This window comes from Roseateles amylovorans (assembly GCF_025398155.2).
GTDB classification, from domain to species: Bacteria; Pseudomonadota; Gammaproteobacteria; order Burkholderiales; family Burkholderiaceae_C; genus Roseateles; species Roseateles amylovorans.
In genome coordinates this window covers 856412-1317784 of the sequence record NZ_CP104562.2, presented here as the reverse complement: position 1 = coordinate 1317784, position 461373 = coordinate 856412, and the positions used below count along the sequence as shown (strand labels likewise).

The window sequence follows — 461373 nt, the reverse complement described above, 5'->3', positions numbered from 1 at the left end:
CAATGCCCTGCGTCTGCATCTGATGGCCGAGGCCTTGAGCCGACTGGCCTCGCCCTTCGCCCGCATCCAGGTCCGCAATGCCGCCTATGAACGGATCCAGCTGCGCTGCAGCATCGGCCTGGCGCGCGGTGCCCATGAGGGCGCCACGCTGATGCGCCTGAGCCAGACCCTCAACGACTACCTCTCGCCCTGGCAGGACGGCGGCTACGGCCCGCGCTTCGACTGGATCATCCGCGCCGAAGACCTCGAAGCGGTGCTGCGGTCGGTGCCGGGCGTGGCCTTCGTCACCCGGCTCTCCCTGCTGAGCGTGGCCAGCGACGACAGCGGCGCCTATGTCCTGTCCGACACCGCCCGCGCCGCGGCGGATGCCGATGCCGCCCGCCAGGTGCGGGCCCGTACCCCCTGGAGCCTGGCCCTGCCGATGCCCACTCACATCCTCAGTGCCGCTGACGGCTTCCCCGACCCGGCGCCGCAAGTCACCGGCGTGTCCAAGCTGGCCATCGGCAGCACCTTCGTCATCAGCGGAGGCACCGCATGACCATCCGCAATCGTGAAACGCTGCGTCACTTCTTCGATGAGGGGCGGTTGCCCACGCGCGATCACTTCGGCGACCTGATCGACTCGATGCTCAACATGAGCGACGAGGGCTTTCGCAAATCCGCCGAGAACGGGCTGGAGGTCTCGACCCCGGTCGGTTATGACGCGTTGATCAGCTTCTACCGCGAGCAGAGCGCCCGCACCGCGCTGTGGTCGATGGGCTACGGCGGCGACCGGGATCAACTGCTCTTCCAGCATGCCAGCGTGGCCGCCTCGCGCGGCAAGCCGCCAGTGATGGCCCTGGATGCGCAAGGCAGCGAAGGCCGTGTGGGCATCGGTACGGCCGACCCGCAGGAGGCGCTGGATGTGGCCGGCGTGGTGGCCTCGACCGGCCGCCGCGGCACCTGCCGCCCGGCCGATGCGCCCGCCCTCCTGGCCGATGGCGATTGGCACGACCTGACCCCCGAGCTGACCGGCTGCCAGGCCTTCGAGGTGATGGCCGGCGTCGGCGATCGCGGCACCGGCCGCTACGCCCTGCTCCAGGCGGTGGCGATGAACACCTTCAACCCGACCGCCGGCTGGTTCGATTTCCTGATGCGCAAGAAGCGCATCCAGGCCCACAGCGTCTGGTACGGCAAGCGCTGCGACCAGCTGGAACTGCGCTGGAACGGCACCAGCGGCCGGGACGCCCGCTACACCCTGCAGATCCGCACCCGCTGCGACTACGGCTCGGGCGTGCGCATCCAGGTCTCGCTGTCCCGGCTCTGGTTCGACGAACGCATGCAAGGCAGCGCACCATGAGCATGCAGCCGCCCCGCGTACGCGCCCTCACCGCCGAGGAACGCGCGCTCAGCCTGGACAGCCTGCGGGCACAAGGCCTGCATTGGCTGCAGACCCTCAGTGGCCGGACCTGGACCGACCACAACCTGCACGACCCCGGCATCACGCTGCTGGAACAGTTCTGCTTCGGCCTGACCGATGTGGTCTACCGCAACGGCTTTCCGGTGGCTGACCACCTCACCGGCCCCGACGGGCAGATCGACTACGACGCCCTGTCGCTGCATCCGCCGGCCGCCGTGTTCCCCTGCCGGGCCACCACCGTGGCCGACTACCGCAGCGTGCTGCTGGATGCGGTGCCCGGCCTGGACGATGCCTCGCTCGAACCGCAGGACGGCGGCGTCTATCGGATGCACCTCAAGCTGACGCGCATCGTCGACGAAGACCGCCAGGCGCTGGAGGAGGCGCCCTCCGGCTCCGCCCCCGCTGCGGCACCGCCACCGGCCGCGGCGCCACCTCACATCCACACCGGCGCGGCGCTCGATCCCAAGGGCGAGGCCGCCCGCATGGCCGCCGCACGGGCGGCCTACTACGCCCAGCGCAACCTGGGTGAAGACCTGGATCCGCGGGTGGTCCGGGTGCACGATGTCCCCGCGGACCTGGAGGCGGAGATCGACATCGAAGGCGCGCGCGACGCGGTGCACATCCTCGCCGAGGTCTATGACCGCTGCGCCCGTTTCATGGCCGGCGCGCCGGTGTCCCGCAGCCTGGACGACCTGCTGCAGGAGGGCCTGTCGCTGGAGGCCATCTACGACGGGCCGGTGATGTCGAACGGCTTCATCGACGAATCGGCGTCGGAGCGGGACGACGGTCAGCGGCTGTTCCTGTCCGATCTAGCCGGCATCATGCAAGCGGTGCCCGGCGTGTTCGATGTGCGCGTCATCGCACTGCGTCCCGATCGCCAGGCGCTGGCCGAGGCCTCCAAAGGCGCGACCGATGCCCCGAGCCCCGAGACGGGCGTGACCGGCTCGGTGCAATGGCGCGGTGATGGCTGGGCGCTGTCGCTGCGGCTGCCGATGAATGGCACCCCGCCGACCATCGCGGTGCGCCGACGCGGTCACGAGGTGCATATCGCGCCGCACGAATTGCAGCGCCGACTCACCGACCTGCGCACCGCCGGCCGGGCCCGCCGCGCCCGCCAGCAGGCCGACCAGGATGCCCGCGCGCAATCGCTGCTGCCGCGCGGCGTGCACCGCGACCTGCAGCGCTATGTGTCGGTGCAGCGCCATCTGCCGGCGATCTACGGCGTCGGCAAGCACGGCATTCCCCGGTCGGCACCGCCTCAGGCCCATGCCCGGTCGCGCCAGCTCAAGGCCTACATGGTCCTGCATGAGCAGGTCATCGCCCAGAGCCTGGCGCAGCTGCAGCATCTGCGCCGCCTGTTCTCGATCGACGATGGCTCGCGCCAGACTCTGTGGGCCCAGCTCATCGGGCCCACCCAGGTCCCCGGCCTGGAAGACCTCTACCTGGCCTCGCCCGCGGACATCGACCGCACTGTCTACCGTCCGATGGACGGCGGAGCCCGCCACAAGCGCCGCGCGCTCGACCATCTGCTGGCCCTGCATGGCGAGACCTACACCCAGAACAGCATGCGGCAGTTCCTCGGCTACCTGGCGCCGGAGGAACTGGACACGCTGCTGCTGGAGAACAAGGCCGCCTGGTTGCGTCACATCGTGAGCATCACCCGCGACCGGGCGGCGGGCTTCGACCCGGGCCAGCCCTCCTGGGGGCATCCGTCCAACTGCTCGGGACTGCACCGCCGCGCCAGCCTGCTGCTGGGCTTCCGGCTCTGGCATGACCGTCCCCTCACCCGCGCGGTGCGGGACCACAAGCTGCGGCTGGTGCCGGACCGGCCGGGCCATCAGGGTCCGGCGGCCGTTCGACCCGAGCTCGCGCGGCTGGCCACGCCCATCGGTGCCACGCCGCGACCGGCCAACCGCGACCAGGTCCAGGACGATCTGCGTCGCATGCCGTGGCTGCGTGAGCAACCCCTGCCGGCGGGGCTGATGCGCTCGGCGGTGCGCGCCGAGCGCTACCGCGTGCTGCCCTCGGACCGGATCCAGACGCTGGGCGATGGCACCGTCCATCTGCACAAGCGACTCGGGGACCGCGACGGGCTGGACGATCCGAATGCCTTCTTCGACCTGGAGAGTGCCCAGGCTGCACCGCCGACCTACCGGCTGATCCTCGGCCCGGACGACCAGGGGCGGAGCTGGGCCATCGGCGACTTCGCCGACGACGCCGCCGCCCGCCGTGCCGCTGCCAGCCTGCGCCTGTTCCTGCTCCATCTGGAACAGGAAAGCGAAGGCCTGCATGTGGTGGAGCATGTGCTGCTGCGTCCGCTGGGCGGCGTCTCGACCGCGCATGACGACCTGGGCCTGCGCGACGGCTTCTACGCGCTGCGACTCACGGTGCTGATGCCGGCCTGGACGGCGCGCACCTCGCAGCCGGCGTTCCGGCGTTTCGCCGAAGAGACGCTGCGCATCAGCACGCCGGCCCATCTGTCGCTGCAGTGCTGCTGGGTGGACCCGGACACGATGCACCGCTTTGAAACCGTCTATGAAACCTGGCTGAACGCGCGCCTGGCGATGGCGGCCGCACCCGAGGATCCGGCCCAACTGGCGCGGGTGGACGAGGCGGCCACCCAGGTCATCGCGCAGTTGCTGGCATTGAACGAGGAGGACCGCGACGAGCCGGTCCTGCAGGGTCATGCCTGAGGGCCATGTCATCGAGCATCTGGAGGCGGCGGCGGACCTGCGCGTGCCGATGGCGCTGCATGCCGAGACCGCCACCCGCTGGCAGGACTTTGCCCAGGGGCCGGCGCTGACGATCGTGGACGAGCTGTTCAACGAGTTCAGCGGCCCGGATGAGATCTGGCGCCTGTCCTCGCTGGACCTGGACCTGGGCGACGTCAACGACCTCGGCCCGGACCTGGAGCGGATCTGGGCGCGCCGCCTGCGCGAGGTGCTGCGCAAGCGGCTGGTCGACCTGCGGGGACCGACCGGCGCCGCCGCCGCAGTGCCGGGTCTGCGCAGCCGCGCCGCGAGTCGGCTGGACTTGCTGCTGCACTTCCTGCGCCATGGCCGGCTGCCCTGGCACGGTCGTGGCGAGGATCCGATGACGCTGGCGGCCGAGGTTCTGCGGGATCACGGTGCCGCGCTGGCAGCCGCCCTGCGCCGGATGGACGACCGCCCGCGGATGCTGCGCCGGATGGTGGCCCAGTTCGACCGGGAATGGCTGGCCGCGCTGGTGCATCTGTTGATGCCGGGTGAGCCCGGCGCCGCACGGCGGCTGCTGGACAGCGTGTCGCCCAGCGGTCTCGGCGGCCATGCGCCCGCGGGCACCTGGACCTTGTGGATGGCGCTGCTGGATGAAGCCATGGCGCATGGCGGCGGCGCGAAGCCGGCCGCCACCGCCCTGTGGCGTGCCCAGCTGGTGGCGGCGCTGGAAGCGGGCGACGGCTTTTCATCAGCCAACGATCCGTTGCTGGCGGTGGCCTCGGTCTGGGACCCACTGCTTCGGGACGACCGCGCCTGGCTGAAGCAGACGCTGCAGCGCTATGGGCGAACCGATGCGCTGCGTCAACGGCTGGTCATGGCGCTGCCGGCAGCGGTGCTGCCGCAGTTGCTGACGCTGTGGCTGGGCGACGCGCTGCAGGTGGCGGTCCACCGATGGATCGACACGGTGACGGCGGGCACACCCGCGTCCGCCGCCGACACGGCCGAACGCCGGCAGTGGCTCTGGCAAGCCACGCTGGACCACGCCCTGCGCGGCGAGACCGCGCGCTTCGATGCCGAGCGTTATGCCGCCCAGGTGATCCACCATGTCGGGACGGTCTCGCCGCCCGGACGCGAGGCGCCCCGCCGTTGGTTCGACCGGGTGGCCAAGGCCGCGACCTCGGTGCTGTCGGCGGCGGCTGCGGCCTTGCGCTTGCGCTGGCGTCCCAACGCCGAGCCGACGCTGGACGACGGGCTGGAGGGCGATGGCCTGAACGAGGCGGAAGCGCCGGCCCCGCTGGAAGCCATGTCGGTAGAGAACGCGGGACTGGTGCTGCTGTCACCCTATCTGCCACGGCTGTTCTCGATGCTGGACCTGGGCACCGAACGCGCCTTCCACAGCGAGGCTTCGGCGATTCGCGGCGTGCTGGTGCTGCAGTTGCTGGCCACCGGCCAGACCGACGCACCAGAGCCGTCGCTGCTGCTGAACAAGCTGCTGTGCGGCCTGGACCTCGCCCTGCCGGTCCCGCGCGACTGGACGCCGACGGCCGCAGAGCGGCAGGCGGTGGACGGCCTGCTGGGCGCGGTGATCCAGCACTGGCGTGCGCTGGGCAGCACCTCGGTGGGCGGGCTGCAGGGCACCTTCCTGCGTCGGCTGGGCCGCCTGAGCCGCGAACGCGGCGACGAAGACGCCGGCGACAGCGAGGCCTGGCGCCTGGCCGTCGAGCCCGGCACCTTCGACATGCTGATCGATCGGCTCCCCTGGGGCTATTCGACAGTGAAGTTCCCCTGGATGGAAAGGGTCCTGCATGTGGACTGGCGATGAGCAACGGCGGCGGGTGGCGGTGAACGCCCGCGCGCTGGAACGAGAACTGAGCTGGCTGGACCGGGTGCTGCAGCTGCGCATCGGTGCGCACTTCGGGCAGGAGGCCGGCGACACCGTCAGCGCCACCGGCACCGGCACCGACGAGCTGCGCCTGGCGGCCGGCGGCGCGGTCTCCCGGCCGACGCTGGTGGCGTCGCCGGAGGGTCGGGCCAGTGAGGGCCGAGCCGATCAGCGCCCGGACCAGCGTCCGGATCAGCGACCCAGTGCGCCCCCGCCCCTGGACCTGGACAGCGACCACGGCCGGCTGGTCAAGTCACTGGGCCTGACGCCGGACGATCGATTGGTGCTGGCGCTGGCCCTCGCACCCCACCTGCGGCCTCAACTGCTGGACATGCTGTTCGTGCGCAACCGCAACCTCGACCGCGGCTTCAGTGAATTCGGCGGATGGAAGGGCCGTGCCCACGGCGGCTTCCTGCCCACGGCGGAAACCGCGGCCTTTCTCATCGCCGGCGAGGACCTGTCGCGACGGGTGCAACTGCGTCGCACGCTGGAAGACGATGCGCCGCTGCGCCGCAACGGCCTGATCCGGCTGGATCACGACGCCCCCGGCGAACCCTGGTTCTGCGCCGCGCTGCACATCACGGCGGAAACGCTGGACCTGCTGATCACCGGCGAATCGCGCAAGCCTGACTACAGCGCCGGCTTCCCCGCCAAGCTGATCACCACGCGGCTGTGCTGGGATGACCTGGTGCTGGACAGCGATGCGCTGGAAGAAGTGCAGAGCCTGACCACCTGGGCCCGGCATGGCGAGGCGCTGATGCGGGACTGGCATCTGGACAAGTCGCTCAAGCCCGGCTACCGGAGCCTGTTCTTCGGCCCGCCGGGCACCGGCAAGACACTCACCGCCACGCTGATCGGCCAGGCGGTGGGCGCGGATGTCTACCGGATCGATCTGTCGATGGTCGTGTCCAAATACATCGGTGAGACCGAGAAGAACCTGGCCCAGGTGTTCGACCAGGCCGAGCATCGCCGCTGGATCCTGTTCTTCGACGAGGCGGATGCGCTCTTCGGCAAACGCACCGCGACCTCCAGCTCCAACGACCGCTATGCCAACCAGGAAGTCTCCTACCTGCTGCAACGGGTGGAGGACTTCCCCGGCACGGTGATCCTGGCGACCAACCTGAAGGGCAACATCGACGAGGCCTTCGCGCGGCGCTTCCAATCGGTGGTGCATTTCCCGATGCCGGATGCGGATCAACGGCTGCGGCTGTGGGAAGGCATGGTGCGGCACACCGGTCGCCTGGCGCCAGACGTGGACCTGCACGCCCTGGCCGAGCGGTATGAGCTGGCCGGCGGCGCGATCGCGAATGTGGTGCGCTACGGCGCCCTGAATGCGGTGCAGGCGGGCCGCGAGCGCATCGAGAGTGCCGACCTGCGCAAGGGTGTGGCCAAGGAACTGCGCAAGGAAGGGCGGATGGTGTAGCCATGAGCGATCGACGCAGTCGTTCCACCCCCCACGCTTCCGCCTCCGCCAGCACCGGCGCCGCTCGGCGCCGCCGGCCGGATTGCCCGCGCTGCCGACGGGCGCGGATCTTCGTCGCCGGCATGCTGGCCGCCGTGGCTGGTCTGGCCATCCACGCCTGGGCCGGCGACCCGGCGCCGACACTCAAGCTCGCCCAGGCCGCGCCGACAACAGCCTCGCCCATGGTGCAGGTGCCGGTGCAGATTCCCGCCATGCAACTGCAGGTGCCGGTGTCCGCCAAGGTCGCGGGCGTGGCCTCCGCGGCGGCCTCGGCGGCCGCCGCGTTGAACACGCTGTCGGCCAAGAGCGCGGAAGCGGCCAGTGCCGCCGCCGCGGCGGCGTCTGCCGTCAGCTTCCCGCTCCGCTTGCCGGAGGCAGCCTCCGCAGCGGCGGCTGCGGCAACAGCGTCATCGCTGTCCGCCGCCTTGAACACGGCGATCGCGTCGGCGATGGCCCAGGCGGCGTCTGCGGCGTCAATCCCAGGCGCAGGCGCAGCCGCATCCGGTCCCGCATCCGCACCCGCGGTCAACAAGACGACCGCTGGCCCCTCGGACAGCGCCAGCCGACCCCAGGCCGGCACGACGCCCGGCGCAGCGCCAGGTACAGCGCCAGGTACAGCGCCAGGTACAGCGCCAGGTACGGCGCCCGGCACGATGTGGATGAAGCCGCGCCGAGCCGATGAGGCGCGGGATCTGCGGCTGGTCTACATCACCGTGCCGCTGCCCAGCGGTCGGCGCGGCGTGCCTTACCCGCCGCGCGAGCTGGTGCAGGGCGGCCGTCCGCCCTACCGCATCCTGCTGGAGGGCACCGCGCCCCCGGGGCTGAACTTCGATGCCCAGGGACGTCTGTCCGGCACGCCGACCCAGGTCGGCAATTTCAGCTTCACGCTGACGGCCGAGGACGCCTCGTCCACCGTGATGGAGGCTCAGCAGAGCTATGTGCTGCGAATCGTCGACCCGGCCCCGGCCACCCGCGCGGCACCGGCCCGCGCGAAGCCGCCCGCCACGCCGCCGCCGCCCACCGGCATGACCGGGCTGCGCCAGGAGGACCTCGATGCCGTGGTAGATCTCAATGCCAACGTGCCGGCCAGCTACCGACTGACAGCGGACGATGTCGCGGCCCTGCTGCCTGACGCACCGCCGGCCCCCGCGTCCGCGGCCACAGGCAGCACCGACAGCGCCGACGCAGGCAAGGCCGACACCGGCCGTGCCGCCAAGGACGGCACGGCCGAGCCCCCGCCTGTGGCGGTGGCCGGCGGCACGCCGTCCACCAAGGACAGCAAGGACAACAAGGACGCCACGCTGAACGCCCCCACCGCGGATCAGCTGCGGGCCATCATCACACCGCTGGTCGACATCGAATATCCGACCCTGGCCTTGTTCCGCCGCGCCCTGGAATCGCGCCGCTGCGACTACTTCCTGCGCCATGTGGCGGACATCGCCGCGCAACGCAAGGAGACGGTGAAAGCCAGTTGCCCGGAGCCGACGTCGATCAGCGCGGCAGCCGCATCGGAGGCGACGGCCTCCGCCTCGGAGTCCTCCACCAGCTCGACCACCTCGAAACAGCGGTACGGCGCCGCAGGATCCAGTGGCTCAGGCCAATCGGCCGTGCCCTTGAAGGCGGACGAGGTGGCCGATCTGCCGCAGTTCTACGCCTCGCTGCTCAGCCCGACCAACATCGAGGACATCGTCCAGGTCGCGCGCAAGATCCATCCGCTGGACAAGGCCGAACCGCTGCGCTGGACCAGCACCGGCTGTGCTTGCTCGCCCAACAAGAACCGCAACCAGGTGGTGGGTTTCGCGAATTACTGGATGAGCCCCAAGACGGCGTTCGAGGTCGACTTCAAGGAGTTCACCCGGCTGCAGTACATGGGCGCGGTGCTCCAGGACGACGGTCGTCTGGCGCTGCCGCCCGACCTCAAGGGCGACGCCTCCGGCTTCTCGGCCGAAGCCCAGCGGCACCGTGTGAAGATGGATCTGGTGGTCTATCGGCGCGAGTGGCGGACCTTGCTGGCGATGCCCCAGACCCAGCAGGACGCCCTGGTCCAGCGCGCCGTCGAGGAGGCCCTGGCCTTGGCCGACGAACGACGCAGCGACTGGCAGGCGAAGCTGCGGCCTTTGATGCTGCCCGGCTGGCGTGAGCCGGACCGGGTGTTCAACGGCATCACCGTGTTCTTCGAGGACTCGCCGACCGAGCCGGAGCAACGGGCGAAGTTCAAGCGGTTCCTGTGGCAGTTCATGGACAAGCTCACAGCGAAGATGAAAGCCAATCGGCAGCCCTACGATGTGAACCTGGTGGTGCCCGACCTGGAAGTGGGTCAGGCCGATGGGCCCTACAGCTTTGCCAAACTGACCGCCTTCATTCAGGACACCGAATACGACACCCCGGCGGCGAACGCCTCGTCAAGCGCCGCCACACGGCGGACCCGTGGACGGGATGACGAGGTGGCCAACCACCGGTCCAGCGGTCTGCATGCCTATCTGCTGGTCCTGATGGGCGATCCCAGCGACGACAGCGCCATCCGGCTGCGGGACATGGTGGACCGCGAGGGGTCGGTCGACGGCGAGGCGCGCATCGACTTCCTGGAAAGCGTCGTGCCCGTGGTGTTCCACCGTCTCGGCGAACCCACGCCGAAATCACAGACCGAGGTCGAATCCATCGGCAGCACCTTGTCCTATCTGGAGTGGACTTTCGCCGGCGCGGCGACCTGGCCGCTGCCACGCGCCGAGGTGGGCCAGGGGGCGGCGATCCTGGCCGAGCTCGATCAGCATTTCCTCAAGAAGACCGAAGCCTCGGGGCCGCTGTGCGCCTTCGTCTGCCCCAACCGCGTGCCGCTGCGCCTGCTGCTGGAGTTCCTGGTGCTGGCCGAAGCGAGCGCCCTGGCGCTCTATGCGTGGAGCTGCCGGGTCCGGCGCCAGGGCCGCCATGTGCTGGCGGGGCTGTGGATCGGCTTTGTGCTGACGCTGGCCGTGGCCATCGCGATCCTGAGTTGCGATCCCTCGCTGACCGCGTGGCGGGATGCGAACTACCTGCTCTACGGCGTGATCGCGATCCTGGTCATCGGCGGCGTGATCGTGACCTTCAAGCCGCGGGTGCAGGAACCTTGATGGCGGCAGCGCCAATGACAAGCGCCAATGACATGCGCCAATGACAAGCGCCAGAGGCCTTCGGCCGCTGGCGCCGTACAGGCCCTTCAGACGGTGCGGCGGGGTGCGGCGCGGTAAGGGTTCAATGACACGCCCCGCCACACCGCACGGTGGGGATCAGCCCTGGGCCGGCTGATAGCGCTCCAGCCAGTGCGCATACGGCGCGGGCAAGACCCAGGACGGACGTTCCCGCTTGAGCGCCAGCGCCGTCTGGTAGGGCCAGTGCGGATTGGCCAGCATGGCGCGGCCCACCATCACCAGGTCCATCTGCTCGGCGCGGATCACGCCATCGGCCAGCGTCGGGGTGTCGATGCCCCAGGACGAGGCGACCGCCAGGCCGGCCTCGCGGCGCACCCGTTCGGCGATCGGCGCGAGGAAGGCTGGTCCCCAAGGGACCTGGGCCTCCGGCGTGGAGAAGCCGACGCTGACATTCAGCAGGTCCAGGCCCGACTCGCGCATGGCCCGCACCAGGGCGATGGCCTCGGTGAGCGTCTCCTCATCCCGGCCGTCGAACTCGATCACGCCGAAGCGGGCGGTCAGCGGCAGATGCTGCGGCCAGACCTCGCGCACCGCACGCAGGGTGTCCAGCAGGAAGCGGCCACGGCGCACCGCGTCGCCGCCGTAGGCGTCGTCGCGCTGGTTGGCATGGATCGAGAAGAAACTCTGCGCGAGATAGCCGTGCGCAAAGTGCAGCTCCAGCCATTCGAAGCCGGCATCGCGGGCGCGCACTGCAGCCGCCACGAAATCTGCCTGCACGCGGGCGATGTCGTCCGTCGTCATGGCCTTGGGCGTCTTCGACAGCTGCTTGCCGAAGGGCACGGCGGACGGCGACAGCGTGGGCCAGCCGCGGGAATCGCCCTCGGCGATGTGGTCGTCGCCCTCCCAGGGGCGATTGGCGCTGGCCTTGCGACCCGCATGACCGATCTGGATGCCGGGCACCGCCCCGCCGGACTTGATGGCCGCCGCAATGCCAGCCAGCCCGCGGGCCTGGTCGTCATTCCACAGGCCCAGGCAGGCGGGGGTGATGCGGCCTTCGGGCGACACGCCGGTGGCTTCGACGATCACCAGCCCCGCGCCGCCGCGAGCCAGACCGGTGTAGTGGGCCAGGTGCCAGTCGTTGACCAGGCCGTCGACCGCGCTGTATTGGCACATCGGCGGCACCGCAATGCGGTTGCGCAGGGTCACGGACTTCAGGGTGAACGGAGAGAACAGATCGGACATCGTGGCAGGACCTTGATTGAGCACTGCTGCAGGCCAGCAGTGTCGGCAGTAGTGACGGAATCGACACGGCTGTTCCCACCCCGCGGCTCACCGCACAGCGGGCTCTGACAGCCGCGAGCCGCGGAGTCTAGGAGCGGCGGCCCGGCCCCCGTGACAGTAGGGACACTGCGTGGGCGGGGGCGCAGGACGCACACGTCAGGGCCATGCCCGCTGGATCCAGCCATTCAGCGTGGAGATACGTGCCGGATCCGCCCCGAGCGTGCCGGCCTTCCACACCGCGTACTGCAGCTTCTGCTCGCCGGTGATGCGGTAGTCCACCGAGTTCATCGCATAGACGCCGGGCGACAGCAACACCAACGGCTGGCGGCTGCGGTCCAGGCAGAAGGCAAAGCCCGCCGTCGGTTCCGGCTCACCCAGGTCGGTGTTGTTGGGATCGCACCGCCGCCAGGCCGCCGGATCCGTGGTGGCATAGACCTGGTTGAACTGTCGCAACGCGCCGTTGAGCACCAGCAGCGAGAAGTTGGACTGCAGCTGGTCCAGCCGCTTGTAGCGCGAGCCGGCGGTGCCCTGCGTCGACGTCGCATCCATGAAGTTGGTCGGCATGAGGTGCTTGAGCACCTGGGCCCGGCTGAAGCGGCCGCGGTTGTCGATCAAGGATCGCGTATCGGTGGCCACATACAACGGGATGGCATTGTTCACATACTGCGCCGACTTGATGCGCGCCTGCAGCAGCCGGATGTGGCTGAGGGTGGCGGCGGTGGCCGTGGCGGGGGTGCCGGTGCCCAACTGATCGGCGAGGACCTCGTCGAAGCCGGTGAGATAGGGCCAGTCCACCGAGAAGTTCACCCAGTCGCTTTGCGCACCCGGGTTGATGGTGACCTGCGCCTGGTACCAGGCATTGGTCCGGTAGTAGGAGCCCGGCTTGTTGCCGGCCTCCCAGGCCATGAACCATTCGCGGGTGAGCTTGCCGCTGCTGTCCTGGTCGCTCTGGTAGACCATGTGCGGCGCCAGATAGAACGCGCTCACCGTGTTGAACGGCCAGCCGCGGACTTCACCCCGGCCCTTCCAGGTCTTGGCGGTGGCGTCGTAATCGCCGATGAACCATTGCTGGTTGCCCTCCAGCCCGAAGCGCTGCGCCCATTCCCACTGCTGCACCACATTCCATTGCAGCAGGCTGCCCACCACCCGCTCGATGAAGGCATTGGTGGTGAAGGCCGCCGGCTCGGCCGCCGTGTTGCTCGCCGAGGCCAGCTTCTGCAGATTTGCCGCGCCGACCTGCGCGCCGTACTGGCCGGACGGGGCGATGTGATTGCCGCGCCCGCCGCCGAGGAACGCATACACCTCGAAGCCGTACGGCTGCAGCAGGCTCTGGATCTCATTGCGCTGAGCAGGCGTGAGATGACTCCAGTCGCCGTAGACGCCATTGGGATTGCGGTGCGACTCGAACCAGGCCGCGACCTTCTTGGTCGTGGCCAGCGGATTCAGCCGGCCGTTGCCGGCGAAGGTCGCTCCGCCTTCGAACGAGCCGGCGGCATTCGCGCCCACCGGCCAGATGTCCATCGGATGCATGGCCGGCAGGTAGGCATTCCAGTCCGGATACTGGATCGGCATCTGCACCTCACGCGCATTGAGGGTGGCGTTGGCATCCATCACGCGGTCGACATCGGCCTGGGTGAGCGCCAGCGCCGTGCCGTCCAGCGGCTTGCCGAACAGCGACTTGACCGCGTCGGTCGGCGAATCCAGCACCGCCTCGAGGCCCGCGCCGGCGGCCCATTCGGCGATGGGTTTGCTGTCCAGGCCCGGGCCCGGCTGGTAGGGCGGATTCCACGGCGCAGCCTGCGCCACATGCGGCACCGCCTGCTGGCTGTAGCGCAGGAAGGCGGCGATCTGCTTGCCCTGGGCGTCGGTCAGGCCGTGGAAGCGCGAACGCTGAACGATGGCGTTGTTGGAGTAATTGAAGTACTGCAGATCCCGGCCATCGGAGGCATGGCAGGAGGCGCAGGCCGCCTTGATCGCACGGCCGGTCAGCGCGGATTTCATCAGTCGGTTCTGCCCATACCAGAGCGACTCACCGGCGCTCACCTCGGCGGTGAGCGCCTTGCCAGCCAGCTTCTCGGTCTGGATGTCGGCCATCTGCACCGCGTTGGTGGCCAGGCTCTGGCCCTGCGCATCGCGCAGTTGCAATGCGATCACGCGGTAGCCGTTGGACTCGCCATCAGTGCCGTTGAATCGGAACTGCACCAGGTTCACGCCGGCCACCAGGCGCGCCCGCGTGGCGGCATCGAGCGCGAAGCCGATGCGCACGGTGTAGGCACCGCCGCGGTTCAGACCACCCTGCACCCGCTCGGCATCCGCCAGGGTCATGGTGCTGTCGGTGATGTCGACCCAAGGGATGTTGCCGGCATTGGCCGGCGCGGTGCCGCCCAGCACCCGCAGACTGCCCTTGATGCGGGTCGGGGGCAGCCGGGTGGCCTCGAATTCAGGCGGCCCGAAGAAGCCGCAGCGATGGCATTTGAACCAGAGCTGCGTCGCGGTGCCCAGGCGTGCCGCATCCAGGGTGAGGTTGGCGGTGGCGATGACCGGCGCATCCGGCATGCCGTCGCCCAGCAGTTCCAGCGGCAGCTGCAGCGCGGTGGTGGGGCCCGGGGTGGGCGTGGGGGTGGGCGTCGGATCGGTGGTCGGCGGCGTGGTGCCGCCGCCGGTGCCGGGATCGGTCGGCGTGGTGCTGCCGCCATCGCCGGTGCCCGGGGGGGGCGTCGGCGCGGCCGGCGGCACGAAGACCTGGTCGCTGTCGGCGCCGTTGATCACCAGTTGCCATTGCTGATTGGCCTTGTCGACGCCGCACTCCCATTGCTGGAGCACGGCGCCGCTGGCGCGGCTTTCATCCTTGATGTCGATGCACTTGCCGCTGTGCCCGGCCTGCAGCAGCACCGCACCGGCCGAGAGGATCGGCGTGAAGTGCTGATTGGCGCCGCCGTTGTCGACCCATTGCTGGATCGCCAGGCCGCTGTCGACGCCGCCGGTGGCCACATCGATCAGCTTGCCGCTGCGCAGGTTCTGGAGCCGATAGCGACCATCCGCCGCCACGCTCAGGTCGAAGCGCTGGCTGTCGCCGCTGGCGCAGGCGGTCTGCACCGCGCGGGCGCCGTCGGCGGTGCTGGCACCGTCGACGTCCAGGCACAGGCCGGACAGCGCCGAGCGGAAGCTGAACTGGCCGATCGGCAGCAGGCCACGCGCCACGCCGGCCGTGGTTGATTGCGGATAGAGCAGCAGCAGTTGCTCGGGCTGCGCATTGCAGCTCATCTGCTTGAGCGCCTGGCCCTGCACCGCCACGCATTTGCCGCTGCCGCTGTTCTTGAGGCTGTAGCGCACGCCCTGGGTGCGCTGCAGGGTGAAGCGCTGGGCGGTGGTGTCGTTGGCGGCCCAGAGCTGGATCGCCGCGCCTTCAGCGGTGGACATCGCCTCGAGGTCCAGCGACAGGCCGGTGGCCACGTTCACCAGCCGCCAGGTGCCGTCGGCATTCATGCTGAGGTCGTAGGACTGGGCGGTGGCGCCACTGCAGGCCGCGGTGACCACGGTACCGCGGGTGGCGCTGGTGCTGCCGGACAGGCACAGCCCGGACGAGGCCTGCGCCAGCACATAGCGGCCGGCCGGCACCGTCACCGCCACGGGTGTGGGGTCCGCAGCCACCGGCGTCGCCTTGGTGCCGTCGGCCGCGTGGTCTTCACCCCCGCAGGCGCTGAGCACGGCCGCGCCGAGCAGCGCCGCGCCATGGCGAGAGGCGAATGCGCGCCAGCCTCGGCGCACTTGGATTTGTTGAGCGTTCACAGGGGGTCCTCCGCTGATGGCCACGGCATTGAATGGCCTGCCGTGTGACCTCAGACCGGGCGCATTAGAGGAAAGCACCGTGTCGCCCGCAAGCGCGCCGCCGCCTTGGATACGAACTTGAAACACCCGTTACCCGCGCGTCGGTATGGACCCCACAGCGAAGCCTCAAGCTACTCCATCGAGGAATGGGCGAGGCGGGCCGCACCGTCTACCCTGCCGCGCCCCGGCCGCCGTCCAAGGTCCGGAGCACCCAACGCGCGCAGTCGCCAGTCGACCGCCATGACGTGTCGGCCGGCCTGTGCAGGCCATCACGTGTCGGCGATGGGGACGTCCGCGATGGGCGACCGTGACTCACCGCCCTGCACGGCGGACGATCGGCTGCGATGTACAGCGCACGCTGGCGCGGCCCGTGGTTCATCCAGTCCGACGGCCTGGGCGACTGACGCGCAGTGGTCCGGTTCGACGACGCGTGCCGCCCGCGCCACGTCCAGGAGCCACCGCGCCTCATTCCGTCCACAAAGCACGAATTGACCCGGGATTGACGCCCTTCTCCCATTCCTCTGGATCGGCCCCGACGCCTACATTGAGCCCAATCCGCTTTTGCGAATGAATGAGAAGGAGACTGCGTGAAACTCAACGATATGCGGCTGTCGGTCCGCCTGGCCGCCGGTTTTGGGGTGGTGCTGCTGCTGCTGGCCACGATCATGGTGATCGGCAGCCTCAGCCTGGGGCGCACCGCCCAGTCCACGCGCGACATGATGGCGATCCCGCTGCAAAAGGAACGGCTGGTCAGCGAGTGGTACATGCTGACGCTGGTCGGCGTGAAGCGCTACACCGCGATCGCCAAGAGCGCCGACACCACGCTGTCGGACTACTTCGTCGAGGATGTGAAGATCTCCACCGCCCGCGGCAATGAGATCGTCAAGACGCTGGACGGCCTGCCCAAGAGCGATGAAGAAAAGAAAGTGGTGGCCGAGCTGACCGAGGCCCGGAAGAACTACATCGCCACCCGCGACCGCATTGCCGCCGTCAAGAAAGCCAACAACACCGAGGAGGCCGAACGCATCCTCACGCAGGAATTCCGGCCGCAGTCCGAGGTCTACCTGGGCAAGATGTCCGGCTACCTCAAGTTCCAGCAACAGACCCTGGATGAGATGGCCGCCGGCGTGGACAGCGCGACCACCCGCGCGCAATGGAACATCGCCGTGATCGGCGGCTTGGCGCTGGTCATCGGCGCGGTGTTCGCCTGGATGCTGACCCGCTCGGTGACGGTGCCGCTGCGCCGCGCCAGCGAGGTGGTCGAGGCGGTGGCCGCCGGCGACCTGACCCGCTCGGTGCAGAGCGAGGGCGATGACGAAATCGCGCACATGATGCGTTCGCTCGACACCATGCGGCTGAGCCTGCAGCGCGCCATCTCGCAGGTGCGGGATTCGTCGGAGAACATCCAGAACGCCTGCCAGGAAGTCTCGGCCGGCAACCAGGACCTGAGCCACCGCACCGAGCAGACCGCCTCCAATGTCCAGCGCGCCGCCAGCGCGATGGAGCAGCTCAACGGCACGGTGGGCCAGACCGCGATGTCCTCGCGGGAGGCCAACCAGCTCGCCACCAATGCGGCCGATGTGGCGCAGCGCGGCGGCAAGGTGGTGGCCGATGTGGTGTCCACGATGCGCGGCATCCACGGCAGCTCGCGCAAGATCGCCGACATCATCGGCGTGATCGACGGCATCGCCTTCCAGACCAACATCCTGGCGCTGAACGCCGCGGTGGAAGCGGCGCGGGCCGGCGAACAGGGCCGCGGCTTCGCGGTGGTGGCCTCCGAGGTGCGCAGCCTGGCGGGACGCTCGGCCGCCGCGGCCAAGGAGATCAAGTCCTTGATCGAGGCCAGCGTCGAGCAGGTCGAGACCGGCACGGACCTGGTCAATCGCGCGGGCGAGACGATGACGGAAGTGGTGAACGCGATCCACCGCGTGACCGGCATCGTCGGCGAGATCAGCGTGGCCAGCGCCGAACAGGCGCAGGGCGTGTCCCAGGTGTCCGGCGCGGTCAGCGAAATGGATGCGGCCACGCAGCAGAACGCCGCCATGGTGGAGGAAATCGCCGCAGCGGCCTCCAGCCTGCGCGGCCAGGCCCAAAGCCTGGTGGAGGCGGTGCGGGTGTTCCGGCTCTGAGTCGACCCCCACCCTGACGCCGGTCTGCGGCGTTGCCGCCGTCCCCAAGCGCCTGGCACTCTCTCGGAGTCCAGGCGCTTTGTCTTGTCAGGCCACCGGGAGGTTGCTGGACGAGGTGGCCAGCCGCGCCGCATGCGGCCGACGGCGGTAGAGCTGCGCCGGCCGATGGCCCGCACCGGTGGTGAAGGCGCCGTCAATCTCCTCGATCACATTCAGTTCCTCGATGCGCCGGCGGAAGCTGCGCTTGTCCAGCGCCATCTCCAGCAGATGCTCGTAGGTGAGTTGCAACTGGCTCAGGGTGAAGGTCTCCGGCATCAGGTGCACCGGCAGCGAGGAGTACAGGGTCTTGGACCGCACCCGCTCGACCGCGGTGCGCAGGATCTCCGCATGGTCGAACGGCAGCGAGCGGGCCGCATCGATCGGCGCCCAGCGAAAGCGCAGGTTGTCCCGCTCGCAGATATGGCCGGGCACCATCGCGTAATAGGCGATCGACAGCGACCAGCCGCGCGAATCCCGATGCTTGCCGGAGAAGGTGCGCAACTGCTCCAGATAGGGACTCTCCAGGCCCGCCTTGTCGCGCAGGATGCGCACGGCGGCATCATCGGCATCCTGGTCCTCGTCGGTGTGGACCCAGCCGCCTGGCAGGGTCCAGGCGCCTGCGGCGGGCTCGCGTTCGCGCTGGGTGAGGCCCGCCTGCAGCCGACCGTCCAGAATGGTGAGCAACACGATGTCGACGGTGACGATCGGCCGCTCCGCATCGCCCGGCGGGGGAAGCGGCGCTGAAGGGAGGACAGGGGATCGGGTCATGGACGGTGCGGACGAGGCAGACGATGGAAACCCGTGGCACGGGCGGCACGGACGGCACGAGTGCCGCGGGTCGACGGGACAAGGGGCGCGGTCGGACCCGAGAGCTTCGTGCTGAAGGGCACGAATTCTGTCGACGACCCTCTTGGCTGTCCATCCCGATCACACGCCTCCTCATCCAGGATCACCCCCTGATCGCGATTTTCCATCTTCGTGCGTTTACGCACTAACTGATCTATACTGCCGCCACACCCCATCGGAGAACCCACATGACCGCGCAACTGCTCCTCGTTGATCCCCAGAACGATTTCTGCGACATCCCTGGCGCTGCCCTGCCGGTGGCCGGCGCGGATGCCGACCTGCGCCGCGTCGCGGCCCTGGTGGCCGCCGCCGGTCGGCGGCTGACCGACATCGTCGTCACCCTGGATTCCCATGCGGTCTACGGCATCGAGCGGCCCGCCTTCTGGATGCGTCCCGGCACGGGCGGCCCTGCCACTGCCGAACCGGTGACGCCCTTCACCGCCATCACCGCGCAGCAGGTGCGCGACGGTGTCTACGCGCCCCGCGACCCGGCCCTGAAGACCACGGTGCTGACCTATCTGGACGCCCTGGAAGCCAGCCCGAAGAAGTACACGCTGATGGTCTGGCCCACGCACTGCGTCATCGGCACCTGGGGACACAACCTGCATGGCACGCTTGCCGAGGCCCTGGGGCAGTGGGAAGCCGCCTCGCTGCGCACGGTGGACAAGGTGCTCAAGGGCTTGAATCCGCTCACCGAGCAATACAGCGCCGTCCGCGCCGAAGTGCCGGTGGCGGGTGACCCGCGCACTCAGACGAATCAAGCGCTGGTCGACCGCATCGTGGACTTCCCGGGCTTGACCCTCATCGCCGGCCAGGCCAGCAGCCATTGCGTCGCTGCCACCGCCGATGACCTGTTCGCGGCCATGGACGCCCAGCGCCGCGCCCGCGTGGTGCTGCTCACCGACGGCATGAGCCCGGTGGGCGGCTTCGAAGCCGGTGAACAGGCCTTCCTCGCACGCGCCGCCGACCTGGGTGTGCGGCAGATGACGGTGGCGGAGGCCACGGCGCTGATCTGCCGAGACTGAGCCGTCCCGACAGGACCGCCGCCCCCCTTGCAAGACCTGGCCCTCCCCGGTCGACGCGTCGAATGCTGATGCCTCCCGCAACGCCTGCGATGCCCGTGATCCCTGTGAGCCCCGTGAGTCTTCCGACCCTGCTGATCTGCTGATTGGAGTTCTGATGTCCGATACCGCTGTCCCGCTGCCCTCCGGCCTGAATGACGCCGGCGCCCCAACTCTGCCCCAGGCCGGCGCGGCCTCCGCAGCCAACACGGCGACCGGTCAGCGGCCCGCTGCCACGCACGTGCTGAACTCGCTGCTGGAGACCGATCTCTACAAATTCACCATGTGGCAGACGCTGCTGCATGCGTTTCCGGCCAATCAGGCGGAATACCGTTTTGTCTGCCGCAACACGCCGGCTTTCCCCCTGGCCGAACTCAAGTCGGCGGTGGAGGCTGAACTCGACCACCTCTGCACACTGCGCTTCACCGAGGACGAGCTCCACTACCTCGGCGGCCTGCGCTTCATGAAGTCCGACTTCATCGATTTCCTGCGCATCTTTCAGTTCCAGCGCCGCTTCATCGACGTCGGCATCGAGGGCGAACAGTTGACGGTGGTGGCCCGCGGACCGCAGGTGCATGTGATGGGCTTCGAGATCCCGGTGCTGGCGATCGTCAACGAGCTCTACTTCCGCCGATGGGCCGAGCGCCAGGCCGCCACCGAGGCGCCCCCCCACACGCTGGCGCTGGGCCGGCAACGGCTGCAGGACAAGATCCAGGCCCTGCGCGCCTATGCCGACGAGGTGGGGCGCACTGGCACCGCCTTCCCGTTCGAGATCTTCGACTTCGGACTGCGCCGCCGCTACAGCGGGTCCTGGCATGACGAGGTGGTGTCCACCCTCAAGCGCGAGCTGCCGCAGTGCTTCAAGGGCACCTCCAATGTCCGCCTGGCCCAGCGCCACGGCCTGGTGCCGATCGGCACCATGGCCCATGAATACCTCCAGACCTTCCAGGCGGTCGGGGTGCAACTGCGGTTGTCGCAGCAGGCCGCGCTGGAAGGCTGGGTGCAGGAATTCCGCGGGGACCTGGGCATTGCGTTGACCGATGTGGTCGGCATGGATGCCTTCCTCGCGGACTTCGACCTCTACTTCGCCAAGCTGTTCGATGGCCTGCGGCATGACAGCGGGGATCCGGTGGTCTGGGGCGAGAAGGCGCTGGCCCACTATGCCCGCCTGCGCATCGATGCACGCACCAAGCGGTTGGTCTTCAGCGACGGCCTGAACGTGGCCGAAGCGATCCGGCTGCATCGCCACTTCGCCGGCCGGGTGCCGGTGGGCTTCGGCATCGGCACCCACCTCACCAATGACGTCGGCCCCAAGCCGTTGAACATCGTCATGAAGCTGGTGAGCTGCAACGACCAGCCAGTGGCCAAGCTGTCCGATTCACCCGGCAAGACGCTGTGCGACGACGAGACCTTCCTGCGCTACCTCCGCCAGGTCTTCAAGATTCCGCAGCCGGACATGCCCACCCCCTCGCGTTGATCCGAAAGGCTGCCATTCAACGTTCAAGGGCTCCCGTCAACGGTCGCGTTCAAGACGCCACGCTCACCGGGCCTCGATGAACGCTCACTGCTCGCCACTCACCATGCTGAACATCGCTCTCGCTCAGATCAATCCCACCATCGGGGACTTCGCCGGCAACATCGCGCTGCATCTGGATGCGGCGCGCAAGGCCCGGCTGGACGGCGCCGATCTGGTGGTCTTTCCCGAACTCTCGCTGACCGGCTACTACCCCGCCGACCTGCTGGACGACGACGACTTCCAGCAACGCCTGGACGCCGCACTGCGCGACCTGATGGCCGCCTCGCGCGAGGTCGACAGCCTGTACTGGGTGATCGGCGCGCCCACCCGGCATGCGGGCGTCGGCAAGCGCTACCGGAACTCGCTGCTGGTGATCAAGAACGGCGAGGTGGTGCTGGACTATCACAAGCAGCTGCTGCCCACCTACAACGTGTTCGACGAACGCCGCCATTTCGAGCCCGGTCCGGATGTGGCGCGGGTGCTGCGCATCGCCGGGGTGAGCGTGGGCTTCATGGTGTGCGAGGACGGCTGGAACGACGACGGCCGCGACTATGCGGTCAATCCCTTCCAGCGTCTGGCCGACGCCGCGCCGGACCTGGTGGTGTCGATCAATGCCAGCCCCAGCCATGTGGGCAAGCGCGAGCAGCGGCACGCGGTGTTCACCGCCGCCTGCCGTCGGCATGGGCTGCCGCTGGTGTATGTCAACCAGGTCGGCGGGCATGACCAACTGGTCTATGACGGCGCCTCCTTTGCGGTGGAGCCGGTGCGGGGCGTGGTGTTCGAGTCCAGCCGCTTTCAGCAGGATGTAACCACGCTGGGCTTCGATCCGCACACCGCGCGCTTCAGCCCGCGCGGCGGCCGCGACCTGCCGCCGGTGGCGACGCAAGGCCTGTCCCCGCTGGCGTTCTATCGCCGGCAGATCGTGCTGGGCCTGCGCGACTATGCGCGGCGTTGCGGCTTTGCGCGGGTGGTGGTGGGCTGCTCGGGCGGGATCGATTCCGCCTTGACCCTGGCCCTGGCGGTGGAGGCGCTGGGGGCGCATCGTGTGGCGGCGATCACCATGCCTTCGCGTTATTCGTCCACCGGCAGCGTCAGCGATTCGGCGCAGCTGTGCGCCAACCTCGGCATCCCATTGGAGACCTGTCCGATCCAGGACATCGTCCAGCAAGTCGGGCAGACGATGAGCCACAGCACCTTGCAGTTGACTCCTGCCGGCCTGGCACTGGAGAACCTGCAGGCCCGTGTGCGCGGCACGCTGTTGATGACCTACTCCAACACCCACGGCCACCTGCTGCTGACCACCGGCAACAAGAGCGAGATCGCGGTCGGCTACTGCACGCTTTACGGCGACACCAACGGCGGGCTGGGCCTGATCGGCGACCTGTTCAAGACCGAGGTGTTCGCCCTCAGTCGGCATCTGAACGAATGCGCCGGCCGGGAACTGATCCCGTCGGCCATCATCGACAAGCCGCCCAGCGCCGAACTGGCGCCGGACCAGCGCGACACCGACAGCCTGCCGCCCTACGAGTTGCTGGACGAGGTGCTGAAGGTGCTGATCGAAGGCGATCGCCTGGCCGAATGGGAGCGGGCGCGGGCCCGATCGACCTATGAGGATCTGCGGCGCACCGACGAAGGCCGCGCACTGCTGCGCCGCATCAAGGGCATGATTGCGCGCAACGAATACAAGCGTCGCCAGGCGCCGCCGATCATCCAGCTGCGGGGGCGCGCCTTTGGCAGCGGACGGCAGGTGCCGATCGCGGCGATGCATGACCAGGATCCAGGATGGAAGCGGCTCACATGAAACGAAACACCGTCGCGGCCGTGGTCGGCCGCTGGCAGTTGGTCCACCTCGGCCAGGAGGCCTTGTTGCGCGAGGCCCTGTCGGTCGCCGAACGGGTGGTGGTGGTGCTGGGGTCGTCCTTCAAGGCACGCGATCCGCGCAACCCGTTCCTGCACACCGAACGCGAGCAGATGCTGTCGGCCGCGCTGTCGCCCGAGGAGCGGGCCCGCATCAGCTTCGTCCCGGTGCGGGACTATTACGACGACCGGCGCTGGAATGCTGCGGTGGATCGTGGCGTCGCGGCGGCCGCGGGCCCGGACGCGGAGGTGGTGCTGGTGGGCCACCTGAAGGACCACACCAGCTACTACCTCAACAACTTCCCGCGCTGGCGGCAGCACCGGGTCGAGCGCTTGGCCGACGTGGACGCCACGGCGATGCGCCGCGTCTATTTCGAGGCCGACGATCCGGATGCGGCGGTGCAGGTGATGGCGCCGTATGTCAGCGCCCCGGTGCGCGCCTGGCTGCAGGCCTGGAGCCGACTGCCCGAATACCGGCGACGCGTGGCGGAGCACGCTTCCGCCCAGGCCTATCTCAAGAAATACACCGCCGTGAGCTACATGACCGGCGACGCGCTGGTGACGGTGGGCGACCATGTGCTGCTGGTGCGCCGCAAGGGGCCTTTCGGCGAAGACCTGTGGGCCATCCCCGGCGGGCACCTGGAGCGCGGCGAGAAGCTGGTGGCCTGCGCCATCCGCGAGCTGCAGGAGGAGACCCGGTTCCCGCTGATGGCCGCATCGGTGCTGGCGGCACTGTCGGATGTGGCCACCTTCGAAGATCCGCTGCGCAGCGCGCGCGGGCGACTGATCACGCTGGCCCACCATTTCAAGTTCAGCGAGATGCCGACCTTGCCGGAAGTCCTCGGCAGCGACGATGTGAAGGAAGCCCGCTGGTTCCACCGCGATGAACTCAGCGCCATGGAAGGCGTGATGTTCGAGGACCACTTCGTGATCCTGGATCACTTCCTGGGCGTGATCGACGAGGCGCCCTGACCCACGCTGACGGGGTGCCCTGTCAGGCTTCGTAGAGCTCCAAGGGGAGACCGTCCGGATCGGCGAAGAAGGTGTAGCGGCGTCCGGTGTATTCATCGACCCGCACCGGCTCGACGGCCACGCCTTGGGCTTGCAGCGTGGATTTGAACGCGTCCACATCGTCGACCGCAAACGCCAGGTGGCGCAGGCCGCGGGCCTCCGGATAGGACGGCCGCGGCGGCGAGTCGGGGAACGAGAACAGCTCGATCTGACCGCCGTCGGGCAGGGCGAGGTCCAGCTTGTAGGAGCGTCGCGCCTCGCGGTAGTGCTCCGCGATCACGCGCAGGCCGAGGACCTCGGTGTAGAAGCGACGGGAGACGTCGTAGTCACCGCAGATGATCGCGGCATGATGAAGGCGACGGAGCATGGCGCAGGGCCCGACGGGGCTGGGACTTCGTGAACCGCTATTGGGCCAGAAGTCGGTCGGTCCTCGACAGCCCGTCGGGCAACCGGCCATGAACCTTCTGGAAGGGGCCGCCAGCCGTCCGCCGCTCGGCACCGGCCGAAAGCGCTTGCCTCAGCGGGCCGGCGCGTCGTCGGCGACGGCCACGGTCTCGTTGGCGGAGGCGGTGAAGAACCGGTAGCCGGCATCGCGGCCATCGGCGCCGGCGACTGCGCCCTCGGTCAAGGCGTAGGTATGGATGTGCACTGCATCCGAACCGGCTTCGAACTGGCAGTGCCCGGCATGGCGGCTGCCGCGCGACGTGCGGCGGTCGATGTCGTCCCGGTCATCGTCCACATCGACATTGACCCAAACATAGTCCAGTCCCCCCGCACCCCGCTCCGCGGAAGTGTGACGCACCCGCTCATTGCCCCACATCTGCGTCAGCAGCGCCACGCAGCGCTGATGCTGATGCGACTCCCAGCTCGACAGCTCGGGACCGTCATACGACGGGCTGCGCGAACAGGCCGTCAATCCGCCCACGGCGGCCGACGCCAACGTGAGCAACAAGGCCACGCGACAGCGCTGGAACGACGGGAAGAAGGCGGAAACGGACATGAAGTGGAACGGGGAAACTGAACATCCATCGGCAGCGGTCTGGAGACGGCGCGACGCCTGGGCGCTGCGGTGGCCGCTGTCATCAGCCTAAGTGGCTCATGCAACCGGCGTGTGAAGCACACGAAAATTCCCGCACCCCAGACCCGCGTAGCGTACGCGTCGACGCCATCGAAGGTGGTCGAGCGACATCCGCCCGTCATCCCGTAGGGGTTTACCCGTTATGCGCGCAACGGCACCGTGATGGTGCCGAACCGGGCATGCCATCCGCGACGCGCACGACTGCCGTAACCGGATATTGCGGGGATGTCGCCAACGGTCGGGACAGGCTCAGTCACTCTGCGCCGGCCTCGTCTTCACCACCTGGCGCATCAGCACGGCGGCGACCACGGTCGAGGCAATCACCACATAGCCGACGCGCGGGAAGTCCTGCAATTGGCCATCGACGCTGATGTGGACCAGATGTCCGGCCACCAACGAGGCGACGCCCCCGGCGAGCTGCTGCAACGCGCTGTTGATGGCGCTGAAGGCACCGCGCTGCTCGGGTGATGGAATGCCCGCCGCCATGGCCTGCCACGGAATGAGGCGGGAGAAGATGCCCACGAACATCACCACGTTGACCACGATCAGCAGCGCCAGCGGCGAGGGCCCCAGCCGGGTATAGATCAGCACCATGGCGGCGGTGATGGCGCAGCCGGTATAGAACACCGGCATCGGTCCCACGCGGTCGGACAGCCGACCGATCAGGGGTGACACCACCAAGGTCGCCAGGCCGGTGGCCAGGTAGACCGCCGGCAGGTCGCTGAGCGGAATGCCCACGTTGTGCACCACGAAGGCACTGGCAAAGGGCATCAGCATGAAGCCACCGGTGGTGAGCAAGGCCGTGGTGCCGAAGGCCAGCCAGTGGCGCGGCTTCATCAGGGTACGCCACAGGTGCACACGCGGGCTGTCGGCCCGGCCTGCGGTGAGATGGGCATTCACCGGCTTCATGAAGACCGCAATCAGCACGCCGCCCACCAGACCCATGGCCACCAGGGCGAGGAACGGGGCATGCCAGCCGCCATGCGCGGCCAGATAGAGCCCGAACGGCAGACCCAGCACCTGGCTGCCGGCAAAGGCGCCCTGCAGCAGCCCCATCACCCGGCCGCGCAGCGCGGGCTCGAACAGGTCGGCGGTGATGGCCATCACGATGGAACCGATCACGCCGCCGAACAGGCCGGTGACGATGCGCGCCAGCAGCAGCATCTCGAAGCTGTTGGCCAGGCCACACCACAGCGTGCCCAGCAGGAAGCCGCCATAGAAGAACAGCAGCAGCTTCTTGCGGTCGTAGCGGTCGGCAAAGCCGGCGGTCAGCAGACCGGCAATGCCGGCGCTGAAGGCATAGGCGGACACGACCAGGCCGAACTGCTGCGCGGTCATCGACAGCGTCGGCATGATGATCGCCCCCAGCGGGGACATGATCATGAAATCGAGGATGACGGCGAATTGCAGCAGCGTCAGCAGACCGACCGCGAAACGCTGGTACGGACTGAACGCCGGCGGCACGCCGGGGGTGCGGGACACAGTCATGGGGACGTGGGGGTGGGGAGACGATCAGGTGTGAGGAGGCTGCCAGCACCGGCAGTCACACCAGGCCCGCACGCGGTGGCCCGTTGTAGCAGGACTCGCCTTCCGGATGGTTTCAGCGATGTCAGCAGGGGCGCGCTGTGGCGCGCTTCGGACAAGCGGCATGGCCTTCGGCACGGGGAACGCCGCCGCTCCCGCGACAACCTCCCCCGATCCGGTGCCCGGCACCGGCCCCGCAGCGGCCCCGCACGCCACCGCCAGCCTGGGCGCGGACGCCGCAGGCATTGCAGGTCATGCAGGGACCGCCTTGCTTCAGCCGTCGGCCGGGTCGTCAGACCGGGGACCTCCGGCGTCGACGATCACCAGACCTTGATCGGATCGGCAGCCACCATCGCATCGCCGCTCTTGCAGTTGAAGGCCTGACTGAACGCCGTCATGTTGGACATCGGCGCCAGCACCCGGTACTTGCCCGGCGAATGCGGGTCGGTGCGCAGTTGGTTCAGCAGGGCCGCCTCGCGCGACTTGTTGCGCCACACCATGGCGTTGGACAGGAAGAAGCGCTGCTCCTGGCTGAAGCCGTCGATCTTGTCGGTCTTGCCGGTGCGCTTGAGCGCGTTCTGCAGGGCGTCGAAGGCGATCGGCATGCCGGCCATGTCGGAGATGTTCTCACCCAGCGTCAGGCGACCGTTGATGCGGGTGCCGGGCACCGGCTCGTAACTCTCGTAGAGGGCCACCACGCGATCGGCCCGCGACTTGTAGTTCTCGGCGTCGGAGGCGGTCCACCAGTCGTTGAGGCTGCCGATGCTGTCGAACTGGCGGCCGCGGTCGTCGAAGTGGTGCACGATCTCATGACCGATCACCATGCCGATGCCGCCGTAGTTCACCGCGTCGTCGGCCTTCGCATCGAAGAACGGCGGCTGCAGGATGCCGGCCGGGAAGGTGATCTCGTTCAGGCCACCGGCCTGGGCATTGACGATGTAGGGCGCCATGGTCCACCGGGTGCGGTCGGTGGGGCGGTCCAGGTCCTTGATCTGTTCCTCGTGATACCAGGAGGCGGCGCGCAACTGATTGCCGGCGAAGTCCTTGGGCTGCAACGCCAGGCCGACGTATTGCGGCCACTTCTCGGGCGCGCCGATCTTGGGCTGCATCGCGGCCAGCTTTTCCAGCGCCTTGACCTTGGTCTCCGGGCTCATCCAGGTGAGGTTCTCGATGCGGGTGTGCATCGCGGCCTTCACATCGCCGATCAGCAGGGTCGCGCGGCGCTGGGCTTCGGGCGAGAACGCCTTGGAGACGAACAGCTCGCCCAGGGCCAGCCCCAGCGGCGAGCCGCCGGTCCGGCCGCCAATCAGCAGGATGACTTCCTCATTGCGCGGCGAGCGGGCCTGCAGGCCGCTGATGGTGGCGCCGTAGTAGTCGAAGTGGGCATCGGCGAAGGCCTTGGGCAGGCGGTTGGCGCTGTTGTCCAGCACCCGCAGCCGCAGGTAGGTCTGCCAGGTGGCCAGCGGGATGTGCTCGCTCATCAGGGCCACGCGCTGCATGAACTCGGGCTGCGCGACGATCAGGCGCTCCACGCCGCCGGGGCGGGTGTCGCTGCGGGTCAGGGCCTTGAGGTAGGCGTCCCAGGCCAGCCCCGGCGCCTTGCCGGCGAGTTCGGGCGTGGTCATCGGGTTGTAGCTGGCCAGCGGATCACGCAGCGCGGCACGCGGCTTGGTGGCTTCGGCCAGTTGGGATTCGAAGCCGATCAGCGCGTCCAGCGTCTGCGGCGTGGCCGCGAAGCCGGCGGAGGACAGCAGCCGCTGCGCATACAGGCGGTAGGCCTCGCGCAGCTTCTTGGCGATGTCGGTGTCCTTGAAGTAGTCATCGCGGTCCGGCAGGCCGAGGCCGGATTGCGCCAGGGTCAGGACATTCACCCGGGTGTTCTTCGGATCGGCCCGGACGAACTCGCCCACCGGGGCCGCGATGCCCACCCGTGCCAGCTGCGCCATCACTGCGGGGAGGTCCTCGACCGACTTCATGGCCTGGATGCGATCCAGCAGCGGCTGGACTGGCTTGAGTCCTTGCGCCTCGATGGCGGCCTGGTCCATGCCGCTGGCGTAGTACGCCGCGACCTGCTTCAGGCCGGGCGTGGTCTGCAGCTTGGGCTTGGCGATCAGCTCGGCCAGCGCGTCGCTCAGCAGCCGATCGTTGGCCACCCGCAGCGCATCGAAGCTGCCGATGCGCGAGCGATCCGCCGGCAGTTCGGTGGCGGCCACCCAGGGGCCGTTCACATAGTCGTAGAAGTCGGCGCAGGGCGAGACATCGGCAGCGAAGCTCTTGACGTCAAGGGCGTGCACCGGCGCGGCGGACAGTGCGGCAGCCACGGCGGCGGCCATCAGGGCGGGACGGAACATGAAGAACGGCCAGCACGACGCCGGCGGTAGGGAGAGAAGGCCGGGAGGCTATCGCACCCGCCGGCCCGACACCATCGGTCCGTGCCCGGGCATGGCTTCCGGCACCCGCGCCGCAACGCCCTGCGCGCCGGCTGCGCGATGCCCGGACCAGGCGTTCATCCCGCAGCCCACACGGGCGATCCTTGGATGGGCCGCCGGATTGCCGAGCATCGTCAGAGCGAGCGTCAGCGTCAGCACCGGGGTCGCGTGGGCGCGGGCTTGCCCGCGAAGACCGCCGCAGCGATCACCCCGGGCCTGCCTGCGGACTTCACAGTGACCACACAGGCACCGCCCAGACTCGCCCCTGTTTCCTGCTTCCTGATCGACGCGCCTTGCCGCCGCCGCCCGCTGCCATGCGAATCATCCAGTCCCTCGGCTTTCTGCTCACCGCCGGCTTCGTCTTCGGCTTCCATATCCTGACTCAGGGCATGGCGGCTGATGCAGCCGAAGTCATCCCCAAGGCGCCCGATGTGGCCGGCTTTGTGCTGGGCGGCCCGCTGCTGTTCGTCGCCGCCCTGCTGCTGGTGCCGAGTTCGATCATGCTGATGGCCCCCACCTCCCGCTCCCGTCACGGCATCACCGGCGGCTGGTTCGCGTTGTGGTGCCTGAATGCGGTGTTGTCGATGGGCTTCATCGGCACGGGGGCGGCGCTCGCCTGGGCGCTGATTCAACGCTGAAGGACGGCAGCAGGCCGGCGAACCACGCGAGCGGTGGCGAGCGTTCAGCCGGCTGCAGCGCGGACCGCCGGCGCGACGGGTGGCCGGTAGGCCCCCTCCACCCCCCTCTAATTTCCGAAGACCGACTTCGGTTCGTGCATTTGTAACGATTTATGCCAAGTGGTGTTGATCCCAAGTTGACCAATTCGCTTGTGAACTTGTCCACATTCACCCCGCATAATTCGCGCCCCGGGCACGTAACGCTGTCGCGAATCGGACAGGTTCCAGCAAGATGGCGCCCATGCCCCGGCGCGACGGTCGTGCATGTCGCGTCCGTTGTCTGCCGACGCGCCGCACGCGCGTGCCTCAGCCCTCCGAGCCTTTCCGGTCTTCGGGCCCTCCAGGGCCTCGGGCCGCGCGGCTCCTGGCCACTCGAACCATGCGCCCGCCGGCCCGACCGGTGCGCCTGCCTCCGCCAAAACAATGAAACGCCGTCAACTGCTCCAACAAGCCGCCGCCTTCGCCGGTGCCGCCAGCCTGCCTGTCTTCGCCGACAACTCGCGCATTGTCCTGGGCCAGTCGGCGCCGTTCTCCGGCCCGGCCAAGGAGCTCGGCGAGCAGTTCCGTGACGGCGCGATGCTGATGTTCGACCAGGTCAACAGCCGCGGTGGCGTGGCCGGGCGCCGCATCGAACTCAAGAGCCTGGACGACGGCTACGAGCCGGAGCGCTGCGCCTCCAACACGCGTCGTCTGCTGGAAGACGGCGTGACCGCGCTGTTCGGCTATGTGGGCACGCCCACCACGCTGGCGGCGATGCCGCTGTTCACCGCCGCCAAGGTGCCGTGCTTCGCTCCGTTCACCGGTGCCGAGGGGCTGCGCACGCCGTTCAATCGTTACCTGTTCCACGTCCGTGCGTCCTACCAGGACGAAGCGGCGGAGATCCTCAAGCAGATCACCGCCGTCGGCATCAAGAAGATCGCTGTGTTCTACCAGAACGACGCCTACGGCATCGGCGGCCTGGAGGCGGTGAAGACGGCGATGAAAGGGCTGAATCTGGCACCGGTGTCGCTGGGCACGGTGGAGCGCAATTCGGTGGCTGTCGATGCGGCGCTCAAGAGCATCATGGCCGGATCGCCGGAATGCATCATCCAGATCAGTGCCTACCATTCATGCGCGGCGTTCATCCGTGCGGCGCGTCGCAGCGGCTTCATGGGCAACTTCTACAACCTGTCGTTTGTCGGCGCCCAGGCGCTGGCCACGGAACTCGGCAAGGACGCACGCGGCGTGGTGGTATCGCAGGTGGTGCCCTTCCCGTTCTCCGGCCTGACACCGATCGCCTCGGAATACATCCAGCGCAGCAAGGCCTCCGGCAACAAGGAGCTGAGCTACACCGGCATGGAAGGCTTCATTGCGGCCAAGACGCTGGTCGAAGGCCTCAAGCGCGCCGGCAATTCGCCCAGCCCCGACAGCCTGATTACCGGGCTGGAAGGTCTGAATGATCTGAACCTGGGCGGCTTCTTCATCAACTTCTCGAACCAGCGTCACACCGGTTCGCGGTTTGTCGACATGACCATCCTGACCGACGACGGGAAGGTGCGGCGCTGAGTGAGCCCGCGGGCCCCCTCAAGGCGCGAAGCCACCTCGCGCTGACCTCGGAGTTTGGCCCATGCTGTCCCACCTTCACCTTGGCGTTCAGGATTTCGAACGCGCCCTGGGGTTCTACCGTGCACTGATGCCGGTGCTCGGCATCCAGGAGAGGTTCGGCGATAGCGCCCGGCGCTGGGCCGGCTGGCAATCCAGCCCCGGCCCGCGACCGTTGTTGCTGATCGGTGAACCCTTCGATGGCCAGGCGCATCAGCCGGGCAACGGTCAAATGGCCGCCTTCCTCGCATCGACCCGCACCGCGGTGGACCAGGCGCATGCTGCCGCCCTGGCCCACGGTGGGACCTGCGAGGGGCCGCCCGGCCTCCGCCCGCACTATCACGCCGACTATTACGGCGCCTATTTCCGGGACACGGAAGGCAACAAGCTGTGCGTGGCCTGCCACGAGCCGCAGGGATAAGGCATCAAGGATCGCACCTGGCTGTCATCCCCGGAGCCGCCGCCCCCGCTACCATGGCCGCTCATCGTCACTGGATGCATTGCCATGGATTTCCCCTTTCCGATCATCACCGTCACGGGCCTGGAGGCACCGGCGCGACTCTGGGCGCTGAGGGACCGCGGCGAGGGCCTGCCGGTCATGCTCGGCGGACCGGAACAGCTGGAGCGGCTGCAGGAAGCCATGGCGTTCAATGAAGCCACGCCGGAGGAGATCCTGGCCGAGGCGGCCGCGCTCGATCCGATGGAGTGGCTGCAGGAACGCGAGCAGGCCGAAGACGATTTCTACGAAATCGAGGCCGCCGACTGGCCCGAGGACACCGCCCCCGCCACCGCGCTGACCACCCCGATCGACATGGTCAGCGGCGAGCCGCTGGACGAGGTCTACATCGCGGTGCTGCCGGCCCGAACCTCGCCCGAGGCGGCGGCGCTGCTCAAGATCGGCGGCTGGAATGATTGCCCGCAGGCGCATGAACATGCGGCCTTGTGGCGATCCTGGTCCGAGCGCTTCGGCGCCGAGGTGGCCTGCATCGCCGACGACGTGGTGGAGTTCACCGTCGCCCGCCCGCCGCAGACCCGCGAAGACGCCCTGGCGCTGGCGCGCGAGCAGTTCATCTACTGTTCCGACATCGTCTACCAGGGTTGCGAGACGCTCGAAGCGCTCGCGGCCTCGTTGCTGAAGTCGCCGGTCTGGTTCTTCTGGTGGGATTGACCTCGCCCCACGCGCCCCAAGTGGCTCAGTTCGGATAGGCCAGGCGCTTCTCCATCCACCGCTGCAACTGCTCGAAGCTCAGGCTCAGCACCCAGTAGATGCCCGCCGCCGCCATGTACAGCGGAAACGGCTGGAAGGTGGTGGAGATCAGCTCCTTGGTCGCCAGCATCAGCTCGGTCACCGCGATCACCGACACCAGCGAGGTGTCCTTGATCAGGCTGATCAGGCTGTTGGACAGGCTGGGCACCGCCGCGCGCAGCGCCTGTGGCGCGACGATGTAGCGCAGGGTCTGCGACCGCGTCAGGCCCAGGCTGGTGCCCGCCAGCCATTGCCCCTGGGCGATGGCGACGATGGCCCCGCGCAGCGTCTCGCTCATGTAGGCCGCCACATTCAGAGTGAGCGTCAGGATGCCGGCGGTGATCGGCGAGAGCTCGATGCCGATGCTGGGCAGCCCGTAGTACACGATGAACACCTGCACCAGCAGCGGCGTGCCGCGCATCGCGCTGACATAGACCGCGGTGAGACGGTCCAGGCCCCAGACCCGCAGCACCCGGATCAAGGTGACCAGGCCGGCCAGCGGCAGGCCCAGCAGCATCGACACGATGGCGAACATCAGCGTGTAGCCGGTCCCCTTGAGCAGAACCGGCCAGGCCAGCGCGAACAGCGATTGCAGTTCCATGGACGGCGTTGCGTCAGCGGGCCGCGGGCGGCTGGCTCACGTCGCGTTCGAACCACTTGGTCGAGATCTTGGCGTAGGTGCCGTCGGCCATCAGGTCGGCCAGCGCCTTGTCGATCGCCTGCTTGAATTGCGGGCTGCCCTTGCGGAACGGGATCGCATTGCTCTCCGGCTTGCCCAACGGCGCGCCGGCCTTGACCGGCAGACGGGTCTTGGCGCGCAGGTAGGGGATCAGCAGGCTGTCGTTGATGGCGACGTCGATGCGGCCGGTGGCCAGATCCTGCAAATATTCGGGTGCGCCGGGATAAGTGCGAACTTCCGCACCGGCGATGCCCTTGGCCAGCTCGGCAAAGTTGCTGCCTTGGCCGACACCGATCTTCAGGCCCTTCAGGTCGGCCGGCGTTTCCAGCTTGCGCGACTCATTGGCGCGCACGATCAACTGCGGATAGGACAGCACATACGGACCGCTGAAATCGAAGGTCTCGCGGCGCTTGTCGGTGGCCGCCACCTGGTTGACGATGACGTCGTACTTGCCCGCCTGCAGGCCGGCCAGGATCGCGCTCCACTCGGTGGTGGTGAACACCGGCTTCAGGCCCATCTTGGCTGCCAGCGCCTTCGCGATCTCCACATCGAAGCCGGTCAGCTCGCCTTTCTCGTCCTTGAAGTTGAACGGCGGGTAGGTGCCCTCGCACGCAATGCGCAGCGTGCCACGGGCCTTGACCTCGTCCAGCAGATCCGCCGCCTGCGCCGAGACCGCCGCCCCCGCCAGCCACAAGGCCCCCACACCCGCCGCGACAGCGCGGACCAGGGCGGCACGGCGCCGGAACCCACCACGGGGCAGGCGGGCGGACGAATCGTCGGGATGCGAAGGCGTGGGCATGGGCAGTCCTTGTTGGCAATGAGATGGGCGAATGTTGCCATCACTCCGACGGGTCCGCCGCGTCCCTCGGGTGAAGGCGACCCCGAGAAGGGCCGCCTCCCTCCCTGGGCGGACTGCACCGCTGCACTGCGCCACGTGCGTTGGACCGCATGGCAAGGGACCTGGGCGCGTGTCCCTTCGCTGGACCCGCAGGCCACGGCGCAGCACGCAAACGCGGCGAGGCCTTCGAAACGGGGCCGGGGAGATGAGGTCGGCTCCCGGTCGCTGAACTTTGATCGCCGCGCCCGGGTCCCCGATCCCGATGCCCGGTGCCCGGTGCGTGGTGGCCGGTGCGTGGCGCCCGGTGCCTCGGGTGCGTGACGTTGGCTGACGTTGTGTGACGCCCAACGCCCGACGCCTGTCGGCAATCCGCCTACACGCGCCTCCTGGGTTGCGCCGACGCTGCCTGACGGGATCCGCGCCTGTTGAAAACAGGCCCCGGCAACGAAGATTTCAACATCGCAAACAGGGGGCCACATGAACACGTTTTCGACCCGGACCGGCAAGACCATTCAGCGCATCGCCGTCGGCCTGGCCTTGATGGCCACCGCGGCGGCCACCTCGGTCACCGCCACCGCCTCGACCGTGGGCACCACCTTCCAGGTCACCGCGACGATCGTCAGCGCCTGCACGGTGTCGGGCTCGACATTGAACTTCGGCAGCGCGATCGACCCGCTGGCCACCGCCACCCCGCTGGACGGCACCTCCACCCTGACGGTCACCTGCTCAAACACCACGCCTTACGCCGTGGCCCTGAACGCCGGTGCGAATGCCGGCGGTGCCTCCAACTTCAGCGCCCGGACGATGACGAACGGCGCCAACACCCTGGCCTATCAGCTGTACCTGGATTCCGGCCGCTCGACCGTCTGGGGCGACGGCACCGCCAGCTCCTCGACCAAGGCTGGCACCGGCAGCGGCAGCGCACAGACCCTGTCGGTCTACGGCCGCATTCCGTCGCTGGCCAACGTGGTGCCCGGTGCCTACACCGACACGGTGACGGTGACCATCACCTATTGATCACCCCCGCTCCCAAAAGAAACGGCCCGCTGCGCCATGCAACGGGCCGTTTGACCTTTCTGGATCGGCGTCAGGATCGGGGCCCGTGGATGACGGGCCTCGGCCTGCGCCTTCGATCAGGGAAAGTTGGTCACCGTCGGCGTGTAGGACGCATTGCAACCCGTCTGCGCGCCGGTGTTGTTGATCACATGGACGATGCCGCCGTTGTTGCCCAGGCAGACCGAGATCATGTTGTGGAAGCGCACATTGCCGTTGACCGGCGACTCGATGGCGCGGTCCAGCCAGATGTTGCCGTTGGTGAAGACGCTGTAGACGCCCAGGCCCCAGGCCTCGTGGCTGGTCACCCAGTCCGCCACTTTGTACGCGGCATAACCGCGGCCGGTGGGGCTGTTCCAGGCAGACTGGCTGGGCGGGTCGTAGGGGATCTCGGACTGGTAGAAGTAGACCCGGCCGCCGTTGCCGTTCCACACCACCTGGTGCTTCTGGAAGTGCTCGACGAACAGGCCGTACATGGTCACGTCATTGCCGTTGACCCACAGGCCGTTCTCCGACGGGTTGCTCGCCCAGCCCACGCCGGCGCCATGGTCCGCGCGCCAGATCCAGGTGTGGTCGACCACGGTGTTGTTCGAGTTGACGCTCAAGGCGATCCTCACCCGTCCTGCGGCTGCACCGCCGACACGGAAGAACAGGTCATGCAGCGCAATCGGATTGGCGGCGTGATTGGCATTGGCGCCGTTCGGGCCGATCTCCATCAGCACGCCGGACTCCACCGCGCCCGCATCGAGGAACAGGCCGGCGATGGTCAGGCCATCCACATCGGCGGTCTGCACCAGAGGCTGGCCGTTGTCCGAGCGCAGCGTCGGGAAACCGATGCCCAGCACCACCGTGTTGGGATTGTTGATTCGCAGCGTCTGCGTCAGCACATAGGTGCCGGGCGTGAACAGCAGGTGCTTGCCGCTGGCCAACTGGGTGTTGAGCGTGGCGGCGGAATCGCTCGGCTTGGCGATGTGGAACTGGCTGATCGGCAAGGTGCGGCCAGCCGTGATGCCGCCATTGGCCCAGGAGATGCCGCTGGTGTTGGTGCGCAGCGCAGGCACCCGCACTGCATAGCTGCCGTCGGCATCGATGAACAGATAGGGCTTCTCGCGGATCACCGGGGTCTGGGCGATCTTGGTGTAGCGCTGGCCGGCGGTGGGAAACTCGCCCGCCGGCGCATTGGGCACGCCCACGAACACCATGTTCCAGTTGGATCCGACCCAGCTGCCCCATTGGCTGTTGCGTGAGATCCATTGCTGCTGGCTGCCGGAATTGACCTGGCCGTCGACCAGCACATCGGAGAACCAGCCGCCGCTGGACCAGCCGCTGTTCTGGTTGAGCTTGATGTTGCCGCGCACATGCATGCGGCGGAACGGGATGGCCTGCGAGACGGCCCACTGCATCGTGTTGTTGCCGATGCCCAGGCTCGGCGTGACCGAGAAGTTCTCGGCACCGCGCCAGAAGTTCTGGGTGGCGTTGTCGCCGTCCAGGTAGGCATTGGAGCGCAGGTCACCATTCACATGGACCTGGTCTGGATGGCTGCCCAGACCCAGCACCTGGGTGTAGAAGCCGACCGGAATCCGCAGGTTGTTGTAGGTGCCGGGCGTGAGCAGGATGGCATCGCGCCGCGGACCGAAGTGATTGGGCTGCTGGGCGTTGTAGATGTCGTTGATCAGGCCCTGCAGGTTGGGTGTGTTGGGGCTGACCACATGGACATTGGCGCCGAAGTCCGGCGGCGTGGCCGGCGGCGGGGTGACCGGCAGGTCGCTGATGACGAACTGCTCCCAGGCCGCGACCGAACTGCGGTTGGCCACCAGGACACCGCCCAGGTTCAGGTCGGCGGAGACATAGAGGCCGTTGGCCATGGACCGCAGGGCCACCGTGCCGTTGGACTGCGGCACCACGGCGAATTGCTCCCAGCCGCCGATGCTGCCGCGGTTGGCGATCAGCTTGTTGGTGTTGGGGGCCGCCAGACCGGTATCGGCCGCGACGTAGTTGCCGCTGATCGTCGCCCGGAACGAGACCGTGCCGTTGGCGTTGTTGATGATCTGGAACTGCTCCCAGGTGTCCGCCACGCCCGCGGTGGCGGTGAGGAAGGAGGTGCCCGTGGCCGTGGCGCTGACGAAGTTGTTGTTGGCTGCCGATCGGATCGTCGCAGCCTCGGCATCGTCAAGAGGCAAGGCCATGGCCGCGATCCACGCGGCGGCGATCAGCAGGACCTGGGTCGACCTGGACGGGGTGGACCGGCCGTTCCCTTCAATTCTTCGCGCATTCCATGACATGCCAGTCTCCTTGCTCAAGTGGCGCGTCAGTCTAAAAACGAAATACCAGTCCAATACTCGTTCTGGTGTCCTTGTGTGTCCCGTTCCCGCGCGGATTTATCCCGAGGCTCAAGGGTTTGCGCCGCCGTCGACATGAACAATTACTTGCAATGCCATTCACGTTGGCCGAAACGCACTGCCACGGGTTGAAGCCACTGGTATGGACCGTTCGTCGGGTCACCATCAAACCCTTACAACTCGGCGAGTTTCTCCGTTCATCGCCGTGTAGCGACCGCTCAAGTCCGCGTGTCACTGGTTTTCGGTGCAAGGTGATTGAAACTCGTCACCAACCCAGGAGGTTTTGAATAACTGCATACAGGTCGACACGAGTTTCCACTACCGGTTGACACAGTTCCCGGCGCGATCCGTTCATAAAGTCCGCCACTGGTCTCACGGTGGTTTTATCGAGAACAACAACCCCGCAGTCCCACCGATGCGGCGGACGACAGGAGCGCAACACACATGGGTACGGGACAAATCAAGGCAGTGGCACTGGCTGCGGCATTGCTGGCGGCGGGCTCGCAGGCGCAGGCGCAGGCGGGCACGATCGTGGCGCCGTATTTCTTCACCTGGGGCTTCGGCAACGGCAGCTACAGCCTGAAGACCTTGAGCGAGGCCAAGTCCAAGGCCGGCATCGACGCCGTGACCTTGGCCTTTGGTGTCTCCGGCGGCGGCTGCACCTTGGGCGGCGGCATGGAAAGCACGCTGAACAACGCCAGCTTCCAGGCCGACATCAAGGCCTATATCAAGTCGGGCGGACGGGTGATCCTGTCCTTCGGCGGCGCCAACGGCACCTATCTGGAGTCCACCTGCTCGGCCAACGAGCTGGTGGCGCAATTGCGTCGGCTGATCGATGCCCACGGCACCCGATCGATCGACTGGGACATCGAAGGCGGCCAGTTGGCCGACAGCCGCTTGAATGCGGTGCGCAATGCCGCGATCCAGCAGCTGCAAGCGATCTATCCCGACCTCTACACCTCCTTCACCCTGCCGGTGGTGCCCTACGTCAATGCCAACGACACCGGCGGCCTGGGGCGCGATGCCCTGGAACTGCTGCGCGGCGCAGCGCAGGCCGGTGTGAAGATCTCCATCGTCAATCTGATGACGATGGACTACGGCGGCTACTACAGCAGCGGCCGCAAGATGGGTGACCTGGCCATCTCCGCCGCCACCCAGACGGTCGCCCAACTCAAGACCATCTACCCGAACAAGACCGACGCCCAGCGCTGGGCCATGATCGGCATCACGCCGATGATCGGCCAGAACGATGTGGCCTCCGAGATCTTCACCCCGGCCGATGCGGCCACGGTGGCGACCTTTGCCAAGCAGAAGGGCATCGGCCTGCTGTCGTACTGGGCCGCTCAGCGCGACCGCATCGGCTCCGGCAACCTGGGCGAGTACAGCCGCACCAACACCCGCGACCACGAATACTGGCAGGCGTTTGCCACCGCCAAGGGCGCCGCGCCGGCGCCTTCGCCCGCACCGGCCCCCAGCCCTGCGCCCAGCCCCGCACCCAGCCCGTCACCGGCGCCCTCTCCCGCGCCAGCGCCCTCACCCGCGCCCGCTCCGGCTCCCGCACCCGCCACCTGCGTCGCCTGGGCCGAAGGCAAGAGCTTCACCGTCGGCCAGGTGGTGAGCTACCAAGGCAAGACCTACAAGGCCCTGGTCGCGCACACGGCCTGGGTGGGCACGAACTGGAACCCGGCCGCCACGCCGTCGCTGTGGACACCGACGTCCGGCAGCTGCGGCCCCACGCCGGCACCATCGCCAGCCCCGTCTCCGGCACCGGCGCCTTCCCCTTCGCCCGCGCCGTCGCCGTCCCCCGCGCCTTCACCGGCACCGTCGCCTGCGCCCGCCCCGTCGCCCGCACCGGCACCATCGCCCGGCACCGGCCTGACCCTGCCGGAGGCGTTGAAGGCCGTGCAGACGCGTCGGGTCTATGTCGGCTACTACCCGACCTGGAGCGACAACTGGTTCGACGCCACCGGCAAATCGGCCAATGAGGTCTACAAGGCGAGCAAGTTCGCCCGTGTGCCGGCCACCTACACCCATGTGATGGTGTCCTTCGCGGATCCGAGCTTCTCGTGGGCCGGCCTGTCGGCCAACACCTTCTCCGGCACCGGCATCAACTTCAATGCCACGCCCAAGGACATCAAGGCCTCGATCGACGTGCTGCATCAGCGCAACCAGAAGGTGATCCTGGCGGTGGGCGGTGCCACCTACAACAACTGGGGCCCGATCGCGGCCGAAGGCGCCGCAGGCAACGGCCCGATCATCAATGCGCTGGCCAAGATCCAGACCGAGCTCGGCTTCGACGGCCTGGACGTGGACTATGAAAGCGATGGCGATGTCGATCGCTATGCCAATGTGATCAAGGCGCTGCGCCGTGCGGTGGACCTCGCCGGCGGCGGTCGCATGCTGACCCTGGCGGGCTGGTCGACCGGCGCCGACTGCACCTCGGCCACCTCCACCGACGCCGCCTGCGCGGGCAAGCTGTCCTACTGGGGCGGCAATGCCGGACGCGAGCGCGCCGTGGCCTTGAAGTACCCAGCCGTGGCCAACATGCTCGACATGGTCAACGTGATGAGCTACGACGCCCGCTTCGAGCATTACGACGGCATCACCGCCTACAACCAGTACCGCTCGCTGTTCCCGTCCAAGACCATCGTGTCCATCGGACTGGAACCCGCGCCCGAGGGCTGGGCCGGCGGTCTGCTGGTGGTCAACGATGCCGATGCCCAATGCACCGGTTCTCGCAATCTGCAGGACCAGTACGGTGTCAACCTGAACCAGCCCTACTCGGTCCAGCGCTACACCAATGCGGTGCTCAACAGCAGCGCGCCCAACCGCAATGTGCGGGACGGCGCCATGCTCTGGGCCATCCTCAAGACCGGTGGCGGCACCTGCGGCTCGGCCGCGCTGGCCACACCGGGCACGGTGGGCCAGAAGGTCGGCACGATGCTGGGCCTGCCGGTCGACCCGCTGCTGCAGACCTCGGAGTGGAAGTGATTCACCCCGCCCGCGCTTGACCCCAGCGCACCTGTCCCCCGCGACTGACCTCCGGTGGCCGCCGCTCCCGCGGCGAGCCCCCGATCCGGCAGATCCAGCTGTTCAGACCGATCAGGTCGAACAGGCCGAACAGCCCGTTGCGGGGGACGTTCAAAGGAACTCCTCATGACCCATCGACTCCGCAAGGCCAGCGGCCGCTCCTCGGCCTCCGCCCTGATGACGGCCCCGTTGCTGCTGGCGATCGCCGGCGCCTGCCTCACCGCCTGTGGCGGCGGCAATGACGACGAAGCCGGCACCAGCGTGTTCGGCAAGACCGCCGAGGCCGGCTCCGACGCCCGCGCGACCGCGCAAGCCGCAGCAGGCGCCGCCGCCACGGTGGTGCTGCGAGCGGGCGTCTACACCATCGCCCATGCGGCCAGCGGTCGCTGCGTCGATGTGGCCGGCGCGGGCACGGCGGATGGGGTCCGTCTGCAGATCGCGGCCTGCAGTCGCAACCCAGCGCAGTCGTTCGACATCGCCGAGCTGGGCAATGGCTTGTACAAGCTCACCAACGCGGGCAGCGGCAAGGTCCTGGACATCGCCGGGGCCTCGCTGGCGGAAGGTGCCGCGCTGCAGCAATGGACGGACAACGGCACCGGTGCGCAGCAGTTCCGCGTTCAGCATCTGGGTGGCGACCGGTTCGCGATGGTCAATCAGAGCAGCGGCCTGTGCGTGGACGTGCAAGGCGGTCGACTGACCGACGGCACGCCGCTGCAGCAGTCGACCTGCAACGGCTCGGCGAATCAGCAACTGCGGCTGCTTCCTCGAACCGGCAGCCTGAGCGGCGCGGTGGCGGTCGGCCTCTACACCGTTCAGTCGGCCGAGTCCGGGCTGTGTCTGGACATCGGCGGCACAGCGACAGCGGACGGCGCACCGCTGCAGCAAAACCGCTGCGGCACCCAGGCCTCGCAACGCTTCGAGTTTCGCGGCGAGACCGGTGGCAGCTATCGGCTGGTGAACCTGGCCAGCGGCAAGTCGCTCGATGTGAGCGACGTGTCGATGGCCAATGGCGCACGGCTTCAGCAATGGGCAGGCGCCAACAGCGACAACCAGCGCTTCATTTTGAGCAGCACCGGCGACGGCGTCAGCCTCAAGGCGCGCCACAGCGGCCGGTGCCTGGACGTGACTGACCATGCGACGACCGCCGGCACGCCGATCCAGCAATGGGATTGCGCCGGCAGCGCCAACCAGCGCTGGCGTCTGACCGCCAGCGGCACACCGGCACCCTCGCCATCTCCGGCACCGTCGCCTGCTCCGGCACCAGGACCAGCACCAGCACCGGCACCGGCACCGGCACCGGCACCAGCACCGGCCCCGGCTCCTGCTCCTGCTCCGGCACCGGCGGACCTCACCGATGCCCGCATGAAGGACATCGCCATGCAGATCGTCTCCAGCGCCGAGAACTCGTCGCTGGACTGGCGCGCCCAGTACCGCTACATCCAGGACATCCGGGATGGTCGCGGCTACACCGCCGGCATCATCGGCTTCTGCTCTGGCACCGGTGACATGCTGGAGCTGGTCCAACACTACAACACGCTGCGGCCAGGCAATGTGCTGGCCAAGTACCTGAACGCGCTCAAGTCGGTGAACGGCAGCGACTCGCATGCGGGCCTGGACCCGAACTTCACCACCGATTGGCGCACCGCTTCGGCCGATGTCGTGTTCCAGCAGGCGCAAGACAGCGAGCGTGACCGGAGCTACTTCAATCCCTCGGTCCAGCAGGCGAAGTCCGACGGCCTGAAGGCGCTCGGCCAGTTCATCTACTACGACGCGATCGTGATGCACGGCCCGGGCAACAGCGGCGTGAGTTTCGGTGGTATCCGCAAGGCCGCGATGGCCAAGGCGCGCCCACCCGCCCAAGGTGGCGATGAGGCGACCTATCTGAATGCCTTCCTCGATGCCCGCGTGGCCGCAATGAAGACTGAAGAAGCGCACAGCGACGTCACCCGCGTGGAGACCGCGCAGCGCGTCTGGCTCAAGGCCGGCAACCTGACGCTGAAGACGCCGCTGTCCTGGAAGGTGTACGGGGACAGCTACACCATCAAATGAGGTGAGGTGAGGCCTGCCCGTGGGTCGGGGCGGGGGCAGGCCATGCTTGAGCCGTCACGCCCGCGTGCCGCAGCGCGGCCGTCGGCCACATGCGGGTGGTGTCGGCGATCTCATGCATCGACGGGCGTCGTCGTGCCTCGGTCCATCGAGATCGCCCGGCGGCGCGCTTCGACGGTCCATAGACCGTCCGTAGACGGTCCCGCATCGGTCCCTCGGCGGCCCAGGTCAACCGGGCGGTCGATTCCCGCGTTGGGTCAGGCAGACCATCGCGGAGGATCGTGTCATGACAACAAGAATCGGCCCCCTGGCACTGTCCCGGCGGGTGGCCCTCGGCGCCTTGCTGCTGATCGGTGCCAGTGCGCAGGCGCAGTCGCTGCGGTGCAGCGACAACGGCGTCCGGGAGGGCGATTCCAAGCTGTCGCTGCTGCGTGCCTGCGGCCAACCCACCTTGTCCGACGCTTACTGCGTGCCCATCTACACGCCCGGCGACCCCGGCCGCAATGGCCAGGTGCAACCGGTCTACAGCGGCTGCGTGATGACCGATGAATGGTTGTATGACCGGGGGCCGGGCAACCTGGCGGCGGTGGTGAAGATTCGCGAGGGCCGGATCATTTCGATCCGGTTCGGCGAGCAGGGCCGCTGAGGCGGCGGACCCGACGGGTCCGCGCGCCGTCGGTCGTCACCTCACTTCAAGGTCACCGAGGTCCCGAGCGCGAAGGCGCCCAGGGTGGCGTCCCAGCGCTGGCCCAGCGTCGTGTCGTCCGCATTGGCCAGTCGGATCGCATAGCGCGCATCGCTGGCGAGGCGACTGTCGCCATCCGGCAGCCCGAGCCACAACTGATAGCTGCCCGCAGCCAGGTCGGCCGGGACGGTGATGCTGAGTGTCGCCACCTGGTCCGCGCCGGGCAGCCAGGCGCGAGGATCCGCACCGGTGGCATCCACCCGCCGCACGGCGCCGGTGGTCGCGTCACGCAGCAGCACCTGAAGACCGCGCGGATTGAACACCCGGGCCCAGCCGGTGTTGCGCACGGTGACCGACAGCGCCAAGGTCTGCCCGCGGGTCACCGATTCCGGATGCGAGGCCTTCACCAGTTGCAGCCGATAGCCCATCTTGCGCTGGACCTCGGGCATGCAGCCCGCCTGCACCCATCGGTCATGGAACAGGGTCCGGAAGTACTCGTCGTTCAGATAGGTGAGGTTGTAGCGGGCGCCCTCGGCCAGGATGTCGGCACAGCTGGTGCGCGGCGTGGGTGACGATTCATCCGCCGGGTCGCAGGTCTCGCCGCCGAACGGGGCCAGATCACCCAGTCGATCGACGTAATCGCGCTGCGCGGTCCGTGTGGTGGCGTTGTCGTCAAAGGTGCCGACGTCGGTCGTGCTGGCCAGGAAGCAATCGTTGTGAACACCGACGCGGTAACCGCCGGCCAGCGCCGTCTGCAGGCTGGGCAGGGTCGGCGTCCAGTCCATCACATACGGCGGATAGCGCACCTGGATGAATCGGCTGGTCGGCACCGCATCCAGCAGTGCGTCGCGGATCTGGGTGCGGCTGGCGGTGGCGGTCAACTGGTTGGAGGAGGTATGCCACTCGCCCCAGGCCCCGATGAAACCGGCCTGCATGTAGGCAATGACGTCCGCATTGCGCTGCAGCACCGGCTTGAGTTGGCCGATGTGGCCCAGCACGCGCGGCAGCGGCGCATCCTGGGCGTTCTGGTAGTCGGTTTCCGAGGCCGGATAGTTGTAGACCGCCCGCACCACCAGCTTGACGCCGCCGGCCCGCGCTCGCGCGAAGGCCGTGTCCAGCTGGGTCAACAGGCTGGCCGGCAGATCGTGGTCGCGGTAGGCGGAGAGGTCCAGCGGCGTGTAGAGCAGACGGTAGCCCTTGGCATAGGCATCTTGCACATCCGCCGCAGCGAGCGCATCCAGCTTGGTCCAGGCCCAGCGGAAGAAGCCACGCTCCGGGTTGGGGAGCTCGACATCCGTCGCCGTGAAGCTCGTGGTGCGGACCGGGGTGGCCGGGTCGGTCGGTGTGGTCCCGCCGGTGCCAGTGCCAGTGCCTGTGCCTGTGCCTGTGCCTGTGCCGGAGCCGGATCCAGAACCAGAGCCTGTCCCCGTCCCAATGCCCGTGGTGGGTGTGCTGGCGGAAGGATCTGAGGCGCTCGGGCCACTGTCGCTGGACGCGCCCGAGCCGCCTCCGCCACACGCCACCAGCGCGGCGAACACGGACAGTGCCAAACCATGCCGCCAGGCGCGGATCGCGGCGGAACTCGGAAAAATCGAAGGAAGCGCCAGCGGCGACGAAGAACGGGAAGTCATGGAGACGCGGCGCGCCCTGGGCAGGGTCGATACAAAACGACCGCGCATGCTGCCACCGCGAGCGTGGTGCGTCAGTGAACGAGCGAGTCCAAAACGTGAGCAAATGTTGGGTATGGGGAGCCTGGGCGGCCTGGGTTGACCTTCGCCATCGCTGAGGCGACGCCTGCCCCCGATTTGCGGGGGGCGGTGTCGCGCGGGCCGCCATCTTTTGCCCCTATCGTTGCGCCGCACGCGAAATGAACGATGCAGTTTGGCGACGCTTCGTTCAAGATTCGAGATCATTTCCTCCGTACCCGCCATGTCGCTTCCGTTCACTGGCCACCCGGCCGTATTTCCACGCCTGTCGCGCTCGACAGGGGCCCTGGTCATCGGACTGATGTCGTTGCTGGTGGGATGCGGTGGCGGATCGGACGCGGTGGGCCTGGACGATCCCCCGCCGGTGGCCTCCGGCACTGCGGCCTTGGTGCGTGTCGCCGCTCAAGGGCCCGGCACGGCCTGTCCCTCCGGCGGCGTGCGGGTGGATGCGGGGTTGGACCTTGATCGCAGCGGCGCGTTGTCCGATGCCGAGGTCAGCAGCACACAGTACGTCTGCAACGGCGCGGCGGGCGCCAATGGTGCGAACGGATCATCGGGCGCTCCAGGCGCGGCCACGCTCGTTCGACTGCGCGCCGAACCCGCCGGCAGCCATTGCACTCAAGGGGGTTCGCAGGTGCTGGGCGGTCTGGACCTGGATCGGGACGGCGTCCTGGCCGATGCCGAAGTGACGACCACCGCCTATGTCTGCAACGGTGCCCCCGGAGCCACCGGCGCGACCGGTGCCACAGGCGCGGTCGGATCGGCGGGCCATGACAGCCTGATCGCCCTGGCCGTCGAGGCGGCCGGCGCCAACTGCACCTACGGTGGCCAACGCGTGTCCTCGGGCATCGACCTCAATGGCAACCAGGTGCTGGAGGCCGGCGAAGTGACCGCCACGGCCTATCTCTGCAGCGCCGCTCCCGCGGACACACGATGGGTGGAGGTCACCGGCGCCGCCGCCCAGGGCGAGGTCAACACCGGCTACCTGGCCAATGCCAGCACCAATGTCGTCATCACCTTGCCCACTGCGCCGGCCATCGGCGATTGGATCAAGGTGAGCGGCGTGGGAAGCGGCGGCTGGACCATCGCCCAGAACGCGGGCCAGCGCATCACGACCCGCGGCCTGCCCGGCGGCCTGGAGCTGCATTGGACGCCGCAGGCGCTGACCGACAACTGGGTCGCCGTGGCGTCGTCCGCTGATGGGCTGCGGCTGCTGGCCGCCTCCACCACCACGCTCTACACCTCCACCGATGGTGGCGTGAGCTGGATCGCGCGGGTCGCCGGCCCGCCGTGGAGTGCGGTGGCCTCGTCCAGCAACGGCCTCAAGCTGGTGGCCGTGGCCAATGGCGGCTCGATCTACACCTCCACCGATGGCGGGCTGAACTGGGTCACCGACGGCACGTCCCGGGGCTGGAGTGCCGTGGCCAGTTCGACGGACGGCACCCATCTGGTGGCCGCCGCCTACCTCGGCCAGATCTGGACCTCGACCGACAGCGGCGCCACCTGGACCCCGCGCGAGGCCAACCGCGCTTGGCGTGCAATGACCTCGTCCGCCGATGGCCAGGTGCTGGTGGCCGGCACCAATGGCGACCGCCTTTATGTGTCCACCGATGCCGGCGTCACCTGGACCGCCCGCGCCACCACCCAATACTGGTGGGCATTGGCCGCCACGGCAGACGGCAAACGGCTGTATGCGACCGTCGATACCGGCGCGATCTGGGTGTCCAACGATTTCGGAACCACCTGGGAATCCCAGGCTGCGAATCGAACCTGGCGGGGCATCACGTCGTCGTCCGACGGCCGCTTCGTCGTGGCCGCCACGAGTGGCGGGTCACTGTACGAATCGACCGACAACGGCGTGACCTGGCGTGGGACCGGAGACATTGGACAGTGGATCGCCGTGGCCAGCAGCGCCGATGGCATGAATCTGGTGGCCGGCAATGCCGGCGCCGCGATTCAGACGGGCTCCCGACGCTCGTCCACCACCCTGGGCACGGCCGGCTCGTTGTCCGGCGGTCAGCAGGACGCCTTGCAACTTCAGTATGTCGGCGGCGGGGTGTTCATGCCGATCAGCTATGTCTCGGCCAATCTGGGGTTTGTGGTGCGCTGAACCCGGTCCCTGAGGGGGATGGGGCCTGGCCCCCCGACCTGAGCGTCCCGATGCCCCTGCCGCCGAAATACATCGGGCGTGTGCGGGCGATCAGCGTAGGATCGGTGCGTAGACCCGTGAGGTTGTCATTCCGAAGCGCCTGTCTCCGTCTCCCCGACGATGTGGCAGCGAAGTCTCCGCTCTTGATTGATCGCTTGGCGCATCTGCTCGCGTGGCATGTCGCCGCGCGGAACGCAAGGAGCCCCTCCCATGCGAACCCGCAACAGCCTCGAGACGCTGCGCCTGTCCCTTCAAGCGTCGGTGGACGCGTTGTATCGCCGCCGCGCCTGCGACATCGACGAGACCTACATCGATGACTACGTCCAGCTCGACTGGCTGGAGTGGAACGGCGGCGGCCTGCGCCTGACCACCGTCGGCGAAAACATCTGCCTGCAGGAAATGACCAAGCTGCGTGAACGCGCAGACACCGCGAAAGCCTGAGCGACCGCGGCCAGCGACCGCCCTGCACGCCCATGGCCGCAGGCATTGCGGTCCCTGTCCGCATTGGCGATGCGGATCGCTTCCTGACTGTCCACAGGAAGTCAAGCGAGGAGCGCACATGTCGTCATTCGTCAGGATCTGCGCAACGCGGGGTTGACGCCCGGCGCCCAAGGGCGCCTGATGCGAGCCCTCTACAAGAAGCAAAGAAGGCCTCGGGATGCACCATCGCTTGCTGGTGGTCGACGACAACGTCGACCTCGCCGACGCCGTGGCCGCGCTGGCGGAGACCTGGGGCTGGGAAGCCCGAACCTGCCACAGCGCCAAAGATGGCGCGCTGGTGGAGGAAGTGTTCCTTCCGCATGTCGTGATCACCGATGTGTACAAGACCGCCACCCAGGGCGCCCATCTGGCCCAGGAGCTTCGACAGCGGCGCGGCGACACCCTGATGCTGGCCGCCATGAGCGGATGCGGCGGTCTGATGGACCTGGAACGGCGCTATCCGCAGCTCTTCGATGCGGCGTTCGAGAAACCCGTCTCGACGGATGCCCTGCGCAATCTGCTGCGCGTGGCGGCTGAAAAGCTGCCGGCAGCACGCTGAAACGGCAGCGCGGTCCCGCATCGGGCGCGGTCGGCCTGAGCCGAAAAACAACAGGTCGGACACCGTCACAGGCTGCATGGCCACGCTGAACTGTCGACTTTCTCCATCCACCGACCGGGGCGCGTTGCTGGGCTGGCGTCAAACCTCGGCCTGCATGAAGACGTCGATCTGGCGAGGATCCGCTCGTTTTGAGACTAGGATCCGGGCTTCACTGCCCCTCCACGAACGAGTCCATGAGCAATATTGATGTCTCCAAGCTTTCCTACGCCGAACTCGTCGCGCTCAGCAGGCAGTTGGAACAGCAGATCGAAGACAAGCGATCCGAAGAGCTGAAGGTCATCGCCGACGGCTACATCAAGAAGATCCAGGCCGCCGGCTTCTCGGTGGAAGAAGCCATCGAAGCCCTGCAGCCGTATGCGGCCCCCCGCCGCAACGCCGCCGACAAGCGCAACGGCACGGCCCCGGTGCTCTACCGGGACCCGGCCAATCCGGCCAATACCTGGAGCGGCCGCGGTCGCCCGGCCCGCTGGCTGTCCGACTACGAAGCCCAGGGCCGCGCCCGGGATGACTTCAAGGTCGATGCGACCTGAGGGTCAAAACAGGTCCCCACCCTTGAAACGTCACAAGCCGTCCCTATAATCCGTTGCTGCTAGCACTCGCAATCGTTGAGTGCTAACAGCCCCGGACTTCGGTCTCGGGGCCAATTTCTTGTGATGGGTCGGCGGTGCCGATGCATGCCTGGCATGCATGACTGCCCTGCGGGCCCAGGAATCAAGTCCGACAGAGTCAAGGAGATCAGATGAAACTGCGTCCTCTTCACGATCGCGTGATCGTCAAGCGCCTGGAAAACGAAACCAAGACGGCCTCCGGCATCGTCATCCCCGACAACGCCGCCGAAAAGCCCGACCAGGGTGAAGTGCTGGCCGTCGGCCCGGGCAAGCGCAATGACAAGGGTGAGTTCATTGCCCTGAACGTCGCCGTGGGCGATCGCGTCCTGTTCGGCAAGTACAGCGGCCAGTCGGTCAAGGTCGACGGCGAAGAACTGCTCGTCATGCGCGAAGAAGACCTCTTCGCCGTGATCGCCAAGTAAGGCGACAGCGCGGTTGGCCGCGTCGTCGGGCAGCGCGGGTGAACAGGGCGACCTTCGGGTCGATCGCGTCACCCAGCGCGTTGCGCCCGGTCGGCGAACCGCTCGCCACACCGGACCTCACGCCCAGTGCGCGTGAGGTCGGGTGGGGCTGAACTACCCAATACTGATTCGGAGAATTCAATATGGCAGCAAAAGACGTTGTCTTCGGCGGCGAAGCGCGTGCTCGCATGGTCGAAGGCGTGAACATCCTGGCCAACGCGGTCAAGGTCACGCTGGGCCCCAAGGGCCGTAATGTGGTGCTCGAGCGCTCGTTCGGCGCCCCCACCGTCACCAAGGACGGTGTCTCGGTCGCCAAGGAGATCGAGCTCAAGGACAAGCTGCAGAACATGGGCGCCCAGATGGTCAAGGAAGTCGCTTCCAAGACCTCGGACAACGCGGGTGACGGCACCACCACCGCCACCGTGCTGGCCCAGGCCATCGTGCGCGAAGGCATGAAGTACGTGGCCGCCGGCATGAACCCGATGGACCTGAAGCGCGGCATCGACAAGGCCGTCTCGGCCCTGGTCGTGCAGCTGAAGAACGCCTCGCGCGCCACCACCACGTCCAAGGAAATCGCCCAGGTCGGCACCATCTCCGCCAACAGCGACGCTGATGTCGGCGAGATCATCGCCAAGGCGATGGACAAGGTCGGCAAGGAAGGCGTGATCACCGTCGAAGACGGCAAGAGCCTGGACAACGAGCTCGACATCGTCGAAGGCATGCAGTTCGACCGCGGCTACCTGTCGCCGTACTTCATCAACAACCCGGAAAAGCAGTCGGCGATCCTGGACAACCCGTTTGTCCTGCTCTACGACAAGAAGGTCAGCAACATCCGTGACCTGCTGCCGACGCTGGAAGCCGTGGCCAAGGCCGGCCGTCCGCTGCTGATCATCGCCGAGGAAGTCGACGGCGAAGCGCTGGCGACCCTGGTGGTCAACACCATCCGCGGCATCCTGAAGGTGGTGGCTGTGAAGGCGCCTGGTTTCGGCGACCGTCGCAAGGCCATGCTGGAAGACATCGCCATCCTGACCGGCGGCAAGGTGATCGCCGAGGAAGTGGGCCTGTCGCTCGAGAAGGTCACGCTGGCTGACCTGGGTCAAGCCAAGCGCGTCGAAGTGGGCAAGGAAAACACCACCATCATCGACGGCAACGGCGCTGCCGGCGACATCGAAGCCCGCGTGAAGCAGATCCGCGTGCAGATCGAGGAAGCCACCAGCGACTACGACCGCGAGAAGCTGCAAGAGCGCGTGGCCAAGCTGGCCGGCGGTGTGGCCGTCATCAAGGTCGGTGCTGCCACCGAAGTCGAGATGAAGGAAAAGAAGGCCCGCGTGGAAGACGCGCTGCACGCGACCCGTGCTGCCGTTGAAGAAGGCATCGTCGCCGGTGGCGGCGTGGCCCTGCTGCGTGCCCGTCAAGCGGCTGGCGAGATCAAGGGCGACAACGCCGACCAGGACGCCGGCATCAAGCTGATCCTGAAGGCCATCGAAGCCCCGCTGCGCGAGATCGTCTACAACGCCGGCGAAGAAAGCTCGGTCGTCGTCAACACCGTGCTGGCCGGCAAGGGCAACCACGGCTACAACGCGGCCAACGGCACCTACGGCGACATGATCGAGATGGGCATCCTGGATCCGACCAAGGTGACCCGTACCGCGCTGCAGAACGCCGCGTCGGTGGCTTCGCTGATGCTGACGACCGAGTGCATGGTCGCCGAATCGCCGAAGGACGAGTCCGCCGGTCCGGCCATGCCGGGCGGCATGGGCGGCATGGGCATGGACATGTAATGTCGCGCCGGGGCTGAAGAGCGCGCTCCAGTGCTCCACAGCCCTCGACATGAGACATGAAGGGGCCGCGAAAGCGGCCCCTTTTTCGTTGTCCCGCGACCGACTTCGCGCCCTCGGCAGACCTCCACCCTGTTCGCGGTGGGCTCCACCCACCGGGGCGGGGGTGCCGCCGCATCCAGGGACGCACATAATGCAGGCGTAAATTGAATCTCAAGATGCATCAAGCGCCTACGCTTCAATCCCTGGTCGACGAGACCCTGGCCCATGTGCCCACCCTGGCCCATGCGGTGTTCAACGGCATCCAGGACGAGCTCAAGAGCCGTCTGGAACACCATGCCTTGCTGGCCGGCTGGTCGAAGCGGCGAGCCCAGTTCGGTCCCGACCTCGAAGGCTCCCTGAACCTGCTGCTGCGTGTCTCGCGCGACGGCGGCGATCCGCTGCATCGCGACCGCCGTGCCGGCAGCCCCGACATGCTGAGTCTGGTCGACGAGAGTCAGGCGCTCAAGGATGTGGCCATCGCCAGCGTGATCTCGGCCATTGAAGAGCAAAGCCGGGCGGAGTTGCATCAGCTCGGCAACTTCTTTGCCGCCCTTCGCGGCATCGCCCGTCCGCTGAAGAACGACAACCCGTTGCGCGCAGCGATCTTTGCCCATGCCCTGGCCCGTGCCTTGGAAGGCGCGGATCTGGACGCCGAGGGCCGCTACGCGGTGATGCGCATCGCCGCCCATCCGCTGGCGCGCAACCTGCAACCGATCTTCTCGCTGCTGTGCCGGGAACTGCGCGAGGCCCAGCTCAGCGGCATGCTGGAGAGCCACGGTTCGGCGCTGAAGGAGTCCGACCTGCGGATGCGGCAGTTCAAGGCCGCCAGCCATGCCCAGAACACCACGCTGGATGAGGTCGCGCTCAAGCTCGACGCCGTCACCCGCCCGGCCGGGCTGGGCGAGCCCCTGGGCAGCCCGCGGCTGGGACCGGGCGTCGGTGGCAGCGGCGACCTGCTTTCCCGCCTGTACGACCAGATCCTGGCCGACGATCGACTCCAACCACAGCTCAAGGTGCTGATGGGCCGGCTGCAGGTGGCGATCGTCCGGCTGTCCCGCAACGACGTCACCCTGCTGCGTCGCCAGGACCATCCGACCTGGCAACTGCTGAACCGCATCGCTGCCCATGGCGCCGGCTTCCGCACCGGCGACGACGCCGGCCTGCGCGATTTCCTCCACTTCCTGGACCGCGTCATCCAGCCGCTGCTCACCAGCGAACACCCGGCAGCCAGCCAGTTCCAGCAAGCACTGACCGAGGTCGACCTGCACATCCGTGCCCAGGCCGAGCAGCGCGGCCAGGGCAGCGCGGGCGCCCTGGAGCGGATGGATCGCGAACAGCAGCGTCAGGAATGGAAGCGGCTGCTGCGCGAGCAGTTGCAGCACCAATTGGACGATGCCCATGCCGGCAAGCTGATGCGGCGTTTCCTGCTGGGTCCGTGGGTGGAGGTCATCGCCCAGGCGATGGTCCAGTCCGGCCGCGATTCACCCGAGGCCATGGGCTACATCGACCTGGTCGACGGGCTGCTGCACAGCGTCCAGGTCCATATCGACGAACCGGCGCGACAAGGGCTGCGCATGCGGCTGCCCGCGCTGGTCACCATGCTGGAACGCGGCATGGACAGCATCGCCCTGCCGCCGATGCAGCGGCAGGCCTTCATGGACGAGCTGATGCGCCAGCACGGCCGTGTCCTGCGCGGCCTGCCGGCGCTGGAAGAAGGCGCGGCGATGCCTGGCGCCCTGCGTCGCGCGCCGCTCACGCCAGAGGAAGTGCTGGCGCAATTGCTGGCCGAGCGCGAATCCCAGTTGCCGTCGCGCTGGGCGCATGAACAGGTGGACCGCGGCCAGTTGCCGACCGTGCCGGTCGGGCTGTTCAGCGAAGACCGGTCGCCGGATGCACACGTGGCGATGCAGGACTGGATTGCCGGGGTGCAGATCGGCGGCTGGTTCCATCTGTTCGTGCAAAGCGAGTGGCTCACCGCCCAGGTGGCCTGGATCAGCGACAGCCGACAGTTGTTCCTGTTTGTTGGCCAGGTGCACGAGGAGCGTCATTCGCTCACCCGTGGCGCGCTGGAGCAACTGGTGTCCAACGGCCTGATGGCCGCGCTGGAGCCCGAACCGCTGCTGCAGCGCGCCATCGGCACACTCATGCAGGATCTCGAACAGGAACGCTGAATCCGCATGTCTGTGACGCTCCGTGCTGCCGCCCTCCTCGCGGGCGGCCTGATCTTGGCTGCCGGCCCCGCTGGGGCCGCCGGCCCGACGCCCCTGCGCCTGCCCTCGCCGGCGACCGCCACGGCGCCCGCTGACGCGTCGGTGAAGGCACTGGAAACCACCGTGCCGGTGGTCCCGGTGACGCCGAGGCCTCGCCTGGGCCTGGTGCTGTCCGGCGGCGGCGCCCGCGGCCTGGCGCATGTGGGTGTGCTGAAGGTGCTGGAGCGGGAACACATCCCGGTGGACGTGATCACCGGGACCTCCATGGGCGCGATCATCGGCGGGCTCTATGCCAGCGGCATGACGGCGGAGGATCTGGATCGCGAGTTGTCGCGCATCGCGTGGGACCGCCTCTTCGCCAGCCGTGTGGACCGGCAGGATCTGTCGCAACGGCGCAAGGAGGAGGACTTCGAGTTCTCCGCCACCATCGAGTTCGGGTTGCGGAACGGGGAAGTACGGGTGCCCACCGGCACGCTCTCCAGCCGAGGCCTGGAGGCCTTGCTGCGGCGGCTGACCCTGCCGGTGCGCAACATCAACGATTTCACCCGCCTGCCGACGCCGTTCCGGGCCGTGGCGACCGACATGGAGAGCGGTGCGGAGCGCGTGCTCACGGCCGGCGATCTGGCGCTGGCCCTGCGCTCCAGCATGAGCGTGCCGGGCGTGTTCGCGCCGGTGGAGTGGGAAGACCGGATCCTGGGCGACGGCGGACTGGTGAACAACCTGCCGGTGGATGTGGCACGAGAGATGGGCGCCGAGCGCCTGATCGCGGTGAATGTCGGCACGCCGGTGGGCGGTCGCGACACCTTGAACTCCCTGCTGGGGCTGACGGCTCAGATGATCAACATCCTGACCGAGCAGAACGTGCAGCGCTCGCTGGCCTCGATGGCGGCCGGCGAGGACCTGCTGATCACGCCACGGCTGGGCAAACTGACCTCGGGCGACTTCGACAAGGCCCGTGACTTCATCCGCCTCGGTGAACAAGCGGCCGAGGCGATGTTGCCGCAACTGCGCCCGTATGCGGTAGAGCCCTCGCAGTACGAGGTCTGGCGACTGGCGCGGGCCGGGCTCAAGCCGCCGGCGCCGCTGCTGGCGGCGGTCAAGCTGGAAGGATCCGAGCTCACCAATCCGGAGCGGCTGCGCCATCAGCTCGAGTCCAAGCCCGGCACGCCGTTCGACAACAGCATCGCCGAGCGCGACATGCGCTTCCTGTCGTCCAGCGGCGATTATGGGCGGGTCGACTATCACGTGGAGCCGCGGGCGGAGGGCGACACCCTGGTCTTCAACATGGAAGACAAGCCCTGGGGCCCGAACTACTTCCGCATCGGCATGGACCTGTCGACCGAGTCGAGCGGAGAAAGTTCATTCAACCTGCGCATCAGTCACAACCGGCATTGGCTGACCGACAAGGGCACCGAGTGGCGCAACCAGTTGACGGTCGGCGAGACCCCGCGGCTGTACACCGAGCTCTATCACCCGCTCGGCCTCAAGCTGGGCGTGGCGGACGACTGGTTCGCATCCCTCTGGTCCGAGGCCAATCAGCGCAAGCAGATCGTCTACGACGACAACGACCCGGACAACGCCAACCTCGGCCAGGCCCGCCTGGTGCGTCGCAATGCCGCGGTGGGCCTGGATCTGGGCCAGCCCTGGGGACGTTGGGGCGAGGTGCGGCTGGGTGTGGTCAGCCAGATCCGCTATGCCAAGCCCGACCTCATCACGCTGATCGACAGTTCGATGGGCAAGCTGCGGTGGACCAGCTATGAGCGTGGCCTGCGGCTGCGCACGGTGGTCGATCAGCTCGACTTCGCCAACTTCCCGCAGCACGGCTACCGGTTCACGGTGGATGCGCTGGCCGGCCATCAGGACAACAAGAACCTCAACAGCGGCCGATTTGTCCGCGTCAACACCGAAGGCACGTTGGTGCGCAGCTTCGGTGGCCACACGGTGAGCCTGTATGCCCGCGCACTGGCGGCGCAGCAGCCCGACGACACCGGCCTGGGCGGCGACACCCTGGGCGGCTTCCATCAGTTGTCGGGCTACCAGCCGAATCAGCTCAGCGGCAATGCCTTGATGTTCACCCGGGCGACCTACTACCGGCGCCTGAACGACTCGCCCTTCCTCTCACGCGGATTCTTCGTGGGCGGTACGTTGGAAGCGGGCAACACCTGGACCACCCGGCGCGACATGAATGTGAAGGATCTGCGCTACGCAGGCAGCATCTTCCTCGGTTCAGACACCGGGCTGGGACCGCTGTATGTGGGCGTGGGCTACGCGCCGAAGGCCGGCGCGGCGCTCTACGTCTTCATCGGACGCCCCTGATCCGGGCCAGGGACGACGAAGGCCTCAGCGGTCTCCGCGGCCTTCCGGCGTCGACGGGCTCGGGGCGTCCGCGTCATCTGCGTCATCTGCGTCATCCGCGCGCTCCGTCTCCTGCGGCGATTCAGTTGCATCGGTCGCTTCGGTCTCCTCGAACGAGCCATCGAAGTCTTCGCCGCTGAGCTGTCGGGCGGGGCGATGCGCCCAGTCGTAGATCTGCTCGGCCACGTCTTCCAGCCCCTGCTTGCTGAGGGCGGAGAACAAGGTCACCCCGATGTCGGAATCCTCGGTGGCCAGCACGCCCAGCTCCTGCTGGACCTTGGCGAGTGCCGCCGCGCCTTCCTTGCGATTGAGCTTGTCGGCCTTGGTCAGCAGCACCAGCAGGCTCACTTCGCCCGCGGTGACGCGGTCGGAGACGAACTCCAGGAGCTGCTTGTCCAGCTCGGTCAGGCCCAGGCGCGAATCCACCATCAGCACCACGCCCGAGAGGCTTTCGCGCTCGCTCAGGTAGTCCGCCATGACCCGCTGCCAGCGCAGCTTCGCATCACGGGCCACTGCAGCGTAGCCGTAGCCGGGCAAGTCGGCGAACAAGGCATCCGGCGCATCACGCGGGCCGAGCGAGAACAGGTTGATGTGCTGGGTGCGGCCCGGCGTCTTGGAAGCGAAGGCCAGCCGCTTTTGCTGCGCCAGGGTGTTGATGGCGGTGGACTTGCCGGCGTTCGAGCGGCCGACAAAGGCAATCTCGGGCAACTGGCGCGGGGCCAGGTCTTGCAGCGAAGCCCCGGCGTCGGCGCCGTCGGCGGGGTCGCGGTCCTCGGGGACGCGATCGTCGATGGCATCGATCTCGTCGATCTCATCGAGCTCGTCGAAATCCTCCGCCGCCAGGGCGGCCTCGGCCGCAGCCTTGGCCTCCGCAGGCAGCATGCCGTTGATCGGCAGGTGGCGAAGCTGGCTGGCGGTGGTGAGGAAACGGGCCGTGTGCGCCCAGGCCAATGCGCGCTTGCCCGGCGTCAGCGGTGCAGCGGCGGGCTTGGGGGCGGGGGCCACGCCTTGCGCCTTGGCTTTCGCCCGCGCCTTGGCGGCGGCGCGCAGGCCGGTTTTACCCGGACCTTGCTTGGTGGACGACGTGCCACCCCGACCCACGCCACGGCCTGCGGGTTTCCCTGGGGCCGCCGAAGCGGGTTTCTTGTTGGAATCGGTCATCGCGCTTCGGGCTCAAAAGAGGCGCCATTGTAAGATCCTGCGGTTGCGCTCACCCAACCTCTCAACATTCATGAAGACTGCTGCCTTGTTGTTGTCGAGTCTGGTTCTGATCTCCGGCGCTGCACTGGCCGCAGATGCGAAGCCCGCCGCCAAACCCGATCTGGCCAAAGGCCAGACCCTTTCCACCCAGGTCTGCGCGGCCTGCCACACGGCTGACGGCTCCCGTGGCCTGCCCGCCAATCCCATCCTGCAAGGTCAGCATCCCGACTACCTGGCCAAGCAGCTGCATGAGTTCAAGGAAGGCAAGCGCAAGAACGCCGTGATGAACGCCATGGCCGCCCCGCTGAGCGATGACGACATCCGCAACGTGGCCGCGTTCTACGCCAGCAAGCAGGCCAAGCCGGGCGCCGCCAAGGACAAGGACCTGGTCAAGCTGGGCGAGCGGATCTACCGCGGCGGCATCGCCGACCGTCAGATCCCTGCCTGCGCCGGCTGTCACAGCCCCAACGGCGCCGGCATCCCCAGCCAGTACCCGCGCCTGGGCGGCCAGCACAGCGACTACACCGAAGCGCAGCTCACGGCCTTCCGCTCGGGTGCTCGCGCCAACAGCAGCCCGATGATGGGCGTTGCCGCCAAAATGAACGACCGCGAAATCAAGGCGGTGTCCGACTACATCGCCGGCCTGCGCTGAGTCTCATGCCCGGACCCATCGCGTGGATCCGTATCAAGAAGTTGCAGCCAGGCCGGTGATCCCACCGGCCTGTTGCTTTTGCAGGAGACATTTGTCCCCTTTGACCGCGACAATGTGTCCATGACCGAGATGTCCCCCGCCCGCCCCACCGCCTCGCGCGCCGCCCTGGCCGACGCGATGGAGCTGGTGGCCTCGATGCGATTTGCGATCGCGTTGCTCACCGTCATCTGCATCGCGTCGGTGATCGGCACCGTGGTGCGCCAGCATGAGCCGATGCCGAACTATGTGAACCAGTTCGGCCCGTTCTGGGCGGAACTGTTCGGGCATATCGGGCTCTACACCGTCTACAGCGCCTGGTGGTTCCTGCTGATGCTGGCCTTCCTGGTCATCTCCACCAGCCTGTGCATTGCGCGCCATACGCCCAAGATCCTGCGCGAGCTCAAGACCTTCAAGGAAGGCGTTCGCGAGCAGTCGCTGCAGGCGTTCAAGCACAAGGCGCTCGGCCATCTGGAGCTGAACCCGGAAGCGGCCCTGCAGCAGATCAACGCCTGGCTGGCAGCGCATGGCTGGCGCGCGCGGGCGCAGGTGCGCACCGGCGGGGTGATGATCGGCGCACGCAAGGGCGCGTCGCACAAGCTGGGTTATCTGGCGGCGCATTCGGCGATCGTGCTGATCTGCCTGGGCGGGCTGTTCGACGGCGATCTGGTCGTGCGGATGATGATGTGGGCCCAGGGCAAGTCGGTCTACACCGGCGCCGACCTCAACGCCATGACCGCCGAGAACCGGCTCGGCCCGGGCAATCCCAGCTTCCGCGCCAATCTGTTCGTGCCGGAGGGCGGCCAGTCGGCCGCCGCCCTGCTGAACATGCCCACCGGCGTGGTGATGCAGGAACTGCCCTTCGAGGTGGAGCTGAAGAAGTTCATCGTCGAGTACTACGCGACCGGCATGCCCAAGCTGTTCGCCAGCGAAATCATCATCCACGACCGCGAGAACGGCACCACCCGAGCCGCCACGGTCAAGGTCAACGAGCCGGTCAGCTACCGCGGCCTGACCCTCTACCAGAGCAGCTTCGAAGATGGCGGCTCCGAGCTCAAGATGCGGGTGCGCACCTTGTCGGCCCCGGTTGATGCCGACCTCTCCGGCCGTGTCGGTGGCAATGCGGCCCTCAGCAGCGACGGCGGCACCCTGGGCCTGGAGTTCACTGGCCTGCGGGTGATCAACGTCGAGAACCTGTCGGGGCCCAACGGCGCCAACGGTGACAGCGCGACCGATGTCCGCAAGGTCGATCTGGTCGGTCGCCTGGAAAAGCATCTGGGCTCTGGCGCGAATGTCTCGGGCGACAAGCATCTGCGCAACGTGGGCCCATCGTTCAGCTACAAGCTGCGTGATGCCAGCGGCCAGGCGCGGGAATACAACAACTACATGCTGCCGCTGGAGCTCGAAGGCCATCGGGTGATGCTGCTCGGCGTGCGCGACACGCCGGCTGAGAGCTTCCGCTATCTGCGCGTGCCGGTGGATGAGCAGGATGGACTCGAAGCCTGGCTGGCCCTGCGCCGCGCCCTGGCTGACCCGGTTCAGCGCAATCGGGCCGCCCGGCTCTACGCCGAAGGCGCCACCCCGACCGACAAGCCACAGATGCTGCCCCAGCTGGAGGCCACCGCGGTGCGCACGCTGGCGCTGTTCGCCGGTGCGGAAGGCCTGAAGGCCGAGGCCCCCGCCCAGGGCGCGGTGCTCGGCGGCCTGCCGGCGCTGTCCGAGTTCATCGAACGCGACGTTCCGAAGGAGGAGCGGCCGCGGGTGTCGGAGGTGCTGCTGCGCATCCTCAACGGCAGCCTGTTCGAGCTGCACAAGCTGACGCAGGAGCAGCTCGGCCACCCGGTCCCGGAAGCAGGCCCCAAGACACAGGCCTTCATGACGCAAGCGGTGCTGTCCTTGTCCGACGCGATGTTCTATCCCGCGCCGGCCGTGATCCAGCTGTCCGACTTCAAGCAGATCCAGGCCAGCGTCTTCCAGGTGACCCGCGCACCGGGTCAGACGTTGGTGTATCTGGGCGCTGTCTTGCTGATCATCGGGGTATTTGCGATGCTCTACATTCGCGAACGCCGTCTGTGGCTGTGGCTGGATTCCGCACCAGGCCGCCCCGAACAAACCCGCGTGCGCATGGCGTTGTCCAGCAACCGCGACTCGCCCGACCTCAACACGGAATTCGACGCGCTCAAGCAGCACCTGCTGCATGAGGAGGCCTGAGATGAACACGAGCAACCCCGCCCTGGAATCCGCCACCCTGCCGCCCGCACCGGTGTCGGAGCTCCAACCTCAGCGCGCCATCGTCATCGGCAAGCGCGGATGGTTCCAAGGCCGCAGCCCGGCCGACTGGCTGTTCGCCGCCATGGTGCTGCTGGGCGCGGGCTTCGCCTTCAGCCGCTATCACGGCTCGATGGATGTGTATGAAAAGGGCATCCTGCTCTGCGCCACGCCGGCACTGATCGCGCTGGGCTGGTTCTGGCGTCCGTTGCGCCTGCTGTGCCTGATCGTCGGCGCGGCCAGCCTGTTGACCATCCAGCTCTACCTTCGGCAGACGGACAGCTTCGGCGCCGACCTCGCGGCGGCGGACAAGGTGTTCTTCCTCAAGTACATGCTGTCCAGCCAGAGCGCGATCCTGTGGATGAGCGTGCTGGTCTACATGAGCACCCTGTTCTACGGGCTGGGCCTGTTCAAGCGCGACGGTGGCCACAGTGCCGCCGAGGCCATCGGTTCGCGGCTGGCCTGGGGCGCGGTGGGCATGGCGCTGATCGGCACCATGGTGCGGTGGTTCGAAAGCCACCAGATCGCGCCCGACATCGGCCACATCCCGGTCAGCAACCTCTATGAGGTGTTCGTCCTGTTCACCTGGCTGACGACGCTCATGTATCTCTATTACGAGCAGCGCTTCCGCACCCGCGCCCTGGGCGCCTATGTGATGCTGGTCGTCAGCGCCGCGGTGAGTTTCCTGCTCTGGTACACCGTCGCCCGTGAGGCGCATGAGATCCAGCCGCTGGTCCCGGCGCTGCAGAGCTGGTGGATGAAGATCCATGTCCCGGCCAATTTCATCGGCTACGGCAGCTTCGCCATGGCCGCCATGGTGGCCCTGGCCACGCTGCTCAAGACCGCCACGACCCGTTCGCTGGTGATCGGCCTGATCGGCGTACCGGTGGGACTGGTGCTGGTGCTGGTGGCCTTCCGGTTGGGCGCGGGCCTGCCGCCGGAAACGGTGGCCGGACTGGACAGCTGGGCCGGCAAGATGGCCGGTCTGGCCGTGTTCCTGGCCTTGAGCGTGGCGCTGCGCGGCCCGCTGACCGCCCGGCTGCCGGCACTCGGCACGCTGGACGATCTGATGTACAAGGCGATCGCCCTGGGCTTCGCCTTCTTCACCATCGCCACCATCCTGGGCGCCTTCTGGGCGGCTGAGGCCTGGGGCGGTTACTGGAGCTGGGATCCGAAGGAAACCTGGGCTCTGATCGTCTGGCTCAACTATGCAGCCTGGCTGCACATGCGGCTGATGAAGGGTCTGCGCGGCGTGGTGTCCGCCTGGTGGGCCTTGATCGGTCTGCTGGTGACGACCTTCGCCTTCCTGGGCGTCAACATGTTCCTTTCCGGGCTGCATTCCTACGGCACGCTCTGATTTCCGGAGGCACCGGGCACGGCGCGTCTTGCCCAGCGGCCGACCGGTTCGTGGAGGCTGACCCTGGAAGCGCAGCCCAAGGGATTCCGCGCGGTACTTTCGTGAGGTCCTCTCGCAGGGGACGCTTTCGGAGATGGCACTTTCGGACGGCGCGCTTTCGGACGTCTTTGGTTCGACTTCCGCATGCCTTTCCCAGGCCTTAAGCGTTGTCTCATGAAATTCCTGCGCCGGCAGCGTAAGGTTCGGGGGTCGATCCGCGACGAAGCGTGATCGAACCCTTGCGCCCTTCGGCGCGCCCTCCCCCGAAAGGTCAGCCCATGCATTTCCTGCCACAGCGTGATGGACAACGCATTCCGTCCTCCGACATCACGCCCCGCGATGTCTACGACAGCCGCCGCGATTGGCTGAAAACCGCCGGCGCCCTCGGCCTGACCGGCCTGGGACTGTCGGGCACGGTCCAGGCCCAGACCGCCGGCCCCGGCAAGCTGGCCAAGCTGCCGGGCGCCAAAAGCGCGGTGCCTGGAGGTTTCGCCCTGGAGAAGCTCACCAGCTACCAGGACGCCACCACCTACAACAATTTCTACGAATTCGGCACCGACAAGAGCGATCCGGCCAAGAACGCCCACACCCTCAAGACCCGGCCCTGGACCGTTGCCATCGAAGGCGAATGCGCCAAGCCGGGCCGCTACGGCATCGAGGACCTGCTCAAGCTGGCGCCGATGGAAGAGCGCATCTACCGGCTCCGATGCGTCGAGGGCTGGTCGATGGTGGTGCCGTGGGTCGGTTACTCGCTGTCTGAGCTGCTGAAAAAGGCCGAACCGACCGGGAAGGCCAAGTACGTCGAATTCACCACCCTCGCGGACAAGGCGCAGATGTCCGGTGTCCGTTCCGGCGTGCTGGATTGGCCCTACATCGAAGGACTTCGGATGGATGAGGCCATGCATCCGCTCGCGCTGCTGGCCTTCGGGATGTATGGCGAGGTGCTGCCCAACCAGAACGGTGCGCCGCTGCGGCTGGTCGTGCCCTGGAAGTACGGGTTCAAGTCGGCCAAGTCCATCGTGCGCATCCGCTTCCTGGAACAGCAACCGGTCAGCAGTTGGACCAAGGCCGCCCAGCAGGAATACGGTTTCTACTCCAACGTGAATCCGAAGGTGGACCATCCGCGCTGGAGCCAAGCCAGCGAGCGTCGGATCGGCGAGGACGGCCTGTTCGCGAAGAAGCGCCCCACGTTGATGTTCAACGGCTATGAGCCCCAGGTGGGGCAGCTCTATGCGGGCATGGACCTGAAGAAGAACTACTGAGATCGCGACGATGACGAGTCACGCCCCCGCCGCGGCCGGACGCGCCGCCCCCGCGTCCAAAGCCCGGCGGCACCCGCTGCTCCATCCGGCGGCCAAGGCGGTGCTGTTCGCGCTCTGTCTGGGCCCGCTGGCCTGGCTCGTCTGGCGGGCCTTCGCCGGCACGCTTGGCGCCAATCCGGCGGAAGCGATGATCCGGGGGCTTGGCGACTGGGCCATGCGACTGCTGTGGATCACGCTCGCCATCACTCCGCTGCGGCAATGGACCGGACAACCCACCCTCGCCCGCTTTCGGCGCATGCTCGGGTTGTTCGCATTCTTCTACGCCAGCCTGCATCTGCTGGCTTACGGCTGGCTCGACATGGGGCTGGACCTCGCCGACATCGGGCGCGATATCGTCAAGCGGCCCTTCATCCTCATGGGATTCGCCGCCTGGGTGCTGCTGGTGCCGCTCGCGGCCACCTCGTTCAACCGCGCCATCAAGGCACTGGGCGCCAAGCGGTGGCAAGTCCTGCATCGGCTGGTGTATGTGATCTCGGTGGTCGGTCTGATGCATTTCATCTGGATGAGAGCCGGCAAGAACAACTTCGCGGAACCCGCGGTCTACGGCGGGATCCTGGCGGTGTTGCTGGGCTGGAGAGTCTGGAAAAAGGTCAAGGGGTGAGGGCGCGGCCGATCTCGGGATCGGCCTTCCGGACACGGCGCCACGGCATCGGACTCACGGCGCCCCCTGATGAGCCCGGCGCGAAGGCGGGCGCCACTTGGCCTTGAGGCGGGCGCCGCAAGGCGCCAAGGCGGGGGACCGCATGGCGTTACGGCAGGTGCCGCATGGCGTGCGGTCGGCCGCCGACCCCTCGTCGGCCCGTGAAAAACGTCCTGTCGGCGACGCGATTCAGGGCTCAATCGCGCGAGCGGCGACATCTCGCCCTTCAATCCCCGATAATTCGCGACTTCTTGCCTTCCTGCCACCCCCTGGATGCTTCGCGGCGCCAGTTGCCGTTGCCGGAAGTCATTCCGAGACGCCCCGTTTCAGCGGCCATCAGGGACGCAGTCGCCTGAGCCTGCCCCCACGCTGCGGCCGCAGTGAGGCGTGACCCACCGGATGCCGGGATGCCATGTCGCGCCCGCCTTGACGCCAGATTCCCGACGCCCGCCCGCGCAGCCCCTTCGATCCGAGCCCCTAACGCCATGTCCGACGCCTCGACCCGCCTGCCGCCGGATGCACTGCCGTTGTCGGTGGACGCCGCCATCATCGGTGGTGGCCCCGCCGGCTGCAGCGCAGCCAGCTGGCTCGCACAGCTTGGCCTGAGCGTCGCCCTCATCGAACGCGGCCCCCGACTGTGCGGCAGCCTGCAGTCGCTCACCTACCGACAGGACTGGTTGCTGGGGGCCCCCGGCCACAGCCTGGCGGCCCTGGGCGACCGCTATGCCGCCCATGCCACCGCCCAACCGGGCGTGCATGTGCTGACCGGCCAGACGGCGCACCATCTTGACTGGTCCGCCACGCCCGGTTGGCAGCTCTATCTCGATCCGCATGCCGGTGCCCATGACACGGCGCCCGCCCGGCAACCGCTGCATGCCCGCACGCTGCTGTTGGCCACCGGCCTGACGCCCCGCCATCCCGCCCCGCTGTATCCCGCGTCGTCACGGCATGACCGCATCCTGGACGCGCTCGAACTCACCGCCCGACGGGAGTCGCTGCCGGCCGGACGAGTGTTGTTGCTGGGGGGCGGGGACAACGCGGTCGAGAATGCGCTGTATCTGCAAGGACGAGGCCATGAGGTCACCCTCTGGTCTCGGTCCGAATGGCGCGCCCAGACCCACCTGGTGCAACAGCTCGATGCATGGCCCGGCCTGCGCCGCCGCCAAGCCCAGGCGCTGCCTTCGGCGGTGGTCGGTACACCGGACGGCGTCCAGGTGAGCTCCAAGGCCTACGGCACCGAACAGTTCGACCATGTGGCCGTGCTGCTCGGCTATGAACCGGAACCCTCGGCCTGGCTGCAGGTGTCGGATGCGTTGCAGCGCGCCGGCGTGACCGCCCCGTCGCATCCCTTCCGGGACGAGCCTCGCTTCGGCGTGCTCGGCCTGTTCGTGGCCGGCGATGCCAGCGGCCGGCAACACCCGTGCGTGCAGACCGCGCTGGGCGATGGCGTCGTCGCGGCCAAGCAGATCGAAGCCTTCCTGCGACCGCTGCGGGAGTCCCAACCGCCCCCCGCGCTGCGCCGCAACAACCGGCAGGTGATCCACATTGCCGGCCTGCGATTCGGTGCCAACCTGGGCGTGCTGGACTTTGAACGCGAGGGACCGCAACCCATCCAGGTCGATGCTGAAGTCAACCTCGGCGCGCAGACCATCGTCTCGCGAGATGCCGACATCGGCCACGTGCTGGACTACCGCCGCGTGCGGCTGATCATCATCGACGAATGCACCGCCGAACACACTGATCTGCTGGAAGCCCTGCTGGGCAAGCTCTGCACCCGGCTGATGAAGCTGCCCGGCGTGGTGGGCGTGCGCATCAAGGTCACCAAGCTGGAGATCTTCCCCGACTGCCAGGTCGCCATCAGCGCGGAATGCGGACAGTGGTGAACCGGCTCGTCACACGCCATCAGGACCACCGGCCACCGGGCGCCGCTCGCAGAGGCCCTCTTCACTGAGGGCTGAGCGGCCCGCACGGACCGACCCCATCGCGGCCCCGCGCGCCCCATCACCACCCGTTCAGCGCGCGGCCCCACCCGATCAAGACATTGAGGACATGACCATGATTGAAGCGATCCCCACCGCCATCGACACCTCCACGGCGCAGGCCGCCACCGCAGATGCGGCGGCCGCCGAGAAGAAGCACGCGCATGAGATGAACAAGCTCTCCAAGCGCCTGCACCGCCAGGTCGGCCAGGCGATCGGCGACTTCAACATGATCGAGGACGGCGACAAGGTCATGGTCTGCGTGTCCGGCGGCAAGGACAGCTATTCCCTGCTGGACATCCTGATCAACCTGCGCGAACGCGCGCCGATCAAGTTCGACATCGTGGCGGTCAACCTGGACCAGAAGCAGCCCGGCTTTCCGGAAGACATCCTGCCGGCCTATCTGAAGTCGCGCGGGGTGGATTTCCATATCGAGGAGCAGGACACCTATTCCATCGTCAAGCGCCTGGTGCCGGAGGGCAAGACCACCTGCTCGCTGTGCTCCCGCCTGCGTCGCGGCATCCTGTACCGCGTGGCCGGTGAATTGGGCGCGACCAAGATCGCGCTGGGCCATCACCGCGACGACATCGTCACCACGCTCATGCTCAACATGTTCTTCGGCAGCCGGATGAAGGGCATGCCGCCCAAGCTGGTGAGCGACGATGGCAAGAACGTGGTGATCCGCCCGCTGGCGTATGTGAAGGAGTCCGACCTGGAGCGCTGGGCCGAGCACCGCGAGTTCCCGATCATCCCGTGCAACCTCTGCGGCAGTCAGCCGAACCTGCAGCGCGCGACCGTCAAGGCCATGCTGCAGGATTGGGACAAGCGTTTCCCCGGCCGCGTGGACAACATGTTCACCGCCATGGGCAACATCGTCACCTCCCACATGCTGGACCGCCATCTCTTCCCGTTCGAGACCATCAAGGCCACCGGGGCACCGGTGACGGACGGCGACATCGCCTTCGATGAAGAAGAGAACTGCGGCACCACCGCCGCCAGCGGATCGGTGATCCGCCTGGTGCGGGATGACGATCAGGAGTGAGAGGTCAGCCGCAGCGCCAAAGGGGCTGGCATGGCACGGGCGCGCGCCGGCGGGTTGACAGTGCGCGGCAGGTGGTAAGCGGCAGGTGGCAGGCGGTAGAAGGTAGACGGCAGGCGGCGGGAAGTCGTCGATACGGGCTGCGGGGCGGCTGCCCCGGGGCGCATCCAGGTCGCGCTCGATCGATGCTGCGCCGCCTGTCGGTCGTTGGCGCGGACTGTCCTGGTGGTCCTGCAGTTCATCAGCGGGTCGGCGCGGCGCAAGGCCTGGCCCTTCTAGACTCCGCAGCGTTCCGAACTTTTCCATCGTGCGCTGCACAGGACCCCACCATGACCCAAGCCCGCTTCTCGCCCGTCGACACCGACCGCCGCGACGCCTCGCCCACACTCGCCCCGCTGGCTGCTTCCCGCCGCTTCGCGTCGGCGGGCCGTTCTGCCTCGCTGATGCTGATGCTTGCCGCGGCAGCCCTGGCGACCGGTTGCGTCTTCGCGCCGCCGTCGTCGGTGCAGGTCACCAGCGCCAGCGACGTGGCCAAGATGAGCGAGCAGGCGCTCGCGACTTGCGGCGCGGGCCAGGTCAAGGAAGTGAACGCCAAGAGCTTCACCTGCAAATAAGCTGAAACCTGCGCCTTACACGGGCCTCACAGACAAGGTCAACCTGACACGGTCACAATCGTTGTTCTGGAGTCCAGGACGCTCGGCTTGACCGGCGACCGGGACGTCCGGCATCGACAACAGGAGGTCCGTATGTTCACCCTCACCCGCCGGCTGGCCATGGCCAGCCTGAGCGCCGCCGCACTGCTCGCGCTGAGCGCCTGCGGCACGCTCAACAGTGTCTCGGCCGACGCGCAGTCCTTCGGCAGTTGGCCCGCCGGCCGCCAGCCCGGTACCTATGCCTTCGAACGGCTGCCCTCGCAGCAGCAGAACGCGGATGGCCAGGGCCGGATCGAGGACGCGGCGCGCGTCGCGCTGGAGAAGGCCGGCTTCACGGCCGCCGCCGATCCCAAGACCGCCGATGTGATGGTGTCCATCGGTGCCCGCGTGGCACGCAGTGCCTCCGCCCCGTGGGACGACCCGCTCTGGTGGCGCTGGAACGGCAGCTATTTCCATTGGCGCTACGGTCCGGCCTGGCGTCCTTATTACAGCCGCTGGGGCTATCCCTATCCGATGGATCCGATGATGGAACGGCGCTATGACCGCGAGGTTGCGCTGCTGCTGCGCGATCGCAAGTCCAACGAGCCGCTCTACGAGGCGCGGGCCAGCAACGACGGCCTGACCGAAGGCGACCTGGCGATGATGGCCGCCTTGTTCGAAGCCTCGATGGTCGACTTCCCGCAGACACGGCCGGAGCCGCATCGCGTCACGGTGCAGCTGGGGGGCACGCCGCTGACGTCGAGCTCGCCGGTGGCCCCCGCCGCACCGGTCGCCCCCGGCAAGTAGCCCCCCATCGCGGGGACGCCGCCTGACGCCCCCGACCGACTGCGTCCGACGACGCCCCGATAATCGCGGTTTCTCCACAGGGACCGCGATTTTTCTATGTCGCTGAACATTGTCGTGATGGCCGCGGGCAAGGGCACCCGCATGAAGTCCAGCCTGCCCAAAGTGCTGCACAAGCTGGCAGGTCGCTCGCTGCTGCAGCATGTGCTGACCCGGACGGCCGCGCTGGATGCCGACGCCCGGATCGTGATCACCGGCCACGGCGCCGAGCAAGTGGAGGCAGCGATCAGCGGACCCGGCCTGCGCTTCGTGCGACAGATGCCCCAACTGGGTACCGGCCATGCCATCCAGCAGACGGTCCCGGCCCTGGTGGCCGGCGGCAGCACCCTGATCCTCAGCGGCGACACCCCCCTGATCAGCACCCCCACCACCCGCGCCATGGTGGACGCCTGCGAGGGCCGACAGTTGGTGCTGCTCACGATCGAGTACGCCGACCCGACCGGCTATGGCCGCATCGTGCGGGACGGTGAGTCGGTGAAGGCCATCGTCGAGCACAAGGACGCCACACCCGAGCAGCGCACCATCCGCGAGTGCTACACCGGGGTGATGGCAGCCCCCACCGAGGCGCTGAAGCGCTGGGTCGGCCAGCTCGACAACCGCAACGCGCAGGGCGAGTACTACCTGACCGACATCGTCGCCATGGCGGTGGCGGAGGGCGTGCCGGTGGTGGCGGTGCGCACCACCGACGAGACCGAGGTGCTGGGCGTCAACAGTCCCACCCAGCTCGCCCATCTGGAGCGCCGCTTTCAGCGCCAGCAGGCCGACGCGCTGATGGAAGCTGGCGTGCGCCTGGCCGATCCCGCCCGCTTCGACCTGCGCGGCGAGCTGCAGTGCGGCCAGGATGTCGAGATCGACGTCAACTGCGTGTTCGAAGGCGCTGTCACCCTGGGTGATGGTGTGCGCATCGGCGCGAACTGCGTGATCCGCAATGCCACGATCGCGGCGGGCGCCCGCATCCATGAGTTCACCCACATCGACGGTGAGGCCGCCGGCGCCAGCGTCGGCGAAGGTGCGCTCATCGGTCCGTTCGCCCGGCTGCGGCCGGGGGCGCAACTGGGGGCGGAGGTCCACATCGGCAACTTCGTCGAGGTGAAGAACGCCACCCTGGCGCGGGGCGCCAAGGCCAATCATCTGGCCTACCTGGGGGACGCCACCATCGGCGAGCGGGTCAACTTCGGTGCCGGCTCGATCACCGCCAACTACGACGGGGCCAACAAGCACCGCACCACCATCGGTGCGGACGTGCATGTGGGCTCCAACTGCGTGCTGGTGGCCCCGGTCACGCTGGGAGATGGCGCCACCATCGGTGGGGGCTCCACCATCACCAAGGATGTGGCCGCCGGCCAACTGGCCGTGGCGCGGGGCCGACAAACCGTGATTTCCGGCTGGACCCGGCCCACCAAAAAGAAGTGACGGGGTGCTCCCGCGGGCCTAAAAGCCGTAAGCTTTAGACCTTGGGCGCCAGGATCTGTGACAACTTCACGGGTCTGCCCAGAGGATGGCCCGCTCCCCCCGACCTGTGGGAAGCGACCGGAACGGCGAATCCCTAGGATTGGCCCTGTTGTTGGCTCACCAGGTTGTGTTCCATGGCGACTACCGAAACCGCTGCTGACCGTGTCACCGCTGCCGAGGCCCAGCCTCTGCCGTCGGACGATGCATCGAACGTCCTGCCTCCGACCTCGGCGGCCCTGGAGGCGTTGATGTCGTCGGTCGATGCGGCGGAAAGCGCCGAGGCGACCGCCGCCCGCGCCGAGGCACTGGAACAACTGGCCCTGTCCCACGCCATGTGCGACCAGGCGGCCGATGCCTGCTTCTACCTGTGCCGCAGCCTGGGCCTGGCCCGGCAGCAGGAACCCGGCGGCGAGCCCGACCTGGAACTGCTGTTCCAGCTGCTGGGCGCGCTGGCGGACCTGCCGTCGGAAATCAACGCCATGCCGCTGCCCGAAGGTGAGGCCGACGGTCTGGGCATCGCCGAACTCTGCCACCAGCTCAGCGCGGCGCGCGAGCTGACCACCGAGGCATGGAACGAGGCGGCCGACCAGAACCACGCCTTGGCGCCGTGCCCCGCCGCTTCGGCGATGGCGCTGCACTGAACATCTGCATTGGGCCGGTCGCAGAGACCGGCCGCTGAGCGCCAAGGGCCTCCCGGCCCGTCATTTCCAAGCGGTGGCAGCCCGCCTCAATGAGGATTGCCGTCCGCGCCGCGATGTCCGCGCTCGTGACCGGCAATCAGCCGACTGACCCGCGACACCGATAAACCCAGCTCCCGCGCCAGCGCCGTCATCGACTGGCCGCCTTCGGTGTGGGCCCGATAGAGGGCCTCCTCCCTGCTGGTGCTGTTCTTGAGCCAATCGCGCCAGCCCCGTGGCCGTGTGGAACGCGCCGGCCGCTCACTCTGGCGCACGGTGCGCTGCACAAAGGCGGCGTCGCCGAGAAAGATCTGGTGGCGCAACTGGCCCCAGATGTTGAGATCCGGCTGCGCAGTGACCATGGCCTGATAGCGCTGGGCCGCCCGTCGACGGTCTGCCGCATTTTGCGGCACCCGCCCCAGCACATGGGTCCAGAGGCCTTCGACCTCCAGCCACTCCGGGGCCGGTGCCAGCCCGGCGTGGGCGCGGTAGCTGCTCCACGTCCACCCCTCCGGTGACGAGACCAATCCGCTGCGACGGCCGATCAGTTCGACATAACGGCAGGCATCCAGCAGCAGGTGATCGCGATCCACCAGCACCGCCTTGAAACGGCCCTGGAACACATGCCCGGTCTGGCCATGGCGGCGATTGTGGGCCTGGGTGTAGACGCCATTGAGATGGCGCATCAGCCGGGAGAGATTGGCCTGCCGCGTGAACAGCAACAGTTCATAGTGTTCGCGGCCCAGGCCGTAAGCCAGCACCTGCGCATCGAAGCGCTGTGCTGCCTGATCAATCAGATCCAGCAGCACGCGACGATCGTCGTCGTCAGCGAACACCGCCGACTCACCCCGTGTGGCCACGTGGTAGACAGCGCCGGGGAACTCGATGCGAAGCGGTCGGGCCATCCCTTCAAACTAGGCGAGGAACCCCCAAAAAACAAGTGGGCGACGCCACCTGAACCGGGTGGCCGACTCGTCTTCCCTTGCGCTTGCGGCCGCTTTTCACGGGCCCCAGCGGATCGGCGCAAGACGTGGCCCCTGGCGCAGTGAGTCGCCGCCGGGGTCAGGACTGAAGCGCTCCGACGGCCCAAGCCTGGATCGCTGGTCGGTTGGCTGGATCGCTAGATCGCTGGTTGGTTGGTTGGCGGGCTGGCCCCGGCAACCGCAGCCCGCCCTCCAGCAACCTTACTGCTGACCCAGCTTGGCCAGCACCTGCAGGACCGCATCCTGGCCCATGCTGCGGGCATCCGCCAGTTCACCGCCGAGGGTGGCGCCCAGCACCTGGCCGTCCCGGCTCAGCACGGCGACCGTCGGGATGCCCTTTTTCAGGGTCACGCCCATCTGGTTGGCCACGTCCACATTCCGGTCGAAACGACCGACGTTGACCTTCACCGTGACGAAGCGCTTGTGCACTTCGGCGGCCAGTGCGCCCTGGCCGAAGCCGCGATCCAGGGCCAGGCAATCCTTGCACCAGTTGGCGCCGTAGACCACCAGCACCTGCTTGTGCTCGGCGGCCGCGCGGGTGAGCGCCTGGTTGATGTCCGCCCGGGCGTCGGCCTGCTCGTTGTAGGGAGCGCTCGTCTCGGCGGCCAACGAGGGGAGCGACAGGACCGCTGCCAAGGCGGCGGTCACCAGGGTGATGGAGGTGCGTCGTTTCATGCGCGCGAGTGTGCCATCGGCGCCAATTCCACGGTGGGCGCGGGATGTGCCGTAGGGGTTCGCCCGTGCGCATGCGGTACAAACCGGGCTTCACATTCCGCAAAGAACCAAAGAGAACCGATCCATGGCCTCCAGCCTGCTTGCCCTGCTTGACGACATCACCACCGTCCTCGACGACGTGGCCCTGCTCTCCAAAGTGGCCGCCAAGAAAACCTCCGGCGTGCTCGGGGATGATCTGGCGCTGAATGCGCAACAGGTGACCGGCGTGCGAGCCGACCGTGAACTGCCGGTGGTGTGGGGCGTGTTCAAGGGCTCGCTGCTCAACAAGGCCATCCTGGTGCCGGCGGCGTTGGCCATCAGCGCCTGGGCGCCCTGGCTGGTGACCCCGCTCCTGATGGTGGGCGGCGCCTACCTGTGCTTCGAGGGCGTCGAGAAACTGGCCCATCGCTGGCTGCACTCGCCGGAGGATGATGCGCATGCCGAGGCCATCGAACAGGCATTGCTGGATCCGAACGCCGACCTCGCCGCGCTGGAGCGGGACAAGATCAAAGGCGCAATCCGGACCGATTTCATCCTGTCCGCCGAGATCATCGCCATCACGCTTGGAACGGTGGCCGATTCCAACTTCACCACCCGGCTGCTGGTGCTGACCGGCATCGCCCTGGCGATGACGATCGGCGTCTACGGTCTGGTCGCCGCGATCGTGAAGCTGGACGATGCCGGCCTGTGGCTGAGCCGCCGCGGTGCTGCCTGGCAGCAGTCACTGGGGCGCGGTCTGCTGGCGCTGGCGCCGTGGCTGATGAAGGTGCTGTCGGTGGCAGGAACGGCCGCGATGTTCCTGGTCGGCGGGGGCATCCTGACCCACGGCCTGGGCGTGCTGCATGAGGGCATCCAGCATCTGGTGGCAACGCTGGGCGCCAGCGGCTTTGGGCAGACCGTCGTGGAACTGCTCAGCGATGCGCTCGTCGGCATCGTCGCCGGCGCGATCGTGCTGGGCGCGGTGACGCTGATCCAACGGCTGCGCGGTCGCTGAAGGGACACCGGACGGCGGCGATCCGCCGTCCTTGACTCAATCGCGCTGATAGGGCGGCAACGAGGCACCGCAGTCGCGACAAAAGCGGGCCTCGGGCAAGTGCCCCTCGCTGAGGCAGACCTGGCAGGTGCGGGTCGTGGCCGGGCGCTGCCGGCGTTGAGCGGTCATCTCGGCGGTCACGATGCCGGTGGGCACCGCCAGGATGCCCCAGCCCACCAGCATCATCAGCGAAGCAATCGCGCGACCGAAATCCGTCTTCGGCGTGATGTCGCCGTAGCCGACCGTGGTCATGGTCGTGATCGCCCAATAGATGCTCGCCGGAATGCTGCTGAAGCCGTTGTGGGGGCCCTCCACCACATACATGACGGTGCCCAGCACCACCACGATCATGACCACCACCGAAATGAACACCGAGATCTTGCGGGCACTGGCCCGCAGGGCCTCGACCAGCATGGCCGTCTCCGCCACATAGGCGCTCAGCTTGAGCACCCGGAACACCCGCAGCAGCCGCAACACCCGCACGTCCACCAGCGCATACAGCTCCGGCATGAAGAGCGCCAGGTAGGTCGGCAGCACGGCCAGCAGGTCGACGATCCCGTAGAAGCTGCGCGCATAGCGCCACGGATGCCGCACGCAGGCCAGCCGCAGCAGGTATTCGATGGAGAACACCGCGGTCAGCAGGTACTCGCTCACCGTCAACCATGTGCCGTGCCGGGCCCGGAACGAGGCGACGCTCTCCAACATCACCACCGCGATGCTGAACAGCACCAGGCCGATCAAGGCCAGGTCGAAGCTGCGGCCCGCGCGGGTATCGGCTTCGAAGATGACGGTGTAGACCTTCAGTCGCCACCCTGACAGGGGACGGCCCAGGCGTTCGGCTTCGGGGCGGCGGTCACGGGGCTCGATCGGCTTGGGCATCGCTGGTATGGTGGGAAATCAAGGGCGCGGGCGCCGCTTCGCACTGCCGTGGGGCGTCCCGGACCGGTCGTCCGTGCGGGGGGCGGGAGCTCCCGGCGCATCGCCAGCCGACAGTGCGAAGCGGCCAGGGGCGAATGTACCGGCTGCGGCGCACTGTGGATGCACACCGACATCAGTACAGGAAAGCAGTCGTCATTGACGGCGTCGCGACCCCCATGGGAGCGTTCATCGCGGAGAATCACACCATGAAGACGCATCAGATCGAGATCCAGAAGTTCAAGGCCGCCTCCAATTCCAGCCACGGCACCGTGAGCTTCAAGGTCGACGCCATGGTCACCGCGCGCCAGCCGGTGGACGGCATCGAACCTTCCTCCCTCATCACCATGAGCGAGGCCAATGCCCGTGTGCTGATGGCCTTGCTGAAGGCCCAGCTCACCGAATTCGACGGCCGCAAAGCCCGCAGCCAGCGCTGACACTCCCGCCCTCCCCGACCCCTCAGGACCCCGACCACCATGGATTTTCCGCAGTACCAACCCGACAAGGCCGACTACCTGCCGCTGACCGACGACGAGCTGCAGGACCTCGACGACTGGCTGTCCGACGTGCCCACCGACTCCGCGATGAACATCGAGGCGCTGGACGGCTACCTCAGCGCCATGCTGCTCAGCCCCTCCCCCCTGACCGACAAGCCGGGCGTGGAGTGGATGTCGCCCATCTGGGGCGGCGGCGATCCGTTCCAGAGCGGCAAGCAACGCAAGCGCATCGGCCTGTGGCTGCTGCGGCATGTGCACAGCCTCGCGGTGCAGTGGGGCTCCAAGCAGCAGGAGTGGGAGCCGATCTTCAGCGTGGCCGAAGAAGGCGAGCAGCAATTGGTGGATGCCGAGGACTGGTGCACCGGTTTCATGATCGGCGTCGATCAGGACGGCGACGCCTGGAGCCCGCTGTTCGAGCACGTCAAGACCGCGGCCGCACTGGCCCCGATCGCGCTGCTGGGCGGCGACGAAAGCCAGCTCAGCGCAGAGGACCAGGAAAAACTCACCGATCTGCATTGGCGTGATGCGCTCAGCCGAGAGGTGCCGGAAGGCGTTCTCACCCTGTGGACCCTGCGCGAACAAGCGGACTGATCCAGCCGCACTGAGAAGAACAGCGACCAACCAGCACTGACGGGTGACGATGAAGGCGACGGTGAAGGCGACGGTGAAGCCCGCGATCGGGCAGATGGCGCAAGCGGCCTCGGCGCAACTTGCACAGGCCTGGCCTCGGTGGCAGGCGCGGGCACCTCAGCGCTGGGTCGCGGGGCTTCTGGTCACGGCGTCGCTGCTGGCGGGGTGCGGCAGCACCGTCGTCAACCCGGTCAGCGGGCGCGCGGAGCGCAGCGTGATGTCGCTGCAGCAGGAAGTCGAGGAAGGCCGCAAGGCCCACCAGCAGGTGCTCAAGAGCACCACCCCGGTCGATGATCCGGCGCTGCAGGCCTATGTCACCGCCCTGGGCAAGAAGCTGGCGGCCCAATCCCACCGGGCCGAACTGGACTGGCACTTCACTGTGCTGGACAGTCCCGAGGTGAATGCCTTCGCCCTGCCCGGCGGCTATGTGTACGTGACCCGCGGCATCCTCGCCTACATGGAAAACGAGGCCGACCTGGCCGGCGTGATGGGCCATGAGATCGGCCACGTGACCGCCCGTCACGGCGCGCAGCGTGCCACCCGTCAGCAGACCGCCGGCATTGGCGTGCTGGCCGCCACGGTGTTGGGGGTGTTGCTGGAATCGCAAGGCGTCGGGGGCGCGGCCGACATGGCCGGGCAGGTGTCGCAGAACGTCGCGGCAGGCTATGTCGCGTCATACAGCCGGGAGCAGGAGCTTCAAGCAGACGAGCTCGGCGCCGAGTACCTGGCCCGCAATCGCTACGACCCCAAACACATGGTCGATGTGATCCAGGTGTTGAAGGATCAGGAGCAGTTCGCCGCCGACCAGGCCCGCGCCCAGGGCCGACAGCCCGGCACCGGCAACAACTGGCTGGCCTCGCATCCCAGCAATGAACAACGCTTGCAGCGCATCCGCGACGAAGCGGCCGCGCTCACCGGCGATCGTCCGGTGGACGAGAACCGGGCCGCCTTCCTGCGAGCGATCGACGGCCTGGTCTTCGGGGACAGCCCGTCGCAGGGCCTGGTGCGCGGCCAACAGTTTCTTCACCCGTCTCTGGACATCGCCCTCACCGCACCTGCCGGCTGGACGCTGGCCAACGACAGCGAGTCGCTCACCGTGATGAGCCCGGCCCGTGATGCGGCGCTGATTCTTCAGTCGGTACCGACGCAGGCGGGAAGCTCCCATGAGGAGATCCTGCGACGCTGGGGCGCCGAACAGGGACGCACCGATGCCAAGCGCATCAACGGGCTGAGCGCCACCCGCTTCAGCGGTGTCCGCCGCAATGCAAAGGGCCAGCGGGGGCAGGCAGAGCTCACGCTGATCACCAGCGCCAAGGGTCAAGTGTATGCCTTGGCCTATGCGGCGAAGGATGCCGCCTCTCTCCAAGCCCAGCGGGCCGCCCTGACCCAGGCGGAAGAGAGTTTCCGCGCGCTGACGGCACAGGACAAGCAACTGGCCAAGCCATGGAAGATCAGCTTGCGCGCGTTCCCGCCCGGCGGCTTTGCCGAACTCGCGAAGAGCTCGGTGCTGTCAGAGGCCCAACTCAAGCTGCTCAACGGACACTACAGCAGCGGCACCGCACCTGCAGCCAAGTCTTTGGTCAAGGTGGTGACGGCAGCGCCTTGATTCAGGCCTGCCAGACGCCGTATCCGGCCTCTCGTAGGCCGATCGCCAGTTCGACTTCCATCTCCCGCGCCGCCTCATAAGGCATCGGATTGAAGACTTCATACAGCGAGGGCAGCAGGCGCAGCCCGTACTCGAAGACGAAGCGATTCGACTGGATGCCGGCCTTGTGCTTGTCGAAGCGCAAATCCGGGTCCAGGCCCGTCATGCCGACATAGACGAAGGGCTTGCCCAGTTGATGATCCGGGTTGGCCTTGCGAAACCGCGCTTCATTCCAGACCCGGTCCGACAGCTCAACCACATAGACATGGTGATGGTGTCGCACCCGGGCGGGTTTGGAGGTGGTTGATTTTCGGGGCGCGGTCACGGCCGACGGTCCTGCGTGGGGGCGGATTCGAGGCGAGGCGCCGCTGCGGCCATGGGACGCAGCGGTGCTTCCAGGGCCACACTCTAACGCCAGGGCGCTCGATGGGCTGCGGCCCGTGCCCGTCCGCCTGTCGATGCGGCTGGGCCTGGACCTTCGGGCAGCAGCCTTGCCCGGCTGTCAGCCGGCCCCCAAGCGGTTGGGAGCGGACACGTCTCAATGCGCCTTGAGACTGTGGGTCACACCGCTTCGTTGCGCATACCTCATCGCAGGCTCCCGAACCGTGGGCACGAGCGACTGATCCATGTGCACCATGGCCTCGCCCAGTCCCAGCGCACGCTCGATGATGCCCAGCATCGCCATCGCCCCACGGATCAGGTCTCGGACGTTGGCGGCCACCACCACTGCTTCGTCGTCATCCGGCAGCGGGTTCTCGTCGACGAAGTCCCGTTCCAGACGCGCCACCAGCTCGATGGCGGCTGCGGCCTGCTGAAGCCGCTCACGCAGCGAGGCCAGCGCGGCCCGCACGGTGATGTCTCTCCGTGGCGCCAGCCAATCCAGATTGCCGCATGGGAATCGGCTGCGACTGGGGTACATGCGGCAGAGGTAGAGGAAGTCGTCGAAGGTCTCGTCATCCAGGCGGAGCAGCGGCTTGATGTCCAAGAGCGGGACGATGGCGGCCAGCAGCTTGTTGCGCCGGAGGGCGCTTTGCATGGCCTCGGGGCGTCGATCGGGCGAGGTGTCGTTCTCGCGCAGCCCCGCCGTGGACCCCTTGGACTTGAGCGACGCGCCGAACCGAGCCGCCGCCACGGCTGCCGCCACCATCGGGTCGGTCGACGACGAGCTCGGACCCGTTTTCTGCGGCGAGGCCGGTCGAGCAGCGGCGAAGGGCGATTCGGCAAGTCCTGCAGCGGGCCGCGCAGACGTCGCCAACCGACCGGCGTTGTCGTCGGAATCGTCCTTGTCGTCGCCCTCAGTGTCGCCCTTGGCGTTGCACACGGTGTCGCCCTTGGCGTCGCACTCGACGCCGGGGACGGACTCGGCAGGCAGAGCGACCCGCTGCACAGACACCTGCGTCTGAATGCTCGCCCCGTTCGCTTCAATCGATTCAATCGATTCACCCTTCGCCACCCGTGTCTGTGGCGTCATGGGTGCAGGACTTGCGGACACCGAATCAGGATCGTGCGCTGGGGTGGGAGAAATCTTCTTGGCCATCGTCACTCGCAGTGGTGGGGTCGACTCGTCGGAGTCGACAGAATTGATCGCAGAGACTGGGCCGCTCGCCCTGCTGCCGCCCGGTTTCGTCAGGGCGCGTGAAGGCTGATCACGGACGTTAGGACGAGGTTCAATGCAACGATTGCACCTACTTTGAACCATCCGATTGCGTTGCGTTCCTCAACGTACCTGGCTGGCGTGGAAAGCTCACCGCCGCCCTGGCTCTTCAGCAGAACCGACCGTCTCCAGGTGAAAGACGCCCATCATCTCGGCGCCGCACCGCTGGCCACGACGACAAAGATCAAAGGCTGCGAGCGCCTCACGCTTGGTTTCAAGTTGACCGACTTGATCAAGTGGGGCCATTGAGAAGAAGACGGGGGAATCCTGGCATATCCTGGGGATCGTCGTGCGGGTCGACCGAGCCCGAGACATCTCTGGATCACAGTCGCGAGCCGATGCGAGCGCAATCCGACGACATCGACATCGACATCGACATCGACATCGACATCGACCAAGACGGAAGACGGAAGACGGAGAATCTCGCGCCATGATCAATCGCTCGCTCACCTTCATGCTGCTCATGGCCTCGGTATCCGCCGTCCACGCAGCGACCTGCCAATCCGGCACTTGGTCCGGGACACTGGGAAAGCTGCCGATCACGCTGCAGTTGGAGGCGACACAGCGCGATGATCCGCTGTCGGGCCGCTATTACTACCGCGATGCGATGGCGGAGCTGGAGCTCAAGCAAGACCCGGCGAATGATCGGCAGTGGGTGGAGATCGACGACAAGGGTCAGGCGACCGGCCAATTGCGCCTTGATTGCGACGGGACGATGCTCACCGGCGAATGGCGCACACCCAGCGGTGTGAAGACCTTGCCGATCCAGGCCATGCGCATTCCGGATGAGCAATACCATGCGGCGCGTCTTGCCTCGATCAAGCCAACCACACGCGGCACAACGCGCATCGGAAATGGCAGCTACGAGCGGCTGGTGCTCGACGCGGCAGGCGCCAGCATCCAGGCGGTCCGTCTGCAGGGCACGTCGACAGGAATCCTGGCGATCAACCAGTCGCTCTGGCAGCAGGCCACCGAGACGCTGGGCGAGCACCTCGATTGCCGCGCCGAAGCCCGCCGCGAGCGTGGCCGAGCGTCCGAGTTCGAATCCAATCTTCAGGAAGACGTCGTGGCCTGGAGCCGTGGTTATGTCGCTGTGTCCTTGAACAACGAGGGCTACTGCGGCGGCGCGCATCCCTGGCACGGCGAGAGTTTTCGCACCTACCGTCTGGACACCGGCGCGCAGGAGGATGTGACCCAGTGGCTGCGCGAAGACCTGCGCCAGGGCATTGAGAAAGACTCTGCCCTGGGCAGGCAACTGATGGCGCGCTATCGCAAGACACCCAACGGCGCCGAGCCCGAATGCATCGACGGCATCACGCTGTCGCTGTCAGGCGTGCATCCGGTCGCTCAGGGACTGGCGTTTCAGGCGGATGCGCCGTATGCGCTGACGCCTTGCATCGAGGTGGTGGTGCTGCCCATCGATGTGGTGTTGCCTTTCCTGACGGCAGAAGGTCGCAAGGCGTTGCAGACCTTCCGTTGAACGGCCAGGGCCATCAGGCGCGGGAAGCGGGCAGCCGGCAAGCGGTAAGCTGAACGATGGGTAGAGGATTCCGCAGGGCTGTCCAGTTTGACCGTCCAGGCTCAGGCAGGCGCATTGGCATGCCAGGCGTTGATCTGCTCATAAGGCGCCGTCGCGCCGCCGCACACCACGACAAGCGGTGCCTGGAAGGACGCCAGCACCGTCGAATCGGCCTCATACAGCGCAGCCAGCGCGGCGCCGCACGCGGGCTCGACCAACAATCGATGGTCCTGCAGAAACTGCAGGCAGGCGGCCAAGGCGGCACGATCCGACACCACATGGCTGCGGATGTCGTGCGAACGTGTCAGCTCGAACGCCTGCGCACAGACCTGCTTCGCGCCCAGCGAGGTCGCCACGCTGGAGATCGCGTCCAGCGTCACGCGACGTCCGGCGTGCATCGACTGCGCCAGCGAGTCGGCACCGTGCGTCTCCACCGCAATGACCGGGACATCCGCCAAGCCCTGACGACGCAACCCCTCCACCACGCCCGACAGCAGGCCACCGCCGCCCACCGCGACCACCACCGCATCGAAGCGCAGGCCCTCGCGCACCACCTCGTCGATGAGCGAGGCATGACCGGCCCACAGCAGGGGGTCGTCGAACGGATGGAGAAAGGCGGTGTGGGCATCCAGCAGCGACTGCGCCCGTTCATTGGCCTCCTGCCACGACGCGCCATGCACGATCAGGGTGGCGCCCTCCTGCTCGATCAGCCGGCGCGCATGGGCGGTGGCGGTCTCCGGCACCACGACCGTCACCGGGATGCCCAACCGGCGGCCCGCATAGGCCACCGCGATCCCGGCATTGCCGCCCGATGACGACACGAACCGGGTCTTGCCCGCCGCCGCATGCGCCTCGCACGCCGCGCCGATGCCGCGCAGCTTGAAGGACCCCACAGGCTGCAGCGCGTCCAGCTTGAGCCAGACCTCCTTGCCGGTGCGAAGAGTCAAGGGACGGGACGAGATGAGCGGCGTGTGAATATGCAGCGGCATGGGAAGCGGGAGGAGAGTCAGAAGTGGGAAACACCTCGCTCGCCGTTGTCGCGAGCGCACTGTCGGCTAGCGTAGCAGCCCCCGTCCCGGGGCGCTCATCGCCTTGCCTTATGTCAAGCCAGCCCTCGGTCCAGCCACGCAAATGAAGGTCATCGCGGTAACGTGTTTGCCTTTGATCAACAGGGGGCTGCGTTGCCGATCGAACTCTTCAACAAGGGCGAACACCGCTGCCTGATGTTCTGCGACATCGAACACGGCGACGGGGTCCAGTCCAATCAGTTTCTGATCGTCGACAACGGCACCGGCGCGGTCATCGATCCGGGCGGCAACCTCGCCTACAACGATCTGTATGTCGGGATGACGGGCTGCTTTCCGCCGCATCGGCTGTCGGCGATCGTGGCATCGCACGCGGACCCCGACATCATTGCGTCGCTGGATCGGTGGATGACCGCCACCTCTGCCCCGGTCTACATCTCCAAGGTGTGGGAACGTTTCGTCCCGCACTTCTGCAAGCCGGGAAAGACGGCCGGGCGCATCGTCGGCATTCCGGATGGCGGCATGCGCATCGCGGTGGGCCAGAGCAAGTTGGTCGCCTTGCCGGCGCATTTCCTGCACTCGGAAGGCAACTTCCAGTTCTGGGACGAGACCAGCGGCATTCTGTTCTCCGGCGACCTGGGCGTGTCGATCGGCGTGGATCCGGCCACGACCATCACCGACCTCCGTCCCCACATCCCCTCGATGCAAGCCTTCCATCGCCGCTACATGGTGAGCGGCAAGGTGCTCAAGTTGTGGGCATCGATGGTGCGTTCGCTGCCCATCCGCATGCTGGTGCCGCAGCACGGCGCGCCGATGGCGGGTGCCGCGATCGAGCAATTCATCGACTGGGTGTCGACGCTGGAATGCGGCATCGACGTCATGACCCAACGGGACTACAGCATCCCGGCCTAAGCCGCCGCAGCGCCGTCCGGGTGACGCGCCTGCCAGGCTCGCAGCGCCTGGCGATAACGGTCCATCTCCAAATCATGGAGATCGAAGATGCAGGGATCGCAGCCGTTCCCGCAGCAGGCATCCAGGTCAGGCTGCACGGGCGGCGTGGGCATGGGATCGGAAGCCATGTCGATCGCGCCAGACGTAGCGGCATCCGCCGCCGCGGTCGGATTGACGCCTGACAACGTCAACGTTCCGAGCGGGGGCAAGTCAGTGGCACTCATGCGTGGGATTCTCGCTCGGCTTGGACGAGGTCTTTCGCCGGCAGCCCAACTCGCCACCTCTTGCGCATGTACCGAGGTCGGCCGTCCAGACAGCGCTGAGCAACGTCCACAGCAAGCGCGGATCCAGACAATGCAAACGGGCCGCAAAAGCGGCCCATGGCGGATGCATCTTGGGGACTTCAGCCGAAACGGATGAGGTGCCCAAGGCCAATCGTCAGGCCTCGGCCGTCAGCTTCGCGGCAGGCGCGACAGCGGCCGTGGGAACCGCCGCATCCGCCCAGAACAAGTGCTCCAGGCCATAGACCCGGGCCAGTTCGCGCAGAGGCGACGGCGCCTGCAGCAGATCAAGTTGCCAGCCATCCTGACCGCACAGGCGCAGGGCGCTGAGCAGCAGGCTGAGGGCCGCGGAGTCGAAGTCGATGAGACCGCTCGCGTCCAACGTGACGGAGCGACCCGCCGCATTGCCGACCTGGGCCATCTCAGCGCGCAAGGCGCCTTCCAGCTGGCCCCAGACCTCCGGGACGTTGTCCATCCGAAGACGGGCGGGCAGCTTCAACATCGTTCAGCCCTTGGCCTTCGGTGCGGACGCCGCCGACGCGGGCTTGGCATTGCGATCGGCCAGTGCCTTGATCAGGCCATCGATGCCCTTGGCATTGATTTCCTGAGCGAAGCTGTTGCGGTATTGGTCCGCCAGCCAGATGCCCAGCACATTCACGTCATAGATCTTCCAGCCGGCGTCGGTCTTCTCCAGACGGTAGTCGAGCTGGATCGGGTCGCCCTTGCCGCGGATTTCGGTCCGCACGACCACTTCGGTGTCCTCCGGCGCTGCGCGCAGCGGCTTCAAGGCAATCGTCTGCTCCTTCACCTGGGTCAGCGCGCCGGCATAGGTGCGGACCAGCAGGGTCTTGAACTCATCCTGCAGGCGCTGCTTCTGCTCGGGCGTGGCCTGACGCCAGAAGCGACCCACGGCCGACGAGGTGATGCGCTGGAAGTCGACATGCGGCATGACCTTGGTGTTGACCAGGTCCATGATGCGGTTGACGTCGCCGCCCTGGATCGCCTTGTCGCTCTTGACGGCGTCCAGGGTCTCGATCGACAGCTGACGGATCAGTTGGTCGGGCGCGGAAGCGTCTGCGGCGAACGAGGCCAGCGGGCTCAGCGCGGCCATCGACAGGGCCAGGCGCAACAACAGTCGTTTGGTGGAATTCATGCTTGTCCTTTCTCTCTTCATGACATGGACGGACACGTCTTCAACGCGGCAAGTCCGATGCCGGTTCACCGGTCGCCACCCGCGGCGTTACCGGTTGTTTCACCCGTCGAATCAACGGCCAGGGGTTGCAGCCGGTTTCTCGTCGGGCGTGATGACTTCATAGTCGTCATCCTCTTCTTGTTCCTTGTGGGTCTTCACATTGCGGCGCTGCAGGTAGGCGTCGCGGATGAAGGTGTATTTGTCCAGCGCGATGCCATCGAGCATGTCGGTCACGCGGAGCAGGTTGGCCCGGGTGTTGATCAACTGCAGCGCGGTGATGCCGACCTTGTACTCGCCGTTATCAAACAGATAGGCCGGCGAGTAGTAGACATTGGCCGGCAGGGTCGCCGAATCACGCAGCGACGACGGGCCGAGCAGCGGCCACACGATGTAGGGCCCGGTCTTCACGCCCCAATAGCCAAGCGTACGGCCCAGGTCTTCGCTGTTCTTCTCCAGGCCTGCGGGCGTGGCGATGTCGATCAGGCCAGCCAGACCGAAGACGCTGTTGACCGCCACGCGCATGGTTTGCTGCGCACCGGTTTTCAGTCGGCCCTGAAGGAACAGGTTGACCGCCGACCACGCATCCGAGAAGTTGCCGAAGAAGTTGTCCACGGCCTGACGAGCCGGCGACGGCACGAGGTCGCTGTAGGCAGTGGCCACCGGACGCAGGATGTTCTCATCCAGCTTCTCGTTGAAGTTGAAGACCTTCCGGTTCCAGTTCTCCCACGGATCCAGGCGATTGCGTGCACGCGGACCGGGTGCTGGCGCATCCGAAGCGGCCTGCGCCGCTTGACCGGCCTGGCCTGCGGCAGCGGGCTCCGCTGCAGAGGCGGCGGCCGCGGACGCCGCCGGCGCGTTGTCAGAAGCCGCTGCCGCGGCAGCAGCCGCGGCATCGGCCACGGATTGATCCTCAGCGCGCGCCGGGCCCGAGGCGGCATCGGCGGCACTGGCGGCCTCGCTGGCCGCCTGCGCGGCAACCACCGGGGCGACGACGCCTTCAACAAGCGTCGCCGGGACGGTCTGAGCCTGCTCCGTCTGGACGACGTCGGACGGCGCGGGCGTTGCAAACGCTGGCACACCGGCCAGCAGCGCGGCGCTCAGCAGCAGCGGACGCAGCGCATCGCGCGAACCGCCCGTACGTGGCCCTGTTTGGGCATGTTCTGTCATGGCTTCTCTCCCGAGGATGCATCGGCCGCCTTGTTATAGAGGAATTGGCCGATCAGGTTTTCCAGCACGACCGCGGACTGGGTCTGCTTGATCATGTCTCCGGCGACCAGATTCTTCTCGTCCGCGCCGGGTTCCAGGCCGATGTACTGCTCACCCAGCAGGCCCGAGGTCAGGATCTTGGCGGAGCTGTCCTTGGGGAAGGCCACGCCGTGGTTGAGTTTCAGGACCACGCGGGCCTGGAAGCTCTTGTCGTCGAAGCTGATCGAGTCCACGCGGCCGATCACCACGCCGGCACTCTTGACCGCCGCACGCGGCTTGAGGCCGCCGATGTTGTCGAATTTGGCGGTGACGGTGTAGGTGTCTTCAAAGTTCAGGCTCAGCAGGTTGCCGGCCTTGAGTGCCAGGAAGAGCAGCGCCGCGCCGCCCAGCAGGACGAAAAACCCGACCCACGCGTCATAACGAGAGGATTGCATCAGCAACTCCGGATCAAATCGAAAGAAACAGTCTTGACTACAGCCAGGGCAGTGAGTGGCCCGGACTCAGATGGAGAACATCATCGCGGTCAGCATGAAGTCCAGCGCCAGCACCGCCAGCGAGGACACCACCACGGTACGCGTTGTGGCCTGGGACACACCTTCCGGAGTGGGCTTGCAGGCATAGCCCTGAAGGAGGGCCACGAAGCTCACCGTCACGCCGAAGGCCAGGCTCTTGATGACGCCGTTGCCGACATCGGCGAAGACATCCACGCCGCCTTGCATCTGCGACCAGAACGAGCCCGCATCGATGCCGATCAGCGGCACGGCCACCAGCCACCCACCCAAGATACCGACCGCCGAGAACACCGCCGCCAGCAAGGGCATGGCGATCACACCGGCCCAGAATCGCGGCGCCAGCACCCGCTGGATCGGGTCGACCGCCATCATCTCCATCGCGCTGAGCTGCTCGCCGGCTTTCATCAGACCGATTTCCGCCGTGAGCGACGTGCCTGCGCGTCCGGCAAACAGCAGCGCCGCGACCACCGGACCGAGTTCGCGCACCAGGCTCAAGGCGACCAGCAGGCCCACGGCCTCCGCAGAGCCGTAGCGCTGCAAGGTGTAGTAGCCCTGCAGCGCCAGCACGAAACCGACGAACAGGCCCGACACGCCGATGATGGACAACGACCGGTTGCCCAGATAGAAGATCTGCTCGCGCACCAGGCTGAAGCGACGCAGGCTCGCCCCCAGATGCATCACCAGGGCGCCCAGCAAACGCGCCGACCAGCCCCAATCAACAAGCCTGAGCCGCAGGCCGCGGCCAATGGCCGTGGTCACGTTCTTCATGCGGTCTCCTCGGCTTCGGGCAGGCCGAAGTCGGTGCGCACCGGCACCGCCGGCTGATGGAAACGAACCGGGCCATCGGCCTCGGCATTGACGAACTGGTGGACCAGGGGATCCCGGCTCTCGCGCAGCTCATCCGGGGTGCCCTGGGCGACGATGCCGCCATTGGCCACCATCACCACATGATCGGCAATGGTGAAGGTCTCGTGCAGGTCATGGGTGACGATGACGCTGGTCAGGCCGAGGGCGTCGTTCAGGTCGCGGATCAGGCGGGCAGTCACGCCCAGTGAAATCGGATCCAGACCGGCGAACGGTTCGTCATACAGCACCAGGTCGGGATCCAGCGCGATCGCCCGGGCCAGTGCCACGCGGCGCGCCATGCCGCCGGAGATCTCGTTGGGCATCAGGTCGCGGGAACCGCGCAGGCCGACCGCATTGAGCTTCATCAGCACCAGATCGCGGATCATGGCCTCGGACAGCTGCGTGTGCTCGCGCAGCGGGAACGCCACGTTCTCGAACACGCTCAGGTCGGTGAACAGCGCCCCGAACTGGAACAGCATGCCCATGCGACGGCGCTGGGCGTAGAGCTGGTCCTGGTTCATCGGTGCCAGGTCATGGCCATCGAACAGCACCTGGCCGGTCATGGGCCGCAATTGCCGGGTCAGCAGCCGCAGCAAGGTGGTCTTGCCACCGCCGGACGAACCGATCAGGGCGATCACCTTGCCGCGGGCCAGGCTCAGATTGACCTTGCTCAGGATGACCCGGTCGGCATAGCCACAGGTCACATCCTTCACCTCGATCAGAGGGCCGGCAGATGTTGTTGATTTGGGATCGGTGAATGCCATTTCTTGGTATGGATCCGGACGGGCGGCCGCCCGGGAGCCGGGATCATAGGGTAAAGCCCGGATTGATGCCGGAGCGGATCTGGGGCGCTGGCGAATTGCGACAGTCCGATGAACGCGCTTGACGCCGTCACCCGCTTGCTGAGCAAGGCTTGCACCACCCCGCGCCCCCACCTTTGGGAGACCGACGGCCACCCCATCCGCCGGCCCGCTCCCCTCTCGCACGCCCCCTGCGCCTAGAGGCAAACGTGACGAACTGCACATTTGGAGACCCCCGCAAGACGGGCGGAACCCGAGGCGCGATGAGCGGCCTCGCCTTCATCATGTCGTTGTCGATAATTTCTGCAAATAGGAGTGATTCATGCTTGGGAACACCCACACCAATGTCAATAAGCCCACAAATCGCGGGGAGCGGGGCTTCACACTGATCGAATTGATGGTCGTCGTGGCGATCGTCGGCGTGCTGACGGCCATTGCGTTGCCGTCCTACCGGGATTACGTGGTCCGCGGTCAACTCACCGAAGCGGTGAGCAACCTCACCACCCTGCGTGCCGACATGGAACGCTACTACCAGGACTTCCGCACCTACCAGGCCGTCGGCAGCACCTCGACCCCGCCGTGCACGGCAGCCGGCACCGTGTTGGGCAAGTTCACGGTGAGCTGCCCCGCCGCCACGCTGTCGGCCAATGGCTATGTGCTGCAGGCTGTGGGCGTGACCGGCAGCCCGGCCGCCGGCTTCACCTTCACCGTGAACGAGAAGGACGAAAAGAAAACCACCGCCGCGCCCACCGGCTGGAATACCTGCACCACGAAGTGGCTCACTCGCAAGGGCGACTCATGCTGACCCGCCAACGTGGTCTGACGCTGATCGAGCTGATGGTGGTGGTGGCCATCATCGGCCTGCTGACCGCACTCGCCATGCCCGGCATGCGCGCCTGGTCCGCCAACGCGCAGCTGCGCAGCACGGCCTCCGCGTTGCAGACCAATCTCAAGCAGGCCCAGGCCGAAGCGGTGCGCAGCTTCCGCCAGGTGGTCTTCTTCCGAACCAACGCCACCACCTGCACCGGTGCGGAACAGGCTGCGGCCGCCGGCACTCGCTGGGTCATCAAGATCCTGCCGCTGACCAGCAGCGGCACCGCGTCCGCCACCCAGTGCGGCAATCTGCTGGACAACGCACCGACCATTGCGGTGACCGGCCCGACCGCCGTCTGCTTCAACGCCAATGGTCGCCCGCTGGCCTTGACCAACACCCAGACCGGCGTCGGCGCCGCCTGCACCACCGGGTCCGGCGGCCGAATCATCTACGGCATGGACTCCACCTCCTCGTCGGAAGCCAATCTCAAGAAGCTGCAGGTCTGGCTCACGCTCGGCGGCACCGTCCGCATGTGCGAGAAGACGCGGCAGGTGTCATCCACCCTGCCCGACGGCTGCCCGGAAATCAACCAGACGCCCACCACATGAACCCGCACACCCGTATGCCCAGCCGGCGTCGTCGTGCCCGTGGCATGACGCTGATCGAAGTGCTCTGCGCCATCTTGGTGATGACCGTCGGCCTGCTGGGCCTGGTCTCGCTGATGGCGCGGGCCTCGCAAGCCACCGGCGCCACCGAGGACGCCCAGCGCGCCGCCGTGCTGGCCAATGAGATCGCCACCGAAATGTGGCTGGCCGGCACCATCACGCTGCCTGCAGCCACGGTGACCGCCTGGCAGACCCGCGTGGCCGCCGCGACCGACCAGGGCCTGCCTTCGGGCACCGGCACCATCACCTCGGTCAACCAGGTCGCCCGCATCACGATCACCTGGACGCCGCCCAGTGGGACGGCACGCCAATACTTCACCGACGTGCGGTTGAACAACTGACCATGACCCAGCACCGCCGCCCCTTTCCTCCCCGCACCCGCCAGCGCGCGATGCGGGCCTCGCACGGCTTCTCGCTGATCGAGCTGATGGTCTCCATCGTCATCGCCATGGCGATGATCATCGCGATGGGCGTGATCTCGTCCAAGTTCGAGACCGGCAAGCGACAAGGCACCGCCACCTCGGACATGTCGCTCAACACCGGCTACCTTGCGTATGACCTTGACCGTCAGCTGCGCAGCGCCGGTTCAGGCTTCAGCACCAGCCGGACCGACACCTACGGCTGCACGCTCTACAGCTCGCTGAGCGGCGCGCAGATCCTGCCCGCGTCCGCCGCGTTCCCGGCACCGTTCGGTTCGGTCACGACCACGGTGAAGATGCTGCCGCTGCTGGTCTATCCCGGCATCGGCAACGGTGGCTCGGACGTCATCCAGGTGATGACCGGTACCGGCGGCATCGGTGAAACCTCGACCCAGGTTCGACTGAACAGCGTCGCGACCAATTTGCTTCGACTGAGCTCCACCGTCGGCATCAAGGGTGACGACATGCTCTTGATCACCGAATCAGGCCGTCCCTGCATGCTGGAACAGGCCGCTGCGAGCTACACCGGCGGTGCGAGCCAGCAGGTCGACCTGGACGGCAGCTATTACGCCTCGTCCATCGGCACCGAGTCGATCAACGCCCGCTCCACCGGCGCGGTGGCGAACGCGATGGTGATGGGCAATGCCACCAACGGCAACCCGCCGCGCTTCCTGCTGCTGGGCATCAACGCCTCCCAGCAACTGGTCCGTTACGACCTGCTGCGCTTCTCCAACGGCGCCGGCGACACGCCGATCCCCGTCGCGGACGGCGTGGTGGACATGCGGGTGCGCTACGGTGTGGACACCACCGCCACCATGGACGGCACCGTCGACAGCTGGGTGACGCCCACGGGCGACTACGCCCCGGCCGCGCTGAACGACCCGGCCAATCAGGCCAACGTCTTTCGCATCATGGCGGTGAAGGTCAGCATGATCCTGCGCACCGATTACCAGGAGAAGGAAGACTTCGGGCCGACGACGCTGACGATGTTCAGTGGACTCGCGACGTCCCTGCAGGTCCCCTACACCGTGGCCGACCGCAAGCGTCGACATCGCGTGGTGGAGTTCACCGTGCCGTTGCGCAATGTGCTGGTCATGAGCGGCCGCGCCGTGCCGCCCTGAGCCGACGATGCCCCATCCATCGCCCACCCCCTTCTTCACCAAGATGACCATGCAAGCCATCTCCGCACGCCGCCAGCGCGGCGTCATCATGGTGATCGCCCTGATCACCCTGGCGATCCTGATGATCGGCGCCGTTGCGGCCATTCGCGCAATGAACGTCTCGCTCAGCAGCGTCGGCAACTTCGGTTTCAAGCGCGACATGGCCAACCAGGCCGAGCGTGCGCTGCGCCAGGCCATGACGGCGCTCAACGGCGCCGGCAGCCTCGACAGCAACGCCACCGCGCTCAACTACAGCGCCGCGATGCTCGCGACCTCCGCCGAAGGCATTCCGAACGCCCTGCTGACGACCACCAGTCCCGAGCTGGTCAGCGGCTACGGCGTCGCCGCCAACTCGATCGACCTGACGACGGCCATCAGCGGCGAGAGCACGAGCAATCTTCCCAACATGAAGATCTATTACGTGGTCGACCGGCTGTGCCTGAACACCGGACCACTGTCTGCTGATACCTGCCAGACCGTTTCGGCGGCGCCCCAAGGCGGCAAGAGCCCGGGCGACGTCACCAAGAGCCCCAAGCCGGTCTACCGCATCACGGTGCGCGTGGATGGACCACGCGGCTCCCAGTCTTTCTACCAGGCGACCTACAGCAACTGAGGCCTCCAGATGAACAAGCTCCTTTTCCGCACCGCGCGCCTGGGCCTCGGCCTGGCCGCTGCCTGGCTGGGCGCCGCCCTGCCGGCACACGCGCAGACGACATTGGCCAATCAGCCGGTGTTCTCCTCCGTGGCCGTGCCCGGCAATCTGGCACTGGCCCTGTCGGTGGAATATCCGACCGCCGTCAGCAATGCGCACACGGACGCCACTTATGCACCGGCCTCCACCTACCTCGGCTACTTCGACCCCGCCAAGTGCTACACCTACGTGTACTCCGCGACAGAGGCGGACCGCTATTTTCAGCCTGCCGGCACGGCCAATAACCATGTCTGCAGCAACAAGTGGAGCGGCAACTTCCTGAACTGGGCGTCGATGCAGACCATCGACCCGTTCCGCTGGGCGCTCACCGGTGGGTATCGGGTGACGGACACGGCCTCCACGACCATCATCGAGAAGGCCTACGCCACCGGTCAGGGCGGCGCCGGCAACTTCCCCGACCGCTCCATCACCACGGGCTCGGTGGTCTCCGGCGCCACGCCGATGAACTGGTCCGGCATCAAGATCCGCATCCAGGGTCTGGGCAACAAGATGCGTTTCACCCGCACGGGTGACAACAATTCCGGGGCGACCACGCCCACCGCTTTCGACTCGTCCAGCAGGAGCTGGAACGACGGCACGGTCTGGGAAGTCAGCATCCGGGTGAAGGTATGCGATTCCGGCAGCACTGCAGGCGGACTGGAGTCCAACTGCGTGGCCTACGGCTCGAACTACAAGCCGGAGGGTCTGATCCAGAAGTATTCGCAGCGGATCCGCTTCAGCGCCTTCGGCTACCTGAACGACGCCTCCTTGTCGCGTGATGGCGGTGTGCTGCGGGCACGTCAGAAATTCGTCGGCCCGACCAAGCCGGTACCCGGCAGTGATCCGATCGCCAATGCCTTGGGGGAATGGAGTGCCACCACCGGTGTGATGGTGACCAATCCTGATCCCGCGGATGCGACCACCACGGCCACCGAATACGGCGTCACGATCGACAACAGCGGCGTGATGAACTACCTGAACAAGTTCGGGCAGATCACACCCGGGTCGTACAAGACGTATGACCCGGTGGGGGAGCTGTACTACGCCGCCTTGCGGTACTACCGCAATCTCGGCAACGTGCCGCAGTGGACCAATCCTGGCACGAACAACAACAACACCAAGCGGACCTATGCCGACGGTTTCCCGGTCATCACGACCTGGGACGACCCGATCCTGTATTCCTGCCAGAAGAACTTCATCCTCGGCATTGGCGACGTCAACACCCACGCGGACCGCAACCTGCCTGGCGCCACCGGCAATTCCGAACCGGCCAAGCCCGCCTCGGTCACCGCAGACACCGGCTTTGATGCCATCACCTGGACCAACAAGGTTGGCCAACTGAACGGCAACAACGCCTCGCTGGGCACCGTACAGAACTACGGTGGCTGCTGCAACAACAACGGCGCGCTGATGGCGGGCATGGCCTACTGGGCCAATACCCAGGACATTCGTCCGACGATGGACGGCCTCCAGACAGTGAAGACCTACTGGATGGACGTGCTGGAATTGCAGACCTACAAGTCGAACAACCAGTTCTATCTGGCGACGAAGTACGGCGGTGCGAACATTCCGACCAGTTTCAATCCACTGGGCACCACCGATCTCACCCAGTCCTGGTGGCACACCGGTGCCGCGACCGACACCGTGGGCAGCCAGTTGCGCCCGGACACCTACTACACCGCCGCGCGGGCGGACACGATGGTCAGCGGCCTGACCAGTGCCTTCGCCAGCATCGTGGCCAGCATCTCCGCGTCCACATCGTCGTTGAACACGGCCTCGAACAACGTCTCCGCCGGCACTGCAGCATATGGTTCTGCCTATGACTCCAACACGTGGACGGGCGAGGTCTCGGCCAGCACCATCTCGCTGCTGTCCACGCCGATTGGCTATACCTCGGTCTGGAAGTTCAGTGACACACTGAAGACCCAGGTGGGCACCGATGGCACTGGTTGGGACACCCGCCGCAACATCGTGACGTACAAGCCCACCAGCGCCACCACCGGCACCGGCGTTGCCTTCCGTCTGGCCAACCTGACGAGCACCCAGGCCAGCGCCCTGGACACCACCTATGTGACCGGCAACGATGCCGCCGACTATGTGAAGTACCTCCGCGGCGACAAGAGCCAGGAGATCAGTGCCACGGTCACCACCGGTTATCGCGCCCGCACCTCGCTGCTGGCCGACATCATCAACAGCCAGGTGGTGGTGTTGGGACCGCCTCAAGGCAACCTGTCTGAAGCGGCCAATCCGGGTTATGCCGCTCACGTGCGGACCTATGCATCTCGACCGAACATCCTGATCGCTGGCGCCAACAGCGGGATGGTGCACATCATCAACGGTTCGGTCACGTCGACGACAGACGGTGGCAAGGAGCTGTTCGCCTTCATCCCGAATGCCGTCATTGCCGGCCCGAGCGGCACGCCCAGCGTGGACGGGATTGCGTCCTACGGCAACCCGGATTTTGAGCACCGCTATCTGGTGGATGCGCGCCCAACCGTGGCTGAAGTGGACTTCAAGCGGACCGCCGGATCCAACTTGTCCGCCAATGAATGGCACAGCATCGCCGTCGGCGGCTTGGGCAAGGGTGGACGCAGCATCTATGCGCTGGACCTCACCACCGCCAACGCGGTCAACTCTGAAACCGCTGCAGCCAGCCGAGTCCTCTGGGAGTACACCGAGAGCGACATGGGCTTCACCTTCGGCTCGCCCGTCATCACCAAAACGGCTCAATACGGCTGGGTGGTGGTGGTCGGCTCGGGCTTCAACAATGCCAGCGGCAAGGGTGCGTTCTACATCCTGAATGCCCGCACCGGCGCACTGCTGCAGAAGGTCTCGCTGCCCACCGCGGGTGACGACGGCACGGTGAGCAGCCCGACCGGCCTGACCTATCTGGAAACCTACTATCGCGACCGTCAGGACGCGACCGTTGAGTCGATCTATGCCGGTGACCTGAAGGGCAACCTGTGGCGCCTGGACCTGACCGCCGCGACCGGTGCGTACCCCGCGCCTGTCAAGCTCGCCACCCTCACGGACGCGGCTGGCGTTGCCTTGCCGATCACGTCAACGCCGACGCCTGTGGTGAACCCGAGCAGCAACCGTCGCTGGATCGCTGTGGGTACCGGCCAGTTGCTCAGCACGAACGACATCCCGGTCAATCGTCTGAACCGGTTCTACGCCATCCTGGACGGCTACCAAGGTCGGTACACCCAGAGCACCGACCTGCCCTCTGGCATCACGATGCCGTTCCTGGAGAACGCCAGCCGGCATGATTTCCAGGACATCAGCACGACCGCCACGCCGCTGAACTTCAACACGAAGGTCGGCTATTTCATGGATCTGGCCACCGTGGGCGCCGCTGCCGGCTTCCGCGTGATCAATGAGGCCGACGCCTTGGAAAACCTGGTGGTCTTCTCGGCGATCCGTCCGATCTCGACCAATGCGTGCAGCCCATCGGGCAACAGCATCACGGCGGTGATCGATCTGAACACCGGTGCGACCACCAAGACGACCATCGATTTCGCGGTCGATGAGACACGGTTCATCAACGACAACGGCACCATCAAGGTGGCTGTCGCCGGCACGCCGAGTCCCTCGACGCCGGGCGGTGGCAACAAGGATGGTGACCTGGTGCTCGACACGGCTGGGACCGGCGCCGGCAACAAGCGCCTGATCAACTGGCGCGAAGTCCCGCTGCGCAACTGAGGCAGCTCGACAGCAACCGCTGTCCGAACGGTCCCAACGCAAAACCCGCTGTCTCACGACAGCGGGTTTTTTTCATTCCTGAAGCACCGCCCCACCGGCCTTAGGGACCCTCTCATCGCAGGCGGCACACCGCTTCGAGACGTCGGCTTCTCTGCGCGGGAACCGACATCGAAGCGCCGGCCCGTGCAGCCGGTTCCTGACCGTCCATCGCTTCGATCACGCCCCTCCGCCGCGCGCCAAAAACAAAGGCCTGCCGTCTTGCAACGGCAGGCCTTCGGTCCATTGGCCAGGGCATCACGGCTCAGCGCCGCTGACCGTCCTCTCAGCGCGGCAGCTCGCTCACGCCCATCAGATACTCATCCACCGCTCGAGCCGCCTGGCGGCCCTCACGGATGGCCCACACCACCAGTGACTGTCCACGGCGCATATCCCCAGCCGCAAACACCTTGTCGACATTGGTCTTGTAGCCGCCGGTGAACTCGGTGGTGGCCTTCGCATTGCCGCGCGCATCCTTGCCCACGCCGAAGGCGTCGATGATCGAGCCCACCGGTGCGACAAAGCCCATGGCGAGCAACACCAGGTCCGCCTTCAGCACCTGCTCGCTGTTCGGCACCTCGACCATCTTGCCGTTGACCCATTCCACACGGACCGTCTTCACGCCAGTGACCTTGCCTTTGTCCTTGCCCTCGCCGCCGATGAATTCCTTGGTGGCGATGGCGAATTCGCGGTCGCAGCCCTCCTCGTGGCTGGACGAGGTCCGCAGCTTGATCGGCCAGTAGGGCCAGGTCATCGGTCGGTCCTCGACCTCGGGCGGCTGCGGCATCAGTTCGAACTGGGTGACGCTCTTGGCCCCGTGACGGTTACTGGTGCCCACGCAGTCGCTGCCGGTGTCGCCACCGCCGATCACGATCACATGCTTGCCGTCGGCCCGCAACTGGTTCTTCAGCTTGTCGCCGGCGTTGAGCTTGTTCTGCTGCGGCAGGAACTCCATCGCGAAATGAATGCCTTGCAGCTCGCGGCCCGGCACCGGGAGATCGCGCGATTGCTCCGCGCCACCAGCGAGCAACACGGCATCGAAGGACTGCTTCAGTTCGTCGGCAGTGACGACCTCCTTGGCCCAGTTCGTGACCTTGGAGTCGTCCGGCAGATGGGCCACCATCACCCCGGTGCGGAACACCACGCCTTCGGCTTCCATCTGCGCCACGCGACGATCGATGTGGCTCTTCTCCATCTTGAAGTCGGGAATGCCGTAGCGCAGCAGGCCGCCGACACGATCGTTCTTCTCGAACACCGTCACGCTGTGCCCCGCGCGCGCCAGTTGTTGCGCAGCGGCCAGGCCAGCCGGGCCGGAGCCGACGATGGCCACCGTCTTCCCGGTCTTGACCTTCGGCAGACGCGGCGTCACCCAGCCTTCGGCCCACGCACGGTCGATGATGGCGTGCTCGATCGACTTGATGCCAACCGCGTCGTCATTGACGTTCAAGGTGCAGGCCGCCTCGCAGGGTGCGGGACAGATGCGGCCGGTGAATTCGGGGAAGTTGTTGGTCGAGTGCAGCACCGCGATGGCGCTCTTCCAATCGGTTGCTCCGCCCCGGTACACCAGGTCATTGAAGTCCGGAATGATGTTGTTGACCGGGCAGCCGCTGTTGCAGAACGGCGTGCCGCAGTCCATGCAGCGGGCACCCTGCTGCTTCGCCTGCTCGGTGTTGAGACCGATGACGAATTCCTTGTAGTTCTTGAGCCGCGTCGCGACGGGCTCGTAGCCCTCTTCCAGACGCTCGTATTCCATGAAGCCGGTGACTTTTCCCATGTCGGCTTTCTCCTGATCGGTTCAGCTTGTCAGCGATGCGTGACTCAGACCTTCGCCTTGGCCGCAGGGGCCTTGGCGACGGCGATAGTGGCGGCGGTTTCGCGGGCGGCATGGAGCTCGCCCAGCGCGCGGCGGTATTCCGTCGGGAAGACCTTGACGAACTTGGCGCGCGACTCGGCCCAGTGGTCGAGGATGTCCCGCGCCCGCTGGCTCCCGGTCCACCGCAGGTGGTCCTCGATCAGCTTCTTCAGGATCGCCTCGTCGGTGCGCGCCTCGCCGTCGCCCAGTCGGTGCCAGATGGCTTTTTCGACGGTCTTCTCCTGCTCGTGCGCCGGCAGCAGCCGGTCCAGCGAGACCATGCTGGGGTTGCAGCGTTGCGCGAACTGGCCGTCCTCGTCATAGACGTAGGCGATGCCGCCGCTCATGCCCGCCGCAAAGTTGCGGCCGGTCTTGCCGAGCACCGCCACGGTACCGCCGGTCATGTATTCGCAGCCATGGTCGCCCGTGCCTTCGACGACCGCCGTTGCACCGGACAGTCGCACCGCGAAGCGCTCGCCGGCTACACCGCGGAAGAAGGCCTCACCCTTGGTGGCGCCATACAGCACCGTATTGCCGACGATGATGTTCTTGGTCGCGTCGCCGCGGAACTCGATCGACGGCCGCACCACCACACGACCACCCGACAGGCCCTTGCCGGTGTAGTCGTTGGCGTCACCGATCAGATAGAAGGTGATGCCGGGCGCCAGGAAGGCGCCGAAGCTCTGGCCGCCGGTGCCCTCCATCTGGATGAAGATGGTGTGGTCCGGCAGGCCCTCGGGACGACGCCGCACCAGTTCGCCGGACAGCATCGCACCCACCGTCCGACGGACATTGGTCACCTCTTGCATGAACTGCACCTTCTCTCCCTTGTCGAAGGCGGGCAGGCATTTCTCGATCAGCTTCACATCCAGCGCGCGATCCAGGCCGTGGTCCTGGCGATCGTTGTGCAGGCGGGCGATGTCCGTCGGCAGTTCCGGGCGATGGAACACGCGGCTGAAATCCAGGCCCTTGGCCTTCCAGTGGCTGATGCCCTTGCGGGTGTCCAGCAGGTCGGAGCGGCCGATCAGTTCATCGAACTTGCGGATGCCCAGTTGGGCCATGATCTGACGCGCTTCCTCGGCCACGAAGAAGAAGAAGTTGACGACATGCTCGGGCTTGCCGCTGAACTTGGCGCGCAGCACCGGGTCCTGGGTCGCCACGCCGACCGGGCAGGTGTTGAGGTGGCACTTGCGCATCATGATGCAGCCCTCGACCACCAGCGGTGCGGTCGCGAAGCCGAACTCATCCGCGCCGAGCAAGGCACCGATCACCACGTCGCGTCCCGTCTTCATCTGGCCGTCGGCCTGCACCCGCACCCGGCCGCGCAGACGGTTCAGCACCAGCGTCTGCTGGGCCTCCGCCAGACCGAGCTCCCACGGCGTGCCCGCATGCTTGATCGACGACCACGGCGATGCGCCGGTGCCGCCGTCATGCCCGGCGATCACGATGTGATCGGCCTTGGCCTTGGCCACGCCAGCGGCGATCGTGCCGACGCCGACTTCCGACACCAGCTTCACCGAGATGTCGGCGCGCTGGTTGACGTTCTTCAGGTCATGGATGAGCTGTGCCAGGTCTTCGATCGAATAGATGTCGTGGTGCGGCGGCGGCGAGATCAGCCCCACGCCCGGCACCGAGTGACGCAGGAAGCCGATGTAGTCCGTCACCTTGCCGCCGGGCAGCTGGCCGCCCTCGCCCGGCTTGGCGCCTTGGGCCATCTTGATCTGGATCTGGTCGGCGCTGACCAGGTACTCCGTCGTCACGCCGAAGCGTCCCGACGCCACCTGCTTGATGCGCGAGCGCATCGAATCGCCGTCCTTGAGCTCGTAGTCGACCGCGACCACCTTCGAGCCCACCACGTCCGACATCTTGGTGCCGGCGGTGATCTTGATGCCCTTGAGCTCATTGCGATAGCGGGCGGGATCTTCACCACCCTCGCCGGTATTGCTCTTGCCGCCGATGCGGTTCATGGCGACGGCCAGCGTCGCATGCGCTTCGGTCGAGATCGAGCCCAGTGACATGGCGCCGGTGGCGAATCGCTTGACGATCTCGGCGGCCGGTTCGACCTCCTCCACCGGGATCGCCTGCGTGGGATCGAACTTGAACTCGAACAGACCACGCAAGGTCATGTGGCGCTTGCTTTGGTCGTTGATGAGCTGCGCGTATTCCTTGTAGCTGTCGAACTTGCCGGCGCGGGTGCTGTGCTGCAGCTTGGCGATGGCGTCCGGCGTCCACATGTGCTCTTCGCCGCGGGTGCGCCAGGCATATTCGCCGCCGGCGTCGAGCATGTGCTCCAGCACCGGATCGTCACCGAAGGCCGCGCGATGCAGCCGCAGCGCTTCTTCCGCCACCTCGAACACGCCGATGCCGCCGACCTGGGTCGGCGTGCCCCGGAAGTACTTGGCCACGAAATCGGTCTTCAGGCCGATGGCCTCGAAGATCTGCGCGCCGCAGTAGGACATGTAGGTTGAGATGCCCATCTTGGACATGATCTTCGACAGTCCCTTGCCCACCGCCTTGATGTAGTTGTAGATAGCCTTGTCGGTGGACAGGGTGGCGGGCAGTTCCGCGCTCATGGCCTGGATGGTCTCCAGCGCCAGGTAGGGATGGACCGCCTCGGCGCCGAAACCGGCCAGCACGGCGAAGTGATGCACCTCGCGTGCGGTGCCGGTCTCGACCACCAGGCCCGCCGTGGTGCGCAGACCTTCGCGCACCAGATGATGGTGGACCGCCGACAGCGCGAGCAGCGCGGGGATCGCGACGCGCGTGGCGCTCAGGTGGCGGTCGGTGATGATCAGGATGTTGTGGCCGCTCTTGAGCGCGTCCACCGTTTCTGCGCACAAGGACGCGAGCTGAGCCTCGACGCCTTCACGGCCCCAGGCGAGCGGATAGCTGATGTCGAGCTCATACGGCTTGAACTTGCCGTTGGTGTGTTGCTCGATGGCGCGCAGACGGGCCATCGAATCGAAGTCCAGCACCGGCTGATTCACCTCAAGCCGCATCGGCGGGTTGATCGCGTTGATGTCTAGCAGGTTGGGCTTGGGCCCGATGAAGCTGTTCAGCGACATCACGATGGCCTCGCGGATCGGATCGATCGGCGGATTCGTGACCTGCGCGAACAACTGCTTGAAGTAGTTGTAGAGCGGCTTGTTCTTGTCGGACAGCACCGCCAGCGGGCTGTCATTGCCCATCGAGCCGATGCCTTCCTCGCCGTTCGCTGCCATCGGAGCCAGCAGGAACTTGATGTCTTCCTGGGTGAAACCGAAGGCCTGCTGGCGATCCAGCAGCGAGGCCGGGAACGCGGCAGACTTGACCTCCGGCGCGGGGATCTCGTCGAGCTTGACGCGGACGTTCTCGATCCACTGCCGATATGGACGCGCGTTGGCGTACTGGGTCTTGAGCTCTTCGTCGTCGACGATGCGGCCCTGCTCTAGATCGATCAGGAACATCTTGCCCGGCTGCAGGCGCCACTTCTTGACGATGCGGGCTTCCGGGATCGGCAGCACGCCGGACTCGGAGGCCAGCACGACCAGGTCGTCGTCGGTCACGCAGTAGCGCGCGGGGCGCAGGCCATTGCGGTCCAGCGCGGCGCAGACCTGACGGCCATCGGTGAAGACCATGGCGGCTGGGCCGTCCCAGGGTTCCATCATCGCGGCGTGGTATTCGTAGAAGGCGCGGCGGCGCTCATCCATCAGTTCGTGGTTTTCCCACGCTTCCGGAATCATCATCATCGCGGCGTGCGCCAGCGAATAGCCGGACATGGTCAGCAGTTCGATCGCGTTGTCGAAGGTGGCCGTGTCGGACTGATGCTCGAAGCTGATCGGATACAGCTTCTTGAGGTCATCCCCCAGCACCGGGGATTTCATGACGCCTTCGCGGGCGCGCATCCAGTTGAAGTTGCCCTTGACGGTGTTGATCTCGCCGTTGTGCGCCACCATGCGGTACGGGTGCGCCAGCGGCCATTCGGGGAAGGTGTTGGTGGAGAAGCGCTGATGCACCAGCGCAATCGCGGAGACCACGCGCGGATCCGCCAAGTCCTGGTAGTACTTGCCGACCTGGTCCGCCAGCAGCAGACCCTTGTAGATCACCGTGCGGCAGCTCATCGACGGCACGTAGTACTCACGGCTGTGGGTCAGCTGGAGCGCCTGGATCGCGCTGGAGGCGGTCTTGCGGATGACATAGAGCTTCCGCTCGAGCGCATCGGGGACGATGATGTCCGGACCGCGCCCGATGAAGATCTGGCGAATGATCGGCTCTTTCTCCCGCACCGTCGGCGACATCGGCATGTCGCGGTCCACCGGCACATCCCGCCAGCCGAGCAGCACCTGACCCTCGGCCTTGATCGCGCGGGCGAGTTCCTGCTCGCAGGCCAGACGGGAAGCGTGTTCCTTCGGCAGGAAGATCATGCCGACGCCATATTCGCCGGGCGGCGGCAAGACCACGCCTTGCTTGGCCATCTCCGCGCGATAGAACTCGTCGGGGATCTGGATCAGGATGCCGGCGCCGTCACCCATCAGCTTGTCTGCGCCGACGGCGCCGCGGTGATCCAGGTTCTCCAGGATCTTCAGGCCCTGCTGAACGATGTGATGCGCCTTCTGGCCCTTGATGTGCGCCACAAAGCCCAGACCGCAGGCGTCTTTCTCATTGGCTGGCCGATACAAGCCATGTTCGGCGAGCGCCTGAATCTCTGCGGACGAAGCCACGGCGTTCACGTCGGTGGCGGATTGCGCTTTTGTTGGGTGTGCTGCCGACATCGGTGGCCTCCTGGAGTCAATGACAAACCCGCGCAGGTTACTGCCCCCTCCTATCGAGCACAAGCACAACTAATTAGGGTCAGTGTCGCTTTAAGAACCCACTCATTGAGAGTTCGACATTAAATAGGGACAGGTTTAATTTTGGGTGGCCGGCCGCGCGGTCGAGGGGTCAGCGGCCGTTCCGACACATCGCCCAGCAGCTGCAGGAAGCGTGCCGAGCCGAGCGGCCATCCCTTGAGCGCAGCATCGACCAGACGTTTGCGCTCGCTCTCCTGTTCGCCCTCTTCCAACAGGCGTCGCCAGGCGAGCTCACGTTCAAACGGGGTGTTGCCCAATGCCCAGAATCCGGGCGGGTCCGTCAGCAACGGATCGCGGCGGCGCCCCAAATGGTGCGCGGCGGAGGACCACACATAATCGGCTGGATCCTGGACCAAACCCGCACGCTGCGGGTTCAGTTCGATGCTGCGCATCACCGGCAACAAGTACGCCTCGGCTTCGATGGGAGCGGCTCTGAAGCGCCCTTCCCAGAGGGTGCCCACCCGCGAATGCCGCTGGTTGTAGGCCGCGACGTAGCGTCGTCCCAGCGCCTGCATCGTGCGGCTGAGACCGTCGTCGGTCGAGGGCGTCACCAGCAGGTGGAGGTGATTGGGCATCACCACATAGGCATGGATCGCGACCTTGTGGGTCGCCGCGCAGTCCTGCAACGCGGCCAGCAAGGCACGACGGTCGTCGTCGTCCTGCGCGATCGGTTGAAGGTTGTGGCCGCGGTGAATCAGATGATGCAGGTGGCCGGCCAGGGCCAATCGGGGAAGTCGTGCCATCGGGGCCTCTCGATCTGTCCCCAATTATGGATTGCCGGCTCGACGGTCAGCGGGATCAGATAACGGAATGGCGGATTGGCGGATTGGCGGAGGCGCGCTGTGAGGCCGTGGATGCAGCGATCGGCGATCCAATCAGCCGAACAGCCGCTTCCCGGTCAATCGCTCATGCTCCCGCAGTGCAAACCGGTCGGTCATCCCGGCGATGTAGTCGGCGCAGGCACGGGCGTGGTCGTCGCTGTCGGCAAAATCGGCTGGCAGCTGAGCCACATCGTTCAAGTAGATCTGGAACAAATCCCGCAGCACGAGTTCAGCGCGGTCCCGCTTTTCCTGCACCGCAGGATGGCGATAGAGGTTGCTGAAGAGGAAGCGCTTGAGCTCGGTGCTCGCATGACGCATCTCGGGACTGAATCGCAGCAGAGGGCCGGCACGCCGCGCTTCATCGGCATCGGCAGGTGAGGCCGCCTCGATCGCGGTGCGGGTGGCGCCAATGATGTCGTAAACCTGCTGCGACAGCATCCGGCGGATGGTCTCGGCCAGCAATCGCTTGCCCAGCAGATTTGGATATTCGGCCAGCGTCTCACGCAGGAAGCGCTGCACCAGCGGCACCTGTTCCAACTGTTCCAGGGTCACCAGCCCGGAACGGACGCCGTCGTCGACGTCATGCGCGTTGTAGGCCACCTCGTCCGCCAGATTGCAGAGCTGCGCCTCCAGACTGGGCTGACCACCAGTGAGAAAGCGGCTGGCCACGCCGCCCGGTTCTCGATCCTCCAGACGCTGCGCATCACGCCGGCTGCAGTGCTTGAGAATCCCTTCCCGACTTTCGAAGCTGAGATTCAGCCCATCGAACGAGGGGTAACGCAGCTCCAGCCTGTCCACCACGCGCAGGGACTGCAGGTTGTGCTCGAACCCGCCGTGTGCCTTCATGCAGTCGTTCAGCACATCCTGGCCCGCATGGCCGAAGGGCGTGTGGCCGAGGTCATGCGCCAGGGCGACGGTCTCGATCAGATCCTCATCCAAGCCCAGGCTCCGTCCGATGGAGCGCCCGAGTTGGGCCACCTCCAGCGAATGGGTCAGCCGAGTGCGGAACAGGTCGCCCTCATGGTTGAGAAAGACCTGCGTCTTGTAGACCAGGCGTCGAAACGCGCTGCTGTGGACGATGCGGTCGCGATCGCGCTGGAACTCGCTGCGAGTGGGTGCCGGCGGTTCTGGGTGACGGCGACCGCGACTGCGCGCGGGATCAGAGGCATAAGGGGCGCGCAGCATGGTCGGTGAGTGATCTCGCTCAGTGATCGGTTTGCTGGACCGCCATGGGCGAGGGGTCCAGATGCGCGGCCAGCGTCTCGGCAATCAAGGTCTTCGAAGCGGTGCGCATGACCGCCTTGCCCAGGCCTTCGATGACGACGAAACGAATCTCGCCGTCCTCATTCTTCTTGTCCACTTGCATCAGCTCGAGATAGCGGTCCAGGCCCAGCGCCGGGGCGAGCACCGGCAGACGCGCGCGCTCGATCAGCCGCTGCATCCGGTCCACGAAACTCGCCGGCATCAACCCCAGCCGCGCCGACAGTTCCGACGCAAGCACCATGCCGCAGCCCACGGCTTCGCCATGCAGCCAGGCGCCGTAGCCCAGGCCCGTCTCGATCGCGTGGCCGAAGGTGTGGCCGAAGTTGAGGATGGCGCGCAGACCAGACTCCCGCTCATCCTGTCCGACCACCCAGGCCTTGATCTCGCAGCTTCGCTTGACGGCATAGGCCAACGTCGCCTTGTCGCGGTCGAGCAAGGCATCGAGGTTGTGTTCGATCCAGTCCAGGAAAGCCGCATCGGCGATGGGGCCGTATTTGATGATCTCCGCCAGGCCGGCGGAAAGCTCTCGCGGGGGCAGCGTGTCCAGCGTGTCCAGGTCAGCCACCACCCGGATGGGCTGGTAGAACGCCCCCACCATGTTCTTGCCGCGGGGGTGATTGATCGCCGTCTTGCCGCCCACCGAAGAGTCGACCTGTGCGAGCAGGGTCGTCGGGACCTGCACAAAGGGCACGCCTCGCATGTAGATGGCGGCAGCGAAGCCGGCCAGATCGCCGATCACGCCACCGCCCAGTGCGAACAGCACCGTCTTGCGATCAGACGCTGACGCGAGCAGGTGGTCGATCACCGCATCGAGAGAGGACGCGCTCTTGTGCTGTTCACCGTCCGGCAGCACGACGGCATCTATGCGTCCGAAGTGCGGCTGCAACTGCGTGCGAAGCCGTTCGAGATAGAGCGGGCCCACACGATCGTTGGTGACGATCAGCGCCGTGGCCGCGCGGGGCAGCCCTTGCCATGTACTGGCAAGGTCCAGCAGTCCGGGGCCGATGCGGATCTCATAACTGCGCTCGCCGAGTTCGATCGGCACGCACGCGGAAGACTCAGGGGACGAAACACTCATGAACCAAGTGTACGGGCGTCGCCTTGACCTCTGCCGGCGCTCCCCCGTCGTTCCCCCGTCGCTCCCCCGTCGTTCACCCCGAAGGGGTGGGCGAGACGGTGGCGCCGACGGTCGCCGCCACCCGGGCCGGATCGATCAGCCCGGCCAGTTCGATCTGCATCAGGATCATGTTGGCGAGCCCATGCACCGAGGGGCGAGCCGTCTCCAGCACGAAGTGCGCGCAGCGTCGGTAGAGCGGATCCCGCTGCGCATAGAGCTCACGCAGCTTGCCCAAGGGATTGGGCACCTGCAGAAGCGGGCGTTGGGTGTCGTGTCGAAGACGACGGAAGAGTTCGTCCGGCGACGAGCGCAGATACACCACTGTCGAAAGCTGATGGAGCCGGTCGCGGTTGATCTCACGCAACACGGCGCCACCACCGGTCGCCAGGACCATCTCACCCTGACGCTTCAACAGCTCGGCGATGACCTGTGATTCGACGTCCCGAAACGAAACTTCGCCCATGCGGGCGAAGTAGTCCTTGATCGACTCGCCGCCGAGATGTTTTTCGATCTCGGCGTCGGAGTCGACGAAGGGGATGTCCAGCTGCCTGCCCAGCAAACGGCCGACGGTGGATTTGCCACCGCCGGGCATGCCGACCAGGGTCAGGATCAAGGGCCTTCCTGCAGGCAGGTCAGTCTCTGGTCGAGCAGTAGCTTTCACCGGAGAGGCGAGTGGTTCCGTACGGGCTGACCTGGAAGGCAGGCGACACCGTGGCGCTGGTGAAATCAGTCGCCAATGCGGACAAGGTCGAGCTGTAGGTCGCAGGCGGGCTCAGCACGCCAAAGGCCGACACGGTCACCGTGTAATTCACCCAGGTGGCCACGCTCTTGGGGTACTCCAACTTGATCACCGCAGTGCCGCTGGAGTCAGTCTTGGTCGCACCTTCAAAGCTGATGGAGGCGTCAGACTTGCGCGGATCCAGTTGCCCGTTGAGGTTCTTGTCATCACCGGTATCGATGGAGCCGTTGCGGTTCAAATCCTCGTTCAGGCAGGGCTCGCTTCGACCACCCGTCGTCACGCCATCCAGCGAGTGGAAGGCCGACCACGATGTCCCAGAGACTGCGTAAGCGCCCTTCATGTAAGACGTGAGGTCCAGCGACGGCGTAATCTGCACGTCGGCCTTGGGATTGCCGGCCGCGTCCACCACAAGAACCACAAACCGCTTCACATAGGTCAGCTTGCTCGTGCCTTCGGCGAGGGTGTTGTCGGTGCCAATGCTGATCGACAACGGATCCGACACCACCGTCAGGGTGGTGGTGAGCGTGTTGGGGCAAGCGGTCGCCGCGAAATCGGCGTAGTCCCAGCACGCACGGATCGTCACGCCATTGGTCGGGCTGGGCCGCGAGGCCGGGTAGTAGCTGGTCGTTGCCGCACCAGCACTGTCCGTATAGACCAGTGCGCTGCCGGAGCTGATCGTGCCACCGATGCTGTTCACATCGCCATTCATGTCGAAGCGAACACGAATGTTCTTGATCGGCGAATTGTTCGCGCCCAGGAACAGCGCACGCAGTTCGGCGCGATTGGTGGTGATGCCGGTGCTGTTGACATTGAGCACCGTCGGATTCGCCGACACCGCGCTCGAGGCGACCACCGTGGTCACTGCCGGAATCGTCGACGTGGTCGACGGCACGGTCACCGTGGCCACCTTGGTCACGCCACCAGCCGTCGCGGAGATGTCGATCGGACCCGGCGTGGTCGGTGCGGTGTAGGTGAAGGTGAAGGCGCCGTTGGCATCGGTGGTGCCGTTGGCTGCGGTCAGCCCTGGCGCGGTGACTGCGATCGGCGCATTGGCGATCGCGTTGTCGTTGACGTCGCTCAGTCGGTACTGGACGGTATTGCCAGAGGAACCAGCCGTGGGCGTCGTCGGAACTGCAGAGGCATCCAGATCCGCACCGGTCACCTGGAAGGTGGCCGTACGGGTCAACGATCCACTGGTCGCGGTCACGGTGACCAGACGATTGGACTTGTCCGCGCCGATCTGAACGTTCGCCACGGCCTTGCCGGTCGTGTCAGTGGTCGCGTTGATGACCGTGATCGTCGCACCGTTGTTGACCGAGAAACTCACCGGCACATTGGCCACCACGGCGCGATTCGCATCAACCGCCGTCAAGGTGGTGACGACCGTGTCGCTGCCCGAGTTCGTGATGCTGGTCTTGTCCAGCGTCATGGACAGATCGGACACGGTCACCGTGGCGCCGCCCGATCCTGTGCCTCCGCCAATGACAGGGTCGCCGGCGTCTCCGCCGCCGCCGCCGCAAGCGGTCAGCACAGCCACCATCGTGGCAGTCAAGGCGATCTGTGCGACACGCCCGGTGAATTGGCCCGACATGGCCTGACGATCAATTTTCTTCATTGCTTTCGACTCCTGTGACAACGGCCCATCAACAGATGGGCCGTGTCTTCCTCACTGAAACTGTCTGCCGAGGGTCAGCGCGATGCGGACACCCGATCGTTCACCACCTTCGGTGTGATGAAGATCAGCAACTCGGTCTTCGACGAGCTGCGGCTCTTGTTCTTGAACAAGTTGCCCAACAGCGGAATGTCACCCAGGTACGGAACCTTGTTCTCGCTCTCCAGGTCTTCCTGCGTGTAGATACCGCCGATCACCACGGTGCCGCCATTCTCGACCAGCACCAGCGTCTGCACATGCTTGTTGTTGATGGCGTAGCCGCCAGGCGTCAGCGTACCGCGGCTGTCCTTATTGACATCCACCGTCAGGATCACGTTGCCTTCCGGCGTGATCTGCGGCGTGACTTCCAGCTTCAGCACAGCCTTCTTGAAGCTGATGGAGGTCGCGCCGCTGGACGTGGCTTGCTGGTAAGGGATTTCTTCACCCTGCTCGATCAGCGCCTTGGTCTGGTCTGCCGTCACGACACGCGGGCTGGACACGATCTTGCCGCGGCCATCGGCTTCCAGTGCCGAGATTTCCAGATTCAGGAACCGGTTGGCGGTGGCGCTGAACAAGGACAGCGCGAAGTTCGCAGCCGACGTCCCGGCGAAGGCATCCGACGACACGTTGGCAGGCAGATTGACGAATTGGCTGTCGCTGTAGCTGACCGTCCCCGTCTGACCGGTCTGTCCACCAACGGCGTTGTAGTTGCCGCCAATCGTCAGGTAGTTGCTGCCACCGACGTTGTAGCCGGGGATGCCACCTTGCTGACCGCGCAGGTCAGAGGCGCCGAGCTTCACGCCCAGAGCGCGGCCGAAGCGGTCGTCGGCTTCGACGATACGGGCTTCGATCAGCACCTGACGAACCGGAATGTCGATCTTGGCGATCAGCGCCTGGATCTCTTCCAGCTTGGCCGGCACGTCCGTGATGAACAGCTGGTTGGTGCGCGTTTCGAAGATCACGCTGCCGCGCGGCGACAGGATGCGAGAGGCCTGGCTGCTGCCACCAGCACCGCCGGCACTGTTCTGACCCGTCAGTCCCTTGGCCACTTCCTCGGCCTTGGTGTAGTTCATCTGGAAGGACTGCGTGCGCAGCGGCTCCAGCTGGGTGATCTGCTGCTTGGCTTCGAGATCGGCCTTTTCCTTGTTGGCCAGTTCGTCCTTCGGCGCAATCCACAGCACATTGCCGGACTTGCGCATGCCCAGGCCCTTGGCCTGCAGGATGATGTCCAGCGCCTGATCCCAAGGCACGTCCTTCAGACGCAGGGTCACGTTGCCGGTCACGGTGTCGCTGGTCACCACGTTGAAGTTGGTGAAGTCGGCGATGACCTGCAGCAGCGCGCGGACATCAATGTTCTGGAAGTTCAGGCTGAGCTTGTCGCCGGCATAGCCCGGACCTTGCGTCAGCTTGTTAGGGTCGACCTTCTGCGGGCGCACTTCCAGCACGAACTGGTTGTCGCTCTGATAGGCGCTGTGCTCCCAGTTGCCCTTGGGCGTCACGACCAGGCGCACCCGATCGGCTTGCTGGGTGGCCACCACGGTCTGCACCGGCGTGCCGAAATCGGTCACATCCAGGCGACGGCGCAGGCGCTCCGGCAGCGAACTGCGCGGGAACTCCACCACCAGGGTCTGGCCCTGCTGCTGGATGTCGACGCCGATCTGGCTGCTCGGCAGGTTCACGACCACGCGGCCGGCACCATCCGCGCCACGGCGGAAATCGATGTCCTGCAGCGCTTGCGTCGTGGCGTTCTGGCTCGGGGCGAAATGCAGCGGCTCGGTGGTCACCGCCGTGCTGGCGGCGGCGGCAGGCGCAGCAGCGCCACCGGCCGGATCCAGGAAGACCAGCAGCGAGCTGTCCTGAATCTGGGCGCGGTAGGTGCTGGCTTGACGCAGGTTCAGCACCACACGGGTACGGTCACCGGCTTGGGCCACATTCGCGGAACGCATGTTGCCGCTGTTGATGTCCACCGAGTTGCGGCCCAGGCCGTTGCTCACGCCGGCCATGTCCAGCGCGATACGCGGAGGCACTTGCACGGCGAAGCCGCGCGGCACTTCGGTCAGCGGCTGCGACATCTCGATGCGGACCACGTCGGCACCCGATTGCTGGGTCGACGTGATGGAGCGGATCATGTTCTGCGCCAATGCCTGGACAGGCAGCAGTGCCGCCATACCCATGGCACAGGCCAGCAGTCGCCAGGCGCCGATGCGGCTCTTCAAGACGCTTTTCCCTTCCCTCTTGGGGTCGCTCGATCGGGCGCTCATGTCAGCGTTCTCCACAAAAGTCTTCATCGTCCCTGCTCCTGTAGCTGGAGAGTACTGGTGCGTTCAATCCATTCGCCCGCAGCGTCCTGGACGACTTCTCGCAACGTGATCTCGGTTTCACTGATCTTGGTGATGCGGCCAAAGTTCTGGCCCAGGTAGTCACCCGCCTTGACGTAATACAGCAGGCTTTCCACACGCAGCAGCGCATACGGGCGTCCGCCACGGTTCACGCTGCCCACCATCGACATGTTGTCCAGCGGATAAGCCTCCAGCGGCTCGCGGCGACGCTTCATCTCGGCCGCCAGCAAGGAGCTGGGCTGAGAGGCCTCGGCCTTGAGCGCCACGCTCAGCTTCTGGGTGCTGAAGGGCTCCACCGCATTCATTGCCGCATAGGGTTCCGGCAGGAACTTCTTGGGCGGCTGCAGCGGCTTGACGGTCGGGCGCGTCTGTTGGCGCTGCTCTTCCATCCATTGCTGCAGTTCATCGGTGCTCGAAGTGCAGCCCGCCAGCAGCGTGCCGCACAGTCCGAGCGCCAGCATCCGGCTAGACAGGATGCGTGTCATCAGGGTGGCGCGCATCATTTCCTCTTCCCTGCTGCCGCTTCACGGGCGACCCGTTTCTGTTCTTCGACCTCGGCCGGATCCAGATAACGGTAGGTCCGGGCGATCGCTTCCATGGTCAGGTTGCCGTTCGGGTCCACCTTGACATTGGAGTTGTTGGTCGGCGCCTGGATGTTCAGGTCATGCAGGGTCACGATCCGGGAGAGGTTCGAGACATCCGCCGTGAACGATCCGATGTCGTGATAGCGACCCGACACCTTCAACGAGATCGGCTGCTCGGCGTAGTAGTCCTTCATCACGATCTGACCGGGACGGAACAGTTCGAATTGAAGACCACGACCCAGGCCCGCCTGGTTGATGTCGGACAGCAGCGCATCCATCTCGGCCTTGCCGGGAAGCTGCTTCTCAAGCTGCAGCACGTATTCCTCGACCTGGCTCTTCTGCTTGCGCAGTTCCGGCAGGTTGACCGCCTGGGCCAGCTTGCCCCGGTAGTCTTCCTTGAGCTGCGGCTCGCGGGCCTTTTCAGCCTCGAGTTGGTCGTTCACGTCCGACAGCAGCGCGAACCAGCTGGCCACGACCACCAGAATCACCACCATCAGGTAGGCGAAGATCTTCGGGGCGGGCGGCCACTGGCCGGGCTTCTTGGGATCGAGATTCTGGAACTGGCTCGAGAAATCCGCGAACCACGCGTTCAGATCCATATTTTTGAGGTCTGCCATGCGATCCTCAGGACTTGTTGGCCTTGACGGCCGGCGCACTCGCAGCGCCAGCAGGTGCTTCCACCGCCGGGCTCTTGATGGCCACCTTCATCGAGAAATCGAACAGCCGACGCGCATCGCGTTGATTCGTCTGCGCCAGCTTGATTTCCACCAGTTCCGGGTTTTCCAGCCAATCGGCACGGCCGATGTTGCGCAGGAATTCCGAAACACGTTCGTTGGTCGCCGCCACACCGTTGATGACCACGCTCTTGCCGGTCTGGCGAATGCCCTGGAGGTAGATGCCCTCCGGGGTGTACTTCGCCAGCTCGTTGAGCAGGTGCACCGGGGTGTTGCGGTCGCTTTGCAGGTCTTCCACCGCGCGCTGACGGGCGCGCAGCGCCTCGATCTCGTCGCGCAGGGTGGCGATGTCCTTGATCTGCTCGTCGAGCTTGGCAATCTCCGATTTCAGGAAATTGTTGCGCCCGACTTGCGCGGCGGTCATCTGTTCCAGCATCACATAGATGACGCCGACGACCAGCAGGCCGGCGATGAAGGACATGCCCAGACCGACGTAGAACGCGGTCTCACGACGCTTGCGTTTCTCCTCGCGGTGCGGGAGCAGGTTGATCAGAATCACTGAAAGAACCTCCGCATCGCCAGCCCGCAGGCGGTCAGGTAGGCCGGCGCTTCGCGCCGCAGTTTGGATTCACGCACGGCGGAACCCAGTTCCATGTTTTCGAACGGATTCACGACCATGCAGGCAAATCCCGTCAATTCGGTCACACGCTCCTTGAGCCCGGGCAGCGTCGCAGTGCCGCCGGCCAACATCACATAGTGAACCTTGTGATGCGGCGTGCTGGTGAAGAAATACTGCAAGGCGCGACCAATTTCCTGGGACAAACTGTCCACAAAAGGATTGAGCACTTGCGTGTCATAGTCCTCGGGAAGTTCGCCGTTGAGTTTCTTCTGCTCGGCTTCTTCGAACGAGAAACCGTATTGGCGCGAAATCAGCAGGGTCAGCTGCGAGCCGCCAAATGCCTGGTCCCGGTCATACAGCATTTCGTCGTCGCGAAGCACCTTCAGGCTGGTGGTGTCGGCGCCGATTTCAAACAGCGCGACCAACGCATCCTTGCCCTCGTTGGGCAGGCTCTGCACCAGACGACCCATCGCCATGCGCGAGGCATGCGACTCGATGTCCAGCACCATCGGACGCAGACCCGCCGCCTCCGCCAGGGCCTGACGGTCCTGCACGCGGTCCTTGCGGGACGCAGCGATCAGCACTTCCACATCACCGACCGAGGTCGGGCTCGGACCGATGACGCAGAAGTCCAGCGACACCTCGTCCAGCGAGAACGGAATGTATTGATTCGCCTCGGCTTCCACCTGCAACTCGAGTTCTTCCTCGCGCAGGCCGTCCGGCAGCATGATTTTCTTGGTGATCACCGCAGACTGCGGCATGGCCAATGAGGCATGCCGTGTCTTGCTGCCGCTGCGCGTCACGACGCGACGAACGGCCTCCGCAACCTCATCGAATTTCTCGATCTGGCCGTCGGTGATCCAACCTTTTTCAAATGGCTCCGTGGCGAAACGTTCAAGCACGTATTCACCTTTGGAGTTTTGGCTCAATTCCACGAGTTTGACACTGGACGACGAGATGTCCAGGCCAATCATGGGTGGATGCGCGCGCCCAAGCAGTACGTCCCAAAATCCCATGAAGCGTTCCCCCAACGCGCCGCTTTGCGCCGGTTTGTTAATAAGTTACTTGAATGCTAGCAGCAATGCCTTTGATGCCCCAAGGCAAAGCGGTCACAGCACGTAACACCGCGTTGCGTAACATACACGCCGCAGAAGCCCGTCAAAAGCTTGAAAAGCGGGCATGAAAGCCGTTGTGCCACCGCCGGGTCGGGCGATGCGTCGATGCCCGGAAGAGGGTTCCTATAATCGCTGCTCGCGGCCCGATTCGCACCCGTACAGGCCCTGACAGGCGGCGGGCGGGCACGCATAAATGCACACTTTGCTCATGCCCGCGAAGACCCCCCCAGCCTCCCACGACGACACCCCCTCTTCCTCCTCCCCCGACACCCCTCCAAAGAGGGCGGGCGCCAAGAAGGCGCCCCGGAAGCAGAAGCCGAAGAAGCATTGGCTGCTGCGAGCGCTGGGCTGGCTGCTGGGCCTGATCCTGGCCGGCGTCGGCGCGGTCGCGATGCTGGCCGGCATGGCACTGGCGATGGCCTATCCGCAGTTGCCCGACATCAGCGGCCTCACCGACTACCGGCCCAAGCTGCCCCTGCGCGTGCTCTCGAGTGAAGGGCAGCTGTTGGGCGAGTACGGCGAGGAGCGGCGCAGCTACTCCAGCATCCGCGCCATACCCAAGGTGATGCAGGACGCGGTGCTGGCCATCGAGGACGCCCGCTTCTATCAGCACGGAGGGGTCGACTACCTGGGTGTGATTCGCGCCGGCCTGGCCAATGTGGGGGAGTCCAAGAGCCAGGGCGCCTCCACCATCACGATGCAGGTGGCCCGCAACTTCTATCTCTCCACCGAGAAGACCTTCACCCGCAAGATCTACGAGATCTTGCTGGCGCTGAAGATCGAGAGCGCGCTGCCCAAGGAGAAGATCCTCGAGATCTACATGAACCAGATCTTCCTGGGTCACCGCGCCTACGGCTTCGCGGCAGCCAGCGAGGTCTACTTCGGAAAGCCGATGAAAGACCTGTCGGTGGCCGAGGCGGCGATGCTCGCCGGGTTGCCAAAAGCACCATCTGCTTACAACCCGATCAACAATCCGCGCCGCGCGATGTTGCGCCAGCAATACATCATCGACCGGATGCTGGAAATGGGCTTCATCAGCCCCGAGCAGCATGCCGAGGCCAAGGCGGAGAAGCTGCGCATCCGACCGCCGCAGGAAGCGGCCAACCATGCCGAGTACGTCGCCGAGCTGGCGCGGCAACTGATCTTCAGCCAGTACGGGGAAGAGGCCTATACCCGCGGGTTGAATGTCTACCTCACGCTGAATGCCGACGAGCAGGAACGGGCCTACCGCGCCCTGCGTCGCGGCATCATGGATTACGAGCGCCGGCAGGTGTACCGCGGTCCGGAAGCCTATGTGGACCTCCCGGCCGACCCGAAAGAGCTGGACACCCGGGTCGCCGAAGCCCTGTCTGACCACCCGGCCAACGACGAACTGCTGGCCGCCGTCGTGCTGGAGGCCGATCCGAAGCGGGTGCTGGCTGCGCTGCAGAGTGGCGAGACGGTCACCATCGTGGGCGAAGGCCTGAAACCGGCCACCTCCGGGCTGTCCGACAAGGGCAACCCCAAAACCCGCATCCGACGCGGTGCGGTGATCCGGGTGGTGAAGCTGGTCCGCAACAACAAGGACGAATGGACCATCACCCAGTTGCCGGAAGTGGAAGGGGCGATGGTCGCCCTGAATCCGAGGGACGGCAGCGTGCGGGCCCTGGTCGGCGGCTTCGATTACAACAAGAACAAGTTCAACCACGTCACCCAGGCCTGGCGCCAACCGGGCTCGAGTTTCAAGCCCTTCATCTATTCGGCAGCGCTGGAAAAGGGCTTCGGTCCGGCGACCGTGGTCAACGACAGCCCGCTGTTCTTTGATGCCTCCACCACCGGCAGCCAGCCCTGGGAGCCCAAGAACTATGACGGCAAGTTCGAAGGTGCGATGCCGCTGCACACGGCACTGGCCAAGTCCAAGAACATGGTGTCCATCCGGATCCTGCAGGCGATCGGGGTTCGGTACGCCCAGGACTGGATCACCCACTTCGGCTTCGAAGCCGACAAGCACCCCGCCTATCTGACCATGGCCCTGGGCGCTGGCGCGGTGACCCCGATGCAGATGGCGCAGGCCTATTCGGTGTTCGCCAATGGCGGCTACCGGATCACGCCCTCACTGGTGCAGCGCATCACTGATCACCAGGGACGGCAGCTGTACCAGGCGACACCCAAGCCGCTCGCCGACGACATGCGCGCCGTCGAACCGCGCAATGCCTTCATGATGAGCCGACTGCTGCAGGAAGTGGCGCGCAGCGGCACCGCCGCGCGCGCGCAATCCACCCTGAAGCGACCGGACCTCTACGGCAAGACCGGCACCACCAACGATTCCATGGACGCCTGGTTCGCCGGCTATCAGCCGACGCTGGCGGCCGTGGTGTGGATCGGCTATGACCAACCCCGCAAGCTGGGCGACCGGGAAACCGGCGGCGGACTGGCCCTGCCGGTGTGGATCGAGTTCATGCAGTACGCCCTGCGCAACACGCCGGTGGCCGAGATCCCGCCGACCGAAGGCCTGGTCAATCTCAACGGCGAGTGGTTCTACGACGAATTCAGCGGCAACGAGGGCGTGCGCGCCCTGACGAACGACGAAAACGTGCCGACCACGGGATCCGAGGAAGAGAAGAAGAGCATCCTCGACCTCTTCAAACGCTGATCGACCGCCAGGTCGGCCTCAGGTCGGCCTCAGGTCCGAAAGCGGAACGTGGACAGCAAAACGCCAGCCCTCAAGGCTGGCGTTTTCGTTGGCCATGGCGGGTGGCTGCGTGCCGGGACGAGGGCTCGGGTGGGACGTCGTCGCGCGGGGCGTGATCGCCGCGCTCAGGAGGCCTCGACCTTCAGCGACTTGCCGGCGTGGAAGCTCGCCTCCTCCGACAAGCGGATGAAGAACTCCACACCGTCCTTGGTGTCCAACCACTGGCCGTTGACGAACTTGAAATGAAAGCCGCCGCGCCGCGACGCCAACCACAACTCATGCAGCGGCGGCTGCGTGTTCACCACGATCTTGCTGCGATCGGGAAACTCCAGCTCCAGCAGACCGCCGGTGCGATGCTGGTCCACATCCATCACATCGTCGTCCAGCCAGGCATCCACCACGGTTTCGATGCGGGACAGCACGGCGGCGGTCCTGGCGTCGTATTCGGCATCGGTCAGTGGTGTGGCGGTGGCGGTCATGGGTCGGGACTCGCTAGACTGGAGTCCATGATGAAAACGAAGAAGCGAAGTGTAGGCGCAGCGCCCCGGACCCCCGATGCCGCCACCGGCAAGGCCCTGTCGTGCCTGATGTTGTGTGCCACCTTGGCGATCGCCGCGGGCGTTGTCGGCTGCGGCCAGAAACGGCCGCTGCAGCTGCCGGCCAAGCCCGGCCACGCCAAGCCGGCCAACACCAACCCGCCCACCGAACCCGACATCCTGCGCCACAGTGCCGATCCGGCCTCGGCACCGGCCAGCGCGGCCATCATGCCCCAGCGCTGACGACGGGGCCGCAGCGTCAGCCGGGCCTGGGAAGCGCCCAGCACCTCGGCTACGAACGGAGACGTCCGCGGAGTCGAGGATGGGCCCGCAGGCTCAGACTGCAGTCATCGCACCGCCGCGACGATCAGCAACGCATGGGACTGGCCAGCGCAGGATTACATCGGCCGCCATGACCGATGCCGATCTGTGTCAGATCCGCCCTTCCTCGACCGCGTGACACGCAACGCGTGTGCCCTCCACCGTCAGCAGCGCCGGTCGCTCCTGGCTGCAGCGCGCATTCGCATGCGGACAGCGCGGATGGAAACTGCAGCCGGTGGGTGGATTGAGCGGATTCGGCACCTCGCCCTGAACCGGCGTGCGGGAACGACCCGTCATGTGGATGTCGGGAATCGCATCCAGCAGCATCCGGGTGTAGGGATGACGAGGCGCGGCGAACAGACGCCGCTTGTCCGCCTGCTCGACCAGCCGCCCCAGGTACATCACACCGACCTGGTCGGCGACATGCCGCACCACCGCCAGGTTGTGCGAAATGAACAGATAGGTCAGGCCCTGCCGCCGTTGCAGGTCTTTCATGATGTTGAGCACCTGGGCCTGCACCGACACGTCAAGCGCTGACGTCGGTTCGTCGCAGACCAGGAACTCCGGCTCGGTCGCCAGGGCACGGGCGATGGAGATACGTTGGCGCTGGCCACCGGAAAACTGATGCGGAAACTTCTCCACATCCGCCGGCGACAGCCCCACCGAGACCAGCAGCTCGCCCACCCGCTGCTTCAATGCCGCCCCATCGCGCACCAGGCCATGCTCGCGCAGCGGTTCGCCGACGATGTCCTGCACCTTCCAGCGCGGATTCAGGCTCGCATACGGATCCTGAAAGATCATCTGCATCCGTCGACGCAATGGCAGCGCCCCCGGACCGGCCAGTGTCGTGGCGATGTCCACATCGTCAAACCTCACCTCACCGCCGCTGGGCCGGTACAGCCCGACCAGCAAACGGGCGACGGTGCTTTTGCCGCAACCGGATTCGCCGACCAGCGCCAGGGTCGTCCCGCGCTCGATCTGGAAACTCACCCCGTCGACCGCATGCACGAACTGGCGCGGCTTGCGCTCGATCACGCGATTGAGCCAGGGCGCGGACACGTCGAAGCTCTTGGATAGCTCGCGCACCTCGACCAGCACCGCTCCCTGGCGGCCGTCGGAAGCGGCCTGTTCACCGTCTGTCGTCATCACGGCACTCATGCGGCACCTCCATGCAGCCAGCAGGCTGCCGCAGTGGCGGGAGCCGCCATCAATTCAGGACGCTGCTGCTCGCAACGGTCGAAGGCCTTCGGGCAACGCGGATGGAAGGCGCAACCTGATGGGATCGCATTGAGTCGGGGCATCGCACCATCGATCTGCACCAGACGCTCGCGGTCTTCATCCATCGCCGGAATCGAGCCCATCAGTCCCGCGGTGTAGGGATGTCCGGGGCGATGAATCACCTCCTGCACCGGTCCGATCTCGGCAACGCGTCCGGCATACATCACCGCGACCCGGTCGCAGGTCTCGGCGATGACCCCCATGTCATGCGTCACCAGCATCACGGCCGCGCCCTGCTCTTTGCAGACGCGCTTCAGCAAGGCAATGATCTGCGCCTGGATCGACACATCCAGCGCGGTGGTGGGCTCATCGGCCACGATCAGCTTGGGATTGGCGGCCAGGGCCAGCGCGATCACCACCCGCTGGCGCATGCCGCCGGAAAACTGATGCGGATACTGGTCCACCCGCGCTTCGGGTGCGGGGATGCCGGTTGCGGCCAGCAGCTCGATGGCGCGTGCACGCGCCTGCCGAGCGGTCAATGGCAGGTGCGCGGTGATGGTCTCGATCAACTGACGCCCCACGCTGTAGAGCGGGTTGAGCGAGGTCAGCGGATCCTGGAAGATGGCGCCGATCTGCCGTCCGCGCACACGGCGCATCTCATCGGGCGAGAGCTGATCGATGCGGCGTCCCTCGAGCCGGATTTCGCCGCCGGCGATGCGGCCCGGCGGCTCCAGCAAGCCGATGATGGCCGCCCCGGTCAACGACTTGCCGGCACCGGACTCGCCCACCACGCCCAACACCTCCCCGGGCGCGATGTCGAAGGAAATGTCGTCCAGCGCGACCAGCGTGCCGCGACGTGTCGGGAATTCCACCCGCAGGTGGCGAACTTCAAGCAAGGCAGTCATCTCGCGACCCGTTCAACGCAGACGGGGATTGAGCGCGTCACGCAGCCAATCACCCAGCAGATTCACCGACAGCGCAATCATCACCAGCATCACACTGGGCCAGATCGTGATCCACCATTCCCCGGAGAACAGGAAGTCGTTGCCGATGCGGATCAGCGTCCCCAACGACGGACTGGTCGGCGGCACGCCCACGCCAAGGAAGGACAGCGTCGCCTCGGTCAGGATGGCGGAGGCCACCTGCAAGGTGCCCAGCACCAGCACCGGCCCGGTGACATTCGGCAGCACATGGCGCCACATGATGGCCGGCGTCTTGACGCCGATGACACGCGCGGCCTGCACATATTCCTTGTTGCGCTCGACCAGCGTGGAGCCACGCACGGTGCGGGCGTACTGGACCCAGCCGGTCAGCGAGATCGCCAGGATCAGCACCGCGAAGGCCAGCGTGCCATGCGCATCGGGCAGCAGCACACGGCCGATGCCGTCCACCAGCAGCGCCACCAGGATGGAGGGGAAGGACAGCATCACATCGCAGACCCGCATGATGAAGGCATCGGTCTTGCCGCCGACGAACCCCGCCAGCAGGCCCAGCGCAATGCCGATCACCATCGACACCAGCACCGAGGCGAAACCCACCAGCATCGAAATCCGCGCCCCATACATGATGGCGCTCAGCAGGTCGCGGCCCTGGTCATCGGTCCCCAGCAGGAACTTGGTGGATCCGCCCTCGCTCCATGCGGGCGGGAGGCGGGAGTCCATCAGGTCGACGGTCGACAGATCGAAGGGATCATGCGGCGCGATCCACGGCGCGAAGACGGCACACACCAGGCAGAACAGGGCCACGACGGCCGCCGCCATCGTCACCGGCGAGCGGGTGAAGGAATGCCAGACGTCGCCATCGAAAAAGCGCTGCAGCGCGTTCGGCGCCCGCGTGGGGGGGCCGGGGTTCGGTGAGGGCGGCACCGAGGGCGGCGCAGTGGAACTCATAGCTTGGACACTCCGTGCGAAATCATGCGTGCTGCCGGGAGACATGGTGAAGGGGGTAGAACCATCAGCGGGCCGAGGCGGCGATCGGCGATCGCCCGGGTGGCGGGCCTCACGCCGGCGTCACCGGCAGGCCCTGTTCGACCAGCGCGGCAAACAGGGCAGAGCCCAGCGGCAGCACCTCGTCGTTGAAGTCGTAGCGGGGCTGGTGCAGGCCGCAAGGTCCGCCCTGCCCCAGTCTCAGATAAGCGCCGGGCCGGGCCTGCAGCATGAAGGCGAAGTCCTCGCTGCCCATGCTGGGCGGCAGTTTGTCGTCCACGTTCTCGGCGCCCACCAGCCACTGCGACACCTGGATCGCGAAATCAGCCTCGGGGGCGCTGTTGATCGTGGCGGGATAAAGCCGTTGATAGTCGACCTTGGCGCTCGCACCAAAGCCCAGTGCGACCGATTCCACCAGGCGCGTCATGCGCTCTTCCAGCAACTGTTGAACTTCCGGCTTGAAGCTGCGCACCGTGCCGGTGAGCTGGGCCAGTTCGGGAATCACGCTGAAGGCACTCGGCTCGCCGGCCTGCATCGCGCACAGACTCACGACCGCCTGCTCGATCGGCGCAATGTTGCGCGACACCAGGCTCTGCACCGCGGTGATGATGTGCCCGGCGATCAACACGGGATCCACACTGAGATGCGGATGAGCGCCGTGACCGCCGCGGCCCTGGATGCTGATCTGCACGCGGTCGGCCGCGGCCATCATCGCGCCCCGATTGAGTCCGATCTTGCCCGGCGGCAGATGCGGCCAGTTGTGCATCGCATAAGTGGCCTCGACCGGGAATCGATCGAACAGGCCATCGGCGATCATTTCCCGTGCGCCGCCATAGCCCTCCTCGCCCGGCTGAAACACCAGCACGGCCGTGCCGGCGAACTGCCGCGTCTGGGCCAGGTAGCGGGCCGCGCCGACCAGCATGGCGCAATGTCCGTCATGTCCGCAGGCATGCATCAGTCCCGGTGACGCGGAACGCCAGGCGAAATCGTTCTGCTCCTTGAGCGGCAAGGCGTCCATGTCCGCGCGCAGCCCGATCAGACGCGGGCGGTCCGACGGCTGGCCGTGAATCACCGCCACCAGGCCGGTGCGACCGATGCCTTCATGGATTTCATCGACGCCGCAGGCCCGCAAGGCCTGCACGATACGCGCGCCGGTGCGGCGCTCTTCGAAGCCCAGCTCCGGCATCGCATGCAGCTCGCGGCGCAAGGCCACCAGTTCGCCGCGGGCCTCCAGCAGGCGCTGGTAGGTGCCGGCGGCCGCAGTGCTCAACGCATTCATGTCAGTGGGCGCCGCCGCTCAGCCGCAGCCGGGGGTCGACGACAAAGTACAGCAAATCCACCACCAGGTTGATGACGACGAAGATCAACGAGATCAGGCAAAGGTAGGCGGCCATCACCGGAATGTCCGGAAACTGGACCGCCTGAATGAACAGCAACCCCATGCCGGGCCATTGAAACACGGTCTCGGTGATGATGGAGAAGGCAATCAACGAGCCCAACTGAAGACCGGTGATCGTCATCACCGGCACCAGGGTGTTCTTGAGCGCATGGCCGAAGTAGATCACCCGGTTGCTCAAGCCTCGGGCGCGGGCGAACTTGATGTAGTCCGTGCGCAGCACTTCCAGCATCTCGGCCCGCACGATGCGCAGGATCAAGGTCAGTTGGAACACCGACAAGGTGATGGCCGGCAGCAGCACATGCCGCAATCCATCCACCGTCAGCAGCCCGGTGCTCCACTTGCCCAGCATCACCACGTCACCGCGGCCATTGCTGGGTAACCACTGCAGTTGCACAGCGAAGGTGAGGATCAGCAAGATGCCAATCAGGAACGTGGGAAGCGAGACCCCCACCAGCGACAAGGCCATGGCCAGTTGGGTGCCGAAACTGCCGCGTCGCAAGGCCGCATAGACCCCCAGCGGAATGCCCAGACCCACCGCGATCAATGCGGCCACGGCGGAGAGTTCCAGCGTGGCGGGAAAGCGCTCCATGATCAGGGTCGACACCTTGCGGCCCTGCTGCAGGCTGATGCCGAACTCGCCCTGCGCTGCATTGACCACGAAATGGCCGAACTGCACCGCGAAGGACTGATCCAGGCCCAGATCGCGGCGCAGTTGCTCGCGCTGCTCAGGGGTGGCGTCCTGGCCCAGCAGGTTGTGGACGGGATCGCCCACATACTGGAACAGCATGAAGGCGATGAAAGCCACCGTCAGCATGACGACCAGGGCTTGCGCCAGACGGCGGAGAATGAAAACCAGCATGTGGGATCGGCCCCGGCGATCCCACCTGGTCGTTTGACCCTGGCATGACCTGACCCCCGAAGGCGCGCGCTTCTTGAAGCGTCCCATCATCCGGGACGCAGCACGCCAAGGGCAACTGGGAAAGCCCTAAACGTGCGCATGGCGCGACATCCGCGAAAGCTGCAACGACCTGCGGTTTCGCAGAAGTTGGTGTTAGCTCCGTCACGGTGCGAGGTGACCGCACTCAGTGCATGGCTTGGCCTCGCGAAGGCAGAAACGAGGAACCGCCCGAAGGCGGTTCCTGCGTCAGGTCGCCCGCTGTCGCGGGTCGCCGCGATGCGTCAGGCGGTCGATAGACACCAATGAGGTGTCCTTAGGCATCGATCCGTTCAGAAACGGTGACGCATACCGACGATCGCCCCACCGCGTTTCTCTGCACCATTCTGGAAGCGGACCGCGCCGTCGTGCTTGGTGTAGTCCAGCTCGACATACGCATCGGTGCGCTTGGAGAAGGCGTAATCCGCCACGAACGCGAGGTAATGCCCCTTGCTCTTGCTGGTCGACACCACATAGTGGGTCTGCGTGGCATACCAATAGTGGGCGCCGAGGTTGAGCTGCGGGGTGGCCTGATAGGTGAACCCGGCGGACACCATGTCGCGCTTCTTTACATCATTGGCTGCGGCATTGAGCACGGGACCCAACAGACCGGACGTGTAGGCCGCCCCCAGCAGGCCGCCACGATCGAACTTGTTGGTCGCCCATGACACGTTCAGATACCACGGCCCGTCGTTGTAGCCGGCACCGGCGGTGTAGCCCTTGACCTTCTTGCCCAAGGTGTCTTCCACCTGCAAATACGCGCCCCCCGCAGAGAACGCACCTTCCGCATAACGCAGCAATCCACCGAACGACTTGTTCTGGGTGTTGCCCTCACCCGCCGACACCTGGATTTCGCCACGCACCGGGCCGAACTCGGCCAGGTACTTCACCATGTTGTCCTGCCGCGCGCCCATGGATAGGCCGATCTCCGGCTTGTAGGCCTCGATGTAGGGCGAATACTTGAAGGAGGCGTAGGTCGACGTGTAGATGTCGAACAGGATGTTGTATTGGCGGCCGAGCGTGATGCGGCCGAATTCGCTGGATTGAAGACCCACCCACGACTGACGCCAGAAGTCCGTCGCTGCCTGTGTGCCGTTGTCGGAGTTCAGCCGGTGCTCCAGGTTGGCAATGGCCTTGAGCCCGCCGCCCAGATCCTCGGTCACATTGATGCCGAGTCGGCTTTGCGACATCCCGCCAGGAATGAGCTGGTTCTTGGACGAGCCCGCGTTGGCGTTGCTGGTCCAGCGAACGCCGGCATCCAGGATCCCGTAGAGCTGGACACTGGACTGTGCCCAGGCGGAGCTGACGCCGGCAGCAACAAGGCCGAGCGCCATGGCAGCATTCTTCATAGGTCTGTCTCCATTTGTAGGTGTGGTCTATTCGCCGAGATTGATTCTCAGCGAACGTTCGCACTGAAGATCGAGCATGTTGCTGATCGCCCACACGAGCAAACCCTGTCAAGTTGGTGACTACTTCGCAGGGAGCCTCAAGATGCGGAATTGGGCGACTGCCGCCCGGCGAGGGTCATGGCGTTGATCGCCGCGCGAAAAGCAAGGCCTGACTCGCCCCCTTGAGCACAGCCAAAGTGGGCACCTCACAGTCCGGGCACGGAGGCACGAGCCGCCATCCGAGCGGCCATGAAAAAAGCCGCCCCGAGGGGCGGCTTTTGGTGTCCGAAGGATCCGTAGATCCGACGACGGGATTAGAAGCTGTGCTTCACGCCCACGTCCACACCGCCGGACTTGCCGCCAGGAGCGGCGGACACTGCGTTGGTGGCAACACGGAAGTTGGCACCGCGGTCGTTGTCGATGATCGAGCCAGTGGCGTACAGCGCCGTACGCTTAGACAGGCTGTGAAGGTAGCCCACCGTGAACATCTTCGCGTCGCCAGCAACACCGATAGTGGCCAGGTTTGGCGCGCTGATGCGGTCCGCAGCACCGTTGGTGCTCGACTTGGAGAACTGAGCCAGCACCGTACCAGACGTCGTCACCGGAACGGTGGCGCCAATGGTGTAGATGTTTTGCTTGAGATTGTTGAACTTCAGCTGCGACAGCAGGCCGCTGACCTTGACCATGCCGAAGTCATAGCTGCCACCCAGGGAGGCTTGCTTGAACTTGGCGGTGCCAGCGGCTTCCGTGGTTTGGTAGCCAGCAGCGACGTTGATCGCGCCATCCTTCCAACCCAGACGGCCACCGTAGGACTTGGCGCCGACAGCGCCTTCGCCTGCGGCCACGTCGAACGAGCCGTAAGCGCCACCCAGGTTACCCGGCAGGAAGTACTGCACCAGGTTGTCAGCGCGGTTGATGGTCTGCGTGCCGCTGCCCAGCAGGCTGTACACGCGGGTCACATCGCCCAGACCGGTGGTGCTGTAGACGTCGAAGTCATCGACGACCAGACGGGTCGAGGTCTTGCCACGGCCCAGACGGACTTCACCGAATTCGCCCATCAGGCTCACGGAAGCGCGACGGCCCCAGAACTTGGAGGAATCGGCAGTACCCGCGTCAGCGGAGAAAGCGCCTTCCAGCCAGAAACCGGCCTTCAGACCGCCACCCAGGTCCTCAACACCACGCACGCCGAAGCGGCTGGAGCTGCTGCCGTCATTCGACAGCTGGGACGTGTTCTGGCCATTGGCCTTGGTGTAGCGAGCAGCGACGTCGATGACACCGAACAGGGTCACGGACGATTGAGCGGCGGCGGCACCGGCGAAACCTGCCAGCACAGCCAGCGCGACGAGTGATTTCTTCATTAGAGACTCCTAGATCTTCAATGAGGCCTGCGGCCCCCACTGGGTGTTCGCAAACCAAGCTCCTGCAATGAAGCTGTGCCGTATTGCAACAGTTCCGATCGGCCCTGACCAGCGGCGACCCCGGAAAAGTCCTGATTTCGTTGGCTCCGTGCAACGCGTATGCAGAGAAAGAAATGTGTCATCAGGCATTCGCACAATAACGACGACCGGAGCTGCCGCCATGGATATCCCCACCGCCCTAAACTGCGGAATCAATTGGCATGCCCAGCGCACACGATGCAAGCAAAGTCCCGGCGCCTTACCCGAACGGACGCGTGGATTTCCACCCTGGACCATGGGTTGAAAACCCTGGCCGGTGTGGCCCCGATGTCCCGTCCAACCCCGGTCGCAACCCGTCCCGATTCGCCCTTGGACGAGACCCAGCGACGCGAATCCGCCGCGCTGATGCGGGTCAATCATGTCGGCGAGATCTGTGCGCAGGCGCTCTACCGGGCACAGGCACTGAGCACCCGCAATGAAGAATTGCGCACCCACCTCGAACACGCCGCACAGGAAGAACTCGACCACTTGGCCTGGACGGCCGAGCGGCTGCGCGACCTCAACGACCGTCCCAGCCTGCTCAATCCCCTATGGTATGCAGGTGCTTTCGCCATCGGCACGGCCGCCGGCCTGGTGAGCGACAAGGTCAGCCTGGGCTTTGTGGTGGAGACCGAGCGTCAGGTGGAGGCCCATCTGGACAGCCACCTCGAGCGACTGCCCCAGGGAGATGAAACCTCCCGCGCCATCGTCACCCAGATGAAGGACGAGGAAGCCCGTCACGCGGAAGAGGCCATCGCCCGCGGCGCCGTGGCGCTGCCGGCGCCGGTCAAGCGGCTGATGCGTGTCGCCGCACGGGTCATGACGCGAACGGCGCACTATCTATAAATAGGGTGGGGGCCGGACGGTCTCCGCGGCCACCGGCGCTTGGGGCGGCACAAGCGTCAAGAAAACGCATCAAACAGAGGCATCAAGCAGAGGCATCAAGCAGAGCGCCACGCCCACCCGCCACCAAGCCGGGAAATTGTCCTGAACGGCAGCTCACCGCCAATGCGCACTGACGCCGATTGCGCTGAAGCACCCGGGGCCTGGACCGAGCAGCCGATGCCCTCGATGCACCCGGTGCACCTGACTCAGGCCTCGATCACCTCCACCGATGTGGTGATCACTGCGGTCTTGGCCAACATGATGCTGGCCGAGCAGTACTTCTCATGCGACAGGGCGACCGCACGCTCCACCGCTTGAAGCGGCAGGTCCTTGCCTTCGACCACGAAGTGCATGTGGATCTTGGTAAACACCTTGGGCTCGACCTCGGCCCGATCGGCCTGGAGCCGGACCTTGCAGCCGCGAACATCGTGGCGCCCCCGCTTCAGGATCAGCACCACGTCGTAGGCGGTACAGCCGCCCGTACCCAGCAACACCATCTCCATCGGCCTTGGCGCCAGGTTGCGCCCGCCGCCATCCGGTGCGCCGTCCATGTTGACCAGGTGGCCGCTGCCGGTCTCGGCAACGAAGCTCATGCCGTCCTGGCCCATCCAGTCGATCGTGCATTCCATGCGTGTGTTCCTCAAAACGGACCGCGCCAGCGGCCATCCGGTGATATTGCTCGATTAGAGGCCTGTCCCCAGAGACAAAAGGCGGAAAAAATATTGCAGCGCAGCATGCTCCGCCCTAGAATTCTAGGCATGCGATAGCGCTACCAACGCGGTAGCCCCGCACCGATTGTCTCCTCCACCGCCTCCATGGTGGATTCAGCCCGAGGCCACAAGCCTCGGGCTTTTTTTCGTCCGTAGCGAGCTCGGCAGCTCCGTCTTGTCGAGCAACGTCCGCATGGCCACGGCCGTGCAGCGGCGATGCAGCCGTCCGACGCGGCCCACAAGCCCAACTTCCACCGCTATTGCGGGTGGGAAAAACGCGCCGTTGAAACTCACTTGACGCGCGCTCAAGAAGCGACCCTCTTCGAACCGCGAAACCAATCTGTCCGGCCTCGGGTTGGACGCAGATGAGTGCGGAGAAACCCTGGCTATCATCATTTGCCGCACCATTGCGGCACTTTGCGACCAGAAGGGGTATTCCATGGCCGGCACCCGCCGCGCATCGCGCACGTCAACTTCGCAGCGCCATCCTGCGCTTTTGCCCGCCGACCAGAGTTACCTCCAGCGAATTCTGAATGCCAAGGTCTATGAGGTCGCCCAGGAAACCTCGCTCGACCTGGCCCGCAATCTTTCCAAGCGCATCGGCAACAAAGTCTGGCTCAAACGCGAGGACCAACAGCCGGTATTCAGCTTCAAGTTGCGTGGGGCCTATAACAAAATGGCTCATCTCAGTGCGGAACAACTCGCGCGCGGGGTGATTTGCGCGTCAGCGGGCAATCATGCGCAAGGCGTGGCCTTGTCGGCCCGCAAACTGGGGTGTCGGGCCGTCATCGTCATGCCGGTGACCACGCCCAAGCTGAAGGTCGATGCGGTCCAGGCCCTGGGCGGGGAAGTGGTGCTGGCGGGCGAGTCCTTCAGCGATGCTTATGAGCACGCCCTTGAGCTCGAACGAGCGCAACAACTCAGCTTTGTCCACCCGTTCGACGACCCCGATGTGATCGCCGGACAGGGAACGATCGCGATGGAAGTGCTGCGCCAGCATCCCGGACCGATCGACGCCATCTTTGTCGCCATCGGCGGCGGTGGGCTGATTTCCGGCGTGGCGGCCTACATCAAAGCAGTGCGCCCCGAGATCAAGATCATCGGCGTGCAGACCCGCGATTCCGATGCCATGGTCCGATCGGTCCGCGCCGGCAAGCGCATCGCATTAACGGACGTCGGGCTGTTCTCCGACGGCACCGCCGTCAAGCTGGTGGGCGAAGAGACCTTCCGCGTTTGCCGCGAGTTGGTGGACGACTATGTGCTGGTCGACACCGACGCCGTCTGCGCAGCGATCAAGGATGTGTTTGTGGATACCCGCAGCATTCTCGAGCCGGCTGGCGGACTGGGCGTAGCCGCCATCAAGCAATATGCGGCGCAGCATGGCACCAAGGGCCAGACCTATGTGGCCATCACCTGCGGCGCCAACATGAACTTCGACCGGCTGCGATTCGTGGCCGAACGCGCCGAGGTCGGTGAAGCGCGCGAGGCCCTGTTCGCCGTCACCATCCCGGAAGAGCGGGGCAGCTTCAAGCGGTTTTGCGAGCTCATCGGGCCTCGCAGCGTCACCGAATTCAACTACCGGATCTCCGACCGCAAGGAAGCCCATGTCTTCGTCGGCGTGGCGACCAGCAAACGCGAGGAAGCCGACAAGCTGGCCCGCCAGTTCGATAAACACCGCTTCCCCACCGTCAACCTGACCGACGACGAACTGGCCAAGGCCCACGTCCGCCACATGGTGGGCGGACGGACCGAGTTGGCGGAGCATGAGCGCCTGTTCCGCTTTGTCTTCCCCGAGCGACCGGGGGCGCTGATGCGCTTTCTGTCCAGCATGCATCCGGACTGGAACATCAGCCTGTTCCACTACCGCAACCAGGGCGCGGACTATGGCCGCATCCTCGTGGGCATCCAAGTACCCAAGGGAGACGCCAAGGTCTTCAAGCAGTTCCTCGATCAACTGAACTATCCGTTCACCGAGGAAACGCAGAACCCCGTCTATCGGCTGTTCCTGCGCTGAGCCGCCGGCCCATCGCCGAGCGAGTGTTCTCGCGCCCGCGCTCCGGTCTGAATTCAGACTTGATCAGCGGGCCGACGTCACGCCCCCTCCCGCCGCCTGACGAACGACTCAGCGGGCCATGCGGATGCGGTCAGCGGTACCCCTCGTGTCACAAGGGCAGCGGCGCCACTCAACCGCTTCCGCGGTGAAGCAAGCCGGGGCGCCGGATCGCCCAGCGCACGGCCTGCCCCCAGGACAAGGGGCGCCGGGTGGGGATTTGCCGATGCCCTCAACGGACCGCGGGACGACAATAGCGACCCCGTGCGCGCTGGTTCCTCCGCCTGAGCGCCGCGGTTGCGATTGCCGTCCCCTCATGTCCATCCATCAGTCCCTGATCTCGCCGACCGTCAATCCGGAACTTGAACGCGCCCTGCGCGCGCGCCTGGATCGCCGTTGTGCCATCGCCGGCCGACTGGGAGAACTCGAACCGCTCGCGGTCCGCCTGGGCCTGATTCAGAACACCCTGACACCCAAGCTGCACGATCCGACGCTGGTCCTGTTTGCCGGTGATCACGGACTTGCCGTGGACGGCGTGGCCTTGCCCAATGGCCGCACGACGCGGGAGCAAGCCCTGCTCGCCCTGCAGAACCGGCTGCCGGCGACCGTGTTCGCCCGCAACCAGGGCATGCATGTCACCGTCGTGGACTGCGGCGTGGCCGAGCCGCTGAATCCTCAGCCTCGGTTGCTGGCCCGCAAGATTGCACACGGCACGCGCAACGCCCGGGTCGGTCCGGCCATGACGGTCGAACAGGCCCATGCGGGTGTGCGGGTCGGCATGGAGATTTCCGACAACCTCGCCGGCAACGTGATTGCGTGCGCGGGCCTGGGACAGGGCTCGATGGAAGCCGCCGCGCTGGTGCTCTCGCGCTTGATGGACATGCCGGTGCGGGACTTTCTGGTCTCAGGCCCGGACATGCCGCACGAGGACCTGGCCCATCTGCTGATCGTCCTGCAAAGCGCGCAGGCCCGCCATCGAGACATCGTGGAGCCGATGGCGGTGCTCGCCGCCTTCGGCGGTTTCGAGCTCGCGGTGATGACGGGGGCAATGCTGGTCGCCGCCAGCAAGCGGCAACTGATCCTGATCGACGGCATGCCCGCCTGCGCCGCCCTGAAGGTGGCCTCGATGATTGCGCCGCCGGTCACGGACTACGCCGTGTTCTGCCGCAGCACCACGCACCAAGGCCTGGACGAGGCCTTGGCCCTGTTCCACGCGGCAGCGCTGCTGGAGTTGGGCATGGATTGTGGCGACGGCACCGGCGCATCGCTCGCCTGGCCGCTGGTGCGTTGCGCCGCCGCCTTGTTGACCGATGTGCAGGATTTGCCCGAGGGGCCGATCCACAGCCGCCCCACGGAACTTCACACGGGGTCCGGCGCCGCGAGCGCGCCCAGCGGTCTGGCGAATCCGGGCAGCGTCCGTCCGCCGTTGAATTCAAAGCACTGAATCAAGGCACCGGCGGCGCTCGCCGCTGTCGGTGCCCTTGGCGTCCTTGGCGCCCTCGGCGCAGCAGCGCCGTCAGCGGATCTCGCCGTCCTGCTGCTGAGCTTGCGGCGGAGGCATGCCCGGCAAGGCCCCCCCGACAGCCAACGGCGACACCACGCCGCCCGGCCCGCCCGGACCTGCCGACATGTTCATCGGCGGCATGCCGCCACCGATGGGCAGTTGCTGCGGTGCACCCGACATCGGCGCGCCGCCCGGGGGCGCCATCAGATCGGCTGCACCGGGCGCCATGCTCACCCGGATCGACACCACGCCGTCGCGGCCCAGGCCGATTTCACGTCGGGTGACTTCCATCAACAACAAGTCGCCGTCGACGATCTGACCCACGCGCGCCGTCTTCGGAGGCCCCCCGCTGACCGCAATCAACGCCACGCCTTCGCCCGGATGACCCGCGGTCGACGGGGCCACCACGCCCAACAATTGGTAACGAGATGACGCGGATTCGACCGGTCCGGCGACCGGTTCCAGGGACGCAAACAGGCGTGTCCAGTCCGCAGTCGCGCCGCCGGACACCGCCGAATGCGTCATTGCGGGACCCTGCGGGCCTCTGGACATCAGCACCAGCGACCAATACGCGAGGCTGGCCGCCAGCAGCGCCCAGGTGACGAAGCTTAACCATCGTGCATGCATGCGCCGATTATGATTCACCGCGACGGGCCGCAGCGGGCGGCGCCGCAAGGATTGCAAAGCCATGCAACGGACTTCTTCCCTTCGCCGCTCTCGCGGCTTCACCCTGATCGAACTGATCGTGGCCATCACCATCGTTGCCGTCATGGGCGCCGTCGTGGTGCCGGCGGTGATGAACCATGTGGCCGACGCGCGGCGCACCGCCGCCAAGACCGACGTCAACACGCTGGTCCAGGCCCTCAAGCTTTACAAGATGGACAACGGACGTTACCCGTCCGGCGACCAGGGTCTGACGGCCTTGGTCTCCAAACCGACCAACGGCAACGTGCCGAACAACTGGAAGGTCTACATCGAGAAGCTGCCCAAGGATCCCTGGGGCAATGCCTATCAATATGACAGCCCCGGCCTGAAGGGCGAGATCGACGTCTACAGCTTCGGCGCCGACGGCAAGCCAGGCGGCGAAGGCAACGACGCCGACATCGGTTCCTGGGAATGACCGGTGCCCGCCGCCTCCGCCTCTCTCGAGGGGCGGCGCGCGGCTTCACGCTGATCGAGCTGATCGTCGCGATCACCATCATCGCCATCGCCAGTGCGGCGGTGGCGATCTCGATGGGGCGCAGCGGCGATTCCGACCTGGAGCGCGAGGCGCTCCATCTCGCCAGCGTGCTTGAAACCGCCCGCGCCGAAGCGCGGGCCGCGTCATTGGATGTGCGGTGGATGCCGGACGGCAAGGACGGCGGCAGCTATCGCTTCACCGGACTGCCGCCGGATCTCATCGACCGTCTGCAGCTCAATCGGTCCTGGCTCGGCGAGCCACCGGTGGTGGACATCCAGGGCGCGACGGCCAATGGCCGATCGGTTCGCCTCGGACCTGAACCCTTGATCGGCGCGCAACGCATCCTGCTGACCCGTGGCGACCACCGCATGACGGTCTCCACCGACGGCCTGGGCCCGTTCCGCGTCCAGCGCGGGAGCGCCACCCCATGAGTTCACGCCGCACCCCACCGGCCGCCCAACGTTTGACCGCCGGATTCACACTCATCGAAGTGCTGGTCGCGTTGACCATCGTCGGCCTGTGCCTGGCCGCCGGCATGCGTGCCGGCGGAGCGATGACCAGCAACGCCGACCGGCTCGAGATGAACGGTCTGGCGCAATGGTGTGCCGAGAACGAATTGACCGAGATGCGGCTGACCCAGAACTTTCCCAATGTCGGGCAGACCGACTTCAGTTGCAGCCAGATGGGCCGGGATTTCATCGGCCGCATGACGGTGGCCGCCACACCCAATCCGAACTTCCGTCGGGTGGAGGCCCAGGTGTTCGATGGCGACAACCGGCCGCTGCTGAGCATCACCACCATCGTGGGTCGCTACTGAGATGCCTGCGCTCCGCTCCCGGCGACGCAGTCGCGGCTTCACGCTGATCGAGGTGCTGGTCGCCCTTGTCATCATGGCGATGATGACGGTGATGGCCTGGCGTGCCGTGTCGGCCCTGACCAACACCCGCGACCACAACGAAGCCCACATGGATCGGGCCGAGACCCTGCAGACCTTGATGCGCCAGTGGGAGCTGGACCTGCGTGAAGTGCAGGACAGCAAGGTCATCACCGCGGTGTCGTTTGACGGCGCCACCCTGCGCCTGACCCGCCGCCGCGAGACCGGCCTGCAACTGGTGAGCTGGCAGATCAAGGACAACCGCCTCACCCGCTGGGAGTCGACGCCCACCACCGAGCGCGATGCCCTGCAAGATGCCTGGTTCCGCAGCCAGCAACTCAGCGCGGAAGAACTGCGCGGCCTGCCCGGCGTCGCCGGTGTCATCGGCTGGCAGATCTATTTCTTCCGCGGCAACGCCTGGACCAATGCGCAGTCGGAGGCGGACCAGAACAAGAACACCGACGGCAGCACCAGCCAGGCTACCCCCGCCGGCGTGCGGATGCGTCTGCAGTTCGGCCCGGACAGCGGCTATCGGGGGGAACTGAACCGTCAGGTCCTGGTGCCGGCCGGAGGCGGTAAATGAGCCAGCCCGAACGCATCATCGATGGCCACGCCGCTTGCCCGCTCCAGCAGCGGCGCCATCGGACGCCAGCGCGCCGGCCCCATCGCGGCGCGGCCTTGCTGACCGCGCTGCTGATCGTGGTGCTGATCACCACGCTGGCGGCCGCGATGATGTGGCGCCAGGCGCGCAGCATCCAGATCGAAGCCGCCGAGCGGGGTCGCGCCCAGTCGGACTGGGTGCTGCAGGGTGCGCTGGACTGGGCACGACTGATCCTGCGCGAGGACAGCCGGGCCAACGTCAAGACGCCCTCCGACCATCTCGGCGAGGTCTGGGCCGTGCCGCTGGCGGAAGCCCGTCTCTCCAGCTTCCTGTCGACCGACTCCAACCACTCAGCCGACTCGGGCCCGGACGCCTACCTCTCCGGCCGCATCGAGGATGCCCAGTCGCGCTACAACCTGCGCAACCTGGTCAAGACTGACCCCGCCGAAGCCGCCAAGGAACTGGCCATCGCCGCACGGCTGTTCCAGAGTGCCGGGTTGAACACCTCAATCGCCCCGCAGTTGCAGAAGAGCCTCAAACAGGCCATCAACGGTGCCGCCAGCGGAGCCCAAGGTGACGTGCCACTGACGCCGATGCGACTCGATCAACTGCGTTGGCTCGGTCTGTCGCCCGAGCAGATCGAGCGTCTGCGTCCCCTGGTGGTCATCCTGCCCGCGGCGACGCCGGTCAATCTCAACACCGCGCCGCGGGAAGTGATCACCGCGCTGGATGAGCGAATCGACTTGTCGACCGCCGACCGGCTGATCCGCGCCCGGGATTCCAAACCGTTCTCGAAGCTGGAAGACGTGGCGGCCTACCTTCCGCAGTCCTTCGTCCTATCCGCAGAACAGACAGCTATTACCACCACTTACTTCTTCGTTGAGGGGCGACTTCGCATGGATGATCGAGTGCTGACGCTGCGCTCGCTGGTCAATCGGGAGAGCCCGACATCGCTGGTCCTCAAGGTGCTGGACCGCGAGCGCATCCAGCAGCAGACCTCGGCCAACTACACGAATTACCGCTGAAGGCACGCGCCATGCGCTTGACCCGCCATTGCCAGGCGACCCCAAGGCAACGGAGAGGCGATTGCAAGGCGATTGAAAGGCTCATTGCCACGGGTAACGGTCGCAATCACCGCGATGGCCTTGAAGCACCTCCACCGGCGGGTAAAGCTGGCGTGAAGTGTGGATGAAGTCCGGCGTGGACGAACGGACGGACACCGTGAGCCACGCTTTGGAATGCTTGGACACAAACTAACAACTACGGGCTTGTGCGGAGGGACGGGCGACCGATCCGTCATGCAAGCCCTCCTAGAATCCGCCTTCTCATGAGTACCCTGCTCATTCTGCTGCCCGCGACCCCGCCTCCCCAGGCGGGCCCGCAAGACTATGAATATTGGTTCAGCGCCGACGCTCAGGCCCCCGCATCACGCGGACAGGGTGAGCGCGCGCCGCTGGCCGAGCTCCCGCGCGCCGATCAGGTGATCGCGGTGATCGGCGACGACCAGGTCAGTTGGTTGCCGGTTCGATTGCCCAGCCTCAAAGGTGCACGACTGCGCAATGCGCTGGTCGGCATGCTGGAGGAACAGGTGCTGGACGACCCGGAGCGGCTGCACTTTGCCATCATGGACAGCGACGACGCGCCGGCGTCCCGCAAGGCCAAGCTGGCGCTTCAGCCCCTGCCGCCTCCGCCCGACAAGAACGGCGGCGGCGACACCGTGCTGATGGATGGCTCCGATGCGCCCCAGTGGGTGGCCATCACCGCCCGGGAGCCGCTGCGACTGCACCTGGAGGCGATCGAAGCCGCCGGCCTGGCGTTGGAGGCGGTCTATCCCTTGTCCTGGCCGCAATTGCGCGCCGGCGGCCATGTGGTCCCCGGGGCGGACGGCCGGCCGCGCCTGCGTGCGTGGACCTCGCTGGGCGTGGCCACATTCCCGCTGGACAGCAGCGGCATCCGCACCTGGCTGGGCGAGCGCTGGCTGGCCGAGGCCGTGGTGTCCGCCAGCCCCGCCGTCGCAGGCGAGGCCGAAAAATGGCTGGGCCGCCCGGTCGATGTCCGCAATGACACCGAGCGCGCCTGGCTGTCGCGGCAGGCGCCGATCAACCTCCTGCAGCTCGAGTTCACGCCGCGTCAACGCGGCTGGCAGCGCATCTACCGCGGCTGGCAGGTGTTGCAGACACCCGCCTGGCGGCCGGTGCGCTGGGGCTTGGTCGGTCTGTTGCTGGTGCAGGTGGTCGGCTTGAACCTGATGGCCTGGCAGCAGAGCCGCGCCGTTGATGCACGCCGCAATGAGCAGGAACTGGTGCTGCGCCAGGCCTTCCCGCAGGTGCGGACGATCCGGGACGCACGCGCCCAGATGGTCAAGGAAACCGAGACCCTGCGCGGTGGTGCCGGTCAGATCGGCCCCGGCGACATGGAAGATCTCCTGGCCGCGGTCGCGCGCGCCTGGCCCGCCGGCCAGCCGCCACTGCCCGGTCTGCGCTATGAATCCAACCGCCTGCAACTCACCGGGCTGCCACCGCCGGTGCGTCAGCAGTTGCGAGAACGCCTTGTCCAGGAACCTGGACTGAGCGTCACCGACGAGGGCGACTCCCTCAACCTCAGCCTGCGGCCCCAAACACGATGAACAGCCTCACTCTCTGGCGGCGCCAATTCGACGAACGCTGGCAGGCGGCCAAACCGCGCGAGCGTCTGATGGTCCGACTGGCCGTGGTGGCCGTCGGTGCCTTGCTGCTGTGGTTGATCGCGCTGGCACCGGCGCTGTCCACACTGAAGAAGGCGCCGGCCGACATGGATCGCCTGGATCGGGAGCTGCAGCAGATGCGGCAACTGGCCGAGCAGACCCAGCAATACCGGCAGATCGTTCCCGTCAGCGCCGACCAATCCATTGCGGCCCTGCGCACCGCGACCGAGCGGCTCGGTCCCGCCGCGGAACTGACCGTCACCGGCGCGCAGGCCCAACTCCGCTTGCGCGGCGTCCCCGGCGCGGCACTGACCTCCTGGCTGATCGAAGCCCGCCAAACCGCCCGTGCACGTCCGCAACAGGCGGAACTGCAGACCGGCGCCCAAGGCTACTCCGGACGACTCACCGTGCTGCTGCCCGCAGCCCCCGGCGCATGATTCGCCGCGCCATCGATGCGCCGGTGCGCCACAGCCGGTGGGCGATCGCCGGTGCCCTGGTCGGCCTGCTGCTGGCCGTGGTGCTGTTTGCGCCGGCCGCCTGGCTGGCCTCCGGCATTGCCAAGGCCACCGGCGACCGCCTGCTGCTCATCGACGCGCGCGGCAGCCTCTGGACCGGCAGTGCGCGCCTGGTGCTCAGCCCCGGCGCCGGCAGTCGCGACGCCAGCGAGCTGCCCGAGCGTCTGGGCTGGCGCCTGCGCCCGGTCTGGATCGACGGCGCCGTCGGCCTGAAGCTGGTGTTGGACCAGTCCTGTTGCATCCGTCCGGACGCAGCGGTGACCGCGCGCCTGGGCATCAGCCGGGTCAATCTGCGGCTGCCCGACGCCTCGCCGGACCAGCCCTGGATCCGTTGGCCGGCGGCCTGGCTGGTCGGCCTGGGCACGCCCTGGAACACGATTGCGCCGGACGGCCAGATCGCCATCAGCGCCCAGCAGTTCGTGGTCGAGAAGTCGAAGGGCGCCTGGCAGGTCCAGGGCATGACCCAGCTGGAGCTGCGGGACTTTTCCTCGCGCTTGTCGAGCCTCTCGCCCCTGGGCAGCTATCAGCTGAACCTGATGGGCGCGAGCACACCGCAGTTGCTGTTGCAGACGCAGCGCGGTCCTCTCCAATTGAGCGGCCAGGGAAGCCTGGGCGCGCGGACACGCTTTGAAGGGGAGGCGACCGCCGCTCCCGGCAGCGAAGCCGCATTGGCCAATTTGTTGAACATCATCGGGCGCCGCGATGGCGTGCGCTCGATCATCTCGGTGGGATGAGCATGAACAAGCACTTGATGCGACCGACGGCCTTGAGCCTGGCGATCGCCTTGATCGCGACCAGTCTGCCGCTGCAGGCCCAGACGGCCCAGCAGCAGACGACTCGTCGACAGCCGGCCGTTCGGCCCAGCACACCGGTGACGCTGAACTTCGTCAACACCGACATCGAGGCGGTGTCTCGCGCCATGTCCGCCGCGCTGGGCAAGCCCATCCTGGTCGATCCGCGGGTCAAGGGCACGATGACCCTGACCGCCGAACAGCCGGTTCCGGTGCAGGAGGCCTATCTCAGCTACCTGGCCTCGCTGCGCGGCCTGGGCTTTGCCATGGTGGATGCAGGCGGCCTGCTCAAGCTGGTGCCCGAAGCTGAAGCCAAGTTGCAGACCGGCAGCGTGACCATCGGCACCGAGGCCCGCCAGCGCGGTGACCAGATCGTCACCCAGATCTTCAAGCTCAACCACGAGAACGCCAACAACCTCGTGGCCGTGCTGCGGCCGCTGATCACCCCCAACAACACGATCAATGCCAACCCGGGCAACAACAGCCTGGTGATCACCGATTACGCCGAGAACCTGCAGCGCATCAGCCGCATCGTCGCGGCGATGGACCAGCCGTCCAACACCGACATCGAGGTGATCCCGCTGCGCAATGCCGTGGCGGCGGACATCGTGCAGCTGGTGCAGCGCCTGTCGGACGGCGGCAGCGGCGGCGGCAACCCCGGCGTGGCCGGCGCCCAGGGCGGCGGCACCAGCGTGCTGGCGGATCCGCGCAGCAACTCGCTGATCGTGCGGGCCACCAACCCGGCCAAGCTGATGCAGTTGCGCGCCATGATCGCCAAGCTCGACCAGCCCGGCGTGGATGCGGCGACCGGCAACATCCGGGTGATCTATCTGAAGAACGCCGACGCGGTGCGCCTGGCCACGGTGCTGCGCGCCGCCTTCACCACCAACAACAGCGGTGGCGGCGGCGGTGGTTCCGCGGGCGCCTCGTCGTCGACCGGCAGCTTCGCCGGCGCGCAGACCGGCAGCTCGGGCGGTGGCGGCGGCAGCTTTGCCGGCAACAGCTCGTCCTTCGGCGGCGGCAGCAGCGGTTCGTCCGGCGGCTCGGGCAGCACCGGGGCGTCCACCCAGGTGGCCGCGCAGGCGCAGGTCAACACCGGCGGCTTCGTGCAGGCCGATCCGGCGACCAACTCGCTGATCATCACCGCGCCCGAGCCGATGTACCGCCAGATCCGCGCCGTGGTGGAGCAGCTCGACACCCGCCGCGCCCAGATCTATGTGGAAGCCCTGATCGTCAAGGTCGATGCCAGCAAGACCGGCCAGTTCGGCGTGCAGCTGCAACAGGTGTTCGGCGATGCGTCCAGCTCGGTCATCTCCGCGCTGGGAACCAACTTCGGCACCACCGGCAACATCCTGACGCTGAGCGCAGCCACCGTCTCCGGCACCACCAGCTCGCTGGCCGGCGCCGTGGGTTCGGTCTCGCCGGGCCTGAACCTGGGCTTCCTGAAGAAGGTCGGCAGCTACTACACGCTGGGTGCCATCGCCAACGTGCTGGAGCAGGCTTCCGGCACCAATGTGCTGTCCACCCCGTCGCTGGTGGTGCAGGACAACGAAGAGGCGGATCTGCTGATCGGCCGCAACGTGCCGGTGCTCAGCGGCAGTTATTCGTCCTCGACCTCCAGTTCCAGCTCGACCGTCAGCCCGTTCGCGACCTACGAGCGTCGCGACATCGGCCTGCGTCTGAAGGTCAAGGGCCAGGTGGGTGAGAACGGCACCGTCCGCATGAAGGTCTACCAGGAAAACTCCAGCGTGGTCGACACCGCCACTGCGGCGACCCAGGGCGTGACGCTGGACAAGAGCGCGGTCGAGACCTCGGTCACGCTGGAGGACGGCCAGGTGCTGGTGCTGGGCGGCCTGCTGAAGGACGACTACAGCGATGGCGAAAGCAAGGTGCCGGGCCTGGGCGACATTCCGCTGCTGGGTTATCTGTTCAAGACCCAGAACCGCACCCGCGCCAAGTCCAACCTGATGATCTTCCTGCGTCCGGTGGTGCTGCGCACGCCCGACAGTGCCAACGGCCTGACGATGGACCGCTACGAAGCGATCCGCGCCTATCAGAACGAGGTCCAGCCGGACAAGCGCATCGTGCTGCCCAACACCGGCGCACCGTTGCTGCCGGAGAAGCCGGCCTCGTCGCCGCTGCTGCCGACACCGCCCACCGTGCCCGCACCGGTGCCGGCCCCCGTGCCGTCTGCCCCCGTGACCACGCCCCTCCCGCCGCAGTCCGCGTCCGATTCCGCACGCTGACCGAAGGAACGCCATGGCCACCCGCCATCCCCTGCCCTACGCCTTCGCCAAAGCGCAGCAACTGCTGCTGGAGGACGACGGCCAGCAGCGCACGCTGTGGGCCACGCCCGCCGTCACCCTGCCCACGCTGTCCGAAATGCAGCGGGTGCACCTGCCCAATCACCTGGAGTGCATCAGCCCGTCGGAGATGGCGCAGCGCCTGCAGACCGCCTACGCCGGCGGCGGCGACAACGCCGCCATGGTCGTCGGCGAGGTGGAGAGCGCGGTCGACCTGTCGCGCCTGATGCAGGACCTGCCCGCGGTTGAGGATCTGCTCGAAGCCGCGGACGATGCCCCCATCATCCGGATGCTGAATGCACTGCTCACGCAGGCCGCCAACAACGGCGCCAGCGACATTCACATCGAGCCCTATGAGCGCGAAAGCAGTGTGCGCTTCCGTGTCGACGGCACGCTGCGTGACGTGGTGCGACCCAACCGGGCACTGCATGCCGCGCTGATCTCGCGACTGAAGATCATGGCCGAGCTCGATATCGCCGAGAAGCGCCTGCCGCAGGACGGCCGCATTTCGCTGCGCATCGGCGGCCGGGCCATCGACGTGCGGGTCTCGACGCTGCCGTCAGCCCACGGCGAGCGCGCGGTGCTGCGTCTGCTGGACAAGTCCGAATCGCGGTTCTCACTCGCCGCACTGGGCATGGACGGCGAACGGCTGGAGCGCTTCCAGCGCGTGGTGCAGCAGCCGCACGGCATCGTGCTGGTCACCGGTCCGACCGGTTCCGGCAAGACGACCACGCTCTATGCCGCGCTGCAGACTGTCGACACCTCCACGACCAATGTGCTGACGGTCGAAGACCCTATTGAATACGAGCTGGCCGGCATCGGTCAGACGCAGGTCAATGCGCGGATCGAGCTGACCTTCGCCAAGGCGCTGCGCGCCATCCTTCGCCAGGATCCGGACGTGATCATGATCGGCGAAATCCGCGATTACGAGACCGCGCAGATTGCCATCCAGGCCTCGCTGACCGGCCACTTGGTGCTGGCCACACTGCACACCAATGATGCGGTCAGCGCGGTCACCCGGCTCACCGACATGGGCGTCGAGCCCTTCCTGCTCAGCTCCTCGCTGCTGGGGGTGCTGGCCCAGCGCCTGGTGCGCAAGCTGTGCCCGGTCTGCAAGACGCCGGCCCAGTTGCCCGGCGGCGGCGTGCGCTACCAGCCGGTGGGCTGCCAGGCGTGCGGCAGCAGCGGCTACAAGGGCCGCACCGGGGTCTACGAACTGATGGTCTGCGATGAAAAGATCCGCCACCTGATCCACAGCCAGGCGGCCGAGGCCGACCTGCTGCAGGCGGCCCGCGACAACGGCTTGCGCTCGATGCGCGAGGACGGCGATCGATTGGTGGCGACCGGTGTCACCTCCGAAGAAGAAGTGCTGCGCGTCACGCGCGATTGAGAGGGTGATCCACGATGCCGGCCTTCAAGTACGACGCGCTGGACAATGCCGGCAAGAACCACCAGGGCCTGGTCGAGGCGGACAACCCGCGCGCGGCCCGCGCCCAGTTGCGTGCCCAGGGCCTGGTGCCGATGGATGTGCAACCGGTCGCGCCGGTGCGCAAGCAGACCCGCTGGTCCCGCCGCGCCTTCAAGGGCGCCGGGCTCACTGTGTGGACCCGGCAGCTCGCCGGCCTGGTGGCTGCGGGCCTGCCGTTGGAACGTTCGCTCTCAGCGCTGGCTGACGAGGCCGAGGATCCGCGCCAACGCGACCTGATGTCGCAGCTCAAGTCCGAAGTCAATGCCGGTTCGCCGTTCGCGCGCGCGCTGGCCACGGCGCCACGCGAATTCGATGAGGTCTATCGCGCGGTCGTCGCGGCTGGCGAGCAGAGCGGCGCGCTCGGCCCCGTGCTGGAAAAACTGGCCGATGATCTGGAAGAACAGCAGCGCCTGCGTTCGGAGCTGTTCGGCGCGCTGGCCTATCCGGTCATCGTCTGCTTCATCTCGATCCTGGCGGTCAGTTTCCTGCTGACCTATGTCGTGCCGCAGGTGGCCGCAGTCTTCACCCAGACCCGCCAGACCTTGCCGCTGCTCACACGGGTGATGATGGGCACCTCCGACCTGCTGCGCCAGTGGGGCTTGCTGCTGCTGGTGCTCGCGGTGGGCGGCTTCTTCGGTGCGCGCCAGATCCTCAAGCAGGAGGGGCCACGTCAGCGCTTCGATGCGGCCTGGCTGAACCTCCCGGTGCTGGGTCGGCTCTCGCGCGGCTACAACGCGGCGCGCTTTTCCGGCACGCTGGCCATGCTGGCCGGCGCCGGGGTGCCCATTCTGAAGGCCTTGCAGGCGGCAGCGGAAACGCTGTCCAACCATGCGATGCGGGCCGATGCGATGGAGGCGCTGTCCCAGGTGCGCGAAGGCGCCCCCTTGGGCGCGGCCCTGGCCGGCAAGAAGCGTTTCCCGGGTCTGTTGTCGATGTTTGCCCGCCTGGGCGAGCAAACGGGTCAACTGCCCGACATGCTGCAACGCGCCGCCACCCAGCTGGGCAATGAGGTCAAGCGCCGGGCGATGACGCTGGCCACGCTGCTGGAACCGCTGCTGATCGTGGCCATGGGCGGCGTGGTGATGTTGATCGTGCTGTCGGTGCTGCTGCCGATCATCGACATGAACCGTCTGGCGACCCAATAAGCCGCGCGGCCGACGCCCTCGTCGGCCGCTGCACGCGCTTCAGATCGCGCAAACGCGGGCTTTCGAGGCTGGGCAGGACTTGCGCGCTGCCTATCATCGCGGTCATGCCTGCCAATCTCGACGGCCAACTGGTCGTAGCCATTTCCTCCCGCGCGCTGTTTGACTTCGAAGAGGAAAACCAGCTCTTCGAAGCCAGCGACGACAACGCCTACATGCGGCTGCAGCAGCAGCGGCTGGACCAGCCCGCCAAGCCGGGCACCGCGTTCTCGCTGGTGCACAAGCTGCTGGCCTTCAATGCCGCCGGCCAGCCGCCGCGGGTGGAGGTGGTGGTGCTGTCGCGCAATGATCCGATCTCCGGCATGCGGGTGTTCCGCTCCGCCCAGCACTATGGGCTGCCCATCCAGCGCGGCGTCTTCACCCGCGGCCAGAGTCCCTGGCGCTACCTGCGCCCGCTCAAGGCCCACCTCTTCCTGTCGGCGAATGAAGAGGATGTGCGTTCCGCGCTGGCCGCGGGCGTCGCCGCCGCCCGGGTGTTTCCGCAGTCAGCCCGCGCCTCGGTGGCCTATCCGAGCGAGCTTCGCATCGCCTTCGACGGCGACGCGGTGCTGTTCTCCGACGAGGCGGAGCAGGTCTATCAGCGCGACGGGTTGGATGCCTTCCATGTCCATGAGCGTGAACGCAAGCTGACCCCGTTGCCGGCCGGTCCCTTCAAGCAGGTGCTGCACGAATTCCAACGGCTGCAGCGTGTGCCGGACAGCCCGATGCGCATTCGCACCGCATTGGTCACCGCGCGCAGTTCCCCGGCCCATGAACGCGCGATCCGGACGCTGATGGACTGGCAGGTCGAGATCGATGAGGCGATGTTCCTCGGCGGACTGGCCAAAGGCGAGTTCCTGCGGGAGTTCGAGCCCGACTTCTTCTTCGACGATCAGGCCGGTCACATCGAAAGCGCGCTGGGCCATGTGCCCTCCGGCCACGTCGCGGCCGGTGTGACGAACCGCTGAGCCGGTGGGCCGCGCCAGAATTCCGATTCGCTGGCCGTTGCCCCACCCGCCGCGATGTACACCCCGGCTGGGGCCGGAGCGCCGGCCGGGCGTCCGACTCAGCCTCTGACCGATGGCCACCATGGCCCCGATGACCCTTCGACGCTCGACACGCACGCTGACCCGGGCTGACGCTCACCCGCTGCCCAGCACCGAAACCTTTTCCCAACCCGTCGGCCCGCGCCGACCTCCGCGCCCACGAGGAACGACACCGATGCGCATCACCCTCCACCGTCTGGCCATCGCTTCGGCATGCGCCCTGGCCACGCTGGCCATGGCTGCCGAAGCCTCGTCCACCGCCACCCGCAGCGCCACCGAGCCGTCGGTCGGCTTCTATCGGCAGCCCGCGCTGAACGGCGATCAACTGGTGTTCGTTGCCGAAGGCGATCTCTGGCAGACCCGCCTGTCCGGCGGCGCTGCTCAGCGGCTGACCACCCATGCCGCCAGCGAAAGCCTGCCGGCCCTGTCGGCAGACGGCCGCTGGGTGGCCTTCGTCGGCCAGTACGACGGCGCTGGCGATGTGTATGTGATGCCGGCCGCCGGCGGCGTGCCTCGTCGCCTCACCTGGGACACCGGCGCGGTGCGCGTCTGGGGCATCACCGCGGCCAATGAGGTGATCTTCACCGGCGCGACCGACCGCGGCGAGCCGGGCACCCAGCTGCATCTGGTGAACCTCACCACCGGCGTGCGCCGGGCGCTGCCGGTCGGACAGGCCAGCGACGGCGCCCTCAGCGCCGACGGCAAGATCCTCTACTTCACCCGCAACGGCCTGCGGGGCGACAACGCCCGGCAGTACCGCGGCGGCGCGATGGCTCGCCTGTGGGTCATGGATCTCTCCACCCAGGCCGAGGCCAAACCGCTGTTTGCCGAAGGCAGCAATGACCGTCGACCCCTGCCCTACACCGACGCGTCCGGCACCGCCCGGGTCGCGTTCCTCTCCGACCGTGACGGCACCTACAACCTCTGGTCGGTCAAGGCCGACGGCAGCGACCTGCGCCAGCACACGCGTCACAAGGGCTGGGACATCCGCCACGCCAGCCTGAGCGGCGCACAGGCCGTGTATGCCCTCGGCGCGGACCTCTACCGCATCGACCTGAATGCGGCCGCCGCGGAGCGCAAGATCGACATCGCCCTGGGCGGCGACTTCGACCAGCAGCGCCGCCGCTGGGTCAGCAAGCCGCAGGACTACCTGACCCAGGTCTCGCTGTCGCCCGATGGCGAGCGGGTGGTGCTGACCAGCCGGGGACGTCTGGCCACGCAGGGCGTCGGTCCGCTGCGCCGCGCCGAATTGCCGACGCCCACCGGCCTGGACAACGCCGGCCGCTGCCGCGACGCCGAATTCAGCAGCGACAGCCGCCAGGTGTTTGCCCTGTGCGACTACAGCGGCGAGCTGGAGATCTGGCGCTTTGCCGCCAACGGCACCGGACAACCCCAGCAGGTGACGCAGGACGCCAAGGCGATGCGCCAGCAACTGCTGCCTTCGCCGGACGGCCGCTGGATCGCCCACACCGACAAGGAAGGCCATCTGCAACTGACCGACCTCAAGGCCGCGAACCGCGCCACCGCCACCCGCGAGGTGGACCGCGACCTCGCGGGCGAAGGCCCGCAGCAACTGCAATGGTCGCCGGACGGCAAGGCCCTGGCCTATGTGCGCAACACCAGCAACCCCTACCGCGAGCAACTGATGCTGCTGACCGTTGCCGATGGCAAGGTGCATCAGCTCGGCAGCGATCGCTACGCATCGTCCTCGCCCGCCTTCAGCCCGGACGGGCAGTGGCTGTACTTCCTCTCGCGCCGGACCTTCGTGGTCAGCGGCAACCCCGGCCCTTGGGGTGACCGCAACATGGGTCCGAACTTCGACCGTGGCTGGAAGGTCTATGCGCTCGCGCTTCAGCCCGGCCTGCGCTTCCCCTTCGCCGCGCCCGACGAACTGCAGTCGGTGAAATCCAAGGAGGAAGCCGAGGTCCGCACCCAGGAGAAGGACAAGCCGGACGATAAGGAATCCAAGCAGAAGCTGGCCGACGCCGGTGCCAAGCCCGCGGCAGGCGCGGACGCGAAGTCGGACGCCAAGGCCGATGCCAAGCCGGAGGCCAAGGCCAAGCCCGCGATCCAGATCCCCGGCCTGTCCCTGCGCCTGTACGAAGTGCCACTGGCGGCCGGCAACTACAGCCGACTGCAGGCCGAGGCCAAGCGTCTGTACCTGCTGGAAGGCAACGTGCTCAAGCAACTGCCGATCGCGCCCCAGGAGACCAAGGCCGAGACCGTGACCGAGCAGGTCCAGAGCTTCGACCTCAGCGCCGACGGCAAGAAGTTGATGATTCGCCGCAGCGCCGCGCCCGGCACCGCGCCGGAGATCCTCATCGTCGACGCCGGTCCCAAGCTGCCCGGCGAGCTGGACAAGTCCCGGGTGCGGTGGAGCGACTGGCAGATCCAGATCGATCCCAAGGCCGAATGGCGCCAGATGTTCAGTGACGCCTGGCGCATGCAACGCGATTACTTCTACGACAAGGACATGCACGGCGTCGACTGGCCTGCCATGCGCGCCAAGTACGCCCCGCTGGTCGATCGCGTCACCGAGCGCGGTGAACTCGCGGAGATCATGGCCCAGATGGTTGGCGAACTGAGCCTGCTGCACAGCCAGGTCGCCCCGGGCGAGGTGCGCCGCGGCCCGGAGGATCCGGGCTATGCCGGCCTGGGGGCATTGCTCACCCGTGACCCGAAGGGCTGGAAGGTCGCCAGCGTCTATGCGGGTGATCCGGAACTGCCCTCGGAAGCCGGCCCGCTGGCGGCGCCGGGGCTGAACATCGTCATCGGCACGGTCATCACTGCGATCAATGGGCGAGACGCCACCCAGGTCCCCGACCCCAGCGAGCTGCTGCGCGGTCAGGCCGGCAAGCAGGTGCTGCTGCAGCTGAAGGAACCGTCGGGCCGCGAACGTTCGGTGATCGTCACGCCGGTGGACCTGCGACGCGAGGGCCAGTTGCGAGTGAGCGATTGGCGCTATGGCCGAGCCAAGGTGGTGGAGCAGGCCGGCGGCGGGCAGATCGGCTATTTGCACCTGCGTGCCATGGGCCGGGACGACATCGCCGACTTCGCCCGCGAGTTCTACGCGCAGAGCGACCGGCAGGGGCTGATCATCGACGTCCGCCACAACAACGGCGGCAACATCGACAGCTGGATCCTCCAGACGCTGCTGCGCCGCGCCTGGGCGTTCTGGCAATCGCGCTCGCCGGCGGGCAGCAAGACCTATCCCAACATGCAGCAGGTCTTCCGCGGCCATGTCGTGGTGTTGGCCAACGAGGAAACCTATTCCGACGGCGAGACCTTCTCCGAAGGCTTCAAGCGGCTGGGGCTGGGTCCGGTGATCGGTGTGACCACCTCGGGCGCCGGGGTGTGGCTGTCCGACCAGAACCGACTGATCGACAACGGCCTGATGCGCGCCGCCGAGAGCGGGCAGCTGCTGATGGACGGCAGCTTCATCGTCGAGGGCAAGGGTGTGACGCCCGACATCGCGGTGGACAACCCGCCGCGAGCCACCGCCGAAGGGCGTGATGCGCAGCTGGATGCAGCCGTCGACTGGCTGAAGCTGGCCATCGCCAAGGCACCGGTGGTGACCCCGAAGCCGGGCCCCTACCTGCGGCCGATCAAGCAGTAAAAGAGGCAGTCAGGCAGGCGATGAGGCGGGACCCCCGGCCTCATCGCCAGGACTCACACACTGTCTGCACACACAAAGGGAGGCCGAAGCCTCCCTTTTTTCGTTCGCCTCTCCAGCGCCACCTTCAGCCCACTGCCAGCCCATCGCCAGGCGGAAGGGCCGCCCCACCGCTGCCGCACGCCGACTCAACTCAGCGCCGACTCAGCTCAACGTGACGCGAGCAAACTTGCGCTTGCCGACCTGCAGCACCATCGTGCCGGCCGAGACCTTCAGTCCCTTGTCGCTGATGGTCGTGCCATCGATCTTCACGCCGCCCTGCTCCACCATCCGACCGCCTTCGCTGGCCGACGGCACCAGCCCGGCCTGCTTGAGCAGCGCACCGATCGCGACCGGCGCACCGGACAAGGTCAGCTCGGGAATGTCGTCCGGGATGCCGCCCTTGGCGCGGTTGTTGAAATCGGCCTCGGCATCGTCCGCGGCCTGCGCGCTGTGGAAGCGGGTGGTGATTTCCTTGGCCAGCATCACCTTGGCTTCCTTCGGATTGCGCCCGGCCTCCACCTCGCGCTTGAGCGCGGCAATCTCCTCGATCGACTTGAAGCTCAGCAAGTCGAACCATTTCCACATCTGCACATCGCTGATCGACAGGATCTTCGCGAACATGCTGTTGGCCGGCTCGGTGATGCCCACATAGTTGTTCTTGGACTTGGACATCTTGTCGACGCCGTCCAGCCCTTCCAGCAGCGGCATGGTCAGGATGCACTGCGGCTCCTGGCCATATTCGGCCTGCAGATGGCGGCCCATCAGCAGGTTGAACTTCTGGTCGGTGCCGCCGAGCTCCAGGTCGGCCTTCAGCGCGACCGAGTCGTAGCCCTGCATCAGCGGATAGAGGAACTCATGCACCGAGATCGGCGTGCCGGCGGCGAAACGCTTGGTGAAGTCGTCGCGCTCCATCATCCGGGCGACGGTGTACTTGGCCGCCAACTGGATCATGCCGCGCGCGCCGAGCGGATCGCTCCATTCGCTGTTGTAACGAATTTCGGTCCGCGCCGGGTCCAGCACCAAGCTGGCCTGCTTGTAGTAGGTCTCGGCGTTGTGCTTGATCTGCTCGGGGGTGAGCGGCGGGCGGGTGGCGTTGCGGCCGGACGGGTCGCCGATCATCGAGGTGAAGTCGCCGATCAGGAAAATCACCTGGTGACCCAGGTCCTGCAGCTGGCGCATCTTGTTGAGCACCACCGTGTGTCCGAGGTGGATATCCGGTGCGGTCGGGTCCAGGCCGAGCTTGATGCGCAGCGGCACCCCAGTGGCCTCGGACCGGGCCAGCTTCTTCAGCCATTCCTCTTGCGGCAGCAGCTCCTCACAGCCGCGCAGCGACTGCGCCATGGCCTGGCGGACGCGGTCGGTGATGGGGAATTCCGGCTCGGCGGCGGGGATACGGGGTTCGGTCATGTTTTGCTACAGAGCCCGTACAGGGCTTACGTAAAGTCTTGATTTAGCGGGTTTTCTTGACGTTGACGACCCGGGCCCGCCGCTATACTGGCGCCTGTTTTTGCGGGCTGCGGGTAGGGCAAAAGTCGTTCCCGGACACGGCCTGCAAAAGCTGCCGATTCTAGTGGAGGCGTCCTCGCTTCCACAGGTTTGAAGGGGCGTCACGCGCCATCAACCCGCAGAGCAGGCCAGCCGTACTGACCGTGGTACCCCAAAGGGACAACCCAAGGGACAGCCCAAGGACGGACCGTTTTTCGAAAGCCTTTGTCGCCGTCGACCTCGCGTCGATGTCGCCCCAGGCCCTCCAACGTCAGCAGGATTTTTAGCGCGTGATGAACTGGACTGAGGAATGGAAGCGCTTGCAGCGCTCGCTGGCCCGTGTGGAAGGTTTCGCCGCCCGTCATCCCCGCGCCCTCACCGGCACGGTGGTGGGCGTGCTGGGCGGCTTCGCTGTCACCGCCTTCGGTATCGCCCCCATGGCGCCGGACGCGGCCGACCTTCCGCAACGCGAGATCACTGAGGCCATCGCCATCCAGTCGCTCGACGAGCAACTGTCCGAACTGGCCGCCTTCGATCCCGGCCTCTCCCGCAACGACATCACCCGCGCGGCCGACACGGCCGACTCGTTGCTCAAACGCATGGGTGCGTTCGACCCCGCTGCCGCCAAATTCCTGCGCACCGACGACACCGCCAAGCGCATCCTGCAAGGCCGCATCGGCAAGCGTGTGCAGGTCACGGCCACCGCCAGCGGCCAGGTCCAGAGCATCATTGCACGCTTCCCGGCCGAGAAGGCGGAGCAGCAAGCCACTCACTTCACCCGGCTCAACATCACCCGCCAGGGCGACGGCTTTGTCTCCACGCTGGAGACCGTCCCCATGGAAACCCAGGTGCGCCTGGGAAGCGGCACCATCCAGAGCTCGCTGTTCGCCGCCACCGACGAAGCCAATGTGCCGGACGCCATCGCGTCGCAACTGGCCGACATGTTCTCGGGCGACATCGACTTCCATCGCGAACTGCGCAAGGGCGACCGCTTCTCGGTCGTCTACGAAACCCTGACCGCCGATGGCGAACCCATCAACTGGGATGGCCGCGCCGGTCGGCTGCTCGCCGCGGAGTTCGTCAACGGCGGCAAGACCTATCAGTCGGTGTGGTTCAAGGACACCGGCGCCTCCAAGGGCGGCTACTACGCCTTCGACGGCCAGAACAAGCGCCGCTCCTTCCTGGCCAGCCCGATGGAGTTCTCGCGCGTGACCTCCGGCTTCGCGATGCGTTTTCATCCGATCATGAAGACCTGGCGGCAGCACCAGGGCATCGACTACGGCGCACCGACAGGCACCGCAGTCCGCAGCGTCGGCGATGGCGTGGTGGACTTCGCCGGCTGGCAGAACGGTTTCGGCAATGTCATTCACGTCAAGCACAGCGGCAACCGCACCACGGTGTATGCCCACCTGAGCCGGATCGACGTCAAGAAGGGCGAGCGCATCGACCAGGGCGAGAAGATCGGCGCCGTCGGCTCCACCGGCTGGGCGACCGGCCCGCATCTGCATTTCGAGTTCCGGGTGAACGGCCAACAACAGGACCCGCGCGTGATCGCCCGGGCGTCTGAGGCCGTCACGCTGCCGGCGTCCGCTCGCGCTGCCTTCCAGTCGCAGGTGGCGGCAGCCAAGACCCAGCTGGACGTGGCCGCCTCGTTGGGCAACGGCGTCAGCGGTGAATGAACGTCAACCTGCTTCAGGCAGGTTGATCCGTTCAGCGACGCGGCCAGCGACCGACCGCACCACCCTCTGTTTTCGCTGACGCGTCCCCAACCGTCTTCCGCCATGAGCGCAGACCTCTTCATCGGATTGATGTCCGGCACGTCGCTGGATGGGGTGGACGCCGTATTGGCGCGAGCGGAAGCCGATGGGCGCCTGCGCGTGCTGGCTCACGAGCACCAGGGATTCTCGAGTCATCTGCATGACGAGCTGCTCGCGCTGAACAAGGCGTCCGACAACGAACTCCAGCGGTCGGCGCTCGCCGCGAACGCGGTGGCCCGCGCCTATGCACAGGCCTGCCGGGCCTTGCTGATGTCGCAGCGGCTCGGCCCGAACGAGATTCGCGCCCTCGGCGCGCACGGCCAGACGGTGCGCCACCGTCCAGGCGAGTTCGACGGCACCGGCTTCACCGTCCAGTTGCTGAATGCCGCGCTGCTGGCAGAGCTCTCCGGCATCTCGGTGGTGCATGACTTCCGCAGTCGCGATGTGGCTGCCGGCGGCCAGGGCGCACCGTTGGTCCCTGCCTTCCACCGCGCCGTGCTCGGTGACAGCACCCGTGACCTGGCCGTGCTCAATGTGGGCGGCATCAGCAACATCAGCCTGCTTTGGGCCGACGGACGCAGCAGCGGCTTCGACTGCGGTCCCGGCAACTGTCTGATGGATGGCTGGATCCAGCGCCACCAGGGCCAGGCCTATGACCATGGCGGCCAATGGGCCGCTCAGGGTACCGTGCTGCAGAACCTGTTGTCCGCGCTGCTCCGAGAGCCCTTCTTCCATCTGGCACCGCCGCGCAGTACCGGTCGCGATCTCTTCGATCTGGAATGGCTGGGCACACACCTCGCCCTTCATGCACCGCACGCAGCGCCGGTCGATGTTCAAGCCACGCTGCTGGAACTCTCCGCACGAGCGATCGCGCACAGCCTCATGCAGTTTGCGAGTGGGGATTGGGTGCGATTGCTGGTGTGCGGCGGTGGCGCCTTCAATACCCAGTTGATGCAGCGCCTGCAGGCCTTGCTGCCACGGGTGCAGGTGGAGGCCACCGATGCGCAAGGCCTGCCCCCGATGCAGGTGGAAGGGGCCGCATTTGCCTGGCTTGCCATGCGTCATGTCCGACACCTGTCAGGCAACCTGCCAGCCGCCACCGGCGCGACCGGGCCGCGCATCCTTGGTAGCTACACGCCAGCCTGACGTCGTCTGAGGAGCCGCCTCAAGGCGTCTCTGATGGCGTGGGGCGGCAGCATCGGCTCGCGCCAGTATCGACCCCACCCCTACATCGCCGACGCGATCAGGACCCTTACCCCACACCGCCTGCTCGCGGCGCCACCGCGTCCGGCGCAAGACAACGCCCATCAGAGCGCACGGCCCAACCGAACAGCACCCACCAACGCAATGGCTTCGGCACGCCCATGAAAAAACCGCCCGAAGGCGGTTTTTCTGCACAGAAGCGCGAGACGCTCAGACCGAGAAGCTGGATCCGCAGCCACAGGTGGTCTGCGCATTCGGGTTCTTGATCACGAACTGGGCGCCCTGCAGGTCTTCCTTGTAGTCGATCTCTGCACCGGTCAGGTACTGCAGACTCATCGCGTCGATCAGCAGGGTGACGCCGTTCTTGCTCATCTGCGTGTCATCGTCATTGACCGCTTCATCGAAGGTGAAGCCGTACTGGAAGCCAGAGCAGCCGCCACCTTGCACGAAGACGCGCAGCTTCAACTCGGGATTGCCTTCCTCGATCACCAGATCGCGCACCTTTTCGGCGGCGCTGTCGGTGAACACCAGAGGCGCTGGCATACCGCCCACGTCGGTGGCTTGAGATTCGAGAACTGCAGTGCTCATGCTGGATTCCTGATGGAAAGGTCCGGAGAAGACCCGGTGTTTCCGGTGATGATGGTCTGCATTATGGCAAACGGCCGTTGAAGCACGCGCCATGATCGGGAAGCCCCTATCGACAATGCAGCCACGCGCTTGCGGAAAAAACAAAAGGCGCGGAAAAAACAAAAGGCGCGGAAAAAACAAAAGGCCGCTGAATACAGCGGCCTTTTGGGTTGGCTGAACAGCGCCGGACCGTGAGATCCGCGCCATCCACCCACGTCGATCAGCGCTTGCTGAACTGCTTCCGGCGACGAGCACCGTGCAGACCGACCTTCTTACGCTCGACTTCACGCGCATCACGCGTGACGAAGCCGGCGCGGCTCAGTTCAGGCTTCAGTGCGGTGTCATAGTCGATCAGCGCGCGGGTGATACCCAGGCGGACCGCACCGGCTTGGCCGGATTCACCGCCGCCGTGCACGTTCACCTTGATGTCGAAGGCCTCGCCATTGTTCGTCAGCAGCAGGGGCTGACGCGCAATCATGATCGAGGTCTGACGGCCGAAGTATTGCTCGATGGTACGGCCATTGACCGTGATTTGACCCGTGCCCTTCTTCATGAAGACGCGAGCCACCGACGACTTGCGACGGCCGGTACCGTAGTTCCAGTTTCCGATCATCACCGCTCCTTAGATTTCCAGCGCCTTGGGCTGCTGGGCGGTGTGCGGATGCGTGTCGCCCGCATACACCTTCAGCTTCTTGATCATCGCGTAGCCCAGCGGACCCTTGGGCAGCATGCCCTTGACGGCCTTTTCCAGGGCACGGCCCGGATGCTTGGCTTGCATGTCCTTGAACTTGGTGGCGTAGATGCCGCCCGGGAAGCCCGAGTGACGGTAGTACACCTTGTCCGTGGCCTTGTTGCCAGTGACACGCAGCTTTTCGGCGTTGATGATGACGATGAAATCACCGGTGTCGACGTGAGGCGTGTAGATGGCCTTGTGCTTGCCGCGCAAACGGAGTGCCACTTCGCTGGCAACACGTCCGAGCACCTTGTCGGTGGCGTCAATCACAAACCACTCGTGCGTCACTTCGGCCGGCTTGGCGCTGAAGGTCTTCATGAGATTCTTTCAATACAGGCTGATCGGGCTTCCAGCCCCGTCTCGCGTTCGTGAGCCACCGTGGTTGACGACGACCCATGCATCCGCAAGTCCGGGCTTGCCCCTCACCACGTTCGGTGCCGCTTAGTTGATGCGGCCTCTCGCGTCGGTGCATTCCCAGTAGCCATGGAACCAGGAAAGCCCGCGAGTCTAGCAGAAGCCGTGGAAAAGCCAAATGCCGGCCTGCGCTGGGCGCCACGGACGTCGCATTCCAGCCCGACATCCCGCAGTGACCCGCCCCAAACACCCCGGCCGCGCCCACCGGATTTGCCCAATCGTTGCAAATTCAGCTGTTTTCCCTCTAGGCGATTCGCCGCAGATCAGTACGATCAGGGTTACTACGTACACCTTGCGTGACGTCGTGCCATCGATGACCACTCCCGACGCCCCACCGCCCGACGACCCGAGTCACGCCAGTTGGAATCCTGCCCGGCTGCTCGCGCGCTGGACCGGCTGGGTGCCGATCCGACCGCTGGGCAAGCGCCACCGGCGCCGCATCGGCCAGCATCTGCTGGCCTTGGGCGAACGCGACCGCTACCTGCGCTTCGGTTATCCCGCCAGCGACGAACAGATCCTGAAGTACGTCAACGGGCTGGACTTCAGCCGCGACGAGGTGCTGGGCATCTTCAATCGCCGGTTGGAACTGATCGCCGTGGCCCACCTGGCGTATGCGCCGGCGCCGCAGATCAAGGGACGTCCCGCCATGGCGGAGTTCGGTGTCTCGGTCGTTTCCACGGCACGGGGTCGCGGCTTCGGCGCACGCCTGTTCGAACGCGCCGCACTGCATGCACGCAACCGCGGCATCGACACCCTCTTCATTCACGCCATCAGCGAGAACGGTCCGATGCTGGCGATTGCTCGCAAGGCAGGTGCCAAGGTGGAGCGCGATGGCAGTGAATCCGAAGCCTGGTTGCGCCTGCCGCCTGACTCGGTGTCCTCCCATGTCGATGAAGCCATCGGCCGGCACATGGCCGAGGTTGATTTCCAGTTCAAGCGTCACATGCGCACCCTGGGCAGCATCCTGGACGGCGTGGCCGAGGTCAAATCGAACTATGACGGCAAAGGCGGCGGCAAGGCCGCCAAGCAGTGACGGCGTGATTGGGTAAAGGAGTGATGGAGTGACGGCGTAAGCGATCGGCGAGAGAGGCCGGTCTCGACAGCGCCGCGCGAGCGCCGTCGCGCATCGGCGAACGCCGCCAGCACCAAGCATGAGCGACGTCTCCCATGCGTGAGAGAGACGAAATACGCCAGATCGTGCCGGTCCAACAAGGCGCCATGAGCGAAAGTCCGGCACCCGGTTTGCCCAGAAAGGCCTCCTGCCGAGCGATGTGCTGAGAGCTCATGCAACTCGATCCACCCGTTTCAGGGGGTGACGTGGATGCATTTTGTAACGCCTTTCAGCTACATTCGCGCGGATTCAGGCACGGCGCCGTCCGACCGTGCGATTCGTCACGGGTCGCCTAAGGGAAGTGGGGCAGCACCGTACGCCACCTCTTTTTGATGCCTGGGACCATGCAGCACTACCTGCCGTGGATCATTGCCGGACTTTCCGGACTGGTTGTCGTGGCCATGGCCATGGTGCTGGTTTCGCGACGTCAGCACCGCCGACGCAAGCCGTTGCCGACCCAATGGTCGTTGGCCGCCCGCCCGGTGTTCAGCACCGATGAGCGCCGCGTGTTTCGCCTGCTGCGCGAGGCGCTGCCGCATCACCTGGTGATGTGCAAGCTGCCGATCGTGCGCTTCTGCCAGCCGACCGAGGCCAAGGACGTGCGCTATTGGTATGACCTGCTGGGCGGCATCAGCGTCAACTTCGCCATCTGCAGCCCGAATGGACGGGTTCTGGCCGCAATCGACCTGGACACCGGCCGCCCCGGCTCCGCGCGCAGTCTGGAAATCAAGCAGTCGGTGCTGACTGCCTGCCGCATTCGCTACCTGCGCACCACGGCCGAGCAGTTGCCCAGCGCGTCTGAACTTCAGTTGCTGGTGCCGTACAGCAACCAAGGCGCGCGCAGCCCGCAGCCCGCCAAGCGCGCCCCTGCCGCACGAGCGCCGGTGGCGGCCCCGATGGCGTCCGCGCCCTCGGCCGCACGCCGGCCACCGGTGCGCAATACCTTGTGGAACGAATCTCCGGTCTTCAGCGATTCCTTCTTCGCCCCGGACAGCCGGTTCGACGCCTTCAATGGTCCGACCGACACCCCACCCAGCCCCGTCACCCCCGCCGAGCCGCGTGCGCGCGGCTACCGGCCACGGGCCAGCGGCTCGCTGGGCGACAGCCTGAGCGGCCGGGGCGCCGACTCGCAATTCCCGGACGAAGCAGCGGACGACATCGTCGGCGTCGTGGTCGACAGTCCCCGGTTCCGCCAGCATTGAGCCGGGCGCTGCCCCGGCGACGGCGCTAAGCTACGCGCTTTCCCCTTTCCTGACCGGGGGCGCGTGAGCGCCGTTCTTCATTGCAGATGCACACGTCACCGGCCGGTTTTGGCCATCTCACCCCCGAATTGATGCTGGATGCGCTCGACGCCGCCGGCCTGCATCCCGACGGGCGGCTGCTTCAGCTCAACTCCTACGAAAACCGGGTGCTGCAAGCCCATCTGGAGGAGGGCGGCGCGGTGGTGGCGAAGTTCTATCGGCCAGGACGCTGGACCGATGCGCAGATCCTGGAGGAGCATCGCTTCGCTCAGGAACTGGCGGATGCAGAGGTGCCGGTGGTGGCACCGCTGGCATTGACCCTCGACGGACAAGCCACCACGCTGGGCCACTTCCACGGCCATCGGTTCTCGGTGTCGCCGCGTCAAGGGGGCCGGGCGCCGGAGCTGGAGGATCCCGAGGTCCTGCGCTGGATCGGCCGACTGCTGGCGCGCCTGCATGAGGTGGGCCAGCGGCAACCGTTCGCACACCGAGTGAGCTGGAACAGCGCCGGCCCCGCTCGTGATGCGCGCGACTGGCTGCTGGCCCATGAGGTGCTCGCACCCGAGCTGTCGGCAAATTGGCATGCCATCGCCGCACAGTGCATCGAGGCGATCGATGCCGCCTTCAATGCCTTGCCTCAACGCGCGAGCGTTCGACTTCACGGCGACTGCCATCCCGGCAACATCCTGTGGACGCCCGACCACGGCCCGCACTTCGTCGATCTGGACGATGCCGCGCAGGGCCCGGCGGTGCAGGACTTGTGGATGCTGCTCTCCGGTGATCCGGAGGCGGCACGCCGCCAACTCGATGCGCTGCTCGACGGCTATGAAAGCGTGCGCGAGTTTGACTGGCGAGAGCTTCGGCTGGTGGAGGCCCTGCGCACCCAACGCATGATCCACCACAGCGCCTGGCTGGCGCGGCGCTGGGACGACCCGGCCTTCCCGCTGGCCTTCCCGTGGTTCGGGACGCCCAACTACTGGGGCGATCAGGTCGTCAAGCTGCGCGACCAGCTGGATGCGATGCAGACCGAAGCCGCCAAGGCGCACAGTCTGCCGAGCTGGGACTGAGCGGCTCCCGCCGCCTCAGTCCCGCCGCGCGCCGCCGACCCGGTCTCAGCCCAGCAGGAGCGCGTTCACCCGCTTCACATACGCGGCCGGATCTTCCAGTACACCGCCTTCTGCCAGCAAGGCCTGGTCGAACATCACCAGCGCCATGTCCTGGAAGCGGGCGGACGCGTCCGGCTGCTCGCTGATCTCGCCCAGCTTGCGCACCAGCGCATGGTCCGGATTGACTTCCAGCGTCGGTTGCGACGGCGGGGCGGTCTGACCGGCCTGCTTCAGCATGCGGGCCAGGTGACCGCTGATGTCGCCCTCTTCCACCACGATGCAGGCCGGCGAGTCCACCAGACGGGTGGTCACCCGCACGTCCTTGGCGCGGCCTTCGAGCGCAGTCTTCAGCCGGTCGAGCATGGGCTTGAAGGTCTCGGCGGCTTCTTCCGCCTTCTTCTTTTCTTCCTCGTCCTGCAGCGAACCGAGGTCGATCGAGCCCTTGGCCACCGACTGCAGCGACTTGCCCTCGAACTCGTACAGATGCGAGAGCATCCATTCGTCAACGCGGTCCACCAGCAGCAGCACCTCGATGCCCTTCTTGCGGAAGATCTCGAGTTGCGGGCTGTTCTTCGCCGCGGCCAGGTTGTCGGCGCTGATGTAGTAGATGGCCTCCTGGCCCTCCTTCATGCGCGACACATAGTCCTGGAAGCTGACGCCCTCGTCCGCATGGGTGGAAGCAAAACGCAGCAGCTTGACCAAGCGCTCCTGGTTGGCATGGTCCTCGCCGACGCCTTCCTTCAGCACCTGGCCGAAGTCCTTCCAGAACCGGGCGTACTTGTCCTTGTCGGACACGTCCTCGCTGTTGGCCAGCGACTCCAGCATCGACAGTACCCGCTTGGTCGACCCTTCGCGGATCGCCTTCACATCGCGGCTTTCCTGCAGCAGCTCGCGGCTCACGTTCAGCGGCAGGTCGGCCGAGTCGATCACGCCCTTGACGAAGCGCAGATAGACCGGCATCAGGGCTTCGGCGTCGTCCATGATGAAGACGCGCTTCACATAGAGCTTCACGCCGCCGCGCTTGTCGCGGTTCCACAAGTCGAACGGGGCCTTGGCCGGGATGTAGAGCAGCTGGGTGTACTCGCTGCGGCCTTCGACCCGGTTGTGGGTGAAGGCCAGCGGCGCCTCGGTGTCGTAGCTGATCTGCTTGTAGAAGCTGTCGTACTCGTCCTGGGTGACGTCGCTCTTGCTGCGGGTCCACAGGGCAGAGGCCTTGTTCACAGGCTCCCACTCGTCCTGGATGACCGGCTCGGTCTTCTCAGGATCCCACTCCTCCTTGCGCATCAGGATGGGCAGCGAGATGTGGTCGGAATACTTGCTGATCACCGACTTCAGGCGCCAGGTCTTGAGGAACTCGTCCTCGCCCTCGCGCAGATGCAGGATCACATCGGTGCCGCGGCCGGGCTTGACGATGGATTCGACCTCGAAGTCCCCGGTGCCTTCCGAGGTCCAGCGCACGCCCTGTTCGGCCGGCAGCCCGGCGCGGCGGGACTCGACGGTGATGCGGTCGGCCACGATGAAGCCGGAATAGAAGCCCACGCCGAACTGGCCGATCAGGTTGGCGTCCTTCTTCTGGTCGCCTTCCAGCTTGGCCATGAATTCACGGGTGCCGCTCTTGGCGATGGTGCCGAGGTGGGCGATGGCTTCTTCCGTCGACAGGCCGATGCCGTTGTCGCTGATGGTCACCGTCCGGGCCGTCGGGTCGAAGGCGACCCGGATCTCCAGATTGGGTTGGTCCTCGAACAGCGCGGTGTTGTCCAGCGCCTCGAAGCGCAGCTTGTCGCAGGCATCGGAGGCATTGCTGACCAACTCGCGCAGGAAGATTTCCTTGTTCGAGTAGAGCGAATGGGTCACCAGATGCAGGATCTGCTTGACCTCGGCCTGGAAGGAATGGGTTTGCTTGTCCATCACTCGTTCTGATTTGCGGATTGATGCGGAAAGGCGCCGACGCGCGAAGCCGTCATTGTCATCGCTGCCGGCGCGTGCCGGCAGCACCTCGGACAGCAAAAGCGCCAGAGGCTGAGCGGCGCAGGTGAGGCGGCCCGGCGCGATTTCAAGTCCCACCGGCGAGCGACACGCCCCCTGCCCGGCGGGTTGAGACACCGGGCGGCACCGCTGGCCGAGCCTTGGTGAGGCGCCGGGCGGCCCCCTACACTCCCCGCCCTATGCCGATGATCTACTGGTTCGATTTGATGGGCGTGGCGGTGTTCGCCGTCAGCGGCGCACTGGCCGCGATGCAGGCGGGGCTGGACCTGTTCGGCCTGCTGGTGCTGGCCGCGATGACCGCGGTCGGCGGGGGCACCCTGCGCGACCTGCTGCTCAATCGGCACCCGGTGTTCTGGATGAAGGACACCCGCTACCTGCTGGTCATCATCGCCAGCGCCCTCACCGCCCTGGTGTTCGGCCCGTTTCCCGAGCACGGCCTGATGATGCTGAAGGTCGTGGATGCCCTGGGCCTGGCGCTGTTTGCGCTCTGCGGCACCGAGATCGCGGAGGAACAAGGCGTCAAGCCGCTGCCGGCGCTGCTGATGGGCACCCTCACCGCCTGTGGCGGCGGCGTGCTGCGGGACGTGCTCAGCGGCCAGGCGCCCTTGCTGCTGCGCAAGGACATCTATGCCACGGCCGCCATCGGCGGCATCGCCTTGTATTTCCTGCTCAAGGCCGCCGGCCTGTCGGTGCGCTGGGCCTTCGTGATCGGGATGGTCGGCGTCGCGGCGCTGAGACTGGCCGCGTTGCAGTGGAACTGGCAGTTGCCGGCGCTGCAGATGCTGCAGCTGGGCTGAGCATCGGACCGGGACGAGCCCACCGGCCCTCCCTCAGCTGGTGACGCTCATCCGGGGCACATCCACCGTCACGACCGATTTGCCCAGAGCCGCCGCCGCCGCGCGCGCAAACGCGCGGGCGGTCGCCGGATCGGCGAAGCCGTCGACGCCCAGGGCTGCGGCCACGGCCAGCACCTTGTCGGTCAGCAGCACCTTGCCGGATCGTCGCAAGGGCTCGCAGCGGTGGAGGACGAACTGCTCGTCCAACCAGTCGCGCGCGGTGCCGAAGCGCCACGCGTCATCGGCCTCCACCGCCAGCTGGCACGTCTGGTCAGCCGCCAGCACCACCGTGATCTCACTGCGCATCCCCATCCCTCCCTTCACGCCAGCGCCTCCACCGGACGTTCGGCCTTCAGCGACTCAGGCGGTCGCTGTTCGGCCAATGGGTCGGATTGTTGCTCAGGTGCCTCGCGCCGCGCGCACCGCATCGCTCAAGACCTGGAGCACCTCCAGAGAATCATCCCAGGCCAGGCAGGCGTCGGTGATGCTCTTGCCGTACTCGAGCTGGGCCGGATCATCCTTGCCGGGGCTGAACTTCTGGGCACCCCCCTTGAGATGACTCTCCACCATCACGCCGAAGATCCGGGTGCTGCCGCCACGAATCTGTTCGGCGATGTCGCGGGCGACGTCGAGCTGGCGCTCATGCTGCTTGCTGCTGTTCGCATGCGAGCAGTCGACCATCAACCGGGTGTCGAGCTTGGACGCCGCCAGATCGGCGCAGGCGGCGGCCACGCTGTCGGCGTCGTAGTTCGGCGCCTTGCCGCCGCGCAGGATGACGTGGCAGTCCGGGTTGCCCTTGGTCTCGACAATCGCCACCTGCCCGTTCTTGTGCACCGACAGGAAATGGTGCGGACGCGCTGCGGCCTGGATGGCGTCGGTGGCGATCTTGATGTTGCCGTCGGTCCCGTTCTTGAAGCCGATCGGTGCCGACAGCCCGGAGGCCAGCTCGCGGTGCACCTGGCTCTCGGTGGTGCGGGCGCCGATCGCGCCCCAGCTGATCAGGTCGCCGATGTACTGCGGGGAGATCACATCGAGGAATTCGGAGCCGGCGGGCATGCCCAGCCGGTTGATCTCCAGCAGCAGCTGGCGGGCGATGCGCAGGCCCTCGTCGATGCGGTAGCTCTCATCCAGGTAGGGGTCGTTGATCAGCCCCTTCCAGCCGACGGTGGTGCGCGGCTTCTCGAAATAGACCCGCATCACGATCTCCAGCGTATCGCCGTACTGCGCCCGCAGCGGCACCAACCGGCGCGCATATTCCAGCGCGGCGACCGGATCGTGGATCGAGCACGGTCCGATGATCACCAGCAGCCGGTCGTCGCGGCGCTGCATGATGTCGCGGATGCGCTGGCGGGTGCCGACCACCAGTTGCTCCATGGCCGTGCCACGGATCGGGAAGAAGCGGATGAGGTGTTCGGGAGGCGGCAAGGGCGTGATGTCCAGGATGCGTTCGTCGTCGGTCTGGCTGGTCTTGTCCTGCGGCGAATACCAGCGCTCCGCCTGCGGCGAGGTGGGATAGGGGCTGGTCGACTTGGCATTCATGGGTGACGCTTTCATTGAGGTCGGTGGGGAAGCGCGGCCGTTTCGGGCCTTCCTCGCGCCGTTCCCGAGACCGGCGAAAAAAAACCGCCGGGCTGGAGGGCCCGGCGGTTTCTTGAGGATTCAGTGGCGCTTGCTTATGCGTTCGCCTCTCCTCCGCCGGGGCGGTGCGAGAACCAAAAATAAGCAAAATAAAACTGGCCGACAGAACGCATAGGGACCCATAGTGCACGCGCCCACCGCGCGCCGTCAAGCGCAGCCGTGTGACTGCCGCACGACGTTGAACGGTCCAAGCGCTGCATCGGCCGGTCCCTTTGTCGCGTTGCCCGCGGGGTCAGGCCGTGCCGCCGACGGTCAGACCGTCGATGCGCAGGGTCGGCTGGCCCACGCCCACGGGGACGCTTTGGCCTTCCTTGCCGCAGACGCCGACGCCGGTATCGAGCTGCATGTCGTTGCCGATCATGCTGACGCGGTTCATCGCATCCGGGCCATTGCCGATCAGCGTCGCGCCCTTGACCGGGTACTGGATCTGACCGTTCTCGACCCAGAAGGCTTCGCTGGCCGAGAAGACGAACTTGCCCGATGTGATATCCACCTGACCGCCGCCGAAGTTGGTGGCGTACAGGCCCTTCTTGATGCTGGCGATGATTTCCTTCGGATCCTTGTCGCCACCCAGCATGTAGGTATTGGTCATGCGCGGCATCGGCACATGCGCGTAACTTTCGCGGCGACCGTTGCCGGTGGGCGCGACCTTCATCAGGCGCGCATTCATCGCGTCCTGGATGTAGCCCTTCAGGATGCCGTCCTCGATCAGCACATTGCGCTGCGAGGCACAGCCTTCGTCGTCGACATTCAGCGAACCGCGACGATCCGGCAGGGTGCCGTCGTCCAGCACCGTCACGCCCTTGGACGCGACCCGCTCCCCGATGCGACCGGAGAAGGTGCTGGAGCCCTTGCGATTGAAGTCGCCTTCCAGGCCATGGCCGACGGCCTCGTGCAGCAGCACGCCCGGCCAGCCCGGGCCGAGCACCACGGTCATCTCGCCGGCCGGTGCCGGGCGGGATTCCAGGTTGGTCAGGGCGGAGCTCACCGCATGGTCCACATACGAGGCGATCATCTCGTCGGTGAAATAGGCCAGGCCGAACCGGCCGCCGCCGCCGCCGGAACCGACTTCGCGCCGGCCGTTGCTCTCGGCGATCACCGTCACCGACAGCCGCACCAGCGGCCGCACATCGGCGGCCAGCGTGCCATCGGCGCGGGCGATCAGCACCACCTCATGCTCGGCCGCGAGACCCGCCATCACCTGGACGACGCGCGGATCCTTGGCCCGCGCCATCTTCTCGGTGCGCTCCAACAGGGCCACCTTCTGGGTGCTGTCCAGGCTGGCGATGGGATCGGCATCGCCGTAGAGGGCCCGGCTGGCCGCCACCGTGGGCTCGCTGGGGACCTTCACCCGGCGGCTCTGGCCGGCGGAGGCGATCGCACGCACCGTGCGGGCGGCATCCAGCAGCGCGGCTTCGGAAATGTCATCGGAATAGGCGAACGCCGTCTTCTCGCCGGCGACCGCGCGCACGCCGACGCCCTGGTCGATCGAGAAGCTGCCGCTCTTGACGATGCCCTCTTCCAGGCTCCAGCCCTCGGAGCGGGTGGTCTGGAAGTAGAGGTCGGCATCATCGACCCGGTGTTCGGTGATCAGGCGCAAGGCCTGCGAGAGGGTTTGGTCAGTGAGCCCGAAAGGTTCGAGCAACTGGGCACGGGCAGTGACCAGGCGGGCGAGGGTGGGTTCGCGCGAAATCATGCGACTGATTGTAGGCAGCCGCCCCGCCCATGCCCAGCAGATGGATTCCCGGCCCTTACGGCGGGGATGGAACCGGAAGCCAGACGGAGGCAACGGCGGCGGGAAACGGCAGTCGCTCGCCGGTAGCTGGTCACTGGTCACTGGTCACTGGTCACTGGTCACTGGTCACTGGTCGCTGGTCGCTGGTCGCTGGTCTCCGGTCGCTGGTCGCTGGTCGCTGGTCGCGGTCTGCCGGCAGCCGGTCGACGCTCACAGCGAACGCGACCGGCGTCAGCGCCTAGGTCGCGTCATCTCCTGCGGCGTCGTCATCGCCGTCGGCGTCCTGTTTCCATGCCAGCGCCTGCTGATAAAGCGCATTGCGCGGCGAACCGCTGATCTCGGAGGCGAGTCCCACCGCCTGCTTCAGCGGCAATTCCCGCATCAGCAGCCGGAGCACCCTCAGCGCTTCGTCCGGCAGACCGGTGTTCTCAGCCGGCGGCGCCGCATGCAGCACCAGCACGAATTCACCCCGCTCGCGCTGTTTGTCAGCCGCCAGCCAGGCAGGAAAGTCCGAACAGAGGGCGGTGTGGACGGTCTCGAACTGCTTGGTCAGCTCCCGGCAGAGCGTGAGCGACTGCGAAGGCACCAGCTCTGCCAGCAGGCCGAGCAGGTCCTCGATGCGATGGGGCGCCTCGAACAGGATCTGGCTGTGCGCGGCACCGCCCAAGGCCTGCACCGCGCTGCGACGCTCGGCCGCCTTGGTCGGCAGGAAGCCGACGAATCGAAAACCCTGCGCCCGCGCATCCCCGGCCGCGCTCAGCGCGGTGATCGCGCTGCTGGCGCCGGGCAGCGGCAGCACCCGCACGCCGGCACGCTGCGCGGCCGCCACCAGCACGGCACCGGGGTCGGACACCGCCGGCGTGCCCGCATCGCTGATGTAGGCGATGCGTTCGCCCTGGCGCAGACGGGCGACCACGGCTTCGGCGGCGGTCTGCTCGTTGTGCTGATGCAGCGCCACCATCGGCTTGTGCAGACCGAGCCAGCGCAGCAGTTGCGCACTCACTCGGGTGTCCTCGCAGGCGACTGCATCCACCAGGCCCAGCAGATGAATCGCCCGGAGACTGATATCGGCCAAGTTTCCGATCGGTGTGGCCACCAGATAGAGGGTGCCCGCCGGATACTGCTGATGCCCGGCGGCGGCGGCTGCCGCCTCGCTCATCGAGCTGGACGGAGACGAGGGGATGTTCAAGACACTCTCCACAAAATCGCGCGGCGACGATGCCGAAACCCGCGCGTTGAACTACCTGAACCGCCAAGGCCTGCGTCTGGCGGAGCGCAATTATCGGGTCGCGCGCGGTCCCCACGCCCGGGGCGGTGAGGTCGATCTGATCATGCGAGCGCCCGACGGCACGCTGGTGTTCGTCGAAGTGCGCGCCCGCAGCGATGCCTCGCACGGCGGCGCGGCGGCCAGCATCACACCGGCCAAGCAGCGGCGCATCATCTTCGCGGCCGGTCACTACCTGCGCACCCTGCGGATCACCCCGCCCTGCCGCTTCGACATCGTCGCCATCGACGGCGAGGCCATCGAGTGGCTGCCAGGGGCCTTCGACAGCAGCAGTGCCTGGTCGTCGCCGCCCGACTGAAGCTGCCGGGCGGACGCGGACGCGGACGCCATCGCCATCGCCAGCGCCGACACAGCCGCCGAAGCCGAAGCGGACGCCGCCGCCCCGGCGCCCTCAGGGCGCCCCGCTACACCTCGCAACCGCTCGCAACGCCTTGCCGCAGGCGCGAGACGAGGCTGCGTCGGAAGGGGCCGGGTTAGCACTTATCATCCGCGCTCATGTTGGAACAACGCATACAACAACAGTTCTTCGAAAGCGCCGATCTGCTCTATCAGATCGCCGAAGGCCTGTCGCGGCCGCTCGCAGTGGCCGCTCAAATGATGGTGGACGCCCTGACCGGCGGCGGACGGGTCTGGTGCGCCGGGCTCGGCATCTCGGCGGCGGACGCCACCGCGCTGGCCTCGCTGCTGGCCGGCCGCTTCGAACAGGAGCGCCCGGGCCTGGCCGCCATCGCACTGGATGCGCAGGCCCAGGGCTACAGCGATCCCGCCTCGGCCCTGATGCGTCAGGTTCAGACCCTGGGGCATCCCGGCGACCTGCTGCTACTGTTCGAGAACCAGTCCAGCGGCGCTGTCGGTGCGCTGCTGCAGGTCGCGCATGGGCAGGAGATGAGCGTCATCGTGCTCAGCGGCACCCAGGACGACGACTGGCGCGGCGCCCTGCTCGACACCGATGTGCAACTGCGCGTGCCGCACAGCCGTTTCGCCCGGGTGGCGGAGGCGCACCGTTTGCTCTCTCACTGCCTGGCCGATGCGATCGACCTGCAACTGCTGGGTGCGACCGAGTAATCCGATCGCCCTGCCGTGGCGTTGTCTGACAGCGGGCCAGCCCGCGCCGCCCTGCCGGTCCGTTCCACAGGCCGCCTGATGGCGCCCCACCTCCTCCTCCACCTCCCGCGCACGATTCCCGAAGGACCCGACGATGATCAACAAGACCCGCACCCTGCTCCTGGTCGCTGCCCTGGGCGGCGCGTTGCTGCAAACCGCCTGTGTGCCGCTGATGCTGGGCGGCGCCGCTGTCGGCAGCGCCTTCGTGGTGACCGACCGTCGCACCTCCGGCACCCAACTGGAGGACCAGGGCATCGAGCTCAAGACCGCCAACCGCATCCGTGAACAGTTGGGCGATCGCGTGCACATCAATGTCAACAGCTACAACCGCATGGTGCTGCTGACCGGCGAGACCCGCAATGACGAAGACCGCGCGGCGGTCGAGAACATCGCCCGCGGTGTCGAGAACGTGAATTCGGTGCTCAACGAGGTCGGCGTCGGCATGCTGAGCTCGCTGTCCAGCCGGGCCAACGACGTCGCCATCGCCGCCAAGGTCAAGGCCAGCCTGGTCGATGCCAAAGACCTGATCACCAACGCGTTCTACGTGGTGGTCGAACGCGGCAACGTCTACATCATGGGCCGGGTCACCGAGCGTGAAGCCAGCCGTGCCTCCGACATCGCTCGCGGCGTGCGCGGCGTGCAGAAGGTGGTCCGCGCCATGGAAATCATCACCGAGGCCGAACTGGCCGCCATGGGCCAGCAGCCCGCCAAGCCCGCATCGTCCAACCCCTGACCGGGCGACGCCGGGCGTCATCCCCGAACCGCCCCCGATGGCCATCAACGGCCATCGGTCGTCATGGGCCGGCTGGTGGATGGCGCCGGGGCGACGTTGGGTGGCGCTAGGGGGCGATCGCGCCGCTCTAGAAGCGTCGACGGGTTCGGCCCGTGCCGCAAGCAGTGCCGATCGGGCCGCCGACGGCCAGCGCGAACGACAGACAGCAAAAAGCCGGTCCTCGGACCGGCTTTTTCGTGGGCGCCTGCGTGCGGCCTTGGATGCGCGTTCGCGAATCAACGCTTGAATCAGCGCTTGAAATACCGCTTCAGCGCAGGCGTTTGATCAGGCTGGACGTGTCCAGACGTCCGCCGCCCTGGGCCTGGACATCGGCATAGAACTGGTCGACCAGCGCGGTCAGCGGCAGGCGCGCGCCGTTGCTGCGGGCCTCCTCGAGCACCAGGCCGAGGTCCTTGCGCATCCAATCGACGGCGAAGCCGAAGTCGAACTTGTCCTCCACCATGGTTTTGCCGCGGTTGTCCATCTGCCAGCTCTGGGCCGCGCCCTTGCCGATGACGTCCAGCACCAGCGACATCGGCAGCCCGCTCTTCTGGCCGAAGGCGATCGCCTCCGACAGGCCCTGCACGATGCCGGCGATGCAGATCTGGTTGACCATCTTGGCCAATTGACCGGCGCCCGCATCACCGATGCGGGTCACCGCCTTGCCGAAGTGCAGCGCCAGCGGGCGGGCCCGCTCGAACGGTGCCTCATCGCCGCCGCACATCACCGTCAGCGCACCGTTGACGGCGCCAGCCTGACCGCCGGACACCGGCGCGTCGACAAAATGCAGACCGCGCTGCTGGGCCTGCGCATGAAGCTCACGGGCGATTTCTGCGGACGCGGTGGTGTGATCGACAAACACGGCGCCTGCGGCCATGCCGGCAAAGGCGCCGTCATCACCCAGCACCACCGAGCGCAGGTCCGCATCGTTGCCGACGCAGGCGAACACCAGTGCAGCGCCCTGCGCGGCTTCGCGCGGCGTGGCAGCGGACGCGCCACCGAACTCGGCCACCCAGGCCTGCGCCTTGGCCGCGGTGCGGTTGTAGACGGTGACCTGATGGCCGGCGCGGGCCAGATGGCCGGCCATGGGAAAGCCCATCACGCCGAGGCCGAGGAAGGCGACACGGATCGACGGCGTCGCGTCGTAGCTGCGGGAGCCGATGCTGCTCATGGGGAACCTGTTCGGAACGTGGAGGGGACGGCCACCGCCATCAGACGATCGAGAAATGCTCGGTGCCGGAGGACAGATCGCCGCTGCGGGCCCGCTCGCTGTTGAGCTTGATCTGCAGACGCAGGTCATTCACCGAGTCCGCATTGCGCAGCGCGTCTTCGTAGGTCACCTTGCCCATCTCATAGAGATCGAACAGCGCCTGGTCGAAGGTCTGCATGCCGAGCTCGCGCGAGCGCTTCATGATTTCCTTGATCTCGCCCACATCGCCCTTGAAGATCAGGTCGGAGATCAGCGGCGTGTTGAGCAGGATCTCGACGGCGGCGATACGGCCCTTGCCTTCCTGACGCGGCAACAGGCGTTGCGACACCAGGGCCTTCAGGTTCAGCGACAGATCCATCAGCAGCTGGGCGCGACGTTCTTCCGGGAAGAAGTTGATGATCCGGTCCAGCGCCTGGTTGGCGCTGTTGGCGTGCAGCGTGGCCATGCACAGGTGGCCGGTTTCGGCGAAGGCCACCGCATGCTCCATGGTTTCGCGATCGCGGATTTCGCCCATCAGGATCACGTCGGGGGCCTGACGCAGCGTGTTCTTCAGCGCCTGCTCCCAGCCTTCGGTGTCCAGGCCCACCTCGCGCTGGCTGATGATGCAGTTCTTGTGCGGATGCACGAACTCCACCGGATCTTCGATCGTGATGATGTGGCCGTAGGTGGTTTCATTGCGATGGTCCACCATTGCGGCGAGCGAGGTGCTCTTGCCGGAGCCGGTGGCGCCGACCAGGATCACCAGCCCGCGCTTGGTTTGCACCACGTCCTTGAGGATCGGGGGCAGATCCAGGGATTCCACCGTCGGCAGGATCTGGGGGATGGTCCGCAGCACCAGGGCCACATGGCTTTGCTGGATATAGGCGTTGACGCGGAAGCGCCCGATGCCTTGCGGCGAGATCGCGAAATTGCACTCCTTCGTGCGCTCGAAATCGGCCGCCTGCTTGTCGTTCATGATCGAGCGCGCCAACTGCAGCGTGTGCTGCCCGGTGAGCGGCTGCGGCGACACCTTCGTCACCTTGCCATCCACCTTGATGGCCGGCGGGAAATCGGCTGTGAGGAACAAGTCCGACCCCTTGCGCGACACCATCAGGCGCAGCAAATCGTTGATGAACTTTGTCGCCTGATCGCGTTCCATACGAAATCCTATTGAAGCCGGCCCCACGGACCAACCTACATAAACAGAGAAGAGCCGGCAAGCCGCCTCGACCAATCAATTCCATGCCCGCCGCCCGATGACGGCCCCCCGACCGACCATCCAGATTCCAGCTCGCCAGCCCGGCCATCGACCGCGTCGGCCAACTCGGGCGGAGCTCCGTCAAGCGCTACAGAGAACGTCCCCGCTGCCCGAATGACGTGTCCGCTGTAGCCGCGCAGCCGGCGGAGGTGAAGACCGCACCACGGGCCGAGCGCCGGGCCGCCCCAAGCCGGCCCGATCCCCTTGGGGGGTGGTTTGGTCGGCCTCTAGGGCCGGCCAAACCGGGGGCCCCATCTCACCCGGGAAAGTTTTCGGGAAACTTCGCCTTGCCGCGGGCTTCCGCGGGCGAAATGACATTGCGACGCACCAGTTCCGTCAGGTTCTGGTCCAGCGTCTGCATGCCCAGGTTGTTACCGGTCTGGATCGACGAATACATCTGCGCGACCTTGTTCTCCCGGATCAGGTTGCGGATGGCCGAGGTGCCCAGCATGATCTCGTGCGCCGCCACCCGGCCCGCGCCGTCCTTGGTTTTGCACAAGGTCTGCGAAATCACCGCGACCAGCGATTCGGACAGCATCGCCCGCACCATGTCCTTTTCCGCCGCCGGGAACACGTCGACGATCCGGTCCACCGTCTTCGCGGCCGAGGACGTGTGCAGCGTGCCGAAGACCAAGTGGCCGGTTTCGGCCGCGGTCAGCGCCAGGCGGATGGTTTCCAGGTCACGCAACTCGCCCACCAGGATGCAGTCCGGGTCTTCCCGCAGCGCCGAACGCAGCGCGTTGGAGAAGCTCAGCGTCTGCGGCCCCACCTCGCGCTGGTTGATGAGGCACTTCTTGGATTCATGCACGAATTCGATCGGATCCTCGATCGTGAGGATGTGGCCGTACTCGTTTTCGTTCAGGTGATTGACCATGGCGGCCAAGGTCGTGCTCTTGCCGGAGCCAGTCGGACCGGTCACCAGCACCATGCCGCGCGGCTTGAGCGCCAGCTCGGCAAACACCTTGGGCGCGCTGAGCTGTTCCAGCGTCAGGATCTTGGACGGAATCGTCCGGAAGACCGCCCCGGAGCCCCGGTTGTGATTGAAGGCGTTGACGCGGAAGCGCGCCAGGCCCTGGATCTCGAACGAGAAGTCGACTTCCAGCGTCTCTTCATAAGCCTTGCGCTGCGCATCGCTCATGATGTCGTAGACCATGTCGTGCACCTGGCGGTGCTCGAGCGGTTCGACATTGATCCGGCGCACATCTCCATGCACACGGATCATCGGCGGCAGTCCGGCCGAGAGGTGGAGGTCAGAAGCCTTGTTCTTGACCGAGAATGCCAGCAGTTGAGTGATGTCCATGGGATGAGGAAAAGCCTGGGCGATTATGGCGACGATCTCCGAGAACATACAACAGCTGCGCGCCCGCATGGAGCGGGCTTGTGAGCAGGCGTCGCGCCCTGTGCACAGCGTCACGCTGCTGGTCGTAACAAAGACTTTCCCTGCGGAAGATGTCCGCGCCGCCTTTGAGGCCGGCGAGCGGCGCTTCGGCGAAAACTATGTCCAGGAAGGCATCGACAAGATCGCCAGCCTGGCGGATCTGCGCGCGCAGGTGGAATGGCACCTGATCGGACCGCTGCAAAGCAACAAGACCCGGGTGGTGGCCGAAAGCTTCGACTGGGTGCACAGCGTGGACCGGCTCAAGATCGCCCAGCGCCTGTCCGAGCAGCGGCCGCCCGAGCTGCCCCCGCTGCAGCTGTGCCTGCAGGTCAACATCAGCGGCGAGGCCAGCAAGAGCGGCGTCGCACCGGCCGACGTGCCGGCCCTGGCGCAGGCCGTGGAAGCCCTGCCTCGGGTGCGGCTGCGCGGCCTGATGGCCATCCCTGAGCCGGCGGCGAGCCTGGCCGAGCAACGTGAGCCCCACCGCGCCCTGGCCGAACTGCTGGCGGCGCTCAACCGCGACGGCCTGGCACTGGACACCCTGAGCATGGGCATGACCGCCGACCTGGAGGCCGCCATCCTGGAAGGCGCCACCGTGGTGCGGGTGGGCACGGCCATCTTTGGCGCCCGGACCCCGCCGCCCGAGCGACCGGCCTAGCCGATGAGCACGCTGCCGCGCCCCGGCGAATGGTTGCCCGAACTCCCGGGCAGCCTGTCGCTGATGGCGTTGCTGCGTGAAGGCACCCATCAGGAGCGCCTGTTCATTCTGGGCGGCTGGCTGCTGACCCTGGTGGCTGCGGTGGCCCTGGGACTGCTGAGCGTGCGGCTGAACTGGTCCGGACTGGCCATCCCCCTGCCCTCGGTGGTCGGCATGAGCGATGACCCAGACCCGGCCGGGCATCTGTACCTGAGCATCTTCCCGCCGCTGAGCCTGTGCCTGTGGTGGACGCTGTGCTTCGGCTGGCGCTGGGGCGCACCGCCCGCGTATGTCGCCACCCTGGCGCTGGCGCTGGACGCCGACATGGCGCCGACCTGGGCCCTGATCTTCGCCGCCGCCAATCCGATCGGCCTGGGCGTGATGGCGCTGGGGTACCGGGCCGTCGGCGCCTCCCGCGCGCTGCGCACCCGACGCAGCTGGATGTTCTATGTGCCGCTGAGCTTTGTGGCGGCGGTGCTCAGCTCCACCGGGGCCCTGATCTGGACCCACACCCGCCAGCTCGGCGCGGGCGAGCAGTTGCCAATCTGGCAGGGCTGGTGGCTCGGTGCCTTTGCGCAAAGCCTGCTGATCGCCGGCCCGCTGCTGGCCTTCACCTGGCCGCCGCTGTGGCGTTGGCTGCAGCGCCGGCCGGAACTGCGCCATCCCACACCCGCCGGCCGCCGCGCGCTCGGGTTGGGGCTGTTGCTGGCCATCGTGCTGGCGGTGCAGGGCTTCGGTCTGGTGAGTCTGGGACTGGGCTCGCTGCAACTGCGGCTGGCTCTGGACAGCCGGGACTGGGGCCAGCTCGCCGAAGCGGCCCGCGTCATGCTGAGCACCGCCTGGGTGTTCTTCTGGGTCTTCACCTTGATCGTGCTGTTCGTCGGGCAGTTCGGCTATCAGGCGCTGTCGCGCTGGCTGCGATCGACCGAAGCCCTGGTCATGCAACTGGCCCGGGTGAACGCCGAGCTGGAACAACGCTCCCGCACCGACGGCCTCTCCGGCCTGGTCAACCGAATGGCCGCCGAAGACGGCCTGCGTGCGCTGCTTCGCGCGGTGCGGCGCTACCGCACACCGGCGGCCGTCCTGATGCTGGACATCGACCACTTCAAGCTGGTGAACGACCGCTACGGCCATGCCGCCGGCGATGCCGTCATCCGCGCGCTGGCGCGGACGCTGCAGGACGCCTCGCGTGAAGTGGATCTGCCGGGTCGATACGGCGGCGAGGAATTCGTCATTGGCCTGGCCCACACCGACCTGCCGGGAGCACTGCAGTTCGCCGAACGCCTGCGGGTCCGCATTGCCGATGCCCAGGTCCAAGGGCCGCCGCCCGAAGGGGCGGCGCGGGAGACCGGACCGCTGATCAGGTACACCGTCAGCATCGGCGTCGCGGTGATGCGGGCCGAGGACGAAGGCATCGAAAACGCCCTGCGCCGCGCCGATGCCGCGCTCTACCGGGCCAAGCAAGGGGGCCGCAATCGCGTGGAGACGGAAGCCACCGCCGATGCGCCCGGTGCCGAAACGGGCACCCGCAACGACTGACCCCGTCAGCCGTCAAACGCCCTCGGCATGGGCGTTCCGTGCGATCAGCGCGCATTTCTCAGGCTCCCTGTAACAACCCTATTAGGGCTTCCACCAAGCAGGAGGAAACGCCTTTTTCAAACAGTTGCAGGTGCCGCGTCAGAATTCACGGGCCCGGAAATCCAGCGTGGATAACCCGAATCAAGTGCACCGATGATCCGGCCGAAGCCGTTGCACGGTAGACGTCGAAGAGCGTCAAGAAACCGTCATCAACAACTCATTTCCACGCGAGGGAATCCATGTCGTTTCTGTCCCGCCTGCGCATCGGGCAGCGCCTGACGCTGAGCTATACGCTCCTCATCCTGCTGCTGATCATCATCGGCGCCTATGGCGCACACAACGCCGGCCGCCTCTCTCACGACCTGGACCAGACCGCCAACTCCAGCCTGCTGAAGATCGCTTCGGCCAATGCACTGGAAGGCAACGTCAACATCATTGCCCGCGCCTCGCGCGATCTGCTGCTGCTCGACGAAGCGCGTCAGATCAAGAAGCAGAAGGCCGCCATTGCCGAAGCCCTGGCCGACAGCGACAAGCAGCTCGCCGAGCTGGAAGCCAAGGTGGCCGACACCAAGGACAAGGACGTCGTGGCCGTGGTCCACGAGCAGCAGAACAAGTTCACCGCTGCGGTCTCCAAGTTCCTGAAGATCCAGCAGGACGGCAGCCCTGACGAAGCCCGCGAAAGCCTGATCACCGACGTGCGTCCGGCCCAGCAGGCCTATCAGGAAGGCCTGAAGGCGCTGGTCGAGCTGCAGTTCGGCAACGCCCGTGCCCTGGCCGAATCCGGCGCCAAGCTGGCCAACCAGTCGATCCTGGTCACCGGCGCCCTGGTGGTGGTGGCGGTGCTGATCGGCGGTGTCGGCGGCCTGACCATCGCCCGCTCGATCGTCGTGCCGGCCCGCAAGGCCAAGGATGCCGCCCAGGCGATCAGCTCGGGCGACCTGTCGCAGCACATCGATGTCGAAGGCACCGATGAACTGGCGCAGATGCTGCACGCCATGCGCGACATGCAGAACGCCTTGTCCGGCGTGGTGGCCAGCGTGAGCGCGGCCGCCGGCGAAGTGGCCCACAACTCCAATGAGATCGCCGGCAGCAATGTCGATCTGTCGGACCGCACCGCGCGCTCGGCCGAGAGCCTGCAAAACACCGCCGCGTCGGTGGAGCAGATTGCCTCCAACCTCAACGGCGCCAGCGAACTGACCCGCAAGGCCTCCGGCATCGCCGCCAAGGCGCGCCAGTCGGCCTCTGCCGGCGGCAATGTGGTGAGCCAGGTCGTCTCGACGATGGAAGAGATCAGCGCCAGCTCGCGCAAGATCGGCGACATCATCGGTGTGATCGACGGCATTGCCTTCCAGACCAACATCCTGGCGCTGAACGCCGCAGTGGAAGCGGCCCGCGCCGGCGAACACGGCAAGGGCTTTGCGGTGGTGGCTTCGGAAGTGCGCGCGCTGGCCTCGCGTTCGGCGCAGGCGGCCAAGGAAATCAAGGTGCTGATCCAGGAATCGTCCGTCAAGGTCGAGAACGGCACCGCCCTGGTCAACAACGCGGGCGCCACCATCCGCTCGGTGGTGGACGAGGTCAACAACATGGGCCAGTTGATCGAGGAAATCTCGCACTCGGCCCAGGAACAGGCGGCCGGCGTCGGCGTGGTGAACAACGCCATGAACGAACTCGACCGCACCACCCAGCAGAACACCACCCTGGTGGACGAGCTGACCCGCTCCACCGACTCGCTGCGCGAAAGCAGCTCCCGCCTGGTGCAGGCAGTGGGCTTCTTCAGCACGGCGCGCTCCGCGAGCTGATCGCCGATCACCCGACCCCGCGTTCCCACCCGGACAACCCTACTTTCCTCACCCAAGACGTACGAGGTCCCAAGATGAGCAAGCCCCTGATCAAGCAACTTTCCCGTGGCCTTCTGGGCCTGACCGCCGCCGTGCTGCTGAGCGCCGGCGCCTACGCCACCCCGAAGATCATCAAGAAGGTGCCGCCGGAGTTCCCGCCGGAAGCCGCCCGCCAGTCGATCTCCGCCGGCTCGGTCCGCGCCAAGATGAACATCGATCCGGACGGCAAGGTCTCGGGCGTCGAAATCCTGGAAGCCGAACCGCGCAAGGTCTTCGACAAGGCCGTCACCCGCGCCCTGATGGACTGGAAGTTCGAAGCCAGCGGCGAAAAGCAGACCCACGAGGTCAAGCTGGTGTTCAAGAACGAAGACTGAGTCTCACCGGCTCATCCAAAGGGGGACCGCTCACGAGCGGTCCCTTTTTTCTTGGGGCCGCCCGGGTCAGAAATCCCGCATCGCGCGGGGGCCGCCCGCACCGGTCGGTCATCGGCCCCTTACACTGCGCCCCATGCGCGCCCGCATCGCCCCCGCCCACCGTCGACTCCTCTGGAGCCGCTGGCTGGTGCTCGCGCTGCTGAGCCTGATGCTGCCGCTGCAAGGCGCGCTGGCGGCCACCATGGCCCTCGGTATGGCACTGATGCCCGCCACCCCGGGGCCTGCCCACACGATGGCGATGTCGATGGCGATGTCAACGGCGATGCCATCGGCTTGCGCCGACATGGGCGAAATGGACCACAGCGTCCAAGTCAGCGACCAAGGCAGCCACCACGGACACGCCTTGGCGTCGGCCGGCGATGCTGCCAGCGGCGACGATCACGCCGGCGCTGATCATCACTGCGGCATCTGCCTGCAGTGCTGCATCGGTGCGGCCCTGCCGATGGCGTCATTGCCTCTGGCCGAGCAGAACCTGCGCGATGCGGCCCCCACGCGTCGAACCGCGGGCGCTCCCGATCAGCCGCCGCAGGCGCTCGACCGGCCGCCGAAAACCTTCCTCGCCTGAACAACCGGCGCCCCCGGCGCCGGATCCGCTGCCGTCACGCCCTGGTTGAAATCGCCGGGCGCATCGGTACCGTCCCTGTTCATCTTGCGAGGAAGCCATGCCTTCTCGAACTTCTTTCACGCCCGTCTCGGCGTCGGCGCTTGCGATCGCCGTGCTGGTGAGCGCAAGCGCGGCCTCGATCGCTGCGCCGCCCGCTGCAGCCGCCGCCACCGTGGCGGCCACCCCGACCCCGCCTGCGGCGACCGCCGCGACTCGCCTGCCCGATGCAGATCCCAGCGACCCGGGCCAAGGCGCGACGCGATCCCGCCCCTCTGCGTCTGAGGGGCAGCGCTTGCCGCCGGCATCGGCATCCACGTCAACCGCCATGTCGGAGGCGATGACACCGTCCAGCCGGGCCGTGATGGATCCGGGTGTCGGCGACTGGCGCCAGGCCAATCGCCGTGTGCACGAGGCCGGCGGCTGGCGCGCCTTGCTGCGAGAAAGCCAAGCCGCCCAGGCCAAGGCCCCTCCAGCCGCGCCAACGCCGCCCCCCGCCGCAGCGGCATCCGCGCCAGCGGCGGGCCATCACCATCACCCGGATTGAGGGAGTTCACCACCATGTCGTCACAGACGATTCCCTCCACGGCGGCCCGTGCCGCGCCGTCCACCAGCCTGCAGCACCGAGCGACGAAGCGGCGTGCCCTCGGCAGTGTGCTCGCCTCGGCTGCCGCCGTGCTGTTGGGCGGCTGCGCCTCGCTGTCGCCGGAACAAGCCATCGCGCCAGTCCAGCAGCAGAGTCAGGCCTGGCTGAGCGCTGACCTGCCGCTGCAACAGACGGATGACCAACGCGCCGCCGCACGCCAGCGCACCGAGGCCCTGCTCGCGCAGCCGCTGGATGCACAGGCCGCCGTGCAACTGGCGTTGCTGAACCACCGCGGGCTGCAGGCCAGCCTCTACGGCCTCGGCATGGCCGAATCCGAACGGGTGCAGACGCTGTTGTGGCCCAACCCGGTCCTCAGCCTCGGACGTCTGGTGCGCGGCGACGAGCGTGAGATCGAGCGCGGCCTCAGCGTCAACCTGCTGGCCCTGCTGGGCCGCCCCGCACGGCAGGACGCGAGCGCCCGCACCCTGGCACGCGAGCAGGCGCGCGTCGCCCAGCAGTTGCTGGACATCGCGGGGCAGGCGCGGCGGCGCTGGATCGACGCGGTCGCGGCGCAGGCGCAACAGGCCCATGCCCGGACCGTGCTGGACTCCGCTTCAGCCGGCGCTGAGCTGACGCTGCGCATGCGGCAGGCCGGCAACGTCAGCGCGCTGCGACTCGCCCGCGAACGGGCGGTGCTGGCCGAAGCACAACTGGCGATGGAGCAGGCGCAACTGCAGGCCGTTCGCGAGCGGGAGGCCTTGATCCGTGCAATCGGACTGTGGGGCGACGATGTCGCGCGGCTGAGTCTGCCTGAGCGTCTGCCCGACGTGCCATCGACGTTCCGCCAGGCCGACGACCTGGAGCGAACGGCCGTGGCCCAGCGGCTCGACATCCAGGCCGCCAAGCGCCAGTCCGAGGCCCTCGCCGCGCAACTGGGGCTGACGCGCCAGACCGGCCGCCTCAATGCGCTGGAACTCGGGCTGCAACGCAACAGCAGCAACCAGGCGCCGACACAACGCGGACTGGACCTCAGCCTCGAGGTGCCGCTGTTCGATTGGGGACAGGCGCGCATCGTCGGGGCACAGCAGGCCTATCTGCAGTCGGTGGAACAGACGGCGCAGACCGCGATCGACGCCCGCTCCGAAGTGCGGGAGGCGAGCGAGCGCGCGCAGGCCGCGTGGCGCATCGCGCGTCGACATCACGACGAGTTGCTGCCGCTGGCTCGCCAGGTCTCGGACGAAACCCTGCTGCGCTACAACGGCATGCTGATCGGCGTCATGGACCTGCTGGCCGATGCGCGGGCGCAGGCGCGTGCCGTCTCCGCCGCCCTTGGCGCCCAGCGCGACTTCTGGCTGGCCGAAGCCACGCTGTCTCAAAGCCTGCTGGGACCGGTGCATGACACCGCGTCCAGCGCCAGCCCCAACACTTCCTCAACCCCTGGCGCGTCGACCGATGCCAGCGGTGCCGCGCATTGAGCGCGACCTCTCCAAGGACACCCATGATCTCCCGAAGAAACCTCTTCGCCCAGATGGCCGCCGGCGCTGCGGTCGGCGTGGCCGGCGCGGTGAATGCCGCGGCCGTTTCCCGTGTGGCATTGGCTGCGATTCCCGACGCCATGCAGCGCGACACCCCGGACACCGCACCGCCGTTGTCGCCGCCGGACGGCCGGCCCTACCAGCCGGTGGTCACCCTCAACGGCTGGACCTTGCCCTGGCGCCTGCGCGATGGCGTCAAGGAATTCCACCTCGTCGCAGAGCCGGTGGTGCGCGAACTGGCACCGGGCTGCACGGCCCACCTGTGGGGCTACAACGGCCAGTCGCCAGGCCCCACGATCGAAGTCGTGGAAGGCGACCGGGTGCGCCTCTACGTCACCAACCGGCTGCCGGAGCACACCAGCGTGCATTGGCACGGCCAGCGCCTGCCCAATGGCATGGACGGTGTGTCCGGTCTGACGCAGCCGGCCATCCGGCCGGGCGAAACCTTCGTCTATGAATTCGTCGCGCGTCGTCCCGGGACCTTCATGTACCACCCGCATGCGGATGAAATGACGCAGATGGCCATGGGCATGATGGGCTTCTGGGTCACCCATCCGAAAGCCCACCATCCGGCGATAGCGACGGTGCAGCGGGACTTCTGCTTCCTGCTGTCGAGCTACGACATCGATCCCGGCAGCTACACCCCGCGCATCTCGACGATGACCGACTTCAACCTCTGGACCTGGAACAGCCGTGTGTTCCCCGGCATCGACACGCTCAATGTGCGGCAGGGCGACCGGGTGCGGATCCGCGTGGGCAACCTCACGATGACCAACCATCCGATCCACCTGCACGGCCATGAGTTCCAGGTCACCGGCACGGACGGTGGACCGGTGCCGCCCGCCGCGCGCTGGCCGGAGGTGACCACCGACGTGGCGGTCGGCCAGATGCGCCAGATCGAGTTCGTGGCGGACGAGCCGGGCGACTGGGCCCTTCACTGCCACAAGAGCCACCACACGATGAATGCCATGGGCCACGCGGTCGATACGCTGATCGGCGTCGACCACCGCGGGCTGGCGTCCCGCATCAACAAGATCATCCCGGACTACATGGCCATGGGCGAGCGCGGCATGGCCGACATGGCCGAAATGGAGATGCCGATTCCCGAGAACACGGTGCCGATGATGTCCGGTCAAGGGCCGCACGGGTCGCTTGAAATGGGCGGCATGTTCAGCGTGGTGAAAGTCCGGGCGGACCAGAAGCCCGGTGACTACAGCGATCCGGGCTGGTATCGCGCTCCCGCGGGTTCGGTGGCGCGGCGTGTGGAAACGCCCGGTGAAGCACCGTCATCGCCGATGCCAACGGCTCATCAGCACCCGCCTCGTCCGACGGCTGGCGCATCAGAGGCCGCATCCACCAGGCCCGCTTCGGAGCCACTCCGCGTCCGCAAGCCCGATGGGCACGGGCATCACGGGCACTGAGTCCTGCGCCGCCTTCGTGTGCTGCTCCGCTCGAGTCATCCCCTTCGACTTCCAATCTCGATCCCCACCATTCACCATGAACTTCACGCTCACCTCCCCGTCACGCCTGCTGCTCGTCGGCCTGCTCTCGCTGCCGATGTTCCAGACGCCTGCAACCGCGCAGGAACACGCGCACGACCACGCGCCTTCAGCCACAGCGTCCGCCTCCTCTGCCGTCGGTGACGCAGCGTCCGCAGAGGACTGGATCGGCGCAGAGATTCGCCGCATCGACACCGCCCAACAGCGCATCACCCTCAAGCACGGCGAGATTCGCCATCTCGACATGCCCGGCATGACCATGCCCTTCCGGGTCAAACCCGGGCTGCTGTCTGCCGAGCAACTCGCCGCGCTCAAGCCCGGTGACTCGGTCGAGGTGCGGATTCAGTTGATCCAAGGGACGCCCATGATCACCGAGCTGCGCTCCCGTTCGTCGCGCTGACGGGGACCGCCCACCTGCCCCGTTCCGCGCGACGGCGGCGAGGGCATGGGGCCCTGTGCTCACCGCACAAACCCCAAGCCTTCCCGTCCTCCACCACGTTTTGCCTGCATTGGTTTTGCGACCGAGGCCATCGTGGGAATGTCCTGCGGCGGCCGGTTCGTTTCTTCCGTCGTTCTGTCTGTGGCGGGACCGCCCACCTGCCCCGCTCGGCGCGATGGCCGCGAGGGCATGGGGCCCGTGCTCAGCGCACAAACCCCAAGCCCTCCCGTCCTCCACCACGTTCTGCCTGCATTGGTTTTGCGACCGAGGCCATCGTGGGACCGTCCTGCTGCGGCTGGTCCGTCTTTTCCATCGTTCTGTCTGTAGCGGGACTGCCCACCTGCCCCGCTCGGCGCGATGGCCGCGAGGGCATGGGGCCCGTGCTCAGCGCACAAACCCCAAGCCCTCCCGTCCTCCACCACGTTTTGCCTGCATTGGTTTTGCGACCGAGGACATCGAAGATCTCCCGATCCACCGTGGTGGGGGTGTGTCGGGGGGATCGCGTTGGGGTTCGTGGGTTCGTGGGTTCGTGGATTCGTGGGCTCGCTTTTCGGCAAGGTCTTCTGCGGTCGGGAGATCGCGGACAATGGCAGGCTATGGCGATTCAATGGTTTCCCGGGCACATGCACAAGACCCGGGGCGCGATCCGCGAGCGCATGAAAAGCGGGATCGATGTGGTGATTGAGCTGCTGGACGCCCGCGTGCCCGCCAGCAGCGCCAATCCCCTGCTGGCCCAGCTCACCTTGGGACGTCCCGCACTGAAGCTGCTCAACAAGCAGGATCTGGCAGATCCGGCACGCACCGAGGCGTGGCTGGCGCATTACCGCGCCCAGCCCGATACCCGCGCCATCGCGATCCATCAAGGCATGCCCGGACTGGCCAAGGCGCTGGCCAGCGAGTGCCGGGCGACCGCCCCCAATCGCGGCACGCTCGACAAGCCGCTTCGGGTGCTGGTCTGCGGCATTCCGAACGTCGGCAAGTCGACGCTCATCAACACGCTGGTCGGCAAGCGCGCGGCCAACACCGGCGACGAGCCCGGCATCACCAAGATCGAGCAGAAGATCCTGCTCGACAAGGGCGTCTACCTGTTCGACACCCCCGGCATGCTCTGGCCCAAGATCCGCGTGCCCCAAGCCGGCATCAACCTGGCCGCCAGCGGCGCCATCGGTCGCAATGCATTCGAGGAAGAAGTGGTGGCGCTGGATGTGCTCGCCTACCTTCGCCATCACTACCCGCAGGCCCTGAAACAGCGCTATCAAATCGACGCCTCCGACGCCCGCAGCGAGGGCGAACTGCTCGATGCCATCGGCAAGCGGCGTGGCGCCATCCTGCCGGGCGGTCGCATCAACACCCAGAAAGCCGCCGAGATCCTGCTGTATGACCTGCGTCAGACGCAACTCGGCCGCATCACGCTGGAAACCCCGGACGAGTTCGCCGCCTGGACCGCCGAAGCCGATGCCGCCGAAGCGGCCAAGGAAGCCGCTCGCGAAGCTCAGCGCGTGCTGGCCAAGCGCGGCACTCGGGATGCCGTCGCCACGAGCGACGACATCAGCGACAGCGACGGCAGCGACGACAGCGATGACGACGACGAGGCAACGGACGCCGAGATCGAGCTGCACGATCAGGACGACATTGACGCCATCGACGCGCCGCGTGATGCCGAGTCTGACGAGGAAGAAGGCCGCGGGTCCAAGCAGGGGTGATCGGGCTTGATCGGTCCTCGGCAGGTCAGAGCCTGTCTCAGCCATCCAAGCCCGTCTGATCAGGTCTGTTCAGGTCTGATCCGGCTTGAGAGGGTCTGAGAGGGTCCGGGGGAGCCCATCCGGTCTGCTTAGATCACATCAAGTCGAACGGCAGGCTGCGGGGTGGGGTGACTTCGGCGGGCACCAGCACCACCATCCGCGCGAGGGTCGTGAGCTCGGGTTCGCCGTGCTGCAGGCCGTCCATGACCAGTCGCACACAGGTCTTGAGCAGAGCCGGATCGTCCGCCGCGCCGACCAGGACGCGGTGGAGGTGATTGGCGACATCCTCCGCGCGATTCGTCAGTCCAGCCAGACGCGTAGCGATCTGCAGCAGGGGCAGCATGTCCGCGAGGTTCTTGTGATGTCGGAAGTCGACCTGGGTGCGGGTGAGCGCCCTCGCCCAGGCCGAGTTCATGCGGTCCAGTTCACCCAGCACATCGGTGCGGGTCGCATGGCGGAACAGGCTGTAGTCGCCCCGGCCGCGATGGATCCCGGGCAGCCAGTCCAGGCCCAGCAACCCCTCCTGCACATCCGGATGCAGCCGCACTTCCATCAGTTGAGGGCATTGGGCCAAGAGCTCGCGCAGATCCACCCCCGGGCCATCCGGCCATGGGCTGTCTGCCCGGCTGAGATCGATCTCGCGCAAGGTCAGTTGCTGCATGGCAGCCAACGGCGGCAGCAGGCCGGGATGCCGAAGATCCAGCACCCGCACCGGCAGCACCGACAGTGACTCGGCCAGCGCGCCGGTCAGGACCAGTTCGTCATCCAGTTGCAGGCGCACCCGCGTGGTGTAGCGCATCACCGCGTTCAGCAGGTCGCAGGGGGGCAACTCCAGGCGGCCGGGCTCGCCCCCAGGGCCTCGATCCGACAGCGTGATCTCATCCGCCACGCCACCGTGCTGAGCCAGCAGCACCCGATGATGCACTTCGCGGATCTGCGCATCCCGGCCCGGCTTCGCCATCGCAGCCCATGCCCACAGTCGCCGGGTCAGCTCCAGCTCCTCCGCGCTCTTCAGCTTCAGAGAACCATCCGGAAGACGGACACACGCCGTCATCAGCACATCGTCCAGCAGCTGCTTCAGCACCTGAACGTCGCAGTCTTCCACCGTCGCGCACCCCTCACCGGCGGCGGCGGAAGAGCTCAACCGTGCGATCCAGAAGCGCCGCTGTGCCTGCCCGCTCTCGGGCATCCAGCAAGCGGCGGGCGACCGCAGGACCTCGATCAATGCCCGTCGATCACCCAGCCCCAGATACTGGACCAGCCCCGCACTCAAGGCTTCGGTCTTGCGGGCCAGCATGCCCGCGCAGTATTGCCATTGAGACACGGGTGGCATGTGCCCGACTTCGGGTTGCGCAGCGGCGTCCGGCGATGGCGGATGAAGATCGGCCGCCGACGGAGGCGGCGCTTGGTGATCAGGGGGCGAAGACATGAGGAGGCTCCAAGGGCGGCGGGTTCAAAAGTGCGCGTGCCGACCACCGAGCCGAACAGGTCGATGCGCAGGCGCCAACAGCCCGCGCAACGGCGCGGACTGTTTTCTAGTGACCACCCCGGGCGCTGGGGTTCGGACGCGGGTCTGAAGCGCCCGCCCTTGGGTGGAAACTTCCACCGCGCCCCTTCGATTCAGGCGCTGATGTCCAGCAGGCGCGCGGCGTCACTGCCTCGCTCGACGTGGTTCCACAACACGGGCCCGAGTTCCACCCAAACGGTCATGTCCGGGCCATCGGTGGCGGTGTAGCGACCGCGCGAGGCACTGGGCGTTTGCACTTGATCCACGGGCGGCGCCATCTGGCCGAGCGGGCGTCGGCCATACACCACGTCGGCTTGGGCTTCGCCGACGAACTGGTCCAGTGGCGAACCGTTGGTGAGAAATGGCGACAGCTGCAGCACCACCGAGGGCGGTGGTCCTGCCATGAACTGCTGCGAGACCGTGGCGCGGTGCTGGCGCAGCGGGTCTTCGGCAAAGGCTGAGGTCTGCAGCGGTGCGCCGAGAATGTCCGAAAGCTTCAATCCGTCCCAACGGGCGATGGCGTCGATGCGCCCCGTCCCGCTCCCGATCATTGCGTGGTGGTGTGTCGACGCGGGCGCGACGCGCGCCCGGGATCGACCGGCGGGAATTCTCACCAGCCCGCCGCCCCCGCTCGGCCGAATGCGGGCTCGCAAGAATCGCTCAGCGCACGAACTTCTGCGGCGTGTGTGCCGTCGTGGAGTCGTTCACGAATGCAGCAGGGCCGCGAAACGCTTCAGCCCGGACTCCGTCGCGAACGCACGACGCCACCCAGCGGCTGTCGCCCACCAGCACCGCCGTCGCAGGACATTCCCACGATGACCTCGGTCGCAAAACCAATGCAGGTGGAAATGGTGGAGGGCGGGAGGGCTTGGGGTTTGTGCGCTGAGGACATCGGAAAGCGACGGTCCCCCACAGCCGACAGACGGTCCTTGAAACGTCGCCTGACGGGCGCATGTGGAGCGCATGGATGTCGCGCTGTCGTCGGGCGACACACGGCGGGCCGCCAGATGCCGCCGCTCCTAAAGCCCCTGCGCGGCGTCATGTCGTGCGCAACTGCAGACACTCCACACCATGGCCCTGATCGTGCTGACGCTCATTGCGGCGTTTCTTTGCTTCTGGCTGATCAGCCAGCCCTGGCGGCAGGCGCGTCGCCGGGCGCGGCTGAGGGCGCGCGCCTTTCCGGCGTCATGGCGGGCCATCCTTCGGCGCCGGGTGCCGCAGATCGCTCAGTTGCCTTCCGATCTCCAACTGCGGCTGAAGCGCCAGATGCAGGTGTTTCTCGCGGAGAAGCAGTTCATCGGCTGTGCCGGTCAGGCGATCACCGATGAGGTCAGGGTCACCATCGCGGCGCTGGCCTGCCTGCCGCTGCTGGGCCGCTCGCGCGGTTACTACCCTCGCCTGCACAGCGTGCTGGTGTATCCGGGTCCGTTCATCGTCGACCGGGTGCGGCATCAGGGTCCGCTGCAGATGCAGCAGCGCCAGGTGCTCAGCGGTGAATCATGGGGCGAGGGCCAGGTGGTGCTGTCCTGGGAAGACGTGATGCGGGACGCCGCGCTGCCCGAACACGGTCATAACGTGGTGGTGCATGAGTTCGCCCACCAGCTCGACCAGGACAAAGGTTTCGCCAATGGCGCGCCGTGGGTGGGTGGCCGTTTCGACCAGGCGCGATGGGCACAAGTGATGCAGCAAAGCTTCGACCTGCTGCGCCGCCGGCTGGAGAACGGTGAGCCCGATCCGCTGGGCGACTATGCCTCGACCGAACCGGCGGAATTCTTTGCCGTGGCCAGCGAGCGCTTCTTCGGCCAGCCGTGGGCGTTGGCGCAAGCCCATCCGCAGGTGTATGCGGCGCTGCGAAGGTATTACGAGATCGATCCGATGATGTGGTCCTGAGGGCGGGCCTGCACGGCCGTTCATTCGCCCGCGATCAGAAGCCCATTTCGGCCAGCAACGCGTCCACATCGTCCTGCTGCAGCGCCTTGTCCGGCGTCTGCACACCGGCGAGCTGCTCGGTCTGAGTGACCGGAGCCGCCGCCTCGAACTCGGCCAGCAACTCCTGCAGCGGCGTTTCGGCCGGACGCAGGATGCCCAAGACCTTGTTGATCACCTGGCCGGACAGATCCTGGAAGTCCTGCGCCATCATGATCTCGGTCTGCAGGCCTTTGACCCGGTCGGCAAATCCTGCCGCGCTGGCCGCGTAGGCGGCACACAGCTTCATCATGGCGCGGGCACGTTCCACGCTCAGGTCGGTGCTCTGTGCCATGCGCTGCAGCGATTCCGACAGTTCGCTGCCTTGGCGACGCACGGTTTCGGCATCGTCCTGCGCAGACTCCACCAGACCCAGCACCTTGCTGGCTGCCTGGTCGGTCATTCGCTTGACGTAGTCCAGTCGCTCGCAGGCGTCCGGAATCTCCTGCGACAGCTTGTGCAAAGCCTCGTGGGCACCGGCGGCGGTGGTTGTGGCAGCTGTTTGGGACATGGCGGCGCTCGTAAAACGCTGAACTAGATCGTATAAATCTTAATTCTGCAACTGCTGTAACCATCGGAAAGCAGGGGGTATGCGCGTGCATTTTTGGGGAACCCGGCGGGATTTAAGTGAACGACGCAGCGGGTCGCCTGTAGCCTTCGAGGCGTCTGTTCTGGCGCTGCGACTTTTCTCATGAACATGGCCACCACCCGATCCTCGCCTGGTATGAACCACAGCGCGCCGCTGCGCGCGCGCGGACCGTCGTCCGCTGCGGCCGACGCGGGAAGCTTCGCCGCGTCGCAGCGCTTCACGCCCACCGCAGCGCCGCCCTCGGCCCTGCGCGATGTGATGGACATCGTCATCGGCGTGGTGGTGTTGCTGGGCATGCTCCTTGCGCTCGCTTGTCTGGCGCACTACACCCGCGACAGCATGGCCGTTGGCCGCGCGCTGACCGACGAAGCCAACACCAAGAGCAGCCTGGTCTGCAAGGACGGGCGCATCGCCCGCGGCGACGGCTCACTGCCGGATCTGGTGCTGGAGGATGGCGTGTTCGTCTGCACCGACTGGCGCACCCAGCAGGCGTTGGAGCTCGAGCAGTCGCAGAAGGGCTGGAAGCGTTACTGAGCGGCCGCCCGGCTCAGGTCCACAAGTCCAGCGGCGGTTCGTGCGTCATGCCGCGCAGCAGGTCGCTGCGCGAGAGAAAGCCCTGCAACTGCCCATCCGCATCCGCCACCGGCAGGCCGGGCAAGCCCAGATCCAGCATCAGTTGAGCCGCTTCACGCAAGGGCGTGTCCGACAGCGCGACGGGCACCGGCGTCCACATGGCGTCGTCCACCGGTGAGGCGAAACGGCGCGCCACTTCCAGCACTTCGGCGCCGTCCTCGAGATCGTCCGGCAGGCCGCGCAGCAGGTCGGCCCGAGTGATCAGTCCCCGCACTTCCCCCATCGGCCCGAGCACCGGCGCCTGTCCCACCGCGGCGCGAGACATCACCCGCCAGGCCTGCCGAAGCGTGGCGCCGCTGCGCACGCTGATCAGGCGTCGATTCATCAGCTGATGGACCTGGGTCAGCACCTGACGCACCGGCTCGCCGGCGTAGGCGGCCAAGGCTTCGGTGGCGACGTAGGCGCTCGGCCCGCCCGCCGATCCGCCGCTGCCCGCAGCGCCGGCGCCACCCTGTCCCAGTCCGGCGAGCACCACCGTCGACGGCGTCAGATCGCCCTGCGGCCCGATCGGCGCCACCGCCCGGGTGCGCGCCACCGCCTGCACCGGCGCGAGCTCGCGGACCTGCTCGAGGCCACCGGTGTAGATCTTTCCGGAGGTGCCGTAGACGGAAAACATGCCGTCAGGATGACACAGCCCGGCATCCACGCGCATTGCTGCAAACACGCAGCCTGCCCTCGTTCGCCGCGCTGCGCCGGCAGGATGGGGCACGTGGGCCACGCGGGGCGCGCGGCGGGTGTGCCGATCAGCGCGCGGTGCGGGCGTCCGGAATCGGGAACGCGGTTTCGTACTTGACCTCCCGCAGCACCACATTGCTTCTCACGCTGGCCACGCCGGGCACCTTGAAGATCTTGGTCTGCAGGAACTGGTCATAGGCCTTCATGTCGGGCGCGACGATCTTCATCACATAGTCGGCCTCGCCGGTGATCGCCTGGCACTCGATGATCTCGGGGCTGGCGGCCACCATGGCCTCGAAGGCCTCGACCGCGCCTTCGCTGTGGCGCACCAGGCTCACATTGGCCAGCACGCAGATGGACAGCCCGATCTGCTCCCGATCCACCAGCGCCACATGGCGCCGGATCACGCCACGCTCCTCCAGTTCCTTGATGCGCCGCCAGACCGGCGTGGCCGACAGGCCGATGCGCTCGGCCAGCTGCTGCGTGCTCTGCCGCGCATCCGCCTGCAACGCCTCCAGGATGAGGCGCGTGGGCCGATCGAAAGCATCCTTTTCCATTTCAGCCCCTTTCGAGTGGATTGCACTCCAAATCACGCCTCGACGAAGCGATCAAAGCAACAAACCGCGCATTCTCTCGTAAAGAATCGCGCATCCACACCAAGAGCCCACGCCGGGTCGGAGACCGCCATGTCCCTCGCCACGCCAGCGCCCGTGCTGCGCCCCTATCAGCTGTCGGACAACCTCGCGGCCAGCGCGGGTCAGGTGTTCCTCACCGGCACCCAGGCGCTGGTGCGCCTGCTGTTGATGCAGAAGGCCCAGGACGAGCGTCAGGGCTTGAAGACCGCGGGTTTCGTCAGCGGCTATCGCGGCAGCCCGCTGGGCATGGTCGACCAGCAGCTGTGGAAGGCCAAGAAGTTCCTGGATCCGGCGCAGATCAATTTCCTGCCCGCCATCAACGAGGACCTGGCCGCCACCGCCTGCCTGGGCGTGCAGCGCGTCGCCCTGGACCCCAAGCGCACCGTGGATGGCGTGTTTGCGATGTGGTACGGCAAAGGCCCCGGCGTGGACCGCTCCGGCGACGCGCTCAAGCACGGCAATGTCTATGGCACCGCCCGCCAAGGCGGCGTGCTGGTCGTGTGCGGCGACGACCACGGCTGCGTCTCCTCCTCCACCCCGCACCAGAGCGACCTGGCCTTGCAGGCGTGGTCGATGCCGCTGGTCCATCCCGGCAATGTGGCCGAATACCTGGAGTTCGGCCTGTACGGCTGGGCGCTGTCGCGCTTCTCGGGCGCCTGGGTCGGCTTCAAGGCGATCTCCGAAGTGGTCGAGTCCGGCATGACGGTCGACCTGGACGCGGTGCCGCTGGACTTCGAGCTGCCGGTCGACCACACGCCGCCCACCGATCTGCACATCCGTCAGGTCGACCTGCCCTCGCTGGACCTCGAATCGCGGCTGGCGCACAAGATCGACGCGGTGCTGGCCTTCGCCAAGCTCAACACCATCGACAAGCACATCGTCGTCAGCCCACGCGCGACGCTGGGCATCGTGACCGTCGGCAAGGCGCATTACGACTTCATGGAAGTGCTGCGCCGCCTGGACCTGGACCCGAACGCGCTGGCCGCCGCGGGTGTGCGGGTCTACAAGGTGGGCCTGGTCTATCCGTTGGAGCCCACCCGGATCCGTGCCTTCGCGCAGGGGCTGACCGACTTGCTGGTGATCGAGGAGAAAGCGCCGGTCGTCGAGCGCCAGATCAAGGAGCTGCTCTATCACCTGCCGGATGCGCAGCGGCCGCGGGTCGTCGGCAAGACCGATGAACACGGCGCGGCGGTGCTGAGCGCGCTGGGCGAGCTGAGGCCGTCGCGCATCATGTCGACGGTGGCCGACTGGCTGGCGCGGCTCAATCCCGCGCTGGACCGGCGTCACCTGGTGGTGGACTTCCTCACGCCCTGCCTGCTGTCCAACAGCGCCGACGGCGTGCGCCGCCAGCCCTACTTCTGCTCCGGCTGCCCGCACAACACCTCCACCAAGCTGCCGGAGGGCTCACGTGCGCTGGCCGGCATCGGCTGCCACTTCATGGCGAGCTGGATGGAACGCGGCACCTCCGGCCTGATCCAGATGGGCGCCGAGGGTGTGGACTGGGCCGCGCATTCCCGCTTCACCACCGAGAAGCATGTCTTCCAGAACCTGGGCGACGGCACCTACTATCACTCGGGCTATCTGGCGATCCGGCAGGCCATCGCGGCCCGCACCAACATCACCTACAAGATCCTCTACAACGATGCGGTGGCGATGACCGGCGGCCAGCCGGTCGACGGTCAGACCAGCGTGCCGCAGATTGCGCGCCAGGTCGAAGCCGAGGGCGTGAAGCGCCTGGTGGTGGTGTCCGACGACGTCGGCAAGTACCAGGGCCATGAAGGCCTGTTCCCCGCCGGCACCACCTTCCATGACCGCGCCGCGCTGGACCAGGTCCAGCGCGAGCTGCGCGAGATCGAAGGCGTCACCGTGCTGATCTACGACCAGACCTGCGCGGCCGAGAAGCGTCGCCGTCGCAAGAAGGGCGAGTTCCCCGATCCGGACCGGCGCATCTTCATCAACGAATCGGTCTGCGAGGGTTGCGGCGACTGCGGTCAAGCCAGCAACTGCCTCTCGGTCGTTCCGGTGGAGACCGACTGGGGGCGCAAGCGCGTCATCGAGCAGAGCAGCTGCAACAAGGACTTCAGCTGCGTGAACGGCTTCTGCCCGAGCTTTGTCTCGGTGCACGGCGCCAAGCTCAAGAAGCGGGCCGGCGCGGCCTTCGGTCCGGCCGACCTGGCGCGAGAGATCGCCGCCCTGCAGCCGCCCGCGCCGTGGCGCTGGACCGGGCCGTTCGACATGCTGGTCACCGGCGTCGGTGGCACCGGGGTGGTCACCGTGGGAGCGCTGGTCACCATGGCCGCGCACCTGGAAGGCATGCGCAGCTCGGTACTGGATTTCATGGGCTTTGCACAGAAGGGCGGCGCGGTGCTGTCCTTCGTGCGGGTCGCGCCGACGCAGGACCTGCTCAACCAGGTCCGCATCGACACCCAGCAGGCGGATGTGCTGCTGGCCTGCGACATGGTCGTCGGTGCCAGCGCCGATGCGCTGGCCACCATCAAGTCCGGCCGCACCGTGATCCTGGCCAACACCCATGAATTGCCGACCGCGGCCTTCGTGCGCAATCCCGATGCCAATCTGCAGGCCGATGCGCTGCTCGCCAAGATGCGGCATGCCGTGGGCGAAGGCGCGGACCTGCTCAACAGCATCGATGCGCAGGACATCGCCCAGCGGCTGATGGGCGACACCATGCCCAGCAACATCATCATGCTGGGCGCCTGCTGGCAGCGCGGCTTGGTGCCGGTGAGCTTCGAGGCGCTGATGCGGGCGATCGAGCTCAACGGGGTGGCGGTCGAGAACAACAAGACCGCGTTCGCGCTCGGTCGCCTGGCCATCGCCGCGCCCGAGGCACTGCGCCGACTGGCCGGCGAGCCCGCCACGCCGGTGCAGTGGTTCAACTTCGATCAGCTCGACGACAAGGACGGCCAGCCCGGGCTGATCTCACGTCGCAAAGCCTTCCTGACCGACTATCAGGACGCCGCCTACGCCGAGCGTTACGACGCGTTGGTGCGGCGCGTGCGCGAGGCGGAAACGGCACTGGGCGACGCGGGCAAGGGGCTTCGCCTCACCAAGGCGGTGGCCCGCTATTACGCCAAGCTGCTGGCCATCAAGGACGAGTACGAAGTCGCGCGTCTGTACACCGACGGCAAGTTCGAAGCTGCACTCAAGGCGCAGTTCGAGGACTGGGATCACCTGAGCTTCCACATGGCGCCGCCACTGGTGTCGCGGCCCGGCGCGGACGGTCGTGCACGCAAGATCGAGCTCGGCAGTTGGACCTTCAAGGCGCTGAAGCTGCTCACCCGGTTCAAGGGTCTGCGTGGCGGTCTGCTGGATGTGTTCGGCAAGACGGAAGAGCGCCGCATCGAGCGCCAGTTGGTGCGGGACTATGAAGCGCTGGTCGACGAGCTGCTGGCCCACCTGAGCGCCGACCGCCTGGAGCTGGCGGTCAAGCTCGCTCGACTGCCTGAGGGCATCCGTGGCTATGGCCATGTGAAGCTGGCCAACGTGGTGACGGTGCGGGCGCAGTGGAAGGATCTGGTGGATCGCTTCCACGGCCGCGCGGTGGAGGTCCCGATGGCGATCGTGCCTCAAGCCAAGGCCCCGGCACGGGTGAAAGGCGTGGCGGAACTCTGACCGGCTGCACCTCGTCGGACGAGTTGTGGGGGCGCGGTGGAGGGCCGCACTGCTGGAGGCGCACCTCTGCGCAAGGTAAGCCGAGCGAGGTGAGCCTAGCGTGCGCGCGAGTCGCGGCGACGGAGCGTGAAGCGCGCCGCACCGAGGCCGGCTACAACTGTGAAGTAGCGCAAAGGGCTCTGGACAGCCACCAGCCGCGCTTGGCATGCTTGGCACATGTCAAGACTGACACGACTTCTCAGCGCGGCCTCGGGTCGCTCGTCCGAGGCGGCCACGCCAGCGGATGCGCCGGCATCGCGCGATGCAGCGCAGCATCCGCGGCGACGCTCATCGGCGACGCTGGAGGCCACGTTCGCCTCGCCCGGGCTGTCCCGCCGCGCCGTGGTGGGCCGCGCCGCCGGTGCGGCCTTGATGTCCACGCTGGGTGGCTGCGGTGGACTCTCGACCGCGCCGTCAACCCCGCTGGACGCCGCACAGCGGCAGCGTGCCGCCGATCGACTGGGTTGGGGGGCCACCCAGGCCCAGCTTGCGGCCATCGAGCGCGCTGGCTGGGGCCGGTATGTGGAGCAGCAGTTGCGCGCCGATCCCAAGGCGCCGCTGGCGCCCGCCGCCCAGCGCCAGATCGATGCCCTCGATTGCAGCCGCCGCGACCTGATCACCCGCGTTCGTGAAGCCGAAGCCCTGCGCCGGACAGCGGACAAGGCCACCGACGAAGCCGAACGCGTGGCGGCGAGACAGGCCTATCAACAGGCGCAGAACCTGGCCGCGCGCGAGGCCGGCCATCGGCAGCTGCTGCGCCAGCTGTATTCGGAACAACAGCTGCTGGAGCACCTCAGCTGGTTCTGGTTCAACCATTTCAATGTCCATCAAGGCAAGCGCGATGTGCGCCTGCTGCTGGCCGATTACGAGGAACAGGCGCTGCGTCCGCAGGCCTTGGGCAGCTTCCGCCGGATGCTGGGCGCCGTCGCCCGACATCCCGCCATGCTGCGTTATCTGGACAACGACCAGAACGGGCTGCGCGCCATCAATGAAAACTACGCGCGCGAACTGCTGGAGCTGCACACCCTGGGCGTCGATGGCGGCTACAGCCAGCGCGATGTGCAGGAACTGGCGCGGGTGCTGACCGGCTTCGGCGTGCGCATCGACCCCGAACCGCCCAAGCTCGGGCCCAAGTTCATCGACCAGTACCACCGCGACGGCTTCTTCGAATTCAATCCCGCCCGCCACGACTTCGGTGACAAGCAGCTGCTGGGTCACACCATCCGCGGCCGAGGCCTGGCCGAGCTGGACGAGGTGCTGGACCTGCTGGTGGCCCAGCCGGCCACCGCCCGCTTCGTCAGCCGCAAGCTGGCCGTCTTCTTCCTGAGCGACCAACCACCGCCCGCGCTGGTCGACACCATGGCCCGCGCCTTCGAACGCAGCCGGGGAGACATTCCCGCGACCTTGCGCCCGCTGCTCTTCTCACCCGCCTTCACCGCGACCGGCGACATCAGCGCCGCTGACGGGGCGGCCGGGCCGGGCGTCGGCTCCCGCAGCCTCGCGCCGAAGTTCAAGGATCCCCAGCACTACCTGATGTCCAGCCTGCGAGCCGGCTTCGAGCATCAGGCGATGCTCAACAGCCAGCCGCTGCAGCAATGGTTGCGCCGGCTCGGCCAGGGGCTCTACGACAAGCAGACGCCCGACGGCTATCCGCTCACCGCCGAGGCCTGGGACAGCCCTGGCCAGATGACGTTGCGCTTCGAGATCGCCCGTCAGATCGGCGGCGGCGCGCCAGGTCTGTTCCGCGCCGAAGGCACGACCACGCCGGTGCCGATGCCCGACCTGCAAGCGCTGCGCGCCCGGGTCGAACCCACCCTGGCACCGGCCACGCGGCAAGCGCTGGCCCAGACCGGCACGCCGCAACAATGGTTGACGCTGTGGCTCTCCAGCCCCGATTTCATGTACCGCTGACCCCGCTGACCCGGCTAACCCGGCTGCCACGCTGACCCCGCCGATACGCTTGACCCGTCACCCCGCTGACCGCCTCTTGGAGACCCCGGATGACCCGTTCCCGTTCTGCCTCATTCCCGCCGCACGGTCCGTGGGCGACCGATGCGTCGGTGGCGCCGCGCTCGCCGGATCGTCGTCGGCTGCTGCTGCAGGCGGCGGCCGGGGCCGGCGCGTGGTCGGTGCCCGGCGTGCGCCTGTTTGCCGCAGGCGCGGACCGACCCCGCTTCCTGCTGGTGTTCCTGCGCGGCGGCTATGACGCCTCGCATCTGCTGGTGCCGATCGGCAGCAGCTTCTACTACGAGCAGCGCCCACGCATCGCCATCGCCCGTCCCGGTGCCGGCCCGGAGACGGCCCTGCCGGTGAACGCGGATTGGGGTCTGCATCCCGCCTTGCGCCAGAGCCTGCATCCGCTGATGCTGGCGGGCCAGGCGCGCTTCATTCCCTTCGCCGGCACCGACGACCTCACCCGCAGCCACTTCGAAACGCAGGACAGCATCGAACTCGGCCAACCGCTGGGCGGCTCGCGCGACTACAACTCCGGCTTCCTGAACCGGCTCGCGGCCGAGCTGGATGCCCAGCAGGCGCTCTCGTTCACCGATCAATTGCCGATCGCGTTTCGCGGCCCGGCCCGCATCGCCAACGCGGCCCTGCGTGAGACGGCGCGGCCCGCCGTCGATGCGAAGAACCGCGCGCTGATCACCGGCATGTACCAGGGCCGGGCGCTGGAGAAGACCGTCGAGGAAGGACTGGCCTTGCGCGAGGAGCTGGCGCGCGATCTCGCCCCCGCCAAGATGAAGGCAGAGATGGATGCCGCCGGCCGCAATGCGATCGCACCAAAAGGCTTTGAAGCCGAGGCGCGTCGCATCGCCGCCCTGATGCGGGGACGGTTCAGTCTGGGCTTCATCGACATCGGTGGCTGGGACACACACGTCAACCAAGGTGGGGCTACCGGCGCACTGGCCAATCGTTTCGAGGAAGTCGGCCGCGGACTGGCGGCGATCGCCGATGAACTGGGGCCGGACCTGTGGCGCCAGACCACGGTCATGGTGATCAGCGAATTCGGCCGCACCTTCCGCGAGAACGGCAATCGCGGCACCGACCACGGCCACGGCAGCGTGTACTGGCTGCTGGGCGGCGGCCTGGCCAGCCAGGGCGGCCCGGTGGCCGGCGAACAGATCGCGCTCAGCGCCTCGACCCTGTTCCAGAACCGCGACTACCCGGTGCTGAACGACTACCGATCGGTGCTGGGCGGCCTGTGGCAGCGGCAGTTCGGCCTGTCACGCGATGCGCTCGGACGCGTGTTCCCCGGCGCTGTGCCGCGCGACCTCGGCCTGGTCTGAGCCGGTCCGCTCTCGCTCCCGATCGCAATCGCAATCTCGATCGCGATCCGCGCCAATAGCCCTGCCCCCGGCAAGCGCTTGGATTCGCCCGACTTGCAGATGAGATAAGTTCTCATCTAGTATCGGCAGCAAACGACTAGGACTCCCGCGGATCCCCGCGACCAATGCAACTTCAACGGGGAGCCCCCCCGCGGTCGACACGTTCGGCGCGGGCGGACTCCCTGCTTTTTTGCAGGTCCCGGACCGGGCGCGCCGCCTGCCGAAGGGTCTCAGCCGTTTCGTCGCCAGCACGCCTCCCTGCCAGCCCGCGCCCGCCGGAACGCCCGGTACCGCCCTGCCAGGAGCCCCCATGTCCCTGCTGCCCCCGCCTTCCGACGACCTGCCCAAGCCCGTCGCGACGTCGGCTGGCCGACCGCCAGGCGACGCCCCTTGCACCCCTTGCTCCCCTTGCGACGTTGCCAAGCCCTCGGACGTCGCAGCGCCGGCGCCGTCCTGCCTGTGGGCACCCCGGGCGGCCAGTGCCGCCTGGCCGGTGCGCTCGTCGGCGCTGGGCCTGCTACCCGGCCTTTCGGGAGGGCCGGCCCTTGGCCTGCTGGCCGATGACAGGGCGAGGCACACCGCCGACCATCCCGGCGTGGAATGCCTGCGGTGGATGGCCTTCAAGATCGCCTGCGGGCTGACGCCGGAGGACCCTCAACTGCTGCGGCGCCATCAGCTCGCCACCGAACAGTTGGTGGAGGCCGGCGTCCTGGCCGCGATCCCCGCCCATGAGCAGGCTCTCCGGCTGCTCTACAGCACCGCCCACCACACGCTGCTACCCTGGCATTGGCGATGTGCCTGCATGGACCAGTTGAACCGCCCGTTGGCGGCACTGTCCCGGCTGGCCGGCGCCGATGCCGCACTGGCGGCGCGCCTGCAGCGCTTCCAGTGGTGCCTCAGCCAAAGTCCCTTGAAGGAGTCCCGATGAAGCCAGCCACCCGCATCGAACGTGACAGCATGGGCGAAGTCGCCGTGCCGGCCGACGCGCTCTATGGCGCGCAAACCCAGCGTGCGGTGCAGAACTTCGCCATCAGCCGCCAGCCGATGCCGGAGCGTTTCGTGCGTGCCCTGCTGCTGCAGAAGGCCGCCGCCGCGCGGGCCAACATCAGCCTCGATCAACTGCCGCAGGACATCGGGCAGGCCATCGACCGGGCCAGCGCCCAGTTGCTGCAGTCGCCGGACCTGATGACGCACTTCCCGGTGGAGGTGTTCCAGACCGGCTCCGGCACCAGCAGCAACATGAATGCCAATGAGGTGCTCGCCACCCTGGCCACCCGGCTGCTGTCTGCCACGCCCGTCAGCCCCAATGACCATGTCAATGCGGGCCAGAGCAGCAACGACAGCATTCCCACGGTGCTGCACATCAGCGCAGCGCAGGCCCTGTCCGGCGAGCTGTTGCCGGCCCTGGATGTGCTGGTGCAGACCTTGCAGGACAAGATCGCCAGCGACGGCCACCATGTGAAGACCGGCCGCACCCACCTGATGGATGCCATGCCGCTGCGCCTGGGCCAGGAACTGGGCGGATGGTGCGCCCAGATCGACGCACGTCGCGCCCAACTGCGCGCGCTGCTGCCCACCGTCTGCGAACTCGCCCAGGGCGGGACCGCCGTGGGCACCGGCATCAATGCCCATCCCCAATTCGCGCAGCGCTTCTGCGAAGAACTCTCCGCCCTCACCGGCCTGACCTTCCGACCTGCGCCGGACTTCTTCGCCGCGCTCTCCGCGCAGGACACGGCGGTGGCGCTGTCGGGCGCGCTCAAGGGCCTGGCGGTGGCGCTGATGAAGATTGCCAACGATCTGCGCTGGATGAACTCCGGCCCGCTCGCCGGCCTGGCGGAGATCGAGCTGCAGGCCTTGCAGCCGGGCTCCAGCATCATGCCGGGCAAGGTGAATCCGGTGATCCCCGAAGCGGTGACCATGGTCTGCGCGCAGGTGATCGGCCATGACGCCGCCATCACCGTGGCCGGGCAATCGGGCAACTTCCAGCTCAACGTGATGCTGCCGTTGATCGCGCACAACCTGCTGGACAGCCTCGCCCTGCTCGCCACCGCCAGCCGCGCGCTGGCGGAGCAGGCGATCCGCGCATTCAAGGTCAATGAGCCGGGCCTTCAGCAGGCCCTGGCGCGCAACCCGATTCTGGTCACCGCGCTGAACCGCGAGATCGGCTACTTGAATGCCGCCGCGATTGCCAAGCGTGCCTATGCGGAGGGGCGTCCGATCCTGGATGTCGCCGCCGAGATGACCGAGATCGACCGCAGCACGCTGCAGCAGATGCTGGATCCGGCCAAGCTCACCGATGGCGGACTCTGACACGATCGCCTCGACCGACTCGCGTCGCCGCCTGCGCTGGCGCGACGGCCTGGGCCTGGCCGTCCTGCTGCTGGGTGGCGCATTGCTGCTGCATCACGGCTGGACGCTGATGCAAGCCGGTGGCGCACCGTCCGTCATGGCGATGGCGCTTCAGGCGGGACTGATCGCCGCGGCGGCCACGGCGCTCGGCACGCTGCCGGCGCTGGGCACGCGCAGCCTCTCGGACCGAAGCCAGGACGCGCTGATGGGCTTCGGTGCCGGCGTGATGCTGGCGGCCTGCTCCTTCTCCCTGATCCTGCCGGGCCTGAGCGCGGCACGCGAGCACACCAGTGCCAGCGGTGCCGCCTCGCTGATGGCCGTGGCGGTGCTGCTGGGCGCCTGGGCCTTGATGGCGATGGACCGCTGGCTGCCGCATGAGCATTTCATCAAGGGCCGCGAAGGCATGGATGCCAAACGGCTGCGGCGCACCACGCTGTTCGTGATCGCAGTGACCTTGCACAACCTGCCCGAGGGCCTGGCCATGGGCGTGGCCTTCGCCGCCGGTGATCCGGTCGCGGCGGGCGGGCTGAGTCTGGCCATTGCCATCCAGGACGTGCCGGAAGGCTTCGTCATTGCGGTGGCGCTGATGAGCATCGGCTTCTCACGCACCCGATCGGTCGCGGTCGGTGCCGCCTCGGGCCTGGTGGAACCGGTGGGGGCGGTGCTGGGTGCCTGGGTGGTCTCGGTCTGGCCGATGCTGCTGCCCTGGGGCCTGGGCTTCGCAGCCGGCGCGATGCTGTTCGTCATCAGCCACGAGATCATTCCCGAATCTCACCGCAAGGGCCATGAACGCTGGGCGACGCAAGGCCTGATGTTGGGCTTCGCGCTGATGATGGTGTTGGACACGGCGCTCGGTTAGCGACGCCAGGCCCGTGCCGAGACCCATCGCGGCGCGTCGCGCGCATCGGTCCGAGCGCCTCTCGTCGGCCCGTCCGCGTCGCTCAGGTGCGGCCGCCAGCGGCGTCACTCGTCGACGTCATCCATCGACGTCATCCATCGGCGTCGCCTGTCCTGCGCGACCTTGATTGCGCGACCTTGATTGCGCGACGCGAACACGTGTCGGGCTTTCTTCACGGACGCTGTCAGCGGACCGCGCATCCCGCGATCGGTCATCGATGCACGCGTTCATCGCGCGCGTGCCTCAGTGCGGGCAAGCGCGAAACCCTTCACGCGCGCCTCGGTCTTGAGGCGGCGACCGGTGCGCACGGACCGCCGTCGCGCCTCACCATGAAGGCTCACGCAACGCAAGCGAGCCGTGATGGGAATGAACAAGTCGCTGAGGATCTGGGCCGTGCTGGCGGTGTGGACCTGGAGTGCTGCCGTGCAGGCCACCGGTCTGACCGCGCTGGAGCAACGCTGGATCGCGGGCATGTCGCCGGTGATCCAGCGGGCCCGGGCGACCGGACTTCCGCTGGACATCGTCGTCCAGCCACAGGATGCGCCCGATGCGGCACCGCTGGCGCTCGGCTATCTCCAGGGTCGCTGCAAGCTGGTGCTGAGCCTGCGCGGCAACCCGGAGGGGCAAGCCACACTGGACCGCATTCCCTCGGCCCTCACCGACAGCGCCCTCGAATTGATGGCCGCGCATGAGCTGGGTCACTGCCGACGTTATCTGGATGGCGTCTGGTACGGCCTGCCCGCCGGCTTCAGTGCGGACCGCCCGCCCGTGGGCCTGAGCCCGGAGCTGGAACGCGCGTATCTCTCGATGAAATCGACGCGCCGTGAAGAGGGCTACGGCGATCTGGTCGCGCTGGCGTGGACGCTTCAGCGGCATCCCGACCAGTACGCCGCGCTGCACGCCTGGCTGGTGGAGGAACGCTCCCGGGACCGACTGCCCGGCAGCCACCATGACACCTTGGCGTGGCTGGCGCTGGCGAGCGATCCGAAGTCGCTTGGCAGCGCGCCGTCGATGTTCGAGGCCGCCGCCCGGTTGTGGGCGCTCGGGTTGGGCGACGACGAGTGAAATGACCGGGGCGCGCCCTGGGGACAACGTTTCACAAAGGGGTTTGCCACCCATCGTCGGACCCGTGGGCGAGAGCGACGATCGCGCTGGTCCGGTCGGTCGGTCGTCGATCGGGCCGATCGGCTTGACGGATCGCATGCCGTCATATACCTTCTGAACACTCAGAAGGAATATCATGATCACCTCACTCCCCTTTGTTCCAGCTGCCGAAGCGGCCTACATCGGCGGCGTCAGTGCGGCACAGATGAATCGACTCGTGGACGAAGAGTTGGTTCCCTCGTCGCTGTTTCGAAAAGAGAACGGCGCGAGAACCGTGGCGCGGCTCATGGCCGCCTATGCCAACTTCTTCTTCGCCACCGATGCCGTGCTGCTCGCAGCGGCGCGAAAGCAGGTGCTGGCCGACGTCACCGCTCGCCTGGAGCAGTCACAGGTGCGCGACCAACTGTTTGCGCTGCAGTTCGTCTCCGACGCTGCGATTGACTGGACCGTCGCCACGCCCGGTCGCGGCGTGGTCATCGATATCTGGGGCTATGTCTGCGAGGCGGCCAGCCGCGCCAGGGAGGTCGACAACGCCGGCAAGCTTATCCTGGAGGATCCCGAGGTGATGGGGGGCGTCCCCTGCTTTGCGGGAACCCGCGTGCCGATCGAGCATGTGCTGGCGTCGATTCAGGCCGCGATCGACCCGCTGCGCCTGCAGCTCGCCTACCCGTTTCTCACGCCAGCCCATATCGAGGCCGCTCAGATCTTCTACGACGCGCACCCGCGTCGAGGCCGGCCACGCCGCCTGAACGATATCCATCCTGCGGAGCCACTGAAGCGGGGCCAACGAATGCTGAAGAAACGGCTCCCATGATCTTCAAGTTCCTGATTGACGAATGCCTCTCGCCGGAACTGGTCCGCATCGCAGTGGCCGCAGGCCATGTGGAGTCGACCTGCGTGCGCAACCGAGGCTGGGCCGGGACGAAGGACTACCGGCTGATGCAGCATGTGATCGCAGAAGACTTCACACTGGTCACCGGCAACTCGGTCGACTTTCGCGGTCATGGCCCCGGGCAGCTCGGCGGCGAGCATGCCAAAGTGGACCTTCACGCCGGGCTGGTCTGCCTGAACTCCGAGCGCCCGCTCGACCTCCAGCTTCAATTGGCGTTGTTCGAGGTCGCCCTCAGCGTCCTGGAGGATGAGAAGACCGACCTCATCAACACCGCGCTGGACATCTTTCACAAGGACGACGACACCGTGGAGTGGGCGCTCTATCGCATCCCCCAGGCCCAAGCCTGCACGCTTCACTGAGTGGCGCATTCCCGGGCGCCAGCCCGGCCTGCATCACCGCGACCCGCAGCGGCCCAGCCGCTCAGGCCAGCGCCCGCCCGATCAGGATCTTCTGGACTTCCGATGTCCCTTCGTAGATCTGCGTGACCCGCACATCGCGGTAGATCCGCTCGACCGGGAAGTCGCTCACATAGCCGTAGCCCCCGTGTACCTGGATGGCTGCGGAGCAGACCTTCTCCGCCATCTCGCTGGCAAACAGCTTGGCCATCGCCGCTTCCTTCAGGCAGGGCTGTCCGGCATCCTTCAAGCTCGCCGCATGCCAGATCAGCTGTCGCGCGGCTTCGATCTGCGTGGCCATGTCCGCGAGCTTGTGCTGCATCGCCTGGTGCTCGAAGATCGGCACACCGAAGGCCACGCGCTCCTTGCTGTACTTGAGCGCCGCCTCGAAGGCCGCGCGCGCCATGCCGACGGCTTGCGACGCAATGCCGATGCGACCGCCCTCCAGGCCGGACAACGCGATCTTCAGCCCCTGGCCCTCCTCGCCGAGCCGATTGGCGGCCGGCACGCGGCAGTTCTCGAACAGGATCTGCGCAGTGTCGCTGGCGTGCTGGCCCATCTTGTCCTCGATGCGTGCAACGACATAGCCCGGCGCGTTCGTCGGGACCAGGAAGGCGCTGATGCCCTTCTTGCCGGCGGCCTTGTCGGTCACCGCCATCACGATCGCCACATCGCCGTTCTTGCCGCTGGTGATGAATTGCTTGACGCCATTGAGCAGGTAGTCATCGCCATCGCGCACCGCGGTGGTCTTCAGTCCGCCCGCTTCGGAGCCGACATGCGGCTCGGTCAGGCAGAACGCGCCCAGCATGTCGCCGCGTGCCAGCGGCTTGAGGAAGCGCGTCTTCTGATCCTCGTTGCCGAAGGCCATCAGGATGCTGCACACCGGACAGTTGTTCACGCTGACCACGGTGGAGGTGGCACCATCGCCGGCGCCGATCTCCTCCAGGATGATGGCCAAGGCCAGGTAGTCCAGGCCCGCGCCGTCGTACTCGGTCGGCACGGCCACGCCGTAGCAGCCGAGCGCGGCCAGGCCCTTCAGTTCCTCGGCGGGAAAGTGATGGGACTTGTCCCAGGCGGCCGCCTTCGGTGCGATCTGGTCTTGCACATAGGCGCGGACGGCGTCCTGCACGGCGCGATGGTCTTCGGAAAGCAGCATGTCGGTGCGACCCGGATCGACGGATCGTTCAGAGGAGAGCGCCCCCGCAGGGGCGCGGAAGACACGGTGCCTGCGGGCCGCTTGTGGCCGCCGCGCCAGGCCCGTGCCGAGCCGTTACCAAGGCAGCGGACTGCCGTCGTAATTGAGAAAGGCGCCGTTGTCGCCGGCCTTCAGACCGTCCAGTACCCGGCGCAGGCAGGCCGCGCTGGTCTGGACGTCGATGTCGGCCTCCTGGCCGCCCATGTCGGTTTTCACCCAGCCGGGATGCAGGCTCACGCACAGCGCCCGGCCATCGAGCGACAGCGCAATGTCCTTCATCACCGAGTTCACTGCCGCCTTCGACGCGCGATAGACCCAGCCCGCCGAGTTCGCCCGCAAGGTCAACGAGCCCATGCGCGACGACACGATGCCGATGCGCGCATCCGGTGCCAGCGCATCCATCAGCTGCGGCAGCACCCGCATCGGTCCCAGCACATTGGTGTGCATCACCGCATCGAAATCGACCACGCTGGGCGGCTGCAAGCCGAGCGTGCGCGGACCGTAGACACCCGCCACATACATCACCCGGTCGAACTGGAAACCGTCGAGCTGCCAGGCCAGGCCGGCGATGCTGACCACGTCCGACACATCCAGCTTGATGGCGGTCGCGCCCAGCGCGCGCAGGCGCGTGAGGCTTTCCTCGTCGCGCGCGGTCGCCACCACCGTGTCGCCGGATTCCCGGTGCTGGCGGACCAGCTCCAGGCCAATGCCGCGCGAGGCGCCGATGATCAGGATCTGCGTCATGCCGCGCCTCCCGCATCCACAATCGCGTCGGCCACGTGAACCCGCTGAACGCCACGCAAGTGCAGCGCATTCAGCGCCCACATCACCGTCAGCGCTGCCCGCGTCGCCGCCATCGGCCGCACGCATTCAGGCGACTTCATCAGAAGAAGGTCGCGCATCAGATCAGTTCCACGCCGACAGCCGTCGCTTCGCCGCCGCCGATGCACAGTGCGGCCACGCCGCGCTTGAGGCCGCGGTGCTTCAGCGCGCCCAGCAGCGTGACGATGATGCGCGCGCCGGAGGCGCCGATCGGATGGCCCAAGGCCACCGCGCCGCCGTTGACGTTGACGATCTCGTGCGGGAGCTTGAACTCCGCCATCGCCGCCATGGTCACCGCGGCGAAGGCTTCGTTGACTTCCCACAGGTCGACGCTCTTGGCCTCCCAGCCGTTCTTGGCCAACAGCTTCTGGATCGCACCCACCGGGGCGGTGGTGAACCATTCCGGCGCATTCGCATGCACGGCGGTGCCGACCAGCCGCGCCACCGGCGTCACGCCCAGGCGACGGGCGGTGGACTCGCGCATCAGCACCATCGCCGCCGCGCCGTCGCTGATCGACGACGAGGTGGCTGCGGTGATGCTGCCGTCCTTCTTGAAGGCCGGCTTGAGGGTCGGGATCTTGTCGAGCTTGGCCTTGAACGGCTGCTCGTCGCGCGAGATCACCGTTTCGCCGCCCTTGCCGGCAAGGGTCACCGGCGCGATTTCCCAGGCGAAGCTGCCGTCTTCGTTCGCGCGCTTGCTGCGCTCGGTAGACGAGATCGCGAACTGGTCCTGAGCCTCGCGAGTGAAGGCGTACTTGTCGACGCATTGTTCGGCGAAAACGCCCATGGCCTTGCCGCGCTCGTAAGCGTCTTCCAGACCGTCCAGCGCCATGTGGTCGTACATCTGCGCCACGCCGTATTTGACGCCCTTGCGCGCAAACATCAAATGCGGCGCATTGGTCATGGACTCCATGCCGCCGGCGATCAGGATCTCGGCACTCTCGGCCTTGAGCGTGTCGTGCGCGAACATGACCGCGCGCATGCCGGCACCGCACATCTTCGACAGCGTCACCGCACCGACCGACTGCGGCAGACCCGCCTTGAGCACCGCCTGGCGCGCCGGCGCCTGGCCCTGGCCGGCCATCAGGCAGTTGCCGATGAAGGCTTCATTGATGGCGTCGGTCGACACGCCGGCACGCTCGACGGCGGCCTTGATCGCCACGGCGCCCAGCTCCCAGGCCGCGAGCCCGGAGAAGTCGCCCAGCAGGCCGCCGATCGGGGTGCGGGCGGCAGAAACGATGACGATGGGATCGGACATGAGAGTCTCCTTCAGTGGAATGGGGTGAAGCAGTAGAAGAATGAAGCGATGAAGCGATGAAGCGATGCGTGCGTCGCACTCAGTGAATCGGCAGTTCGCGATCCTCCGGATCGGGCGCCTTCAATGCGGGCGCGGTATCGTGGATGTGGAATCGCTTGTGCGGGTCATACGGGAAGACATCGTGCACATGGCCGGCCAGGATGCGCTGCTTGTGCGCCTGCCAGAAGGCCGGGTCGAGCAGATCGGCGTGATGCGCCATGAACACGTCGCGCACGCCGGGGTGGCCGAGCAGGAACGGGCCGAAGGTCTCGGGGAAGACGTCGTGCTTGTTGACCTGATACCAGATCTCGCCGGACATCTCTTCCTCCTCGTTGCGGGGCTGGGGCACGGCGCGGAACTGGCAGTCGGTCAGGTACTCGATTTCGTCGTAGTCGTAGAAGACAACCTTGCCATGCCGGGTCACGCCGAAGTTCTTCCACAGCATGTCGCCGGGGAAGATGTTGGCCGCGACCATGTCCTTGATGGCGTTGCCGTATTCGACCACCGCATGCGCCAGCTGAGCGGGCGACGCTTCCTGCAGGTAGATGTTGAGCGGCACCATGCGACGCTCGATGTAGAGATGCTTGATCACCAGATCGTCCCCGCTTTCTTCCAGCAGCGACGGGCAGAAATGCTTGAGCTCGGCGATCAGCTCTTCCTCGAAGCGATGGCGCGGAAATGCCACCTGGGTGTACTCCAGCGTGTCGGCCATCCGTCCGACGCGGTCGTGCTGCTTGACCAGCAGGTACTTGGCCTGGATCTGCTCGCGGGTGGTGTCCTTCTGCGGCGGATAGAAGTCCTTGATCACCTTGAACACGAACGGATAGGACGGCAGGTCGAAGACCAGCATCACCATGCCCTTGATGCCGGGGGCAATGCGGAACTTGTCGCTGCTGTGCCGCAGGTGGTTGAGGAAGTCGCGGTAGAAGAGGTTCTTGCCCTGCTTCTGCAACCCCAGCGTGGCGTAGATTTCCGAGCGCGGCTTGCGCGGCATCAGCGAACGCAGGAACTGCACATAGGCGCTGGGCACCTCCATGTCGACCAGGAAATAGGCCCGGGCGAAACTGAACAGCATCAGCAGTTCGTCCTCGCCGAACAAGGCCGCATCGATGTAGAGCAGGCCGGACGACGGCTTCGGTGATGCGGACCCAGTGGCAGCGGCGGTGGCAGCGGCAGTGGCTGCGGGGCCGGTGGCGGGTTTCGTAGCGACTGATGGGGGGCTGGTCGTGACGTCCGCTTTGGCGGCGGGACGCTCCTGATGCAGGATCGGCAGCGCGAACGGTGTCTCGGTGAAGCCGTTGACGATCTTGCCGACGATGTACGCGCCCTTGTTCCGGTAGAAAAGCGACGACAGCACCTGGACCTGGAAGTTGGTCCGCCAGCGAAAGGCCCCGAGCTCATTGCCGATGGCGCGCAACACGCAGTCGATGTCGCGGCCCAGGTCCTCGAACTCCAGCGACAGCTGGAAGTTCCAGACGATGCGCATGAAGGTGTCGCGCAGCGTGTCCTGCGACGGGTAGTAGCAGCGGTAGGTCGGCTGCGCGGCGGGCTCGTCGTTCTCGATGTATTCGGTGGAAATGGCCGGCCGGACGAAGATGAACTCGTTGTGGAAGTAGCGGTGATGCAGCAGCCGGGTGCAGACCGAGTTGAAGAAGGTTTCCGCCAGCTCCGGCTGACGGTGGTTGGTCAGCAGGCCGATGTAGTGCAGCTTGACCTGTTGCCAGACTTCGCTGGGCAGCTCGCTGGTGCGATAGCGTTGCTCCAGCAGCGTGACCGCCTCGTCCACCCGCAGGTCGTAGAACTCGATGCGCTCGCGTTGCGCGCGCTGCTGACCGTGCCAGTCCGCCTGCTCGAAGCGTTGCTTGGCGGTGGCCGATGCGGCACGGAACAGGCGGTAGTGCTTGTTGAATCCCTCCAGCAGCGCTTGCGCGATCTCGAAAGCACGGGGATCGGTGAGCTCGTGAGGGAACATGCGGGCCGCCTGTTCTGCCGTGGGATCGATGGGGCCGGTCTCGGAGGCTGAGGGGCGCGCCGCCGGTGGCGGATCAGCGACCCATCGCCGCCTCGTAGCGGCGATGCAGCGCTTCCAGCGCACGGCGGTAGGCGGGACCGACATCATCCGGGCCCGCCGCGCTCACGCTCAGGTCCTTCAGCAAGCCGTTGTGCAGGCCGTAAACCCAGCCGTGCACGGTCACCGACTGGCCGCGGGCCCAGGCGTCCTGCACCACCGTGGTCTGGCAGGCATTGCGGGCCTGCTCCAGCACGTTGAGCTCGCACAGCGCATTGACGCGTTGCTCCGGCTCGACCTGATCCAGCCAGTGCTGGTGATGGTTGCGCACGTCCTGCACATGCCGCAGCCAGTTGTCCACCAGGCCCACCCGCAAGTCCTGCAAGGCCGCGCGCACGCCGCCGCAGTTGCTGTGGCCGACGATGATGATGTGCTGCACCTTCAGCTGATCCACCGCGAACTGCATCACCGACAGGCAGTTCAGGTCGCTGTGCACCACCACGTTGGCCACGTTGCGATGCACGAACAATTCGCCGGGCAACAGGTCGACCAGCTCGTTGGCGGGCACGCGGCTGTCGGCACAACCGATCCACAGGTATTGCGGCGTTTGCTGCTTCAACAGGCGGGAAAAGAAGCCGGGAGATTGCTCCTCGGTTTCCGCGGCCCAGCGCTTGTTGTTGTTCAGCAGGTCTTGAAGTTCGTTGGTGCTCATCAGGACATTGTCGCGTCGTTATCCAAATCCGTGTCGTCCTGGGGTTCAGTTCCGCCGACGGGGACGTCCCGAAATCGTCCACTGCATCGATCGGCGCTCAACTGGCACCGAAGCGGCGCCAAAGTGGGCCGCAAGTGGCGACTGACGATCGCCAATGTGGCCGCAGGACCGTCGTTGACCTGCGGTTCGTGCAATCCCGCATGTCCCGACGTGCACGGCCACCGTGGCCGATCACAGGGTTTCTGCAAACAGCTCGCGGCCGATCAGCATGCGTCGGATCTCGGAGGTGCCGGCGCCGATTTCGTAGAGCTTCGCGTCGCGCCAGAGGCGGCCCAGCGGATAGTCGTTGATGTAGCCGTTGCCGCCGAAGATCTGAATGCCTTCGCCCGCCATCCAGGTGGCTTTCTCGGCGCACCACAGGATGACCGAGGCGCAGTCCTTGCGGACTTGCCGCACATGCGCGCCGTCCAGGGCGTCCAGGTTCTTGCCCACGGTGTAGCAGAAGGCTCGGGCGGCCTGCAGCACGGTGTACATGTCGGCCACCTTGCCCTGGATCAGCTGGAATTCGCCGATGCTCTGGCCGAACTGCTTGCGGTCGTGGATGTAGGGCACCACGTTGTCCATCACCGCCTGCATGATGCCGATGGGGCCGGCCGCCAGCACGGCGCGCTCATAGTCCAGGCCCGACATCAGCACCTTGGTGCCGCCGCCGACCTGGCCCAGCACGTTCTCGGCCGGCACCTCGACGTCCTGGAACACCAGTTCGCCGGTGTGGCTGCCGCGCATGCCCAGCTTGTCCAGCTTCTGGGCGATGGAGAAGCCCTTCATGCCCTTCTCGATCAGGAAGGCGGTCATGCCGCGGGCGCCGAGTTCGGGTTCGGTCTTGGCGTAGACGACCAGCGTGTCCGCATCGGGACCGTTGGTGATCCACATCTTGGTGCCGTTCAGCAGGTAGTAGCCGCCCTTGTCCTCAGCCCGCAGCTTCATGCTGACGACGTCCGACCCCGCGCCGGGCTCGCTCATCGCCAGGGCACCGACATGCTCGCCGCTGATCAGCTTGGGCAGGTATTTCTGCTTCTGCGCCGCATTGCCGTTGCGCTTGATCTGGTTGACGCACAGGTTGCTGTGGGCGCCGTAGCTCAGGCCGACCGACGCCGAGGCCCGGCTGATTTCTTCCATCGCCACCATGTGGGCCAGGTAGCCCATCGCCGCGCCGCCGTATTCCTCCGGCACGGTGATGCCGAGCACCCCCACCTCGCCCATCTTGCGCCACAGGTCCATCGGGAACTGATCGCTGCGGTCGATCTCGGCCGCGCGCGGTGCGATTTCGGCCTGGGCGAAGTCGCGGACCGCGTCGCGCAGGGCGTCGATGTCTTCGCCGAGATGGAAGTTCAGACCTGGCAGGCTCATGGGTTGTCTCCTCGACCGACTCCCCGCGACCAAAGCCGCGGTTGACGATTCATGTTGTGACGTTTACGTAAACGTCAATTGTAGGCCGACCCTGCGCCGAAGCGGCTATTGCAAAACTACTTAAGGGACGTCCCCGGCGCGGCTGCACCGGGCGCCCAGGCAGGCGGATCCCCGGGCCGGGGCGGGCCCCGACTGACACGGACCTGCCGCGCCGACGATCAGGGTCAGAGAAAGCGTTCCAGCAGTCGGCGCGACGCGCGATCCAGCGCAAACCGGTCCGGCACCATGAAGGGCAGGCCGTGGCTGCTGGCAATCAGCAGCCGGCCCTCGCCCAAGCGGCGGATGTCTTCTTCGCTCTTGAGGATGAACCGGGTCGGGCCGCGATCGGTTTCCACCGTCCATTCGCTGGGGGTGGAGAAAGTCGAGACCGAGATCAGCTGGCGCACCGTGGGCATCAGCTCCCGGCCCGCGAATTCCTCGCGCAGCAGCGTGCGTTGATCCTCGGGCAGTTGGTCGATGTGGTCGATCCAGGCCAGTTCGTGGCCGTCGGTGCCGACGAAGGCGATGCCTTCATCCGGCGCGCTCAGCGGATGCGCACGCACCGGCGTCACGTTCTCGTGGGTCTGGCCGTGACGGTCGACCAGCAACAGGCGGCCGTAGGCATTGCGGGCGAGGTGGCGCAGGTTCGGGCCTGCGGCGTTCGTGGGGCTTGAACTCATGGCGGTCTCCGTCGCGTCAGGCGTTGGCGGTGTGGGCATTGACATTCGGCGGCACCACGATCACGGGGCCCTCGCCTTCGTCGCCGTCCTGGTCGACCCGGCGGACCTGCGCCTCCCACAGGCGCCAGTAAGCGCCCTGCTTGGCGATCAGCTCATCATGCGGGCCGACCTCCACCACTTCACCGCGGTCCATCACCACCAGCCGGTCGGCCTTGCGCAGCGTGGACAGCCGGTGGGCGATGGCGATGGTGGTGCGGCCGCGCACCAGGTTGTCCAGCGCCTTCTGGATTTCCTTTTCGGTTTCGGTGTCCACCGCGGACGTGGCCTCGTCCATGATCAGGATGCGGGGATCGATCAGCAACGCGCGGGCGATCGAGATCCGCTGGCGCTCACCGCCGGACAGGCCCTGGCCGCGCTCGCCGACCAGCGAGTCATAGCCCTGTGGCAGCCGCAGGATGAATTCATGCGCATGCGCGGCGCGGGCGGCCGCGACGATCTCGTCGCGGGTCGCGTCCGGCTTGCCGTAGGCGATGTTCTCCGCAATCGTGCCGAAGAACAGGAAGGGCTCCTGCAGCACCAGGCCGATGTGGCGGCGGTAGTCGGACAGCCGGAAGCGGCGCAGATCCACCCCGTCCACCTTGATCGAGCCCTCGGTCACGTCATAGAAGCGGCAGATCAGGTTGACCAGCGTGCTCTTGCCCGACCCGCTGTGGCCGACCAGACCGATCATTTCGCCGGGCTTGATCTGCAGGTTCAGGTCGCGGATGACCGTGCGGTTGCCGTATCGGAAACCGATGTCCTGCAGCGTGATGCCGCCTTCGACCTTGTCGAGCGTGGTTGGATTCGTCGGTTCGGGCACATTGGACTGATGGTCCAGGATGTCGAAGATCCGCTTGGCGCCCGAGGCCGCCTTCTGGGTCACCGACACGATGCGGCTCATCGAATCCAGCCGGCCGTAGAACCGGCCGATGTAGGCCAGGAACGCCGTCAAGGTACCGACGGTGATCTGCGCGTGCGCAATCAGGTAGATACCGAAAGCCCAGACCACCAGCAGGCCGATCTCGGTCAGCAGAGCGACGCTGGGGGTGAACAGGCTCCAGGTCTTGTTCAGGCGGTCATTGACCACCAGGTTGTGCTGGTTGGCCTGCTTGAAGCGCTGGGCTTCGCGGCGTTCCTGGGCGAAGGCCTTCACCACCCGGATGCCGGGGATGGTGTCCGCCAGCACCGAGGTCACCTCGCCCCACACCCGGTCGATCTTCTCGAAACCCGTCCGCAGGCGGTCACGCACCATGTGGATCATCCACGCGATGAAGGGCAGCGGCACCAGGGTCGCCAGCGCCAGCCACGGGTTGGTGGAGAACAGGATCACCGTGATCATCATCAACATCAGGCAGTCGGTGATGAAGTCCAGCGCATGAAGCGACAAAAAGACGCTGATGCGGTCGGTTTCCGAGCCGATCCGGCTCATCAGGTCACCGGTGCGCTTGGAACCGAAGTACTCCAGCGACAGCCCCAACAGGTGATCGAAGGTGGCGGTGCGCAGGTCCGCAGCAATGCGCTCGGACACCAGCGCCAGGATGTAGGTCTTGGCCCAACTCAGCACCCAGGAGACGATGGCCGCCCCCAGCAGGCCGGCCAGGTAGAACGCCACCAGGCCGGTGTCGATCTGTTTGCCCTGCTGGAACGGGATCAGGACATCGTCCATCAGCGGCATCGTCAGGTAGGGCGAGACCAGCGTCGCCCCAGTGGCGCCCAGCATCAGCAGGAAACCCAGCAGCAGCTGGCCCTGATACGGCCGGGCGAAGCGCCACAGCCGCAGCAACACCCAGGTGGACGGCGGCGTGTGAAGCTCCCGGGCGCAGCTGGGGCATTCCTCGCTCTCCTCGGGCAGCACCGCCTGGCAGCTCGGGCAGAGCTGAGGCTCTTCCGTCTGCAGGGCGGCCGGCTCGTCGCGTTTGTTGAACGCATCCTGAAAGCGTTGCGCCTGCAGATTGGCCCGCATGGTGAAGCGCCACATCGCCACCCGGCCGCGGTCGTCGATCAGGTCCAGCAGGCCCAGGCCGGCATGGTCGGACAGCGCCATCCGCAGATCCGGCGACAGCGGCCATTCGCGGAACTGGGCGGCGCCCGGCTCCCAGGCCAGCAGCCGGTCGTTGGTCAGTTGCAACACCCCGCTGGCAAAACGCAGTTCCGAGTCGAGGTCAACCTCCAGGGTCGCCCGAACGTTCTCGCCATGGCGCAGGTGCGCTTTCAGGGCCTCTGAGGCCGGTTCGACCGAAACGACAGGATGTGGATGCGGCATTGTGATTGTTCTGACGTCGTGCTCGGCCCGACCCCCAACGGGTCAGGCATGTATCAAGGGATTTTCGCTTAAGGAAGCTCTGCATGACTGCCGCGAGCCGACGTGACCCCGATTTCGGAGGGCGCGCCCGGCCGACACCCCCGTCATCGCCGGTGCGATGGCGAGGATTTGCGCCAGCACCGACCGCCCGGCGCAGGGTCGCGTCGGTCGCGGCAGTGATGCAGGGCTTGCTTGGGCGCACAATTGCCACCTGGTTCCTCTTGTGCTGCCGGCCCTGCGTTCTTTTTTGCCCCGCCTCCCGGTAGCCGGTCCCTCCTCCACGTCCCCTCCCAAATGAGCCGACACGACGACATCAAGCTCCTGCGCATCAACTATCTGCGTGGCCCCAACATGTGGACCTACCGTCCGGTGCTGGAAACCTGGCTGGACCTGGGAGGCCTGGAAGAGCACCCGTCCCATCTGATTCCCGGCTTCACCGAGCGGCTGTGCGCCCGCTTGCCCGCGCTGGTGGAGCACCACTGCGGTGTCGGCGAGCGCGGCGGCTTCCTGCAGCGCCTGACCGAAGGCACCTGGATGGGCCATGTGCTGGAGCACATCGTCATCGAGCTGCTCAACCTGGCCGGCATGCCCACCGGCTTCGGCCAGACCCGGTCCACCTCGCAGCACGGCGTCTACCGGATGGTGTTCCGCGCCCGCGACGAGCAGGTCGCCCGCAGCGCTTTGGAGCAGGGCCATGCCTTGCTGATGACCACCATCAACGACGAGCCCTTCGATGTGGACGCCGCCGTGGCCACGATCCGCGACAAGCTGGACGACTGCTACCTCGGCCCCTCGACCGCCGCCATCGTCGCCGCAGCCACCGATCGCCGCATACCGCACATCCGTCTGAACGACGGCAACCTGGTCCAACTGGGCTACGGCGGCCGCCAGCGCCGCATCTGGACCGCCGAAACCGACATGACCAGCGCCATTGCCGAAGGCATTGCGCGGGACAAGGACCTGACCAAGGACCTGCTGAAGGCCGTCGGCGTGCCGGTGCCCGCCGGCCAGGCGGTCAAGACTGCGGCCGAGGCCTGGGACGTCGCCCAGGACCTGGGACTGCCGGTGGTGGTCAAACCGTCGGACGGCAACCACGGTCGCGGCGTCACCCTGGACCTGCGCCATGAGCCGGACATCGCCGCCGCCTTCGAGCTGGCCGACAAGGAAGGCTCCGAAGTGCTGGTGGAGCGCTACATCCCCGGCATGGAGCATCGGCTGCTGGTGGTCGGCGGCCAGGTGGTCGCGGCCGCCCGAGGCGAAGAAGCCTGGATCACCGGCGACGGCAGCCATACCGTCATCGAACTGATCGACCTGCAGATCAACACCGATCCGCGTCGCGGCCTGACCGAGGATTTCCCCCTCAACCGCATCAACATCACCGACGACGCCGTCGTGCTGCTGGACCTGCAGCGCCAGGGCCTGTCCGGCGACGCGGTGCCGGAAGCCGGCCGCCGGGTGCTGATCCAGCGTAACGGCAATGTGGCCATCGACTGCACCGCCCAGATCCACCCGGAAGTGGCCCATGCGGTGTCGCTGGCGGTGCGCACCGTCGGCCTGGACATCGCCGGCGTGGACCTGGTGACCAGCGACATCGCCAAGCCGCTGTCCGAGACCGGCGGCGCCATCGTTGAAGTCAATGCCGGTCCCGGCCTGCTGATGCACCTGAAGCCGGCCGAGGGCATGCCCCAGCCGGTCGGTCAGGCCATCATCAACCACCTGTTCTCGGAAGACGAGAACGGCCGCATTCCCATCGTCGGCGTGACCGGTTCGCGCGGCACCGCCCAGGTCTCGCGCCTGGTCGGCTGGCTGCTGCATCTGAATGGCCGTCATGTCGGGCTGGCCTGCGGCGACGGCCTGTTCCTTGGCACCCGCCGGGTCGAGCGCAAGGACAGCGCCACCTGGCCGGCCATCCACCGCCTGCTGATGAACCGCGCGGTGAACGCGATCGTGGCCGAGAACGGCGCCGGCACCATCCTGGGTGACGGCCTGGCCTATGACCGCTGCCAGGTCGGCGTCGTGACCGACATGGGCCGCGTGGCCGAACTCGAACGCCACGACATCCAGACCGAAGACCAGCTTTTCAAGGTGTTGCGCACCCAGGTCGATGTGGTGCTGTCCGACGGCGCCGCCGTGCTCAATGCCGACGAACCCCGACTGGTGGAGATGGCGCCGCTGTCCGATGGCGAGGTGCTCTTCTATGCGCTCGACGGCGCCAATGCCGCCCTCGCCGAGCACCGCGCCAAGGAAGGCCGCGGCGTGTTCCTGCAGCGCGGCATGGCGGTGCTGGCGCAGGGCAGCACCGAACTCCAAGGCGCGAATGTGGACAGCCTGTGCGCCCGCTTCAAGGCCGCCGGCCAGGACATCAGCGCGGACTCGGTGCTGGCCGCGGTGGCCACCGCCTGGGCGATCGGGATTTCACCCGAACTGATTGCGGCCGGACTGGACACCTTCGTGCCCGAACTGCCGCACTGAGCGCCCGCACACACTGCCCCGCCTCGCACCGATCACTTCAGAACAGACGAACGAAAGACGACAGATGGAAGTCTCTCGCACCCGCGCCCTCCGCGGCCCCAACATGTGGAGCCGCCACACCGCCATCGAAGCGGTGGTGCATTGCAATGAGTCGGAGCGCGCCATCGCCGACATGCCGGGCTTCGAAGCCCGGCTGCGCGAGCGCTTCCCCGGCATCGGCCCGCTGCGGCCGGCCAGCAGCCAGAAGACCCCGATCTCCCTGGCCCATGTGCTGGAGCAGGCCGCCCTGGCGCTGCAGGCCCAGGCCGGCTGCCCGGTGACCTACAGCCACACCCACATCACCGGCGAGGCCGGCACCTTCCAGGTCATCGTCGAATACAGCGAGGAAGATGTCGGCCGCATGGCCTTCGAGAAGGCGGTCGAGCTGGTCAACGCGGCCCAGAACGGTGGCAGCTTCGACGCCGACGCCACCGTGCGCGAACTGCGCGAGACCGACGAGGACATCCGCCTCGGCCCCTCGACCGGCTCCATCGTCGACGCCGCTGTCAAGCGCGGCATCCCGTTCCGCCGGCTCACCCAGGGCAGTCTGGTGCAGTTGGGCTGGGGCGTGAAGCAGCGCCGCATCTGGGCGGCGGAGGTCGACGCCACCAGCGCCGTGTCCGAGTCCATTGCCCAGGACAAGGACCTCTCCAAGCGCCTGCTGCAATCGGCCGGCGTGCCGGTGCCGATCGGCTCGCCGGTAGATTCGGTCGACGAAGCCTGGGCCGTGGCCCAGGACATCGGCCTGCCGGTGGTGGTCAAGCCGGTGGACGGCAACCAGGGCAAGGGCGTGACGGTCAACGTCGCGTCCCGCGAGCACCTGGAGATCGCCTACAAGGCGGCGGACGAGATCGGCCAGGTCATGGTCGAAAAGTTCCTGCCCGGCAGCGACTACCGCCTGCTGGTCGTCGGCGACAAACTGGTGGCCGCCGCGCGGCGTGATCCGCCCAACGTCATCGGCGACGGCCAGCACACCGTGCGCGAGCTGGTGGCCAAAGTCAATGAAGACCCACGCCGCGGCGACGGCCATGCCACCTCGCTCACCAAGATTCGGCTGGACGACATCGCCATCGCCCGCCTGGACTTGCAAGGCCTGACACCGGACTCGGTGCCCGACAAGGGCCGCCGCGTCATCCTGCGCAACAACGCCAACCTCTCCACCGGCGGCACCGCCACCGATGTGACCGATGACGTGCATCCCGAAGTTGCTGCCCGCGCCATTGCCGCGGCCACGGTGGTCGGCCTGCATGTCTGCGGCGTGGACGTGGTGGCCGAGAGCGTGCTGCGTCCGCTGGAAGAGCAGAGCGGCGGCATCGTCGAAGTCAATGCCGCGCCCGGCCTGCGCATGCACCTGAGCCCGTCCTACGGCAAGGGCCGCGATGTGGGCGAGGCGATCATCGCCAGCCTGTACGGTCATAGCGGCCATGGTGGCCACGGCGCGCACGCCGGTCACGGCGGCGGTCACGGGGGCCATGCGAGTCGCGCCTCCACCGGCGAGGACGGCCGCATTCCGATCGTGGCGGTCACCGGCACCAACGGCAAGACCACCACCTCACGGCTGGTGGCGCACATGTTTGCCACCCAGGGCTTCCGGGTTGGGATGACCAACACCGACGGCGTCTATGTCGAAGGCCGCCAGACCGACAGCGGCGACTGCTCCGGCCCGCGCAGCGCCCGCAATGTGCTGATGCATCCGGATGTCGAGGCCGCGGTCTTCGAGACCGCCCGCGGCGGGGTGCTGCGTGAGGGCCTGGGCTTCGATCGCTGCCAGGTCGCGGTGGTGACCAACCTCGGCGAGGGCGATCACCTGGGCATGAACTTCCTCAACACCGTCGAGGAACTGGCGCTGGTCAAACGGGTCATCGTGCAGAACGTGGCGCCCAACGGCTATGCGGTGCTCAATGCCATGGATCCGGTGGTGGCCAACATGGCCGCCGTCTGCCCGGGCCAGGTCATCTTCTTCGCCAGTGACCGCCACCATCCGCTGATGGCCACCCACCGCGCGCAGGGCAAGCGCAGCGTCTATGTGGATGGCGACAGCCTGGTCGCAGCCGCCGGCACCTGGCGCGAATCGATCCCGCTGCGCGACATCCCCTTCACCCGTGGCGGTGCGATTCCGTTCCAGGTTGAAAACGCCATGGCCTCGGTCGCAGCGGCCTGGGGAGCGGGTCTGGACTGGGACACCATCCGTCGCGGTCTGGCCAGCTTCATGAGCGATCCGGACAGCGTGCCGGGCCGCTTCAATGTGATGGACTATCGCGGTGCGACGGTGATCGCCGACTACGGCCACAACGGCGATGCGATGCGCGCGCTGGTGGCCGCGGTGCAGGCCCTGCCGGCCAACACCCGCTCGGTGGTGATCTCCGGGGCAGGTGATCGGCGCGATGAGGACATCCGCGTCCAGACCCAGATCCTGGGCGAAGCCTTCGACGAGGCCATCCTGTTCCAGGACGCCTGCCAACGCGGCCGAGAGGACGGCGAGGTGCTGGCCCTGCTGCAGGAAGGCCTGCGCGGCGCCAGCCGCACCAAGCACATCGAGGAGATCCGCGGCGAGTTCGTCGCGATTGACCGTGCGCTGGAGCGGCTGCGTCCGGGCGACCTGTGCCTGGTGCTGGTCGATCAGGTGGAAGAAGCGTTGGCGCACCTGGCCCAGCGCATCAAGGACGCTTGACGTCGGCCACCTTGTCGAAGGTCCAGCGCATCGCCCCCACCCCAGGCGCGCCTGACGCCGATCGGGTTCCCTCCGCGCCGGGCGGCGACCGCTCCTCGGCGGACGGCGGGTCGCCGCGCAGCGGTGGCTGGCGGGGCTGGCGCCACTGGCCGGCGCACTGGTGGAACGGCTTCAGCGTGGCGCTGGGCGTCATGCTGGTGCAGGTGCTGGTGTCGACGCTGGCGCCGGCGCCGCTCGCCCATATCGCCTCCCAACTGGCGATGGCCTGTGCCATCTGTGCCAGCCTGGCCGATCTGCCGGGCAGTGTCACCCGCAACTTCAAGCGGGTGATGCTGGGCGGCGCGCTGTCGCTGCTGGCGGTCGTCGCGGTGGCGCTGCTGCGGCCTTATCACGGGCTGATGGGCACGCTGATCGCGGTGCTGGCCTTCGGCTGCGCGTTGATGATGAGCTGGGGCCTGCGGGCGGCGGCGGTGTCCTTTGCTCCGGTGCTGGCGATGGTGTTCGCGCTGGCGTGGCCGCCGCAACCGCTGGCGGTGGTCGTCGCCAGCGGCTCAGCCGGCATCCTCATCTATCTGGCCTGGTCGGTCTTCAGCGGCCGGTTGCTGCAGCGGCGCTTCCGCCGCCTCGCGCTGGCCGAAGCCCTGCAGGGCCTGGCGCGGCTGCTTACCGCGCGTGCCGAGCTGCTGGGCAGCGGCGGCGGCGCGCAGGCGATGCGCGACTGGCTGGGCAATGAGGCCCAGCTCGCCGACCTGCTGCAGACCGCTCGCGACCAGCTCTTTCCCCATGCCACCGAGGACCCACGCAGCACCGCCGTGCTGCTGCACGTCATCGAACTGCGCGATCTGATCCTGGCCAGCCGGCTGGACCTGGAACTCATCGGCGAGGATCCGGTCGGCCAACGGCTGCGGGTGGTCCTGGTCGACCGACTGAAGGCATTGGCGACCGGACTGGACCGTTGCCGTCAGGCGTTGCTCGATGAGCGCGACCCGGTTCCCCCGAGCCTGCCCCCGATCGACTGGCAGGTGCTGCCACCGCAGGATCCGCGCGGGCGGCTGCAGCTGCTGCTGCAGGATCGACTGCGCCACCTGGACGACGAAGTGCTGGCCATTGCCCGCGCGCTGGACCCTTCGCATCCCCTGCCGGCGCTGCCGCTGGATGAACTGCAGCTGCGGCAATTCATCGCGCCCGAGGGCTGGCCCGGTGCACTGCTCCAGGCGCAACTGCATCTGGACTCACCGGTGCTGCGCCATGCGCTGCGCAGTGCGCTGGCGCTTTCCAGCGCTTATTTCATTGCCTTGATGCTGCCGTGGGCCTCGCATCCGCACTGGCTGGTGCTGTCGGTGGCGGTGGTGCTTCGCGGCAGCCTCGACCAGACGCTGGAGCGACGCAACCTGCGGGTGGTGGGCACGGCGGTGGGTTGCGGCCTGATGCTGGTGCTGTCGCAGGTGAACAACCTGCTGGTCTGGACCATCGTGCTGCAGGTGGCCGTGGGCATTGCGCACGCGTTCGCGACACGTCGCTACCTGATCACCGCGATTGCCGCCACCATGATGGCGCTGCTGCAGGCGCATCTGGCCGACACCAGCCACGGCCTGGCCATCACCGAGCGCCTGGCCGACACGGTGCTCGGCGCCGCACTGGCCTGGGGCTTCAGCTATGTGCTCCCGGCCTGGGAGCGGCGCAACCTGCCGCGATCGCTCAAGCGCGCCCGCGCGGCGCTGCAGCAGTATGTGAAGCAGGCCATGTCTGCCGAGATGACGCCCGCCGGCGCGCTGGCCCAACGCATGGCGCGGCGCCAGGCGTACGACGCCCTGGCTGCGCTCTCAGCCGCTCTGCAGCGCAGCGCGGCCGAGCCCCGGCGGGTGCGTCCGCCGCTGGAAGAGCTCAACACGGTGCTGGACCACGGCTATCGGCTGATGGCGCACCTGTCGATGATGCGGCAGAGCCTGATGCGCCGCGCGCAGGACCTGGATCCCGACACGGTGGCGACACTGCCCGCGCAGTCCGACCGGCTTCAGCGTGCGCTGGCCGGAGAAGAACCCGTGCCTCCGGCGTTGCAGGCGCTGCAGGACTGGAGCCTGCTGCCCGATGTCGGCCCGCTGGATGACCTGCGGCCGTGGATTCGACGTCGGATGCTGGTCAGTGTGGATGACGCCGCGCGGGCGGGTCAGGCGGCTGAGCGCGCGTTGGCGATGATTGAGCAGGGACGGCGCTGAGTGGCGCGTTCTCGCGGCCCGTTTTCGTTTGAGAGGCTGCTGGTGCGTCTCTGGCATCTCGGCGAGTCGGTCCATCGCCACGGCCCGCACCGCACACCAATATTGCCGGTGAGGACGATGCCCGAAACAAACCGCAAAAGGCGTTGGCACCGCTGACGCCTCCGGAAACCCCGATGGCCGACCTTCGCCGCCCCACTCACACTTGTCCACCGAGGTGGCCGTCTCCGTAGGCCATGACCCAATGACCGATGCTTCCTTTTCATGCTCGACCTGCGGCCAAGTCCACCGCGGCCTTCCTACCGACTTTGGATTTCGGCTCCCCGACGAAGTTCACGCCCTGGACTATCTCGAGCGCTACGCCAGATGCCGCAGCAACGCCGACCTCTGCACCGTTGACGAGTCGCGATACTTCATTCGAGGATTTCTCCCCTTGCCGCTCACCGAGCAGGACGACGACTTCTGCTGGGGCATCTGGGCCGAAGTGGACCGCGCGACGCATGACCACTATGTCGCGGGTTTCGATGGGGGGCCTCTGCTGGGCACCACCGCCAGGGGGACGCTCGCCAACACGATTCCCGGCTACGAGGAAACCAGCGGCTTGCCGGTGCGGATCGAGTTCCAGGATGCTGGCAGCCGTCCCAAGTTCCTGTTGACTGACGATGTGACGCACGCACTCGCGCACGAACAGCGAGGCGGCATCAGCGACAAGCGGCACCACGACATCCTTGAGGCGGTCGGCCATTTCAAGGTGGACCGTGAGGACTGACTCAAGGCGCAAGGTCTCGGCGTCGCCAAGCACGTCCATCGGCCCGACGTCTCCTCCGCATCCTGGCGACAGAGATCATGACATGCAGGCATTGCAACCGACCCAGTTGGGTGAGTTCGTCGAGCTTGCCTGCGGCTACTGCCAGTGGTGCGAAGGGCAGTCGCTCGGCATTGACCCTGAGGCCCAGGCAGCTCGCTGGCTGGCGCTGCTCTATGCCTCCGCGTTGAGCCTTCCACGAGTGGGCGGCGAGTACGGCAGCGATCTTCCAGAATTGCCGCCCGAGACCTTGGCCCGGGCAGAAAGCAACCTCGCGCGCTTCTTCGGCTGGTACTACCGAGCGTGGTCAGATCCGGATCCGGCCGCTCAAGAAGCGCCCGGCATGGGTGATCTGGGAGACGACCTGCTCGACGTCTACACGGACCTCAAGCGGGGCCTGGTCCTGTTCGAAGCGGGAATGGTCGACGATGCGCTCTGGCACTGGTCGTTTCTCCACCGGATCCATTGGGGACGACATGCCGTCCATGCGTTGGGCGCGCTGCATGGCATGCATGTGTCGAAGGGCGAGTCCGTTTAGGGTCCTTCCGGGCTGGGCTCGACGGTCTTGAGGCGTGGAGCGTCAGCAAGGCTCTGCGCACCCATTGCACGACCCACACTGTCGCTCCACCCGCGAGCTTCAGACGTGACCGAGGCCCGATCGCAAAAACGCCCGCCGGGAGACGAGGCTCACACGGCGGGCGTATGGAAATTGCTGACTTAGCTGGCGATCTTGCGGAAGTTGGGATCCCGAACGATGTCGTTCAGCAGCTTCTGGACAGCCGGACTGAACGCCTGAGCCACTTCCTGGCACGCCTTCTCGGCCACGAAACTGCCAGAGAAGGGGAACTTGGAGCTGGTCGTGTAGCTTTCCTTGCGGGAATTGGTCAGGGTCAAGGTGAAGGACCAGTTGCCATCGGTCATGCCGGAGCTGAAATCCACCTGTTCCAGCTTGCCGGTGATCACCAGCCCGGCAGCCGGGTCATAAGCGCCGGCGAGCTTCAGCTCATCGATGAAAGCCTTTTCGATGTAGGCCTCAAAGCTCGGTTCGATCTTGACGGAGCCCGCTGCCCGGCAGGTGATGGAGCTCTGTCCCGGCGTCTTCGCCTGGAACTTGCCCACCGACACCGGCTTCAGGTTGTAGGTCTTGACGGCTTCGACGTTTTGAACGGAAGCACCATAAGGCGAGGCGTTATAGGCGCAGCCGGTCAGGGCGATGGAAGCGGCCATGAGCGCGACGAGACGAAGATTCATAAATCCCTCAAAAAATGTTATTTCGGCCGGCATTCATCAGGTGGTGCCGGCTTCTGGCGCAAACCCGTGAGATTTGTGCGCGCCGAAGGATATCCGATGGCGGCATCGAGCCAAGGCCACACAGGACCGGTGATTCCCCGCATGTGAGGGGAGGGTCGGCGGCGCAGAACATCCACTGCTTGCCGGTGCGGAACGAGTTCCAGGATGCCGGCAGCCGTCCCAAGTTCCTGTTGACCGACGATGTGACGCACGCACTCGCACGCACGAACAGCGAGGCGGCATCAGCGACAAGCGGCACCACGACATCCTTGAGGCGGTCGGCCATTTCAAAGTGGACCGTGGGGACTGAGCCTTTTACAAGAAGAGGCCTGACGGCGCCGTCGAGGTGGAAGGTCAGCCGCAAAACCTTCAGGCGCCCTTCGCTGCCCGCTGCCCGTTTGACAGATCGAGCCGCCAACCCACGGTTGTCGGCGATCATGCAGCCTCGCACCACTCATGCGGACGATCATGAGCACCGACCTTGCTCTCCAGGATCCCGACCTGCTGCGCCGGCTGCTGCGCGCCAAGGATCACCTGGACGCTGCCTCGCATGAGGCGTGGCCCGTACATCGCTTGGCGCAAATCAGTGGCGTGTCAGAAGCGCACTTCGCTCGGTCGTTCAAGCAGGCGTTTGGCACTCCGCCTCACCGTTATCAATTGACGCGGCGCATCGAACGCGCCACCGCACTGCTGCGCGAGACCGAACGGTCAATCACCGAGATCGCCTTCGCTACCGGTTGGCAGAGTCTGGGCACCTTCAGCCGGACGTTCCGAGACATCACCGGCGACAGCCCGAGCGCCATGCGGGCAAGCGCGAGGAAATCACTCCTCTCTCAGGGTCGAGTTCCAGTCTGCTTCGTCCAGGCGGCGCAACGACCTGACCTCCACACAGCAGTTTCGGAGAAGCGTCGGCTCGGCATTGACGCTACAAACAGCCTTCTTCAGCGAAAGGAGTCTCCATGAATCAAGGCGTAGGCGTGGTCGGGCTGTACGTCCGCGACCAAGAGGAAGCGCTGGCGTTCTATGTCGGGAAGCTCGGTTTCCGCGTCCACACGGACGTCGGCACCGGCGATTACCGCTGGCTCACGGTGCAGTTTCCGGATCAGCCGTCGTTTCAATTGGGTCTCTTTGTGCCCGGGCCGCCTGCCCTGGATGCCCAGACGGCGCAGACGATGCGAGCACTGGTCGCCAAGGGCGCAATGCCTCCGTTGGTGTTCACCGTCAGCGACTGTCGCGCCTCATACGACAAGCTGCGGGCGGACGGCGTTGAATTCACCCAGGAGCCGATCGACCGCTACGGCACCGTCGATGCGGGCTTCCGCGATCCCTCGGGCAATGGCTGGAAAATGATTCAGGCAAGAGACTAACGGGCAGACCATGGCGCACACCTACACGGCCGAAATCATTTGGGAACGCGGCGGACGGAAATTCAGCGACAACCTGTACAGCCGCAAACACACGCTGAGGTTTGATGGCGGGATCTCGATCCCAGGCTCATCATCACCTCTGGTCGTTCCTCTCCCCTATTCAGAGCCAAATGCCGTCGATCCAGAAGAGGCCCTCGTTTCCGCCATTTCGAGCTGCCATATGCTTTGGTTGCTCTCCATAGCAGCCAGAAACGGCTTCATCGTTGACTCGTACCACGACCGCGCCGTGGGCATCATGACGCCCAACGAACGAAACAAATACTGGGTTTCATCGGTCACGCTTCACCCGAGAATTCTCTTCTCTGGCGATCAAATGCCAAGCAAGGCGAAAATCGAAGCAATGCACCAGGAAGCCCATGATGAATGTTTCATCGCCAATTCGGTGAAAACTGACATCCAGATTCGTCCGCAATGAGAAGCGGACCGGGCGCGCCCACGATGCAATGAAAGCGCCTCCAGCGTCGTTGGAGGCGCCTCATTCAGCTTCCGCAAGACCCTGTGCAGGCCCGACGTGGCCGCGGCTGAGGTCAACTCGACTCCGAACCTCACCCCAGCCCACCAGCTCCGCTCATCGAGCCCTGCCCACCATTTGGGGCATCCCCTCAGCCACTCACTGCGTTGGCATGCCCCCGCACACATGCCGATCCAGCAATGCCGTCAGGAAGTCGGTGCTCTGCTGGTGCATGCCGCGCTGGTTGTAGTGGGTCCTCGTGACCACGGCCACCGCGTCGAGCGTGGGCAAAACGAGCACATGGTTGCCGCCGTTGCCCGACATCATCCAGGCGCTCGTACGGCCGCAGCGCAGCTCGAGGTCTCGCCGCCAGAACAGCTCGCCGTACTCCCAACCGGAGGGCGTGGCCCGCTTGACCGCCAACAGTGCAGCCACTTGCTCGGGCGCCAGCACGGCCCCGTCCGGCCCCGCGCCGCGTCGAAGCAGCAGTTGTGCCAGCGCGGCCCAATCACGCGTGCGCAAGCGCAGACCGCCACCGGTCATCGTCTCGCCACTGGGCGAGCGCGACCATTGCCACGTCGCAATCCCCAACGGAGCGAACAGCCGACGTTGCGCATACGCCTCCAGCCCCTTCGGCACCCGTCGTTCCAACACCTGACCCAGCAGGAACACGCCGGCGGTGCAATACGCAAAGGGTCCCAGCCCTTGGGTGTCACGCGCCACGGTGCGCGTGGGCATGTCCACCGCCCAGCGCAGCCAGCGCGGCTCCGGGTACATGTTCTCTTCATTGCCCGGGCTCTCGGACTGGTCATCGTTGCAGTCCAGCGCGGACGACATCGTGAGCAGATCCTCCACCACGATGCCGCGCTTGACGGGCCCGTCGTTGGCGAACGGGGAAACATCCGTGAGCTCGGCGAACACGGGCGTGTCGCGGCGCAGGAACCCGTCCTGCACCGCTGCCGCCACCAACATGGCGGTGACGGATTTACCGGCAGAACGCGTGTCGTGCAGCGTCTGAGCGTCCGCGCCGCGAGCGTACAACGCCACCATCGCCTGACCCTTGCGTTGCAGCAGCACACTGGTCCCGCCTGGCAGTGCCTCCAGTGCGGCGCGGTCCTGGGCGAGAAGCTCCGGCGGTGGAGGTGGCGCTGGCGTTGGCGGTGCGGCAGGCTGCACGGCGCATGCCCCCAGGAGTGGCACGACCAGCCAGGGCGAGAGCCATCGGCGCCATGCGGCGCCGGTCACGAAGCGAGAGCAGTGGAGAAGGTTCATGCCGCGGATGGTCACCCTGCCGCACCGCAGCGTCTAGAACGTTTTGAACCCTTCACGCCAGGCGGCGGGGGTGCAGCGGTATTCCGCTCGGAACAGCCGGGTGAAATGGCTCTGATCCGCGAACCCCAGCGATGCTGCCACCTCGGCGATCGGGCGACCTTCTTTCAGGCGCTGCGCCGCGCGATTCAACTGCGCGCGCCGCTGCAACTGACCGGGGGAGATGCCGTAGTGGCGTCGGAAGGCCCTGGACATGGACACGGGATGCACGCCCGCCGTCCGCGCCAGCGCCGCGAGCTGCAACGGCTGCTCGCATTCCTCCAGCAACTGCTCCATGCACCGGCGCAGCCACAGCGGCTCGCCGCGTTCGGCGCCTGGCTGCCACAACGCTTCGCCCCGCTCGGGTCCCCCGCGGGTGAGCAGACAAAGATGCTGGCAGGTTTCCTCAGCGTCCAGCAAGCCGCCCAGGTCCGAGGTCAGCGGCTGCGCCGCCAGCGCCAGCGCGGCCTGACGCGTGGCGCCCAGGAGCCGCCGGGCGCCGCCATCGGCCAAGCCGAGCGCCTGCGCGAGGTCGGCCTTCACGCTGAGCGCCAGAAAACGTCCACCCGTGCCCGCGAAGGTATCCACATGCCGTGTTCCCGGCGGATTCCACAACACGCCGCCGGGCTCCAGCAGCGTGTCCACGCCGCGGGCGCTGCTGCGGTAGAGGCCTGACAGCACCACGATGAAATGGCCGTCCTCATGCTCATGCGGTTCCACCTGATGTGCGGGATTGAGCGCCACCATTCGGGCAATGCTGAAGCCGGCGACGTCGCACCGCGCATCGAAATGGCCGTAGAACTGCATGTGCTTCAAACGCATAGGCGGATCGACCGGGTGAGTAGGCCGCCATGATGCCGCAGACGGCCGGAGCGGGCCATCTCCGCCGGGAGCTTTGGGCCCCAGGGGGTCAGGGCATGTGCCGCCCATGAAAAAGCCGGGCATCGCCCGGCTTTTTCCAATCCCATCCGAGGCCCTGCCCCGGACCGCGCGCTCAGCTCAAGCGCACTTCGATCTTGCGCGGCTGCGCATGCGCTGCCTTCGGCAGTCGCACCTGCAACACGCCTTGGGTCAGCTCGGCGCTGATGCGGTCGGCGTCCAACTCCTTGCTGAGCTGGAAGGTGCGGCGGTAGTGCTGGCTGGTGACCTCCGCATGGCTGGTGCGCAGGCCCTCGGGCATGTCCAGCCGCATCTCGGCCTCGACCACCAGTTGGTCACCATCCACACGCAGCTGCAGCTGCTCACGGGCCACGCCGGGCAGGTCGGCATACAGCGTGATGCCTTGCGCATCCTCCACCACGTCCACCGGCGGCAGCATGGCGAAATCGTCACGGCTGCGGCTGGCGCTCGTGGCCGTCGAGGCGGGCGTGGCAGGACGGGCGGTCGCGGTGGTGGCAGGGGTCGAAACAGCAGTGGTGCTCATGGAAAAACTCCTGGATCTGGAGACCGATGAATCGCGGCGGCGCCGTTGGCAGCTCAGCGGATCCATCGGTCGATGAAACGATGGGAATGTGTCGCGGGACGACCGGCGATCAGTGAATGTCGATGCGGCGCGGCTGGGCCGGCGCACGACGCTTCACGCTGACACGCAGCACACCGTCCCGATAGCTCGCCTGCACCTGGTCCGGATCGATGTCGTCCGGCAGGCTCACCACGCGGCGGAAACGCCCCGAGAAGCGCTCGTTCTGGTGGACGAAGGGCTTGGCAGCCGGCGCGCCCTCGGTCGGCGCCTCCTTGGCGACCAGCGACGAGGCGCGCTCGCCGGCCAGGCTCAGGACACCGCGGTCCAGGTCCACCGTGATCGACGCCGGATCCAGGCCCGGCGCGAAGGCATACACCTCCACCGCCTCGGGCGACAAACCCACATTCAGCGCGGGATAACCACCCCGTGCAGCGCCACGCACCGCCGAGGTGCCGTTGCGGTCGAACAGGCCGCTCACCTCGCGCTGGAAGCGGTCGAGGTCGTTGAACAGGTCACGGGCAAACAGACGTTGATACATGCAAGCCTCCTTGAAGCATGAAGTGGATCGCCCGGCCACGTCAGTGACGCTTCGGGCGCTTCCGTCGACGCCATCGGTTCTCGCTGGCGCTGGGGGGACATTCCGGGACCGATCGCTCGGTCTTCCTGGCAGCCGTTTTCGTGGCTGCCATGTCACCCAAGCTTTGGTCGACGATCGAGTTCTTCAAGATCTTGAAATTCAGCCCCCCGTGTCCCCATATGCGCCGGTTCGCCTGCGTTCAGCTCCGGTGGACCGCCCCTGCCAGGGGGCGCAGCGGCGGCCGGCTCAGCGCAGCTTGAGCACGTCCTGCTCGGTCACCAGCGATGCGCGATGGCCCCAGGACTGCCGCACATAGCTCGCCACGGCCGCCATCTCGGCTTCGCTGAGCGTCTGGCGCAGCGGCGGCATGCCGAAGGGCCGGGGATGGGCGGGCGTGGTCGGGGCATAACCGCCATGGGCCAACATCTGCAGCAGGTTCTGCGGCGACGCCAGCGTGACTGCCCGATTGCCGGCCAGCGGCGGATAGGCGGGCGCGCCGTCGATGCGACGTCCCTGCCCCTGCTCGCCGTGGCAGTCGGCACAGTGGCGAGCGTAGACGCGTCGGCCCAGATCCGTCTGGGTCGGCGACGCGGCCTTGAACGCGGGCGCCGCCTCGGTCTCCCGCGGCAGCTGATGCAGATGGCGCGCCATCGCCGCGGCATCGGCATCGCTGAGGTATTGCAGGCTGTCGGCGACGACGTCCGCCATCGGCCCGAGCGCCGCACCCCGCTCGGACCAGCCCGACCGCAACCAGGCCGCGATCTCGTCCTCGCGCCAATCCTGCAGGCCCGCCGCCTGCGGATCCGCCAGCGACGGCGCCCACCAGCCCTCGTCCCCCACCCAGCCGCCACGCAGCCGTGGCGCATCCCGCAGCGCCCCCAGCCGGTTGCGCGGCGCATGGCATTCGGCGCAGTGGCCCAGCACCTCCACCAGATAACGGCCTCGAGCGGCCACGGTGGCATCGCTCATCGAGGCCGACCGCTGCGCCGATGGCAGGCCATCGTCCTGTCGGGTCGAGGTCGCCTGATCCACCGGCCGAAAGTACAGCAGCCGCCACACCGCCAGGCTGGTCTGCCAGCGGTAGGGCCAGCCGAGTTGATGCGAGGGCACCGCCTGTCGGACCGGCGCCTGCGCACGCAGCCAGGCGAAGATCGCATCGCTGTCCTCGCGCGTCAGCCCGGTGTAGCTGCCGTACGGAAACGCCGGATACAGCAGCCGGCCCTCGCGACTGCGCCCGTGGTGCATCGCGGCCCAGAAGTCATCCTCGCTCCAACGCCCGAGGCCCGTCTCGGGATCGGGCGTCAGGTTGCTGCTGTAGAGCGTGCCGAAGCGTGTGCCCAGCGGTACGCCACCGGCCAGCGGTGCGCCGCCACGGGCGGTGTGGCAGCCAGCACAGTTGCCGATGCGAGCCAAGTAGGCGCCACGCGACACGACGTCTGCGGCGGCCATTCCCGATGCGGACGCGGCGACCGGTGCAGGACCGGACGCGCCAGGGGCGGAGGACACAGAGGTCGTCGATGCAGCCGATGCCGTAGATGCCAAGCCATGCTCACGCCACCAGGCCGCCCCCACCACGAGCGTCCCCAGCAAGGCCAGTGCGCCGAGCCCGATGCCGATCACCCTGCGCAGCCTCATGGCGACAGCCCTCCGCAGGGCAGCGCCGTGGGCGTGCTGCTGGGTGGCGCGGGCTCGGCACCTGGGGGCTGGATCGACAGCCAACTCGCCACCGCCGCGATTTCATCGGGCTTCAACGCGCGAGCGATGTCCGCCATGCAGTCCGGCGCGTTGGCGCGGCGCTGGCCGCTGCGCCAGGCCCCCAACTGAGCCACCAGATAGTCCCGCGGCAGGCCGAGCAATCCGGGGATGGCGGGCTGACGCCCCGTCATCGCCGCGCTGTGGCAGTCCGCGCAGGCCGGCAGTCGGCGGGCCGGATCGCCCAGACGCACGAGCGACTCTGCGCGTCGACGGTCCTCCGGCGACAGGCCGATGGCCACCGGCGGCGGATACGGCAACGACTGCGCGGCGAAGTAGCCGGCGATTTCATGCAGATAGTCGTCGGTCATGTGGCGAAGCAGACCGCTCATCAACGCATGCGCGCGGCGACCATCGCGGAAATGACGGAGCTGATTGAACAGGTAGCCCGCCGGCTTGCCCGCGAGGCGGGGAAAGTAGCCGTCCGGCGTCGCCCGGCCCTGCTCGCCGTGGCAAAGCATGCAGGCCTGCACTCGCTCGCCGATGTCATTGCGCAGCGGCCGCAACGGGCGCACCGCCTCGCTGCCCGGCGGCGTCTGGCTCGCCGCCTCGGCCGGCCCACTCCAAGGCGCCGGCTCGGCGGCGCGCATCAGCGCCTCGCGCCCAGCCGCCTTCGCTGCACCCGTTGCCCCGGGGTCAGCCGCTGCACCCGTTGCACCAGCCGCAGCGGCCATCCACAAGCCCAATGCCGCCGCGCCGAATCGCCACATCGTCATGTCCATGCGGGCCATCATCGCGGATTACCCACCGTGCGTGGCGCCAGTGCGGCCAGCCTTTTCGTCGACGAGGTCCTCCCCCAAATGGCAGAGAAGCCGTCACGTACAGTCTTCGCATGGCTGAACGTCCTCTCCACCACGGCGCCGCCGCCCCCTCTGCGCCTGCATCGCAGCTCCCGCCGACGGGCCGTCAGGCGGTCCGGCGTCACGCCTTGATGCGGTCCTCGCTGCTGCGACGCCCAGACCCGGACGGCCATGCCAAGGTGAGCTTCGCCGAGCTGTTCTTCGACCTGGTGTTTGTCTTCGCCGTCACCCAGCTCTCCCACACCCTGATCGCCCATTTTTCGTGGGCCGGCGTGGCCCAGACACTGTTCCTGATGCTGGCGGTCTGGTGGGTCTGGATCTTCACCTCCTGGGTCACCAATTGGCTGGACCCGGAACGCGTGCCAGTGAGGATCTGCCTGTTCGTGTTCATGCTGGCCGGCCTGGTGATGTCCGCCGCCTTGCCTCGCGCCTTCGACGACCGCGCCCTGATGTTCGCCGGCGGCTACACCGCGATCCAGGTCGGTCGCACGCTGTTCTTCCTTTGGGCGGTGCGAGGGGGCGACCGCCGGCTGGCGCGCAACTTCCATCGCATCGGCGTCTGGCTCGGCTTCACCGCAGTGCTCTGGCTGTGGGGTGCCTGGGACGACTCGCTGCGCGTGCCGCTCTGGATCACCGCGCTGTCGCTCGAATACCTCGGCCCGTCGATGGGCTTCGCGGTGCCGGGATTGGGACGTTCATCGACCGCAGACTGGAACGTCTCCGGCGGTCACCTCGCGGAACGGTGCGCCCTGTTCGTCATCATCGCGCTGGGCGAGTCGTTGCTGGTCACCGGCGCCACCTTCGCCGACCATCCGATGACGCCCACCGGCATCGCCGCCTTTGTCGTCTCCTTTGTCGGCAGCCTCGCGATGTGGTGGCTGTATTTCGACACCACCAATGACCTGGCCGCCGGCCGCATCGCCCACAGCGACGATCCGGGCCGCCTCGCCCGGCTGGCCTACACCTACCTGCATCTGCCGATCGTGGCCGGCATCATCGTCAACGCGGCGGGCGACGAGTTCGTGCTCGCCCATCCCGGCGGCGCGACCTCGGTGGCCACTGCCGTCTGCCTGCTGGGCGGGGTCGGTCTGTTCGTGCTGGGCGTGGGGCTGTTCAAGTGGTCGGTGGTGGGCCGATGGCCGTGGTCGCATGCGGTGGCGCTGCTGCCGCTGGCCGCTGCGGGCTGGGTTGCCACCGATTGGTCACCGATCGCCACCAGCGCGCTCGCCTGCACAGTGGTGGCGGCCGTGGCCGCGTGGGAGCGCCACACCCGCGCCGCCTGCCTGCCCGCCGATGCGGCGACGCGATGAGCGGCCGGCGCCGCTTCTCGCACCGCCCGCCGCGCGGACGCCGTACCCTCGCTGCTCTACAGCCCATCCCGTTGCCGCCATGACCGAAAACGCCCGTCCCGTCGTTCAGTTCCTGGATCAGCCTCATCCGGGAGACGCCCTGTTCCCGCCGCAGACGCGTCGGCTGACGGTGGAGGTCGAATCCGCCACCGCCGCCGAGCCCGCCGTGCAGATCCATGCGCGGGTCCTGTCGCACCAGCCCGGCGCGCCCGCCCTGCTGTTGCTGCACGGCCATCCGCAGACCCATGTGATCTGGCACCGTGTGCTGCCCACCCTGGCCGACCACTTCACCGTGGTGATGCCGGACCTGCGAGGCTACGGGGAATCGTCCAAACCGGTCGGCGATGCGGACCATGTCCGCTACAGCAAGCGCCGCATGGCACTGGACATGCGCCTGCTGATGGGTGCGCTGGGACATGACGCCTTCCATGTGCTGGCCCACGACCGCGGCGCCCGCGTGGCGCATCGACTGGCGGCGGACCATCCGGAGGCCGTCCGCCGCATGGTGCTGCTGGACATCGCGCCCACGCTGGCGATGTATGAGCAAACCACCGAAGCCTTTGCCCGCGCGTACTGGCACTGGTTCTTCCTCATCCAGCCGGCCCCGTTGCCTGAACGCCTGATCGAGGCCGATCCCGCCGCCTATGCGCTGGACGTGATGGGCCGTCGCCATGCGGGCCTGGCCGCCTTCGACCCCCGCGCCTTCGCCGAGTACCAACGCGCCCTCGCGTTGCCGGGCACCGCGCATGGTCTGTGCGAGGACTACCGCGCGGCCGCCGGCATCGATCTGGTCCACGACCGCCAGGACCGCGACCAAGGCGCCCGGCTGGCGATGCCGCTGCGGGTGCTGTGGGGTGCGCAGGGCGTGGTCGCCAAGTGTTTCGATCCGCTGGCGGAATGGCAGCGTGTGGCCGGCGATGTCAGCGGCGGCACCTTGCCCTGCGGTCACTACATTCCCGAGGAAGCACCGCACGCCCTGCTCGATGCCGCGCTGCCGTTCCTGCTCGCCGATCGCGATCCGGCGGCGGGAGGCTGATTGGCGAGGCGCTTCACCGTCGCGGCCATCACCGACGAAAAAAAGGGCGTGCATCGCTGCACGCCCCAATGACGCCGCATCGGCGTCGTTCGTCTCTCAGGAGGACGGTGGGATCGGTGATCCTTCCTCGCCCGATCAGGCGGCTGGGGCGCTCGAGGCCCAGCCGCCACCCAGCGCCCGCACCAGGCCCACGGTCGCCTGATACTGCGCCGCCTGCACCTGCAAGGCCGCGCGCCGGTTGCGCAGTTCGCTGCGACGGGCATCCAGCAGATCCAGTTGGCTGACCAGGCCGTTGCGATAGCGCGAATCGGACAGCGCCGTGGCCCGCGTGGCCGACTGCACCGCCTGCGATTGCACCTGCGCCTGCTGGGACAGCAACTGCAGACCGCTGAGCGAATCCTCAACCTCCCGCAGCGCCTGCAGCAGTTGCTGGCGATAGCCCGCCATGGCCAGGTCCAGTCCCGCCTTGGCTGACTCCACACCCGCCTTGCGACGGCCGCCGTCGAAGATCGGCAGCGACAGCAGCGCATCGACCGACCAGGCGCGGGCCGACCACTTGAACACATCGCTCAATTCGGGCGAGGCATAGCCGCCATTGGCGGTCAGCGTCAGGCTCGGGAACCAGGCGGCCTGTGCCACGCCGACACGTGCCTGCGCGGCAAGCAGGCTGCGCTGCGACGCGGCCACATCCGGACGACGGGCCAGCATGGCGCTTGGCAGTCCGCCGGGGATGGCGGGCAGCGGCGCCAGCGCCGTGTCCTCGGACAGCGAGAAGCTCGACGCCGGCTCGCCCAACAGCACGGCCAGCGCGTTCTCCAGCTCCGCACGGCGACGGTCCAGCGCCACCGCCTCGGCTTCGGTCGCCGCGACTTCCGTCTGCACCCGTGCCAGATCCAGCTCAGCCACATCGCCAGCCTGATAGCGACGCTGCGTCAGCGCCAGCGTCTCGCGGTAGGCGGCGACGGTGTCGCGCACCAGGCGACGTTCCTGGTCGGTGAAGCGCAGTGACAGATAGGTCTGCGCCACATCGGTCTGCACGATCAGCCGGGTGCTTTCCAGCAAGGCCTCACGGGCCTGCGCATCCAGCAGCGCGGCACGGCTGGCTTGCGACAGCCGCCCCACCAGATCCAGCTCCCAGCTCGCGCCCACGCCGGCGTTGTACAGCGTGGACGCCGCCGGGCCCTGGCCCGCCACCGTGCCGCGGGCAGCACCGGCGGAGACACCCACCTGCGGCAGCCGGTCGGCATCGGCACTGCGCACCAGGGCGCGGGCCTGGGCCAGTCGGGCCACTGCCGATTGCAGGTCGGTGTTGCCGGCCAGCGCGCGGCGTTCGAGGTCGTTCAGTGCGGTGTCGCCAAACACCAGCCACCAGTCGCCTCGCGGCTCGGCATCGGCCGGCGGCACCACCGCCCATTGCCCCTCGGCCACGGCGGCCACCGTACCGGACTTGTAGGCCGACGGCGTCGCCGGCAGACGGCTGTCGTCGATCGGCGGCGGCGTGGCGCAACCCGCGAGCACCAGCGCCGCGAGCAGGCTCGTCATCATCAGTTTCATGGCTTGGATCCTTGTCGATTCCAGTCGTTGCGCCCGGTCAGGGGCGCGTTCAGCAGCGATTGGTGCCGGGCTCATTCATGGTCGCGACGGGGCGCTGCCGGATGGGGCCGCGCATCACCGCCGCCGCCGTGACCACCCTGGTCGCCATGCGCGCCATTGCCGCCGGCGCCACCACCGTGATTGCCGAAGTCATGTCCGGCGCCTTGCTCCGGTTGGGCGAATGCCTCGAGGTGCGGGGTCTCGCCATGCTGCTTCAGCGGCTTGTTGCCGGAGAGGCGACGCAGCAGCACATAGAACACCGGCGTCAGGAACAGGCCGAAAGCCGTCACGCCGATCATTCCAGCGAACACCGCCACGCCCATCGCATTGCGCATCTCCGCACCGGCGCCCTTGGCCAGCACCAGGGGGAGCACGCCCATCACGAAGGCCATCGAGGTCATCAGGATCGGGCGCAGACGCAGACGGCTCGCTTCGATCGCCGCCTGCAGCGGGGTGCGGCCGGCAAACTCCAGCTCGCGGGCGAACTCCACGATCAGGATCGCGTTCTTCGCACTCAAGCCCACCAGCACGATCAGCCCGATCTGGGTGAAGACGTTGTTGTCCCCGTGGCTGATCCACACGCCGGTCATCGCGGCGAGCAGGCCCATCGGCACGATCAGGATGATCGAGATCGGCAGTGCCAGGCTTTCATATTGCGCGGCCAGCACCAGGAACACCAGCAGGATGGCCAGCGGGAACACCCACAGCGCAGAGTTGCCGGCCAGGATTTCCTGATAGGTCAGCTCGGTCCATTCATAGCTGATGCCGGGCGGCAGGGTCTCCGCCGCGATGCGGGCGATCGCGTCCTGCGCCTGGCCGGTCGAGTAGCCGGGGGCGGCGCCGCCGTTGATGTCGGCAGACAGGAAGCCGTTGTAACGCATCGCACGCTCGGGGCCGAAGCTGGGCTCGACCTTCATCAGCGCGGACAGCGGCACCATCTCGCCGGTGGCCGAGCGCACCTTCAGCAGGCCGACGTCCTCGGCACGGGCACGGAAGGCCGCATCCGCCTGGACCCGCACGGTGTAGGTGCGGCCGAACTTGTTGAAGTCGTTCACATACAGGCTGCCAAGGTAGATCTGCATGGTGTCGAACACGTCCGTCACCGCCACGCCCAATTGGCGGGCCTTGGTGCGGTCCAGGTCGGCATACAGCTGCGGCACGTTCACCTGATAGCTGGAGAACAGACCCGCCAGCTCGGGCGCCTTCGAGGCCTTGGCCATGAAGGCCTTGACCGCTGCATCCAGCGCCTCATAGCCCAGGCCGCCGCGATCTTCCAGCTGGAACTTGAAGCCACCCGTCGTGCCCAGGCCATTGACCGGCGGCGGCGGGAACATCACCACGAAGGCGTCCTGGATGGCGCCGTACTGCTGGTTCAGGCTGGCGGCGATCTCGCCGGCGGACAGGCCCTTGCCAGTGCGTTCGTCGAAGGACTTCAGCGTGGCGAAGACGATGCCCGAATTGGCGCTGTTGGTGAAACCGTTGATCGACAGGCCCGGGAAGGCCACCGCATTGGCCACGCCCGGCGTCTTCAGCGTGATGTCGCTCATGCGGCGGATCACGTCCTCGGTGCGGTCCAGCGTGGCGCCGTCCGGCAGCTGGGCGAAGCCGATCAGGTACTGCTTGTCCTGCGCCGGCACGAAGCCGCTGGGCACCGCCTTGAACAGGCCCACCGTCACCGCGATCAGGCCCGCATACAGCACCAGCATCACGATCTTGCGGGAGATCGCCTTGGTCACGCCGCCGCTGTAGGCCTTGGCGCCTCGGTTGAACAGCCGGTTGAAGCCGCCGAAGAAGCGGCCCAGCAGCTTGTCCATCACCCGGGTCAGCCAGTCCTTGGGCGCATCATGGCCCTTGAGCAGCATCGCCGCGAGCGCGGGGGACAGCGTCAGCGAGTTGACGGCCGAGATCACGGTGGAGATCGCAATCGTCAGCGCAAACTGCTTGTAGAACTGGCCGGTCAGGCCGCTGATGAAAGCCAGCGGCACGAACACCGCCACCAGCACCAGGGCGATCGCAATGATCGGTCCGGAGACCTCCTTCATCGCGCGGTAGGTCGCGTCACGCGGGTTCAGGCCCGCCTCGATGTTGCGCTCGACGTTCTCAACCACCACGATCGCATCGTCCACCACGATGCCGATGGCCAGCACCAGGCCGAACAGCGACAGCGCGTTGATCGAGAAGCCGAACAGATGCATCACCGCGAAGGTACCGATGATCGACACCGGCACGGCCAGCAACGGGATGATCGAGGCACGCCAGGTCTGCAGGAACAGGATCACCACCAGCACCACCAGCGCCACGGCTTCGAGCAGGGTGTGCACCACCGATTCGATCGAGGCACGCACGAACTGCGTCGGGTCGTAGACGATCTCGTAGTTGACGCCTTCGGGCATCGACTTCTTCAACTCCGCCATCGTGGCGCGCACGTTGTCGGAGATCTCGATCGCATTGGAGCCGGGCGCCTGGAAGATCGGGATCGCCACCGCGGACTTGTTGTCCAGCAGCGAACGCAGCGCATATTCGGCGGCGCCGAGTTCGATCCGGCCCAGGTCGCGCAGGCGGGTGACCTGGCCGTTGGTGCCGGTCTTGACGATGATGTCGCCGAACTCTTCCTCGTTGTTGAGGCGGCCCTGGGCGTTGATCGGCAGCTGCAGATCAATGCCGGTCAGGCCCGGCGACGCGCCCACCACGCCGGCGGCGGCCTGCACGTTCTGCTCGCGGATGGCCTGCACCACATCGCTGGCCGAGAGGCCACGCTCGGCCACCTTCTGCGGGTCCAGCCAGACGCGCATTGAGTAGTCGCCCGAGCCGAACAGCTGCACCTGGCCGACGCCCTGGATCCGCGCCAGGCGGTCCTTGACATTGAGCACCGCGTAGTTGCGCAGGTAGGTCATGTCGTAGCGGTCATTGGGCGACAGCAAGTGAACGACCATGGTCAGGTCGGGGCTGCTCTTGACCGTGGTCAGGCCCAGGCGACGCACCTCTTCCGGCAGGCGTGGTTCGGCCTGCGAGACGCGGTTCTGCACCAGTTGCTGGGCCTTGTCCGGGTCGGTGCCCAGCTTGAAGGTGACGGTCAGCGTCATGAGGCCGTCGGTGGTCGCCTGGCTGCCCATGTAGAGCATGCCTTCGACGCCGTTGATGGCCTCTTCCAGCGGCGTGGCCACCGCTTCGGCGATCACCTTGGGGTTGGCGCCGGGATACTGGGCGCGGACCACCACCTGCGGCGGGACGACCTCCGGATATTCGGAGATCGGCAGCACCCGCAGCGCGAGCAGGCCGGAGACGAAGATCAGCACCGACAACACACCCGCGAAGATCGGGCGGTCGATGAAGAATTTGGAAAGATTCATGTCAGTCTTTCAATGCGACTGGGTTCGGGGCGGGAGAGTCACTGAAGGCGCGGTCGTCGCTGAATTCGCTCACTTGCGGAATTCGCGACGCTCGGCGCGGACGATCAGGACTTCTCCGCCTTCGCCGATTCCTGCTTGGCCTGGATCTCGGCCTTGGCATTCATCGGCACCATCTGCGGCTGCACCAGGGCGCCCGGGCGAACCCGCTGCAGCCCGTTGACGACGACCCGCTCATTGACCTGCAGGCCGGAGGTGACGATGCGCAGGCCGTCCACATTGGCGCCAAGCTGCACCTCGCGGTAGCTCAGGGTGTTGTCCTTGCCCACGACCATCACGAAACGCTTGCTCTGGTCGGTGCCGACCGCGCGCTCATTGACCAGCACCGCCGGGCGGCTCTTGGACTGGCCCAGGCGGATGCGGGCAAACTGGCCCGGCATCAGCGCGCCGTCCTTGTTGTCCAGGACCGCGCGCACCCGCACCGTGCCGCTGCGTGCATCCACCTGGTTGTCCACCAGTTGCAGACGGCCGGCGAACGGCGCGTCGACCGTGGCCGCCGTGCCGATCTGCACCGGAATGCGGTCGATCTGGTTGCGGGCACCGGCGCCGCCGGGCAGCTCGGCCAGGGCGCGCGCCACGGTCTTCTCATCCGCATCGAAGCTGGCGTAGATCGGGCTGACCGAGACCAGCGTGGTCAGCACCGGTGCGCCGGGTCCGGCCGCGACCAGGTTGCCCTGGGTCACTTCCAGCTTGCCGACGCGGCCGGCCACCGGCGCGCGGACCTGGGTGTAGCCCAGGCTCAGGCGAGCGGTCTGCAAGGCGGCCTGGGCCGCGCGCAGGTTGGCTTCCGCTTCACGGGCGGCATTGCTGCGTTCATCGAGTTCGCGCTGGGCGATGGCGCGCTCGCTCCACAGGCGGGTGGAGCGCTCCAGCTCGCTCTTGGTGTAGCTGACGCGGGCCTGGGCGGCGAGCACCTGGGCATCGGCGCGGTCGACCTCGGCCTGGTAGGGCGCGGGATCGATGGTGATCAGCAGCTCGCCGGCCTTGACCAGCGCGCCTTCGCGGAAGTGCACCGATTGCACCGCACCGGCCACGCGTGAGCGGACATCGACCCGCTCCACCGCTTCCAGGCGGCCGGAGAACTCGTCCCAGGCGGCCACATCCTGGCTGGTCACGGTGGCGACGGAAACAGGGATGGCCTGCGGCGCTGCGGCCGCCGGGTTGGCTTCGGCCTGCTGGCTGTGCAGACCCACGACCACCGCCGCCACCACGGCGGCCACGGCAGTCAGGGAGGTGGCGGTCAGGGCCAGCGGATGCCGGCGGGAGATCAGGTTCTTCATGTTGTGGACTCCGTAGACGATGGGGCGAAGAGAGGAAGCAGGTCGGCGAGCGGCGGTTCGAGGGTCAGGGGCTCAGGAATCAGAGGAATCAGAGGGATCAGAGGAATCAAAGAATTCAGCAGCATCAGGACCTCTCCGGGATCGCGGAGATCCTGGGGAGCGGGGAATTCGGAGCCGGATCAGGGATCCGGCGATCAGCAGTCGTCGGGTCAGGCGGGCTGGGGCCGCAAGGGACCGGTGGGTGGGAAGCGCGCCAGGAAATCGCTCAATCGCTGTCGCAGTGCGCGGGCCCACGGGGCTTGCAGTCCCGGCAGCGCGGGCAGGCGCATCAGGCTGTGGGGCCAACCGCTGGGACCCTCGATCAGTTCCTGTCGCACCTCGACGCCGGCGCGTTTCATCGCCCGGGCATACGCCAGGGATTCGTCGCGCATGGGATCGTCTTCGGCGCTGACGATCAGCGCCGGCGCCAGGCCGGCCAGACGGCTGGTGCAGGCGGGCGCCGCATACGGATGGTCGCCCTCCTCCAACTGGCCCAGGTAGGCGCGCCAGCCCAGGGTCCATCGGCATTGGCCGTCGCCGGCCTCGGCCTGACGCAGCGAGGCGGTGGCCAGGCAGGGATTGAGCATCGGACCGATCAGGATCTGGCCGGCCAGGCGGCGATGGCCTTGATCGCGCGCCATCAGGGCCAGGGCGGCGGCCAGATTGCCGCCGGCCTCCTCACCGGCGACCAGCACCGGGCTGGCCTTGCCCGACAGGCGACTGCGCGCCTTGTACAGCCCATGCAGCAGGGCATCCAACGTCTTGAGCGCGGCGGGGAACATGCGGTCCAGCCCGATGGGGTAATCCACATCCACCACCACCGCACCGGCTTCGGCCAACAGGCGCGAGACCAGTTCGCCGCTGTCCAGGTCGCCGCTGGTGAAGGCGCCACCATGCAGATGCATCACCAGGGGCGCATCCTTGCGGCGGGTCGCTCCCTTGTAGACGCGCACCGGCAGCACGCCGTCGCCGGCGGGCAGGAGGTCGTCTTGGCAGGAGGTAAGCGGCAAGGCATCCATGGGAAAACGCAAAGGCCTGCACAGACAAGGGGCAGGCGAACATGTTGCAATGCAGCGAAATTTACGGATTGCCCGCCGTTCGATAAACAGGCGCCGACGCGAATCAATATTTCGCCGGCGAAACAATGACTCGGGCAGGATGGCGACCTCGCGCACGCGCGGAGGGTCATGACAAGAGCGCTGCGATGGCCGCCATGGCCGCCAACGCTCAGGACGAGGATGAGAACGAGGGCCGCAGCCCGCAAGGACGACCGCAGACAGGTGCGGACGGTGCGAACGCGGTCCACAAAGGTCGGAAGAGGTCGATCACATGGACAAGCTCAATGCAATGCAGGCCTTCGCGCGCGTCGTGGAGGCGGGAACCTTCACCAAGGCGGCGGAGTCGATGGACCTGCCCAAGACCGCGGTGACACGGCTCATCCAGTCGCTGGAAGAGCATCTGAAGGTCAAGCTGTTGAACCGCACCACCCGGCGCGTGAGCGTGACGCCGGACGGCGCCGCCTACTATGAGCGGGTCACCCGGCTGCTGTCGGACATCGAAGAGCTGGAAGGCACCGTCTCCCATGCGCGGGCGGCACCGCGCGGACGCATCCGGGTGGATGTGGCCTCGTCGGTGGCGCGGATGCTGATCATTCCCGCACTTCCGGAGTTTTATGCAAAGCATCCGGACATTCAGATCGACCTGGGCGTCTCGGACCGGCCGGTCGACCTCATCGGCGACAACATCGACTGCGTGGTGCGCGGCGGCGAGATCACCGACCAATCGCTGGTGGCGCGCCGCATCGGCGACTGGGGCTACGGCTGCTGCGCCTCGCCGGACTACATCCGCCGCCACGGCCTGCCGCAGCATCCGCTGGAGCTGGAATCGGACCAGCATTTCGTCGTCAGCTATTTCTCGGCGCGCACCGGCAAGCGCTTTCCGTTCGACTACAGCAAGAACGGCCAGCGTTATGAGATCTACGGCCGCTATCAGGTGTCGGTCAACGACGGCAATGCCTACATGACCGCCGGGCTCACCGGCCTGGGCGTCATCCAGGCGCCCTACTTCATGATCAAGCCGCATGTGGACGCCGGCGAGCTGGTGCCCTTCCTCTGCGACTGGGAGTCGGACCCGCTGCCGCTGTATGTGGTGTATCCGCCCAACCGGCACCTGAGTACCAAGCTGCGGGTGTTCGTCGATTGGGTCGCCGAGCTGTTCGACCGCCACACCCAATGGCAGAAGCAGTTGATCGCCACCTGCGATGCGAAATCCGGCACCGAGGCCCGGACGTCGCCGGCAGCGGCCAACGGCGCGAAGCAGGCGGTGCTGAGCGCGGCCTGAGACTGCCCCTGCTGGCTGCGACCTCGGCCTGCAAACTGCCGACGAGGTGCCGACAAGGTGCCTGCCAGGTGCGTGGCACCAACGTGCCAGTCGGGGCGGCTCACACCCGTGCCGTGAAGCCCATGCGCCGGGGCGCTGTCAGCCCGCGCAGTCGCGGGTGCGGGTCGAGGTGCCGTCCAGCAGGGCGGCAAGTTCCTGCGCATAGGGCGCCTCGAAGGCGCTGTCGTGGGTGCCCCCGGCGATGCAGTAGCGCGTGGCCCCCTGGGCCGCGAGAAAACGCCGCTCGTCCTCGGACAAGCGTCCGACGGCACGGTCCGCCGTGGATTCCACCATGATGAGTCGATTCAAGCTCCGGCCCGCCAGTTCACGGGTCAGCGGCAACCGGCCGATGTCCGCCTCCAGCTTGAGCTGAGACAGGCTGAAGGTCTGGGTCTGCGGTGGGTCGCCGGGCGCGCGGTTGTCATCGCCTTCGCGGGTCTCCCGGGTCGGCTGGTTCGCCGCCAGCGCGGGCTCGCCGCCATCCGGAAAGCCCCATTGCTCGCCACGGCGCATGCCCTGCCACACCACGTCCGGCATATCGAGCCGGCCGTTCAGCACCAGGAAGCGGTCGACCAACGTCGCCAGAGCGGGATGTCGGGCCCATGCACGCAGGACCAGGAACGAGCCGAAGGAATGGGACACCACCTGCACACGCCGACCCTGGGCGGCGAAGTGTCGGATGACCCGGTTCAGGATCTCCACCGACACCTCGTTCTCGCGGATCGCGCGCGCATACGACAGGTCCGGATTGGCGACGATCGACGGATTGAGGGTGTTGGCCTGATGCACCCGCACCAGCGTGTGCTCGGTGAGGACCGGGTGCAGGTCATCAAGGCCCTCTTCGGGCACCAGAAAGTCCACCGGACCACCTTGCAGGAACAACACCACCGTGCTCGACGACGCATTGCCGCTGAGGGCATACAGCCGGGTCACATCCGGCGGCAGCTCGGTGACAGGCCCCTGATAGGGCGGCACGTCGGACGGATTCACGATCTCGATCAACTCCGGCGCCAGCCGGACACTCCCTCCTCCGCCACCACCACCGCAAGCCTGCAGCAGACCGGCACACCCCACAGCGGCTGCGATCACCGCGGTGCTCGACTTCCAGGACATAGACACTCCTTGCAGAAAGCGTGAGAGCGTAGGGAGCGAGGCCTGTCCGGTCACTGACCCGAATCGATCGACTTGATCACTCGAATGCCTGGCAGATCCGCCGACTGGCGCCCCAGCGCGCGTCGATGCGGTCGGCGCCGTGGGTGTCTGGTGAGTCCGCAGCCGGAACCCGCGACGCACACCCTCGCACCCACGGGGCTGACCGTTCGCAGGAGAGATCCGGATGTTTGCTCCCACCGCCCATGCCCATGCTTCGCCGCGGCTCGACATCACCAACGCGCAGGAGGACGCGCCGGACGAGTCGCTGTTCCTGCCCCCCAACCACCGGATCGCGTGGCTGGCTCGATCGGCCTGCTGGTGCACCGCAGAGAGCGAGCATCTGCTGGTGCCGGCCTTGATGCGCGCCCTGGCACGGCTGCCGTGGTATCCGCAGCGGCGCGGCCTGGTCTGGCTGGAAGACTCGGCGCTGACTGATGGCTTCACCGTGATGCATCACGGACCGGACCGCGACGCCTGGTACATCGCGTCGCAGGTGGCGGGCGGGCGCCTGCGGCAGTACTCGGGCGGCCTGTTGGTGGACTTTGCGCCGGCACGCCATCCGTCGCTCGATGTGGCGGATTCGGAGGCCATCCGGCAGTGCATGCGATGCGAGTCCTCGTGCAAGGCACCACCGCAGGGATTTTTCCATGTGCTGGGCTGGATGCTGGGGGACCATCTGCCGAACGGTCTTCAGATGACGCCGTTGCAGCGTGCGCTGGCGGTTCAACGCGACGTGCTGGACATTCTGGCGAGGTCGGCGGACCTGCTGGTCGAGCTGGAAGGCGTGAGACTGCTGCCCGGCGTGGGCGACGGGTGCAGGTTGGCCATCGACGAAGTGGCGGCCTCCGAGCGACATGGCCAAATGGGGTTGAACCGCTCGCGTTTTTCGGCCGAAGCGAAGGCGTTCCTGGAGCCGCGGCTGCCGGCTCTGGTGAACCTCTACGGCGCGCTGCCTGTGTTCTCGGAGGCCATTGACGCGAGAAATGGTCAGATCGCCCGACACTTCCCGAACGCGCTGAAACCATCTTGTGCGCGCGCGCAGGTGGGTGCGACCTGCCCTTCCACGCACGGCGTCGGCGGCACCGCGGGCATGCGCCCACCTGATCAGCCGGCGCGGCCCGGGGGCGATCTGTCGCCCGCCACGGTCCGCGCGCGGGACGCCTCCCGCCTGGCCTTGCTGCCCTCGCCTTTCGTGTCGGGTCGAGACTGCCTGCAAGCCCTCTCGCAGCCGTCTTACTGGTGCACCGCCGAGACCGAACACTTCCTGGTGCCGGTGCTGATGAAGGCCCTGCTGAAACTCCCGTTCTACCCGAGAGAGCGAGGCCTGGTCTGGCTCAGCGATCTCACGGCCGATCCTCAGTACACCGTGCTGCATCGCGGACGGGATCGGGATGCCTGGTACGTGGCCTCCCGCGATGCCAGTCGCGACCATCGGATTTACTCGGGCGGCCTCTTGACCGACTTTGGGCCGGCCATCACGCCGAAGGATCCGCCTGAGTATGGAGCGGCCGACGCGACGCGACTCGAGCGGTCCCACCGGTGGAACCTGCGGTGCCAAGCCTCCGGCCATGAGCCGGCCCATGGTTTTTTTGATGTCTTGGGCTGGATGCTGCGAATGCACCTGCCCCGGGGCAATGCCCTGACGCCCCAGCAAAGCTCCGCCGCCGTGCGGGGCCAACTGCTGACGGTGCTGGAGAGCAGCCCTGAACTGCGGACCGCGCTGAACGAGGTGAAGTTGCTGCCCGGCGTCGGCCGCTCGCGTCCCGATGCGCTGCATCGGGTGTTCGGCAACCGGGCCCACATGCAGCGCCAGGAAGGCCACCAGCTCCCTGTGGCGACGCGCTTCCATCCCCGCGTGAAAGCACAACTGATGGCCAAGATGCCTGCCCTGGTGGCGCACTACGGGTCCCTGAACGCCGTGGGCCGCGCCATCGAGGGCCTCCCGCGGCAGATGTATCCGCAATTCGAAAGCCTGCCCAACGTGGTCCAGAACTACAGTAGACCTTCCAAGCGGCTGCGAGAGGCGGTCGACCTGTCTCTCGACATGGCAGGGGCCGAGGGGCGTGCGCAGACGTCGGCGACTTCTTCGACTTCTTCGACTTCTTCGACTTCTTCGACCGGATCATCGGCGGGGCTGTCTGCAGAACCGACAGCAGGACCCTCCGCAGCCGCCCACCGCTGAGTGGACCGCCCCGCCGCGACATCGGCATCCATGCCCAGGGGTGAGCCGCCGCTCGCGCTGCGACGCAAGGTGCCGGACGCCAGCCCGGCCACACCGCCCAGCCGCTCGACATGACACCGCTGCGGCTGGCGCCGCGCTGACTGAGCAGGCGGCGACATGCAATGGGGCGGTCACGCCGCGAGTCCGCCGCACCTGCCCGGCAGCCCACGCATAATCCGCGCGACCTCCACATGGCCAAGCACTGTCGGAAGTGTTCACGCTTCCGGGCTGCGGGGTATCCCCGCGGCATGCCCATGACCTGACCAGACGGCGCAGGTTCCGCCGCGCGCTGCCGCGCGCCACAGAACATGCCAGACCCGCCGGTTGGCCATGGTGGGGGTCACCCTGACCTCCGTGGCACGACGCATCGATCCATGACCCGGCACGCCCCGCTGACCTACCCCCGCTGGATCGCCCTGGCATTGGCGCGCGCCTTGCAGGCCGACGACCACCTGACCCACGGCCGCAGCGTCGACGCGCTGCTGGCCCGCGCCATGCAGTGTCTGGACGACGGCGCCCGCCCCTGGTTGCTGCCCCTGTGTCGGGCACTCGCGGCCTGGCCCGAACCGATGTGGCGGGCCCAGACGGTGCGGACCCTGGCAGACCGGCTGCAGACCATGGCGCCCTTCGACGAGAGACAGGACGCCAGCACCTACGACCGTTGGCGGGTGCGGCGCCTGCTGCTGCGCCCGACCCGGCAACTGCCGCTGCCGTTCGCCCTGGAGGGCCTCACCCTCCCCGCCTTGCCGACCGAGTCCAGCGTGGCCGAGTGGCTCGACCTGACCCTCGATGAACTGGACTGGTTGGCCGGCGACGCGCACCGCTATCGAGAGGCCACCGCCACCCCGCAACGGCCGCAGGTGACGGCAGCGCGCCACTACCAAACCTTGCTGCTGACCAAACGACGCGGCGGTCTGCGCCTCATCGAAGCGCCGCTGCCGCGCCTGAAGGCGGTGCAGCGGCGTGTGCTGACCGGATTGCTGGCGCAGGTGCCGGTCCACGAAGCCGCCCATGGCTTTGTGCCTGGCCGCAATGTGGCCACCCACGCAGCCGGCCACGCCGGGGCAGCGTTCGTCGTCAGCTTCGACCTGCAGGACTTCTTTCCGTCAATCGGACGCGCCCGCATCGAGGCGCTGTTCCGCACCCTGGGCTACGCGGAAGCCGTCGCGGGCCGCCTGGCCGCGCTCTGCACCACCCGCACGCCGGCCACGGTGCGGGAACGGCTGGCAGCAGACGGACCGATGGGACCGATGGGGTTTCTCGGCGTGCGGCGACTCGCCTCGCCCCACCTGCCGCAGGGCGCGCCGACCTCGCCCGCACTGGCCAACCTCTGTGCCTTCGGACTGGACCTGCGGCTGGATGGGCTGGCGCATCGCTTCGGTGCGCGCTACTCGCGTTATGCGGACGACCTGGTGTTCTCCGGGCCGGAACGGCTGGGCCGAGACCTGCGGACGCTGCAGGCCTGGGTGCAAGGGATCATCGAGGACGAAGGCTTCCGCCTGCGGCATGACAAGACCCGGCGGATGCCGGCGGCCGGCCGACAACGGGTGACCGGGGTGGTGGTCAACACCCGACCCAACCTGCCGCGCGAGGATTACGACCGACTGCGCGCGGAGCTCCACCGGCTGGCCGCGCAGGGTCCGGTCGATCCGGGTCTGCGCGCACCCTTGCTGGGGCGGCTGGCCTGGGCGACGCAGTTCGTGGTGCCGTCACGGGCGACCAAGCTGCGACGGATGTTCGACGACATCCGCTTCAAGACGCCATCGGACTAGGCATCGCGATCGCCAGCCGCATCGGCGTGGTCGTGGGGATGTGCATCGGCATCGGCATCGGCGTGGGCGTCGGCTAGCCCCGGGCTTCAGGCGCCTGCGCGCACCGGCATGCTCAGTCGCACCCGCAGGCCCTGGCCGCCAGCGGCATCGAGCAGCTCCAGGCGGCCGCCGTGCCGCTGGGCGATGTCCAGCGCGATCGCCAGGCCCAGGCCGCTCCCGGTGCCGATGGATTCACTGCCGCGCTGGAAGCGCTGCAAGGCGCGCGCCCGGTCTTCGGGCGCGATGCCGGGTCCGTTGTCTTCGACCTCCAGCATCGCCCCGTCGCCCTGGCAGGCGGTCCGCACCGTGATGCGGGCGCCGCCACCGGCATAGTTCAAGCTGTTGTGCAGCAGGTTCTCCAGCAGCTCGCGCAGCAGGAAGCCCTGACCCAGCACCGGCGCATCCTCCAGCTCGAAGCCGAGGTCCACCCCGGACGCCAGGGCCCGCGGCACCCAGTCCTCGGCGACCTGGGCGGCGATGTCGCGCAGGTCCAGCGGTTGCGCGCGGCCGGAGGGCTCGGCCTCCGCTCGGGCGATCGAGAGCATCTGCGTCGCCAGCCGGGCGCTGCGGTCCACCGAGCGCTGCAACCGCTTGAGCAGCGGCTCCATCTGCGGGTGGTGCGGCTCCAGCAGGGCCAGGTCGATCTCGGTGCGCAGCGAGGTCAGCGGGGTGCGCAGCTGGTGCGCGGCATTGGCCAGGAAGTCCTGCTGGGCCGAGGCCGCGCGTCGCAGCCGTTCAAACAGGCGATTGAAGGCGGCAATCAACGGTCGCAGCTCGCCGGGCACCTCGGCCGCCAGGGGCTCGAGTCGGGCCAGGTCGCGCTGCTCGAGCTCCGCGCTCAGGCGCGCCAGCGGGCGCAGGCCGCGATGGGTGGCCCACCAGCCGGCCGCCGCCAGCAACACCGCCATGCCGCCGATGATCACCCCCACCACCACGATCAACTGGCGCTGCAGAGCGTCGCGCTTGTGCAGGGTCTCGGCCACGATCACCTGGCAGGACTGGGCGAAGCGACAGGCCGACCCCAGCGCCGCGACCCGCAACGCCTCGCCATTGAGCGTGGCCAGGGTGAAGTACCACTCGCCGCCGTTGCGGTGCGGCACCGTCAGCGCGCGCAGCTGTGCGTCACCATACAGGCGGTTGCCGTCCGGATCGAGCACCAGGTAGTAGACGAGGTCCTGCCGGTCGAAGCGCAGGGCGCGGTCGGTCGGCGCGGAGACTTCCACCGACAGCTGCCCGTCACGCTCCCGGATCAGGCTGGCCACCGCCAGCGCGGTGTCGCCCAGCGACTGGTCCAGCCAGGAGATCGCCGTCTCATGCATCACCCGGTAGAGCACCAGGCCGGCGACCGGCACCGCCACCAGGACCGGCAGCATCAACCACAGCAGCAGGCGCTGCTTGAGGCTCAGCGTCGCATGAAGGTTCGGCGCCATGGGTTCGGAGATTCGGGGGCCTCAGCGCTTGGCGGGCGCTTCTTCCAGCAAGTAGCCCAGCCCGCGCACGGTGCGCAGTTGCAGCCCGGCCGGCTCGATCTTGGCACGCAGCCGTGACACGCAGACCTCGATGGCGTTGTCGCTCACGCCCTGCTCCCAGCCATTGCTGGCCGAGGCGATCTGCTCCTTCGCCACCACCTTGCCGGCACGCGCCAGCAGGAAGCCCAGCACTTCCCACTCCCGGGCGGACAGAGCCAGCGGCTCCTCGCCCACATAGGCGCGGCGGGCCTCCAGGTCCATGCGCAGGGCCGCCAGCGCCAGCTCGTTGCCGGAGCGGGCCTGACTGCGACGCACCAGGGCCCGGGCCCGGGCGATGAGCTCGCTCAGGGCGAACGGTTTGACGAGGTAGTCGTCAGCGCCGCCTTCCAGGCCGCGCACCCGGTCTTCGACCGCATCCCGCGCGGTGAGCAGCAGCACCGGCACCGGGCTGCCCTGGCCACGCACCCGGCGCAGGGTTTCAAAGCCGTCGATGCCGGTCAGGCCGATGTCCAGAATCAGCAGGTCGTAGCGATCCTCCCGCAGCGACAGCGGCACCGGCTCGCCGCGCGCGCTGACATCCACCACCCAGGACTGCGAACGCAGCGCCCGGGCCGTGGACTCGGCCAGGAATTCATCGTCTTCGACCAACAGGATGCGCATGCCGCAGAGCATAAGGCGAGAGCCTTGCGGCGGTCATCCACCAAGCTTGCGGAAACCTGAAGGCAACAGCGCCGACAGGTTTGCGCAAGCTTGGCGACATGTACGCAACAGCGACCTTGATCAGACTGGCGGACATGGTTGATCCTGAGTCTCCTTCGATGTGCCCGCCGGCCCCTCCGCCGGTCGCAGCGATGCCGATGCCGATGCCGCTCGCGATGCCGATGCACACGGCGCGCGCCACGCCCCCCGACACGGCGCGGGACCCGCGTCCCGCGGTCCTGCTGCTGCACGGACTGTGTGCGAACCCGCTCGAACTGATGCCGCTGGCCCGCACGCTGCGGGAGGCGGGTTATCTGGTCGAGGCGCCCGCCCTGCCCGGTTACGGCGTGGCCGTGGAACGCGGCGGCCGACGAGCCCCTGTCGCCCGTTTCGAGGATTGGGTGGCCTTGGCCACCGCGCATTTCGATGTGCTCGCCGCCCGCCATGAGCTGGTGGCGATCGGCGGCCTGTCAATGGGCTCGGTGCTGGCCCTGGCCCTGGCGATGAAGCGCCCGGCGGCGGCGCTGATGCTGCTGTCCACCTCGCTGCATTTCGACGGCTGGAACGTCTCCCCCTGGCGCCGCCTGCTGCCGCTGGCCTATGTGCGGCCGCTGCGGCAATGGCTGAGCTTTCGCGAGCGCCCGCCCTACGGCATCAAGAACGAACGGCTGCGCGCCTGGGTGGCCCAGGCGATGGTGTCGGAGCATGTGTCGGCGGCCGGGGCCGACCAGCTCTCCGCCGCCTCGCTCTACCAGGCCTCCCGAATGATCCGCACGGTGCGCGCCGGGCTGCCCTCGATCACCGCACCGACCCTGGTGCTGCATGCCAGCGAGGACGATGTCAGCGGTCCGCGCTCGGTGCTGGAGCTGCAGCAGCGGCTGGGCAGCACGCCCGAAGTCCATTGGTTCCATCACAGCTATCACATGCTGACGCTGGACAACGAACGCAGCGCGGTCACCCAGACCGCGCGCGATTTCCTGCGCAGCCGCCTGCCGGTGGCTGCCGTGTCACCGGTGGCGGCGCTCTTTCCCACTTCCCTTCGCGAGGACCTTCCCCATGAGCAACATGCTTGAACCACTGCGCCAGTTGGCTTGCCGTGAACTCGGCCTGACCGAGAACGACCTGGACAGCACCGTCACCTTCGCCGAGCTGGGTCTGGACTCGCTGATGCTGGTGGACTTCATGTTCGCGGTGGAAGACCATTTCCACATCCAGATCGACCACGACGAGGCGATGAAGACCCCCACGCTGACCGGCCTGGCCGCGCTGGTGGAGCGTCTGGTCGCCGCAGCCCCGGCGGACACCTCGGGCACGCCCAAGGTCGTCGCCGCCTGATCGCCTCCCCCCACTCTTCTGACACGGAACGCCGCATGAGCGCAGAGCAGATATGGATCACTGGCATCGGCGCCTTCAGTGCCCTCGGCCCGGACGCCGATGCGCTCGCGCAGGCCTTGGAGACGGGACACTCCGGCGTGTCACTGCAACCGGGCGATCCGGCCCGGGGGCTTGCGCCCTTCGCAGCGGCGGTGATCGACACCCCGCTGGGTCAGGAGATGCCGCCGGCCCAGCGCAATCTCTACGACCGGCACAGCCTGATGGCGTTGCGCGCCTCGGCGCAGGCCTGGGCCCAGGCCGGGCTGCCGGCGCAGTCCGGCGACCCGACGCGTGCGGCCGTGGCCTGGGGCACCGGACTGGGCGGCTCGAACTCGCTGCAGCAGTCCTACACCGAGGCACTGACCAAGGAGACGCCGCGGGTGCATCCGTACACGGTGGTGCGGGTGATGAGCAACTCGGCCGCCTCCCATCTGGCGATGACGTACGCGCTGCGGGGGGCGATGCTGTCGATCTCGAATGCCTGCGCCTCGTCGGCCCAGGCGATCGGCGAAGCCCTGCTGATGATGCGCCAGGGCCGTGCGGACCTGATGCTGGTCGGCGGCTCCGAATCGATGCTCAACCACGGCTCGGTCATGGCCTGGCAGGCGATGGGCGTGATGGCGCCGCCGGATGCGGACCAACCCGCCCAGAGCTGCCGACCCTTCGACAACGGACGTCGCGGGCTGGTCCTCGGCGAGGGCGCGGCCGCGCTGGTGCTGGAGACGGCCTCGCACGCCCGCGCACGCGGCGCCTCGGCGCTTGCCGTGCTGGCCGGTTACGGGCATAGCGTCGATGCGGTGCACCTGTCTCGTCCCGATGCCGATGGCCAGGAACGTGCGCTGCGGGCCGCGCTGAGCGATGCGGGACTGTCGCCCGAAGACATCGCCTATGTGAATGCGCATGGCACGGCGACCGATGTCGGCGACGCGGTCGAGGCCGAGAGCCTGGCCCGCGTGTTCGGTGCCCGCGGCGTGCCGGTGAGCGCCACCAAGGCGCTGCACGGTCATCTGATCGGTGCCGGCGGTGCGCTGGAACTCGTCGCGTGTGTGCAGGCGCTGCGACGCGGCTTGCTGCCGCCCAGCGCCCATGTGCGCGAAAGCCAACTGGCGGCGGTGGTGGACCTGATCCGCGACGAGCCACGCCGGTTCGACACCACCCGGGCCATCGTCAGCAACTCGTTTGCATTCGGCGGCAGCAATGTGTCGCTGGTGGTGAAGGGACCATCGGCGCACTGAACGGCGCGGACGCCCCATGCCATCAACGAGCGTCCAACGAGCGCTCAACGGCGCTCGCGCAGTCTCGCCATCGCCTCAACGGTCCTCGAACGACGCTCGCATGGTCCTCACGCGGTCGTCAGGAGGTCCTCACGAGGCGTCGCCCGCGGGGGACTCACCGTCGGCTGACGGGGCCCGCCGCCAGGGCCCGCGCCACGCTCACCGCTTGAGTTCGAAACGCTCCAGCAAGGTCGCCAATTCCGCCGCCGATCGCAGACCCAGCTTGGTGAAGGCCCGCGCACGATGGACCTCCACCGTGCGGATCGCGATGCCCAGTTCGTCGGCCACCTGCTTGTTCAGCTTGCCGGAGGCCACCAGCTCCTTGCTCACCGCTTGAGTTCAAAACGCTCCAGCAAGGTCGCCAATTCCGCTGCCGATCGCAGACCCAGCTTGGTGAAGGCCCGCGCACGATGGACCTCCACCGTGCGGATCGCGATGCCCAGTTCGTCGGCCACCTGCTTGTTCAGCTTGCCGGAGGCCACCAGCAGCGCCACCTCGCGCTCACGGTCGGTGAGGCTGGCCAGCCGACCGGCGGCATCGGCCTGGGCGCGGGCTTCGCGCTGTCGATGCACATCCAGCGCCAGCGCGCGCTGCACCTTGTTCACCAGCGCCTGATCGTTGAACGGCTTCTCGACGAAGTCGATCGCGCCCTTCTGCATCGCATCCACCGCCATCGGGATGTCGCCATGACCGCTGAGGAAGATCACCGGCAGCGGAAAGCCGCGCGCAATCAGCTCGTCTTGCACCTGCAAGCCCGACAGCGGCTCCATCCGCACATCCAGCACGATGCAGCCATGCGGCTCATGCGCGGCCTCCAGCGCAGCCAGCAGCTCGGGGCCGCTGGCATGGGTCTCGACCCGCAGCCCGTGGGTGCGCATCAGGAAGGCCAGCGCATCACGCACGGCCGCTTCGTCGTCCACGAGATGCACCGTGGCCTGCGGATCGCTCATCAGGGAGACTCCTTGTGGGTGGGGCCGCGCCCGGTCGGCGTCGGCGTCGGCATCGGTGTCGGCGCAAGGGGCAGGGTGAAACTCAGGCGTGCGCCGCCGAGCTGTCCGCTGCCGGCTTCCATGCCGCCGTGATGCGCCTCGATGACGGAGCGGCAGATCGCCAGCCCCATGCCCATGCCGTCCGGCTTGGTCGAATAGAACGCGGTGGTCAGTTGATCGATGCCCCGGCCCTGCAGGCCGGGACCGTTGTCGTCCACATCCACCCGCACGAAACGCTCGCCGACGCGCGCCGCACCAATGCGCAACTGCGGTGACGCGGGCAGCGACGGGAAGGGGATCGAGGCTGCCGTCGATGTCGGGGTAGGTGCAGATGCGGATGCGGATGCCACGGTCGGCGGCAGCGACCGGCCCTGCCATTCATCCACGGCGTTGCGGATCAGGTTGATCATCACCTGCTCGATCAGCACCGCATCGGCCAGTACCTCCGGCAGGTCGCCGGGCAGGGCCAGCTCGACGCGCACCCCGCGCAGGTCGCGCTTGAGCAGCGACAGCGCCCGACCCACGATGTCCGGCACCGCGCAACGCTCGGGTTGCGGCGCGCGTCGGGTCAGGAAGGCGCGGATGCGTTGCACGATCCGGCCGGCCTCGGCCGCCTGCTCGCCCAGGCGGCGCAGCGCCTCCATGACGATGTCCTCGGTCTGTCCGGACCGCTCCAGCGAGCGGATCGCCCCCGCGTTGTAGCCGGCGATGGCCGCCAGCGGCTGGTTGAGCTGATGCGCCAGCGCCGAGGCCACCTCACCCAGGGTGCTCAATCGGGCCTGATGCGCCAGCGCCTCGGTCTGGCGGCGCTCGCGCTCCTCGGCCTGCTTGCGGGCGCTGATGTCGACGATGGAGCCCATCCAGCCGATCTGCCGCCCGCTGGCATCCACCAGCGGCGCTTCGAGGATCATCACGTCCAGCACATGGCCGTCACGATGCAGCCAGCGTGCTTCATAGCCGTCGCGCGGTGCGCCGCCGGCCATGTTGCGCTGGTGGCGTCGCAGGTTGTCGTCCATCTCGTCGGGCAGCCAGTACGGCATCGGCGGCAGCCGGCCGATCAGTTCGTCCGGACTGAAGCCCACCAGGTCGCAGAAGGCCCGGTTGAGGTGGGTGAGGCGGCCTTCGAGGTCGCGGCCGCGCAGGCCCACGCTGAGCGAATCCTCCACCGCCCGGCGCCAGGCGGCCTCGGTGCGGGCTTCGCCTTCGGCCCGACGCACCTCGCGCATCTGCCGCCGCAGCATGCCGCTGGCCAGCGCAGACAGCAGGATGAAGACCGCCATCAGCGTCGCCGCCAAGGTGTGCCACCACGGGATGTGGCGGTCGCGGGTATTGAGTTCGAGCCAGGTTTCACGCATGGCGGGGTCGACACTCAGCCGATAGCTCTGCGTGCCCTCGCGCGGCTGCGCATCGCCGGTCTGGGCCAGCCGCTGGCCCAGGGCATCGACCAATCGAACGTCGTACTTCTGCGCCAGCCACCAAGGCAGCGTCTGGCGCAGCAGCGCGGAGGGCGCGAACCTCACCACCATGCGTCCCCCCATGGGCCGCGCGGTGCTCCAGTGGGCGGTCACGCCGCCCTCGTCCAGGCTCACGCCGGTGCGCTCGCGCGGCGGGGCGACCGTCTGCGGCGCCTGCTGCGGCACATGGGCGAGGACGCGGTTGTTGGCATCCAGCACCGTCACACTGACCCACAGGCGACGCAGGCCCTCGGCCACCGCGGGATGACTCAGCAGGGTGTTGTCGTCCACCCGCGCGGGCAGTTGCTGGGCCAGGCGGTCCACGGCCGCATGCTCCGCATTCAGCCAGTCGGACAGCCGCGCTTCCAGCGTCAGCGAATCGGCGATGAGGGTCAGCCGCTCGTCTTCCAGGTCGCGGGCGTCGCTGTGGCGCAGCCACGCCGCCACCGAGGCGGCGAAGGCCAGCGCCAGCACCAGCGGCAAGGCCCAGGTGGCGCGGCGCAGGTGATCGACAGGGGGCAGGCCCGGCGGGCGGGAGGGCGACAACGACGGCATGGCGCCAGTCTAGTGTCCTGCCCCTCGCACAACGGGTGGGCGGGGTTTCGTTTTCCCCCAATGTGGAAGTCCACAACTGGGCGGCGCGCGGGTGGATTTTGACAATCCGCCCATCCCGAAAAGTATGAGGAGACTCCCTTGGCCGCCATCCTGCCCCGCCGTCTGTTGTTGTCCGCCGCGCTTGCGCTGACCGGTTTGTCTGTCGGCGGTACCGCCTTCGCGCAGTCGCCCATCGTGATCAAGCTCAGCCATGTGGTGGCGCCGGACACGCCCAAGGGCAAGGGCGCCCAGCGCTTCAAGGAGCTGGTCGAAGAACGCAGCAAGGGCCGGCTGAAGGTCGAGGTCTATCCCAACAGCCAGCTCTACAAGGACAAGGAAGAGCTGGAAGCGCTGCAGCTGGGCTCGGTGCAGATGCTGGCGCCGTCGCTGGCCAAGTTCGGTCCGCTGGGCGTGAAGGAGTTCGAGGTCTTCGACCTGCCCTTCCTGTTCAAGGACGATGCGGCCTTCCGCAACACCACCCAGACCCTGGGCATGGAGCTGTTCAAGAAACTCGAGCCCAAGGGCATCAAGGGCCTGGCCTTCTGGGACAACGGCTTCCACCTCATGAGCGCCAACAAGCCGCTGCACCATGTGGCGGACTTCAAGGGCCTGAAGATGCGCATCCAGAGCTCCAAGGTGCTGGACGCGCAGATGCGCGCCCTGGGCGCGATCCCGCAGGTGATGGCCTTCTCCGAGCTCTACCAGGCGCTGCAGTCGGGCGTGGTGGACGGTACCGAAGGCGTGCCCTCCAACTTCTACACCCAGAAGACCTACGAGGTGCAGAAGCACACCACGGTCAGCAACCACGGCCACCTGGCCTATGCGCTGATCATCAACAAGAAGTTCTATGACGGCCTGCCCGCCGACCTGAAGGCGGTGGTGGACAGCAGCGTCAAGGACGCCACCACCTATGCCAACGCCATCGCCGCGACCGAGAACCAGCAGGCCATGGAGAAGATCAAGGCCAGCGGCAAGTCCACCGTCTACACCCTGACCCCGGCGGAAGTGAACGAGTGGAAGCTGGCGCTGATGCCGGTCCACAAGGACATGGAAGGCCGCGTGGGCAAGGCCACGGTCGAAGCCGCCTACAAGTCGGCCGGCTTCATCCCGCCGACCAAGTAAGCACCCGGAACCCTCCCGCCATCGGCCGTACCGCCGATGGCGTCTCATGCCGCGCCGTCCTCACGGCGGCGCGGCATTTTTTTTCGCCTGAAGGAGACCGCCATGAGTTTGAGGTGGCTGGACAAACTGGAGGAGACGCTGATTGCGCTCCTCATGGGGACCGCGACCCTGGTGATCGCGATGGCGGTGCTGCACCGCTTCCTGGCCGGCGTGCCCTGGCTGCAGGACTGGATCATCCGCATCGACGTGAGCTGGGCGCAGGAGCTGTGCATCTACATGTTCGTGTGGATGGCCAAGTTCGGCGCGGCCTACGGCGTGCGCGCCGGCACCCATGTCGGCGTGGACGTGGTGGTGCGCAAGCTCCGTCCCGAGCATGCCAAGTACCTGGTGATCTTCAGCCTGCTGGCCGGTGCGGTGTTCACCGCCACCATCGGCACGCTGGGCGCGAGCTTCGTCTGGGACAACGGCGCGCACTATGCCTTCACCCATGCGCTGGGCATCGACAACCCCGACCTGTTCGAAGGACCGACCTCGCCCGACATGGAGATCCCGACCTGGATCGCCTATTCCTGCGTGCCGCTCGGCTCCTACCTGATGTGCTTCCGGTTCCTGCAGGTCTGCTGGACCTTCATCCGCACCGGTGAAGCACCGCATGCGGACCATGGCCATGTGGAAGGCATCGAGGACGACGTGGCGGCCGTGGCGTCGACCCGCACCGCCCATGAGGCTGCCATCACCGCCGGTGACGGTCGCAAGGGAGACCGCGCATGAACACCCTGATCATCTTCTCCCTGCTGGTGGTGCTGATGCTCACCGGCATGCCGATCTCGATCTCGCTGGGCCTGACGGTCCTGACCTATCTCTTCACGATGACGAACGTGCCGATCGAATCGGTCGCGCTCAAGCTGTTCACCGGCATCGAGAAGTTCGAGATCATGGCGGTGCCCTTCTTCATCCTGGCGGGCAATTTCCTGACCCATGGCGGGGTGGCGCGGCGGATCATCCACTTCGCCACCACCATGATCGGCCACTGGTACGGCGGCCTGGGCCTGGCCGGTGTGCTGGCCTGCGCGATGTTCGCGGCGATCTCCGGATCGTCGGTGGCCACGGTGGTGGCGGTCGGCTCGATCATCCTGCCGGCGATGACCAGGCAGGGCTATCCCAAGCAGTTCGGCGCGGGGGTGATCACCACCTCCGGCGCGTTGGGCATCCTGTTCCCGCCGTCGATCAACCTGGTGATGTTCTCGATCGCCACGGCCGGCATGTCGGCCACCGGACCGAACGGCGAGGTGGTGGGCACCGCCTCGGTGGGTCAGCTGTTCATGGCCGGCGTGGTGCCGGGCGTGTGCCTGTCGCTGCTGCTGGGCCTGACCACCTGGTACCGCGCCAGGAAGTACGACTATCCACGCATGGTCAAGGCCACCTGGGCCGAGCGCTTCAAGGCCTTCCGCGACAGCTTCTGGGGCCTGATGCTGATCGTGGTGGTGATCGGCGGCATCTACAGCGGCAAGTTCACGCCCACCGAGGCGGCCGCCGTGGCGGCGGTGTATGCCTTCATCATCTCGGTGTTCGTCTACAAGGACATGGGCCTGAAGGACGTGCCGCGCGTGCTGCTCAAGGCCGCGGCCATGAGTTCGATGCTGCTCTACATCATCACCAATGCGGTGCTGTTCAGCTTCCTGATGGCCTCCGAGCAGATCCCGCAGACCATGGCGGCCTGGATGTCGGCGCAGGGCTTCGGCCTGGTGGTGTTCCTGCTGCTGGTCAATCTGATCCTGCTGGGGGCGGGCAACTTCATGGACCCGGCCGCCATCGTGCTGATCATGGCGCCGATCCTGTTCCCGGTGGCCGCCAAGCTGGGCGTGGATCCGGTCCATCTGGGCATCCTGATGGCGGTGAACATGGAAGTGGGCCTGTGCCATCCGCCGGTGGGCCTGAACCTGTATGTGGCCTCGGGCATCACCAAGATGGGGATCACCGAGCTGACGGTCGCGGTCTGGCCGTGGCTGCTGACCATGCTGGGTTTCCTGCTGGTGGTGACCTACTGGCCGGGCCTGTCGCTGGCGCTGCCTCGCCTGCTGGGGCTGGTGAACTGACGACGCGGCGACCTCCGAGGGTCTCAGGCACGACCTGACCCTCACATGAGAGCTGGACTGAACTGCGCAGCGCAGCCGGGGGACGAAGGAGCCTCATCCCCGTCGAGGCTGCCGCGCATGTTCGCTTCCGTCCGTTCCCCGAGTTCGCCGTTTGATCTGACCATCAGCAGCACCGATGACGAGCTGCCCTCCGCCGACCCGGGCGAGCGTGCCGCTCCGGCCACCGAGGCCATGTTTCACGGCACCGCGACGCAACTGAATCACGACGACATCCTGCAAAGGTCGCGGACCTTCCGGAAACTGACGCAGGTAACGCCGGAAGTCGGGTTGGAACTCGTGTTCAACGACCAGTGGCGCCGCCCTCACCACGACCCGCAGGGCCGCCAAGCCGGCCACGTCGGTGCGCCCCGTGCGCAGGTGCGCTTCGTGCCGGCGGGGCAGAACCGCCGCGAGACCCTGTGGCGCCTCGACCGCGTGACACTCCTGGGGATGGATCAATGGCCGCCTGCGCCCAGCGCCACCACCATCGGTGCCGCAGGTGGACCGCTTTCCGACTTGCTGCTGGATCTGTTCGGCACGCCGCTGCCGCCCGACCATCGGCAGGCGCCACCGGACCCGATGGACAGCCCCGGGCCGACCTCGCCGCAGGACGCACCACGCCGCCCGGTGTCGCGATCGGACGAGCGGCCGCCGACTCCGCCACCGGCCGGCCCGACAGGTCAACCGACCGCCCTCTGGCGACCCTTCGAGTTCCCCTCGCCTGTCACCCGTTCTGACAGCCCGGTTCCTGCCAGCCCGGTGATGGCCGAAGCGGCGCAGGCAAGCGCGGCGATGGCCAGTGCGGGGTTTCATGGCCTGGACCCGCAGGCCGGGCCGCCGTCGCTGTTCCGTCCGATTCCCCGCTACGCCTTTGGCATGCCGCCGGGTTCGTACAGTCGCTACGCTCACCCGAGCTCTTTGCCATCGGCATACCCGCCGACACTGCCTGTTGGCGCACTCAGCGAGCCGTTCTGGACGCCCACGGCCCTGGAGTCCGACACGCAGCCGCCGATGCTCGCCACCCTGCCCCTGGCCAGCCTCGCCGGCCCTGCGGGCAACAGCGGCAGCACGGTGCATTGGCGGTCTCAACACCCGCCCGACGCGGCCCCGACCCGGACGACGTCGGCCGCAGCGGGTCCGACAACCGTCTGGCCCGTCGTGCTCGAAAAATTCCTGCTCGCCCAAGCTCAGGCGGCCCGGGAGTTCCTCAGTCTGGTGGACCGGCTGCCTCAAGCCGTCCGAACCTGCGGCTCAGTCGAAACGGGACTGCGCCTCCTGGGCGTCGATCACCTCTACGAGAGCTATTTCACTCAGGAAGGTCAGCTGAATGCGCGAGGTTTCCTGAGACTGGCCAGGAGCCAATACACCCGGGTCACGCCCACGGTGGTGAAGGCCATTGAGGACAGTGGCTGCTACCGATCGCCTCAATTCAGTGACTGGTGTGTGCACCATGGTTTTCGCATGCAGGACATCCATCAACACTTCTTCAACGGGCAGGTGCTCGCGCAGTCAGGGACCACCCCTTCGGCGGTGCGCCATGTTGGTGGCCCAGGAGAAGTACCAGGAGAAGGTTCGGGAGAGGGCCCGGGAAAAGACTCGGTAAAAGGCTCGGTAAAAGGCCCAGAAGAAGGCCCAGAAGAAAGCCCAGGAGAAGGCGGCCTGGGTGCACCCCGCAGCGCACCTGTGGGAGCGGCAGCCAGCACCTCAAAGCCGCTGTCATCGCTCGCCGCATCGAGGATGTCCCTTCAACGTCACGACAAATTCCTCTCCCTCTGTAAACAGCGCAGGCCGCTCTTGTCGGCTCGGCGCGCCTGGTTAAGGGATGTCGCGGACAAGATGCCAGAGACGACTCAGAAGTATGGGTCTGCCAGGCTGGCCTTGCGGATGCTGAAGGCGCCGGCCTCCTGGCGCGATTATTTCGAATTCGACGGAACGCTGAATGTGTGGGGCGAAAGCAAGTGCAGCGGCACCAGCCCGTCGAGGATGCTCACGAAGCAGGCTCTCCAGCAGATCGTCTCATCCGGTCGCCATCGTCAGCCCGATTTTGCAGACTGGTGCGTGCAACAGGATTTCGCGATGTCAGCCGTGCGCCATATGTTCACTCGGTCAGGAGAGCTCACCAACTACGCGCGAAAAAAGCTGGGTATGCCGCCCCGATTTAGGGGGTTGCACAGCGATGCCCTCCAGCCACAGGGCCCGGCCGAATCCAGTTCGCCAGGTCCGGGAGATGACCGACGGACAGACGCTTCGCCTTCTCCGCCCTCTCCGCCTTCCAAGCCTTCTCCGCCTTCCAAGCCCTCTCCGCCTTCTCCCTCGTAAGCCCTGTTCACGTGGCCTCCGTCGGCGCAGCGGAATACATGGCGCGGCAGTCATCGGCTGCAGCGACGTGCCATCAGCGGCTGCACCTCTGGACTGAACTCGGGATGCCACGACGCGGACGAAGCAACTACATCCTTTCCGAGGCCGCTGCGCATGTTCGCTTCCCTCCACGCTCTCCACACGCCGATCGACCCGACGGGCTCCCACGAACGTCCCGCCACGGCAGCCCTGCCCACACCCGTGGCCGTCTCCCATCAGGCAACCGCCAACCTGGCCTTGACCGAGTCCCTCGCTCGGACCGTGTGTCGTCGCTTTCTCGACAGCCCGCAGGTGCCTTCGACCCTGGGCCTGACGCTTCATTTCGTGGAGAACGCCGATGTGCGCCAGGAGGTCCTGCGGGCGCCGGTGGTGGGCCATGGCTCGGGTCATCTGCGATTCGCGCCGGCGCCCACGGATGGCGGTGAGTCGGGGTGGCGCGTGACCGAGGCGCGTCAGACCGGGGTGGGCTCCCCCGATCACACGGTCATCCATCAAGCCGATGACATGACCCTGGCCGACGCCTTGCTGGCGTTGCTCACCCGCGCCCAGCAGGACGATCTGATCGCTGCCCTGCCGGCACCATTGACGCCGAACGGGCGGCGCATGAGCGCGCGGGATCGACTGCTGGCCGCATGGATGGAGGGCCACCTGCCCGTGCCTGCCGCCCGTTCGCGGCCGTTGTGGCGCCCCTTCAGCCCCAGCCCGCCGTTGCAGGAGACGGCCTGGTCGGCCGGCTCGCACGAGCTTGATCCGCAGCGCGAACCCGCAAGCGGCGGCCCCTCGTCGGCTCAGGCCACCTCTGCGGTGCAGGGCCCGCTCATGCCGAGTCCGAGCACGCCGCCTCCTGACACACGGGTGCTCGCTTCTCGGTTTCGGGCGGCCGCCCAGGCGAAATTCCGGGGGGTGGTCGAGTGCATGCCCCGGATGGTGCTTTCCCAGTCGCGCAAGACCGCGCTCATCGCGATGAATTGCTCCCCGTCCTGGTGCAGGTACTTTCTTCCGAATGGTCAGCTCAGCGCGGCGGGACACAGCCGGCTTTCTCAGAAGCCGTTAACGCCGGTGACGGATGAAGTCGTCCAGTACGTGCTCACCACGAACCGACATCGGCGTCCGGATTTCGAGGCGTGGTGCCTGGACCATCACTACTCCTTGATCGCTATGCGTTCCAAGCTCAAACCCGCGAGGATCAGGGCCATGATCGAGCGCGCCATGCAGGTTCCCGAGAAGGCCCAGGCCCCTTGGGTCGCGGCTGCGCATCGGGAGTTGGCGACGTCTGGCGGATCGTTGTCTCCGCTCGGCGCGTTGCCGCAGGCCGGTGAAACTCCCCGCAGGTTTGCCAGGGCGGCGAGGATCTACGGCAGCGAGGACGAACACGCGTCGTTTGTCGAACTGGCCAAGATGCTGCCGCAAACGGTCCTGCAGTGCAGCAGTGTCGGCGCCGCACTTAGAAAGTTGCGCAAAGGTCGGACCATGCACCGCTATTTCGATCGCAGTGGGAACTTGAATGCCAAGGGTAAAGATCGGCTGAAGAGAAGCCCTTGGCATGGCATCAGTCGCCAGATCCTGACCGAGATCCTGCAATCGCGTCGCTATCTGGACCCTCACTTCGAAAGTTGGTGTCAGGAACAGCAACTTTCGCTGAACGCCATCTCCAAGTATTTCGCGAACGGCGTCGTCAAGTTCCGCACGATGAAGGAACTGGGGTTGACCGTGCCGCCGCCCTCTCACACGGCTGCGTCCTCGGACTGAACTGTGGACGGCACGAAGCGGACCAAGCGACCACATCCTTGTCGAGGCCGCTGCGCATGTTCGCTTCCGTCCGCCTGCCCCACACGTCGATCGATCCGCCGCACGGCCACGAGAGCCCCACCCCGGCGGTGCAGCCCGTGCCAGTGGACCGCGCCCACCCGCGCGCCGAGCATGCGCTGGCGGAGCAGGTCGTGCGAAAGGTGTGTCGGCACTTCCTGGCCTTGCCTCAGGTGCCGTCGACACTGGGGCTCGCCCTGGAGTTCGCGGACGCATCCGGCGTGCGCAAGGTGGTCCTGCGTGACCCGGCGCACCGCCATTGCTCGGGCCAACTGCGATTCGCCCCGATGCCCACGGGCGTCGGAGAGGTCGGCTGGCGCGTGAGTGAAGCGCGTCAGATCGGCGTGGGCTCATCCGGCCATACGATCGTTCATCAAGCCGACGACATGACCCTGGCCGACGCCTTGCTGGCGTTGCTCACCCGCGCCGAGCAAGGCGCTCTGCTCGCCACCGTGCCTGCACCGATGAATCCGCAGGGCTGGCCCATGAGCGCCCGCGATCGACTGCAGGCGGCCTGGATCGAGAGCAGCCAGCCGGCTCCATCCGCCCGTTCGCTGACGCTGTGGCGTCCCTTCTCGACCAGCCCGGCGCTGCAAGAGGCGCCCGGTCCCGCTGGCACGCAGGACATCGGTCTGCCAGGCGCCGATGAAGCGCAAGTCGACGCCCGGGTCGACGGGGTCGACGGGGCCGACGGGGCCGACGGCCGCGCCGGCCGCTCAAGCGATCCGGTCAGCCCTTCGGCGCAGGCCGCGCTCATGCCGAGACCGGCCACGCCGCCCCATGACGCGCGGGTCCTCGGCGCCCGGTTTCGCAGCGCCGATCAGGTGAAGTTCCGCGAGGCGGCGCAACGCATGCCCCAATTGATGCGCACCCAATCGTGCAAAGCCGCGCTCATTGCCTTGGGTTGCCCCACCTCGTGGGTGACGTACTTTCGCGACGAAGGCCAACTCAACTCGAAGGGGCTCAGCCGGCTCGATCCCCACGAGTTGTCGCCGGTGACGGCCCAGGTCGTCCAGCACGTGCTGCTCACTGGCCAACATCTGCGGCCGGACTTCGACGATTGGTGCCGGGCCCATCACTATTCCCTGCTCGCCATGAGGATCCGTCTGACGCCCGAGCGGGTCAAGTCCATGATCCGCCGCGCCCTGCAGGTTCCCGGACAGGCCCACGCGCCCTGGATGCCCGCCGCGCTTGCGCACTTGTCGCAGGCCGGCGCGGCGCTGCCGCCGCTCGACGCCCTGCCGAAACCCGATCAAGACCCCCCTCAACGCGTGAGGCCGACGCAAGTCGGCAGGAATGCCAGCGATACGGCGCCATTGCGCGAACTGGCTCGGATCCTGCCGCAGGCGGTCGTGCGATGTGGCAGCCTCACCGCCGCGCTCAGATCGTTGAACCAGTCTCGCGGCCTGTCCCGCTTTTTCAATCTCGATGGCACCTTGAACGTCAAGGGCGAAGACCGGGTCAATGAAGCCTTCAGGACGCGGATCACTCAGCGTATTGTTCGGGACATCCTGCAATCGCGGCGATATCTGGATCCCGGCTTCAGCGATTGGTGTCAGGCAAGACGCTTCTCCCTGGACGTCATGCAGAAATACTTCGCCAATGGCATCGTCAAACCCCGCGCGATGGAGATACTCAACATGACCGCGCCGCCACCGCCGCCCACGTCAGAACCTTGAGGGGCCAGGGGCCCGCCAGCGAGACCGGTCTGGCGGGACCGCCCGGAGACCCTCCCGGCCTGCTGGGGCGGTATTGATGAATACCTTGGGGCACGCAGCCCGCCCAGCGGGCAAGCCGCTCGGGCGTTCCATCGATCAGGCGCCCAACCCATCAGCCGCCCAACCGATCAGCCGTTCAACGGTTCAGCCGCTCAGCCGCTCAGCCGCTCACGAATAGAGTGTGGCCCGACCTTCACGCACGAAGCCCGCCAGCGTCAGGCCGCAGGCCTGTGCGGTGCGGATCGCCAGATGTGTCGGTGCGGAGACGGCAGCCAGCATCGGCATGCCCGCACCCGCGGCCTTCTGCACCATCTCGAAACTGGCCCGGCTGGTGACCGCCGCGAAGCCCGCAGCGGTGTCCGTTCCCGCCCGGGCCAGGGCGCCGATCAGCTTGTCGAGGGCGTTGTGGCGCCCCACGTCTTCACGGACCAGGCGCACCGCGCCATCCGGCCCGCACCAGGCCGCCGCATGGATGCCGCCGCTGCGTTGCTGCAGGGGTTGGGCCTCGGCCAATTCACGCATCGCGCGTGACAGCACCGGAATCAGCTGGGATCGATCCACCGGCAGCGCAGGCACCGGTTGAGCCGGTGGACGGAAGACCTGATCCAGGTTGTCGGTCCCGCACAGCCCGCAGCCGGTGCGCCCGGCCATGCTGCGCCGGCGCTCCTTGAGCAGCAGCTCGCAGCGCGCGGTCACCCGCAGTTGCAGGGCCACGCCGTTGGGGCGGGTCTGGATCTCGATATCCAACAGGTCCGCCGGGGTGGCGATCAGGCCCTCGCTGAGTGAGAAGCCGAGCGCGAAGTCCTCCAGGTCCAGCGGCGTGGCCAGCATCACCGCCTGCGACAGGCCGTTGTACTCCAGCGCCACCGGCACCTCTTCGGCCACCCATTCCTCGTCCTCGCGCGCCGGGCCGCCCAGACGGGTGGGGCGCACCGTGACCAGGGCCGACGGCAACGGGGCCTCAGTGTCGAAGGGGGAGGTCGGGCAGGTGGGGTTCATGGCGTCTGTGTCGGGGTCGGCGGCAGGTCGGGTTCCGGCTCCCCACGACCGGCAGGTGTGAGGTGGGCGAGCCAGCGGCCGCCGTCCTCGTCCACCGTCAGGCGGACCCAGCCAGGCCCGACCTGGTCACCCACCCGGGCCTCGCTCATCAAGGTGTAGAGGCGCAGCAGCACGCTGACCCGCAGGCCGGTGCGCTTGGCCAGACGGGGCAGGGACACGCCCTTGCCGCCGTCCAGTTCGGCCAGGGCCTGCAACGCCGCCCGGGCCTGCGCTTCGACCGGATCCTCGACGGCCTCGCCATCGCCGGCCGCATGGTCCGGCACCTCGGAGACATCGGCCTCCGAAGTGAGGGCTGGTCCCAGCGTCGGTTTCGGCGCCGGTTTCAGCACCGGTTTCGGCGCCGTTTCCCGCGCTGGATCGAGGAATCGGTCCACGGCAGCCGGCCTGTCGCGCTCAGGCGGTGGCGTCCGCGTCGGCGACGGCGCGGGCCTGCTCCTGCGGCAGCGGCTCATCCTGCGGACGCAGGGTCAGCACCACCGGAATCGACTTCGACGTGGGCGTGCCCGCACCGATGGACACGCTCGACAGCGGCACCAGCGCATTCGTCTCCGGGAAGTAGCTGGCCAGGCAGCCGCGCGGGATGTCGTACTCGATCAGCACGAACTTCTCCGCCCGGCGGGTGTCACCGTCGCTGTAGACGCTGGTGATGTCGACCCACTGGCCGGCCTTCATGCCGATCGCCTTCAGGTCCTCGCGATGGATGAAGACCACGCGGCGATGGCCCCAGACGCCGCGGTAGCGGTCGTCCATGCCGTAGATCGTCGTGTTGTACTGGTCGTGCGAGCGCACGGTGGCCAGGTTGAAGACGACGGTCTTGTGCTCGCGGGCCCGCTCCTGCGCCAGGTGGAAGGGCGTGTCGGTCGGCAGTCGGTGCGCAATGAAGTTGGCCTTGCCAGTGGGCGTGGCCCAGACCCGCTCGGACGCGGTGTTGCGCAGGCGGAAGCCGCCGGGCTGCTTGATCTTCTCGTTGAAGCCCTTGAAGTCGTCGAAGACTTCCTCGATCTTGTCGCGGATGCGGGCGTAGTCCTCCACCAGCCACAGCCACGGTGTCTTGCTGTGCTTGAGGGTGGCGGCGGCCAGGCGGGCGACGATCGCCGGCTCGGACATCAGATGCGCCGAGGCCGGGGCATTCATGCCGCTGGACAGGTGGACCATGCTCATCGAGTCCTCCACCGTCACGCCCTGCGGGCCGGCGGCCTGCATGTCGATCTCGGTGCGGCCCAGGCAGGGCAGGACCAGCGCTTCCTTGCCATGGATGACATGGCTGCGGTTGAACTTGGTGGTGACATGCACCGTCAGCTCGGCCGTCTGCAGCGCCTTCCAGGTGGCCACCGTGTCGGGCGTGGCCGAGGCGAAGTTGCCGCCCAGGGCGAAGAAGACCTTGCCCTTGCCGTCCAGCATCGCCTGGATGGCTTCGACCGTGCCGTAGCCGTTGGCCCGCGGCGGCTCGAAACCGAAGACCTTGCCGAGGCGGTCCAGGAACGCAGGCGCGGGCTTCTCGTAGATGCCCATCGTGCGGTCGCCCTGCACATTGGAATGGCCGCGCACCGGGCAGGCACCGGCACCGGGACGGCCCAGGTTGCCGCGCAGCATCAGCAGCGCCGCGATGTGCTGGATGGTCGCCACCGAGTGTTGATGCTGGGTGATGCCCATGCCCCAGCAGATGATGACGCTCTTGGCCTGCGCATACAGATCGCCGGCGGCGAACAGCTGCGCCTGCGACAGGCCGGATTCGGTCTCCAGCGCCGCCCACGACTCGGCGCGGATGCTGGCGGCGAATTCCTCATAGCCGGCGGTGTGCTCGGCGATGAAGTCCAGATCCAGCACGCGGGGCTGGCCGGCGGCCACGGCGGCGTCGTCGAGCTCGAAGACACGCTTGCACAGCGCCTTCATCACCGCCATGTCACCGCCGATGCGGACCTGGAAGTAATGCGTCGAGATGGGCGTGCTACCCAGGGTGGCCATTTCCAGCTTGTTCTGCGGATCGGCGAAGCGCTCCAGGCCGCGCTCGCGCAGCGGGTTGAAGCTGACGATCTTGGCGCCGCGCTTGGAGGCTTCGCGCAGCTCGCCCAGCATGCGGGGATGGTTGGTGCCCGGGTTCTGGCCGAACACGAAGATCGCATCCGCCTGCTCGAAGTCGTGCAGCGTGACCGTGCCCTTGCCGATGCCGATGGTCGGCTTCAGGCCTTGGCCGCTCGGCTCATGGCACATGTTGGAGCAGTCGGGGAAGTTATTGGTGCCGAACTCGCGCACGAACAGCTGGTACAGGAACGCGGCCTCGTTGCTGGCACGTCCGGAGGTGTAGAAGATCGCTTCGTCCGGCGTCGCCAGCGCATTGAGCTTGGCGGCGATCAGGTCGAAGGCGGCGTCCCAGGCGATCGGCTTGTAGCGATCGGTGGTGGCGTCGTAGACCAGCGGCTCGGTGATCCGGCCCAGGTTCTCGAGATAGAAATCGGACTGCTCGGCGAGCCAGCTCACCGTGTGCGCGCCCAGCACCTCGGGCGTGGCGCGGTGCGCGGTGGCCTCGGCGGCGACGGCCTTGGCGCCGTTCTCGCAGAACTCGAAGGTGGAGCGATGGTCGCGGTCGGGCCAGGCGCAGCCGGGGCAGTCGAAGCCGTCCGGCTGGTTGGCCGACAGCAGTGTCTTGGCGCCCTTCACGGCGATGCCCTGCTGCTGCAGATGCCGGGCCACGCTCTTGAGCGCGCCCCAGCCGCCGGCCGGTCCCTTGTAGAAATGAATCTTTTGTTCGGTCATGAGAGTTACCCCCAGTTCGAACGGGCCCTTTCAGGCCCGTTCAACGCCCCCCGAGGGGGTAGCGGGCCGGCACGCCGCCGGCCCGTCGCCGGGCGCCTCCGGCAGACATCGAGACGGCTCTCGGGGTCTGCCGGCACGCCGGGCGGTCGCAAGTATCAGCTGAAGAACTTCGCCGCGCTGAGCAGCGTGCGGTAAATCCCCCAAGCCAGAGGGATGCTCACCGCCGCCCAGGCCAGTGCGACCAGCGCCACCGGGGTGGCCTTGCCGGCACCCGGGCCGCTGCCCACTTCATTGGCGGCGGCCTTCTCGCTGGCCAGCTTCTTCTCGACGGCCAGTTCGGCGTCGGTCATGAAGTGCTTGTCGGCCACGGGGCGGATCATCAGGTTGGCGATCAGGCCGATCACCAGCAGGCCCACCAGGATGTACATGGTCTGGTTGTAGACCTGGTCCTTGGGGATGCCCAGGCCCAGCTGGTAGTCGCGCATGTAGTTCACGACGATCGGGCCGAGGATGCCGGCGGTGGCCCAGGCGGTCAGCAGACGGCCGTGGATCGCGCCCACCATCTGGGTGCCGAACAGGTCGCCCAGGTAGGCCGGCACGGTGGCGAAGCCGCCGCCGTACATCGACAAGATGATGCAGACCGCGCCCACGAAGGCCAGCTTGTGGCCGGCGGCCGCGCTGCTCGGCAGGCTGGCATACAGCAGGCCGCCCAGCACGAAGAACACGGTGTAGGTCAGCTTGCGGCCCAGCTTGTCCGACGCCGAGGCCCAGACGAAGCGGCCACCGATGTTGAACAGGCTCAGCAGCGCGGTGAAGCCACCGGCGATGGCGGCGATCGCGGCCAGTTGGCCCTTGTCCAGCTCACTGAACGGCAGTTCAAGACCGATCAGCTTGCCGCCGAAGATTTCCTGCAGCATCGGGCTGGCCATGCCGATCACGCCGATGCCGGCCGACACGTTCATGCACAACACGATCCACACCAGCCAGAACTGGGGAATGCCCCACACCTTCTTCACGTGCACATGGCGCTGCGTGATCATGGTGTTGGTGGCCTGGGCCACCGGCGGCGTCCAGCCTTCGGGCTTCCAGCCGGTCGGCGGCACGCGGTAACCCATCGCACCGGCAACCATGAACACGAAGTACACCAGCGCCATCACGACGAAGGTCTGCATCACGCCGGCGTCGGTCGGGGTGGCGAAGTGCTTCATCAGCTCCACCGCCAGCGGCGAGCCGATCATCGCGCCGCCGCCGAAGCCCATGATGGCCATGCCGGTGGCCATGCCGCGGCGGTCCGGGAACCACTTGATCAGCGTGGAGACCGGCGAGATATAGCCCAGGCCCAGGCCGATGCCGCCGATCACGCCCGAGCCCAGGATCATCATCCAGAACTGATGGGTGTGAATGCCCAGGGCCGACAGCAGCATGCCGCCGCACCAGCACACCGCGCTCACCAGGCCCGCCTTGCGCGGACCGGCGCGTTCCAGCCAACCGCCCCAGATGGCAGCCGAGCAGCCCAGGAACACGAAGAACAGGGTGTACATCCAGCCGAGGGTGGCGACATTCCAGTCACACGCGGTGGTGAACAGCTGGGCAAAGAAGCCGACGTCCTTGCCGCAGGCCGCGCCGGTACCGGCGGTCTGCATCATCTTGGACAGCGGCAGCCAGAACACCGAGAAGCCATAGGCCATGCCGATGCACAGATGGATGGCGAGCGCACTCGGCGGCACCAGCCAGCGGTTGAAGCCGGGAGCGGCAATCGTGCGCTCCTTGGCCAGCCAGCTCGATCCGCCGGGGGCGGCCGCCGACGGGTCGTTCAGCACTGAGGACATGGGTTCTCCTGAAAAGAAATTGAGCCGCCACGCGGCATTTATGGACGTCATCCGGCAGTCAGGACCCTCCTCCTGCCACCGGACGTTTGCGATCTTGCGGACAGATTTCCGCCACGGCATGCGTGTAACCACCAGCAGTTCAAGGCGGCTTCACGAGGGCGTGAGGACTCGCTCACCGGTTACAACCGGAAAAGATTGAGAACATCCCATCGCAACAGTCGCCATATTGACGCAAGTCATTGACAAACACTCACAACCCCACCCGCCGTTCGGACATCTATCGCACGAAACCGACGTTTGGTTGTGTCATGCAGGACCAGCGGTCTGACCGGGGCGCCACCCGGACCGGGAGACGCACCAAAGGGCGTTTCGCGCCCTGCACCGGTGCTGGGCACAGGCACGTCAAGCGGGCGTCACCGCCATGCCTGCGAGGCCCTACCGCAGCGAAATCGCGATGCCATCGCACATCCGAGCGAAAGCTCGTGCACGAACATCGCACCAGAGATGAACATCGACCTGCCCATCGGCTCGAGCCCGGCCCATCGATCGGGTCGATGAGGCGGTCCCGGCGGCCTGATAAAGGTCGCATTCGCGCCCCGTTGGCATGGCGTTGTGGCTTGAACACCGGCGCTTGGGCCGCTCAGCCGCCGTCCCTGGCGAATGCAGGCTTGACCGAGCACGAAGGCCGACACCTCGTTTCCAAGCGCGATCGAACACCCCCGAGCGCCGGAAACGATCGTGCGACGGGCGCCATCCGCGGTGCCGGCTGTCCCGGATGGGGCAGGACAAGCCACGCGCCGGCCCTGACGATTCGAATTCCTCCCATCCTGGCCGCGCCGATGCCGCCTCTCGGATCCGGCATCGCCACCCGCCCCCCCGTCTTCTGATCCACCGAAGTCCTGCCATGACGACCCACCCTCAGCGCACCGCGCCCCCGCCCCCGACTGAACCGAGCGCCACGCACGCGGCCTCTGGCGCCCACGGCGCCGCGCCGATGTCCTCTGGCTGGGCCGCCACGCTGCTGGCCGCCATCGCCGGCTATGTGGACACCCTGGGCTTCGTCGCGCTGTTCGGCCTGTTCACCGCCCATGTGACCGGCAACTTCGTGCTGATCGGTGCGGAGCTGGTCCGGCCGGGCCATGGCGTGCTGTTGAAGTTCCTGGCTTTCCCGGCCTTCGTGCTGGCGGTCGCGGCCTCTCGGGTGATCGCCCTGTGGCGGGAGTGCCAGGGCCGACCCGCCCTGCGCACCCTGCTGCTGGTCCAGGCGGTCTTGCTGCTGGGCTTCATGGCGGCGGGCATGGTGGGGCATCCCATCCGCGGCACCGATGCGCCGTGGCCGATCGCGGCCGGCCTGCTGGGCGCGGCGGCCATGGGCCTGCAGAACGGCACCGGTCGCCTGCTGCTGTCGAAGCTGACGCCGCACACCGTCATGACCGGCAATGTCACCCAGTTGGTGCTGGAGCTGACGGATTTCCTGCTGGGCCATCGCAACCCGGAAGTGCGCGGCCGCGTGGCCAAGCTGGCCTGGCCGATTGCCTCCTTCGGGGCCGGCGCGATCCTCGGCGCGCTCGGTTATGTGCAATTTGGCTTCATTGCCCTGCTTCCCGCCGCCCTGGCGGTACTTTTCCTGGCGCGACGCGGGATTGCGGCCTAGAGTCGAGCTGCAGAAGGCTCAAAGACTGCGCGCGGCAGTCACCGGAGAGGTCCTGGATGGCTCCTCATGCAATCGTCCGGTTGTCCTACACGCGCTAGCGGCATCGCCTCACGCCTGGGACACGCTGCCGGGTTCACAGTTGTCCCTAACCGATCTCGCCGATCGGCCTAGCCCTTCAAGCAATCAAGGAGAGACTGATGAACGCGACCAAATCCCTTGTGACCGGCGCCGTCGCCCTGACCGCTTTCGCCAGCGTGCTGGGCCTGGCTTATGCCCAGGTGGAAAACCCGACCGACACCACCCAGACCCCCGCCATGCAGCAGCAGCAACCGGCTCAGACGACCGACCAGGTCGCCCCGGCTGAGCAGAGCATGCCGGCGAACGACCCTGCGGCCAACAACGCAGCACCGCAGTCGCAGATGCAGTCGGAGGCTCAGTCCACCCAGTCGACCCAAGCCCAACAGCCGGCCGACCAGTGGCAGAACCAGAACCCGACCAGCCAGCAGGATCCGCTGCCGACCGAGCCGACCAGCGCCGGCACCCCGGCCCCGCGCGCCGACCGGAACTGATCGGCCTGAGCCGATCTGATTCGGATCGACTTGTCCCCCACCCACCCTGAGCACCGCCCATGTTGCGCGCTTCCAGCGGTTACGAAACCGGCGACCCGCCCGATGAGGCGGCGTCTCCGGTGACGCCGATGACGCCGGCCACGCCGGCCAGTCCCCTGCGCGAACGCGCCGGGTGGGCGCTCCAGGGATTGGGTCTAGGCGTGGTGGCCGCGCTGCTCGCCTGGCCGGTCGCCACTTATGTGATGAAGCAGGTGCGCCATACGCCGCCGGCTGTCGTCGCCTCCTCTTCACCGGTCCGCCCGGTCGTCCAAGCCCCCGCGCCAGTGCCGCGGTCCGGCACGGCCGATTTCGGAAAGACCAAAGCCTCTCTGCAAGCGCGCCAATTGGCCCAATGGGTCATGGCGGGCTTCGATCACGGCGGACGCCCATTCGCGATCCTGGACAAGCGTCAGGCGCAGGTGTTCGTCTTCTACCCCGATGGCAAGCTCGCCGGCTCGACGCCGGTGCTGCTGGGCTACGCCTCCGGGGATGACAGCGTTGCGGGCATCGGGCTGCGTCCGATCGCCGAGGTACGCCCCTCCGAACGCACCACGCCCGCAGGACGCTTTATCGCCCAGCCGGGCAAGAACGCCCTGCACGAAGACGTGCTCTGGGTGGATTACGACGCCGCGGTGTCCATGCACCGGGTGCGGGTCACCAACCCGGCCGAACGGCGTTTGGAGCGTCTGGCTACGCCCTCGCCCAAGGACAACCGGATCAGCTACGGCTGCATCAACATGCCGGTGAAGTTCTTCGAGAACCAGCTCTGGCCGATCCTCGGCAAGCGCGGCGGCATCGTGTATGTGCTGCCGGAGAAGAAAACCGTCGAGACGGTTTTCGCCGATCAGATGCGGCGTGCCAAGGCCGGTCAGGCGACCTGAGCCACACGGTTTCAAAAACTCACGCCTCGTTGACGACCGCTTTCTTGCAGTGGTGTCACGCCCCGCACGCGAGCTTCGGCTCGCGTTTTCGCTGATGCCTACGGCGATCGCGGCCGTCCAACGCAACAAGCGCCGATGCGCGGCGCCCCCCGTGGTCCTTGCTGCCGGCTGTCCCCTGGATCGTGAATTGCTGTCGCCACGACAAGCAATGAACACAGGAGACCTTGCATGCCCCCCGCCACGCCCCGCTTTCGACCGTCTGCCATCACCCACGGGCTGGCTCAGGCGCTGAGGTCCGCCGGCGCCGCGCCACGTCTGGCCGCCACCACCACCCAACTGGCGCTGAGAGCGGCCGGCGCTTTGGGCGCCGCGGGCGCGGTGAGCGCCGTGAGCGCGATCGCCCTGGGCCTCGCCTCCGACCCGGTCCAGGCCCAGGTCAGTACCGCCACCGTGCGCGGCCAGATCACCGTGCCGGCAGCGGCCACGACGTCGCCCACGGCACAACCGCCAGGCGCCGGGCTGTCCGTGCTCGCCGTCAACCGTGCCAATGGCACGACCTACCGGGCGCGCACGCAGCCGGATGGGCGCTACCTGCTGGTCGGTCTGGCGCCGGGCAGCTACGAGTTGCGGCTGGCCAACGCCGCCGGCGCGGTGATCAAGACTGATCAGATCACCCTGGCCGTCGGCGAGATCGCCTCCCACGACCTGGAGGCGGGCCCCTCGACCGCCACCGATGCCGCTGCGGCGGACGGCGCGACGGTGGTGCAACTGGGCACGGTCACCGTCGCCGGTTCGTCCATCCGACAGGGCGTGCGTGATCCGCAGGTGGGCACCACCGTGTCGCAGAAGATGATCGAGGCGCTGCCGCAGAGCACCCGCAACTTCCTCAGCGCGGCCGATCTGGCGCCGGGCGTGTCCTTCTCCAGCGATGCCAGCGGCGTGAGCCGCCTGCAGTCCGGCGCTCAGAACAGCGACCATGTGAATGTGTTCATCGACGGGGTCGGCCAGAAGAACAACATCCTGCGCGGCGGGCTCAGCGGCCAGGACAACTCGCGCGGCAATCCGTTTCCGCAGTCGGCCATTGCGCAGTACAAGGTGCTGACCCAGAACTACAAGGCCGAGTTCGATCAGGTCAGCAGTGCGGCCATCACCGCAGTCACCAAGTCCGGCACCAACGAGCTGCACGGCGAGGTGTATGGGGACCGCACCGGCACCAACTGGCGGGCGATGAATGCGCTGGAAAAGGAGCGCGAGGCCCAGGGCGTGTCGCGTCCGAGCTCGCAGAAATACGAGTACGGCGGCAGCATCGGCGGGCCGATCGTCAAGGACCGTCTGCACTTCTTCTTCGCCTATGACGGCAAACGCATCGAGGATTCCCGCCAGATCGCTGGCCAGAACTTCGAGAAGCTGCCGGACGCCGGCATCGTCCCGGCGCTGCGTGGGCGGCGCGGCAACCAGGTCGATCCCTTCGATGAGGATCTGCTGTTCGGCAAGCTCGATGCGCAGCTCGATGACGCCCATCGCCTGACCTTCACCGCCCGCCTGCGACGCGAGACCGACCGCATCGCCGAAGACCGCAACCTCTCGCTGCCCGGCAATGACAAGGAACGCCAGAACGACGAGACCCGGATCGACCTCAAGCACGAATGGACCCGCGACGACTGGCTCAGCGAAGCCCGGGTCGGCTATGAGGACTACGAATGGAATCCCGCGTCGGCCTCGGACACGGCCTTCGTCCGCTACAAGGTGTCCACCGCCGTGCCGCAGGCCTTGGCAAGCTCCCAGGACGTGATCCTGGACGGCGGCTCGCCCGATGCGCAAAAGCGCAAGCAGCGCGGCATGTTCCTGTCAGAGGAACTGAGCTACACCGGCTTTGATCGTCATGTCATCAAGGGCGGCGTGAAGATGAAGGACATGCGCTACGACCTGAGCGGCACGGCCAACGCGGTGGACATCGTCGATGTGCTGATCGACCGCAGCACCGGCCTGCCCTACTGGGATGGCGCCAACTGCCTGGGCACCAACATCTCCAACAACGGCAGCACCAGCGACCAGTGCAACATCCGTCGCGCCGTAGCGCCCTCGGTGGCCAACTTCAAGAACCGCCAGTGGGGCCTGTACCTGCAGGACGACTGGAGCCTCAGCGCGAAGCTCGAACTCAACCTGGGCCTGCGTTGGGACTATGAAGACAACATGCTCAACAACGGCTATGCCACGCCCACCGACCGCGTGGCTGCGCTGTTCGCCGCGGACGTGACCCGATTCGGCATCGCCCCCGCCGCGGGTCAGACCTATGCCCAGTCGCTGGCCAAGGGCGGCATCGACATCAGCCAGTACATCAGCAGCGGTCAATCACGGCAGGCGTTCAAGAACGCCTTTGCGCCACGGGTCGGCTTCTCCTACGACGTCCTCGGCAACCGCGCCACGGTGGTGTTCGGCGGCTACGGTCGCAGCTATGACCGGACGATGGCCAACCATGCGCTCGACGAGCTGCAGAAGAACCAGCCGGCGAACGGCGAGATCTGGCTGATTCGCAACGATCTGAAGATGCCCTATGCCGACCAGTTCAGCATCGGTCTGCGGCAGGCGCTCTCGCCCACCTGGAACGGCGAGATCGCCCTCAGCCGGGTGGAGGAGAAGAACCAGTTCGCCTGGTTCAGCGGCAACCGCGATCCCAACGGCGGCTTCGGCACCCAGAGCGCCGTCGATCCGCTGTGGGGCGGCCCGAATGGCTATGGTCAGTTGGTGCTGGGTGATGCCATCGGCCGCTCGCGCACCGATGCCGTCTTCCTGAAAGCCGAGCGGCCGTACAACGAAGCCACCGGCTGGACGGCCACGCTGGCCTACACCTACAGCGAGCCCAAGACCACCAACCGCGAGTGGACCAACGACATTTTCGACTGGACCTACGGCCGCCCCGGCCGCGGCTGGAATCCGAGCACGCTGGTGGACCGCCACCGCCTGGTGGGCGCCTTCATGACCGACAAGCTGCTGCCCTGGGGCATGAGCTTCTCGGCCAAGGCCACCTACGCCAGCGGCTTCATCCGCCGGCTCACCAACTGTGTCCAAGGCGCGGACGCCTGCGTGCTGCAGTCGAGCGACTCGCCCAGCTACCGGCAGGTGGACATCAGCCTGGGCAAGGAGTTCCGCTACGGCATCCACCGCGTGGGGCTGCGGCTGGATGTACTGAACCTGTTCGGCGCGGACAACTTCAACGGGTTCGACGACTGGGTGGGCACCGCCCCGGCAGCCGGGCAACCCGCCAACCGCCTGGGCGGCGACAACCTCAACCTCGACAAGCCCAACAGCGCCCGAGGGGACAACCGCGCATTGCGGGTGGTGATGAACTACAAGTTCTGAGGCATTGGCATTGGCATTTGCATCGGCAGTGGCGTGGGCATTCGCATCCGGGGCCCATGACGAGTGGCCGGCCGCACGGTGGTGGCGCTATGCTGGCCCACTCCTTTCAAGTGGGGACACAGGTGCCATGACGACTGCCTTGCTCATCATCGACGTCCAGCAGGCGCTGTGCGTAGGCGAATACGCGTGCCATGACATCGACGCCGTGATCGGGCGCATCAACGGCTTGATCGCGCGAGCTCGCGACACCGGCACGCCGGTGATCTTCGTCCAGCATGAGGAAGCCGACTCGGGCCTCCTGACCCACGGCAACGACGGCTGGCAGCTCGATGCGCGTCTGGCCGCACGCCCCGAGGACCCTCGCGTTCGCAAGACCGCACCCGACGGATTCCATCGCACCGAGCTGAGCGCCACGCTGCAGGCCTTGGGTGTCGATCACCTGGTGATCTGCGGCCTGCAAAGCGACTTCTGCGTCGATACAACGACCCGTCGTGCGCTGTCGCTCGGCTTCGGGGTGACGCTGGTCGAAGACGGCCATTCCACCATCGCCAACGGTGAGCTGACGGCGCCGCAGATCAGGGACCATCACACCTTGATCCTGCGCCATCTCCACAGCTTCGGCCCCGCGATGAGCGCGAAGCCGGCGGCGGAGATCCATTTCGATCCACGGTGATCGTTGGGGGATCGAAGGCATCCGCGAGGCGCAGGGTCATGTCGGCAATCTCGGCAATCTCGGCGATGGCGGCCATGTCGGCCATGGCGACCATGTCGTCCGACCCCGCGCACTCACTGCCCGTCATGCCAAACCACCATGCGCATCGCGGACGTCACTTCAATGCCGCAAGGCGCGACAAGGTCTCATCGCACTGATCCAGCGTCGCAATGCATTCAAGGCCGCGGGTCTCGACCTCGGCCATCAGCACCAGCCAGGCGTTGAGCCCGTCCAGCGTGACCTTGGTGCGGGCGGTTCGGCTCCAGCCCCGTTCGGCCAGCTGCCCCAGGTAAATCCAGGTCTGTCGCCGCGACAGGCCCGACAGCTGACCGATGCACGCTTGCGACACCGGCAGCGCCAGGCTGTTCGTCGCCCCGCCGGCCGGCGCGGTGCTGGTGAGCGCGGTGGCCAGAGTGGCCAGCACACTGACCAGCCGCTGCAGGCCATTGCCGGCCAGGCGCATGGTGATCTGATCCTGCAAGCGGGACGCGGTGGCCGCATAGAGCTCGCCGGTCTCGGCACTGCGTTGGAGTGCATCCCGGTCGCGCACCCGGGTCAGCGGGATGTGCAGCGTGGTCACATCGACCAGGGCGGTGACGTCATAACGCGCCGCGAGCTTGCCCAGCGGGGAATCCGCGCCGATCACATCGCCCAGCCACAAGGCGGCCACCGCCACGCGGGTGTCCGCCGCCACCGGGGCGGCCAGGAACGCCGCACCGCCGCTGATGGCAATCCATTCCGCCAGCGGGCTGCCGGCGGAGATGATCGTCTGCCCGCGGCGATAGGTCCGCACCTGGCCGTCCGACAGCCAGTGATCCGCGGCGCCATCGATGGGCGTTGCTCGCTTCCCTCTTGAACTCATGGGGTGTGGTGATGATGGTCGCCGCCAGTGCTCCGCCCTCCACGTCCAGGCGCGGATGCAGTGCGGCGAGGGTTGGTTATAGAAGCGGACAGGCGTCAGCGATCGCTGGATAAGGCCGGTGCCTGCCGCCCCAAATGAGGCTTGACGCGCCAGGCCGGTCCTGCGTGCCGATGCCGGCTCACCAGATCGACAGGCTGCGCGCGAGCACCCGCTGCAGCCAGGTGCGGGACGACGCCTCCGACACATCGCCCTGTGCCACGCTCTCCAGGCTGGCATTGACCACATCGCGGGACGACACCACGTTGCCGGGCCGGATGTCGCGCGGATTGACGATGCCGGAGAAGCGCAGCGTGCTGACGCCCTTGTTCAGACCCACATTGCGCTCGCCGGCCACCAGCAAATGGCCGTTCGGCATCACATTGATCACGCTGACCGCGACCTGGGTGACGAAGCTGTTCTCGGTCTCGGTGGTGCCGGAGCCCTTGAACGAGTCGCTGCCCGCTGCGGACGCATCCGCATTGAGCAGCCGGTCGACGATGCCCACACTGCTTCGCCCGCCCGGCCCCTTGACCGACAGCTTGTTGTCGCGGCTGGTGTCGGTGGTCTGCTTCTGGCGCGCCTTGATCGAGTCGTCGATGTCCACCTTCATCGTGTCGCCGATCGCGCTGGGGCGGCGCTCACCGGAGAACAGCGAGGTGGTGGCCATGCTGGCCTGATAGATGGCGCCGTTGTTGGGACGCTCCAGATACATCGGGGCCTGCGGCGGCGTCACCACCATCGGCCCCGGCACCGTGGGCGTGGGCGCACTGGCGCAAGCGGCCAGCATCAGCGAGGCCAGCGCCGCCAACGCGGTTGACGTGCAGCGGGCGACCACCGTCGTGCGGGCGCCCGGGGTCGGGTGTCGCGCCGTGGGGCGATCATGTGGATCACACGGATCGATGGTGAACATGCTCTCTCTCCCTGAAGTGATGTCGGCCGCAGGTCGCGTTCCGGTGGTTCCGGGTGCGTCGGAGGTCCTGATGAACGCCCGAGCGGCGCCTGCGGTCTGCGGTCGTTCGCTCAACTCTCGAAGCCGGTGATCAAGGCTTTCACCACCGGTGCGATCTTGTGGCGGGTTGGCGCCCATCGGGCCAGACCCAGGTTCTGGTCGATCTGATAACTGCTGGTGGCCATCAAGGTGCCGTCGGCCCGATGCAGGCTCAAGGCGGCGGCGCTCAGGTTGGGCCGATAGCCGCTCGCCATCGGCGGCACGCCCCATTCGATGGTGGCCACATACCGCAGCCAGACGCCGCATTGCTGCAGGCCGGTCCCCGGCTCATAGACCCGGCTCTCGACGCCCTGACCGCGCAGCTCCGCCTGCAGCGCCGGCACCAGATCCTCCAGCGGCGCGTTGCGGTTGTATTCAATGCAAAGGTCGCGCACCGGCGCATCGCCGTGATGCACCGTGTGACTGGCCTTGGCCGGCGCGGCGGTGGCGATCGCGGCGGAAGTGGCCGTGCCCGTGGCCTTGACCAGCTCCCATGCCGGCAAGGGGCTGAGCACCGAACAGCCGCCCAGCAGTGCGGCCATCAGCGGCAGGACCAGCCCCAGCGTCCACGGGTGGGGCGACGCGGTCAGGCCTTGCCCTCCGCGCCTGCGCCGCATCGGCGTGGGCTCCTGGGCGGACAGAGCCCGGACGCCGCCGCCCTGCTCCGACGCGGCGCTCCAGGCGGGCGGGGCAGGCCGCTCGCTCATGCCAATTCATCCAGGATGGCGCCGCCCGCCAGCGCGCCGAGGACGCCGTAACCGGCCACGGTGGCGACCACATTGACGGCGCCATCCACCAGTTGCCCGCCCAGGTCGGACAGGCCGGTGGCCACCGCCTGGGTGCCGTCGCCCACGCCTTGCGCCACCCGGCCGGCCGCCTTCGACAGCCCGTGCAGCACGTCCGCGCCCGCATCGGACATCTCGCCGACCGCGTCGCCCACCACATCGGCGGTGGATTCGGCCAGGGCGACCAGGCTTTGCGGACTGAAGGTGGCGGTGACGCCGAGCACCGGCAGGCCGATCGTCAGCCCAACTTCGGGTGACGACGCGCGCGGCGTCGGCGGCGCGGCTGCCGATGCGGCACCGCCTGCGGCGGCCGAGCGGCCGGCATCGGTCGATACGCCGGTGTCCGATGTTGCGGAAATGCGATTCATCGTGCGGGCCTCCGCGATCGGTCGATCAAAGGCGGGCGGCCAGCGACAGGGTGTCGGTGGTCGTCGCCGGGGAGCCCCCTGCGATCGCAGCGGCGGGTGCGGAAGCAGCGAAAGGCGCAGATGGCGCGGAAGGCGCAGACCGCCCTGACGCAGGGGCCGCCGATGCCGCCATGCCGGACCGAACGCCCGTCGACGCGGCAGCGGAAGACCCACCCGCCGGGGCGGCCGGGGCGGCCGGGGCGCTGGCCTGGGCGTTCTTCAACAGTTTGGAGAAGTCGCCCGCCGGCGGGGCGGAGGGCGCGGTGCGCGCGGAGGTGCTGGCGGGCACGGCGGCAGCGCCGTGGGCCGACTTGGAAGCGGCGTGGACTTGCATGGCGAAGCTCTCGTTCAAGGGTGTGAACGGATTCTTCGCAAACTTGAGCCTGGACAAGGCTCGATAACGCAGGGATCCGGCGCGATCCCAGCCGCCTGGGTGATGTGGTTCACCGAAGCGTGGGCGCAGCGCCGCGCGCTGCGCACGGCGGGTCCAGGCGACGCCCGGGCCCCGCGCGGGCGATCAGCGCCCGTCGAGCTGGTGGCTCATCACTTCTGCCCACTCATCCCAGGTGGACTCATGGACTTCCAGCCCATCCAGCGGCGGTGCCGCTTCGGGCTCGGTCGCCGGCGCCTGACGGCGCTGCAGCAGCAGATCCGTCTGGCGCAGGATGCGTTGCATCACCAGGCTGAACTGGTGTTGGTGGTGCGGGGGTTGGACCCCCAGTCCCTCGTTGTGGCCGTACCGCATGTTGTTATCTCCCGTCGAGTGCTCACTATCGGCGCGGGACGGCGGACGGGATATCCCACCATGGGGTGTATCAGCATGTGTCTGGATGGGATCGGGGGCGGATCCGGTAGGGGGCCGGGAAAGGATCCGGGAGGGATCTTGGAGGAGACGGGGGAGGCCCTCAGGCGGAGGTCGGACCGGTTCAGATCACCTGTCGGAGCAAGGCATACAGGGCCAGCGCACCCGACACCAGGGCAAAGACCGTCTTCATGGAGCGGCTGGCAATGAAGGCGCCAATCAGGCTGGACACCAGGATGGCGGCAAAGATGTAGTTCGTTTTCATGGGGCGCGATTGTGGCGCCGCCTCAGAGGGCCGGACGGTTGATTTCGACCGTGATGTGAACCAGTTCCTGATGCACGGCCAACAGTTGCTTGAAGTCGGCCGGCGTGGCGTCCGACGTGGTGACCAGCGCCACGATGCAGGCGTACTGCGCCCGGCCCACCCGCCACACATGCAGGTCGGAGATCGACGCCGGCCACGGGCTGGCCTGAATCACCTCGCGGATCTCGGCCACCACCGGGGCGTCCATCTCCGCATCCAGCAGCACGCGGCCGGTGTCAATCAACAGCCCTCGGGCCCAGACCGCGACCAGCACCGCGCCGACGATCCCCATCACCGGATCCAGCCAGTCCGCCCCCCACCAGCGCCCACCGAACAGCGCCACGATCGCCAGCACCGAGGTCGCCGCATCGGTCAGCACATGGACATAGGCCGCGCGCAGGTTGAGATCATGCTGGGCAGGGCCGGCGGCGACGGTCCCAATCGGCGCGCGCGGTGCGTCGTCCGCATGACCATGACGATGAACGCCATCGTGGTCGTGGTCGTGGTCGTGGTCGTGGTCTTGGTCGTGGTCGTGTCCGTGTCCGTGTCCGTGTCCGTGTCCGTGTCCGTGTCCGTGTCCGTGTCCGTGATGATGGTGTCCCCCGCGCAGCAGCCAGGCGCAGGCCAGGTTCACCAGCAGACCCACCGCGGCCACGGCGATGGCCTCGTCGTAATGGATCGGCGAAGGCGTCATCAGCCGCTCCACCGACTGGAACAGCATCAATCCGGCCACGCCCACCAGCAGCAGCGCACTGCTGAAGCCGCCCAGGATCTCGATCTTCCAGGTCCCGAAGGCGAACCGACCATGGCCCGCCCAACGCCGGGCGGCGCCGTACGCCAGCACCGCCACGCCCAGCGCCACGGCATGAGAGCTCATGTGCCAGCCGTCCGCCAGCAGCGCCATCGAATTGAACACATAGCCGCCCACGATCTCCGCCGCCATCATGAGCACGGTCAGCAGCACCGCCCATCGGGTGTTGCGCTCGGCCAGCGGATTGCCTTCATCGAAGACATGCGAGTGATGCCAAGGAGTGGGCGTTGGTGGGATCGTTGGAGACATGGTGGTCAGGGTGGCAACGGGCGCGGGGCGGACAAACTGGGGCGAGTGGGCGGAGCGAATGAGCGGAGCGAATGGGCGAAGCGACTGGGCGAAGCGACAGGGCGGCCGAATACTCCCCCCCAGTATAAGCAGCCCCCTCGGCAGGGCTTCTAGAATGCGCCGATGGCACATACCGTCACCGGGAAGAAGAAGCTGCTCACCCGCATCCGCCGCATCCAGGGCCAGACCGCGGCGCTGGAGCGCGCCGTCGATCAGGGCGCCCAGGACGCCGATTGCCTGGCGGTGCTGCAGCAGATTGCCGCCATCCGCGGCGCCGTCAACGGCTTGATGGCGGAGGTGCTGGAAGGCCATGTGCGGGAGCACCTGGGCGATCCCGACCTGGATGCCGCCGCCCGCGCCCGGGACACGGACGCCGTCATCACCGCACTGAAATCCTATCTGCGCTGACCTCGCGCACGCCGTTTGCCGGGCGATCGCTGCGGCGCCGCCGCGGAGCAAGCCGCATGCCAAATGGGCTACGCAGGAACGCGGACGGCCCTGCGGACCGCCAACGGTAGACTGCGCCGCACTGCAGCGACTGACCTTGGGGAACGGCTTGGAGCCAGAACAGAATTCAGCGGTACGGGTGGTGGTGCTGGGCGGATCCGCCGGCAGCATCGAAGTGCTGGGCACCGTGCTGTCCGGACTCCCGGAGGAGCCCGGCTTCGCCGTGCTCGTCATCACCCATCTCGACCCGAATGAAGAGACGCGGCTGCCGGAGTTGCTGCAGCCGCGCACGGTGCTGCCGGTCGAGCGGCTGGAGCATCTGCGCAAGATCGAACATGGCCGCATCTATGTGATGCCGGAGAACGCCAGCGTGATGGCGCTGGACGGCCACTTCCGGGTGACCCGTCGACCGCCGGGCCTGCATCTGCCGATCGACACCTGCCTGGCGTCGATGGCGCAGGATCCGGACGTCAATGCCGCCGTGGTGATCCTGTCTGGCGCGGGTCAGGACGGCGCGGCCGGCATCGTCGACCTCAAGGCCGCCGGCGGCCTGGCCATTGCCCAGGCCCCGCAGACCGCCGCCCATGACGGCATGCCCACTGCGGCCATCAACACCGGCCTGATCGACGATGTGCTGCCCCCGGCCGACATCGCACCGAGCCTGGTCCAGCGCTTTGGCCGACCGGACACCCTGCCCGCCGCGACCGGCGCCGAGACCCCGGACCCCAACGCCGATGCGCTGGAAACCGCCCTGGCGCTGGTGCAGCAAAAGGCCGGCGTGAACCTGGGCTATGTGAAGGACGTCAACCTGCGCCGGCGCTTCCTGCGACGGGTGCTGCTGCAGAAGGACCGCGACGTGGGCGGCTACCTGCAGCTGTTGCGAGTCGATCCCAAGGAGGCCGCCAGCCTGCGCGACGATGTGCTGATCGGCGTCACCGCCTTCTTCCGCGATGCCGAGTTCGTCAACGTGCTGCGGCAGACGGTCATCCCCAAGCTGCTGGAGCTGCGCCACGATCCGATCCGGATCTGGGTGCCGGCCTGCTCCACCGGGGAAGAGGTCTACACCATCGCCATGCTGCTGCGGGACGCGCTGCAGAGCGAGGGCTCGAACCGACGGGTGCAGATCTTCGGCACCGACATCAACGAAGCCTCGATCGAAACCGCCCGCGCCGGCCGCTACACCGCCGCCGCGCTGGAGAACGTGCCGCAGCCGTTCCGGGACTCGGCCTTTGTTCCCAGCAACGGCGGCTACCTGGTGGCCAAGGAACTGCGCGAGATGTGCGTGTTCGCGCGGCACAACCTGCTCACCCATGCGCCCTTCTCCGGCATGGGCCTGATCAGCTGCCGCAACATGCTGATCTACCTGCGCAAGGAAGCCCAGCAGCATGTGTTCGAAGTGCTGCACTACGCCTGCCGGCCCGACGGCTTCATGATCCTCGGCCGCGCCGAGGCCGCCTCCGCCGCGGACGGCTTCGAGCATGCCGGCGCGCCGCATCTGTTCCGCAAGCTGAGCGCGGCCCGACGGCCGCGCCCGCTCTTCCCGATCGACGCCCTGCGCCCCTGGGCCAGCGAGGGCAACACGCCCCGCGCGGCCATGCCGCCGCAGCCCGACCGGGTGGCGGAAGCGGCCAACCGGGTCGCCCTGGCCCGCTATGCGCCGCCGGGCTTCGTGGTCAACGACAACGGCGACGTGGTGCAGTTCCGCGGTGATGTCGCGGCCTTCATCTCGCCCGCCAGCGGCGAGGCCACGCTGGCGCTGCCGCGCCTGCTGCACTCCGAGCTCAATGTGCCGGTGCGCACCGCGCTGATCGAGGCCAAGCGCACCGCCCAGCCGGTGCGACGCGAGCGGGTGCAGCTCAATGAGCTGCGTTATGTGCTGGAGGTGCTGCCGTTCGAGGCCGAAGGCGCGGCCCGGCATTTCCTGGTCACGCTGGCGCCGCAGTTCGACGACATCGGTCCCAGCCTGGTGTTGCCGTCGCAGCCGCCGCGCATGGACGATCTGGAGCGCACCGTCACCACCCTGTCCGACGAGCTGGAGGCGACCCAGGCGCAGCTCAAGACCATGGTCAGCGAGTTCGAGTCCGCCAATGAGGAACTGCGCACCGCCAATGAGGAGATGCTCAGCACCAACGAGGAACTGCAGAGCGCCAATGAGGAATTGCAGAGCGCGAAGCAGGAGCTGGAATCGGCGAACCAGGAGCTGATCTCGCTCAATGACGAGCTCAAGTCCCGCAACGACGAACTGGATCTGGTCAATGACGATCTGAGCAACCTGGTCGAAGGCATTCCGCTGCCGGTGGTGTTGCTGGATCGGCAGCACAAGCTCCGGCACGCGTCGCCGCAGGCGGCGCAGCTGTTCGGGCTCTCGCCGGGCGACATCGGCGAGCCCATCAGCCAGGTCAGCAGCCGTTTTGCGGTGGGCGACCTGGAACAGCTGGTGCAGACCGCTGTGCAGGGGCTGGCCGCGGTCGAGCATGAATACCAGGACAACGAGCGGCACTGGTGGATGATCAATGTGCGGGCCTACCGCACCTCCGACGACCGCATCGACGGCGCGGTGATCGCCTTCCAGGACATCCATGAGCTCAAGTGCGCCCTGGACAGCGCCCAGCGCGCCCGCGGCGATGCCGAGCGGGCCAACATCGCCAAGGACGAGTTCCTGGGCATGGTCTCGCATGAGCTGCGCGCGCCGTTGAACGTCATCGCGGGCTGGGCCTCGGTGCTCCGGCAATCCCAGGAGCGGCAGATGCTGAGCGAGGCGACCGCCACCCGGGCGATCGCCACCATCCTCAAGCATTGCCAGTCGCAGTCGCAGTTGATCGACGATCTGCTGGACGTCTCGCGCATCGCCTCCGGCCATCTGGCGCTGGAGATGCGCCCGATCGACCTGAGTGCCAGCCTGCGTGCGGTGACCGAAAGCCAGGCGCCCACCGCCGATGCCAAGGGCCTCACCCTGCAGGCCGGCGGGCTGCAGCAGGCCCATCGGATCCAGGGCGATCCGCGCCGGGTGCAGCAGATCATCGCCAACCTGCTGGGCAATGCCCTGAAGTTCACACCCAATGGCGGGCGGGTCACCGCCACCCTGAGCCGGGTCGGCGCCATGGTGGAACTGGCGGTGGTGGACAACGGCATCGGCATCCGCGCCGATCAGTTGCCTCGCCTGTTCGACCGATTCACCCAGGCCGACAACAGCCGCACCCGCGAATACGGCGGCCTGGGTCTGGGGCTGTCGATCGTCAAGCATCTGGTGCTCGCCCACGGCGGCACGGTGACGGCGTACAGCGATGGCGAGGGCCGCGGCACCCGCCTGACGGTGCGCTTCCCGGCGATCGACTTCTCCGTGACCCCCAGCGACGATGCCCCCGCGGTTCGCAATGTGGCGGCACATGACCTGACCGGGCTGAGCCTGCTGGTGGTGGACGACGATCCCCATGCGCTGGAGGCGGTGGAGCACCTGCTGCGGACCACCGGTGCGGCGGTTCGCACCGCCGGCTCGGTGGCGGCGGCGCGCGAAGCGCTGGACCAGGGCCGCATCGATGCGCTGGTCAGCGATGTGGCCATGCCTGGCGCCGACGGTTATGCGCTGATCCGCGATCTCCGCGAACGAGAGCGCCGCGGCGCCTTCGATGCCAAGGCCTCGGCTGCGGACGGCGCAGTGGTCACTGCGGCCCATCGCGTGGTCGCCATCGCCCTCACCGGACTGGCCACGCTGCAGGATCGGGACGAAGCGATTGCCGCAGGCTTCGACGATCACATCGCCAAACCGGTCGATGTGGACCTGCTGATCGAGAAGCTCGTGCTGGCGCTGCCGCGCTGAGACCGCATTGATGCCGCGCTGAGGCCGCGGGCGGACGGCGGCGTCCCACGCCGGCCTGTGGCCCGCCGCGCCCGCCGCAGCGGGCCATCCGTGCGCAAACCCCGTAGGCATCGGGGACAGCGGTCGTCCCCCTCAGCGCTCGCCAGCGCACACAGGGTCAGGCGAGCGATCTGGCCTGGGCATGTGCATTGCCGATTGGGAGCAGAACAGCGACGCCCCGAGGAGCCAGCGCATGAGCCTTTCGCCCGACCTTCAGCCGGTGCCATTCCAGCCCGACATGGAGCAGACCGAACCCGGCGAGATCGAGACCATCCGGGAACTGGTCGAGGTCTTCCTCGACATGGCCCACACCGTGGCCGACACCGAGGGCCACGCCTTTCGCGCGGTACATGCCAAGGGCCACGGCTTGCTGCGCGGCACGCTCACTGTCCTGGACGACCTGCCCCCGCCCTATGCCCAGGGCCTGTTTGCCCAGCCGGGTCGATACGACGCGCTGATGCGGCTGTCCTCGCCGCCCGCGGAGCAGCTCTCGGACCAGGTGTCCACCCCGCGCGCGCTGGCCCTGAAGCTGATGCGGGTGCCCGGCGAACGGGTGCAGGAGTCCTGGGACCACGACACGCAGGACTTCCTGATGGTCAACGGCCCGGCGTTTTCGCGCGCCGGACCCAAGGACTTCCTCAAGGATGTGAAGCTGCTCGCTGCCACCACCGAAAAGGCGCCCCACGCCAAGGAACTGCTGTCCAGCGTGCTGCAGGGGGCGGAGGCCATGATCGAGGCCGTGGGCGGCGAGAGCGCGCAGCTCAAGGCGCTGGGCGGGGAACCGCAGGCCCATCCGCTGGGCGAGACCTACTTCTCGCAGACGCCGTTCCTCTACGGGCCGTACATCGCCAAGTTCTCGATCGCGCCGGTGTCGCCGTCGTTGACGGCGCTCACCGACCAGCGGCTGCAGGGGGATGACGACGATCTGCTCCGGCATGCGGTGTCCGCCTTCTTCGCCCACAACGGCGAGCCCGCCGAATGGGAGCTTCGTGCGCAGCTGTGTACCGACCGGGACCGGATGCCGGTGGAGGATGCGTCGGTGCGCTGGCCGGAGGAACTGAGCCCGTGGGTGGCCGTGGCCTCGCTGCGGATCCCGCAGCAGCAGAGCTGGCTGCAGGGGCGCAGCCAGGTGGAGGAAGACGAGCTCGCCTTCGACCCCTGGCATGCGCTGGCGGCCCATCGGCCGCTGGGTGCGGTCAATCGGGCGCGCCGGGTGGTGCTGGAGGCCTCGCGTCAGTTCCGCGGGTCATTCAATCGCTGCCCGATCCACGAACCGCGGCTCACGCGCCGGGCCTGAGGCCACCGAAGGACGGGACGCAACGCCGGGGATCAGGCGTGCGGCGCGGTGGTGCCGGGGACGATGGCCTCGACCTTCGGGGCCGACGGCGCTGGGTGCACCCTCTGTCCGCTCTGGTCGCTCTCTCCGCTCTGTCCGCTCTGCGCCTGCTGATGACGACCGCGCTTGACCTCATACATGCGCGCGTCCGCCAATTGCAGGGCTTCTTCAGCGCTCAGGCCGACCGGATTGAGGGCGACCACGCCGACGCTGGCGCCGGCGTAATGCAGCACCTGCTCACCCAGCTCGAAGCGGCCAACGGTGGCCAGGGTCGCGCGCTGCTGCAACGTGCGTGCGGCCAGTTGGGGCTCGCCCCGGTCGATCTGCGGGCCGTTGGGTGCCGGGGCATCGGTCATGTCGGCGCCGGGGCCGACCACCACGAACTCGTCGCCGCCCATGCGGGCCAGCAGGTCCGAGCCGCGCAGTTCCAGTGAGAGTCGCTGGGCCACGGCTTGCAGGAAGCGGTCGCCCACCTGATGGCCATAGCGGTCGTTGATGGCCTTGAAGCCATCGAGATCGATGCAGCCCACCAGCACGCTGGTGCCGTCTCGCACGGCGCGATTGAGCAAGCGCTGCAGGTCGTCGAACAGCGCGCGCCGATTCGGCAGGCCGGTCAGCGCATCGGTCAGCGCATAGGTGGTGAGCCGTTCATTGGCAGTGCGCAGGTCCGCCATCAGGCGCTCGCGCTGGATGAACTGGCTGACCAAGGTCGAGAAGAGCCGCAGCAGGTGTTCCGCTTCCGGTGGGATGGTTTCGCGCCGCGCGCTTGCGGCGCACAGCGTGCCGAGCAGTTCGCCATCCTCGCTGCGGATCGGCGAGCTGACATAGGTCTGGATGCCGAGCTCGCGGGCGGCGACGGAATCCGACCAGCGGGTGGCGACCTCGTTGGTGGCCAGACATCCGCTGTCGAGCGCGCGCTTGCACAGCGTGTCCTCCCAGGGCACGGTGCGGCCTTCGGGGATCTGCAGGTGGCCGACATTGCGGGCGATCTGGACCGTCTGCGACCCGTTGGCCAGATCGATGGTGGTGAAGTAGGTCGACTCCAGGCCGGTCACCGTGCCCAGCATCTCCAGCAGCGGGCGGGTGAGTTGGTCGAGATTCCGCGCCGCAGGAACGGAGGAAGAAAGCTGGGCGAGCAGGGCATCCAAGATCGAGGTCGGTGTCGGTTGTGGGGTCTGTTCGCCATATTGTCACAAGTCGGACAGGCCGATCCCTCCGCCCGGCGCCGTCCAACGACCAGTCATCCGCGCGGGACCGGCTTTTGCCGCTGCGGCGCCATGCGCCATCCACCCGGCGCCGGAGAACCCCATGGCCACCGAGATCTTTCCCGAGACCCCGTCCGATCAGCCCGACGACCGGGCGCGCGCCTCTGCCGCGTCTTCTTCGGCCACCAACACCCTTCGACCGATCACCCGCGAGGGCCACTACCGGGGCGTGACTTACGTCGTCGAGGCGATTCCGGTGGGCGACACCGATTGGCGCGCCCACTTCCGACTGACGGACCTACCGATCAGCGGGGACGACGACAGCCTGCATCCGTCGCTGGATGCCACCTGGGCCACCGAGAACGAGGCCCTGAGTTACGCCACCGAAGCGGCCTGCCATGCGATCGAAACCCGGGAATTCGGACGTCCGCAAGGCCAGGGCCACGGCAGCGGGTCCACCGCACGCCGGACCGACTCGCTGGGGCAATGAGATGACGCGGCAATAAATTCGCTTGCAATTGATTTGCGTGCGAGTTAAAGTTCAACCCATGGCACGCAACACCTCCTCCACCGGCAAGGCCACCACGGTCCGCAGCAAGTCATCCGCACTGGATGCCACGCCGTCCGCATCGGCCAGCGTGCCGCTCGAACTGGATCAGCAGCTTTGCTTTGCGCTCTATTCGACCATGCTGGGCTTCAACAAGGTCTACCGCGATTTGTTGAAGGACCTGAATCTGACCTATCCCCAGTACCTGGTGATGCTGGTGCTCTGGGAGCGGGACGGCCTGACCGTGGGTGAAGTCGGCGAGCGTGTCTTCCTGGACTCCCCCACCCTGACCCCGCTGCTCAAGCGCCTGGAAGCCGCCGGCTTCGTGGCCCGCACCCGGTCCGCAAAGGATGAACGCCAGGTGCTGATCACCCTGACCGACGAAGGCCGCGCCCTCCAGCAACGCACCGCCCACCTCCCGCAGTGCATTGCCAAGGCGGCCGACAGCCCGCTCGATGAGATCCTCGACCTCCGCGACCGCCTGCTCAGGCTGCGGGGACGAATGTCCCGCAGCAGCGCCTGACCGCCTGACACGCGGCCACGGCCACGCCCGGTTCCCCTGCGCCTCGTCGCGCCTTCACTTTCTCAAGTCCACGAGTTCACCATGCTGCGATGTCGTCGTTCCTCGTTCCCCTGATATTTACTTCGCACACGATCTATTAGCAAGCACAACACCACCTGTCTTTTCATCCCTCACTGACCGGAGCACCACCATGAACGCCCTTCGTCTTTCCAAGCAATTCCTGGCCCTCTCTACCCTGGCCATCGCTGTAGCCGGCGCCGCCGCCACGCCGGCCTTTGCAGCCCCGGCCACCGCACCGGCGAAGGTCGCCGCCGCTCAACCGTCGGGCAGCTACATCACCACCCGTGAAGGCGTGCAGCTCTATTACAAGGACTGGGGCCCGCGCAACGGTCAGCCCGTCGTCTTCAGCCACGGCTGGCCGCTGAATTCCGACAGCTGGGAAGCGCAGATGATCTTCCTGGCGGACCACGGCTATCGCGTGATTGCCCATGACCGCCGCGGTCATGGCCGCTCCAGCCAGCCGTGGGACGGCAACGACATGGACCACTATGCCGACGACCTGGCCACCGTCATCGAGACGCTGGACCTGAAGAATGCGGTGCTGGTGGGCTTCTCGACCGGCGGCGGTGAAGTGGCGCGCTACATCGGTCGCCACGGCACCAGCCGCGTGGCCAAGGCGGTGCTGATCTCGGCCGTGCCGCCGATCATGGTGAAGTCGGACAAGAACCCCAACGGCGTGCCCAAGGACGTCTTCGACGGCATCCGTGCGGCGCAACTGGCCAACCGGGCCCAGCTGTACAAGGACATTCCGACCGGTCCGTTCTACGGCTTCAACCGGCCGGGCGCGAAGGTGTCTCAGGGCCTGATCGACAACTGGTGGTTCCAGGGCATGCAAGGTGGCCACAAGAACACCTATGACTCGATCAAGGCGTTCTCGGAAACCGACTTCACGGACGACCTGAAGAAGTTCAATGTGCCGACCCTGGTCATCCACGGCGATGACGACCAGATCGTGCCGATCGACAACGCCGGCCGGGCCTCGGCCAAGCTGGTCAAGGGGTCGACGCTGATCGTCTATGAGGGCGCGCCGCACGGCCTGACCGACACCCACAAGGACCGCGTCAACGCCGACCTCCTGAAATTCATTCGGTAAGACCCCCCCCTACCGGCTAACGCCGGCCCCCCAGGGGGCGAGCAGGGAGCCCGGCAAAGCCGGATCTCCTTGCTCCGCTGGACCTGTCGGCCCTTTGGGCCTCTCCATCAACGTGTCGGGTGGGGCAGCCCTCCTACCGGCTGACGCCGGGCGTCCCCAGGGGACGAGCAGCGAGCCCGGCAAAGCCGGATCTCCTTGCTCCGCTGGACCTGTCGGCCCTTTGGGCCTCTGCATGAATGCGTCGGGCCAAGACGACCTGAAGTAGCCCCCCCCCTACCGAGTGACGTCGACCCCAAAGGACGAGCAGGGAGCCCGGCAGAGCCGGATCTCCTTGCTCCGCTGGACTTGTCGGCCCGGGGGCCTCTTCTTGGGCGCGCCGTCGTCCGGGCAAGCGGATGTCGAGACGCTACGAATGGATGGCGGACTGCCGTGCTCAGGCCTGTTGCGCAAAGGTGGCGATGTACTGCCGGGCCACCGTGCCCGCATGCTGCAGCGCCGCCTCGGCGGAGGGCCATTCGTCGGCCAGCTCATGCCAGGCGGTGACGGCGTGGTGGCCGTCTTCCTCGCCCTTGACGATGAAACGGCCCAGGAAGGGACCTTCGCCGAAACAGGCCAGCAGGTAGGTCCGGCCGAGGTGGTGATGAAGGGTCTGCATGGATGAACGTGCCTCACGTGCAACGTGGATCCTGGCGTCCATCGTCTGATGGATGCAGCCGACTGGCGGCGCGTGCTGGGAGCGCCCGGAACGTGCGCATGCGCCGGGTCAGAGCTGCGCTTGTACACCTTCAATGAGGCACCGTGCGTGAAAACCCGACCCACACCGTCGGCGTTGACGGACCACCCGCTAGATCGAATCTCGCCCAGTCCCCATGCTGCATCGCAGCACGCCACAGAACAGGCATGGCCGCCGGCGACCGATGAGCCACCCATTACCGAGCGCCGCACCTCCCTGCGCCGATCCTCGGCCGGATTGATGCACCGCCGCATGAAGCCACGCAGGCGATGGATTGGCGGTCAAAACGGCTTCGCCCTCTTTACGAAAAGATCTGAAGACGGCCCCGCTGACGACCGCCTTCAGCCTGTTCGCAACCTGCCCGCGCATCACTGGACCGCCTCACACCCTCGTGTTCATCAGGCATTCAGGTCTCCGCGATGACCTGCTCCCAATTCAGTCCGAACTTCAGCAGGTACTTGCGGAGTCGGTCCGCATCATTGATGACGCTGCGCGCTTCCCGGCTGGCCTGGAACAGTTGCCGTCCAGCGTCGGACAGCGTGCGCGCGCCGCGACACACCCGCACCACGGCCGCGAGTTGAAGCTGATCGAACAGATCCATTGCCTCGACAGCCTCCTCGCCCAGCAGGGCGGTGAGGTCAGGCGCGGCAGCGGGACCGCGAGATGACGCGCCCGTGGTCGGCAAGGTGGCATCCCCGCGATCCCATAACCACGCCAGGCGGGCGATCTCGGCCTCCACCAACGGCAGGCTGATGCGCCCGCCTTCGGCCAATGTCGCCAATCGGGTGATGGACGCGCTCAGGTCGCGGAAGTTGCCGCTCCAAGGCGCCCGCGCCGACTGCGCAAAAGCCAGGTAGCGCGTCTTGGCCTCGGCGCTGAAGCGCACCGCGCGACCACTGTCCTGCGCGGCCTGGGCGAGCAGATGCTCCACATTGGGCTCGATGTCCTCCGGCCGGTCGCGCAGGCCGGGCAGGCTGTAGGTCCACAGGTTGATCCGTGCGAACAGGTCGTCGCGGAATCGGCCCGCCGCCACTTCGGCGCGCAGGTCCCGGTTGGTGCCGGCAATCAGCTGGAAGTCGCTCTCGACCTCGCGGTCCGCGCCCACCGGAAGGAAGCGCTTCTCCTCGATCGCCTTCAGCAGCATGGCCTGTTCATCCAGGCCCAGTTCGCCGATCTCATCGAGGAACAGCAGCCCCTTGTGCGCGGTGCGCAGCAGGCCGGGTCGATCCGCCGCAGCGCCGGTGAACGCGCCCTTCTTGTGGCCGAACAAGGTGGACGCCGCGCCGTCACCGCGCAGCGTGGCGCAATTGACGTCGACAAACAGCCCGTCCAATTGGTGCCGCGACTGCTTGAGTTCATACATCCGACGCGCCAGGAACGACTTCCCCGCACCGGTCGGCCCCGCCAGCAGCATCGGCGCGCGTGACCGCACCGCGACCCGCTCCACTTCCTCGATCAGCGCATTGAACCGCCGGTTGCGGGTGGCGATGCCGCGCTTGAGGAAGGCCACCGCATCCTGCTGCGCCGCCTGGAAGCGGCGCGCGATCGGGTCGTAGCGCGACAGGTCCAGGTCGATCAGCGTCATCGTGCCGGGGTCGCCGGCCGTCTGGCGCCGGGGCGGCGAGGTCTGCAGCAGCACCCCGGGGATGAACCGCGCCTCGATCATCAGGAACATGCAGATCTGGGCGACGTGGGTGCCGGTGGTGATGTGGGCGCGGTAGTCCTCACGGGCGGGGTCGAATGGATAGGTCTGCGACCAGTCGTACAACGTGGTGTAGACCTCGCCGAAGTCCCACGGATCATCGATCTGCAGCTCCACCAGCCGCACCTCGGTCTCGGGTGAGACCTGCGCAATGTCGCGCTGCACCAGCCGCGCCAGCTCCAGGTGGCGCGCGGTGAACATCAGCTCCAGCCGGTCCACCACCGCATCGTGATGCTGAACCAGCGACACGGTCGGCCGCCATTTCTCCCACCGGCCGGCGCCCTTCCCGCCGTCCAGCTGGGTGCCCAGGAAGCCGATCACCACATTCTTCTTCGCCATCTCTCGACCTTGTGTTCAAGTCCTGCGCCGTCGCACCGTCGCCGTCGCGCCGTTCGTGGGGGGCGCTGTCCAGGCCTCCGCACCTCCGTATCCATTTTTCTACAGGATTAGCCGTCGCGCTATCTCTATCGATCTGCGAGATGTTGCAACCATGCTTTTGCAATTCCGCAGAAGCATGAAAACATCCATCGCATCAACGACTTGGAAGCGGGCCTCGACGCGGCAGGCAAGACCTGGCACAGGCATTGCAATGAAGGAGGCATCGAGCCATCGACTCTTTCATCGAACACAGCGCATCATGAACAACGAGAACAATATGTCCGAGATGAACACCCCGAACGACATGTCCCCCACCTCCTACAACCAGGAACAAGTCCCCGGCGGCGTGCCCGTCAAGATGTGGACCCAGGGCGTGCCCGTGGAGGCGGAGGCCCGTCGCCAACTGGCCAACGCCTCCCGCCTGCCGATCGTCTTCAAGCACGTGGCGGCCATGCCCGATGTGCACTTGGGCATCGGCGCAACCATCGGATCGGTGATTCCCACGCTGAACGCGATCATCCCGGCCGCCGTGGGTGTGGACATCGGCTGCGGCATGATGGCCTGCAAGACGACGCTGACGGCCAACGACCTGCCGGACAACCTCAGCGGCCTGCGCAGCGCGATCGAACGCGCGGTGCCGCACGGCCGCACGCCCCGCGGTCGCGATGTGGGCGCCTGGAACGATGTGCCCGAGGATGTGGACCAGTCCTGGGCCCAGCTCGCGCCAGCATTCGACGAGCTCTGCCGCGACTATCCCAAGCTGAAGAACACCAACAACCGCAAGCACCTGGGGACGCTGGGCACCGGCAATCACTTCATCGAGGTCTGCCTGGATGAGACCGGCGTCGTCTGGTTCATGCTGCACTCGGGATCGCGCGGCGTGGGCAATGCGATCGGCTCGATGTTCATCGACCTGGCCAAGCAGGATGCGATGCGCAACCAGGCCAATCTGCCGGACATCGACCTGGCCTACTTCGAAGAGGGCGCGCGCTACTTCGGTGACTATGTCCGCGCGGTGGGCTGGGCGCAGAAGTACGCCGCCCTGAACCGCGAGGCCATGATGCGTCGCGTCATCGCGGCGGCCAGGTCGGTGATCGCCAAGCCCTTCGAGAGCCACATCGAGGCGGTGAACTGCCACCACAACTATGTGCAGAAGGAAACCCACTTCGGCGAAGACGTGTTCGTGACCCGCAAGGGCGCCGTGAATGCGAAGAAAGGCCAGATGGGGATCATCCCCGGCAGCATGGGCGCCCGCAGCTACATCGTGCGCGGCAAGGGCAATCCGGAGAGCTTCGAAAGCTGCTCGCACGGCGCCGGCCGCACCATGAGTCGCAATGAGGCCAAGCGTCGCTTCACCGTCGCCGATCAACGCGCCGCCACCGAGGGCGTCGAATGCCGCAAGGATGCCGAGGTGATCGACGAGATCCCGATGGCCTACAAGGACATCGACGCGGTCATGCACGCCCAGCGCGATCTGGTGGAGGTGGTGCACACCCTCAAGCAGGTCGTGTGCGTGAAGGGTTGAGCGAGGCGCCGGGACCGACAGACCGACAGACCGACACCTGCAGACCGGGACCGTCGCCTTCCATCAGAAGAATTCAGCATGCAAAAGCATATTCCCACGCAGCGCGGTGCCGCGCTGATCCGGCTCGACGGCGCCACCGGCGAGGGCGGCGGCCAGATCCTGCGCACCGGCCTGGCGCTGTCCGTCATCACCGGCCGGCCGCTGCAGATCGAGCGCATCCGCGCCGGTCGGCCCAAGCCCGGTCTGATGCGCCAGCATCTGACCTGCGTCCAGGCGGCGCAAGCCATCTCGGGCGCGACGGTCAGCGGCGCCGAACTCGGCTCGCAGCAATTGAGCTTCCACCCCGGCCCGGTGCGCGCGGGGGACTATGACTTCGCCGTCGGCACCGCGGGCAGTTGCACCCTGGTGCTGCAGACGGTGCTGCCGCCGCTGATGTTGGCCGAGGGTCCGAGCCGGCTGCAGCTGCACGGCGGCACCCACAACCCCATGGCCCCGCCCTTTCATTTCCTGGACCGCTGCTTCGCGCCGCTGGTGCGTCGTACCGGCGTCGGGCTGACGATGAGCCTGCGTCGCCACGGCTTCTATCCGGCGGGCGGCGGCGAGATCGAGGCCGTCATCCACCCGGCTGCCGAAGGCCCGCAGCCCTTCGACCTCCTGGAACGTGGCGCGGCTCAGGACGCCTTCGCCGAAGTGGTTGCGCCCGCCCTGCCGCGCAGCGTCAGTCTGCGGGAGCTGGACGCCCTGGGTCGGGCGCTGGGTTGGGAGGCCGGCCAGCTGCGTGAATTGCCGTGTCGACAGAACGAAGGCCCCGGCAATGCACTCATGGTCACCCTGGTCCACGAGCATGCGACCGAGCTGCTGATGCGGCTCGGCGAGCGCGGTCTCAGCGCGGAAGCGGTGGCTGCGGCGATGGTCCAGGATGTGCGCGCGGCCCAGGCCAGCGACGGGGCGGTGGGCGAGCACCTGGCTGACCAGTGGGCGCTGCCGCTGGCCCTGGCGGTGGTGAACACCGGTCGTCCGGCCCGCTACAGCTTCGGCACGATGACCGACCACACCCGCACCAACTTCGGCGTGATCGAACAGGTGCTGGCGGTGCGCTTCGATGTCGTGCGCACGACCACGCGGTTTGAGGTGACCGTGCGCCCGGCCTCGGCGGAGGCGGCTGAGGGGGCCGAATCGGCTGAAACGCCGGAATCCAACCGCACCGTGGTCAACGCCACGCGATAGATCCGCCGGACGACGCGCGTCCCGGTGGCGCAGGGTGGCGCATCGCCCCTGCAGGCGGACTCGGTTCGATGCGGTGTCACGCGGCGGGACGGCGTTGGCTGCGCTTGGACGGCACCCGATGGGGCTGGCGGACACCGCTCATCGCCCTGCCCAAGGCTTGTTTTGCTCGCGCGCGGAGTCAGGCCACAATGCCGGCCGGCCCTGCGGCCGTCGTGCGTCCTCCAGGCGCATCGGTCGCATCGGCCGCATCGGTGCTGGGGGAGGCCTGGCGGCATTTGCCGCCTCGGCCTGCCACTGACCGCCCTTCCCCGCCACGACGTCCGGACACCATGAGCCTCACACCTGCCGCGCACGCACCCGTTTCCGCCGCCACCAACCCCAGCACGACCCTTGAGCTGCCACTGCAACGCCATCTGCCCAAGGCCAGCCGGCTGGCGTTCGGCTGCATGGGCCTGGGCGGATCGTGGGACGCGACGGACTGGACCGCCGACCACCTCGCCCACGCCCATGCGGCGGTCGAAGCGGCGCTGGACATCGGCGTCACCCTGTTCGACCACGCGGACATCTACACCTTCGGCAAGGCCGAATCGGTCTTCGGTGAACTGCTGCGCCGGCAGCCGTCGCTGCGCGATCGCATCGTGCTGCAGAGCAAGTGCGGCATCCGCTTCGCCGATGCGCAAGGCCCCAAGCGCTATGACCTGAGCAGCGACTACATCGTGACTGCGGTGGAAGCCAGCCTGCGCCGGCTCGGCACCGATCGGCTGGACCTGCTGCTGCTGCACCGCCCCGATCCGCTGATGCAGCCCGACGAGATTGCCGAGGCCTTCCAGCGCCTGCGCAGCCGCGGCCTGGTGAGCCACTTTGGGGTATCCAACATGCATGCCGGGCAGATCGCCTGGCTGAACCGGGCGCTCGATCAGCCGCTGGTCGCCAATCAGCTGGAGCTGGGTCTGGGCCATCTGGAACCGATCGATGCGGGCACCTGCTTCAACGACCGTCAAGCCGGCACACGCGCCGGCGCGCTGGCCTGGGGCGGCACGCTGGAGCTGTGCCAGCAGGACGGCATCCAGCTGCAGGCCTGGAGCGCCCTGGCGCGCGGCCGCTACACCGGCGACACCGCCGCGGATCCGCGCGATGAGCCCGCACGCGCGCTGGTGCATCAGCTCGCCGAGCAGCACGGCGTCAGCCCGGAAGGCCTTGTGCTGGCCTGGCTGATGCGGCATCCCGCCCGCATTCAGCCGGTCATCGGCACCAGCCAGCCGGCGCGCATCCGCGCCTGCGGCGATGCGCTCAAGCTGACGATGTCCCGCGGCGACTGGTACGCGCTGTATGAAGCGGCACGTGGCGCCGCGTTGCCGTAAGCCTGCGCAGCATCACCGCATGCGGCCGAGGTGATCTCGCGGATGAACCTCGCCGCACGCCGAACGCGCGGTCACTCCGCGGCGTCGTTCGGCTCGAACGCCCAGGCCAGCTCGGCCACCAACGCGGCGGCGCCGATCTCGCGCAGGCCGGCGAAGTTCTGTCCCGCCCATAGCGGCGAGAAATCCCCGCTGCCCGCTGCCTCCGCCTTCGCGCGCAACGGGCCCAGGGCATTGCTGGCGTTGGGAAACTCCGGCGCGACCTCATTGAGCGGGCCGACCTCCCGCATCAGGCGATTGACGATGCCGCGCGCCGGGCGGCCGGTCATCAGGTTCGTCAAGGCGGTGTAGTGCTTGGCCGGCTCGCGCAGCGCCTGGCGATGCGCGGCACTGGTGGTGGCTTCATCGCACAGCAGGAAGGCCGTCCCGAGTTGCACCGCCTGGGCACCGAGCGTCATCGCGGCCCGGATGCCCGCCGCGTTGATGATGCCGCCGGCGGCAATCACCGGCAGGTCCACCGCCGCCACGATCTGCGGCAGCAAGGCCAGGGTGCCCGGCTGACGGCTCAGGTCATCGCTGAGGAAATGCCCGCGGTGACCGCCGGCCTCCCAGCCCTGGGCAATGATCGCGTCCGCGCCGTTGGCCTCCAGCCAGAGCGCCTCCTGCACCGTGGTCGCGCTGGACAGCACCACCGCACCCCAGCCCTTCACCCGCGCCAGCAGGGCCTCGGAGGGCAGCCCGAAGTGGAAACTCACCACCGGCGGCCGGAAGGGCTCGACCAGATCCGCAATCGCCGCCGAGAACGGCTGACGCACCGGGCCCGGCTGGATCTGGCTGGGATCGATGCCGAACTCGGCGTAGTACGGCGCCAGGCGCTCGCGCCAGCGCGCTTCACGGGCGTCGTCCGGCTGGGGCGTCGTGTGGGCGAAGAAGTTGACCTGGTAGGGCAGGCCCATGTCGCGCAGCAAGGTCAGTTCGCTGTGCAGCGTCTGGGCATTGAGCAGCGCCGCCGGCAGCGAGCCCAACCCGCCCGCGCGGCTCACGGCCGTGGCCAGACGCGCGCCCTGCACGCCCGCCAACGGGGCCTGGATCAGCGGCAGGCGAATGCCCAGCAGCGAGGTGATCGCCGAAGCGGACGACGCGCCCGCCACATGGACAGGTTCGCCCCGCGGGGCGGCGACGGTGGATTCGGGCAGGACGGACATGATGGCGTGGGGAGCACGTCGCGCGCCGGACGAGGGCCGAGCACGGGGCGATCCAGCAATGAAATGGGCCCCATCATCTCAAAGCCCGAGTCATGCCCGCGAAACAGGGCCTTCCGGCCGGTCGATGTCCGCTCAGGGACGGTGCAACCGCGCGGCGCGGCACCGCGCAGGAACCGCCGCGATCACGCGTTCTGCTTGAGCGCCGCCTCAAGCGCGCGACGCGTGCGCTCATACGCCTTGCGGTCGTCCCGCCGAAGCAGCGCGAGGTTGCTCGCAATCGCGTCCAGTTGCTCGGCGGCGGTCTGGCGCTTGACCTGCTCGATCTCCCGCCACATGGCGTCGAAGTCCAGCAACGGGCCCTTCGGCGCCCCGTCGGGATATTGCTGGCCGATCAATGCATGCAGGGCATCGGCGATGCGCCCGATCTGGCGGCCATAGCTGTGCTCCGCGAGGATCGCTGCCTCGGTCTGCGGCGCGGTGGAGTTGTGGCTGTTGATGTTGAAGGTCCAGCCCGGCAGGATCGGCTGCACCAGCGACGGCGGCGCCACCCCGCCGCCCTGCATCAGCGAGCGCCAGAATTGCCAGGGGTCCAGGCCCGGAGGCAGCTCGGTCATGTCGGATGTCGCGCGCGGGCGGATCAGCTCAGGCGCACCGCGCTGAACGGCGGCAGTTGCGGCCCGTTGGGCCCGACCTTGTTCAACACCGCGGTGTAGATCTTCCAGTCGTTGCCGGTCATCATGCCGCTCACGATCACGGTGCGCGGCTCGCCGCCATCGGGCAGCAGCGCGATGAAGGCATAGCCGATCGCCGGATTGTTGGGCACGCACTGGAAGCGTCCCTGCTCGGTCGACGTCCAGCCACCGACGAGCTGGTAGCGGCCTTCCGATCCGATGTGACCGGGATCGAAATCGAACAGGATGGTGCGCACCTGGAAGACGTCTTCGGACCACAGGAACTGCCCCTGCAGGCCGATCAGCGTCTGGATGTCGTGCGGACCATGCCAGCCGGCACCGGACAGCGCGGTGGACTGCGCAAACTGGGTGCGTGCCGCCTGCAAGGCTTGGTCAGGCCAATGGGCATGGCCCAGCACCTGATCGGCGACGCTGGATTCGGTCAGGCGTTGAGACGGCATGGAAGGCTCCGGGGCGCTGGTGGCGGTTGGAGCCGATCCTAGACTCGCGACGGAGACGGGCCATCATCAATCGATAGGTTGCGATGCCGGCGATTCGGGAGCGCGCCCTCCGCGCCACCGGTCGCGAGGCGGCGCCCGCTCCGCGCGCACGCTGGCTGAAGCGCCCTGGCAGACCCAGCGGTCAGGCCATCGACAACGCTTATTTGGCGATCTGCGCCAACGCGGCCTGCAGGCCGGCGACGCCGCCCACACGCTGGTCGTTGATGAAGATCTGCGGCATCTGGCGCACCGAGGGGCCGCACTTCTCGTAGAAGGCCTTGCGCTCGTCTTCGTCGTCGATCTTGATCTCGTCGAACGGGAGCGATCGGGACTTCAGCAGGCTCTTGGCCGTGTCGCATTGCGGGCAGGCCGACTTGGAATAGAGGACGATCTTGAGTTGCATGGCGGCGAGTGTAGGTGCAGGCGCATGCCCATCGCCGCCGTGCCGGGCGATGGCCCCGCCGCGTCTGGGGGCGGGGCTTGCCCGGTCAGCCCCACTGTGCAGAAGTCCGAACCGGGCGGCAGGCGAGGCGGGTCAGCGAACAGCATGCGAGCGCCGCCGCAGCACGGCGGCGCTCGCGCCGCGTCTTACTTCGACGCGTTGACGATGGTGTTCACCAGGTCGGTGTAGACCACCGCCCCAGTGGCGCGGTTGAACAGACCCATGCTGTTGTTGCTGGTGTAGCCGTTGTCCCAGTACACCGGCACCAGGCCCTTGGCCTTGGCGGACCGGGTGACCGACTGCACCCAGTAGGTCCGGTAGCGCTCCGCGCCGCTGATGTTGGTGCGTGAAATCGCACCGTACTCGCCCAGGATCACCGGCGTGCCGGGATCGATGAAGCGGGCCTTCATCTTCTGGAACTGCGCATCGAGATACGACTCGTTGGCCCAGGTCTCGGTGGCCGACGCATCGGTGGCGATCGAGCCCCACTGCCAGATGTTGCTGGATGCGTTCAGGGTGAAGTTGTAGGGGTCGTAGTAATGCACTTCCATCATCAGACGCCGACTGGCCGAATCATTGGGCAGGGTGGCGAAGTTGACGGTGTGGTCGATGTTGGTGTTGAAGCCCTGCACCACCAGGTGGCGCTTGGCGTTGTTGCCGCCGGTGGCGCGCACCGCATTCACGAAGGTCTGGTTGAAGCTGTTCTGCACGGTGTAGTACTCCACCGTGGGCGTACCGTAATCGCCGTCCACCATCACTTCATTGGTGCCGGCGAAGAGCAGGTAGTCGTCGTGGTTCTTGAAGTTGTTGGCGATCTGGGTCCAGAACTTCGTCAGCCGCGCATTCACCGCCGCCTGTCGCGCATAGGTCGGCTGCATCCAGCCGCCGTCCCAGTGCACGTTGATGATGACGTACAGCCCGGCATTGCGCGCATAACCCACCACCTCGGTCACCCGGGCCATCCAGGCGGCGCTGATGGTGTCGCTGGCATCGGCGTACTGGGCCCAGGACACCGGAATGCGGACCGTCTTGAAGCCCGCGGCCTTGACGCTGGTGAGCAGCGCCTGCGTCACCTTCGGATTGCCCCAGGCGGTTTCGCCGCCGATGGCCTCCAGCGAGTTGCCCAGGTTCCAGCCCGGCGCCATCTGGGCGGCGAGCTGGGTGCTGGTGAGGTCACGCATGCCGCCGGTGGTGGCGGTGGTGCGCACCGCGTTGGCGGGGCCGGCGTTGTAGCTGGCGCCGTTGGCGGTGAACTTGATCCAGTACCAATAGCGGGTGCCCGCGGCCGCGGCCGCATCGGTGTAGCGGGTGGTGGACGCGCTGACGGTGCTCAGCCGGGTGCGGCCGGCGGCTTCGCTGTCGGTGTCGCGATAGACCTGCACATTGGAGACGGTGCCGCTCACCGTCCAGTTCAGGGCGATGTTGTCGGCGCTGCCGGTGCTGGTCAGGCAGACGGTGGCACCGCCACCGCTGCCGCAGGTCTGTGCCTGGCTCAGCGGGGCCAGCAGCAGGCTGCCGAGCACCGCCAGCACGGACAGGCAGGCCCGGCCGGCGCGAACGGTCGGAAGCCGGCGCGGGTGGGGGTGGGGGTGGGGGTGCGGGGACGCGGAAGAAGCATCAGGCATGGGAAGGATTCGAAAGAGAGGTCGCATGGGGGTTCTCATGGGGTAGGCCCAGTCATGGCGGGGTTCGCGCCGGCCCGGCGGTTGGAACGTCGATGGCACAACGACACCCCTGGCCCCGACGCAGGCGGGGCGGACAAGGCTGTCTCCTTGATCGGGCGGTTCGCGGCGGCGGGACCGCAAGGTCTTGCGCGCCGTGCCGGCCTCTGTGGCGGCCGCACCGGGGACCCCGGGTGCATCGACCTGCAGCGGTCGACCTGCCGTGGTGCTCACAATAATTTGGCGGTCGAACTAACTGCACCGGGTTATCACCTAGCGAACCGACGCACTGGTCTCCAGGTGTATCCGCACGGGGATGGCCAGCGGGCGGGTCCCGTCGATCCGGGACCTCCGTCCGACCGAAGCCGTCACCCTCGCGACGCCGATGGCGGCTTCCTACAATCGCCGATTCCACGCACCACGCCCAGGGGGACACGCATGTATCGATGGCGACTGACGCTGGCCCTGGGGGCGTTGCTGGCGCTGGTCTGCATCCAGGCCGGCTTTGTCTACTGGGGGGCGGACCGGGTCGATGGTTACGCCCGTCACAGTCGGCTCACCAGCGACCTGCTGTCCGAGCTGCTGGACCTCTCCGCCGACAAGCAACGCCTGCGCACCTGGGCGGCGCAGCAGTTGATGGGTGCCGGCGCCCAGCCCGACACCCGCGACCGGCTGCTGGACCGGATGCACGAAAGCGCCGGGCGACTGACCGAGATGTCCCGCCGACACCTGGCCTCCTGGCGGGCCATTGCCGCGCGCGACGGCGTGCCGGTGCCGGCGGAGGTGGAACAGCTGGTGGACATCAGCGCGCTGCTGGATGCCAACATCCTGGAAGTGCAGGCCCAGTTGCAGGAGCTGAAGGCGCTGGACGACCACGCCGCGTTTTCCGGCGTCTGGCAGCAGATCAACCAGGTGTTCGACACCACCCACGGCCGCGACCTGCGTGACCTGCTCAACGGCGCGATCGAAGGTCAACGCAAGGCCCTGCCCATGGCCCGCGCCGCCACCGAGGGCGGCCTGGAACGCTTGCGCCAGCAGGCGCTGCTGATGACGGTGATCACCTTCGCGGTGGCGCTGGGATTGTTCCTGCACCTGAGCCATCGCCTGAAGCAGCCGCTGGAACGGCTGCTGGCCGCGGCGCAAGCGCTTCAGGCCGGCCGGCTGGACCACCGCATTCCGCTGAGCGAATCGACCGGATCGCGCGACGAGTTCGATCACGTGGCCGCCCACTTCAACGCCATGGCGCATGAGTTGCAGCAACACCGCCTGGAGGCCGATGCGGTGCGTCGGCGTCTGGAAGATGCGGTGCAGGAGCGCACCCGGGAACTGCAGTCGGCCCATGAGACGCTGCAGCGGCTGGACCACCGGCGCCGGCAGCTCTTCGCCGATCTGAGCCATGAACTGCGCACACCCGCCACGGTGATCCGCGGCGAGGCCGACATCGCGCTGCGTGCCGGCCCGTTGCCGGCGGAGGACTATCGACTGGCGCTCAGCCGCATCCTGGCGGCCGTCAAGCAGCTGAGCGGCGTGACCGAGGACCTGATGCTGGTCGCCCGCGCCGAGGCCGACGAGCTGCTCATCCATCCCGAGCTGGTGGCGCTCGGCGCGCTGGTGAAGGACACGGTGGAGCAAGCCGCCGCGATGGCTGCCCTGCGCCAGCTGCGACTCACGGCGACGCTGCCGCCAGCGGACCTGGTCGTCAGCGCCGATTCCGCACGCCTGCGCCAGGCGCTGATGATCGTGCTGGACAACGCGATCCGCTATTCACGGCCGCAGGGCGAGGTGACGGTGGACTGCATCTTGCTGCACGCCGACGGGACCGAAACGCCCATGGACGCGGCGACCGCGCCTCCCCTCGATCGGACGACGACGAACCCCGCAGCCGAGACCGCCGACGACGTGTCCCCGAATGACCTGCTTCGCTATGACGCGATCGAGATCGCCATCCGCGACCAAGGCATCGGCATTGATGCCGATGAACTGGACCAGGTCTTCGAACGCTTCGTGCGCGGCCGACGCGCCCGCTCCTACCGCGCCGACGGCACCGGCATCGGTCTGTCGATTGCGCAGAGCATTGTTCAAGCCCATGGTGGCCAGATCCTGATCGACAGCCAGCCCGACGTCGGCACCCGCGTGCGGTTGCGCCTGCCGCTGCGCGCCGGCGCGCTGAAGGTGATGGATGACGAAGGCAACCAGACGGGCGTCGGCATCCCCTCGGCATCCGCCCTCGCCTCGCCCAAGGCCATCGACCACCCGTTGACCTCGCCATGAACCGCCATCTGCTGATCATCGAGGACGATCCTCGCGTGGCCGACTTCCTCTCCCGCGGTCTGAAGGCGGAGGGCTACACGGTCGAGGTGGCGCGCACCGGTCCGCAGGGGCTGGAACTGGCCCGGGACGAGCGCGTGTCGTTGGTCATCCTGGACCTGATGCTGCCGGGGCTCAACGGGCTGGACCTGTGCCAGACGCTGCGCGCCGAAGGTGGCCAGGTGCCCATCCTGATGCTCACCGCCATGAGCACCACCGAGGACAAGGTCAAGGGCCTGCGCCTGGGCGCGGATGACTATCTCACCAAGCCCTTCGACTTCGAGGAACTGCTGGCCCGCATCACCGCCTTGCTGCGGCGCGGGCGCGAGCAACGGGCGGTGGCCACCACCTTGCAGGTGGCTGACCTGGTGCTGGACCGGGAGCGCATGCAGGTCTGGCGGGCGGACGCGCCGCTGACCTTGACCGCCAAGGAACTCGCGTTTCTCGAACTGCTGATGAGTGCCCCGGGGCGACTGTTCAGCCGCGAGCGCATCCTGGCCAATGTCTGGGGCGTGCATGTGGATCCGCTGACCAACATCGTCGATGTCTATGTGCGGCGCCTGCGCGCGAAGATCGACGACGGCCATCCGTTGCCGTTGCTCAAGACGGTGCGCGGGCTGGGCTATCGGCTGGACGACAGTCCCGTCTGAGCGGCAGGCAGAACTGACCGATCGCATGGTCTGAACCGCTTTCGGTACGAAGCCGGGTCGGTGCGTCGGTCGTTCATCTGGCATTCATCTGTCGCTCACTGTGGATTCATACGTCGCTAGCCGGCGGTTCATCCGTCGTTTCCAGAATCGTTCTTGCGCCACTCAAAGCGCGACGTCGGGCCTCCGGGCCTGAACGTCTCCCTGCATGCCACCGACAGGACACGATTCATGACCACCGCTTTTCTTCCTCGCCTTCTGGGTGCCTCTGTGCTGGCACTGAGCCTCTCCGCCGCCTTGCCGGTCATGGCCAAGGAGGGCCATTCGGAATGTGCCGTCACCACCGAGCGCGAAGTCGCCGGCCTGTTTGACCGCTGGAACACGTCGCTGTCGACGCTGAGCCCGGACAAGGTCGTCGCCAACTACGCCGAGGATGCGGTGCTGCTGCCCACGGTCTCCAATCAGGCGCGCACCACGCCAGCCGAGATCCGGGACTACTTCGTCAAGTTCCTGAAGAACGGGCCGCAAGGGACGATCGACAGTCGCATCATCCGCATCGGCTGCAATGTGGCGCAGGACGTCGGCACCTACACCTTCAAATTCAAGGACGGCAGCCAGGTGCGCGCTCGCTACACCTACGTCTATGAATGGACGCACGGCCAATGGCTGATCGCGCATCACCATTCGTCGGCCATGCCGGAGAAGTGAAGCAAAAAGTGAAGCAAATCATGCGGGCAGGCGCGAGCCACCGCCGATGAACCAAGGGGCGCTTGAGGCGCCCCTTTCTCCATTCAACGCAGCCAGGCGCCCCGCAAGGCGCCGTTGACCCTCAGGGCGCGGCGCCGATCATCAGCTCGCCAGTCGTGCTGCCGGGATCGCCCTTCACCGGGCGCGGATCTTCCCGCCCGGTGCAGGACTCGCGGGTGCAAGCGTACTGCATGAGATGAAGCGGATGGGCGGCGCCCGCTGCAGCCGGCTCGACCAGCGGCAGCGTCACGGCCTGCGCCTTCTCGGCGCCGCGCAGGCTTTCGCAACCGGCCCAGTAGCCGACGAAGCGATGCGCGGTGGTGCCGGGCCTGTCGCCCTTGAACGGCACCAGCACGACGCTGGTCCAGCGCTGCTGCACGCCGCTCTTGCCCAGCCCCTCATGGGTGAACTCGATGCAGCTGCCCCAGCGCTGCTTGCCGTTGTGCACCTCAAAGGCCCGCAGCGGCGACCAATCCAGATCGGGCAGCTCGCGGCCATCCGCCGGCCGATGCTCGACCAGCCGGATCTTGGCGCCGGTGGACGACTGCAGCTCGCCGGGCTTCTCATCGTCGGCACGCACCACCGAGACCCGCTCCACATTGACCGAGCAGCCCTTCGGGCCACAGCCGCTGATGCGCTTGATGGGCGTGAGCGTCACGGCAGGGCCCACGGCCAGTTGCTGAACCAACTCGGCGGCATTGGCGATGGGACGCGGCGCCGGCGCACCGCCCTCGGCGTGCGCCATGCTCATCGCCAGCAGCAGCGCCGCGCTCAGCGGGAGGCTGCGCAGGACGGGCCGGATGACCGGGCGCCACGGTGAACGATGCCGGGGCATCGCCGGGGGGAAGACCGCTGTCGATGACCGCATCAGTTGTATTCCTTGTTCTTGGTCGCCTTGAGGAAGTCCTCGTTGTACTTCCAGAAGATGGTGCCACCGTAGGCTGCGGTCGATTCGAACTTGTAGTTCCACTTGCCGCGGGACTTGGTGGGGCGATTGTTCGCGTCCATCCAGAAGTTCTCGTCGGGCACGTTCTTTTCGGCGATGTTGTAGATGTTGTGCTTGGGATCGGTGAACTTGATGCCGACCAGCACCTTGGGATGGTTGGCGTAGTTGGACTTGATGTCCGCGCCGTCCCAGAAGTAGGCGCCGTTGGCGTAGTCCTTGGGCGTGGCCGACAGCGCATTGCGCGCGCCACGCACGGCGGCGTCCATGCCGGTGTCGGCGGCGATCTCCTGATCGGTGGCCTTGATCAGCTTGCCATAGCGCTTGTTGCCGTCATGGGCGGCAAACGCATAGGTCTTGTTGGCCTTGATGAAGGCGCTGATGGTCGCGTAGCCGCGGGCCTTCTGCTGGCGGACCAGCACATTGGCGATGGCGGCCATTTCCTCGAACACGTTGTCGGTGGAGCCTTCACCGTAGGCGACGGCGGCCAAGGCGCGGGTGTCATCGTCCAGCTTGGTCGCTGCGGCGGGCGCGGGCGCCGCAGCCGGTGTGGTGCCGACCGGCCGCACCTGCGGCGAGGTGGCCCGCACCAGGGTGCCGGGGTCAATCGGGGGCGTGGATTCGCTCATGCCGAGCGATCCGGGAACACGGCTGGCCATGGAAACTCCTTCGAGGCTGAGAAGTTTAGGCCGGGGGGCTGGGGGGGACAGTGTCCTTGGACACTTTGCAACGATTTGGGCACAGCCCTGCCTCTGGGAGGGGCTCGAGTCACGCCGCATTGGTCGTTGTTTGATGCCAAGCGGACTTACGATCAAACGCCACCCACCCGAATGACGAAAGGCCATCCATGGCGACTGATCCCGCTCAAAAACCGTTTCGACTGCGTCCGGACCAGATCAAGGACGTCGCCGTGGGATACGGCGCTTGCATCGCCACGGACATGATCACCTGCGAGGGCCGAAAGGTGGCCTTCATGTACCGAGAGGAAGGAGACCACGAGGACGACAGCGGCTGGCGCTTCATGTCGGGCCATGAATCCGACGAGTACATGAACGACCCGGACAATCACGCGGCCTACGACGTCAATACGATCGCGAACTACGACCCGGACATCATCCCGTTCCTCGATGCCGAGCCGGGCTCCGCATTCGAGCGGGAAAACGGGGATGGCGGGTTTGTCGAAGTCGAGGACTTCGAGCCGGGGGAGGAGTAAGACGTCTATCTCGCGGCCTTTGCCAAGACATGCCAGACGCGTTGGCTCCGATGCACACAGGACCCGCGATCGCGGGCAAAGGGTAAGGCTCGTCCACCAGTCTTGCAAAGAACCGCCTATGTGGCGGTTCCTTCGTCTGGTCCGCTTGCCACCCCAACGGCCGCTCGATCAAGTCACCGGCGCCGGATTGAACAACACCAACGCGTTGTGCAAGCCATGCCGCTCCGCCCAGGTCTGCCGGCCACTGGCCACTTCCAGCATCATGTGGAACATCTCCCAGCCCACTTCGGCGATGGTCTTTTCCCCATCCGCGATGAGCCCCGCGTTGATGTCCATCAGGTCATGCCAGCGGCGCGCCAGGTCGCTGCGCGTGGCCACCTTGATGACCGGGCATTCCGCCAGGCCATAAGGCGTGCCGCGGCCGGTGGTGAACACATGCAGGTTCATGCCCGCCGCCAGCTGCAGCGTGCCGCAGATGAAGTCGCTGGCGGGCGTGGCGGCGTAGATCAGGCCGCGTTGGCCGTCGAGCTTGTTGCCTGGTGACAGGACGCCGGAGATCGGCGCGCTGCCGCTCTTGACGATCGAGCCCATCGCCTTCTCGACGATGTTGGACAAGCCCCCCTTCTTGTTGCCCGGCGTCGTGTTGGCGCTGCGGTCCACGCTGCCGCGCTGCAAGTAGGCGTCGTACCAGGCCATCTCGCGAATCATCGCGTCCGCCACTTCGGGGGAGCGGGCGCGGGCCGTCAGTTGGGCAATGCCGTCACGCACCTCGGTGGTTTCACTGAACATCACCGTGGCGCCGGCACGCACCAGCAGGTCGGCGCAGAAACCCACCGCCGGATTGGCGGTGACGCCGGAAAACGCATCGCTGCCGCCGCACTGCACACCCACCACCAGCTCCGACGCCGGAATGGTTTCGCGGCGGCGGCGATTCAGGCGCTCCAGGTGCACCGTCGCCTGCGTCATGACCGACTCGATCATCGACATGAAGCCGACGTGCTTGTTGTCCTGCAGACAGACCACGTCCAGGCCCTCGGCCGCCGCATCGCCGCGCTGGTCGGCGATCGGGATCACGCCCGGCGGCAGCAGACGCTCGGGCTGCAGCTTCTCGCAGCCCAGGCTCACCACCATCACCTCGCCCCCGAAGTTCGGGTTCAGGCTGATGTTGCGCAGCGTGCGGATCGGAATCACCGCGTCCGGCGCATCAATGGCGACGCCGCAGCCGTAGGTATGCGCCAGGCCGACCACATCGTCGACATTCGGATACTTCGGCAACAGCTCCGCCTTGATGCGCGCCACCGCAAACTCCACCACGCCGGCCACGCATTGCACCGTCTGGGTGATCGCCAGGATGTTGCGGGTGCCGACCGAGCCGTCCGCATTGCGGTAGCCCTCGAAGGTGTAGCCGGTCAGCGGCGGCATCGCTGGCGCCTGAGCGGTGGCCTTGGGCAGACCGTCCAGCTCACGGGCCGGCGGCATCTTCAGCAGACGTTCATGCACCCAGCTGCCGGCCGGGATCGCCTGCGCGGCGTGGCCGATCGGCACGTTGTAGCGCAGCACGGCGGCATCGGCCGGCAGGTCCACCAGGGCCACCTTGTGGCCTTGCGGCACCTGGTCTTTCAGCACCAGCCCGGAGGGCAGCACCGTGCCGGCGGGCAGGCCGCCATCGTTGGCGACGATGGCGACGTTGTCCGCCTCATGCATCTGGATGGTCAACGGGTTCTTGGGGGCGGTCATGGTGGATTCCTGGGTTCAGGTGGGCCTGGGAAGGGAAACAGCCGCGCTCAGACGGGCTTCAGTTCCACGCGCTTGATCTCGCCCACCACGAGCAGATAGCTCAGCACGGCGATCAGCGCATGGGCGCCGACGAACACCAGCGCGCCATTGAACGAGTGGGTGGTCTGCACGATGTAGCCGATCACGATCGGCGTCACGATGCCGGCCACATTGCCGAAGGTATTGAACAGCGCGCCGCTCAGACCCGCGATCTCCTTGGGCGAGGTGTCCGACACCACCGCCCAGCCCAGCGCGCCCAGGCCCTTGCCGAAGAACGCCAGCGCCATGATGCCCACCACCAGGGCTTCGATGCCCACGTAGTTGCAGGCCACCATGGTGGTCGACAGCAGCATGCCCACCACGATCGGCAGCTTGCGGGCGAAGGTCAGCGAATGACCCCGGCGCAGCAGCCAGTCGGAAATCACACCGCCCAGCACACCCCCGGCGAAACCGCAGATCGCCGGCAGCGCCGCCACGATGCCCGCATTGAGCACCGACATGCCGCGTTCCTTCACCAGATACACCGGGAACCAGGTCAGGAAGAAGTAGGTCAGGACATTGACGCAGTACTGCGCGATGTACACGCCCAGCAGCATGCGGTTGCCCAGCAACTGCTTGAGGTAGGCCAGCTTCGGGCCCGACGCCGTCTTGCTGGCGCTGCCCGACAGCAGCGCACCGCCCGATTCGATGTGTTCGCGCTCGGCCTGGCTGACGTTGGGATGTTCCGAGGGGCTGTTGTGCATGGTTCGCATCCACACCACGCTCACCACAATGCCCAGCGCCCCCATGAAATAGAAGACCTCGGACCAGCCGATCGCGTGCACGATCCAGGCCATGATCGGCGCGAACAGCACCGTGGCGAAGTACTGCGCCGAGTTGAAGATCGCCGAGGCCGTTCCGCGTTCCGCCACCGGGAACCAGGCCGCGACCATGCGGCCGTTGGCCGGAAAGGACGGCGACTCCGCCAGCCCCACCAGCAAACGCATGATGAAGAGCGCCGCGACCGCCATCGGCAGGCCGAACAGCACCATGTCCATGCCCATGTGGTGCACCGTGCCTTGCAGCATGGTGAACAGCGACCACAGCAGGATGCTCCAGGCGTAGACCTTCTTGGCGCCGAACTTGTCGAGCAACCAGCCGCCGGGCAGTTGGCCCAGCACATACGACCAGCTGAAGGCCGAGAAGATGAAGCCCATCTGCACCGAGTCGATGCCCAGGTCCTTGGACAGCACCGGACCCGCCACGCCGACGGTGGCGCGGTCCGCATAGTTCAGGACGGTGACCAGAAAGATCATCGCCAGCACGCCGTAGCGCGTGCGGCTACCGACAGCGCCTGCGGCGGAGGAAAGAGAAAGCTGCATGTTGTCTCCACATCGGGAATGAGGGGCCGATCTGTGTCGGCCTTCGTCGTGGGGCGGCACCCGCAGGCGCCGTGCCCATCGCGGTCAAATCAGGACGGCAATGCCGATCACGTCCATCAGGTCGGCATCACGTCAGATTCACACCGGGGTCAGGCCTGGGTCAGGCCTGGCTCAGGCCTGGGTGTAGGCCGTCTTGACCGTGGTGTAGAACTCGGCGGCATAGCGGCCTTGCTCGCGCGGGCCGTAGCTCGACGACTTCCGTCCGCCGAACGGCACGTGATAGTCCACACCCGCGGTTGGCAGGTTGACCATCACCATGCCGGCCTGCGCATGACGCTTGAAGTGGGTGGCGTGCTTGAGCGAGGTGGTGGCGATGCCGGTGGCCAGGCCGAACGGGGTGTCGTTGGCCAGCGCCAGCGCCTCGTCGTAGTTCTTGGCCTTGATCACGCTCACCACCGGACCGAAGACTTCCTCGCGGTTGATGCGCATGTCGGCAGTGGTCTCGGTGAACAGCGCGGGCGTCAGGTAGAAGCCCGGCGCACCGGCCGAGCTGTGGCCCAGCGCCTCGCCGCCGGCGGCCAGCACGGCGCCTTCCTGGCGAGCGATGCCGATGTACTCGAGATCCTGCGCCAGCTGGCGCTCGTCGACCACCGGTCCGATGTCGGTGCCGGCCTTGCGGGCGTCGTCCACCTTCAGGGTCTTCATCTTCTGGACCACGGCGGCCACGAAGCGGTCATGGATGCCTTCGGTGACGATCACGCGCGACGAGGCGGTGCAACGCTGACCGGTTGAGAAGAAGCCGCTGTTGACCGCGGCAGCGACCGCCACGTCCAGGTCGGCATCGTCCAGCACCACGAACGGATTCTTGCCGCCCATCTCCAGCTGGAACTTCGCGCCACGCGCCACGCAGGCGGCGGCGACACGTTGTCCGGTCGGCACGCTGCCGGTGAAGCTGATGGCATCGACGCCCTGGTTCTCCAGCAGTTCCGCGCCCACTTCGGAGCCGCGGCCCATCACCAGATTGAACACGCCATCCGGCAGGCCGGCGCGCTTGAGGATGTCGGCCAGTGCCCAGGCCGAGCCGGGCACCAGCTCGGCCGGCTTCATCACCACCGTGTTGCCGAAGGCGAGCGCGGGAGCCAGCTTCCAGGTCGGGATCGCGATCGGGAAGTTCCACGGCGTGATCAGGCCGATCACACCCAGCGGCTCGCGGGTGACTTCGACACCCACGCCCGGACGCACCGACGGGATCACCTCGCCGCCGACGCGCAACGCCTCGCCGGCGAAGAACTTGAAGATGTTGCCGGCGCGGACCACCTCGCCGATGGCTTCCGGCAGTGTCTTGCCTTCTTCGCGGGCCAGCAGGTCACCCAGCTCGGCGCGGCGGGCCAGCACCTCGTTGCCGGCTGCATCGAGGATGTCAAAGCGCTGTTGCGGCGTGGACAGACTCCACTTGGAGAAGGCCTGTCGCGCGGCGGCGATGGCCTGGCGGGTCTGGGCGGCGTCCGCCTGGGCGTACTCGCCGACCACGTCGCGGGTGTCGCTCGGATTGATGTTGCGGGAAACGCGCGGGCCGTCGACCCACTCGCCGTTGATCAGGTTCTTGAACATGCGGGCCTCCTGGCTTATTGCGGACCGAGCTTGGAAATCAGCGCGCCCAGTTCATCCACTTCGGCGGCCTTCAGGTCCGACAGCGGCGGACGCACCGGACCGGCGGTGTGGCCGACCAGCGTCGCACCGGCCTTCACGATCGACACCGCATAGCCGTGGCCCTTGTTGCGCAGTTGGATGTAGGGCAGGAAGAAGTCGCGGATCAGGCGATCGGTGGTGGCGGTGTCGCCGGCGGCATGCGCGTTGTAGAAATCGATCGCAGTCTTCGGGATGAAGTTGAACACGGCCGAGGAATACACGGGGCAGCCCATCGCCTTGTAGGCACCGGCGAACAGCTCGGCGGTCGGCAGGCCGCCCAGGTAGGAGAAGCGGTCGCCCAGGGTCTGGCGGATGGAGACAAAGGATTCGATGTCGCCGATGCCGTCCTTGAAACCGATCAGGTTGGGGCAGGCGTCGGCCAGCTTCAGCAGCGATTCGGGCGTCAGGCGGCAGGCGCCGCGGTTGTAGACGATCACGCCGAACTTCACGCTCTTGCAGACGGCGGTCACGTGCGCCACCAGGCCTTCCTGCGAGGCTTCGGTCAGGTAGTGCGGCAGCAGCAGCACGCCTTGCGCGCCCAGGCGCTCGGCCTCCTGCGCGTACTGGATCGCCACACGGGTCGGGCCGCCGGCGCCGGCAATGATGGGCATCTTGCCTTTGCAGGTGTCCACGGCCACCTTGATGATCTCGCTGTATTCCTTGGGTTCCAGCGAGAAGAACTCACCCGTGCCGCCCGCCGCGAACAGCGCGGTCGCGCCGTAGGGCATCAGCCACTCCAGGCGCTCGGCATAGGGCTTCGGTGCGAAGTTGAGTTGGGCGTCGAAGTCGGTCAGCGGGAACGACAGCAGACCGTGGGAGATGGTGTCCTTGAGAGCTTGAGGCGAAGTCATGGCGGTGCGGTGGTCGGGTTGAAAAACGGCGCCGAGCGCCGTGTCGGGACCGTCGCTGAAGCGCGCTGGTACCGGTACCAAAGTTGATGATAGCGGTACCATCCGACCCGTCAATTCGGGCTAGGGTAATCACCGACGCATCCCCGACCGATCGTTCGGTCGGCGATCTCTTGGTGCGAGAAGGCTGTCAGCGAACCAGATCGGGGCAGTTTTCTGTCGCCGATGCGATAGTGTGGGGCGCGGCGAATTGTTTGGCGGGTGCAAACAGTGAGGGAGCGAGCTGGTTGTTTATCGGCCCGGCCGATGTTTCTACAGTGGACTCATCTACTCCCTCACAGAAGGATTGCCTCCGATGACCACCCGCGATGTTGTCTTCCCGCCCCACCGCCACGCGCTGTACGACCAGCACCGCTACTCTCCGGCGGTCCGTGCCAACGGGCTGCTGTTTGTCTCCGGCCAGGTCGGCAGCCGACCGGACGGCTCTCCCGAGCCGGACCTCGATGCCCAGGTGCGCCTGGCCTTCCAGAACCTCAATGCAATCCTGGCCGCCGCGGGCTGCAGCTTCAGCGATGTGATCGACGTGACCGTGTTCATGGTGAACCCGGACGTGCACTTCGAACGCGCCTGGGCCGTCGCCGCCGAGTATTGGGGCGAAGCGCCCTACCCCACGGCCACCGCGGTCGGGGTGACCTGGCTGTCCGGATTCCAGTTCGAGATCAAGGTGATTGCCAAGCTGCCGGAGGGGGGCGGGCACTGAGCCGTGCCATGGGTTGACGGGCTCAGGGCTCGCCGCCGCCGAGCCCGCTGCAGCTGGTCTCCTGCAGATCGCAGATCTTGTCGAGCCAGGCACGGAAGCGGCCGGCAGGGACACCTTGCCGCGCGGCTGGGGCCACGCGAAGCTTTTCTCGGAGAGCGACAGGCAACTTGGTCTCGGTGAACTCCACCTGGGCCCACTTTCCCTGGCAGCCCACCAGTCGCCCACTGTCCATCATGGCGCTGCTGTCGAACGAGTCCTCATCCCGAAACCGCAATGCTTCCGGGGCTTGTCGCGTCGGGGCAGCGCGCCCGACCGTCGCTTGCGACTTCACGATCAAGCGGCTGCCGCTGACCCAGCCCTCGCCCTGATACATCGGGCGTTCAGCTTGGCCGGACAGGTCCGGGTTGTCGCGAGCATTGCGAATGAGGAACCAGCCCCTCTCGGATGCGACGACATCGACCTCTGCCCGTGTGCGATAGCCCTGATCAGGATCCATATAGACAGGAACGAGCTTGCCGAGCACCCTCGAATGAGCACTCGGTGCGGCGCGAACGTTGAGTCCTGCCGGATCAGTTTCTTGGACGAAAGCGCCGATCTCGCACTGGCTGCGAAAGGGCAGAGCCGCCTCGGCGGCCGCATGGACCTGCGCAGCGATGGCGGTCACAGCCATGGCGCACCAGCGCAGACAAGTGGGCGTCAGGTCAGTCGCCATCGATGTACCCTCACCTTTCATGTCCATACGAGCATGACGTTTCCGAGGCAGGCGGGGCCCAATCACCAACAGCGTGGATTCTGGCTGCGAGCGCCCAAACAGCGGTAGGACTTTGGTCATCTGCCGCGCATGCAAGCCATCTTCAGATCGAACCCGCCAGCGCGGTTCATTGATCGCATCAAGCGACTCAATCGCGGGTCACTTGCCGCCTGCCATCCCGCCATAGACACCTCAAGCCCCACAACGCCCCATTGAAAACGGCCGCCCATGGCGGCCGTTCCGGCACTGCACTCGCGCGAGGATCCGCGCAGCGGGGTCAGGGCATGCGCCCCTCACCCAGCGGCGGATGCGGCGCCGATCAGATCGAGTAGCCCAGCAGCATCGCCACGCCGGCTTCCTTGTTGGGCCGCACGAAGCTGTCGCGCGTCAAGCGGCTCATCGGGATCGACAGCGAGTCGGTCTGGAACCACTTCTTGTAGATGTTCTGGATCTCACCGCTGGCGTAGATGCGGCTCAGACTGCGGTCGACCGCTTCCTGCAGCTTGGCATCGCCCTTGCGCATCATGATGCCGTAAGGCTCCACCGAGAACGCCATGCCGCCCAGGTTCAGCGTGTCCAGCGCCTTCTCTTTCGAGGCCAGACCTTGCAGCAGCGCATCATCCTGAGGGAACGCGCGGGCCTTGCCGTCGCGCAGCGCCTTGAAGGCCTCGACGTTGTTGGCGTAGGGCACCACCTGCATCTTGGCTTCGCCGGAGGCCTGCAACTGGTTGAACAGCTTTTCGGAGGTCGTGCCCTTGCTCACCGCAATCGTCAGACCCTCCAGGTCCTTGATCGATTCCACCCGCGTGCCACGGGGCACCAGCACCCGCATGCCGGCCACGAAGATGGTGTAGCTGAAATCGACCTGCTCCTGCCGCGCCCGGGTGTTGGTCGTGGAGCCGCACTCCAGGTCGATCTCGCCCTTCTGCAGCTTCGGAATCCGCTCCGGACCGCCCACCACCACGAAGTTCACCTTCAGGTCCGGCAGCTTGAGTTCCTTCTTCAGGTCCTCGACCGCCGCCAGGCACAGGTCCACCGAGTAACCCACCGGCTGCTTGGCATCGTTCAAATAGGAGAACGGACGGGCTGCTTCACGCACACCAATGTTGATGCTGCGAGCCTCGCGGATGCGGGAGAGGGTGTCGGCGGCCTGCGCGGACGCAGCCAGACCGAAGAAGCCGACGGCGCTCAACGCGGCGAGGGCCAGGGGCCGCAGGGCCCGGGAAAATGCAGTGATCATGTCGCTCTGAAGAAAAAACAGACAGCACAGAGAGAGCGGCTGTTGACGTCGCCCCGCGGGAGGCTAGGGCGATGGAACTCCCGATGAACACGCGCCCAACGGGCGACCCCACGCGGTGACACGTAAGGTACATCGGCGCGAAATCATGCCATAGCCCGCCCACCAAGCCCCCTGCGCCGTTCATCGGGAGACGCCCCTAAACAGGCCGAATCCATCAAGCTTGCGCAATTCCGCACACCGTCCAGGGCGCGCACGGGTGGTTACAACCGATCGGCCATGCTTGCGCCGCATGCTCCAATCGCTCCCCAGCCGCCCCTGTCGAGCGGCGTGAAGGAGCGTCCCATGCTGATCAATTGCGTCGCCTACCGCGACGGCCATCGCCTGGCGGACATTCGGCAGGAAGACATCAGCGAGTACCTGGCCATGCCGGGTTGTTTCGTCTGGGTGGCGCTGCGCGATGCGTCCGAATCCGAAGTGCTGGCGATGAAGGAGGAATTCAATCTCCATGAGCTGGCCGTCGAGGACGCGCTGCACGGCCATCAGCGCCCGAAGATCGAGGAATACGGCGACACCCTCTTCACCGTCATGCATGCGGTGCAGTTCACCCCCACCGACGAGCTGGTCAGCGGCGAGGTCGCGATCTTCGCCGGCAGCAACTTCGTGCTGTCCATCCGCAACCGGGTCTCCCAAAGCCTGCTGGGCGTGCGGGCGCGGGCCGAGAAAGAGCCGCACATGCTGCGCCGCGGCCCCGGCTTCGTGATGTACGCCATCATGGATGCGGTGGTGGACCGCTATTTCCCCGTCATCGAGGCCCTGGAAACCGAGCTGGAAGCCATCGAGGCCCAGATCTTCGAGCCCGGCGTCACCCGCGAGAACATCCGCCGGGTCTATGAACTCAAGCAGCGCATCACCCAGGTCAAGCATGCGGTCTCGCCGCTGCTGGATGCGGTCGGCAAGCTGGTGCGCGGCCGCGTGCCGCCGCTGTGCGAGGACACACGCGAATACTTCCGCGATGTCTACGACCACCTGGAACGGATGCAGGGCGCGCTGGACAGCCTGCGCGAAACCGCCACCACCGCCATCCAGGTCCACCTGTCGATGGCCACCATCGAAGAGTCCGAGGTCACCAAACGCCTGGCGGCCTGGGCCGGCATCTTCGCCGCCGCCACCGCCTTCGCCGGCATCTGGGGCATGAACTTCGAGGTCATGCCGGAGCTCAAATGGCGTTGGGGCTATCCGATGGCGCTGGGCCTCATCACCGCCACCTGTGGCGTGCTGTTCTGGCGCTTCAGGAAGTCCGGCTGGCTGTAGCGCAGGGCCCGCAGGCGGTCCCAGGGCAGATCCGCCAGTCGCCAGACCGCCAGGCTCTTGTCGGCAAACTGTCCCCCGCCCTCGCTGCAGTGCTCATTGACCAGCAGCACAGGCGCGGGGAAGTCGAACGGCTCCAGGTGCAGGCTCAACGGCCGCCAGCGGCCGGCCTCGGTGTCGGCATTGGCGGGCGCTCGCTCGGCGGTGAAGGTGGTGGTGAGCAGCCAGATCGCCCCGCTGCGATGGAAGTTCTCCAGCACCGTCGCAATCTCGGCAAACGACAAGTGCGGCAGCAGATCCCGGCAGAAGATGGCATCGCAGCGCGGCAACGCGCCGTGAAGCAGATCCGCCCGGACGAACTCGCGACCCGGCCGACGATCACGGACCTGATGCGCCTCGATCACTGCGCTCATGATGTCCACGCCCACATAGTGCGCCACGCCCAACGCCACCTGGCGCATCCAGTGGAAGTCGCCGCACGGCGCATCCAGCAGGCTGCTCGCGCCCAGGTGCGCCAGCACCAGCGGCAAGCGCGCGCGCAGCACGCGCGTCTGCTGCAGGCTGGAGCCGGGGCCGGAGATCGACTCATCCCGATAGCGCCGATACACCTGCGCATCGCGGATGAACACCGCCTCCAGCGGCGATGGCGCCACCGCGACGTCGGTCGTGTCTGCGTGCCCATTCATCCCAACCGGGGCCGATGTCTCTGGAATGCGCATCGTCGCGGCTCCGCGGTGTTCTGAGGCCACCATGCCCGCCGTGTCGACCGCTCCTGCGGCATGCGCCAACAGGAAACTGAAGAACGAGTCAGGCCGCATCAGATCGACCGACCGATCGCGCGCCGCATACCGACTGATCTCGGTGTTGGACAGCATGTAGCAGAGCGCCTGCGGATCCAGCGCCCGCTGGTGCGCCTCCGCCGATCCCACCTCGAAGAAGCGCTGCGGCTGACTCCAGCAGATCGGCTGTACCCGTGCCACCGGCAGCTCATGCCAATCGTGCGGATGCTGCTGCACCGCGGCCGTCAGCGGCTCCGATCCGATCGAGGTCCAGCCCAGCGGCTGACGAGACCGCAGCAACGCGCACACCCGCGCATAGGTGGCCCGGAGGATGCGGCTGTCCGGCCGCGCCGCAAGGAAGCCGTTGGACACCAGCCCGCTGCGCTCCCGATGTCCGACCAGCTCGTGCGCGCCCAGCAACGCCAGCACCGGCGCCAACGGCTGCATCGCCACGCAGTCGGCATCCACCCACAGGCCGCCGTAGCGCTGCAGCAGGAAGAGCCGGATGAAGTCCGCCCGGTGCGCCACCTGCAGGCGGTTCAGGTCGATGTCGCGATCCTGGTCACGGAGCTGGTCGAAGCTGGCCGCGTTCAGCAATCGCAGCGTGGGCGCCGCCGACCGCAAGGTTCGCAGACAGGCGGTTATCCAGTCCGGACAGTCTCCTTCCCAATAGGCCCAGACCGTCTCTGCGGTGACCGGCACATCGGCCGTCGTCGACACCGCCGGCGCCGCGTTCGCGGGCTGCTGATCGAACGTCGTCAGCCGGCCCCGGGTCGCCGGCACCGGCGGGAACGTCGCCAGGAACTGCGCCTTGCCGCGGACGGCAAACACCCGCCGCATCAGTTCGACATTCGCCGCGTAATGCGGATTGGCCGCGCCGGCCGCGACGCCCACATGGCCCCCGGAGTTCAGATGGAAGAGATGGTGCAGGTGATGTTCGGACTGCTGCAGCCGCCCGCTGCGCCCCAGCACCGCCAGCTTGTGGTTCCAGGCGTTGTCCTCGCCACCCCAGCCGATGAAGCCTTCCACCAGCCCGCCATGGCGCCGAACGAAGTCCCGCGTCACCAGCGTCGCATTGCCGGACGCGCCACCCGCCGGCGTGAGCACCTTCACCGGCCGGCAGTCCCCCGGATCGACGATCCCCTGCATCACCTGCAGGCTGTCGCCTTCCGACAGATAACGCACCGTGGAGAACGGCGAGGTCAGCCCGTCCAGACGGCGCTTGCGCAGCTCCTGAACCGCTGCGGTGATCAGACCAGCCGGCACCATCAGATCGTTGTCCAGCCAGAGCAGCAGCTCGCCGGCGGCCACGGGTTCGCCGGCATTGAGGGCGCGGGCGCGCTCAAAGGGGCCGTGGTGCTCGATGAACAGATGCTTGTCGGCCCAGCGCCGCGACACCTCGATCGCCACCGGGGCCCCGCCCAGTTCCACCACGATCAGCTCCAGCGCCTCGCCCATCTGCCGCAAGGTGGACAGGGTCGTCGTCAGATGCGGCAGGCGTTTGGTGCCGCCGTGCGGAATGATCACCGAGACCGGTTGAACGGGAAGCGCTGCCATCGGAGTCTCCTGTCGAATCGGTCGCGCCACGCGCGCCGTGTGAATCGGGCCGGACGGCACGGGGACGGACCCTCGAGCGGGCAGCCCCCTCTGGCGCGGCCGAGGCGGCATCGCCGGCAGCGGCGCCAAGGCCAAGGGCCGTGCCGCCGGCGGCGCGGGATGGCGCGCAACGGGCAGCGCCGGACGTCGGGCGATCGGCACCTCCGGCCGGCGCGTGACGCCCAACGCGCGTGCGGTCGCCGAGTCCGGCCGGAACGCTGACGGCCGCTCGAATGGCGGTGGCAACGCAGCCGAGACCATCCCGACGGCCACGGCCGAGGCGCCACGGTACGGGCCATTCATTGCACGATCGATGGCGGGTCGCCACTGCGTCTGCCACTGCGTCTCGAATCGCCAGTGGGTTTCCATCCACGCACGACGCCGCCGACCGAGTTCCACCAAGGCCTCGGGGCCCATCGCCACCAAGGCCTCCAGCCGCGCCGGCAGCGATGCCAGGGTGGCGCACTCGAACAGCGCGTCGATGCAGGTGTCGTCCACGCCCTCGCCCGCACAGCGCAGAAACGCCTCGCGCACGCCGGGGAGCTGCCCCATGCCATTGACCACGACGGCGCCCACCGCGAGGCCCTCCAGGCTGTTGCGGTGATAGCTGCCGGTCACGCATTCATCGATGACGATGTGCGATCGACGCTTCATGGCCATCGACTGCAGATGGCTGACCTGGCCACCGCGCGTGGTCTCGAGCCGCACGCCGGGCAGACGGGCCAGTCGATCCAGCGTCCGCATCGTCGAGTCGAAACCCTTGCCATGCCAGTACAGGCGGTGGCCTGGCGGATAGCGCTCATATCGGCCCGAAGGCGTGTAGGCGATGCCGATGCCCGGCCCCCGCCCCTGCGGTGTCTCGGGCGCATGCACCGGGTCCCACAGCGGGATGGGATTGGGCACCACGGTCCAACCGGCAAACTCCGGCAGCGTGGCCTGGTACTGGCCCACCACCACGCCGGGGTGACCGGCACGGATGAACTGGAAATCGACGTTCCAGCCGTAGTTGTGCGCCATGGTGAGGATCGGCTTGCTCTGCAGCACGCGTCGATGCGCCGCCTCGATCTTGCCGTTGTGCACGATCACCAGGTCCGCCTCGGCCAGCAGCGTCTGCGCCTGCTGCGGCTGGCTGCGCCAGCTCACGCCGCCGTCGAACTGCACCCCGTTGCCATACGACCCGGTGGCCCAGACGCAGGACGCTGCGTCCGGCGTCTCGTGGTCGATGCAGCGCGCCAGCACGGCCGGTACGCCGGCCACCGGCATCGTCGAATAAGAGACGATGCGCAGTCCGGACGTACTCGCCGTCTTGGCGCCGGCGCGGTCCGCCGCGGTCATCGACATCGACCTGGCCGCGGTCGACGCGGCCGCGCTCGGCGCCAGGCCCGATCCGTCGATCCATGGCGCCAAGTCACTCTTGGGCACACGCTCCAGCAGGCTGCGCGCGCTCAGGTTCACCAGCTCAATGCCACGCTGCGCCAAGGCGGCGGCCAATCGGCCGTATTGCGCGTCGATCTCGCGCAGGCGCGGCGCAAGCACGTGGCGTCCGGTGCGGGCGAAGAAATGGTCGTCGGTGAAGTCCACGCCGATCAAACCGATCCGCCGCGCCCCCATGTAGGCGGCCAGACAGACGGCCACATAAGGCGAGTTCTGGGTAAAGGGCAGCGCGTCAGTCGCGTCGGTCGCCGTGCCGCCGTGCTGACCCAGCCGGAAGCCCACCACCTGCGGCTGCACCGGGCCCAGCTCCAGCTGGGTGAACAGGGCTCGTGCGCGTGACTGCGCGACATACCGGAACCGATCGTCCTTGAACTGGCTGCTCGGATTGAGCACGACGAGATAGTCCGGGTCCACGCGGCGGCCTACATCGTTCACGCCGATGGTCAGCGGCCGGCGCTGCGGATCGATCCGATCGAGCTCGTTGAGCGACACCCCGCAGCCGCACACCATCACCGTCTCGCCGGCATGGAGGTTGTGAAAGTCCTGGAGCGTGGATGGCATGGTGGCCCCGCCGCCTACGACTTGCGAAGATCAAACAGCAGCAGGAACAGATGGCTCTTGGGCCCGGCGGCGCGATAGACGCATTCAGCCTGGATGACGTCCGCCGCCAACGAGACCAGGCTCCAGGCGTCGCCCTCGTCGCTCGCCACGACGCCGGCGGTCAGGCTGGGCACCGCATCTCGCTCGCCGCGCTCGCGCACAGCGGCCAGCGCTTGGGTGGCGGCGGCCGGCAGCGAGTCGTTCGCCCAGCCCCACATCCAGGACTCGCCGGTGGGTGACCAACTGCCGGCCACCTGCAGACGTGCGGTGGCGCGAGGGTGGTCCTCCGGATCGAAGAAGCGGATGGTGGCGGTGGGCAGGTCGAGTTCGTAGCGGCCAGGTGCGCCGATGCCGAACTTCTGCTGGGCCTTTGCCATGCCGCGCCGAACGGCATCGCGGGCTCGTTCGATCCATTGGTCGTGCTCGTCGTCTGTCATGGGTGAGTTCCTCACAATTTGAACCAACGCCGAATGACCGTCGGCTTGGTACCGAGCGCTGCGGCATGCTTGAGCAGCAACGCCTGCAAGGTGGCCGCGGCACCGCTCGCTCGATGGTTCTGGCCCTTCGCAGTGCCAGTCTTGGTTTCGATCTTCACCTTCGTGATCTTGGTGTTGGCCTCCAGGTCCTTCAATTGGCCACGCCACATCGCGCCCATCTGCGAATTCATCCGGCTTTCGATCATCGCCATGTTGGCCGCGGTGTCAGTGCCGCCCATCTGAAGCTCCTGCTGATGGTCCGCCTGCAGTTGACCCATCAAGGTTCGGGCGGCGTTCTGATCGGCTTTCACCTTGATCTGGTCAATGTACGCGTGGATCTCCGAGCGGAAGGCATCCTGCCCGCCCTGGCGAAGCGGCTTGGTGGACTGCCGCTGGGTGGTGCTGCCGGCCACGAAACCGAGCGTTGCGGCCTGGTTGGCGGTCTTGCCCTCCGCGGCCCGCTTGATCGCATTGGCCTTGGACCGGAATTCATCCAGCGGCCAATCCGGCTCGTAGCCCACCTCCATCTCCGCCGTGTTCTTTCCGGCCTTGACCGAGGTCTTCACCGTCTTGACCGGATTGATCTCGGCACGGATGGACCAATAGTCGCCCTCCTTCACCGGCACCAACGTCGTGACGCGATGGATCAGCTTGATGCCCAGCAGGATCGGCTTGAGCACCGCATCGCCGACCACCTTGCCGGAGAACTTGGTCACAGCCTTCAAGCCCGCCGCAGCCGCCTTCTCCACCCGCTTCTGCTTCTCCTCCGGCGGCGCGTCCTTGCCTGCGAGCTTGTCGATGAAGCTCTTGGCCATCTTCTTGATCCAGCCGATCAGCGAATCCATCGCCTTGTCCACTGGCGCGCGAATCTTCTGGATCACGCCGTTGATCTTCTGCGCCACCTTGCCCAGCCCGGCGAAGGCGGCGAAGAAGTTGATCGCCAGGGACAGTCCGGAGGCCAGCACCGATTCCACCTTCTCGATCGCGCTGCCGATGTTGCCGTTGGCGATGTTGACGATCGAATCGACGAAGGACTTCACCACCGCGATGATCTTGGACACCTGATTCACCACCACCATCACCGTGTCGTAGATCGACACGATGGCGCCGATGAAGCCGGCGCCGGGAATGAACATCGCCACCAGCTTCGGAATGCCCTTGGTCACCACCGCCTCGATCACCAGGCCCTTGATGCCCTCGATGACCTGATCCTTCAACCCTTCCAGCTCCGACTTGATCTTCTCCCACGCTGCGGCCGGGCCCTCGTTGACCAGCGTCATCACGATGTCGAAGCCCTTCTCCATCGCCACCGCCGTGGTCTCGCCGAAGGCCTTGACGATCTTCACCCGGAAGCGCTGCCAGGTCAGGCCCAGCACCGAGAACACGAACTTCACCACCTCGCCCAACGTCAGCGCCTTGGGGATATAGACGCCGTCCAGCGAGCCGGTGAGCCAGTCGATCAGGCCTTTCTTCAGATGGCTCAGGAAGTTCCCGGAGAACGCCGAGAACCCGCCCTTGCCCGCGGCGATCAGGTTGCCCAGGAAGGGCATCGGGTTCTGCAGGATGCTCTTGAGCGCCGCGCCGGTCTTCTTCACATACTCCAGCGCCCCCGGGTTCACCACCTTGAAGATGATCTCCAGCAGGTTCCACATGGCCTGCCCGGCCCAGGTCACGAACCGGCCCAGGAAGTTGCCAAACACCTTGGCCAGCTTCGCGAAGGCCCGCGGCACCAACACGATGTCCGCCAGCTCCAGCGACTTCAGGCCGGCGATGAACAGGGCGGGGATCTCCGCCACGAAGCCCTTCAGTTCCCCCATGGCGCTCTGGAACCAGGTCCAGCACTGGCCCAGCGCGCCCGACTTCTTGATGTTGGCGTAGATCTCTTCCTGGCCGATGATCTTCATGAAGCCGCCCACCATCAGGTCGGCCGAATCGGTGACCGGCTCGCCGGTCACCGGGTCCTCGCCCATCACGCCCTTCAACAGGTCGTAGCTGGGCGTGCCCTCGGCCAGCTTGCCCAGCGGCCGCAGGATCGCCTCCTTGATGAAGTCCAGGATCGCGCCGATGAAGCCCGCCACCACGCTCTTGATCTGGTTGATCGGGTCGGTGACGAGGTGGATGCCCCGATCAATCGCCGCGCCCGGGCTCAGCAAGTCCGACGCGCCCAGGGACTTCACATAGCCCAGCACCGCCGATCCCAACGATCCCAGCGCGGCCATCACGCTCTTGAGCTGCCCGTAGGCCCAGTTGGCCACCTTGTCGAAGATGCCGGCATTGCTGATGGCTTCGGTGACCACGGTCGCCCCGGGAATGAACTCGACAATCGCGCGAAACACATTCCCCGGCGACGCCTCCACCGCCGTGTTGTTGATCGGGTTGCGCCCGAGCACGATGGTCAGCATCCGGAAGCCGGGCAGCAGGTTGGCCTTGTCCGCGAAGAAGTTGAGCGCGGTGTCCCATCCCAGCCGATGCACCTGCACCGGCTCGCTGGTCGACACGGCGGGTCCGACCTCGGTGGCCGCCTCGCGATGCACCGGTCCCACCTGGGGCGCGGCCCGCTGCTGGATGGTGTGGGTCAGTTCATGCGCGATGAGCTCCCGGCCTGACGGGCTGTCCGGCTGATAGGCATCCCGGGCGAAATGGATGTCCCGCCCCACGGTGAAGGCCCGCGCGCCGAGCTGCGCCGCCAGCGCGGCGGAACGCGCATCGGTGTGCAGCCGCACCGGACTGAAGTCCGCCCGGAAGCGCGGCTCCATGTAGGCCCGCACCGGTGCCGGCAGCGCCTGACCGCCGCCGGCACTGGCGCGGATCTCCGCAGCCACCGGCGCCGACACCGCGCCGCCGCCGTCCCGTCCGGCCCGATGCACCATCGACGGGGACAGCGACAGCAGCGTCGATGCCGAACGAGCGATGCCAACGGCCACCGCAGGTGCCCGCGCCGCCGTCGCCCCGGATGAAGCCGGGCTCACCGAGGCCGACCGGCGAATGCCCGCCGCCTGCGGTGGGGCCATGCGCACAATCTGGCTGGCGACCGACACCGCCTCCCGCTCTGCCGGATCGGCGGGCGAGGACACCTGCATCGCCGTCTGCAACGTCGACGGCAGCAGCAGACTGCTCCCCCGCGAGGCCGCCGACGCGGCCGACTGGGCCGGCGACACCGGCGGCCGCCGCACGTTCGCCGCCCGCGCAGCGCTCTGCTGCGCCTTCGCCTGGGCGGAGGCGCGCAGGGCGGCAGCGTGCGCGACTGCCATGGCTCAGGCCTGAACGCCCGCGCGCGGATCGGACACGCGGGCCGCCGTCTCGACCGGACGCAGCGGACAGGTGGCACCGGTCTTGCGGTACTCCCGCTGCAAGGCCGCGAACAGATGCTCGGTGCGCATGCCGCCGCCGCGCTGCAGCGCCAGCAGACGAGCGTGGGACACCACGTTGCGCAGCTGTCCACCGGTCAGGGTGCAGCGGCAGGCCATCTGCTGCAGCCAGTCGTCGTCGATGTCGTCTTCCGCCTCCAGCGCATCCCAGCCGGTCCCAGCGTCGCGAGATCCCTGAGCCGTCGCGACATTCAAGGCGGACAGGGCATCGGGCTCGCGCCGCGGATCGACCGCACCCAGCTCCGCGTGCGCCCGTGACGCACCTGCGCCGATCGCCTCGTCTCCGGCGGCCAGGTGCAGCTTGAGGATGTCGTAACGGCGCCATTCATCGGGCGGTCGGAAATGGACGACGACATCCATGCGCCGGGAGAACGCCTTGTCGATGCGGTCCAGCGCATTGGTGGTGATCAGCAGGATGCCGTCGAAGGTCTCAATGCGCTGCAACAGGAAGTTGGTCTCGAGGTTGGCATAGCGGTCGTTGGACGAGCCCACATCGGTGCGGCCCGCCATCAGCGCATCGCCTTCATCGAGCAGCAGCACCACGTCCAGTTCCTCGGCGGCGGAGAAGGCTTGGTGCAGGTTCTTCTCGGTCTCGCCCAGGTACTTGTTGACCGTGGCCGACAGATCGACCCGATAGAGGTCCTTGCCCAACGAGGAGGCGAGCAGCCGCGCGGCCAAGGTCTTGCCGGTGCCGGAGTTGCCCGCCAGCAAGGCGCGCACGCCGGCATTGCCCTGCGCCAGGGCAGCGCCTCGGGCAGCCAGTCGCTCGCGAAAGCGGCAGCGCGCGGCCAGGGCGTCGATCTCGTCGCGCGTCGGTGTGTCGACCGCCAGGTCGTGAAGGCCGCCGCGGGTGGGCAGCCGGGTCGCCAGCGTTTCCAGCCGGGCGGACTGCAGGCCCCGGCAGGCCTCGCGCACGTCGTCCAGACCCAGCACGGGTCGACGGGCCAGGCCGGCCAGCGCCGCCGCCGTCTGCGCCACCCGGCGGACATGCCCGCTGGTCAGGCGCGCCGCCTGCGCCATCTCGACCAAGGCGTCCTCCTCGTGACCCGGCAAGGCCTCGCGCCAATGCCGCAAGCGCTGGGCCGCATCCGGCATCGGCAGCTCCAGCGTCAACATCGCCTGGCTGCTGCCGCCGGCGCCGGCACAAGTCCAGGCGCCATGGCGGCCGGTCGCCACGCACAGCGTGCCGCCGCCGAACGGCAGCGGCGCCAGCGCGCGGGTCTCGCCCGGGGCCAGGTCCACATCCACCACCGGCAAGGCCTGCAGCAGCACCGCCAGCAAGCCGAACAGGCGCCAGCGCGACTCGTCCTCCAGCACGGCCGCATCGGCCACCAGCAGCGAACGCCCCATCGCGCGGGCCACACCGCCGATCAGCGTCTTGCGGCCGTTGTGCCGAGGGCCCCGCACCAGCAGCACCGTGCCGCTGAGATCGCCCGACGCGGCAGGTCCCTGGCCGCCGTCGAAGGCAGGGCCGAAGGCGGTTGATCCGGGCTGTCCGTCGCGCCCACTGCGCTCATTGCGTTCATTGCGCTGATTGCGCTCATCGACCCGACCGAACTCATCGAAGCCAGTTTGCGCATCGTCGACCGGGCCGCCCAGCAGCGCGGGAAGCGCCTTGGCGCGCGCCAGGGTGTCGGCATCCGCGATCACACGATCCAGCGGGCACAGGCTCTCCAGCGGCCGCCATTGCAGCCAGGGCGCCGACGGCGGATCGCCGCGCAAGCCATCCCAGAGGGCATGCGGCACCGTCAGCAGCCAATCGGGTCGCGGCGCCTCCGGGTTCAAGGCCTGCAGCAGGCCGGCACGCAGCAGCGCCAGCAGGCTGCGGCGCACGACCTCGGCGCCATCGCTGCCGTCGTCGCCATGGCGCCACCACGCGATCAGTTGGCCGAAGGCGGGACGTCGCGGCGCGGTCTGGGGATCGCCGTCGCTGAAGAGCTGCGCAAAGCGGGGATCCTCTTCGATCAGGCCTGCCGCCAACAGCAACTCCAGATCGAGCTCGGAAAGCCCCGCATGCCGCAGCGCGCGCAGCGGCAGATGGGCATGGCAGTCGGCCTCCCAGGCCTGCACCCGGGAACGCCATGCGCGCCAGGGCGTCTCCGACCGCCCCACCTGGGCGCGAATCTCGGCCTGGTAATCGGCCAGGAAGGGATAGGCCGCCAACGCCGCCTGCTCGCCCCCGGCGGTGCAGTGACCCACCAGCCGGGCGATCACGCCGAAGAGCATCAGCCGCACATGCTGCGCCGCGGCGGGTGACGCCGACGTCTGCGCGGAAGGCCCGCCGGATACGGAATCGGCGGCGCCCGAAGCGCCGCCGCCACCGAAGCGACGCCGAAAAGCAGACACCGCAGAGGCGTCCGACGGAGCGAAAGGATCGGTGGTCTTCATCGCGGCCTCATTCGAAATGGAACATCACGCTGCGTCCGGTGGCGGGGATCCAGCCGGGATCGCGGTCCAGGCCGGCGATCCGGATGGACAGGGGCAGATCGGCCAGCGACAGCACCACGTCCACGCGGGCCATGCCGACGCTCACTTCCGCGCGGTGGCGGCAGACGCATGCCGCCAGGTCCTCCGTGGGCCGGACGCCCAACGCCGCCCGCAGGCGCGCTTCCAGATACCGCCGCCAGTGCGACAACCAGCGATGGGCCGCCGTGCCATTCGCACTCGCGATCACCGCGCGACGCAGCACTGCGCGGCGCAGCAGCGGCACCGCGTCACACAGCGCGCGGGCCTGGGCCGCAGGTGCCATCCCAGTGCGGCGGCGCACGTCGGTGATGACGAAGCCCATGGGATGCGCCACCCGAAGTCGTCGCGACGTTGCATGGAAGGTCAACGTGGTCGGAGCGCCCCACGGTGCGAGATCGCTGTCGGTCAACCGCCAGTCCGGCACCTCGGCAAAGAACCGCGACGGCGCCTCGGCCGGCGATCGACCGGCCAGGTCCGCGAGCAGAGGCCACAGCGGATCGGCGGTGAAGGCCTCACCGAACCAGGCCTGTCCGGTCCAGGCCAGCAGGTTCCATGGCGACCATCGCAGGCCCGGATCGCGCGGCATGGTGAAGTCGCCATACAGGCGCAAGGCGAGCGCCGCATTCAACAGATAGAAGAGCCCGCCGTAGTGCGTGAGGCAGACGGTCGGCAGCAGCTCCGCGACCGCGTTGGGCGTGGTGTCCTGCGCGTCGGGAAGCGTGCCGGCCGATCGCCTTTGCGGCGCGTCGTCATCCGGTAGCGCATTGGGATCTCTGGCGAGACCGCGCTCGGCGCCATGACCCGTCAGGGTCGACGACTCATTCATTGCCAGGCCGGACGTGGTGCGCTCCGCCTCGGGTGACGGTGGCACCGCAGACGGTCGCTTATCGGATGAGTCGACTGACCGCAGCGCCGATCGCCCATCGCCAGCGCGCGGTGGCGGCGTCGTGTGCACCTCCGCGTCCGCCTCCGGGTCACCGCGGCGATCGGTCACCGGCGGCGCATCCGTGTGAGCCCAATGATCCAGCGCGTGCAGCAACGCCGACGAGCGCGCCCAGGCCGGTTCACGCTGCACGGCCAGGGCACCCGCCAACAGCCGGCCAGCCATCGAATCACCGGTGAATCGTTGAAGCTCGGGGACCACCTGCAGCAAGCGGCGCAGCGTCAGCGGCGTGGCACGGTCGCGGGAATCGGACAGGCCCGATGGTGTGGCATGGCCGCTCGGGCTCTGGAGCTCGCCTCGCTCTTGATCACCCGGCCGCCGCAGTGCCTCGTTCGACCTCGCCTCGATCCCGGGCATGGCGTGGGAGGCCATGAGCGCGCGAAGTCCCGCGGCGACCTCCGCTGCATCCATGCGCGTGACGGCAGCGGTCGCCAGGCCACGGGCCGCCAGGAGAGACAGCGTCGGCACCAGACGGTCACCATGATCGATCACCTCCGCCTTCAGCCATTGGCGCGGGGTCTGCCTCCCCAGCACGCTGTGCCACCACCAGCCTGCATCCAGCGTGCGATGCAGCCAATCCCGCCACAGGCAGGCGGAGAGCTCCGCCTCATCGGCGAAGCAGACGGCAGGCGCCGCCGCGGCATCGCTGCGCAGCCACGGTCGCTGAGCCTTCGCCGCCTGCGCGCTCACGGCGCTCGACACCTGCCGCGCGAATTCGCCCGATGGCTCATCGCCCCGCGGCGGTCCGCGCCGCCCCTGCACTGTCAAGCGGCGGACGAACAGCAGCGCGGACGGTCCCAAGGACGACGGCGACCAATCCACGCCGGCGAGCGCCCGCTCAAGACCCTGCCGGGCCCGGAGCGGGTCGATCGCTGCCCGGCCGGTCAGTCCGGCACCGGCGCCCGCACCGATGGCCAGACGCACCCGCTGCAGCAAGGCGCCATGGCGGACCGGCAGCGACATCGCGGGCTCCGTTCAGTAGGAGTAGCGCAGGCCAAGCAGCAGCGTCGAATGCACCGACTGCGGCGAGTTGCTGGTGACCGCATGCAGTTGATAGCGGCCCTCCACCGACCATTGCGGCGCCACCTGCCATTGCCCACCCAGCCCGATGTTGAAGCCCAGCCGGCTCTTGCCCGGATCGAAGCTGTAGACGCCCGCGCCCAAGGTGGCGAACGGCCGCATCGGCCCGGTGCCGGGCGAGAAATACCACTTGCCGTTCAGCCCGACCTGCGTGACCTTCGCATTGGGTTGGCCGGTCTTGCCGTCCAGCCGATGCCAGGAGACGGTGCCTTCGAGCGACATGTCGCTGGAGAACGCATAGTCGATGCCGATGGCCAAAGCCGGTCCGGTGCTCTGGGTGTCGGCGAACTTGCCATGCGGGATGGCGATGCCGCCGGCCAGCCACAGGGCGTAAGGGCTGCTGCCCGGGCCCGGGCCGGGTCCGGGAATGGGCCCGTACTCGCCGCCGCTGGTGCCGGGCTTCAGGGGCTGACCGGTGCGCACCGGCCGGCCATCGACCCAGATATCCAGTCCCGGTGTGGTGCCGGGTGCCACGCCGCTGATGCGGACGGTGTAGTCGCCGGTCTGCAGCGGGTCGGCGACCGGACCGACGATGCCTGATCCACTCACCTTGACTTGCACCACGCGGCCATAACCCGGCCCGACATGGTTGCCGAACCGATCCCGCGGCGTCACCTTGACCTGATAGACGCCATCACCGGTCGGCGCCGCGATGGCCACCACCGTCTGCCCGCTGTTGGGAATGGCCGAGACCACCCGTTCGATCGATTCAATCCGCCGCACCTTGCCGGTCCTCGGATCGTCCCATTCCAGCGCCACATCGAAGCGGTAGCGCCCCGGCACTCGGGTGTCGGACACGCTGCCGGTGTAGACACCGTCATTGGCCGATGTATCGCCACTGGTTCCGGCGTCGCTGAGGATCAGTTGCTGGCCGGTGGGCTTGGGCTCGATCCGCTCCAGCAACTTGTCCGTCACCGCCAGTGACAACGCCTTGGCGGTGGTGGCGCTCTGATCCGGCCGAGGGTCGGGGCCGGCGGTGGCGGCGGCATGCAGGATGTTGCCGGCGGACTCGGCCGGCGAGGCCGGGCGGATGCGGATGCCCCCGGCGATGCCCGTCAGCGGCTTGCCGTCATAAGTGGCCTCCACCATCAGCGGGATCGCATCCCCGGTGCCACTGCTGTCGCGACCGAAGTTCAAGGCGTACTTCAGTCGACTGTCGACCGCGTAGGCAGAGAGTCGGAACGGCGTCGGCGCACTGATGTCGTTGCCCTCAACGAGCGCATTCCATTCACCGCCGGGACCGTCCGCAGGCACATCGACTGACGCCACCAGCCAACTTGAACCCAGCTTCTGGAGCGATGGCTTGATCGCCGTGCCCCCCGGCGGCTGCAGCCAGAGCCTGAACAGATTGCTCCGCCCGACCCAATCGAGCACCACCGTGACCCGGCGGACCGACGGATCGACCTGCAGCGGGATCGGCGCCGAGAGCGGTCCGGTGGGAGCAGATGCCCCCGCGGCAGCAGGAAGGCTTCTGAGCCGGATCGGAGGCGCGCCAATCCCAGCCACCGTCCCGGTGGTGCGAGCCAGCAGCCCCAAGGTATTGCCCTTGAGCGCTTGCAGCAGCACATCCTGCATGGCCGTCGACAACCCCGTGGCAGTTGCAGTCACGATGGAGGTTCCGGCGGTCTGAGCGGCAATGCCGCTCAACAGATCGGTTTCGATCGACGCGGGGGTTCCAAAGCCGATGGTCTGGATCGGCAGGCCCTTTCTGTAGAGCTCATCCGTGCCCGCCACCGGCGCCCCCACAGCGCCAAGCGCCCAGTCGTCGGTCCCCGCAATCTTGGCGATGCGCGGATCGACGTTCTGCTCGCCATCGGTCATCAGGATGACCGCTGCATCAAAGTTGGCGGGATCGCTCACCCACTTGCCGATGGCCTTGTTCAGCCCATCGCCGATGGCGGTGCTGCCTCCCGGTGACTTGCCCTTGGCCTGGGCCAACAACGACGCCCAGTTGCCGCGGGTTCGAAAGATGCTGCCCCCACCGAAATCCGCCGGCTGCCCCGTGGAATCGAAATGAACCAGACCCAGCCGATCGCCCGTCACGCCCGACTCCGAGGCCTGGTCCCACAAGGCGACGAATTGATCGAGTGCAGTCCCCAAGGCGGTCCAGCGCGTCGGGAGGCTGTTGGGCGCACTGCCCGGAAGTTCCCAGCCCATGCTGCCTGACTTGTCCAACACCAGGATGACATCCAGTGGCAGGCGCTGCGGTGCAGCAGGGGCCGGCGCAGGCGGTGGCGTATTGACCGCGTACCCGTCTTGCACCCGGCGCTTCGCTTGTTGGCACAACAAGGTCGTCGCTTTAGTCACACCGGCAACGGTATAGGCCCCCAGTGCATGTTGGGTGATCTGCGGGCCGGAAAAATTCACCGTCACCGTCTTGGGCAGCGTATTGGCCGGCAATCCCGCCTTCAACTGGCAGAAATCTGACGGATCAAAATGACTGCGGGCCTCGTACAGCAAACTCACCGCCTGACCGCTGTTCATCGTCGGCGCGCCGTCCAGACGGAATCGATCTCCGTTGGGAAGACTCACGAATCCCATGCCCACTGAGGCCGCGACGCCATTGATGGAGGCAGAAGCACCAGCCGGCGCACCCGCCAGTGCGAAGTTCCAGCGCACGCGGGCCACGGGGACTTTGGCGGGTCGATCGTTGATGACGAACGCCACGGTCGCGTCAGCACGAGCGTCGGATGCCAACAGACCAGTGGCAGTCGCCGCCACCGCAAAGACAAGAACAGCTGATTTCATCGAGGACTCCAGGTGATCAAAGGTCGACGGACAGCGGCAGGGCGCCGCTGGTCACGTTGTCGGTGCTACGGGTCACGGTGACATTCACCGTGGTGCTGTCGCCAGGCGCCACCAGGCCGGGAATGCCGGTCGGCACGGTGACGGTCAGTTGTGTGGACGTGGCGGCCGACGGCGTCGCGGGAACCCCGCCGAAGCTCACCGATTGCTGGCCCGGTGTCGCCGAGAAACCGGTTCCTGCAACGGTCACCGCCTGCCCCACCGAGACCGGATTTGGCGTGATCGAGGAGATGGCCAACGGGTTGGTCAACGGGGGCAGCACCGTCACCGCCATCGTCGCCGCCTGCCCGCCGGGGTTGACCACGCGCACCACGATGTCCGTGGCGGGCGCACCTCCGGGCAGCGAGGGCGCGCCGGGAATGCCGCTCGGCACCGTCACGAACAATCGGGTGGCATTGCTGGTGCCCAGGACCACCGCATTGATGCCGCCCATCGTCACCGTCGAGCTCGCGCCGGCGAACCCCGATCCACGGATCTCCAGCGATCCGCCCGCCCTCACCGAGGTCGGCACCAACAGCGTCACCACCGGGTTCGCTGGCGGCGGCGGTGCCGTGCCCCCGCTGCTTCCGGCCACGACCAAGTTCACCGCACCGCCGGCCACGGTCTGCGAACCGGCGACAGGGACCTGATTGAGCACCATCAAGGATGCCGACGCCGAGGCGGATGGATTGATGATCACGCCGCCTGTGTCGACCACTGTCCCGAGCGACAGCTGCTGCAACTGCAGCGAGATCCGTGCCTCGGAGAGCGGTCGCCCGAACAGGTTGGGCACGGTGATGCCGCCGCCGCCTCCCCCGCCGCTCAACGCCGCATCATGTGCGTTGATCAGGTCGATGATCTTGCGCATCAATGCCGACGAGATCACGTCGCCCGGATTGATGGTGTCGTTGATGGCTGCCATGACCCGCTCCTTTGAGACCCTGGACTACGAACCGCCGCAGCAGTCCGAGAAATTGCTGAAGTCGGCCCGTGCCATGTCGAAGCGCGCCACCGCCAACTCCGGCGTCAGACCGCTCGCGAACACGATCACCGGCTGAACCGGCAGACCGGTCAATGCGGCCTGCACGTTCTGCGACGGCCGATACACCCGCACGAATTCACCCGCCGTCAGATCGATCGGCGCGTGGGCCAAGGCGATCTGCCGCAAGGCCCCCAACTGCCGCCCATCCATGAACGGCGTCGACTGCCCACTGCCCGGCACCGGCCGGCGCGGCACGCCGCTGAAGAACGCCGCATCGCCGAAGCCCCGCAGCGGCGGGCTCTGCAGCGGCACCATGCCGAACGGCGGCAGGTAGCGGCAGTGGTCCTTCACCTGCAGCGACGCGGGCGTCGCACTCGCGGCCAGCAAGTCGCCCAGATGCTGCTGGAACTGGGCGCACATGGCCTCGGCCTCCACCAGCCGCCGATCCCGTGCGACGAACGCCTGCGCGCCCAGCGCATCGGGCCCCAGCAACCGACGACGCACCGACCACAGGTCCACGAAGCGCAGCCCGCTGGCCGTCCAGAACACCAGCGCCAGCGGCACATCGCAGTCCGACAACGCACCGGTGCCGCGCAAGTCGTCCACCAGTCCGTAACTCGGTGGATCGCTGCGCCAGGGATCGATCACGATGGCCTCGCGCGCCTCCACGCCGAAGCACCGATAGGCCAGCCGATTGCGAAACTGCGGCGAGGCAATGTCCAGCCCCGCATAGCGCTGCGGCGAAATCGACAGCAGCCGGAACTGCAGCCCTTCCACCGTCACATCGGTGTTGCAGCGCACATTGCCGGGATCCAGACCGTTCGTCGGCGCCCGCCCCTCCGACAGCTGGGCCGGCGCAATCGTCAGCAGGTAGACGCCGGCGCCCGCCACATAAGTGCCGTCGCTCAGCGGATTGCAGTTGGCGAAGACGCAGTCGCAGGCGCTGGCCGTGCCGGCATCGAAGCGCCGTGTCAGCGCCACGCTGGTGTCCATGCCCAGCCGCAAGGTCTGGCCCGCGCGGTTCACCGCCAGGCCCGCCTTGACCCGCAACACCGGGGCCAGCGGCGCATCCAGATCCGCATCCCGGGCCGCCTCCAGGCCGAAGGCCACACCATCGCCGATCGCCAGGCCCAAGCGCGCATCCCAATCGCGCCGGGCCTGCTGCTCGCGCGACAGGTCCTTGCTCGTCAGCAGGCGTCCGTTGAAGAAGTTGACGCTGCGGATGCCGCCGTCCTTCAGCGGCTCCTCCAATTGCAGGGCATCGCCGCTCATGACGGCCTCCTGGTGCGCGTGCCCGTGGCTGTTCCCGTCCCCGGCGCAGTCCGGGTGCCCTGCCCCGCGCCGTCGCCCACGTCATACCAATGCCCGGCGCCGTCTGCGATCAGGGTCACAGCGCGGCCCCGCGCGATCGTCAGGTGCGGCTGGTCATCCACCGTGTCGCCGGTCGATTCACCCACCCGCACTGTGAGTGTCGGCACATTGACGTTCTTCACCACATAGACACGCCCCTCGGCCGAAGCCGAGGACGCCGGCAGCGTGATCGTCAACGCGACCGCATCCCGCGCCAGGATGTAGGAATGGCTGTCATCCAGCGTCAGGTCCGTGTTCACGCGCACCAGCGGCAGGCGCAGCGGCTCGACCGTCGGCGCACTCGCCACCGGTCCCGGTGCCGGCGGCGTCAAGGGCGTCACCGGAGAGGGCCGGATCGGCGTCGGCAGCGGCGTGCGACCGATTGGCGGCACCAGCACCGGTCCGGCGATGGGCGTTCCTCCGCCACCGCCACCGCCACCGCCACCTCCGCCTCCCCCGCCTCCGCTGATGGGTGCGGTGCCGGCTCCACCGCCACCACCGCCGCCGCAATCGCAGCCGCACAGAGCCCATTCCTGCAGGAAGCGCAGGTGCGCCAGCACCGGCCGGGTGCGCTCATCGATGCCGATCATCGGCGGGCTGCCCACGATCTGCCAAGCGCCGGACGGCGAGCCACCGATCCACTGCACATCGAAGCTGACGATCGCCAGCAGCAGGCAGTCCGCATCGCCCTGCTCCACCCGGTGGCAGCGCATGGCCATCCACATCGGTCGCAGCTCGGTGACCCAGAAGCGCAGCGCCACCCGAAGGAAGGCGCACAGATCGTCGCGCGCCACCTGCACCGGCGCCGCCAGATCAAACAGGTAATCGCCCAGCGTCTCGACCGAGGCCGGTGGCGACAGCGGCGGGGACGCGGCCTCCGCATCCCGCCACGGCTGGATGCCGGGTCGCAAGGCCTCGATCCAGGCGATGTCGTCCGCTGCTGGCGGCGGGCTCCCACCGCCCAGATCCACATTGGCCCGCAGCCAGCGCACATAGTCCCGCAGCGCATCTTCCTCGGTCTGACGGGGCGCGAACTCCCGCAGCTCCAGCCGGAAGTCGTCGGCGATGCGGGACGGCGCCATCAACGTGTCGTCAGACCGGCACGGCGCACCGGGAATCGGCACCGGACGGGTCTGGCAATCGGACCAGCACAGGGTCAGGTGGAGCGCGATCGGTCCGGCGCTGATCACTGGCGGCGAGGTCGGCGGCGAAGTCGGCGGCGAGGACGGCACGGGCAGTGGCGGTGACGCCGACGCCCCCGACGGATTCAGCAGCCGACCCACCAAGGCGGCGTTGTCAGGCTTGGCCAGCCAGCGGTTGATGACCGCGCACTGGTCGGCCGGCACGCACAGATGCCGGCCGCTGGGTGTGAGGGCGGAGCCGGCGCTGACATGCAGCCGCGGCCCCTCGGTGCCGTCCACCTCCGCCATCACCCGCAGCCCGCTGAGCGTGCCATAGCCCAGCGCCTCGCGGGCCTGCCAGCGATCGCGTCCGTCGAGATAGGTGAACTCCTGAACGAAGTCGTCCACGCCCAGCACCATGCCGCGCGCATAGTTGACATGCTGCGTCGGGTCGGGGGCGGTGCCTGTCAACAGGCTCACCGGTTCATTGCAGCAGCCCATGGCTCGCTCCTGGGTTGATCGATCGGCGGCCGCATCGGGCACAGGCTCGAGGCAGGTCGGCATTCATGCAGCGTGGGCGGCGCATCGGCGTCTCCGTTCAACAGGCCAGCAAGCGGCGGTCGGTGGCACTTGGCGCCGCCGGTCCGCCGACAAAGCTCGCCCCGATATAGGACCGCCCGACCACCGCGTCGGGAATCAGCTCCGGCGCGCGGCTGCCGCCGCCGAGCTGGGTGTCCAGCCCCAGCCGCGCTTCGCCGATCCGGTTGAAAGACCAGAACAGCCGGACATCGAAAACGGTGTGCGCCGGCTTCTCCAGCGCCACGATCCGCTGCGCCAGGCTGAGCCGCTGTTCCAGCTCGAACGGATCGGCCATGACGCTGTCTACCGGCAACAGCACCGAGAACCGATGCGCGGTGCGGTGCATCGCCAGCAACTGGCCTTCGAACTGCAGCCAGTCCAGCTGCGCCGCGCGGGTGATGGGCAATGCATCCGGGATCGGCACCTGATCAAAGCTCGGCCACGCGGTGCCGTGCGCCGTCCGCAAGCGTTCAATGCGGCGATAGCGCCGCGCCAGGAAGTCCTGCCAGCGTGGCCGGTTCAAGGTGCTGTCAGCGATGGCGCAGAAGGTCGCCCAGTCGGCGGCGGCATCGACATCGGACGGCACCTGCGTCGGCAGCGCGATCGCCTCGACACTGGCGTAGGCGCTGCCATGCCGTTGATTGATCTGCGCGACGCTGCCGTAGCGCGCTCGCAGCCAGGCCTGCAAGCGCGCCCGTTCCTGCGCCCCGGTCGACGGCACGAAACCCAGCACGGCGCTGCAGAAGCTCGCCCAGTCGGCCGCTGCATTCGCCTCGGTGGGCGGCACCAGCGACCACGGCATCAGCTGTTCGGTGGGCGTGGCCACCCGTCCCTGCCAGGTCGCCCAGCGATCGGCCAGGCCGGCATTGCCCTCGTCGGGCGTCCAGCGGGATTGGGTGACGACAGTCCGCGGGCCGCTACCGCTGTCAGTGGTCGACATGGCCCCCACCCCGGACGATGCGACCGACGCCCCCGGATCGCCCGCCGCGAGCGCACCGATCAAGCGCGTCTGGTAGGACTCGACGATGCGTATCCGTCGCGGGCCCAGATCCGTGTCGCTCGGCCCGTCGAACATCGCCGCATCAAAGCAGGGATCGAAGGCCAGCGCCAACGCCAGCCGCAGGCCGTGCACCGTGCCGCGCCAGCGGAAGAAGTCCATCGCATGTCGGACCAGCAAGCGATGGCGGCGCTCGTCCCAGGTCGGATCCAGTGCCAGGTCGAACCATTCCGCCAACCACGGCAGCGCCTGCGGCGGCACGGTGCGTGCGTCGAAAAGCGCGGTGGCCCGGGCGATCTTGTCCTCGATGCCGGTGAAGGTGCTTTCGAAGTTCGCGAGCCAGCGCTCGAGGAAGTTCGCACCGGCCTCGTCCTCGCGGTAGACCACCGGCAGGAACCGCTGCGAATACGAGAATCTCGGCGACCAAACCCGCAGCGCCCGCAGCCGCGGCGAGCGGGTGCCGTGCTCGCTGCGCAGCCGCAGCTTCAGCTGCAGATAACGGCCCTGCGCCGCCTGCAGCAGCAACTCCCAGGTGCCCTGCCCCGCTTCGCGGCAGGTCGGCGGCATGGCATCGCTCCGCATCCAGGGCAGCTCCGAGCCCTCCGGCCGCAGCAGCAACGCGGGTTCACGCGTCCACCCGCCCACCAGCGATTGCCCCGGCACTGGCGCGCCGGAAGCGAAGGACGAGCTGTCCCACCCCTCGGGACTGCCAAGCGCCATCGGGCCGTCGAACTCATCCGCCGCCCGGCTCCAGACGTCCACCGCCGTGCCCGCCGGAATGGCGGCGTCGATCAGCAGCTTGTCCCAGGTGATGCCCAGCTCGCCACTGTCGAACACCGGCGAGATCAGCGTCGCCTCGGTCTCGAAACGCGCCCGCGGCTGCTGGACGAACGGCGTCCATACCGGAGCGGCGAGTCCGCTGTCATAGCTGCCATCCCCGCGCACCGCGATCAACGCGCGCCCGCCGAAGCGACGCAGCGGATACAGCAGTGGCAAGGCCTGGAGTGCAAAGCCGCCGGGGACGGTGGCCGCTGTCACGCCCGGCTTGGGCGCCAGCGCATCCACCACATGGAACGCATGCACCTGGTTGCCGATGGTGGTGGCGATGAAGCACAGCGTCGTGGACGTGTCGTCTCCCGCCGGCCAACGGCGCGCACTCGCATGCACAAAGTCGTGAGCCAGCGCGGGCAACGGCAGCCACGCGGACGCCGCCCGGGCCCAGTCGTCCCCGGTGCGGCGCAGGCGAACCACACGCGAGCGGCCGGCGGTCTCATCCCGGTCCAGCAGCCACACACCGTCGGCCAAGTCGGTCTCGAGGGCGATCGGATCCATCACCCAACCCGGACTGTCCAACAGCGAGAGTCCGGCGGGAAAGTCGCGTGCGGGCTGGGTGCGTGACGGGCCGGACAGCGGCTGGAAATCATCCACCACCGGCGCGGCCAGCGGCCGCAGCGGCTGGCCGCTGCGCACCACGGCCAGCGTGCAGTCCAGCTCCCATAGCCGCGCGTTGAGGCGGTCCAGGATCCACACGCCGCCGCCCTCGCGGGCGCACATGTCGAAGGGCTCGAACGGGAGGTCCTCGGGCCAAGGCACTTCCAGCGGTTGGCCGCCCGCCACCAAGTCAAAGCTCAGCAGGCCGCGGCGGACGCCCTGTGCAAAGGCCACCACCAGCCAGTCGTCCGCGGTCACCGCCAGCGCGAGGTAGGTCGCCGGTACCGATGCTGCCGCAGGCGCGCAGGTCTGGAAGCTCAGGCGTTCCTGCGTGCGCTGCGGGCTGCAGTCCGACGGATCAGCGGGCCAGAACGGGCTGTCGTCGGCCCTGGCCAGCGAGGCCACCCGCAAGGCGTGCCGGTCCTCCGAGACACGATAGACATTGCCATTGCGGTCCGCCGCTGCACCGCGGCGCGCGTCCAGCGTCAGCGGCGCTTCGGCCGCGGTGGCGGGCAGTTCGACGGTGCGCGGGGCCAGCGTGAGTTCGTTGCGCTCGCCATCCCAGGCCGGCGGCGAAACGATCGGCGGGGTCGGCAGGGTCGGTGAACTGCTGGCGGGGCTGCTCGACGCGCCGCTCGATGCGGCCGCGTCCCACCAGGTTGACAGCGTCTGCGGGGTGGCAGCCGCGTCGATCCCGTCGGCCTCGCCGTCGAGACACCGACCCCAGTCGGCCTGTCCGAGCAGCAGCTGGAAGCGAGCGCCGTTGACGTTTTTCATCAGCAGGTCTCCGGCACCACCGGCACCGGCAGCAGCGACACCGTCGTGGGCGTGGCGCTGCCGGTGCTGCCGCCGCGCAGCGCATCCAGGGGCAACGGATCGCCCGACACCACCGAGATGCCGAGCACGCGTGGCAATTCCAGGCCGGTCATGCCGATGACATCGGCCGCCGCGCGGCTGCCTTCGGCGATCAGCACATCCGCCACCGACAGCACCCCCGCCACGCGCGCCACCTCCGCCAGCATCACTCGGCTGGCCACCGGCGTGCGCAGCGGCCAGCCGCGCGCCGGATCCACGCTGCGGGCGCTGAACAGCGGCGTCTCACGCGGCTGATCGCCGTTCGGTCCGACCGGCGCAAGCCAGGCCCGCAGCCGGGCTTTCACCGCGTCCACCACCTCGGCGATGGCGAAGCCGGCGGCCGTCTCCACACCGACCGAGATCCAGAGGCCCTTGTAGACCGGTCCGCGCACCACCAGCTCGGTCGTCACCAGGCGACGCGGGTCCAGGTGCTGGCACAGCGCATTGAGGAACAGCCGATCGGCCCGTGGCGCATCGGGCTGACCGGGGTCGAGCTTCGGGATTGCCATCACCGTGACCACGCCGGGCGCAGCGCCAGGCTCGTTGGGCACCAGGTCGGGATGGAAGGCCGGCAGGATCTCGACCCGGCCGATCTGCACGCCCGGAGCGCGCAGCGTGATGGCTTCGAAATCATCCGCGCTCACCAACCGGTCGCGATGCTGCAAATAACGCCGGACCTGCTTCTCGCCGGTGGCCACATCCTCGGCATCCGCGCCGCCCCAGGTCTGGACCGGATTGGTCACGGTGAAACCGGAGGGCAGTTGCGGCGCGCTGTCGATCGCGCCCTCAGCCACATTGCCGGCTGCGCCTTGGCAGAAGGCATAGGCGGCGAGCACTCGCGCACCCAGCGGCAGGCGGCGGCCACGCAGACCGTCGCCGAAGCGCAGCTCGCCGGCCTCGGCATCCAGCTCGAACACGTCGGTGCGGCCGCTGTCGTCGGCCTGCCATTCACGGGCGGTCGAGCGCGGATTGCCGACTGGCACTTCGGGACCGGCCGCGGCCAGGTCGTCGATCTCGGACCAGGTCAGCGGGGGCTCGTCGCCCGCGCGGGTGATCACCGTCACACTGCCTGGCAGCACCGGCGCGCGGGCGAGCCGACGGGACTGGTCGGGCGTGCCGTCGCCATCGGCCAGGGGCTCGGCGGCCACGCGCTGGATCTGACGGATCGGGGCCGCATTGATGCCGGTCCAGCGGATGCGTGCCTGCGCCGCACCATTCACCCGCACCCGCAACCAGGTCACGAGGCGCGAGCCCAGCGTCGGGTCGTCCAGCGTGGGCGGCATGTCGCCGACGCCGCCCTCCAGCGGATCCACGTCCTGCCAGGGCCGCAATTGCGCCGCGCCGGGCAGGGTCAGTTGCACCACGCCGGGCACCGACAGCAGGTCGACCTCGGTGCGGGCCTCCAGTTGGCGATAGGACGGAGCGGGCCGATCGTTCGCGTCCCGTGCGACGCGCCCATCGGCCTTCACCTCGGGCAGCTCGAAGCGCAGCATCTGACCGGGCTGCGCCTGGCCGGTCGGCGTCAGCGAGGCCGAGGTCGCCTCCAGCGCCGGCACCAGGCCCAGCGTCAGGGTGCGACCGCCCAGGCGATCGCGCAGCGTCTTCCAGGGGTCCGGGCCCACGTCCGGCACATCGGTGCGCCGGGCCAGCAGCGCGATCCACAGGCCGGCATCGATGGTGTCGGCGTTCAGGTCCACGCTGTCGACCACCTGCGGATCCAGCGCCACGGTTTCATACAGCTGCACATCGTCCGGGAACGGCATCTGGTAGGACGCATAGAGCAGCCGGTAGTACGCCATCAGGTCCGGGGACTGGGACGCCGCCGCCAGCGGGCGCTTGAAGAAGACGCGGGCCTCCAGCGGCAGCACCTCCAGGCCGAGTTGGGTGCGGAACGGCACGGCGCCGGCTCGCACCTCCAGATCGGCGGGCAGGGTCTGCACCGTGGCCTCGCCGCGATCGTTGGCGATCGCCACCAGCCCGTTCGCGGCCGAGGCACTGGCCAGCGGCAGCCGCAACATCTGCAGGAAGCGGGCGCGGTTGCGCTGCGGCACGAGGTTGGCGCGGTAGAGCAGGTTCTCGGTGAGGAAGGCGAACAGCTGCACCAGCGTCACGCCGGGATCGCTCTGGTTGAAATTGGTCCACTCGGGCGTGTGCACGCGGGCGCGGGCCAACGTGCTGTCGACCAGCTGCGTGAAGCGGCGGTCATCGAGCGGCGGCGGCGTGATCGGCATCGTGCGGTCCTTCGGCAGGTGGGTCGCGGGGTGGGTGGTCTCGCGGGTGGTGGGTCGCGGGTCGCGGGTCGTGTGTCGTTTGTCGTGTGTCGGTGTGGGCCTCACCCGGCGGCCAGCGCGATGCCGACCGTCAGCCGCTCCCGGGTCGCGGTGGCGACCAGCTTGTAGGTGATGGTCATGAGCGCGTTCTCCGCATCGTCGGGATCGACCGCCATGTCCAGCGACTCGACCTGGATCCGCGGCTCCCATCGGGCCAGCGCGCGTTGGGCCGCGTCCTGCACCCGGGCATGGGTGGCCGCGTTGTTGGGCTCGAACAGGAAGCTCGCCAGGCCGGCGCCGAATTCGGGCAGGCCGACACGTTCGCCCGGCTCGGTCTTGAGGATCACCGCGATCGACTCGCGGATGTTGGTCTCGCCCTGCGACCATACGAAGCGGCCATCCGACCCCACCCGCGGCGGGAACGACAGGCTGCGGCCGAAGATGCTGGTCATGGCTGGGACCTCCGTGGTGCGGCAGTCAGGGCGATCGGAACGATCGACGCAGTCGGCGCAGTCGGCGCACTCGGTGCCATCGAAGCGCCCGGCATGAGGCAAACGACCGATGTCATGACCCACCTCCATCCGATCCGTCACCGCCGCCCTTGCCCTTGAACTTGGGCACCGGGAAGCACATGACGAAGTAAGGCAGCCAGCGGAACACGAAGTCCAGCAGGCTGACGATGATCATCAGCAGGATCAGGGCGCAGAGGGTGATGATCGGCAGGGAGAGCGAGCAGATCATCCCCAGGCTCGCCTGCGGCGAACCGCCGGCACACGGCCCCATGCCACCGACGTCCAGCGGCTTGTACAGCGGCCAGGGCAGCACCGATCTCACCAGGTCCACAAAGCCCAGCCCCTTGGCACGCTGCACCTGGCCGCAGAGCTGGTCGGACATCAGGAACGCGGCATTCTTCTGATGCTTGCGCAGCCCGGCCGGTGTGGTGTCCAGCGGCAGCGCAATGCGGATCGGCCGCGCCGGGGCATCGGAATCGAAGAAGCTCGCCAGTTGGAATCGCTCGCTGGGCGCCGACAGCACCGCCGGCTTCAGCGGGCCGCAATCGCAGCGCAGGTAGGCGCAGCGAATCACGAACCAGCCGGCATCCCCCTGGGTGGTGACCAACGCGTCCCGCAGGCGCGCGGCGAACGGCAAAGCTGGGGACGGTGCCGCGGGCTGCGCGGTGTCGATCGCGGCGATCACCAGCTGGACCGCCTTGTCCACCAGCGCGGCAGCGGCTTCGGCCTCCTGCTGCAGCGGGGTCATCGACGGCGTGCCGGCTTCCACATCGGCCGGGTCGACGGTGACGGCCGGCAGCGTGGTGTGCAATCCGGCGACCACAAACCCGCCGCTGTCGCGCACACCGGCCAGCAGCCAGCGGAAATCCGGCCAGGCCAAGCCCGCGCCCGGGGCGTCCGGATAGAGCGCGGTGGTCCCTTCCAGGGAGGCGCGTGCGCCGCGGATCCGGCGCAGGGCCTCACGCACGCTGATCGCGGGGCTGTCCGCCAGGCCGGGCCAGTTGCTGCCCATCGCGGTGGCGGCGGCGTTCATCCAATCGAACAGGGCCTTCGCGGCGCCGGTCAGTCCCGTGCCCAAGGCGGGCGATTGCACGGCCGACCAGACACCCGGCACATGGGTGGCGAGGTAATCGGCAAAGTCCAGCAGCACCAGCCAGGACTGGCCCTGCAACTGCCGGTTGGTGGTCACGGCCTGCTCCAGGCGCTGGGCGGCGGTCGCCGTGCTGGCGGGGTCCACGATGCGCCCCTTGGCATAGACCGCCGACCGCAGCAACTGCTTCCACGGCTCGGCCACGTCCAGCTTGAATTGCTCCTTGCGCGTGGCAATGGCGCTGGGCATGGCGGCCACGCCAGCGGCGGAAATCGCACCGCTCGCGCCGGTCGCGCCGGGTCCTTCGGCGCCCACCACATGCTGGGCGCGGGTGCTCATGTACTCCTCGCGCCGACCCACCGGCACGGTGCCGGCATGCAGGCGGCGCGGCTGGCCGTTGTCCGCCACGAAGCCCATGGAGAACAGCGGCAGCAGGTCCTCGCCCGGCTCCACCGCGCCTTCGGCCGCCACGCGTTGCCAGCGCGGGCCGGCGGGACTCTTGACGAAGGCATATTCCACACGCGGCGCGCCGGCGGTGGGCGACATCAGGCGTCGGATCACAAAGCCCACCTGCTCGCTGCCGCCCGTGCCGAGGGTCCGATCGGGCAACCCGGGTTGTGCGCAGACGAGATTGGCCGCGACCAGGTAATGCCGCATGTGCGCCGGCTGGTAGAGCTTCAGCGGCAGCGTGCGGGCGACACCGTTCTCGGTCACCGCCTGGGTGCCCGTGACGGCGGGCAGCGCGCTGCGTGGCGCCTGATCCTTGCGAAGCCGGGCCAGCGTCTTCGCCAGCCGGGGCAGCGGCAGGCGCTCGACCAGATCCGGCGCGTCACCGAGCGGCAGGCGCCAGGTCTCGGGCCGCGCAATCCGGTCGCCCAGGCTGGCGGGATCGTGTTCGAGCGCGGCCAGCAGTTGCTCCATGTAGTCGTCGCTGTCGAACCGGAGCAAGGCGGGGCGGGCTTGATCGGGCGACAACGCGGCTGCAGATGCAGATGCAGATGCGGCTGCCGATGCAACGGTGGACGCGGCCGAAGCGGCCGAAGCGGCGTTGGCCGCCGCACTCGCACCAAAGCGCGACCACAGCGGTTGCGGGGTTTGCCAGGCGACGGGATGGTTCATGTCGATGGCCTCACCACATGTTGCCGGCGCCCGGCAGATAGGAGGTGCCGATGACGGTGTCGGCGATCACCGTGGCCGCCCGCACCGTGCCGGAGAAGGTGGACATGCCCGCATCCACCGTCACCATGCCGGCGCTGACCGCAACGGTGCTGGCATTGACGGTGACCTTGGCCGAGGCGGTGATGGTGATGCCGGCGGTCTCCAGCTTCACCGAGTTGCCGTTGCTGTCCTCGATGGTGACCGCACCGGGCCCGTCCTTGAGCGTGATCTTTTGGCCGCCGGGCGTTTCCAGGCGCAGGGTTTCCTGGCCGTCCTGGTCATCGAAGGTGAGCTTCACGCCGTTGCGGGACCGGATCACCTTCTTGTTGTTGGTGCCCGCACCGTCCATGGATTCCGGCGGCGCGTCACAGCCGTTCCAGAGCCCGCCCACCACATACGGACGACGGGGATCGCCGTGTTCGAACGCGACCAGCACCTCGTCGTCCACATCGGGCACGAACCAGCTGCCCCGGTTGTTGCCGCCGAACAGCGTGGCCAGCCGCGCCCAGGCCTCATAGCGCTGGCCGCCGGCATCGGGCGTCCAGGGCAGGGTCACCTTCACCCGGCCCTGGCGATCCGGGTCACGCAGGTCGATGACCAGCGCCGGACACACGCCGTACCAGCGACCGCCCCAGCCGGTGGGCAGGCGCTCGTTGAGCAGTTGTTCGAATGGAGGCAGGTCGGTCACGCGCATGATCAACGCCCCTGCCCGATGGCCGGCCGGTCGCACCAGAATTCGGTGCGCAGGCCCTTGCGCGCATCGAAGCGCACCTGGACCTCGGTCACCGTGTACTCGCCTTCGAAGAGCGGCCCCAAGCCCTTGAGCTTGAGCCGCGCCCCGACCCGCAACCCCGCCTGGGTGCGGGTGACCCCGTGGCCCACGATGAATCGCCGCGCCATGTGACGGAAGCTCGCTTCGGCGAAGGCGCGGGCCTCGGCATCGACGGCCGGCAGCGCATGGGCCAGCGTGTCCACCCGCGCACCGAAGGCGCGTTGCAGCGTCTGGGCGCCGCTGGGGCCGCCGTGGAGTTCGGCGCGGATGGCGGCCTCGTCGGCCTGGTGGCGGGCGACGCGCTTGTCGGCCACGCTCCAGCCCGCGCCGACGAGCTGGGTGCGTTGGTGGGCGAGGTCGGCGCAGACATGGAACTCCCGCAGCTCACCGGCCCAGGCCAGCTCCAGGGTGGCCGCCTCGCGCCGGGCGCGCTGGGTGGCCTTGAGCTTCATGTCGTCGATCCAGATCTGGGCATCCTCGCGCCGCGCCAGGTCGCGGACGAAGGCGAGGTCGCTCTGATTGACCTGGGCGAGGTGCTTGTAGGTCTCGCCGGTGAGGTCGATCTGCGTCTGCAGGCCGTGGTCGCCCGCAATGCGGCGCAGCACATCGGCCAGCGAGGCATCGGCAAAGCTGCGGGTGCGGCGGGTCATGCGCAGGTCCTGCAACCGGTCCTCGGCGCACACGCCCACCTGCGGCGTGCGGCCTTCCGGAAACTCGGCCGAGAGCGCACTGATGGCGCCGCGGAACAGCAGGTCCGGTCCGACCTTCACCGCCAGCGGCTTGCCGAAGTCCAGCGCCTGCCGATCGAAGTACTGGAAGCCGGTGCTGTCCGCCCCACCCCAGTTGCCGAAGGTGAGCTCCGCGCGCGCCAGTCCCTCACTGGTCTCGATGAGGTCCATCGTCATCAGCCCGGCGCACAGGCCGGCATCGCGCTGGCCGTCGATCTCGATCGACGGGCGGGCGATCTCGAGGACGGCGGGGGTCTCTGCGGACATGCGGGCTCCTTGGGGTCGGGGTGAGATCAGTGCGCCCAGACGCGCAGCGACTGGCTGTGCAGCGTCTGCAGCGCGTCCTTCAGGTCCTGCGGTTGCAGCGGTTGTGGGGCTTCGGTGCCCGAGTCGGCGCCGGAGCCGTCATTGGCGGCCGAACCGGAGGGCGTCGGACGCGCCTCCCGCAGGACTTCGAAATCGTTGATGACGACGGATCCCATCGCAGGCTCCTGGTTGAGAACAGAGGCAGGCCGTGGCCCATGTGGCGGCGCTCAGCCGATCGACAGCGTCGCGCTGGCGCCGCCCAGCGACGCATTCAGGCCACCGCCGCCGGACGAGTTGCCCACGCTCGCGCCGCCACCGAACGACGCGCCGAGCGACGCGCCGAAGGACGCTCCGCCGGTAGAACCGCCACCCACCGAGGCCTGCAGGTTCACCAGTTGGCCCGGTGCCATGCGCAGCGGATCCTCGATGCCGTTGGCGGCCGCAATACCCTGCCAGTCGCCCTTGCTGAGCCGACCGGCGATGGCCTGCAGCGAATCGCCCTGCAGGGCGGCCTTGAGCGGCGCATGCCCGGGTGGCGCGTGGCCGGGCCTGACCGGCACGCGGCCGGCGCCCTTGAACTGGGCTTCGAGAATCTTTTGCTGGGACAGCGTGAGGCTGATGCTGGCCCGCAGCGGCTTGCCATCGGGCGAGAAGAACTCCAGCGACTCTTCCAGGCTCTCGACCATGCCGTCGAACAGGAAGGTGCCCCACTGAAAGCGCACACCGGGCGGCACCTTCTTGTTGGGATCCTCGTCCGCGTTCTGCGGCGTCATGAAGTGGATGACCTTGGTGGTGAGCCGGCGCACGTCGTCCACCGCGTTCTTCTCCATCGCGGTGACGTCGAACCAGAGCTGCAAGGCCAGCTTGGTGGTGCCCGCGCCGACGAACTGACGGCCGTTGTTGCCCGCCTGCTGGTCGCCGCCTTCGGGCTGCTTGATCTCGTTGGCGAAGGTGAGCTTGAGGGTCTCGGGATTGAACTGGACCTCGACCCGGACACCGCCCGGCTTCTCCTTCTTGAAACCGGCATCCAGCTCGATGAGCTTGGCCCGTGTCAGTGCGGTCATGGGTGTTCTCCGTTGAAGCGCAGGGTCTCGTAGGCCACCTGCAATTCCTCGACGGCGATCTGGCCGTCACGGGCATTCAATGCGGGCGCCTTGAGCTTGATCGGCACACAGCGCGAGAGCTGGAAACTGGCGCACACCGTCTGGCCATCGGCGGCATAGAGCACCACCTCGGCCTCGGCGCGCAAGCGCGGATTGCTGACGCTGTCCTGGAACCAATGCCAGAGGTCGAAGTTGGGCGTCATGCCGCGCTTGAGGGTCAACTGGCCGAATGAGGCCGGGCCGTTGAGGCGGATCTGCCGGTCGTTGGCGCCGCCCTCACGCAGGGTCTTGATCTCCATCGTCATCTCCAGGCCGTCGCATTCGGAGAACGCGGCACCGACCAGCGGGCGGGCCTCATCGCCACGATTGATCTCGACGGCGAAGTTGAAGGCGGTGAACGGCTGAACGGCGCTCATCACAGCTCCTCGACCACGCTGAGGCGCTCGCCGCTCTGGGCCAGCCGCACGGTGATGAAGCGCATCGGCAGCGCCGGTGCGACCCGCAGTTCGACGATGAGCCGACCGGCATCGCCGTCCTGCGCGGTGTTGACGGTGTCGTCGGTGACCACGCGGAAGGACTGGGACGGTGTGGCCCCGGCGAAGGCACCGCGGCGGAACAGGTCGTTCATCAGCGTGTCGAAGCCCCGACGCACCGAGCGCCGCAGCGCCGGGCCGTTGGGCTCGAACACCCAGGACATGCCGCGGCGCAGCGCCAGCCGGCGCAGCAGCGTCAGCAGGCGGCGCACATTGATCGGGCGCAGTTCCGTGTCCAGCGACAGCGTGTCGGCCGAGAGCGCAAAGAAGCCTCGCGGATCCAGCCGCAGCAGGTTGACCTGCGCCTCCTGAAGCGCCTGCCGATCCGCGCCCGGCACCGGCGGGGTCAGCGCGACCACATCCTGCAGGGCCTGGTTGGCCGGCGCGATCCAGGCGCCCCGCTCCGACGAACGGGCGGCCATGACGCCGAGGGCGACACCGTCCGGAGGCACCGTCCGGGCGCTGAGCTCACCCGCGGCCATGCGGCCTCCGCCGCCGCTCGCGCCGATCAAACCGCTGACGGTGGCCGAGTTGCCGGCGAGGCCAGAGGGGCCACCGCGCACGCCGGTCATGCCATTGGCGTTCGACGGCACCGCCTGGTTCGCATCACCAACATCGCGCAGTTGAGACTGAACCCACGGGAAGTAGAGCGCGCCATAGGACAGCGCCCTGGCCTCGTCGAAGCCGAAGGCCTGCGGATCCCCGGCGGCCGGCGCCTGCCGCACTGCACGCAGCCGTGCGGCATGTCGCAGGGCCTGGGCGGTGCGGAAATGTCTCGGCATGGCCAATGCGACAAACAGATCGCCGCCTGCCAGTGCCAGGCGCAGGGCGGCGCGCTGGATCGTCAGCCAATCGGCTTCATGCAGCGACTCGGCCACGGCGGGGGAATGCTGCACCCAGTCGTTGCCGCGCACCACCACGGTGACCGGATTCGATCCTTCGCTGCGCTCGTCGTCGAGCCAGGCGAACACCTGGTAGCGCAGCACGCCCTCCCGGTCGGTCAACACGCTGAAGGCCTGCGCCGTGCCGCGGTAGATCTCTCGCGCATCGGAGAAGTCCGCGGCCAGGGCTTCGAGCAGCACATAGGTCGCGCCGGGCTCGCTGTCGCTCCAGGTCAGTCCATACGAGCCGGGGGGCACGGGCGCATCGGGGCCGTCGAGCCACGGGGCATTGAGGCGACGGGTTCGGCAATCGAGGAAGGTGCCGAAGTCCGGGCCGGTCTCCGCCGATGGCTGGGGTGCGCTTGTCGCGACGGTGCCGCTTGCCGCCCGCGACGCAGCGGCCGCTGCGAGCACCGCCTGATCCGCGCATGCACCGCGGTGACGCGTCCAACTGATCGGCTGCGCGGCCGCCACAGGCGTCGAGGGTGCGGGCGCGGCGTCGCGCCGGGGCGACCATCCGAGATGGACCGCATCCGGCAGCGCCAGCAGGCTGGCTTCGTTGAACAGCCCGCCCGCACCGATGGACAGCGCGGCATGCAGGCCGAAGAGCGGCCGAGGCTGGGCACGCATCAGCCGGATGTCGTCGGCATGGGCGACCAGGGCGGCAGCACCGTCGTCCGCCAGTTCGGGGTCGAGGAAGAGCGACGCGTCAAACCGCGACAGCCCATCCCGTTCGAGCGGACCGGCGGCCTGCGGCAACGGGGCCAAGGGCGCGCCGAACAGGGCATCGACGCCCAGCGGCAGCCAGGCCAGCGGCGCCGGTGTCGCCAGCGGCGCCAGCGGGAAGCGCGGCAGGTCCGCGGCGGGTGCGGGAGGAAGGTCGTCCCGCGGGCGATAGAAGTCCGCATCGCTGCGCAGCGTCCAGAACGCGGACGGATGGGCAGGCGTCAGGCCGACGCCGGACAGCCGCGACATCTGAGCGCCCACGCCGATGCGGAGCGCGAGCTCGATACGCTGGGCTTGGGTTGCACCGGCGAGCGCCGGCGGCAGTCCGGCACCTAGTTCCCTCCACGCCGGGCCGCGGCTCTCGGCCTTCATCAGGGTGCTGGACAGCGACACCGGACTGCCGACCAGGGCGGGCTCGCGCTGCAAGCCATCGAGCCGCTGCCAAAGGGTGGTCGTGCCCTCGCGGAAACGCACCCAGTGGCCGACCTCCAACGTGGTCGGCATCGGCGCATCGAAGCGCAGCCGGGTCATCGGTGGGTCGAGCGGCCCGGCGGCTGCAGCGGCAGGAGCTTCTGCACCCAGCCAGGTCGCGGCCACGGGAGGCCCGAAGCCCGCCACCTCGGCCAGGCCGATGGCGGGCGGAGAGACCGCCGCCGCCGTGACTCGCTCAAAGGCGGCCACGACGCGCACCTCCACCTGTTGCAGGCCACCGGTCTCGGACGCGACCCTGGCCGCTTCCACGATCGCATAGGCACAGGTGGTCTCGCGGCGACCGATCTGAAGCAGATCGCCCACGCCCAGCATGACCCGAGACCGGAAGCTGAAGCGGTTCGGGCCGGCACCGGGCACCGTGGACGGCCCGAAGCCGTCCATGGCCAGGCCCCCCACCGTGGCGGCCGTACTCAGCCGCAACGCGTCGGACCATGCGCCTTCGCAGCGGGTCGCGGCACAGGCGGGCGCGAGGGTGCCGTTGTCGGCAATGGCCAGCAGGCCGGGCATCGCGAAGGTGTTGGCCCGTGCGACTTCAGGCGCTTCCGGATCCTGGCCGCTGGCGGCGGCGAGTGCGGCGCTGCGCGCGACGCGCTGGACCCAGCAACGCCGGCCACCGTTGCCGAAGAAGGCGCGCACGGCGGGACCGAGGTAGGCGGTGATCCGTTCGCCGCGTTGGGCGTCCCAGGCCAGGGGCGCATCGGGGCCGAAGACGGCCGCATATTGCGCCACGCTTTCGATCGCCACCGGCAGATGCAGCGGCCCGGTGGACGCGAAGCCGACGAACACGGCAACGTCCATGCGCGGCAGGGCCTCGACCGCCGGGGGCGGTGCGACGTCGACGCGGATGCCGGGCAAGCGGCGGGTGGTGGGACTCAGCGTGGCGATCACGGGCTCACTCCATTTCCAGCCGCTCGTAGGCCAGCACGAGTTCTTCCATGGCCACGTCGGTGCCCTTGGCATTGAACGGTCCGCTGGTGTGCTTGGTGATGCGGGCCCGCAGCAGCTTCCAGGTCTGCACGATCTGGGTGTGGTCCTCGCTCTGCAGATGGATGGTGACGGTCCGCATCGCGTTCTGGTCGCCGTTGCGGATCTGGTCGAGCCAGCGGTAGAGGTTGAGCGAGCCGATCACGCCGCGTTTCATGGTGACGTCAGTCGACTTGTTCATGCCGGTGATCTTCATCACCGAGTTTTCGCGGGCATTGCCGGTCCGGTATTCGGAGACGGTGACTTCCATGCCGATGCCGCTCAGCTCCTGGAAGCCGGCCTGCGGGCCTTCGGTATTGCCGTCGCCCAGGTCGACGAGGAAGTTGAACTGCACATAGGGTCGGTCACGCAATTCGGCCATGGCGGGCTCCCATCAGACTTTGCGGTCGGCCGTCCATTGGCCGATGCGGAAGATCACGAATTCGGCGGGCCGCAGCGGGGCCAGACCGACCAGGCAGATCAGCCGTCCGTTGTCCAGATCGTTCTGGGACATCGTCGAGCGGTCGCACTTCACGAAGAAGGCTTTGTCGGGTTTGTCGCCGAGCAAGGCGCCGTTCTGCCATTCGTTGAGCAGGAAGTCCTCGACGGTGCGGCGCACATTGGCCCAGAGCTTCTCGCCGTTGGGCTCGAAGACGGACCACTGGGTCCCCTTGTCGATGGAGCGCTCCACATAGGCGAAATAGCGTCGCAGGTTGACGTACTTCCATTCCGGATCAGAGCTGATGGTGCGGGCGCCCCACAGCCGCATGCCGCGGCCTTCGAAGTAGCGGAAGCAATTGATGCCCTCGGGATTGAGCACCTCCTGCTGCGACTTGTTGAGGAATCGCTCGAAGCCCAGGGCGAGGTTCACCACCTCGTTGGCCGGCGCCTTGTAGACCGCGCGGTTCACATCGTTGCGGGCATAGATGCCGGCCACGAAGCCTGATGGCGGCACATGGATCTCGCGTTGGGTGAGCGGATCCAGCACCCGGATCCAGGGGTAGTAGAGCGCACCGTAGGTGGAGTCGAGCTGGGCGCGCATGGCGCGGACTTCGCTGATGGCCTGGTCGTCGCCGCTGTCGATGACGGCGATGCGGTACTTCATCCGTTCGGCATGGCGGATGAGCGCGCGCACGATGGTGCGGGCGGTGGGACCATAGCCCGGATCCTCGTAGCCGAAGGTGGAGCCGGGTGCGGCGACGATGGAGATGTCCTCCAGATCCTCGAAGGCAACCAGGCCGGTCTTGCGGTCGTCGGGCGTGGTGATGCCGGCGTATTCATCGGCCTCGGGGCGGACGCCGTCGTCACCGTCACTGATCACCAGCGAGACGCTGCGGGCAGCGGGCGTGCTGTCGTTGTCCTCCAGCGCCGCCTGCAGGCCGAGTGCAGGAAAGGCGGCGGGGGCGGCATTGAAGAAGGCCTGCAGCAGGTCGACGCCGGTGTTGAAACCCGCCACGTCGTCGGCCCGGAAAACGATGGGCAGCGTGCGCGCACGCGCCAGGCTGGCGGGTGCTTCGGAGAAGTAATCGAACAGGCCATCCGGGCTGCCGGCACGTTCATGGTCGGGATCCAGCGGCAGGTCGGGCGAAGTGAACGGCACCAGGCTGCCGGACAGCGGTGCCACCGTCACTGTGACGGTGATGATGCGCAGCTCGTAGGCGCCGGGGGTGAGCTGGGCGAGCTGGACATCGGCGGTGGCGATGTCGTCATCAGTGGACGAGAAGACCCAGGTGTCGTTGACCGGATCCAGCAGCGCGAGGTAGTAGCCATCGGCCACGCCGGGCGACACCGCGGGCGAGGCGCTGGCCGCCGCCGCGCGGATCCAGACCACATCCCGGTGAACCAGGGAGCGGACGCCAGGAACGGCGCCGTCGGCCACCAGCACGCTCTGTCCGACCTTGAAGGTGAAGGTCACGCGGGCATCGCCGGCGGCCCCGGGGAAGCGAGCGAAGACAGCCAGCGGCGACGGGCTGCCGGGCAGGCCGCCGCGGGCATGGCCGGACCAGAGGTCCTCGGTGTCCTGCGGGGTGAACACGCGGCTGATGTAGAGCCGCTTGCCGCCTTCTTCGAAGAAGGCGCGCACCGCATGCCAGAGGTAGTTGTCGATCTCGCCGGCATCGGCGTAATCGAGCTTCTCCCGACCGCCGTAGGTGCGTTCGAACTCCACCAGGCTGGTGATCAGTTCCGGCTCCAGGTCGAGCGGACCGTAGCGGGCCGGCCCGACGAAACCGGTGGTCGTCGTGCTCACGCCTTCGATCGACTTGGAGCGGAACGACACCTCCTCGACGAAGACGCCTGGGGCGAGGTACTCGGGCATATCGGTTCTCCTGCGACAGGGACGGATGCGGACTCGGAGCGGCGGCTTTCGCCGATCGGAACCAGGGAGGCGGGCTTCAGCCCGGGGACACGGACAGCCAGGACGCTTCGGCCGACACGGCGCCCAGCGTCCGTGCGGTCAAGGGCACGCGGTAATCGAGGCGCCGCAACGCCGACGGCGATGGCGAGGCGACCAGGTCGTCCACCGTGCCCGGCGTTTCCAGTTGCGCCAGCAACTGCGCCAGATCCGGCATCTCCGGGGGCGGTGCCGGCGGGGACGCGGTGGCGGACCAGAACACTTCCAGCGTCACCGGCCAGCTGAAGTCGCTGCGGGCCTCCGGCGGCGAGGTGAGCGCACGGCGCGGCGGCTCGGGGTACGGGAACAGGGTGGCCACGCGGCCCTCCGCATCGGCCAGGCCGAGGCCGCAGCGTTGGCCGTCGATGCTCACGCCGAGCAAGGCCCAGGCGGCGGGGCGGCGGGTGGTGGTGTCGCGCATCTGCGCATAGACCACGGCGGCGGCATCCGGCACGCCGCGGCTGACCGATGAGAACAAGGGGATGCGCTCGATCATCAGTTGCGGCGGCGAACCGGGTGTGCCGGGCCATGCGATCGGATGCGGTGGCGACCACCACGGCGCCTGGAAGCTCACCAGGCCCTGCACAGGAAGCGCCACATCGAAGGCCAGCGGCAGGAAGCGACCGCGGGGATCGCGCACCTCGACCCGGCAGTCCTGCAGCGCGGCTTCGGCGCTGGACCAGAGGGCGGGGGAATCGGTGTCCGAGTATTCGAAATCATGCAGCCCGGGCACCGAGTGGCCGACATAGACATGGCTGAGGTTGGGGGCCATGGGCTTGCGGCGGCGCGGGTTGGACCGGGCATAGACCTCGACCTGCAGGCCATCGACCTGCGAGGTGCTGCGGGCGACATCCCAGAAGCGCACGCCGATGGCGGCATGACGAGAGAGCCGCTCCATGGATCGCAGGCTCACGGTCATGCCAGCACCTCGCGCACATCGAAGCGACGGGTCTGCACCGCGGCCCCTTCGCCGGTCTCGACATCGGAATCGACGAACACCATGCGCAGCGTGTAGGTGGCCGAGGCGGGCAGGCGCGGCTGGAGGCGGTCCCACAGCGTCAGGTAGTCGGCCAGCGAGAGCGGGTCGCAGATCAGGTCGAGTGCTTCATTCGAAGCGAAGGTGTCGGTCTCGCTGAGATAGTGATTGAGGTGGCCGGCGGAGAGGGTGCCGACGTCCTCCATCAGCCGCATCACCCAACCGAGCATGCGGTGCTGCATCTCCGCGTCCTGGGCCCAGGGCGTGACCATGTAGTGCAGGTCCAGCGGCAGCGAGGGGCGGAAGCGGCGGCCATCGGCGGCGCGCCGCTGGGTCAGGTTGCGCACGGCGCCGTTGATCGCGACGCGATAGAGGCACACCGAGAAGCCGTCCTGCATCGGCGATTCGAAATCGCGCATCTGGTAGAGCTTCACTTCCAGGCCCGATCCGAAATCGTCTCGCGGATAGCGGTCGCGGATCAGCCCCGCAAGTGCGGTGCTGACGGCGGCGATGGCGCGGTGATTGGCCATGGCGGTGGTCAGCCTTGCGACGGCGGGGTGGCGTCGCCGTTGTGCCGGGTGGGGCTGGCGCCCCTGGCCAGCCAGGCGTCGAACTGCGCGTCGGTGCCGATGCGGCGATAGCGGCGGCGGCCGTCGGCGGCATGCGACTCCTCGATCAACCCGCAGCTGCGCAGTTCATCGAGGGCCGTCTGAAGCTGTTCCATCGTCACCTCCAAAGCGGGATCGAGCCACCACAGGCGAATCCCCTCGGCGGTGTCCGACGCTTGCGGGCTGGCGCGAAGGTAGTGAACCAGCGCTTGCGTGATCGCCCGGGAATGTGAGGCGTCGGCCATGTCTCAAGGACTCGTGTCACGGAAGGATCGCAAGCCCTGTGCCAGGCGGACCGTCATCTGCAAGTCCTTGATTTCCATGAAGAACTTCACGCCGCTTCACCGATCGGGCAGGATGAATTTGTCCACCTCGCGCCACCCGAATCCCACGGCCTGCCAGGTCTTGGGGAGCACGTTCAGAGACGCACAGGCGCACGCAGGGCGGAAAAGTCGGGAGGAGGTTTTTGTCCGCGGGACTGGGTGAATTTGTCTGCCCACGCGGCGTCCACTGCACACTCAGGCGCAATCGCAGCAGCGCACTCACTTGCACTGCAATCACCACGCGACGTCAACGTCAACGTCAACGTCAACGTCAACGTCAACGTCAACGTCAACGTCAACGTCAACGTCGAAGATGGAGATAGAGATGTCTGGAAGATGCCCGATCGTTTGCAGGACGCGTGGGGGAGGAGCTGGGTGGCTGTGGTCAGGGAGGACCGGTGCCCACCGGGAGCGAATGCGGAGCGTCTGAGCGGACGGTGGGTGCCGGTCCTCCCGGACCGTGCTGGGTCGCTGCATGCGTGAGTTTCAACGCTTCACAGCGTCAAAGCGTCAAAGCGTCAAAGCGTCAAAGCGTCAAAGCGTCAAAGCGTCAAAGCGCAAAACCGCAGAACCGCAAAAGCCCCAAAACGTCAGACGCCTCCACGGCGTCAGAGCCCCGAACAACTCAGGGCACCGACGACCGAAACCGCTGAGGATCGATCCCATGCTTGCGGATCAACTCAAAGAACGCGCGTCGATCCTTCTTCGCGGCCATGGCGGCGTGGGTCACATTGCCGCCGTGCACCGACAGCAGCTGTTCCACATAGCCGCGCTCGAATCGATCCACCACCCGCATTTTGGCCACGCGGAACGAGGCTTCTTCCGGCACGGCGGGCTCGATGCAGGCGAGATCGATGTCGATGTCGCGCGGTTCCAGGATCGGCCCTGTCGACAGCAACACTGCGCGTTCGATCACATGGCTGAGTTCCCGGACGTTGCCGGGCCAATCGTGTCGCAGCAATTTGAGCAGGGCCGCTGGCGAGATCGCCTGCGCACTGCGCGCGTATTCGCGGGCGAATTGACGCAGGAAATGCTGGGCCAGCACGGACACGTCTTCACGACGGTCTCGCAGAGCGGGCAGGTGCAGATGCAGCACATTGAGCCGGAAGAACAGATCCTGCCGGAACTGGCCGCGCTGCATGCGTTGCGGCAGGTCGCTGTTGCTGGCGGCGATGACCCGCACGTCGGCGCGCACGGTGGTGCTGGTGCCGATGGGTCGGTACTCCCGTTCCTGCAGGAAGCGCAGCAGCTTGGCTTGCGCGGGCAGCGGCAGGGAGTCGACCTCATCGAGGAAGAGCGTGCCGCCTTCGGCTTCCCGCACCAGGCCGGGGCTGGCGGCATGGGCGGTGGTGTAGGCGCCGCGGGCGTGGCCGAAGAGTTCGTTCTCCACCAGTTCCGCCGGCAATGCGCCGCAGTTGACCGCCACCCAGGGCCGCGACGCGCGCGGTGACAGGTAGTGCACGGCGCGGGCACAGACTTCCTTGCCGGTGCCGGTTTCGCCGGTGATCAGCACATTGGCCTGGCAGCCCGCGACCACCGGCAATCGTTCGGCCACGCGGGCACAGGCCTGGCTGATGTGGATGAATCCGCGGATCTCGTCCCGGTGGGCGAGGCTCACGGGTGGCGGCGCGGCTGCGTCCGCGCCGTCAGCATCTGCTCCTGGCATGGTTCCTCCGTGAATCGTGGGATGCCTTTCAGGGAAGGCATCGGGCGTCAAGCTCGTCGAGGTCGGCGGATTGGCGACGCGGGCGCACATGGCGCGCGGGTGGTCGCGGTCACGTCGACAGGACGATCGGCTGATTAAACGCTCACGGGGTCGCAATTGCGAGGGATGGCGACCTGCGGTCTAGGGGGCTCCGGTCCCTGCGAACGCGGTTTCGCCTTGTTTATGCGACATGTGTCGACATAGGGATGTGCAGGCCGCCTGATCGAGACGGCGCCGGATCACGCCACGATCACCGCGGCTTGCCCAGGTTCATGACCCAGTACTTGCTGTAGGTCGCGCCTTGGGCCGTGGCCAGTTGGCAGGACACGCCGACGTTGGTGTAGCTGGCGCTCATCAGGTTGGCGCAATGGCCGGGGCTGTTGCGCCAGCTGTCCATCACCGATTCGACGGTGGGCTGACCGGCGGCGATGTTCTCGCCCAGGGAGCTCCAGGCATAGCCGGTGGCGTTGACCCGGTCGCTCATGGTGCGGCCGTCCTGGCTGGTGTGGCTGAAGTAGTTCTTCGCCGCCATGTCCTTGGCGTGGCCGTCGGCCGCCTGGGTCAGTTGCGCATTCCAGGTCATCGCGGTGGTGGCGGGGAAGACGCCGGAGGTGCCGCAATCCGCGCCGGCAGCGCGCAGCGCGTTGATGCGCGTCATCAGCTCCTGCTGGAAGTTGAGCAGGTTGCAGGTGCCGGCCACGGCACTGGGGTCGCTGGTGGGGGTGTCTGCACTGTCGTTGCTGCTGCCGCCGCCGCAGGCGGACAGGCCCAGGACCAGCACGGCCGCTGCGGCCAATGAGGAGCGCGGCTGGCGCGACAGGAAGGTCGAAAGGGAGTTCATCCGGCGGATGATAGAAACGATCCCGCCAAAAAGCTGGAACCAAACGTACGGCGTGAGGTTTGCGTGAAATCTGCCGCTATCTCCCCCCGCACCACTGCGACTCGCAAGGCACGCCGTCGCCATCCCCGTCCAGCTGGGTGCCCGGACAGTTGCGCAGGAAGAAGGTGGCCTCCTCGCAGGAGCGCATCTGCGAGCAGTACTGCCGCCCGTCACACCGATCGCGGGCACCGCCATTCCCTGGCACGACGGGCCGTTCGGCGGGGCGCTCGGACGCCAGCGGCAACGGCGGACGTTGGCCCTTCTGGTAGACATGAAACCCATAGCCGACCGCTGCAGCCATCAAGACCAGTGCGACAAGGCCGGTCGCCGGCGAGCGTCGGGGCGCGGCCTGATGGGGCCGGGCCATTCGCCCCGCCGGTCGCGTGGCGGGCTTCGCCGCTTCGGGTCGTCGCTGGCCCACGGCGTGTCGGACCACCGCCACCGCCTGCGGTTGGCCGTCCTTGCCGCGCCCGAGGGCATAGCTCAAGGTTTCGCCCACAGTGGGACGAGACCCATCGCGCGGGAACGCGCTGATGTGGACAAACAACTCGCGACCGCCGTGGGTCGGCGCAATGAAGCCGAAGCCGCGTGCGTCATCCCAGCGCTGCAGCGTGCCGGTCAATGCCGCCGACCTCGTGGCGGCCGGCGAGGCGGAGTTTCTCGACTCACTCATGGCTGGTGCTCCAGCATCCCATCGCTGTCATCCTTCAGTGTCACGCCCGTCAGCCCCAGCCGTCTTGCCTGCGTGAGCAGATGGTGCAGCTTGTGCGCGGCCGCCGCGTAGCCCAGCCCTTCCGGTCGCACATTGGAGATGCAATTGCGATCGGCATCGCGACATCCGACCTGCGGCGCGTGGGTGAGATAGATCCCCAGGCTGTCCGGCGAGCTCAGGCCGGGACGTTCGCCAATGAGCATCACCACGAATCGCGCCCGCCAGAGCGAGGCGATCTCGTCGCCCAGCGCCACCCGGGCCTGGGTGGCGATGACCAGCGGCCCGACCGACCAGTCGTTCAATCGCGGCAGCAACGCGTCCAGCAACGGCACCGCCTGCCGGCCGGCCGCCGTGGCCGAGAGGCCATCCGCGATCACGAACAGCAGCTCCACCGGCGTCGCGGGCGGCGGCAACAGTTGATCTCGGCTGTCGGCGGCGAGCCGGCGGCCCAGGTCGGGCCGGCGCAGGTAGTCGGCACGGTCAGCCGCCGCGCTGCGCACCGCCACGACCTCATGGCCGCGCGACGACAGTGCCTGGGTGAGCGCCGCCACGTCCAACGGGTGATGCACCGCATCCCGGGCCTGCGCATGCGCGAGCTTGAAGTCCAGCAGCGGGCCGGTCGGCAAGGCATGGCCGGTACGACCCAGCGCAATGCGCGCATTCGTGAAGCGTCGCCATGCGGACCACGGATCGGGGTCCACACCGGGGTCAGTCCGTGCCAGTGCGCCATCCTCAGGCGGGGCGGTCGATGCGGCGGCATCGGGTGGGCTGGCTTTCTCGCTCATGCCGCGCCCAGCCAGTCCCGCGCCCCGGTCAGCAGCGGCTGCGCCTTCCCCGCCGGCCGCAGCACACCGCGCTCATCGGTGAGGCCCATGCGGTGAAGCCAGGCCTCGAACTCCGGCGCACGCCGCAGGCCCAGGACCTCGCGCGCATACAGCGCGTCATGGAAGGAGGTGCTCTGGTAGTTGAGCATCACATCATCCGCCCCCGGCACACCCATGATGAAGTTGACGCCGGCCACGCCGAGCAGGGTGAGCAGGGTGTCCATGTCGTCCTGGTCGGCCTCGGCGTGGTTGGTGTAGCAGATGTCGCAGCCCATCGGCACACCCAGCAATTTGCCGCAGCAGTGATCCTCCAGCCCGGCGCGAATGATCTGCTTGCCGTCATAGAGATATTCCGGGCCGATGAACCCCACCACCGTGTTGACCAGGAACGGATCGAAGCGACGCGCCACCGCATAGGCGCGGACCTCGCAGGTCTGCTGGTCCACGCCGTGATGCGCCTCGGCCGACAGCGCACTGCCCTGCCCGGTCTCGAAGTACATCAGTTGCTGCCCGACCGTGCCCCGTTGGAGCGACCGGCCGGCCTCGTGCGCTTCGGCCAGCAAGGCCAGCGAGATGCCGAAGCCGGCATTGGCCTTCTCGGTGCCGGCGATCGACTGGAACACCAGATCCACCGGGGCGCCCTGCTCGATGGCCGCCAGGGTGGTGGTGACATGGGTGAGCACGCAGGACTGGGTCGGAATGTCGTGGCGCTGCCGAAGCTCATCCACCAGCCGCAGCAGGTCGCCGATCGCCTTCGGATGGTCGGAGGCAGGATTGATGCCGATCAGCGCATCCCCGCAGCCGTACATCAGGCCGTCCAGCATCGAGGCGGCAATGCCCTTGGGATCGTCGGTGGCATGGTTCGGTTGAAGGCGCACCGACAGATGACCCGGCAGACCGACCGTCGTGCGGAAGCGGGTGACCACCGGGCGCTTGCGGGCCACCGCGATCAGGTCCTGGTTGCGCATCAGCTTGGAGACGGCGGCGACCATCTCCGGCGTGAGACCTGCGGTGACTCGGCTGAGCGCGGCGGTGTCGGTCTCGGTGCGCAGCAGCCAGTCGCGGAAACCGCCCACGGTGAGGTGGGCCAGTTCGGCGAAGGCCGACGCGTCATGGCCATCGACGATCAGCCGGGTGACCTCGTCCGATTCATAGGGGATCAGCGCCTCATCCAGGAAGCGCCGCAGCGGCAGGTCCGCCAGGGCGCATTGGGCGGCGGCGCGCTCGGCCTCGCTGTCAGCGGCAATGCCGGCCAGTTCGTCGCCCGACCGCCGGGGACTGGCCTTGGCCATCAAGGACTTCAGGTCCGCAAACCGATAGGTCCGGCCGCGAATGGAATAGGTGGTGCCCAAAAGAGATGCCCTGCAACGATGCGGCTCGCGCCGGTCTGACAGCGATTGAATTGGCGACGGCATCGGCCTTTGCATTAGCCTTTGCTTCGGCCGCTGCCTCAGCGATCAGGCCCGCCAATGGAGTGCTACTGAAGCCGACACGGAAGCCGACACGGAAGCCGACACGGAAGCCGCCATTGAAGCCGCCATTGAAGCCATTTATACGCGGCACCGGCCTCAGCGTCATCAGGTGCGTTGCCCACCTCCACCGGGCCGGCCTGCGCGCCACGCCGGCGCCACAATGCGACACCCCCACGACGCCCCGCCCGCACCGGATGTCTCCCATCCCCTTGCCTGCCCCGCTGGCCCGGATGCTCCTCGCCTGTGTCCGACGCTACCGCGCCCCTGCCTTGCCCGCCTCGCTGGATGAGGCCAGCCTGGCAGGCCCGGCCACGGCATTGGCTTTCGCCATCGATCAGGCACGGGTAGCCACGGTGCAGGGTGTGACGCCCGAGCCGGCCGTGCGCGCACTGTTCATCCACGCACTGGCCAGGCTGATCGCCGGGGCGCTCCGTCCGCAAGGCGGAGATCCCGCGTTCCAGGCCATGGTGCTGCAGCATCAATGGCCGGTGGTTCGGGAATTCGCCTCGCTGAACGCGCATGCCGCGGCCGATCGGCGCACCGTGCAATCGACGATCCGCGCCTTTGCGCATCCCGAGAAGACCCGGCGGCGCCCCGATGCCGCGCTGAGGGCCGCGCTGACTGAACTCCACCGCGCCGGCGAAGCGGCGGACTGGCCACGCCTCGTTCCGATGGCGCTGGCGCTGCTGGACCAGCCCGACGTCCGTGCCGATCCCGCCCTCCGTCGATTGCTGGAACGCCTGCGCGATGAAACCGCCGTGGATCGCCTTCAGCGCCTGGCGGTGTTGGCACACGATGAACGGATTCAACGCTACCTGCGGCTGTGGCAGCAGCAGGGCCCCCGATCGGGCACTGCAGAGGCCCATGCGCGGGGCTCGCGTGCGCAGGCGCGCGGCGCGGCGGTGGAAGCCCAGGCCTCGCACGCGCTGGAGGCGGTGGCCCGTCGGTTGAATGAAGAGGACGCCGCAGCGCCCTATCGGGTCGTCACCGGCCTGCTGGTGCCCGGCGCGATCCCGGGTGACCCGCAGGGCGCCAAGAGCGAATGGGACGTGGCGTTGCTGCGGCGCGCTGAAGGCCACGCCGACGCCTCGGCCTGGGATCTGTGCCTGCTGGTGGAAGCCAAGGCCTCCGCCGACGCGGCCACGACCGATGTCTACAAACTGCAGCGCGGTCTCCAACGGCTTCAGCAGGCCAGCGACGGCGAGGTGCACGCTTTCGCCTGCGACCAGGGCGAGGTCGGCCTGACCGGCGCCTCGCTGCGCGCGTTGACCCTCGGCGCGGGCGAGGGCGAGGGCGAGGGCGCGGCCCAAGGGCCGGTGCCACCGTGCAGCGCTCCGGCTCAGGACGATCGGCTCGACGCCTCCCGGTCGGTGCTTGGCTCAGTGCTGTACTGCAGCAATGCAACGGCCGATCGCACCCCGCCGCTGCTCAATCCGGCCAGCAGGATGCAACTGATGTCCGCGCCCGCGGCGGTGGCCTTCGCCAGCCAGTGGGCCGAGGCCACCAAGGGCACCGACGTCGCCACAGACGGCGAGACCGCTGACCCGCAACCGCTGCACGCGGTGTGGCTGCAGCTGCTGAACGATCCGGTCTTCGACGCAGTGCGCCAGCAATATCCGACGCTGAGGCAGGTCCGGGATCTGATGGTGCATCCCGACGATCTGCTGGCGGCGGCAGGCGCGGCCGCCAGGGACTGCGCCCACGGGACGACCGAGTCGATCAGTACGTCTTGTACGGCAGGAACTTCCCGCTCATCGTGATGCTGACGCGGTCCCCCTTGGGATCGGGCTCGCGTTGCAGGTCCATGCGGAAGTCGATGGCGCTCATGATGCCGTCGCCGAACTCCTCATGGATCAGCTCCTTGAAGGTGGTGCCGTAGACGCTCACCAGCTCGTAGAAGCGGTAGATCAGCGGATCGGTCGGCACGGCGGTGGGCAGGCTGCCCTTGTAAGGGACCACCTTCAGCCACTGGGTCTCGACTTCGGTGAGGTCGAAGAGGCGGGCCAGCGTTGCGGCCTGGGCATCGTCAAAAGTCATCTGACCCAGGCAGCCGGCGGTGACCCACTCCTTGCTCAGACCGACCTGCTCGGCCACGTCGGACCACTTCAGGCCCTTGGCCACCTTGGTGGCGATGATCTTTTCAGTCACGTCGAGACGGCTCATGCAATGCTCCTGCGTTGGGAAGGGGACAGAGGATCCAGCGTCGGGGCTGGCATCCGGGAGGAAGGTTCGTTCGTCGGCACGGAGGGGGCCGATGCAACCGCTGCCGTTGCGATGGGGATCGCCGCCGATGGCGATGGCGAAACCGGTGAAGAGGACGGCAGCGACGCGGGCGCCACGGGCAGTTCCCCAGCCGCAGGCGCGGCGTCATCGATCCAGCCGGGGCGCACTTCCGGCGGATGCTCCGGCGCCCGTCCATCGGACAGCTGCGCACTGCGCGCCACCAGGAAGTCCACCAGGTGATTGCGCAGCCGGTAGTACTGGGGATCGTGGTGCAGCGTGGCGCGCTGGCGGTCGCGCGGCATGGTGTTGACCACCACCTCCGCCACCCGGGCGCGCGGCCCGTTGGCCATCAGGAACACCCGATCGGCGAGCAGGATGGCTTCATCCACATCGTGGGTGATCATGAACACCGTCTGACGCGTGGCCGCGCAGATCTTCAGCAGCTCGTCCTGGATCGTGCCGCGGGTCAGCGCATCCAGCGCGCCAAAGGGCTCGTCGAGCAACAGCATGCGGGGCTCGATGGCGAAGGCCCGGGCGATGCCCACCCGCTGCTTCATCCCGCCGGACAGTTCGCTGGGCTTGCGGTCCAGCGCCGCAGACAGTCCCACCAGGTCGACGTACTTGCGCACCTGCGCCTCCACTTCGGCCCGCGACCAGTCCGGCCATTTGCTGCGCACCGCAAAGGCAATGTTCTGACGCACGGTGAGCCACGGCATCAGCGCGTGGCCCTGGAACACGACGCCGCGATCCAGGCCGGGGCCGACCACCTCGCGGCCGTCCACGATCACATGGCCGCTGCTGGCCTGCTCCAGGCCGGCCAAGGTGTTCAGGATCGTGGTCTTGCCGCAGCCGCTGTGGCCGACGATGCAGACGAACTCGCCCTCATGCAGGCTGAAGTTCACGCCGTCGAAGACGGTCGTTCCGCCATAGTGCTTGGCCAGCGCTTCCACCCGCACGCGCACCGCGCCTGGCGCGGCCGGCGTCACCACGTCGTGTTCAATCGACATAGGTCACCGCCTTCTGCGCCCGCGCAAACAGCAGGTCCAGCGCCATGCCCACCAGGCCGATCACCAGGATCGCGAAGATGACGTTGGGCAGGCTGAGGTTGTTCCACTCATTCCAGACGAAGTAGCCGATGCCCGTGCCGCCGACCAGCATCTCGGCCGCCACGATCACCAGCCAGGCAATGCCCATGCTGATGCGCATGCCGGTGAGGATGGTCGGCGCCGCCGCCGGCAGGATCACTTCGAAGGCGCGTCGCAGCGGGCGGACCTCCAGCGTGCGGGCCACATTCAGCCATTCGCGCCGCACACCGGCCACGCCGAAGGCGGTGTTGATCAGCATCGGCCACAGGCTGCAGATGAAGATCACGAAGATGCCGCTCGCCGCCGCATCCTTGATCGTGTAGAGCGCCAGCGGCATCCAGGCCAGCGGCGAGATCGGCTTGAGCACCTGGATGAACGGATCCAGGGCGCGATAAGCCAGCGGACTCATGCCGATGACAAAGCCCAGCGGAATCGCCACCATCGCCGCGAGCAGATAACCCAGGGCCACCCGCCCCAGCGAATAGGCCAGTTGCAGGCCGATGCCCTTGTCGTTCGGGCCCCGGTCATAGAAGGGCTCGGCCAAGTGGTGTGCCACGGTGGCGCCCATCTGCGCCAACGTCGGGAAGCCGCTCTTGGCGGCCACCGGGGCAGCGTCCACAGGCTGACCCATCAGCTGGGCGTATTCGATCTGCGCCGCTGTCATCGCGGCGGCGGGCGCCTTCGGACTGGCTGGCGCGCCGAGCGTGGCGACCTGCCAGATGCCCAGCAACAGCGCCAGGATCAGCAGCGACAGCACGGCGGCTCGGACATTCAGGGACCTCATGGGGGACGTCATCGGATCAACCTCATTCAATGGGGCCTGCGGGCCTGCGGGCCGATGGACTCATGGGCTCTCACCCGCTGTGGCGTTCCTTCCTCACGACCGCTTGATGGCGAAGCTGTCGAGGTAGGCCTGCGGGCGAGCGGGGTCGAAGGTCTTGCCCATCACGCTGAACTTGGGATAGGCGCCCTCGGGTTCGTTCATGCCCAGGGCCTTCATCTGCTTCTTCGCATCGGTCAGCAGGAAGACCTGCTCCGCGATCTGCCGGTAGTTCACCTCGCCCTTCAGGTAGCCCCAACGCTTCATCTGGGTGAGCATCCAGACCGCCATGCTCTGCCAGGGAATGGGGTCGAAGTCGGCGCGGTCGGGCACGTTCTTCACCTGGCCAAGCCCATCGGCATAGCGGCCGGTGAGCACCTGAGCGATGACCGTCTCGGGCTGGTTCAGATAGGCCGGCGGCGCAATCACCTTGGCAATGAGCTCCCGGTTGCGGGCTTCACGGGCCATGGCGGCGGCGTTCAACACCGCGCGATAGAGCGCGGCAAAGGTGTTGGGGTGCTGGCGGATGAACGCGGTGCTGGTGCCGAAGGCACAGCAGGGATGGCCGTTCCAGAGCTCCTTGGAGAGCAGGTGAATGAAGCCCGCCTCCTCGAACACCGCGCGTTGGTTGAAGGGGTCCGGCCCGAGGAAGCCGTCGATGTTGCCGGCGCGCAGGTTGGCCACCATCTCCGGCGGCGGCACGACCCGGATCTGGATGTCCCGGTCCGGGTCCAGGCCCGCTTCCGCCACGTAGTAGCGCAACAGGAAGTTGTGCATCGAATACTCGAAGGGCACCGCGAACTTGAAGCCCTTCCACTGCCGGGGATCGCGCTTGTCCTTGTGCTTGAGCGCCAGCGTGATCGCCTGGCCATTGGTGTTCTGGATGGCCGCGACATTCATCGGCGTGGCGGTCGCCCCCAGGCCCAGGCTGATGGCCAGCGGCATCGGGCTGAGAAAGTGGGTGGCGTCGTATTCCTTGTTGATCATCTTGTCGCGGATCAACGCCCAGCCGGCGGTCTTCACCACCTCCACGTTCAGTCCCTGCTTCGAATAGAAGCCCAGCGGATGCGCCATGATCAGCGGCGTGGCGCAGGTGATGGGAATGAAGCCGATCTTCAGATCCTTCTTCTCCAGCGGGGCGGCCTCCTGCGCCATGGCCTGCAGGCTGGCGATCGGCAGCACACTGCCGATGGCGGCCATCGCGCTGCGACGACCCACCGCCTTGAGGAAACGGCGCCGCAGCGCCTCCTGCGGGAACAGGGCCTTCACCAACGCGGCTTCGACCCCGTTGCGCAGCGTGGCCTCGACATCCGCCGTCACCGGCGCCTCGGCGGCCCGCGACTGCAGGGCCGAGACGGCCGCGTCCCGCGATGCGGCGGCGGCATGTTCGGCCTCATTGCCGTGACGGCCGCAGGCGCAGCGCATCAGCAGCGGGCGATCGGCGTCGTAGGGATCGTGGAACTCTGAGCTCATCGCGGCGTCCGGGGCGTTGGGGATGCGATGGACTCTAGGGATTCCGGCGCGACCACGGCATCGCGCCGTTCGCCATTCTTCTGTAGGGCTGGCCCTACAGCCACCGCATGCAGCCGAGAGAGCTACGGCGCCACGGACTCGTTGCGCATGGCAAAGAGCGTCAGTTCCACGTCATTGCGCACACCGGTCTTTTCCAGGATGCGCGCACGATAGGTGGAGACGGTGTTGGACGACAGACTGAGCTGCTGGGCAATCTCGCCCACGCTGCGCCCCGCCACCAACAGCCGGAACACCTGATGTTCCCGATGCGACAGCAGCTCATGCAGCGGCAGGCCCTCATCCGCAGCGCGGCCGCCCGCGCCCACCGCGCCGGCCAGATGCTCCGCCACGCTGGGCGTGATGAAGAGCCGGCCACGCGCGACGGTGCGCACCGCCTCGATCATCTGCTCGCTGTCGGCGCTCTTGTTCAGATAGCCCGCAGCGCCGAGCTTGAGGCTGCGCACGGCGTACTGGCGGTCCGGATAGGTCGACAGCATGAGCACCGGCAGCTTGGGGAACTCGCCCTTCAGCGACTTCAATGTGTCCAGCCCGTCGCGCTGCGGCATGGCGATGTCCAGCAACACCACGTCGGGCCCCTGCCCGGTCGCCATCCCGCTGCGCACCTGCTGCAGCGCCTCCGGGCCGCTGGCGGCCTCGCCCATCACCCGCAGGTCCTCCGCCTCCGCCAGCACCTGCTTGATGCCCTGGCGGACGATGAGGTGGTCGTCGCAGATCAGCACGCGGATGGTCATGCGTGGCCGCTCCCGCGCCCGGATGTCCTTCGAGACTTTGCCGCGCGGCGCCCGTGCCCTCGCACCTGCGTCGGATCGGCTGCCGCCGGACCCGGCCTCATGGTGCGGCCTCCAGCGGCATCACCAGCCGCACCGTGGTACCGCGACCAGGGACGCTCTCGATGCCCAGGCGCCCGCCGAACTGTGCGGCCCGCTCGCGCATGCCCAGCACCCCGTAGCTGCGCGGATCATTGAAGGCGTCGTCCGGCGCGCCGATGCCGTCGTCGCGCACCAGCAGATAGAGCACCGGTTGCGGCGGCGCATCCACATCCAGCCGGATCGACACCCGACGGGCCTTCGCATGGCGGGCGATGTTGGAGAGCACCTCCTGGAAGATCCGGAACACCGCAATGGCCAGCCCGCCTTCGGGCGGCGGCACCGCCGCGGCGACGAAGAGCTTGACCTCCACCTCCCGCTCGTCGCTGCCGGCGAGTTGAAACTCCTGCGCCTGCCATTCCAGCGCCGCCCACAGGCCTTGATGGTCCAGGATGCTGGGACGCAGGTCGGTGATGATGCGGCCCACCGCATCGACGGCGGTGTCGACCAGTCCGCCCATGCGGCCGCACTTCTGCACCATCGCGTCGCGCAGCGGCGCTTCACCGACACGGCGCTCCAGCCAGTTCAGGTCCATCTTCAGCGCGACCAGCAGCGAGCCGAGCTCATCATGGATCTCGCGCGCGATGCGCTTGCGCTCGGTCTCGCGGACCGCCTCCAGGTGATGCGCCAGTTCCCGCAATTGCCGGGTTCGCTCCGCCACCCGGCGCTCCAGCTGATCGTGGCTGGCGCGCAGCAGCTCGTCGGCACGCTTGCGTGAAGAGATGTCGACGAAGGTCACCACCGCGCCCTGCACCGCCCCGTGCTCGATGATGGGATAGCTCGAGTATTCGGCCGGGAAGGCCGACCCGTCCGCGCGCCAGAGCACCTCGTCGTCGATGCGGCACGGCATGCCGCGCCGGAAGGCATTGAAGATCGGGCAGTCGCACTCCGCGTAGTCGCGCCCATCGCCATGGGAATGGTGGATCAGCGCATGCATGTTGCGGCCCAGCACCTCCTCGGTGCGCCAGCCCAGCGTCTGACAGGCCGCACGGTTCACGAAGGTGCAGCGCCCGTCCATGTCGATGCCGAAGATGCCTTCGCCGGTGCTCTCCAGCAACAGGGCCAGGCGCCGGCTCACGGCGTCCGACGAAGGCACATGGGCTAGCAAGGCGGAAGACGCATTCATGCCCCGGCTCTTGCAAGCCACATGCCACGGCTTGGGCGTTGGGCGTTGGGCGTTGGGCGTTGGGCGTTGGGCGTTGGGCGTTGGGCGTTGGGCGGTGGGCGACGGGCGTTGGGCGTTGGGCGTTGGGCGTTGGGCGTTGGGCGGTGGGCGACGGGCGACGGGCGACGGGCGACGGGCGATACCGGCCCACAAGCGCTCGCGCCGAAAGCAGCGCGCGCGTCGCCCAGGGCTTCGAGCCTGGCGTCACGCAAAGGCGGGACGGCCGATCGCGATGGTGTTTGTCAACGGCGACACATGCAGAAAGAAACCGGCCGCACGCCGGTAACAGGGCGTCACTGGGTGGCCGTCCGGAGGCCGGGCGCCGGTCGCGCGAATGCCCCGTTCAGGGGATCGCGCGCCACTGGGCACGAGCAGGTCGTAACCGCATCCCGATGCGTGTTTGCCCTGAGATGCCAACGCCTTGAAAGCGCTTTCTTGCGCTTACGAATCTGCGACACCGGTTGCACCGTTCAGGGGCATCGGCTCCGAATAATCGCGCCTCGCCGGGGTGGGTCTCACCCGCTGCCGGATACGGGCCGGTCCACCTCATCGTGGTCACGTCCCGGCCCCCAACCCAATTTCAAGGAGCCCCCATGACTCTGTCTTCCAAGCGCTCATCCGGCGCATCCGGCCGCTTGCGGCTGCATCCGCTGTCGTTGTCTCTCGCGCTGGCGGGTTTGCTGGCGGGTTGCGGCGGCGGTGAATCGACCGACCCGGCGGTTCAGGCCTCTCGCGTCAACGGCTCGACCGGCGCGGCCGGCTCGACCAGCGCCGGCACCACTGCGGCCGCCGCGGCGGCTCAGATCTGCTTCTTCGAGCATGTGAACTACGTCGGTGCCAGCACCTGCCTGACCGCGAGCAGCAGCTGGATCGGCTCGTCCTGGAACGATAGGATCTCCTCGCTGAAGGTGCCGGCCGGCTACAAGGTGGAGTTGTTCTCCGACATCAACTACGGCGGTCGCGTGCTGACCCTGACTGCGGACAATGCCAACCTGGTGCCGTCCAACTTCAATGACGTGGTGTCCTCGGTGCGCATCACCGCGACGTCCACGGTGAAGCTGGCCTCGGTCCAGTTCGCGCAGTCCATGCTCTACGGCAGCAGCGACAACCAGCTGGTGCTGGTGGCCAACAAGCCGACGCTGCTGAAGGTCAATGTGACCGCACCCGCCTCGCCGGCCACGCTGCCGGCAGCCACGGTGAGGATCGAGAACACCGCCACCGGCACCAGCCGTGACCTGCCGCTGGCCGCGCCGCGCCGTGGCCTGCCCACCACCGTCTCCGACGTCCCGTCCTTCGACGACGCCTACACCGTCACCGTGCCCGCCGATCTGGTGAAGACCGGCATGAAGGTGACGGTCAACGTCGCCGGTGCTGCGGCTCAGAGCTTCACGCCTCGCGTGGGCGGCGGCATCCCGATGCGCTTCATGCCGATCGCGGTGAAGATCGCCGGCACCACCGGTCAACTGCCGGTCGACCAGACCGCCCACATCAAGGCCCTGTTCCCGGTGTCGACGGTGACGCTGCAGGCGCACCCGACCTATGTGTCGACCCGCGTCACCACGCTGCCGACCTCGGACGCGCAGTGGAGCGATGCCTTCGGCAAGATCCTGGGCGAGCTGTCCGACCTGCATGCGCTGGAGCGTGCAGCCCGCCACGACTACTACTTCGGCTTCATCCCGAAGCGCACCTGGGGCCTGGCCGGCCTGGGTTATGTGCCGGGCAACTCGGCCGTCAGCTTCGACATGCCCAATGCGCCGGACACGGTGCGGGACGTGGTGGCCCATGAACTCGGCCACAACTTCTCGCTGCCGCACGCGGCCTGCGGCGGCGCGGGATCGCCGGATCCGAAGTATCCGTACCCGGATGCCAACCTGGGCAAGGCCGGTCGCTACATCTGGAGCTACCTGTCGGACACCAACAGCTTCTACGACCCGCGTCCGACCGATCGCCACGACATCATGAGCTACTGCGGTGGCGTGGTGTTCTCGGACTACAACTACCGCCTGATGCAGACCTTCCTGACCCCGACCGATGCGGCCACGGCCAAGGCGGCTGCGGTGGCGGCGGCGCCGGACCAGGACGTGCTGCTGATCAGCGGCAGCATCCGCGGCAAGCAGATCGAGATCAACCCGGTCAAGACGCTGGTGTCCAAGCCGGAGAGCAGCAGCGGCCCGTATGTGGTGCGCGTGCAGACCTCGGCCGGTCAGATCCAGGATTACGCGTTCACGCCGCAATCGCTGGACCATGAAGGCGAACTGCTGCACTTCCGCGTGCTGGTGCCCAAGGTGGACAACATCGCCAGCATCAGCGTGATGCGGGATGGCAGCACCCTGGCGCAGGCCGCCGCCCGCGCCAGCAATGCCCGCCAGAAGGCGTTGGCCGCCGGCGCCAGCCGCGCCCAGGTGCAGGTCCAGGAGACCCGTGGCCAGGCCGTGCTGCGCTGGGATGCCGATGCCACGCCGTTCCTGAGCGTGACCTGGACCGACGGCACCCGCCGCCTGAACCTCGCGCAGGATCTGCAGGGCGGTCAAGCCACGCTGGACACCAGCGAGCTGCCGGCCGGCGGCCGCTTCGAACTGGTGGTCTCGGATGGTCTGAACGCGCAGCGCGTCGAGCAAGCGCGCTGAGTCGAGACCGGCCGGCGGGTCAGCCACGCTGATCCGTCGGCCAGATGATCGCGCCACCGTCTGCATGGACGGTGGCGCGATGCGCATTCCAGCGGCGGTTGTCGCACTCGACGGTCCACCGCGACCGCCGCCGCCGTTGCCCGTTGCCCGTTGCCCGTTGCCAGCCAAGCTTGATAGGCGTCTGTCTCACGCGCGCCCCACCCGACGTCCCAAGAAGCGGCGACAGCCTTCAAGCCGCCTGTTTGTCGAATCCGACACCCACCGAAAGCAACAAGCAACAGGCCGGTAACAGCGTGTCACCGCGCGCCGGCCCGCCTTGGCGCAGCCGCACACGCCGATGGCCAGGCCGCCTGCCGGATCTCGCAGCGGCAGCCGGTGGATCGCGGTCCTCCGCGCCGGACCCCGGCGCTCACGGCGTGACTTGAAACTGCTTTCCTGCGCTTACGAATCCGCGACACCCGTTGCAACGTCCCCAGGGGTCGCTCCGAATAATCGCGCCACGCCAAGGTCAGGCGCCTGTCGCCCCTGCCTTGTACGCCTCGCCCACGCGCGGCGACACCCCATTTCCCCAAGGAGCCCTCATGACTCTCTCCACGAAGCGCTCGTCCGGCGCACCCAGCCGGCTGCGCCTGCACCCGCTGTCGATGTCCCTGGCGCTGGCCGGTCTGCTGGTGGGTTGCGGCGGCGGCGAGTCCACCGAGGCGACCGCGCAGGCCGCAAATGTCAGCGGCAGCACCGGTACGACCGCAGCGGCCACCGCCTCCAAGCCGCTGGTCTGCGTCTATGAACACGTGAACTACACCGGCGCCACCATTTGCATGTCGAGCAGCAATCCGCAGTTGCCGACCGCCTGGAACGCGCGCATTTCCTCGATCAAGGTGCCGACCGGCTACAAGGTCGAGCTGTTCTCCGAAAGGCTGTACGGCGGCCGCGCGCTGACCCTCACCGCCAACAATGCGAACCTGGTGCCGTCGAGCTTCAACGACGTGACCGCCTCGATCCGCATGACCGCGCTGGGCACCACGCCGACGCCGTCGGCGGTGACGCTGGCCTCGGTCCAGTTCGCGCAGTCCATGCTCTACGGCAGCAGCGACAACCAGCTGGTGCTGGTGGCCAACAAGCCCACGCTGCTGAAGGTCAATGTGACCGCGCCCGCCTCGCCGGCCACGTTGCCGGCAGCCACGGTGAGGATCGAGAACACCGCCACCGGCACCAGCCGCGACCTGCCGCTGGCCGCGCCGCGCCGTGGCCTGCCCACCACCGTCTCCGACGTCCCGTCCTTCGACGACGCCTACACCGTCACCGTGCCCGCCGATCTGGTGAAGACCGGCATGAAGGTGACGGTCAACGTCGCCGGTGCTGCGGCTCAGAGCTTCACGCCTCGCGTGGGCGGCGGCATCCCGATGCGCTTCATGCCGATCGCGGTGAAGATCGCCGGCACCACCGGTCAACTGCCGGTCGACCAGACCGCCCACATCAAGGCCCTGTTCCCGGTGTCGACGGTGACGCTGCAGGCGCACCCGACCTATGTGTCGACCCGAGTCACTACGCTGCCAACCTCGGACGCGCAGTGGAGCGATGCCTTCGGCAAGATCCTGGGCGAGCTGTCCGACCTGCATGCGCTGGAGCGTGCGGCCCGCCACGACTACTACTTCGGCTTCATCCCGAAGCGCACCTGGGGTCTGGCCGGCCTGGGCTACATGCCGGGCAACTCGGCCGTCAGCTTCGACATGCCCAACTCGCCGGACACGGTGCGGGACGTGGTGGCCCATGAACTCGGCCACAACTTCTCGCTGCCGCACGCGGCCTGCGGCGGCGCGGGATCGCCGGATCCGAAGTATCCGTACCCGGATGCCAACCTGGGCAAGGCCGGTCGCTACATCTGGAGCTACCTGTCGGACACCAACAGCTTCTACGACCCGCGTCCGACCGACCGCCACGACATCATGAGCTACTGCGGTGGCGTGGTGTTCTCGGACTACAACTACCGCCTGATGCAGACCTTCCTGACCCCGACCGATGCGGCCACGGCCAAGGCGGCTGCGGTGGCGGCGGCGCCGGACCAGGACGTGCTGCTGATCAGCGGCAGCATCCGCGGCAAGCAGATCGAGATCAACCCGGTCAAGACGCTGGTGTCCAAGCCGGAGAGCAGCAGCGGCCCGTATGTGGTGCGCGTGCAGACCTCGGCCGGTCAGATCCAGGATTACGCGTTCACGCCGCAATCGCTGGACCATGAAGGCGAACTGCTGCACTTCCGCGTGCTGGTGCCCAAGGTGGACAACATCGCCAGCATCAGCGTGATGCGGGATGGCAGCACCCTGGCGCAGGCCGCCGCCCGCGCCAGCAATGCCCGCCAGAAGGCGTTGGCCGCCGGCGCCAGCCGCGCCCAGGTGCAGGTCCAGGAGACCCGTGGCCAGGCCGTGCTGCGCTGGGATGCCGATGCCACGCCGTTCCTGAGCGTGACCTGGACCGACGGCACCCGCCGCCTGAACCTCGCGCAGGATCTGCAGGGCGGTCAAGCCACGCTGGACACCAGCGAGCTGCCGGCCGGCGGCCGCTTCGAGCTGGTGGTCTCGGATGGTCTGAACGCGCAGCGCGTCGAGCAAGCGCGCTGAGTCGGAACCCCATCGGCTGATCCAGCCGATGGCCGCGAGGCCGCTTGCGACCGCCACCTGTGGCGACCAGCGGGCGGACCTCGCCACGGATTTGTTCTCGGGCATGTCATCTGGAAGTCCAGGTGCCATGCCCGAAGTCGTTTGGGGGGGCTACGTCGACGAGGTGGGTCTGATCACCAGCTCCTTGTAGCCGGTGGCGGCATCGACCTCGCGCGTCAGTTGCCAGTCAGGCAACACGGCCACCAGCACTTCCGCCGTGGTCCTGACCTGATTGCCATAGCCGACATGGCCGCCGCAGACGCGACCCTGCGCGTCCGCCACCGACATGTGCAGGTGGGCGCCATCGGCGCTGAGCGATCCGGCCAGCGTCAGGATCTCGAGCGGGCCTGACAGCTCGGTTTCCCCGTTCGCCGCCGCCAGACGCAGCCTGGCCCGCGTCAAGCTGCCAATGCCGGAAACGACGAAGGCTGCGGTGCCCGATTCGGCGCACGCAGCCTCCAATGCACGGCGGAGATCGTCGCCGGGCTCAAGTCTCAAGGGTCGGAGTTCCATGCGCCGGGACTTCAGGCGCCGGCCGACCACAGGGATGGATTTGTCATCGCGCTTCACCTCCGGGCGGGAATGTAGAGACGTTTGCCCGCGCCGGCCTGCTTGGGCAGGTCCCAATGTATTCGCAAGCGTGCCCGGATGTTCGACCGGTCCCGCAAGTCGGACATGCGACCCGCGACTTCCGGAATTCCAGGCGTCGTCCTACGCTATGGCCGTCGACCTCAACGGAGACCCTGCGTATGACTACTGAAACCACATGCCCGGTCGCTCATCGACCCAAGTCGGCCCGGACCAACAGCCAGTGGTGGCCGGACCAGTTGAATCTGGCGCTGCTGCACCAGCATTCCGAGTTGTCCGATCCGATGGTGGAGGACTTCGACTACGCGGCCGAGTTCAAGACCCTCGACCTGAACGCGGTGATCACCGACCTCCATGCGCTGATGACCGATTCGCAAGACTGGTGGCCCGCCGACTACGGCCATTACGGCCCGTTCTTCATCCGCATGGCCTGGCACGCGGCCGGCACCTACCGGATCTTCGACGGCCGCGGCGGCGCCCGCTCCGGTGAGCAGCGCTTCGCCCCGCTCAACAGCTGGCCGGACAACGGCAACCTCGACAAGGCTCGTCGGCTGCTGTGGCCGATCAAGCAGAAGTACGGTCGCAAGCTGTCCTGGGCCGATCTGATGATCCTGACCGGCAACGTGGCGCTGGAATCGATGGGCTTCAAGACCTTCGGCTTCGGCGGCGGCCGGGAGGACATCTGGGAGCCGCAGCCGATCGACTGGGGGCCCGAATCCACCTGGCTGGGCGACGACCGCTACAGCGGCGACCGCGAGCTCGCCAATCCGCTGGCGGCCGTCCAGATGGGCCTGATCTATGTGAATCCCGAGGGACCGAACGGCCATCCCGATCCCGTCGCCTCCGCACGCGACATCCGCGAGACCTTCGCCCGCATGGCCATGGACGATGAGGAAACGGTGGCCCTGGTCGCCGGGGGCCACACCTTCGGCAAGTGCCACGGGGCCGGACCGGCCCACCATGTCGGCGCGGAACCCGAGGGCGCCAATATCGAGGAACTGGGCCTGGGCTGGAAGAGCGGCTTCGACAGCGGCAAGGGCGCGCATGCGATCACCAGCGGCCTGGAGGGCGCCTGGACCGCCCATCCGACCCAATGGGACATGGGCTACCTGGAGACGCTGTTTGCGCATGAATGGGAGCTGACCAAGAGCCCGGCCGGCGCCCATCAATGGAAGCCCAAGGGCAATGCCGCCGCCGGCACCGTGCCCGACGCGCACATCCCCGGCAAGACCCATCAGCCGATGATGCTGACCGCCGATCTGGCGCTGCGCTTCGATCCGGCCTACGAGCAGATCAGCCGCCGCTACCTGGCCGACCCCCAGGCCTTTGCAGACGCCTTCGCCCGTGCCTGGTTCAAGCTCACCCATCGCGACATGGGCCCGAAGGTGCGCTACCTCGGCCCCTTGGTGCCCAAGGAGGACCTGCTGTGGCAGGACCCGGTGCCGGCCGTCGACCACCCACTGATCGATGCGACCGACATCGCGGTGCTCAAGACCGCGCTGCTCAATGCCCTGTCCGTCCCGGAGCTGGTGAAGACCGCCTGGGCCTCGGCGTCGACCTTCCGCGGCACCGACCTGCGGGGCGGTGCCAATGGCGCGCGCATTCGGCTCGCGCCGCAGAAGGATTGGCCGGTGAATGAGCCGGCGGCGCTGGCCCAGGCGCTGCAGAAGCTGGAAAAGGTGCAGCGTGAGTTCAACGCGGCGCAGACCCAGGGCAAGCAGGTGTCGCTGGCCGATCTGATCGTGCTGGGCGGCTGCGCGGCGGTGGAGGTGGCCGCGCGGCAGGCCGGCCATGAGGTGAAGGTGCCGTTCTCCCCGGGACGCACCGATGCCTCGCAGGCGCAGACGGATGTCGAGGCCTTCAAGGTGCTGGAGCCTGCGGCGGACGGTTTCCGCAACTACGTGCGGGCCGGCAGCGAGGCGACCGCGGCCGCTGCGCTGATTGACCGCGCCTGCCTGCTGACCCTCACCGCACCGGAGATGACGGCGCTGGTGGGCGGCCTGCGGGCCCTTGGCGCGAACTTCGGCGGCACCGCGCATGGCGGCTTCACCCAACGCGCCGGGGCGCTGACGCCGGACTTCTTCATCCACCTGCTGGACATGCGCACCACCTGGAAGCCCTCGGCCTCGGTGCCAGGCGTCTTCGAAGGCACCGATCGAAAGACCGGCGCAGCCCGATGGACGGCCACCGCCGCCGACCTGGTCTTCGGTTCCAACGCCCAACTGCGCGCCCTGGCGGAGGTCTATGCATCCAGCGACGGCGCGGCGCCCTTCGTCCACGACTTCGTGGCGGCCTGGGCCAAGGTGATGAATCTGGACCGGTTTGATCTGAAGGCCGGATAACCGACCGGCCGCCGATCGCAGGATGACGCCGGGGCATTCCGCTGCGCCGGCCCTCTTGCCTCAACGCAGAACCCTGGGGATCCATCGCTGCCCTCACATTGCCAGCACGAGACACTCCGTGTCAGCCATGGCTGTCTTTTTGGAATTTTTCCGCCGAAATGCAAGTCATGGCTTACACAGGCGTTTCATGGCAGTGGAAGCTCGTGTCTGCCATGGCTTGCAAAAATCGCAAAATTGCTCAAAATGTCAGCCATGACTGACACGGTTCGATTTGCTGAGGATTTGGGGCTGCAGCTTCGCCAGCGTCGCGAAGCGATGGGCCTGAGCAAGAAGGATCTGGCGGAACGTGCCGGCAAGGTCCGGGAGGTGATCTATCGCCTGGAGTCTGGCGAAGAATCCACTATCTCCTCGCTCATGGCGGTCCTTCGCGCACTGGGTTTGACGATGCGCCTTGAACGCGCAGGTTTACCCACCATGGAAGAAATCGCCGAACGCTTCAACCGCGATGAAGATGCGGACGAGGATACGGGCGGTGGCCATGCTGCCTGACAAGATCCCTCTCCTGAATGTGTCGATTGGCGACGCTGCCGACGCCGGTCAGTTGCTGAAGAATTCCATTTATGAATTCCGCTACCTGGCTGCGGCGCCTGAGCCGCCGCAGGTGGCCTTGCTGATGAGTCCGCAATCGCAGTTGACGTGGCGCGGCGGTGATCTGTTCCCGTCAATGGATCAGAACCTGCCCGAGGGCGACCTCTTCATGCGCATCCGCGCGTTATTCCCCAAGCAGCCCACCACGCCGATGCATTTGCTCGCGCTCATCGGCAACAACGGCATCGGGCGACTGGGCTATCGCCTGCCAGGCGCCGAGCCGCCCGCAGCCATGCACCCGCTCAGCCGCAGCGCCTTGCTGGAGATGCCCTACACGCCCGAGCTCTTCGACGAGCTGGTTCACGCCTACCTCAGCACCGGCGCCGGCATCGCCGGCATGCAGCCCAAGATCATGGTGCCAGCGCGCCCGACGGTGCCTGTGCCCTCCCTCATCGTCAAGGCGGCAGGCGAGGCCTACCCCGGTCTGGCCGCCAATGAATATCTCTGCCTCACGGCGGCGCGGCATGCAGGCATCGAGGTGCCCACCTTCGACCTCTCGAATGACGGTCAACTCCTGGTGCTGGATCGCTTCGACATGATCCATCATCCCGACGGGCGGGTCGAACGGTTGGGCTTTGAAGACATTGCCGCCATCGTCGGTCTGCGTGTTCGCGATGTGCTGTCCGATCGCAAATACCACGGCAGCTATCAGCGCATCGCCGAGACCCTCCAAGCACTGGGCCTGAGCTCGTCCGACCTGGAGCGTTTCTATGAGCAGGTGGCGTTCTCGATCATGGTGCGCAACGGAGACGCCCATTTGAAGAACTTTGGCGTGCTGTATCGGTCATCAGCCGATGTGTGGCTGACGCCAATGTTTGATGTCGTGACCACGTCCATCTATCGCTACACCCAGTTCCACGGGGGACCGGAGTTGGAAGATCGCACCACCGCGCTCAAGCTGTTCAGCGGTCGCCATCACACGAAGGCCTATCCAACGAGCGAAATGCTTCTGCAGTTCGGCCACAAGGTGTGTGGCGTCAAATCGCCAGCACAGGTGCTGGAACGCATCGCCACCGGAATGACCAAGACCTTGCAGGAGGCCGCCAGCGATCCCCGTGTGCCGGCCCAGTTGCTCGCTCAAATACGCCCAGTCTGGGAGGACGGCCTCCTGTACGCACGCAGGCGCCTGGGCACGTCCGGGAGGGGCGTTGCGGCGCAATCCTAAAGCGCCGCCATCCCCGTCTCCCCGAACCGGCTGTCCGGAAAGCCCTGCAGCGCGCGGGCGGTGACCTCGGCCAGTTCCTCATAGGAGCGTTCCTTGTGAAGGATCGCCATGTTGCCCATCCGAAGCGCCGCCTGCGACAGGTCCTCGGAGACATAACCGGTGGTCACCACGATGGGCAGGCCCGGTGACAGGGCCCGCACTGCTTCGGCCAACTCAGCCCCGTTCATGTTGGGCATGTTGAAGTCGGTCACCAGCACCTTGAACATCGCGGGCGTGGCCATCAGCGCCAGCAGGCAGGCCTCCGGCGAAGCGAACGCACTGACCGAGAAGCCCGCCTTGGCCAGCAGGCGCTCCACCATCATCAGCACGATCGGGTCGTCATCCACATAGGCCACGGGTTCGCCGTGACCGGGCTGCAGCGCCTCATGCACCGCAGCCGCGCTGACCGGCTCGCCCTCCGTCTCGACCACCGGCAGGTAGACCGAAAACCGCGTCCCGTGCCCGGCCTCGCTCACCACGTCGATGGCACCGCTGTGGGTACCGACGATGCCCTTCAACACATGCAGCCCCAGGCCGGTGCCCTGCCCGCGCGGCTTGGTGGTGAAGAAGGGCTCGAACAGGCGCGCCTGCACCTCGGCGGACATGCCGCCGCCGTTGTCCTCCACCGACAGCTCGGCGTACTTCGTGGGCACCAGCTCCCCCATGGTGCAGACCCGCGGTGCGGTCAGCGTCACACACCGCAGCTGCAACCGGATCAGCCCCTGGCCGCCCGGCATGGCCTGCCAGGCATTGGTGCAAAGGTTGAGCACCATCTGTTGCACCTCGGCGGCACCGACGGTGGCGGCGCAGTCCTCCTCGTCCAGCGTCACCGACAGCCGCACCGAGGGCGGCAGCGTCGCCTGCAGCAGGTCGGCCGCCTCCTGCACCAACGGCCGCAGCGGCAGCCGACTCAGGGCCTCGCCGCCGCCGCGGGCGAACACCAGGATCTTTTCGACCAACTCCCGCGCCCGCAGGCCGGCCCGGCGGATCTGTTCCATGTGCTCGCGCAGCGGCGAAACCTTGGGCGAGTCATCCGCCGCCATGCCCGCGTGACCGAGGATCGCGGCCAGGATGTTGTTGAAGTCGTGCGCGATGCCGCCGGCCAGCGTGCCCAGGGATTCCATGCGCTGCGCCCGGACCAGCTTGTCCTCGAGGTTCAGACGGGTCGCCTCATCCGCCTTGCGGGCGGTGATGTCGATCAACAGGATGATCAGCCCGTCCCGGCAAGGAAAGGCGCGGCATTCAAACCACTTGCCGAGTCGATCGCTGAAGGCCTCGAAGGTGTGGGCCTTGCGGCTGGTCGCCGCCAGACGAGCTTCGGATTCGAACCTGCTGCCGGCCACGCTGGGCAGACAGTCGATGAAGGGCCGACCCACCAGGGCCGAGCGGGACTTGCCGGTCGCCTGCTCGAAGGCGGAGTTGACGAACTCCACCACGCCCGCCCCGCTGATCAGGATCAGTGCATCGTTCAGGTACTCCAGCGCCGATTGCACCTTGCCACTGAGTTCCGAATCCGCCTGCGGCAACTGCGCCGCATGACGCAGGAAGGCGGCCAGCATCATCGAGGCGCCGCGGAAGGCCGCCTGCTCCAGACCGGACATCACCCGCGCCGGGGTGTCGAGCAACTGCAGCAGACCGCGGGCATGGTCCCAGGACAGATCCACCCCCGCCGTGACGCTCAGTTGCGGCGTGCTGCGCACCTGGGCCACCACATTGCCGTCCATGAGCAGCTCGCAGCCCTGCGCACCGCAGGAATCTGCGATGGCAGCAAGCAGCCCGGTGAGCACGCGCGGGTCGCCTGGGACGACGGGCGGAGGCATGGAAAGATCCTTTGTCCAATGAATCGGGACCAACCCAGTGCCATGTACGGCAAACGCCGCGCCCCGCAGCGCCCTTTGGGGACGCGTGCATCGCGAAACGCGGCTGCATCGGAGGGCATGGACTTCGTCTTCGGCGAAATCACCGGGCAAATGTCCTGGACAACGGCGTCGAGCCGCTGCGATTTATCGCTTAGTCGAGCTCATCATCCGCTCATCGTGGGCGGAACACCATCCCGAAGGCGAAGCCGGCGATCCCGCCGCCCACGCCTTGCCGAGCGGATGGACGGATCGAAGGATCGACGGATCAACAGGTCGACGGCTCACCGGGCCCTCGCCCTCGCCTTCAACGCCCGGCCTCGCCCTTCAGCACCTGCGCCAGGTACGGTGCGGTGCGCGAAGCGCGATCACGGGCCAGTGCCGCCGGCGTCCCCGCCGCGACGATGCGACCGCCCGCGCCGCCCGCGCCCGGCCCCATGTCGATCACCCAATCGCTGCCCGCCACGATGCGCATCTCGTGCTCCACCACCACCACCGTGTGGCCCGCCTCCACCAGCCCTTGCAGTTGCACCATCAATCGGTCGACATCGGAGGGATGCAGCCCGGTGGTCGGTTCATCCAGCACATACAGGGTGTGGCCGCGCTGGGTGCGCTGCAGCTCGGTGACCAGCTTGATGCGCTGCGCCTCGCCGCCGGACAACTCGGTGGCCGGTTGCCCCAGCCGCAGGTAGCCCAGGCCGATGCCCTGCAGCAGGGACAGCGGTCGGGCCAGCGACGGCTCATCGGCGAAGAACGCGGCGGCGGTGTCCACCGTCATGCCGAGCACGTCGGCGATCGTGCGGTCGCGATAGCGCACCTTCAGCGTGGCCTCGTTGTAGCGCGCACCGTGGCAGCTGGGACAGGGTGCATAGACGCTGGGCATGAACAACAGCTCCACGCTCACGAAGCCTTCGCCTTCGCAGGTCTCGCAGCGTCCTTTGGCGACATTGAAGGAGAACCGACCCGCATCGAAGCGACGCGACTTCGCCGCTGGCGTTGCGGCAAAGAGCCGGCGCACCTGATCGAACAACCCGGTGTAGGTCGCCAGGTTGGAGCGCGGCGTGCGGCCGATCGGCTTCTGGTCGACCTGCACCAGCCGTCGGATGTCGTCGATGCCGCCGGTGATCCGGCCCAGGGTCTCGGGCAGTGCCTCGGCCTCGGCCGGATCCTCCTCGGCGTCGTCCCTCGTCGGCTCATGGCCGAGGTGCCGACCCACCAGCTCGACCAGCGCGCGGCTGACCAGGGTCGACTTGCCGGAGCCGGACACGCCGGTCACCGCGGTGAACACGCCCAGCGGGAAGGCGGCGTCCAACCCCTCCAGGTTGTTCTGGCGGATGCCGGTGAGGGTGAGCCAGCCGCGAGGCTCGCGCGGCGACGGACGCAATGCCCGCGGCGCCTCGAAGAGGTAGGCGGCGGTGCGGGAATCCGTCACCGCCCGCAATCCGTCGGGCGGGCCGCTGTAGAGCACCCGCCCGCCCCGTTCGCCGGCATCCGGGCCGACATCGACCAGCCAGTCCGCCTCGCGCATCAGGCTGAGGTCGTGCTCCACCACGAAGACCGAGTTGCCGGAGGCCTTGAGCTGGCGCAATGCGGTGAGCAGCGATTCGCCGTCCGCCGGGTGCAGGCCGGCCGAGGGTTCGTCCAGCACATAAACGACGCCGAAGAGATTGCTGCAAATCTGCGTGGCCAGGCGCAGCCGCTGCAACTCGCCGGGCGAGACCGATGGCGTGCTGCGCTCCAGCGACAGATGGCCCAGCCCCAAGGCCAGCAGCGGACGCAGCCGCATCAGCACGTCCTCCACCAGCCGTTGCGCGGCCAGGCGCTTCTCTTCCGACAGCTTCGCCGTGTCCGCCTGCACCAGCGTGTCGGCGAGCCGCTCCAGCGGCAGTTGGGACAGCGCCCCGATGTCCAGGCCGCCGTAGGTCACCGACAGCGCCTCGCGCTTGAGCCGCTTGCCATCGCAGACCGGGCACAGGCCGCCGACCATGTAGCGCGACACCCGGCGCTTCATCAGCGCGCTCTGGGTGGTGGCAAAGGTGTGCAGCACATAGCGGCGCGCGCTGCTGAAGGTGCCCTGATAGCTCGGCTCCATCTTGCGGCGCACGGCGTCCCGCGTCTCCTCAGGCGTGAATCCGGCATAAACCGGCGCGGTGGGTTGCTCGTCGGTGAACAGGATCCAGTCGCGCGTCTTGCGCGGCAGCTCGCGCCAGGGCTTGTCAACATCGATGCCCAGGGTGACCAGGATGTCGCGGAGGTTCTGGCCGTGCCAGGCCGGCGGCCAGGCAGCGACCGCGCGCTCGCGGATGGTGAGCGAATCGTCCGGCACCATCGACGCTTCGGTGACCTCATAGACCCGGCCCAGCCCGTGGCAGTGCGGACAGGCGCCCTGCGGCGTGTTGGGCGAAAAGTCCTCCGCATACAGCATGGGCTGCTTGGCAGGATAACGGCCGGCGCGCGAATAGAGCATCCGCAGCAGGGAGGAGAGCGCGGTCACGCTGCCCACCGAGGACCGGGCGCTGGGCGTGCCGCGCTGCTGCTGCAGGGCCACCGCCGGCGGCAGGCCGTCGATCGAGCCGACCGCCGGCACGCCGACCTGATCGATCAGCCGCCGTGCATACGGCGCCACCGATTCGAAGTAGCGGCGCTGCGCCTCCGCGTAGATCGTGCCGAACGCCAGGGACGACTTGCCGGAGCCGGAGACGCCGCTGAACACCACCAGGGCGTCGCGCGGAATGTCCACATCGACGTCCCTGAGGTTGTGCTCCCGGGCGCCACGCACCCGCACGAAGCCCTGGCCGGGTGAGGCGGATGAGGCTGTGGCACCTGTCGAGGGGGATGAAGCCACCGCAGCAGCAGGCGCCGCCCCGGAGGCGGGCGAGTCGCCGGCGGCGTAGGGCGCCTTCGGACGGCGGGTGGGTCGGGACGAGGGGGCGCTGGATCGTGTGGCCAAGGGAGTTCCTGCAGGGTTCGCATGCCGCTTGCCCTCATACCGGCAAATCGGGCGCCCAGTGTCGGGGATGGCCGCAGCTGCGCGCCAGTCGCGCCGTGCCGCGCCCCCTGAAACGGACGGCCTGCCCTTGGCGAATCGAGAAAGTGACGACGGATGGACGAGGTTCAAATCGACAGCGTGGAACGGCCGGAGGGCCTGCCCAACCTGCCCTGCGTGCACCGCGCGGAACGGTCGGCAGCATCACGTCCGACCCCACCGGCCCCCTCGCTCCGGGCGCGATGGGCCTGCCTCACCGAAAGCGGCCCACGCCTGGCCGGTCGATGGCTGATCGCTCTCGCGGCGGCCGTGATGTCCGTGGCTGCACCGGCGCAGGGGACGTCGGCCTCCGCCACGCCCGCCACCTCGCGGACCACCACCACCGAAGCACCGCCGGCCGAGGTCGATCCGGCCAAGTTGCTGGATTCGGCCCGCCGCGACATGGACGCCATTCGCAGCCTGCAGGACGACACGCTGGACGACGCGGCCACGCTGCAGCTGCGCAAGCGGGCGCTGTCGGCGCAGACGCGGGCGGAAGAGGCGGCGTCCGCGCTGGAGCCCGAGCTGGCCGATGTGAAGGCGCGGCTGACCCAGATCGGCGAGCCGGCCGACGGCGTCAAGGAATCGCCCGAGGTGGCCGCCCAGCGGGCGCAGCTGATGCGCAACATCTCCACCCTGGATTCGCAGATCAAGCTGGCCCGCCTGCTGGCGCTGGAAGCCGAACAGGCGGCGGCCACGGCGCTGGAGAACCGCCGCATGCAGTTCAGCGCGCGGCTGGGAGAGCGGGCGCCGTCCGTGTTGGGCTCGCGCTTCTGGCAGGCGCTGGCCGACGACGGTGACGATGACCTTCAACGGCTGCGCACCCTGGGCGGCGAACTGGGCGAGCGATTTGCGGCGGTCACTCCGAGCACCTGGCTGCTGCTGGCTGGAGCCGCCGTCGTCTGGGTGCTCGCCCATCTGGGTCTGCGCCGGTTGCTGGCGCACCTCAGCGCGACGCGGCTGCCGTCCGGCCGGCTTCGGCGCTCGCTGCATGCCACCGGCGTCGTGATGCTGTGGACACTCAGCGCCGGCCTGCTGGCTCACGGGGTGGCGCTTGCCCTGACCGCCGGACCCGGCCCGGCACCGAGGCTGGCGGACTGGCTGGACAGCGTGGAGGCCATCCTCTGGTTCGGCGCCTTTGTCGGCGCGCTGGGCACCGCCTTGTTGATGCCGCGCAAGCCGTCGTGGCGGCTGCCGCCGGTGCCGGACCTGACCGCCACCCGGCTGGCCTGGTTCCCGCAGACGCTGGCTGCCACCGTGGTGGTGGGCTGGGTGTCGGTGCGGTCGGTGGCGACGCTGGATGCCAGCGTCTCGTTCTCCTGGGCGGTCAACGGGCTGTCGACGCTGACGCACCTGGGCGTGCTCGCCTTGGCGCTGTCCCAGGCCCAGCGCCGGACCACGCCGCGCCCCGGTGGGGACAGCCGCAGCGATGGTCACGGCGAAGGTCACGGCAACACCGGTGCGGGATCTCACAACGGCGCGCAGGGTGATGCGCACGGCGCGGCATCGGCTCGTCCGCTGTGGCTGTCGGTGCTGCGTGCGGGCGCCTGGATCGCGCTGGCGGCGTCCGCGCTGGCGGTGTTGTCGGGCTTTGTGGCGCTGGGCACCTTCATCATGAACCAGCTGGTCTGGGGACTGATCGTGCTGAGCACGGCCTACCTGCTGACCGCGCTGGTGGACGACCTCTTCATGTCGCTGCTCGCGCCGACCGCCAAGTCGAGCTCGCCCGAGGAAGCCGCCGCCGAGGACGCGAGCGCCGCCCCGGCCAAACCCCGCACGCGCGAACAGACCGCGGTGCTGCTGTCGGCCGTCTGCCGGGTGATGGTGGGCGTATTCGCCTTGGTGCTGCTGCTGGCGCCCTATGGGGAAGGTCCGGTGGAGCTGTTCCGTCGGGCGGGCCGGCTGCATGAAGGCCTGTCCATCGGTGAACTGAGCCTGCGCCCGATGGCGCTGCTGCAAGGCGCGCTGATCATGCTGCTCGGTTTCGGCGCGGTGCGGCTGCTCAAGACCTGGCTGGCCCAGCGCTACATGCCCACCACCCGCATGGATGCGGGCATGCGGATGTCGGTGACCACGCTGTTCGGCTACATCGGCGCCGTGGCGGTGATCGCGGTGACGATGTCGGCGCTGGGCGTCGGCCTGGAGCGGGTGGCCTGGGTCGCGAGCGCGCTGTCGGTGGGCATCGGTTTCGGCCTGCAGGCGGTGGTGCAGAACTTCGTGTCGGGGCTGATCCTGCTGGCGGAGCGGCCGGTGAAGGTGGGGGATTGGGTGTCGCTGTCCGGCGTGGAGGGGGACATCCGCCGCATCAATGTGCGGGCCACCGAGATCCAGATGGGCGACCGCTCCACGGTGATCGTGCCGAACTCGGAGTTCATCACCAAGATCGTCCGCAATGTGACCTACGGCGACTCGCTGGGCATGGTGCAGTTCAAGCTGCCGATGCCGCTGTCCAGCGACACCGCCCGCGCGCGTGCCCTGCTGCTGGAGGCGTTCACCTCCCATCCGGGCGTGCTGTCGTCGCCACCGCCGAGCGTGCAGCTCGACGGCATCGACGGCACCAATTTCGTCCTCAACGCCACCGGCTTCGTCAACTCGCCGCGAGCGGCCTATGCAGTGAAGAGCGACCTGCTGCTGGACGTGCTCACCCGGCTGCGCGCAGCGGGGCTGCTGCCGACGCAGCCGGTGGCGGGATGAGGTCAGGCCTCGAACACACCGTCCTGGGAAGCGAAGCCCTTGATCTCGATCGGATTGCCCGACGGGTCCAGCAGGAACAGCGTGGCCTGCTCGCCCGGCTGGCCCTTGAAGCGGATGCTCGGCGGCAGGACAAAAGTCTGGCCCAGGCTCACCAGCCGGTCGGCCAGCGCCTGCCAGTCCGGCATGGCCAGCACCAGGCCGAGGTGCGGCATCGGCACCAGATGGTCGCCGACCCGGCCGGTGAGCGTGGTCGCGAACGGCTCGCCCAGGTGCAGCGAGATCTGGTGGCCGAAGAAATCGAAGTCGACCCAGGTCTCGGTGCTGCGCCCCTCGGCACATCCGAGCACGCCGGTGTAGAAGGCGCGCGCAGCATCCAGGTCGCGCACGTGATAGGCCAGATGAAACAGCGATCGCATGAGGGCTCCCGTGCGCCTGCCTGCGGCGTCGCCATCGACCGCTCACCAGACAGACGTCATCGTGCCGCCAGTATGCCCAAGCGCCCACCGCACAAACGCCCACGACGCCGCGAGGGCGCCGTGGGCGGGGTGGTTGGGGTCGCCGCAACTTCAGGGCGACCGGCCTTGTGCCGGAGGACCGACGATTACTGGCGCGGCGCCAGACGATCGGCCGGCGCGACCGGGAACGGCGCGCCCAGCACGGTGGAGCGGCCCTTCACCTGGTTCTGCGCCTGGCACTTGTGGGTGCAGATGGTGGCCGGCGGTGCCACCTCGGTGGCATCTTCACCAAACACCATGCCCATGCGGCCACCGCTGGAGACTTCCCAGCGCGAGGTCAGACCGCAATGGCTGACCTTCTGCACCGTGCCGTCACGGCGGACGATCGCGTTGACGCAGTTCGCATCGCTCAGGCGGGTCGCCACCTGCGGGCTGTCACGACCGACGAACTTGGACGAATAGTCGTTGCCGAAGTTCACCCGCGGCGTCACCACCACGGTGGTGTCCTTGTAGGGCACCGCATCCCCCTCGCGGTTGCGGAAATTGCGGTTGTCGAAATAGAAGGCATTGAGCGACGGATTGCTCGGATGTGTGGCCAGCACATGGGTGAACACGGTGGCGGTGCCGTCCGCGCGGGCGACTTCCATCTGGAACACGCCGCCGTTGGCGCAGTCCTTGGCCTGCAGCTTCATCGTGACCTGGGCGCCTTCGCGGATCAGCTCGATGCCGGTGTCCTTGAGGTCCACATCCACGCCGCTGGTGAGCGTCGCACCACGGTGGTCCGGGGTCTTGGCCGCGAACACCGGGGTGGGCACGCCGCCGGTCATGTCCAGCGCATTGGCCGCGCCAGTCAGCAGGTAGTTGCGCACGCCGAAGGTGGCGGCATCCACTTCGAACTGCACATACTTGCCTTGCACCAGGAAGCTGGCGCCGACGCTCGCGGCCGGCACGGTGGTGCTCTGCGAGCCGCTCAGGCCCAGCACCCGGAAGCCGCCGCCGTCACAGCCCTTGGACGAGGCGGCAGCGGCCAGGCCGCTCGACAGCACGAGCGCAAGGCCCACCAGCAACGAACGGCCGGCGACGTGACGGGAGGGAATCGATTGACGTGGATGCGACATGGATGAGAGCTCCGGGTTGATCGGGATCGGTGCTCGCATCGTAGGAAAGCGCCCCCTGCCCGCCCACGGCAGAAGGGCGGGACCTGGGTCGGGCCATGGTCGCGATCGGTCGGGACTTTGGTCCATGGGCAGGCCGGATGCACGCTGTTACAGTCCCGCCGATGAAATCTGCGCCTGCGCGCCTGTCGCTCTCGCAACAGTTCCTCCTCATCAGTTTTCCGATCCTCTTTGCAACGACCTTGGTCATCGGCTGGTGGGTCGGCCGGCAAGTGCATGAAAGCGTGGTGCACCGTATCGGCGGCGACACCGCGCTGTATGTGGACGGCTTCATCGCGCCGCACCTGCAGCATGTCAACGAGACCGGCACGCTCAGCGACGCCGACCGCCAAGCCCTCACCGCCCTGATGGCCGACGCTGAATGGGCCCGCCGCATCGTGGCGCTGCGCATCTGGCGACCCGACGGCATGGTGCTGTTCACCAGCGACGGCGAAGGCGCCGGCAAGCAGCTCGAGATCGACGAAGGGTTGGAGGCTGCGGCGGCAGGGAACATCTACTCGGAAGTCAGCATCCGCCGCGGCAAGGTGCAGACGGACCACGGTCAGCCGCTGGAGCGGATGATCGAGACCTACACCCCGATCCACACCTCTGACCGCGGCCGGATCGGCGCGGTGGCCGAGTTCTACCAACTGCCCGACGAGGTCGACCGCGAGGCCGGCATCGCGCAGCGGCGCAGCTGGCTGGTGGTGGCCGGCGCGATGCTCGCCACCTATTTGCTGCTGTTCATCGTGGTGCGGCGCGGCAGCCAGACCATCCTGGCGCAGCAGGCCGAGCTGAACGGCCAGATCCAGCGGCAGACCGAGCTCAATGCGCAAAACCTGCAATTGCATGCCCGGGTGCGGCGCGCCGCCGAAGATGCGATCGTCAACCACGAAGCGCTGCTGCAACGGGTCTCGGCCAATGTGCACGACGGCCCCTGCCAGGACCTGGGATTCGCGCTCATGCGGATCAAGAATCTGCGGGACGCCGGCAGCGCGTCGTCCGGTGCCGCCTCCGCCGAGGACCTGGACCGCGTGGCCGATGCGGTTCAATCGGCCATGAGCGATCTGCGGGCCATCTCGGCCGACCTGGAACTGCCCGACATCGGCCCGCTGCCACTGGACGCCATCGCCGCGCGGGTGGTGCGGGACTTCCTGGCCAAGACCCGCCAACCGGTGAGTCTGCACACCGACGTGCCAGACGGCCTGGCGGTGCATTTCCGAATCAAGACCACGCTCTACCGCTTGCTGCAGGAATCGCTGGCCAACACCTTCCGCCATGCCCCGGGCTGCGACGGGCAGGTGCGGGTGACGGCGGATGCCCGCACCGTGCGCATCGAGGTGATCGACAACGGACCGGGCTTCGCGGTGGACGCGGCGCTGGCCAAGCGTCGACTGGGCCTGAGCGGCATGCGCCAGCGAGTGGAGTCGCTGGGCGGCGTGTTCCAGGTGTCCAGCGAGATCGGGCGGGGGACGACCATCCGGGTCAGCCTGCCGCTGGTGGGAACGGAGCCAACGCATGAGTGACGTGATTGAAGTCCTGGTGGTCGACGACCATCCCCTGTTCCGCCAAGGCGTGGTGCATTCGCTGGGGCTGGATCCCGAATTCCGCGTCGTGGGCGAGACCGCCTCCGGCGAAGAAGCGCTGGCCATGGCGCAATCGCTGCTGCCGCACGCGGTGCTGCTGGACATCAGCATGCCGGGCTGGAACGGCATCCAGACGGCCGAAAAGATCGCCATGGCCTGCCCCGCCACCGCGATCGTGATGCTGACCATGTCCGAGGACAAGGACAAGCTGCTGGCCGCGCTGAAGGCCGGCGCGCGCGGGTATGTGCTCAAGGGCGTCTCGGCCCGGGAACTCACCGAGGTGCTGCGCGCGGCGGTGGACGGCGAGGTCTATGTGTCCCCGTCGATCGCCGCGGAGATGCTGGTCTCGCTGACCCAGCGCAAGGCGCCGGACCCGCTGCAGGAACTGACCGATCGCGAACGCAAAATCCTGTCGCTCATCGGTGGCGGCAAGACCAATCGCGAAATTGGCGACGCGCTGTTCCTGTCAGAGAAGACCATCAAGCACTACGTCACCAACATCCTGCAGAAGCTGCAGGTGCGCAGCCGGGTGGAAGCCGCTTTGCTGGCGAGCCGGCACGAGGCGGGTGGCGCGGGTGGTGCGGGCGGCGCGGACTGATCGCGGCCATCAACCGACCGCCCCGCGGTCTTCGGCCATCGGCGCATGCTGCGCCATCAGTTCCACCACCCAATCGATGAAGGCCCGCAGCTTGGTGCTGACATGCCGGTTCGGCGGATAGGCCACATGCATCGGCATCGGCTCGACCCGCCAGCCGGGGAACAGTGGCACCAGCTCGCCGTTCGCAACATGCCCCTTCGCCATGTAGTGCGGCAGCCAGAGCGCCCCCATGCCCGCGAGTCCGGCCGCCAGATAGGCGTTGCCATCGTCCACCGCCACCACGTGGCGCGCCTGGACCTCGATCTGCTCCGCCCCGTGCTGCAGACGGAACGGCGTCACCTTGCCGGTGCGCGTGCTCAGGAATCCGACCGCATGGTGCGGCGCCTGCTCCAGCGCCTGCGGGTCCGACGGCATGCCGACGCGCGCCAGGTAGCTCGGCGCCGCATAGACATCCAACCGCAGTTCGCCGATGCGGCGCGCCATCAACGATGAATCGGGCAAGGCGCCGCCGCGCACCACGGCATCGACCTTGTCACCGATCAGATCGACCATGCGATCGCTGACGCCCATGTAGAGCTGGATCTCCGGATAGCGCGCATGAAAAGCGGGCAGCGCCGGCATCAGGATCATCCGCGCGAACGGGCTGGGTACATCCACCCGCAAGCGGCCCCGCGGCAAGGCGGTGGCGCTGGACAGGCTGGTGTCGGCATCCTCCAGATCGGCCAGCACCCGCACCACGCGCTCGTAATAGGCCGCGCCATCGGCGGTCAAGGCCACCTGGCGGGTGGTCCGGTTCAACAGCTTGACTCGCAGCCGCGCCTCCAGCTGCTGCACAAGCTGGGTCACCGTGGTCTTGCTCATGTGAAGTGTCTGCGCGGCCTTGGTGAAGCTGCCGGCCTCCACCACCCGGGCAAAGGCCTGAAGCGCATCGAAACGATCCATCACTGCTCCTGCGGGCCGTCGTCTGGGGGCCCGTCGCTGGCGCGGATTGTGTGGCCATCCGAAGAGGGCCGGTCGATCCGCCTGGCGATGGCCGCGATGGCCGCGATGGCCGCGATGGCCGCGATCGTCACGTCGGTCGCGTCAGGGCGCGGTCGTGCGGGCCGGAATCGGCAGCAGTTCGGCCAGCAGTCCGTCCAGCGCCGCTTCGCCTTTGGACAGCACCCGCGCGGCGGAGCGCCGCAGCCGGTCCTGCTCATCGGTGGTGAGGGTCAGGCTGGTCCAGATGAAGACGGGCAGGTGCATCAGGTCAGGTCGACGACGGATGGCGGCCAACACCTCGAAGCCGTCCATGACCGGCATCAGCAGATCCAGGATGATCAGGTCCGGGGTGTCTCGCTCAAGGTGAGCAAGGGCCGCCTCTGCGCTGCGGAACAAGATCGCCGAGACCCCCCATCCGCGCAGGGTCTCATCCATCAAGGTCAGGCTCAACGGATCGTCGTCGACCACCATCACCGTCGGCGAGCGGGCGCCTTCGGCACACTGGGCCAGCGCTTCACCCACATCGCGCGGGGTCGATGGTTTGGGAATGACGCCGGCCACGGGAAAGCTCGCCACATGGTCCCGGTCCAATGCCACATTGAGCGCTCCCACCGGCGGCACGGCCGCCTCCGGCCCCTGACGGATCAACAGCTCCAGACCATTGCGGCCGGCCACTTCCAGTCCGAGCACGAAGGCATCGACTCGCTCGGTGGCGGCGATCTTGCCGGCATCGAGCACGTTGTCGGTGCGCTCGACCGTCACGCCGGTATCGCGCAAGCGGTCCATGAGATCGCGATTGAGCGAATGGTCATCGTCCACCACGACGACCCGCGGTGTGTGGACCGCGGTACGCCCGGCGTCATTCACCGTGCTGGCAGCCTCAAGCCCTGAAGGGTGCGCGTGCCGGACCGGCAACACCACATAGAACCGGCTGCCTCGGCCGGGCTCGCTGGCCACGCCTGCGCTGCCGCCCTGCGCCTGCGCCAGCCGGCGCGTCAGCGCCAGGCCCAGGCCGGTCCCGGCGCTGTCCTGGCCCGGTTGGCGGCGCAGCTGTCGGAACTCCTGGAACAATTCGGCCTGATCGGCGTCCGAGAGGCCGGCGCCGTTGTCCTGGACTTCCAGCAGGAAGGAACGGCGTCCGCGCGCTCGGGTCCGGACCACGATGTCGCCTCCGGGCGGCGTGAACTTGATGGCGTTCGACAGATAGTTGTAGAGGATCTGCCGCAATCTCACCGGGTCCAGCAGCACCGGACCGACATCGGGATCCAGGTCCTCCCGCAAGCGATGCTGACGGGATTGGGCCAAGGGCCGCAGGGTCTCGATCAGGTCATGGACGGCGGCGCGGACATCGAACTCGACCGGATTGAAATCGATCCGGCCGGCCTCGACCTTCGACAGATCCAGCACGTCGTTGATCATCTCCAGCAGATGCCGCCCCGCGCTGAGAATGTGGGCCACAAACTGCTGTCGTTTCTCCTCGGACACGGCGACCGGCGACTCATGCAGCAGCTGCGCGAAGCCGATGATGGCGTTGAGCGGGGTGCGCAACTCATGCGACATGCTGGCCAGGAACAGCGACTTGGTGCGCATGGCCTCCAGCACTTCCCGGTTCTCGCGCTCCAGGCCGTCGACGCGAGCCCTCGCCTGTCGGGCGGCCAGCTCCTGGGTGATGTCGCGGGCGATCTTGGCCGCGCCGATGATGGTGCCTGCATGGTCGCGCACCGGTGAGATCGACAACGACACATCGATGCGCTGGCCATCTCGAGACAGCCGGACCGTCTCCAGTGCGGGGATGCGGTCGCCTTGGACAAGGCGCGCCAGGATCTGCATCTCCTCATTGCGCCGCTCCGGCGGGATGAGGGCCATCACCGACATGCCGACCGCCTCATCGGCGCTGTAGCCGAACAGCCGTTCGGCGGCTTGGTTCCAGCTGGTGATGGTGCCGTCCAGCGCCTTGCCGACGATCGCATCATGCGAGGACTCCACAATCGCCGCGAGCCGATGTGCCGCCGTCTGCGCTTGGTAGAGCGCGCTCTGGTCGCGGAACACCAGCACCATGCCGTCCGGATGACCGTCGGGTCCATGACTCACAGTGGCATAGACCTCGACGCTGACCGGTCGGCCGTCTCGTGCGATCAGAACCATCGGGCGCCCTTCGCCGGCCTGCCAGTCCTGTTCCTGCAGCACCTCGATCGGGTTGCGCTTCAAGTAGTGCTCGGGCCGTCCTTCTCGTTGGAACACCGACCAGATCGAAAGACCACGTGCCTCGCTCAAGGGCCAGCCGGTGATTTCCTGCGCCATGGTGTTCATGTCGCTGACACAGCCCTGCCGGTCGACACGGATGTAGGCCGCACGAATGCTGGCCAGCGCCAAGGCCAGTCCGGCATGCAACTCTTGAATGCGCCGCTCCGCGTCCAACAACTGGACTTGCGGATGCGATGCGTCTCCCTCGGTCATGGCGGCCCTTTCTGACAACTTTGGCCACTCCGCGCGCTGCATGCCGCCCGAAAGGCGGCGCGACGGCGCTGGATGATCTTGGCACAAAGGGGGCCGCATGCCGCCTTGTCCCGCGTGGAAGGGGCATGTGCGCTGATGCGCGCCAGCTCCCTTTTGCCAGGGGTGGCACGGCGCGTGCCCAGTACCTTCATGATCGAAACCGGAGCCACCGCGCCCTTTGAGGCGGGACCGATGGAACGCTTGCAGGCCGCGCTCGCCGACTTGGACGTCGCAGGGCCTGCCCAGCGCCTTCGCACCCTCATTCAGGAGGGCCATGCCGACTTGCCTCCGCCCGGCGGCGGACACACCCTGATGCGTTGGCGTGCGCTGTCCACCGTCGCGGCCCTTGACCTGTCGCTGGTCAAACTGTTTGAGGGCCATACCGATGCGCTGGCCGTGCTGGCGGAAGCCGGACATGCGCCCGTGCAACCGGAAGCCGCCTATGGCATGTGGGCGGCAGAGCCACCTCACGCTCGCGTGCGGTGTCAACGCTCGCCGACCGGCGGCGTGAGCCTGACCGGCACCAAGGCCTGGTGCTCCGGGGCCGCCGGCCTGGACCGCGCCCTGTTGACGGTGTGGGATGAGCAAGGCGGCGGGCCCTGGCTCGCCGATGTGGACCTGTGCCAGGACGGCATCACGATCAACGAGGCCGCCTGGAAGGCGGTCGGCATGTCCGACACCGTGAGCGCGGAAGTCCGGTTCGAGTCGGTGCCGGCACGCCTGATCGGCGATGGCGGTTTTTACCTGTCGCGGCCGGGTTTCTGGCAAGGCGGGATCGGCATCGCCGCGTGTTGGCATGGCGCAGCCGGCGCGGTGGCAGACGCCCTGCTGGCGCAGACCGTCGAAGCCCGCGAGCCAGGCTGGCACCGCTTGCTGGCGCTCGGCCAGATCGACCGGCTGCTCTCGGCCAACGCCGCCTTGCTGCGGGAGGCGGCCGACTGGATCGACCACCATCCCCATGCCGATGCCCAGGACTGGGCCCTGCGCACTCGCGCCGCCAGCGACGAAGCCGCGCAGCAGGTGCTGCGCGCGGCCACCCGGGCCATGGGTGCCGGACCGCTGTGCCTGGATCCCCGCTTTGCCCGCCTGGCGGCGGACCTGCCCGTCTTCATTCGACAAAGCCATGGCGACCGTGACCTGGTTGCCCTGGGCGAACGCGCCCGGCACGCCGCCTCCACCGACACCGCCCGACGAGTGCCCTCCCCATGGACCCTGTGATGCTTCATCCACCGCCGCGCGCCCCCCGTGCCGCCCCTGAACCGCTGCGCGCGCCGCCGTTCACGCCCCGGCCTTCGGTCGACCCGCTCGCCCTGGCCGCCGCCGACGCGTGGGACGAGCCCCTGATCCACGGCGACGGCACGTCCGAGCGCATCTGGCAAGCGTGGGCGCCACTGGCCACGGTCCCGCTGATCGCGCTGGACCAACTGGTTCCGGACGGTCGGCGTGCGGTGGTGGTGGCCCCGCATCCGGACGATGAGGTGCTGGCCTGCGGCGGCTTGCTGTCGATGCTCTCGGCCCGGCAGTTGGCGCGGTCCGACGTCTGGGCAGAGGACGCCCCGCAGGTGCTGATGGTCGGTGTGACCGATGGCGAGGCCAGCCATCCGGGTTCGCGCCACTGGACGGCGGAACGCCTCGCGGTGCAGCGACGTGCCGAGCGTGCGAACGGCCTGCGGCAACTGGGACTGGAGGTGCCTGTCTTTACCGCCGGACTGCCCGACGGCGCCGTGACGGCGAACGAGGACGACCTGGTCATCTATCTGCTCAGCCTGCTGCAACCGGGCGATGTGCTGTTCACCACTTGGCGATCGGACGGCCATCCGGACCATGAGGCCACCGGCCGGGCCTGTGCCCGAGCGGCAGGATTGACCGGTGCCCGTCTGGTGGAAGTCCCGGTATGGACCTGGCATTGGGCCCAGCCCGATGACACGCGCGTCCCTTGGCACCGCCTGCGCCGGCTGCCACTGGATGAACCGGCCCTGCGATGCAAGCGCGCCGCGATCGCGGCGCATCGCAGCCAGTTGGTGGCAGACGGCGGGCGTCCGCCCGTGCTCACCACGACCACGGTGGAGCGTCTGATGCGTCCGTTCGAATTCGTCTTCTCGCCGGAGGCCGACTCATGAGCGCCGCATCCAGGCCTCGGGCCCCTGTCGACGCCACTGTCGATCTGGATGTCGATGTCGATGCCGAGGCCACGCCCACCAGCGCCACGACGGCCAGCGAGTCGGACGCCTCGGCGGCAGCCCAACTGGCTCAGCACTTCGAGACGCTGTTCAGCGCCGAGGGCGACCCTTGGCGCTATCGCACCCGCTGGTATGAACGCCGCAAGCGCGCGCTGACGCTCGCCTGCCTGCCGATGGCTCGTTACGCACAGGCGTTCGAGCCCGCATGCGCCATTGGCGAGCTCAGCGCCGCCCTGGCCGGGCGCTGCGACCGGCTGCTGTCCACCGACGGCAGTGCGGCGGCGGTGGCGATCGCTCGGGAGCGGCTGGCGGACTGCGTGAACGTGCAGGTCGAGCGCGCCACCATGCCCGCGCACTGGCCGAACGAGCGGTTCGACCTGATCGTGCTGAGCGAATTCGGCTACTACCTCGAATCAGACGCGCTGGCTGGCGTGATCGATCGCAGCGCGCGGTCCCTGATGCCGGGCGGCACCATCCTGGCGTGCCACTGGCGCCATGCCGAGGGCGACTATCGGCGGCTCGGTGACGAGGTCCATCGGCTGATGCAGGACGGATTCACCCGCCAACACGGCCTGACCCGGCTGTCACGGCATGAGGAAGCCGACTTCCTGATCGAGGTCTGGAGCGACGATGCCCGCCCGGTGTCGCAACGCGAGGGCCTGCCATCATGATCGGCGTCGTCGTGCCCGCCCACAACGAGGAAGCGCTGATCGCGCGCTGCCTGCTGGCCCTGAAGACAGCGGCGGCCCATCCCGGTCTGTTCGGTGAGACGGTCGAGATCCTGGTGGTGCTCGATGCCTGTGACGACGGGACCGGCGAGGTGGTGCGGGCCCTGGGCGTGCACGGACTCGTGGTGGGCCATCGCAATGTGGGCGCGGCCCGGGCCGAAGGCGCCATGGTCTTGATCGCACGGGGGGCGCGCTGGCTGGCGTTCACCGATGCCGACTCCATCGTGGATCCGGGCTGGCTCGCGCATCAACTGGCGTTGCAGTCAGAAGCGGTGTGCGGCGTGGTGCAGGTGGAGGACTGGAGCGACTTCTCGACGGAAGAGCGGCTGGCCTATGAAGCGCACTATGTGGATGCGGAAGACCATCCGCACATCCACGGCGCCAATCTGGGCGTCTCGGCCACCGCCTATCTGCGGGCGGGCGGCTTCCCGCCGATCCGGCATCGGGAGGATGTGGCGCTGGTCGGCCAGCTGGAAGCGGTCGGCGCCACGATCGCCAGAACCAACACCGTGCGGGTGACCACCAGCCCGCGCCGCGTCGGCCGGGCACCCGACGGGTTTGCCGGCTTCATGAGCCGCCTGCCGGCACGCGCCGAAGCCATGGCCCACCTGCTGCTGCCGATGGCGCCTGGCTTGAAGACCTGAGGACAAACCGATGTCCGATGGCCACGATGGCATGGCCATGCAGCACACGAAATCGTTGCCCGTCCTCGGCGTCGCGCCGCCTGTGGCGGTCGCGCTGGCGTCGTGATGGCGCCGCGCTGGCTCACTTCAGCTTCTCGTCCTCTTCCTGGGCTTCGCGCATGGCCTCGGGTTCCAGCTCCTCGGCATAGCGGTTCATGCGGATGAACACGCCCCAGCCGGCGAGCAACACGCCCACGGCGAGCACCATGGCCGCGGCATGCAGCAGCTCGGTCGAGTCTTCGTGAGCGGCGCGGAAGGTGGCGACCAGCGCCTCGATCGCCAGGGCCACGACCACCACCACCATGAAGCGCGACAGGAAGCGTCGCACTCGCGTCGGGGCGCTGATGTGGGCGCTGCGGATGACTTCTTCCTCGGTGATGGTCTGCGCAATCTGCAGCGCCACCACTGCGGCCGCCAGCACGCCGACGGCTTCGATGACCAATTGAGCCGCCTTGGGGCCGAGGTCCATGTTCAGGACCTCCCAGGCCTCTCGCGCGGAGATCGCCACCAGCAGCAAGGCCAGACAGGCGAACAACGCGGCGAGCACGCCGTGCACCACGGCAAAGCCGCGCAACAGAAAGGGAGCGGCATCGCCGGAGTCATCCTCGGGCGGCGGCTTGGTTCGGGAGATGGGTGCATTCATGGGCCGCAAGGGTAGAACCCGCGGGCGGCGTACGGTGTAGGACCGCGCCGCTTTCTGACCGCCGTGTTGCCCATGACGGCGATGCGCCGCCTGTAGCGACCGTCCCTGCCACGTTGGCCTGTGCTTGACCGTCATGGCACATCGGTAAAACCGACGTAGGCGAAGACCGACAGCACAACGGGCCCCTGACCTGCACCGCCGGTCCGGCGGGCGGCCTACTCTTCGTTCATGCGCTGCTCACCGTTGAGAGGCGCAATAACCAACCCGGAGAGATGTCATGAACAAGGACCAAGTGAAGGGCGCTGTCAAGGACGCCGCTGGCAAGGTGCAACAGAAGACGGGCGAACTCGTCGGCAGCAAGGAACAGCAGGCCAAGGGCCTGGCCAAGCAGGTCGAGGGCAAGACCCAGAAGTCGGTCGGCGACGTGAAGGAAGCCGTCAAGGACGCCGGCAAGTACTGATCGGCCTCAGCCTTCGAAAAGCGCGGCACTGCCGCGCTTTTTTCATGGCCGTGCGCAAGGCGTTGAAGGCGCGGCGATCCACGGTCGAGGATCAGTCCACGTTGCTTTCAAGGAACCGAGGTGCCAGACCGGCGCGCCCGGGATAGAACTGGAAGAACGGACGCGCCTGATCGACAGTGGCGGCGATCGACGGTCTAGCCATCAAGCGTTCGAAATAGGCCGACAGCCTCGGTGCCGATGCGGGAATCGGCAGATAGGTCACCGCATAGAACAGCGAGGGCGCTGCGGCGCAGTCGGCCATGGTGAAGGTGTCTCCGGCGATCCAGGTCTTCCCTTCCAGCTGCTGCTCGATCACCGGGTAGGCTGCGGCCAGCGTTTGCTTGGCGCGCGCCACGGTGAGGGGGTCGCGCTCGGTCTCGCTGCGCAGCAGATCGGAGGTGCAGGCCTGCATCGGCGTCATCACATACTGGTCGAAGAACCGGTCCCACAGGCGCACGGTGAGCGCTGGGTCGACATCGTCCGGAATGAGCGTGCGGCCCGGGGCCGCATGGTGACGCTGCAGATGCTCGATGATGATGCTGCTCTCCGGGATGGGCCGCCCCTGGTCGATCAGCAACGGCATCTTGCCCATGGGCCACAGGGTTTGATAGGCCGCACGTTCGGTGGGATCGCCCAGGTTGAGCCGCTGCAGCGCGACCGAGACGCCCAGTTCGTCCAAAGCGATGAGGACCTTGTGGCAGTAGGACGAGAGCGGGTGATAGTGCAGGGTCAAGGGGGGCATGGGCGTCTCCAGTGCATCTTGGGCGTATCGTCGGTGCGTCGATGCGCGCGCAGAATCCAATACGCTTTGCAGCATCCTTTTGCGCCTTCATTCCTGGGCAGAGTGTGCAGGATCATTGGGAATCCGTTGTCACACAAAGAATGTGATGCCCTTCGCCAGGTGCTGTCGATTTCGTCCCCCGTCGCTCGTCGAGGAAAACGGCAGGTCGTTCTGATCGTCCGCCGAATGGTCAACCCCACAGGAGAGAAGACATGTCCTACATCGATGGTTTCGTGATGGCGGTGCCGACCGCCAACAAGCAGAAGTTCATTGAACACGCGAGTCATTTCGACCATCTATTCATCGAACTGGGCGCCCTGCGCGTGATCGAGAGCTGGGGCAATGACGTGCCGGACGGCAAAGTCACCGACTTCCGCCGCGCGGTCCAGGCCACCGCCGACGAGACCGTGGCCTTCGCATGGGTCGAATGGCCCGACAAGGCCACACGCGATGCCGGCATGAAGAAGATGGCGGAAGACCCCCGCATGGACCCGAACAACCCGGAGAACCCGCCCATCCCCTTCGACGGCAAACGCATGATCTTCGGCGGCTTTGAGCAGGTGCTTGAGGTGAAGGCCTGAACCGTACGCAGGTCTCGACGCGCCGGGGCCACGTCACGGGTTCGGCGCCTTGCATTGCCTTCCAGGATGCGCGCCGCACCGGGATGCGCAAGCCCGCACGCTTCGAAAAACGCCGCCTCGTTTTTTCCATGATTGGCACGCCATGCGCAACCTCCCTGCCCCGTCCAGGCATCGCTCTGCCGCAGACTCCAGCCACGCCGTCGACGCGTTCATGGCGGATTTGACGCACGCCTGCAAGCCTGAAGTGCAGGCACTGAGAGCGGTGATCCTGGGCGCCGATCCGTCGATCGAGGAAGGGGTGAAATGGAATGCCCCGAGCTTTCGAACGACGGAGTACTTCGCCACCCTGCACCTGCGCGCCAAGGACCGCGTGGGGCTGATTCTTCATCTCGGCGCCAAGGTGCGAGAAGCTTCGACGGCTGTCGACATCCAGGATCCGGACCATGTGCTGAAGTGGCTGGCCAAGGACCGCGCCATGATCGAGTACGCCAGTGTGTCGGAGATCGAGGCGCACGCGGCGTCACTGAGGGTGTTGCTGTCCCAGTGGATCCGTCATGTCTGAGGTCCATGCTTAACCCTGTCTCCCACGCTGGAACACGCGTTGCCGCATCTCCAAGGTCGGCAGTCCTGCCGATATCAACTCAGGAGACCACCATGTCGCAACAGAACAATTCGGATCGGAACAACCGCCCGGACAGCAGCAGTTCGCAGCGCAACCAAGTGGGATCGCAGGATCAGAAGTCCGGTCAGCCACAGCAGCAGAACCCTTCCACCCAGCAACACCAGCAAAACCCGCAGCGTACGCCCGGGCAGCAACAAGGCTCGGGATCGCAGGGGCAGCCCGGCCAGCAAAGCCAGCAGGGATCGCACTCTCCCGGCCAGCAGCAGCAAGGCGGCCAGCAGCGCCCGGACAACAGCAAGGGCCGTGGTGAGGCGTCACAGGACGGTGGGAAGGATCAGCGCGATCGCTGATCGTTGATCGCTGATCGCTGATCGCTAGTTAAGGGCCGGAGCATCGTCCGACGCTGCTCCGCCGTTCCCTCACGAAAGACCCGGTTACGCCCGGGTCTTTTCATTGAGGAATGAATCGCGAGGATCCACGCCAGCCGATCGGGCGCCAACGGGCTGCCGACAGATCTACAAAATACCGACCGGCGCCGGTGCGGCGGCTGCCCAGTCGACAGCCTGCTGCCACGTCGGCGGCACGCAGCCTTGGGCCTGCACGCACAGGCTGGCGCTGGCCACCGCGTGTTGCAGCGCCTGCTCGGCATCCTGAATGGACAGCTCGTTGAGGAACATCGCCATGCTCGCCGTGCCCGCGAGTTGCGCCTGACGCAGCAGGTGCGCCTGAAGGCCTGCCAGGAAACAGTCGCCCGCACCCACGGTGTCCACGACGGTCAAGGACCGCGTCTCCTTGGCGAAGCAGGCCGTGCCGTTGCGGTGCAGCAGCCAGGCACCGTCCGGTCCCAGCGTCAACGCCAGCAGCACCGCTTGGGGATGCGAGGCCAACAGATGCCGCGCACGGCCCAAGGCGTCTTCGCCCGGGACGCCCAGGTGGTCGAGGTCCTCGTCACTGACCTTTATCACATGCGCCAGCGCCAGCGCGGCATGCACCGCGACACGGTAGTCCGGCAGATCCGGCATCACCGACGGACGCAGGTTGGCGTCCACCACCACGCAGCGACCCGCCGCCCGCTGCGCCTGCAGCCACGGCAGGTAGATGCGGGTATCGCGGGCATCCAGCGCCAGCGCGCCAGTGCACACAAGTTGCAGTTGAGGCAGCGCGGCGCAGGCCTGACCCAGGCCCATCGCCGAGATCGCGCGGTCCGCCACGCCCTCGCGGTAGAAGGCGTAGTCCGGATGGCCGTTCGCATCCAGGTTGACCACGGCCAGCGAGGTGACCTGCTGCACCGCCTCCGGCTGCGCGAGCTGCACCCCGTCGGCCACCAGTTGCGCATGCAGCTCGCGACCCAGTCGATCGCGCGACAGCGGGTTGAGGTATTGCGTGCCCACCCCCTGGCGCGACAGCGCCCGGCTGAGGTTGTAGAGCGCGCCGCCCAGGCACGGCAAATAGCTGCCATCCGGCCGACGGATCAGATCGATCAGCGCCTCGCCGGCGACGGCGGCAGTGATCTCAGGGGCAGGTGCGGCGGCGGGATTCACGGAGAGGTCGGCGACGGTCATGGTGACAAGGGGATCAGACGAATGAGAAACGAGGGCGCTGCAGGCGACGGGGCGTGATCAGAAGGCCCTGGCCATCGCCGCCATCGCAGCGCTACTTGAGGCCGAAGCGGCCGGCCGCCTGCTTGCGGTATTCGGTGGGCGTCATGCCCTTGATGTCCAGAAAGCGGCGGTTGAAGTTGGCGATGTTGTTGAAGCCGACGTCGTAGGCGATCAGGGTGACATAGCGTTCGGTGTCCTGCAGCAATTGGCAGGCGCGATTGACCCGGACCAGGTTCACGAAATCAGTGAAGGTGTTGCCGGTGGCACGCCGGAAGAATCTCGAGAAGCGGCTCTCGGTCATGCCGAGTTCCTGCGCCAGCTCCGCAGCCGACAGCGGCGACGCCAGATGCTCGGTAATGCGGCTGACGATCGCATTGATCTGCGCCAGCTGGGTGTCGCTGTCTTCACTTTGCAGTTGAGCGCTGGACAGCAGTCGGAAATCGGTGGACCGGGCCAGTTCGCCCATCCAGTCGCAGAAGGCGCCGAATCGCGCCAGGCCCTGGCAGGACTTGATGCGGCGCCAGTGCGCGGTGGCCTGCGCCTGCATGCCGAAGAACTCGATGCCGTGACGCGCACGCTCAAGCAAGGGCATCACTTCCCGCATCTCCGGAATGCCCTCGCAGGCACTGGCCAGCGGCGCATGCGGAAACTGCACCACCAGGTCGCGCTCGGCATAACCCGCCTCCGGCACATCCATGCTGATCCAGTTGTGCGGCAGGCGCGGCCCCGTCAGCACCAGTTGACCGGGCTGGAACTGCCCGATCCAGTCGCCCACGAACACCTTGCCGGAGGAGGCGGTGATCAGATGCAGCTCGTATTCATCGTGATAGTGCCAACGCGCCAGCGGCGTCGGGAAACCATGTGAGAGACAACGGATGAATCCGGCCGATTCCGGTGGCTCATAGCCCAGCTCGGGCGAGCGGGAATAGGCATGCTCCAACTCGGGCTTGGTCTGGCGCGGCAGGGCATGAGGCGTGGACATGGCGACGAACTCCTGAACAGCGGAATGCAGACGCAGCGGCGGTGCGGACACAACGGGAACTGGCCAAAGGGCCTGGGGCGACCTTCCATCGGCCCACTATCGGCCCTCTATCGGCCCTCTATCGACTTTCTATCGGCCTTCAGACGGTCACCCGTCGCGATTCAGCCCGCCCGACCCGACGCATGCTGCGCCACGAATCCTGCCACCTTTTCGCTGGCCGCCCGCAAGCCCTGAACCAGTCGGGGATCTCCGGCCAATTCGCCCCACAGCACCGGATCGGCGGCGAACGCAGCGACCGGATCGGCGGCCTCGCAGATCGCATGCGCGGCCGCTGGGTCCATGGCCTGATCCTGGTAGGTGTAGGGAATCTGACCCGCATGCCAGCGCTGCAGATAGGCCAGGAACAGGGCCGGCAACACCGCCACGCTGGCAATGGACTCGCCCCGCGCCAGGCGCTCGCGCACCGTCGGCGCGATGAAGCCGGGAATCTTGCTGAAGCCGTCCATCGCCACCCGCTGATTGGTGTCCTCGATCGCGGGATTGCCGAAGCGCTCCAGCACCACGTCCCGATAGGCCGCCAGATCGAGGGGGCTGGGCGACAGCACCGGGATGGTGTCGTCGGTCACATAGTCGTAGGCCAGTTGGCGGATGGCCGGGTCGTGCGTGCCTTCATGGATGAAGCGATAGCCGACCAGCGTGCCCGCCCACGCAATGCAGCTGTGGGTGGCATTGAGCAGGCGGATCTTCGCCTCCTCATACGGTGCAACCGACTCGACCAGTTCCGCGCCCACCCGCGCCCAGTCGGGACGACCATTCGCGAAGCGGTCTTCGATCACCCATTGAATGAAGCTCTCGCCCATGAGGGCCGCCGGATCCGTGCGTCCGGTCGCCGTCAGCACGCGGGCGGCGACCTCGGGCGTCGGGCGGGGCGTGATGCGGTCCACCATCGCGTTGGGGCTGGTGGTGTGGGCCTCGATCCAGGCGGCCAGGGCGTCGTCGCCCAGGGCGCGGACGAACTGCAACAGCCCGCCGCGCGAGCGATCGCCGTTGTGGCGCAGGTTGTCGCAGTTCAGCAGTGTGAGCGCACCCGCACCGGCCTGCATGCGCGCACGCAGCAAGGTGGTGAGCGCCCCATAGAGGGTGCTGCCGGCGCGGCCGTCGCGCAACGCCTGCAGATCGGCCTGCAGATCGGGCGCGGCGGCCCAGTCCAGCTGATGGCGGCTGTCCAGGTAGTAGCCCGCCTCGGTGACGGTGAAGGAGATGATGCGGGTGCTGGGCCGCACCGCGATCTCGATCAGGCCCGCCAGATCCGGCGTGTGGCTCACCACGGTGCGGATCGATTCGATCCAGGTGTAGCGGCGCTCGCCTTGCGCGCTGACCGTCTCCAGCGTGTAGGCCCCGCCCTGGGCCTGCAGCGCGGCGATGGTCTCCGGCATGTCCGGCCGCAGATTGCCGCCCGCCAGCACCCAGCGGGTGTCGCCGAGCGCATGCAGCTCATGCAGATAGACCGCCTGGTGGGCCCGGTGGAAGGAACCCAGTCCGAGATGCAGGATGGTGAGGGTGTCTTGAGCGGTGGTCATGGCGGGTCGGAAAACAGGGAATGCGGGAAGCGACGGATCGGAAGCGACCCAGGTCGCTGCCGATCGCCGGGAAGCGGTGGTGAGGTAGTGCGGTGGTGCGGTGGTGCGCCGTCGATCAGGAGACGGCACGCTGTGCGTGCACCACGCGGCCGGCGCTGTCGAACCAGTGGGCGGCGTCGGTCGCAACATTGAGCGAGACGTCGTCGCCCGGTTGCAGCCCGGTGCGCTCACTCATCCGGGCCACCAACTGGGCGCCTTCCAGCGTGCGCACATACAGCAGGGTTTCAGCGCCCAGGGACTCGACCAGCGAGACCTGTCCGGCGATCGCGCCCTGCCCCTTCGGCATCACGCTCACCGCCTCCGGACGCAGCCCGATGGCGCCGCCCGCTGCGGCCTGCGGGCCGAGCTGCTGCACCGCATCGGGCAGTTGCAGGCTGGGCACCACATTCATCTGCGGCGTGCCGATGAACTGGGCCACGAACTGATTGGCCGGACGGTCGTAGAGCTCCAGCGGCGTGCCGACCTGCTCGATCTGACCGTCGCGCAGCACGACCACGCGGTCGGCCAGGGTCATGGCCTCGACCTGGTCATGGGTCACATAGATGGTGGTGGCGCCGAGGTCGCGGTGCAGCTTGGCGATCTCCACCCGGGTCTGGCCGCGCAGCGCGGCATCCAGGTTGGACAGCGGCTCGTCAAACAGGAAGACCTTCGGCGCACGCACGATGGCGCGGCCGATCGCCACCCGCTGACGCTGACCGCCGGACAGTTCCTTGGGGGTGCGCTTCAGGTAGGCGGTGAGGTTGAGGATATCGGCCGCACGCTCCACCTTTTCGCGAATGACCGCCGGATCCACCTTGGCGAGCTTGAGCGCGAAGCTCATGTTCTCGTAGACGCTCATGTGGGGATACAGCGCATAGCTCTGGAACACCATCGCCAGGTCGCGTTTGCTGGAAGGCTGCTCGGTGATGTCGCGGCCGTCGAGCCTCAGCGTGCCGCCGTCGATCTCCTCCAGGCCGGCAATCAGGCGCAGAAGCGTGGATTTGCCGCAGCCCGAGGGCCCGACGAAGACGATGAACTCGCCCTTCTCGATGGTGAGGTCGATGCCCTTGATGGCGCGATGCTGGGCAAAGAATTTTTCGATGCCGCGCAGTTCAAGATAGGCCATGGTGGTGACTCCTGAGATCGTGCGGTGATGACGCGATCACCTGGGAACATTGAGATGCCGGGACCGGTCGACGCAAACCGTCGTGAGGTCGGCACGTGGTGACGTGGAAAGAGATCGGCAAGGTGCGACGGGATGCCACGGGATGCGACGGAACGAGGCCAGGCCCTACTTGACCGCGCCGAAGGTCAAGCCCTGGACCAACTGCTTCTGACTGAACCATCCAAACACCACGATGGGCGCGATGGCCATGAGGGACGCCGCGGACAACTTGGCCCAGAACAGTCCTTCCGGACTGGAATACGAGGCGATCAACGTGGCCAAGGTCCCTGCCTTCGCGGCGCTGAGGTTGAGGCTCCAGAACGCCTCGTTCCAGGACAGCACCAGGCACAGCAGACCGGTGGAGGCAATGCCGCCCATGCCCAGCGGCAGCAGCACCAGACGCACCTCCTGCCAGAGCGTGGTGCCATCCATGCGGGCGGCTTCCAGGATCTCGGGCGGGATGTCCTTGAAGTGCGAATACAGCATCCACACCATGATGGGCAGGTTGGACATCGCAAACACGATGATGAGCGCCAGCTGGGTGTCCAGCAGATGGCTCTTCTGCGCCAGGACATAGATCGGCACCAGCGCGCCCACCGCCGGCATCATCTTGGTGGAGAGCATCCACATCAGGATGTCCCGGGTGAACTTGCCGCGATGAAACGCCATCGCATAAGCCGCGGGCGCGGCCAGCAGCAGCCCCAGCACCGTGGACAGCACGCTGGTGATGACCGAGTTCTTCGCATAGAGCAGGTAGTCGCTGCGTTCCTGCACCTCGTGGAAGTTCTCGAGGGTCGGCGCGAAGATCAGTTGCGGCGGCACCGCAATGGCCTGCAGCTCGGTCTTGAAGGCGGTGAGGAACAGCCAGGCCAGCGGGAAGAACAGCAGCAAGGCCACCGCCCAGGCTGCCACGGTGCGCAGGGCCAGGGCCGGAGAGAACGCGGAACGGCGTCGTGAGGTCATTCGGTGCGCTCCTTATTTGTCGAGGTTCTTGCCGACCAGGCGGATGAGGAACAGCGAGGCCACATTGGCCAGCACCACCGCGAACAGCGCACCGGCCGAGGCCACGCCGGCATCGAAGTTCAACAGCGCCTGCTTGAAGATCAGGAAGGTGACGTTGGTGCTGGCATCGCCCGGCCCGCCGGCGGTGGTCGTGTAGATCTCCGCAAACACGCCGAGCAGGAAGATCATTTCGATCATCACCACCACCGCGATCGAGCGGCCCAGATGCGGCAGGTACAGGTAGCGCAGCTGCTGGAGGTAGGTGGCGCCGTCCATGCGGGCGGCTTCGAGCTGCTCGGTGTCCATGCTCTGCAGCGCGGTCATGAAGATCAGCGTGGCAAATGGCAGCCACTGCCAGGCCACCATCACGATCACCGAGAACAGCGGATGGTCGGTGAGCCAGTCCACCGGCTGCGCGCCGAAGAAGATCCACACCTGGGCGAGCACGCCGTAGATGGGGTTCATCATCATGTTCTTCCACAGCAGCGCATTGACCGTGGGCATGACGAAGAACGGCGAGATCAACAGCACCCGCACGATGCCGCGTCCAGGGAAGGGTTCGTGGATCAGCAGCGCGATGGCCACGCCCAGCACCACGGTGACCAGGATCACGCTGCCCAGCAACAGCAGGGTGTTGACCACGGCGGCGCCGAAGGACGGATCGGTCACGAAGAACTCGAAGTTCTCCAGCCCGGCAAAGCCGGTCTGATCCGGCTGCATCAGGTTGTAGCGGATCAGCGAGAAATAGATCGTCATCCCGAGCGGCACGATCATCCAGAGGAAGAGCGTTCCGATCGCGGGTGCGAGCAGCAGTCGTGGAATCAAGCGTTTCATCGAGGTTCCCAAGCGGGAGGATCCAGGCGGCGAGTCATCCGATGCCGCGGGCGCGGCTGGCGCCGACGCACGGCCTGAGTCGCCCGAGTGAGCGGCGCCGGCATCGCCAGGCAGCGGCACGGGCAGCGGCACGGGCAGTGGCGCAACTCATCGGCGCATGTCATCGGCTCATTCATCGCTCCTCGGCCGCGGCCCGCACACCGGCCTCCGCAGCCGCCGGGCGAGCACCGCGCCGCCGTGCGCCGGCGCGGTGGGCCGATGGCGTGGGCCTTACTTGTAGTAGCCGCCCTTGCGCATTTCCCGGTCGGCCGTCACCTGGCCGGCCTTGAGCGCAGCGTCGACGGTGGTGCGGCCGGCCAGGGCCGAGCTCATCTGCTGGCCCACGGCAATGCCGATGGCCTGGAACTCCGGAATGGCGGCGAACTGCACGCCCACATACGGGCTCTTGGGCAGGGTGGAATCGGTCGGATTGGCCGAGTCGATCGCGGTCTTCTCCGCGGCGGCAAAGCGCGCGGCCTTCTGGAATTCCGGATTGGCGTAGGTGCTCTTGCGGGTGCCGGTGGGCACATTCGCCCAGCCGTTGGTCTTGGCCACCAGTTGGATGTAGTCCTTGCTGGTGGACCAGCTGATGAACTTCTGGGCCGCCGCCACCTTCTTGGAGCCGGCGGGAATCGCCAGGTTCCAGGACCACAGCCAGTTCGCGCCCTTGGGGGTGTTCATCGTCGGCGCCTGGGCGAAGGCCATCTGCGCCGCCACCTTGGACTGCTTCGGATCAGAGACGAAGGACGCCGCGATGGTGGCATCCACCCACATGCCGCACTTGCCGGAGTTGGTCAGCGCCAGGATCTCGTTGAAGCTGTTGGCCGACGATCCGGGCGGGCCGTAGTTCTTGAGCAGGTCCACATAGAAGCTCACCGCCTCCTTCCAGGGCTTGGACTCGAGCTGTGGCTTCCACTGCATGTCGAACCACTGGCCGCCGAAGGTGTTGACCAGCGTGGTGATGAAGGCCATGTTGTCGCCCCAGCCCGGCTTGCCGCGCAGGCAGATGCCGTACACGCCGTTCTTGGGATCATGGATCTTGGAAGCCAGGTCCTTGATCTGCGGCCAGGTCGGGCGCTCCGGCACCTGCACGCCGGCCTTGTCGGCCAGGTCCTTGCGGTACATGAGCATCGAGCTCTCGGCATAGAACGGCGCGGCAAAGAGCTTGCCGTCCATCGACAGGCCGCTGCGCACCGCGGGCAGCAGGTCGTCCACGTCATAGGCCGCATCGGTCTTGAGTTCCTGCAGCCAGCCCTTCTTGCTCCAGATCGGCGCTTCGTACAGGCCGATGGTCATCACGTCGAACTGCCCGCCCTTGGTGGCGATGTCGGTGGTCACGCGCTGACGCAGCACGCCCTCTTCCAGCGTGACCCACTTGAGCTTGATGTCGGGATTGGCCTGCTCGAAATGCTTGCCGAGCTTTTGCATCTCGATCATGTGGCCGTTGTTGACGGTGGCAATCACCAGCTCGGTCTGGGCCTGGGCCAGGCCGCCGAACGACAGGGCCACAGCGGCAGCCGCCGCAGCCAGGCGGACTGGCGCAACAAGAAGGGAAGCAGGCATCGAAGTCTCCGGTTTGTAGGTATGAGGTTCAACGCCCGGGATGCGCAGGCATTGAGGCTCTGAACGATACCGATCCGGAAATTCCGGGTTGGTACCTGATGGGCGACCGACGATACTCTTTTGCATCACCAGCCTAGTGTTAATACCTAAACGGTATCAATTTCGTACGCACGCGGGGGCAATTTCCAGGCCGCGCGACGCTGCCCCGGGCGGCAGAGCGCACACCGAGGGGTCAGGACGTGCCGCCATGTCTGCCGGCAGGCGGTTGCGAAGTCGCGGGCGCGCTGAGCGAGCGGCAGTCGCCCATGGCCCTCCGTGGGGCATCTGCCCAACGGGACGCACAGGTATCGCCTCGGTGCCACGGTCACTGCGTCACTGCGTCACGGCCGCCCGGCCCGTGCGGCGCTCAGGACACGGCAGGGGACGCTGGAGGCATGGGCGGCGCTTCGGTGGGCCCGGCCGACGGTCCCTCGGCAGGCCCCAGGGTCGACGCAGCGGCCGGCTCCACCACCTGCCGCAGATTCACATCCAACTGACTGAACGGAATCGTGATGCCGGCTTCGCCGAAGGCCTCCAGCACCCGCGCGAGCAGACCGCTGCGAACGGTCATCCATTGATCGAAATCGCAGGTCCACACCCGCAGCGAGAAGTCCAGCGAGCTGGTGCCGGTACCGATGAACAGCGCGGCAGGTGGCGGGTCCTCGGCCACGCCGGCGGTGGTGCGCGCCACCGCATCCAGCGTGGTCAGCACCTGCGCCACATCGGAGCCGAAGCTCACGCTGATCGGCACCTCGATGCGCCGATGACGATCGAACATGGTCCAGTTCTTGAGGTTGCCCGCCAGCAGCGCGCCGTTGGGCACCACGACATCGGCGCCGTCGGCGGTGCGCAGCACCGTCGCCCGCAGACCGATGTGGCGCACACGGCCCAGGATGTCCCCGATCTCGATCATGTCGCCGGGCTGGATGGGACGCTCGAACATCAGCACCAGGCCGGACACGAAGTTGCTGACGATGCCCTGCAGCCCGAAGCCGATGCCGACCCCCAGCGCCCCGAACACCAGGGCCAGTTGACTGACCTTGAACCCGGCGGCCGACAGTGCCACCATGAAACCCAGCATCAACACCGCGTAGTAGCTGAGCGACGCGATGCTGTTGCCGGCCCCGCGGGGCAATGCGGGGTTGTCGTTGAGCCGGTTCCGCAGCAGGCCGCGCACCAGGCGCGCGCTGACGTAGGCCAGCAGCACCGATAACGCAAACACCAGCAGGTCGCCCAGGCTGATCGAGATCTCCCCCACCTCGAAGCGGTGCCCCAGCACCGCCTCCACCGCCGACTGCACCGGCCGCAGCAGCCGCAGCACGCTGGCCGCATAGATCAGCCAGCCGACCTTGGCCGCGAATTGAAGCCCCCGGCCCAGCAGCTTGCCCACCTGCCCGGCATGGGTCCGCCACAACGGAGATCGGGAGGCCGATGCCGCTGCGGGGCCCATCACCAGCTGCAACAACGCCAGCAGCAGCGACTGCGCCAGATGAAGCAGCAGGCCGAGGTAGGCCAGGTCGAACACGCCGTTGATCAGCGTCTGGCCCAAGGTGACATGACCGCTGATCTGCGCCAGCGCCCCGGCGCCCAGCATCGCGACGGCGCTCCAGCCCAAGGCGCGCCAGGCGGGGGACAAGGGCCCCACGCCGAGCAGCGGCCCGGCATGGACGGTGCACAGCCAGTACACCAGCCAAGCCAGGGCCAGGATCGACAGACCGAGCAGCAGCACCCGGTAGAGCAGGGCGTTGTCCAACGCCAGCAGGCAGAGCCACTTCAGCGCGTAGAGCATGACCACGATCTGGGGCATCGGCGACCAGTCCTTGAGCGAACTGACCGGGAACAGCCGCAGCGCAGGGACGAGGGCGATCACGACCGCAAGCTCCCGGGTCATCAGCGGCGCATCGGTGCGCAGCGGCAGGGTCACCAGCATGCCCAGCAGCACCCAGGCCGACAGCGGACGGCTCAGCAACCGGCCGGGCCGCAAGGATGACGACGGCACGTGACCGGTCGCCCCGTCGACCGGTGGCATCGCGGAGGGCGCCGATGCGGTCAGGGCCGCGTCGCGCCTGGATCGCCGGGCGGCCCACAGCATCAGGATCAGCAGCGACACCTGCAGCACGGTCGTGGCCTGAATCTTGAGGGTGGAAACGGCCAGGTAGTCCGCCGCGAAACTGGACTCCAGGTCCAGGCCCGACTCCGAGACTTCCGTGGCCGATGCGGCCGATGCAGCCGAAGCACGCGGCACCGCCGCCGAGGCCCACAACGGCGGCAGGTCGCGTTGAAACAGACGTTGGTCGGCCACCCCGATCACTTCCCCGACCGCATCGCGGCCGGTCTGGATACGGCCGGCCAATTCGCGGGCTTCCTGTCCCAGGGCAATCTGCCGGGCCAGCCGGGGCGACACGCCTTGTTCGGCCTCGGCCAGGTCGGCCAGCAGCGCGGCAATGCGATCGGCCAATGCGGCCGGCAGCTGCGTCTGCGCGGCCAGGGTGGCCTCCCACTGCAGACGAATCCGGTTCAGCACGGTGGCGTCCTCGGCCAACGGGGCCAGATGGCGCACGGCCTCCGCCTGCCACTGCTGGAAGCGTCGCTCGTCCAGGGCCCAGTACCGGTCCAGGCTTTCGAGGCGAATCACCGGCAGCTGTCGGATCTCGTCCGGGGTGTAGGTGCGGCGCTTGTCCTCCACCGACTTCGACAGCACCGCCAGACCCTCGGTCAAACCGTCCGACACGTCCGACCGGGTCAGTTGGCGACGGATGCGATCGATGACCCATTGGTCCCGGTCGGCCCGGGACAGGATGTCGGCCAGCGGGACAGGCACGGCCGATGCCGCCGTGGAGGTCGCGACGCTGGAAGACGCGGCGAGGGGCACCCCATGGGCCGTTGAGGCGGAGGTCGACGTCGACGCCGCCACCGCGATGCCCGCAGGCAGCCACAGGCCGATCAGCAGCAGGGTCACGAAGGACATCTCAACGAACCATCGCCACCCTCCGAGCCCAGTCTGCGGACACGCTCGCCACCGCGGTGCTGGTTGGCCGTCGTCGGCATCCTCCGTCATCGTCCTTGCCTCCTTCGCTGCGGATTCCCTCGCACTATAGGGAAGTGGACCGGGCTGAACAGTTGACAGGTGACCACCTTGCCAGCGGCGATTCCGTATGGACCGGGACCGATCACGTCCACCGCCGTTCAACCGATCGATTCTGCGGCGGGGGCAACCGCCTGTTGCATTCGTTTCGCTGCGGTTGTCGCTGAAACGTGGGAAACGGTGAAACCGCTTTCAGAAACCGGGACAGAATCCGCCGCAGTTCAGTACGCGCTGCATCACGCTGCTGCCGCTGCCGTGCGATTCGGCAGGCAGCGCTGGGCGCAACCCCCGGCCCCTGCGGCCGTTCCATCACCACCAAAGGATCGCGCCGTGAGCCTGCCTCTGTCTTTTAACCGTCATCTCCTGGTCGCCGCCCTGGCCCTGTGCGGCCTGTCCGAAATGGCTGCCGCACAGACCAAGGTCGTGGGCTATATCCCCTCCTACAAGGGTCTGCGTGCGGTCGCGGACAAGACCGACCTGACCAAGCTGACCCATCTGAACCTCGCCTTCGCCAATCCCGCGCCCGGCGGCAGCTTCCTGAACGGGGGCAATCCGTCCTGCATGGAATCGGCCACCGGCGCGGACATCAGCTATGTGGTGCAGAAGGCGCATGCAGCCGGCGTGAAGGTGCTGGTGTCCCTGGCCGGCGGTGTGATTCCCGCCTGCTCCGGCGATTGGCAGAGCCTGCTGCAGCCCGGCTCCCGCGCGGCGGTGGTCAACAGCCTGACCCAGTTCGTCAACACCTACGGCCTGGACGGCGTGGATGTGGACCTGGAAGGCGCGCTGCTCACCGCCATCGACCGGGCCGGCAACTACACGCCCTTCATCCAGAACCTGCGCAGTGCGCTGCCGGGCAAGCTGATCACCGCGGCCACCGCCACCTATGAGGGCGGGATGATCCCGGTCTCCTCGCTGCCCTCGTTCGACTTCGTGACCATCATGGCCTATGACGCGGTGGGCCCGGGCTGGGGTCAGGTCGGCACCGAGCAGTCGCCCTATTCGCTGGCACAGAGCAACATCGCCACCTGGCAGGCCCGCGGCCTGACCAAGGACAAGCTGGTGCTGGGCGTGCCGTTCTACGGCTACGGCTTCAACGGTTATGCGGCTTCCTACGGCTTCGCAGACATCGTCAATCAATTCGGCGCAGCCGCGGTGCAGAAGGACCTGATCGGCACGCTGTGCGCCACCTGTGGCTATGTGACCTACAACGGCATCCCGACGATCAAGGCCAAGACCCGGCTGGCCCTGCAGCAGGGCTCGGGCGTGATGATCTGGGAACTGTCGCAGGACGCGACCGGCGCCAACAGCCTGCTGTCGGCGATCCGCTCGGAGATCGGCAGCCCGCCGCCGGCCGGCGTGGCCACCGTCTATCAGGACTGCAACTACGGCGGCTATGCGGTGGGTCTCAATGAAGGCCGCTACACGACCGCGCAACTCCAGACGCTGGGTGTGCGCAACAACGACCTGTCGTCGCTCAAGGCCAATGCCGGCTATCAGGTCACGCTCTATGACAGCGACAACTTCACCGGCCGCAGCGTGGTGAAGAGCGGCAATGCCGGCTGTCTGGTGGACGATGCGTTCAATGACCAGGCCAGCTCGGCGGTGGTGTCCAAGATCTCGTCGTCCTGGACCCTGCAGGTCGAGGCCGAGAGCTACAGCAACCAGAGCGGCGTGCAGACCGAAGCCAGCACCGAAGGCGGCGCCAATGTGGGCTGGATCGATGCCGGCGACTGGATGGTCTACGGCAACATCAATTTCCCGAGCAGCGGCACCTATCGGGTCGAGTACCGGGTGGCCAGCCCGAGCGGTGCCTCGCTGTCGCTGGACCTCAACGGCGGCGCCATCCAGCTCGGACGGGCCAGCATTGCGGCCACCGGCGGCTGGCAGAACTGGACCACCGCATCGCACACGGTGACGATCAATGCCGGCACCTACAACGTCGGCATCTATGCGCCGGTCGGCGGATGGAATCTGAACTGGATCCGCTTCACGAAGCTGTGACAGCGGGGGCGAGCCAACGCGCGCCTGTCGGGTCGCCGGGTCCGTGGCCGGCCCGGCTGGCGCCCTGCAGGCCGCGCTGATCGAAGCGCAGCCGCACCCTCGCCGCGACACGCTTTGTCAGGCGCTGGACAAGGCCGCAGCGACGCCGCCGACGCGCTCGCAGGGAACGCCACTTGCCCGAAGGGGACACCTCGTTCCCCGAGAGCATGCCCATGTCCAGCGTCCTTGCGCCGACCCCGTCTCCCGCCCCCTGGCTCGCCCGCATCCTCGGCGGTGTGCTGCTGGTGGCCGGCTTTGTGCTGCTGGCTGCCGGCGGCTGGTTGGCTTCCGTCGGCGGCAGCTGGTATTACGCGCTGACCGGTCTGGCCTGGGCCGTGATCGGCGCGCTGATGTGGGGCCGACTGCGGGAAGCGGTCTACGTCTACGCGGCCTGTTTCATCGCCAGCCTGGCGTGGAGCCTCTGGGAGGTCGGCCTGGACTGGTGGCCGCTGGCGGCGCGCATGGGCGTGCCCTTCATCATCGGCGCGGTGCTGTTGGTGCTGATGCCAACGATGCGCCGCCATCTGCCGCTGGACGATCCCCGGCGCGTCGCCCTGCGCAGCCCGCCGGCCGTGGTGCTCATGGTGTCGATGGCGGCCTTTGCTGCGGTGGCGCTGGTGTCCTGGACCCGCGACCTGCATGCGATCGAAGGATCGATGCAGGATGCGGCCCCCGCGTCGGCCTCCCGCCCCACCGCCGCGGCCTCCGCCACCGGGGCGGAAGTACCCGACGGGGAATGGCACGCCTACGGCCGCACCGCCGCCGGACAGCGCTATTCACCGCTCACGCAGATCACGGCGGCGAATGTCGGCGACCTGAAACTGGCCTGGGAGTTCCACACCGGCGACAAGCGCGGTCAGCCGGGCGATCCGAAGGAGACGACCTTCGAGGTCACGCCGCTGAAGATCGGCGAGCGACTGTTTCTCTGCACCCCGCACCAGCAGGTGCTGGCGCTGGAGGCCACCACCGGGCGCGAGCTGTGGCGCTACGACCCGCAGGTACGCGGTGAACTCGCGCTGCAGCATCTGACCTGCCGCGGTCTGTCCTATCAGCCACCGTCCGGTGCCGCCCAGGCCCCTGACACGACCAGCGCGGCCAGCGCCGCCAGCGCCACCGATGCGACGGCCGGTGCCACAGCCAGTACCGGCGCCTGTGCCGCCAAGCTGTTCATGCCCACCGCCGATGGTCGGCTGATCGCCTTGGATCCCGCCACTGGCAAGACCTGCCCCGCCTTCGGACGCAACGGTGCGGTGGACCTGTGGGCCGGCATGCCCAATGTGAAGCCCGGTGCGTATTACGCCACCTCGCCGGTGGTGGTGACCCGCCAGCGGGTGATCGTCGGCGGCACGGTGCTGGACAACGCCTCCACCAAGGAGCAGTCGGGTGTGATCCGCGCCTACGACATCCAGACCGGTGCGCTGGTGTGGAACTGGGATTCAGCCAATCCGGACGCCACCGCGCCGCTGGCCGCCGGACAGACCTACACGCCCAATTCGCCGAACAGCTGGTCGGTGGCCAGCGTGGATGAAACGCTGGGACTGGTCTATCTCCCGATGGGCAACCAGCCGCCCGACCAATGGGGCGGCAAGCGCTCGCCGGCCGTGGAGAAGCACTCGTCGTCCGTGGTGGCCCTGGAGCTGGCGACCGGCCGGGCCAAGTGGGTGTTCCAGACGGTCCACCATGACCTGTGGGATTACGACGTGCCGTCGCAGCCGGTGCTGGTGGATCTGACGGTGAAGGGCCAGCGGGTGCCGGCCCTGGTGCAGCCCACCAAGCAGGGCGAGCTGTTCGTGCTGGACCGCCGCGATGGCACGCCGGTGTTCCCGGTCACCGAGACACCCGCCCCGCAAGGCGCCGCGGCGGGCGACTTCACCGCGCCCACGCAGCCGGTCTCCGCCATCTCCTTCAATCCGCCGGCGCTGAAGGAACGGGACATGTGGGGCGTGACGATGTTCGACCAACTCTGGTGCCGCATCGCCTTTCACCAGCTGCGCTACGAGGGCCGATTCACGCCGCCGTCCACCCAGGGGTCGATCATCAATCCCGGCAACTTCGGCGTCTTCAACTGGGGCAGCATCGCGGTGGATCCGGTGCGCGGACTGGCCTTCACCACGCCGGCCGTGCTGGCCTTCACCTCGACGCTGGTCCCCCGGCCCGACGCGACCACCCAGCTGGTGCAGGACGACGGCCCGCCCACGGGCGCCCTGCCCGCGCTCAATGAGAACTTCGGTGCGCCGTTCGCGGCCCGGATGAAGCCGTTCACCTCGCCGCTGGGCATTCCGTGCCAGGCGCCGCCCTGGGGCACGGTGGCCGGCGTGGACCTGAACAACGGCCGGGTGGTGTGGCGCCATCGCAATGGCACGGTGCGCGACCTCTCGCCGGTGCCGGTGCCGATCAAGCTGGGCGTGCCCAGCCTGGGCGGCCCGCTGATGACGGCCGGCGGCGTGGCCTTCCTGTCGGGCAGCATGGACGACTATGTGCGTGCCTACGACGTCAACAACGGCCGCCAGATCTGGCAGGACCGCCTGCCCGCCGGCGGCCAGGCCACGCCGATGTCCTACCTCGGTGCCGACGGTCGTCAGTACCTTCTGGTCGTGGCCGGCGGACATGGCTCCACCGGCACCCGGCCCGGTGATTCGGTACGGGCCTATGCACTGGAGAAGCGCTGAACCTTGAGGAATGCGCTTGTCGGCCTGACGCCTGACGCCTGACGCTGGGTGTGCCTGGCCCGGCGCAGGTTGCCGTCAGCGGCTGGCCACGGCGCGGCCGCCGATCGACTCGATCACGCGGCGCGTGATGCCGAGGTGATCTCGCTCACGGCGCCTTCGGCGCCTGAGCGGCGGCATCACGCGCGGTCCCACGCGCCGCATCACGCGCGGCCTCGATCCAACCGTCGAACACGGCCTGGTGGGCGCGAATCCAGCCTTCCACATGCCGCTCGATATCCCGTGGCTTGTCGGCGCCTTCGGTCATGCGCTGGTTCTGCGCATTGATGTCGGCGATCGGCAGCGTCATCAGCTCGAAGAGCTTGCCGGCGGCGGGATGCTGCTCGACGAAGGCGCGGTTGGCGACGATCTGCTCACGGTCCGCCTGGAAGCCGTAGTCCCGACCGTTGGGCAGTTGGGTCTCGCTCACCTGACCCGCTGGCGCGGGCACCTGCAGCCACACGACATCCCGCCCGGGCCGCAGCACCGCGCTGACCCAGTAGGGCGTCCAGGTGTAGTAGAGGATGGGCAGCCCCTGCTTGAAGCGCGCCATCGCGTCCGCCATCAGCGCCGCATAGCTGCCCTGGCGGTGGGTGACCTGGGCGCGCAGCTGCAAGCCGTCCAGATGATGTTCGATCGCCATCTCGCAGCCCCAGCCGGGGTTGCAGCCGGTGAGATCGGCCTTGCCATCGCCGTCGGTATCAAACAGCTTGGCGATCTCGGGATCCTTCAACTGGTCGAGACGGGAGATGCCGTAGCGCTCGGCCGTGCGCCGATCGATGAGATAACCCTGCACCGCACCTTCCGCCAGGCTGCCACGGCGGACCAGCCGGGCATCGCCGCCGCTGTGGCGGTAGAAGTCCGCATGCAGCCGATGCCAATGGTTGGCCATGAAGGTGGCATCCCCGTTGGCAATCGCCAGATGCTCGGTGGCGGGCTCGAGGTCCTTCATCGGCAGCACGGTGTAGCCCAGCTTTTCCAGGGCCCGCGACACCAGCAAGGTCTGGAACGCCTCTTCCGCCAATGAACTCTTGAGCGGCTGGACCGTCACCCCGGCCCCGGGCGCGGTCTGCGCCCTCAGTGGCACCGCGGCACAGACGGCCGCCACGCTCAGCAGCAGGGCGCGGACGGGGCGAGAGAGGGATGGGTAGCGCAACAACGCCTTCATCATGGTGTGGATTCCTTCGACATGGATGACCGTGTACTGACCCGGCACCTCAGGGCGCGGTGCGGGAGACCGCTGCGTGCGGTGCATCAACGGCCGCGGCGCCGCTGCCATTCGGCCTCATGACCGCCTGCAGGCCGCGCAGCAGCAGACCGGAGGGACCGGTCTGCCACCACCGCTGACCGGCGCCGCGTCGCGAGCGGCCGAAGGCCTGCGTGAGCCGGTCCAGGGTGATGGCGAGCAGCACGATGCCCAGGCCGCCCACCGTTGCCAGGCCCATGTCCAGGCGGCCGATGCCGCGCAGCACCATCTGACCCAGGCCGCCGACGGCGATCATCGAGGCGATCACCACCATCGACAGCGACAGCATCAGCGCCTGGTTGATGCCGGCCATGATCGACGGCATGGCCAGCGGCAGCGTCACCTTCACCAGCATCTGCCACGGCGAGGCGCCATAGGCGCGGGCCGCTTCGATGAGGTCCGGCCGCACCTGCCGCAGGCCCAGACTGGTCAGCCGCGCCAGCGGTGCCAGGGCGAACACGATGGTCACGATGACGCCCGGCACATTGCCGATGCCGAACAGCATCACCACCGGCACCAGGTACACGAAAGCGGGTGTGGTCTGCATGGCATCGAGCAGCGGACGCATCACCCGCTCGGCCCGATCGCTGCTGGCCAACAGCACGCCCAGCGGCAGACCGACCAGCAGACAGAACAGCAAGGAGGTCAGCACCAGCGACAGGGTCACCATCGCCTCCGGCCAGATGCCCAGGGCCGCCACGACCAGCAAGGCCGCCACGGTGCCGATGGCCAGCTTGCGCCCGGCGAATTGCCAGGCCAGCAGGCCGATCAGCGCGATCATGGCCAGCGCGGGCAGGCCGTTGAGCAAGGCCTGGATCTGGTTCAAGGTCGCATCGATGGGCAGCCGGATCCCCTGGAAGAAGGGGCGGAAGTGGGCGACGACCCAGCCCAGGCCGTGATTGATCCAGTCCTCGACCGGCAAGGCGCCGTTCCACAACTGTTGAAGAGGGAAGCCGGTGGCGCTGGCGGCCGTGTCGCCGAGCCCGGCAGCCCCGTGGGCGGGGGCGTCCAGCCAGGTGAAGGACCCGCTCGCGTCGGCCGCGTGGGACATGGCTTCCCACGGATCGATCTCGCCGGGCGATGGCTGGGCCGGCGCGACGCCGGCGGAGAAGGCCTCAGACGAGGCGTTGGGCAAGGGCTCGGAGAAGGTGTCGGGCTGGGCGCCGGCCTGTGTGTGGTTCAGGGTGTGGTTCAGGGTGTGGGTCAGGGCGTCGGACGCCGCGAGCTCGACCGGCTGTGGGGTGTCATTCATCGGGGGGGCTCCTCGGATCAATGGGCAGCGGCTGCAGCGGGCTGCGCAGACGTCTCGATGGGTGACGGTGGCGCGGTCTCTGTTCGGTGGTAAGGGTCGGTGGGTGGCGGGGACTCGATCGGTGGGGTGTCCCGGTCCAGGAACTTCAGCAGCGTGGTCTTGCTGATGGCGCCGCGGAAGCGGCCGTCCTCGTCCACCACCGGCACCGCGCAGCGGGACTGGGCCACCTGGCCGACCAGGCCCGCCACCGGCGCATCGGCGGCGATGGCGGCCAGATCCGGCAGGAAGGCGCGGCGCAAGCCCAAGGGCCCGACATGGCCGTCCAAAGCGGCGCGCAGCGTGTCGGCCGAGACGGTTCCCAGATAACGACGCTGCGGGCTCACCACATAGGCGAACTCGCGGTCCTGGTCCTCCAACTGCTTGAGCGCCGCGCGGGCGCCTCGGTCCTGATGCTCGGAGACGACGACCAGCGGCTGGCGCGCAATGTCGGCCGCCTTGAAGACGGCGGCTGCATCCACGCCCCGCACGAAACTGCGGACAAAGTCATCGGCCGGATCGCGCAGGATCTCATCGGGCGTGCCGACCTGCACCACCCGGCCGTCCTTCATGATCGCGATGCGGTCGCCGATGCGCATCGCTTCATCCAGATCGTGGGAGATGAACACAATGGTGCGGCGACGGACCTGCTGCAGCCGCAGCAGCTCCGATTGCATCTCGGTGCGCACGATCGGGTCCAGCGCGGAAAAGGCCTCGTCCATCAGCAGCACCGACGGGTCCGCCGCCAGCGCGCGCGCCAAGCCGACGCGCTGCTGCATGCCACCGGAGAGTTCGTCCGGATAGCTGTCGCCCCATCCGGTGAGCCCCACCTGGGCTAGGGCCTCGTCGGCCAGTCGAAGGCGGTCGTGCTTGCCGGCGCCCGCGAGTTCCAGGCCGAAGGCGGTGTTCTCGCGCACTGTCATGTGCGGCATGAGGGCGAAGGACTGGAACACCATGCTGATGTCCTTGCGGCGCAGGGCACGTAGTGCGGCATCGCTGTGGGTGTTGATGTCATGGCCATCGATCACGATGCGGCCCGCGCTGGGCTCGATCAGCCGGTTGAGCAGACGGACCAGGGTGGACTTGCCGGAACCCGACAGGCCCATGATCACGAAGATCTCGCCGGGCTGGATCTCGAAGCTGGCATCGAACACGCCGATCGATTGACCGGTGCGCGCCAGGATCTCCTGCTTGCTCACGCCCTGGCGCACGAGCGCCAGGGCGTCGTCGGGCCGGTCGCCGAAGACCTTGAAGACGTGGTCGATGAGAATGCCTTTGGCCATGTGCGGAGCTCCTTTGCGTGCAGCGATGACGGTCTCGCCGTCGGCTCAGTGGCGCGACAGGCGAGGATCACGCCAGGAACCGATGCGGCGGACCGAAGGCCGGCATGCGAGGTCCGACGAGCGGCGCATGCGACAGGCCTCGGCAGGCCGAAGGGGCTGCAGGCGGGCACTGACGACGAGAGGACGAGACCAGTCCCCGCCGGCGACTTCATTCACAGACGGCGGGCCTGGTCGAGGGGCGCCGCCTGGACGAGCCTGGCGTGGCAATGGGGCCGGGCGAACCGGCCGGAGATGCCGGGGATGTAGAGACAAGCCCGGCGGCGTGAGACCTGCACCGCGACGTGATTCGAACGATCAGCGAGTAGTGCGAGGGCGATCAAGGGTCGGTGTGACACACCGTCTCATGGCGTCTTGATCGGCGAGAGAGGCGACACCTTAATCGCCATGCGGGCCTGGGGTCAACCCGAACGGGCGCATGACGCCCAACGAGGCCGCCACCACCCCACCTCGATGCGGTTAACATGCGCTCCGCCTTGGGTGCGTTCCGTCCTGCCGGACGAAACGTTAAACGGGAAACCGGTGACGCTGTGATCCACAGCCATTCCGGTGCAGCCCCCGCTGCTGTAAGCCAGACGACCCTGCAACCAGCCACTGTGATCCGTCACGGGAAGGCGCAGGGAAGGACGATGGCGAGCCAGAATACCGGCCCGATGGCGAGTGTCAGCACCATTCCCCGGGGCGAGGGAAGCCGCTGTCGGCGCCGCGTGGCCAGCTCCTGGCCGTCTCCGTGCTGATGTCGCGTCAATAGCCCTGTCGATTGGTGGTGAGTTCAACCATTCGACGGGAGGTATCGAATGCACATCATGGAGGGCTTCCTGCCTTTCACGCATGCGCTGGCATGGACGGCAGCGTCCGCGCCCTTTCTGGCCTGGGGCCTGCACTCGGTGAGCCGCACCCTGCGGTCGCATCCGGAGCAACGCATGCTCTTGGGCGTCAGCGCCGCCTTTGCGTTCCTGCTGTCCGCACTCAAACTGCCGTCGGTGACCGGCAGTTGCTCGCATCCGACCGGCGTCGGTCTGGGCGCCTTGCTGTTCGGTCCTGCGGCCATGGTGCCGGTCGGCTTCGTGGTGCTGCTGTTCCAGGCGCTGCTGCTCGCGCATGGCGGCCTGACCACGCTGGGCGCGAACGTGTTCTCAATGGCCATCGTCGGTCCCTTCGTCGCCTATGGCGTGTTCCGCCTGGGCTGCGCACTGGGTCTGACGCGCAGCATGGCGGTGTTCCTCGCAGCCTGCCTGGGCGATTTGTCCACCTATGTGACGACCTCCGTGCAACTGGCGCTGGCCTTCCCGGATCCGGTGGGCGGCGTGCTGCTGTCGTTCGAGAAATTCGGCGGCATCTTCGCGTTCACCCAGGTGCCGCTGGCCATCACCGAAGGGCTGCTGACGGTGCTCGTGGTCAATGCGATGGCGCAGTTCAATGCGAACGAACTCCGCCTGATGCCGGTGCTGGCCCATCCGCGGAGGACCACGCCATGAGCCGCCGCACCTGGCTGCTGCTGACCGCCGTGGTCCTGCTGACCGCCCTGCCGCTGATCTGGGTGGGATCGCCCCCCCCGGATGCCTCCGGCGCACCGGGCGAGCTGTTCCAAGGCGCCGATGCCCGCGCGCAGCAGGCCATCACCCAAATCGCACCGGATTACCAGCCGTGGTTCAGCCCGGTGCTGGAACCGTCCAGTGGCGAGATCGCATCGTTGCTGTTTGCCTTGCAGGCGGCCTTGGGCGCCGGCGTGATCGGCTATTGGCTCGGTGTGTCGAAAGCCCGTGCGGCGATGGCCCCCAAGGACGCGACGCCGCCCGACGCGCATGCCGTGCCAGCGCCGTCGTCGAACGACACACGGGCAGACCGCAGTGATCATTGAGCGGCTGGCGTATGCCAGCCCTTGGCGCGCGGTGGCCCCATCGGCCAAGGCGATCTTCGCCGGCGGTGCCATGGCGGCTGCCTGGCTGGCACCGTCGCCGTGGATGGCGGCGGGCTTGGCGGCGCTCGTGGCCACCGTCACCGTGGCGGGAGCACGCATTCCGCTGCGCGACTATCTGCGCGTGGCCATGGCGCCGATGGGCTTCCTGATGCTGTCCTGCCTGACGATGCTGGTGACCGTGAACCCGTCGCCGGGCGCGCCCACCTGGCGGCTGGCCACCGAGATGCTGCCCCAGGTGCTGATGATTGCCACCCGCGCGATGGCGCTGTGCGCTGCGCTGCTGTGGCTGGTGCTCACCACGCCGCTGGGCGATCTGCTCGCCCTGCTGCGTCGCCTGCGATGCCCGGCGGTGCTGGCGGACCTGATGGCCGTGACCTACCGCATGCAGTCGGTGCTGGGGGACGCCTGGTCCGACGGTCTGACCGCACAACGTGCGCGACTGGGCCATGCGGGCCGCCTGCAATCACTCCGATCCACCGCACAGCTGATCAGCCAGATGGCGGTGCAGTGCTGGATGCGTGCAAGCGCGCTGCAGGCCGCCGCCGATGCCAGGAACTTCGACGGCACGCTGCGGTTCCTTCACGCCGCGCATCCGAACGGACGGCGTGAAGGAGCCGTCGCCGCCGCGGCAGCCATCGGACTGATCCTGCTCGCCGCCTGGGGACGCTGGGCATGACCACCTTGATCGAACTGGTGTCCGCCAGCTACCGCTATCCAGATGGCACACCCGGCCTGGACGATTGCCACCTCCGCCTGCGCGCCGGCAGCCGCAATGCGCTGCTGGGTGCGAATGGCGCCGGCAAGACGACGTTGATGCAGCACCTCAACGGGCTGCTGCGGCCGACCTCCGGTCATCTGCACTGGCAAGGCCATCCGGTGGCCTATGACCGCGCCGGGCTGCGCGCGCTGCGGCAGCAGGTCGGCCTGGTGTTCCAGAACCCGGACCGCCAGCTGTTCTCCGCGCATGTGGAAGAGGACGTCTCCTTCGGCCCGCTCAACCTGGGCCTGGGCGAGCACGATGTCCGCACCCGGGTGGCGGCAGCGCTGGACGCGGTCGGCATGCGCGCTCATGCGCGATCGCCGGTGCATCACCTGAGCTTCGGTCAGAAGAAGCGCGTCTGCCTGGCCGGCGTGCTGGCGATGCAGCCGCAGCTGCTGGTGCTGGATGAGCCGATGGCCGGCCTGGACGCACCGATGCAGCGCGACCTGCAACAGCTGCTGGACGATCTGGTGGCTCGGCACGGCGTCACCGTGTTGATCTCCACCCACGATGCTGCCTTTGCGGCGGACTGGGCGGATGAGCTGCATCTGATGGTCGCCGGCCGCTGCCGCCTGTCCGAGTCGGCGGATCGACTGATGGCGCAGCCGCAAGCCTGGCTGGACGCCGGTCAATCGCCACCGGAGGTCATCGCCGTGCATCAGGAACTGGTGCGACGCGGCGTGCTGCCGGCCACGCCGGTGCCGCGGTCGATGCCACGCCTGCTCGACCAACTGCGGAACGGGTTGACGCCTCAACCGCAGGCTCAACCGCATCCTCACATTCACCCTCATCCTCACGAGAGACCCTGTCATGACGCTGCATGATCCCGGCACCATCTGGTTCGTCGGGGCCGGTCCGGGCGATCCGGAGCTGATCACCGTGAAGGGACAGAAGCTGCTGTCCCAGGCCGGCGCGGTGCTGTTCGCCGGCTCGCTGGTCGATCGCGCGGCCACCGCGTATGCGCCGCCGGGCTGCGACATCCGCGACTCCAAGGACATGACCTTGGAAGAGATGACCGATTGGCTGATCACCCGCGCACAACAGCACGAGACCGTGGTGCGGCTGCAGACCGGCGACCCGGCGCTGTATGGCGCGCTGATTGAAATGGCCCGTCCGCTGGATGCGGCCGGCGTGCCGTGGCGCGTGGTGCCGGGCGTGTCCTCCGCAATGGCTTCGATGGCCGCTGCGGGAGAGTCGATGACGCTGCCGGAGGTCACCCAGACGGTGATCCTCACCCGCGTCGAGGGCCGCACGCCGATGCCGGAGGGCGAGGATCTGACCGCCCTGGCGGCACACCGCACCACGATCTGCATCTTCCTGTCCATCACCCTGCTGCACAAGGTGGAGGCGGCGCTGCGCCAGGCCGGCTGGCCGGAGGATGCGCCGATGCTGGTGGTGCACAAGGCGAGCTGGCCCGGTGAGGAACAAATCATCCGCGGCACGCTGGCCGACATCAAGCAGCGCTGCCGCGAGGCCGGCGTGGTCAGCCAATCCATGATCGTCGCCAGCCCCACGCTGGGCGCACGTCACTGGGAGACGCTGGCGCGCTCCAAGCTTTACGACCCCACGTTCACCCATCGCTTCCGAAAGGCCAACGCATGATCAGCTCCGACGACACCATCCTGATTGTGGGTCACGGCTCACGCGAGGATTCTGGCAACCAGGAGATCCTGGCCTTTGCCGCCCAGTGGCAGGCGCAGCTGCCGGAATGGCGCATCCGCGTGTGCTTCATCGAATTCGCGCCGCCGTCGCTGCAGAACGGCCTGATGGACGCGGCCCGCGAATCGCGGCGGGTGCTGGTGGTGCCGCTGATCCTGAACGCTGCGGGCCATGTGAAGATGGAAGTGCCGGAGGCGATCGAGCAGGCCCGGCTGGCCCATCCCCGCACCGAGATCTTGCTGGCGCCGCACCTCACCGCCTGCGACCCGATCCTGGCGCTGCTGCGCCGCCGGCTGCGCAAGGCGATGAACGCGCTGGACATGCCGGACCCCACCACCACCGGTGTGATCCTGCTGGGACGCGGCTCCTCCGATCGCGGCGCCAATGGCGACATGGCCAAGATGGCCCGCTGGCTGCTGGAGGAAGGCGACCACGAGCTGGTGGACCTGGCCTTCACCGGCATCACCTGGCCCCGTCTGGAGCGCGTGGTGCAGCGCCAGGCGCTGCTGGGCATGCGCCAGATCGTGGTGCTGCCGTACTACCTCTACACCGGCACCCTGATGCAGCGCATCCATCGGCAGGTGGATCACCTGCGCCTGCAATATCCGCAGATGCGCTTTATCTGCAGCGAGCACTTCGGCTTCGAGCCGGAGATCTTCGCGCTGATGACCCAACGCATCCTGGACCTGGACGCGAACAAGCCCGACAGCCGCCTGCCCTGTGACGGATGCTCCTATCGAGAGCTGGCGCATGAGGCCGGCCATGGTCACTCCCATGAACACACCCATGCGGTGGCCGCACCGCAGGCGCCCCGCGAGCAGGTGGTGCATGTGCATGGACTGGCCCAGGGGCAGGCGCACGCGCACGCGCACGCGCACGCGCACCCGCACCCGCACGACCGCGAGCACGGCCACGAGCACGGCCATGAACACGGCGGCGAACATGGGCACGAGCACGGTCATGCACACGGTCATTCACACGATCACGGACATCCCCATTCTCTCGATCACGCGCACGGCGCCCACGGCGCAGACGATCACAGCCACGCGGGCAGCACCCGGGAGGGCCAGACCGCATGAGCACGGTGAATGTCGTCACCGAGCAGTTGACCCGCGCCGGCCAGGTCATCGAGCACGACAGCTTCTCGATCATCGATGCGGAAGCCGGTCCGCACCCCTACACCGAGTCCCAGTGGGCCATCGTGCGGCGGATGATCCATGCGAACGCGGACTTCGACTTCAACGGCCTGACCGACTTCCATCCGCAGGCGGTGGACGCCGGCGTGGCCGCGATGCTGCGCGGCGGCACGCCGGTGGTGGCGGATGTGGAGATGATCTGCTCGGGCCTGTCGCGTCCCCGGCTGAATCACTTCGGCATGAAGACCTGGCAGTTCATCAGCGATGACGATGTGATCGCCGATGCCCAGGCCCAGGACACCACCCGCGCGGTGCAGGCCATGCGCAAGGCGCAGCGATTGGCGCTGCTGGACGGCGCGATCGTCGGCATCGGCAATGCGCCGACCGCCTTGATCGAGCTGGTGCGCCTGATCCGCGAAGAAGGGGTGCGGCCGGCCCTGGTCGTCGGCATGCCGGTGGGGTTCGTGTCGGCCCAGGAGTCCAAGGACTTGATGGCTGAGCTGCAGGAGGTGCCCTGGATCGTGATCCGCGGCCGCAAGGGCGGATCCACGTTGGTGGTGGCGGCCTTGCATGCGCTGCTGGCGCTGGCCGAGGCCCGTCAGCGTGCCAACGCTGCCACGGCCGGAGCGCCTGCATGAAAGACGCGGCCCAGGCCACGCCGCGAGGCACCCGCACCGGCTTCACCACGGGCGCCTGCGCGGCCGCGGCCGCCCGTGCGGCCGTGCTGGGCCTGGCGGGCGGCTGCGTGCCCGATCGGATCGAGAGCCTGTTGCCCAATGGCCAGCGGGTGTGGTTTGAGGTGCATGACGGCCGCTGCGCGCCGGGCAGCGCCCATGCGATGGTGGTCAAGTTCGCCGGCGACGATCCGGACTGCACTGACGGTGCGCATCTGACCGTGGACCTGCAGTTGCTGCCCGGCCAGGCCGAGCGCGTCACCTTCCATGCGGGCGACGGCGTCGGCATGGTGACGATGCCCGGACTGGGCCTGGAGGTCGGCGGCCCGGCAATCAACCCGGTCCCCCGCACCAACATTGCGGACAACCTGCGCGAGGCCGCCCCCGCCCTGCTCGCCGAGCACGGCGTGGCGGTGACCATCAGCGTGCCCGGCGGACAAGAGATGGCCCGCAAGACCACCAACGCGCGACTGGGCATCCTGGGCGGGATCAGCATCCTCGGCACCACCGGCATCGTGCGGCCCTACTCCACCGCCGCCTGGCGGGCGAGCGTGGTGCAAGGCGTGCAGGTGGCCGCCACGGTGGGGCACGGTCTGGTAGCGCTGACCACCGGCGGCCGCACCGAGACCTTCGCCATCGGCGCCCTGCGCGCCGAACGCCCGGAGCTGCCGCAGGCCTGCTTCGTGCAGATGGGCGACTTCCTGCGTTATGCGCTGGATGAGGCGGTGGCGCAGGGCATCCCGCTGGTGGTCCTGGCGGTGATGGTGGGCAAGCTCACCAAGATCGCCCAGGGCGAGACCATCACCCATGCCAACCGCAATGTGGTGGACACCGACCTGGTGGCCGAGATCGCCCGCCGCATCGGCGCCAGCCCGGCGGACTGCGAGGCGATCGCTGCGGCGGAAACCGCCCGCTTCGGCGCGGAGTTGATGGTGGAGCGCGGCCTGGGGGACGCCTTCCATCACGCGCTGGCGCAAGCGGCCATCGACACGCTGCTGGCGCCGGACCGATATGACCGCGCCTTCACCCTGCGGGTGATGGTCTGCGACTTCAACGGCCAATGCGTGGCCGATGTGCTGTCCGCGCCGGCGCTGCCCCGGGAGCGTCCGGCCACCGCCGGCCGCACCGGCACCGACCACCTGCCCGACGCGGACGGCCCGGCCGACGCGGACTGATCATCAAGCATCAAGGACACCGAGTGAGAGATCCCAATCCCTGCCATGTCGTGGGCGTGCTGGATGACGGCATGGCCAGCCTGAGCGCCACCGCCGGGGCGCTGATCCGGTCGGCGGACGTGGTCATCGGCGGCGAGCGCACGCTGGCACTGTTTGCCGACTACATCAAGCCCGGCGCCATTCGCCATGACCTGACCGGTGCGCTGACGCGCGTTCCCGACTGGGTGCGCGACGCGCGTGAACGCCTGCAGCGCTGCGTGGTGCTGGCCACGGGCGATCCCTTGTGCCACGGCATTGCGCCCTATCTGGCGCAGCATCTGTGCATCGACGCGCTGGACATCCATCCGAATCTGTCCACCCTGCAGCTGGCGTGCGCGCGCATCGGGCTCGCTTGGCAGGACGCGCGCATCGTGTCGGCGCACGGCCGCGATGCGGGGGAATGGGCCCGCGGCAGTCAGCCGTCCCACGGCCTCTATCCGCTGGCGCAGGCCCTGCGCACCCATGACCGTTTGCTGGTGCTGACCAGTCCAGCCAATTCGCCAGACCGGATTGCCAGGCTGCTGCTGGCGGAAGGCCTGGGCGATGATTTCCTCATGGCGGTCGCCGAGCGGCTGATGCAGCCCGAGGAGCGGGTGCTGCCCCAACTGGAACCGAGTGACGCTGCAAACCAGCAGTTTGCGGATCTGAACGTGGTGCTGCTGTGGCGCCGACTGCCGGCCCCGCGACCGGTGCGCTTCGGCCTGGCCGATGCGGCCTATCACCAGCGTCAGCCGGAGAAGGGGCTGATCACCAAACAGGAAGTGCGGGCGGTGAGCCTGGCGCGGCTGCAGTTGCGTGCCGACAGCGTGGTGTGGGACATCGGCGCCGGCTCGGGATCGGTGGGCTTGGAGGCCGCGCGGCTGTGTCCGCAGGGCCATGTCTATGCCATCGAGAAGAACGAGGGCGACGTGGCCATCGCCCGGCGCAATCACGAGGCCTTCGGCGTCAGCAACTACAGCCTGTTCTTCGGCAAGGCGCCGGAGGGGCTGGCGGCGTGGCCCGCACCGGATGCGGTGTTCGTCGGCGGATCGGGCGGTGAACTTGCCACGCTGATCGGTCAGGTGATGCAGCGGCTGCGGCCCGACGGTCGACTGGTGATGAACTTCGTGACGTTGGAGAACCTGGCCGCCGCCACCGCTGCCTTGCAGGCCTTGGCGTCGGACGGCGTGGCCTGGGACGTGCTGCAGATCCAGGCCGCGCGCAGCAAGCCGATTCTTCACATGCATCGCATGGTGGCCGAGAACCCGGTGTGGATCGTGTGCGCCTGGAAGGAGACCGCACCCGTCGCGGCTTCGGAGGCCAGCGATGAGTGAAGCCTTGCCCGTCTCGCGCGGCACGCTGTGGGGCGTGTCGCTGGGTCCCGGCGATCCGGGCCTGATCACCCGTGCGGCCTGGCAGGCGCTGACGCGCACCGATGCGGTATGGGTCTATCCCGCGCGCAGCGGCAAGACGCCCAGCTATGCCTTCGACATCGTGCAACGCGCGGGGCTGACGCCGCCGGCCACCCACCGTCAGTTGCTGTTCCCGATGACGCATGACGGCGAGAAACTGGCCCGCGCCTGGCTGAAAGCCGCAGAGACGGTGCTGCCCTGGCTGCAGGCGGGTCAGGATGTGCTGTTCCTGGTGGAGGGCGATGCCAGCACCTACGCCACCTTCGGCCATCTGGCGCGCACGGTGCGGGCGATCGATGCGCAGGTGCCGGTTCGCGTGATTGCCGGCGTGAATGCCTTCACCGCCGCGTGCGCGAGCGTGGACGTGCCCTTTGCAGAGCAGGACGACACTATCGCGATCGTGCCCGCCGCGTACGGCGTGAGCGCGGTCGACCGCCTGCTGCCGGACTTCGACACCCTGGTGCTCATGAAGATCAAGCCGCTGATCGGCGAGCTGCTCGATTGGCTGGAACAGCGGTCGCTGCTGGCCGAGGCGCACTTCATCGAGCGCGTGGGCGCGCCGGACGAGCGCCGCGTCTCGGGCCCGGCGCTGCTGAGTCTGCGTGGCGAGAAGGTGAGCTACCTCTCGTTGCTGATCGTCAAGAACCCGCACCGCATCCGCGGTGAACGCATCAAGGGCTGCCTGAAGAAGAGCGGCCCGGTGCCAACGACCTTGGAATCCCCATGAGCTCTGCTGTTTCCTCCAGCGATTCGAACGCCGCATCGCCCATCGCCTCGCCGGTGCTGTCGAGCGTGCCGGTGGCCGATCCGCGGCTGTGCATCGTGGCCATCACCAAACACGGCGCCGCGCAGGCGGCTCGGCTGGCGGCGGACCTGCCGCAGGCGCAGATCTGTACCTCGGCAAAGTTCGCGTCGGCCTTTGCCGGCCTGCCCAACACGGTGCATGCCTACGAAGGCGCGCTGCGGGATCAGATCGGCCCGCTGTTTGCCGACCAGGATCAGCTCATCTTCTTCGTCTCGCTCGGGGCGGTGGTCCGGCTGATTGCGCCGCATCTGAAGGACAAGGATGTGGACCCGGGTGTGATCGTGGTGGACGATGCCGGCCGGTACGTCATCCCGGTGCTGTCCGGCCATGTGGGCGGCGCGAATGAATGGAGCGAGCGGGTGGCCGATCTGCTGGGCGCGGTGCCGGTGTTGACCACCGCCTCCGATGTGGGCCGGACGATTCCGGTGGACATCCTGGGCCGACATCTGGGATGGCGGGTCGAGGCGCCGAAGATCAACATCACGCGGGTGTCGGCCCATGTGGTCAACGGCGAGCCGATCGCGTTCGTGCAGGACGCCGGCAGCCGCGACTGGTGGACCCGCCCCACCCCGCTTCCCGCCAACATCCATCGATTCGATCGCTTCGATGAGGTGGACCTGTCGCGCTTCGCCGCCGTGCTGTGGGTGACCCACACGCCGATCGAGCCGGCACAGTGGACCCAGTTGCATGAGCGACTGGTGGTCTATCGTCCGCCGGTTGAGGAAGCCGCCGCGCCGGCCGCTGCGCGGGCCGCTTCCTCGGCCGCGTCGGTCGCGTCGGCCGTGACCAGCGCGACCGCCCACCCATGACGGCGATCACCCTGGGCGTGGGCTGCGACCGCGGCACCTCGGTCGAGACGATCCGCGAGGCGGTCGACGCGGCGCTTCGCCAGGCCGGGCAGCGCGCGGATCAGGTGACCGCCGTGGGCAGCATCACGCTCAAGGCCGACGAGGCCGGACTGCTGGCGCTGGCGGCGCAGCACGGCTGGCCGCTGCATTTCTACACGCCCGAGGCGCTGGCGGCGGTGCCGGTGCCCAACCCCTCGGAGACGGTGCGTCGACACACCGGAACGCCGTCGGTGAGCGAGGCGGCCTGTCTGCTGGCGGCCGGCGCGGGCACGCCGATGACGGCATTGATCGTCGAGAAGCTCCGCCACCGCGGCCAGGACGGTCGCCACGCCACCGTATCGATTGCAAGGAAGACACCATGACATTGGACCCCCACGAGCCCGCGGCCACGCCGCACGGCAAGATCATGCTGGTGGGCATCGGCCCCGGCAGCGAGCAGCACATGACCCATCGGGCGCGAGCCGCCATCGCGGAAGCGGATGTGGTGATCGGCTATGTCACCTACATCAAGCTGGTGGCCGATCTGCTGGAGGGCAAGGAAGTCATCCGCAAGTCCATGACCGAGGAACTGGACCGGGCGGTGAGCGCGTTGGAGGCCGCCCGCAGCGGCAAAAAGGTGGCGCTGATTTCCTCGGGCGATGCCGGCGTCTACGGCATGGCCGGTCCGACCTATGAGGTGCTGTTCCAGGCGGGCTGGACACCGGACGACACGGTACAGGTGGAGATCATTCCTGGGGCCTCCGCGCTCAACAGCTGCGCGGCCTTGGTGGGCGCGCCGCTGACCCATGATTTCTGCGCGATCTCGCTGTCCGACCTGCTCACGCCATGGCCGACGATTGCACGCCGGCTGGATGCGGTGGCGATGGCCGACTTTGTCGTCGCGCTCTACAACCCCAAGAGCGGACGGCGCACCCGGCAGATCGTCGAGGCACAGCGGCTGTTCCTGCGCCATCGCCGCGCGGACACGCCGGTGGCGATCGTCAAGAGTGCGTATCGGCGGCGTCAGAACATCGTGTTCACCACGCTGGACCAGATGGCCGAGGCCGACATCGGCATGCTGAGCACGGTGCTCATCGGCAACAGCAACACCTTCGTCCAGCACGGCTTGATGGTGACGCCGCGCGGCTATGCCAACAAGTACGACATGGCCGACGGCGCGACGCGCGAGGGCGAGCGGGCCGGTCGCTCGCTCTCCACCGGCCTGCTCGGCTGGCTGGAGCAGCTCCGAGCCGACCATGCGGCGGGAGACGATCTGGCCACGCTCGCACGGCGCCATCGCCTGCCGGCGGATTACCTCGCCGCCGTGCTGTCGGAGCCGGAGGAACTCGAGGCGTCCGGCGCCGCGCAGGCGTCCGAAGCGGAACAGCTGGAGGACCAGGCGTGAGCGAATCCGAGGTCATCAAACCGAAGATCGGCGAGTACCGTCGGCACATCCTGGTGTGCACCGGCGAGCGCTGCACCAGCGACGGCGCGTCTCAAGCGCTGTTCGACAGCCTGGGCGACAAGTTCAAGGCCGCCGGCCTCAATGCCGGCCCGCTGCGGGTCAAGCGCACCCGCGCCAGTTGCTTCGCGGCCTGCAAGGGTGGCCCGATCGTCTGTGTGCAGCCGGACGGCACCTGGTATTACAACGTCACGCCGGACAACATGGACCGCATCATCCAGGAGCATCTGGTGGACGGGCGACCGGTGGCGTCGCTGGTGTTCCATCAGGCTGAGCCAGCGGACCCGGCGGACCCGACGGACCCGGTTGATCAGCGCGGAGCAAGCGAATGAGTTCGTCCTTCCAGCTGTCGCCCGGCAGCGTGGCCCTGGTGGGCGGCGGCCCTGGTGCGGCGGACCTGATCACCCTGCGCGCCTTTCACTGCCTGCAGCAGGCCGATGTGGTGCTGCACGATCTGCTGGTCGGCCCGGACGTGCTGGCCCACATTCCGGAGGGTGTGGCGCGCATCAATGTCGGCAAGGCCGCGGGCCGGCACAGTTGGGCGCAGGCCGACATCTGCGCCTTGCTGGTGGAGAAGGCGCGCGCCGGGCTGCGGGTGGTGCGGCTCAAGGGCGGGGATCCGTTCATCTTCGGCCGTGGCGGTGAGGAGATGGACGCGCTGATGGCGGCCGGCATTGCGGTGCAGGTGATTCCGGGGATCACCGCCGCGATGGGTGCGGCAGCCAGTCTGGCCTTCCCGCTGACCCATCGCGACCATGCCCACAGCTGCGTGTTCGTCACCGGTCATCTGCAGCATGACCAGTTGTCGCTGAACTGGACGGCATTGGCCCAACCGCGCCAGACGGTGGTGATCTATATGGGGCTGACCGGGGTCAAGACGATTGCGGCGGAGTTACAGGCGGCGGGGCTGGCGGCGCAGACGCCGGTCGCCATCGTCAGATCGGCGACGTGTCCGGATCAGGCCACCTTTGTGACCACCTTGGAGGGCCTGCCCGAGACGGTGCGATTGCAGCAGGTGCAGCCGCCGGCGTTGCTGATCATCGGGTCGGTGGTTGGGTTGATGGACGTAGCGGCCACTCAACGGACACGATCGCCTTGATTGCGAGGCGACAGTGGCGTCATCAAGGCTTGAGTCCGCGTTGACGCGCCAACGCGGGTTTGGCCTTCAGCATGGCGGCGGTGAATTCAGCTGCGGTCAGGAGGGAGGACTCGCCTGACAGGCTGACCAGCACGAAGGTGACGGACTCGGCAATGGGTGCCAGTGCGTCCTCATTCGGCACTTCGGAATCCGCCTTCGCTGCCGCATCGGCGGTCGGAATGCTGCCGCCACCGCCACTGCCACTGCCGCCGCCATCGCCCGCGCCGTCCTCTGTCGTCTCCGCGCCGCCGCTCTGGGCGCCTCTGACTTTGTCCAGGCACGCCAGGTAGCAACGAAGCGTCGCGGCATCTGTGCTTTGCAGACGCACGAGGTCGCTTTCTTCATTCAGGTCGATGGTCTTGGCGCCATCGGCGCTTGAGTAGCACCGGGCTTCCAAGGTGAATCCGCCATCGTTCGGTACCCCGTAGACAAAGAAGTGAGCGTCTTTGGCCTGATGGCTTGTCAACGTTGGATAGGTCTGGGAGAGAAGGTCCGCGAAACTTCCAGCCCTCACGGTCTTCTTCGTCGAATCCAGCACGAACTCGGGAAACTTTTTCTTTTCACTCTGGATGGACCCTTTGACCTTCTTGAACTCGATCAATCGGCACTCCGCTCCCTGAGCGAGCAGCAGGTCTCCAAAGCTCGTTTCTTGATCTCCTGCCAGGGGAAAGGCCGCAGCAGCTGCTGGCAAGACTCGCCGAACGAAGGCGTATTCGACGGTTTTCTCCCACCAGACGTAGCGGACGGGCGGCGGGGCGACGGTGCCCTCGCTGGGCGGGGTGGGATCAGTCGCGGGAGGGGTGACATGCATGTCGATCTGGCTTCCTGCAGAGACTTTTGGCGGCGGTGTCGCAGCGGGTTGCTGGACCCAAGACGCCCGTTATAGCTGCCCCGCCCGCCACCTATGCGCCAACTCCTCCGGCCAGAAGCTGGACGGCACCACCAGCACGGCGCTCGTCGACGGATGGGTCAGGATGGGCAGCAGGCTGCCGGTGAGCACCCCATCGGGCAGATGCTGGCGGAACACCATGAAGGTGGTGGAACGAATCGGCCGCTCGGAAAACACCGGCGGCACGACGAAGCCCATGGCGCGTGTCATTTCATCGGTGACGTTTTGGGCCAGCCGCTTCAGGACCGGATGGGTCTGCTCGGTGTTCTTGAATGAATAAAACGCGCTCGCCACCGCCTGCAGCTCCCGTGGATGTTCATCGAAATAGCGGTCGGAGGAATGCACCAGCATGGCGGGGCAGTCGGTATCACCCGGCGAGAACAGCTGGCGATTGGCCTGCACCAGCGCGCCCCATCCGATCTGGCCCTCCGTGATCAGCAGGCGCTGCTTTCGGAGGATTTCCATCAGCTCATCGCCATCCGGCATCCATCCCGGTCGTGGGCCCATCAGCGACTCGACGACATCGGGGTCCAGGTGGCGCTGCCACCCGGCGTGCCGGCTGCGCAGGGTATTGAGCATGCTGGCGAATTCGGGCTGGGCGGGCATCGGGCTGACCAGCGGCTCGAAGGACGCCGCTTCGAGGTCGGCCTCCTTCGCCGGGCGGCGCAGACCCAGGCGCGCCCTGACCCATCCCAGGAGTTCCCCCCCGAACGTGGCGGGCCTCGACTTGGCGGGCGAGGAGGAAGCCCGTGGCGGTTGGCGGTCGTTCATGCGGTCAAAGGGCGACGGTCGATGCGGCCACATTCTGCGCGGTGGCGTGATCGCACCGCCTCACTGCAGCCGTCGAATCAGGACATTGTTGGCAGGGGCGCACCCATCGCGCCATTCAGAGAGCCATTCAATGAGCCATGCAAGAGGCTCCGCGATACGAAGTTCAAGCGCACTTTCGAGAGGACGTCGCCTCAGAAGACGGGGCAGCGCCGTCGGAAGACGGAGCGGCGCACCTCGGCTTGGGGGCGCCAAAGCGCCTCGGCACAGACGTTTCTTCAAAGATTTCAAGAATCACTAGACGACTGGTCTATTTAATCGTTATCATGAGCCCATGCGCTGTTGAAGAGCGGGCCCGGTTTGAAACGACCCCGGCCATCCCGGCAACAGGCCGCAGGACGGTGCTGCCGTGCTGCGCTCAACCCGCCACCTCGCTGAGGTGTTTTTTCAGGCCAAACGACTAGTAGACTGGTCTAGGTTGTTCAAATTCTTGCTTTAGGAGATTGAAATGAAAGTTCTGATGGTCCTCACCTCCCACGATCAACTCGGCAACACGGGCCGCAAGACCGGCTTCTGGCTGGAAGAGCTGGCCGCGCCGTACTACGCGTTCAAGGAAGCCGGCGCCGAGATCGTGCTGGCCTCGCCCAAGGGCGGCCAGCCGCCGCTCGATCCCAAGAGCAATGAGCCGATGTTCCAGACCGAGCTGACCCGCCGCTTCGAGAACGATGCCGACGCCACCGCCCAGCTCGCCCACACCGTGCGCCTGGACTCGGTCTCCCAGGCCGACTTCGACACCGTGTTCTATCCCGGCGGCCACGGCCCGCTGTGGGACCTGACCGAAGATCCCCGCTCCGTCGCGCTGATCGAATCGTTCATCGCCGCCAACAAGCCGGTCGCCCTGGTCTGCCACGCCCCCGGCGTGCTGCGCGATGTGAAGGCGCCCAACGGCCGTCCCCTGGTCGAAGGCAAGCAGGTCACCGGCTTCGCCAACACCGAGGAAGAAGGCGTGGGCCTGACCCAGGTCGTGCCTTACCTGGTGGAAGACATGCTGATCGCCAAGGGCGGCGTCTACTCCAAGGGCGCGGACTGGGGCTCGTACGTCGTCACCGACGGCCTGCTCATCACCGGCCAGAACCCCGGCTCCTCGGCCGAAGCCGCCCAGGTGCTGATCAGCCGCCTCGCTGCGGCCTGAGCCCATCTGCGATGAGCCGACGCGAGCCCGCGTCGACTCATCGCCCCCACCCGAATTGATTTCATCTCGTGGTGCCTTCATCGGGCACCCCGATCGACCTCGCACATCTCAGAAAGCGCCACGATCATGATCACCCGCTTCTTCTCCCTGCGCCAAGCCCGCGCCCTGCTGACGTTCTCCACCCTTGCCGTCGCTCTCGCCAGCGCCGTCATCACCCCGGCCATGGCCGCCGAGGCCAAGCGTGCAGCGCCGGCCGTGACCAGCGCGCAACCGGCTGGCAGCTACATCACGACCAAAGACGGCGTGCAGCTCTACTACAAGGACTGGGGTCCGCGTGACGGCCAGCCCATCGTCTTCAGCCACGGCTGGCCGCTGAGCTCGGACAGTTGGGAAAGCCAGATGATCTTTCTGGCCAGCCAGGGTTATCGCGTCATCGCCCACGATCGCCGTGGCCATGGACGTTCGACCCAGCCTTGGGAAGGCAACGACATGGACCACTACGCCGATGACCTGTCCACCGTCATCGAGACGCTGAACCTCAAGAATGCGGTGTTGGTGGGCTTCTCCACCGGCGGCGGCGAAGTCGCCCGCTACATCGGCCGGCATGGCACCTCGCGGGTGGCCAAGGTGGCGCTGGTGTCGGCCGTCACGCCGGTGATGATCAAGTCTGAGAAGAACCCCAACGGCGTGCCGATCGAGGTGTTCGACGGCATCCGCGCCGGCCAGTTGGCCAACCGCGCCCAGCTGTACAAGGACATCGCGGCCGGTCCGTTCTTCGGCTTCAACCGTCCGGGCGCGAAGGTCTCTCAAGGCCTGATCGACAACTGGTGGCTGCAGGGCATGCAGGCCGGACACAAGAACACCTATGACTCGATCAAGGCGTTCTCGGAATCCGACATGACCGATGACCTGAAGAAGATTGATCGCCCGACCTTGGTCGTGCACGGTGATGACGACCAGATCGTGCCGATCGACATCTCCGGCCGCGCCACCGCCAAGCTGGTGAAGGGCGCCCAACTGCTGGTGTACCCCGGCGCGCCGCACGGCCTGACCGACACCCACAAGGACCGCCTGAACGCGGACCTGCTGGCCTTCATCCGCCAGTGAGCCTTGCGCGGCGCCATCCCGGCGCCGCATGACCGAGGACCGGACGCGCCTGCGCGCCGTGCCGGTCCCGGTCCCTCCCCGCCACATGCCCCACGCCATGGCGAGCCATCTGCGGCCACGGCCGGCGGAGCACTGGCCGAATCCACGCGCTGAGCGGCCCACCGCCTGCGGCTCAGCCACTCTTCCCCCAATGGATTCGTTGATCCATTGAGCCACCGATCCAGTGATCGGTTGTCCATTCCCAGGAGTTCCACCATGAAGCGTTTCGCCCTGCTCACCACCCTTGCAGCTTCCATCGTCGCCTTGATGGCGGGCCCGGCCGCAGCAGCCGATCTGCCCTCCGTCGTGCTGGTGCACGGCGCCTATGCCGACGGCTCGGACTGGGCCAAGGTCATCCCGCTGCTGCAAGCCAAGGGCATCCACGTGACCGCAGTCCAGAACGGACTCGAATCCCTGGCCGGGGATGTGCAAGCCACCCAACGCGCCATCGGCAACCAGAAGGGTCAGGTCGTGCTGGTCGGCCACTCCTGGGGCGGCACGGTGATCACCGAAGCAGGCAATGACGACAAGGTTGCCGCCCTGGTCTATGTGGCGGCCTATGCGCCGGATGCGGGTCAGGGGACACGGGAACTCTCCGCCGGCTATCCCGCCTCGCCCGGCATCCAGAAACTGGTGGCCGATGCCAACGGCTGGCTGACGTTGCCGCCGGCCGCGCTGGCCGAGGATTTCGCCCAGGACGTGCCCGCTTCGCAAGCCGTGGTGATGGCCGCCACGCAGGGCCCGCTGCAGGTCAAGGCGCTGTCGGACAAGGTCACGGTCGCGGCCTGGAAGACCCGTCCGTCCTACTACATCGTCAGCGCCAACGACCGCATCATCCATCCCGATCTCGAGCGCGCGATGGCCCGCAAGATCGGCGCGAAAGTCACGACGCTGCCCACCAGCCACGTCCCGCAGCAGTCACGCCCCGCCGACGTCGCGGCCGTGATCATCGACGCGGTGAACGCCGTCGCCAAGTGAGCCGCCGAGGGCGCGTCCCCGCGCGCCCCAGCCCAACGCGCAAAGCCTGACGCCGAAGGCCCAGGGGCCACTTGCCTGGCCCTCGCCTTCGCCCTCGCCATCCCCTTGCCCGCCCTGACCGCTCCCGCCTGAAGACCGCCATGACCCACACCATCCAAACGCTCTCCCTCGCCGACGCGAAAGCCATGACCCAAGCGGCCGAAGCCCATGCGGCCACACTCGGCATTCCGTTCTCCATCGCCGTCGTGGACGGTGGCGGTCACCTGCTGAGCTTCAGTCGAGGCGATGGCGGTGCGGTCGGATGCGTCGATCTGGCGATCAACAAGGCCTTCACCGCCGTCGCCTACGGACGCGCCACCGCCGACATCGCGCCGCTGGCCCAGCCTGGCGCGCCGCTCTTCGGCCTCCAGCACAGCCTGAACGGTCGCGCCGTGGTCTTCGGCGGCGGCGTGCCGGTGACGTCCCACGGTGCGGTGATCGGGGCCGTCGGCGCCAGCGCCGGCACGATCGAACAGGACATCAGCGTCGCCATGGCAGCGCTCTCCGCGCTGACGGACACCGCCACGCCGACAGCGCCCCGCGTCCCGACTGCCTCTTGACTCGCTGACCCAGCACTCCTTCCCGAAAGCCTCTCATGACCGCCTACACCGTCACGGCCCGTAACGGCCTCTTCGACACCGCCCCACGCCAGGACCCGGCCCCCGCCGCGCGTCCTGGCACGAACAGCGCCGGCATCAGTCTGGCGGCGGCCATTGCCGTGATCGCGGCGGTAGCGACCAACCTGCGCCCCGGCATCGTCTCGATCGGCCCGGTGCTGGGTCTGCTGCGCAGCGAGTTCCACATCTCCAATGCGCAGGCTTCGCTGCTCACCGCGATTCCCACCCTGTTGATGGGCCTGCTGGCGATTCCCACACCGTGGATGGCCCGTCGCTTCGGTCGCAACCGCGTGATCCTGGTGGCGCTGGCGGTCCTGGGACTGGCCACGCTGTTGCGCGCGTTCTCCACCTCGGCTGTGGTGCTGTTGTTCGCCACCGCTGGCGTCGGCGCGGGGATTGCGGTGGCAGGCGCATTGATCTCCGGCTTCGTGAAGGCGCATCACCCGGGGCGCGTGTCCTTGCTGATGGGCCTGTACGCCGCATCGCTCGGGCTCGGCAGCACGGTGGCCGCGGCACTGACCGGACCGGTTGCCTCTCTCACCGGCGGCTGGCGTGTGGCGACCGCGATGTGGGTGCTTCCCGGACTGGCTGCAATCGCCGCCTGGATCTATGTGTCAAAGGCCGAAGGGGCCTTGGCGTTGCCCGCGCGGGCGGCGACGCAAGTGGCCCATCCGCACCCGGCACGGTCGTGGACGGCCTGGCTGGCGGCGATGTACTTCGCGGCCAACAACTTCCTCTTCTTCGGCCTGCTGGCCTGGTTCGTGCCGATGAACATGGAGTTCGGCGCCTCCCCGGCCACGGCCGGCCTGATGCTCGCGGGATTCACCACCGTGTTCATGTTCTCGAATCCGGTGCCGGCGCTCGTGAGCAAGGGGGCGGACCGCCGGCTGGCCATCGGCCTGTTCGCAGGCGCCTTCATGCTGGGCATTTCGCTGGTCATTGCCTCGCCGCATCAGATCGGCTGGCTGGCGATCGGGCTGCTGGCCTTCGGCATCGGCGGATCCTTCTCCCTGGGCATGACCCTGCCGCTGGACAACACGGTCGATGCCGACCAGGCGAACTCCTGGACCTCCTTCACCCTGGCGATCGGCTACGGCCTCGGTGCGCTCGGCCCCTTGAGCATCGGACTGGTACGGGACATGACCCACAGCTTCGTGCCCGCCCTGTGGCTGCTGGCCGCGGCCGGCGCCCTCAAGCTTGTGCTGACGCCTTTCCTGAGCCCCCGGTTGCCGCATCGCACGGCATGATGCGCAATGCGCAATGCGTGAAGCGTGAAGCGTGAAGCGTGAAGGGTGAGGCGTGGAGCGTTTCAGCCCGACGCCAATGTGGGACCGACAGCGATCTTGACGATCGCCGTTCAGCACGGCGGCCCCCAAAGACAACGCGCCGTCCCAGCCGAAAGGTCGGGACGGCGCGTTGCGTCGCGGAAGCGTCAGAGGCGGTAGACGCCACTGGAGCGTCCGCCGCCCTGAACGGCTTCGCTTAGACGAGGTCGAAGCGGTCGGCGTTCATCACCTTGGTCCAGGCCGCCACGAAGTCCGCGACGAACGAGCCACCGGCGTCATCGCTGGCATAGACCTCGCACAGCGCGCGCAGCACGGCATTGGATCCGAACATCAGGTCGACCCGAGTGCCGGTCCAGCGCAGCGCGCCCGAGGCGCGGTCGCGCCCCTCGAAGACCTCCGCATCCGTCAGGCTGGGCGCCCAGACGGTCGACATGTCGAGCAGGTTCACGAAGAAGTCATTGGTCAGCGCCTCGGCGCGGTGGGTGAAGACGCCGTGCCGCGAGGCGTCCGCATTGATCTCCAGCACCCGCAGGCCACCCAGCAGCACCGTCATCTCGGACGAGGTCAGGTTCAGCAGCAGCGCCTTGTCGACCAGCAACGCAGCGGCCGCCGCGCCGACCGGGGTCTTCTGGAAATTGCGGAAGCCATCCACCACCGGTTCCAGCACCTGGAAGGACGCCACATCTGTCTGGTCCTGGGTCGCATCGGTCCGGCCCGGCGTGAACGGCACGCGGACCGATTGGCCCGCGAGCTTGGCTGCCTGTTCGATGCCCACGTTGCCCGCCAGGACGATCAGGTCGGCCATTGAAACCCGTTTGGTGCCACCGGTGGCGCGGGCGAGCCCGGCGTTGAAGTCGGCTTGCAGCTTCTCCAGCACCGACAGGACATGCGCCAGTCGATCCGGACGGTTGACCGCCCAATCCTTCTGCGGCGCCAGGCGAATGCGGGCCCCGTTGGCGCCACCGCGCTTGTCGGAGCCGCGGAAGGTCGACGCCGAAGCCCACGCCGTGGACACCAGTTGCGCCACCGACAAGCCGGAGGCGCCGATCTTGGCCTTCAAGGCCTCGATGTCGGACGCGTCGATCAGCTCATGATCGACCGCGGGCACCGGGTCTTGCCACAGCAGCACTTCCTGCGGCGCGTCCGGGCCGAGGTAGCGAGCCCGCGGTCCCATGTCGCGGTGGGTCAGTTTGAACCAGGCGCGGGCGAAGGCATCGGCAAAGGCTTGCGGATCGGCGTGAAAGCGGCGCGAGATCCGCTCATAGTCCGGGTCCACGCGCAGGGCCAGATCGGCGGTGGTCATCATCGGCTGATGTCGCAGCGTGGGATCGTGGGCATCGACCACGGTGCCCGCGCCCGCATCGCCGACCGGCTTCCACTGATGGGCGCCGGCAGGACTTCGGGTCAGTTCCCATTCGTGGCCGAACAGGGTGTCGAAGTAGCCGTTGTCCCAGGTGGTGGGATTCGGCTTCCAGGCGCCTTCGATCCCGCTGGTGATGGTGTGCTGGCCGCGGCCGGTGCCGAAGCTGTTGTGCCAGCCCAGGCCTTGCTGCTCGATCGCGGCGCCTTCGGGTTCGGCACCCACCTGCGCCGCATCGCCCGCGCCGTGCGCCTTGCCGAAGGTGTGGCCGCCGGCCACCAGGGCGACGGTCTCTTCATCGTCCATGGCCATGCGGGCGAAGGTCTCGCGGATGTCGCGGGCCGAGGCGAGCGGATCGGGCACGCCATCCGGACCTTCCGGATTCACATAGATCAGGCCCATCTGCACCGCGGCCAACGGGTTCTCCAGCTGCCGATCACCGGAATAGCGGCTGTGCGGCTCGCTGCTGCTGGCCAGCCACTTGGCTTCGGCGCCCCAGTTGATGTGGTCCTCGGGCTCCCAGACGTCGGTGCGGCCACCGGCGAAACCGAAGGTCTTGAAGCCCATCGATTCCAACGCCACATTGCCGGCGAGGATCATCAGGTCGGCCCAGGAGATCCGTCGGCCGTACTTGCGCTTGATCGGCCAGAGCAGGCGGCGGGCCTTGTCCAGGTTGCCGTTGTCCGGCCAGCTGTTCAGCGGCGCGAAACGCTGCTGGCCCGACCCGCTGCCGCCACGGCCGTCCGCCGTGCGGTAGGTGCCGGCGCTGTGCCACGCCATGCGGATGAACAGCGGCCCGTAATGGCCATAGTCCGCAGGCCACCACGGCTGCGAATCGGTCATCAGGGCGAGCAGGTCCGCCTTCAGGGCAGGCAGATCCAGACGCGCGAATTCGGCCTTGTAGTCGAAGTCATCGCCCATCGGGCCGGTGCCGGGCGTGGAATGACGCAGGACGCTGACGTCGAGTTGGTCCGGCCACCAGTCCTTGTTGGTGCGGGCCTTCGGTGGGGGGGTCTTGCCGGAGAACGGGCATTGGCTTTCGGTGGTCATCGGCGCTTTCCTCTGCAGCTGAATGGCCGGCGCGCAGCCCCTGCTGCGACGTCGGCGTCTTGAAAAATGATTGGGAGAACCGACCACCCATGGCCGTCGCGGGCGCCAGCGCGCCGCATCGGCCAAGCGGGGCAGGGTCAACCGACCTGGGAGGCGGACGCCGCGATCTGCTCGAGCATGGCGGCGACATCCACCGACTCCTGTTCGGTGATGCCGGACCAGAGCTCAACACCCCTCAGGTGATCCGCAAAGCACTCGGCCTCGGCGCGGAAGGCATCGACGCTGTGGAACTCCATCGTCTCGAACACGGGCGACCCATCCGCCGCATGGCGCTTCAGGCGCAGCGTGAGCGGCGTGTTGCCTGGCGTTCCGTTGGAATAGTTCGCCTCGATCACGCCGTTCTCACAGGCGATCACGGCAAACCGATGGGAGCTCGCGCCGAAGTTGCAGGCGATCTGCGCCATCAGGCCGTCCGCGAAGGCGAGGTTGGCCAACACCGCGGTGTCGACCGATTGGGCACCACGCTGCGCGAAAGCCTGGACCTGCGTCGGTCTTGCACCCGCGATGGCCCGCACCAGGCTGATCGGATAGGCGCCCGCATCCATCAAGGCACCACCGGCCAGGTCCGGGCTCAGACGGATGTCCTCCGGATTGGTCAGCTTGAAGCCAAAGCACGCCTGGATGGCGACGGGTCGGCCAAGTTCACCGGAGCGGATCAAGCGGAGCAACTCGATCGACTGGGGCTGCGCACGGTAGGGATAGGCCTCGACCAGTTGCCGCCCATTCGCACGGGCGGCGTCATAGATGGCCCGGGCATCGGCGGCGGTGCCGGTCAGGGGTTTCTCGCACAGCACGTGCTTGCCGGCTTCCACCGCCCGGATGCACCACGTCTTGTGCATGCTGTTGGGCAAGGCGATGTAGACCGCCTCGACGTCCGGGTCGGCCAGCAGATCGGCGTAGGCATCCGTCGCACGGGCGATGCCGAACTTGCTGGCGAAGGCCTCGGCACGCGCCATGTTGCGACTGGCGACCGACGTCAATCGGACCTTCGGAGAGCTCGAGGATTCCCTCGCAAAGGCGGAGGCCACCAGGCCGGTGCCAAGAATCCCGAAACTCACAGGGTTGGATGGGCTCATGAATCAGAACTCGCTTCTTGGAAAGACGTCGAACGCCGTCGCACGACATGGAAGGACATCAGCGGTGCCTGCACGAGGCGGACACCGCTGATGATGCGGAGATCAGTCACGCCGAGCGAGGCGATGCACCGCCTCGCTCGGTCGCTGGCGGTCAGTCGCAGCTGTAGCGCGAACTGCCGTCCAGGTCGAGCGGCAACACCAGGGTGCGGATGTTGGCCGCGCGGGATGCGGCGCAGAGCTTGTCGCGGGCGCCGCTCGTGTTCTTGGCGTACTTGGTCGCGTATTCCGCGTTGAACACGGGCTTGTTCTTCGAGGTGAACGCGGTGTAGACGCCGCATTCCGAGTACTCGTTGCACTGCTCGTTGATCGCGAAGTCGAAATACGGCTCCAGGGCGGCCACCTGGTCGACGTCGTTCTTCAGCGCCACCGCGAGGCCGCGGGCATGGGCCTGCGTCGCCAGGAACTTGTTGTAGTCCAACTGATGGGCGGCGGTGAGCGGGAAGCCGCTGCTGTTGCTGTAGCCATCGACGTTGTCGGGCTCCACGCCGTCACAGCCCTTCTGCTTGGCCAGGTCCAGGCGCGCGACCATGACGCTGCGCACGGTCGTCGAGCGCGTGTCCAGCCAGTACTCGCCGGGCCATCCGTCCAGTCCCTTGCCCTTGTCCGAAGCCTGGAAGAGCGCGTAGTCGGCGCGCCAGTTTTCCGCGCTGCCGGCGGAGAAGTAGCACACCACCTTGCGGCCGGCGGCCTTCAGTTGGGCGATGGTGGCGGCATCGGTGTTGAAGAGGTCGATGTCAAGGACGGTCGCGTTGACCTTGGTGTCCAAGGTGCCCGTCAGCTGCCAGTGCCACGACGTGTTCACGGTCGGCTTGTACCAAGTGCCCGGTGCAGGTGCAGGTGCGGGAGAAGGCGCAGGCGTTGGTGCCGGAGCCGGAGCCGGCGTGGGCGCGGGTGCCGGTGCGGGCGTCGGCGCGGGTGCGGGAGCCGGCGTGGGCGCTGGTGCTGGTGCTGGTGCAGGTGCAGGTGCAGGTGCGGGTGTCGGAGCAGGTGCGGGAGCCGATGTGGCCGACGCGGTCAGTGCGAACACCTCCCTGGTGTTGCTGCTGCTGCAGGTGGCAGTTGAGAAGCCGAGGTTGCCCAGCTTCGTCGGCGCCACCAGGCACAGGCCGCTGGCCATGTTGCGCAGCTCCACTTGCTTCGGATCTGCCTGCACCACCAGTTGGAACTGCTGCTTGGTGCTGCCATCGCAGCTGTCGAGCTCCACATAGGCGCCCGCGCGGGTGCTGCTGGGCTTGAGGCAGGCGCCGGACACGCCGGCGGACTCGATGGTGTAGACGCCCGAGCTGCCGGACACCGGACGGAAGACGAAGTTCTGGGCGGTGCTGCCGCTGCAGTTGCTGAGCTTGACGTCCCAGCTGGACGACACCGCCTCGGTGCACGCATTGAGGCTGACGGCGACCAGCGGCGTGGTGGTGGTGGGCAGCGCGGCCGCAGCGGCCTGGATGGAGACGCGGCCCCGGCCAGTGGTGTCCGAGCTCGCGTCGGCGTCCGCCGAGGCGGCCGTCGCCGTCACCGACGTGGCTGCCTTGAACACGCTGGTGCCGGCATCATTGTCCGAGCCGCCGCCGCAGGCAGTCAGCAGTCCCAGCGTGGCGAAGCTGCTCAGGATCACAGCGACCTGCGACAGGCGGCCGGGGCTGGGGACGCGTCCCTCGGCGGTGCGGCATCGTGTGCCAGTATCGGCGTGGATCGGGGGCGCTGGTGCGCGGAGTTGGACTCGGTGAGCCATGTTTGCCTCTGTTGTGATGGGGGGGAAGGGATCCAGAGATGGACGGCGCGACTGTGCGTGCCAAAGCGTGCCGTTGCAGTGACCGTTGTCCGAGCGTGTTACGACACGTTGAGGCGCTCCGTGCTCATCACCGTCACCTGGCGGACGAACAGACCTGGACTCCAGCCGCCCACCAAGATTGAACTGGCCGCAGTCTGGCGCGAGCGAGCACCGGCCGGATTGAACAATCCTGCTAAGAAGCGCCGCCTCGACAGCCCGCAGCACGCGCGGAGCGATCAGCAAAACGGGCGGCAAGCCCGTCGGCATCGGGCTCGCGAGGCACGGCGCCGATCATGTCAGCGCTCAACCATTCGTTACCAAATCCACTTCATCGGTGTCGGCTGCCCACCGCAGTCTGACCGTCACAACGCGGCCATGCTGCGGCGCCCACGCACGCTGTCACCACCGACCCCGTGCCCCCTCCGGCGTGCCATCACCCCTGCGTCTGCAATTGAGTCTTCAGCATGTGTGCGACCTGCGTGCGCATCCAGGTGTGGCTGACGTCGGTATCGAATCGACGATGCCACGCGAGCACGATGGGTGCGGCGGGCAGTTCCAGCGGCAGCGGCCGCGTCACCACCTCCCACGCGGCGCACATCGGTGCACACAGGGTGCGGGAGACGATGGTCACGAAGTCCGAGCGTCCCACGACCTCCAGCGCCGCCGCCGCCGTGGGCAGCGATGCCACCACGTGGCGCGTCAGGCCCAGGGCCTCGAAGGCCTCGTCCAGACGGTCATGCAGTCGTCCTCGTCGCGACACATTCAGATGGGCCAGCGAGGCCAGCTTCTTGGGCGTGAGTCGCGCGCACGCCTGCGGATGACCTCGCCGAAGGGCGACGACCAGCTCATCCGCACCGATCACTTCATGGGTGACCTCCGGCTGCGTCGGGAGGGTCGAGCCGAGTTCCAGGTCGACCTCGTTGCGCAGCTCGTCGAAGCCGCCGGACGCCGCCTCGCCCAGAAAGCGCATGCGCACCGACGGCGCGCTGGTGCGCACGGCGGCGAGCAGGGCGGGAGCGAGCGCGGCCAGCAGCGCGTCGTGGCCGCGCAGGGTGAAGACGCGGTCCAGGGTGCCGAGGTCCAGCGCATTCGCCGGCCTCAAGACGCTGCTGGCCTCCTGCACCAGCGCGCGCACCTGCGTGCGGATCGAGAGTGCGTAGGGCGTCGGCACCATGGAGCGTCCGGCGCGCACCAGGATGTCGTCGCCGGTGACATGGCGGATGCGCGCCAGGGTGCGGCTGACGGCGGGCGGCGTGAGGTGCAGACGCACGGCCGCCGCCGCCACGCTGTTGTGCTCCAGCAGCGCATCGAGCGCGGTGAGTAGATTGAGGTCCATTGCGTCTGCGTAATGAAGTGATTGCCGAAAGGTCACTGGACGGCGCGGGGCCGTTTCCCTAACGTCGCGGCCCGAACGCTGAGGCGGTGACACCGTTGTCCCCGGCAGCGATTGCGGACCGATCGAAGTTGCCCTTGTCTATGAGCGCTGCCGTCAAGCTTTGGCGTGACCACGAGTTGTGCGTGGAGTTCCTGAGCGCCTCGCGCGTGGCCCACAAGTTCAGCACACATGCCCATCCGGAGCTGGTCATCGCCTACTTCGAAGGCGGCGTGCAGACCTTCCAGGCCGCTGGCCGCCGGTGGGTGGCGCAGGCCGGCGATCTGCTGATCTTGCCCCCCGGGCTGGCCCACGATGGCGCGCCCGTCGCGGCCGAGGGTTACAGCTACCGCGCCATCTATGTGGATGTCTGCGCCCTGTCGCGGCTGTGGATGACCGACGCCCGCCTGCGCATGCCGACCGCCCCGGTATTGCTCAGCGGCAGCGCCTTGGTGCCATGTGCGCTGGCGGTGCACCGACGGATCGAAACCCGGGGTGACAGCGCGCTGGGCCGACAAGAGCTGCTGTTCCGGCTGCTGCAGCGCAGCCTGATGGCCGGCCTGTCGACACCGGAATCCGCCTCGCGTCGCGCCCATCCCCGGCAGCCCAAGGCCGCGGCGCTCGCTCGGGACTATCTGCATGCACATTTCGCCGAGGACGTCCGAACGGCCGACCTGGCTGCGATCGCAGGCATCAGCGAATCCCGTCTGACTCATGTGTTCTCCGAAGCCTTCCACTGCTCGCCGGCGGTGTATCACACCGCGCTGCGTCTGTCGGCCGCACGCACGCTGATCCGCGCTGGCATTCCTCTGGCGCAAGCGGCGTCTGAAGTCGGCTTCGCGGATCAGGCCCATCTGACGCGTCGCTTCAAAGCGGCCTTTGGCGTCACTCCGGGGCAGATCGTCTGACGGCTCGCACGGGACCGGCATCCCCAAGACAAGGCGACATGAGCGGCCACCGGCGAACCGAGCACCAGCAACGCGCGGGCTCGACACCGACGATGGCCGTTCGTTTCATCCAAGGGCCCTCGCGTCCGCTCATTGACGAATAAAGGCGAGCAAGTCGGCGTTCAGACGATCCTTGTGGGTGTCGGTCAGGCCGTGCGGCGCACCCGGATACTCGATGAGCTGTGCCCCCTTGACCAACTTCACCGCAGCGCGTCCCGAGATGTCGATGGGCACGATCTGGTCGTCATCACCGTGCACGACCAAGGTCGGGCGATCAATCTTCTTCAGGTCATCGGTCATGTCGGATTCCGAGAACGCCTTGATGGAGTCATAGGTGTTCTTGTGTCCGGCCTGCATGCCCTGCAGCCACCAGTTGTCGATCAGGCCTTGGGAGACCTTCGCGCCCGGACGGTTGAAGCCGAAGAACGGACCGGCCGCGATGTCCTTGTACAGCTGGGCGCGGTTGGCCAACTGGCCGGCGCGGATGCCGTCGAACACCTCAATCGGCACGCCGTTGGGGTTCTTCTCGGACTTGATCATCACCGGCGTGACCGCCGACACCAGCGCCACCTTGGCCACCCGCGAGGTGCCATGCCGGCCGATGTAGCGGGCGACTTCGCCGCCGCCGGTGGAGAAGCCCACCAACACCGCATTCTTGAGGTTCAGCGTCTCGATGACGGTGGACAGGTCATCGGCGTAGTGGTCCATGTCGTTGCCTTCCCAAGGCTGGGTCGAACGTCCATGGCCACGGCGATCGTGGGCGATGACGCGATAACCCTGGCTGGCCAGAAAGATCATCTGGCTTTCCCAACTGTCCGAGCTCAGCGGCCAGCCGTGGCTGAAGACGATGGGCTGGCCGTCACGCGGGCCCCAGTCCTTGTAGTAGAGCTGAACACCGTCATTGGCTGTGATGTAGGGCGTGGTCATGATCGTGGCGCTTTCTCAGATGGGCGAGGTCGATCGGGGTGCCCGATGAAGGCACCACGAGATGAAATCAATTCGGGGGGGCGATGAGCCGACGCGGGCGCGCGTCGGCTCATCGCAGATGGGCTCAGGCCGCAGCGAGGCGGCTGATCAGCACCTGGGCGGCTTCGGCCGAGGAGCCGGGGTTCTGGCCGGTGATGAGTAGGCCGTCGGTGACGACGTACGAGCCCCAGTCCGCGCCCTTGGAGTAGACGCCGCCCTTGGCGATCAGCATGTCTTCCACCAGGTAAGGCACGACCTGGGTCAGGCCCACGCCTTCTTCCTCGGTGTTGGCGAAGCCGGTGACCTGCTTGCCTTCGACCAGCGGACGGCCGTTGGGCGCCTTCACATCGCGCAGCACGCCGGGGGCGTGGCAGACCAGGGCGACCGGCTTGTCGGCGGCGATGAACGATTCGATCAGCGCGACGGAGCGCGGATCTTCGGTCAGGTCCCACAGCGGGCCGTGGCCGCCGGGATAGAACACGGTGTCGAAGTCGGCCTGGGAGACCGAGTCCAGGCGCACGGTGTGGGCGAGCTGGGCGGTGGCGTCGGCATCGTTCTCGAAGCGGCGGGTCAGCTCGGTCTGGAACATCGGCTCATTGCTCTTGGGATCGAGCGGCGGCTGGCCGCCCTTGGGCGAGGCCAGCACGATCTCGGCGCCGGCTTCCTTGAACGCGTAGTACGGCGCGGCCAGCTCTTCCAGCCAGAAGCCGGTCTTGCGGCCCGTGTTGCCGAGTTGATCGTGGGAGGTGAGGACCATCAGAACTTTCATTTCAATCTCCTAAAGCAAGAATTTGAACAACCTAGACCAGTCTACTAGTCGTTTGGCCTGAAAAAACACCTCAGCGAGGTGGCGGGTTGAGCGCAGCACGGCAGCACCGTCCTGCGGCCTGTTGCCGGGATGGCCGGGGTCGTTTCACCGGGCCCGCTCTTCAACAGCGCATGGGCTCATGATAACGATTAAATAGACCAGTCGTCTAGTGATTCTTGAAAAGTCTTTGTGGTCTCTTCAAGGCGCCCTGCCCTGCCCTCAAACGGCTTGCCTGCGGCAGGGCCTGCGCGACCGGTTCGAGGGCGGCCCGAGTGCGTCGGCGTCGCACCGCGGTTGCAGCGCCCTGCCGCGATCCCTGGGCGCCGCGGATGACCGTCAGCCTTCCAGCGGCACCGCCACACGACCGGCGAACTTGGGCGCCTCTGCCTCATCCAACATGGCGGCGGCGACCGTGGCGCGACTGATGCTGGCGGGAAAGAAGCGCGCCGGTATCTGCGCCAGCCCGACCGCGCGCCTTGCCGCGCTGATCGGGCGATTCGACAACGGCCCCGCATGAAAGACCGTGCCGCCCGCGCTCAGGACCCGCGAGTCCGCCGCGACCTTGTCGGGCAGGTCCCGGCGCAGGGCGAGGCCCAGAAGCGTCCGCACGGCCCAGCCACCGACCTGCGCCGACGCACCGGTGCCGAAGGCTCCGAGCCAGAGGATGCGTGCAGGCCGGGCCGCTACACACGCGCGTGCGCCGGCGTCCAGCACGCCCAGCGGGCCGCCCTTGACGGTGCCCAAGGCCGACAGCACGGTGACATCAGGCGTGATCGCCTGGCGCAGCGATGCCGGATCGAACGCGTCGACACGCACCAGCTGAAGCTGCGCCTGCGGCGCCAGACGAGATTGCGCGGGATCGCGCATCAGCGCCACGACGTGATGCCCACGACGCAGCGCCTGGCGGACCAGTTCCTGGCCGGTGCGGCCATTCGCGCCAAGGATGGCGAGTTTCATGCCAGCTCCACCTGCTCGTGGCCGTTGAGCGCATGAACGGCGGCGGCATGCAGATGCGGTGCGGTCATCAGGATGTCCGGGGCGCCCGTAGCCCACGGGGTGCCATCGATCCGGCTGACGACGCCGCCCGCCTCGGTCACGATCAGCCAGCCCGCTGCCACGCCAGGGAGCACGGGGCAGTATTGCCAGAACACATCGTTCTGGCCGCGCGCCAGCTGCATCATCGGGAAGGTGGACGGGACGGTCATGCGCACCAGCAGCGCGTGATGAAGCATGTGGGTGATGGAGGCACCAATGGGGCCGTAGGTCTGCACCTGTTGCGCTTCGGCCTGCCCGGTGGTGGCGATGGCGGCATCGAGCCGGGACTTCGCGCTGACATGGATGGCCGCGCCGTTGCAGCGGGCGCCGCCGCCGCGCACGGCCGTCCAGGTCAACGCCTCCAACGGTTGATGAACGACCGCCGCCACCGGCCGCTGCTCCCGCATGAGGGTGAGGCTGACGCCCCAATCGCGAAGACCATGGACATGGTTGACGTTGCCCTCCACCGCATCGACCACCCACCACTCGCCGTCCGGCAATGGGGCGCTTTCGACTTCGTTGGTGAGCCATCGGGCCTGGGGACGCAGTGCCATCAGGGCCCGTTGCAGGCCATCGGCCACGCGGTCCTCGTTGGCGGCCACGCCGGCGATCAGGGCTTCACGGCTGTCGGGACGTGCATCGGTCGAAAAGGCCGCGAGCAGCCGGCTGCCGGCGTTCTGGGCGACGCCGATCATCGCGTCCAGCAAGAGAAGGTCGCTGTCGGCGCTGGACAGGGACGGGACAGGATCAAACATCTGCGAATTCCTCGTGCGGGGATGAAGCACGTGGCCGCACGATAGGGAGGGCGGGAGATGGCGTCCAGTGCACTTTCGGCAAGGAATCAGTGATTCAGATGCATCTCAGAAGCTGTCCCCCTTTGCCATTGGGGCAACGAGGCCCCTCGCGCTTCAATCCCCGGAACAACGAATACTGCGGCCCGCACAAGCCGCCGCGCTGAAGAACGCCGCCAGGCGCAGCACCGTCTGCGCCATGCCCTTGCCGCCCTGCCCGCCTGGTCCCCCATGCCGTGCGTGCAGCGCCAGCAGCTCATGGACCAGGGCCTGAGCCTGCTCCGGATAGAGGCTGCTGTCGCTATAGAAGCGGGACCACAGCGCGTTGAGCTGAGGGAAATCGCCGGCCGAGGCGGCAGCCAGCGTGAAGAGCGGCGTCTCGTGCTCGTGGATCACCTCGCGGCGATCGCCGACGTACATGTCGAAGGCCATGGGGATGTCGTGCAAAGGATGATGGGGAGTCGGATGGTGCGGCAACTGCCGCGGACGGTGAGCGTCGCGCGGTCCGCGCTCAGATCGGCGCGATCCGGATCTCGGTGAGCTGCCAGTTGGCGAAGCCGCGGCGCTCGAACACCAGCGAGGTGCGACGGTCATCCGGCTGATCGGCCTTGCGCAGATGCAAGAGGAATTCGTTGACGCCACGGCGCTCGGTCGACCAGACCGGATCGCTGCGGCCAGCGCCGGCGTCCGCGCCCTCGCCCGGCGCTTGGGGTTCGCCGGACGGGCGATCCTCTTTCGGATTCGGGAGCAGCTTGCCCTCTTGCATGACACGCATCACCGCCGTGGGTTGAACGAAGGTGTCCACCATCCGGTCCACCACGGCCAGGGCGAGCATCGAGCCCAGCGCGGCGCCGGACTTGCCGAGCGGGCTGTCGGACTGGGCCGACTGTCCCGCACGGCCTTCGATGGCAGCGGCCAACTGGCGCTTCAGGCTTTCACGCAGCCGGGGGTAGTCGACGTGCTCATTGAATGCTTCGGCGTCGCTCGACTTGGCGGCCTCTCGCATCTGATGAAGGGCGAGGAAGGGCGACCAATACCAGTAGCCGGCGAGCCCGATAAGCGCGGCCGCCACGGCGACCTTGAGAACGGTGGGTTTGTTCATGGCGACATCCTCGCAGAGAGCGGCAGCCTTTTGGAAGGACCGGCCCGCACTCGTTCAATGAGCGTCGTCCAATGCTTCCAGCCCCGTCTCCGGGCTCAAGATGATGCGCGCCCGACGTCCGGGGCGCCCGGCCCCGCTGCAGGCCACCCATTCACGGCCTCACTCAGATCCGTCCATACGACGCCGCGATCCCTTGCAACTGCGCATCCACCTGCCGGCGCGCCAGGGCCCCGCCGACGGGCGCGTCGCTGCGGCTTCCACCGCTGTCCATCACCTGCATGCCGCCGGAAACCACGGCGCCCGCAGCGAGCCGCTCGGCCATGCCCTTGGCGGCCGCGGCCACCGTCTCGCCGCGGGTGACGTCGGTATCTGCCGTCACCGCCTTCTGAGACCAGCGCTGGGCGCCCTTGCGTCCTTGCTCCGCAGCGCCCTCCAGACCCTGCTTGGCCGCCTGCGATGCGCCCTTCCCGCCGACCAGCCCCGCGAGCGTGGCCGCCGTGCCGATGCCGGCGGCAATCCCTTGCGCCTTCACATCGCCGCCTTCAATGGCGGTGGCGCCCACCTTGGCACCGCCCTCGGCCATGCTGAGCCCCACCGCCCCGGCACCCGCCAGCCAACTCACCCCCGGAATGCGCAGATTGGCCACCGCGCCCAGCGCGCCGGATGCCAGACCGGCCACGAAGCCGACGCCCTTCAACAGCCCCGCACCGAAGTCCGCCAGACCGCCGCCTTTCTTGTGCTTGAAGTCCGGCTGATTGAATTGGCCCTCCAGCATGTCGCGGGTGGCGCTCAAGCTGAAGTCCGCCGGTGAGGTGGCCGCCGTGTGCGCCGACGCCACCGTCTTGTTCATCTTGCTCAACCACGCATTGAGGTCGCCCTCGCCGATCTTCTTGTCGTTGGCGGGATGGATCAGGTTGCCGCCGTGCTGGTGCTTGCCGTTGTCCAGCATGGCAAAGAGCATCTTGTTGCCGAGCAGTTCGCGCGCGGCCTCGCGCACCTGCGGATCGGCCTGGTCATCGTTTGCCTGCTTCTTCAAGGTCTCGGGCGTGAGGCTCTTGCCGCCGAAGAAAACGTCTCGATGTGTCGACAAGGTGTTGAGCGTGTCGTGCTCTTTCTGCGTGAGCTGGATCTTGTCGTCGCTCCGGTTCAGCAGCTTGTCCTTGCGGAGGGACTTCTCCGGATCGCAGCCGAAGTCGCGCTGCCAGGCGGCGGGGTTGTCCACATAAAACTGGGCCGCCGCCTGAAGCTGGGGCGGGCATTTGCCGGCGCCTGCGGTCCCGTTGGCAATGTCTCGCAGAGCCTCGCGCGAGACCTTCTTGGGCAGCTCGTCGGAATACTTGAAGAGCTCGCGCATCGCGTCGTTAGACGTCATCGGGCGCGGGCCGGCCTGCCCTTCGGGCGCGTCCGACGGCACATAGTTCTGGGTGTACTCGCGCGCCTTCGCTTCCGCATAGGCGCGCTGTCCAGGCATGTGCTTCTGCGCGTCGTTGATGCCTTTGGCATTCAGGGTGCCGCCCGGCATCACGGCCTTCTGAAGCCCGGGTTTGCGCAGCAATTCATCGAGCGCGCGCTTCAGGTCGGGCGGTGTCGTGGCGTCGCTCGCCATGGCGCGCAACGCCTCGGGATCCGCCTTTTTGAAGCGGGCCTCGTGACGACCCAGGATGGCCACGACGTCGTGATCGGTGGGGCGCCGCGCGGTGCACGTCTCCGTGGCCGCGAAACGTCGAGCATCCTGAACTGATCCCATTGATGAACCCAAGCGCGCATTCGTCGCGAATGCCAGGGCCAGCTCGTCCCCTCGCGGCGTCGAGGCCAGACCTTGGCCTGCAGGCGCGGAAGAGGTCGATCGCTGGGAGACGAGCCCGCCGATGACCGCCGAATCGGCGCACGGCGCCGTCGTCGGCATCGCCACCGCTTGCGTGTGGGTCCGCGTGCCCAGACCCAGCGTCGGCTGGGGAGGGTGTCCGCCCTCCAAGCCTGTGCGCATGCCCTGCCGCAAGAGGCTCGCCGCATCGCCGAACGCGGCCGCGCGCTCAGCGCCGATCGACGCGCGCTCCAGACAGCTTCGGGAGGTCGCCTTCAACAACGCCTGCAGCAGCGGCTGCAGCGCCATCACCTGCGGCGCGAGCACGGCGTGGGCAGCACTGTCAGGGGCGGTTGGACCTGCGGTTCTGGCGGCGGTGGCGATGCGGTGGGACATGCCGGTCCTTGTGGAGGCAGATTCCCGTGATTCGATCCCCGCGCCGCCGGGGCAGCCGATGCGGTGCGATGCGCTGTCCGGCGAAGCGAAGTCCTTGGGGCTGAATCAAGGCCGGATTCCGGCCAGCCCAACGGTGACGGTCGTATGAAAAACGGATGACGGCGGCCTGCGGCGTGGGCTCGTTCACAGGAGTCTGGATTTTCAGGAGCCCCTCGCTGCAACATATGGAAACAGACATCGACGCTCTCTACATTGCGGCCGAGTCGACACGACGCCCGCTTCGAGGTCCGCGTGTCACCCCCATCAACGGCATCGGCCGCTGATGGGGTCCTTTCGGTCGTTGTTGAGAGAGTCATGCATGAACATCCGAGCCCGCATCCTGCTGCTCGTGGCGGCATCGTTCCTGGCCCTGCTGACGGTGGGCGCCCTGGCCATGTACCAGGCGCGCAAAAGCGAACGAGAAGTCCGTTTCGTCACAGAAACCGTCGTGCCCAGCGCCATCAAGTCGGTCGCGCTGCTGACCAAACTCAAAGAGGTGCACATTGCTGCGCTGGGCATGGTCTCCGCCCCTGACGAAGCCACCATTCGGCAGGCCTATGAGGAGACCGCCCATCGCCGCGACGCCTTGAGCAAGGCCGTGGACGAGCTGGACGCGCAGTCCGATTCCAAGGCGCAGCGCGGTCTGGTCGAGCTGGTCCGTGAGAGTCAGAAGAACTATTTTCAATCGCTGGACGACACCGCCAAGTTGGCGCTCGCCGGACAGCGCGACGTGGCGCAGGCCAACATGGCCGCGACGGTGGACCAATATCTGCGCGAGCAAGGCGAGGCGCTGGGCACACTCGACATCGAGAAGAACCGCAGCAAGGACGAGGCGATCCGCAAGCTCAACGAGCGCTTGAGCGCCACGCTGGTGATGCTGGCGATGGTCACCCTCGCCGCGCTGGCATTCCTGGGCGTCATCGGCTTCGTGCTCTACCGCCGCATCGTCGCGCCCATCGGCGACATGCAGGCGTCGATGACCCGCATCGCCACGACGCAGGATTTCTCGCATCGGGTCCAGGTCGAACGCGACGACGAGATCGGCAAGTCACTGCAGGCCTTCAACCTCATGATCGAGAAGATCGAGGAAAGTGCCGCCCAGGTCCGACGCAAGACCGCCGACATCCACGCGATGCTCGACAACATCCCGCAAGGCATCCTCGCCATCGAGTCTGGCGGCCGGATCCATCCGGAGGTGTCGCAGCATCTGGCGATCGTCCTGGAGCGCACCGATGTGGCCGGCCAACTCGCCATGGAGGTGCTGTTCGCCGACACCGACCTGGGTGCCGATGCGCTGTCGCAGGTCGACGCCGCGATCGCGGCCTGCATCGGCGAGGATGCGATGAACTTCGAGTTCAACGCCCACCTGCTGCCCGCCGAGATCGAGAAGACCATGGCCGACGGCCGGGTCAAGATCCTCGACCTGAACTGGTCGCCGATGATGAATGAGCAGGATCAGGTCGACCGCCTGCTGGTGTGCGTGCGCGACGTCACCGACCTGCGTGCGCTGGCCCGCGCCGCGCAGTCGCAGCGCCGCGAGCTGGGCATGATCGGCGAGATCCTCGGCGTGCATCAGGAGAAGTTCCAGGCCTTCTGCGCCGACGCGACCACGCTGCTCGACGAGAGCTGCGACGTCGTCGAACACGCCGAGGGTGCCCCGCCGAGCGAGCGCGTGGACGCGATCAATGTGCTGTTCCGCAATGTCCACACGGTCAAGGGAAACGCCCGAACGCACGGACTGCTGCAACTGGCAGACGCGGGCCACGAGGTGGAGGAACACTTCGACCGTCTGCGTGCCGGACTGGAGGACTGGGACGCCTCGTCGCTGAACGTCCGATTGGCCGGTCTCCGCCAGGTCCTCCACGAATACCGCCACTTGAGCGAAACCAAGCTCGGACGCCACGGCCCGGGCCGCCGCGGCGATGTTGAGAAATTCGCGCTGATTCCGCGCGAGCAGGTCAGGTCGTGGCAGCGGCTGCTGGAATCGATGGGGGACACCGCCGCCGGCGCGAACCTCGCGCAGTCGCCGGCCTGGCAGCGGTTGCGGGCATCGATGGCGCGAGTCGGCACCGAAACCCTCGGTGAGCAGTTGGCCCCGGTGCTCGACTCGCTGCCGCAATTGGCGGCGCAACTCGGCAAGGAAGCGCCCGAGGTGCAGGTCGACGACCACGGTATGCGGCTGCATGCGCAGATCGGAGGCACGCTGCGCAACGTCTTCGTACATCTGTGCCGCAACGCGATCGACCACGGCATCGAGCCGGCGCTGGCGCGCATCGCCGCAGGCAAGCGCGCGGCGGGACAGATCGTGATCTCGGCGCAGCAGGTGGAGGGACGTCTTCGCATCGAGATCGTCGACGACGGTCGCGGCCTGGCGCTGGACCGCATTCGCGAGCGCGCGCTGGCGCTCGGCCTGATCGACGTGTCGGCAGAGATGCCGTCGGTGGCGCTGGCCGAACTGGTCTTCTCGCCCGGTTTCTCGACGGCCGATCAGGTGACGGAGGTGTCTGGACGCGGTGTCGGCATGGACGCCGTCCGCGCCTTCCTGAATGCCGAAGGCGGGGACATCGCGCTCGTGCTGGCGCGCGACGCGATTCCAGTGAACGGTTATGTGCCTTTCCGTACCGTCATCACCCTGCCCGAGCGTTTCGTGGTGCCGGCCGACATCGGCATGACCGAGGAGCCGATCCATGCTTGAGTTCGGCATCGGACTGCTGCTCGGATTGGTGGCCGCGGCCGGCGTGTACTGGCGCCTGCGGCGACGCCTGAAAGAGCAGGACGCTCTTGCGGAAGACGCCCGGGTAATGCGTCTCCGCGCTGACGAGCTGACACACGAGCTGGCGGCGCTGACGGCGCGTGCGGCGCAAGATGCGGAAGCCGCCGCGTTGGCGCGGGCCGAGGCCGTGCAGGCACTGGAACGGTTGCAACGCCAGCAGGTTGAAGACAGCCTGCGGCACACGAGCGCGCAGGACCGCCTGGTGCAACTGCTGAGCGGCAACGGCCAGGTGGCCCAGGACATCGGTGAACTGATGAAGATCGAGCAAACCTTCGAGCGCTGGCACCACGCCATGGATGCGCTGCTTTCCCACAACAAGGGCATGCACGACAAGAACGGCGACTTCGCCCGGATCGTGCGCCACATGATCATCGTGACGCTGAACGCGTCGATCGAAGCGGCCCGCGCCGGCGAATCGGGCCGCGGCTTCGCGGTGGTGGCCGAAGAGATGCGCAAGCTGGCCTCGGATGCGGCCAAGCTCTCGCAGGACTACGGCAACGCGCTGCATGAGAACGACCTCATCACCACCTCTACCTTCCAGGATGTGCAGGCCTCGGGGCGACTGATCATGGGAGCGCTGACCGGGCTGGAACTGGCGAACCGTCGACTGCTCGACGTCTCGGCGGGGTGAGCGCGCGATGAACATCAGCGATCGAGCCAAACAGGGCTTCGACCAGTTCGTTCAGCACTGCATGCGCACGACGCTGGTGCCGTCCGGGCGGACCGAGATCGGCATGGTCGCCATGGACAGCCTGGCCCCTCCGCCACGGCCGTCCAGGACAGCGTCGGGCTTCGGGCCGGCGGCAGAACCGAGAGGCGCGGTGGTCATGCTCACTGTGGCATCGTCCAGCTTCAGCCTGGTGCTGTTCCTGCATCACGAAGCGGATGCCGCATCCCTCGCCAAGCGGCCCACGCAACACGGTCTGAGCCCGGCGCACGGCGACGAGCAGGCGGCCCAAGAGGCGCTGGCGGATGCGCTGGCGGAAACCGGCAATCTGTTCTGCGGGGCGCTGAACCGAGAACTGGGACGGGTGTTCCCGCTGGTCGGCATGTCCACGCCGCACCGACTCGATGCGCATTGCGTCGACCACCTGGCCCTGCTGCGCTACGGCCACGTCCGGCACTTCCGCATGGCGCTGGACGACGGTTCGCACCGGCTGGCGAGCTACTGCGTCTGCGCCTACGGCGATGTCGACTTCATTGCACCGCCCGTGGCGGCCGGCGATGTGGGCGTCGGCGAACTCGAAATGTTCTGAGGCCGGGACCCGGCCTTTCATTCATTTATTCATTCAATTGATCATTCATCCATGCTGCATCGGAGAGAAAAGAGATGGCACAGATCCTGGTAGTGGACGACTCCAGCACGGTCCGCAACGAAGTGGGCAGTTTCCTGCAGGGCAACGGTTTGAGCGTGGCCTATGCGGTCGATGGCCGGGACGGTCTGGCGAAGCTGAAGGCGGACAGCGCCATCAAGCTGGTGGTCTGCGACGTCAACATGCCCAACATGGACGGGTTGACGATGGCCGAGAAGGTCCGCGGCGAACTGGGCAATCAGTCCGTCAACATCATCATGCTGACGACGGAGAACTCGCCCGCCATGAAGGAACGCGGCAAGGCCGCCGGGGTGAAGGGCTGGATCGTCAAGCCGTTCAACGGCCCTGCGGTGATCGGCTCGGTGAAGAAGCTGGTCGGGTAGCCCCCGCCCCGCCTCCACGGCGAGCCCATGGCGCCGTGACGCAAGCACCCGACACGCCAGCGACCGCCTAGCGGATGATGTCGTCAAGCGAGCCGAGCGGCAGATAGCCATCAGGCGCCACGATGCCGACGGATTCCGCGCGTCCGGCGCCACGTGGGCGGCGTGCGCGCCGCGCGGCCTTGGTCTTCAACGGATCGAAGTCCTGGAGTGAGGCGTCGGTGCCGTTGACGCTCGCGGTGAAGGTCAGCCCGGTCAGCCGCTCCACCTCGGCGATGGGGACTTGGAAGGTCTTGAAATCGGTGAACGGAATGGCGGGCGCCGCCTCGATGCCGTACTGGTCGATGACCTCCGATTGATCGAGGATGTAGGCCGTGGCGAAGAGTTCGTTCTCGCTGTTGAGCGCGGCCACGACTTTCCAGAACCGCACCGGATATTGGATCTCGGGGAAACGGTCCCAGACGGGATCGTCTTCCTGAAGCACGGGGCCGGTGATGACCTGGGCCTTGAAGCTGTCGCGCTCGATCGCGTCTTCGAGCACGTGCCGCTCCACACCCTGCCAAAGTTCCTTGTTCTGGTTGAACTTCGCGTGCTGCGGCGTGCAGTTGGTCCAATGGCAGGTGTCCGCCGCCGACTGGAGCGCCGCCTTGCGGGTGCTGCCGAACTCCAGGTCTTCCCGCCGGGTGAGGTGCCCGCGGTCGAACTGGTTCCGCGCGTAGTAGAAGTTCGAGAGTTGCTCCTCCAGCTTGATGCGCGGGTCGGTGCGCCAAACGTCCGTCGGGCGGGACATGGCGAATCGGCCGGAGAAATCCACATTGGCCGCGGAGAACAAGGCCAGGCGACGCGTCTTGTGCATGACCACCGCGTAGTTGTGGTACTTCAGCAGGTGCTTCTCGGGGCCCGCGTCTGCGGGGGCACCAATCAGAACGGCAGCCGCCTGCGCCAGCGCAGGGGACAGTTCGGGCAGCTTCACGGACACCGCGCCGGGTGCGAGGAAGTCCTCTGCGTAACCCTCACGGTCGTCGTATTTCGCATTGAAGGGGACATCGAACGGCGCCCCTTCGCTCGGGTTGGGCCGGGCCTCGAACGAGCCGGACGTGGCTTCCAACGAGGCACCCGCGCTTCCGACCACGCGCGCCTGGCCCGAGGGGTCGATTTCCAAGGTGACGAGGACAGTGCGTGTGCTTTGATGATCCATGGGAGGCTCTCCTTGAGGTGCGGTCGGCGCTGAGACGGAGGGATCGGGCCGACGCCAGGCAGGCGCTGCGGTGCTGCGCAGCTTGTCGACCGATGTTGGAAGAATTCGCGCGCTTTCCGGGGTGGCCCGAAAGACGGGCCGCAGCAGCGGGTGATCGGCCAGCGACTGCGTCAGGGTCTCGACAATCCGGGACACCCGGATGCCTTCGTTGGCAATCCACTTGATGTCCTGTTCGCCATGCTTGGCCGGGTCGAAATCGGTGCCGTGCACGGTCTGGATCCGCCCGTCCCGCTCCTCAGGCACACCGCTGTGATGGAGGGCCACCACGTACCAGTCGTTGTTGAAGGTGGGCGATCCGGACGATCCGCCCAGCGTATCGGTCGAGTACCACAGCACGTCCTTGTCGCGCTTCAGGAGCTTGTTCTCCCGCACGCAGACCTGCTTACGCTCACCGCCCGGGTGTTGGATGATGGTCAGCCACTCCCCGTCCGCAACCTTGCCCTGGGTCCCCACCAGCGGCAGGCAGCCGTAGGTGTCCAGCGAGGTCTCGCCGACCTCGGCCAATGGCTGGACAGCGACCACGGTGAAGTCGAGTTCCTTGGACGAGTAGAAGAGCTCGCTGGGCATCAGCCCGAAGGTGACGGGCGCCAGCGGCCGACCGTCGAGGTCGACCTCATACTCGAACTGTGCTTGAGATCGCGCCGACGCCGCCGCGTTCTCCAGCACATGGTGATTGGTGATGAGCACCCTCGGCGCGATGAGGAAACCCGTGCCATAGCCGGCCAATTGCCCGGAGGGCGTCCTGATGACGACCCTGGCAATGGCTCGGGCGGCGCGGGCGCCTCTCGCCAGGTAGTTGACGTCCTGCAGTTCATTGCCCGAGATGATTCGCTCGAAGAGTCGACCGGACGTTTCTTCGTCTTGCAGGCTCTGGTCAAGGAAGCGCTTTCGATCGGCCAACTGCTGCGGCGGACTCAACTCGTTCGGCGCCTTGCCGCGCGAGAAGTCGGACAGCGCCTGCAGGTCTGTTCCGGCGCCGCGCGCCTTCGCCTTGTCGATCTCCTGCAACCAAAGCGCCATGCCGCACTCCCGTCGTCCGTGTTGGCCGAAGGTGTACCGCGTTCAACGGCGTCTCACAACCATCGTTTGATGACAGTTTTCCAACGCGACTTCTGCTTGGTGATGCGGCCCCTGAGATGAGGGGAGATGGGCAGCGTGCACCTCATCAAATGTGGGGATGACGGGGTCGGTTGCGGCATGGTCCGCATGCCATCGACCTCGATCCGATGGGCGTCCGGCATTCGGCGATCGGGCCGGCTACGACTGCAAGCCGTTCCAGGACCAGTGAGGAAGGCGGAGGTGGTCGGGCACCGTGTCCGTCTTTTTGGGATAGGCCGCCATGGTGTGTCGTGTGGTCCAGGCGAAGTAGTCGTGAAGCACCGCGCAGAGCGCCGGATCTGCAATGCCCGCATCGACCAGTGCGCGATCAAAGCACGCAATGGCGCGATCATCCATGTCCTCATGGGACCCGTTGCCGCTGTGCATGCGCACCACCGAGGATTCGCTGCCGTAATGCTGGCTGTAGGTGGCCGGCCCGCCCCATGCTTCACCCCAGTAGGCGGCCAGCCGCTCGGTGTGCTGAGGATGGAACCCGTGGCTGAAGGCATGCGCCACCACGTCATCGGCGAGCACGTGCTGATGCCAGGCGTGTGCCAGACGCAGGACGCCTTCTGCGCCGCCGACGGCTTCAAACAGGGAGTCGGTGCTCATGTCAGCTCCTTGATCGGTACGGCATGGGGTGCGGTCTCAGGCGAAGTCAATGGCGCCGGACCGTGCGATTAAGGCATGAAGTTGGGGTTCCAGGATGGACCGCGGGCGAGGCACGGCAGCTCGCTAGGGGGAAGGCGTGGTTGTACTGTCCTGTGCCATGGAGCAGCCCCCATGGCCCTCTCCTCTTTACCTGTGCCGACCGCGCAGCCGAGCGTCCAACGCGGTGAGCCCGTCACGCAGCTGTGTGGATTGGTCGGTGGGCAGCTCGCACGCTTTGGCGAATTGCTGGCTCACCGCCCTGCCCTTCGCTTGCAATGCCCGCCCCTCGGCAGTCAGAGTGATGCACAGATTGCGTTCATCCCGGCGATCGCGGGCTCGTTGAAGATAGCCCGCCACTTCGAGCCGCTTGACCAGCGGCGTCAGGGAACCTGAGTCTTGCCGCAGGCGCTCCGCCAGTTGCTTCACGGTCACGCCATCCGACTGCCACAGCGACGTCATCACCAGGAACTGCGGATAGGTCAGCCCGATGCGCTCGAGCATCGGCTTGTAGACCTGCATCATCGCCAGCGCGCTGGTGTAGAGAGAAAAACAGAGTTGCTCCTCAAGAATCACCGAGCCATCGCAACCGACCGCGCCCGACGTCTCGATGGCTTGCCGTTCCTCGGACAAGTCATTGGCATTGTTGGCGTTGTTGGGCGTCATGCCAGCCTTTCTCGGCCGTTCGAAGGTCAATGTCCATGCGCCCGGCGAGGGCCCCGAGAAGGGATCCAGCCGGGCGATCCGCTCATCAGGGTCGACCGCGGCTGACCGCGACCGACCCAGGTCTTGAGCCTCACAGGCCCACGTGACTGTCGTTGCCGTTCAGGCGGGCGAACTCACCGCTCTTGCGAGCACGCTCAAGTTCGGCCTTCACTTGCTCGCGGGTCACGGGCGAGGACGCCGACTTCGTCACCAACGGCGCCGGGTACGCATGGGAATCCCGGAACGCCGCATCGATCTCACCGCTGGCTTGGCTGCGCTTGAGTTCCTCGATCACTTGAGCGCGGCTGACACGGCTCGAGCCGATCTCGATGGGGCTGAAGCTCCCGTTCTCGCTTTGGACTCGTGCAAGCTCGCCCGAGGCACGGGCGGCCTGGAGTTGCGCAACAACTTGCTCGCGGGTCAGCGGCTTGTCCGAGGCTTGCGCGGCGGCCACGCCGGAGAAAGCGATCAGGCCAGCGAAAAGGCTGGAAACCACGGCAACAGAGATGATCTTGGACATGATGAGTTCCTTAACGATTAGCGCGCAAATCATTTGAAGCGCTGGGGTGGAGGGACTCGCCGCTTGTGACCTCCAGTTGGGTGCCACGCTGCGTCGATGGGATGAACTGTATCGAACTAATCATTCGTGTGCTAGTTAATTGCCAACAATGTTATCTATCGGCGCGATAGCCTGCGTCCACCGCCCACCTTGAAACGTTGCTCCAAGGGTCCCGCCCTGTGCGCAAGGCACAGGAAGTCATCGGGTGGGTCAGCGTGAAGTGCTTTCGGGGCGGCTTCAAAGGGGACGCCATACGTCAATGGATGGCTTCTGGATCGCCTCTGCGGCTACCTCTAATAGGGCATGGCTCTCTGCGACCTCTCACTCCAGAATCCCGCCGCCATTGAAGCGCCCATCGATGCACCCCTCGATGCGACCCTCGGTGAGGTCCTGCACCGACACCCGCCCACGCTGAATGACGCCCCTGCCTATGCCGCCCTCCACCGCCCTCGCCCAACCGACCCCCACGAATGATCGGCTCCACACGATCGACATGCTCCGCGGTTTCGCGCTGCTGGGCATTCTTGCGGCCAACATCGACACCTTCGCGGGCCCGGAGTCCTTCCACAACATTCCGATCGGCCTGGCCCAGCCCGCCTTCGTCGGCTGGCATGCGCCGCTGGACCTGCTGATCTTTTCGTTCAAGTGGTTCTTCATCGAAGGAAAGATGCGGGCCCTGTTCGCCATGCTCTTCGGTGCCGGCGTGGTCCTCTTCACGCAGCGTCTGGCGGGCGCGAACCGCGGAATGGAGGAGGCCGACGCCTTCCACCGGCGCAACATGTGGCTCATCGTGTTCGGCTTTCTCCACGGCGTGCTGATCTGGAGCGGCGACATCCTGCTGATGTACGGCGCCACCGCCCTGCTCTGTCTGTACCCGCTGCGGCATCTGCCGGCGCGCCGCCTGATGGTCGTGGGCCTGATCGTGTGGGCAGTGGGAGGGACATGGGGTCTGTCCAACGCGTTCAGGGCGGGCGACACGCTGCGCGATGGGCGAGCGCTGCACGAGGCGGTTGCCGCCAAGGCGCAAGGCCTGCCGCTGACCCCCGCGCAGACCTCGCTTCTCGCCAAAAAAGACAAGCAGGACATGGAGCGGCAAGCCAAGGCGACCGCGGCCGTCGAGAAGGTGCATGCAGAGGCCTACCTGGACGGATTCCGGTCTCGCGCCAGCGCATTCCTCAACTTCGTGTCCTGGATCTTCACCTCGGGCTGGATCGCCGAGGTTCTTGGCGCCATGCTGGTCGGCATGGGGCTGTACAAGTCCGGGTTCCTGTCAGGCCAGTGGCGTACACGCACCTATGCAGCGATCTGCATGACGGGCTATGGGCTGGCGGCGCCGGTGGTGGCTTTCGGCATCTGGGCGGCTCACCAGGAGGGCTTCAGCGCCTACGCCAACATGAGGTGGCTGTACCTTCCCTACATCGGGGTGCAGATTCTGGTGATGTTCGCCAATGCGGCCGCCCTGTTGCTGCTGAGCCGATGGGCGCCGTTTGCGCCGATCGCTGCGCGTCTGCGCGATGTGGGCCGCATGGCGCTGACGAACTACATCCTGACCAGCCTGCTGTGCAAGATCGTGTTCGTCTGGTCTCCGCTGGCACTCTACGGACGCCTGGAGTATTACCAGTAC

General features: G+C 67.4%; 378 protein-coding genes, 3 pseudogenes and 1 riboswitch (2 of these 382 only partly in view). Of the genes and pseudogenes, 189 read left to right on the top strand and 192 right to left on the bottom strand.

Annotated features, from left to right (window positions below; translation table 11 throughout):
* The 6 genes in view from N4261_RS05685 to N4261_RS05660 are tightly spaced (at most 2 nt apart) and all read left to right on the top strand, a layout consistent with a single transcriptional unit that may run on beyond the window.
* Positions 1 to 538 carry the final stretch of a baseplate J/gp47 family protein gene (locus N4261_RS05685; RefSeq protein WP_261759238.1) on the top strand. 3407 nt of this gene lie to the left of the window's left edge, so 538 of the gene's 3945 nt are visible here — the last part of the coding sequence; the start codon falls outside the window, past its left edge; its stop codon occupies positions 536 to 538.
* Positions 535 to 1338 (top strand): hypothetical protein, encoded by an 804-nt coding sequence (locus N4261_RS05680; protein WP_261759237.1) that lies wholly within the window; start codon positions 535 to 537, stop codon positions 1336 to 1338. Before N4261_RS05685 ends, N4261_RS05680 begins: the two co-directional genes overlap by 4 nt.
* Positions 1335 to 4091 (top strand): baseplate wedge protein, encoded by a 2757-nt coding sequence (locus N4261_RS05675; RefSeq protein WP_261759236.1) that lies wholly within the window; start codon positions 1335 to 1337, stop codon positions 4089 to 4091. Before N4261_RS05680 ends, N4261_RS05675 begins: the two co-directional genes overlap by 4 nt.
* Positions 4084 to 5916 carry a contractile injection system tape measure protein gene (locus tag N4261_RS05670; RefSeq protein ID WP_261759235.1) on the top strand — a complete coding sequence of 611 codons (1833 nt, stop codon included), beginning with the start codon at positions 4084 to 4086 and terminating at the stop codon, positions 5914 to 5916. Before N4261_RS05675 ends, N4261_RS05670 begins: the two co-directional genes overlap by 8 nt.
* A complete protein-coding gene (locus tag N4261_RS05665; protein WP_261759234.1) occupies positions 5900 to 7399 on the top strand; it encodes an ATP-binding protein in 1500 nt (499 codons plus the stop codon). Before N4261_RS05670 ends, N4261_RS05665 begins: the two co-directional genes overlap by 17 nt.
* Positions 7400 to 7401: 2 nt before the next feature.
* Complete coding sequence (locus tag N4261_RS05660; protein WP_261759233.1) at positions 7402 to 10545, top strand: Ig domain-containing protein; 3144 nt, start codon at positions 7402 to 7404, stop codon at positions 10543 to 10545.
* 156 nt (positions 10546 to 10701) lie between these two features.
* Here N4261_RS05660 and N4261_RS05655 read toward each other — a convergent pair whose 3' ends face one another.
* The gene (locus N4261_RS05655; protein WP_261759232.1) at positions 10702 to 11805 is read right to left on the bottom strand and encodes an NADH:flavin oxidoreductase/NADH oxidase; all 1104 of its coding nucleotides are present in this window, start codon (positions 11803 to 11805) and stop codon (positions 10702 to 10704) included.
* 195 nt (positions 11806 to 12000) lie between these two features.
* Positions 12001 to 15633 (bottom strand): RICIN domain-containing protein, encoded by a 3633-nt coding sequence (locus tag N4261_RS05650; RefSeq protein ID WP_261759231.1) that lies wholly within the window; start codon positions 15631 to 15633, stop codon positions 12001 to 12003.
* 626 nt (positions 15634 to 16259) lie between these two features.
* Between N4261_RS05650 and N4261_RS05645 the strand changes: the two genes are divergently transcribed.
* Complete coding sequence (locus N4261_RS05645) at positions 16260 to 17801, top strand: methyl-accepting chemotaxis protein (protein ID WP_261759230.1); 1542 nt, start codon at positions 16260 to 16262, stop codon at positions 17799 to 17801.
* Positions 17802 to 17888: 87 nt separating this feature from the next.
* Here the strand turns inward: N4261_RS05645 and N4261_RS05640 are convergent, their stop codons facing one another.
* Positions 17889 to 18608, bottom strand: a complete 720-nt coding sequence (locus N4261_RS05640; protein WP_261759229.1) for an NUDIX hydrolase — start codon at positions 18606 to 18608, stop codon at positions 17889 to 17891.
* Positions 18609 to 18874: 266 nt separating this feature from the next.
* Between N4261_RS05640 and N4261_RS05635 the strand changes: the two genes are divergently transcribed.
* From N4261_RS05635 to N4261_RS05620, 4 genes are all read left to right on the top strand, one after another.
* Positions 18875 to 19711 (top strand): cysteine hydrolase family protein, encoded by an 837-nt coding sequence (locus tag N4261_RS05635; protein WP_261759228.1) that lies wholly within the window; start codon positions 18875 to 18877, stop codon positions 19709 to 19711.
* A gap of 154 nt (positions 19712 to 19865) precedes the next feature.
* Positions 19866 to 21224: a nicotinate phosphoribosyltransferase gene (gene pncB, locus N4261_RS05630; RefSeq protein WP_261759227.1), complete on the top strand. Its 1359-nt coding sequence runs from the start codon at positions 19866 to 19868 to the stop codon at positions 21222 to 21224.
* A gap of 103 nt (positions 21225 to 21327) precedes the next feature.
* Positions 21328 to 23064, top strand: a complete 1737-nt coding sequence (locus tag N4261_RS05625) for an NAD+ synthase (protein WP_261759226.1) — start codon at positions 21328 to 21330, stop codon at positions 23062 to 23064.
* Positions 23061 to 24092: an NUDIX domain-containing protein gene (locus N4261_RS05620; RefSeq protein WP_261759225.1), complete on the top strand. Its 1032-nt coding sequence runs from the start codon at positions 23061 to 23063 to the stop codon at positions 24090 to 24092. The genes N4261_RS05625 and N4261_RS05620 overlap by 4 nt, the downstream gene beginning before the upstream one ends.
* 22 nt (positions 24093 to 24114) lie before the next feature.
* Here N4261_RS05620 and gloA2 read toward each other — a convergent pair whose 3' ends face one another.
* From gloA2 to N4261_RS05600, 4 genes are all read right to left on the bottom strand, one after another.
* On the bottom strand, positions 24115 to 24498 hold the full coding sequence (gene gloA2 / locus N4261_RS05615; protein ID WP_261759224.1) for an SMU1112c/YaeR family gloxylase I-like metalloprotein: 384 nt from the start codon (positions 24496 to 24498) through the stop codon (positions 24115 to 24117).
* A 150-nt stretch (positions 24499 to 24648) separates the two neighbouring features.
* Entirely contained in the window at positions 24649 to 25131 is a 483-nt protein-coding gene (locus N4261_RS05610) for a hypothetical protein (protein ID WP_261759223.1), read from the bottom strand.
* 327 nt (positions 25132 to 25458) lie between these two features.
* On the bottom strand, positions 25459 to 26697 hold the full coding sequence (locus N4261_RS05605; RefSeq protein ID WP_261759222.1) for an MFS transporter: 1239 nt from the start codon (positions 26695 to 26697) through the stop codon (positions 25459 to 25461).
* A gap of 356 nt (positions 26698 to 27053) precedes the next feature.
* The gene (locus tag N4261_RS05600) at positions 27054 to 29084 is read right to left on the bottom strand and encodes a M13 family metallopeptidase (protein ID WP_261759221.1); all 2031 of its coding nucleotides are present in this window, start codon (positions 29082 to 29084) and stop codon (positions 27054 to 27056) included.
* Between the two features lie 392 nt (positions 29085 to 29476).
* On the opposite strand from N4261_RS05600, the gene N4261_RS05595 reads away from it, so the two are divergent.
* The 4 genes from N4261_RS05595 (at position 29477) to N4261_RS05580 (ending at position 32588) form a co-directional block, all read left to right on the top strand.
* Positions 29477 to 29800: a hypothetical protein gene (locus N4261_RS05595; protein WP_261759220.1), complete on the top strand. Its 324-nt coding sequence runs from the start codon at positions 29477 to 29479 to the stop codon at positions 29798 to 29800.
* Positions 29801 to 30262: 462 nt separating this feature from the next.
* On the top strand, positions 30263 to 31384 hold the full coding sequence (locus N4261_RS05590) for an ABC transporter substrate-binding protein (protein WP_261759219.1): 1122 nt from the start codon (positions 30263 to 30265) through the stop codon (positions 31382 to 31384).
* A gap of 61 nt (positions 31385 to 31445) precedes the next feature.
* Positions 31446 to 31841: a VOC family protein gene (locus N4261_RS05585; RefSeq protein ID WP_261759218.1), complete on the top strand. Its 396-nt coding sequence runs from the start codon at positions 31446 to 31448 to the stop codon at positions 31839 to 31841.
* A gap of 84 nt (positions 31842 to 31925) precedes the next feature.
* Complete coding sequence (locus tag N4261_RS05580) at positions 31926 to 32588, top strand: DUF4253 domain-containing protein (protein WP_261759217.1); 663 nt, start codon at positions 31926 to 31928, stop codon at positions 32586 to 32588.
* Positions 32589 to 32613: 25 nt separating this feature from the next.
* Here the strand turns inward: N4261_RS05580 and N4261_RS05575 are convergent, their stop codons facing one another.
* Both N4261_RS05575 and N4261_RS05570 read right to left on the bottom strand, forming a co-directional pair.
* Positions 32614 to 33267 carry an amino acid ABC transporter permease gene (locus N4261_RS05575; protein ID WP_261759216.1) on the bottom strand — a complete coding sequence of 218 codons (654 nt, stop codon included), beginning with the start codon at positions 33265 to 33267 and terminating at the stop codon, positions 32614 to 32616.
* A 13-nt stretch (positions 33268 to 33280) separates the two neighbouring features.
* On the bottom strand, positions 33281 to 34144 hold the full coding sequence (locus tag N4261_RS05570) for a transporter substrate-binding domain-containing protein (RefSeq protein ID WP_261759215.1): 864 nt from the start codon (positions 34142 to 34144) through the stop codon (positions 33281 to 33283).
* A gap of 516 nt (positions 34145 to 34660) precedes the next feature.
* Between N4261_RS05570 and N4261_RS05565 the strand changes: the two genes are divergently transcribed.
* On the top strand, positions 34661 to 35200 hold the full coding sequence (locus N4261_RS05565) for a Csu type fimbrial protein (RefSeq protein ID WP_261759214.1): 540 nt from the start codon (positions 34661 to 34663) through the stop codon (positions 35198 to 35200).
* A 116-nt stretch (positions 35201 to 35316) separates the two neighbouring features.
* Here N4261_RS05565 and N4261_RS05560 read toward each other — a convergent pair whose 3' ends face one another.
* Positions 35317 to 37422, bottom strand: coding sequence for a pectate lyase-like domain-containing protein (locus N4261_RS05560; protein ID WP_261759213.1), 2106 nt, complete (start codon positions 37420 to 37422; stop codon positions 35317 to 35319).
* On the opposite strand from N4261_RS05560, the gene N4261_RS05555 reads away from it, so the two are divergent.
* Entirely contained in the window at positions 37421 to 37654 is a 234-nt protein-coding gene (locus tag N4261_RS05555; protein ID WP_261759212.1) for a hypothetical protein, read from the top strand. The two genes, N4261_RS05560 and N4261_RS05555, sit on opposite strands and share 2 nt — an antisense overlap.
* Positions 37655 to 38019: 365 nt before the next feature.
* Positions 38020 to 40566: a glycosyl hydrolase family 18 protein gene (locus N4261_RS05550; protein WP_261759211.1), complete on the top strand. Its 2547-nt coding sequence runs from the start codon at positions 38020 to 38022 to the stop codon at positions 40564 to 40566.
* A gap of 1 nt (position 40567) precedes the next feature.
* Here N4261_RS05550 and N4261_RS05545 read toward each other — a convergent pair whose 3' ends face one another.
* Positions 40568 to 40720 (bottom strand): hypothetical protein, encoded by a 153-nt coding sequence (locus tag N4261_RS05545; protein ID WP_261759210.1) that lies wholly within the window; start codon positions 40718 to 40720, stop codon positions 40568 to 40570.
* An 11-nt stretch (positions 40721 to 40731) separates the two neighbouring features.
* Between N4261_RS05545 and N4261_RS26020 the strand changes: the two genes are divergently transcribed.
* Together N4261_RS26020 and N4261_RS05530 are read left to right on the top strand one after the other, a co-directional pair.
* Positions 40732 to 42654: a chitosanase gene (locus N4261_RS26020; RefSeq protein ID WP_290428850.1), complete on the top strand. Its 1923-nt coding sequence runs from the start codon at positions 40732 to 40734 to the stop codon at positions 42652 to 42654.
* A gap of 283 nt (positions 42655 to 42937) precedes the next feature.
* Entirely contained in the window at positions 42938 to 43297 is a 360-nt protein-coding gene (locus N4261_RS05530; protein WP_261759209.1) for a DUF2845 domain-containing protein, read from the top strand.
* Between the two features lie 41 nt (positions 43298 to 43338).
* Here the strand turns inward: N4261_RS05530 and N4261_RS05525 are convergent, their stop codons facing one another.
* The gene (locus N4261_RS05525) at positions 43339 to 44967 is read right to left on the bottom strand and encodes a DUF4832 domain-containing protein (RefSeq protein WP_261759208.1); all 1629 of its coding nucleotides are present in this window, start codon (positions 44965 to 44967) and stop codon (positions 43339 to 43341) included.
* Between the two features lie 298 nt (positions 44968 to 45265).
* Here N4261_RS05525 and N4261_RS05520 point away from each other — a divergent pair, with 298 nt between their 5' ends.
* The 8 genes from N4261_RS05520 (at position 45266) to N4261_RS05485 (ending at position 55705) form a co-directional block, all read left to right on the top strand.
* A complete protein-coding gene (locus N4261_RS05520; RefSeq protein ID WP_261759207.1) occupies positions 45266 to 47152 on the top strand; it encodes a WD40/YVTN/BNR-like repeat-containing protein in 1887 nt (628 codons plus the stop codon).
* Positions 47153 to 47401: 249 nt separating this feature from the next.
* The gene (locus tag N4261_RS05515) at positions 47402 to 47632 is read left to right on the top strand and encodes a hypothetical protein (protein ID WP_261759206.1); all 231 of its coding nucleotides are present in this window, start codon (positions 47402 to 47404) and stop codon (positions 47630 to 47632) included.
* Between the two features lie 217 nt (positions 47633 to 47849).
* Positions 47850 to 48230, top strand: a complete 381-nt coding sequence (locus tag N4261_RS05510) for a response regulator (RefSeq protein ID WP_261759205.1) — start codon at positions 47850 to 47852, stop codon at positions 48228 to 48230.
* A gap of 233 nt (positions 48231 to 48463) precedes the next feature.
* On the top strand, positions 48464 to 48820 hold the full coding sequence (locus N4261_RS05505; RefSeq protein ID WP_261759204.1) for an H-NS histone family protein: 357 nt from the start codon (positions 48464 to 48466) through the stop codon (positions 48818 to 48820).
* A gap of 209 nt (positions 48821 to 49029) precedes the next feature.
* Positions 49030 to 49320 carry a co-chaperone GroES gene (gene groES / locus N4261_RS05500; RefSeq protein WP_261759203.1) on the top strand — a complete coding sequence of 97 codons (291 nt, stop codon included), beginning with the start codon at positions 49030 to 49032 and terminating at the stop codon, positions 49318 to 49320.
* A 182-nt stretch (positions 49321 to 49502) separates the two neighbouring features.
* Entirely contained in the window at positions 49503 to 51140 is a 1638-nt protein-coding gene (gene groL / locus N4261_RS05495; RefSeq protein WP_261759202.1) for a chaperonin GroEL, read from the top strand.
* A 215-nt stretch (positions 51141 to 51355) separates the two neighbouring features.
* A complete protein-coding gene (locus tag N4261_RS05490; RefSeq protein WP_261759201.1) occupies positions 51356 to 53350 on the top strand; it encodes a DUF1631 domain-containing protein in 1995 nt (664 codons plus the stop codon).
* A gap of 6 nt (positions 53351 to 53356) precedes the next feature.
* Positions 53357 to 55705 (top strand): patatin-like phospholipase family protein, encoded by a 2349-nt coding sequence (locus N4261_RS05485; protein WP_261759200.1) that lies wholly within the window; start codon positions 53357 to 53359, stop codon positions 55703 to 55705.
* A gap of 24 nt (positions 55706 to 55729) precedes the next feature.
* Here the strand turns inward: N4261_RS05485 and yihA are convergent, their stop codons facing one another.
* A complete protein-coding gene (gene yihA, locus N4261_RS05480) occupies positions 55730 to 56476 on the bottom strand; it encodes a ribosome biogenesis GTP-binding protein YihA/YsxC (protein WP_261760619.1) in 747 nt (248 codons plus the stop codon).
* Positions 56477 to 56975: 499 nt separating this feature from the next.
* On the opposite strand from yihA, the gene N4261_RS05475 reads away from it, so the two are divergent.
* From N4261_RS05475 to N4261_RS05420, 12 genes and pseudogenes are all read left to right on the top strand, one after another.
* Positions 56976 to 57596 (top strand): c-type cytochrome, encoded by a 621-nt coding sequence (locus N4261_RS05475; protein ID WP_261759199.1) that lies wholly within the window; start codon positions 56976 to 56978, stop codon positions 57594 to 57596.
* A gap of 120 nt (positions 57597 to 57716) precedes the next feature.
* Positions 57717 to 59843, top strand: coding sequence for a cytochrome c biogenesis protein ResB (locus tag N4261_RS05470; protein ID WP_261759198.1), 2127 nt, complete (start codon positions 57717 to 57719; stop codon positions 59841 to 59843).
* Positions 59844 to 59865: 22 nt separating this feature from the next.
* A complete protein-coding gene (gene ccsB, locus N4261_RS05465; protein WP_435532054.1) occupies positions 59866 to 61257 on the top strand; it encodes a c-type cytochrome biogenesis protein CcsB in 1392 nt (463 codons plus the stop codon).
* 317 nt (positions 61258 to 61574) lie between these two features.
* Complete coding sequence (gene msrP / locus N4261_RS05460; RefSeq protein ID WP_261759196.1) at positions 61575 to 62558, top strand: protein-methionine-sulfoxide reductase catalytic subunit MsrP; 984 nt, start codon at positions 61575 to 61577, stop codon at positions 62556 to 62558.
* A 10-nt stretch (positions 62559 to 62568) separates the two neighbouring features.
* Positions 62569 to 63219, top strand: a complete 651-nt coding sequence (gene msrQ / locus N4261_RS05455) for a protein-methionine-sulfoxide reductase heme-binding subunit MsrQ (protein ID WP_261759195.1) — start codon at positions 62569 to 62571, stop codon at positions 63217 to 63219.
* Between the two features lie 446 nt (positions 63220 to 63665).
* Positions 63666 to 64688 (top strand): annotated as a pseudogene (locus tag N4261_RS05450) (NAD(P)/FAD-dependent oxidoreductase); the annotation flags it as partial.
* Positions 64689 to 64772: 84 nt separating this feature from the next.
* Entirely contained in the window at positions 64773 to 65141 is a 369-nt protein-coding gene (locus N4261_RS05445; protein ID WP_261760618.1) for a dihydroneopterin aldolase, read from the top strand.
* 166 nt (positions 65142 to 65307) lie between these two features.
* Positions 65308 to 66279, top strand: a complete 972-nt coding sequence (ttcA, locus tag N4261_RS05440; protein WP_435532006.1) for a tRNA 2-thiocytidine(32) synthetase TtcA — start codon at positions 65308 to 65310, stop codon at positions 66277 to 66279.
* Positions 66280 to 66605: 326 nt separating this feature from the next.
* A complete protein-coding gene (locus N4261_RS05435; protein ID WP_261759193.1) occupies positions 66606 to 66890 on the top strand; it encodes a hypothetical protein in 285 nt (94 codons plus the stop codon).
* A 132-nt stretch (positions 66891 to 67022) separates the two neighbouring features.
* Complete coding sequence (locus tag N4261_RS05430; RefSeq protein ID WP_261759192.1) at positions 67023 to 67715, top strand: DUF4136 domain-containing protein; 693 nt, start codon at positions 67023 to 67025, stop codon at positions 67713 to 67715.
* A 96-nt stretch (positions 67716 to 67811) separates the two neighbouring features.
* On the top strand, positions 67812 to 69185 hold the full coding sequence (glmU, locus tag N4261_RS05425) for a bifunctional UDP-N-acetylglucosamine diphosphorylase/glucosamine-1-phosphate N-acetyltransferase GlmU (protein WP_261759191.1): 1374 nt from the start codon (positions 67812 to 67814) through the stop codon (positions 69183 to 69185).
* Positions 69186 to 69358: 173 nt separating this feature from the next.
* Entirely contained in the window at positions 69359 to 69865 is a 507-nt protein-coding gene (locus N4261_RS05420) for a hypothetical protein (RefSeq protein WP_261759190.1), read from the top strand.
* An 86-nt stretch (positions 69866 to 69951) separates the two neighbouring features.
* Here the strand turns inward: N4261_RS05420 and N4261_RS05415 are convergent, their stop codons facing one another.
* Both N4261_RS05415 and N4261_RS05410 read right to left on the bottom strand, forming a co-directional pair.
* Positions 69952 to 70806 carry a transposase gene (locus N4261_RS05415; protein ID WP_261759189.1) on the bottom strand — a complete coding sequence of 285 codons (855 nt, stop codon included), beginning with the start codon at positions 70804 to 70806 and terminating at the stop codon, positions 69952 to 69954.
* A gap of 279 nt (positions 70807 to 71085) precedes the next feature.
* On the bottom strand, positions 71086 to 71559 hold the full coding sequence (locus N4261_RS05410) for a thioredoxin family protein (RefSeq protein WP_261759188.1): 474 nt from the start codon (positions 71557 to 71559) through the stop codon (positions 71086 to 71088).
* 124 nt (positions 71560 to 71683) lie between these two features.
* On the opposite strand from N4261_RS05410, the gene N4261_RS05405 reads away from it, so the two are divergent.
* The gene (locus tag N4261_RS05405; protein ID WP_261759187.1) at positions 71684 to 72592 is read left to right on the top strand and encodes a DUF808 domain-containing protein; all 909 of its coding nucleotides are present in this window, start codon (positions 71684 to 71686) and stop codon (positions 72590 to 72592) included.
* A 36-nt stretch (positions 72593 to 72628) separates the two neighbouring features.
* On the opposite strand, the gene N4261_RS05400 is transcribed toward N4261_RS05405, so the two are convergent.
* On the bottom strand, positions 72629 to 73510 hold the full coding sequence (locus N4261_RS05400) for an ion transporter (RefSeq protein ID WP_261759186.1): 882 nt from the start codon (positions 73508 to 73510) through the stop codon (positions 72629 to 72631).
* A 245-nt stretch (positions 73511 to 73755) separates the two neighbouring features.
* Here N4261_RS05400 and N4261_RS05395 point away from each other — a divergent pair, with 245 nt between their 5' ends.
* Genes N4261_RS05395 through N4261_RS05385 form a run of 3 tightly spaced genes read left to right on the top strand, consistent with a single transcriptional unit; the run spans position 73756 to position 76279 of the window.
* On the top strand, positions 73756 to 73983 hold the full coding sequence (locus N4261_RS05395; RefSeq protein WP_261759185.1) for a hypothetical protein: 228 nt from the start codon (positions 73756 to 73758) through the stop codon (positions 73981 to 73983).
* A gap of 39 nt (positions 73984 to 74022) precedes the next feature.
* Entirely contained in the window at positions 74023 to 74634 is a 612-nt protein-coding gene (locus tag N4261_RS05390; RefSeq protein WP_261759184.1) for a UPF0149 family protein, read from the top strand.
* Between the two features lie 49 nt (positions 74635 to 74683).
* The gene (locus N4261_RS05385) at positions 74684 to 76279 is read left to right on the top strand and encodes a M48 family metalloprotease (RefSeq protein WP_261759183.1); all 1596 of its coding nucleotides are present in this window, start codon (positions 74684 to 74686) and stop codon (positions 76277 to 76279) included.
* 1 nt (position 76280) lies between these two features.
* Here N4261_RS05385 and N4261_RS05380 read toward each other — a convergent pair whose 3' ends face one another.
* Both N4261_RS05380 and N4261_RS05375 read right to left on the bottom strand, forming a co-directional pair.
* The gene (locus N4261_RS05380; protein WP_261759182.1) at positions 76281 to 76643 is read right to left on the bottom strand and encodes a hypothetical protein; all 363 of its coding nucleotides are present in this window, start codon (positions 76641 to 76643) and stop codon (positions 76281 to 76283) included.
* A 213-nt stretch (positions 76644 to 76856) separates the two neighbouring features.
* On the bottom strand, positions 76857 to 77789 hold the full coding sequence (locus tag N4261_RS05375) for a hypothetical protein (protein WP_261759181.1): 933 nt from the start codon (positions 77787 to 77789) through the stop codon (positions 76857 to 76859).
* Between the two features lie 219 nt (positions 77790 to 78008).
* Between N4261_RS05375 and N4261_RS05370 the strand changes: the two genes are divergently transcribed.
* Entirely contained in the window at positions 78009 to 78221 is a 213-nt protein-coding gene (locus N4261_RS05370) for a hypothetical protein (RefSeq protein ID WP_261759180.1), read from the top strand.
* A gap of 181 nt (positions 78222 to 78402) precedes the next feature.
* The gene (locus N4261_RS05365; RefSeq protein WP_261759179.1) at positions 78403 to 79452 is read left to right on the top strand and encodes a hypothetical protein; all 1050 of its coding nucleotides are present in this window, start codon (positions 78403 to 78405) and stop codon (positions 79450 to 79452) included.
* Between the two features lie 101 nt (positions 79453 to 79553).
* Here the strand turns inward: N4261_RS05365 and N4261_RS05360 are convergent, their stop codons facing one another.
* Complete coding sequence (locus N4261_RS05360; RefSeq protein ID WP_261759178.1) at positions 79554 to 80480, bottom strand: pyridoxal-phosphate dependent enzyme; 927 nt, start codon at positions 80478 to 80480, stop codon at positions 79554 to 79556.
* Between the two features lie 192 nt (positions 80481 to 80672).
* Here N4261_RS05360 and N4261_RS05355 point away from each other — a divergent pair, with 192 nt between their 5' ends.
* On the top strand, positions 80673 to 81428 hold the full coding sequence (locus N4261_RS05355; protein ID WP_261760617.1) for an oxygen-binding di-iron domain-containing protein: 756 nt from the start codon (positions 80673 to 80675) through the stop codon (positions 81426 to 81428).
* Here N4261_RS05355 and N4261_RS05350 read toward each other — a convergent pair.
* The 7 genes from N4261_RS05350 to N4261_RS05320 all read right to left on the bottom strand — a co-directional run bounded on the left by N4261_RS05350 (position 81425) and on the right by N4261_RS05320 (position 86268).
* Positions 81425 to 81595, bottom strand: a complete 171-nt coding sequence (locus N4261_RS05350) for an oxidoreductase-like domain-containing protein (protein WP_261760616.1) — start codon at positions 81593 to 81595, stop codon at positions 81425 to 81427. The two genes, N4261_RS05355 and N4261_RS05350, sit on opposite strands and share 4 nt — an antisense overlap.
* 310 nt (positions 81596 to 81905) lie before the next feature.
* Positions 81906 to 82250 (bottom strand): STAS domain-containing protein, encoded by a 345-nt coding sequence (locus N4261_RS05345; RefSeq protein ID WP_261759177.1) that lies wholly within the window; start codon positions 82248 to 82250, stop codon positions 81906 to 81908.
* A 3-nt stretch (positions 82251 to 82253) separates the two neighbouring features.
* Positions 82254 to 82901 (bottom strand): MlaC/ttg2D family ABC transporter substrate-binding protein, encoded by a 648-nt coding sequence (locus N4261_RS05340; RefSeq protein ID WP_261759176.1) that lies wholly within the window; start codon positions 82899 to 82901, stop codon positions 82254 to 82256.
* A 111-nt stretch (positions 82902 to 83012) separates the two neighbouring features.
* Entirely contained in the window at positions 83013 to 84107 is a 1095-nt protein-coding gene (locus tag N4261_RS05335) for an MlaA family lipoprotein (protein ID WP_261759175.1), read from the bottom strand.
* Positions 84104 to 84580: an outer membrane lipid asymmetry maintenance protein MlaD gene (gene mlaD, locus N4261_RS05330; protein WP_261759174.1), complete on the bottom strand. Its 477-nt coding sequence runs from the start codon at positions 84578 to 84580 to the stop codon at positions 84104 to 84106. The genes N4261_RS05335 and mlaD overlap by 4 nt, the downstream gene beginning before the upstream one ends.
* Before the next feature lie 66 nt (positions 84581 to 84646).
* Positions 84647 to 85426, bottom strand: a complete 780-nt coding sequence (gene mlaE, locus N4261_RS05325; RefSeq protein ID WP_261759173.1) for a lipid asymmetry maintenance ABC transporter permease subunit MlaE — start codon at positions 85424 to 85426, stop codon at positions 84647 to 84649.
* Positions 85423 to 86268, bottom strand: coding sequence for an ABC transporter ATP-binding protein (locus N4261_RS05320; protein ID WP_261759172.1), 846 nt, complete (start codon positions 86266 to 86268; stop codon positions 85423 to 85425). Before N4261_RS05320 ends, mlaE begins: the two co-directional genes overlap by 4 nt.
* Positions 86269 to 86626: 358 nt before the next feature.
* On the opposite strand from N4261_RS05320, the gene N4261_RS05310 reads away from it, so the two are divergent.
* From N4261_RS05310 to N4261_RS05285, 6 genes are read left to right on the top strand one after another with little or no spacing between them, the layout of a single operon-like run.
* A complete protein-coding gene (locus N4261_RS05310; protein ID WP_290428849.1) occupies positions 86627 to 87109 on the top strand; it encodes a type IV pilin protein in 483 nt (160 codons plus the stop codon).
* The gene (locus N4261_RS05305) at positions 87103 to 87726 is read left to right on the top strand and encodes a prepilin-type N-terminal cleavage/methylation domain-containing protein (RefSeq protein WP_261759171.1); all 624 of its coding nucleotides are present in this window, start codon (positions 87103 to 87105) and stop codon (positions 87724 to 87726) included. The genes N4261_RS05310 and N4261_RS05305 overlap by 7 nt, the downstream gene beginning before the upstream one ends.
* Positions 87723 to 88124, top strand: a complete 402-nt coding sequence (locus N4261_RS05300; protein WP_261759170.1) for a type IV pilus modification PilV family protein — start codon at positions 87723 to 87725, stop codon at positions 88122 to 88124. The genes N4261_RS05305 and N4261_RS05300 overlap by 4 nt, the downstream gene beginning before the upstream one ends.
* Positions 88125 to 88126: 2 nt before the next feature.
* Positions 88127 to 89323, top strand: a complete 1197-nt coding sequence (locus N4261_RS05295) for a PilW family protein (RefSeq protein WP_261759169.1) — start codon at positions 88127 to 88129, stop codon at positions 89321 to 89323.
* 49 nt (positions 89324 to 89372) lie between these two features.
* Positions 89373 to 89975, top strand: a complete 603-nt coding sequence (locus N4261_RS05290) for a pilus assembly PilX family protein (protein WP_261759168.1) — start codon at positions 89373 to 89375, stop codon at positions 89973 to 89975.
* Between the two features lie 9 nt (positions 89976 to 89984).
* Complete coding sequence (locus N4261_RS05285; RefSeq protein WP_261759167.1) at positions 89985 to 93755, top strand: pilus assembly protein; 3771 nt, start codon at positions 89985 to 89987, stop codon at positions 93753 to 93755.
* A 322-nt stretch (positions 93756 to 94077) separates the two neighbouring features.
* Here N4261_RS05285 and N4261_RS05280 read toward each other — a convergent pair whose 3' ends face one another.
* The 12 genes from N4261_RS05280 to N4261_RS05225 form a co-directional block, all read right to left on the bottom strand.
* Positions 94078 to 95565 (bottom strand): glutamate synthase subunit beta, encoded by a 1488-nt coding sequence (locus N4261_RS05280; RefSeq protein ID WP_261759166.1) that lies wholly within the window; start codon positions 95563 to 95565, stop codon positions 94078 to 94080.
* A 44-nt stretch (positions 95566 to 95609) separates the two neighbouring features.
* Entirely contained in the window at positions 95610 to 100343 is a 4734-nt protein-coding gene (locus N4261_RS05275; RefSeq protein WP_435532053.1) for a glutamate synthase-related protein, read from the bottom strand.
* A 170-nt stretch (positions 100344 to 100513) separates the two neighbouring features.
* The gene (locus N4261_RS05270; RefSeq protein WP_261759164.1) at positions 100514 to 101197 is read right to left on the bottom strand and encodes a transposase; all 684 of its coding nucleotides are present in this window, start codon (positions 101195 to 101197) and stop codon (positions 100514 to 100516) included.
* Between the two features lie 150 nt (positions 101198 to 101347).
* A complete protein-coding gene (locus N4261_RS05265) occupies positions 101348 to 102478 on the bottom strand; it encodes a deoxyguanosinetriphosphate triphosphohydrolase (RefSeq protein WP_261759163.1) in 1131 nt (376 codons plus the stop codon).
* A 19-nt stretch (positions 102479 to 102497) separates the two neighbouring features.
* On the bottom strand, positions 102498 to 103634 hold the full coding sequence (gene aroB, locus N4261_RS05260; protein ID WP_261759162.1) for a 3-dehydroquinate synthase: 1137 nt from the start codon (positions 103632 to 103634) through the stop codon (positions 102498 to 102500).
* 73 nt (positions 103635 to 103707) lie between these two features.
* Positions 103708 to 104286, bottom strand: a complete 579-nt coding sequence (locus N4261_RS05255; protein ID WP_261759161.1) for a shikimate kinase — start codon at positions 104284 to 104286, stop codon at positions 103708 to 103710.
* A gap of 19 nt (positions 104287 to 104305) precedes the next feature.
* Positions 104306 to 106027 carry an Ig-like domain-containing protein gene (locus N4261_RS05250; RefSeq protein ID WP_261759160.1) on the bottom strand — a complete coding sequence of 574 codons (1722 nt, stop codon included), beginning with the start codon at positions 106025 to 106027 and terminating at the stop codon, positions 104306 to 104308.
* A 74-nt stretch (positions 106028 to 106101) separates the two neighbouring features.
* Positions 106102 to 108237: a type IV pilus secretin PilQ gene (locus tag N4261_RS05245; protein WP_261760615.1), complete on the bottom strand. Its 2136-nt coding sequence runs from the start codon at positions 108235 to 108237 to the stop codon at positions 106102 to 106104.
* A 110-nt stretch (positions 108238 to 108347) separates the two neighbouring features.
* Positions 108348 to 108902: a pilus assembly protein PilP gene (locus tag N4261_RS05240; protein ID WP_435532005.1), complete on the bottom strand. Its 555-nt coding sequence runs from the start codon at positions 108900 to 108902 to the stop codon at positions 108348 to 108350.
* Positions 108902 to 109603 carry a type IV pilus inner membrane component PilO gene (locus N4261_RS05235; protein ID WP_261759159.1) on the bottom strand — a complete coding sequence of 234 codons (702 nt, stop codon included), beginning with the start codon at positions 109601 to 109603 and terminating at the stop codon, positions 108902 to 108904. Before N4261_RS05235 ends, N4261_RS05240 begins: the two co-directional genes overlap by 1 nt.
* Before the next feature lie 7 nt (positions 109604 to 109610).
* Positions 109611 to 110219: a PilN domain-containing protein gene (locus tag N4261_RS05230; protein WP_261759158.1), complete on the bottom strand. Its 609-nt coding sequence runs from the start codon at positions 110217 to 110219 to the stop codon at positions 109611 to 109613.
* The gene (locus N4261_RS05225) at positions 110216 to 111295 is read right to left on the bottom strand and encodes a pilus assembly protein PilM (RefSeq protein ID WP_261759157.1); all 1080 of its coding nucleotides are present in this window, start codon (positions 111293 to 111295) and stop codon (positions 110216 to 110218) included. The genes N4261_RS05230 and N4261_RS05225 overlap by 4 nt, the downstream gene beginning before the upstream one ends.
* Before the next feature lie 307 nt (positions 111296 to 111602).
* On the opposite strand from N4261_RS05225, the gene N4261_RS05220 reads away from it, so the two are divergent.
* Complete coding sequence (locus tag N4261_RS05220) at positions 111603 to 114026, top strand: penicillin-binding protein 1A (RefSeq protein ID WP_261759156.1); 2424 nt, start codon at positions 111603 to 111605, stop codon at positions 114024 to 114026.
* Positions 114027 to 114190: 164 nt separating this feature from the next.
* On the opposite strand, the gene cyaY is transcribed toward N4261_RS05220, so the two are convergent.
* The gene (gene cyaY, locus N4261_RS05215) at positions 114191 to 114544 is read right to left on the bottom strand and encodes an iron donor protein CyaY (protein ID WP_261759155.1); all 354 of its coding nucleotides are present in this window, start codon (positions 114542 to 114544) and stop codon (positions 114191 to 114193) included.
* A gap of 30 nt (positions 114545 to 114574) precedes the next feature.
* On the opposite strand from cyaY, the gene N4261_RS05210 reads away from it, so the two are divergent.
* The gene (locus tag N4261_RS05210) at positions 114575 to 114844 is read left to right on the top strand and encodes a hypothetical protein (RefSeq protein ID WP_261759154.1); all 270 of its coding nucleotides are present in this window, start codon (positions 114575 to 114577) and stop codon (positions 114842 to 114844) included.
* Between the two features lie 189 nt (positions 114845 to 115033).
* On the opposite strand, the gene N4261_RS05205 is transcribed toward N4261_RS05210, so the two are convergent.
* From N4261_RS05205 to N4261_RS05175, 7 genes are all read right to left on the bottom strand, one after another.
* Positions 115034 to 116080: an ABC transporter ATP-binding protein gene (locus N4261_RS05205; protein WP_261759153.1), complete on the bottom strand. Its 1047-nt coding sequence runs from the start codon at positions 116078 to 116080 to the stop codon at positions 115034 to 115036.
* Positions 116077 to 117045, bottom strand: a complete 969-nt coding sequence (locus N4261_RS05200; RefSeq protein WP_261759152.1) for an ABC transporter ATP-binding protein — start codon at positions 117043 to 117045, stop codon at positions 116077 to 116079. Before N4261_RS05200 ends, N4261_RS05205 begins: the two co-directional genes overlap by 4 nt.
* A 12-nt stretch (positions 117046 to 117057) precedes the next feature.
* Positions 117058 to 118029 carry an ABC transporter permease gene (locus N4261_RS05195; protein ID WP_261759151.1) on the bottom strand — a complete coding sequence of 324 codons (972 nt, stop codon included), beginning with the start codon at positions 118027 to 118029 and terminating at the stop codon, positions 117058 to 117060.
* A 109-nt stretch (positions 118030 to 118138) separates the two neighbouring features.
* Positions 118139 to 119344 carry a M20 aminoacylase family protein gene (locus N4261_RS05190; RefSeq protein ID WP_261759150.1) on the bottom strand — a complete coding sequence of 402 codons (1206 nt, stop codon included), beginning with the start codon at positions 119342 to 119344 and terminating at the stop codon, positions 118139 to 118141.
* A gap of 1 nt (position 119345) precedes the next feature.
* A complete protein-coding gene (locus tag N4261_RS05185) occupies positions 119346 to 120323 on the bottom strand; it encodes an ABC transporter permease (protein WP_261759149.1) in 978 nt (325 codons plus the stop codon).
* A gap of 368 nt (positions 120324 to 120691) precedes the next feature.
* Positions 120692 to 121747, bottom strand: coding sequence for a porin (locus N4261_RS05180; RefSeq protein WP_261759148.1), 1056 nt, complete (start codon positions 121745 to 121747; stop codon positions 120692 to 120694).
* A 353-nt stretch (positions 121748 to 122100) separates the two neighbouring features.
* A complete protein-coding gene (locus N4261_RS05175) occupies positions 122101 to 123144 on the bottom strand; it encodes a porin (RefSeq protein ID WP_261759147.1) in 1044 nt (347 codons plus the stop codon).
* Positions 123145 to 123420: 276 nt separating this feature from the next.
* Between N4261_RS05175 and coq7 the strand changes: the two genes are divergently transcribed.
* A complete protein-coding gene (gene coq7, locus N4261_RS05170) occupies positions 123421 to 124068 on the top strand; it encodes a 2-polyprenyl-3-methyl-6-methoxy-1,4-benzoquinone monooxygenase (RefSeq protein ID WP_261759146.1) in 648 nt (215 codons plus the stop codon).
* Between the two features lie 245 nt (positions 124069 to 124313).
* On the opposite strand, the gene N4261_RS05165 is transcribed toward coq7, so the two are convergent.
* The gene (locus tag N4261_RS05165) at positions 124314 to 124736 is read right to left on the bottom strand and encodes an OsmC family protein (RefSeq protein ID WP_261759145.1); all 423 of its coding nucleotides are present in this window, start codon (positions 124734 to 124736) and stop codon (positions 124314 to 124316) included.
* A 520-nt stretch (positions 124737 to 125256) separates the two neighbouring features.
* Between N4261_RS05165 and ilvA the strand changes: the two genes are divergently transcribed.
* Positions 125257 to 126831, top strand: a complete 1575-nt coding sequence (gene ilvA / locus N4261_RS05160) for a threonine ammonia-lyase, biosynthetic (protein ID WP_261759144.1) — start codon at positions 125257 to 125259, stop codon at positions 126829 to 126831.
* A gap of 352 nt (positions 126832 to 127183) precedes the next feature.
* Positions 127184 to 128311: a nicotinate-nucleotide--dimethylbenzimidazole phosphoribosyltransferase gene (locus tag N4261_RS05155; protein WP_261759143.1), complete on the top strand. Its 1128-nt coding sequence runs from the start codon at positions 127184 to 127186 to the stop codon at positions 128309 to 128311.
* Positions 128312 to 128383: 72 nt separating this feature from the next.
* Here the strand turns inward: N4261_RS05155 and N4261_RS05150 are convergent, their stop codons facing one another.
* Positions 128384 to 129061, bottom strand: a complete 678-nt coding sequence (locus tag N4261_RS05150; RefSeq protein WP_261759142.1) for a hypothetical protein — start codon at positions 129059 to 129061, stop codon at positions 128384 to 128386.
* Between N4261_RS05150 and gspG the strand changes: the two genes are divergently transcribed.
* The 13 genes from gspG to N4261_RS05085 all read left to right on the top strand — a co-directional run bounded on the left by gspG (position 129060) and on the right by N4261_RS05085 (position 144629).
* Positions 129060 to 129491 (top strand): type II secretion system major pseudopilin GspG, encoded by a 432-nt coding sequence (gene gspG / locus N4261_RS05145; protein ID WP_261759141.1) that lies wholly within the window; start codon positions 129060 to 129062, stop codon positions 129489 to 129491. The two genes, N4261_RS05150 and gspG, sit on opposite strands and share 2 nt — an antisense overlap.
* Entirely contained in the window at positions 129488 to 129982 is a 495-nt protein-coding gene (locus tag N4261_RS05140) for a prepilin-type N-terminal cleavage/methylation domain-containing protein (protein ID WP_261759140.1), read from the top strand. Before gspG ends, N4261_RS05140 begins: the two co-directional genes overlap by 4 nt.
* Positions 129979 to 130368, top strand: coding sequence for a type II secretion system minor pseudopilin GspI (gspI, locus tag N4261_RS05135; protein ID WP_261759139.1), 390 nt, complete (start codon positions 129979 to 129981; stop codon positions 130366 to 130368). Before N4261_RS05140 ends, gspI begins: the two co-directional genes overlap by 4 nt.
* Before the next feature lies 1 nt (position 130369).
* The gene (locus tag N4261_RS05130) at positions 130370 to 131008 is read left to right on the top strand and encodes a prepilin-type N-terminal cleavage/methylation domain-containing protein (RefSeq protein WP_261759138.1); all 639 of its coding nucleotides are present in this window, start codon (positions 130370 to 130372) and stop codon (positions 131006 to 131008) included.
* Positions 131005 to 132051 carry a type II secretion system minor pseudopilin GspK gene (gene gspK / locus N4261_RS05125; protein WP_261759137.1) on the top strand — a complete coding sequence of 349 codons (1047 nt, stop codon included), beginning with the start codon at positions 131005 to 131007 and terminating at the stop codon, positions 132049 to 132051. The genes N4261_RS05130 and gspK overlap by 4 nt, the downstream gene beginning before the upstream one ends.
* 302 nt (positions 132052 to 132353) lie before the next feature.
* Complete coding sequence (gene gspL / locus N4261_RS05120; protein ID WP_261759136.1) at positions 132354 to 133652, top strand: type II secretion system protein GspL; 1299 nt, start codon at positions 132354 to 132356, stop codon at positions 133650 to 133652.
* Positions 133649 to 134146 carry a type II secretion system protein M gene (gspM, locus tag N4261_RS05115; RefSeq protein WP_261759135.1) on the top strand — a complete coding sequence of 166 codons (498 nt, stop codon included), beginning with the start codon at positions 133649 to 133651 and terminating at the stop codon, positions 134144 to 134146. The genes gspL and gspM overlap by 4 nt, the downstream gene beginning before the upstream one ends.
* On the top strand, positions 134143 to 134958 hold the full coding sequence (gene gspN / locus N4261_RS05110; RefSeq protein WP_261759134.1) for a type II secretion system protein N: 816 nt from the start codon (positions 134143 to 134145) through the stop codon (positions 134956 to 134958). Before gspM ends, gspN begins: the two co-directional genes overlap by 4 nt.
* Positions 134959 to 134960: 2 nt before the next feature.
* Entirely contained in the window at positions 134961 to 137261 is a 2301-nt protein-coding gene (gene gspD / locus N4261_RS05105) for a type II secretion system secretin GspD (RefSeq protein ID WP_261759133.1), read from the top strand.
* A gap of 13 nt (positions 137262 to 137274) precedes the next feature.
* Positions 137275 to 138708 carry a type II secretion system ATPase GspE gene (gspE, locus tag N4261_RS05100; RefSeq protein ID WP_261759132.1) on the top strand — a complete coding sequence of 478 codons (1434 nt, stop codon included), beginning with the start codon at positions 137275 to 137277 and terminating at the stop codon, positions 138706 to 138708.
* Positions 138709 to 138722: 14 nt separating this feature from the next.
* Positions 138723 to 139931, top strand: a complete 1209-nt coding sequence (gene gspF, locus N4261_RS05095) for a type II secretion system inner membrane protein GspF (protein ID WP_261759131.1) — start codon at positions 138723 to 138725, stop codon at positions 139929 to 139931.
* A gap of 104 nt (positions 139932 to 140035) precedes the next feature.
* Entirely contained in the window at positions 140036 to 140935 is a 900-nt protein-coding gene (locus tag N4261_RS05090; RefSeq protein WP_261759130.1) for a 5'-nucleotidase, read from the top strand.
* 253 nt (positions 140936 to 141188) lie between these two features.
* The gene (locus tag N4261_RS05085) at positions 141189 to 144629 is read left to right on the top strand and encodes a S41 family peptidase (protein ID WP_261759129.1); all 3441 of its coding nucleotides are present in this window, start codon (positions 141189 to 141191) and stop codon (positions 144627 to 144629) included.
* 201 nt (positions 144630 to 144830) lie between these two features.
* On the opposite strand, the gene tyrS is transcribed toward N4261_RS05085, so the two are convergent.
* Positions 144831 to 146009, bottom strand: coding sequence for a tyrosine--tRNA ligase (gene tyrS / locus N4261_RS05080; protein WP_435532052.1), 1179 nt, complete (start codon positions 146007 to 146009; stop codon positions 144831 to 144833).
* 437 nt (positions 146010 to 146446) lie between these two features.
* On the opposite strand from tyrS, the gene N4261_RS05075 reads away from it, so the two are divergent.
* Complete coding sequence (locus tag N4261_RS05075; protein ID WP_261759127.1) at positions 146447 to 147832, top strand: M23 family metallopeptidase; 1386 nt, start codon at positions 146447 to 146449, stop codon at positions 147830 to 147832.
* Between the two features lie 102 nt (positions 147833 to 147934).
* The gene (locus N4261_RS05070; RefSeq protein ID WP_261759126.1) at positions 147935 to 149056 is read left to right on the top strand and encodes an anhydro-N-acetylmuramic acid kinase; all 1122 of its coding nucleotides are present in this window, start codon (positions 147935 to 147937) and stop codon (positions 149054 to 149056) included.
* A 267-nt stretch (positions 149057 to 149323) separates the two neighbouring features.
* Here the strand turns inward: N4261_RS05070 and erpA are convergent, their stop codons facing one another.
* The 3 genes from erpA to rplM form a co-directional block, all read right to left on the bottom strand.
* Positions 149324 to 149701: an iron-sulfur cluster insertion protein ErpA gene (gene erpA / locus N4261_RS05065; protein ID WP_261759125.1), complete on the bottom strand. Its 378-nt coding sequence runs from the start codon at positions 149699 to 149701 to the stop codon at positions 149324 to 149326.
* Positions 149702 to 149960: 259 nt separating this feature from the next.
* The gene (gene rpsI, locus N4261_RS05060; protein ID WP_261759124.1) at positions 149961 to 150353 is read right to left on the bottom strand and encodes a 30S ribosomal protein S9; all 393 of its coding nucleotides are present in this window, start codon (positions 150351 to 150353) and stop codon (positions 149961 to 149963) included.
* 9 nt (positions 150354 to 150362) lie between these two features.
* A complete protein-coding gene (gene rplM, locus N4261_RS05055) occupies positions 150363 to 150791 on the bottom strand; it encodes a 50S ribosomal protein L13 (RefSeq protein WP_067065533.1) in 429 nt (142 codons plus the stop codon).
* 409 nt (positions 150792 to 151200) lie between these two features.
* On the opposite strand from rplM, the gene N4261_RS05050 reads away from it, so the two are divergent.
* The 3 genes from N4261_RS05050 to N4261_RS05040 all read left to right on the top strand — a co-directional run bounded on the left by N4261_RS05050 (position 151201) and on the right by N4261_RS05040 (position 154306).
* Positions 151201 to 151920 (top strand): GNAT family N-acetyltransferase, encoded by a 720-nt coding sequence (locus tag N4261_RS05050; protein WP_261759123.1) that lies wholly within the window; start codon positions 151201 to 151203, stop codon positions 151918 to 151920.
* A 410-nt stretch (positions 151921 to 152330) separates the two neighbouring features.
* The gene (locus tag N4261_RS05045; RefSeq protein ID WP_261759122.1) at positions 152331 to 153200 is read left to right on the top strand and encodes a DUF2726 domain-containing protein; all 870 of its coding nucleotides are present in this window, start codon (positions 152331 to 152333) and stop codon (positions 153198 to 153200) included.
* Between the two features lie 86 nt (positions 153201 to 153286).
* Positions 153287 to 154306: a serine/threonine protein kinase gene (locus N4261_RS05040; protein ID WP_261759121.1), complete on the top strand. Its 1020-nt coding sequence runs from the start codon at positions 153287 to 153289 to the stop codon at positions 154304 to 154306.
* Between the two features lie 45 nt (positions 154307 to 154351).
* Here N4261_RS05040 and htpG read toward each other — a convergent pair whose 3' ends face one another.
* Positions 154352 to 156253, bottom strand: a complete 1902-nt coding sequence (htpG, locus tag N4261_RS05035) for a molecular chaperone HtpG (protein WP_261759120.1) — start codon at positions 156251 to 156253, stop codon at positions 154352 to 154354.
* 257 nt (positions 156254 to 156510) lie between these two features.
* On the opposite strand from htpG, the gene N4261_RS05030 reads away from it, so the two are divergent.
* Positions 156511 to 157128, top strand: coding sequence for a trimeric intracellular cation channel family protein (locus N4261_RS05030; protein WP_261759119.1), 618 nt, complete (start codon positions 156511 to 156513; stop codon positions 157126 to 157128).
* Between the two features lie 33 nt (positions 157129 to 157161).
* Here N4261_RS05030 and N4261_RS05025 read toward each other — a convergent pair whose 3' ends face one another.
* The 4 genes from N4261_RS05025 to rsmI form a co-directional block, all read right to left on the bottom strand.
* Complete coding sequence (locus N4261_RS05025) at positions 157162 to 157473, bottom strand: hypothetical protein (protein ID WP_261759118.1); 312 nt, start codon at positions 157471 to 157473, stop codon at positions 157162 to 157164.
* 93 nt (positions 157474 to 157566) lie between these two features.
* Positions 157567 to 158706, bottom strand: a complete 1140-nt coding sequence (locus N4261_RS05020; RefSeq protein ID WP_261759117.1) for a 3-deoxy-7-phosphoheptulonate synthase — start codon at positions 158704 to 158706, stop codon at positions 157567 to 157569.
* Between the two features lie 331 nt (positions 158707 to 159037).
* The gene (gene tldD, locus N4261_RS05015) at positions 159038 to 160501 is read right to left on the bottom strand and encodes a metalloprotease TldD (protein ID WP_261759116.1); all 1464 of its coding nucleotides are present in this window, start codon (positions 160499 to 160501) and stop codon (positions 159038 to 159040) included.
* Between the two features lie 277 nt (positions 160502 to 160778).
* The gene (rsmI, locus tag N4261_RS05010) at positions 160779 to 161699 is read right to left on the bottom strand and encodes a 16S rRNA (cytidine(1402)-2'-O)-methyltransferase (RefSeq protein ID WP_261760613.1); all 921 of its coding nucleotides are present in this window, start codon (positions 161697 to 161699) and stop codon (positions 160779 to 160781) included.
* 22 nt (positions 161700 to 161721) lie between these two features.
* Here rsmI and N4261_RS05005 point away from each other — a divergent pair, with 22 nt between their 5' ends.
* The 3 genes from N4261_RS05005 to N4261_RS04995 all read left to right on the top strand — a co-directional run bounded on the left by N4261_RS05005 (position 161722) and on the right by N4261_RS04995 (position 163662).
* Positions 161722 to 162123 carry a YraN family protein gene (locus N4261_RS05005; protein WP_261759115.1) on the top strand — a complete coding sequence of 134 codons (402 nt, stop codon included), beginning with the start codon at positions 161722 to 161724 and terminating at the stop codon, positions 162121 to 162123.
* A 197-nt stretch (positions 162124 to 162320) separates the two neighbouring features.
* Positions 162321 to 162890 (top strand): SIS domain-containing protein, encoded by a 570-nt coding sequence (locus N4261_RS05000; protein ID WP_261759114.1) that lies wholly within the window; start codon positions 162321 to 162323, stop codon positions 162888 to 162890.
* A 133-nt stretch (positions 162891 to 163023) separates the two neighbouring features.
* Entirely contained in the window at positions 163024 to 163662 is a 639-nt protein-coding gene (locus N4261_RS04995) for a BON domain-containing protein (protein WP_261759113.1), read from the top strand.
* Positions 163663 to 163969: 307 nt separating this feature from the next.
* On the opposite strand, the gene N4261_RS04990 is transcribed toward N4261_RS04995, so the two are convergent.
* The 3 genes from N4261_RS04990 to N4261_RS04980 form a co-directional block, all read right to left on the bottom strand.
* Positions 163970 to 164872 (bottom strand): NAD(P)-dependent oxidoreductase, encoded by a 903-nt coding sequence (locus N4261_RS04990; protein ID WP_261759112.1) that lies wholly within the window; start codon positions 164870 to 164872, stop codon positions 163970 to 163972.
* Positions 164873 to 164912: 40 nt separating this feature from the next.
* Positions 164913 to 166049, bottom strand: a complete 1137-nt coding sequence (locus N4261_RS04985) for a PilT/PilU family type 4a pilus ATPase (protein ID WP_261760612.1) — start codon at positions 166047 to 166049, stop codon at positions 164913 to 164915.
* 355 nt (positions 166050 to 166404) lie between these two features.
* Positions 166405 to 167448, bottom strand: coding sequence for a type IV pilus twitching motility protein PilT (locus N4261_RS04980; RefSeq protein WP_261759111.1), 1044 nt, complete (start codon positions 167446 to 167448; stop codon positions 166405 to 166407).
* A gap of 25 nt (positions 167449 to 167473) precedes the next feature.
* On the opposite strand from N4261_RS04980, the gene N4261_RS04975 reads away from it, so the two are divergent.
* The 10 genes from N4261_RS04975 (at position 167474) to ylqF (ending at position 178436) form a co-directional block, all read left to right on the top strand.
* Complete coding sequence (locus N4261_RS04975) at positions 167474 to 168184, top strand: YggS family pyridoxal phosphate-dependent enzyme (protein ID WP_261759110.1); 711 nt, start codon at positions 167474 to 167476, stop codon at positions 168182 to 168184.
* A 3-nt stretch (positions 168185 to 168187) separates the two neighbouring features.
* Positions 168188 to 169762 carry a sensor domain-containing diguanylate cyclase gene (locus N4261_RS04970; RefSeq protein WP_261759109.1) on the top strand — a complete coding sequence of 525 codons (1575 nt, stop codon included), beginning with the start codon at positions 168188 to 168190 and terminating at the stop codon, positions 169760 to 169762.
* Between the two features lie 278 nt (positions 169763 to 170040).
* Complete coding sequence (locus N4261_RS04965) at positions 170041 to 171600, top strand: methyl-accepting chemotaxis protein (RefSeq protein ID WP_261759108.1); 1560 nt, start codon at positions 170041 to 170043, stop codon at positions 171598 to 171600.
* A gap of 74 nt (positions 171601 to 171674) precedes the next feature.
* The gene (locus tag N4261_RS04960) at positions 171675 to 172013 is read left to right on the top strand and encodes a TonB family protein (RefSeq protein WP_261759107.1); all 339 of its coding nucleotides are present in this window, start codon (positions 171675 to 171677) and stop codon (positions 172011 to 172013) included.
* 133 nt (positions 172014 to 172146) lie between these two features.
* A complete protein-coding gene (locus tag N4261_RS04955; RefSeq protein WP_261759106.1) occupies positions 172147 to 172638 on the top strand; it encodes a hypothetical protein in 492 nt (163 codons plus the stop codon).
* Between the two features lie 97 nt (positions 172639 to 172735).
* The gene (locus tag N4261_RS04950) at positions 172736 to 173221 is read left to right on the top strand and encodes a hypothetical protein (RefSeq protein WP_261759105.1); all 486 of its coding nucleotides are present in this window, start codon (positions 172736 to 172738) and stop codon (positions 173219 to 173221) included.
* Between the two features lie 14 nt (positions 173222 to 173235).
* Positions 173236 to 174735, top strand: a complete 1500-nt coding sequence (locus tag N4261_RS04945) for a TolC family protein (RefSeq protein WP_261759104.1) — start codon at positions 173236 to 173238, stop codon at positions 174733 to 174735.
* A gap of 23 nt (positions 174736 to 174758) precedes the next feature.
* Positions 174759 to 176216: a multicopper oxidase family protein gene (locus N4261_RS04940; RefSeq protein ID WP_261759103.1), complete on the top strand. Its 1458-nt coding sequence runs from the start codon at positions 174759 to 174761 to the stop codon at positions 176214 to 176216.
* Positions 176217 to 176292: 76 nt separating this feature from the next.
* Positions 176293 to 176694 carry a copper-binding protein gene (locus N4261_RS04935; RefSeq protein WP_261759102.1) on the top strand — a complete coding sequence of 134 codons (402 nt, stop codon included), beginning with the start codon at positions 176293 to 176295 and terminating at the stop codon, positions 176692 to 176694.
* A gap of 662 nt (positions 176695 to 177356) precedes the next feature.
* Complete coding sequence (gene ylqF, locus N4261_RS04930; RefSeq protein WP_435532003.1) at positions 177357 to 178436, top strand: ribosome biogenesis GTPase YlqF; 1080 nt, start codon at positions 177357 to 177359, stop codon at positions 178434 to 178436.
* 133 nt (positions 178437 to 178569) lie between these two features.
* Here the strand turns inward: ylqF and N4261_RS04925 are convergent, their stop codons facing one another.
* Together N4261_RS04925 and N4261_RS04920 are read right to left on the bottom strand one after the other, a co-directional pair.
* Positions 178570 to 179808, bottom strand: a complete 1239-nt coding sequence (locus tag N4261_RS04925; protein ID WP_261759101.1) for a hypothetical protein — start codon at positions 179806 to 179808, stop codon at positions 178570 to 178572.
* 287 nt (positions 179809 to 180095) lie between these two features.
* The gene (locus tag N4261_RS04920) at positions 180096 to 180533 is read right to left on the bottom strand and encodes a hypothetical protein (RefSeq protein ID WP_261759100.1); all 438 of its coding nucleotides are present in this window, start codon (positions 180531 to 180533) and stop codon (positions 180096 to 180098) included.
* Between the two features lie 520 nt (positions 180534 to 181053).
* Between N4261_RS04920 and N4261_RS04915 the strand changes: the two genes are divergently transcribed.
* Entirely contained in the window at positions 181054 to 181872 is an 819-nt protein-coding gene (locus N4261_RS04915; protein ID WP_261759099.1) for a M90 family metallopeptidase, read from the top strand.
* Between the two features lie 34 nt (positions 181873 to 181906).
* Here N4261_RS04915 and N4261_RS04910 read toward each other — a convergent pair whose 3' ends face one another.
* Positions 181907 to 182458 carry a protein phosphatase CheZ gene (locus tag N4261_RS04910; protein ID WP_261759098.1) on the bottom strand — a complete coding sequence of 184 codons (552 nt, stop codon included), beginning with the start codon at positions 182456 to 182458 and terminating at the stop codon, positions 181907 to 181909.
* A 180-nt stretch (positions 182459 to 182638) separates the two neighbouring features.
* On the opposite strand from N4261_RS04910, the gene N4261_RS04905 reads away from it, so the two are divergent.
* A complete protein-coding gene (locus N4261_RS04905; RefSeq protein WP_261759097.1) occupies positions 182639 to 183070 on the top strand; it encodes a hypothetical protein in 432 nt (143 codons plus the stop codon).
* Positions 183071 to 183083: 13 nt separating this feature from the next.
* On the opposite strand, the gene N4261_RS04900 is transcribed toward N4261_RS04905, so the two are convergent.
* Positions 183084 to 183785, bottom strand: coding sequence for a CBS domain-containing protein (locus N4261_RS04900; protein ID WP_261759096.1), 702 nt, complete (start codon positions 183783 to 183785; stop codon positions 183084 to 183086).
* A 127-nt stretch (positions 183786 to 183912) separates the two neighbouring features.
* Entirely contained in the window at positions 183913 to 184401 is a 489-nt protein-coding gene (locus N4261_RS04895; RefSeq protein WP_261759095.1) for an Lrp/AsnC family transcriptional regulator, read from the bottom strand.
* Positions 184402 to 184530: 129 nt separating this feature from the next.
* On the opposite strand from N4261_RS04895, the gene N4261_RS04890 reads away from it, so the two are divergent.
* From N4261_RS04890 to N4261_RS04850, 9 genes are all read left to right on the top strand, one after another.
* Positions 184531 to 188109, top strand: a complete 3579-nt coding sequence (locus tag N4261_RS04890; protein WP_261759094.1) for an indolepyruvate ferredoxin oxidoreductase family protein — start codon at positions 184531 to 184533, stop codon at positions 188107 to 188109.
* Positions 188110 to 188325: 216 nt separating this feature from the next.
* On the top strand, positions 188326 to 190059 hold the full coding sequence (locus tag N4261_RS04885; RefSeq protein ID WP_261759093.1) for a DUF1800 domain-containing protein: 1734 nt from the start codon (positions 188326 to 188328) through the stop codon (positions 190057 to 190059).
* Between the two features lie 89 nt (positions 190060 to 190148).
* Positions 190149 to 191438 carry a DUF1501 domain-containing protein gene (locus tag N4261_RS04880; protein WP_261759092.1) on the top strand — a complete coding sequence of 430 codons (1290 nt, stop codon included), beginning with the start codon at positions 190149 to 190151 and terminating at the stop codon, positions 191436 to 191438.
* Positions 191439 to 191787: 349 nt separating this feature from the next.
* Positions 191788 to 192405, top strand: a complete 618-nt coding sequence (locus N4261_RS04875; protein WP_261759091.1) for a hypothetical protein — start codon at positions 191788 to 191790, stop codon at positions 192403 to 192405.
* Positions 192402 to 193787 carry a class II fumarate hydratase gene (locus tag N4261_RS04870; protein ID WP_261759090.1) on the top strand — a complete coding sequence of 462 codons (1386 nt, stop codon included), beginning with the start codon at positions 192402 to 192404 and terminating at the stop codon, positions 193785 to 193787. Before N4261_RS04875 ends, N4261_RS04870 begins: the two co-directional genes overlap by 4 nt.
* Complete coding sequence (locus N4261_RS04865; protein ID WP_261759089.1) at positions 193774 to 194685, top strand: ZIP family metal transporter; 912 nt, start codon at positions 193774 to 193776, stop codon at positions 194683 to 194685. The genes N4261_RS04870 and N4261_RS04865 overlap by 14 nt, the downstream gene beginning before the upstream one ends.
* Before the next feature lie 399 nt (positions 194686 to 195084).
* A complete protein-coding gene (locus N4261_RS04860; RefSeq protein WP_261759088.1) occupies positions 195085 to 195789 on the top strand; it encodes a hypothetical protein in 705 nt (234 codons plus the stop codon).
* 175 nt (positions 195790 to 195964) lie between these two features.
* The gene (locus tag N4261_RS04855) at positions 195965 to 196642 is read left to right on the top strand and encodes a DUF433 domain-containing protein (RefSeq protein ID WP_261759087.1); all 678 of its coding nucleotides are present in this window, start codon (positions 195965 to 195967) and stop codon (positions 196640 to 196642) included.
* Positions 196639 to 197079: a DUF5615 family PIN-like protein gene (locus tag N4261_RS04850; RefSeq protein WP_261759086.1), complete on the top strand. Its 441-nt coding sequence runs from the start codon at positions 196639 to 196641 to the stop codon at positions 197077 to 197079. The genes N4261_RS04855 and N4261_RS04850 overlap by 4 nt, the downstream gene beginning before the upstream one ends.
* A gap of 61 nt (positions 197080 to 197140) precedes the next feature.
* Here N4261_RS04850 and N4261_RS26210 read toward each other — a convergent pair whose 3' ends face one another.
* From N4261_RS26210 to N4261_RS04805, 10 genes and pseudogenes are all read right to left on the bottom strand, one after another.
* Complete coding sequence (locus tag N4261_RS26210; protein WP_435532051.1) at positions 197141 to 197854, bottom strand: acyl-CoA dehydrogenase family protein; 714 nt, start codon at positions 197852 to 197854, stop codon at positions 197141 to 197143.
* Positions 197855 to 197983: 129 nt separating this feature from the next.
* Positions 197984 to 198271: pseudogene (locus N4261_RS26205) on the bottom strand (acyl-CoA dehydrogenase family protein); the annotation flags it as partial.
* 114 nt (positions 198272 to 198385) lie between these two features.
* Complete coding sequence (locus N4261_RS04840) at positions 198386 to 199054, bottom strand: SDR family oxidoreductase (protein ID WP_261759084.1); 669 nt, start codon at positions 199052 to 199054, stop codon at positions 198386 to 198388.
* Positions 199051 to 199212 (bottom strand): hypothetical protein, encoded by a 162-nt coding sequence (locus N4261_RS04835; RefSeq protein WP_261759083.1) that lies wholly within the window; start codon positions 199210 to 199212, stop codon positions 199051 to 199053. Before N4261_RS04835 ends, N4261_RS04840 begins: the two co-directional genes overlap by 4 nt.
* Positions 199212 to 200390, bottom strand: coding sequence for an acetyl-CoA C-acyltransferase (locus N4261_RS04830; protein ID WP_261759082.1), 1179 nt, complete (start codon positions 200388 to 200390; stop codon positions 199212 to 199214). The genes N4261_RS04835 and N4261_RS04830 overlap by 1 nt, the downstream gene beginning before the upstream one ends.
* Positions 200391 to 200469: 79 nt before the next feature.
* Entirely contained in the window at positions 200470 to 202401 is a 1932-nt protein-coding gene (gene aceK, locus N4261_RS04825; RefSeq protein WP_261759081.1) for a bifunctional isocitrate dehydrogenase kinase/phosphatase, read from the bottom strand.
* Positions 202402 to 202474: 73 nt separating this feature from the next.
* Positions 202475 to 203149, bottom strand: a complete 675-nt coding sequence (gene can, locus N4261_RS04820; RefSeq protein ID WP_261759080.1) for a carbonate dehydratase — start codon at positions 203147 to 203149, stop codon at positions 202475 to 202477.
* 231 nt (positions 203150 to 203380) lie between these two features.
* Complete coding sequence (locus tag N4261_RS04815; RefSeq protein WP_261759079.1) at positions 203381 to 204559, bottom strand: isovaleryl-CoA dehydrogenase; 1179 nt, start codon at positions 204557 to 204559, stop codon at positions 203381 to 203383.
* A 224-nt stretch (positions 204560 to 204783) separates the two neighbouring features.
* Positions 204784 to 205278 (bottom strand): cyanophycin metabolism-associated DUF1854 family protein, encoded by a 495-nt coding sequence (locus N4261_RS04810; protein WP_261759078.1) that lies wholly within the window; start codon positions 205276 to 205278, stop codon positions 204784 to 204786.
* 16 nt (positions 205279 to 205294) lie between these two features.
* Positions 205295 to 207580, bottom strand: a complete 2286-nt coding sequence (locus N4261_RS04805; protein WP_261759077.1) for a cyanophycin metabolism-associated ABC transporter — start codon at positions 207578 to 207580, stop codon at positions 205295 to 205297.
* 333 nt (positions 207581 to 207913) lie between these two features.
* On the opposite strand from N4261_RS04805, the gene N4261_RS04800 reads away from it, so the two are divergent.
* The 5 genes from N4261_RS04800 to N4261_RS04780 all read left to right on the top strand — a co-directional run bounded on the left by N4261_RS04800 (position 207914) and on the right by N4261_RS04780 (position 216357).
* Complete coding sequence (locus tag N4261_RS04800) at positions 207914 to 210091, top strand: cyanophycin synthetase (RefSeq protein WP_261759076.1); 2178 nt, start codon at positions 207914 to 207916, stop codon at positions 210089 to 210091.
* Between the two features lie 64 nt (positions 210092 to 210155).
* On the top strand, positions 210156 to 212801 hold the full coding sequence (locus N4261_RS04795) for a cyanophycin synthetase (RefSeq protein WP_261759075.1): 2646 nt from the start codon (positions 210156 to 210158) through the stop codon (positions 212799 to 212801).
* Positions 212798 to 215017 carry an FUSC family protein gene (locus N4261_RS04790; protein ID WP_261759074.1) on the top strand — a complete coding sequence of 740 codons (2220 nt, stop codon included), beginning with the start codon at positions 212798 to 212800 and terminating at the stop codon, positions 215015 to 215017. Before N4261_RS04795 ends, N4261_RS04790 begins: the two co-directional genes overlap by 4 nt.
* 241 nt (positions 215018 to 215258) lie before the next feature.
* Positions 215259 to 215783, top strand: a complete 525-nt coding sequence (locus N4261_RS04785) for a DUF2199 domain-containing protein (RefSeq protein WP_261759073.1) — start codon at positions 215259 to 215261, stop codon at positions 215781 to 215783.
* Between the two features lie 82 nt (positions 215784 to 215865).
* On the top strand, positions 215866 to 216357 hold the full coding sequence (locus N4261_RS04780; protein WP_261759072.1) for a DUF5063 domain-containing protein: 492 nt from the start codon (positions 215866 to 215868) through the stop codon (positions 216355 to 216357).
* Positions 216358 to 216536: 179 nt separating this feature from the next.
* On the opposite strand, the gene N4261_RS04775 is transcribed toward N4261_RS04780, so the two are convergent.
* Both N4261_RS04775 and N4261_RS04770 read right to left on the bottom strand, forming a co-directional pair.
* Positions 216537 to 217070 (bottom strand): YajG family lipoprotein, encoded by a 534-nt coding sequence (locus N4261_RS04775; protein WP_261759071.1) that lies wholly within the window; start codon positions 217068 to 217070, stop codon positions 216537 to 216539.
* A 7-nt stretch (positions 217071 to 217077) separates the two neighbouring features.
* The gene (locus tag N4261_RS04770) at positions 217078 to 217548 is read right to left on the bottom strand and encodes a hypothetical protein (RefSeq protein WP_261759070.1); all 471 of its coding nucleotides are present in this window, start codon (positions 217546 to 217548) and stop codon (positions 217078 to 217080) included.
* Positions 217549 to 217577: 29 nt separating this feature from the next.
* Here N4261_RS04770 and N4261_RS04765 point away from each other — a divergent pair, with 29 nt between their 5' ends.
* Genes N4261_RS04765 through N4261_RS04755 form a run of 3 tightly spaced genes read left to right on the top strand, consistent with a single transcriptional unit; the run spans position 217578 to position 218951 of the window.
* The gene (locus N4261_RS04765; protein WP_261759069.1) at positions 217578 to 218072 is read left to right on the top strand and encodes a helix-turn-helix domain-containing protein; all 495 of its coding nucleotides are present in this window, start codon (positions 217578 to 217580) and stop codon (positions 218070 to 218072) included.
* The gene (locus N4261_RS04760; protein ID WP_261759068.1) at positions 218069 to 218476 is read left to right on the top strand and encodes a VOC family protein; all 408 of its coding nucleotides are present in this window, start codon (positions 218069 to 218071) and stop codon (positions 218474 to 218476) included. The genes N4261_RS04765 and N4261_RS04760 overlap by 4 nt, the downstream gene beginning before the upstream one ends.
* Before the next feature lie 10 nt (positions 218477 to 218486).
* Entirely contained in the window at positions 218487 to 218951 is a 465-nt protein-coding gene (locus N4261_RS04755; RefSeq protein ID WP_261759067.1) for an OsmC family protein, read from the top strand.
* Between the two features lie 195 nt (positions 218952 to 219146).
* On the opposite strand, the gene N4261_RS04750 is transcribed toward N4261_RS04755, so the two are convergent.
* The 6 genes from N4261_RS04750 to N4261_RS04725 all read right to left on the bottom strand — a co-directional run bounded on the left by N4261_RS04750 (position 219147) and on the right by N4261_RS04725 (position 224808).
* Entirely contained in the window at positions 219147 to 220259 is a 1113-nt protein-coding gene (locus tag N4261_RS04750) for a serine hydrolase domain-containing protein (RefSeq protein ID WP_261759066.1), read from the bottom strand.
* Between the two features lie 33 nt (positions 220260 to 220292).
* Entirely contained in the window at positions 220293 to 221117 is an 825-nt protein-coding gene (locus N4261_RS04745) for a helix-turn-helix transcriptional regulator (protein WP_261759065.1), read from the bottom strand.
* Between the two features lie 172 nt (positions 221118 to 221289).
* Complete coding sequence (locus N4261_RS04740; protein WP_435532002.1) at positions 221290 to 221718, bottom strand: Hsp20/alpha crystallin family protein; 429 nt, start codon at positions 221716 to 221718, stop codon at positions 221290 to 221292.
* Between the two features lie 109 nt (positions 221719 to 221827).
* Positions 221828 to 222295 (bottom strand): Hsp20/alpha crystallin family protein, encoded by a 468-nt coding sequence (locus N4261_RS04735; protein WP_261759064.1) that lies wholly within the window; start codon positions 222293 to 222295, stop codon positions 221828 to 221830.
* A 285-nt stretch (positions 222296 to 222580) separates the two neighbouring features.
* Entirely contained in the window at positions 222581 to 223969 is a 1389-nt protein-coding gene (locus N4261_RS04730; RefSeq protein ID WP_261759063.1) for a c-type cytochrome, read from the bottom strand.
* Entirely contained in the window at positions 223966 to 224808 is an 843-nt protein-coding gene (locus N4261_RS04725) for a c-type cytochrome (protein ID WP_261759062.1), read from the bottom strand. The genes N4261_RS04730 and N4261_RS04725 overlap by 4 nt, the downstream gene beginning before the upstream one ends.
* A gap of 209 nt (positions 224809 to 225017) precedes the next feature.
* Here N4261_RS04725 and N4261_RS04720 point away from each other — a divergent pair, with 209 nt between their 5' ends.
* Positions 225018 to 226196, top strand: a complete 1179-nt coding sequence (locus N4261_RS04720; RefSeq protein ID WP_261760610.1) for a low temperature requirement protein A — start codon at positions 225018 to 225020, stop codon at positions 226194 to 226196.
* A gap of 79 nt (positions 226197 to 226275) precedes the next feature.
* Positions 226276 to 227271: an alpha/beta fold hydrolase gene (locus N4261_RS04715; RefSeq protein WP_261759061.1), complete on the top strand. Its 996-nt coding sequence runs from the start codon at positions 226276 to 226278 to the stop codon at positions 227269 to 227271.
* Between the two features lie 135 nt (positions 227272 to 227406).
* Here the strand turns inward: N4261_RS04715 and N4261_RS04710 are convergent, their stop codons facing one another.
* From N4261_RS04710 to N4261_RS04695, 4 genes are all read right to left on the bottom strand, one after another.
* Complete coding sequence (locus N4261_RS04710; RefSeq protein WP_261759060.1) at positions 227407 to 228825, bottom strand: efflux transporter outer membrane subunit; 1419 nt, start codon at positions 228823 to 228825, stop codon at positions 227407 to 227409.
* A 71-nt stretch (positions 228826 to 228896) separates the two neighbouring features.
* Positions 228897 to 232214: an efflux RND transporter permease subunit gene (locus tag N4261_RS04705; RefSeq protein ID WP_261759059.1), complete on the bottom strand. Its 3318-nt coding sequence runs from the start codon at positions 232212 to 232214 to the stop codon at positions 228897 to 228899.
* Between the two features lie 104 nt (positions 232215 to 232318).
* Complete coding sequence (locus tag N4261_RS04700) at positions 232319 to 233551, bottom strand: efflux RND transporter periplasmic adaptor subunit (protein ID WP_261759058.1); 1233 nt, start codon at positions 233549 to 233551, stop codon at positions 232319 to 232321.
* A gap of 209 nt (positions 233552 to 233760) precedes the next feature.
* Positions 233761 to 234609 (bottom strand): alpha/beta hydrolase, encoded by an 849-nt coding sequence (locus N4261_RS04695; protein WP_261759057.1) that lies wholly within the window; start codon positions 234607 to 234609, stop codon positions 233761 to 233763.
* Between the two features lie 310 nt (positions 234610 to 234919).
* On the opposite strand from N4261_RS04695, the gene N4261_RS04690 reads away from it, so the two are divergent.
* Complete coding sequence (locus N4261_RS04690; RefSeq protein ID WP_261759056.1) at positions 234920 to 235930, top strand: LysR family transcriptional regulator; 1011 nt, start codon at positions 234920 to 234922, stop codon at positions 235928 to 235930.
* A 138-nt stretch (positions 235931 to 236068) separates the two neighbouring features.
* Here the strand turns inward: N4261_RS04690 and N4261_RS04685 are convergent, their stop codons facing one another.
* Complete coding sequence (locus N4261_RS04685) at positions 236069 to 237082, bottom strand: alpha/beta fold hydrolase (protein WP_261759055.1); 1014 nt, start codon at positions 237080 to 237082, stop codon at positions 236069 to 236071.
* A gap of 223 nt (positions 237083 to 237305) precedes the next feature.
* Here N4261_RS04685 and N4261_RS04680 point away from each other — a divergent pair, with 223 nt between their 5' ends.
* Both N4261_RS04680 and N4261_RS04675 read left to right on the top strand, forming a co-directional pair.
* On the top strand, positions 237306 to 239303 hold the full coding sequence (locus N4261_RS04680; protein WP_261759054.1) for a hypothetical protein: 1998 nt from the start codon (positions 237306 to 237308) through the stop codon (positions 239301 to 239303).
* A 413-nt stretch (positions 239304 to 239716) separates the two neighbouring features.
* On the top strand, positions 239717 to 241114 hold the full coding sequence (locus tag N4261_RS04675; protein WP_261759053.1) for a reverse transcriptase family protein: 1398 nt from the start codon (positions 239717 to 239719) through the stop codon (positions 241112 to 241114).
* A gap of 86 nt (positions 241115 to 241200) precedes the next feature.
* Here the strand turns inward: N4261_RS04675 and N4261_RS04670 are convergent, their stop codons facing one another.
* On the bottom strand, positions 241201 to 242583 hold the full coding sequence (locus N4261_RS04670) for a sensor histidine kinase (RefSeq protein ID WP_261759052.1): 1383 nt from the start codon (positions 242581 to 242583) through the stop codon (positions 241201 to 241203).
* A gap of 21 nt (positions 242584 to 242604) precedes the next feature.
* Positions 242605 to 243282 carry a response regulator gene (locus tag N4261_RS04665; protein WP_261759051.1) on the bottom strand — a complete coding sequence of 226 codons (678 nt, stop codon included), beginning with the start codon at positions 243280 to 243282 and terminating at the stop codon, positions 242605 to 242607.
* A gap of 197 nt (positions 243283 to 243479) precedes the next feature.
* Between N4261_RS04665 and N4261_RS04660 the strand changes: the two genes are divergently transcribed.
* Genes N4261_RS04660 through N4261_RS04650 form a run of 3 tightly spaced genes read left to right on the top strand, consistent with a single transcriptional unit; the run spans position 243480 to position 245930 of the window.
* Positions 243480 to 244394 carry an alpha/beta hydrolase gene (locus N4261_RS04660; protein WP_261759050.1) on the top strand — a complete coding sequence of 305 codons (915 nt, stop codon included), beginning with the start codon at positions 243480 to 243482 and terminating at the stop codon, positions 244392 to 244394.
* Entirely contained in the window at positions 244378 to 244656 is a 279-nt protein-coding gene (locus tag N4261_RS04655) for an acyl carrier protein (RefSeq protein ID WP_261759049.1), read from the top strand. The genes N4261_RS04660 and N4261_RS04655 overlap by 17 nt, the downstream gene beginning before the upstream one ends.
* 35 nt (positions 244657 to 244691) lie before the next feature.
* Positions 244692 to 245930 (top strand): beta-ketoacyl-[acyl-carrier-protein] synthase family protein, encoded by a 1239-nt coding sequence (locus N4261_RS04650; RefSeq protein ID WP_261759048.1) that lies wholly within the window; start codon positions 244692 to 244694, stop codon positions 245928 to 245930.
* Positions 245931 to 246128: 198 nt separating this feature from the next.
* Here N4261_RS04650 and N4261_RS04645 read toward each other — a convergent pair whose 3' ends face one another.
* From N4261_RS04645 to N4261_RS04635, 3 genes are read right to left on the bottom strand one after another with little or no spacing between them, the layout of a single operon-like run.
* Positions 246129 to 246299, bottom strand: a complete 171-nt coding sequence (locus N4261_RS04645; protein WP_261759047.1) for a LuxR C-terminal-related transcriptional regulator — start codon at positions 246297 to 246299, stop codon at positions 246129 to 246131.
* Entirely contained in the window at positions 246296 to 246919 is a 624-nt protein-coding gene (locus N4261_RS04640; RefSeq protein WP_261759046.1) for a response regulator transcription factor, read from the bottom strand. The genes N4261_RS04645 and N4261_RS04640 overlap by 4 nt, the downstream gene beginning before the upstream one ends.
* Positions 246919 to 248967: a sensor histidine kinase gene (locus N4261_RS04635; protein WP_261759045.1), complete on the bottom strand. Its 2049-nt coding sequence runs from the start codon at positions 248965 to 248967 to the stop codon at positions 246919 to 246921. The genes N4261_RS04640 and N4261_RS04635 overlap by 1 nt, the downstream gene beginning before the upstream one ends.
* Positions 248968 to 249105: 138 nt before the next feature.
* Between N4261_RS04635 and N4261_RS04630 the strand changes: the two genes are divergently transcribed.
* From N4261_RS04630 to N4261_RS04610, 5 genes are all read left to right on the top strand, one after another.
* Positions 249106 to 250128: a TRAP transporter substrate-binding protein gene (locus N4261_RS04630; protein ID WP_435532001.1), complete on the top strand. Its 1023-nt coding sequence runs from the start codon at positions 249106 to 249108 to the stop codon at positions 250126 to 250128.
* A 108-nt stretch (positions 250129 to 250236) separates the two neighbouring features.
* Positions 250237 to 250899 (top strand): TRAP transporter small permease, encoded by a 663-nt coding sequence (locus tag N4261_RS04625; protein ID WP_261760608.1) that lies wholly within the window; start codon positions 250237 to 250239, stop codon positions 250897 to 250899.
* Positions 250896 to 252224 (top strand): TRAP transporter large permease, encoded by a 1329-nt coding sequence (locus N4261_RS04620; RefSeq protein WP_261759044.1) that lies wholly within the window; start codon positions 250896 to 250898, stop codon positions 252222 to 252224. The genes N4261_RS04625 and N4261_RS04620 overlap by 4 nt, the downstream gene beginning before the upstream one ends.
* Positions 252225 to 252341: 117 nt before the next feature.
* Entirely contained in the window at positions 252342 to 254582 is a 2241-nt protein-coding gene (locus tag N4261_RS04615) for a hypothetical protein (RefSeq protein ID WP_261759043.1), read from the top strand.
* A 1652-nt stretch (positions 254583 to 256234) separates the two neighbouring features.
* Positions 256235 to 258106: a hypothetical protein gene (locus N4261_RS04610; protein ID WP_261759042.1), complete on the top strand. Its 1872-nt coding sequence runs from the start codon at positions 256235 to 256237 to the stop codon at positions 258104 to 258106.
* 207 nt (positions 258107 to 258313) lie between these two features.
* Here the strand turns inward: N4261_RS04610 and fdhD are convergent, their stop codons facing one another.
* From fdhD to N4261_RS04590, 4 genes are all read right to left on the bottom strand, one after another.
* Positions 258314 to 259144: a formate dehydrogenase accessory sulfurtransferase FdhD gene (fdhD, locus tag N4261_RS04605; protein ID WP_261759041.1), complete on the bottom strand. Its 831-nt coding sequence runs from the start codon at positions 259142 to 259144 to the stop codon at positions 258314 to 258316.
* On the bottom strand, positions 259141 to 259578 hold the full coding sequence (locus tag N4261_RS04600) for a hypothetical protein (protein ID WP_261759040.1): 438 nt from the start codon (positions 259576 to 259578) through the stop codon (positions 259141 to 259143). The genes fdhD and N4261_RS04600 overlap by 4 nt, the downstream gene beginning before the upstream one ends.
* A 19-nt stretch (positions 259579 to 259597) precedes the next feature.
* Entirely contained in the window at positions 259598 to 261958 is a 2361-nt protein-coding gene (locus N4261_RS04595; RefSeq protein ID WP_261759039.1) for an FdhF/YdeP family oxidoreductase, read from the bottom strand.
* 155 nt (positions 261959 to 262113) lie between these two features.
* Positions 262114 to 263787: an OFA family MFS transporter gene (locus N4261_RS04590; protein WP_261759038.1), complete on the bottom strand. Its 1674-nt coding sequence runs from the start codon at positions 263785 to 263787 to the stop codon at positions 262114 to 262116.
* Positions 263788 to 264691: 904 nt separating this feature from the next.
* Between N4261_RS04590 and N4261_RS04585 the strand changes: the two genes are divergently transcribed.
* The 5 genes from N4261_RS04585 (at position 264692) to N4261_RS04565 (ending at position 270963) form a co-directional block, all read left to right on the top strand.
* A complete protein-coding gene (locus N4261_RS04585; protein ID WP_261759037.1) occupies positions 264692 to 265441 on the top strand; it encodes a YoaK family protein in 750 nt (249 codons plus the stop codon).
* 197 nt (positions 265442 to 265638) lie between these two features.
* The gene (locus N4261_RS04580; protein WP_261759036.1) at positions 265639 to 266010 is read left to right on the top strand and encodes a hypothetical protein; all 372 of its coding nucleotides are present in this window, start codon (positions 265639 to 265641) and stop codon (positions 266008 to 266010) included.
* A gap of 59 nt (positions 266011 to 266069) precedes the next feature.
* Positions 266070 to 266930, top strand: a complete 861-nt coding sequence (locus N4261_RS04575; protein WP_261759035.1) for a hypothetical protein — start codon at positions 266070 to 266072, stop codon at positions 266928 to 266930.
* Between the two features lie 228 nt (positions 266931 to 267158).
* Complete coding sequence (locus tag N4261_RS04570; RefSeq protein WP_261759034.1) at positions 267159 to 270290, top strand: TonB-dependent receptor; 3132 nt, start codon at positions 267159 to 267161, stop codon at positions 270288 to 270290.
* A 127-nt stretch (positions 270291 to 270417) separates the two neighbouring features.
* On the top strand, positions 270418 to 270963 hold the full coding sequence (locus N4261_RS04565) for a cysteine hydrolase family protein (RefSeq protein ID WP_261759033.1): 546 nt from the start codon (positions 270418 to 270420) through the stop codon (positions 270961 to 270963).
* Between the two features lie 154 nt (positions 270964 to 271117).
* On the opposite strand, the gene N4261_RS04560 is transcribed toward N4261_RS04565, so the two are convergent.
* From N4261_RS04560 to N4261_RS04545, 4 genes are all read right to left on the bottom strand, one after another.
* Positions 271118 to 271864 carry a Crp/Fnr family transcriptional regulator gene (locus N4261_RS04560; RefSeq protein ID WP_261759032.1) on the bottom strand — a complete coding sequence of 249 codons (747 nt, stop codon included), beginning with the start codon at positions 271862 to 271864 and terminating at the stop codon, positions 271118 to 271120.
* Positions 271865 to 272042: 178 nt separating this feature from the next.
* Positions 272043 to 272813: a flagellar basal body L-ring protein FlgH gene (locus N4261_RS04555; RefSeq protein ID WP_261759031.1), complete on the bottom strand. Its 771-nt coding sequence runs from the start codon at positions 272811 to 272813 to the stop codon at positions 272043 to 272045.
* Positions 272814 to 272923: 110 nt separating this feature from the next.
* Complete coding sequence (locus N4261_RS04550; RefSeq protein ID WP_261759030.1) at positions 272924 to 273598, bottom strand: cell division protein FtsI; 675 nt, start codon at positions 273596 to 273598, stop codon at positions 272924 to 272926.
* Positions 273595 to 274044 (bottom strand): hypothetical protein, encoded by a 450-nt coding sequence (locus N4261_RS04545; protein WP_261759029.1) that lies wholly within the window; start codon positions 274042 to 274044, stop codon positions 273595 to 273597. Before N4261_RS04545 ends, N4261_RS04550 begins: the two co-directional genes overlap by 4 nt.
* A gap of 170 nt (positions 274045 to 274214) precedes the next feature.
* Here N4261_RS04545 and N4261_RS04540 point away from each other — a divergent pair, with 170 nt between their 5' ends.
* The gene (locus tag N4261_RS04540; protein ID WP_261759028.1) at positions 274215 to 274484 is read left to right on the top strand and encodes a hypothetical protein; all 270 of its coding nucleotides are present in this window, start codon (positions 274215 to 274217) and stop codon (positions 274482 to 274484) included.
* A gap of 116 nt (positions 274485 to 274600) precedes the next feature.
* Here the strand turns inward: N4261_RS04540 and N4261_RS04535 are convergent, their stop codons facing one another.
* From N4261_RS04535 to dmeF, 3 genes are all read right to left on the bottom strand, one after another.
* Positions 274601 to 274828 (bottom strand): hypothetical protein, encoded by a 228-nt coding sequence (locus N4261_RS04535; protein ID WP_261759027.1) that lies wholly within the window; start codon positions 274826 to 274828, stop codon positions 274601 to 274603.
* 181 nt (positions 274829 to 275009) lie between these two features.
* On the bottom strand, positions 275010 to 275150 hold the full coding sequence (locus tag N4261_RS04530) for a hypothetical protein (protein ID WP_261759026.1): 141 nt from the start codon (positions 275148 to 275150) through the stop codon (positions 275010 to 275012).
* Between the two features lie 22 nt (positions 275151 to 275172).
* A complete protein-coding gene (gene dmeF, locus N4261_RS04525; protein WP_290428848.1) occupies positions 275173 to 276249 on the bottom strand; it encodes a CDF family Co(II)/Ni(II) efflux transporter DmeF in 1077 nt (358 codons plus the stop codon).
* 162 nt (positions 276250 to 276411) lie between these two features.
* On the opposite strand from dmeF, the gene N4261_RS04520 reads away from it, so the two are divergent.
* The 3 genes from N4261_RS04520 to N4261_RS04510 all read left to right on the top strand — a co-directional run bounded on the left by N4261_RS04520 (position 276412) and on the right by N4261_RS04510 (position 281888).
* Positions 276412 to 276696 carry a metal/formaldehyde-sensitive transcriptional repressor gene (locus N4261_RS04520; protein WP_261759025.1) on the top strand — a complete coding sequence of 95 codons (285 nt, stop codon included), beginning with the start codon at positions 276412 to 276414 and terminating at the stop codon, positions 276694 to 276696.
* Positions 276697 to 276844: 148 nt separating this feature from the next.
* Entirely contained in the window at positions 276845 to 280552 is a 3708-nt protein-coding gene (locus tag N4261_RS04515; RefSeq protein WP_261759024.1) for a CheR family methyltransferase, read from the top strand.
* Positions 280553 to 280784: 232 nt separating this feature from the next.
* Positions 280785 to 281888: a catalase family protein gene (locus tag N4261_RS04510; RefSeq protein WP_261759023.1), complete on the top strand. Its 1104-nt coding sequence runs from the start codon at positions 280785 to 280787 to the stop codon at positions 281886 to 281888.
* 32 nt (positions 281889 to 281920) lie between these two features.
* Here the strand turns inward: N4261_RS04510 and N4261_RS26015 are convergent, their stop codons facing one another.
* The gene (locus tag N4261_RS26015; protein ID WP_290428847.1) at positions 281921 to 283075 is read right to left on the bottom strand and encodes a GGDEF domain-containing protein; all 1155 of its coding nucleotides are present in this window, start codon (positions 283073 to 283075) and stop codon (positions 281921 to 281923) included.
* Between the two features lie 160 nt (positions 283076 to 283235).
* On the opposite strand from N4261_RS26015, the gene N4261_RS04495 reads away from it, so the two are divergent.
* The 3 genes from N4261_RS04495 to N4261_RS04485 all read left to right on the top strand — a co-directional run bounded on the left by N4261_RS04495 (position 283236) and on the right by N4261_RS04485 (position 285355).
* Positions 283236 to 283622: a hypothetical protein gene (locus N4261_RS04495; protein ID WP_261759022.1), complete on the top strand. Its 387-nt coding sequence runs from the start codon at positions 283236 to 283238 to the stop codon at positions 283620 to 283622.
* Positions 283623 to 283680: 58 nt separating this feature from the next.
* A complete protein-coding gene (locus tag N4261_RS04490; protein ID WP_261759021.1) occupies positions 283681 to 284202 on the top strand; it encodes a MarR family winged helix-turn-helix transcriptional regulator in 522 nt (173 codons plus the stop codon).
* 190 nt (positions 284203 to 284392) lie between these two features.
* Positions 284393 to 285355: an alpha/beta fold hydrolase gene (locus tag N4261_RS04485; RefSeq protein WP_261759020.1), complete on the top strand. Its 963-nt coding sequence runs from the start codon at positions 284393 to 284395 to the stop codon at positions 285353 to 285355.
* Between the two features lie 433 nt (positions 285356 to 285788).
* Here the strand turns inward: N4261_RS04485 and N4261_RS04480 are convergent, their stop codons facing one another.
* Positions 285789 to 286010, bottom strand: coding sequence for a hypothetical protein (locus N4261_RS04480; RefSeq protein WP_261759019.1), 222 nt, complete (start codon positions 286008 to 286010; stop codon positions 285789 to 285791).
* Positions 286011 to 286494: 484 nt separating this feature from the next.
* The gene (gene rtcR, locus N4261_RS04475; protein WP_261759018.1) at positions 286495 to 288129 is read right to left on the bottom strand and encodes an RNA repair transcriptional activator RtcR; all 1635 of its coding nucleotides are present in this window, start codon (positions 288127 to 288129) and stop codon (positions 286495 to 286497) included.
* A gap of 343 nt (positions 288130 to 288472) precedes the next feature.
* On the opposite strand from rtcR, the gene N4261_RS04470 reads away from it, so the two are divergent.
* From N4261_RS04470 to N4261_RS04460, 3 genes are all read left to right on the top strand, one after another.
* Positions 288473 to 289693, top strand: coding sequence for an RtcB family protein (locus tag N4261_RS04470; RefSeq protein WP_261760605.1), 1221 nt, complete (start codon positions 288473 to 288475; stop codon positions 289691 to 289693).
* 78 nt (positions 289694 to 289771) lie between these two features.
* On the top strand, positions 289772 to 290920 hold the full coding sequence (gene rtcA / locus N4261_RS04465; protein WP_261759017.1) for an RNA 3'-terminal phosphate cyclase: 1149 nt from the start codon (positions 289772 to 289774) through the stop codon (positions 290918 to 290920).
* 329 nt (positions 290921 to 291249) lie between these two features.
* Complete coding sequence (locus N4261_RS04460) at positions 291250 to 292281, top strand: aldo/keto reductase (protein WP_261759016.1); 1032 nt, start codon at positions 291250 to 291252, stop codon at positions 292279 to 292281.
* Between the two features lie 71 nt (positions 292282 to 292352).
* Here N4261_RS04460 and N4261_RS04455 read toward each other — a convergent pair whose 3' ends face one another.
* The 5 genes from N4261_RS04455 to N4261_RS04435 form a co-directional block, all read right to left on the bottom strand.
* Positions 292353 to 293483 carry an NAD(P)H-dependent flavin oxidoreductase gene (locus N4261_RS04455; RefSeq protein WP_261759015.1) on the bottom strand — a complete coding sequence of 377 codons (1131 nt, stop codon included), beginning with the start codon at positions 293481 to 293483 and terminating at the stop codon, positions 292353 to 292355.
* Between the two features lie 182 nt (positions 293484 to 293665).
* Positions 293666 to 294097, bottom strand: a complete 432-nt coding sequence (locus tag N4261_RS04450) for a hypothetical protein (RefSeq protein ID WP_261759014.1) — start codon at positions 294095 to 294097, stop codon at positions 293666 to 293668.
* Between the two features lie 23 nt (positions 294098 to 294120).
* A complete protein-coding gene (locus tag N4261_RS04445) occupies positions 294121 to 294615 on the bottom strand; it encodes a hypothetical protein (RefSeq protein WP_261759013.1) in 495 nt (164 codons plus the stop codon).
* A gap of 199 nt (positions 294616 to 294814) precedes the next feature.
* Positions 294815 to 295057 (bottom strand): glutaredoxin family protein, encoded by a 243-nt coding sequence (locus N4261_RS04440; RefSeq protein WP_261759012.1) that lies wholly within the window; start codon positions 295055 to 295057, stop codon positions 294815 to 294817.
* A 185-nt stretch (positions 295058 to 295242) separates the two neighbouring features.
* Complete coding sequence (locus N4261_RS04435) at positions 295243 to 296721, bottom strand: glycoside hydrolase family 5 protein (RefSeq protein WP_261759011.1); 1479 nt, start codon at positions 296719 to 296721, stop codon at positions 295243 to 295245.
* A gap of 474 nt (positions 296722 to 297195) precedes the next feature.
* Between N4261_RS04435 and N4261_RS04430 the strand changes: the two genes are divergently transcribed.
* From N4261_RS04430 to N4261_RS04420, 3 genes are all read left to right on the top strand, one after another.
* Positions 297196 to 299028 (top strand): sensor histidine kinase, encoded by a 1833-nt coding sequence (locus tag N4261_RS04430; RefSeq protein WP_261759010.1) that lies wholly within the window; start codon positions 297196 to 297198, stop codon positions 299026 to 299028.
* Positions 299025 to 299714, top strand: coding sequence for a response regulator transcription factor (locus tag N4261_RS04425; RefSeq protein ID WP_261759009.1), 690 nt, complete (start codon positions 299025 to 299027; stop codon positions 299712 to 299714). Before N4261_RS04430 ends, N4261_RS04425 begins: the two co-directional genes overlap by 4 nt.
* Before the next feature lie 303 nt (positions 299715 to 300017).
* A complete protein-coding gene (locus tag N4261_RS04420; RefSeq protein ID WP_261760604.1) occupies positions 300018 to 300419 on the top strand; it encodes an SgcJ/EcaC family oxidoreductase in 402 nt (133 codons plus the stop codon).
* Positions 300420 to 300540: 121 nt separating this feature from the next.
* Here N4261_RS04420 and N4261_RS04415 read toward each other — a convergent pair whose 3' ends face one another.
* Together N4261_RS04415 and N4261_RS04410 are read right to left on the bottom strand one after the other, a co-directional pair.
* Positions 300541 to 301326, bottom strand: coding sequence for a hypothetical protein (locus tag N4261_RS04415; protein WP_261759008.1), 786 nt, complete (start codon positions 301324 to 301326; stop codon positions 300541 to 300543).
* Positions 301326 to 302060 carry a hypothetical protein gene (locus tag N4261_RS04410; RefSeq protein WP_261759007.1) on the bottom strand — a complete coding sequence of 245 codons (735 nt, stop codon included), beginning with the start codon at positions 302058 to 302060 and terminating at the stop codon, positions 301326 to 301328. The genes N4261_RS04415 and N4261_RS04410 overlap by 1 nt, the downstream gene beginning before the upstream one ends.
* A 188-nt stretch (positions 302061 to 302248) precedes the next feature.
* On the opposite strand from N4261_RS04410, the gene N4261_RS04405 reads away from it, so the two are divergent.
* Entirely contained in the window at positions 302249 to 302614 is a 366-nt protein-coding gene (locus N4261_RS04405; RefSeq protein WP_261759006.1) for a DUF2185 domain-containing protein, read from the top strand.
* 168 nt (positions 302615 to 302782) lie between these two features.
* On the opposite strand, the gene garD is transcribed toward N4261_RS04405, so the two are convergent.
* From garD to kdgD, 4 genes are all read right to left on the bottom strand, one after another.
* Positions 302783 to 304351: a galactarate dehydratase gene (garD, locus tag N4261_RS04400; RefSeq protein ID WP_261759005.1), complete on the bottom strand. Its 1569-nt coding sequence runs from the start codon at positions 304349 to 304351 to the stop codon at positions 302783 to 302785.
* Between the two features lie 47 nt (positions 304352 to 304398).
* On the bottom strand, positions 304399 to 305751 hold the full coding sequence (locus N4261_RS04395) for an MFS transporter (protein ID WP_261759004.1): 1353 nt from the start codon (positions 305749 to 305751) through the stop codon (positions 304399 to 304401).
* Positions 305752 to 305922: 171 nt separating this feature from the next.
* Positions 305923 to 307362 carry an aldehyde dehydrogenase family protein gene (locus tag N4261_RS04390; protein ID WP_261759003.1) on the bottom strand — a complete coding sequence of 480 codons (1440 nt, stop codon included), beginning with the start codon at positions 307360 to 307362 and terminating at the stop codon, positions 305923 to 305925.
* Between the two features lie 14 nt (positions 307363 to 307376).
* Positions 307377 to 308291, bottom strand: coding sequence for a 5-dehydro-4-deoxyglucarate dehydratase (gene kdgD, locus N4261_RS04385; protein ID WP_261759002.1), 915 nt, complete (start codon positions 308289 to 308291; stop codon positions 307377 to 307379).
* A gap of 352 nt (positions 308292 to 308643) precedes the next feature.
* Between kdgD and N4261_RS04380 the strand changes: the two genes are divergently transcribed.
* A complete protein-coding gene (locus tag N4261_RS04380; RefSeq protein ID WP_261759001.1) occupies positions 308644 to 309048 on the top strand; it encodes a RidA family protein in 405 nt (134 codons plus the stop codon).
* A gap of 22 nt (positions 309049 to 309070) precedes the next feature.
* Here the strand turns inward: N4261_RS04380 and N4261_RS04375 are convergent, their stop codons facing one another.
* Both N4261_RS04375 and N4261_RS04370 read right to left on the bottom strand, forming a co-directional pair.
* Positions 309071 to 309760: an SH3 domain-containing protein gene (locus tag N4261_RS04375; protein WP_261759000.1), complete on the bottom strand. Its 690-nt coding sequence runs from the start codon at positions 309758 to 309760 to the stop codon at positions 309071 to 309073.
* A gap of 358 nt (positions 309761 to 310118) precedes the next feature.
* Positions 310119 to 311039 (bottom strand): amino acid ABC transporter substrate-binding protein, encoded by a 921-nt coding sequence (locus tag N4261_RS04370; RefSeq protein WP_261758999.1) that lies wholly within the window; start codon positions 311037 to 311039, stop codon positions 310119 to 310121.
* Between the two features lie 342 nt (positions 311040 to 311381).
* Between N4261_RS04370 and corA the strand changes: the two genes are divergently transcribed.
* Positions 311382 to 312350, top strand: coding sequence for a magnesium/cobalt transporter CorA (corA, locus tag N4261_RS04365; RefSeq protein WP_261758998.1), 969 nt, complete (start codon positions 311382 to 311384; stop codon positions 312348 to 312350).
* Here corA and N4261_RS04360 read toward each other — a convergent pair.
* The 29 genes from N4261_RS04360 to N4261_RS04220 all read right to left on the bottom strand — a co-directional run bounded on the left by N4261_RS04360 (position 312272) and on the right by N4261_RS04220 (position 356494).
* Positions 312272 to 316717, bottom strand: a complete 4446-nt coding sequence (locus N4261_RS04360) for a capsular polysaccharide synthesis protein (RefSeq protein ID WP_261758997.1) — start codon at positions 316715 to 316717, stop codon at positions 312272 to 312274. The two genes, corA and N4261_RS04360, sit on opposite strands and share 79 nt — an antisense overlap.
* Positions 316718 to 316731: 14 nt before the next feature.
* Positions 316732 to 317193, bottom strand: a complete 462-nt coding sequence (locus N4261_RS04355; protein ID WP_261758996.1) for a DUF6882 domain-containing protein — start codon at positions 317191 to 317193, stop codon at positions 316732 to 316734.
* Positions 317194 to 317204: 11 nt separating this feature from the next.
* On the bottom strand, positions 317205 to 320483 hold the full coding sequence (locus N4261_RS04350) for an eCIS core domain-containing protein (protein ID WP_261758995.1): 3279 nt from the start codon (positions 320481 to 320483) through the stop codon (positions 317205 to 317207).
* Between the two features lie 3 nt (positions 320484 to 320486).
* Positions 320487 to 322988, bottom strand: coding sequence for an AAA family ATPase (locus N4261_RS04345; protein WP_261758994.1), 2502 nt, complete (start codon positions 322986 to 322988; stop codon positions 320487 to 320489).
* Between the two features lie 7 nt (positions 322989 to 322995).
* Positions 322996 to 324972 carry a hypothetical protein gene (locus N4261_RS04340; RefSeq protein ID WP_261758993.1) on the bottom strand — a complete coding sequence of 659 codons (1977 nt, stop codon included), beginning with the start codon at positions 324970 to 324972 and terminating at the stop codon, positions 322996 to 322998.
* 12 nt (positions 324973 to 324984) lie between these two features.
* A complete protein-coding gene (locus tag N4261_RS04335) occupies positions 324985 to 327837 on the bottom strand; it encodes a choice-of-anchor X domain-containing protein (RefSeq protein ID WP_261758992.1) in 2853 nt (950 codons plus the stop codon).
* A 16-nt stretch (positions 327838 to 327853) separates the two neighbouring features.
* A complete protein-coding gene (locus N4261_RS04330; protein ID WP_261758991.1) occupies positions 327854 to 328795 on the bottom strand; it encodes an IPT/TIG domain-containing protein in 942 nt (313 codons plus the stop codon).
* 24 nt (positions 328796 to 328819) lie between these two features.
* Entirely contained in the window at positions 328820 to 330127 is a 1308-nt protein-coding gene (locus N4261_RS04325) for a hypothetical protein (RefSeq protein ID WP_261758990.1), read from the bottom strand.
* The gene (locus tag N4261_RS04320; RefSeq protein WP_261758989.1) at positions 330124 to 331806 is read right to left on the bottom strand and encodes a hypothetical protein; all 1683 of its coding nucleotides are present in this window, start codon (positions 331804 to 331806) and stop codon (positions 330124 to 330126) included. The genes N4261_RS04325 and N4261_RS04320 overlap by 4 nt, the downstream gene beginning before the upstream one ends.
* 118 nt (positions 331807 to 331924) lie before the next feature.
* Entirely contained in the window at positions 331925 to 335110 is a 3186-nt protein-coding gene (locus N4261_RS04315; RefSeq protein ID WP_261758988.1) for a phage tail protein, read from the bottom strand.
* A complete protein-coding gene (locus N4261_RS04310; protein WP_261758987.1) occupies positions 335110 to 337419 on the bottom strand; it encodes a baseplate J/gp47 family protein in 2310 nt (769 codons plus the stop codon). Before N4261_RS04310 ends, N4261_RS04315 begins: the two co-directional genes overlap by 1 nt.
* Positions 337420 to 337520: 101 nt before the next feature.
* Positions 337521 to 337910 (bottom strand): GPW/gp25 family protein, encoded by a 390-nt coding sequence (locus tag N4261_RS04305; protein ID WP_261758986.1) that lies wholly within the window; start codon positions 337908 to 337910, stop codon positions 337521 to 337523.
* A 112-nt stretch (positions 337911 to 338022) separates the two neighbouring features.
* Positions 338023 to 340179: a hypothetical protein gene (locus tag N4261_RS04300; protein ID WP_261758985.1), complete on the bottom strand. Its 2157-nt coding sequence runs from the start codon at positions 340177 to 340179 to the stop codon at positions 338023 to 338025.
* 10 nt (positions 340180 to 340189) lie between these two features.
* Positions 340190 to 340906 carry a phage baseplate assembly protein V gene (locus tag N4261_RS04295; RefSeq protein ID WP_261758984.1) on the bottom strand — a complete coding sequence of 239 codons (717 nt, stop codon included), beginning with the start codon at positions 340904 to 340906 and terminating at the stop codon, positions 340190 to 340192.
* Between the two features lie 8 nt (positions 340907 to 340914).
* Entirely contained in the window at positions 340915 to 341985 is a 1071-nt protein-coding gene (locus N4261_RS04290) for a phage late control D family protein (RefSeq protein ID WP_261758983.1), read from the bottom strand.
* Between the two features lie 26 nt (positions 341986 to 342011).
* On the bottom strand, positions 342012 to 342200 hold the full coding sequence (locus N4261_RS04285; RefSeq protein WP_261758982.1) for a hypothetical protein: 189 nt from the start codon (positions 342198 to 342200) through the stop codon (positions 342012 to 342014).
* Positions 342201 to 342251: 51 nt separating this feature from the next.
* The gene (locus tag N4261_RS04280) at positions 342252 to 343088 is read right to left on the bottom strand and encodes a LysM peptidoglycan-binding domain-containing protein (RefSeq protein ID WP_261758981.1); all 837 of its coding nucleotides are present in this window, start codon (positions 343086 to 343088) and stop codon (positions 342252 to 342254) included.
* Positions 343085 to 343543: a phage tail protein gene (locus tag N4261_RS04275; RefSeq protein ID WP_261758980.1), complete on the bottom strand. Its 459-nt coding sequence runs from the start codon at positions 343541 to 343543 to the stop codon at positions 343085 to 343087. The genes N4261_RS04280 and N4261_RS04275 overlap by 4 nt, the downstream gene beginning before the upstream one ends.
* Positions 343543 to 346647 carry a phage tail sheath C-terminal domain-containing protein gene (locus tag N4261_RS04270; protein ID WP_261758979.1) on the bottom strand — a complete coding sequence of 1035 codons (3105 nt, stop codon included), beginning with the start codon at positions 346645 to 346647 and terminating at the stop codon, positions 343543 to 343545. Before N4261_RS04270 ends, N4261_RS04275 begins: the two co-directional genes overlap by 1 nt.
* A 4-nt stretch (positions 346648 to 346651) precedes the next feature.
* A complete protein-coding gene (locus N4261_RS04265) occupies positions 346652 to 347104 on the bottom strand; it encodes a phage tail protein (protein WP_261758978.1) in 453 nt (150 codons plus the stop codon).
* Between the two features lie 12 nt (positions 347105 to 347116).
* A complete protein-coding gene (locus N4261_RS04260; RefSeq protein ID WP_261758977.1) occupies positions 347117 to 349039 on the bottom strand; it encodes a phage tail sheath family protein in 1923 nt (640 codons plus the stop codon).
* A 76-nt stretch (positions 349040 to 349115) separates the two neighbouring features.
* Entirely contained in the window at positions 349116 to 350027 is a 912-nt protein-coding gene (locus N4261_RS04255) for a hypothetical protein (RefSeq protein WP_261758976.1), read from the bottom strand.
* 2 nt (positions 350028 to 350029) lie between these two features.
* Positions 350030 to 350620, bottom strand: coding sequence for a Pvc16 family protein (locus N4261_RS04250; RefSeq protein WP_261758975.1), 591 nt, complete (start codon positions 350618 to 350620; stop codon positions 350030 to 350032).
* Between the two features lie 8 nt (positions 350621 to 350628).
* Positions 350629 to 350943 (bottom strand): hypothetical protein, encoded by a 315-nt coding sequence (locus tag N4261_RS04245; protein ID WP_261758974.1) that lies wholly within the window; start codon positions 350941 to 350943, stop codon positions 350629 to 350631.
* A gap of 703 nt (positions 350944 to 351646) precedes the next feature.
* Complete coding sequence (locus tag N4261_RS04240; protein ID WP_261758973.1) at positions 351647 to 352639, bottom strand: sigma-54 interaction domain-containing protein; 993 nt, start codon at positions 352637 to 352639, stop codon at positions 351647 to 351649.
* A 337-nt stretch (positions 352640 to 352976) separates the two neighbouring features.
* The gene (locus tag N4261_RS04235; RefSeq protein WP_261758972.1) at positions 352977 to 353567 is read right to left on the bottom strand and encodes a CAP domain-containing protein; all 591 of its coding nucleotides are present in this window, start codon (positions 353565 to 353567) and stop codon (positions 352977 to 352979) included.
* A gap of 76 nt (positions 353568 to 353643) precedes the next feature.
* Entirely contained in the window at positions 353644 to 354279 is a 636-nt protein-coding gene (locus N4261_RS04230) for an excalibur calcium-binding domain-containing protein (protein WP_261758971.1), read from the bottom strand.
* Positions 354276 to 355103, bottom strand: coding sequence for an ethanolamine ammonia-lyase subunit EutC (eutC, locus tag N4261_RS04225; protein WP_261758970.1), 828 nt, complete (start codon positions 355101 to 355103; stop codon positions 354276 to 354278). Before eutC ends, N4261_RS04230 begins: the two co-directional genes overlap by 4 nt.
* Positions 355100 to 356494, bottom strand: coding sequence for an ethanolamine ammonia-lyase subunit EutB (locus N4261_RS04220; RefSeq protein WP_261758969.1), 1395 nt, complete (start codon positions 356492 to 356494; stop codon positions 355100 to 355102). The genes eutC and N4261_RS04220 overlap by 4 nt, the downstream gene beginning before the upstream one ends.
* 314 nt (positions 356495 to 356808) lie before the next feature.
* Here N4261_RS04220 and N4261_RS04215 point away from each other — a divergent pair, with 314 nt between their 5' ends.
* Entirely contained in the window at positions 356809 to 358374 is a 1566-nt protein-coding gene (locus N4261_RS04215; protein WP_261758968.1) for a 3-deoxy-D-arabino-heptulosonate 7-phosphate synthase, read from the top strand.
* Here the strand turns inward: N4261_RS04215 and cynS are convergent.
* The 6 genes and pseudogenes from cynS to N4261_RS04185 all read right to left on the bottom strand — a co-directional run bounded on the left by cynS (position 358334) and on the right by N4261_RS04185 (position 364267).
* On the bottom strand, positions 358334 to 358777 hold the full coding sequence (cynS, locus tag N4261_RS04210) for a cyanase (RefSeq protein ID WP_261758967.1): 444 nt from the start codon (positions 358775 to 358777) through the stop codon (positions 358334 to 358336). The genes N4261_RS04215 and cynS overlap by 41 nt on opposite strands.
* Before the next feature lie 194 nt (positions 358778 to 358971).
* Positions 358972 to 359844, bottom strand: a pseudogene (locus tag N4261_RS04205) (ABC transporter ATP-binding protein); the annotation flags it as partial.
* On the bottom strand, positions 359834 to 360706 hold the full coding sequence (gene ntrB, locus N4261_RS04200) for a nitrate ABC transporter permease (RefSeq protein ID WP_261758965.1): 873 nt from the start codon (positions 360704 to 360706) through the stop codon (positions 359834 to 359836). The pseudogene N4261_RS04205 and the gene ntrB, both read right to left, overlap by 11 nt.
* 93 nt (positions 360707 to 360799) lie before the next feature.
* Entirely contained in the window at positions 360800 to 362215 is a 1416-nt protein-coding gene (locus N4261_RS04195) for a CmpA/NrtA family ABC transporter substrate-binding protein (RefSeq protein WP_261758964.1), read from the bottom strand.
* 122 nt (positions 362216 to 362337) lie between these two features.
* Positions 362338 to 363006 (bottom strand): response regulator, encoded by a 669-nt coding sequence (locus tag N4261_RS04190; RefSeq protein ID WP_261758963.1) that lies wholly within the window; start codon positions 363004 to 363006, stop codon positions 362338 to 362340.
* A 97-nt stretch (positions 363007 to 363103) separates the two neighbouring features.
* On the bottom strand, positions 363104 to 364267 hold the full coding sequence (locus N4261_RS04185) for a sensor histidine kinase (RefSeq protein WP_261758962.1): 1164 nt from the start codon (positions 364265 to 364267) through the stop codon (positions 363104 to 363106).
* Between the two features lie 632 nt (positions 364268 to 364899).
* Here N4261_RS04185 and N4261_RS04180 point away from each other — a divergent pair.
* The gene (locus N4261_RS04180) at positions 364900 to 366933 is read left to right on the top strand and encodes a peptidase inhibitor family I36 protein (protein WP_261758961.1); all 2034 of its coding nucleotides are present in this window, start codon (positions 364900 to 364902) and stop codon (positions 366931 to 366933) included.
* Positions 366934 to 367514: 581 nt separating this feature from the next.
* The gene (locus N4261_RS04175; protein ID WP_261758960.1) at positions 367515 to 369548 is read left to right on the top strand and encodes a peptidase inhibitor family I36 protein; all 2034 of its coding nucleotides are present in this window, start codon (positions 367515 to 367517) and stop codon (positions 369546 to 369548) included.
* Between the two features lie 150 nt (positions 369549 to 369698).
* On the opposite strand, the gene N4261_RS04170 is transcribed toward N4261_RS04175, so the two are convergent.
* Entirely contained in the window at positions 369699 to 370100 is a 402-nt protein-coding gene (locus N4261_RS04170) for a PPC domain-containing DNA-binding protein (RefSeq protein ID WP_261758959.1), read from the bottom strand.
* Positions 370101 to 370336: 236 nt separating this feature from the next.
* Here N4261_RS04170 and katG (N4261_RS04165) point away from each other — a divergent pair, with 236 nt between their 5' ends.
* The 3 genes from katG (N4261_RS04165) to N4261_RS04155 all read left to right on the top strand — a co-directional run bounded on the left by katG (N4261_RS04165) (position 370337) and on the right by N4261_RS04155 (position 374330).
* Entirely contained in the window at positions 370337 to 372517 is a 2181-nt protein-coding gene (gene katG / locus N4261_RS04165) for a catalase/peroxidase HPI (RefSeq protein WP_261758958.1), read from the top strand.
* A 252-nt stretch (positions 372518 to 372769) separates the two neighbouring features.
* Positions 372770 to 373066 carry a helix-turn-helix domain-containing protein gene (locus N4261_RS04160; RefSeq protein WP_261758957.1) on the top strand — a complete coding sequence of 99 codons (297 nt, stop codon included), beginning with the start codon at positions 372770 to 372772 and terminating at the stop codon, positions 373064 to 373066.
* Positions 373056 to 374330: a type II toxin-antitoxin system HipA family toxin gene (locus N4261_RS04155; RefSeq protein WP_261760603.1), complete on the top strand. Its 1275-nt coding sequence runs from the start codon at positions 373056 to 373058 to the stop codon at positions 374328 to 374330. The genes N4261_RS04160 and N4261_RS04155 overlap by 11 nt, the downstream gene beginning before the upstream one ends.
* On the opposite strand, the gene N4261_RS04150 is transcribed toward N4261_RS04155, so the two are convergent.
* Entirely contained in the window at positions 374327 to 376189 is a 1863-nt protein-coding gene (locus tag N4261_RS04150; RefSeq protein ID WP_261758956.1) for a hybrid sensor histidine kinase/response regulator, read from the bottom strand. The two genes, N4261_RS04155 and N4261_RS04150, sit on opposite strands and share 4 nt — an antisense overlap.
* A gap of 343 nt (positions 376190 to 376532) precedes the next feature.
* Positions 376533 to 379070 carry an excinuclease ABC subunit UvrA gene (locus N4261_RS04145; protein ID WP_261760602.1) on the bottom strand — a complete coding sequence of 846 codons (2538 nt, stop codon included), beginning with the start codon at positions 379068 to 379070 and terminating at the stop codon, positions 376533 to 376535.
* Positions 379071 to 379328: 258 nt separating this feature from the next.
* Between N4261_RS04145 and N4261_RS04140 the strand changes: the two genes are divergently transcribed.
* Complete coding sequence (locus N4261_RS04140) at positions 379329 to 381944, top strand: DUF3772 domain-containing protein (RefSeq protein ID WP_261758955.1); 2616 nt, start codon at positions 379329 to 379331, stop codon at positions 381942 to 381944.
* Positions 381945 to 381946: 2 nt separating this feature from the next.
* Here N4261_RS04140 and N4261_RS04135 read toward each other — a convergent pair whose 3' ends face one another.
* Both N4261_RS04135 and N4261_RS04130 read right to left on the bottom strand, forming a co-directional pair.
* Positions 381947 to 382360: a VOC family protein gene (locus N4261_RS04135; protein ID WP_261758954.1), complete on the bottom strand. Its 414-nt coding sequence runs from the start codon at positions 382358 to 382360 to the stop codon at positions 381947 to 381949.
* A 185-nt stretch (positions 382361 to 382545) separates the two neighbouring features.
* Positions 382546 to 383517, bottom strand: a complete 972-nt coding sequence (locus N4261_RS04130) for a hypothetical protein (RefSeq protein WP_261758953.1) — start codon at positions 383515 to 383517, stop codon at positions 382546 to 382548.
* 161 nt (positions 383518 to 383678) lie between these two features.
* Here N4261_RS04130 and N4261_RS04125 point away from each other — a divergent pair, with 161 nt between their 5' ends.
* Together N4261_RS04125 and N4261_RS04120 are read left to right on the top strand one after the other, a co-directional pair.
* Positions 383679 to 385079 (top strand): sensor histidine kinase, encoded by a 1401-nt coding sequence (locus N4261_RS04125; protein ID WP_261758952.1) that lies wholly within the window; start codon positions 383679 to 383681, stop codon positions 385077 to 385079.
* Positions 385072 to 385737, top strand: a complete 666-nt coding sequence (locus N4261_RS04120; RefSeq protein ID WP_261758951.1) for a response regulator — start codon at positions 385072 to 385074, stop codon at positions 385735 to 385737. Before N4261_RS04125 ends, N4261_RS04120 begins: the two co-directional genes overlap by 8 nt.
* 9 nt (positions 385738 to 385746) lie before the next feature.
* Here the strand turns inward: N4261_RS04120 and N4261_RS04115 are convergent, their stop codons facing one another.
* Both N4261_RS04115 and N4261_RS04110 read right to left on the bottom strand, forming a co-directional pair.
* Positions 385747 to 386679, bottom strand: a complete 933-nt coding sequence (locus N4261_RS04115; protein ID WP_261758950.1) for a LysR family transcriptional regulator — start codon at positions 386677 to 386679, stop codon at positions 385747 to 385749.
* A gap of 141 nt (positions 386680 to 386820) precedes the next feature.
* Positions 386821 to 389175, bottom strand: coding sequence for a PAS domain S-box protein (locus N4261_RS04110; RefSeq protein ID WP_261758949.1), 2355 nt, complete (start codon positions 389173 to 389175; stop codon positions 386821 to 386823).
* 231 nt (positions 389176 to 389406) lie between these two features.
* Between N4261_RS04110 and N4261_RS04105 the strand changes: the two genes are divergently transcribed.
* Genes N4261_RS04105 through N4261_RS04090 form a run of 4 tightly spaced genes read left to right on the top strand, consistent with a single transcriptional unit; the run spans position 389407 to position 392766 of the window.
* On the top strand, positions 389407 to 390432 hold the full coding sequence (locus N4261_RS04105) for an acyl-CoA dehydrogenase family protein (protein ID WP_261758948.1): 1026 nt from the start codon (positions 389407 to 389409) through the stop codon (positions 390430 to 390432).
* Positions 390420 to 391334 (top strand): PIG-L deacetylase family protein, encoded by a 915-nt coding sequence (locus N4261_RS04100; RefSeq protein WP_261758947.1) that lies wholly within the window; start codon positions 390420 to 390422, stop codon positions 391332 to 391334. Before N4261_RS04105 ends, N4261_RS04100 begins: the two co-directional genes overlap by 13 nt.
* Positions 391331 to 392065 carry a class I SAM-dependent DNA methyltransferase gene (locus N4261_RS04095; RefSeq protein WP_261758946.1) on the top strand — a complete coding sequence of 245 codons (735 nt, stop codon included), beginning with the start codon at positions 391331 to 391333 and terminating at the stop codon, positions 392063 to 392065. The genes N4261_RS04100 and N4261_RS04095 overlap by 4 nt, the downstream gene beginning before the upstream one ends.
* Entirely contained in the window at positions 392062 to 392766 is a 705-nt protein-coding gene (locus N4261_RS04090; protein ID WP_261758945.1) for a glycosyltransferase family 2 protein, read from the top strand. Before N4261_RS04095 ends, N4261_RS04090 begins: the two co-directional genes overlap by 4 nt.
* 121 nt (positions 392767 to 392887) lie before the next feature.
* Here the strand turns inward: N4261_RS04090 and N4261_RS04085 are convergent, their stop codons facing one another.
* On the bottom strand, positions 392888 to 393448 hold the full coding sequence (locus N4261_RS04085; RefSeq protein ID WP_435532000.1) for a hypothetical protein: 561 nt from the start codon (positions 393446 to 393448) through the stop codon (positions 392888 to 392890).
* 277 nt (positions 393449 to 393725) lie between these two features.
* Here N4261_RS04085 and N4261_RS04080 point away from each other — a divergent pair, with 277 nt between their 5' ends.
* The gene (locus N4261_RS04080) at positions 393726 to 393908 is read left to right on the top strand and encodes a CsbD family protein (protein ID WP_261758944.1); all 183 of its coding nucleotides are present in this window, start codon (positions 393726 to 393728) and stop codon (positions 393906 to 393908) included.
* Positions 393909 to 393999: 91 nt separating this feature from the next.
* Here N4261_RS04080 and N4261_RS04075 read toward each other — a convergent pair whose 3' ends face one another.
* Positions 394000 to 394689 (bottom strand): glutathione S-transferase family protein, encoded by a 690-nt coding sequence (locus N4261_RS04075; RefSeq protein ID WP_261758943.1) that lies wholly within the window; start codon positions 394687 to 394689, stop codon positions 394000 to 394002.
* Positions 394690 to 394940: 251 nt separating this feature from the next.
* Between N4261_RS04075 and N4261_RS04070 the strand changes: the two genes are divergently transcribed.
* The 3 genes from N4261_RS04070 to N4261_RS04060 all read left to right on the top strand — a co-directional run bounded on the left by N4261_RS04070 (position 394941) and on the right by N4261_RS04060 (position 396281).
* The gene (locus N4261_RS04070) at positions 394941 to 395309 is read left to right on the top strand and encodes a DUF1428 domain-containing protein (RefSeq protein ID WP_261758942.1); all 369 of its coding nucleotides are present in this window, start codon (positions 394941 to 394943) and stop codon (positions 395307 to 395309) included.
* A gap of 211 nt (positions 395310 to 395520) precedes the next feature.
* A complete protein-coding gene (locus tag N4261_RS04065) occupies positions 395521 to 395871 on the top strand; it encodes a DUF1801 domain-containing protein (RefSeq protein ID WP_261758941.1) in 351 nt (116 codons plus the stop codon).
* A 92-nt stretch (positions 395872 to 395963) separates the two neighbouring features.
* A complete protein-coding gene (locus tag N4261_RS04060; protein ID WP_261758940.1) occupies positions 395964 to 396281 on the top strand; it encodes a hypothetical protein in 318 nt (105 codons plus the stop codon).
* 165 nt (positions 396282 to 396446) lie between these two features.
* Here N4261_RS04060 and N4261_RS04055 read toward each other — a convergent pair whose 3' ends face one another.
* From N4261_RS04055 to N4261_RS04020, 8 genes are all read right to left on the bottom strand, one after another.
* Positions 396447 to 397493, bottom strand: a complete 1047-nt coding sequence (locus tag N4261_RS04055; RefSeq protein WP_261758939.1) for a PfkB family carbohydrate kinase — start codon at positions 397491 to 397493, stop codon at positions 396447 to 396449.
* A gap of 91 nt (positions 397494 to 397584) precedes the next feature.
* Positions 397585 to 398514, bottom strand: coding sequence for an AraC family transcriptional regulator (locus N4261_RS04050; RefSeq protein WP_261758938.1), 930 nt, complete (start codon positions 398512 to 398514; stop codon positions 397585 to 397587).
* 161 nt (positions 398515 to 398675) lie between these two features.
* A complete protein-coding gene (dalD, locus tag N4261_RS04045) occupies positions 398676 to 400094 on the bottom strand; it encodes a D-arabinitol 4-dehydrogenase (protein ID WP_261758937.1) in 1419 nt (472 codons plus the stop codon).
* Positions 400095 to 400209: 115 nt separating this feature from the next.
* On the bottom strand, positions 400210 to 401259 hold the full coding sequence (locus tag N4261_RS04040; protein WP_261758936.1) for an ABC transporter ATP-binding protein: 1050 nt from the start codon (positions 401257 to 401259) through the stop codon (positions 400210 to 400212).
* A gap of 165 nt (positions 401260 to 401424) precedes the next feature.
* A complete protein-coding gene (locus tag N4261_RS04035; protein ID WP_261758935.1) occupies positions 401425 to 402261 on the bottom strand; it encodes a carbohydrate ABC transporter permease in 837 nt (278 codons plus the stop codon).
* A gap of 12 nt (positions 402262 to 402273) precedes the next feature.
* Positions 402274 to 403134, bottom strand: coding sequence for a carbohydrate ABC transporter permease (locus N4261_RS04030; protein ID WP_261758934.1), 861 nt, complete (start codon positions 403132 to 403134; stop codon positions 402274 to 402276).
* A 270-nt stretch (positions 403135 to 403404) separates the two neighbouring features.
* The gene (locus N4261_RS04025; protein ID WP_261758933.1) at positions 403405 to 404736 is read right to left on the bottom strand and encodes an ABC transporter substrate-binding protein; all 1332 of its coding nucleotides are present in this window, start codon (positions 404734 to 404736) and stop codon (positions 403405 to 403407) included.
* A 406-nt stretch (positions 404737 to 405142) separates the two neighbouring features.
* Complete coding sequence (locus tag N4261_RS04020) at positions 405143 to 407743, bottom strand: mechanosensitive ion channel family protein (RefSeq protein WP_261758932.1); 2601 nt, start codon at positions 407741 to 407743, stop codon at positions 405143 to 405145.
* 447 nt (positions 407744 to 408190) lie between these two features.
* Between N4261_RS04020 and N4261_RS04015 the strand changes: the two genes are divergently transcribed.
* Together N4261_RS04015 and N4261_RS04010 are read left to right on the top strand one after the other, a co-directional pair.
* Positions 408191 to 409861, top strand: coding sequence for a carbohydrate-binding protein (locus tag N4261_RS04015; RefSeq protein ID WP_261758931.1), 1671 nt, complete (start codon positions 408191 to 408193; stop codon positions 409859 to 409861).
* Between the two features lie 212 nt (positions 409862 to 410073).
* Positions 410074 to 412569 carry a membrane-bound PQQ-dependent dehydrogenase, glucose/quinate/shikimate family gene (locus N4261_RS04010; RefSeq protein WP_261758930.1) on the top strand — a complete coding sequence of 832 codons (2496 nt, stop codon included), beginning with the start codon at positions 410074 to 410076 and terminating at the stop codon, positions 412567 to 412569.
* 145 nt (positions 412570 to 412714) lie between these two features.
* Here N4261_RS04010 and proX read toward each other — a convergent pair whose 3' ends face one another.
* From proX to proV, 3 genes are read right to left on the bottom strand one after another with little or no spacing between them, the layout of a single operon-like run.
* A complete protein-coding gene (proX, locus tag N4261_RS04005) occupies positions 412715 to 413773 on the bottom strand; it encodes a glycine betaine/L-proline ABC transporter substrate-binding protein ProX (protein WP_435532050.1) in 1059 nt (352 codons plus the stop codon).
* A 49-nt stretch (positions 413774 to 413822) separates the two neighbouring features.
* The gene (gene proW, locus N4261_RS04000; RefSeq protein WP_261758928.1) at positions 413823 to 415103 is read right to left on the bottom strand and encodes a glycine betaine/L-proline ABC transporter permease ProW; all 1281 of its coding nucleotides are present in this window, start codon (positions 415101 to 415103) and stop codon (positions 413823 to 413825) included.
* A 17-nt stretch (positions 415104 to 415120) separates the two neighbouring features.
* Complete coding sequence (proV, locus tag N4261_RS03995) at positions 415121 to 416422, bottom strand: glycine betaine/L-proline ABC transporter ATP-binding protein ProV (RefSeq protein WP_261758927.1); 1302 nt, start codon at positions 416420 to 416422, stop codon at positions 415121 to 415123.
* Positions 416423 to 416940: 518 nt separating this feature from the next.
* A riboswitch (cobalamin riboswitch) is annotated at positions 416941 to 417147 on the top strand.
* Between the two features lie 129 nt (positions 417148 to 417276).
* Between proV and N4261_RS03990 the strand changes: the two genes are divergently transcribed.
* From N4261_RS03990 to cobA, 15 genes are read left to right on the top strand one after another with little or no spacing between them, the layout of a single operon-like run.
* Positions 417277 to 417957, top strand: coding sequence for an energy-coupling factor ABC transporter permease (locus N4261_RS03990; RefSeq protein ID WP_261758926.1), 681 nt, complete (start codon positions 417277 to 417279; stop codon positions 417955 to 417957).
* Positions 417954 to 418340, top strand: coding sequence for an energy-coupling factor ABC transporter substrate-binding protein (locus N4261_RS03985; protein WP_261758925.1), 387 nt, complete (start codon positions 417954 to 417956; stop codon positions 418338 to 418340). Before N4261_RS03990 ends, N4261_RS03985 begins: the two co-directional genes overlap by 4 nt.
* Positions 418330 to 419076 (top strand): cobalt ECF transporter T component CbiQ, encoded by a 747-nt coding sequence (cbiQ, locus tag N4261_RS03980; RefSeq protein ID WP_261758924.1) that lies wholly within the window; start codon positions 418330 to 418332, stop codon positions 419074 to 419076. Before N4261_RS03985 ends, cbiQ begins: the two co-directional genes overlap by 11 nt.
* On the top strand, positions 419073 to 419984 hold the full coding sequence (locus N4261_RS03975; RefSeq protein WP_261758923.1) for an energy-coupling factor ABC transporter ATP-binding protein: 912 nt from the start codon (positions 419073 to 419075) through the stop codon (positions 419982 to 419984). The genes cbiQ and N4261_RS03975 overlap by 4 nt, the downstream gene beginning before the upstream one ends.
* On the top strand, positions 419971 to 420762 hold the full coding sequence (gene cobM / locus N4261_RS03970; protein ID WP_261758922.1) for a precorrin-4 C(11)-methyltransferase: 792 nt from the start codon (positions 419971 to 419973) through the stop codon (positions 420760 to 420762). The genes N4261_RS03975 and cobM overlap by 14 nt, the downstream gene beginning before the upstream one ends.
* Entirely contained in the window at positions 420759 to 421898 is a 1140-nt protein-coding gene (locus tag N4261_RS03965) for a sirohydrochlorin chelatase (RefSeq protein ID WP_261758921.1), read from the top strand. The genes cobM and N4261_RS03965 overlap by 4 nt, the downstream gene beginning before the upstream one ends.
* Entirely contained in the window at positions 421895 to 422593 is a 699-nt protein-coding gene (locus tag N4261_RS03960) for a precorrin-8X methylmutase (protein WP_261758920.1), read from the top strand. The genes N4261_RS03965 and N4261_RS03960 overlap by 4 nt, the downstream gene beginning before the upstream one ends.
* Entirely contained in the window at positions 422590 to 423804 is a 1215-nt protein-coding gene (locus N4261_RS03955; RefSeq protein WP_261758919.1) for a cobalt-precorrin-5B (C(1))-methyltransferase, read from the top strand. The genes N4261_RS03960 and N4261_RS03955 overlap by 4 nt, the downstream gene beginning before the upstream one ends.
* 23 nt (positions 423805 to 423827) lie before the next feature.
* A complete protein-coding gene (gene cbiE / locus N4261_RS03950) occupies positions 423828 to 425156 on the top strand; it encodes a precorrin-6y C5,15-methyltransferase (decarboxylating) subunit CbiE (RefSeq protein ID WP_261758918.1) in 1329 nt (442 codons plus the stop codon).
* Positions 425149 to 425961, top strand: coding sequence for a precorrin-2 C(20)-methyltransferase (cobI, locus tag N4261_RS03945; RefSeq protein WP_261758917.1), 813 nt, complete (start codon positions 425149 to 425151; stop codon positions 425959 to 425961). Before cbiE ends, cobI begins: the two co-directional genes overlap by 8 nt.
* Positions 425958 to 426848, top strand: a complete 891-nt coding sequence (locus N4261_RS03940) for a cobalamin biosynthesis central domain-containing protein (RefSeq protein WP_261758916.1) — start codon at positions 425958 to 425960, stop codon at positions 426846 to 426848. The genes cobI and N4261_RS03940 overlap by 4 nt, the downstream gene beginning before the upstream one ends.
* The gene (locus N4261_RS03935) at positions 426845 to 427249 is read left to right on the top strand and encodes a cobalamin biosynthesis protein (protein WP_261758915.1); all 405 of its coding nucleotides are present in this window, start codon (positions 426845 to 426847) and stop codon (positions 427247 to 427249) included. The genes N4261_RS03940 and N4261_RS03935 overlap by 4 nt, the downstream gene beginning before the upstream one ends.
* Entirely contained in the window at positions 427246 to 428271 is a 1026-nt protein-coding gene (gene cobJ, locus N4261_RS03930) for a precorrin-3B C(17)-methyltransferase (RefSeq protein WP_261758914.1), read from the top strand. Before N4261_RS03935 ends, cobJ begins: the two co-directional genes overlap by 4 nt.
* On the top strand, positions 428268 to 428660 hold the full coding sequence (locus tag N4261_RS03925; protein ID WP_261758913.1) for a (2Fe-2S) ferredoxin domain-containing protein: 393 nt from the start codon (positions 428268 to 428270) through the stop codon (positions 428658 to 428660). Before cobJ ends, N4261_RS03925 begins: the two co-directional genes overlap by 4 nt.
* Positions 428657 to 429427, top strand: a complete 771-nt coding sequence (gene cobA / locus N4261_RS03920; RefSeq protein WP_261758912.1) for a uroporphyrinogen-III C-methyltransferase — start codon at positions 428657 to 428659, stop codon at positions 429425 to 429427. The genes N4261_RS03925 and cobA overlap by 4 nt, the downstream gene beginning before the upstream one ends.
* Before the next feature lie 22 nt (positions 429428 to 429449).
* Here the strand turns inward: cobA and N4261_RS03915 are convergent, their stop codons facing one another.
* Both N4261_RS03915 and N4261_RS03910 read right to left on the bottom strand, forming a co-directional pair.
* Positions 429450 to 430277: a hypothetical protein gene (locus tag N4261_RS03915; protein WP_261758911.1), complete on the bottom strand. Its 828-nt coding sequence runs from the start codon at positions 430275 to 430277 to the stop codon at positions 429450 to 429452.
* A 69-nt stretch (positions 430278 to 430346) separates the two neighbouring features.
* Entirely contained in the window at positions 430347 to 431126 is a 780-nt protein-coding gene (locus N4261_RS03910) for a hypothetical protein (RefSeq protein WP_261758910.1), read from the bottom strand.
* A 505-nt stretch (positions 431127 to 431631) separates the two neighbouring features.
* Here N4261_RS03910 and N4261_RS03905 point away from each other — a divergent pair.
* The 5 genes from N4261_RS03905 (at position 431632) to N4261_RS03885 (ending at position 436342) form a co-directional block, all read left to right on the top strand.
* On the top strand, positions 431632 to 432315 hold the full coding sequence (locus N4261_RS03905; RefSeq protein WP_261758909.1) for a type 1 glutamine amidotransferase domain-containing protein: 684 nt from the start codon (positions 431632 to 431634) through the stop codon (positions 432313 to 432315).
* Positions 432316 to 432441: 126 nt separating this feature from the next.
* Positions 432442 to 433422, top strand: coding sequence for an alpha/beta fold hydrolase (locus N4261_RS03900; RefSeq protein WP_261758908.1), 981 nt, complete (start codon positions 432442 to 432444; stop codon positions 433420 to 433422).
* Between the two features lie 255 nt (positions 433423 to 433677).
* The gene (locus N4261_RS03895; RefSeq protein WP_261758907.1) at positions 433678 to 434439 is read left to right on the top strand and encodes an alpha/beta fold hydrolase; all 762 of its coding nucleotides are present in this window, start codon (positions 433678 to 433680) and stop codon (positions 434437 to 434439) included.
* A 140-nt stretch (positions 434440 to 434579) separates the two neighbouring features.
* Positions 434580 to 435038, top strand: a complete 459-nt coding sequence (locus N4261_RS03890) for a GlcG/HbpS family heme-binding protein (protein ID WP_261758906.1) — start codon at positions 434580 to 434582, stop codon at positions 435036 to 435038.
* 35 nt (positions 435039 to 435073) lie between these two features.
* Positions 435074 to 436342 (top strand): MFS transporter, encoded by a 1269-nt coding sequence (locus N4261_RS03885; protein WP_261758905.1) that lies wholly within the window; start codon positions 435074 to 435076, stop codon positions 436340 to 436342.
* Positions 436343 to 436577: 235 nt separating this feature from the next.
* Here N4261_RS03885 and katG (N4261_RS03880) read toward each other — a convergent pair whose 3' ends face one another.
* The 4 genes from katG (N4261_RS03880) to N4261_RS03860 form a co-directional block, all read right to left on the bottom strand.
* Complete coding sequence (katG, locus tag N4261_RS03880; RefSeq protein ID WP_261758904.1) at positions 436578 to 438791, bottom strand: catalase/peroxidase HPI; 2214 nt, start codon at positions 438789 to 438791, stop codon at positions 436578 to 436580.
* A gap of 137 nt (positions 438792 to 438928) precedes the next feature.
* On the bottom strand, positions 438929 to 439927 hold the full coding sequence (locus N4261_RS03875; protein WP_261758903.1) for a Gfo/Idh/MocA family protein: 999 nt from the start codon (positions 439925 to 439927) through the stop codon (positions 438929 to 438931).
* A 151-nt stretch (positions 439928 to 440078) separates the two neighbouring features.
* Entirely contained in the window at positions 440079 to 441716 is a 1638-nt protein-coding gene (locus tag N4261_RS26135) for an endo alpha-1,4 polygalactosaminidase (protein ID WP_354005399.1), read from the bottom strand.
* 472 nt (positions 441717 to 442188) lie between these two features.
* Positions 442189 to 443091, bottom strand: a complete 903-nt coding sequence (locus tag N4261_RS03860) for a LysR family transcriptional regulator (RefSeq protein ID WP_261758902.1) — start codon at positions 443089 to 443091, stop codon at positions 442189 to 442191.
* Positions 443092 to 443231: 140 nt separating this feature from the next.
* Between N4261_RS03860 and N4261_RS03855 the strand changes: the two genes are divergently transcribed.
* Complete coding sequence (locus tag N4261_RS03855; RefSeq protein WP_261758901.1) at positions 443232 to 444035, top strand: AraC family transcriptional regulator; 804 nt, start codon at positions 443232 to 443234, stop codon at positions 444033 to 444035.
* A 129-nt stretch (positions 444036 to 444164) separates the two neighbouring features.
* Here the strand turns inward: N4261_RS03855 and N4261_RS03850 are convergent, their stop codons facing one another.
* From N4261_RS03850 to N4261_RS03820, 7 genes are all read right to left on the bottom strand, one after another.
* Complete coding sequence (locus N4261_RS03850; RefSeq protein ID WP_261758900.1) at positions 444165 to 445001, bottom strand: alpha/beta fold hydrolase; 837 nt, start codon at positions 444999 to 445001, stop codon at positions 444165 to 444167.
* A 124-nt stretch (positions 445002 to 445125) separates the two neighbouring features.
* Positions 445126 to 445809, bottom strand: a complete 684-nt coding sequence (locus tag N4261_RS03845; RefSeq protein WP_261758899.1) for a type 1 glutamine amidotransferase domain-containing protein — start codon at positions 445807 to 445809, stop codon at positions 445126 to 445128.
* Between the two features lie 375 nt (positions 445810 to 446184).
* Positions 446185 to 446805, bottom strand: a complete 621-nt coding sequence (locus N4261_RS03840; protein ID WP_261758898.1) for an NAD(P)-dependent oxidoreductase — start codon at positions 446803 to 446805, stop codon at positions 446185 to 446187.
* A complete protein-coding gene (locus N4261_RS03835) occupies positions 446802 to 447638 on the bottom strand; it encodes an inositol monophosphatase family protein (protein ID WP_261758897.1) in 837 nt (278 codons plus the stop codon). The genes N4261_RS03840 and N4261_RS03835 overlap by 4 nt, the downstream gene beginning before the upstream one ends.
* Positions 447639 to 447791: 153 nt before the next feature.
* The gene (locus N4261_RS03830) at positions 447792 to 448106 is read right to left on the bottom strand and encodes a hypothetical protein (RefSeq protein ID WP_261758896.1); all 315 of its coding nucleotides are present in this window, start codon (positions 448104 to 448106) and stop codon (positions 447792 to 447794) included.
* A gap of 79 nt (positions 448107 to 448185) precedes the next feature.
* Positions 448186 to 448776 carry a DUF2939 domain-containing protein gene (locus N4261_RS03825; protein ID WP_261758895.1) on the bottom strand — a complete coding sequence of 197 codons (591 nt, stop codon included), beginning with the start codon at positions 448774 to 448776 and terminating at the stop codon, positions 448186 to 448188.
* Positions 448777 to 448939: 163 nt separating this feature from the next.
* Positions 448940 to 450445, bottom strand: coding sequence for an HrpF/NolX family T3SS translocon protein (locus tag N4261_RS03820; protein ID WP_261758894.1), 1506 nt, complete (start codon positions 450443 to 450445; stop codon positions 448940 to 448942).
* Positions 450446 to 450644: 199 nt separating this feature from the next.
* Here N4261_RS03820 and N4261_RS03815 point away from each other — a divergent pair, with 199 nt between their 5' ends.
* The 5 genes from N4261_RS03815 to N4261_RS03795 all read left to right on the top strand — a co-directional run bounded on the left by N4261_RS03815 (position 450645) and on the right by N4261_RS03795 (position 455484).
* Positions 450645 to 451124 (top strand): hypothetical protein, encoded by a 480-nt coding sequence (locus N4261_RS03815; protein WP_261758893.1) that lies wholly within the window; start codon positions 450645 to 450647, stop codon positions 451122 to 451124.
* Positions 451125 to 451334: 210 nt separating this feature from the next.
* Positions 451335 to 453710: an ATP-binding protein gene (locus tag N4261_RS03810; RefSeq protein WP_261758892.1), complete on the top strand. Its 2376-nt coding sequence runs from the start codon at positions 451335 to 451337 to the stop codon at positions 453708 to 453710.
* The gene (locus N4261_RS03805; RefSeq protein WP_261758891.1) at positions 453703 to 454419 is read left to right on the top strand and encodes a methyl-accepting chemotaxis protein; all 717 of its coding nucleotides are present in this window, start codon (positions 453703 to 453705) and stop codon (positions 454417 to 454419) included. Before N4261_RS03810 ends, N4261_RS03805 begins: the two co-directional genes overlap by 8 nt.
* A 7-nt stretch (positions 454420 to 454426) precedes the next feature.
* Complete coding sequence (locus N4261_RS03800) at positions 454427 to 455044, top strand: hypothetical protein (RefSeq protein WP_261758890.1); 618 nt, start codon at positions 454427 to 454429, stop codon at positions 455042 to 455044.
* A gap of 74 nt (positions 455045 to 455118) precedes the next feature.
* On the top strand, positions 455119 to 455484 hold the full coding sequence (locus tag N4261_RS03795) for a response regulator (RefSeq protein ID WP_261758889.1): 366 nt from the start codon (positions 455119 to 455121) through the stop codon (positions 455482 to 455484).
* Between the two features lie 67 nt (positions 455485 to 455551).
* On the opposite strand, the gene N4261_RS03790 is transcribed toward N4261_RS03795, so the two are convergent.
* The 4 genes from N4261_RS03790 to N4261_RS03775 form a co-directional block, all read right to left on the bottom strand.
* On the bottom strand, positions 455552 to 457759 hold the full coding sequence (locus N4261_RS03790) for a DNA/RNA non-specific endonuclease (RefSeq protein WP_261758888.1): 2208 nt from the start codon (positions 457757 to 457759) through the stop codon (positions 455552 to 455554).
* A gap of 237 nt (positions 457760 to 457996) precedes the next feature.
* Positions 457997 to 458449: a group II truncated hemoglobin gene (locus N4261_RS03785; RefSeq protein WP_261758887.1), complete on the bottom strand. Its 453-nt coding sequence runs from the start codon at positions 458447 to 458449 to the stop codon at positions 457997 to 457999.
* Between the two features lie 186 nt (positions 458450 to 458635).
* On the bottom strand, positions 458636 to 459118 hold the full coding sequence (locus N4261_RS03780; protein ID WP_261758886.1) for a MarR family winged helix-turn-helix transcriptional regulator: 483 nt from the start codon (positions 459116 to 459118) through the stop codon (positions 458636 to 458638).
* A 163-nt stretch (positions 459119 to 459281) separates the two neighbouring features.
* Entirely contained in the window at positions 459282 to 459710 is a 429-nt protein-coding gene (locus N4261_RS03775; protein ID WP_261758885.1) for a DUF4148 domain-containing protein, read from the bottom strand.
* A 454-nt stretch (positions 459711 to 460164) separates the two neighbouring features.
* Here N4261_RS03775 and N4261_RS03770 point away from each other — a divergent pair, with 454 nt between their 5' ends.
* On the top strand, positions 460165 to 461373 hold the 5' portion of the coding sequence (locus N4261_RS03770) for a DUF418 domain-containing protein (protein ID WP_261758884.1). Its footprint extends 150 nt past the window's final position; only the first 1209 of its 1359 coding nucleotides appear in the window; its start codon is at positions 460165 to 460167; its stop codon lies beyond the right edge, outside the window.

Bases quoted from the DNA above. Each gene is read 5' to 3' on its own strand.
- N4261_RS05680 (WP_261759237.1), top strand. From the start codon at position 535: ATGACCATCCGCAATCGTGAAACGCTGCGTCACTTCTTCGATGAGGGG.
- N4261_RS05675 (WP_261759236.1), top strand. From the start codon at position 1,335: ATGAGCATGCAGCCGCCCCGCGTACGCGCCCTCACCGCCGAGGAACGC.
- N4261_RS05670 (WP_261759235.1), top strand. From the start codon at position 4,084: ATGCCTGAGGGCCATGTCATCGAGCATCTGGAGGCGGCGGCGGACCTG.
- N4261_RS05665 (WP_261759234.1), top strand. From the start codon at position 5,900: ATGTGGACTGGCGATGAGCAACGGCGGCGGGTGGCGGTGAACGCCCGC.
- N4261_RS05660 (WP_261759233.1), top strand. From the start codon at position 7,402: ATGAGCGATCGACGCAGTCGTTCCACCCCCCACGCTTCCGCCTCCGCC.
- N4261_RS05655 (WP_261759232.1), bottom strand. From the start codon at position 11,805: ATGTCCGATCTGTTCTCTCCGTTCACCCTGAAGTCCGTGACCCTGCGC.
- N4261_RS05640 (WP_261759229.1), bottom strand. From the start codon at position 18,608: ATGACCCGATCCCCTGTCCTCCCTTCAGCGCCGCTTCCCCCGCCGGGC.
- N4261_RS05635 (WP_261759228.1), top strand. From the start codon at position 18,875: ATGACCGCGCAACTGCTCCTCGTTGATCCCCAGAACGATTTCTGCGAC.
- pncB (WP_261759227.1), top strand. From the start codon at position 19,866: ATGTCCGATACCGCTGTCCCGCTGCCCTCCGGCCTGAATGACGCCGGC.
- N4261_RS05625 (WP_261759226.1), top strand. From the start codon at position 21,328: ATGCTGAACATCGCTCTCGCTCAGATCAATCCCACCATCGGGGACTTC.
- N4261_RS05620 (WP_261759225.1), top strand. From the start codon at position 23,061: ATGAAACGAAACACCGTCGCGGCCGTGGTCGGCCGCTGGCAGTTGGTC.
- gloA2 (WP_261759224.1), bottom strand. From the start codon at position 24,498: ATGCTCCGTCGCCTTCATCATGCCGCGATCATCTGCGGTGACTACGAC.
- N4261_RS05610 (WP_261759223.1), bottom strand. From the start codon at position 25,131: ATGTCCGTTTCCGCCTTCTTCCCGTCGTTCCAGCGCTGTCGCGTGGCC.
- N4261_RS05605 (WP_261759222.1), bottom strand. From the start codon at position 26,697: ATGACTGTGTCCCGCACCCCCGGCGTGCCGCCGGCGTTCAGTCCGTAC.
- N4261_RS05600 (WP_261759221.1), bottom strand. From the start codon at position 29,084: ATGTTCCGTCCCGCCCTGATGGCCGCCGCCGTGGCTGCCGCACTGTCC.
- N4261_RS05595 (WP_261759220.1), top strand. From the start codon at position 29,477: ATGCGAATCATCCAGTCCCTCGGCTTTCTGCTCACCGCCGGCTTCGTC.
- N4261_RS05590 (WP_261759219.1), top strand. From the start codon at position 30,263: ATGAAACGCCGTCAACTGCTCCAACAAGCCGCCGCCTTCGCCGGTGCC.
- N4261_RS05585 (WP_261759218.1), top strand. From the start codon at position 31,446: ATGCTGTCCCACCTTCACCTTGGCGTTCAGGATTTCGAACGCGCCCTG.
- N4261_RS05580 (WP_261759217.1), top strand. From the start codon at position 31,926: ATGGATTTCCCCTTTCCGATCATCACCGTCACGGGCCTGGAGGCACCG.
- N4261_RS05575 (WP_261759216.1), bottom strand. From the start codon at position 33,267: ATGGAACTGCAATCGCTGTTCGCGCTGGCCTGGCCGGTTCTGCTCAAG.
- N4261_RS05570 (WP_261759215.1), bottom strand. From the start codon at position 34,144: ATGCCCACGCCTTCGCATCCCGACGATTCGTCCGCCCGCCTGCCCCGT.
- N4261_RS05565 (WP_261759214.1), top strand. From the start codon at position 34,661: ATGAACACGTTTTCGACCCGGACCGGCAAGACCATTCAGCGCATCGCC.
- N4261_RS05555 (WP_261759212.1), top strand. From the start codon at position 37,421: ATGGCCGCGATCCACGCGGCGGCGATCAGCAGGACCTGGGTCGACCTG.
- N4261_RS05560 (WP_261759213.1), bottom strand. From the start codon at position 37,422: ATGGCCTTGCCTCTTGACGATGCCGAGGCTGCGACGATCCGATCGGCA.
- N4261_RS05550 (WP_261759211.1), top strand. From the start codon at position 38,020: ATGGGTACGGGACAAATCAAGGCAGTGGCACTGGCTGCGGCATTGCTG.
- N4261_RS26020 (WP_290428850.1), top strand. From the start codon at position 40,732: ATGACCCATCGACTCCGCAAGGCCAGCGGCCGCTCCTCGGCCTCCGCC.
- N4261_RS05530 (WP_261759209.1), top strand. From the start codon at position 42,938: ATGACAACAAGAATCGGCCCCCTGGCACTGTCCCGGCGGGTGGCCCTC.
- N4261_RS05525 (WP_261759208.1), bottom strand. From the start codon at position 44,967: ATGACTTCCCGTTCTTCGTCGCCGCTGGCGCTTCCTTCGATTTTTCCG.
- N4261_RS05520 (WP_261759207.1), top strand. From the start codon at position 45,266: ATGTCGCTTCCGTTCACTGGCCACCCGGCCGTATTTCCACGCCTGTCG.
- N4261_RS05515 (WP_261759206.1), top strand. From the start codon at position 47,402: ATGCGAACCCGCAACAGCCTCGAGACGCTGCGCCTGTCCCTTCAAGCG.
- N4261_RS05510 (WP_261759205.1), top strand. From the start codon at position 47,850: ATGCACCATCGCTTGCTGGTGGTCGACGACAACGTCGACCTCGCCGAC.
- N4261_RS05505 (WP_261759204.1), top strand. From the start codon at position 48,464: ATGAGCAATATTGATGTCTCCAAGCTTTCCTACGCCGAACTCGTCGCG.
- groES (WP_261759203.1), top strand. From the start codon at position 49,030: ATGAAACTGCGTCCTCTTCACGATCGCGTGATCGTCAAGCGCCTGGAA.
- groL (WP_261759202.1), top strand. From the start codon at position 49,503: ATGGCAGCAAAAGACGTTGTCTTCGGCGGCGAAGCGCGTGCTCGCATG.
- N4261_RS05490 (WP_261759201.1), top strand. From the start codon at position 51,356: ATGCATCAAGCGCCTACGCTTCAATCCCTGGTCGACGAGACCCTGGCC.
- N4261_RS05485 (WP_261759200.1), top strand. From the start codon at position 53,357: ATGTCTGTGACGCTCCGTGCTGCCGCCCTCCTCGCGGGCGGCCTGATC.
- N4261_RS05475 (WP_261759199.1), top strand. From the start codon at position 56,976: ATGAAGACTGCTGCCTTGTTGTTGTCGAGTCTGGTTCTGATCTCCGGC.
- N4261_RS05470 (WP_261759198.1), top strand. From the start codon at position 57,717: ATGACCGAGATGTCCCCCGCCCGCCCCACCGCCTCGCGCGCCGCCCTG.
- msrP (WP_261759196.1), top strand. From the start codon at position 61,575: ATGCATTTCCTGCCACAGCGTGATGGACAACGCATTCCGTCCTCCGAC.
- msrQ (WP_261759195.1), top strand. From the start codon at position 62,569: ATGACGAGTCACGCCCCCGCCGCGGCCGGACGCGCCGCCCCCGCGTCC.
- ttcA (WP_435532006.1), top strand. From the start codon at position 65,308: ATGACCATGATTGAAGCGATCCCCACCGCCATCGACACCTCCACGGCG.
- N4261_RS05435 (WP_261759193.1), top strand. From the start codon at position 66,606: ATGACCCAAGCCCGCTTCTCGCCCGTCGACACCGACCGCCGCGACGCC.
- N4261_RS05430 (WP_261759192.1), top strand. From the start codon at position 67,023: ATGTTCACCCTCACCCGCCGGCTGGCCATGGCCAGCCTGAGCGCCGCC.
- glmU (WP_261759191.1), top strand. From the start codon at position 67,812: ATGTCGCTGAACATTGTCGTGATGGCCGCGGGCAAGGGCACCCGCATG.
- N4261_RS05420 (WP_261759190.1), top strand. From the start codon at position 69,359: ATGGCGACTACCGAAACCGCTGCTGACCGTGTCACCGCTGCCGAGGCC.
- N4261_RS05415 (WP_261759189.1), bottom strand. From the start codon at position 70,806: ATGGCCCGACCGCTTCGCATCGAGTTCCCCGGCGCTGTCTACCACGTG.
- N4261_RS05410 (WP_261759188.1), bottom strand. From the start codon at position 71,559: ATGAAACGACGCACCTCCATCACCCTGGTGACCGCCGCCTTGGCAGCG.
- N4261_RS05405 (WP_261759187.1), top strand. From the start codon at position 71,684: ATGGCCTCCAGCCTGCTTGCCCTGCTTGACGACATCACCACCGTCCTC.
- N4261_RS05400 (WP_261759186.1), bottom strand. From the start codon at position 73,510: ATGCCCAAGCCGATCGAGCCCCGTGACCGCCGCCCCGAAGCCGAACGC.
- N4261_RS05395 (WP_261759185.1), top strand. From the start codon at position 73,756: ATGAAGACGCATCAGATCGAGATCCAGAAGTTCAAGGCCGCCTCCAAT.
- N4261_RS05390 (WP_261759184.1), top strand. From the start codon at position 74,023: ATGGATTTTCCGCAGTACCAACCCGACAAGGCCGACTACCTGCCGCTG.
- N4261_RS05385 (WP_261759183.1), top strand. From the start codon at position 74,684: ATGAAGGCGACGGTGAAGGCGACGGTGAAGCCCGCGATCGGGCAGATG.
- N4261_RS05375 (WP_261759181.1), bottom strand. From the start codon at position 77,789: ATGACGCCACAGACACGGGTGGCGAAGGGTGAATCGATTGAATCGATT.
- N4261_RS05365 (WP_261759179.1), top strand. From the start codon at position 78,403: ATGATCAATCGCTCGCTCACCTTCATGCTGCTCATGGCCTCGGTATCC.
- N4261_RS05360 (WP_261759178.1), bottom strand. From the start codon at position 80,480: ATGCCGCTGCATATTCACACGCCGCTCATCTCGTCCCGTCCCTTGACT.
- N4261_RS05350 (WP_261760616.1), bottom strand. From the start codon at position 81,595: ATGGCTTCCGATCCCATGCCCACGCCGCCCGTGCAGCCTGACCTGGAT.
- N4261_RS05345 (WP_261759177.1), bottom strand. From the start codon at position 82,250: ATGTTGAAGCTGCCCGCCCGTCTTCGGATGGACAACGTCCCGGAGGTC.
- N4261_RS05340 (WP_261759176.1), bottom strand. From the start codon at position 82,901: ATGAATTCCACCAAACGACTGTTGTTGCGCCTGGCCCTGTCGATGGCC.
- N4261_RS05335 (WP_261759175.1), bottom strand. From the start codon at position 84,107: ATGACAGAACATGCCCAAACAGGGCCACGTACGGGCGGTTCGCGCGAT.
- mlaD (WP_261759174.1), bottom strand. From the start codon at position 84,580: ATGCAATCCTCTCGTTATGACGCGTGGGTCGGGTTTTTCGTCCTGCTG.
- mlaE (WP_261759173.1), bottom strand. From the start codon at position 85,426: ATGAAGAACGTGACCACGGCCATTGGCCGCGGCCTGCGGCTCAGGCTT.
- N4261_RS05320 (WP_261759172.1), bottom strand. From the start codon at position 86,268: ATGGCATTCACCGATCCCAAATCAACAACATCTGCCGGCCCTCTGATC.
- N4261_RS05310 (WP_290428849.1), top strand. From the start codon at position 86,627: ATGCTTGGGAACACCCACACCAATGTCAATAAGCCCACAAATCGCGGG.
- N4261_RS05305 (WP_261759171.1), top strand. From the start codon at position 87,103: ATGCTGACCCGCCAACGTGGTCTGACGCTGATCGAGCTGATGGTGGTG.
- N4261_RS05300 (WP_261759170.1), top strand. From the start codon at position 87,723: ATGAACCCGCACACCCGTATGCCCAGCCGGCGTCGTCGTGCCCGTGGC.
- N4261_RS05295 (WP_261759169.1), top strand. From the start codon at position 88,127: ATGACCCAGCACCGCCGCCCCTTTCCTCCCCGCACCCGCCAGCGCGCG.
- N4261_RS05290 (WP_261759168.1), top strand. From the start codon at position 89,373: ATGCAAGCCATCTCCGCACGCCGCCAGCGCGGCGTCATCATGGTGATC.
- N4261_RS05285 (WP_261759167.1), top strand. From the start codon at position 89,985: ATGAACAAGCTCCTTTTCCGCACCGCGCGCCTGGGCCTCGGCCTGGCC.
- N4261_RS05280 (WP_261759166.1), bottom strand. From the start codon at position 95,565: ATGGGAAAAGTCACCGGCTTCATGGAATACGAGCGTCTGGAAGAGGGC.
- N4261_RS05265 (WP_261759163.1), bottom strand. From the start codon at position 102,478: ATGCTGCGCGCCCCTTATGCCTCTGATCCCGCGCGCAGTCGCGGTCGC.
- aroB (WP_261759162.1), bottom strand. From the start codon at position 103,634: ATGAGTGTTTCGTCCCCTGAGTCTTCCGCGTGCGTGCCGATCGAACTC.
- N4261_RS05250 (WP_261759160.1), bottom strand. From the start codon at position 106,027: ATGAAGAAAATTGATCGTCAGGCCATGTCGGGCCAATTCACCGGGCGT.
- N4261_RS05245 (WP_261760615.1), bottom strand. From the start codon at position 108,237: ATGGGTATGGCGGCACTGCTGCCTGTCCAGGCATTGGCGCAGAACATG.
- N4261_RS05240 (WP_435532005.1), bottom strand. From the start codon at position 108,902: ATGCGCGCCACCCTGATGACACGCATCCTGTCTAGCCGGATGCTGGCG.
- N4261_RS05235 (WP_261759159.1), bottom strand. From the start codon at position 109,603: ATGGCAGACCTCAAAAATATGGATCTGAACGCGTGGTTCGCGGATTTC.
- N4261_RS05225 (WP_261759157.1), bottom strand. From the start codon at position 111,295: ATGGGATTTTGGGACGTACTGCTTGGGCGCGCGCATCCACCCATGATT.
- N4261_RS05220 (WP_261759156.1), top strand. From the start codon at position 111,603: ATGCCCGCGAAGACCCCCCCAGCCTCCCACGACGACACCCCCTCTTCC.
- cyaY (WP_261759155.1), bottom strand. From the start codon at position 114,544: ATGACCGCCACCGCCACACCACTGACCGATGCCGAATACGACGCCAGG.
- N4261_RS05210 (WP_261759154.1), top strand. From the start codon at position 114,575: ATGAAAACGAAGAAGCGAAGTGTAGGCGCAGCGCCCCGGACCCCCGAT.
- N4261_RS05205 (WP_261759153.1), bottom strand. From the start codon at position 116,080: ATGAGTGCCGTGATGACGACAGACGGTGAACAGGCCGCTTCCGACGGC.
- N4261_RS05200 (WP_261759152.1), bottom strand. From the start codon at position 117,045: ATGACTGCCTTGCTTGAAGTTCGCCACCTGCGGGTGGAATTCCCGACA.
- N4261_RS05195 (WP_261759151.1), bottom strand. From the start codon at position 118,029: ATGAGTTCCACTGCGCCGCCCTCGGTGCCGCCCTCACCGAACCCCGGC.
- N4261_RS05190 (WP_261759150.1), bottom strand. From the start codon at position 119,344: ATGAATGCGTTGAGCACTGCGGCCGCCGGCACCTACCAGCGCCTGCTG.
- N4261_RS05185 (WP_261759149.1), bottom strand. From the start codon at position 120,323: ATGCTGGTTTTCATTCTCCGCCGTCTGGCGCAAGCCCTGGTCGTCATG.
- N4261_RS05180 (WP_261759148.1), bottom strand. From the start codon at position 121,747: ATGAAGAATGCTGCCATGGCGCTCGGCCTTGTTGCTGCCGGCGTCAGC.
- N4261_RS05175 (WP_261759147.1), bottom strand. From the start codon at position 123,144: ATGAAGAAATCACTCGTCGCGCTGGCTGTGCTGGCAGGTTTCGCCGGT.
- coq7 (WP_261759146.1), top strand. From the start codon at position 123,421: ATGCAAGCAAAGTCCCGGCGCCTTACCCGAACGGACGCGTGGATTTCC.
- N4261_RS05165 (WP_261759145.1), bottom strand. From the start codon at position 124,736: ATGGAATGCACGATCGACTGGATGGGCCAGGACGGCATGAGCTTCGTT.
- ilvA (WP_261759144.1), top strand. From the start codon at position 125,257: ATGGCCGGCACCCGCCGCGCATCGCGCACGTCAACTTCGCAGCGCCAT.
- N4261_RS05155 (WP_261759143.1), top strand. From the start codon at position 127,184: ATGTCCATCCATCAGTCCCTGATCTCGCCGACCGTCAATCCGGAACTT.
- gspG (WP_261759141.1), top strand. From the start codon at position 129,060: ATGCAACGGACTTCTTCCCTTCGCCGCTCTCGCGGCTTCACCCTGATC.
- N4261_RS05150 (WP_261759142.1), bottom strand. From the start codon at position 129,061: ATGGCTTTGCAATCCTTGCGGCGCCGCCCGCTGCGGCCCGTCGCGGTG.
- N4261_RS05140 (WP_261759140.1), top strand. From the start codon at position 129,488: ATGACCGGTGCCCGCCGCCTCCGCCTCTCTCGAGGGGCGGCGCGCGGC.
- gspI (WP_261759139.1), top strand. From the start codon at position 129,979: ATGAGTTCACGCCGCACCCCACCGGCCGCCCAACGTTTGACCGCCGGA.
- N4261_RS05130 (WP_261759138.1), top strand. From the start codon at position 130,370: ATGCCTGCGCTCCGCTCCCGGCGACGCAGTCGCGGCTTCACGCTGATC.
- gspK (WP_261759137.1), top strand. From the start codon at position 131,005: ATGAGCCAGCCCGAACGCATCATCGATGGCCACGCCGCTTGCCCGCTC.
- gspL (WP_261759136.1), top strand. From the start codon at position 132,354: ATGAGTACCCTGCTCATTCTGCTGCCCGCGACCCCGCCTCCCCAGGCG.
- gspM (WP_261759135.1), top strand. From the start codon at position 133,649: ATGAACAGCCTCACTCTCTGGCGGCGCCAATTCGACGAACGCTGGCAG.
- gspN (WP_261759134.1), top strand. From the start codon at position 134,143: ATGATTCGCCGCGCCATCGATGCGCCGGTGCGCCACAGCCGGTGGGCG.
- gspD (WP_261759133.1), top strand. From the start codon at position 134,961: ATGAACAAGCACTTGATGCGACCGACGGCCTTGAGCCTGGCGATCGCC.
- gspE (WP_261759132.1), top strand. From the start codon at position 137,275: ATGGCCACCCGCCATCCCCTGCCCTACGCCTTCGCCAAAGCGCAGCAA.
- gspF (WP_261759131.1), top strand. From the start codon at position 138,723: ATGCCGGCCTTCAAGTACGACGCGCTGGACAATGCCGGCAAGAACCAC.
- N4261_RS05090 (WP_261759130.1), top strand. From the start codon at position 140,036: ATGCCTGCCAATCTCGACGGCCAACTGGTCGTAGCCATTTCCTCCCGC.
- N4261_RS05085 (WP_261759129.1), top strand. From the start codon at position 141,189: ATGCGCATCACCCTCCACCGTCTGGCCATCGCTTCGGCATGCGCCCTG.
- tyrS (WP_435532052.1), bottom strand. From the start codon at position 146,009: ATGGCGCAGTCGCTGCGCGGCTGTGAGGAGCTGCTGCCGCAAGAGGAA.
- N4261_RS05075 (WP_261759127.1), top strand. From the start codon at position 146,447: ATGAACTGGACTGAGGAATGGAAGCGCTTGCAGCGCTCGCTGGCCCGT.
- N4261_RS05070 (WP_261759126.1), top strand. From the start codon at position 147,935: ATGAGCGCAGACCTCTTCATCGGATTGATGTCCGGCACGTCGCTGGAT.
- erpA (WP_261759125.1), bottom strand. From the start codon at position 149,701: ATGAGCACTGCAGTTCTCGAATCTCAAGCCACCGACGTGGGCGGTATG.
- rpsI (WP_261759124.1), bottom strand. From the start codon at position 150,353: ATGATCGGAAACTGGAACTACGGTACCGGCCGTCGCAAGTCGTCGGTG.
- rplM (WP_067065533.1), bottom strand. From the start codon at position 150,791: ATGAAGACCTTCAGCGCCAAGCCGGCCGAAGTGACGCACGAGTGGTTT.
- N4261_RS05050 (WP_261759123.1), top strand. From the start codon at position 151,201: ATGACCACTCCCGACGCCCCACCGCCCGACGACCCGAGTCACGCCAGT.
- N4261_RS05045 (WP_261759122.1), top strand. From the start codon at position 152,331: ATGCCTGGGACCATGCAGCACTACCTGCCGTGGATCATTGCCGGACTT.
- N4261_RS05040 (WP_261759121.1), top strand. From the start codon at position 153,287: ATGCACACGTCACCGGCCGGTTTTGGCCATCTCACCCCCGAATTGATG.
- htpG (WP_261759120.1), bottom strand. From the start codon at position 156,253: ATGGACAAGCAAACCCATTCCTTCCAGGCCGAGGTCAAGCAGATCCTG.
- N4261_RS05030 (WP_261759119.1), top strand. From the start codon at position 156,511: ATGCCGATGATCTACTGGTTCGATTTGATGGGCGTGGCGGTGTTCGCC.
- N4261_RS05025 (WP_261759118.1), bottom strand. From the start codon at position 157,473: ATGCGCAGTGAGATCACGGTGGTGCTGGCGGCTGACCAGACGTGCCAG.
- N4261_RS05020 (WP_261759117.1), bottom strand. From the start codon at position 158,706: ATGAATGCCAAGTCGACCAGCCCCTATCCCACCTCGCCGCAGGCGGAG.
- tldD (WP_261759116.1), bottom strand. From the start codon at position 160,501: ATGATTTCGCGCGAACCCACCCTCGCCCGCCTGGTCACTGCCCGTGCC.
- rsmI (WP_261760613.1), bottom strand. From the start codon at position 161,699: ATGAGCGAGGCGGCAGCCGCCGCCGCCGGGCATCAGCAGTATCCGGCG.
- N4261_RS05005 (WP_261759115.1), top strand. From the start codon at position 161,722: ATGTTCAAGACACTCTCCACAAAATCGCGCGGCGACGATGCCGAAACC.
- N4261_RS05000 (WP_261759114.1), top strand. From the start codon at position 162,321: ATGTTGGAACAACGCATACAACAACAGTTCTTCGAAAGCGCCGATCTG.
- N4261_RS04995 (WP_261759113.1), top strand. From the start codon at position 163,024: ATGATCAACAAGACCCGCACCCTGCTCCTGGTCGCTGCCCTGGGCGGC.
- N4261_RS04990 (WP_261759112.1), bottom strand. From the start codon at position 164,872: ATGAGCAGCATCGGCTCCCGCAGCTACGACGCGACGCCGTCGATCCGT.
- N4261_RS04985 (WP_261760612.1), bottom strand. From the start codon at position 166,049: ATGGAACGCGATCAGGCGACAAAGTTCATCAACGATTTGCTGCGCCTG.
- N4261_RS04980 (WP_261759111.1), bottom strand. From the start codon at position 167,448: ATGGACATCACTCAACTGCTGGCATTCTCGGTCAAGAACAAGGCTTCT.
- N4261_RS04975 (WP_261759110.1), top strand. From the start codon at position 167,474: ATGGCGACGATCTCCGAGAACATACAACAGCTGCGCGCCCGCATGGAG.
- N4261_RS04970 (WP_261759109.1), top strand. From the start codon at position 168,188: ATGAGCACGCTGCCGCGCCCCGGCGAATGGTTGCCCGAACTCCCGGGC.
- N4261_RS04965 (WP_261759108.1), top strand. From the start codon at position 170,041: ATGTCGTTTCTGTCCCGCCTGCGCATCGGGCAGCGCCTGACGCTGAGC.
- N4261_RS04960 (WP_261759107.1), top strand. From the start codon at position 171,675: ATGAGCAAGCCCCTGATCAAGCAACTTTCCCGTGGCCTTCTGGGCCTG.
- N4261_RS04955 (WP_261759106.1), top strand. From the start codon at position 172,147: ATGCGCGCCCGCATCGCCCCCGCCCACCGTCGACTCCTCTGGAGCCGC.
- N4261_RS04950 (WP_261759105.1), top strand. From the start codon at position 172,736: ATGCCTTCTCGAACTTCTTTCACGCCCGTCTCGGCGTCGGCGCTTGCG.
- N4261_RS04945 (WP_261759104.1), top strand. From the start codon at position 173,236: ATGTCGTCACAGACGATTCCCTCCACGGCGGCCCGTGCCGCGCCGTCC.
- N4261_RS04940 (WP_261759103.1), top strand. From the start codon at position 174,759: ATGATCTCCCGAAGAAACCTCTTCGCCCAGATGGCCGCCGGCGCTGCG.
- N4261_RS04935 (WP_261759102.1), top strand. From the start codon at position 176,293: ATGAACTTCACGCTCACCTCCCCGTCACGCCTGCTGCTCGTCGGCCTG.
- ylqF (WP_435532003.1), top strand. From the start codon at position 177,357: ATGCACAAGACCCGGGGCGCGATCCGCGAGCGCATGAAAAGCGGGATC.
- N4261_RS04925 (WP_261759101.1), bottom strand. From the start codon at position 179,808: ATGCCACCCGTGTCTCAATGGCAATACTGCGCGGGCATGCTGGCCCGC.
- N4261_RS04920 (WP_261759100.1), bottom strand. From the start codon at position 180,533: ATGATCGGGAGCGGGACGGGGCGCATCGACGCCATCGCCCGTTGGGAC.
- N4261_RS04915 (WP_261759099.1), top strand. From the start codon at position 181,054: ATGGCCCTGATCGTGCTGACGCTCATTGCGGCGTTTCTTTGCTTCTGG.
- N4261_RS04910 (WP_261759098.1), bottom strand. From the start codon at position 182,458: ATGTCCCAAACAGCTGCCACAACCACCGCCGCCGGTGCCCACGAGGCT.
- N4261_RS04905 (WP_261759097.1), top strand. From the start codon at position 182,639: ATGAACATGGCCACCACCCGATCCTCGCCTGGTATGAACCACAGCGCG.
- N4261_RS04900 (WP_261759096.1), bottom strand. From the start codon at position 183,785: ATGTTTTCCGTCTACGGCACCTCCGGAAAGATCTACACCGGTGGCCTC.
- N4261_RS04895 (WP_261759095.1), bottom strand. From the start codon at position 184,401: ATGGAAAAGGATGCTTTCGATCGGCCCACGCGCCTCATCCTGGAGGCG.
- N4261_RS04890 (WP_261759094.1), top strand. From the start codon at position 184,531: ATGTCCCTCGCCACGCCAGCGCCCGTGCTGCGCCCCTATCAGCTGTCG.
- N4261_RS04885 (WP_261759093.1), top strand. From the start codon at position 188,326: ATGTCAAGACTGACACGACTTCTCAGCGCGGCCTCGGGTCGCTCGTCC.
- N4261_RS04880 (WP_261759092.1), top strand. From the start codon at position 190,149: ATGACCCGTTCCCGTTCTGCCTCATTCCCGCCGCACGGTCCGTGGGCG.
- N4261_RS04875 (WP_261759091.1), top strand. From the start codon at position 191,788: ATGTCCCTGCTGCCCCCGCCTTCCGACGACCTGCCCAAGCCCGTCGCG.
- N4261_RS04870 (WP_261759090.1), top strand. From the start codon at position 192,402: ATGAAGCCAGCCACCCGCATCGAACGTGACAGCATGGGCGAAGTCGCC.
- N4261_RS04865 (WP_261759089.1), top strand. From the start codon at position 193,774: ATGGCGGACTCTGACACGATCGCCTCGACCGACTCGCGTCGCCGCCTG.
- N4261_RS04860 (WP_261759088.1), top strand. From the start codon at position 195,085: ATGGGAATGAACAAGTCGCTGAGGATCTGGGCCGTGCTGGCGGTGTGG.
- N4261_RS04855 (WP_261759087.1), top strand. From the start codon at position 195,965: ATGATCACCTCACTCCCCTTTGTTCCAGCTGCCGAAGCGGCCTACATC.
- N4261_RS04850 (WP_261759086.1), top strand. From the start codon at position 196,639: ATGATCTTCAAGTTCCTGATTGACGAATGCCTCTCGCCGGAACTGGTC.
- N4261_RS04840 (WP_261759084.1), bottom strand. From the start codon at position 199,054: ATGACGCAGATCCTGATCATCGGCGCCTCGCGCGGCATTGGCCTGGAG.
- N4261_RS04835 (WP_261759083.1), bottom strand. From the start codon at position 199,212: ATGCGCGACCTTCTTCTGATGAAGTCGCCTGAATGCGTGCGGCCGATG.
- N4261_RS04830 (WP_261759082.1), bottom strand. From the start codon at position 200,390: ATGTCCGATCCCATCGTCATCGTTTCTGCCGCCCGCACCCCGATCGGC.
- aceK (WP_261759081.1), bottom strand. From the start codon at position 202,401: ATGTTCCCTCACGAGCTCACCGATCCCCGTGCTTTCGAGATCGCGCAA.
- can (WP_261759080.1), bottom strand. From the start codon at position 203,149: ATGAGCACCAACGAACTTCAAGACCTGCTGAACAACAACAAGCGCTGG.
- N4261_RS04815 (WP_261759079.1), bottom strand. From the start codon at position 204,559: ATGAGCCTGCCAGGTCTGAACTTCCATCTCGGCGAAGACATCGACGCC.
- N4261_RS04810 (WP_261759078.1), bottom strand. From the start codon at position 205,278: ATGAGTTCAAGCCCCACGAACGCCGCAGGCCCGAACCTGCGCCACCTC.
- N4261_RS04805 (WP_261759077.1), bottom strand. From the start codon at position 207,580: ATGCCGCATCCACATCCTGTCGTTTCGGTCGAACCGGCCTCAGAGGCC.
- N4261_RS04800 (WP_261759076.1), top strand. From the start codon at position 207,914: ATGAGCCGACACGACGACATCAAGCTCCTGCGCATCAACTATCTGCGT.
- N4261_RS04795 (WP_261759075.1), top strand. From the start codon at position 210,156: ATGGAAGTCTCTCGCACCCGCGCCCTCCGCGGCCCCAACATGTGGAGC.
- N4261_RS04785 (WP_261759073.1), top strand. From the start codon at position 215,259: ATGACCGATGCTTCCTTTTCATGCTCGACCTGCGGCCAAGTCCACCGC.
- N4261_RS04780 (WP_261759072.1), top strand. From the start codon at position 215,866: ATGCAGGCATTGCAACCGACCCAGTTGGGTGAGTTCGTCGAGCTTGCC.
- N4261_RS04775 (WP_261759071.1), bottom strand. From the start codon at position 217,070: ATGAATCTTCGTCTCGTCGCGCTCATGGCCGCTTCCATCGCCCTGACC.
- N4261_RS04770 (WP_261759070.1), bottom strand. From the start codon at position 217,548: ATGATCGCCGACAACCGTGGGTTGGCGGCTCGATCTGTCAAACGGGCA.
- N4261_RS04765 (WP_261759069.1), top strand. From the start codon at position 217,578: ATGAGCACCGACCTTGCTCTCCAGGATCCCGACCTGCTGCGCCGGCTG.
- N4261_RS04760 (WP_261759068.1), top strand. From the start codon at position 218,069: ATGAATCAAGGCGTAGGCGTGGTCGGGCTGTACGTCCGCGACCAAGAG.
- N4261_RS04755 (WP_261759067.1), top strand. From the start codon at position 218,487: ATGGCGCACACCTACACGGCCGAAATCATTTGGGAACGCGGCGGACGG.
- N4261_RS04750 (WP_261759066.1), bottom strand. From the start codon at position 220,259: ATGAACCTTCTCCACTGCTCTCGCTTCGTGACCGGCGCCGCATGGCGC.
- N4261_RS04745 (WP_261759065.1), bottom strand. From the start codon at position 221,117: ATGCGTTTGAAGCACATGCAGTTCTACGGCCATTTCGATGCGCGGTGC.
- N4261_RS04740 (WP_435532002.1), bottom strand. From the start codon at position 221,718: ATGAGCACCACTGCTGTTTCGACCCCTGCCACCACCGCGACCGCCCGT.
- N4261_RS04735 (WP_261759064.1), bottom strand. From the start codon at position 222,295: ATGTATCAACGTCTGTTTGCCCGTGACCTGTTCAACGACCTCGACCGC.
- N4261_RS04730 (WP_261759063.1), bottom strand. From the start codon at position 223,969: ATGAGGCTGCGCAGGGTGATCGGCATCGGGCTCGGCGCACTGGCCTTG.
- N4261_RS04725 (WP_261759062.1), bottom strand. From the start codon at position 224,808: ATGGACATGACGATGTGGCGATTCGGCGCGGCGGCATTGGGCTTGTGG.
- N4261_RS04720 (WP_261760610.1), top strand. From the start codon at position 225,018: ATGCGGTCCTCGCTGCTGCGACGCCCAGACCCGGACGGCCATGCCAAG.
- N4261_RS04715 (WP_261759061.1), top strand. From the start codon at position 226,276: ATGACCGAAAACGCCCGTCCCGTCGTTCAGTTCCTGGATCAGCCTCAT.
- N4261_RS04710 (WP_261759060.1), bottom strand. From the start codon at position 228,825: ATGAAACTGATGATGACGAGCCTGCTCGCGGCGCTGGTGCTCGCGGGT.
- N4261_RS04705 (WP_261759059.1), bottom strand. From the start codon at position 232,214: ATGAATCTTTCCAAATTCTTCATCGACCGCCCGATCTTCGCGGGTGTG.
- N4261_RS04700 (WP_261759058.1), bottom strand. From the start codon at position 233,551: ATGAAGAACCTGATCTCCCGCCGGCATCCGCTGGCCCTGACCGCCACC.
- N4261_RS04695 (WP_261759057.1), bottom strand. From the start codon at position 234,609: ATGGATGCCTTGCCGCTTACCTCCTGCCAAGACGACCTCCTGCCCGCC.
- N4261_RS04690 (WP_261759056.1), top strand. From the start codon at position 234,920: ATGGACAAGCTCAATGCAATGCAGGCCTTCGCGCGCGTCGTGGAGGCG.
- N4261_RS04685 (WP_261759055.1), bottom strand. From the start codon at position 237,082: ATGTCCTGGAAGTCGAGCACCGCGGTGATCGCAGCCGCTGTGGGGTGT.
- N4261_RS04680 (WP_261759054.1), top strand. From the start codon at position 237,306: ATGTTTGCTCCCACCGCCCATGCCCATGCTTCGCCGCGGCTCGACATC.
- N4261_RS04675 (WP_261759053.1), top strand. From the start codon at position 239,717: ATGACCCGGCACGCCCCGCTGACCTACCCCCGCTGGATCGCCCTGGCA.
- N4261_RS04670 (WP_261759052.1), bottom strand. From the start codon at position 242,583: ATGGCGCCGAACCTTCATGCGACGCTGAGCCTCAAGCAGCGCCTGCTG.
- N4261_RS04665 (WP_261759051.1), bottom strand. From the start codon at position 243,282: ATGCGCATCCTGTTGGTCGAAGACGATGAATTCCTGGCCGAGTCCACG.
- N4261_RS04660 (WP_261759050.1), top strand. From the start codon at position 243,480: ATGCCGATGCCGCTCGCGATGCCGATGCACACGGCGCGCGCCACGCCC.
- N4261_RS04655 (WP_261759049.1), top strand. From the start codon at position 244,378: ATGAGCAACATGCTTGAACCACTGCGCCAGTTGGCTTGCCGTGAACTC.
- N4261_RS04650 (WP_261759048.1), top strand. From the start codon at position 244,692: ATGAGCGCAGAGCAGATATGGATCACTGGCATCGGCGCCTTCAGTGCC.
- N4261_RS04640 (WP_261759046.1), bottom strand. From the start codon at position 246,919: ATGAGCGATCCGCAGGCCACGGTGCATCTCGTGGACGACGAAGCGGCC.
- N4261_RS04635 (WP_261759045.1), bottom strand. From the start codon at position 248,967: ATGCCGTCGTTGTCGCCCTCCCGCCCGCCGGGCCTGCCCCCTGTCGAT.
- N4261_RS04620 (WP_261759044.1), top strand. From the start codon at position 250,896: ATGAACACCCTGATCATCTTCTCCCTGCTGGTGGTGCTGATGCTCACC.
- N4261_RS04615 (WP_261759043.1), top strand. From the start codon at position 252,342: ATGTTCGCTTCCGTCCGTTCCCCGAGTTCGCCGTTTGATCTGACCATC.
- fdhD (WP_261759041.1), bottom strand. From the start codon at position 259,144: ATGAACCCCACCTGCCCGACCTCCCCCTTCGACACTGAGGCCCCGTTG.
- N4261_RS04595 (WP_261759039.1), bottom strand. From the start codon at position 261,958: ATGACCGAACAAAAGATTCATTTCTACAAGGGACCGGCCGGCGGCTGG.
- N4261_RS04590 (WP_261759038.1), bottom strand. From the start codon at position 263,787: ATGTCCTCAGTGCTGAACGACCCGTCGGCGGCCGCCCCCGGCGGATCG.
- N4261_RS04585 (WP_261759037.1), top strand. From the start codon at position 264,692: ATGACGACCCACCCTCAGCGCACCGCGCCCCCGCCCCCGACTGAACCG.
- N4261_RS04580 (WP_261759036.1), top strand. From the start codon at position 265,639: ATGAACGCGACCAAATCCCTTGTGACCGGCGCCGTCGCCCTGACCGCT.
- N4261_RS04575 (WP_261759035.1), top strand. From the start codon at position 266,070: ATGTTGCGCGCTTCCAGCGGTTACGAAACCGGCGACCCGCCCGATGAG.
- N4261_RS04570 (WP_261759034.1), top strand. From the start codon at position 267,159: ATGCCCCCCGCCACGCCCCGCTTTCGACCGTCTGCCATCACCCACGGG.
- N4261_RS04565 (WP_261759033.1), top strand. From the start codon at position 270,418: ATGACGACTGCCTTGCTCATCATCGACGTCCAGCAGGCGCTGTGCGTA.
- N4261_RS04560 (WP_261759032.1), bottom strand. From the start codon at position 271,864: ATGAGTTCAAGAGGGAAGCGAGCAACGCCCATCGATGGCGCCGCGGAT.
- N4261_RS04555 (WP_261759031.1), bottom strand. From the start codon at position 272,813: ATGTTCACCATCGATCCGTGTGATCCACATGATCGCCCCACGGCGCGA.
- N4261_RS04550 (WP_261759030.1), bottom strand. From the start codon at position 273,598: ATGAGCGAGCGGCCTGCCCCGCCCGCCTGGAGCGCCGCGTCGGAGCAG.
- N4261_RS04545 (WP_261759029.1), bottom strand. From the start codon at position 274,044: ATGAATCGCATTTCCGCAACATCGGACACCGGCGTATCGACCGATGCC.
- N4261_RS04540 (WP_261759028.1), top strand. From the start codon at position 274,215: ATGCCGGACCGAACGCCCGTCGACGCGGCAGCGGAAGACCCACCCGCC.
- N4261_RS04535 (WP_261759027.1), bottom strand. From the start codon at position 274,828: ATGCGGTACGGCCACAACGAGGGACTGGGGGTCCAACCCCCGCACCAC.
- N4261_RS04530 (WP_261759026.1), bottom strand. From the start codon at position 275,150: ATGAAAACGAACTACATCTTTGCCGCCATCCTGGTGTCCAGCCTGATT.
- dmeF (WP_290428848.1), bottom strand. From the start codon at position 276,249: ATGTCTCCAACGATCCCACCAACGCCCACTCCTTGGCATCACTCGCAT.
- N4261_RS04520 (WP_261759025.1), top strand. From the start codon at position 276,412: ATGGCACATACCGTCACCGGGAAGAAGAAGCTGCTCACCCGCATCCGC.
- N4261_RS04510 (WP_261759023.1), top strand. From the start codon at position 280,785: ATGAGCCTTTCGCCCGACCTTCAGCCGGTGCCATTCCAGCCCGACATG.
- N4261_RS04495 (WP_261759022.1), top strand. From the start codon at position 283,236: ATGGCCACCGAGATCTTTCCCGAGACCCCGTCCGATCAGCCCGACGAC.
- N4261_RS04490 (WP_261759021.1), top strand. From the start codon at position 283,681: ATGGCACGCAACACCTCCTCCACCGGCAAGGCCACCACGGTCCGCAGC.
- N4261_RS04485 (WP_261759020.1), top strand. From the start codon at position 284,393: ATGAACGCCCTTCGTCTTTCCAAGCAATTCCTGGCCCTCTCTACCCTG.
- N4261_RS04480 (WP_261759019.1), bottom strand. From the start codon at position 286,010: ATGCAGACCCTTCATCACCACCTCGGCCGGACCTACCTGCTGGCCTGT.
- rtcR (WP_261759018.1), bottom strand. From the start codon at position 288,129: ATGGCGAAGAAGAATGTGGTGATCGGCTTCCTGGGCACCCAGCTGGAC.
- N4261_RS04470 (WP_261760605.1), top strand. From the start codon at position 288,473: ATGTCCCCCACCTCCTACAACCAGGAACAAGTCCCCGGCGGCGTGCCC.
- rtcA (WP_261759017.1), top strand. From the start codon at position 289,772: ATGCAAAAGCATATTCCCACGCAGCGCGGTGCCGCGCTGATCCGGCTC.
- N4261_RS04460 (WP_261759016.1), top strand. From the start codon at position 291,250: ATGAGCCTCACACCTGCCGCGCACGCACCCGTTTCCGCCGCCACCAAC.
- N4261_RS04455 (WP_261759015.1), bottom strand. From the start codon at position 293,483: ATGTCCGTCCTGCCCGAATCCACCGTCGCCGCCCCGCGGGGCGAACCT.
- N4261_RS04450 (WP_261759014.1), bottom strand. From the start codon at position 294,097: ATGACCGAGCTGCCTCCGGGCCTGGACCCCTGGCAATTCTGGCGCTCG.
- N4261_RS04445 (WP_261759013.1), bottom strand. From the start codon at position 294,615: ATGCCGTCTCAACGCCTGACCGAATCCAGCGTCGCCGATCAGGTGCTG.
- N4261_RS04440 (WP_261759012.1), bottom strand. From the start codon at position 295,057: ATGCAACTCAAGATCGTCCTCTATTCCAAGTCGGCCTGCCCGCAATGC.
- N4261_RS04435 (WP_261759011.1), bottom strand. From the start codon at position 296,721: ATGCCTGATGCTTCTTCCGCGTCCCCGCACCCCCACCCCCACCCCCAC.
- N4261_RS04430 (WP_261759010.1), top strand. From the start codon at position 297,196: ATGTATCGATGGCGACTGACGCTGGCCCTGGGGGCGTTGCTGGCGCTG.
- N4261_RS04425 (WP_261759009.1), top strand. From the start codon at position 299,025: ATGAACCGCCATCTGCTGATCATCGAGGACGATCCTCGCGTGGCCGAC.
- N4261_RS04420 (WP_261760604.1), top strand. From the start codon at position 300,018: ATGGCCAAGGAGGGCCATTCGGAATGTGCCGTCACCACCGAGCGCGAA.
- N4261_RS04415 (WP_261759008.1), bottom strand. From the start codon at position 301,326: ATGCGGTCATCGACAGCGGTCTTCCCCCCGGCGATGCCCCGGCATCGT.
- N4261_RS04410 (WP_261759007.1), bottom strand. From the start codon at position 302,060: ATGGCCAGCCGTGTTCCCGGATCGCTCGGCATGAGCGAATCCACGCCC.
- N4261_RS04405 (WP_261759006.1), top strand. From the start codon at position 302,249: ATGGCGACTGATCCCGCTCAAAAACCGTTTCGACTGCGTCCGGACCAG.
- garD (WP_261759005.1), bottom strand. From the start codon at position 304,351: ATGACCGCCCCCAAGAACCCGTTGACCATCCAGATGCATGAGGCGGAC.
- N4261_RS04395 (WP_261759004.1), bottom strand. From the start codon at position 305,751: ATGCAGCTTTCTCTTTCCTCCGCCGCAGGCGCTGTCGGTAGCCGCACG.
- N4261_RS04390 (WP_261759003.1), bottom strand. From the start codon at position 307,362: ATGTTCAAGAACCTGATCAACGGCGAGTGGGTCGACGGCCCGCGCGTT.
- kdgD (WP_261759002.1), bottom strand. From the start codon at position 308,291: ATGACTTCGCCTCAAGCTCTCAAGGACACCATCTCCCACGGTCTGCTG.
- N4261_RS04380 (WP_261759001.1), top strand. From the start codon at position 308,644: ATGACCACCCGCGATGTTGTCTTCCCGCCCCACCGCCACGCGCTGTAC.
- N4261_RS04375 (WP_261759000.1), bottom strand. From the start codon at position 309,760: ATGGCGACTGACCTGACGCCCACTTGTCTGCGCTGGTGCGCCATGGCT.
- N4261_RS04370 (WP_261758999.1), bottom strand. From the start codon at position 311,039: ATGATCACTGCATTTTCCCGGGCCCTGCGGCCCCTGGCCCTCGCCGCG.
- corA (WP_261758998.1), top strand. From the start codon at position 311,382: ATGCTGATCAATTGCGTCGCCTACCGCGACGGCCATCGCCTGGCGGAC.
- N4261_RS04360 (WP_261758997.1), bottom strand. From the start codon at position 316,717: ATGCCATCCACGCTCCAGGACTTTCACAACCTCCATGCCGGCGAGACG.
- N4261_RS04355 (WP_261758996.1), bottom strand. From the start codon at position 317,193: ATGACAGACGACGAGCACGACCAATGGATCGAACGAGCCCGCGATGCC.
- N4261_RS04350 (WP_261758995.1), bottom strand. From the start codon at position 320,483: ATGGCAGTCGCGCACGCTGCCGCCCTGCGCGCCTCCGCCCAGGCGAAG.
- N4261_RS04345 (WP_261758994.1), bottom strand. From the start codon at position 322,988: ATGAAGACCACCGATCCTTTCGCTCCGTCGGACGCCTCTGCGGTGTCT.
- N4261_RS04340 (WP_261758993.1), bottom strand. From the start codon at position 324,972: ATGTCGCTGCCGGTCCGCCATGGCGCCTTGCTGCAGCGGGTGCGTCTG.
- N4261_RS04335 (WP_261758992.1), bottom strand. From the start codon at position 327,837: ATGAAATCAGCTGTTCTTGTCTTTGCGGTGGCGGCGACTGCCACTGGT.
- N4261_RS04330 (WP_261758991.1), bottom strand. From the start codon at position 328,795: ATGGCAGCCATCAACGACACCATCAATCCGGGCGACGTGATCTCGTCG.
- N4261_RS04325 (WP_261758990.1), bottom strand. From the start codon at position 330,127: ATGAGCGGCGATGCCCTGCAATTGGAGGAGCCGCTGAAGGACGGCGGC.
- N4261_RS04315 (WP_261758988.1), bottom strand. From the start codon at position 335,110: ATGAAAAACGTCAACGGCGCTCGCTTCCAGCTGCTGCTCGGACAGGCC.
- N4261_RS04310 (WP_261758987.1), bottom strand. From the start codon at position 337,419: ATGCCGATCACGCCGCCGCCGCTCGATGACCGCCGCTTCACGCAGCTG.
- N4261_RS04305 (WP_261758986.1), bottom strand. From the start codon at position 337,910: ATGACCAGCATCTTCGGCCGCAGCCTGTCGTTCCCGCCGCGGGTGGGG.
- N4261_RS04300 (WP_261758985.1), bottom strand. From the start codon at position 340,179: ATGAACCATCCCGTCGCCTGGCAAACCCCGCAACCGCTGTGGTCGCGC.
- N4261_RS04290 (WP_261758983.1), bottom strand. From the start codon at position 341,985: ATGTCCGCAGAGACCCCCGCCGTCCTCGAGATCGCCCGCCCGTCGATC.
- N4261_RS04285 (WP_261758982.1), bottom strand. From the start codon at position 342,200: ATGGGATCCGTCGTCATCAACGATTTCGAAGTCCTGCGGGAGGCGCGT.
- N4261_RS04280 (WP_261758981.1), bottom strand. From the start codon at position 343,088: ATGACCGCACTGACACGGGCCAAGCTCATCGAGCTGGATGCCGGTTTC.
- N4261_RS04275 (WP_261758980.1), bottom strand. From the start codon at position 343,543: ATGAGCGCCGTTCAGCCGTTCACCGCCTTCAACTTCGCCGTCGAGATC.
- N4261_RS04265 (WP_261758978.1), bottom strand. From the start codon at position 347,104: ATGGCCGAATTGCGTGACCGACCCTATGTGCAGTTCAACTTCCTCGTC.
- N4261_RS04260 (WP_261758977.1), bottom strand. From the start codon at position 349,039: ATGCCCGAGTACCTCGCCCCAGGCGTCTTCGTCGAGGAGGTGTCGTTC.
- N4261_RS04250 (WP_261758975.1), bottom strand. From the start codon at position 350,620: ATGGCCAATCACCGCGCCATCGCCGCCGTCAGCACCGCACTTGCGGGG.
- N4261_RS04245 (WP_261758974.1), bottom strand. From the start codon at position 350,943: ATGGCCGACGCCTCACATTCCCGGGCGATCACGCAAGCGCTGGTTCAC.
- N4261_RS04235 (WP_261758972.1), bottom strand. From the start codon at position 353,567: ATGAACTCCCTTTCGACCTTCCTGTCGCGCCAGCCGCGCTCCTCATTG.
- N4261_RS04230 (WP_261758971.1), bottom strand. From the start codon at position 354,279: ATGAGTGAGTCGAGAAACTCCGCCTCGCCGGCCGCCACGAGGTCGGCG.
- eutC (WP_261758970.1), bottom strand. From the start codon at position 355,103: ATGAGCGAGAAAGCCAGCCCACCCGATGCCGCCGCATCGACCGCCCCG.
- N4261_RS04215 (WP_261758968.1), top strand. From the start codon at position 356,809: ATGTCTCCCATCCCCTTGCCTGCCCCGCTGGCCCGGATGCTCCTCGCC.
- cynS (WP_261758967.1), bottom strand. From the start codon at position 358,777: ATGAGCCGTCTCGACGTGACTGAAAAGATCATCGCCACCAAGGTGGCC.
- ntrB (WP_261758965.1), bottom strand. From the start codon at position 360,706: ATGAGGTCCCTGAATGTCCGAGCCGCCGTGCTGTCGCTGCTGATCCTG.
- N4261_RS04195 (WP_261758964.1), bottom strand. From the start codon at position 362,215: ATGAGCTCAGAGTTCCACGATCCCTACGACGCCGATCGCCCGCTGCTG.
- N4261_RS04190 (WP_261758963.1), bottom strand. From the start codon at position 363,006: ATGACCATCCGCGTGCTGATCTGCGACGACCACCTCATCGTCCGCCAG.
- N4261_RS04185 (WP_261758962.1), bottom strand. From the start codon at position 364,267: ATGAATGCGTCTTCCGCCTTGCTAGCCCATGTGCCTTCGTCGGACGCC.
- N4261_RS04180 (WP_261758961.1), top strand. From the start codon at position 364,900: ATGACTCTGTCTTCCAAGCGCTCATCCGGCGCATCCGGCCGCTTGCGG.
- N4261_RS04175 (WP_261758960.1), top strand. From the start codon at position 367,515: ATGACTCTCTCCACGAAGCGCTCGTCCGGCGCACCCAGCCGGCTGCGC.
- N4261_RS04170 (WP_261758959.1), bottom strand. From the start codon at position 370,100: ATGGAACTCCGACCCTTGAGACTTGAGCCCGGCGACGATCTCCGCCGT.
- katG (WP_261758958.1), top strand. From the start codon at position 370,337: ATGACTACTGAAACCACATGCCCGGTCGCTCATCGACCCAAGTCGGCC.
- N4261_RS04160 (WP_261758957.1), top strand. From the start codon at position 372,770: ATGACTGACACGGTTCGATTTGCTGAGGATTTGGGGCTGCAGCTTCGC.
- N4261_RS04155 (WP_261760603.1), top strand. From the start codon at position 373,056: ATGCTGCCTGACAAGATCCCTCTCCTGAATGTGTCGATTGGCGACGCT.
- N4261_RS04150 (WP_261758956.1), bottom strand. From the start codon at position 376,189: ATGCCTCCGCCCGTCGTCCCAGGCGACCCGCGCGTGCTCACCGGGCTG.
- N4261_RS04140 (WP_261758955.1), top strand. From the start codon at position 379,329: ATGGACGAGGTTCAAATCGACAGCGTGGAACGGCCGGAGGGCCTGCCC.
- N4261_RS04135 (WP_261758954.1), bottom strand. From the start codon at position 382,360: ATGCGATCGCTGTTTCATCTGGCCTATCACGTGCGCGACCTGGATGCT.
- N4261_RS04130 (WP_261758953.1), bottom strand. From the start codon at position 383,517: ATGTCGCATCCACGTCAATCGATTCCCTCCCGTCACGTCGCCGGCCGT.
- N4261_RS04125 (WP_261758952.1), top strand. From the start codon at position 383,679: ATGAAATCTGCGCCTGCGCGCCTGTCGCTCTCGCAACAGTTCCTCCTC.
- N4261_RS04120 (WP_261758951.1), top strand. From the start codon at position 385,072: ATGAGTGACGTGATTGAAGTCCTGGTGGTCGACGACCATCCCCTGTTC.
- N4261_RS04115 (WP_261758950.1), bottom strand. From the start codon at position 386,679: ATGGATCGTTTCGATGCGCTTCAGGCCTTTGCCCGGGTGGTGGAGGCC.
- N4261_RS04110 (WP_261758949.1), bottom strand. From the start codon at position 389,175: ATGACCGAGGGAGACGCATCGCATCCGCAAGTCCAGTTGTTGGACGCG.
- N4261_RS04105 (WP_261758948.1), top strand. From the start codon at position 389,407: ATGGAACGCTTGCAGGCCGCGCTCGCCGACTTGGACGTCGCAGGGCCT.
- N4261_RS04100 (WP_261758947.1), top strand. From the start codon at position 390,420: ATGGACCCTGTGATGCTTCATCCACCGCCGCGCGCCCCCCGTGCCGCC.
- N4261_RS04095 (WP_261758946.1), top strand. From the start codon at position 391,331: ATGAGCGCCGCATCCAGGCCTCGGGCCCCTGTCGACGCCACTGTCGAT.
- N4261_RS04090 (WP_261758945.1), top strand. From the start codon at position 392,062: ATGATCGGCGTCGTCGTGCCCGCCCACAACGAGGAAGCGCTGATCGCG.
- N4261_RS04085 (WP_435532000.1), bottom strand. From the start codon at position 393,448: ATGAATGCACCCATCTCCCGAACCAAGCCGCCGCCCGAGGATGACTCC.
- N4261_RS04080 (WP_261758944.1), top strand. From the start codon at position 393,726: ATGAACAAGGACCAAGTGAAGGGCGCTGTCAAGGACGCCGCTGGCAAG.
- N4261_RS04075 (WP_261758943.1), bottom strand. From the start codon at position 394,689: ATGCCCCCCTTGACCCTGCACTATCACCCGCTCTCGTCCTACTGCCAC.
- N4261_RS04070 (WP_261758942.1), top strand. From the start codon at position 394,941: ATGTCCTACATCGATGGTTTCGTGATGGCGGTGCCGACCGCCAACAAG.
- N4261_RS04065 (WP_261758941.1), top strand. From the start codon at position 395,521: ATGGCGGATTTGACGCACGCCTGCAAGCCTGAAGTGCAGGCACTGAGA.
- N4261_RS04060 (WP_261758940.1), top strand. From the start codon at position 395,964: ATGTCGCAACAGAACAATTCGGATCGGAACAACCGCCCGGACAGCAGC.
- N4261_RS04055 (WP_261758939.1), bottom strand. From the start codon at position 397,493: ATGACCGTCGCCGACCTCTCCGTGAATCCCGCCGCCGCACCTGCCCCT.
- N4261_RS04050 (WP_261758938.1), bottom strand. From the start codon at position 398,514: ATGTCCACGCCTCATGCCCTGCCGCGCCAGACCAAGCCCGAGTTGGAG.
- dalD (WP_261758937.1), bottom strand. From the start codon at position 400,094: ATGACCACCGCTCAAGACACCCTCACCATCCTGCATCTCGGACTGGGT.
- N4261_RS04040 (WP_261758936.1), bottom strand. From the start codon at position 401,259: ATGGCCTATCTTGAACTGCGCGGCATCGAAAAATTCTTTGCCCAGCAT.
- N4261_RS04035 (WP_261758935.1), bottom strand. From the start codon at position 402,261: ATGACCTCACGACGCCGTTCCGCGTTCTCTCCGGCCCTGGCCCTGCGC.
- N4261_RS04030 (WP_261758934.1), bottom strand. From the start codon at position 403,134: ATGAAACGCTTGATTCCACGACTGCTGCTCGCACCCGCGATCGGAACG.
- N4261_RS04025 (WP_261758933.1), bottom strand. From the start codon at position 404,736: ATGCCTGCTTCCCTTCTTGTTGCGCCAGTCCGCCTGGCTGCGGCGGCT.
- N4261_RS04020 (WP_261758932.1), bottom strand. From the start codon at position 407,743: ATGTCCTTCGTGACCCTGCTGCTGATCGGCCTGTGGCTGCCTGCGGGC.
- N4261_RS04010 (WP_261758930.1), top strand. From the start codon at position 410,074: ATGTCCAGCGTCCTTGCGCCGACCCCGTCTCCCGCCCCCTGGCTCGCC.
- proX (WP_435532050.1), bottom strand. From the start codon at position 413,773: ATGAAGGCGTTGTTGCGCTACCCATCCCTCTCTCGCCCCGTCCGCGCC.
- proW (WP_261758928.1), bottom strand. From the start codon at position 415,103: ATGAATGACACCCCACAGCCGGTCGAGCTCGCGGCGTCCGACGCCCTG.
- proV (WP_261758927.1), bottom strand. From the start codon at position 416,422: ATGGCCAAAGGCATTCTCATCGACCACGTCTTCAAGGTCTTCGGCGAC.
- N4261_RS03990 (WP_261758926.1), top strand. From the start codon at position 417,277: ATGCACATCATGGAGGGCTTCCTGCCTTTCACGCATGCGCTGGCATGG.
- N4261_RS03985 (WP_261758925.1), top strand. From the start codon at position 417,954: ATGAGCCGCCGCACCTGGCTGCTGCTGACCGCCGTGGTCCTGCTGACC.
- N4261_RS03975 (WP_261758923.1), top strand. From the start codon at position 419,073: ATGACCACCTTGATCGAACTGGTGTCCGCCAGCTACCGCTATCCAGAT.
- cobM (WP_261758922.1), top strand. From the start codon at position 419,971: ATGACGCTGCATGATCCCGGCACCATCTGGTTCGTCGGGGCCGGTCCG.
- N4261_RS03965 (WP_261758921.1), top strand. From the start codon at position 420,759: ATGATCAGCTCCGACGACACCATCCTGATTGTGGGTCACGGCTCACGC.
- N4261_RS03960 (WP_261758920.1), top strand. From the start codon at position 421,895: ATGAGCACGGTGAATGTCGTCACCGAGCAGTTGACCCGCGCCGGCCAG.
- N4261_RS03955 (WP_261758919.1), top strand. From the start codon at position 422,590: ATGAAAGACGCGGCCCAGGCCACGCCGCGAGGCACCCGCACCGGCTTC.
- cobI (WP_261758917.1), top strand. From the start codon at position 425,149: ATGAGTGAAGCCTTGCCCGTCTCGCGCGGCACGCTGTGGGGCGTGTCG.
- N4261_RS03940 (WP_261758916.1), top strand. From the start codon at position 425,958: ATGAGCTCTGCTGTTTCCTCCAGCGATTCGAACGCCGCATCGCCCATC.
- N4261_RS03935 (WP_261758915.1), top strand. From the start codon at position 426,845: ATGACGGCGATCACCCTGGGCGTGGGCTGCGACCGCGGCACCTCGGTC.
- cobJ (WP_261758914.1), top strand. From the start codon at position 427,246: ATGACATTGGACCCCCACGAGCCCGCGGCCACGCCGCACGGCAAGATC.
- cobA (WP_261758912.1), top strand. From the start codon at position 428,657: ATGAGTTCGTCCTTCCAGCTGTCGCCCGGCAGCGTGGCCCTGGTGGGC.
- N4261_RS03915 (WP_261758911.1), bottom strand. From the start codon at position 430,277: ATGCATGTCACCCCTCCCGCGACTGATCCCACCCCGCCCAGCGAGGGC.
- N4261_RS03910 (WP_261758910.1), bottom strand. From the start codon at position 431,126: ATGAACGACCGCCAACCGCCACGGGCTTCCTCCTCGCCCGCCAAGTCG.
- N4261_RS03905 (WP_261758909.1), top strand. From the start codon at position 431,632: ATGAAAGTTCTGATGGTCCTCACCTCCCACGATCAACTCGGCAACACG.
- N4261_RS03900 (WP_261758908.1), top strand. From the start codon at position 432,442: ATGATCACCCGCTTCTTCTCCCTGCGCCAAGCCCGCGCCCTGCTGACG.
- N4261_RS03895 (WP_261758907.1), top strand. From the start codon at position 433,678: ATGAAGCGTTTCGCCCTGCTCACCACCCTTGCAGCTTCCATCGTCGCC.
- N4261_RS03890 (WP_261758906.1), top strand. From the start codon at position 434,580: ATGACCCACACCATCCAAACGCTCTCCCTCGCCGACGCGAAAGCCATG.
- N4261_RS03885 (WP_261758905.1), top strand. From the start codon at position 435,074: ATGACCGCCTACACCGTCACGGCCCGTAACGGCCTCTTCGACACCGCC.
- katG (WP_261758904.1), bottom strand. From the start codon at position 438,791: ATGACCACCGAAAGCCAATGCCCGTTCTCCGGCAAGACCCCCCCACCG.
- N4261_RS03875 (WP_261758903.1), bottom strand. From the start codon at position 439,927: ATGAGCCCATCCAACCCTGTGAGTTTCGGGATTCTTGGCACCGGCCTG.
- N4261_RS26135 (WP_354005399.1), bottom strand. From the start codon at position 441,716: ATGGCTCACCGAGTCCAACTCCGCGCACCAGCGCCCCCGATCCACGCC.
- N4261_RS03860 (WP_261758902.1), bottom strand. From the start codon at position 443,091: ATGGACCTCAATCTACTCACCGCGCTCGATGCGCTGCTGGAGCACAAC.
- N4261_RS03855 (WP_261758901.1), top strand. From the start codon at position 443,232: ATGAGCGCTGCCGTCAAGCTTTGGCGTGACCACGAGTTGTGCGTGGAG.
- N4261_RS03850 (WP_261758900.1), bottom strand. From the start codon at position 445,001: ATGACCACGCCCTACATCACAGCCAATGACGGTGTTCAGCTCTACTAC.
- N4261_RS03845 (WP_261758899.1), bottom strand. From the start codon at position 445,809: ATGAAAGTTCTGATGGTCCTCACCTCCCACGATCAACTCGGCAACACG.
- N4261_RS03840 (WP_261758898.1), bottom strand. From the start codon at position 446,805: ATGAAACTCGCCATCCTTGGCGCGAATGGCCGCACCGGCCAGGAACTG.
- N4261_RS03835 (WP_261758897.1), bottom strand. From the start codon at position 447,638: ATGTTTGATCCTGTCCCGTCCCTGTCCAGCGCCGACAGCGACCTTCTC.
- N4261_RS03830 (WP_261758896.1), bottom strand. From the start codon at position 448,106: ATGGCCTTCGACATGTACGTCGGCGATCGCCGCGAGGTGATCCACGAG.
- N4261_RS03825 (WP_261758895.1), bottom strand. From the start codon at position 448,776: ATGAACAAACCCACCGTTCTCAAGGTCGCCGTGGCGGCCGCGCTTATC.
- N4261_RS03815 (WP_261758893.1), top strand. From the start codon at position 450,645: ATGACCGCCGAATCGGCGCACGGCGCCGTCGTCGGCATCGCCACCGCT.
- N4261_RS03810 (WP_261758892.1), top strand. From the start codon at position 451,335: ATGAACATCCGAGCCCGCATCCTGCTGCTCGTGGCGGCATCGTTCCTG.
- N4261_RS03805 (WP_261758891.1), top strand. From the start codon at position 453,703: ATGCTTGAGTTCGGCATCGGACTGCTGCTCGGATTGGTGGCCGCGGCC.
- N4261_RS03800 (WP_261758890.1), top strand. From the start codon at position 454,427: ATGAACATCAGCGATCGAGCCAAACAGGGCTTCGACCAGTTCGTTCAG.
- N4261_RS03795 (WP_261758889.1), top strand. From the start codon at position 455,119: ATGGCACAGATCCTGGTAGTGGACGACTCCAGCACGGTCCGCAACGAA.
- N4261_RS03790 (WP_261758888.1), bottom strand. From the start codon at position 457,759: ATGGCGCTTTGGTTGCAGGAGATCGACAAGGCGAAGGCGCGCGGCGCC.
- N4261_RS03785 (WP_261758887.1), bottom strand. From the start codon at position 458,449: ATGAGCACCGACTCCCTGTTTGAAGCCGTCGGCGGCGCAGAAGGCGTC.
- N4261_RS03775 (WP_261758885.1), bottom strand. From the start codon at position 459,710: ATGTCCAAGATCATCTCTGTTGCCGTGGTTTCCAGCCTTTTCGCTGGC.